Origin of the sequence: Flavobacterium notoginsengisoli (genome assembly GCF_014207905.1) — a bacterium.
GTDB lineage: Bacteria > Bacteroidota > Bacteroidia > Flavobacteriales > Flavobacteriaceae > Flavobacterium > Flavobacterium notoginsengisoli_A.
Genome location: NZ_JACHLB010000004.1, coordinates 1 through 461,373, shown reverse-complemented (window position 1 = coordinate 461,373; position 461,373 = coordinate 1). Strand labels below are relative to the sequence as shown.

Genomic DNA, 461,373 nt, shown 5'->3' with positions numbered 1-461,373 from the left:
AACGCCAACTCTAGTAACAGCAGGAACACAAAACTTCTGTGTGGTGAACGCGCCGACATTTGCAAGTATTCAGACGAATCAGGCTAATATTGTTTGGTATACTGCTGCAACAGGCGGAACTATGATTCCATCAACAACAGCTTTAACAACAGGACAATATTTTGCAGCAATTTCAGATCCAACAACAGGATGTGAGAGTAGTACTAGATTGACTGTAGATGTATTGGTAACAGATCCAACAACACCTACAACACCTGCAACTGCACAAACTTTTTGTTCAGGAACAAACCCTACAGTTGCTAATATCCAAGTAAATGAGAGTAATGTAATTTGGTTTACAACTCAAACTGGCGGTACTGCTTTGGCTTCTACAACAGCTTTAACAACTGCAACTTACTATGGAGCTATAAAAGATCCAACGACTGGTTGCGAAAGTAGTGTAAGATTACAAGTTGCGGTAACAGTTGGAAATACAATTAATCCAACAACTAATAATGCGAGCCAGACTTTCTGTTCAGCTAATGCACCGACAATTGCTAATATTCAGGTTAACGAAAGTAATGTAACTTGGTACACTTCTGCGACAGGAGGAACGCCAATTGTAGCAGGAACAGCTTTAACTTCTGGAATTTATTTTGGAAATATTGTAGATGCTGCAACAGGTTGTGAAAGTACAACTCGTTTACAAGTTACGGTTACAGTTGTTGATCCAAGCGGAACTCCAACAACTGCTAATGCAACTCAAAATTTCTGTACATTAAATTCTCCAACAGTTGCAAACATTCAAGTAAATGAGGCAAATGTAGTTTGGTACAGAACAGCAACAGGCGGAACTGCACTTCCAGCAACAACAGCTCTTACGACAGGTATCTATTATGGTGCAATTTCTAGCGCAGTTGGTTGTGAAAACCCAGTTCGATTAGCAGTAACGGTAAATGTTAATGCACCAGTTGTCGTAACAGCACCAAGTACAAATCAGACATTCTGTTTAAATTTGGCGCCAACGGTAGCTAATATTGTGGTAAATGAAGCAAATGTAGTTTACTACGCTACTGCAACTGGCGGAACACCATTACCAGCTAACACGCCACTTACAGCAACAACATATTATGCTGCTGCATTAAGTAATACAACAAATGGTTGTGATAACGCACCAAGATTAGCCATTACAGTTTCATTCGAAAATGACGCTGCTTATCAAATTGCAACTACAGATAGTACTCCATGTGTTTTCAAAGGAGTAACTTATTCAATTGCAAATGGAAAATCTAATTATCTATGGACTATTACTGGCGGAACAATTGTTTCGGGTGGTACAACATCAGATGGTTCTGTAACAGTATCTTGGTCAGACATTGGACCTGGAACAGTAACAGTGGCTTATGTAAATACTTGTGATGAAAGAACAATCAAAACTCTAAATGTTAGTGTATCTAGTTGTTCAGATTTAACGATAACAAATACAGTTAATAATCCGACTCCAAATTTTGGTGAGCAAGTAACATTTACTGTAACTGTAAACAATGTTGGTGAAGGTGATTTTATCAATACAGTTGTAAGTAATTTGATTCCTAGTGGTTTAGAATTGGTGAGTTCTTCTACATCTACAGGAACTTACGATCCAACAACACAACTTTGGACAATACCAAGATTAAATGCTGGCGAAAGTGTAACACTAACAATAATTGCTGAGGTATTACCAGGCGGTACTTATACAAGTACAGCAACTGTTGAGACTTCAACTCCTTTAGATGTTGATGCAACAAACAATTCCGCTTCAGTAACATTAGAACCAATTTGTTTAACTGTTTACAATGAGTTTACACCAAACAACGATGGTAAAAATGATCTGTTCAGAATTGATTGTATCGAAACACATCCGAACAACGAATTGAAGGTGTTTAACAGATACGGAGCATTAGTGTACAGTAAAGTGCATTATGAAAATGATTGGGACGGAACAGCAAATGTGTCTGGAGTAGTTAATAGAGGAGATATGTTGCCAACAGGTACTTATTTTTATGTGATAACCATTGGAGATGGAACGGTTAAAAAAGGCTGGTTGTCTATTATGAGATAAGCGACTTCTATTAATCAAATTAATTAAACTAAATAAGTATCGTTATGAAACTATATATAAAATCATTAGAAACGTATTTTATTTTAATATGTTCTTTTATCACGGTTTGCGCAACAGCGCAGCAAGAGCCTCAATATACTCAGTATATGTATAATACAATGTCAGTAAATCCAGCTTATGCTGGGTCTACTGGCGCAACAGAAGCAGCACTTTTGTATCGTTCGCAATGGGTTGGAATTTCCGGAGCACCACAAACGCAATCTTTCTCTATTCATTCTCCACTTAGAAATGAGAACTTGGGATTAGGATTGAGTATTGTAAATGATAAAATTGGGCCTTCAGATGAACTATATTTCGATGGAAATTTTGCTTATTCTGTTCCTTTAGGATACGAAAAAAGGCTTGCTTTTGGTTTAAAAGCGGGAGCAAGAATGTTAAACATAGATTGGTCTAAAGGAAGATATTATGATAATGATGATGTCTTGTTAAATCAGAATATCAACAACCAAATAAAATTAGCAGTTGGAGCCGGAATTTACTATTATACAAATAAATGGTATGTAGGGCTTTCTGTTCCTAGTTTTCTTAAAAATAATTACTATGATGATGTTCAGGAATCTATAGATTATGATCGTATGCATTTTTACTTAATGGGAGGTTACGTTTTCGATTTGAATCCGAATTTGAAATTCAAACCAGCATTTTTAGTAAAAGCAGTAAGTGGAGCACCAATTACGGCAGACATATCAGCAAATTTTATGATTCAAGAAAAGTTTGTTATAGGAGGAGCGTATCGAACAGATGATTCTGTTAGTATACTGGCTGGTTTTCAAATAGCGCCAAGTTTTTTCCTTGGATATTCATTTGATTACACTGTAAGCGAATTGAATAAATACAATGATGGTTCACACGAAATCATCTTACGTTATCAATTTGTTCAAAAACAAAGCAAAATTAAATCTCCTCGATTCTTCTAAAAATAAAACTTATGAGAAAACTATATATCCTATGTTTAATTTTGAGCGTCACGTTTAGTTTCGCTCAAAAAACAAATTTGAAGAAAGCTGATGCTTTGTTTAGAGATTATGCCTACTTAGATGCTTCTAAAGCTTATGAGGAAATTTTGCAAAACATCAAAGATCCTTCAACTCAGACTTTGAAAAATGCTGCAGATTCGTATTATTTTATTTCTGACTCTAGAAATGCTCTTAAATGGTATAGAAAACTGTATGAAGCTCAAGGAAATAATCTGACTGATATTTACTATTTGCGTTATATCCAATCAATGAAAGCTGTTATGGATTATGACGAAGCAGATAAAATCACGAAAGAGTATCTGGATAAAAAAGGAGATAAAGCAGAAATTAAACGATATGTTGATCAAAAAAAATATATGGACAGCGTATCGAAAACAAAACCGCTTTATACCATTAAAAATTTAGATATTAATACAAGTAAATCAGATTTTGGAGCTACTTTCTTTAAAGATAATGTCGTATTTACATCGGCTCGTGATACAACTAAGTTTAGCGAAAAACTATATACTTGGAATAATCAGCCTTTTCTAAATTTATATGTTGCAGAAAGAAACCCCGCTGATGGAAGTTTGTTTAACGAAACGGTTTTCTTGCCAAACGTAATGACGAAATATCATGAAGCTACGGCAAGTTTTGATAGTCAGGGAAAAACCATTTATTATTCGACCAATATTGTGAAGAAAAATAAACTGGTTATTGATGAAGCAAGAATCAATAATTTTCAGATTATCAAAGGGTCAATTGTAGACAATAAACTAGAAAATCCGCAAAAAGTATTTTTTGATAGCGATGAATATTCGGTTGGACATCCTGCATTAAGTGAAGATGGACAATGGTTGTTTTTTGCATCAGATATGCCAGGCGGTTATGGAGAAACTGATTTATATGTGGTAAAAATTGCTGGAGACGGAACAATGAGTACGCCAGCTAATTTAGGCCCGACAATTAATACAATTGGTAATGAAGTCTTTCCATTTTTCCAAAACGGAGTTTTGTACTTTTCTTCTGATGGACATTATGGTTACGGAGATCTTGATGTTTATGAAAGTAAATTTTTATCTGATGGAAATTTTACAACTCCAAGAAATTTAGGTGCACCGGTTAACAGCAATAAAGATGATTTCTCTTTTATAATTGACAAAGCGGGTACCAATGGTTATTTATCTTCTAATAGAGCTGGAGGAAAAGGCGATGATGATATTTATTCTTTCGTAAAAGGAAAACCAATCTGTAACCAAAGTATTTCAGGAATGGCAATAGACCATAAAAGCAAGAAACCATTGGCAGATGTAACCATTGTGGCATACAATTCTTTTAGTGAGATTTTAGGAGAAACTACAACTAATTTCGAAGGAAAATATGCTATAGAAGTTCCTTGCAATAAAGTGGTTAAAATGATTGCTGCTAAACCAAATTACAGTAGCGATGACAGAATGGTAGAAACGACGGGCAATAATGGTGGCGAAATCAAAGATGTAAACTTTGAATTGAGTAACTATGACGATCTAGTTGTGAAGAAAAAAGGAGTCGAAAAAGTCGATGTAAACCCAATTTACTTTGACTACGATAAATTCGATATTACACCAAAAGCGATAGAAGAGTTGTCTAAAGTAGTTTTCATTATGCAGAAATTTCCAAAAATCGTTATTAAAATTGAATCGCATACAGATTCACGCGGAAAAGATGCTTACAACCTGAAACTTTCAGACAATAGAGCAAAATCAACAAGAGATTATATTCTTTCGCAAGGTATAGATCCTTCTCGAATTGAAAGCGCAATTGGTTACGGCGAAACTCGCTTGATTAATAAATGTAAAAATGGTGTAAAATGTACAGAAGAGGAACACCTTTTAAATAGACGTTCCGATTTTATCATTATTCAAAAATAGTCCTATATTTGCGTTGTAAATCTTTGATTATCAATGAAAAATATAGAACGTCGAAACCATTTGGAAGTTGGTTTTATTAATTCTTTTTTAAGAATAATGGACAAGGAGAAAATCAGACTGCATGAATTTGCAGTCTGATTTTTGATTTTTTAAAACTTTCATTTTTTATGCTTTTGAACAAAAATAAATTCTAATTTTGATATAAAGTTTTTCACATTTATAATCTGCAATATTTTAGAATTTTTTATGAGCATTCAAGAGACCATTCAAAACCTTAGAAATGAACTTAATCAACATAATTACAATTATTATGTGTTAGATAATGCTACAATTTCAGACTATGATTTTGATATAAAACTGAAAGAACTTCAAGATTTAGAAAACAAACATCCAGAATTTTTTGATGAGAATTCGCCAACGCAAAGAGTTGGTGGGGCAATTACTAAAAATTTTAGAACAATCGCGCATCAATATAGAATGTATTCTTTAGACAATTCATATTCTAAAGAAGACCTTTTAGATTGGGAAAATCGTATTCAAAAAGTATTAGGAAATGTTAGTTTGCAATATACTTGCGAATTAAAATATGATGGTGCTTCTATTAGCATTAGTTACGAAAACGGAAAATTAGTTCAAGCGTTGACTCGTGGAGACGGTTTTCAAGGAGATGAGGTAACAAACAATATTAAAACGATAAAATCTATTCCTTTACATTTAAAAGGAAATTATCCAGATAAATTTGATATCCGTGGCGAAATCATTCTTCCATTTGCCGGATTCGAAAAAATGAATCAGGAATTAATTGAAATTGGTGAAACTCCATATTCAAATCCTAGAAATACAGCTTCAGGAAGTTTAAAACTACAAGATAGTGCTGAGGTTGCCAAAAGACCTTTAGAATGTTTATTGTATTTTGTTACAGGAAATAATCTGCCTTTTTCTTCACAATTTGAAGGTTTAGAATCGGCTAGAAACTGGGGATTCAAAGTACCTAAAGAAGCAAAATTAGTCAATAACATGCACGAAGTTTTTGACTTTATCGATTACTGGGACGTTCACCGTCATAATCTGCCTTACGAAACAGATGGAGTTGTTATCAAAGTAAACAGTATTCAGCATCAAGAAGAATTAGGTTATACGGCAAAATCGCCTCGTTGGGCAATTGCTTATAAATTTAAATCTGAACAAGTTTCAACAAAATTAAAATCAATTTCTTATCAAGTTGGAAGAACGGGCGCTATAACTCCAGTTGCAAATTTAGAACCTGTACAGCTTGCTGGAACTATTGTAAAAAGAGCTTCACTTCATAATGCAGATCAAATTGAAAAACTAGATATCAGAATAAATGATACCGTTTTTGTTGAAAAAGGTGGAGAAATTATTCCAAAAATTATCGCAGTAGATTTAGATAAACGTCCAGAAAATTCAGAACCGACACAATACATTACGCATTGCCCAGAATGCCAGACAGAATTAGTTAGAAATGAAGGCGAAGCAAATCATTATTGCCCAAATTTCTATGGATGTCCTCCGCAAATTATAGGAAGAGTGCAACATTATATCTCAAGAAAAGCAATGGATATTGAAGGACTTGGAGGAGAAACTGTCGCTTTACTTTTCAAAAATAATTTGGTTCATAATTATGCCGATCTTTATGAATTGAAAGTAGAAGACATTCTGCATTTAGAAAGAATGGCTCAGAAATCTGCAGAAAACTTGGTAAATGGAGTTCAGAAATCAAAAGAGATTCCGTTTGAAAGTGTTTTGTTTGCGCTTGGAATTCGTTTTGTTGGCGAAACTGTAGCTAAAAAATTAGCTAAACATTATAAAAATATTGATGCTTTAAGCAAAGCTTCTTTAATGGATTTAATTTTGGTTGATGAAATTGGTGAAAGAATTGCAAAAAGTGTCATTGAATTCTTTGAAAACGAAGAAAATCAGAAGATTATTGAACGTTTAAAAAGCTACGGAATACAATTTGAAATTGAAGAAAAGATAAATCCAAACGCTACAGAAAAATTCGTTGGAAAAACATTTGTAGTTTCAGGAGTCTTTAGTCAATTTTCAAGAGATGAATTGAAGAAAACCATTGAAGACAATGGAGGTAAAGTGGGAAGCTCTATTTCTGCAAAAACAGATTTTGTTGTTGCAGGAGATAATATGGGACCAGCTAAGTTAGAAAAGGCTACTAAGCTTAATATTCCAATATTGTCGGAAGAAGATTTTATAACCAAATTAAATGAAACCGAATAAGCCGTCATTAATTCTGTTTTTTTTGGCTTTGCTGTGTACCATTATTTTCGATTGGACACAGCAAGATGTTTTTGCGACGTATGCCAAAGCCATTATTCTTCCGGCTATTTTTATTTATTTTTTAATAAGCAGCGAATTCGAGATTAGAAAAACAGAAGGAGCTATTTTCTTCTTTTGTTTTGTTGGGCAAGTTTTTGATTTAATGGATATTGAATTGGGAGGTGTTATTAGTTTCCTTATTGTTTACACCTTAATTGTATTGATATTTATTAGGGAACACGAAAGAATACAGTTAACAAGAAGAGATGTGCTGCCAATTTCGATTGTGGTAGTTTTTATTGTCTATTTACTTATTTCTGTTTTAAGTATAAAATTGGACAGTTTGGACAGATTTAATTTTATCTATATTTTTTATGGAATTATACTAAGTATAATGAGTTATTTCTGTTTTGTAAGTTACATCACAAAAGGGACACATATTACTTTATTAATGTCCCTAATGGCTGTAAGTTATATCTTCTCAGATATATTTTATATTTTCAATGAATATTTCTCGTATTCTGTTGTTTTAGTTTTAATACGCGATGTAACTCAAGTTCTAGCTTATTATTTTATGGTAGAATATTTTTTAGAAAAGGCTAGAATTCAAAACAGACCTATACAACAATAGAGGCGCTTTGGTTGGTATGAACTTTGTTTTTATCGAAATAAAAGTCAATTCTGCCTAAATTAATTCCGTAACAACCTACTTGATTAACTAAGACATCTTTTCCAGCTTTGTTTTTTACAATAGTTGGTTTGTCTAGAAAAGTATGCGTGTGCCCGCCAATAATTAAATCGATATCTTGGGTTTGTGCGGCAAATTTCAAATCTGAAATTTTTGAAGCATCATCTTTATAATTGTATCCAATGTGAGAAAGGCAAATCACCAAATCACATTTTTGCTCCTGTTTTAAGAGCTTCGTCATATCTTGAGCCACTTCAACAGGATCGTTGTAAACAGTCTCCAAATACATTTTTTTGTCTACTAAACCAGCTAATTCAATTCCAACACCAAAAACACCAACTTTAATTCCATTTTTGTTAAAGATTTTATATGGCTTTACTTGCCCGTCCATAACTGTATTTTTGAAATCATAGTTAGAATTGATAAAATCAAAAGTAGCGTGAGGAAGTTGTGCGTATAATCCGTCTAGACCATTATCAAAATCATGATTCCCAATTGTTGAAGCATCATATTTCATCATGCTCATTAATTTGAACTCCAATTCACCTCCATAATAATTAAAATAAGGAGTTCCTTGAAAAATATCACCTGCGTCTAGCAAAAGTAAATTTGGATTTTCTTTTCGAATAGATTCAATTAATGCCGCACGACGAGACACACCGCCTTTATTAGGATTACGTGGATCATCAGCAGGAAAAGGATCGATATGGCTATGCACATCATTAGTATGTAAAACAGTTAAATGTTTTATATCGTTAGTTTCAAAACTGCTCAAAGACAATCCTAAACTTAGTAGGGCAGTACTTGCTGCTGTTTTTTCGATAAACTCTCTTCTTTTCATTTTATATTTTTTTAGCTAAATGCTTCTTGTTTTGTGTAATTTTTATTCTTCAGTAATTCTGATATTTTTCGGAGCAACAACAGTGTCTACTTCTTTAAAATAATCAATCAATACATTTCTAAGCTTGTAGTTTAGATCGAATTTCTCAGTGCTTTTTGCGAAGAAAGTCATGCTATCGCCACCATTCGCTAAATAATCATTAGTGGCAACATAATAAGTTTTATTTAGATCAAGCGGTTTTCCTTGTATCTGAATATTTTTTGCTGTGTTCTGTTTTGTAATATTAAAAGTCATTCCTGACAAAGGTTGAGGTTTTTTCTCCTTTATTATATAAGCAGCGATATCTTGAATTTGCTCACCTTTTAGAGCTAACACAACAAGATTATTTTCAAAAGGCATAATTTCAAAAGCAGTTCTTGTTGTTACATTGCCTTTAGGAAGAATAGCACGAATACCGCCATGATTTAAAAGGCACAAATCAATTTCTTTTTTTTCACGTTCTTTAAAAACAATATTTCCTCTTTCAATACAAACATCAGCTAATAAACTGCCAATGCTAGTTTGCCATTTTCCTGTGCTTTTGTCTAATGTTTCAGGACAATAAGCTAAAACATTATCCAAATCTTGGTTAATATGATCTCGATAAGGTTTTATAAAGTTTTCAATTTCAGGTGTTTCTGAGGCTTTTTCTGTAACAGGGAGCTGTTTGCCTTCAATTTTAGTTAAATTGTAATTTTTCGTTCCACAAGAAGAGATTGAAAAAAGTGTTAAGAATATAACAAAAAGTTTTAAAAATCCGTTATACTTTTTTAGTTTTACCATTTTAAATGCAACTTAAATAATTAATTTTGTAATCTGGTAAAAGTACTATGTTTTTGAATTATATAAAGGAGTTTTTTGTAAAAAAATCATTAAAAAATAACTTGAGTAACGATAATAACAAAGTTTTTGCTGGAAATGTTCAAACAATTGGTTTATTGATAGATGAAAGTAATTTTGAAGATTCAGAATCTTTAATAAAAGAATTAACCCTTCACGGAATTGCTTTAGAAAACATAAAAGTTATTGCTTACGAAGCTAAATTCAAGGAAAAAGCGATTTATTTACGACCTACTTTTGGTAAAAAACACATCAATTGGAGAGGAGAAATAGAAGAAGATTTTTTAAATGAATTTACAAAATTAGAATTTGATCTTTTATTGAGTTATTATGATGTTGAAAATGTCTTTTTAATGATGATAACAAAAAAATCAAGAGCTAAATTTAAAGTCGGCTTTTCTAGTGTAGATAGCAGATTAAACCGTTTGATGATTAATACAGAATTACAGAACTATAAACTATTCGTTTCAGAATTGTTTAGGTATTTAAAAAATATAAAATAAATTATAATTAAAATATGCAATCATTAATAGGAACTGGTGTTGCTTTGGTAACTCCATTTAAAAAAGATTTTTCAGTTGACATTGAAGCTTTACATCGAATTGTAAACTTTTCTATAGATGGAGGAGTGGAGTATCTTGTTGTTATGGGAACAACTGCGGAAAACGCAACCTTAACGGCAGAGGAGAAAGAATTGGTTATAAAGACTGTAATCGATGTGAATAAAGGAAGATTGCCTCTAGTTTTAGGAGTTGGAGGAAATAATACTATGCAGATTGTTGAAGAATTAAAAACAAGAGATTTTTCTGCTTTTGAAGCAATTTTATCTGTTTCACCATATTATAATAAACCAACGCAAGAAGGAATTTATCAGCATTTTAAAGCTATTGCTGAAGCTTCTCCGATTCCAGTAATCTTATATAATGTGCCAGGAAGAACATCTAGTAATATGCTTCCATCTACAGTGGTGCGTTTGGCTAATGATTTTGAAAATGTTGTAGCAATAAAAGAAGCCGCAGGAGATATGGCTCAGGCGATGCAGATTATTAAAAATGCGCCAAAAGATTTTCTTGTAATTTCTGGAGATGATATGCTGGCGCTTCCAATCGTTTTGGCGGGTGGAGCTGGCGTTATTTCTGTAATCGGGCAAGGTTTTCCAAAAGAATTTTCAGAAATGATTCGTTTAGGATTGAATAAAAAAGTTGCCGATGCATTCAAAACGCATTACTTTTTATCTGACAGTATCGATATGATTTTTGAGCAAGGAAATCCTGCTGGAATCAAACAAATCTTCCAAGCGCTTGGTATTGCTGATAATACCGTTCGTCTTCCATTAGTTTCTGTTGATGAATCTTTAGCAGAAAGGCTAAATGTTTTTGTAAAAAATAGCATTAAATAATTGTTAAAGTGTTAGCATTTTAAGATACTAAAAAATTATTTTGCAGTCGCTAAATTATTAACTAAATTTGCCACCGATTCTTCGGTGTAGTTTTGCTTTGGCATAATTGTCTGAAATCATAATATATTGTAAGAAAATGAAAAAAATAGTATCGCTATTGCTTGTTGTAACTCTTTTTTGTTCTTGTGGAGAATATCAAAAAGCGTTGAAAAATGAAGATGTTGCAGCAAAATTTGAAATGGCAACAAAAATGTATGATGCTGGTAAATATAACAAAGCGATTCGTCTTTTTGAGCAATTAGCCACATCTTACAGAGGTAAACCTCAGGCAGAAAAGCTATTTTATATGTTTTCACAATCTTACTATAAAACGAAACAGTATTATTTAGCAGGTTATCAGTTTGAAGCTTTTGTTTCTGGATATCCACGAAGTGAAAAAGTGCAGGAAGCAGCTTTCTTAGGAGCTTATAGCTATTCAAAATTAGCGCCTGTTTACAGTTTAGATCAAGCGGATACGGTAAAAGCGTTAGATAAATTGCAAGCTTTTATTGATAATTATCCAAATTCAGAATATATCGCTCAGGCAAACGAAACTGTGCAAAAACTGAATGGAAAATTGGAGAAAAAAGCATACGAAAATGCTAAAGGTTATAATACAATTTCAGATTATAAATCAGCTCTAATTGCTTTTGATAATTTTATCGCTGATTTTCCTGGAACACCATTTAAAGAAGATGCCTTGTTTTATAAATATGATTCGGCATATCAATTGGCAATTAATAGTGTTCCTTCAAAAATGGAAGAACGTTTAAATGTTGCTAAAGTAGCTTATAATAACTTGATTAAGTTTAAAAGCGATACAAAATACAAAGTTAAAGCAGACGAAATGTATGCTAGAGTTGAAACAGATTTACAAAAATTTACTAAATAAAATAAAGTCATGGATTTAAAAAAGACGAATGCTCCTGTTAATACAATAACTTACAATAAAACAGTTATTGAAGAGCCAACAGGAAATGTGTATGAGGCAATTACCATTATGGCTAAAAGAGCAAATCAAATTAATTCTGAGATTAAAAAAGAATTGACTGAAAAATTAGAAGAGTTTGCTACTTACAATGATAGTCTAGAGGAAGTTTTTGAAAATAAAGAGCAAATCGAAGTTTCTAAATTTTACGAAAAATTACCAAAACCACACGCTTTAGCTGTTCAAGAATGGTTAGACGGAAAAACTTACCACAGAGGTTCAAACAAATAATATAGTACAATGTCAGTTTTAAAAGGGAAGAAAATTTTACTGGGTGTTTCCGGTGGAATTGCAGCCTATAAAACAGCCTCATTAGTACGACTTTTTATAAAAGCAGGTGCACATGTCCAAGTGATCATGACACCTGCTTCTAAGGATTTTGTAACCCCACTTACGTTATCTACCTTATCTAAAAATCCAGTACATTCAAGTTTCTTTAATCAAGACGATGAAGGTGAAGTTTGGAACAATCATGTTGAATTAGGTCTTTGGGCTGATTTAATGCTGATTGCTCCTGCAACTGCCAATACATTGTCTAAAATGGCTACAGGAAACTGCGATAATCTTTTAATTGCGGCTTATTTATCAGCTAAATGTCCAGTCTATTTTGCACCGGCAATGGATTTGGATATGTATAAACATCCTTCTACTTTATCTAGTTTTGCTGCTCTGAAACAATTTGGAAACGTAATGATTCCTGCTGAAAGCGGAGAATTGGCAAGCGGTCTTTCAGGTGAAGGAAGAATGGCTGAACCAGAAAATATAGTTGCTTTTTTAGAAGCTGATTTAGAAAGTAAATTGCCTTTAAAAGGAAAAAAAATACTAGTTACTGCAGGTCCAACATACGAAGCAATAGATCCTGTACGTTTTATAGGAAATCATTCTTCTGGTAAAATGGGGTTTGATATAGCAAATGAAGCGGCAAGCCTAGGTGCAGAAGTTTTTCTAATTGCAGGACCGACACATTATAAAGCAAAAAATGCTTTAGTAAAAGTGATAGATGTAGTTTCGGCGCAAGAAATGTACAATGCTTGTCATTTGTATTTTAATGATGTTGATGCAGCAATTGCGGCGGCGGCTGTGGCAGATTATAAACCCAAATTTGTTGCAGATCAGAAGATTAAGAAAAATGATGCTGAATTTTCGATTGAGCTAGAAAAGACCAAAGACATATTGTCATCTTTAGGTGCGATCAAGAAAAACCAGTTTTTAATCGGATTTGCATTGGAAACTGAAAATGAAATTGAAAATGCTAAGTTGAAAATTCAGAAAAAAAACTTAGATTTGATTGTTTTAAATTCCTTACAAGACAAAGGTGCCGGTTTTAAAAAAGAAACCAATAAAGTGACTTTTATTGATAAAAATTTTGAAATCGAACCAATGGAATTAAAATCAAAAGAATCTGTTGCGGCTGATATTTTGAATAAAGTTAAAGAGCATTTTTCAAAAGAATAAATTTAGAATATACGCCGAGGACACTAAATCGAAATGATTTGTGTTTTAAAATTAAATCTTTAGATGATTATGAATAAGATAGTTACGCTATTAGTGTTTTTAAGCTTTGGTTTTGTACAAGCTCAACAGCTTAATTGTACAGTAACTATTAATACAGAAAGGCTTACTAATCCAAATAATCAGGTTTTTAAAACGCTTCAAACTTCGCTGTCGGAGTTTGTAAATAAAACAGACTGGACAGGCTCAGCTTTAAAACAAAATGAAAGAATAAACTGTTCGATGTACATTACTTTGTCATCTAATAGCTCAGATCAATTTACAGGAACTATTCAAGTTCAATCTTCTAGGTTGATTTTTAATTCTACTTATTCTTCTCCGATTTTAAATTATAATGACAAAGATTTTAATTTCAGATATACAGAATACGAACCGTTGCTGTTTAATCCGACGACCTACGATTCAAATTTAGTTTCTGTAATTTCTTTTTACTGCTACATGATTTTAGGTATGGATGCTGATAGTTTTCAAATGGGAGCAGGAAATCCATATTTTCAAACAGCACAAAGTATTGCTAATGTTGCACAGCAAGGCGGATTCAAAGGTTGGAGCCAAGCCGATGGACTTCAGAATCGTTATTTCTTAATAAACGATATGATTGCGCCAACATATAGTGATTTACGTCAGACTATGTATGCGTATCATACTGGTTTAGATGGAATGACTTTGGATTTAAAAGCTTCAAAAGAAAAAATTAAATCTTCGTTGATGCTTATTGGAAAGTTGAATTCAGTTAAGCCAAACGCTTTTATCACGAGAGTTTTTTTTGATGCCAAATCTGATGAAATTGTTTCAATTTTTTCAGGAGGTCCAAGCATTACTATTACCGATTTAACGGATGTTTTGAATAAAGTTTCGCCTTTAAATTCGACAAAATGGTCTCAGATTAAGTATTAATTCTGTTTTCATTTTTTATAAATCTTCACTAAATTTCATTTTACAAAACTGCTCTATGATTACGTCGCTGTCAATTAAAAATTATGCTCTTATTGAAAAACTTGCAATAGATTTCTCTAAAGGTTTTTCTATAATTACAGGTGAGACAGGAGCGGGTAAGTCAATTATCTTAGGCGCAATCGGTCTTGTTTTAGGAAAAAGAGCAGATCTTAGTTCTTTAAAGAACAAAGAAGAAAAATGTGTAATTGAAGCTCAATTTGAAGTTGGAAAATATAACTTGAAGGAGTTCTTCGAAGCCAATGATTTGGATTATGAAGAAGAAACAATTATTAGACGAGAAATTCTTCCATCAGGAAAATCACGTGCCTTTATAAATGATAGTCCGGTCAATCTTCAAGAATTGCAAGATTTGAGTTTGTATTTAATCGATATTCATTCGCAACAGCAAACTCAGGAATTATCAGATGAAAATGTGCAATTTAAAATTATTGATGCTATTGCAAATAATGGAGATGTTATTGCAGAATATCAAAAGTTGCTAAAGTCTTATAAAACAGATAAATCAAAATTAAATGCTTTGCTTAAAAAACAAAGTGATTCTGGTAAAGAGCAGGAGTACAATACATTTTTGTTGAATGAATTGGTTTCGGCTCAATTAAAATCGGGAGAGCAAGAAGAGTTAGAGTCTGATTATGAAAAACTGAATAATGTAGAAATAATTAAAGAATCTCTAGATAAGTCTTTGGCAATTGCAAATGAAGAGCAGTTTGGTGTTTTTCATAATTTGAATGAAATTAAAAATGCATTGCAGAAAGTAGCTCTTTTTTCGCCAGAATATCAAAATCTTTTCGAAAGAATAACGAGCTTAACAATTGAATTTGATGATGTTTCTAAGGAATTGGAAAATTGTTCTGAAAAGTTATTGAATGATCCTGCACAGTTAGAATTGGTAAATCAGAAATTACAATTGATTTATAATCTTCAAAAAAAACATGCAGTAAGTTCTGTTGATGATTTATTGCAAATTCAGGCAGATTTAGGAAATTCTTTATTGGAGCTTGATAATATGGATGAAGAAATTGCTTCTTTATCTAAAATTATTGAACAAAAAACAATAGAGCTAGATAAATATGCAGACAAAATTCATGAGAATAGAATAAATGCAATTCCACAATTATCAGAGCAGTTAATTTCGATTTTACAAACTTTAGGAATGCCTAATACGCGTTTTAAAATGGAGCTTTTACCATCAGAAACATACTTTCAAAACGGAAAAGAAGAATTGCAATTCTTGTTTTCGGCTAATAAAGGAACTGATTTTGGCTTATTGAAAAAAGTAGCTTCAGGAGGAGAAATGTCACGTATTATGTTGGCTGTAAAAGCAATTTTGGCTAAATATTCCAAATTGCCAACTTTAATTTTTGATGAAATTGATACTGGAGTTTCTGGAGAAATAGCAATAAGAATGGGGGAGATCATGAAAGAAATGAGCACTACAATGCAAATTTTTGCTATTACACATTTGCCACAAATTGCTGCTAAAGGAGATTCGCATTTTAAAGTTTCAAAATCAACAGTTGGAGATGATACATTGTCTGAATTGAAACTTTTGTCACAAGAAGACCGAATTTTAGAAATTGCTCAAATGTTGTCTGGAGCAAATGTTTCTGATTCGGCATTAAATCATGCAAAACAACTATTGAATTAAAATATAGAAATGGAAAGTTTGAGTTTTTACGAAAATCAATTTATAAAAGCGGATGCATTAATTTCTGAAGGAAATTCGGCAGATGCAAAAGAATTGTTAGAAGATATTTTGTCTCAGTATCCTGATTTTGGAAAAGCCCATAATCATTTAGGATGGATTTACTATAATAAATTAAGCGACTATGAAAAAGGAGCTTATCATTATAAATTAGCAATGAAATTCGATTCAAAATATCCTGCACCTTATCTGAATTATACTTATTTGCTAATAGATATTGGTCGATATGCTGAAGCAAAAGAACATATTGATTTTACTTTAGCTAATTTAGAAAATGCAGATAATTCTACCTATAATAGTGAATTAGGTAGAATGGCAGAATACGAAGGTGAGTACACAAAGGCCTATGCTTATTATAAAGAGGCTACCAAAAATGCATTGAACCCAAATTTTATTGACAATATGAATGCTAATATGAAAAGGGTTAAGGATAAAATGTCTATTTTTGAAAAATTAAAATTGAAATTGAAATAATACAAAAAAATAATTACAAGATGATTATAGAACCTAGAATGAGAGGATTTATTTGTTTAACTGCCCACCCAACGGGAGCTGAACAAAATGTTAAAAATCAAATTGAATTTGTAAAATCAAAAGGAGAAATTGCTGGGCCTAAAAAGGTTTTGGTAATTGGTGCTTCTACTGGTTTCGGATTGGCTTCAAGAATTACTAGTGCTTTTGGTTCTGGTGCAGCAACTATTGGAGTGTTTTTTGAAAAACCACCAGTTGAAGGAAAAACGGCTTCTCCAGGATGGTACAATTCTGCAGCATTTGAAAAAGAAGCTCATAAAGCTGGATTATACGCAAAAAGTATTAACGGAGATGCTTTCTCAAATGAAATAAAAAGAGAAACTCTAGATTTGATTAAAGCTGATTTAGGGCAGGTTGATCTTGTAATTTATAGTTTAGCTTCGCCTGTGCGTACAAATCCTAATACAGGAGTTACACATCGTTCAGTTTTAAAACCAATTGGACAAACTTTTACAAACAAAACAGTTGATTTTCATACAGGAAAAGTTTCAGAAGTTTCAATTGCTCCTGCAAACGAAGAAGATATTGAAAACACAGTTGCTGTTATGGGAGGTGAAGACTGGGCAATGTGGATTGATGCTTTAAAAGCTGAAAATTTATTAGCAGAAGGAGCTACAACAGTTGCTTACTCTTATATTGGACCATCTTTAACTGAAGCAGTTTACCGTAAAGGTACTATTGGTCGTGCAAAAGATCATTTAGAAGCTACAGCATTTACAATTGGAGATTCTTTAAAATCTATCGGAGGAAAAGCTTATGTTTCTGTAAATAAAGCTTTAGTAACTCAAGCTAGTTCTGCAATTCCAGTTATTCCATTATATATTTCATTGTTGTATAAAATTATGAAAGAAGAAGGAATTCATGAAGGTTGTATTGAGCAAATCCAACGTTTATTCCAAGATAGATTGTATAATGGTTCAGAAGTTCCTGTTGATGAAAAAGGAAGAATCAGAATTGATGACTGGGAAATGCGTGACGATGTTCAGGAAAAAGTAGCTAAACTTTGGTTAGAAGCAACTACTGAAACATTACCAGAAATTGGAGATCTTGCAGGATACAGAAATGATTTCTTAAATTTATTCGGATTTGAATTTGCTGGTGTTGATTACACTGCAGATACAAACGAAGTCGTTGGAATTGAAAGTATCAAATAACATATTTTACTTCTCGTAAAACAAAAAACCATCAATCAAAAGTTGATGGTTTTTTTGTTAATATACTTATCTTTGTTAAAATTTTTAAACAAAAAAATACACTCTTTTAATACCGCACAATCAGCTATGATTTTTTCTTTAATTATACCCGTGTATAATCGTCCAGATGAAGTTGATGAACTTTTGGAAAGTCTCTCAAAATCAGATTATAATGAAGCTTTTGAAATCGTTCTTGTCGAAGATGGTTCCTCCGTTCCATGTCGAGATGTGGTGATGAATTATCAAGGAAAATTAAATATATCTTACTATTTTAAAGAAAATTCAGGTCCTGGAGATTCAAGAAATTTTGGAATGCAACGTGCGAGAGGAGATTATTTTATCATTTTCGATTCAGATTGTATTATTCCGTCTCAATATTTAACAGAAGTTCGTAAAGAATTAGATGCGAATTATGTAGATTGTTTTGGAGGACCAGACAAGGCGCTTGACAGCTTTTCTAATATTCAGAAAGCGATCAATTTTGCAATGACATCATTTTTAACCACAGGAGGAATTAGAGGCGGTTCTGAGAAGATAAATAAGTTTCAGCCGCGCAGTTTTAATATGGGGATTTCTAGAAAAGCTTTCGAAGCTTCAAAGGGCTTTGGGAACATACATCCGGGCGAAGATCCTGATTTATCCATCCGTTTATGGAATTTAGGATTTGAAACAAGGCTCTTTAAAGAGGCTTTTGTATATCATAAAAGGAGAATTGACTGGGAAAAATTCTCTATTCAAGTCAATAAATTTGGTATTGCAAGACCAATTTTAAATAGTTGGTATCCAGAACATAATAAGCTTACTTTTTTCTTTCCAACCCTGTTTTTGTTAGGTTTATTATTAGCTTTTTTATTGTTAATTTTCAATATTGATATTTTATTACAATTATATTTCGTATATTTCGTTATAATTTTTCTTACAGCAAGTATTCAAAATAAAAGTATTAAGATTGGATATTTATCTGTAATAGCAGTTTGGAAACAATTTTTTGGTTATGGAACGGGATTTTTAAAATCTTATATAAAAGTAATTTTATTAAAGAAAAAACCACAAGAAGCGTTTCCACGTATGTTTTTTAAATTATAATAATGACTAAAGTTATCGGCCTTACAGGAGGAATTGGCAGTGGTAAAACGACTATTGCAAACTATTTTAACGAAATGGGAGTTCCTGTTTATATTGCAGATGACGGTGCTAAAAGAGTAATGCAGTCTCATGAAATTCTTGAGGAAGTAAAAGCCGCTTTTGGCAATAATATTTTTGACGGAGAAGTTTTGAATAGAGCGAAACTAGCTCAGATAGTTTTTAATGATAAAGAACAATTAGCAAAATTAAATGCAATTGTGCATCCAGGAGTAAAAAGAGATTTTGAGGCGTGGATGCAAGGTTATAGAAATTATGATTACGTAATTTATGAAGCAGCCATATTATTTGAAAGTGGTAGATATAAAGAATGTGACGTAATTATAACAGTTACAGCTCCTGAAGAAATTAGAATTGAGAGAGTTATTCAACGCGATAAGACGACAAGAGAACAAGTTTTAAGCAGAATGAAAATGCAGTGGAATGATGAAAAACGAATTTCTAAGAGTAATTTCGTGATTAATAACGATAATCTTAAAATTGCTAAGGAAGAAGTTGTTAAAATTCTTAAAATTTTAAATATAAAACAAAATCAGTCTTAAATGTTAATATTTGGTTAATGTATTATTTAGTATATTGTTAAAATATTAATTTTGTTTCGATGAATAAATTATTTTTTAGAATACTTGTTTTGTTAATGAGTTTGTCCTTAATCGGGATAATTCTGGTTCAAGTATTTTGGTTCAATTCTTCGTTCAAAAATAATGAAGAACAGTTTAAATACCACGTTACTCAAGTAATTGGAAATGTTGCAGACAAACTGGAACAGCAAGAAGAGTACAGTTTCTACGACAAATACAACCGTATTAAAGACAGTACGGGTAAAATTCCGAAAAAAGAAGATTTACTGGAAGTGCTTTATGTACAGAGAAACCCAAAGACGAATAAAACAATTGTTTATTCGAGTACTTTGACATCTGAAGATTATGATATTAATGGTTCGGTTTTTGATAAAAAATTCAGTAGTGAGCGTTTTAAAAATTTTAGTTCAAAGAGAGTCACTGAAGTTTACAACAATAACAACGGTATTGATAATAACAATTTAGGACAAAGTATCTTTCCTGACCAGAGAATAGAAAAATCTGGAAGTTTAGATATTTTAAATAAAGTTCAGCAACAAATTCAATATAAAGACATTGCTTCTTTAACTCCAATTGAAGGAAGAGTAACAAAAGATAGGCTTTTCAAGTTATTAAAAAAAGAATTGGGGGAATATGAAGTTAAAACCAAATTTGAATTTGGAATCTATAGCAGCGGAGTTCCGACCAAAATAAAATCTGACGGATTTCATTATGACAAAGACGCCACTTATAATATTCCAATTTTTACTGATAATGAAGGAAATAGTAAATATGAATTGTCTGTTACTTTTCCAAATAAAAAGAAATTCTTATTATCAGAACTGTTAAGTATTACTATTTTATCAATAGTATTTACATTGATTATTATAGTTGCATATACTAGTGCGTTAAATCAATTATTGCGTCAGAAGCATATTTCTGAAATCAAAACTGATTTTATAAATAACATGACGCATGAGTTTAAAACTCCAATTGCAACTATAAATTTGGCTTTAGATGCTATTAGAAGTCCTAAGGTTATTGAAGATAAAGAAAAAGTTTATCGTTATCTTCAAATGATTAGAGATGAGAATAAAAGAATGCACGCCCAAGTTGAAAATGTGTTACGTATTTCTAAACTTGAGAAAAGGGAACTTGATATTTCAAAAGAACCTACTGTAGTTACAGATATTATTGATGATGCAATTGAGCACGTAAATCTAATATTAGAGGATAGACAAGGTACAGTTGAAAGACATTATAATGCAGCCAGAACAACAGTTTTAATTAACGAAGTGCATTTCACAAACGTATTGGTAAATATTTTAGAAAATGCTATAAAATATTCTCCAGATATTCCGAAGATTGAAATTTTTACTGAAAATGTAAAAGACGTAATTTTAATTAAGGTAAGAGATCATGGGTTAGGAATGAGTAAGATAGCTCAAAAGCGAGTTTTTGAGAAATTTTATAGAGAACACACAGGAGATCTCCACAATGTAAAAGGTCATGGTTTAGGTTTGGCCTATGTAAAACGAATTGTAGAAGACCATAACGGTCAAGTATATGTAGAAAGCGAAAAAGGAAAAGGTAGCACCTTTATAATAAAAATACCATTAATAAATTAAAATATGGAAAATACTAACAAAAGAATACTTTTAGTAGAAGATGACCTAAATTTTGGGGCGGTTCTTAAAGATTATCTAATGTTAAATGACTTTGAAGTTACTTTAGCTAAAAACGGTATGGAAGGTTTCGAAAAATTCAAGAAGGATGTATACGATTTATGTATTCTTGATGTCATGATGCCGTATAAAGATGGCTATACTTTAGCTAAAGAAATTAGAGAGAAGAACAGTGAAGTGCCAATTATCTTTTTAACTGCAAAATCAATGAAAGAAGATGTGTTAAAAGGATACAAAGCTGGTGCTGACGATTATTTAAATAAACCTTTTGATTCTGAAGTGCTTTTAATGAAAATTAAAGCAATTATTCAAAGAAAATCAGCAGATACAAAAGCAGAACAAGTACAATTTGAATTTAATATTGGTAAATTCCACTTAAATTCAAAACTAAGATTCTTGACTTTCCAAGATGAAGAGCCAATTAAATTATCTCCAAAAGAGAATGAATTGCTTAAAATGTTAATTCTTCATGAAAATGATTTGATGCCAAGAGAATTAGCTTTAACTAAAATCTGGAGAGATGATAACTACTTTACTTCAAGAAGTATGGACGTTTACATCGCTAAATTGAGAAAGTACCTTAAATCTGATGAAGATGTTGAAATCTTGAACATTCACGGAGAAGGATTCAGATTAGTTGTAAAAAGCAAAGTTTCTGAATAATATTTTAGAATTCACTTATAAAAAAGATATAAGCTCTGAGAAATCAGAGCTTTTTTTGTGGACAAAATTCAGAATATTTTAAAAGTTTTTTTTGATTTATCTGACTGACAATTAATAGTTTAATTTCTATTTTAAATTTGAGATTTGTATCTGACAAATATTTTAAAAAGATTTTTCTCTAAAATAAATTTGGAAAATCAAAAAACAATTATGAATATTTGCGCACGAAAAAAATAATAACCCTTTAAAACGAAGAAAAATGTTTGTATTTACATCGACATCACAAAGCTTCACGCCAAACGGATTTGGTGTAGCAGTTCTTCGTGGCTTATTTCAATCTTAGAAATACATTTTTAGATATATAAAAAAGCCCGAAGACATTTAGTTTCGGGCTTTTTTTATTCTAGACACTTCAAAATTTTCCCGAAAAACATTTAGTATTTATCCGTAAGGATAGAAAATTCCGCATGCTTATTTCATTTTGATTTCTTTTAGATTTCAATTTGATTTAACCTGCACAATACATAATTAAACAATTTATGGGAAATAAATTATCTGGAAAAGACCTGATTAAATTGGGTTTTCCAAAGAACAATTCAATAAATATTGCCTTAGGGCAGATAAACAGATATAGAAAAAGAGAAAAAAAAGAATCTATTCTAACAGAAGCAAAAGACGTTCTATTACATCCTGAGAAATATGAAGGAAACGGAACTTGGGGGAAAGTTGCTGAAGGTTTGATAAAACCAGTTCAGGTAAGAATGCATCAGCTTAAAAATACCAGAGCGCCGTTTAAAATCTTTGGTGAAAATGAAATTGATGAACAGGCAAAATTTCAATTGTATGATTCTCTGAAATTGCCAATTTCGGTTGCAGGAGCTTTAATGCCAGATGCACATTCGGGTTATGGATTGCCAATTGGCGGAGTTTTAGCAACAGATAACTCGGTCATTCCGTATGGAGTTGGTGTTGACATTGGATGTAGAATGAGTCTTTCAATTTTTGATTTGCCAGCTTCTCATTTTAAAGGGAAAGAGCATCAGCTGGAAGCGATTTTAAAAGACAATACAAAATTTGGAATGTATGAAACGCATGCTTCGATAGTTGATCACGAGGTATTTTATAATAATGGATTTCAAGATATTCCGTTATTGAAAAATCTTCTTCCAAAAGCGTATAAACAATTGGGAACATCTGGTGGAGGAAATCATTTTGTAGAATTTGGAATCGCTAAAATCGATAATCCTGAGAACGAATGGAAATTGGAAAAAGGTGAATACTTTGCAGTTTTATCGCACAGTGGTTCTCGTGGATTGGGCGCAAACATAGCAAAGCATTACACTTATTTGGCAACAAAACAATGTCCGTTACCAAAAAATGTTCAGCATTTGGCTTGGCTGGATTTGAATACGCATGATGGTCAGGAATATTGGCTGGCGATGAATTTGGCTGGAGAATATGCAAAAGCTTGTCATGATGATATTCACAGAAGGATTGCCAAAGCGATTGGAAAAAGAGTAGTGGTAACAATTGAAAACCATCACAATTTTGCTTGGAAAGAAATGGTTAACGGTCAGGAATGTATTGTGCATAGAAAAGGTGCAACGCCTGCAGGAGAAGGGCAATTGGGAATTATTCCAGGTTCTATGACAGCTCCAGGTTTTATCGTAAAAGGCAAGGGAAATCCAGAAAGTTTAAATTCTGCTTCGCATGGTGCAGGACGTCTGTTTTCGAGAGCAAAATGCAAAAGTACTTTTACACAAAGCGAAATCAAAAAGGTTTTGAAAGCCAATGATGTAACCTTGATTGGAGGTAATATTGACGAAGCTCCAATGGCATACAAAGACATAACTAAAGTGATGGTAAACCAAATAGATTTGGTTGAAGTTTTAGGAACTTTTACGCCAAAGATTGTTAGAATGGATCGCTAAAAAAGAGATTAAAAAAATGGAAAAAATAATTCAGATAACAGCGGGTCGCGGACCTGCGGAATGCACTTGGGTTGTTGCCCAAGTGCTTAAAAAAGTTTTAGAAGAAGCCGATGATCAGAATTTAGACGTGGTTTTATTGCAAAGAGAAAAAGGAGAAGAGAACGGAACCATAGAAACCGCGTCTATTTCAGTAAAAGGAAAAAATGCCGATCAATTTGTGAAATCTTGGGTTGGAACAATTCAATGGATTGGTCAAAGTCAGTTTAGGAAAATGCACAAACGTAAGAACTGGTTTATTGGCATTTTTGAAATTGAACTGCAGAAGAATGCCTTAGTTTCAGAAAATGATATTCAGTATCAGGCTATGAGAAGTTCTGGAGCTGGTGGCCAGAATGTAAATAAAGTGAGTTCGGCAATTCGGGCAACTCATATTCCGACTGGAATTACGGTTGTTTCAATGGATAGTCGTTCGCAACACCAAAACAAAAAACTGGCAACAGAAAGATTATTAAAAAAACTAGAAGACGAGAAATTGGTTCAACTTAAAAATTATGTTGGGAAACAATGGGAAAATCAGCTCAATGTAGCCCGTGGAAATCCGGTGAGAGTTTTTAAAGGAAGTGATTTTAAAAAGAACAAAGTAGAGAAAACCTACAAAGGAACTCGTCAGAAATTAAAAAACGATTTACGTAATGAAAACAACTGATAAATACCTTTTTCAGGCCTTGGATAATTATCCGTTTTGGTTGGAGGGAACAATTGAATCTTTAGATTATGCTTTTTCTTATGATGATAAAAATACAATGGTTTTGTGTTTGTACGGAAGAATTCAGGCAGAGCAATTGATGAATTATGAAGAGGCAAAATCTTATTTTCAGCAAGCTTTAGCAATTAATATTCATGCTCTTGAAGTTTATCCGTATTATTTAAAAACGTTGATTTTAAATGAAGATTACGAAGAGGCACAGAAATTAATTGATTTTGCTTTGACTGTAAAAGGAATCAACAAATCGGAGATTTATTTGAAAAAAGCGATTCTTTTAGAAGCGCGGAATGAGTTTAAAATGGCGTTAAAAGAAATTAAAAATGCAAAACTTCATTTGTTGCAATTTAATTATGAATCTGATATTACTGATGTGGAGAAAAGAATTCAGAATAAAATTGATTTGCTGAAAAAGAAGAAAGAGAAGAAATCTAAGAAAGGGACTAAAAAGAAATCGAAATGATTTTGAAAAAAAACGATGCAATTTTGCATCGTTTTTTTAATATACATCATGTTTGTCATTTCGACGAAGGAGAAATCTTCGCGAGTAATTCCGTAACGAATGCCCAATCTTTGTAGAGCTTCTTGCGAAGATTTCTCCTTCGTCGAAATGACAAGATTGTGGTGAAACGGACTTAAAAAGAAATAGAATTCCTTAAAACTCTTTTACTTCCAATGCAATTCCAAAGCAAAACAAGTTTTTTCTCCTTTTGTAATGCTGAAAGTTGCAGTTGTATGATCGTCGTCTTCGCTTTCATGAATTACAACATTATCCTGAAGAGAAAGTTCTTTCATAAAATTCATTTCGAAGCTTTTCACTTCTTGTTTCATGATTCTTTTTGGATCAACATGATCCAAACACCATTCCAGATATTTTACGTTATTTACGTGATTTACAATGTCTAAATCGGATAAATAAACTGTTTTTTCGAAAACGGCTTCTTTTTCGTGATTGATGTTTATTTTTGAAAATCCTTCTTCTGTAGCTCTGTTTTCTGGAAATAATTCGAAATGTTCATAAGGAAGCGCCAGTGCTTCAGGACGACGCAATTGTGTATTGAAAACTGCCCAATAGGTTTCGCAACCTACTATTTTTTTGCCGTTTACGTACATTTCAAGTGCACGAACAGAGCGTGAATTTTCTAAGCTGTTAATCCAGGTTTTTACGGTTACAACATCTTGCCATTTTGGTAAAGCATGAACTTCTACGCGCATACGGCTAAGAACCCACGCTTGATGAAATTCCTGCATATCATAAAAGCTGATTCCTCCAACTTCTGAATGCGCAGCGGCGGTTAATTGTAAAATATTACACAAATCGGTATATTTTAGAAATCCGGTTGGCGTGCATTGTGTGAAATTGATTTCCCAGTCTTTGCTTAAAACTGATGTGAAGTTGGGAGATATTGGCATTTTATAATTTTAGATTTTAGATTGTTGATTTTTGATTTTTTCCTGTGGAAAATAGAATAAAGATGAAAGACTTTTACTTTAGAAGAGTTTCTATGTAAGATATGATTTCTTTTCTATCTGTTGCGTAATCAAACCATTTTGTATTTTCGTTTCGTTTAAACCACGTTAACTGTCTTTTGGAGAATCTTCTTGTGTTCTTTTTGATTTCTTCTATAGCGAATGGCAACGTGAATTCTCCGTCAAAATAACTAAATAATTCTCTATAACCGACCGTTTGAAGCGCATTTAACGCTTTGTTAGGATAAAGTACTTCGGCTTCTTTTAGTAATCCTTCGTTCATCATAATGTCAACGCGTTGGTTGATTCTGCTGTAAATGATTTCTCTGTCGGCATCTAAGCCAATTAGAATAGGAGTGAAGTTTCGATTGTTTTTCTTTAAATTTAAGAAAGAAGAATACGGTTTTTGCGATCCAATACATACTTCTACAAAACGCATCATTCGCTGTGGATTTTGTAAAGTTTGTGGATTTTCGGCTGTTATTTTTTGATAATAATCTGGATCTAGGTTTTTTAATTGTTCTTGAAGATATTCAATTCCTAGTTTTTCATAGTTTGAATTTACTTCAGTGCGAACTTTTGGATCGATTTCAGGAAATTCGTCGAAGCCTTTTAAAATTGCATCAACATATAATCCTGAACCGCCAATAAGAATTACAAAATCATTGTTTTGAAACAATTCTTCGATTTTGGCTAAAGCTTCTTTTTCGTAATCGCCAACGGTGTAATTTTCAAAAATCGATTTGTTTTGAATAAAATGATGTTTGGCAGAGTTCAGTTCTTCCTGACTTGGAACTGCGGTTCCGATGGTCATTTCTTTGAAAAACTGGCGACTGTCGCACGAAACGATTTCGCATTTAAAATGTTTTGCCAAAGCAATACTTAAGGCTGTTTTGCCTATAGCTGTTGGTCCGACAATGGTAATTAGGTATTTCATAGTTTTTAGCCCAGATGGAAATGGAAACCCCGGACTTATATTTGTTGAATTTTTTTGGTATAAAAGAGCGACCAACGGAAGCTCCTTTTATGCCTTAAAAAATTACAAATATAAGGAGGAGTTGGAATGTACAGCTGGATTAGCTTCTAAAATTAATTATTTGGCAGTTCGGTTCCACATTCATAACAATATTTGGCGTTGTCGAAATGGACTTGTGACTGACATTTTTTGCATGTTTTTTTACCGCTTACAGAATTATTTCTTAAACTGCTTTTGGCGAATTCGGCGGTTACAATTCCAGTTGGAACGGCGATGATTCCGTAACCTAAAATCATTACAAATGCTGCAATGAATTGTCCAAGAGGCGTTTGTGGTGAAATATCTCCGTAACCTACTGTTGTTAAGGTTACTATTGTCCAATAAATTCCCATTGGAATACTGGTGAATCCTGATTCTCGACCTTCAACCAGATACATAATTGTTCCTATAATTACTGTGCTTATTAAAACGAAATAAATAAAAACCAGAATTTTTTCTTTACTTGCTTCTATTGCTTCTTTTAATTGCAGAGATTGATGGTTGATTTGTGGAATATGCAAAATTTTGAATAACCGAAGAAAACGCAACGCTCTTACGATTGATAATATGCTTGCGCCAGGAAAAAAAAATGATAAATACATCGGTAGTACGGCGAGCAAATCGATAATTCCGTAAAAGCTGAAAATGTATTTTACTGGTTTTTGAATAGATATAATTCTAAGTACATATTCTATGGTAAAGAATACGGTAATTACCCATTCGCAGATTAGTAATTGTTCGTGGTATTTTGAACTGATTCCTTGAACGGTATCTAGCATTATCAAAAGAACGCTTAATAAAATCAATCCTAACAATACTAAATCGAACATTCTGCCTAATATGGTGTTTGTACCATATAGAATGATTTTGACTTTTTCTCTGAAGATTTCGTATTGTGATTTTTTGTGTTTCATATCTTTAAAGATAATGAAAGTTTTAATTGGTTAAAAGTGCATGATTTTCAATGATTTACTTTTGCGAATGTAACTTTGAATAATATTCTTTACATCACGATTATGTTGCATTGGAATTAGAATATTTTTTAAAATGTCAATATTCGTAATTTGATAATTTAAATCGTAGTATGCGTAGCCTTTGTATGTGCCGTTTTCGATTAGAATTGCGCTTCGTTCGTTTACATTTCGGCCTCTGTCGATTAAGATCATGCTTTTGTTTTCAAAACTATTCTCAGAAATAAACTGCTGCACTCTCAAATTGTAAACTTCTGGAGTTACTTCGCCAATACAAGCGCCATCACATTCTTTTATCTTATATTGAAAACACTCTTTTTTACTTTGGTATAAACCAGTCAATTTTTGACATAAATGATATTTTGCCGTAATTTTGAAAAGTGCATTTTTTCCTTCTTGCAATGAAGCGTAAGAAGTGATTTCTTTTTTGCGTCCGTCTGCTTTCTCTAATTTTAAATTGATGTAGCCGTTTGAATCTTTTTCGGCATATAATGCAAAAGGGAAAACGCTTTTCTTTTGCGAACGATTGTATCGCGGACGATTGATTTTTACTTCTTGGCTTTCTTTTAATAATGCAATTAATTCGCTTCCGGTTTCTTCGTAGGTAATTCTGAAAACTTCGGCTTGAATTCTTTTGCTTTTTGTGGTAATTCCGGTAAAATGCTGGTTGATTCTTTTCTTAATATTTTGACTTTTACCAATATAAATTAAAGTTCCGCCTTCATTATAAATATAATAAACACCTGTTTTTGCAGGCATTTGATTTATGAGGTCTAAGAATTTTGGCGAAATTCCTTTTTCGATTTCTAGTTTTATAAAGTCTTTTACAATGGTTTTTTCGACATCTTTTTCTAAAAGCATTTTGAAAAGCTTAGTCGTTGCCATAGCGTCTCCGCTGGCGCGATGTCTGTCTGCCATTGGAATTCCTAATGAACGAACCAATTTTCCTAAACTGTAAGATGGTTGCTCTGGAATTAATTTTTTAGCTAATTCTACTGTACACAGTGTTTTAGCTTCAAAATCGTAACCCAAACGTCGAAATTCTGTGCGAAGGATTCTATAATCAAATGAAGCGTTATGAGCCACAATAACGCAATCTGTAGTAATTTCGATGATACGTTTAGCTACTTCATAAAACTTTGGAGCAGACTGTAACATAGCATTGTTTATTCCGGTCAGTTTTACAACAAACGGTTGAATTGGAATTTCAGGATTAACAAGACTGATGAATTGATCAACTACTTCATGGCCATCAAATTTATAGATAGCAATTTCGGTAATTCCCTCTTCATTAAATTGTCCCCCAGTGGTTTCTATGTCAAGTATTGCGTACAAATTCAGTATTCAGTCTCAGTTTTTAGTATTCAGTTTTTTGTAGAGACTCACCGCGGTGCGTCTCACGATTTAGAATTTTAACGCCCTCCAAAAATGCTGCTTCCAATTCTAACCATTGTGCTTCCACATTCTATGGCTAATTGATAATCTCCAGACATTCCCATTGAAATCGTTTTTAAATCAACAATTTGCAGTTTTTGAATAGAATCAAAAATCGATTTTAAATGGCTAAATTCTTTTTTAATCTGGTTTTGGTTTTCTGTGAAAGTTGCCATTCCCATTAAACCTAAGATACGAATATTTTTCAACTCTTTGAACTCTGCAGAAGTTAAAAGTTCATTTAATTCGTTTTCGTCTAAACCAAATTTAGATTCTTCTTCGGCAATATAAATTTGAAGAAGACAATCTATTATTCTATTATTTTTTAAAGCTTGTTTGTTGATTTCCTGTAATAATTTCAAACTGTCAACACCATGAATTAAAGTCACGTAAGGCGCCATAAATTTGACTTTATTCGACTGAACATGACCAATCATATGCCATTGAATGTCTTTTGGCATTTGTTCCCATTTCTCTGTCATTTCCTGAATTTTGTTTTCTCCAAAAATGCGTTGACCCGCTTCATAAGCCTGCATTAAATCGGATACAGGTTTTGTTTTTGAAACGGCAACTAGAGTTACGTGTTCAGGTAAAGATGTTTTGATTGTATTTAAGTTTGATGCTATTGACATTTTCAATTTATTTTTTTGAAAGCTGAATGTGGATTTTTTTACCCTTTTTTGCAGGTATAAAAAAATCTATTTTTTCATTTTCTATTTTTAAGTCGGTATTAAATCCAGGTCCTTTTGAAGTGTTTTCAAGTGCTACATAAAAAGATCCCATTTCACTTTGAATCAAATTACCGAATAATAAATCGTAACAACTCGTCGAGGTACAAGGATATCCAACTATTTTATCGTCCAGATTTACAATAATAATTTTAAATTTAGAATTGACTTCCAAATCTTTTAAATATAAAATTAGAAAGTTGTGATTCGATTTGTTGTCAAAACTCTTAGTGCTCTTATATATACGATTTGTAAATTGATTACTATTGATTTTTAAATCGTAATTATGACTTTTTTCTAAAACTCTTGCAATTCCAGTTAAATAGCTAAAAGTGATTGGTTTAATGTAAAAGAGTAGTGCAAAACTAATAATTAGTGCAATGACAATTAAAATAAACTTTCTCACAATTTTAGTTGTTTTTTAAGTAAACTGCTTCGAAATTTTCTCAGCTTTTTTATTTTCGCTATAATCATAAAAACCTTCACCAGATTTCACTCCAAGTTTTCCAGCTCTAACCATATTTACTAAAAGTGGGCAAGGAGCATATTTTGGATTTTTGAATCCGTCGTACATTACATTTAAAATAGCAAGACAAACATCAAGTCCAATGAAATCAGCTAATTGCAATGGTCCCATTGGATGTCCCATTCCTAATTTCATTACGGTATCAATTTCATAAACTCCAGCAACTTTATTGTACAAAGTTTCGATTGCTTCGTTTAGCATTGGCATTAAAATTCTGTTGGCCACAAAACCTGGATAATCGTTTACTTCTACAGGAACTTTACCTAATTTTTCAGATAAAGTCATGATGATTTTTGTTACTTCATCGCTTGTGTTATAGCCGCGTATGATTTCAACTAACTTCATAATCGGCACCGGATTCATAAAATGCATTCCGATAACACGCTCAGGATGCGCGACAACGGCTCCAATTTGTGTAATTGAAATCGAAGAAGTATTTGTTGCCAATATAGTATTGTGAGAACAGTATTCGTTTAATTGTTTGAAAATGTTCAGTTTTAATTCTACATTTTCAGTTGCTGCTTCTACAACAAGATCAACACCAACAACACCATCTTTAATATCTGTATAGGTAATAATATTGGTGATTGTTTTTGCAACATCTTCTTGTGTAATTGTTCCTTTAGATAACATACGATCTAAATTGGCAGCAATCGTTGCCATTCCTTTATCTAATGATTTTTCAGAAACATCAATTAGTTTTACGATAAATCCGCTTTGTGCAAAGGTATGAGCAATTCCATTACCCATTGTTCCTGCACCAATTACAGCTATTGTTTTCATTTTTGCTAGATATTTTTTTATGATTTAGCCACGAAATCACCAATTAAATCGTGAATTCGTGGCTAATTATTTTGATTTTTTTTCTAATTATTTATCGAAACACTCAATAATTTGATACGCTACACGCAATGCGTCTGTAGCTTGTTCAAGTGTAACAACAGGAGTTGTATTATTGTTAATGGCATCTGCAAACGAATTTAACTCGTCTAAGATTGCATTATTTTGTTCTACATCTGGATTGGTGAAATAAATTTGTTTTTTCACTCCCTCTGCGTTTTGCAAGATCATGTCAAAATCTCCAGGAACTTCTGGTGCATCTTTCATACGAACAACTTCGCATTTTTTCTCTAAAAAGTCAACAGAAATATAAGCGTCTTTTTGAAAGAAACGTGATTTACGCATATTTTTCAATGAAATTCTGCTTGCTGTTAAGTTAGCAACACAACCATTTTCAAATTCAATTCTTGCGTTGGCAATATCTGGAGTTTCGCTAATAACCGAAACTCCACTTGCGTTGATGTTTTTTACTTTAGATTTTACAACACTTAAAATCGCATCAATATCATGAATCATTAAATCCAAAACAACAGGAACATCTGTACCACGCGGATTAAACTCTGCCAAACGATGCGTTTCTATAAACATCGGATTCTCTATCATTTCTTTAGTAGCGATAAAAGCAGGGTTAAAACGCTCTACGTGACCCACTTGTCCTTTTACATTGTATTCGTTTGCTAAAGCTATAATTTCTTCAGCCTCTTCAACAGTATTGGCAATTGGTTTTTCAATAAAGATATGTTTTCCTGATTTGATGGCAACTTTTGCGCATTTGTAGTGCGAAAGCGTAGGAGTAACAATGTCAATCACGTCGACAGCGTGAATAAGTTTTGCAATTGTGCTGAAATTTTTATAGCCAAACTCTTTTGAGATTCTTTCGGCATTTTCTTGATTTTCGTCGTAAAATCCAACTAATTCGTATTTGTCAGATTGTTGTAATAAGCGTAAATGTATTTTACCAAGATGACCAGCACCTAAAACTCCTACTTTTAACATGAGAATGTATTTTAAACAAAAATATAATTTATTTGTTTAAAGTGAAAATGAATTTAGCGAATTGTGAGCTGTGAGTTGTGAATTGTAAAATATGACTTTCGACTTTGGACTTTCGGCTTTGGACTGTATTAATTTATTATTTAAAAATCAATATTTGAAATCCTGTTTTCTTTCTTATTTTTGCGAAAATAAAACCTACCCAATTTTGAAAGACACTGCCAAACATCAAGGACTTCGTAATCAATTAGTAAACACTTTAGAGCAAAAAGGAATTACTGATAAAGCGGTTCTGGATGCGATAAAAAAAATCCCAAGACACCTTTTTTTGAATTCTAGTTTTGAAGATTTCGCTTATCAAGATAAGGCTTTTCCTATTGGTGCTGGGCAAACTATTTCGCAACCTTATACTGTTGCTTTTCAATCGCAGCTTTTAGAAGTGCAGAAAGACCATAAAGTTTTGGAAATTGGTACTGGTTCTGGATACCAAACTGCCGTTTTGTTTCATCTTGGCGCCAAAGTTTATACCGTAGAAAGACAAAAAGAATTGTTTAAACAAACTTCTATTTTATTTCCAAAATTGAATATCCGTCCAAAACATGTTTCTTTTGGAGATGGTTATAAAGGACTTCCAAATTTTGCACCTTTTGATAGTATTATAGTTACAGCTGGTGCACCTTTTATTCCACAACCCTTAATGGCGCAATTAAAAATAGGAGGAAGACTTGTTATTCCGCTTGGTGAAGACGTTCAGATTATGACTTTATTAATCAGAAAAAATGAAACGCAATTCGAAAAACATGAGTTTGGAGAATTTAGATTTGTTCCGTTGTTAGAAGATAAAAATTAATGAGAAAGCCCAGTTTTTGCTGGGCTTTTTCTTATTTTGCAATTAATTGAATGGCTCTATTTAGATTTTCCTTTTCAATTCTTAAAATATAATTTATAAAAATCGATTTGTCATTCTTGATTTGGCTTTCATCCAAAACAGATAAATATTCATCTTTACTTTTTTGATTTTCTTCAACAGAGAAAAACACATAATGGTATTGATGTAGAATCCAATTTAATATCAAATTTGCCATTTGAAGATTTCCGTATTCAAAAGGATTAATCTCAAGTATTTTTAAATGCGCTTCTGAGGCTAGAATTATTGGATTCAGATTGTTTTTGTGTAATTCGTACCAATTAAAAAATAAATTCATTTCACGCAGAATCAATGAATCATTTTTATATTTTCCAGCATTTTCAGACCCAATTCCTCTAAATAGTAAATTGTGAATACCGAGAAAATCTTTTTCGTTTAAGTAAATTTTCTTCTGAACTAAATCTTTAATATATCCTATTGTTTCTTGAAAGTTTATAGCTTCAAGATGATTTTGCATGCTTTTTCCAGAAATGGTTAATCCTTCATTTATGACAGATTTTATTTCTTCTAGTGTTAGTGAATTTCCATTAAAATGAATACTTCTAAAAATAAATTCTAACTCTAAAGTTTTTGAAATTTGGCGTAACTCAAAATGATTAAAAGATTGAATTTTATTTTTTAATAGTTCAATTTCATTTAAAACAGATTCAAAAGAAGATAGTAATAGAGAATTAAGGTCTTTTTTGTTTTTTTGGATTTCTTGTTCAGCTAAAAGTAAAGCTTTCAAAGCAAATTCCTCATCGCCAATTTCATAAAGAATCTTTTCTTTTAGCCAAGCAACCATCAAAGTTTCATAATCAATTTCTAAAAGTTGAGATAGTTTAATAATTTGATCTTTAGTAGGTTTTCGTGTTCCAGATTCAAATTTACTAATCAAAGCTTGGTCAATTCCTGCGAGTTGTGCTAATTCTCGTGTTTTTAATCCTTTTTGTTCTCTGGCGTTTTTTAAAAGTGATTTCATTATGAAAATTTTAGTCTTGACAAATTTAGTCAATTTTTAAATCGTAAAAAAAGCAACAAATTAATTGTTGCTTTCTATGTTTTTATTTTGGAGGTAAAGAGCCGTCTTTTCTCATTTCTTTAACTACAGTTAGCATAATTGCATCAACGGTTTGTCCTAAATCTGTTACATTTTGTGATTCTGTTGTGCCTGTCCAGATTAATTTATTTTGTTTTAAAGAAAAAACATTCGTTTCAACCATATATAAAGTCGATTCCTGATAATATCCAGGATCGTAAAAGTTTGGAGCATACATTCCATACCAATTGCCAAAACCGTAGCCGTACATTCCAGTATACATTCCGTCAAATCCTCCGTAATACATTCCCGTGTATGTGCCCGGAACATAAGTAGTTTCCTTTTCTTTGCTAACTAAACGCATACTAACAACGCCATCAAAATTCTCATCTTGAAGGACTTTTAGTTTTTGCTCTTTTGTAAGTTGGCTTGAGGCATCTAGATATTGATATGAAGTTTTGAATACGGGGTTGCCTGCTGCGATTCTGTTTTCGGCAATCCGTCTCGAAGCTTCATCTTTTACCAAAACAACAACTAAAACTTTTTTAAATTGTTCTTGGGAAATAGTGACATCAGGATCTCTCCAGCTGTTTACAATTGAGGTGTTACTGCCGCATCCTAAAAATGCAAAACTTGCCATCAGCAAAATAAAGTACTTTTTCATATTCTACAGTTAAATTGGTTATAAGTAAAAATAACTATAAAATACTAATAAATAAGGGTTTATGTTAAAATAAAAAAGCTTACTAATTGTAAGCTTTTTTTATACGGTCTAAATCGCGTTTTGTGTCTTGTTCTTTTAAAGATTCACGTTTATCGTAGTTTTTCTTTCCTTTACAAAGTCCAATTTGCAATTTGGCAAGACCTTTTTCGTTTGTGAATAGCTTTAGTGGAATAATAGTTAAACCTTTTGCCTGAACACTTTTATGTAGTGTTTTTAATTCTTTTCTATTTAAAAGTAATTTTCTTTCGCTTCTCGATTTATGGTTAAACTGATTTCCAAAAGAATATTCTTCTATATAAGTATTAATAGCAAAAAGTTCCATACCGCTAAACTCGCAGAAACTTTCCGTAATATTTGCTTTTCCTAAACGTATAGATTTGATTTCGGTACCTGCCAAAACGATTCCGGCTGTATAGGTATCGATTACTTCATAATCAAATCGCGCTCTTTTATTTAATATATTGACTGATTTTAACATAATGCAAATGTAAGACAAAATTGAAAACTTTATCAAGGCGCAAGATAATTAAAGTTTTTTTTTAATCTATGATTTTAATCATTTCCGAGGGAAAAGCTTACGGCTAAGTTTGTTTCATAATTTAAAATAAACTTTAAAAATGAAAAAAATTGTAACATTAGTGAGTATTGTGTTATTTGGTCTAACTGCTAAAGCTCAGGATGCTTCTCAAGGCTTAAAAGGAGCATGGTTTGTAACTTCTCAGTTCGGATACCAACAAACGAAAACAGGAGATGTTAAAAGTACAAATCTCTCTGTACTTCCAATTGTTGGAACATTTGTAACGCCATCTGTAGCAGTTGGAGCAGCAGTAGGATATATTAATGTAAAAGCAGATTCTGATGCAGGAACGGCCGCAAAAACCGATTTAATCGTTGCGCAACCATTAGTAAGAAAATATTGGAATGTTGCTGGATCTTTATATTTCTTCGGGCAAGCAGCAATACCGGTAATTTCAGGGAAGGAAAAAGAAAGCAATTTAAAAATTAATCAAGTTGGTTTATCTGTATCTGGTGGTTTAGATTATTTTGTAACTAAAAATTTCTCAGTTGAGTTTTCTTATGATTTAGCAAACTTTACTTCTACAACTTTAAAGCCAGAGAATGGAGAAAAAACTACAGTTACAAATTTTGGTTTGGCTCATGTAGCAAATGTTGATTCATATTACAACACAGCACTGGGCGGAAGTGCTCCAAATTTAACTTCTCCAATTTCTGTCGGATTTAAATTCGTTTTCTAATTATTCTTTATTTGATTAATGTAAAATTCTATTTAGTAATTTTGCATAAAAAGAAAGACCGTACTCTTTTGCAGTACGGTCTTTTTGATAATATTTTAAAAAGTATAAAATGGAAAATAAATCAAAAGATCCTTTACACGGAATTACACTTCAGAAAATTGTTGAAACTTTAGTTGATTTTTACGGCTTTGATACTTTAGGAGAATTAATACCTATAAAGTGTTTTATTTCAAATCCTAGTGTAAAATCGAGTCTTACTTTTTTGAGAAAAACAGATTGGGCTCGTAAAAAAGTTGAAAATCTTTATGTAAAAACACTTCCTAAACTAGGTTGATTCTTATAGCTTATAAGAAATCATAACTCCTCCACGGTAGGGAAGCCATTCTCCACTTTTGTTGTAATTTGGTGCTTTTTCGTATCTACCTGGAGTTCCATCATTATAATAGCCATGATAGAATCCTTGATGCCAGCCTCCGCCAACAAAAATATCTAATAAAAATTTATCGTTTAGTTTAAGATTGTAACCAACTGTTGCACCAATTCTGTAACCAAAACCATCTTCGTATTTGTTACTATTCCAGTAATTCCATTTTTGCAGTTCGTATTTGTCTGCTCCAATATGAGCTCCAGCATAAAAACCATTGTATTTTTCTTTAAAATGGTAGCGAACTTCTGGAGTCACGGTAACAAATTTCATAGGATGATGTCCATTGAAAGATTCCCAAAAAGAAGCCATTACATCGGCACTAAATGTTGTTTTTTCTCCGATGCTGGTTTCAATTCCAACATTAGGAACTAATAATAAAGCTGTAGCTCCGTTGAATTTAATAAAAGTCTGACTGTGTAATTGGATACAAAACAGAAGAATAATTAGGGCTGGTATTTTTTTCATAAAAATGTTTTCGAATTCGAAATCAGCTTTTTTTAGCCGATTTCGAGCGCAAATATAACGTATAAAGGCTAATATCTATTGTGCTAAACTCTGTTTTAACAAGAATAAATTTTTATTTTTCTAGTAATGAATAGATTACCTTATCAAGAAATTTTCCGTCATAAAATTCAGACTCTTTAAAATGTGCTTCTTTAGTAAATCCACATTTTTGTAGCACTTTTTCCGAAGCATAATTTTCAGGAGCAATCACAGCTTCAATAGAATGCAGTTTTAAATCTTCAAAAGCATATTGTATAAGTCTTTTTACGGCTTCAGGAACAAAACCTTTTCCATGAAATTCAGGTAAAATCATATAACCAATTTCGGCTCTGTAATTTTCTGGTTGCAATCTGTAGAATCCAATAAATCCAATTAATTTTGGGTCGTCTTTAAGTCTAATTCCCCAATTAATTCCTTCATTTGTTTCAATTTTATCTCGAATCATCTTAATATGTTCCAAAGCTTCATCATTGTTTTTTACCAATGGCCTCGGAATATATTTCATTATTTCAGGATTTGAACGTAATTGAAAAATTTCATTTACGTCTTCATCTGTAATTCTATCCAAAATCAAACGTTCTGTTTTGATGATTGGAAAAGGAGAAAAATTGAATTCTAACATTGTGAATATATTAAAGTATAGTAATGCTAAATTTTGCGTTGAAAGTTCTGTTTTCTTCTAAAGTAAAAATTCCTTCTTTTTCATATAAATTTCCAGAATTTTCATCGGTGTCAGAATAGCCAAGCCAAGGCTCAATACAAATAAATGGAGCATTTTCTTTAGTCCATAAACCTAAACTTGGAAAATCTTTAAAATCAACTTTTACGTAAGGTTTTGAATTTTCAAGAATAGTCAAAGATTTAGATTCTAATGTTTTAAAGATTAAAGCATCATTCTTGAAAAGTTCATAATTTAAAGGAACAATTTTGTTTTCTGCTTCTAAAATTTTAGTTTTTGATGAAATTAAATCATTTTCAAGAAGATAATATTTCAGATTTTCTTCTTTTTCAAATTCAAAAGCATAATTCTCAAAGTTGTCAGGTAATGCAATAGCAGGATGTGCACCAATTGAAAAAGGCATTTTTTCTTTTCCTTTATTGATGACTTTGTATTCAAGCTCTAAAGAATTTTCATTTAAAGTATAAATAAGCTGCAATTCAAAATTAAAAGGATATTTTTTAAGTGTTTCTTCAGAAGATTGTAAAGAAAATACCGCTTTGTTCTCGGTTTTTTCAATCAACTGAAATTCCATATCACGCGCAAATCCATGACGAGGTAAATTATATTCTTTATTATTGATTTTGTAAGTGTTGTTTTTTAAAGTGCCAACAATAGGGAAAAGGACAGGTGAGTGTTTGCCCCAAAAATCAGGATTTCCTTCCCAGATATATTCTTTGTTTTGATTGTCTTTTATAGAAAATAATTCAGCTCCAGAATGGTTTATAGAAGCTGTAAGTGTTGAATTTGAGATTGTTGTAGTCAAAATAGAATGTCTAAAGTGAATAATTTTTACTGTGATGTAAATATATTTTATAAAAATTACTTTTTTAGGAAAATCACCTAAATTATTTTATTGATAAAATTTTGCTAAAATTCAATTTATGTTTTGAAATTTCTCTGCGAATAGCTTTTTTTTTCATTAATTTGCTACATAAACAGCTAAAAAATATGAAAAAGCAATGTGCAAAAGCCATTTTAACCGCGGCTTTATTTTTTGGGATTTCTTCAGTTTGGGCGCAGCAAACTCCGTCAGCGACAACTACAAATCCAGTAAATAACTATAATTATCATGATGCCTTTGGTCCTCATTTTTACACCAAAAACGGGACTTCAACTCGTACTGCGAGTGGCCAACCAGGTGTTGAGTATTGGCAAAATAGAGCCGATTACCAAATTACAGCAAAATTAAACGGAACAACAAACGAGATTGTTGGTACAGATGAGATTACTTATACAAACAATAGTCCAGATAAATTAGGTTTTCTTTGGTTGAATTTAGATCAGAACTTATTCAAAGATGATTCCAGAGGAAATGCTGTTGTGCCATTAACAGGAAGCCGTAATGGAGCTCAAGGTCAAGTTTTTGACGGTGGTAACAAAATTAAATCGGTTAAAGTAATTTCTGGCGGAAAAACTAAAACAGAAGTTGAAGCAAAATATGTTGTTACAGATACGAGAATGCAGATTTTTCTTCCGCAAGAATTGGCTGCAAAAGGAGGTTCTGTAAAAATTAAGATAGAATTCTCTTTCATTGCGCCATTTGAAGGTTCAGACAGAATGGGAGTTTTAGAAACTAAAAACGGAAAAATCTTTACTATTGCACAATGGTATCCACGTATGTGTGTATACGATGACGTAAGAGGTTGGAATACTCCTCCTTATTTAGGTGCTTCTGAGTTTTATTTAGAATACGGAGATTTTGATGTAAAATTGACTGTTCCTGGAAATCATTATGTGGTGGCTTCTGGTGAATTAGTTAACGGTCAAGAAGTATTCTCTGCTGAACAATTAAAAAGATATAAAGAAGCTTCAAACAGTGATAAAACAGTTATGATTCGTACTGCTTCTGAAGTAGCTTCGACTGCAAGTGCAAATGCGGGAACTGAAAAAACATGGCATTACAAAATCAAAAATGCGCGTGATTTCTCTTGGGCATCTTCTTCGGCTTTTATCTTAGATGGAGCAAAAATTAATCTTCCAAGCGGTAAAAAATCTTTAGCATTATCTGCTTATCCAGTTGAAAGTGATGGTCGTGATGGTTATGGGCGTTCGACAGAATACGTAAAAGCTTCAATTGAACATTATTCTAAGCAATGGTTCGAATATCCTTATCCAGCAGCTACTAACGTTGCAGGAAACGAAGGCGGAATGGAATACCCTGGAATTGTTTTCTGCGGATGGAAATCTAAAGGAGCAGATTTGTGGGGAGTTACAGATCACGAATTTGGACACATTTGGTTTCCAATGATTGTAGGTTCAAACGAAAGATTATTCGGTTGGATGGATGAAGGTTTTAATACTTTTATCAATTCATTAAGTACTGCTGCATTCAATAATGGAGAATACAAAGAACCAGCGACAAACTTGCACGAGCAAGCTGAGCCATTTACACGTCCTGATTTGGAAACTATAATGAGTTCTCCTGATAACATGAAAGAACAAAATATCGGAATGTTGTGTTATTTTAAACCAAGTGCAGGTTTGGTGATTTTGAGAGAACAAATTTTAGGAAAAGAGCGTTTTGATACTGCTTTTAGAACTTATATTCAGCGTTGGGCTTACAAGCACCCACAACCGGACGATTTCTTTAGATCTATGGAAAATGTAGCAGGAGAAGATTTAAGTTGGTTTTGGAGAAGTTGGTTTGTAAACAACTGGAGATTTGACCAAGGAATCAATTCGATTAAATATGTAAAAAATGATCCTGCGAAAGGCGTTATTATAACAGTAGAAAACTTTGATAAAATGCCAATGCCAATTGTTTTAGACGTTAAAACAAAAAGCGGAAAGGTAACAAGAGTAAATCTCCCTGTAGAGATTTGGCAACGTAACAATAGCTGGTCTTTCAAGCATAATTCGACAGAAGAAATAGAAAGTATAACTTTAGATCCAGATAACGCATTTCCAGATAATAATACATCAAATAATGTTTGGACTGCGGGAAAAGGTAAGGTTGAAAAAGATATTATTTTAGATCCATATTTAGGAAATTTTTCTACTTCAAGAGCGCCTCTTAAAATTGAGGTTACAGAGAAAAACAGTACAATGTATGTTGAAATTACAGATTTTCCGAAGTTTTCAGTTAAACCAGTAGAGAACGAAAAAGACACATTTGAGTCTAAAGGAGCTGGTTTGAAATTCAAATATAATGAAGCGAAAACAGGTTTTGATATGATTGTTTTAGGTAACGGACAAGTAATTCCTTTTACGAAGAACTAAATATTAAAATTTAAAGTATTTAAAACCCGATAGTTACTTATAACTATCGGGTTTTTCTTTTTGATGTATTAACAAAACGCAAAAAAAATGTTAGAATTTTAATTTTTTGTTTTGTAAATGAAAAAAAGATGTACTTTTGCACCGATGAATAAAATAAGTTTACATATAACTTCTTTGTCACGGACAAACTCACCGATTACTTCTCCCGAAGTACGGACACTAGCTCTATAGTGTTCACTGAGTTTTATAGCCGTATATTTATTCATATCCATTTTTCATTTTGAAATCACATAATTTGTCCATTGGACAAACATATCCTAACAGTATTTATTATTTTGTAAATTTTCTTAGTCAAGATTTTGATTTTGAGAATGTTACTTCTATTTTGCTTAATTTTATTGGATTCAATTCTGGATTTCAAAGTAAACAATATGCTTTAATTTTTAACTCTAACTTCAATTATTGAAATGAAGATCTCTATTGTTGTTACCCAGGAAGAACACTTCAAATTCGCACAGGAAATTTGCGATACGATAGAATCATCTGCCTTGTTAAGAGGTACGGGGATTGCTAAAAGAACTCCTGAGTACATTCAGAAAAAAATGGCAAACGGTGATGCAATGATTGCTTTGGCTGATGGAAAGTTTGCTGGTTTTTGTTACATAGAAAGTTGGCAACATGGAAAATTTGTTGCTCATTCTGGATTAATTGTACATCCGGATTATAGAAGTCATGGTTTGGCAAAAAAGATAAAATCAAAAGTTTTTGATTATTCATTGAAAAGATTTCCAGATGCTAAAATATTCGGAATCACAACTGGTTTAGCGGTTATGAAAATTAACTCTGAATTAGGCTATAAACCAGTCCCTTTCTCTGAATTAACTACTGATCCAAGCTTCTGGGCTGGCTGTAAAACGTGTACTAATTTCCATATTCTACAAAGCAAAGAAAACAAAATGTGTCTTTGTACAGGAATGTTATACGACCCAAAAGAAAAACAAAAAACACCGCCAAGACATCCTTTTAACGAGGCTGTTTTAAGCAGACTTAAAAAAATAAAACAAGCTTTATTCTTAAACAAAATATTGTCATTTATTTTTTTATTCAAAATTTAATCAAAAAGAAATCTCAAACTGCTACATACGAAAGTATTAGCCTAAATTATAAAAAATGAAAAAAGTAGTATTAGCTTATAGCGGAGGATTAGATACCTCGTATTGTTTGAAATATTTAAAAAATGAAAAAGGATACGAAGTTCACACTGTTCTTGTAGATACAGGAGGATTTTCTGCTGAAGAATTAACAGCTATTGAAAAAAGAGCTTATGAGTTAGGAAGTGCACAACATGCTAACTTGACCATTTTAGATAAATATTACGATAAAGCTATAAAATACTTGATTTTCGGAAATGTATTAAAAAACAATACGTATCCATTATCAGTAAGTGCAGAGCGTGTTTTTCAAGCAATTGAAGCTATAAAATATGCTAAAAAAGTAGGAGCAACTGCAATCGCTCACGGAAGTACGGGTGCAGGAAACGACCAAATTCGTTTCGATTTGATCTTCCAAACTATTGCTCCGGAAATCGAAATTATTACTCCAATTAGAGATTTAAAACTTTCAAGACAAGAAGAAGTAGATTATTTAGCTCAAAACGGAGTTCACTATTCTTGGGAAAAAGCACAATATTCTATTAATAAAGGACTTTGGGGAACAAGTGTTGGAGGAAAAGAAACTTTGACTTCAAGCCAGCCATTACCAAGCGAGGCTTATCCATCTCAATTACAAAAAGAAGGAGAAGAGAAAGTTACCCTTCATTTTGAACAAGGAGAATTAGTTGGTTTAAACGGAAAAACAGATAAACCATCTAACAATATTGTAGCTCTTGAAAAATTAGCAAGCGCTTACGCAATTGGTAGAGATATTCACGTTGGAGATACAATTATCGGAATTAAAGGGAGAGTTGGTTTTGAAGCTGCTGCGCCGTTAATTATTATCAAAGCGCACCATTTATTAGAGAAACATACTCTTGGAAAATGGCAACAATACTGGAAAGAACAATTAGGAAACTGGTACGGAATGTTATTCCACGAAGGTCAGTTTTTGGATCCAGTTATGAGAAACATTGAAACTTTCTTGCAAGACACTCAAAAAACAGTAAATGGAACGGTTACAGTTTCATTAAAACCATACCATTTCTCATTGGACGGAATCGAATCTGAAAATGATTTAATGAACACAGGTTTTGGTCAATACGGAGAAATGAACAATGCTTGGACATCAGACGATGCAAAAGGATTTATTAAGATTTTAGGAAATGCACAAAACATATTCTCATCTGTAAACAAATTAGATCATGATTAATGTCGGAATTATTGGTGGTTCGGGCTACACAGCTGGAGAACTCATCAGAATTTTAATGTATCATCCCAACGTAAACATCGATTTTGTTTACAGTACAACAAATGCCGGAAAACCTCTTTCTGTAGCGCACCACGATTTGATGGGCGATATCGAAATGAATTTCACAGCCGAAATCAATCCGAATGTGAATGTTGTTTTCTTGTGCTTAGGTCATGGAAAATCGATTTCATTTTTGAAAGAAAATCAGTTTGCAAGTCATACCAAAATCATCGATTTAGGGAATGATTTCAGATTGAATAAAGACGCGCATTTCGAAGGAAAAGATTTTGTTTACGGTTTGCCTGAAATCAATAAAGCCGAAATCAAAAAGACAAATTATATCGCCAATCCAGGTTGTTTTGCAACTGCTATTCAGTTGGCTTTACTGCCTTTAGCAAAACAAAATTTGTTGAATAATGATGTGCATATTAATGCAACAACCGGAAGCACAGGTGCAGGAGTAAGTCTTTCTGAAACATCTCATTTCAGTTGGAGAAACAACAATATGTCGCACTATAAAGCTTTTGAACACCAGCATTTAGGTGAGATTTCAGAAAGTTTGGTTCAGCTTCAAGATGATTTTGATAGCGAATTGCTTTTTATTCCGAATAGAGGAGATTTCCCAAGAGGAATTTTCGCAACTTTATATACAGTTTGCGATGACAGTTTGGAGCAATTAGTAGAAAAATACGAAGAGTTCTATAAAAACGAACCTTTCGTAACTGTTACTACAACCAACATCAACATGAAACAAGTGGTGCAAACGAACAAATGTATTATTAGTTTATTGAAAAAAGGAAACCGGGTTCTTATAACATCAATTATAGATAACTTAACCAAAGGTGCTTCAGGACAAGCGATTCAAAATATGAATTTAATGTTCGGTTTGGAAGAAACCACAGGTTTACATTTGAAACCAAGCGGATTTTAGGAAAAAATTGTTTCAGGTTTTAAGTTTCAAGTTTCACGTTCTGTACGTGACTTGAAATAGATACAAAGAAATATAAACTAGTTTCAAGTTTAAAGTTCCAAGTTTAACGTTCTCTGAGTAACTTGAAACATGAAACCTGAAACAAAATAAACAAAAAACACATGAACTTATTCAACGTTTACCCATTATACGACATAACTCCAGTAAAAGCAGTAGATTGTACAATTATTGACGACAAAGGAGTAGAATATTTAGATTTATACAGCGGACATGGCGTGATTTCTATAGGACACACACAACCGGATTATGTAGCAAAATTGAAGAATCAAATAGACAATTTAGGATTTTATTCTAATGCGATTCAGAATCCTTTGCAGGTGGAATTGGCTCAGAAATTAGGAAAACTTTCTGGTCTTGAAGATTACGAATTGTTTTTATGCAGTTCTGGAGCTGAAGCAAACGAAAATGCTTTAAAATTAGCTTCTTTCCATAACGGAAAATCAAGAGTTGTCGCTTTTCATAACTCTTTCCATGGAAGAACTTCTGCAGCAGTTGCGGTTACAGACAACAAAAAAATTGTTGCTCCAATAAATGCGCAGCAAGAAGTAACTTTTTTACCGCTAAACCAAATTGAATTAGTTGAAGCTGAATTGGCTAAAGGCGATGTTACTGCAGTAATTATCGAAGGAATTCAAGGAGTTGGAGGTTTAGATCAAGGAACAACTGAGTTTTTCCAGGCTTTAGAGAAAGCATGTAAAAAACATGATGTTGTTTTAATTTTAGACGAAGTACAATCTGGATACGGAAGAAGCGGGAAATTCTTCGCTTTCCAACACCACGGAATCAATGCTGATATTATTTCAGTTGCAAAAGGAATGGGGAACGGTTTTCCTGTTGGAGCGATTTTAATTTCTCCAAAATTCGAAGCAAGTTTCGGATTATTAGGAACAACTTTCGGCGGAAGCCATTTGTCTTGTGCAGCAGGAATTGCAGTTTTAGATGTAATTGAAAAATTGGATTTACAAAAGAATGTAAACGAAGTTTATGAATATTTCTTAGAAAAAATAAAAGAAGTTCCAGGAATCAAACAAGTAAAAGGAAAAGGATTAATGCTTGGAGTTGAGTTTGATTTTGACGTAGCGGCTTTAAGAAAGAAGTTAATCATAGAAAAACACATTTTTACAGGAAGCGCAAACAATAAAAATCTATTAAGAATTTTACCGCCTTTAACTGTGAAAAAAGCTGATATTGATACGTTTGTAAAAGCTTTAAAAGAAAGTTTGGAAGAGCTTCAAAATTAAAATGAAGCTTTTTAAAAATATTTTGGGAGGTATATTGGTAATAAGCGTTTTATTGCCAATGTTCCTTTTCCTGAATCCATTTTTATGGGGAATGAGAAGAGCTCCCGAATATATTGCTTCTGCAAAACTTGAAAAAGTGTTGCAAAGGATGAAAGATGAAATCAATACACATGAAAATGTAGAAATTGATATTTATAATAATGAAGCAAGTGTTTGGTATTTTAGAGATTGTGAAAATAAAAAACTAGACTCTTTAAGTAATTTTAAGATTGAGATTTCTGAAGTCAAAAGGGATTCTTTTGTTAGGAAAAAAATTGAAAAATATGCTCCTTTAATTAAGAAGGAAATAGATTGTAAATGCTACGATTCTTTAGTATTTACTTATAAAATAAAAGGGAGTGAATTTGTTTCTGGATTTAAAATGAAATAAAATGAAGAAGGGGTTTTTAATTTTAGATTCATTTCTCAAGTTTCAGTCAATAGTCTATTTGTTTATTATAATTTGGGCTGTTTTAATTGCCAATTTACAAAACCAATTTACGGTTTGGAAATACATAGAAAAGATAAATAAAATTCTCTTTTTTATATATTTTTTGATTGGTTTAGTTTCAGTTATAATATTAATTATACAGATTTTAAAAATTTATTTTTCGTCAGATAATAGCATGAAAAGAAAAGTGTGGATAGTAGCAAATATTTTACTTTATTATGGAGTGCTATCAGCTGTTTTTTATTTATCGGCACAGTTTAGATTTTAATATACAACCAAAAAACAACCAACCAACTAGAAATTATGAACCCATTATCAATTGAAAAACGCAATCTCGTGCTGCGGACCATGGCAAAGCTGGTCGAACAAGAGCGAAATCAGATTATCTTAACCAATCAGGAAGATCTTGCTGATTACGACGGCTCTGATTTAGCGATGGAAGAACGCTTAAAAGTAGATGATAAAAAAGTCGACGAAATGATTTTATCATTAAACCAGTTAGCTTCACAGGAAGATCCCGTTGGCGTTGAGCGTTTTCATTTTACACATGATAATGGAATAAAAGTGGTGAATAAAACTGCCGCTTTCGGAACGATTTTAATTATTTACGAATCTCGCCCTGATGTCACAATCGAAGCCGGTGGAATCGCTTTTAAATCTGGAAATAAGATTTTATTAAAAGGAGGAAAAGAGTCTTTAAAATCGAATTTGAAAATTGTAAGTCTTTGGCACAAAGCTTTAGAAGAAAACGGAGTTTCAAAAGACTGGGTGGAATATCTGAATTATAACAGAACAGAAACTCAAGCTTTTTTAGAAAAACCAACTCAAAAAGTCGATTTAATTGTTCCGAGAGGCGGAGAAAAATTAATAGAATTTGTAAAAGCGCATGCAACTTGTCCTGTTATTGTAAGCGGACGAGGAAATAATTTTGTTTACGTTCATGAAAAAGCAGATACTGATTTGGCTTTAAAAGTGATTTTAAATGCTAAAACAGCTAAAATATCTGCCTGTAATGCTTTAGATAAAGTGCTAATCGATTCTAAACTGCCAAATTTTGAAGGTTTCACAGCAATGTTAATCGAAGCTTTAATTGAATCCAAAGTCGAAGTTATTGTCGATAAATCTTTAGAGAATTTCGAAAACACCAAAACCATCGAAAACGAAGATATTTGGTACGAAGAATTCTTAGATTATAAAATCGTAATCGGAACAATTGATTCACAGCAAAATGCTATCGAAAAGATCAATAAATATTGCGGTGGACATTCAGCCGCAATTATTTCAAGAGACAACGAAGCATCACAAGAATTTATGGAAGCGATAGATGCAGCGGCAGTTTACCAAAATGCTTCAACCCGTTTCACAGACGGCGGGCAATTTGGTTTAGGCGGAGAATTAGCCATAAGCACTGATAAATTGCATCAAAGAGGACCAATTGGACTTCAGCATTTAGTAACAAACAAATGGTACGTTTACGGAGAAGGACAAATTAGATGATTTTAGATTTTAGATTGGTGATTAACGATTTTTGATTTCAGATTTTTTTTTTGAATTTGGAATTTTCAAATTGGATTTTTTGAGATTTAGCTTTGCGAACTTAGCGTTTGTAAACACAAGCTATATCAAAAAAACCTTGCGCCCTTTGCGGTTAAAAAACAAGACATGGCAAAAAAACGGATTTTATTAAAAATAGGAAGTAATACTTTAACCAAAGAAACCAATCATATTTCGCGGGGAAAGATTGAAGACCTTGGAATACAGATTGCCGCTTTAAACGACGAATATGAGTTTATCATAGTGAGTTCTGGAGCAATTGCCGCGGCAAAGCAATTTGTAAAGCTTGATAATCAGGATAAAGATGTTTTTGTAAAACAGGCTTTAGCTTCAATCGGACAGCCACATTTAATGCGGATTTACAATGAGAATTTCAAAGATTTAGGTTTAAATACGTCACAATGTTTACTTTCTTATTCTGATTTTGAAAAAGAGCAGACCAAAAAGAACATCGTAAATACGATTAATGTATTGGTTAAAAACAATTACATTCCGATTATCAATGAAAATGATACCGTTGCAACAGATGAGATTCGGTTTGGAGATAATGACAAATTAGCAGCCTTAACGGCGGTTCTTTTAAATGTTGATATTCTGATTATTGCAACCAATACAAATGGAATTTACACGAAAGAATCTATTCATAATGAAATTCCGGAAACAATTAAATTGGTAAATGATTTAAAATCTCTTGAAAAAGAAATCGGCGATTCAAAATCATCACACGGAACAGGAGGAATGCAGTCTAAAATAGAAGCAGCGGCAATTTCGAAAGCAGCCAATATTGAAACTTGGATTGTCAACGGACTGGATGATAATTTTATTCTAAAAGCATTAAAGGAAGAAATTCCGTTTACTAAAATTGTATAGAAAGGGTTTAATTGTTTAATCGTTAATTCGGTTAACCGATTAAAAGCAGAACATAAAAAAAACACAAATGGATAAAAGTCAGATTTGTTTAAAACAATAAACCGATTAAACAAACTAACGATTAACCGATTAAACAAAAAAAACATGAACTATATCTCAATAAAAGAAATCAACTCATTATCAAAATGGGTAAAACAAGCGATCAAAATAAAAAAGAATCCGCTTAAAAATCAAAGTTTAGGGAAGAATAAAACTCTTGGAATGTTATTCTTCAATCCAAGTTTAAGAACGCGTTTGAGTACTCAAAAAGCAGCAATGAACTTAGGAATGAACGTTATGGTAATGAATTTTACCAATGAAGGCTGGACATTAGAGTTCGAAGATGGAGCAGTAATGAATTCTGGCGCATCAGAACATATTAAAGAAGCTGCAGAAGTAGTTTCTCAATACTGTGATATTATCGCGATTCGTGCTTTTGCAGGTTTGGTTGATAAAGAAAAAGATTATCAGGAAACTGTAATTTCAGGATTTTTGAAATATGCTACAGTGCCAATCGTAAATATGGAAAGCGCTATCCGTCACCCATTACAGTCGTTGGCAGATGCTATTACAATGGAAGAATTCAAGCCTAGACACAAAAATAAACCAAAAGTGGTTCTTTCTTGGGCACCGCATCCAAAAGCGTTGCCACAGGCAGTTGCCAATTCATTCGTAGAAATGATGCAGATGCAAAAAGACATGGATTTTGTAATCACACACCCAGAAGGTTATGAACTTAGTCCAGAAATCACACAAGATTGCAAAATTGAATATGATCAAAACAAAGCTTTCGAAAATGCCGATTTCGTTTACGTAAAAAACTGGAGTAATTTCAACGATTACGGAAAAGTAACCAACAGCGATCCAAATTGGACAGTAACAGCTGAAAAAATGGCTTTAACGAACAACGGAAAATTCATGCACTGTCTTCCAGTTCGTAGAAATGTAATCGTAAGTGACGAAGTTCTAGACGGAGAAAATTCAATCGTAATCGAGCAGGCAAATAATAGAACGTATTCAGCACAATTAGTTTTACAAAAGATTCTTAAAAAAATATAATTTTTTGAGGTGCTAAGGTTCTAAGTTTCTAAGATGCTAAGAAACGAGGAACAAAAACCTTAGTCCCTTAGAACCTTAGCAACTTAGAACCTCATGAAGAAAGTTACCGTAATCAAAATAGGTGGAAACATCATCGACAATCCAGCAGAATTAGAACAATTTTTAACTGATTTTTCTAAAATTGAAGGCTATAAAGTTTTAGTTCACGGCGGTGGAAAATCGGCTACAAAGATGGCGCAGAGTATTGGTTTAGTACCGCAAATGATTGACGGACGCCGAATTACAGACGCTCCAATGCTTGATGTTGTGGTAATGATTTATGCAGGTCAAATCAACAAACATATTGTAGCACAGTTACAGGCTAAAGATAATAATGCAATAGGTTTTTCCGGAGCTGACGGAAATTTAATTCAGTCCACAAAAAGAAACCACCCAACAATCGATTACGGATTTGTAGGCGATGTAAAACAAGTTAATACAAAATTATTGGCAACTTTATTAGAAGCTAGAGTTGTACCCGTTTTCTGTGCCATCACACACGATAAAAACGGTCAACTGTTAAACACTAATGCAGATACAATTGCAAGCGAACTATCAATTGCTTTATCTGAAGTTTTTGATGTTACGCTAACATATTGTTTTGAAAAACAAGGTGTTTTACAAGATTCAGAAGATGATTCATCTGTAATTACAGAAATAAACGAAGCTTTATATCAAAAATTAAAAGAAGAAAAAGTAATCCATTCCGGAATGATTCCAAAATTGGATAACTGTTTCAATAGTTTATCAAGAGGCGTACAGAAAATCAAAATTGGACATCATAAAATGCTCCAAAATTCAGATATTCCGCATACAACGATTACGTTGTAAAGATATAGCCACGAATTACACGAATTGGCACTAATTTTTTTCTGTTTAAAAAAGAGAAAATAATTTTTAAAATACATGAAAAAGTTCATTTTGATTTTAATTCCATAACAAAAAAACAATTTGTGAAAATTCGTGCAATTAGTGGCAAAAAAACAGAGTAGCGCAGTACTTTTAAATATTAATTTAAGAAATTTGCGCCAATTAAATTTAGGTTAAGATTGACTATAGTGACATAAGTTTAGAAAAAACTTAGAACCTTAGAATCTTAGCATCTCAGTACCTAGTAGAAATGAAAAATATAGATACGCTTACCCAGGAAGCAATTAGTTTATTAAAAAGCTTAATCGAAACCCCTTCATTTTCAAGTGAAGAAGATCAAACGGCTCTTTTGATAGAAAATTGGTTCAATCAGAATGAAATTCCATTCAAGAGAGAAAACAACAATGTGTGGGCTTTCAACAAATATTTCGACGAAAACAAACCAACACTTTTACTAAACTCACATCACGATACCGTACGACCGAATCAGGCGTACACCAACGACCCGTTCAAAGCAATTGAAAAAGAAGGAAAACTATTTGGACTAGGAAGTAACGATGCAGGAGGCTGCTTAGTTTCTTTACTAGCAACTTTTGTGCATTTCTACGAAAACCAAAACCTTTCTCACAATATTGTAATCGTAGCTTCTGCTGAAGAAGAAAGCAGTGGTAAAAATGGTTTAAATAGTGTTTTAAAAAGCTTACCAGAACTAGATTGTGCTATTGTAGGCGAGCCTACTTTAATGCAATTAGCAGTTGCAGAAAAAGGATTGTTAGTTTTAGATGTAAAAGTGAAAGGAACTGCAAGCCACGCCGCGCATCAAAACGATGATAACGCTTTATACAAATCAATTCCGGTAATGGAATGGTTTAAAAACTATAAATTCGACAAAATCTCAGACGTTTTAGGTCCTGTAAAAATGACCGTAACTCAGATCAATGCAGGAAAACAACACAACGTAGTGCCATCAGAATGTGATTTAGTTGTCGACATTCGTGTAACAGACCGTTATACCAATGCTGAAATTTTGGAAGTAGTAAAAGCAAATGTTAATGCCGAAGTAACGCCAAGATCAATGCACTTAAATGCTTCATCTATTCCAGTTGCGCACGGTTTGGTTCAGGCAGGAATTGCTTTAGGGAGAACAACTTATGGTTCGCCAACGCTTTCAGATCAGTCGGTTTTAAGCTGTCAGTCTTTGAAATTAGGGCCAGGAGAAACATTACGTTCGCATTCAGCAGACGAATTTATTTTTGTAAACGAAATTGTAGAAGGAATCGACTTGTATATCAAAATACTAACTGATTTCTTTAAATTATAATTCAACGAAATTAAACCCGACAAGTTCTTAAAACCTGTCGGGTTTCTAAAAATAGTACCTATGAAACTTTGGGAAAAAGGAATACCAACAGATAAACAAATCGAGCAATTCACAGTTGGAAACGATCGTGAACTGGATTTGGTCTTAGCAAAATACGATGCTTTAGGTTCAATCGCTCATGCTAAAATGCTTGGACAGATTGGTTTGTTGACAGCTGAAGAAACAACATCTTTAGTAGACGCTTTAAATGAAATCATTGCGGATATTGTAGTAGGTAATTTCGAAATCGAAGACAGTTTTGAAGACGTACATTCTAAAATTGAATATCTGTTAACGGTAAAACTAGGCGATGCCGGAAAGAAAATCCACACCGCGCGTTCTCGTAATGATCAGGTTTTAGTAGATGTAAATTTATATCTTAAAGACGTTGTAAAAGAGTTAAAAGAACAAGTAAAAACACTTTTTGACTTAATGATGGAATCGGCAGAAAAACACCAAAACGTTTTATTGCCAGGTTATACACATTTGCAAATCGCAATGCCGTCTTCTTTCGGAATGTGGTTTTCCGCTTATGCCGAAACTTTGATTGATGACATTACAATGTTAAATGCTGCCTTGAAAATTGTAGATCAAAATCCGTTAGGTTCTGCTGCAGGTTACGGAAGCTCTTTTCCGATCAACAGAACATTTACAACACAAGAATTAGGTTTTGAAACTTTAAAATACAATTCGGTTGCAGCTCAAATGAGTCGCGGAAAATCAGAAAAAACAGTTGCTTTTGCAATGAGTAGTGTTGCAGCTACGTTGGCTAAATTTTCAATGGACGTTTGTTTGTATATGAGCCAGAATTTTGACTTTATTGGTCTTCCGGCACATCTTACAACGGGTTCAAGCATTATGCCTCATAAAAAGAATCCGGATGTTTTCGAATTAATCAGAGGAAAATGCAACAAGATTCAGGCGCTTCCATACGAGATCACTTTAATCACCAATAATCTTCCAAGCGGTTATCATAGAGATTTGCAGCTTTTAAAAGAAGGTTTGTTTCCAGCGATTCAAAATTTGAAAGCTTGTTTGGATATTGCAATCTTTTCTATAAAAGACATTACCGTAAAAGATCATATTTTAGAAGATAAAAAATACGATTATTTGTTTACAGTAGATACTTTAAACGAAATGGTTGTTGCAGGAATGCCATTTAGAGATGCTTACAAGGCCGTTGCAGAACAATTGGAAGCAGGAACGTACAAATCTCCAAAAGAGACCAAACATACGCACGAAGGCAGTATCAATAATTTATGCCTTGATGCGATAAAAGATAAAATGAAAGCAGCTTTTTAATGTTTTGTAAGATGTAAAAAGTGAAATGAAAAAAGTAAAAAGGTCATTGATTTGTTTCAATGACCTTTTGATTTATAGAAGAATTAGTTTTTTACTAATTTAAATGTTTTGCTTCGATTTTCGATTTGAACTTTACAGATATAAATGCCTTTTGCAAGATTACCAACATTTAGTTCTAGTTTCTCATCTGCAATTATATTTTTAGAATGAGAATATACTTTTGATCCATTCGATGAAAATAAATTTACTTGAGCCAATCCATTATCAGAACTTGAAAAATCGATATTCAAAAGTCGATTAATTACTGATGGATAATATTTCAAATCTAAATTATTGACATTATCATTCAAACCTAAATTATTACAACTTGTTGACAAAACGCCTTGAGAAGTAACTTGAAGCGTTGCTCCAGCTCCACAGGTTGAGTTCGAAATATATGCAGCAACATTACCAATTGGCAAAACACTATAAGAATAAGACGGTTTTGTTACCGTAGTTCCTGAATTGGCAGTTGCATTCAAGCAATCTGTAAAAGCAATTCCAATTGTTCCACCGTCTGTGCTTACATAACTTTTAAAAGCAGTTCCAATTTTAGCAAAATCAGTTCCTTCTACATAACAAGTCGTATTATTGCTTCCACCGCCAAGACCAATTGCTAAAGAACCAGATACAGAGGTGTTATAATAGCAATTTAAAATATGAAGTTCAGCGTTTCTTGCTCTCGGCATTCTTTCTTTACAGCCCTCTGCCCAATAACAGTTTTTAAAAGTTATGCTGTAATGTCCGTCAGATGGGGCATCGGTTTTAGAAGATCCAACTAAATCTGAAAAACGATGATCGTCTGCTCCTCCAGAACCTCCTGCTTTTGGAGTTTTTAAATAAATAAACTTAGTCCATGAAACAGTTACGTTATCTGCAGCTCCTTTATTGTCAAAATTTCCGTCCATTCCATCTTGAAATTCACAGTGGTCTACCCAAAGATTTGTTGCTTCTGAAGTAAGGTTATCGCGTCCATCTACATCATATGCTCCAGGTCCTTCAAAAATTAAATTTCTTATAATGACATTATTTGAGCCAGGTTTTAAACTTAAAATTCCAGAACCTGCAGCAGTTTGATCTAAGTTTACTAATCTAGCGCCTGGAAGTCCAATAATGGTTTTATCATTGATTTGTAAACTGGTATATGTGCAATTGATAGTTCCAGATACTAAAATAACCTGCGGAGTTGTTAATTTTAATTTTGCTGTTAAATCTGCTAGAGTAGTAACTGTAACAGGCGTAGCGCTTCCTCCACCAGTCGCAGAAGCTCCAAATCCTTCGGGAGCGCTCATAAAATAATTTTGAGCAAAAAGAAAGGAGCAAGGCAGAAGCAATGCTAATAGAATAAGTTTTGTTTTCATTTAAGTGTGGTTTTTTGTGGTTTAATAGTTTAATGTAATCGATTGCACAAATGTATAAGAATAAAAATAATTTCAAATTAATTTATCAAATTTTTATGTTTTAATGCTTTGATTTTTAGATTAATAAGTGTTGTTTTTACACTATTTAATTATAAGATATTCTTTTCGAATGGTTTAAGAAATTACAAAAAGGTTTGCCTTGAAAAGCAGAAAATTCATGCTAAATACATATATTTGATGTACCAGTTTATTATCTTACCAATGGAAAAATTTAAAGAAGAGGCCATTCTAAAACTTTTTGAGAAAGGCTTAATTACTGAAAATCAGTTTGAAGAAATAAAAACATATCGAAGTTTAAATATTTTTTCTTTAAATGCAGAACTAAAATTATTTCTTTATTTATCGGTTCTATTATTTACTTCAGGAATAGGAATTTTGATTTATGAAAACATAGATACAATAGGTCATGTCGCAATTCTTTCGTTGCTTTTGATTGTGATTGTAGTTTGTTTTTATTACTGTTTTAAAAATTCTAAAGGTTTTCAGAAAACAGAAACAACATTTGAGCATCCTGTTTTAGAATACTTAGTTTTGGCAGGTAATATTTTGACTTGTATTTTTATAGGATATCTCCAATTTCAATACAGACCGTTTGGAGAACATTACGGATTGGCTACTTTGGTTCCAACAATAGTGAGTTTCTTCTGTGCTTATTATTTTGATAATAGAAGTGTCTTGACAATTGCAATTACGGGTTTGGCTGCTTATGTTGGACTTTCGGTTACTCCGCAAGATATTTTTAACGATAGTAACAATTTATACGCCAATCAAAATTTGAGTTATTCGGCTGTAATGTTGGGAATTTTATTGATTTTATGGACAGTTTATAGTCGACGAATTTCTTTAAAAACTCATTTTGGTTTAGTTTTTCTAACTTTTGCTTTGCACATTATCAGTATTGCATCTATTAGTAATCTAACTAATTATGACACCATCACTTGGATGATATTTGCTTTAATTATAGGATGCTCTAGCTATTATTTTTATAAAATAAGCTATGAGTATAAAGCGATGTCATTGTATGTTTTTACGATTGTTTATGCTTTTATTGGCGTGAATATCTTTTTATTTAGAATTTTTGAAAATGTCGATTTTTTCCGAATTTGGGAATTATTTATTTTCTTACTTCCTGCTTATTTTATTGGAACCATCGTAATGTTCATTAAACTAATTAAAAACTTTCATAAAGAAATTGCCGAATGATAGTACATGATAAAAAGAAGTTAGACAATGAATTTCTAGTTGATCAAGCCGATTCTTTATATAATGGCGGTTTTATTAGTAAAGAACAGAAAAAATTTATAGAAAAAGAGTTACCAGTTTTAAGGAGTCAAAGCAATGTTTTGGTTAGAATTGGTTTCTTCTTGTTAGGAAGTTTACTTTACAGTTCAATCTGCGGAATGATTTCTTTGTTCGGATTAAGTTCTGAACATATCTATTTTCAAATTTGCTTTTATATTTTCGCCGCAGTTGGTTTTGCCGGTGCAGAATTGCTTTCTCATCAAGAATATCATAATCACGGTTTAGATGATGCTTTTATTTTAGGCGCTATTTCTCAGATAGGAATTGCTATTGCTATAACAACAGAAGGGTACGAAACTGTAATTGCATTTTTTGTAGCTTTTGCAGCATTTTTTATGTTTATAAGATATTTGCATGTTTTGTCGATGTTGGTCTTTTGCATCGCTGTGACAGCATTTTTGTTTTTTGAGATGTTTGAGTTGGGAGATATCGGAAAAGCCATTTTACCCTTCATAGCAATGATTTTTGCAGGAGCTTGTTATTTTATAACGAAAAAAATAATCAAAAATCTAACAGAAAGTTATTATTATAATGGACTTCTATTAGCAAATAGTTTTTGTCTCGCTTTGTTTTATTTTTCTTGTAATTATTTAGTAGTTAGAGAGCTTTCAGGAGAACTTTTAGGAACCGAAGTAAAACCTGGAACAGACATTCCGTTTGCGTTTTTCTTTTATGCGTTTACAGTTTTAGTTCCAATTATTTATTTAGTTCAGGCTTTAAAAACAAAAGACAGAATAATGCTTTGGCTAAGTTTTCTGGCAATCGGATTTTCAATTTTTACTATTCGCTTTTACTATTCAGTTTTACCTGCTGAAGTTGCGCTTACAGTAGGCGGATTAGTTTTATTCGCAATAGCTTATTTTTCAATTAAAAAATTAAAAGAAAAGGAAAGCGGATTAACTTTTAAACCAGATAGAATTAATCATTCAGATAGTTTCTTAAATGCTGAAGCTTTAATTGTAGCTTCAACTTTCGGTATGAAACCTGAAGTTAAAACGGTTTCTCCAATGGAATTTGGAGGAGGAGGTTTTAGTGGAGGAGGATCTGGTGAGAGTTTTTAAATAATGTGATTTGTGAAAATGTAAAATGTGAGATTAGCTTTTAGTTCATCTCACATTTTACTAATATTATCTTATAATTTTATACTTTACTTTTCAACGCTTCAGCATCAATATCGCTATGCGAAACATCGTAAACTGCTTTTCCATTTTTGATTAGAATCAATTGTGGAGATTCGTGGTAAACGCCAAATCTACTGGCAATTTCATTCGAAATATCTCGATGTGCAATCAAATCTAAGAAATAAGCATCTACTACACCTTCAAGATCATATTCTCTTTCAAATTGCTTTAAAGCCATACGGCTAATGCTGCATCTTGTACTGTGTTTAAAAATTACAACTGGTTTTTCCTGTGATATGGCTTCAATTTCCATTAACTGAAGCATATCTGTTAATTCTGTCCAGTTTACATTATTTTTTTGAGCTTCTGAGTTCTCTGAACTTCCGAAGATTGAATTAAAAAAACTCATATTTGACTTGTTTTATGACTTTTTGACATTTAAAAATAATAGAAATTAGTTTTTTAATGCCGTTTTGTCTGTTTTTTTGTTGTGGAATATAATTTGTCTATTCGAATACAAAGTTAGATTATTTGAGTTAAAAATGTACTTCAATAAATCGTAACTTTAATCTTAGAGAATATTAAACACATAAAATCAATCAAATTATAAAAATATGAACATAAATAAATTTACTATTAAATCGCAGGAAGCCATTCAGTTATCGCAGCAATTAGCACAGCGAAATGGCCAGCAGCAAATTGAAAATGAACACATTTTCAAAGCCATTTTTGAAGTGGATGAAAACGTAGCGCCATTTATTTTGAAAAAATTAAATGTAAACGTTCCGTTGTTCCTTCAAATTTTGGACAGTACAATTCAGAGTTTTCCAAAAGTGTCTGGAGGAGATGTAATGCTTTCCAGAGATGCTAACAAAGCTTTGAACGAAGCTGAAATTATCGCACAAAAAATGAACGACGAATACGTTTCGATCGAGCATTTAATCTTGGCAATTTTTGATTCGAAAAGTAAAGTTTCTCAAATCTTAAAAGATCAAGGAGTTACTGGAAAAGGTTTGAAAGCAGCAATCGAAGAATTGCGTAAAGGAGAAAGAGTAACATCGGCTTCAGCTGAGGAAACGTATAATTCTTTAAATAAATATGCTAAAAACCTAAATGAATTAGCTCGTACAGGAAAACTGGATCCAGTTATCGGTCGTGACGAAGAAATTCGTCGTGTATTGCAGATTCTGACTCGTAGAACAAAAAACAACCCAATGCTTATTGGTGAGCCCGGAGTTGGTAAAACTGCAATTGCAGAAGGTCTAGCGCACAGAATTGTGGACGGAGACGTTCCAGAAAACCTGAAAGATAAAATTGTTTTCTCCCTAGATATGGGAGCTTTGATTGCCGGAGCAAAATACAAAGGAGAATTTGAAGAACGTTTGAAATCGGTTGTAAAAGAAGTTACGGCAGCAGACGGAGATATCGTTTTGTTTATTGACGAGATTCACACGCTTGTAGGAGCAGGTGGAGGAGAAGGCGCAATGGATGCGGCTAATATCCTGAAACCAGCTTTGGCGCGTGGAGAGCTGAGAGCAATTGGAGCTACGACTTTAGATGAATATCAAAAATATTTTGAAAAAGATAAAGCGCTTGAAAGACGTTTCCAAAAAGTATTGATCGATGAGCCAGATACAGAGAGTGCTATTTCGATTTTGCGTGGAATTAAGGAGAAATACGAAACACACCATAAAGTTCAGATTAAAGACGAAGCGATTATTGCTGCTGTAGAACTTTCACAACGTTATATTACGAATCGTTTCTTACCAGATAAAGCGATCGACTTAATGGATGAAGCGGCTTCTAAATTGCGTATGGAAATCAATTCAAAACCAGAAGAATTGGACGTTTTGGATCGTAAAATCATGCAGTTGGAAATCGAAATCGAAGCCATCAAACGTGAAAAAGAAGAAAGCAAACTGAAAATTTTAGGTATGGAATTGGCTAACCTAAAAGAAGAACGCAACGAAATCTATGCAAAATGGAAACAAGAAAAAGATATCGTTGACGGAATTCAGGCTGTAAAACACGAAATAGAAGACTTTAAATACGAAGCAGAACGTGCAGAACGTGACGGCGATTATGGAAAAGTAGCCGAAATTCGTTACGGAAAAATAAAAGAAGCACAGGAACGTCAAGAATCTTTGCAGAAACAATTGTTAGAATTCCAATCTGGAAATTCTTTGATCAAAGAAGAAGTAACCAGAGAAGATATTGCAGAAGTTGTAGCAAAATGGACAGGAATTCCGGTTACAAAAATGCTTCAGACAGAAAGAGAAAAACTATTGCATCTTGAAGATGAATTACACAAACGTGTAGTTGGGCAAGAAGAAGCGATTGAAGCGGTAAGTGATGCCGTTCGAAGAAGCCGTGCTGGTTTACAGGATATGAAAAAACCTGTTGGATCTTTCTTATTCTTAGGAACAACTGGAGTTGGTAAAACAGAATTAGCGAAAGCTCTAGCAGAATATCTTTTTGATGACGAAAATGCCATGACGCGTATCGATATGAGTGAGTATCAAGAACGCCACAGCGTGAGCCGTTTGGTTGGTGCGCCTCCAGGATATGTAGGTTACGATGAAGGTGGTCAGTTGACAGAAGCTGTTCGTAGAAAGCCTTATTCTGTGGTACTTTTAGATGAGATCGAAAAAGCGCATCCGGATACGTTCAACATTTTGTTGCAGGTTCTAGACGAAGGACGTTTGACAGATAACAAAGGTCGTTTGGCTGATTTCAGAAATACGATTATTATTATGACCTCAAATATGGGAAGTAATATCATTCAGGAGAAATTTGAAAACCTAAAAGGAAGCGTTGAAGCGGCAACAGAAGCAGCTAAAAACGAAGTTCTAGGATTGTTAAAACAAACTGTTCGTCCTGAGTTTATCAACCGTATCGACGAAATTGTAATGTTTACACCGCTTACAGTTGAGAATATCTCGAGAATTGTAAGTTTACAGTTAAAGAGCGTTACCAAAATGTTGGCGTTGCAAGGCATTACAATGGATGCAACTCCAGAAGCTATCGCTTACTTGGCAGATAAAGGTTACGATCCTCATTTCGGAGCCAGACCTGTAAAACGTGTGGTTCAGAGAGAAGTGTTGAATCAATTGTCAAAAGAAATTTTGGCAGGAAACATAACAACAGACAGCATCATTTTATTAGATGCTTTCGATGGCAATTTGGTTTTTAGAAACCAGACAGCTAAATAATTTTTTTCATGTTAATCTTAGAAAAGCATCAGTCGAAAGGCTGATGCTTTTTTTACCGTGAATTCTGAAACTTTTTGCTCAATTTGTATAACGATAAGATTTTATTTTTGTGGAATTTTAAATAAATAAAAATCAGCAAATTATTAATTAAAAAATCAAAATTATGAACAATATTTTTAGAGGATTACTTGCAGGATACGGAGCTAAAAAGTTGGGAGGCGGATGTTTCGGAACTATTATCGTTTTTATTATTCTTTGGGTTTTGCTAGGTCAATGTAGCTAAAAGCAAATTCAGAAAATTATGAATAAAAATCATAAATTTTGATGGCTAATTATTGGGAAGATTAAGGCAAAATGTCTAGATTCGCATCACTAAAAATAAATTTAAAAAAATGGGTTCAGGTTTTTTTGCCTTATTAGATGATATCGCAGCAATTATGGATGATGTTGCAGTAATGAGTAAAGTTGCTGCGAAGAAAACAGCTGGAATTCTTGGTGATGACTTAGCTGTTAATGCAGAAAAAGCTTCAGGATTTGCATCTTCAAGAGAATTGCCGGTTTTGTGGGCAATCAGTAAAGGTTCGCTATTAAACAAAATCATTATTCTTCCGATTGCTTTTTTGTTAAGTGCTTTTCTTCCAATTGCTATTATAGTGATTTTGGTTTTAGGAGGGCTTTTTTTAGCGTACGAAGGAGCCGAAAAGATTTATGAATTTATTTTTCCTCATGAACATGAAGAATCTGAAGGAATTACTGATGAAGTTCTTACAGAAGAAGAAATTCTAGTAAGAGAAAAAGAAAAGGTGAAGTCGGCAATTATTACAGATTTTATACTATCAGTAGAAATTGTAATTATTGCATTAGGAACTGTAATGGACGAACCACTTATCCAGAAAATAATCGTAACCTCAATAATCGCAATAGTTGCAACAATTGGAGTTTACGGAATTGTAGCGCTTATCGTTAGAATGGATGAAGCAGGATTTAAGCTTATCAAACATAGTAAAAGCGAAAAGAGCATTTCGAGATTTATTGGAAATTTATTAGTAAAAGCGCTTCCGTTTGTTATAAAGGGTTTAACTGTAATTGGTACAATTGCTTTGCTTTTAGTTGCTGGAGGAATATTTGTGCACTACATTCCGTTTTTTCATCATTTATCAGAAGAAATTAAAATTCCTGCTATTATCAAAGAATTTACAGTTGGATTAGTTTTAGGATTTGTAGTTTTACTTGTTGTAAACCTTTTCAAAAAGATCTTTAAGAAGAAATAAGCTTAATACATCATCAAACTATAGAGAAAAACATCAGTTAACGCTGGTGTTTTTTTGTTTTAGAAGCAGATCAAATCGTTTTCAAAAGAGCGTTTTGTCCCGCTATCCACTAAATTCCCGATTAACAAAAACTACGGCTAAAAAAGCCTTGTTTTTCTAAATCGGGAGATACCGTTTCTATCGGGGCTATTCTAGAAATTTTTATTTTCATAAGAAATAACGGTATTTTTTTAATATTTTTTCGTTAAACAACTTTTTGATTTATAATGGTTTAATATTTAGTTCAAACTTTTTAATATTTTTTCAAAGCAACCATTGCAACCAAACTCCGTCTTCATAGTAATTAACAATTAATTATTATTTTATATGAAAAGTTTTAGATTAAAATCATTTTTTGTAGTTTTATTTTTATCAATTGGATTGGTTTCATGCAGTAATGACGATGATGAAAAGACTCCAGCAACAACTGCAAAAGCTGCTTTAGCAACAGAAATCAAAGGACCAGCAACAGGAAAAGTAAACGATGAATTAAGCTACGAAGTAACATATGTTGTAGATAATTCTTGTGGAGAATTCGATAAAATCTCAGAAGTAACAATTGGAGCAGTAAAAGGTCTGCAAGTAATTGCAAAATATCCAACAGAAGGAGTTTGTACACAACAAGTTCCGGAACCAAAAAAGACAGTTTACAAATTCAAATCGACTACAAAAGGAACTTTCGAAATTAAATTTAAAAAATCAGAAACTGAATTCTTGACACAGAAAGTAGTGATCGAATAACAGCTAATTTTAGTTGATATTTTTTTAGGTTGAATAGCCATTTTGCAGCGATTTAGTTTTTAAATTGATGTAAAATGGCTTTTTTTAATTTTGATTAAGTTGTAGGAATTTTTAATTTTATTAAACAATGCTAATTGAATTGATTTGAAGTAGATATGATTTTTTTTCTTACATTTGTGTCTGAAATCAAAAACAATTATGGAAAAAACAATAATCATAAAACCAAATGATAAAACTATTGCAGTTTTAAAAAAAATGGTTGAGCTAAAAAAAGAACGTCAGAAAGAAGTTATTGAACGATTAAAGAAAAAATAAAGTTTCTTTATGTATAAATATATTTTAAAAGAGGGTGTTTACCCTCTTTTTTATTTTACAACCAAGTATGGTTTGGAATATGCTGTTAGTTTTAAAAGAATGGATTTTAACAATGATTTCTTTAAAAAACTTTATGCGATTGATTTTTATGAATCAAATAATCAAAAATTTTTTAGTGATCCTTTAATTGAGATAACAATTATCGCCATTATACAAGATTATTTTAAAATTAATCCAGATATAATACTGAATTACGTTTGTGATAATGTTGACTTTAGACAAGATTTTAGACAAAAATTGTTTGATAAATGGTATCGAAATGCGTTTGACAATACATTTTCTAAAATCAATTTTCAATATGAAGCTCCTCATTACAATTTGATTTATCATTTGAGTTTTATTTTAAAAACTGATTTTTACAATATTGAAGAAGTAATTGAAAAAGTCAATTTGGAATTAGAGGAGTTTACAACTTTTAAATAATTCCATTTGATAAGACATAACTTTGTAAACTTTGCCATTCCTTTAAAAAGTATTATTTTTGCACTCTAAATTTTATGTCATGCCGAAAAGAAAATATAAAATATCAGTAATTCAGTTAAATCTGAATGATGTTGCTGAAAATAATCTTAAGAAATGTATCAGTTGGGTAAGAGATGCTGCAAGCCAAGGAGCAGAGGTAATCTTACTTCCTGAATTATATAGCAGTCATTATTTCTGCCAAAGCGAAGATGTAGATAATTTTGCATTAGCAGAACCGCTTTACAGTACTTCGTTTATTGCTTTTAGCGAATTGGCAAAAGAATTAGGAGTAGTAATTATTGTTCCTTTCTTCGAGAAAAGAATGGCTGGAATTTATCATAATAGTGCTTATATCATTGATACAGATGGTACAGAAGCAGGTTTATACCGTAAAATGCACATTCCAGACGATCCTCATTTCTATGAAAAATTCTATTTCACACCAGGTGATTTAGGTTTCCAAGCAATTGAAACTAAAAAAGGAACAGTTGGGACATTAATTTGCTGGGATCAATGGTATCCAGAAGCGGCAAGAATTACAGCTTTAAAAGGAGCAGAAGTTTTATTTTATCCAACAGCAATTGGATGGCATCCTAAAGAAAAAGAGCAATACGGAGAAAATCAGTACGGCGCTTGGATGAACGTAATGAAAGGTCACGCTGTTGCAAATGGCGTTTTCGTTGCAGCGGCTAACCGAATTGGTCTTGAGAAATATCTTGAAGGAACTGAAGGAATTCAATTTTGGGGAGCGTCATTTATTGCTGGACCGCAAGGAGAGATTTTAGCTCAAGCTTCTCACGATAAAGAAGAAATATTAATCGCTGAAGTTGATTTAGATCTTCAGGAAAATGTTCGTCAAAACTGGCCGTTTTTCAGAGATAGAAGAATTGATGCTTTTGGAGATATTACAAAAAGAGCAATCGATAAATAATTTGATTAAAATCATATAGGGAAGAGCTGTCTGAAAAGACGGCTCTTTTTTTTTGCAAGCTTCGGAGAAGCGAAATATTTATAGAAAATAACAAGTACATACCAAATAAAGCTCCGGAGGAGCAACATATTCAGTAAGAAAACATGTCGCTCCTCCGGAGCTTTTTTCGTTTGGTTTATAGAAATTCTATAAATATTTCGCTTCTCCGAAGCTTTATTCAAAATAGTGAATTAACCGAAAATCATTTCATTTAAAAATTTGTCTATAATGCTATTTAATAACAAAAAAGAGCTATTCAATTTTGAATAGCTCTTTCTCTCGTTTTTAGCTTTATATGTATTACTTCACTTGGAAAGTAACTCTTCTCACGATTTGACGTGCCTCTTTAGAATTTTTGTTAACAGAAGTATCTTCTCCATTAGCAATTACGTTCAATCTTGAAGCATCAATTCCTGCATTTACAGCAACTTTTTTCACAGCTTCAGCTCTTTTTCTAGACAATTCAGTATTGTAGTTTGTATTTCCAATTTCATCAGCATAACCAATAATATCAGCCGATTTTCCAGGATTGTTTTTCAAATATTTTACTAAGAAATCAACACCAGATAAAGAAGCATTTGTTGGTTTAGAAGAATTAAAGTCGAAATAAACATTTACATAACCACCGTTAATTAATTCTTCAACAGTGTTGTTTGTATTTGTTCCAGCACCTTTCTTTTCGTAAGTTTTATCTAAGTAGCTTTCTAACTCATCTGGCACACCATTTTGATTCGTATCAATAGATTGTCCTTTTGTATTTACGGCAACTCCTGCGATGCTATTTGGTTCTAAATCGTATAAATCAGCAACTCCATCTTTGTCTGAATCTATAAGACCAGTTTCGATTAAGTCCACTCTTTTTTCCAATTCACCAATTCTGTCTTCTTCACCAACCCAGTCAGCATGTTTTGTTTGTTTTCCTAAGTAGAAAGTTAAACCAACTGAAGCATTTAATAAAACACCATCAAATGAACCAGTTGTTGTGTTGCCCATTCCGTCAAAGTTCCAGTTTTGTCTTCCGTTTACAATTCCTGTCAAATCTCCAGTTAACGCTACTCTGTTGCTTAATCTAATTTGTCCGGTTAAACCAGCAATACCGTGTGCCATATAATCTTGACCTCCAAAACCAGTTTCGGTACTAATTTGAGAAACTCCAAAACCACCATGTGCTAAAAGCCCAATTGTGTTTGTCCAAGTTTCAAAGTTCAAAGCGCGTCCAATATTTACAACTCCTTGTAAACTCGCTCTTACGTAACGGCTTTCAAAATCTGGAGTATTTTTTTTCTCTTTAAATTGATCGTATCCAACATCTAATTTCAAACCAAATTTTGGATTAAACATATATCTTACACCTAAATCTCCGTGAAAAAAATTTGCTGTTTCAGTTGCATAACCTGGAGTCATTGTTCTTGTTGGCTTGTTAACACCACCGTTAAGTTCAAGAGACCATTTGTTGTATTCTTGTTCAGTACTTGGTTTTGTAGTTGTGGTAGCCATATTTTGTGCGCCTGCCGCGAAGGATAATAATAGTAAAGAGGCTGATACTAATTTCTTTTTCATGATATCAAAAATTAAATTGTTTTTATTTTAAACTCATGAGCAAAATTAGGGGAGGCATTTTAAGTATGTGTTGTATATTCGATTACATAATTTCCATGTTTTGGCTTATATTTATGAAAATTAGTTAATTAAGTATCAATAAAAAGCAAAAAAAAGAGCAAAATTTATATTTTGCTCTTTTAGGAATTTGGTTATTATTATGATTATTTCAAATCTGGCTGGTAGATTTTTACAGTTCCGTCTCCTTCGCTGCTTACTACTAACAAACTTCTTTTTGTTGGACTTTTAGAAGCAGGGATGAATAATAATCCTTCTGGAGCATCTCCTGTTTTTACAATTTGTAAAAATTGTGGTGAAGTTGGATTTGTAACATCATAAGTTAAAAATGCGTCAGATCTTTCTAAACCAACAAATAAAATGTTTTGAGATCCCATTTTTGCAACATAAACAGCTTCTGGTTCAGAACCTTTGTCATCGCTTCTTTTATCGTCGTAAAGACCTAATTCATTAGATTTTTTGTCAAGATCGTTTTTACTATCGTAAACAATTTTTCCAGTATTTCCGTTCCAGATAGAGAAAGATCTAGCTCCAAAGCTTACCAATTCGTCTAAATCTCCGTCTCCGTCAGTATCTCCCATATCAGTTACAAGATTTAATCTTCCTAAATTAGCATCTAATTTTAAATTAGCATCAGGGAAAGCTGTAGCATCAAGTTTTACGCTTTTCATTCTCTTAATGTCTGTATAAGCGTTGTATTCCCTTGCATCACCTTCATTTGCAGTAACAAAATAAGGAACATTATTAGCAGAGAAATGGCTGATTGCATCTGGCATATACAATCCTTTTACTTTCCAAGGATTAAAAGCAATTTTGTCGTCAAGATCGCTTACATCAATTGCGTTATCAGCAGTATTGAAATCTTTTAAACCAAGAGGATATATTGCAGTAATAGTTTTAGAAGTTAAATCAACTTTTGCAACACCGTTATTTTCTTGCAAAGTTACCCATGCAGTTTTTGAATCATCAGAAATAGTAATGTATTCTGGTTCGATATCTTGAGCAAAACTCTTAGCGAATTTAGAAATTCTGAATCCATCTTTTGCTAATGTAGCAGCTTGGCTTGCGAAAGAGCTAAAATCTAAAGTTGTAACAGCATAAGTACTTGTTTCGATAATAGAAATTGTTCCGTTTGGATCTTGTGAATAATCTGTGTTTGGTTCTCCTTCGTTAGCAGTCATAATATATTTTCCGTCTGGAGAAAAAGTAATCATATCTGGTAAAGCGCCAACTGTAACTTGTTTAATTAAGCTATAATCAGAAGTATTGAAAACTACAACTTTTCCGTTTCCTTGTTTATTTGTAGTAGATTCTAAAGCAACGGCTAATTTTCCATCAAATACAGAAACGCTATTTGCAGCACCTTCATAAGAAGCTAAATCAATTTTTCCGATTTTTGCTGGTTTAGTAGGATCTGTAATATCAATAACATCAATTTGGTTTACACCACTATTGTTTACTGTAAAAAGTCTTTTTGTTTTTTCGCAATAAGCAGAGATTTCAGCAGCAGCTTCACCACCAATTGTAATAGAACCAATTTCTTTAAAAGTTCCTGGGTTTTCATTTACAGTTACTTCTGGTTCGCCGTTGTTTTCATCATTATTACAACTTGCTAAAATCAAAAGCGCAGCTAGTAATGAGATCGATAATTTTTTCATGTGTTAGTTTTTAGTTTCGAGTGCAAAAGTAATTCTGTGGTTTCTGTTAAATATTAAGAACATATTATAAAATCTTTAACTTAAATTTTGCAGGATATTTTTTGTGAAATAAAGCATGAATTTTAATCAAATGTTTTATAATCCTAACGAATGCTTATCTTTGCACTTTCTAAATTAGAACGTATTTATGTCAACAAATAATAGAAGATTTCCAGCAGAATGGGAAAAGCAACAAGGAATTGTACTTTGTTTTCCGCATAATGGCAACGATTGGCCAGGAAAATATGAAGCTGTTCAATGGGCTTTTGTAGAGTTTATTAAAAAAGTAGCCACTTTTGAAACTGTTTTTTTGGTCGTAGCCGATGAAAAGCTGAAAGAGAAAGTAGCTGATATGCTTGAAAGAGCTCGTGTAAATCTTGAAAACGTTTCTTACATCATTCATAAAACCAACAGAAGCTGGATGCGTGATTCTGGACCAATTATTGTAAAAAATGGTTCAAAAAGAGAAGCATTGAACTTCAATTTTAATGGTTGGGCGAAATATAAAAACTATCAGTTAGATAAATTCGTTCCTGGTAAAGTTGCTGATTTTATTGATGTTCCGTTGACGCAAGTGATGTATAAAGGAAAACCGGTAATTGTTGAAGGCGGTGCAATTGATGTAAACGGAAAAGGAACTTTGTTGACTTCTGAAGAATGTTTGATGCATCCAACAATTCAGGTTCGTAATGCTGGATTTACAAAAGAAGATTACGAAGCTGTTTTCAAAGAATATCTTGGAGTTACAAATGTAATTTGGCTTGGAGATGGAATAGAAGGTGACGATACTCACGGACATATCGATGATTTATGCCGATTTGTAAATGAAGATACAATTGTAACGATTGTTGAAACAGATAAAAATGATTCAAATTACAAACCGTTACAAGATAATTTAAAACGTCTTCAAAATGCAAAATTAGAAAACGGAAAATCACCAGTTATTGTAGCGCTTCCGATGCCAAAACGCGTAGATTTTGAAGATTTAAGATTACCAGCAAGTTATGCTAATTTCTTAATTCTAAATAATTGCGTTTTAGTTCCAACATTTAACGATAGTAACGATCGCGTAGCATTGAATATTTTATCAGAATGTTTCCCAGACAGAGAAGTTATCGGAATAAGTTGCATTGATTTCATCTGGGGATTTGGAACATTACACTGTTTAAGTCAGCAGATTCCTGCATAAAAACAGTAGCCACAGATTATAAAATAATCATTTTGATTTGTTTTAATCTATGATAAAATTATCAGATATACAGAGACTTTCTTATATTCTTTAAGCTGTCACCAAAAGTGGCAGCTTTTTTTTGTTGTATATTTAACAGACAGATTTGCCGCGTGTCTCAACTTCCTTCTTATATTCGTATGTTCAACAATGCAGAAATGCAGATTTAATTTTATATGAAGAAAATATTTTTTATCCTTTCCGTGCTTTCTTCCGGAGTTCTTTTTTCACAGTCTGATTCGCAAGAAAAAATTGAACTTACATTTGCGACCTATAATGTAAGTATGGAATCTGATAATTATTCTCCCAAAGGCGCAATGGGAAAATCGGAGCAGATGTTGGTTACTCAACTTAATTCAGGGCATAATGCTCAAATTAAAAATATTGCCCAGATTATTCAGACTGTTAGGCCAGACATTATTTTGCTAAACGAATTCGATTATATTAAAGATCCTGAACTTGGTGTAAAGGCATTCATTAAAAACTATTTAAATGTGAGCCAAGGCGGAGCAACAGCTATCGATTACCCTTATTACTATTATTCAACAGTGAATACAGGACAGCCAAGTCCTTATGATTTGAACAATGATGGAAAGTTCAATAATTTTGGAAATGATGCATGGGCGTTTGGTATGTATCCAGGGCAATATGGGATGATGCTTTTGTCTAAATATCCTATTGACGTTAAGGCAGTTCGCACTTTTCAAAATTTTAAATGGAAAGATATGCCAGGAGCATTGATTACTAAAAAAGCTGATGGATCAGATTGGTATAGCAAGAAAGCATGGAAGGAATTTCCATTATCTTCAAAATCTCATTGGGATGTTCCTGTACAGATTGGCAATGAAACAGTTCATGTTCTGGCCAGTCATCCAACTCCTCCTACTTTTGATGGTGTTGAAGATCGCAATGGAAAAAGAAATCATGATGAAATCCGATTCTGGAAAGACTATATTTCAGACAATTCGGCTTCGTATATTTATGATGATAAAGGTACAAAAGGTGGTTTATCTCCGAATTCTCGATTCGTTATATTGGGTGATCAAAACGCTTCGGCAGTTGAAGGGGATGCTATTAGAGAAGGTATAAAGTCTTTATTGGATGATCCGAAAATTAATAGTGATTTTACGCCTGCTAGTAAAGGTGGTGCTGAATTTAGTCCGGAAAACCCTTTTGGAATAAATCATACTGCCTTTTGGAGAATGCGTGCTGATTATGTGTTACCATCCAAACTTGGTTTTAAGGTTGTGAACAGCGGAGTGTTCTGGCCTGCAAAAGGTGAGCCAATGTCAGAATTGGTTGAAAAACGTGAATCAAGTTCTGATCATCGTTTGGTTTGGGTAAAGGTAATTTTAGAATAAAAACTTTCACCTAAATTTTAGTTTAATGTAAAGCATAAAAAAACCTTGGCTTGCCAAGGTTTTTTATTTTTTATATCACTTCAGATTGCTCTGCTCTTCATTGTCTCGTAAATGGAGGCAATAATTGGCTTGAAACTTCTCCAAAACCAATTCTTACTTCATTGTTTTCACAGAAACCTCTAATGATAACGGTATCATTATCTTCAATGAATTTACGTTCTTCGCCACCATTTAACTTTAATGGATTTTTTCCTCCCCAAGTTAATTCCAGCATAGAACCAAAACTGTCTGGAGTTGGTCCAGAAATTGTTCCAGAACCCATCATATCGCCAGAATTTACACGACATCCGTTTGATGTGTGGTGCGTCAATTGCTGAGCCATAGACCAGTACATATATTTGAAGTTAGATCTTGAAATCACAGTTTCTTCTTGATTTTCAGGTTGCAAAGAAACTTCTAAATGAATATCAAAAGCTTTTTTTCCTTTAGTTTGTAAATAAGGAAGCGGAGAAGGATCTTGTTTCGGCCCCTTAGTTCTAAAAGGCTCCAAAGCATCCATAGTTACAATCCAAGGTGAAATTGAAGTCGCAAAGTTTTTAGCTAAAAATGGTCCAAGAGGCACGTATTCCCATTTCTGCATATCGCGTGCGCTCCAGTCATTTAATAAAACCATTCCGAAAATATAATCTTCAGCTTCGTATGTTGAAATATTTTCGCCCATTACATTTACATCTGTTGTAATGAAAGCGGTTTCCAATTCAAAATCTACTAGGCGAGAAGCTCCAAAAACAGGAGTGTCGTGACCAGCTGGAAGAGTTTGTCCCATTGGTCTGTGAACCGGAATTCCAGAAGGTACAATTGTAGAACTTCTTCCATGATATCCAACCGGAATATGAAGCCAGTTTGGCAATAATGCATTTTCTGGATCACGGAACATTTTACCTACGTTTGTAGCATGCTCTCTGCTTGAATAAAAGTCTGTATAATCACCAATTAAAACTGGCAATTGCATTTCTACATCATCGATTTTAAATATAACAATATCTCGGTGTTTTGTTGAATCTCTTAGCTGTGGATTGGTTTCGTCAAAAATATCTGCGATACGATTTCGAACCAGACGCCATGTTTTTTTTCCATCAGAAATAAAATCATTTAGCGTATCCTGCATAAACATATCATCTGTTAAATCTATTCCTTCAAAATAGTTTAATTGTTGTAAAGCCCCTAAATCTATAGCGTAATCGCCAATTCGTGTTCCCACGGTAACGACATTTTCTTTGGTAAGAAACACGCCGAAAGGAATATTCTGAATAGGGAAGTCGCTATTTTCTGGCACTTCTAACCATGATTTTCTACTGGTATCGTTAGCGGTTATTGGCATGTTTAATGTTAATTATTTGTTGAAAAATTGTATGTCAAATATATCATAATCTAGCAGTTTGACAAACGTTTTTTTGTATTTTTGCGTGAAATTAACGAAAAACAAAGAAATGCAACGCGACGAACAAATTTTTGATCTTATCCAAGAGGAAAAAGAAAGACAAATTCACGGACTAGAGCTTATCGCTTCAGAGAATTTTGTAAGCGATGAAGTAATGCAAGCAGCTGGGTCTGTTTTAACTAATAAATATGCTGAGGGATATCCTGGCAAAAGATACTACGGCGGTTGCGAAGTAGTTGACGTTATTGAGCAAATTGCAATTGACAGAGCTAAAGAATTATTTGGTGCTGAATATGCAAACGTACAGCCACACTCAGGTTCTCAAGCAAATACTGCTGTTTACCACGCTTGTTTAAATCCTGGTGATACTATTTTAGGTTTCGATTTATCTCATGGTGGTCACCTAACTCACGGTTCTCCTGTAAATTTCTCAGGTCGTTTATATCGTCCAGTTTTCTACGGTGTAGATGCTGAAACTGGTCGCTTAGATTATGATAAAATTCAAGAAATTGCAACAAAAGAACAGCCAAAATTAATCATCGCTGGAGCTTCTGCTTATTCTCGTGATATGGATTTTGCTCGTTTCAGACAAATTGCTGACAGTGTTGGAGCTATCTTATTTGCAGATATTTCTCACCCAGCAGGTCTTATTGCAAAAGGATTATTAAGCGATCCAATTCCACATTGCCATATTGTTTCTACAACAACTCACAAAACATTAAGAGGACCACGTGGAGGTTTAATTTTAATGGGTAAAGATTTCCCAAATCCACAAGGATTGACCACTCCAAAAGGAGAAATCAGAATGATGTCTTCTTTGTTAGATTTAGCTGTTTTCCCAGGAAATCAAGGTGGACCTTTAATGCACATTATCGCTGCTAAAGCAGTTGCTTTTGGTGAAGCTCTTAAAGATGAGTTCTTTACTTACGCAATGCAATTACAAAAAAATGCAAATGCTATGGCTGATGCTTTCGTAAAAAGAGGTTACAACATTATCTCTGGCGGAACTGACAACCACATGATGCTTATTGACTTAAGAAATAAAAATATTTCTGGTAAAGAAGCTGAAAATGCATTAGTAAAAGCTGAAATTACAGTAAACAAAAACATGGTTCCTTTTGATGATAAATCTCCATTTATCACTTCTGGAATTCGTGTTGGAACAGCTGCAATCACAACTCGTGGTTTAGTTGAAAAAGATATGGAAACTATCGTAGCTTTAATCGATAAAGTTCTTACAGATCATACAAACGAAGATCTTATCGAAGAAGTTGCTGAAGAAGTAAACGAATTAATGAGCGAAAGACCGATTTTTGCGTATTAATTAGTTTAAAGTTTAAGGTTTCAAGTTTAAAGTTTTGTAATACGGAAATAAACGTATTATGAAACTTTAAACTTTTTTCGTTTAGAAAAGAAAACTTGAAACTTAAAACAAAACAAACCTGAAACAAAAAATAAAATGGGCGTATTAAGATTACAATTGCCAACAGATCCAAGATGGGTAAATATTGTTGAGAAAAATATCGAAGAAATTCTAACAGATCACGCTTGGTGCGAGCAAAAAGCAGCAACAAATGCTATTACAATTATCACAAACAATCCGGAGCATCAGGATTTGGTTCAGGATTTGTTGGCTTTGGTAAAAGAAGAAGTAGATCATTTTGAGCAAGTACATAATATCATCATCAAAAGAGGATTGAAATTAGGGCGTGAACGTAAGGATGATTACGTAAATGAATTGTATCAATACATGAAAAGAAGCGGAGACGGAAGCCGTGTTTCTGGCCTTGTAGAAAGACTTCTTTTTTCTGCTATGATCGAAGCCAGAAGCTGCGAGCGTTTTAAAGTACTTTCTGAAAATATTCAAGACGAAGAATTGGCAGTTTTTTACAGAGAATTAATGGAAAGCGAAGCTGGACATTATACCACTTTTATTACCTACGCACGTAAATATGGAGTTGGAATTGACGTTGAAAAACGCTGGAGAGAATGGCTAGCTTTTGAAGAATCAATTATTACTAATTACGGAAAAGGAGAAACGATTCACGGGTAGTTTTTAGTGCTCGGTCACAGTCTCAGTTTTCAGTTTATGCGTTTGTCAGGCTAAGCGAAGTCGAAGCCCACGCAAAGTATATCAAATAAAAAAAAATAATCAACGCTTTCGCGAAAGTAAATCAGTAGAAATTGTTCAAAAGTTTGATTTTTTGTTAATCTAATATCTTCAATCTAAAATCTAAAATTCCTTACATTTGAGAGTAACCAAAATCTCGAATTATGAGAATAGAAATGGACCTAAAGTTAGGGTTTAAAGATGTAATGTTTAGACCAAAAAGATCAACGCTCAAAAGCAGATCTGAAGTTTCCTTAGAACAAAATTTTAAATTTTTGCATAGCACTTCAAATTGGACAGGAATTCCAATTATGGGTGCCAATATGGATACGGTTGGAACTTTTGAAATGGCAAAAGTCTTAGCTAAAGAAAAGCTTTTCACAGCCATTCATAAACATTACACTTTAGAAGAGTGGAATATATTTCTTCAAAATTCAACTTCAGACATTTACGATTATATCGCTGTAAGTACAGGGACTGGTAAAGAAGATTTTGATAAAATTGAAAAAATAATAACTGCAAATCCTTTATTGAAATTCATCTGTATTGACGTTGCGAACGGTTATTCTGAACATTTTGTTCAGTTTCTAAAGAAAACCCGAAAACAGTATCCTGATAAAATAATTATTGCTGGAAATGTTGTTACGGGAGAAATGACCGAAGAGCTTTTATTAGCAGGAGCTGATATCGTAAAAGTTGGAATTGGCCCAGGTTCTGTTTGTACCACACGAGTAAAAACGGGTGTTGGTTATCCACAGTTATCCGCAATTATAGAATGTGCCGACGCAGCTCACGGTTTAGGCGGACATATTATAAGCGACGGTGGCTGTACAACTCCGGGAGATGTTGCCAAAGCTTTTGGAGCAGGAGCCGATTTTGTAATGTTAGGTGGAATGCTTGCAGGTCACACTGAAAGCGGTGGTGAACTGATCGAAGTAAAAGGCGAAAAATTCAAACAATTTTACGGAATGAGTTCTAAAACAGCAATGGATAAACATTCTGGTGGTGTTGCAGAATATAGAGCAAGTGAAGGAAAAACAGTTCAAGTTCCATTTAAAGGAGACGTGATTCATACTGTTTTAGATATATTAGGCGGAATTAGAAGCACTTGTACATATGTTGGAGCTTCAAGATTAAAAGAATTAACAAAACGAACGACTTTCATCCGCGTAAGCGAACAAGAAAATCAAGTTTTTACAAAATAATATGATTAAAATTACCGAAGCATTTCTTGAAGATATTGCTAAAATTCAAGAGATTGCACATATAACTTGGCCAATTACTTATGGCGAAATTTTGACTACTGAACAATTAGAATATATGTTAGATCTTATTTATTCTGATGAAGCGCTTTCAAAACAAATTCAGAATAAAGAACAATTGTTTTATTTAGTTTCGGATTTAGAATCAGTAATTGGTTTTATCGGAATTGAGCATCATTATAAAAACGAAGCCATTACCAAAATTCATAAAATCTATCTTTTACCAGAAACTCAAGGAAAAGGATATGGTAAAATTGTTTTTAATTCAATTGAAAAACTGGCTTTAGAAAATAATTCAAATCAACTTTTATTAAACGTAAACCGTTTTAACAGCGCTCTGAATTTCTATAAAAAACTAGGTTTTGAAATTAAAGAAACGGTTGATATAGAAATTGGAAACGGGTATTTGATGGAGGATTATGTTATGGGAAAAGAAATCTCAAAATAAATTTTCAGCATTTTTGTCATTTCGACGAAGGAGAAATCTCCGTAAGAAACTCTACAAAGATTGGTAACTTTTCGGTACGGAGCTACTTGTGGAGATTTCTCCTTCGTCGAAATGACAAACTTTGAGAGTAGGGTAATTAAAGCTTTTGATTAACTCACAATCACATCATGCGCAAACAATAACCCTTTCACTTCATTCAAAGAAAAAACAGCTTTCTTTAATTTAGTTTTAGAAGGATCGATTGTATAATTATAACTCGTTTTAAAATCGGCTTTGTTGGCGATGGCTTTGTTGAATTCTGAACGGTATAAATCGCAATTGTCGAAAATAACGCTAGTTAAATCTGCTGCCATAAAATCTACGGCAATTAAACTGCAATTGGTAAACGGAGTTCCTTTTAATTTTAAAGTATAAAACTTCGAAAAGTCAAGAATACAATCATTAAAATGAACTTCAAAAATTAGTTTGTCGCACATCGCAAAATTCACTTCTTTAATTTCGCATCGATTAAAAGTTACTGTTCTCAAAGCAACGTAATTGATTTTCGCTTCGCTAAAAATGCAATCATTAAAAACACAGTCAATAAAAGTAACGGCTAGAAAAGTGCAGGCAGAAAAATTACAATTGTTAAATACGCAACCTTCAAAGTCCTTAAAATTAAGATCATCTTTGGCGTAAATAATTGTATTGTATTCTTTGTCAAGAAAATATTCGCTTTCTTTTTTCAACTCTTTTCTGTAATTATTTGAGAGCGAAAAGGTACTAATTTACTATAGAATAATTTGAAGAAATCATAAATCATTTTGATTTCATTCACAGTTTTAATCCATAATTTGATGTAGCTTTACGCTTATTTTTAAGCTAAAACATATCAATTTTTATTATATGGAATCAACAAGAAAGGAACATGATTTTTTAGGAGAATTAGAAATTCCTAATCATTTATATTACGGAATCCAGACTTTTAGAGCTGTAGAAAATTTCAATATTACGGGAATTCCAATTTCAAAAGAACCATTGTTTATCAAAGCTTTAGGATATGTAAAAAAAGCTGCTGCAATGGCAAACAAAGATTGCGGTGCCATTGATTCTAAAATTGCCGAAGCGATTTGTTACGGAAGTGATCAGGTGATTGCCGGTAAATTTGACCAAGAATTTGTGAGCGATTTAATTCAGGGTGGAGCGGGAACTTCTGTAAACATGAATGCTAACGAGGTTATCGCAAATATCGGCTTAGAATATCTAGGTCATAAAAAAGGAGAATACAAATTTTTGCATCCAAATAATCACGTAAACTGTTCGCAGTCAACAAACGATGCTTATCCATCAGCATTTAGAATTGCTTTGTATTTGAAAATGGAAAGTTTTATTAAAACTTTTGCGGGTCTTGAAGTTGCTTTCGCTAAAAAAGGAGAAGAATTTAAGGATGTCTTAAAAATGGGAAGAACGCAATTGCAAGATGCTGTTCCGATGACTTTAGGACAAGAATTTAAAGCTTACGCAACTACTATTGGTGAAGATATCGTCCGTTTAAAAAATGCTCAGGAATTATTGTTAGAAATCAATATGGGCGCAACGGCAATCGGAACGAAAGTAAATGCACCAGAAGGTTATCCAGAAATTTGCGTAAAATATTTAGCCGAAGAAGTCGGAATTCCATTAACACTTTCGCCAGATTTAATTGAAGCAACTGTTGATACAGGAGCTTATGTTCAGATTATGGGAACGTTGAAACGTTCGGCAGTTAAGATTTCTAAAATCTGTAACGATTTAAGATTATTAAGTTCTGGTCCAAGAACAGGTTTTAATGAAATCAATCTACCAGCTCGCCAACCAGGTTCTTCAATTATGCCAGGAAAAGTAAATCCGGTAATTCCTGAAGTTGTAAATCAGACTTGTTTTTATGTAATTGGTCAGGATTTAACCGTTACAATGGCAGCAGAAGCTGGTCAATTGCAATTGAATGTTATGGAACCTGTTATTGCTTTTGCCATGTTTACGTCGTTAGATTATCTTTCAAATGCAATTCAGACTTTAATTGATAAATGTATTGTTGGAATTACAGCAAACGTTGATCACTGCTACAATATGGTCATGAACAGCATCGGAATTGTAACGCAGTTAAACCCAATTATTGGTTATGAAGAAAGTGCAAGTATTGCAGGTGAGGCTTTGAAAACTGGTAAGAGCGTACATCAAATTGCTGTTTTAGAAAGAAAATTAATTACTCAGGAAAAATGGGATGAAATTTATTCTTTAGAAAATCTAATCCACCCAAAATTTATTACGAAGTAATTTTGTTATAAAATATATGATAACAAGCCGTCAAGAAATTGACGGCTTTTTTAATGCTTCTTAAATATTATGGTTTAAAGTGTTGAAAATGAATTATATTTACAAGAGCGTTATACCTTCATTTTTATAGAAATTAAAAACTTTAGAGAGTGGAATTTTTTAGAAATAGAAATTTTAAGTATGTTAAAACAGCAATTTTGCTTTTTATAATTCCGCTATTTCTAAATGCTCAAAACGAAATTGAATCTCAAAGTCAAAAAGAATGTTCTCCTAAAACTATTCTAGAGCTTTTTAAGAAAAAAGATTCTCTTTACGTTGTTAAACCCACAAAAAATGACTTTTTTCTTGTAATTCCAGCAATTGGTTCTCAGCCTGCTACAGGATTTTTTTTCGGTGGAGTTGCACAATATACTTTCAAAGGAAAACAAGAAAATGATAAGTATTCTGTGGCCAATCTTGGAATTCTTTATACTGTAAAAAAGCAATGGATGATCAATGTTAAGAATAACATTTTGTTGAAAAACAATAAAATATTTCTAAGCGGTGATTATAGATATTATATTTTTTCTCAACCTAATTACGGACTTGGAACAGATATTATCCCGCCAAGAAGAGATCGTCCAGACGGATTTAGTATTGATTCTATTGCTCAATCTATGGATTATAATTATTTTAAGTTTCATCAAACAGCTTCGTTTGAGATTAGAAAGAATTTTTATGTCGGAGGCGGTGTAAATATTGACTGGTACACTAATATAAAAGATAAAGAATTGGACATAGAAAATGGAAATTTGACCTATCATTATAATTACAGTCAGTTGCATGGTTTTGATAATTTAGAATATTTTTTGACTGGAGTAAGTTTTAATATGGTTTACGATTCTCGAGATAATCAAGTCAATTCTTCACGAGGCTGGTTTGCAAATCTTAATTATCGCTTTAATCCGGTATTGTTTCACAATCAAAAGTATAGTAATGTTTTATATGCCGAGTACAGACATTTTGTTCCGCTTTCGCATAAAAATGATAGGTATATTTTGGGTATTTGGGCATACGGACAATTTATAACTAGAGGTGATGTTCCTTATTTAAATCTTCCTGCTATTGGTTGGGACCAACGAAGTAGAGGTGGAGAAGGTTATACTCAAGGTTTATTTAGAGGAAACGGATTGGTTTATCTTTCAACTGAATTTCGATTTCCAATTACTTGTAATCAAATGTTTAGCGGAACGGTTTTTACCAATTTCGTAACCGCAAGTAATGCCGACAATAACATAGGACTTTTTCATTCTATTCAACCAGCGGCGGGAGTTGGGTTTAGAGTATTAATTGATAAGAAAACAAGAACCAATCTTGTTGCCGATTATTCTTGGGGAAATAATTCTAAAGGATTTTACTTAAATGCGGGCGAGGTTTTTTAATTTAAAAAAATAATACTTTAAAGCTCTAAAACATAAAAGCATAAGACTAAGCAGGCTATTAAGTCTGTTTTTTTTGTGTTTTGGTGTAATTGTTCATAATTAAATCATAATTTCTATCCGTAATAAGTACTGTTTTTGAAACTCAATCCTTATTTTTGTTGTATATACAAATTACTATGAAGTTATTAATAGTCGAAGACGAGCCAAATTTACTATCCATTCTACGAAAAGGATTTGCTGAAAATAATAATGAAGTAAGTGTTGCCATGGACGGTAAAACTGCCTTGGAGATGATTCATAACTATACTTTTGATGTGGTTGTTTTAGATGTAATGCTTCCAGATATTAACGGAATCGAAATTTGCAGAAGACTTCGTTCAAGCAAAAATTTTGTGCCAATTTTACTTTTAACAGCATTAGGAACTTCAGAAAATATTGTTACTGGGCTAAATGCAGGAGCAGACGATTATTTGGTTAAGCCATTTAAATTTGGAGAATTAGATGCCAGAGTAAATGCTTTGTATAGAAGATCACATCAAGAAACAGAAAAAATAGACACCATTCTTATAGCTGATTTAGAAATAAATGGACGAGCAAAATCTGTAAAAAGAGGCGGCGTAAATATTATTTTGACTGCAAAAGAATTTAAACTGTTGTATTATTTAGCTAAAAATACAGGCAGAATCGTTTCTAGAGATCAGATTTTAGATAATGTTTGGGATATCAATTTTGATATGAATACCAATGTTGTCGATGTTTACATCACTTATTTAAGAAGAAAAATAGATAAGCCTTACGGTACCAAATTAATTCACACAATGAAAGGTTTGGGCTATGTTATAAAGCCATAAAATGGATATTAGGAAAAAAATTACTTTTAATTACGTTGCTCTTTCTACCTTTAGTACGTCTCTATTGTGTATCATTGTTTTTTTCTTGTTTAGAGAAAACAATCGTTACCATTTTCTTAAACGTCTAGACGATAGGGCTAAAATCGTTTCTTCTATTCATTTTCAAAAAGATCCCGAAAAAATTAAGTATTATAAAAACCTTAAAAAGAACGGACTTGAAGAATTAATTGAAGAGGAAGAATATGTATTAAAAATTAATAGTGAGAATAGTTTTGATTATAACACCAACTTAAATCTTCCAAATTCTTTTTATACTAATATATTAAAAACAGGAAAAGACGCTTTTGAAAGAGATAACAAATATTATTTAGGTCAGATTTTTCAAGAAAATGACCAAAAATATATGGTAATCGTCGGAGCGAGAGATCGTAAAGGAAAAGATACAATTGTATATATTGTAAAAATTATGCTTTTTGGCGGAATAGGTTTTGTTATTCTAGCTTTTCTTTTAGGACGTTTCTTGGCAAAACGTGTCATAAACCCTGTCGCAAGAATTACCAAAGAAGTAAAAAGAATTAGCGCTTCTAATCTTCATAATCGACTTCCTGAGGTTAAAAATTCGGATGAAATTTCAGATTTGACCAATACTTTTAATAATATGCTGGATCGATTGGAAACTTCTTTCGAAATACAAGCCAATTTTATTAATAATGCTTCACACGAACTAAAAACGCCAATTACAACTATTATTGCTGAGGCAGAAATTATGTTGCTTAAAGAGCGTGAAGTGGCAGAATATGTAGAATCATTAGAAAATATCTACAGTCAGGCTTCTAGATTAGGTAATTTGACGGAAAGTCTTCTTAAATTGACTCAAACTGGTTACGACGGACAAAAACAAGTTTCTGATATTGCTAGAATTGACGAACTATTATTGGATGTAAAATCGGATTTGGATAAAATTTATCCTGATAACCGAGTAAGTGTTAGACTTAATTTTGCGCCTGAAGATTCTAATTTACTTTTATTGCCATGTAATAAACCATTGTTAGAATTGGCAATCAATAATATTATTACAAACGGAGTAAAATATTCTGATAATAATGAAGTATTTGTAAATCTTTCGGCAAACGACGAAATGATTAAAATTACAATCAACGATATTGGAATCGGAATTCCGCCAGAAGATATTCCGCATTTGTATGAACCTTTCTTTAGAGGAAAAATTGCCACAAAATATATTGGCTATGGTTTAGGACTGCCTTTGGCTTCTAAAATTATCAGAATGCATCAAGGAGAGCTACAAGTACAGTCTGAGCAAAATAAAGGTACGATTGTAACGATTATTTTTAAAAAATTAAACATTAAAAAATCTAATGTTTAAATTTAGAAAATTCTAATTTTAGATTAATAAGAGTCTAATTTCCTGAGAGTTATTTTGTAAGTGTAAACTAAAAGATTATACTTATGAAAAATTTTCTTATACCTACAACTTTAAAAGACGATACCATTCTGGCTGTAAAATCTGCAGTGAATCAGTCTAAAAATACGGAATCAGAAATCATTCTAGTATTAGCTTCAGAAGCGCCAGATACCTTTTCATCATCTAGTTTTCTAAGAGAAATGAGGTCTGGACTTACTAAAAGTCAAGAAGAGGTTCTAGAAACCTGTCGTTATATCATTGATCATACTACAAATGTTAAGCTAAAAGTTCACAATCAATACGGACTTTCAGCACCAATTTTTAAGCGTCTTATCGAAGCATTTGCTGTAAAGTTGGTAATTCTAACTCATTCTTATAAGCAAGAAACAAAGAAAATCCATCAGTATTTAGTGCAATTGGCTGGAAATCAAAAATGCCCAATTCTTCACTTAAGCACAGAAATCAATAAAGATGTGTTACATAAAGCACTTTATGTAGAAAATTCAAGCCGAAATATTCATGTAAAAGATGTTCAGGAATTTTTGAGTGCTAATTTCTCTTTTGAAATTGTAAGCCAAACCACGAGTTTTGAAGATAACTACGAAAGTGTTGCACCATTTTTATCTGAAGCGATTTCTAAACACAATATCGATATGCTAGTTGAAACTCGAAAAGGCGAAAAAATCAAATTTAAAAAGATTAAAAAAGAAAATGTCAATGAGAAATTAGGACTTCCTGTTCTTTCATTGTACGAAGAAATGGTTTAAATCTAAGGTTCTCAGATTCTGAGGTTCTAAGATACTAAGTTTTTTAATTTTTAGCCTTAGGATCTCAGAACCTTAGCCCCTTAAAAATATTAATTTAATACCGAAAATATGTTGTTAAAGAAAAGAATACCAATGAAGTACGTTCTCGGGAAAATTAAAGTAGAAATTGCATTAGTATTGGCTTATACCGTGCTATTTGAAATATTTCACCATTATTTCATCAATCTTCCTGTAGATATCCCGATTGCCATTCCAACCATGATTGGAACCATAATATCTTTATTATTAGCTTTTAAATCAAATCAGGCCTATGACAGATGGTGGGAAGCAAGAATTGTTTGGGGAGCTGTTGTAAACGATTCCCGAACATTAATTCGTCAGGTTCTGACGTTTTATGAAGATCCAGATTTTTCTGTTGAAGCCAGTGAATTCAAAGAAAATTTTGCAAAAAGACAAATTGCATGGTGTTATAGTTTAGGACAGTCACTTAGAAATAGAGATGCAATTGCGCCTCTTGAAGGTTTGGTGAGCGAAGAAGAAATTAAATATATAAAAAATCATCAAAACGTTCCGAATGCCATTTTGTTGTTGCATGCAAGAGATTTGCGGAATGCGAAAAATGACAAGAGAATTAATATGTATCAGCAAGTTGAAATTGACAATACGTTGTCAAGATTATGCGATGAAATGGGAAAATGTGAAAGAATTAAAAACACCATTTTTCCAACCACTTACAGTATGTACATCCGTTTGACATTGTGTTTATTCATTTTATTGTTGCCTTTCGGATTGACAAGTGTTTTGAGCTGGTTTGCAATTCCATTGATTACAGCAATTGGAGCTGCTTTCTTTTTGATAGAAAGAATGGCAATTCATTTGCAAGATCCGTTTGAAAACAGACCGACAGATACGCCTGTTACAACAATTGCCAATACGATAGAAAGAAATATCAAGCAAATGTTGAATGAATATCAAAGCGAATTTGACATCTTAAAAGAATTTGAATTGAAAGATGAGGTTAAGAAAATCGAAAAAGACGCTTATTTCGTCTTATAAAATAAACATTTTGGTTATGTTTAATTGTTGGCTGGACAGTGAGTAGTTGCGCTGTCCAGCTTTTTTTGTTTTTATTTGAAAATTCACAAAAATAATCAAACATAGCCCGTGGTTTCAACCACGGGGACGCATAGAAGATTTTGATATTGATTGTACTCCCGTGGTTGAAACCACGGGCTATATTATTTTGAATACCTACAATTGTTTCGCCAATCTTCCCAATGTCTGAATAGCAATTCTCAATTCATTAGACCAAGGCAATCCAAAACTCAAGCGCATACAATTTGAAAATTGATTTTGAAACGAGAAAATTCTTCCTGGTGCAATACTAATATTATGTTTCAATGCCAAATGATAAAAAGTTGCGGTGTCAATTTTTTTATCTAATTCGACCCAAAGAAAAAATCCGCCTTGTGGCTGGCTTACCTTTGTTCCAGCAGGAAAAGATTCTAAAACGGTATTGATATAATTAGTACAATTTCGATTTAAAATCTGACGAATTTTTCTTAGATGATTTTCATAACGACCATTTTTCAAGAAATCTCCAACAACTTCGTGCGTAATTGTCGTGTTAGAAATGGTATGATACAATTTGGTTCTTAGAATTTCTTTTTTGAATTTCCCGGGAGAAACCCAACCAACACGATAGCCAGGCGCTAAAGTTTTAGAAACAGAACTACAGCACAAAACAATGCCGCTTTCATCATAAGTTTTACAGTTTGTTGGTCGGCTAGTGCCAAAATACAAATCACCATGAATATCGTCTTCAATTAACGGAACGTTATAGAAATCCATTAATCTTACAATTTCTTTTTTATGTTCGTTTGGCAACATACTTCCAGACGGATTGCTAAAATTGCTCATCAAAACACAAGCTTTTACTTTATTGGAAGAAAGTGTTTTTTTTACTGCTTCTAACTCAATTCCTGTTGTCATATTTGTTGGAAGTTCCATAACATACAAACCTAAAGATCTGGCTAATTGCAGAATGCCAAAATAAACCGGACTTTCTGTAATAATAGTATCTCCAGGTTTTGTCAACGTTAATAAACAATCTGAAATTGCCGAAATACAGCCAGGAGTCGTTATAATATCATCTTCTGTTAAAGAACCGCCCCAAGTAAAAGACCAGCGGGCAATTTCTTTTCTTAAATTACTATTTCCTTCAATTTCCTCATAACTGGTACCGCTGTTTTGCAATTGACGCATTGCTTGAACCATTCCTTTGTTCAATTTCGCAATCGGCAATAATTCATTGGACGGAAAACCAAGCGAAAGCATCGTAATATCTTTTTTACGCATATCGCCATAAACCAAATCTACTAAATCCTCACGTTCAATATTTTCTATAGTCAAAATTGGTGTACTTGCCGAAGGTTCTGGAATTATTCGTGCAGAAATATTACTTACATAATAACCAGATTGCGGACGCGCTTCAATTAGAGAACGGCTTTCAACTTCATAATAAGCCTTGCTTACCGTGCTCATGCTGTAACCCGTTTCGGCGCATACTTCGCGTATAGATGGCAATTTGTCACCGACATTCAAAACGCCCGATTTGATTTGTTTCTCAATTCTGTCAGCAAATTGGAGATATAAATAATTAGAATTTTTCATAAGAAAATAAAAACTGTTATGCTGCAATTTACAAAAACTGTATCTGTATTGCTGTTTTATTTTTTAGAAATTTGCTTCATCAAAATAAAACAATTCAAAACAGCGTTTTTGTGAAAACAACAAAATATTACATAGCCGCAATTATTGCCTTTACAACATGGGGACTTTTCAGTTTGGTTTTGAGACCAATTCATGATTATCCGTCATTGGATATTTTATTTTTCCGCGTTTTCAGCTGTGGTATTTTGATGTTTTTAATTGCGGTTTTATTTAAAAGAAAACAAATAAAAGAGACAATAGAGATTTTTAAAGCTTTACCAAAAAACGAAAAAAGAAAATCTGTTCTCTTGAATATTGGCGGAAGCGCTTTTTTGATGGGAAACTGGTTTACATATATTTATGTAATGAACCATGTAAGCGTTAAAGCAACTTCTCTGGCTTATTTAGTTTGTCCTATTTTAACAACCTTATTGGCTTATTTTATATTACGAGAAAAACTTTCTAAAATGCAATGGATTTCTGTCGGACTAAGCATTTCTGGCTGTATGTTACTGTCTTACACCGCTATTATGGACATGGTTTTTAGTATTATAATCGGATTAACTTATGCTGCTTATTTAGTAAGTCAACGTGCCAATAAAGGTTTTGATAAATTTATTGTATTGACTTTTCATATTACTTTGGCTGCCTTAGTTTTATTACCTTTTTATCCGGTTTTTGGGGGACCGGTACCAACGGAATTCAAGTTTTATCTTTGTATTGAGACCATTGCAATTATGTTTACGATAATTCCGTTGTTTTTAAATTTATATGCACTTTCTGGAATCAATTCTTCAACAGTTGGAATGTTGTTGAACATAAATCCGATGATTGCATTTGGATTGGCGGCTTTTGTTTTCAAAGAAAATATATCGCCTTTACAGATTACGGCATATGGTATAATTTTTACCGCAGTGTTAGTTTTTAATTCGCATCATATTTTTGCTATAAAGCAAAAATTAACCTCAATATCCAAAGGTTCTTAATTCTTAGTTTTCATATTTTTTATTGGTTTAAAATCGAAAATTGTCAGAATCTTAACAGGATGTTTAAGCAGGAATGAGTATATTTCATTCCTGTTTTTTTATGCTATAAAGTGTAATAAAAATAATAGCACCGATAAAAGTATTAAAAAAGATTTTTCACGCAGATTTTAAAGATTTAAGCTGATACTCGCAGATTTTATAATTTAAAATCAAAAATAAATCTGCAGAAATCTGTAAAATCTGCGTGAAAAATCATTAAAACTTTTAAATCTGTAGCTAAAAAAAACTAATACAAACCGAATCTTAATATATTAATATGAAAGCTGCAAAACTTCAAGCCTTTACTCCATTATTTTATTTAGTGTGGTCAGATGATTTACTGACACAAAAAGAATTTACAACTTTAAAGGAGTTTATAAATTCACTAAATGTTTTATCAGAAGAAGAAAAAGGATATTTATTATCTAAAGTTGATATTTCAAATCCGCCTTCGCGAAATGAACTCACACAATGGAAATCGGATATTGAAAAAAGCATTCAGGATACTTCTTCTATCAAATCGATTTTTGATATAGCCAAAGCACTTTCCGGAAACGATTTGGATTTATCGCCAATAGAATCAGATTTTATAAAACTAGAAAATGATTTAGGAATTTTAGGTGAAGAAGCTTTGCAAAATTTCAAAACTAAAGCTGGTTCTTTTACAGCAGATTCTCATACTAATGCCAGTTTTGAAATTCAAAAAATCACTCAAATTTTAGATGGAAAAGAAGCTGCAATAATCGCAAAAGTAAAATCAGTTATTTCTCGACCTGAATTTGCTTATGAAACTTCTACAGATATTAATGTTTTCAGACAAACCGTTTATAAATGGTGTAAAATTCTAGCCGACGAAAATTTAGGAAGTATGGCGTATCCAAAAGAGTACGGAGGAGGAGGAAATGTGGAAGATTATTTTGCCATAATGGAAACTTTAAGTTATCACGATTTAAGTTTGGTAATTAAATTTGGCGTTCAATTTGGACTTTGGGGAATGAGCGTTCAGTCTTTAGGAACTGAAAAACATTACGCGAAATATTTAAAAGATATTGGTTCATTAAAACTTCCAGGCTGTTTTGCCATGACCGAAACACATCACGGATCTAATGTAAAAGGTTTAGAAACTACGGCAACGTACAATCATAACGATCAAACTTTTACGATTCATACACCAAATAAAAACGCTCAGAAAGAATATATCGGTAACGCTGCAGTTCACGGACAAATGGCAACTGTATTTGCAAAACTGATTATTGATGGACACGATTATGGTGTGAATGCTTTTGTGGTTCCATTACGCGACACGAACGGAAATGTCGTAGAAGGCGTAACAATTGGAGATTGTGGTCATAAAATGGGGTTAAACGGAGTAGATAACGGAACAATCAGCTTCGATAATGTTGTAATTCCGAAAGATGAGATGCTGGATCGTTTTGCTTCTGTAAATGATAAAGGCGAATTCGAAAGTCCGATTCCGAGTGATAATAGAAGATTTTTTACCATGTTAGGAACTTTGGTAGGAGGAAGAATCGGGATTCCACGCTCGGCTTTAGCGGCGGCAAAATCTGGATTGACGATTGCCATTCGCTACAGCGATCAAAGAAGACAATTTGGACCAGAAGGCGGTTCTGAAGTTCCGATTTTAAATTACAGAATGCATCAGCGTCGATTATTGCCTCATTTGGCCAAAACATATGCAGTACATTTTGCTCTTCAATATTTGACAAACAGATTTTTGAAAAGAACAGAAAGTGAAATGCAGGAAATCGAAGCTTTGGCGGCGGGAATGAAATCGTATTCAACTTGGAGCACAAGAGATATTTTACAAGAATGCCGTGAAGCTTGCGGCGGAAAAGGTTATTTGTCTGAAAATAGGATAGATGCATTAAAAAATGATACTGAGATTTATACCACTTTTGAAGGAGATAATACTGTTTTAATGCAATTGGTGGCTAAAAACCGTTTGTCTGAATTCAGAAAATCTTTCGGTGAAATGGGTTCGCTTGGAATTATCAATTATGTTTATGAAAATGCCAAGACAGCAATTACGGAGAAAAATCCAATAGCAACCCGAAGAACAGACGATGAACATTTATTAGACAGCGAATTTCATCTTCAGGCATTTGTTCACAGAGAAAAAACGATTTTGGCTTCGGCAGCAAGACGTATTAAAAAATTGGTAGATAGTGGTTTAGAAGCTTATGATGCGTTTAATGTCGTTCAGCATCAAATGATTGATGTCGCTCAAGCTTATTTGGAAAGAGTTGTTTTAGAGCAATTTCAAACGGCAATAAAAGAAGTTGAAGATGAAAAATCTAAAGCAATTTTGACAAGATTAAATCAATTATATGCACTTTCGCAAATAGAGAAAAACAAAGCTTGGTATTTAGAAGATGGTTATATGGAAGCGGTTAAAACCAAAGCAGTCCGTAAAATTGTAAATCAGCTTTGTTGGGATATTCGACCAGACGCAGTGGCTTTGGTAAATGCATTTAATATTCCAGAAAGCTGTCTGGCTGCGCCAATTGCGGTTTAATTTTTTTATATTTTTAAGAAAGCTTTGTCAAAGTTTTAAACTTTGACAAAGCTTTTTTGTATAGATATATTTATGATTTAAAACTTTTGATATTATATTATTTATAACATAAAACTAAAAAGCCCCCTTTTTTAGTACATTTTAACCATCGCGAAATAATTCATATTTTATATTTTCGCTTTGCTATATTTGTAATTCCTTTATATTAAATCGTCTTGAAAAATTATTACTTATTTCTAATTCTTACTTTGATAAATTTTCCAGTTTTTGCATTGGAAAATACAGACATTATTTTAAAAGAATTAAATGAAGCGATAAAAAGCAAACAGCATTACGTAAAGATAAAGGAAGAGCGAATTCTCAACTTCAAGAAAATAAAATCAGAGAATTTGACAAAAGAGCAGGAGTATAATTTCAACAAAACATTATATCTTGAATATCAGAAGTTAAATACAGATTCTGCCATTCAATACGTAAAAAAGAATTTAAAAATTGCAGAAGAACTTCAAAATAAAGAACTTTCAAATTTAGCCCAATTACAATTAGTAACACTTTATTCGTCATCTGGAAAATACCGTGAATCTGAAGCCATTTTAAAAGGTATCAATAAAAAGAATCTGTCTGCAACATTACTTCCAAATTATTACATTTCATACAGAGAGTTTTTTGAACACTACGCAGCGAATAGTGATAACAGAGAATACAGAATACAAATCGGAAAATATCGTGATTCGTTATTGGGAATTCTAAATCCGAATACACTAGACTATCAAATCAATAGAATTCAGCAAGATATTTTTATTCATAGAAAATACAAAGGACCAGAAAAACAATTGCTTTCTTTATTGAGTAAAACAAAAGAAGAAAGTCCAAACTACGCCATGATTACCTATTTATTGGGTAAAATTGCTGAGGCGACACATGATCTAGAATCAAGAAAGAAATATTATGCACTTTCTGCCACTTCAGATATTAAAAATGCTAATAAAGACAATGCTTCATTGCAAGAATTAGCGTTGGTTTTTTACGAAATTGGAGATGTTGATATGGCATATAAATTGACACAATCTGCTATTGAAGATGCTCTTTATTGCAACGTTCAGTTTAGAACGCTTTTGATGTCAGAAGTATATTCGATTATCAATACTGTTTATTTAGAACGTGAAAAAGAACGAAAAAGCGAATTACAGATTTATCTGCTTTGTATCAGTCTTTTATCTTTATTCTTGTTAGTAGCCATTATTTATGTCTATAAGCAAATGAAGAAAGTTTCGAGAATTCGAACAGAATTGTACGAAACCAGTCAAAAGCTCGCAGAATTGAACAAAGATATTACTGAAACCAATAGCCAGCTTCAAGAAAGTAATCTGCAATTATCTGAATCTAATTTAGTTAAAGAAGAATATATTGCGCATTTCTTCAATCTTTGTTCGACTTACATCAATAAATTAGAGAATTATCGAATTATTTTAAATAAAAAAGCGACAGCAAAACAGTTTGATGAAATTTATAAGATTCTAAAATCAACCACTTTAGTTGATAATGAACTGGAAGAATTGTACAAGAATTTTGATATTATCTTTTTGAATCTGTATCCAACATTCGTAAAAGATTTCAATGCATTGTTAATTCCGGAAGAACAAATCGTTTTAAAACAAAATGAATTATTAAATACAGAGCTTCGAATTTTCGCTCTAATCAGATTAGGAATTACTGACAGTGTTAAGATAGCGGCATTTTTACGTTACTCTTTGAGTACAATTTACAATTACCGTACAAGAGCTCGAAATAAAGCGGCTGTTTCAAGAAATGACTTCGAAGAAATGGTTATGAAAATCGGGATAATGTCTTTGAAATCATAAATATTTATTTTAAATCTACTACTTTTTTTACCAGTTTTTTTATTTTAAATATTTGTAAATCAGTATTTTATTTTTTTAAACCACTACTTTTTTCTATCTAAAAATGTAACTTGTACGATAACGTTTTAGTTTTACAATATGATAGAAAAAGTTTTTATAATAAGACTATTTACTATTATCTAACTAATGCTTTAATAATTACTGTTATGTTAAAAAACGTAAAAACAATTGTTGTTTTACTTTTACTAAGTTCTTTTGGGGTGAATGCCCAAGACAAAGTTCCAGTTTATCTAGATGATAAAAAGCCGATGAATGAGCGTGTAGAAGATGCGCTTAAGCGAATGACAACCGAAGAGAAGATTGCCATGATTCATGCACAATCTAAATTTAGTTCTCCAGGTGTAAAACGTCTTGGAATTCCAGAAAACTGGATGACCGATGGACCACACGGAATTCGTACTGAGGTAAAATGGGACGAATGGGATCAAGCAGGATGGACAAACGATTCTTGTATCGCTTTTCCTGCGTTAACAGCACTTTCATCAACTTGGAACAAAGAATTGGCTTCTTTATATGGTAAATCTATTGGAGAAGAAGCGCGTTTCCGTAACAAAAATGTATTATTAGGTCCAGGTGTAAATATCTACAGAAGTCCTTTAAACGGGCGTAACTTCGAATATATGGGAGAAGACCCATTTTTAACTTCTAAAATGGTTGTTCCTTACATTAAAGGAGTTCAATCAAACGGAGTTGCTGCTTGCGTAAAACACTTCGCTTTAAATAATCAAGAAACAAATCGAAACTCAGTTAACGTAGTTGTTGACGATCGTGCCTTATACGAAATTTATCTTCCTGCTTTTAAAGCGGCAGTTCAAGAAGGTGATGTTTGGGCGATTATGGGAGCTTACAACAAATATAAAGGACAACAATGCTGTCACAACGAATATTTGCTAAATGATATTCTTCGTGGAGAATGGGGTTTCAAAGGAGTTGTAGTTTCAGATTGGGGTGGAGTTAATGATACTAAACAAGCTATCCACAATGGATTGGATATGGAGTTTGGTTCATGGACAAACGGACTTTCTTGGGGAACAAGTAATGCTTACGATAACTACTATCTAGCAAAACCATATTCTGAAATGATCAGAAAAGGAGAGGTTGGAACAAAAGAATTAGACGAAAAAGTACGTCGTATTCTACGTTTATCTTTCTTAACAACAATGGATAGAAATCGTCCTTTTGGATCTTTCGGAACAGAAGAACACGCTTTAGCTGGCAGAAAAATTGCCGAAGAAGGAATTGTTTTATTGCAAAACAATAATAACATTTTACCAATCAATCTTTCTAAAACTAAGAAAATTGCTGTAATTGGAGAAAATGCAATCAAAATGATGACTGTTGGTGGAGGAAGTTCTTCGCTTAAAGCAAGATACGAAATTACACCTCTTGAAGGTTTAAAGAAAAGAATCGGAAACCAAGCTGAAATTGTTTACGCAAGAGGTTACGTTGGAGATCCAACAAGTAATTATAATGGTGTGGTTGCTAAAGTTAGTTTAGAAGAAAAACGCCCGCAAGCTGAGTTAACAGCAGAAGCTTTAAAAATTGCTAAAGATGCTGATATAGTTCTTTTTATCGGAGGTTTAAACAAAAGCGAAAATCAGGATGATGAAGGACACGATCGTAAACATTTAGAATTACCTTATGGTCAGGATAAATTAATTAGCGAACTGGCTAAAGTGAATAAAAATATTGTTTTTGTAAATATTTCTGGAAATGCAGTGGCAATGCCTTGGATTAAAGAAGTTCCAGGAGTTGTTCAAGGTTGGTTTTTAGGAACTGAAGCTGGAAATGCTTTAGCAAATGTTTTGGTTGGAGATGTAAATCCTTCAGGAAAATTATCTTTCACTTTCCCTGTAAAATTAGCTGATAACGGAGCTCACGCTTTAGGAGAATTTCCAGGTGGAGATGAAGTAAAATATAACGAAGGAATTTTTGTGGGATACCGTTGGGTTGACAAAAACAAAATCAAACCTTTATTCCCTTTTGGACACGGTTTAAGCTATACCACTTTTGCTTACGGAAAAGTAACGGCTGACAAAAAACAGATTAACACTGGAGATAAAATCACATTCTCAGTTAACGTAAAAAATACAGGAAGCAGAGAAGGATCAGAAGTAGTGCAGTTGTACATTACAGATTCTAAATCTTCATTGCCTCGTCCAGTAAAAGAATTAAAAGGTTTTGAAAAAGTAGCTCTAAAAGCTGGAGAAGAAAAAACAGTAACATTTACAATCGACAAAACGGCTTTAAGTTTCTTCGACGATAAAAAACATGACTGGGTTGCAGAACCTGGTGATTTCGAAGCTATTATTGGAGCTTCATCAACAGATATAAAATCTAAAGTGGGATTCTCACTTAAATAAGTTTTTATTTCTAAAAATTGGTTGGTTTGTAAAGCTGCAAGTGTCAAAATTTGCAGCTTTGCTTTTGTCTTAAAAAAGTTAGATGTTAGAAGTAAAATGTTAGACGTTTTGCTTTTGATAAATCAGAATCAAATAAAAATGAAAAGACTATTATTATTTACAATTGGACTTGTATTGTGCCAAAATATTTCGGCACAGACTCTTAGTAAAATGCAATGGTTTAATGAACCAGAAAAATGGGAAATTAAAAACAATGCATTAATTATGAATGTTACTGCAAACAGCGATTATTGGAGAATTTCTCACTACGGATTTACCGTTGATGATGCGCCTTTTTACTATGCAAATTATGGCGGAGAATTTGAAGCCAAAGTAAAATTGACAGGAAATTACATCGCTCGTTTTGACCAAATGGGCTTAATGATTCGCATTGACGAAAAGAATTACATTAAAACAGGTGTTGAGTTTGTTGACGGAAAATTTAATGTAAGCACTGTTGTAACGCATGATAAAAGTGATTGGAGCGTAACAACATTAGAGAAAGTTCCACCTTTTATTTGGATTAAAGCAGTAAGAAGATTAGATGCTGTTGAAATATTCTATTCTTTTGATGATAAAAATTATATCATGACCAGAAATGCGCCGCTGCAGGACAATACACCAGTAATGGTCGGATTAATGGCTGCTTCACCAGACGGAAAAGGATTTGAAGCCAAATTTGAAAATTTCTCTGTAAAACATTTGCCAGACCAAAGAAGAGCAGAATGGCTTAAAAACCACCAATAAGAAAGTTAATTTTCAATAGTAAAAGTCCAAATTCCAAACTCAAAAAAACTTAAACTTACAATAATAACTTAACCTAAACCAAATATAAATGAGTTCAATTTCATCTGATATTACACCTAAAAAACACTACGAAATACTTGATGGTCTGCGTGGTGTAGCGGCAATTTTAGTTGTTGCTTTTCATATTTTTGAAGCTTTTGCTGGAGGAAACCGTTTCAAACAAATTATCAATCATGGTTATCTGGCAGTAGATTTCTTTTTCCTTTTATCAGGATTTGTTGTCGCTTATGCGTATGACGATCGCTGGGCAAAAATGACCCAATGGGAATTTTACAAACGTCGTTTAATCCGTTTACAGCCAATGGTTATTTTAGGAATGATTATCGGGGCCATATTTTATTATTTTCAAGCATCTGATATCTTATTTCCAATGATTGCAGATATGGCTGTTTGGAAAGTTATTTTAACGATGATTGTTGGTTTTACTTTATTGCCAATTCCGCCTTCATTAGAAATCAGAGGTTGGGGAGAAATGCATCCTTTAAACGGTCCAGCTTGGTCGCTTTTCTTCGAATATATTGCAAACATATTGTATGCCTTAATCTTTAGAAAATTTTCGAATAAAGTGATGTCAGTTTTCGTGCTGATATTTGCAGGACTTCTAATTAATTATACTGTTTTTGGCTCAAAAGGAGATGTAATTGGCGGTTGGTCGCTAAATTTAGAACAGCTTAATGTTGGTTTTACACGTTTGTTATTTCCATTTTTTGCGGGTGTTTTATTGTGCCGTTTAGGGAAATTAATTCATGTAAAAAATGCTTTCTGGATCTGCAGTATTTTGATTACTATTGTTTTAGCTTTACCAAGATTTGGAGATGAGAATAGCCTTTGGATGAATGGTTTATACGAGTCATTCTGTATTATTGTAATGTTTCCTCTTATTGTTGCCATTGGAGCAGGAGGAGAAATTAAAAATGAAGTTTCTCTAAAAATCTGTAAAGCTTTAGGAGATATTTCGTATCCAATTTACATTACACATTATCCATTAATTTATTGGTTTACAGCTTGGGTTGTAGATAATAAAGTTTCTATGGCAGATGGGTATTTAGAAGGAATTGGAGTTTTAATCGTAAGCATCATTTTAGCCTTCGTATGTTTGAAATTATACGATGAACCAGTTAGAAATTGGCTTGTGAATAAGTTTCAAAGAAAAAAAGGTTCTGAGGCTCTAACCAACTAAGGTTCTAAGATTATAGATATTGCTAAAAAAACTTAGCCCCTTAGAATCTCAGTGTCTTAGGATCTTACAAAATATTGAATTTCTAAATTTTGTTAGTTATAGATATTCAAAAAAGGGATAAACTTAATTGTTTATCCCTTTCTTAATTAAGATCGTTTTCAATGAAAACGTAATTTTAAACTTTTGCATTATGCTATCATTCCGTAGGAATGTTTCATCGGTAAAAAAATGACGAGAGACGTTTACGTTCCTTAGGAACGTTTGATACTCTAGGACATCTAAAACGATGTCAAACGTTCCTAAGGGACGTGACAACTGACAACAATATTATTTTCTACCGATTAGATGTTCCTACGGAACAATTAATATAATCAGAAAAAAAACTTTGTTCCTTTGTCACTCTGCACCTTTGAACCTTTAAAAAAAACTAAACTAACTCATAAAAATTCCTTTTTCCGATCTTAACTTTTGTTTCTTTTAAGAGCGGAATCAATTCGTATGGATTCAAAATCTTTTCATGATTTATCTGAACGGCACCGCTTTCAATTAATCTTCTGTTTGCCGATTTTGTAATGTCATTTTTGATTAAAGAACAAAGGTCGATCAAGGCAATTTGATTCGATTCATTTTCTAAAGAAGAAATCATAACCGAAACAAATGACTTCGCTTCCTGATTTTTACTTTGAAATTGATTCACAAAAAATGCTTCAGCTTTCTCAGCACTGTTTTGGTCATGGTATTGTGTAATGATATTTTTTGCAATTAACTTTTTAATGTTCATCGGATTTTCTAGTTCCAATCTTTTCTTTATTTCTTGTTTTTCTTTGAATGAGAAATCAGTTGTTAATTCCAGAAATTCCAAAATAAGCTCATCCGGAATCGACATGGTTTTGCCAAACATTTCATTTGGTTCATCAATTAAACCGATGGTATTGTGAAGCGATTTACTCATCTTTTCTTTTCCGTCAAGACCTTTCAGCAAAGGCATGCACATTACAATTTGAGCGGGCATTTTAAAATTTTCCTGTAATTGTCTTCCCATCGTACAATTGAATAACTGATCGGTTCCGCCCATTTCAATATCGGCATTGATTTTTACAGAATCAAATCCTTGTAAAATTGGGTAAACCAATTCGTGCATCGCAATTGGAGTATTCTCTGTAAATCGTTTGTTGAAATCGTTTCTATGCATTAATTGGGCAACCGTAACATTCGACATAATTTGAATCACTTCAGAAAAAGAAAGTGCATCAAGCCATTCTGAGTTAAAAACAATTTGTGCTTTCTCAACATCAATAATTTTAGACAATTGCGAAATATAAGTTTCTGCGTTATGCTTTACTTCTTCAGCATTTAATGGTTTTCTGCTTTTGTTTTTACCCGTCGGATCGCCAATCTGAGCCGTAAAACTTCCCACTACAATTACAATTTGATGTCCGAGATTCTGAAATTGTTTTAGTTTTTTCAGTACAACAGCATGTCCTAAATGCAAGTCAGGAGCAGTTGGATCAAAACCTAGTTTGATAATTAATTTTCTCTTTTCTTTTTCAGCCAGATTTAGTTTTTCTTCCAAACCATTTTCGGGAAGAAAGATGGCGGCATTCTCTTTAAGTTTTTGAATTGTTTCCATTTTTTTGAAAATAAAAAAGCCCGGACAAAATGCCCGGGCTTTAAGGTTTATATAATTTATCTATTTAATTTACAGTTGTGAATACGTTGAATTATATGCATAGCCTATCCGAGCAGATATTATTGCATAATAATAAGTGCTGAAAAATGGAAGACGTAATATGCTGTTCAAGAATTTCATGACTGCAAAGATAAATTTTTTAATTATGGTATTCAAAAAAACTTAGTCCCTTAGAATCTTAGCGACTTAGTATCTTAAAATTTACTCTAAAATCAATTGCCCTAAAGCTTCTTTACTAAAACCTTTCAACTGATCTGTTTTTCCTGCTTTGATTTTAGCCACCCAATTTGGATCAGATAAAAGAGGTCTTCCAACAGCAACTAAATCAAAATCGCCTCTGTCGAAACGTCTGTTTAATTCTTCTAAAGAAGTTGGTTCTGAACTTTCTCCAGCAAAAGCACCAAAGAAATCGCCAGAAAGTCCAACAGAACCTACTGTAATTGTTGGAGCTCCTGTAACTTTTTTAGCCCATCCCGCAAAATTTAAATCAGAATCTTCAAATTCAGGTTCCCAGAATCTGCGTTGAGAAGCGTGAATAATATCAACGCCAGCATCAACAAGAGGAGTAAGCCAAGCTTCTAATTCCTGTGGATTTTTAGCCAGTTTATAATTGTAATCAGAAGGTTTGAATTGAGAAAAACGCATGATAACAGCAAAATCATTTCCAACTTGTTTTCTGATTTCTTTGATTACTTCAATAGCAAAACGATTACGTTCCGGAAGTGTTTTTCCACCATAAATATCTTCACGTAGATTCGTTTCAGCTCTAAAGAATTGGTCAATTAAATAACCGTGTGCACCGTGAATTTCAATAGTATCAAAACCTAATCTTTTAGCATCAGCGGCAGCTTTACCAAAAGCAAGAATTGTATTTTCAATATCTTTTTCAGACATGGCAACACCATTTCTAAAATCAGGACGATTTAATCCAGACGGACCTTCAAAAGGAACAGGAGGAACCCATCCAGAATGATGATTGTCCATAATTCCCATATGCCAGATCTGAGGTCCCATTTTTCCGCCTGCAGCGTGAACTTCATCTATTACTTTTTTCCATCCATTTAAAGCTAAATCGCCATAAAAATGAGGGACATTTGCATCATTTGAAGAAGAAGGTCTGTCAATTACAGTTCCTTCAGATAAAATTAATCCAACTTCGCCTTCCGCTCTTTTTTGGTAGTAAGCGGCTACTTCGTCAGTTGGAACTCCGTTAGGAGAAAAAGAGCGCGTCATTGGCGCCATTACGATTCTGTTTTTCAGGTTTAACGTTTTTAAGTTAAACGGAGAAAAAAGGTTGTTTGTACTCATAGTAATTTTACAAATTAGATTGAATTAATTTACTAAGTGCTTCAAAGGCACCTTCGTTGCGTTTATAGTAAGTCCATTGTCCAACACGTTTGGCTTCGATAAAACCAGCGCGTTGTAAAATAGACAGATATTCGGATACTGTCGATTGTGTTAAACCAGCTTTAGCCTGAATCTGACCCACACAAACTCCGTGTTCAAATCCGGCATGTTCCAGCTGTCCAGGAAAGTTAATTTCCGGTTCTTTTAACCATTCCAGCATTTGTAGTCTGGACTTGTTAGATAAAGCTTTAAATATTTCTATCGTTTCCATAATACAAATATATCGACTTTTCCCGATATACCAATTAAGTGAAATTTATTTAGCATAATTTTATGATTGAAGAAGGAGAAAATGCTGTGATGCTTTAGAATTTTAGTAAAGAAAATTTATATTTGTTTTTGTAATAATCTCGCAAAGTCGCATAGTCGCAAAGTTTTTTTCAATAGCCCCTAGCTTTAGCTAGGGGGGAAATATTGGAGTTAAAAGGCTTTAGCCGAATTCGTAAAGTTCGGCTAAAGCCTTTTAAGAAACATTATATAAAATCATCCAGCTAAAGCTGGACGCTATTAAATCTTAATAGATAAAAACTTTGCGGCTCTTCGACTTTGCGAGATTAAAAAACATCCCTCAAATCAAAATAAACTTAAATCATGAAAAAAATTTTACTTATTCTAGCATTCTTATGTTGTGTAATAACCAATTCAAAAGCACAAGTTGTAGGTGTTGATGTTGGCGATATTGCTCCAGAAATCGATCTTCCAAACGTAAAAGGCGAAAACGTATCGCTTTCATCATTAAGAGGTTCTTTAGTTTTAATTGACTTTTGGGCTTCTTGGTGCGGACCTTGTATTAAAGAACAGCCATTATTACTAAAATTGCACAACGCTTATCCAGACAAATTATCAATTTATGGTATTTCGATGGATACGAAAAAGCCACTGTGGACAGCAGCAATTGCTAAAGGAAAATTACCTTGGATAAATGTTAGCGATTTAAAATACTGGCAGTCGCCCGCTGTTGCAGATTATAAATTGCAATCTGTTCCGTTGAATTTTTTAGTGGATAAAAACGGAATTATCTTAGCAAAAAACATTCACGGAAAAGCTTTAGAAGATAAGGTGAAAAGTTTATTAGAAGTTCAATAGTTTTTTTATGATTTCGGAATGATAAATAATAAGGAAACTAAAAATAAAAGTCCAATCAGTTAAGATTGGACTTTTATTTTTTTCTAAGACTCTTTAATTGTTTTTTTAACCCCTCCAAAACTCGTTTTCAGCATTTCTCTAATCTGAAACTGGGTTTTGTTTCCAGATGCGCTTTTCCACTCTTTAAGGTCATAGATATGAATCTGATCTGCGTAAGGATTTGTTAGAAATGAAATTCTGGAAATCGCATACTTATAATATTTCAATTCATGAGATACATGTCGGTTTGGAACGACTATCAGAATGTTTTCCCATTTCAGGAAATCCTTTGCAACATCACTTCTTTCTGTTAATCCTAAAGATTCAAAAAAAGCAACAATCTTTTGATCATTAAGTTCGCTAATCTTATGATCTAGGGTTTTAAATTTACTGTGGAGTCTATTTTCGTTTAGAATAGTACTCATAATAATTCTTGCTTTTTTTATGATTTTAAGATAAAGTTACATCAAAAGAAAATTATTCTGGAATCTAAAGCCATTAGATTCATTCTAAATTTTGAAACTCCGTTTAGAAGCATTAAGATGAATGAGTTATCAGCTTTTGATAAAATACTATTAATCTCTTTATGATAAAAACCTTATTTTTATCGCTATTTGATTTACTAACAACCACATTTATGAAAACCACTTTTGTTCCAAAAGCTTTACTTTCTTTTTTTCTGTTATTATCGTTTTGGGTTTCCGCTCAAAAATCAGATCGAGAATTAATTTTAATCGATAAAGACTGGCGATTTTCGTTTGGACATTTATATGATACTAAAAAAGATTTTGGACATGCAGAAGGTTATTTTTCCTATTTAACCAAAACAGGTTTCGGAGATGGTTCTGCTGCAAAAGATTTTGACGATCGGGCGTGGAGAAAACTTGATCTTCCTCATGATTGGGCGGTTGAACAACCTTTTAGCGAAAGCGCCAGTTTTAGTCATGGATTTAAAGCGGCGGGTAAAAATTATCCCGAGAAGAGCATTGGCTGGTACAGAAAGAAAATTAATATTCTGGAAAGTGATTTAGGTAAAGTAATCTCGATCAAATTTGACGGTGTTTTTAGAAATTCAAAAGTATTTTTTAACGGATTTTATCTGGGAACTGAACAAAGTGGTTACAACGGTTTTGAATATGATGTAACGGCTTATGTCAATTATGGCGGAGAAAACACTATCGTTGTCCGTGCCGATGCTTCGATGGAAGAAGGCTGGTTTTATGAGGGAGCGGGGATTTATAGACACGTATATTTACAGAAAACAAATCCGATTTATGTTAAGGAAAATGGAACTTACGTAACTTCTGAACTTAAAAATAATGATGCAGAAATAACAGCAGAAGTTTCTATTGAAAATAAAGGGAATTCTAAAGGTAATTTAGAAATTATTCAGACGATTTTCGATGCTTCGAATAAACAGATTACGACTAATTCTGAAAAGGTTTCTGCGCCTGAATTTTATAAAACTGCAAATTTTACTTCGAAATTAAGTGTCAAAAATCCGCTTTTGTGGGATATTGATACTCCAAATTTATATCGTTTGGTGACTCAAATTCAGCAAAATGGAAAAATAATTGACAGTTATGAAACTATTTTCGGAATCAGAACCATTAAGTTTGATCCAGAAAACGGTTTTTTTCTTAACGGAAAACCTTTAAAACTTAAAGGAACCAACAATCATCAGGATCATGCAGGAATTGGTACGGCATTGCCAGATGAAATTCAGTATTACAGAATTAAGAAACTGAAAGAAATGGGTTCAAATGCTTATCGTTGTTCGCATCATCCACCGACGCCTGAGTTATTAAAAGCTTGTGATGAATTAGGAATGTTGGTGATTGATGAAACCCGTTTAATGGGAATTAACGATTATCATTTAAATGATTTACAGCGAATGATGGAACGAGACCGAAATCATCCAAGTGTTTTTTGCTGGTCGGTTGGTAATGAAGAATGGAATATTGAAGGTGGAATTGTTGGCGAAAGAGTTACAAATGTAATGCAGAATTTCGCAAAAAGCATCGATTCTACAAGACCAGTAACGGTTGGAATCAGTAGTGGATTTAAGAGCGGAATTTCATCTGCAGTTGAAATTATGGGCTATAATTATCTAGGAAATGGCGATATTGATGCACATAGAAATCAATTTAAAAATCAACCCGGAATGGGAACGGAGGAAGGTTCTACGTTTGCAACCCGAGGAATTTATTTTACAGATGATGCCAAACACTATCAAAGTGCTTATGACAAAAAGCCAAGACCCACTTTTTACAGTATAGAAGAAGGCTGGAAATTCTATGCGGGAAGACCATATTTAGCAGGAATGTTTATCTGGACCGGTTTTGATTATCGAGGCGAACCAACACCTTACGGTTGGCCATCGGTAACGTCTTATTTCGGAATGATGGATGTCTGCGGTTTTCCGAAAGACAATGTTTTTTATTTAAAATCGTGGTGGGGAAAAGAACCTGTTTTACACCTATTACCGCATTGGAACTGGATTGGAATGGAAGGCACAGCAATTGATGTTTGGGCATATTCTAATTGTGATGAGGTAGAACTTTTCTTGAATAAAAAGAGTTTAGGAAAAAAGAAAATGGAGAAAAACGGACATCTAGAATGGAAAGTAAATTATGCACCTGGAACTCTAGAAGCGGTTGGATATAAAAACGGTAAAAAAGTACTGACTGAGACTCAAAAAACAACCGCAAAAGCAGAAAATATCAAATTGTCTTTGGATAAAGAAAATGTTGTGAAAGGAAATGTTTCTGTAGTTACAGTTGAAGTTACAGATAAAAACGGTCTTCATGTTCCCACAGCAAATGATGAAATTGAATTTGCGATAAAAGGCGGTAAAATTTTAGGAGTAGGAAACGGCGATCCAACTTCGTTAGAAAGCGATAAATTTATTGATAACATTGATTTAGTAGCTATAAATAATTTTAAAGAACAAAAAGTTAACACAGCTGTTTTGCCTCAGCAATTGCTAAATTATTCTGAAAATGAATGGGTTGAAGCTTTTAAAGATCGTGATTATAAAAAACAAGCAGCGTCTTATATTTATAAAGGAGAATTTGATTTGAAAAATAAATCAGCTTCAAATATTGTGAGTTTCTTTTATAAAAAAATAGGAGTAGAAACTGTTGTTTTTATTAACGGAAATAAGGTAGAACCAAGTGCAGAAGATGCTCAAAAATATACTTTTAATACAGCGATTTTAAAAGAAGGAAAAAACACAATTCATATCGCAGCAACTCCTTTACAAAAAATAAAAGATTGGGATGTTATGAATACCGATCCTGGAATTATTCAGGTAATTACTCCAGCAGAGCCATGGAAAAGAAAGCTTTTTAATGGTTATGCCCAAATCATTATCCAAAAAGATGAAAATGCTAAAGAAGTTGTTTTTTCTGCTTCTGCAAAAGGATTACGAACTACAACTTTGAGTTTAAAATAGTTTCACGCAGATTTTGCAGATTTAAGCAGATTTGTAAAGATTTTTATTTTATGATAATTTAAATCAAAAAAATAATCTGCCTAAATCCGCAAAATCTGCGTGCAAAAAAACTCTGCGGCTTAGCGACTTTGCGAGATTCTATTATTCTTTTTTTGCGTGCTTTGCGTAAATCTTTGCGCTCCTTGCGGTTAAACCTGAAACTTTAAACCTGAAACAAAAAAAAATCTAAATATTGTTTGATTTTCATAACTTTGCAAAATGAATAATCAGACAGAAACTCAGAATTGCGATTTTACTTCAGATTTAAAAATGAAGGGATTTAAAGTGTATCCTATAAATGGTGACTTTAGTAAAGTTCCAGTTTATAGCAGAAGAGACTTTTATAAAATCTGCATCAATACCAGCAAAAGCCTTATACAATATGCCGACCGTGGAATAGAAACCGACGGAAGCATCTTGTTTTTTGGTAATCCGATTATTCCGTATTCCTGGGAAACGCTTTCAGAGACTTATGAAGGATATGCCTGTGTTTTTACAGAAGAATTCCTGAGAACAAATGACCGTTCTGAAACCTTGCAGGAATCGCCTTTGTTTAAAATAGGGGGAACGCCAATATTCTCTTTAGACGCTGAACAAAAGGTTTTTATAGATTCATTGTTCCAGAAAATGATTCAGGAATATGAAACCGATTATGTTTTTAAAGATGATTTAATGCGTAGTTATGTCAATTTGATTATTCACGAATCGATGAAGATGCAGCCTTCAGAGAATTTCTTCAAACATAAAAATGCTTCGTCTAGGATTACCTCTTTATTCTTGGAATTATTAGAAAGACAATTTCCGATAGAAACCAAAAATGAGCCTTTAACATTAAAGACACCGCAGGATTATGCGCAAAGTCTTGCCGTTCATGTCAATCATTTAAACCGTTCTGTAAAAGAAGTTACAGGAAGACCAACGACAGCACATATTACGGACCGAATCATTAACGAAGCCAAAGCATTATTACAACATACCGATTGGAGTATTTCTGACATTGGTTATTCGCTTGGATTTGAATATCCGAGTTATTTTAATAATTATTTTAAAAGACTTACTGGAACGGTTCCAAAATCACTTCGCATGTAAATTGTTTCAATTTCATAATTTTTTGTTTGAATATTGTTATTTTTCAGAAGCATTGTTAGCCTAATTTTGCCTCTGAAATTACAGTATTAATCATTTATCAGTTTTTAACAGACTAAATAATTACTTCATAAAGCGCCTTCTAGCTTTCTCAAATTTAGTTTCCTGATTCTGATAATTCCTAAAACCGAAACATTATGAAAAAAACTGAAAAGAATTAACAATTCTATTTTTCTAAAGGAGATTTATGCTTTTAGAATATTTTACACAAACTGGAAAGGCATTTTGCCAGACCTCGATTTATATATTGCATTAAAACAATGAGAGATAAAGAGTGATAACTTGTTCTTAATATTTTGATAATGAATAATATATAGGTTTAAAATAAAATCAAACTCAAAAAATAAGTAAATTTATGTCAACAAATTATTCAGCCGTTATCGAAGAAGGAAAAGTCCCGAACACCTATATGACGGGTGACGTTTCCTATAAAAAACAAACCAGTGATATTCATCCAGAAAACACTGTTGTAAAGGAAGTTACTTTCGAGCCTTGCGCAAGGAGTAATTGGCATAGTAATGCAGGTTTGCATATGCTGATTGCGAAAGAAGGAAGTGGTTATTATCAGGAAAGAGGAAGTGCAGTGAGATTGCTTAAAAAAGATGAAGTAGTGACTATTTTGCCAGGTGTAGAACACTGGTATGGCGCAACTCCGTTTGATAAATTCTCTTACGTAGCCATTATTACAGAAGTAGATAAAGGTCACGGCGTTTGGATGGAACCTGTAACCGATGGAGAGTATTTTCTCTTAAGCAGTTTTTAATAAAGTTGCTAAGGTTCTAAGATGCTAAGATCCTAAGTTTATCTTTCTTAGCGTGTTTTGGATAAACTTTTGCGCTCTTTGCGGTTAAACCTGAAACCTGAAACAAAAAAACTAAACAAATTATAAAAAAAATGGAAACAAAAAGCATTAAAGCCTTTGGTACAGAAGCTGCCGAAGCACCTTTACAAACCTTAGATATTCAAAGAAGAGCGGTACAAGCGCATGACGTAGAAATCGAAATTTTATACTGCGGAATCTGTCACTCAGACTTGCATACAGCTAGAAATGAATGGCATGGAACCATTTATCCGATTGTTCCCGGACACGAAATTGTTGGTCGCATTACAAAAGTTGGAGAACATGTAAAAGGTTTCAAAGTTGGCGATTTGGCAGGAGTGGGATGTATGGTTGATTCTTGCAGAGAATGCGAACATTGTAAAAATGATTTGGAACAATTCTGTGATGAAGGAAATATTCAAACATTCAATTCACCAGACAAACATCTGGGAGGACAGACTTACGGAGGTTATTCTCAAAGTATTACAGTTGATGAAAGCTTCGTTCTGCACATTTCAGATAAATTAAATCTTGCTGCTGTAGCTCCATTATTATGTGCTGGAATCACCACTTATTCACCATTAAAACACTGGAAAGTAGGTCCTGGTCAAAAAGTAGGAATCGTTGGAATTGGAGGTCTTGGACACATGGGAATAAAAATAGCAAAAGCTATGGGAGCTCACGTTGTTGTTTTTACAACTTCATTATCTAAAACTGATGATGCAAAACGTCTTGGAGCAGATGAAGTTGTATTGTCTACAGACGAAACGCAAATGGCACAACACGCCAGAAGTTTAAACTTTATTTTGGACTGCGTTTCTGCTGAACACAATATCGATGCTTATCTAAATTTACTAAAAGTTGATGGAACGCTTACCTTGGTTGGCGCGCCGATGGATCCGCTTCCTGTAACATCTTTCAGTTTGATTTTAGGAAGAAGAAGTTTCTCAGGCTCACTAATTGGTGGAATTAAAGAAACTCAGGAAATGCTGGATTTCTGCGCAGAACACAACATTACATCAGATGTAGAAGTAATTGGTGTTAATGATGTAAACGAAGCTTACGAAAGATTATTAAAAGGCGATGTAAAATATCGATTTGTGATTGATATGGAGTCTTTGAAATAAGATGCTAAGTTGCTAAGGTTCTAAGACGCTAAGTTTTTTTTACGCTTAGGATTTTAGCATATTCATTAAATAATAAACAAGTGACTGAGATTTAAAGGCTCTAAAGGAATACTTAGAACCTTAGTATCTCAGTATCTTAGAACTTTAAAAAAACAGATGTAAAGGTTTAGGGACAAAGTCAAGAAAACTTAGAATCTCAGAACCTTAGCATCTTAGAAACTTTAAAAAAAAATGCAAACACGTAAACTAGGAAATAGCGGTCTTGAAGTATCAGCATTAGGACTTGGCTGTATGGGAATGAGTTTCGGATATGGACCCGTTCATGATAAAAATGAAATGATAAAGCTGCTTCGTTCTGCTTATGAAAAAGGAATTACTTTTTTTGATACAGCAGAATGTTACGGACCTTTTTTAAATGAAGAGCTTTTAGGAGAAGCTTTAGCACCTTTTCGTGATAAAGTGGTAATTGCAACAAAATTCGGTTTTTTAGAAGGAGATTCTAAAAAAGGATTAGACAGCCGCCCGGAATGGATTAGAAAAAGCATTGAAGGTTCATTAAAAAGATTAAATACCGATACAATTGATTTGTATTATCAGCATCGTGTTGATCCGAATGTGCCAATCGAAGATGTTGCAGGCGTTATTAAAGATTTAATTCAGGAAGGAAAAGTGAAACATTTTGGAATGTCAGAAGCGGGAGGAGAAAGCATCCGCCGTGCACATGCGGTACAAAATGTAACGGCACTTCAAAGTGAATATTCGCTTTGGTGGAGAACTCCAGAACAAGAAATTTTTCCAACCTTACAAGAACTCGGAATCGGATTTGTACCATTCAGTCCGTTGGGAAGAGGTTTTCTAACTGCAAAAATTGATGAAAACACACAATTTGATGCTTCAGATTTTAGAAATTCCTTACCGCGTTTCACACCAGAAGCAAGAAAAACAAATCAAACTATTGTTGATTTAATTACTAAAATAGCTTTTGAAAAAGGAGTAACAAATGCACAAATTGCCCTTGCTTGGATTTTAGCACAAAAACCTTGGATCGCACCAATTCCAGGAACTACTAAATTGCATCGTTTAGAAGAAAACCTAGGAGCGGCCACAATAGAACTTTCGGCAAAAGAGGTTGCAGAATTAACAGAAGCTGCTTCAAAAATTACAATCGAAGGCTCAAGATATCCTCAGCATTTGCAAAAGACAGTTGGGAAATAAGTTACTAAGCTTCTAAGCTACTAAGACGCTAAGTTTTTAAGATTCTAAGTAATACTTAATAACTTAGAAGCTTAGCGACTTTTTTTTAAAACTTAGTATCTTAGCATCTCAGAACCTTAGTAGCTTAGTATGAATAAAGAATCAATTCCCGTTTTATCTGTTGGCAATATACTCGGAGAAGAAACTTTGGGTATTACTTTGTTTCGACACAGTGTAAAAGGAAGAAATGCTTTTGAACAGCCTCATAAACACGATTTTTACCTTGTCTTTTTTGTAGAAAAAGGATCAGGAATTCATAATATCGATTTTACACAATACGAAGTTCAAGATAATCAGGTTTATTTTGTAAGACCAGGTCAGGTGCACAATTGGTTGCTCAATAAAGAAACAGCAGGTTTTCAGCTAATGCTTTCGCCTGAAATAGTTAATATGTTTTCAGGTTTAACCGTTTTGCCATTCTTTGAACAAAATGTTCCTTATTGCCTTACATTAAATGAAAATAGATTTCAGGAACTAAAAAGGCATATTCATGATATTGAATTATTAATACCCGACAATGAACTTTTAACAAAAGAAATTATATTGCTTCAATTGCATTTATTACTAAAATTGCTGCAGAGGGATTATTTAATTCAGTTTCCAGAACATTATTCATCGACTAAACCAGAGAAGATCATAAAACAATTTAACTTTCTAATTGATCGTTATTTTAATGAAGAATCTTCTGTACATTTTTATGCAGATAAATTAAACATTACGCCCAATTATCTCAATATTCTTTCGCAACGCTATTTACAAACACCAGCAGGCGATGTTATAAAAGAAAGAACAATACTCGAAGCAAAACGTCTGCTTACAAGTACAGACTTATCAATTAAAGAAATTGCCTATCAGCTTGGCTTCAATGAGAATACCTATTTCACTAAAGTATTTAAAAAATATGTAGGCAAAACTCCTGGCGATTTTAAAGAAAGTTATAAATTTTACCATCCTTATCCGTAATATTACCTTTCTGTTTTCAATTTCTAAACGACTTTTGCATTGTACTTTTTCAATATAAAATTGGAAACAGTATTTTAAATGTAAACGTTAAGTTATGGAAGAAAATCTTATAAGCAGAAAGAAATTTTTAGGAATGGGCGCAGCGGCAACAGGTGCGGCATTATTTTCTGGAATTGGAGCAAAAGCAGCATCACAGGTTTTACCGACTGTTGAAGATGATAAAACTTCAGGAGAATATATTTTAAGTAATGTTCGATTGGAAGATAGTTTTGAATACAACGAAAAAAATGAAGTTGTAGCAACCAAAACAAGCTTATACAATGTGCATATTTCTAATGGTAAAATCAAAAATATTACTTCAGAAAAGTCAGCTTTAAAAATAAAAACAATTGATGCAAAAGGACTTTTAATGCTTCCAGGTTTACGCGATATGCACATTCATATTGATAAAACTTTTTATGGAGGGACTTGGAATGCAGCTCCTAGAAAAGGGTATACTGTAAAAGATATGATTACGTTGGAGCAAAAATTGATTCCGCAATTATTGCCAGATTCGCAACGAAAAGCAGAAGAAGCCATAAAATTGATGCAAAGTCAAGGAAGTTATTTTGCTAGATGCCAAACTAATATTGATCCCGTTAGCGGATTGAAAAGTTTGGAACATCTTCTGGCGGCATTAGAAAATAATAAAGATAGTTTTGGATGGGAAATTGTAGCTTTTCCGCAGCACGGAATTCTATATTCTCAGTCGGAACCTTTGTTGCGTGAAGCAGCCAAAATGGGAGTTGATTTTATTGGAGGCTTAGATCCAACAAATGTTGATGGCAACATGGAAAAATCACTTGATATCATGTTTCAAATTGCGCTGGACAATAAAAAAGGAATCGATATTCATTTGCACGAATCTCCGCCATCGGGTAAAGCGGCTATTGAATATATTATAAAAAGAACAGAAGAAAATAAAGAACTTCAAGGAAAAACCTATATCAGTCATGGTTTTGCATTGGCAAGAATGGATCCAAAGGATATGGAAAAAATTGCCGAACAAATGGGCCATTTAGGAATTGGAGTAATTTCGACCATTCCGATTGGAAGAACCATAATGCCGATTCCAACACTAAAAAAATATGGTGTAAAACTCATGACCGGAACAGACAGTATTGTCGATCATTGGCAGCCATTCGGAACTTGCGATATGCTCGAAAAAGCAAAATTATGCGCACAGCTTTACGGATGGACAGATGAATTCGGTTTAAGCCGCGCGCTGCATATTGCCACAAAAGACGAAATTTTACCACTTAACGATGCAGGAACAAGAACTTGGCCAATGCCAGGAAACGATGCCGATTTTATCCTAGTAAAAGCAAGCTGCTCTGCCGAAGCCGTAGCGCGTTTGCCTAAAAGAGAAGGAGTTTTCTTTAAAGGGAAAAAGATTGCTGGTGAATTAAGGTTCTAAGATGCTAAGGTTCTGAGAGACTAAGGTTCAGACATCGTAAATAAAACTTAGTTCCTCAGAACCTTAGCCCCTCAGAACCTAAAAAAAAACAAACCCCCTCAAGCAATTCAACTCTTGAAGGGGTTTTTTAGCAAAGATTTGAGGTTCTTAGATGCTAATTCAGAATCTTAGAAGCTCAGAATCTTCGCTTCAAAAAAATAAATAATAACCAATTAAATTTATTTTACTTTTTGTCTAGGTTTTGTTTTAGCAATTTAGCGTGTTCTAAATGTGCTGTTAAACCCGCAATATTATTTGCTGCCCAAGTTTTAACATCTTGATCGCTAGCGTCTTTAGCTGCTTTTTCCAATTTTTTAATTGCTTTTTCGTGACCGTCGATCATCATATCAGCAAATTTTTTATCAAAATCAGCACCTGTTTTTTCATTCAATTTATTGTATTCTTCTTGTCCTTCTTCTGTTAGAGAAGTTGGAAGCGTAAAGTTTTTAGCTTTTGCTAAAGCACTCACTTCAGAAGCCGATTTTGTATGTTCATCAACAAGCATTTTACCAAATTTTTTCACTTCAGCATTGGTGCTTTTGGTTTGTGCCAGTTTACCGATTTCTATTTCTGCTAAATTTACTTCAGCCTGATCTACTAAAAACTCAGAATCATCTTCTTTGCTGTCAATAGAATCAAATTTTGCCTCGTTTGCATCTTCAGCTACTTCTTTTGGATCCTCTTGTTTCACTTCTTTTTTACAAGATTGAAGGCATAATATAAGTAGTCCCGCTCCTAAAATTGTTTTTCCGGCTAATAGTAACTTTTTCATGATTTTAATAGTTTAAATGTTATAATGTAAAATTATTGAGAAGATGTAAGAAAAATTTACAGGATTTTTAGAGATTGTTATAGGATTTTTATCTGTTTAATTCTGATAAAAATGTATGTTTGTATTAATTAAAGTTAAATTCGAGACAATTAATGTATTCAATATCATATGAAAATAGCTAAGATAATTTGTATGTTTTTCTTATTTGGAATGTTCTGCGTTTACATAAATTATTTCTCTTCTTTTGTAATGCCTTGGCAAAAAGAAGATGCGATAAAATGTGCGTTGAGCTGGGGACAATTAGAAAAACTTCCTCAGAATGCAGAAATTATTGATATGGAAAAAAGAGGTTCAATTTTTACACGCCAATTTATAATTGAATTTGAAAGTTCTGAATCGGAAATAAAAAAATGGATGCTAAGAAGTAAAGGATTTAAAAATGTTATTCCAAAAACTTTAAAAAATACCAAAACTTATGAGATTCATCCTAAAGAGTTAGAATCTTATGGTGGGAAGGTTGAAATAACTGGAAATAAAGTTTTAATAAATATGAGTTGGAGTTAAAAGAGAGAAAACACAAAATCAATTTATACAAGCTTTGAAAACTATTAAACTTAAAGAATATTGCCATTAAACAAACAGCTATAATTTTATTAGTAGTATGAAAAAAATACCAACTTTTACCATATTGAATATTGTATTTTGGAGTATTTTTATTTTGCTGAGTATCTACTTTAAATCAGCAAAAAGTAAATATCTAAATGCAGATATTTATACTTTTAAAAATGACTCGTGGAAATATTCCATCATTATTTCTGTGCTATTATTAATTTCAATAGCTTTTTACTTCTTTAAAATTTTAAATAAAAAAGTTGAAATTAGGCTTGTCTTTTTGGTTATTGTCTCTGCATTTTTAATTACTTATTTTTTTCAAAGTTCCATTGACAATTTCTTGCTTTATATGAATACAAAATTTACACATGAAGTTACTGAGGTTAAATATGATGTAGTTGAAAGCAAAGAAAATAATGTTTATCAATTATATGATGGTAAAGATTTTATCTCTCAAAATAAGGAATTAGACAAAATGAATTCTCATATAGTTAATCGTAAGTACCCTTCAATTTATGATTATAAAAATAAAGATGTTATTAAAGTAAAGTTTAGAAATGGTTTTTTGAATGTCAAATATTTAGAATAAAAAAAATCATGATTCTCATAATTGGAAAATTGATTTTTTAAAATATATAAGGCAACCCATGAAGAAAAAACAAATCTGGTTTATAGCAATTTTAATTATTCTAGTAATAATCGCTATTCCAATATTCCATGTTTTAAAGACAAAATGGAATGAAACAGAACAAAAAGAAGTTCTTCCAAAAGGATATACAAATGATGCCAGTCAGCTCAATTTGACGAAAGTTGATACTATTATTGAAGTTCCAAAAAGCAAATCAGAAATAGAAAAACAGCTTCGCGAAATTCTAAAATACGCCCAAGAACATAATTTGAAAATTTCTATCGCTGGTGCGCAACATAGTATGGGTGGTCATACGATTTATCCAGATGGAATTTTATTGAATATGCTGCCGTATAATAGTATGGAACTAGATCAAACAACTAATGTTTTAACAATTGGTTCTGGCGCTTTGTGGCAAGATGCAATCGAATATCTAGACAAATACGGAAAATCAATTAGTGTGATGCAAGCTTTTAGTTCTTTTTCTGTTGGAGGTTCTATTAGTGTCAATGGTCACGGATGGCAGAAAAATTCTCCGCCCATTTCATCTTCTGTCATTTCTTTTACTTTAATGAATTACAACGGCGAAATTATTAATTGCAGTAGAACAGAAAATCCAGAATTGTTTAAAGTGGTGCTTGGCGGTTATGGGCTTTTTGGAATCATATTAGATGTAAAACTTAAAGTGGTAGACAATAAGGCTTTAAGATATAAGTATTTCCGTTTAAGTCCAGAAAAGTATGTTCAATATTACAAGAAATTGGTTTCAGAAAATCCGAAAGTGAATTTGGTTTTTGGAAGATTAAAAATAGCTAATCAAGAATTTTTAGAAGAAGCGACTATTAACTTTTTGGAAGAAGTGGACGAAAAGCCATCAGCGATACAAAATCAAAATCAAAAGAATGAAGAAGTAAAACGTTTGGTTTTTAGAAGTTCTGTGAGAAGTGAATACGGCAAAAGATTGCGTTGGGATTTGGAATACGGAATGAATAAAGCAACAAGAAATAATGTTTTTTCTCGCAATGAATTATTGAACGATCATGTTTCTTTAATTGAAAATAAAGATCCAAAATCGACAGATTTGCTTCAGGAATATTTTATTCCAGAAAAAGATTTTAATCAATATTTAAAGGATATTAAACCTGTTTTACTTCAATCTAAACTTGATTTGCTGAATATAACAATTCGTGCGGTCAATAAAGACGAAGATACTTTTATGAATTATGCGCGGGAAAATGTTTTTGGTTTTGTCTTTCTTTTCAATCAGAAAAAAACGGAGAAAGAAGAAAGCGAAATGAAAATATTGACCAATCAATTGGTAGATATAGCAATCAAAAATAACGGAACTTTTTATCTTCCTTATCGCTTGCATATTGATAGAGATAAAATGCGAAAAGTATATCCGCAAGCAGATAATTTCTTTGAATTGAAAAAGAAATACGATCCGAATGAGGTTTTTAGAAATCAGTTTTATGAACATTATAAATGATTCTAGATATGAGCCTTCTTAAAATAAAACATATTTTTAACATAGAAAATTAACTACCAAAACCTTTAAAACCACTAACCCTTATGATGAAAAATTTAGTCTTTTCAATTTTTACGTTCTTTTGCGTTACGGCACTATCGCAACTAACAGCACAGCAAATGATAACTTTTAATCCGAAAACAACAGATAAAGGTCTCATTTTTGGCTCGATTACATTTCCGAAAGAGAAAGCTCACTTTAATGAGTATTTTATACAAATCAGTTATAAAGCTGCGGATGCAAAAACGGCTAGAAAAAATTTTAAAGAAGTGCACATTAGCCCAGCGCAAATTTTTAAAATGAAACACAAAGGAGAATTAGATAACGGACTTACATATGTTTTTGCAATTGAAAGACCAGAAGGAGAAAATGAAATAACAGGAATTCGACTTTTTTCTAACAGCGGTTTTGCGATACTTCAAAAAAATACTGGATTAGGAGGTTTTTCAATTCCTTTTAAAGTAAACAAAGGTGAGATTCTGTATGTTGGAAATATAGTATTTAATGAATATGCCGAAAAAGGTGAAATAGCTGTAACGTATCAAAATAACTTTGAGAAAGATTTGGCAGGAATAAAAAACGTGCAAAAGTATGTTTATTGGGATGCCGCAAAAGAAGATAAGTCAATCAATATTTCTTATAAAAAAGAAGAATAATGTTTTCTAAATTTTAAAATAATAAAATCCCAACTCCAAAAGAGTTGGGATTTTTTTTGCATCAACCATCAAACCATCAAACCATCAACCATCAACCATTAACAATTCACAATTCACAATTCACAACTCACAATTAAAATTTTACATTCCCACTTTCACAATTCCCATCCCACAAATTTGAAATTTCTACGAAAAATTCTATAACAGAATCGCCTTACTTTTTAGTGAACTTTGACATATCAGATTTTTAGAATTAATCTTTAAAAATAAAAGTCATGCCAGATCCAAGAATTAAGAATGAGAAGCAATATGAAGCGTTGGTAAAAAAAGGATACAGCAAAGAAAAATCGGCACGTATTGCCAATACGCCAGACGCAGGTAAGAAAGGCGGAAAAGCCAAACCTTACGAAGAATGGACAAAAGAAGAACTTCAAAAACAAGCCAGCAGAGTTGGTATAAAAGGAAGATCTTATATGAATAAAAAAAGTTTAATTGACTCTTTAAGAAATAATTAAAATTTAAAATGAACTATTAGTGTGATAAAAATTTAAATACCATGAATGCTGCGAGAAAAGAAATTTTAATGGATCAATTGATAAAAACGCCACATTTAGTAATAGAAAAACTAGATCTGGAATATGTAAATGACAATCAATTGACAATTGTAAGATGTCGCGAAGGAGAAAATTTCGTTTACAAGAAAAACGGAAAAAATGTAAAAAGCAAGCATGAAATTAAACGCATTAATAGTTTAGTGCTTCCGCCAGCTTGGGAAAACGTTCGTATTAGCGATATTACAAATGGACATTTACAAGCTGTAGGAACAGATGATAAAAACAGAAAACAATACCGTTATCACCCAAAATGGAATCTGATTCGAAATCAGACTAAGTTTTATAAAATAGCGGCATTTGGTGCGAAACTTCCATCGATTAGAAAACAAGTTGATCTTGATTTGGAAAAGAAAGAATGGTCGAAAGAAAAGGTAACGGCTTTAGTCATTCGATTGATGGAAGAAACGCATATCAGAATTGGAAACGAGAAATACGCCAAAGACAATAAATCGTACGGACTTTCGACTTTGAGAAAGCGTCACATTAATATCAATAAAAATTCGCTTCGGTTTGAGTTTGTAGGTAAAAAAGGAAAACTACACACCATTACAACCCGAAACAAAAAACTGATAAAATTGGTAAGCCGTTGTGAAGAAATTCCAGGTTGGGAAGTTTTTAAATATTACGATAAAAATGGCGAAAAAAAGGTCTTAGACAGTCATATGGTAAATGAATATCTCCATAATATTTCGGGAGAATATTTTAGCGCAAAAGATTTTAGAACTTGGGCAGCATCGATTATTTTCTTTGAAAGTTTAATGGAAATGGGAATTGCTTCGAATGAAAAAGAAATTAAGCAGAATATAATAACAGCTTTTGATTTAACAGCTGAAGCACTAGGAAATACTCGAAAAGTCTGTAAGGATTATTATGTTCATCCGCTTTTGATTTCGACTTACGAAGATGGTTCTATCGAAAAGTATTTCGATTTGGCGAAGAAAAGCCGAAGTACAAGAAAATATTTTACAAAATCGGAAATCGCATTTTCTGAACTGATTCAGAATTATGAAATTAATTTAGAATCAGAATGTTCATAAAAGAGTTAGAGCGTCTCTTTAAAAGCTCTCACATATAAACAAAATCAAAAAATCAAGTATTAACTAAAAAACTATTATTATGTTACGTTGGACAGTCACATTTATTATTCTAGCCATAGTGGCGGGAATATTTGGTTTTGGTGGAATTGCCGCTGGAGCCGCTAGTATAGCAAAAATTCTATTCTTCATATTTTTAGTCTTATTTGTTATCTCGCTAATTAGCGGAAGAACAAGAGTTTAATAAAAATATCAGAAAATAAAACAACAGATAAAAAACGACACATTGTTTATTTTGATAATGTGTCGTTTCTGGTTTCAATCAAAAAAAAAAAAGAAATATCATGGCAACAAAAAGCGGTGCTTATCAAGATGTTTATGTCAAAAGAGATGATGAAATGGTAAGCTTGAAAAATGATGTAACAGATTTCTGTGAAAAATATATAAAGCCAATTCACCCTAAGAATTGGGATTGGTCGGTAAGAGATTTCGAAGATCCAAAAAATGATCCTACGACGGCAGAGGCGAGAGCAATTGCCAATGTTGTTTTTAAGGATTTAAATGATAAAAAGCACACAGATGTTGATCTTTCTACAATGAATAATGTGCATGCAATAAAAGCATATTTAGACCCAAAAAGCAAACATGAAGCGTTTAATATGGAAGAATTTGCTTTTGCCTTAAAAGTAGAATTGGAGCATGGCAAAATAAAAGATGTTAATGTAACCAATAATCATCCGTTTTTGACGGCTATGATTGCACTCGCTCACATGACCGAAAGTCTGACTTATTACAAACGACTAAAAGTGATGGAAGCGGAAGGCGAAATCTATGAAATTCTCAGAAAACTAGAACACACAACAGAAAAAGAAAAATGGCAGAAAGAACTGCACAAAGCAGAGTTGGAGCTAAAAGAAGCTAAAGCCGAATTGGCTGAGCGTTTAGAAAAAATGGACGATATTCCAGTACTGAAAATTATTGGAGATTAAGTTGCATTTTAAACTCAAAAAAACCGTCTCGTTCAAAAACGGGACGGTTTTTTATTTTTACAATTTTTTTTAATTTAAAGTTTAAGACTTTATAGTCTTCGAGGATCATTTTCAGGGTATTCATCGTCATCGTTGTCTTCCTGAATATCATCTTCTATATAGTCGTTATCGTCATCGATATCTTCTTCAATGTATTCATCTTCGTCATCATCTTCATCAAGATCTTCTAAAACATCTTCTGTTTCATTAAAATCATAATCATCTTCTCCAGCGTCAGACGGATTGTCTAATTCGTCTCTTTCTTCTTCTAATTCGACTTCATAAATATCGTCATTATTGTCTTCTAAATCTCTGTCATTATGAAAATCATCATTTAGATCATCCAAATCATCATCAGACAAATAATCTTCTTGATCTGGATTTGGGCGGTTCGGATTATGTCCATTTCGAACCATATAACCACGTTCTGCAATTTCTCGATTATCGTTGTCAGATTTCATTCCTTCATTTTTTAGGTCTTTACCTAAATTTCTATCAGAAGAAAAATGATCATTTATCTCTCTATAATTACTGTTTTTTTTATCTATAGTGCTCATGACGTTTTCTTTTTATGATTTGTATTTTACAAAGCTAGTCACGATATGATTAGGAGTCATTATAGAATTATAAAGTCTAATTGTATAATTAACAGATGTTTAGAATGCAATATATATTCTAAATCATATAACCCCTCCCGTTTTGTAGCTAGTAATTTTACATTCATATTAATCGTAAAAATTATTACCATGAAAACTACAGATAGTAAAGCAACATCTGCAAAATCAACCGCGAAAAAAGAAACGACTCCAAGAGGAGTTACAAAACCAAAATCGAACGCTGCATCAGGATTGACTGAATTGTTTGAAGATGCGTTAAAAGATATTTATTGGGCTGAAAAAGCATTGACAAAAGCATTGCCAACAATGGTTAAAAATGCCTCTTCAGTTGAATTAAAAGATGCCATTGATAATCACTTAACAGAAACTGAAGAACAAATTACTCGACTAGAACAAGTCTTTAAAATTATTGGTCAAAAACCAGCTGCCAAAAAATGCGACGCGATGGAAGGTTTAATTGAAGAAGCAAAAGGAATGCTGGAAGAAACTGAAATAGGAGTAGTGCGCGATGCCGGAATTATTGCTGCTAGTCAAAAAATCGAACACTACGAAATTGCAACTTACGGTACTTTAAGACAATTTGCCGAAACTCTTGGTTTGCCAGAAGCTGCAACTTTGTTAGAACAAACACTCGACGAAGAAAAAGGTGCGGATAAAATACTAACAGAGGTTGCCGTAAATGCCGTTAATCTCGAAGCTGCAGAAATTGAATAAAAAGTTTTAATACCATCAAAGTGCAGTTTTAAAACTGCACTTTTTAATTTAGAATATATGCCCGAAGGTCCGTCTATAGTAATTTTAAAAGAAGAAGTACAGCAATTTTCTGGACAGAAAGTAATTTCTGCATCTGGAACGAGCGCTATTGATTTTTCTCGTTTAAAGGATAAAACAATTAATGCTTTTAAAACTTGGGGAAAACATTTTCTCATTTGCTTTGATTCTTTTACAATTAAAATTCAATTGTTAATGTTTGGAACTTATAAGATTAATGAACAAAAAATAGCCAAACCAAGATTGAGTTTAGTTTTCGACAAAGGCGAACTCAACTTTTATACTTGTTCCGTCAAAATTTTAGAAGGTGACATCAACAAACATTATGATTGGAGCGTTGATGTTATGAACGACAACTGGAATCCTAAAAAAGCACAGCAAACGCTAGAAAAAATGCCTAACGTTATGATTTCTGATGCTATTTTAGATCAGAATATTTTTGCAGGAGTTGGAAATATTATCAAAAATGAAGTTTTGTATCGCTGTTACGTTCATCCGGAATCTATTGTAGGTAAAATACCTTCTCACGAAATAAGTCAGATTATTGCCGAATGTTCCACTTATAGTTTTGAATTTCTGTATTGGAAAAAGAAATCAGAACTCAAACAGCATTGGAAAGTTTATACCAAAAAAATCTGTCAGAGATGTAAACTTCCCATTCGATGCAAGAAAACTGGGGTAAGAAAAAGAAATAGCTTTTTCTGTACTAATTGTCAACAAGAATACAGATGAAAAATCAAATCGCAATAGGATGTTCAAGCTTTTATAACCGCTTTTGGAAGAATATTTTCTATCCTAGAAATCTGCCTTCCAAATCATGGTTTGATTTTTATTGCCAGCATTTTAATACGTACGAATTTAACGGGAGTTTTTATAAATTCCCGACTGTAAGAGTTTTTAATAATTGGTACAATAAAACACCAGAATCATTTTTGTTTTCGATTAAAGTACCAAAAGAAATTACACACATCAAGAAACTTAAAGATTGTGAAATGCTCTTAAATGACTTTTACGAAGTTTGTAAAGAAGGAATGAAAGAAAAATTAGGAGCTATTTTGTTTCAATTTCCACCAAGCTACAATTTTTCCAAACAAAGATTAGACAACATTATCGGACTTCTTAATTACGATTTTCAAAATGTTGTAGAATTTCGCCATATAACATGGTGGAATGATGAGGTTTGGAAAACTTTTAAAGACAATAATATTACATTTTGCAGTGTAAGTTATCCAAACTTACCAGTCACAATTTTTAACGATTTTCCGTTGCTTTATATTCGTTTTCATGGAGTTCCTAAATTATTTCATTCCAGTTATTCTACCGAACAATTACACGATTTAAATGAAGCCATACATTCAAAAAATGGATTTGTTTATTTTAATAATACTGCCAGCGAAGCAGGAATTTTAAATGCTTTGGAGCTGAAAAGAATGCATACTAAATAATTTAACCGCAAAGAGCGCAAAGTAAAAACGCTAAGTTCGCAGAGAATATTCTCCTTGCGTGCTTTGCGAAAAACTTTGCGCTCTTTGCGGTTAGACAAAAAAGTTTACAATTTTAGACTTCCTTCAATTCCGTCGTCCATTGTTTTTCCGGTAACTAAAGCGGCAGTCATTTTAGCAATGGCGACCATTTTACCGTTTTTGTTATTCCAGTAATAACCATCTTCAGGAACGAATTTTATAACACTTAAATTCGGATCGTCTACGCCGCCTGGCATCCAGATTTTTACAGCGGGATTCCATAATTTTTCAATTGTTTCTTTGTCGTATTCAATACTTGCAGTTCCATGCAACGTAAGGAATTTATCGTGCGGCTCAGAAAAGAAGATTTCTACCATCGGATTCAATGTGATTTCAGCATTTTGGCTGCTGTTTCGGTCAGATAAAAACCAAAGCTGTCCTTCTTCATCAATTTTTTGCACAGACATTGGTCTAGATTGCAGTCTGTATTCATTGTAAGTACAAAACATGCAGGTTTTAATATGTTCAGCAAGATCTTTTATTTTCTCTACTGCAAATTCATCTGTAAGGTCTTTATGATCGCCCATAACATTATATTTTAAGTTTATATTTCCTTGTAATTATTTGATTACAGTAAAGTTGGGGCTTTTTACGTTTTCATTGATTATATAATTAAACAAAGAAATTATGATATTTCAATTCTTAATGTTTCTATAAGAAATGGATTAAATACGCGTGTTGTCATTTAATTAGTCTATATTTGGTAAAATTTCTTAATAAATGCCATGAAAGACTATACTATTTTTTATACCGACGATGATGAGGATGATATTAGTATATTTTCTGACGCGGTAGATTCGATTCCACAAAACATTATTCTTCAAACATATTCTGAGGGGCAGAAATTGCTGAATGCTATTTTTAATCCGCCGACAACACCTTATGTAGTTTTTTTAGATTTGAACATGCCAGGCAAAAACGGATTTGATGTTTTAGAAGAAATTAGAAATTCTGATTACGATAAAGACATTCCGATTGTAATTTATTCTACTTCAAGTGAAGCTGGTATTATAGAAAAGTGCAGAAATCTCGGAGCCAATTTTTACATTACAAAGCCTGTTTTAATGAAAGATATCATAAAATCGATCGAACACGCCATTACGATTGATTGGGATAATTTTATTACGACAAAAGCAAATTTCGTTTATAGCGTTTAAGATAAATCTGGAATATAAATATTGAAAACAGAGCCATTATCTTTTTCACTAGAAACAGAGATAATGCCTTTATGATTTTCGACAATTTTCTTTACAATTGCAAGTCCGATTCCAGTTCCTCGGTATTCACTTTCGGTATTTAAACGCTGAAAAACTTCAAAGATTTTTTCTTTATAAATAAGATCAAAACCAATTCCGTTGTCTGAAACTTGAAGATGTAAGTATGTTTTATCTTTAAATTCGGCATTTGGAAGCGATTTTCCATCAATTTTTTCTGCCGAAATTTTTACAAGAGGAGGAGTTCCCGGTTTAGAGAACTTCAATGCATTTTCTACAAGATTATGCAGCAGTTGTCTAAACTGAAACTGAATAAGAGTGGCTTCTCCTAAATTTCCATATTCAACGACAGCATTTTTTTCTTCAATTCGATCCGAAAAATCACTAACTACTTCTTCGGCAATTTCATCAATTTTGACGTTTGTAAAAACTCTATCAGCAGAATTTGCTCTAGAATAAGTTAGTAAATCCTGAATTAAACTCTGCATTCTTTTGGCAGAAACTTCAATTCTAGCTAAATAAGTTTTGGCAATTGCCGAAATATTTTGTTCATCCAAATCGGCAAGTCGGCTTGCAAAAGTCTGAATTTTTCTAAGCGGTTCCTGAAGATCATGACTAGAGATATAGGCAAAAGATTGTAACTCAATATTCATATTAACCAAATCTCGGTTTTTAATTTCCAATTGTGTTGTACGTTCTAGAATTTGCTCCTCAAGTCGGTTTGTAAAGTTTTTTTGGTCTTCAATATCGGTGCTGGTTCCAACCCACATCTGCACTTTTCCAAATTCATCCAATTGAGCGATTGCGCGGCTCAATTGCCATCTGTATTCTCCGTCGTAACGTTTAAAACGATGAATAAACAAGAAATCATGTCCAGATTTTACAGATTCCATCCAGAGTTTTACATTTTCTTCGCGATCGTCTGGATGCACAATCTGTAGCCAGCCATTTTTTTGGATGTCTGCTTTAGTTATTCCAGAATAGGTATAAAAAGTTTCATTAAAGTAATTCAGATTTCCTAAAGTATCACTTGTCCAGATAAGCTGTGGCATAGAGTCGGCAAGGAGTCTGAATTTTTTCTCGCTTTTAAATAATATTTGCTGAATATTTCTTTCGTCGGTAAAATCCATTACAGTTCCTAGCATTTTTACCGGTTCATTGTTTTCGTCAAAAAATACTTTTCCGTGCACTTTTATCCAACCAATCGAATTATCTAATCTCAAAATACGAGCTTCGTATTTATAAATACCTGTTTTTAATGCTTTAGCCAATGCATCAACGACAATTTGATTGTCTTCGGGAAGAATTCGATCTCGAATATCTTGATGTATAATTTTTCTGTTTTTTTCAAAACCAAAAATGGCTAGAATATTTTCGCTGTAGATTAATTTTCTGGTAAGAAGATTCAAGTCCCAAGTAGCAATTTCTCCAATTTCGGCGGCCAATCGCGCTCTTTCTTCGGCTGTTTCTACTTTTTTTCTTGCTTTTACTTTAGAAGTCACATCATAAACGGTACACATAATTCCAGATGCTTTTCCGTTTTTTTCGTAGAGCGTTGTGTACTCGTAATCGAGATAGAATTTTTTTAGTTTTCCTTTAATATCAACGTAAGCTACGGATTCATTTTCACGAATTGTTTTTCCGTTCGAAAGCACTTCATTTAATAATTCAGGATATTTCTGATTGATTAATTCTGGAAAAACTTCCAATAAAGGTTTTCCAATACAATCTTTTTCTTCTTTCTGCCAAATATCATTTAGTAGAGTAGTATTGGCCATTTCGATTATATAATCTTTTCCTCTAAAAATCGCCATTGCAATGGGAGATTCCATAACAATGTTTTTGAAAGCTTTTTCACTTTCAGACAAAAGATGTCTGGCTTTTACTTCTTCAGTTACTTCGTAAGCGATTACAATAACGCCTGTAGTTTTTTCAATTTCATCTTTTAAAGGATAAAAAACAAGATTAAAATAGCCTAATTCTTTCTTATTGTATCGGTTTAAAGTAACGGCTAATTCATCTGTATAATAGGGAACACCCGTTTCAAAAACATTTTTTAATAACGGATAAGCGGTATCTTTTGCTTCTGGAACCGAATCAAAAATAGGCTTGTTTAAAATGTCTTTTTCTTCTTTATCAATAATATGAAGGTAAGTTGCATTGGCCATTTCAGCGACTAAATCTGCGCCTTTTAGAATGCAAATTCCAAGTGGTAATTGTTTGACAGTATTTCTGAATCGTTTTTCGCTTTCTTCAAGATTTTTGCGGATTATAACTTGATTGGTAGTTTCGTTACATATAACCAAAACGCCCGTAGTTTTGCCGTTTTCATCATTTACAGGACTGTAGCTAAAAGTCCAATAAACATCTTCCATTTGGCCATTTCTATAAATAGGGAATAATTGGTCTTCATGCCAAGTTGCTTCTCCTTTATTTAAAACTTGATCAATTAAAGGTTTTATAAAATCCCAAATCTCAGGCCAATAATCTGCACCTTTTTCTCCAAGAATTGCAGGGTGTTTTCCGTCATTTCCAAGACTCGGACGGTAAGCATCATTGTAAAAACAAATATGATCTGGTCCCCAAAACAAAAACATTGGGAATTTGGAGTTTAAGAGAATGCCTAAAGTGGTGCGAAGGCTTTGCGGCCAAAATTCTACAGCTCCAACTGCTGTTTTGCTCCAATCTTTGGCACGGGTAAGTTTACCCATTTCTCCTCCATTGGCCAGAAAATCATAATTATTATTAGTCATTTAAGATTCAATTTATAGTCTCAGAAAAGCCAAATTTATCGCTAATTAAATGTGGTGATTCTTGTTTAAAATTTAGCTTTACTAAAATTAATAAAAAATAAATATTCGTTCAAAGTTCATTTTTGAATGAGCTAAGATTAAAATCGTTTGAGTTAATTTTATCTGTTTTCAATACGGAAATTTGATAAAAAGATTAAAACAGAAGCTATGAAAAGAGAAGATTCTAAACACGAAATCGACAATATAAAAAGATATCAGGAAGAAGGATATGATGTGAGTTATTTGTTTGAAAATAATCATTTGATAAATGCTGAAACTAAAAAAGTGTATAAACCCGAAGATATTTTTATTGTAGCGCATCACCGTTACGAAGGAATGAGTGATCCCGATGATATGTCGATTTTATATGTAATTGAAACAAAAGACGGGGCAAAAGGAACTCATTTATTAGGTTATGGACCAACAGCAGATTTAGAAGAAGCGGAGTTTTTTAAAGATATTCCGAAATCAAATTATTCTAAAAATGCCGACATAAACGAATTGACATAAAAGGAATAAAAATAGATTGATATTTTTATTTTGCTGATGAGCAGTTGTTTCAAATTTATTTGGAGCAGCTGCTTTTTTTTTTTTTTGAGGTTCTGAGGTTCTAAGGTTCTGAGGTTCTAAGGGGCTGAGTCCCTAAAAAAAACTTAGAACCTTAGAACCTTGGCCTCTCAAAATAATAATTATGAAATATCTCTCCGAAATTGTATAAAGATTTGATTAGCAATATAAACGAAATTTGAATTATAGAAATGAAGAAGAAAACCAAGGTTAGTTTTTGTACGTAAATAATTACTAACCGATTTACTAAAACCAACCATAATAATGAAGAAACTTTACATAAATACAGGAGGATTTGATGCTGTCTTTAATAATTTTAAAGATAGTTTTGGCGGTGATTTATTGGTTACCGCTAATGAATATAAATTGACAATAAAATCTAAATGGGCAAACGGAAGTATTTCTGGAGTCCGTTTTGAGAAAGAGATGACTTATCTAAATTTCGATTTGACTTTTACTCAAGATGTCAATTTAAGTATCGAATCTAATCCGATGTCGCCTGTTTTTTTTGCACACTGTGAAAAAGGAAATGTAATGCATAGTTTTGGTGCTAATGGCGAAATCAAATGCCTGAAAAAAGATCAGTCTGGAATTATGAGCAATTCGTCATCGATCAACAGTGTTCTATATTTTGAAAGCCATAAACATATTCAATTTTCATTAATCGGAATGCCAACTAATAATGATCATAGCAAATCTGACTTTGCCGACCAGGTGCGTACTATTTTTGTACAGAATTCTGGAAACTATATCTACATCGGAACTGAAAATAAGAAAATTGGAAATAAATTTAAAGAGCTTAAAACGATTCCGCAACAAGGAACAGTTCGTTATTTGTTGATGAAGAGTATTTTACGCGAAGTTTTAGAATTGGAAATAGCACAACATACTTATAATTATTTGACACCATTTGTGCCTATTTTGAATTTCGCTGCAAAACAATTATCTGAAATTAAGAAACTTTCTCATTTAAATTTAAGCACAATTGCTGCGCCAGTTTTGTTCCTAAAAAGAAACTTACACCCAAAAACATTGGCTTTAAAACCATACAATCAAAAATTAGCTAGCTAGTAAGCATCTTATATCTTCACTTTCAAAAAAAACAGCTTTGGTCAAGCTGTTTTTTTCTTTTAGAACGATTTATTCTTTTTCATAATAAATAATAAAATAAACCATAATAAGATTTAAGATTAATGAAATTCCATTGGTTATAATAATCGGAAGATCGTTTTTCAAAATGCCATAGACAATCCAAACCGCAATTCCGAAAGTAAGTATGGCGAACATTTTAAGCGAAATTTCTTTTACTTTTTTGGTTTTCCAAACTTTCAGAATTTGAGGAACTGTAGAGATTGTGATACAAGCTCCAGCAAAAAGACCAAGGATATCGATGTAATTCATTTTTTTAGCTTTTAAAGGTTCTGAGATGCTAAGGTTCTGAGGTTCTAAGATTGGTTTGTCATTCCGACGAAGGAGGAATCTCAGCAAGAAACTCTAGAAAGTATTTCAAATTTGTATCAAATTGACAAGTGAAGTATTAAAAAAGGCAAGGAAATCAACTAAATTATAAGTAAATAAAACTTAGTCCCGAATCCTCGGGATAGCATCTCAGAACCTTAGAATCTTTATCAACTCACCAATTCACCGCCATTAATATGAATAAACTGTCCCGTGATATAACTGCTGTCTTCGCAAGCCAAAAAAACATAAGCAGGTGCAACTTCTGAAGGCTGACCAGCTCTTTCCATCGGATTATCTTTTCCAAAATCTGATAATTTATTGAAACTAGCCACAATAAGTGGTGTCCAAATTGGTCCAGGCGCAACACCGTTTACTCGAATTTGCCTTTTAGCCAGCATAGTCGAAAGTGATCTGGTAAAACTAACAATTGCGCCTTTTGTACTGGCATAATCTGCCAGATGTTCACTTCCGCGAAAAGCCGTTACAGAAGTAGTATTGATAATAGTATCGTCTTTTTCTAAATAAGGCAGAGCCGCTTTTGTGATATAGAAATAAGGATAAATATTAGTCTCAAAAGTTTTTTGAAGCTGTGATGCCGTTATTTTTTCTACATCAGTTTGCGGAAATTGCACCGCAGCATTATTTACGACTATATTAATATTCTTAAATGTTGTGTAGCATTTTTTTATAGCGGTTTTGCAAAATTTTTCGTCTTTCAAATCTCCGCTAATCAAAAGACATTCCTGACCTTCTTTTTCAATCATTGCTTTTGTTTCTAAAGCATCTTTATCTTCTTTCAAATAAACAATAGCAATATTAGCGCCTTCTCTTGCAAAATGCACCGCAACACTTCGTCCGATACCACTGTCGCCACCAGTTATAAAAGCAGTTTTTCCCAATAATTTTCCACTTCCAACATAATTTTCTCTAATAATTTCGGGTTCCGGATTCATCATGTGCTCATTACCGGGAAGATTTTGTTTTTGCTCGGGAAAGGTTATTTTATTTTTCATGATTTCTCTTTTTTATGCTTTTATTTCCTTTTAAAATTACCTGATATTTAGTTTTTTATTTGGCTTGATAGCAATTTTGTTTGCCTCAATAAAATTTAAACGACTTAGATTGTATGAAAATACATTCAATTGGGCGAAATGTTAAAATAACAGGAAAATTTCTAATAAGTTCACAATCACTCTTGAAGTCGGAAAAACACATCAAAAGTGGGAATTGTGTAAAATATTTCGTTTTAGATAAAAAACCCGCTCGTTATTTTTTTTATACATTTGAGATTTTCCATATCATTTTTAACAGTCTTATTTGAAACTCGTTAAATAACTAAGAAAAATTTTACATTCATTTTAAAATTAGCATTTTGATTTACAACCGATTTAGTTTCCAGTCATGGTATTAATTGTAGACGATATAAGGGCCAATATTATTGCCTTAAAGAAAACATTGGAGCTGCATAATATCGATGTCGATAGTGCTGAATCTGGAGAAGAAGCTTTAAAAAAGATTTTAAAAACAGATTATTGCTTAATAATCATGGACGTTCAAATGCCAGGACTTGATGGCTTTGAAGTGGTAAAAATCCTTTCTGGAAATCAGCGTACAAAAGATATTCCTGTTATATTTCTTTCTGCTTTAAATACCGAGAAAAAATACATTTTCAAAGGTTACGAAACGGGTGCGGTAGAATATATCACCAAACCAGTAGATTCTGATTTGTTGATTTTGAAAGTGAAAACTTTTATCAAAATCTACGAACAGCAAAATGAACTTAAAGTAATGAAAGACCTTCTTTCTAAAGAAATAAAAATTAGAAAAGAAGCACAAGATAATCTCGAGATTAAAATTGCGGAAAGAACCAAAGAATTGGTTCAGAAAAATGAAGAATTAGAACTTCGAAATCACGAATTGCAGCAGTTTTCTTGGGTTGTTTCGCACGATTTGAATGAACCGATTCGTAAAATTCAGATTTTCATTAAAATCATAAAAGATCTATATTTAAAAGCAGACGACAAAGCGGTAGATTACGTAGATCGAACCATAAAATCGGCCGAAAGAATGCAGACTCTTATTACCGATCTTTTGGCATATTCCAGACTTTCGGCTCAAGTAAAACCTGAAAAAACAGATTTAAATGAGGTTTTACAAGAAGTGCTTTCTGATTTTGATTATTTAATTGAAAGTAAAAGTGCGACAATAAAAACCAACGAACTTCCAACTGTAGATAGTATTCCAAGTCAGTTGCGTCAGGTTTTTCAAAATCTGATAGGAAATGCGCTTAAGTTTTCTGGAACTGAAAATAAACCAGAAATAGAAATAACTTCTGAAATAATCGTTGACAAATCTATTGACAGTCCGACTTCGCCAGAAGGCAAGTTTTGCAGAATTACAGTAAAAGATAATGGAATTGGTTTTGACGAAAAATATCTAGATCGAATTTTTATTATCTTTCAAAGTTTAAATGACCGCCAAACCTACGAAGGAACCGGAATTGGACTTGCAATTGCAAAAAAAATAATAGACAAACACAACGGATTAATAACTGCAAAAAGTGAAGTAGGAAAGGGCGCAAGCTTTATTATTGTGCTTCCCTTGAAATACGAATCAAAATAATTTAGAAATATATGAACGGTAATTTTAAAAGAAATTTACTCATTAGCTCCCTAGTTTCACTATTTGTACTGACTATTAGTTCTGTTGCTTCCTTTATTAGTATTAAAAGTTTGCTATACAGTAACTCTTGGGTAAACCATACTCAAGATGTAATTTATAACCTAAACGAAGGTTCGGGAATTATTGTAGAGGCGCAAACCAGTATGAGAGGCTATCTGCTTACAGGAGATGAACAATTTGTAGACCGTTTTAATGATGCTGAAACAAGATCAAATAATTATTTTGATAAGTTGGATGAACTTACATCTGATAATCCGTCTCAGCGAAAAATGCTTGACGAACTAAGATCTAAAAGATCGGGTTTCTTTAAATACCTAAATAATCAAATCGTAAAAAAGCGTTTAAGCAAAGAAACACTGATTTTTGATTTGAATGAAGGCCGAAACATGATGAATGAAATAAAAACAATCATCAAAAAAGTAGAAGGAACTGAACAGAAACTTTTAGAAGAGCGAAACGGCAATTCTGAACGTTATGGTACTTATAGTTTGATTCTTATTGTTGTTGCTTTCTTTATTGCCTTTATTATATCAATTGTTTTCATGATTAGAATTCTGAAAGATTATAATGAAAGGACTTTGTTGCAGAATGAACTTGAGAAAAAAGATAAAGAAACGGCTGAAAGACTAGAAGTAATTGGTGGTATTGCAACTCAGATTTCAAAAGGAAATTATGATGTTCAGATTGATGATAGAAAAGCAGATACTTTAGGAGCTTTAGGAGGTTCTATTCATGAAATGAAAGATTCTTTAAAAAGTTCTTTCGAATTATTATCTCAAAAAGAATGGCTGCAGTCTGGTGTAGCTTCTTTAAATGATAAAATGCTGGGCGAAAAAACAATCCAGAAATTATCTAAAGATGTAATCGAATTTTTATGCCAATACACCAATAGTAGCGCCGGTGTTTTGTATGTTGTTGATGGTGAAGAAATGACCGTTTCTGGCGGATATAGCTATATTCCAAGCAAAAATAGAGAACGAATCAAAAAAGGAGAGGGTTTAATTGGACAAGCAATTGTATCTGGAAAAATGTTGGAATTAAAATCACTTTCGCCAGACGATATTCAGATCAATTATGCTTTAGGAGAAATAAAACCAACTCATATTGTGGCACTTCCGTTAATGGATTTTAAAGTAGAAGGCGCAGTAGAATTGGCAAGTATTTATGGATTTTCTATGCTGCAATTAGAATTTTTAAATCTGGTTGCAAACAATATCGGAATCGCTTTAAAAGCAACCCAAAACCGTAAACGCGTTATGGAACTTTTAGAAGAAACCAAATCGCAATCTGAAGAACTTCAAATTCAGCATAGTGAATTGGAAGCGATAAATGCAGAATTAGAAGCACAAACCGAAAAACTGCAAGCTTCGGAAGAAGAACTTCGCGTACAGCAAGAAGAATTAGAACAAACCAATGAAGAACTTTCTGAAAGAAGTGTTTTATTGGAAGAAAAAAATACGGAGATTCAGAAAAAATCAGAGGCTTTAGAATTAAGCACACGCTACAAATCTGAATTCTTAGCCAATATGTCGCACGAGTTAAGAACGCCGCTAAATTCAATCTTGCTATTGAGCCGTTTATTGTCTGAAAACAATAACGAAACCATGAACAATGAAGAAATTGAATTTGCTAAAGTAATTCAGAGTTCAGGAAATAGTTTGCTAGGATTAATTGATGAAATTCTGGATTTATCTAAAATTGAAGCAGGTAAAATGGAACTGGAATTTTTAGATGTTTCGACAAAAGAAATTACAGACAACCTGTATAATTTATTCCATATTGTAGCAAAAGAAAAGGGAATCAATTTTGAAATTATTACCAAAGAAGCTCCAATTGTTATTAAAACAGATAAAATGCGTTTAGAGCAGATTTTAAAAAATCTGATTTCAAATGCGATTAAGTTTACTGAAAAAGGAACGGTAAGTATTGAGATTAAAATGGATTCAGGCAATGATAAATTGATTTGCTTCATCGTAAAAGATACCGGAATCGGAATTCCGTTAGAAAAACAGCCATTAATTTTCGAAGCTTTCCAACAAGCCGACGGTTCAACAAAACGTAAGTATGGAGGAACAGGTTTAGGATTGTCAATTAGCCGCGAATTGGCCAAATTACTTCGAGGAGAAATTACATTGCATAGTAAAGTAAATGAAGGAAGTTCGTTTACCTTATGTCTTCCAGTTTTAGGATTGGCAATTAATAAAGTTTTAGTAAATAAAATACAGCCAAAAGAAGCAATTGCAGACGAAGAAACAAAAGAAGATGTAAAACCAAAGTACATCAGCGAAGTTATTCCGAAAGAAATAGAAGACGATCGCGATTCAATAGAAGAAGGCGATAAAGTTATTCTAATTGTTGAAGATGATATTAATTTTGCGAAGTCACTTTTGGCCTTTACACAGAAAAAAGGTTACAAAGGAGTAGTTGCGGTTAGAGGAGATTATGCTTTAAATTTTGCATTAATCTACAAACCAATCGGAATTTTATTAGATATCGAATTACCAGTAAAAAGCGGTTGGGAGGTTTTAGAAGAATTGAAAAACAATTCAAATACCAAACATATTTCGGTTCATATTATGTCTTCGCACAAATTAAAACAAGAAAGTTTGTTAAAAGGAGCAGTAGATTTCTTAGACAAACCGGTTGCTTTTGACAAGATTCCAGAAGTCTTTATGCGTATTGAACATATCATCAATAAAGAATCTCAAAAAGTTTTAATTATTGAAGACAATCCGAAACATGCTAAAGCATTGGCTTATTTCTTAGAAACGTACAACATCAATTCTGAAATAAAAAGCGAAGTTTCTGAAGGTTTGTCTGTTCTTAGTAAAAAAGATGTAGATTGTGTGATTTTGGATATGGGAATTCCAGACAAACAAGCTTACGAAATTTTAGATGGCGTAAAGAAAAGTCCAGGTTTAGAAAATCTGCCAGTTATTGTCTTTACAGGAAAAAGCCTTTCTATTAAAGAAGAACTGAAAATTAGAAAATATGCCGATTCTATTATTGTAAAAACGGCACATTCGTACCAAAGAATGTTAGATGAAGTTTCGCTTTTCCTTCATTTGGTAGAAGAGAAAAAAGAAGGTAAAGTGAAAGAAATTCACAAAAAACTGAATTCTCTAAATAATATTCTTTTTGAGAAAAAAGTTTTGATTGTTGATGATGATGTTCGAAATATTTATTCACTTTCTAAAGCTTTAGAAGCATTTAAAATGAATGTAATTACAGCTTTTGACGGAAAAGAAGCCATTAAAATTTTAGATGAAAATCCAGATACAGATGTGGTATTGTTAGATATGATGATGCCAAATATGGACGGTTACGAAACGGCAGAAAAAATAAGAAGTAATCCTAAATTTCTTAACTTAGCCGTAATCGCCGTAACGGCAAAAGCAATGACGGGAGACCGCGAAAAATGTATAAAAGCGGGAGCTTCAGATTATATCACAAAACCTGTAGATGTAGATCAGCTGTTATCGTTGTTACGAGTTTGGTTATATGATAAAATTTAACCTCTAAAAAGCTGTAAATGGGAAAAAAAAGAGTGCTGATTGTAGATGATGATTCTAGGAATATTTTTGCTCTAGTAAACACTTTAAAAGCGAAATCTTTTGACTGTTTGTCTTGTTTAAGTGCTGAAGAAGCGCTTAGAATATTAAAAGAAGACGACACAATCGATGCGGTTTTGATGGATATGATGATGCCAGAAATGGACGGTTACGAAGCAATTCCGCTTATAAAAGCAATTCCGTCGCAAGAATCTACATTAGTAGTGGCTGTTACCGCACAGGCAATGGCTGGAGATAAAGAAAAATGTTTAGAAGCTGGGGCAGATGCCTACATATCAAAACCAGTTGATGTTGATAAATTACTTCAGATTTTGGGGGAAATTTAAATGAATTATGATTGAAGATATTGAGTTAGAAGCCCTAATTAATGATGTTTACGAATACTACGGTTTTGATTTTGGAAGTTATTCTAGAGCTTCACTGAAAAGACGCGTTAGCCGGGTTTTTTATTTAGATGGATTTAAGCATTTTCATGAATTTCTTTCAAAAGTTCGCACAGATCCAGATTATTGCAAAAGAATGATTGATGAAATTACGGTTAATGTTACAGAAATGTTTCGCGATCCGTCTTTTTATTCAGTACTTAGAAATGATATTCTTCCCTTGTTGGGAACAAAACCTTTTATCAGAATCTGGCATGCCGGCTGTTCTACGGGCGAAGAAGTCTATTCAATGGCTATTATGCTGAAAGAATTAGGATTGCTTCATAAATCTATTTTGTATGCAACAGATATTAATGCAGCAGTTTTAGAAACAGCAAAAAGTGGAATATTTCCGCTTCGAATGATAAAAGATTACGCAGATAATTATCGCGATTCTGGCGGACAACAGGATTTTTCAGATTATTACATTGCCAATTACGGTTATGCCAAATTTAATGGAGATCTTTCTGAAAAGATGGTTTTTTCGCAGCACAATTTGGTTTCAGACAACTCTTTTAATGAATTTGACTTGATTTTGTGCCGAAATGTTTTAATCTATTTTGATAATAATCTGCAAAAAAGAGTTGTTAATTTATTTGATGACAGTCTTGCCGTTTTAGGTTTTTTAGCACTCGGAACAAAAGAAACTATAAAATATTCTATATCTCAAACCAAATATAAACAGTTTGAAAGAGAAAAAATATGGAGGAAAATAAGAGAATAATAAAAGATTGCAAAGTAGTTATAATTGGAGGTTCAGCTGGAAGTTTGCAGGCATTACTGCAAATTTTGCCTTTTATAGCAAATCCTATTTCATTTGCAATCGTCATTGTAGTTCACAGAAAAAATTCGGATGAGCAGACTTTAGAAGCTTTATTGGCTTTAAAATCAAACGTGAAAGTAAAAGAAGTAGAAGATAAAGTGGCTTTAAAAGCTGGGTTTATTTATATCGCACCATCAAACTATCATTTATTGTTTGAAAAAAACGAAACACTTTCATTAGATACTTCAGAAAAAATAAATTATAGCAGACCAAGTATTGATGTTTCATTTGAGTCGGCTGCTGAAATTTACGGTAGCAGTTTGATTGGAATTTTACTTTCTGGATCTAACGCAGACGGAACAGTTGGAATGAAAGCGATTCAAGAAGCAGGCGGAATAACAGTTGTTCAGAACCCGATTTCTGCAGAAATGTCTTTTATGCCCAATAATGCTATTCTGCATACTCAGCCAGATTATGTTTTAAAAACAGAGGAAATTCTTCAGTTTATAAATGAAATAAATAAAGAAACAGCATAAAGAGATTTATTTTTTAACACATAGAAACATAGCTTTTCTTTGTCTATAAAAAGGCGTTTCACTTGCATCAATACACATAGCTATGTGTTAGAAACTAGTTTCTTTCATTAATTTCTTTTGTAGAAACAAAAAATCTATGTTACTATGTGTTTAAAAATTTATCAAAAGTATATAGAATATCTATTTCTCATCTTCTGGTAAAATAACCTTATTCATTTCAGCATCTTTTTCTGCTCTTTTTTGTGCTGCTTTTCCTTTTCCGATAGGAATACCAGCTGTTAAATATAAAGATCGATTATATACATTTGGACCATCACCTTTCATTACAGGAACCAATCCGTAGTAATATTGAATAGTAATATTCAGTCCGTTGCCTACATTCATATGATAGCCCGTTCCTAGAGCTATTCCAGCATCAATTACACGAATCTCATCTCTGATTTTTTTCTTATAAGTGACATCGTTCTTATTAATTTCATTTGTAAATTCATCAAAAGCGGAAGCAAGAAGTCCAAACTGAGGTCCGGTTTTAACGAAAATTCTATTTTTAAATTGGTATTTAATTAAAATAGGAACATTAAAATAACGAATTTCACGGTTTACCGTTCCGCCTTCAAAAGTATTGTCGAGATTTTCATCATCTAAAGAATAAACAGGAATATGTCGTGCGCCCATTGGAGATTTTACTATTACACCTGTATTAATCATCCATGCGGGATTTTTTCTGGATTTTATATCAAAATAAAAACCAAGATTAAAACCCGGATTCATTCCAGAACTTTCAAGATTGGAAATATCAGAAAGATTGATACCTCCTTCAAGTCCAAATTCCAGAAAAGGCGAATTCAATTTATCTCCGAAAATAAGAGAAATCAAAACCTGAGAATGTGCAGATGAAATACAAAAGAAAGTGAAAATTGCTATTAAAACCTTTTTCATAAAATAAGGAATTAAAGTCCAAAACGATATTGAATACCTCCTAAAGCTTGTGTTCGACTGCCCAGAAAACCAGCTTCGACTCTAAACATGAGATGTTTGTTAAACTGATATTGCGAACCGATAATAAAGTTCCACATATCTTTAGGTCTTTTTTGAAGAGAATATTGCACAGAAGATGTACTAGCAGTGCTTAGTGCGCCGTCTAAGGTTGCTAAAATATTTCCAGCACTTTCTAAAGCTCTATTTGCAGTATTATGTTTGGCAACATTTACTGGATTTTTTTGTTCAACAGGAGTTAAGCTATCCCACCAATTGTCTACTTTGGTTTGGTTTTCTGTAACTTTTGCTAGACCATCGTCAACTTTTTGTTGGGCATTACTTAAGTCTATAAAATCAGATAAAGGCAGATTTCCATTAGTATCACCCGAAATATGAACCCTGAAACCTCCAACCCAAACGGCTATGTTTTGTTCTGGTTTATGAAATTTAAATGTCTTTCCTAATCGCGGACCAAAAACATATGAAAATGCAGGTTTGTCAAGAGAACTGATATCGGTCCAAGCCATATTCATATCTAATGCTAACCATCCGCCACCAATACCTATAGTTGGCGTCATTCCGAGACCAAATGTTGTCGCATTAAAATTGGCTTTTGTACTAAAATGAGCAACTTGAGACCAATTATTATCGGCATCTGGAACATAAATTCCGGCGTTGATTTTGGTTGCGGTATTAGCCTTTCCTAAAATTCCATATATATTTAAAAACGGAAGAAGCCAGATGTCTGGACGAATGGTGAGCGCGCCAGCTTCGACATGAGATTTATCAAAACGGACAATTTCATCTAAATTATACATCGGTCCATTATTAAAACCAACGTTGAGATTACTAATAACGATTTCAGAATCTTGCCAGAAATAATTAAGTGAAAGTCCTGCCGAGTAAGGAAGTTTGTAGCCTTTCTGAGCTACTTTTTGTCCCCAAATTGGCAATGCGTAAGGGTAATCGGCGATTTTGAGACTGTCTTTAACTTCTTGATTTTTTTCTCCAACAACTTTATCGGTGTAAACTTGTGCGAAGATTGATGTACTGCATAATAATAAAAGGGCTGATATTAGTTTGTTACATTTCATTTCTTTGTAGTGTTTTAAATTAATTAAACTGCTTAAATAAATGTGTACTAATGTATTCTTTGGGGGAATTTCGGCTTATCTTTCGTTTACAGGTTGATACAAAAAGGAATATGAACTAATTTTTATGGTGGTTAATTGTGTTAAAGTTAATTAAAAATTTTTAACATTTTATGTTTTTTTTGAGAAACTACTTTTGTAATTGTAAGGTAGTCAATGCTTTTTATTTTTATTGGTTGCTTAAAATTGGCTTTGCTTTTGACTAAATTTATCATTTGTAAAAGAATAAATCCTATTTTTGTTTTATGAAATGGATAGCAATACTATTATCAGTCTATTTGATGGCACTTTCTAACATGCCCTGTGCAGATATGGAAGTGAATAGCGCTATGCATAAAACGGCTCAATTTTCTTCTGAAGAAAGTCATTCTCATGATAAAGACAACGATTTATGTTCGCCTTTTTGCGCCTGCAACTGCTGTGGCGCTCAGGTTTTAAGTTATCAAACTCCGATAATTTTTGAGTTTCCAAAAGTTTGCGACATCATTTCGATAGCAATACCCAATTACAATTCCGTTTTTGCTTCTAATTTCTACGGAAGCATTTGGCAGCCGCCCCAGTTAGTATAATGAAATCCTTTCCGATAATTCGGAAAATGGATTAGAGAATTGTGGATTTTCCACAAAATCAAGATAGACAAGAGATTGTCTCATTTCTCATTTCATTATAATTTCAAATGTTAGATAAAATCATACAATTTAGTATAAAGAATAAGTTCATTATACTATTATTCACTTTGGTATTAATTGCCGTTGGGAGTTATTCCCTAAAAAAATTACCGCTAGATGCGCTTCCTGATATTACCAATAATCAGGTACAGATTATTACAACAGCTCCAACGCTTGCAAGCCAAGAAGTTGAGCAGTTAATTACTTATCCGTTAGAACAAGCCGTAAAAACAGTTCCTGACGTGATAGAACTCCGAAGTATTTCCCGTTTCGGATTATCAGTCGTAACGGTTGTTTTCGAAGAAGATGTAGATATTTATTGGGCTAGAGAACAAATTTTTCAGCGATTAAAACAAGCAGAAGAAAATATACCTGCTTATGTTGGTTCACCAGAATTAGCTCCAATCAGTACAGGTTTGGGAGAAATTTACCAATACGATGTTTATGCTAAAAAAGGCTATGAAAATAAATACAGTGCAGTCGATTTGCGAACCATTCAGGATTGGATCATTATTCCGCAATTACAAGGAATTAAAGGTGTTGCCGAAGTAAGTTCTTGGGGAGGAAAATTAAAGCAATATGAAATTGCCGTTAATCCAAATACGCTAAATAGTTTGGGTGTAACGATTACCGAAATTTTCGATGCTTTAGCCAAAAACAACCAAAATACGGGAGGAGCATACATCGAAAAAGACCAATATGCATATTTTATTCGAGGTGTCGGAATGGCGAAAGGAACAAAAGACTTAGGCAATGTTGTAGTTAAAAACAGAAACGGTTCGCCAGTTTTAGTGCGCGATGTGGCACAGGTTCGAGAAGGTGTCGCTTTACGTTACGGAGCTTCTACAAAAGATGGAAAAGGCGAAATTGTTTCGGGTTTGGTTTTAATGCTTAAAGGAGAAAACTCAAAAGCAGTTGTCGATCGAATTCATGAAAAAATGATTCAGATTAACAAAAGTCTTCCAGAAGGAGTTGTGGCAGAAGCTTTTATTGACCGAGGAAAATTAGTAGATAATGCCATCGGAACCGTGACAAAAAACTTATTAGAAGGGGCTTTAATTGTCATTTTTGTTCTGATTCTCTTTTTAGGAAATCTCCGAGCAGGATTGATTGTCGCTTCTGTGATTCCGCTTGCGATGCTTTTTGCCATTATTCTAATGAATCTCTTTGGCGTAAGCGGAAATTTAATGAGTTTAGGCGCAATTGACTTCGGAATTATAGTAGACGGTGCCGTAATTATTGTAGAGGCGACGATGCATCATTTGCAGCAATTCAAAAAGAAAAAAGAATTGTCGCAAGAAGAAATGGATACTGAGGTTTACAATTCGGCTTCAAAGATTAGAAATAGTGCCGCTTTTGGTGAAATTATTATCTTAATAGTTTATCTGCCGATTTTGGCCTTAATTGGAACAGAAGGAAAAATGTTCAAACCAATGGCGATGACAGTCGGTTTTGCCATTATTGGTGCTTTTATTTTGTCATTGACTTATGTTCCGATGATGAGTGCTCTATTTTTATCAAAGAAAACAGAACGCAAAGAAAACTTTAGCGATCGAATGATTTTGTGGCTTGAGAATCTTTATATGCCTTTGTTGAAAAAAGCTTTGGTTTTTAAAAATGCTGTACTTGCCGTTGCCATCGGATTATTCGCCTTGAGCGTAATAATTTTTCAAAATATGGGAGGTGAATTTATTCCAACTATCGAGGAAGGCGATTTGGCTATGAATGCTACAATTATGACTGGAAGTTCGCTTTCGCAAACTGTTGAAACTACTACAAAATATGAGCAGATTTTAAAGGCAAAATTTCCCGAAATCAAAACCATTGTAAGCAAAATTGGAAGTGGTGAAATACCGACAGATCCAATGCCCATTGAAAGTGGTGATTTGATTATTGTTTTGAAAGACAAAAAAGAATGGTCTGGAAAATACCGCAATTGGGAAGATTTAGCCAATGCAATGAAAGAAGAAATGGAAGTAATTCCAGGAGTTAACATCGAAATTTCACAGCCAATTCAGATGCGTTTTAATGAATTAATGACGGGAAGCCGTTCTGATATTGCTATAAAAATATTTGGAGACGATCTAGAAATTCTCGATGCTAAAGCCACTGAATTGATTTCGAAAATAAAAAGCATTGAAGGCGTTGGAGATTTAAAAGCAGATAAAGTAACAGGATTGCCTCAAATTACGATTAAATACGATTACAATAAAATCGCTTTGTACGGATTGAATATTTCAGATATCAATCAGATTATACGTTCTTCATTTGCTGGAGAAAGTGCTGGAAAAATTTATGAAGAAAGCAAAAGATTTGATGTTGTGGTAAGAATGAACGAAGACAACCGCGCCGATATTACAGATGTTAGCAATTTATTTATTCCGCTTCCAAATGGCCAGCAAGTTCCACTTTCACAAGTTGCATCTGTAGAATACGAACAAGGTCCCGTGCAGGTCATTCGCGAAGACGGAAAAAGAAGAATTACGGTTGGATTAAACGTTCGAGGACGTGACATACAAAGTGTGGTCGAAGAAATTAAACAGCGTTTAGATCAAAACTATAAACTTCCTTCGGGCTATTTTATTACCTATGGAGGACAATTCGAAAACTTAATAGAAGCATCAGAAAGGCTTTTGGTAGCGTTACCAGTCGCTTTAGGATTAATCTTAGTACTTCTTTATTTCACTTTTAATAGCATTAAACAAGCAGTTTTAATATTTACTGCAATTCCACTTTCAGCAATGGGAGGTGTTTTGGCTTTAGTTTTAAGAGGAATGCCTTTTAGTATTTCTGCGGGAATCGGATTTATTGCTTTGTTTGGAATCGCCGTTTTAAACGGAATTGTTTTGATTTCGTATTTCAATCAGCTAAAACTTGAAGGTATTTCAGATCCATTGGAACGCGTTTTTATTGGAACGAAAACCAGATTACGACCAGTTTTAATGACCGCTGCTGTAGCTTCTTTAGGTTTTTTACCAATGGCATTGTCAACAAGCGGTGGAGCAGAAGTGCAGAAACCTTTGGCAACGGTGGTTATTGGCGGTTTATTCTCGGCAACTTTATTAACCTTAATCGTTTTGCCGATTTTGTATTTAATGTTGGAGAAGTTTAACGGTAAAGTAAAATGATTTTTCACGCAGATTCTGCAGATTTATGCAGATAAAACAGATTTAATTTAAAAATTTCAAATATAATCTGCGTATATCTGCTGAAATCCTTTTAAATCTGCGTGAAGTAAAAAAATATTAATGATGAGAACAAAATATAAAATCAATATAAAATTCTTTAGGGGAAAATTTATCTGCTTGTTAATTATGTTTCTATTGGTATGCACAACAACATTTGCACAACAAAAAATATCTTTAGAAAAAGCTTTAGAAAAAGCAAAATCTAACAACATCGACTTAAAAATTGCCGATAAAGAAATAGAACGCCAAACGGTTTTAAAGAAAACTGCTTTTCAACCAGATCCTTTGCAAGTGCAATATCAAGGCGGACAATTCAATAGTGCCGATTTCGATCATAATGTTTCGATACAACAGTTTTTTCCTTTAGGAAATGTAACAAAAGCGAATCGTCAATTGCAGGAAGAATTGGCAAAATTGGCTGAAAAAAGAAAAGCATTGTCTTCTTACGAACTCGAAAAAGCGGTGACTTTGGCGTATTATCAATATTTGTATGGAATTTCGATTCAGAAGTTAAACTCAGAATTGAATGAGATTTACACCAAATTTCTAAAAAATGCCGAATTGCGTTTTAAAACTGGAGAAAGCGGTAATATCGAAGTAATTAGCGCTAAAGCAAAAGTCAAAGAAATTGAAACGCAAAAAGAACAATTGAATTACGATTTGGCAATTTATCAGAAACAGCTTCAGTTTTTTGTGCAAACTACAGAAAATATTGTTCCTGACGAAAGTACAGCGTTACAATATATTTTTATAGAAAATCAGCAAAATAGCAAAGCAGAGAATTTAATAAACGATTTTTATCAACAGCAAATTTCGGTTTATCAAAAAGAAGCGGGAACTTTTAAAGCTTTGAGAACGCCAAAATTTGGTTTGGGATATTTCGCGCAGACTATAAATACAGAATCTTTATTTCAAGGTTTTACTGCTGGCTTACAAATTCCACTGTTTGGAGGTGTCAATACGACGAGAGCAAAAGCGGCGGAAATTAGCATTTCGCAATCGCAATTGGCTTTAGACAAAAACAAAATGATTTTGAATCTGCAAAGAGAAGAATTGCAGAATAACTTTCAAAAACAGCAAAAGAATCTGAATTATTATCAAAATGAAGGTTTGCAATATGCCAATCAAATTATTGATACAGCGCAGAAAAGTTATGCTAATGGCGATTTGAGTTATTGGTCGTATATCAGTTTTCTAAATCAGGCAATTGATATTAAAAAACAATTTGCAGAGGCAACGCACAGCTATAATCAAAGTGCAATCGAACTTCAATTCCCAACCATTAAAAACAATTAATATGAAAAATATATTTATGAACTTAACTGATAATTTAACCGCAAAGCACGCAAAGATAAAGCGCAAAGTTCGCAAAGGAATAAAACTTAGCGCCCTTTGCGGAATCTTTGCGCTCTTTGCGGTTAATCTAAGCTGTAATGAAAAGAAAACAGAAGAACCAAAAGAAGAAGAAAAAGCTACAACAGAGGTTTCTTTAACAGAATCGCAATTTAAAACAGTCGGAATTGAAACTGGATTTGTTGAAGATCGAAACCTAAATAAAATCATTAAAGCAAATGGCTACACAACAGTTCCACCTCAAAATTCTGCTGAAGTTTCGACTTTAATTGGCGGAACGGTAAAGGATATTTTTGTTTTGGAAGGCACATTTGTAAATAAAGGAAAAGTACTAGCAACGATTCAAAATCTTGAGGTAATCGAAATGCAGGAAGATTATCATTCGGCTTCAGCCAGTGTTGAATATCTACAGTTGGAATACAATCGCCAGAAAACATTAAGTGATGAAAATGTAAATCCGAGAAAAACATTTCAGGAAGTAAAAGCCAAATTAGCTGCAGAAAGAGCACGTGCACAGGCGGCAAAAAATAAATTGGATGCTTTACATGTTTCTACTAAAGGAAGTTCCTCTGTTGTGCCAATTGTTTCACCGATAAATGGTTATGTTGGAAAAATTAATATTGCGAAAGGCGCTTTTGCAAATACAGGAGTTTCTTTGTTTGAAGTAGTTGACAATAGCCAAATGCATTTAGATTTAAATGTTTATGAAAAAGATTTAGGTTCGATTTCTATTGGTCAGGTTATTGATTTTGTATTGACAAATCAGTCCAATAAATCCATTAAAGGAAAGATTTTCGGAATCAATAAATCTTTTTCTAACGAAAGCAAAACAGTTGCCGTTCATGCTAAAATTGACCCTGCCGATGCTAAAGGCTTAATTCCAGGAATGTATGTTTCGGCCAATATCAACATAACAAATTCAACAGTTCCTGCACTGCCAAAAGATGCGGTTGTCAGAAATGCCGATAAATATTTTGTATTTGTGCAAGAAGATGAAAAAGCGGAACAAGAACACGATCATAAAGCGGGTGAAAAAGAAGAAATTCACGAAAAAGAAGTCCACTTTAAAGCCGTAGAAGTGATTCCAGGAACAACAGATTTAGGTTTTACAGAAATTAAATTTGTAAATGAAGTTTCTGCCAATGCAAAAGTAGTGACAAAGGGCGCATTTTATCTGCTTTCAGCAATGAAGGGCGGAGGAGAGCATGAGCATTGATTTTTTTTAAGGTTCTGAGGAGCTGAGGTTCTAAGGGACTGAGGTTTTTGTTGGAGTGAAATTAGCTCGCAAAGGCACAGAGTCGCGAAGTTTTTTTAAAGCATATTTGTTGCCTCCAGCTTTAGCTGGAGGTTTTAAAGAGAAATCAGAAATGGCTTTAGCCAAAAATGCGAAAGTTCGGCTAAAGCCTTTCTCTTATTACATTTATGCACCTCCAGCTAAAGCTGTAGGCAATTAAAAACAGAAACTTTGCGTCTTAGTGTCCTTGCGAGATTAAAACAAAATTTACTTAGAAACAATTGCCGCAAAATGCTTAAATTTAGAACATTATTTAAATAAAACTTCAGGCATCAAAAACATGAAACCTGAAACATGAAACCAAAAAAATGATACATCAAGATAAAGAAGTAAAAAATATAAAAAATAAACCCAAAACATCCTGTTGCTGTTCACATGATGAACCTGTGCATTCAGAAAATGACGGTCACGATCACGAAGGACACGATCATGAACATGGGGCAGAAGGAAGTTTGTTTCAAATGTTTCTACCGTCAATTATTTCCTTTGTTTTACTGCTTATAGGAATTGGTTTGGATAACTATTTTCCGCAAGATTGGTTTACTGGAATAGTTAGAATCGGTTGGTATGCCATTGCGTATCTTCCTGTTGGAATTCCTGTTTTAAGAGAAGCGTACGAGAGCATTGTAAAAGGTGATGTTTTCTCTGAATTTTTCTTAATGTGTATTGCTACAATTGGTGCTTTTGCAATTGGAGAATACCCCGAAGGTGTTGCTGTTATGTTGTTTTATACAATTGGAGAAACTTTTCAAGGAATGGCTGTTAGCAAAGCTAAATCAAGTATTAAAAGCCTCTTAGATCAGCGTCCGGATGAGGTGAATATTTTAGAAAATAATATTCCTGTAAAAGTAAAAGCCAAAGACGTTCAGATTGGTGCCATTATTCAGCTTAAAGCGGGAGAAAAACTAGGTTTAGATGGCGAATTATTATCAGAATCGGCTTCGTTTAATACTGCAGCTTTAACGGGAGAAAGTAAACCTGATACTAAAAAGAAAGGTGAAACGGTTCTTGCTGGAATGATAAACGGAAACACGATTGCAGAAGTAAAAGTAACAGCCGCTTACAACGATAGTAAATTGTCTAAAATTCTAGAATTGGTTCAAAACGCTACAACTAAAAAAGCGCCCGCTGAATTATTCATCAGAAAATTTGCTAAAATATACACGCCAATTGTGGTGTATTTGGCAATTGCAATTTGTTTGCTTCCGATGCTTTTTGTAGACAATTACGTTTTTAGTGATTGGTTGTACAGAGCTTTAGTTTTCTTGGTTATTTCTTGTCCTTGCGCATTAGTAATCAGTATTCCGTTAGGTTATTTTGGCGGAATTGGAGCAGCGAGTAAAAACGGAATTTTATTTAAAGGAAGCAATTTCTTAGACAGTATTTCGACCATTCAGAATGTTGTGGTAGACAAAACTGGAACCATGACAGAAGGTATTTTTAAAGTTCAAGAGGTCATCATAAAACCTGAATTGAATAAAGATGAAATTCTAAAACTGATTAATGTTTTAGAAAGCCGAAGTACTCATCCTGTTGCAACGGCAATTCACAATTATGTTGGAGCAATTGATTCTTCTGTTGAATTGACAAATATTGAAGAAATTTCAGGACATGGATTAAAAGCTGTTTTTAACGGAAAAGAATTGCTTGTTGGAAATTTCAAGCTTCTCAATAAATTCAATATTTCGTATGATATTGATCCTTCTACAATAGTTTATACCACAATTGCCATTGCTTACGATGGAAAATTTGCAGGTTATTTAACGATTGCAGATGAAATAAAAGAAGATGCTAAAGAAACAGTTTCAAAACTAAAATCTTTAGGAGTAAAATTAACCATGCTAAGTGGAGACAAAACCAATGTAGTTCAATTTGTAGCCGATAAACTCGGAATTACGAAGGCTTTTGGAGATTTACTTCCAGAAGATAAAGTGAATAAAGTAAACGAAATTAAAGCCAAAAACGAAACGATTGCTTTTGTGGGCGATGGTGTAAACGATGCACCTGTAATTGCTTTAAGCACGGTCGGAATTGCAATGGGAGGTTTAGGAAGCGATGCCGCAATAGAAACTGCAGATGTTGTGATTCAAGACGATAAACCGAGCAAAATTGCAATGGCAATCAATATCGGAAAACAAACCAAAAAAATTGTCTGGCAGAATATTACATTGGCTTTTGTTGTAAAAGCTTTTGTGCTTATTCTTGGTGCTGGCGGATTGGCAACAATGTGGGAAGCTGTTTTTGCTGATGTTGGTGTGGCGCTGTTGGCGATATTGAATGCTGTTCGAATTCAAAAGATGAGGTTTTAAAATATTTTTAGAATTGGAAAAGATTTATTCTTCTTCCCATTCTTGATCTGCAAATAAAAGTAGCTTATTTGTCCGAATGTAATTGTATTGATTTTCTGTAAGAAAGATAACTTTCGCATCTTGTCCACCTGTATATAATTCATAAAATCGACCTTCTAGATTGTTTTTGGTTGTAACAGATCGCACAAAATCAAAAAAATCAGCATCTATCCAGTCATTATCAATTTTAAAAGTTTTTGAATAAACTTTGTTTTTAAGCTTAAATTTTAATGTAGTTTTTTTACTTTTTTCAATATCAAATAGATTGGAAATATGTGTTGGCTTAAATTCGTTATGAGAGATAGCAGCAAACTCTTTAATTAGTTCTGCATAAGGATCTTCAAGATTTCCTAATTCTGTATCAAACGAATAAATCATGTTTGGAAAAGCAGAAAGAATATCATTATAATTACTAATGTTCTCTTGTCTAACTTTTTCTTTGCCATGACTGATTTGGTCAGCTGTTAAATTCGAAAATAAACCAATTTTAGTATATTCATCAATAGCATTTTCTATTTCTTGACTTGTTGGTTTGTTTTTAAAATCTTCCTGAGATGCATTAATATAGGTTACAAATTCGTTTAGTTTTTTTTCCTGTTCTTCGGTTAAAACCATTATTCCAATTTGGCTCACAGATGCATTTTCACCATGCACTGGAACGTCATGAACTCGATATGGAGCGTGTAAATCAATTAATATTTTATTGAATATCTGATAATAATTTTGAATATCGATTTCACCTGCTGAATAATCGTTTTTAGATGAAGGATAAAATCCGCTTTTTTGCTTGTAGATTTTTCCGTTCGATTTTAAAGAAACGATGCAGTTGTAATAATTATCGCCATAAGCAGACATTTCAGGATCAAGCACGATTTTATATTCAAAATCTGTAAAAGCCAATTCTGGAAGTACAGAGGCGGTTTTTTTATGAATGGCTTCCAAAAAAAATGCTACTTTGTCTGAATAATTCTTTGGGTTTATAATTGTAGATTTTTCACAGTACAAAAGAAAATCAATAGGTTCTTCTATTTTTTCTTCGTCTATCGCGGCAATTAGACTTTGATATTTTGTATCGACTATTTTATAGTCTTTTAATTTATCTGCAAAATCTTTTAGCTTTTCTGGAGCCATATAATCTGCTTTTAAAGCTTTAAATGTGATATCTTGGATAAACTGTAATTTATATCCGTATGAATTATTAGATATTTCCTTTTGAAAATATTGTGATTGTTTTTCACTTAAAAGTTCACAACTTTTCAGTTTAGAAAGATAATCGCTTAGTTCTTGGTTTTCTTTTTTCTGTTCCTCATCGCTAAGTTTGTCGTTTTCTATAGAAATCATATTAGCTATAAATGTAGAATAGAAATGTTTTGTTATTCTTTTATATTCACATTGAAATAATGCATATAAGTACGAAGTGGTACTTTTACCAGTATATGCTTCTTGATTTTTTATGAAATCTTTTACCTCTTTCTGTTCAATAAGTTTTAGGTCAATTAATTTTTGCAAAATTGGATCTTGAGATTGAGCATTCATAAAATTAGTGACAAAAAAAATAATTAGAATTGCTTTAAGGAATGTTTTCTTCATATAGTTATTTTGTAACTGAAAAATTTAAACTGGATTTAAAAACTATTTTTCTTCCAAACAAATATATAAAAAGTATAAAAGTTTGGAATTAATAGAGAATCAAAGTAATAATTTATAGATTCTGTCTCTCTTAAGTGTTTATAAAATTGGTTTCATCTTATAATATGCAACCTAACCTCTCTTAATTTAAATTACATTCTTTTAATGAAATAGTAGTTTTGTTTTATAAAAATAAAACTATGAAGAAAGTCTATTTACTTTTCCTGATAATATTTTATTGTAGCTTGGGATGGGCTCAGACAGACAGTACCAAAACAGCCGTTGCAAAGGTTAAAAACATCGATTTTAATGTAATGCCTTATCTTAATTACAATAGAACGCTTGAATTTATGTTTGGAGCAATTCCGATGATGATGTACAAGTTTGATAAAACAGATACAATTTCGCCAAAATCTTTATCTGGTTTGTCTGCAGTTTACACCACTAATAAGTCTTATTTCATTGCTTCATTTAATAAATTGTACTTTAAAGAAGACCTTTGGCGGGCACAAGTCTTTTTTGCAGTTGGCAACCAAAATGCTCAGTTTTATGTTGATGATATAGATGTTCCAGATTTTTATGATTATGGCACAAAAAAAACAATTCTTGCTTTTACTCTTCAACATAAAATTGTAAAGTCTTTTTATGCTGGTTTGGGATATTCCTATGCACATTACAGTACTGACTATCAAGATAATGTTGAACCATCTTCTGTTAGCCACACAAATGGATTGCAACTAATAATGTTGTACGATACAAGAGATGCAGTTTATTATCCGACAAAGGGAAATAAAATAAAACTTCGTTGGATTACTTATCCTGAGTGGTTTGGAAATACTGCCAATGCTAATAAAATTTTCTCAGAATATAATGCTTATTTTCCTATGCGAAATGGAAAAGATGTATTGGCTGGTCGTTTTTCAGGTAAGTTTGGACTTGGAAATATAGTTTTCGAACAACAAGTTGCCATTGGAAGTAACGATATTAGAGGTTATTCAGAAGGCAAGTACCGAGGGGACGGACTTATGGATATACAGGGTGAATATCGCTATAATTTTAATAAAAGAATGGGATTGGTTGGTTTTGCTGGATTGGCCACAATTTACGGCTCTGATACTAAAGATTTTGATTGGAAATTATATCCAGGAGTTGGAGTTGGATATCGCTACAGAGCATTTAAAACAGAAAAATTTAATATAGGTTTAGACGGTGCCGTTGGAAAAGGAGATTGGGGAATTTATTTTCGAATAGGTGAAGCTTTTTAAAATAATTTCATAAACCAATAAAATGGAATAAAAGAAAGCCCTTTTCAAAACGAAAAGGGCTTTTGCGATTTGCAAAATACTTGGGGCAAAATACAAATCATTTATTTTCTTGCGGTTTGTGTTGATGTCCTTTTTTTCTGAGTTCAATTAATTCAGGATTATATTTAAAACCATAGTTAAGAAGCTCTCTTGTTGGCATTGTTTTTATTTCTTCTTTTCCTAATTGTAAAAAAAGTTTATCTCTTAAAGTTTGAATTTCTGTTTTTACTTTTGGGTCATTATTCAAAAACAATTCCTGAAGTCTATAAGGCATTTTTACATTTAGTTTTTTGGCTAATGCTAAAACCTCATTTTCGCTCATCCAAGTATGATAACCAAATCTTACCCATTTATAATCGATTTTAAGTCCAGCGATTCTCGAAGCGTCTGAATCTTTAAGTTCAGCCATTAAAACTACATACAAAGAATCGCTGTATTTTTTTATTCTTTCTGGATAAATTTTGTAATCACTAATTGCTTTGTCAAAATCCTCTTTAGATATTTTAATTTTAAAATTTTCATCAAGATATTTATACTTATAGCTTAAAAAATCAATCTTTTTTAATGAATCGATTTTAGCGTCTCTTTTGAGCATCATCTCTTTAGTAATTTCTTGTGCAAACATCGAATTGAAAACTAAAAAAAGAATAATGATAATGTTTAATGATTTCATAAAAGCTTGTTTTAAAATTAATTACTTCGGCATTTCTGGAATTATGATTCTTCTTGTTGGTGTGCTTAATGTTTCAATAAAGGCTAATAAATCACTGATTTCTTCTTTGCTTAAATCTAATTTTCTCAACATTGGATCTGATTTTGGAATTAGAGAATCTCTTGCTGTTCCTAAGTATTTCTTTTGAACTGGCGATGGATTTCCTAAATTGTATAATTCAACAACATCCAATAAACTCGGAAAATGTCCGTGATGCATCCAAGGTTTTGTATTTACGACTTCGCGAAGTGTTGGCGTTCTGAATTTGCCAATATCTTTCACATCTTTAGTAACATTATAACGTCCGAAATCTTCATTTTTAGTTCCGAATAAAGTTTGTCCGTCATTATGAAACTGATTGTCGCTGAAATAAGGCGTATTATGGCAATTAATGCATTGCGCTTTTGTTCTAAACAAATGCATTCCTTTTACTTGCTGATCGGTATAGATATCTGATTTTCCGCTTACAAACTGATCAAATTTACTTTTTGGACTGTTAATTGATCTTTCGAAAGTTGCAATGGCATATTGAATGCGTTCTAAAGTCACTTTTTTATCTCCAAAAGCAGCTGAAAACAACGAATTATAGCCTTTAATTTTAGCGATTTTATCAACAGCAATCGTCAGTTTTTCATTCATTTCTAAAGGATCTTGAACAGGAAATTGCGCTTGATCTTCTAAACTTGAAGCACGCCCGTCCCAAAATAGGGAAGTGGCATATGCTGAATTTAAAATCGTCATCGAATTTCGTTTTCCAGTTTGACGATCGTGTCCAAAAGAACGCGTTAAATTGTCTGTCCAACCCAATTCCGGATTATGGCAAGAAGCACACGCAATTTGTCCGCTTCGAGATAATCTCGGATCAAAAAACAAAATTTTACCCAAACTTTCTTTTTCCTTAGAATACGGATTATAAGCAGGATAAGGAACAGCAGGAAGCACACCAATATCCTGAAACTTAGATTTATCAACGTTTTGATGTAATTCAGCAGCAGGCCATTTCGAAGAATCCCCGCTGGAATACAGTTTTCGCAATTCCTGAATATCAATATAATCAGGATTTTCCACGCTTTTATAAGCCGTCAAGCAAAGCAGGAAAATAAGTGGAACGATTAGTTTTTTCAATTCTTTGTGTTTTTTGTGTTTTTTTTTTGATTTGTTTTTTTTTGTTTCAAGTTTCAGGTTTCACGTTCTGCAGCAACCTGAAACTTGAAACTTGAAACCTGAAACCTTTTTTTCACGCCAAAAGCTTTGTCAAAGTTTTAAACTTTGACAAAGCTCAAGAGGCATATCAATTATCAATTATCAATTATCAATTATCAATTATCAATTATCAATTATCAATTATCAATTATCAATTACAAAGTAACTTCTTTAGGACATGAAATGCTTAAAGGTGTTGGCTTTGTGTACACTCTGTTGTTGTACATTCTGTATTGTGTTGAAACTGTTCCTCCAAACAGTTTGTCGTTTGTTAATTTTAATTCGAATGAAATCTCATATAAACCATTGCTGATTTCTTTATAAGTTCCTTCTCCCGAAATAGCAATAACATGCGTATTTGTTGCGCTAGATCCAATTGTAATATCTTGTGGAATTACGAGAACTGTTCCTTGTGTTTTGCTGTTTCCATTGGCTGGGAAAAATTCCAAAGCTGAGGTAATATTAAATCCAGGCGAAATTGCAGCTGAGTTACTTTCGTTAGAAAACCATCTTTTTAAACCGAAAGAATTCACAGTGTTCGTTCCGCTGGCAACGTTAAATCCGATTTTAAAAGCGTCATAGTAAACATCATCATTCGGGTTTGCGGTTCCTTTATCGCTGTAAAGAATCGCATTTTCGTTATCTTTTGTCACCACAACTGGGAAAGTTAAAGCATTGAAAGTCTGCCATGAACAATTGCCATTTACACTAAACCAATGTTCTCCATAAGTCAGATAAAATGCATTTGTAGGATCTGTGAATTTTGATGCTGGATATGCCTGAATATCTCTTGGAGATTTAATTGGTTTTACAACAGTCAAAGCGATACTTCCTGTTGCATTGTAATTTGGAATATTGACTAGAGTTATTTTAGATTCGTAACGCGCATCGTCATTTTGAATATCTTCTAAAAGAGTCAAATGGTACGTAATAGAACTTCTGTTATCGCCAAAATCATCATGTGTTAACGAATATTCAAAACCATTTTGGAATTTAAAAATAGAAGCATTTTCTATTTCAGAAGGGAAAAATCCGTTAGGAAAATTTACTTTAAAATCAACTGTTTCTCCGACTTCTCCTTTCACAATAAGCTGATTTACTGGAAAAGTATAATTGGTTGTAATGGCAGCTAAATCAATTTTGAAAGTATCGTTTGGATATTCTGTGTTTAAATTTCCAATGTGAATTTCAGGATCAGAAACAGTTTCTAGTTTTAAAGTAATACTTTGATTAGCAGTCCATCTTTTGTCAAAAGAAACCGCAATAGTATCTGTTAATTTATTTCCCTGAAAAGTTAATTGATTTACAGGATTTACCGTAAAGCTCTCATTGTCATTTGTTGACGAAACTGCACTAAAATTGGCTGTTACGCTACTTTTTAAATTTTGAGCAGTCAAAGCAACCGGTACTTTCAACGTTTTTACCGAAGTATTAACGTAAGTAGATTGAGGCACTAAACTTCCATTTACAATAGGATATTCTACTGGTGTATTATCACTTTTTACCAAGAAATTGAATCTAATAAACGGATCAATTTCAGAACCTAATTTATAGTCGTCTTTTGAACAAGAAGCAAAAACTGCTACTATAAACAATATGCTAAATATCTTAATACGATTCATTTTGTTGTAAGTTAGGGTTAAGATTAGTGTTATAGGTTGGTATCGGAAGAACAAATTTTAGAGAAGGATAAGTCATGCTGCAGTTTGTTGAAATACAACCGTCATTTCTAGAAATATTTTTATGATTACGTACCAAATCAAAAAATAAATGACCTTCAAAACAAAGTTCTTTTCTTCTTTCTAAAAGAATATTCTCTTTTAGATTTGTTGTATTGGTTAATAAAGTAGCATTTGAACGACCGCGAATAATATTAATATCAGCCATAGCAGCATCGGCTCTGTTGGTTTCTAAAGCTGCTTCAGCACGAATTAGATACATTTCGCTTAACCTGAAAGCTACATAACCAGCATTATTTTGATATTTTCTCGTGAAATTATAATTTACACTTGTAAGTACACCATTTACTAAAGTCTGTAAAGGTTGTGTAAGAAATAATTGTTTTCTTAAATCGCTGTTTTCGTATAAGTTAACCAAATCATTTGAGGCAACATATCGCTGATAACTTGTCGCTGTTGTATAACCAAATACTTGTGACATAGACGAAGTGACAACATCTTCAGAATCTCTTCTATTGGCAAATTCTAGTAAAATTTCAGATATTGGAATATCAGGCTGAGCCCATTGTGCAACATAATCTGCTGAGCCCGATAATGTAACTCCTGAATTTGTAATGACATCATTGGCAGTTGTATACGCATTATTCCAATCTCCTTTTTGCAAATATACTCTAGCCAATAATGCTTTCGTATTATTTAGGTTAAATAGAGAATAGCTCTGTCCAGGAAGCGATGAAGAAGATGAATAGTTACCAATTGCTGTTACTAAATCATTTACAATAAAAGTATAAGTTTCGGCAGCGGTTTTTCTGGCTGGATATTGTATTCCAGCTTTAATAGATTGTGAATTGCAAACAATTCCTAAGTGAGAAGCATCCGCAGTGTATTTATAATCTTGGCTATATACAAGAGATAACAAAAAGTGCGCATAAGCTCTAATCGTTAAAGTCTCTGCTTTTATCTGATTTTTTTCTGCTTCAGTGGCATCAGTTAGGGCAGGAGTATATTCTAAAATTAAATTCGCCTGATTTATAATATCATAACTTCCATCATAAAAAGATTTAAAATCACTTGTCAGCGCTTGATCTTCGAATGAATATACATTCTGTACATTTAATGTTGGCGAAATCTGTCCTCTACTATTTCCAGATGATACGGGCGCAAATTTTATGTTTCCTCCTTGAAGATCAGCATATACGGCGTAACGTTCTCCGCGCAAGTTAGCTTCAAGTTCGTTGTAAAGTCCGGCCAATGCTTGCAAAACACCTTTTTTGTTTTGCAAAAGTTCGTCTATCGAAGTTTGTGTTCCAGGTTCCTGCTCTAAAAAGTCACTACAGCTTTGCAGCGAGAAAATCAGGAAAAATATAAATAGATATTTTGAATATTTCATGTTCTTAAAATTTAGCATTAACTCCCAGCGAGATTGTTCTTGCCTGAGGATAAGTAAAACTGTATTCTCTTACTCCGTTCATTCCCTTTGGACTTTTCTCTTTGTACCAATAAGCGACATTTGTCGCATCTGCAAAAACAGAAAGATTGTCTAAGAAGGTGTTTTTTAACGGTACATTGTAACTTAAATTAATATTGCTGATTCTGATATAAGTTGCATCATATACATATTTACTTAAGTTAGAAAGTTGCGGAGAAGAAGTTACAGCAGATTGAGATACAATATCTCCAGGATTTCTCCAATGGTCGTATGCGTTTACAGATAGGTTTCTGTTAAATGTATTTGAGTATTTATCAACCAAAATATCAGATACTAAGAAATTACCTCCAATTTGATAATCACCTCTAATAGATAAAGTTAAGTTATTGAAAAAGGTAAAACTGTTATTAAAACCTCCGTACGCATCTGCTTGTCTATCTCCAATTGGTTCCCAATCTGCAATAGAGTACAATTCGCCGTAGGTTTTGGCATCGTAAATTTTACCATTTTTTTCAATTAGATCTCGACCTGTTGCAGGATCAACACCAACCCATTTAATTCCCCAAATAGTACTCGTGCTGTAACCGATTTTTTGTGCTAAAGCTAAATTGGCTAAAGAATAATCGCTTCCTAAACCTTTAAGATCAGTTACTTTACTGTCAACTGTAGAAATGTTAAATGCTGTTGTCCATTTAAATGCATTACTTTTGATCCATTTAATTCTAGTAGTCAATTCAAAACCTTTATTGTACATGCTTGCTGCATTCAGCTGTATAGAGCTATAACCAGTTTCAGTTGGAATATCTCTTGTCGTAATCAAATCTGTTTTGTTGTCGTAATAATATTCGACAGTTAATTCAATTCTGTTGAAGACATTAAAATCAAAACCAGCATTGAATTTGGTGTTTTTCTCCCAACTTAAATTACCGTTTGGCGCATCGCCTGTAGTTGCTCCAATGGAACCGTTGTAACTGTTTTGCGAAACATTATACAAACCTTTAGAACGGTAAGAACCAATTCTAGAGTTTCCAGTTGTACCGTAACTTGCTTTTAATTTTAAGAAATCAATCCAAGAAGAAGAATTAAGAAAGTTTTCGTTGCTGATAATCCATCCGGCACCAACACCTCCATTATTAGCCACATTAGTATCATCTCCAAAAACAGAACTTTCATCGCGGCGGTAATTAGCTAATAAGAAATAACGTTTTTTGTAGTTATAATTTACTTGAGAGAATAAAGAAACTCTAGAATTATAACTGATTTCACTTCTATAAGATTGTCCAGCAGTAGATTCATCTACATTTGGTGTTGCAGGATTGTCATCTCGTAAAGCATCCGTAATTTTATTGAGTACGCCTGGATTTACGTATCCAACTCCAGAAGAGTAATGAAAATTGGTTTTATCTTCACTCAATTCGAAACCAACAACACCATCAATAGCATGATTTTCAGTAATATCTTTATTAAATAAAGCTTGTCCTTGCCAATTCCATTTTGTAGAATTTCTTTCGTTTAATAATCTACGTCCCCAAGCAGGATATAAAATTCCTCCAAGTGTAAAAGATCCATTAAACTGACCGCTTTCATTTGCTCCAGAGAAATAACGATCTTGATCTTTATCGTTATAATCCATACCAAAAAGAGTTGCAAATCTGATATTATTATTCAGTTTATAAGATAAATTAATGCTTCCTAAAATACCAAGCGACTGCGTTTCATTTTTATTTTGTTGAATTGCCGCCAAAGGATTTCCTGCCGTTGCACCGCTTACTCCTAGATTTGAAAATGAACCGTCTGCATTGTATGGAGAAAGCGTTGGAAGATAGGCATAACCATAAAAAATGTTTGGAGTATCTTTTTGTACAAAACTCGGATTCAACATCAAATTAACATCCCATTTGCCAGAACTATAACCTAAATTAATTCCAGCATTTAGCTGTTTTGTGTCGTTACCCATTTGAGGTTCATCAATTTTGGTATAGCTAACATTTGTTCGATATGAAAATTTTGATGTAGCACCAGAAACATTAAAATTATATTTATTGTAAACACCAGCGTTGTTTAACAAATCAAACCAATCGGTATTAATTCCATTATAAGTAATTGGAACGTAGTTTGTTGTAGTGTTTTTTAAATATTGGTTCCTTATTTCGGTGTATTGCTCGCCATTTAAATATTTAATTTGATTAATTGCAGAAGAAACCCCTAGCTGATTAGAAAAACCAAACTGAGTTTTTCCTTTTCTTCCTTTTTTAGTGGTAATCAAAATAACACCATTTGCACCATCGGCACCATAAATACCTACGGCAGCTGCATCTTTTAAAACAGAAATAGTTTCGATATTTTCTGGAGCAATTTTCATTAAAGGATTAGTAAGATTTTCAGCGTAGATTCCAGCTCCGTCAAAATCACCTCCATCAATAGCATATTCTTCGCCCATTACAACACCGTCCACAATAATTAAAGGCTGTGAAGAAGTTCCAGTAATAGCGCCAGTTAAAGAAGTTAATGTTCCTTTTCCACGAATATTAATCTTAACAGGACCACCAACACCAGAAGTGTTTTCTACCATAACTCCGGCAATTTGTCCTGTAATCATTTTATCAAAACTTTCTGAAGCTTGTTCTACGGCAATGTCTTTTGCGTTTAAAGTCGAAATACTTCCAACAATTTCTTCCTTTAATTTTGTTGTACCGTAAGAAGAAGTAATTACAACTGGATTTAGCTCATCTGCAGCTTCTTGAAGATAAAAAACAAAATCTTTCTTATTATCTGCCTTTTGCGATTGGCTTTCCATTCCTAAAAATCCAACTTCAAGTACAAGATTCGGAATATTATTTCCTTTTAACTCATAAACAAATTTTCCGTTAAAATCGGTTATAGCGCCCATTCCAGTTCCTTGAATACGGATTGTCGCTCCAGGAAGCGGTTGTCTGTCTTTAGCGCTGTAAACGGTTCCTTTTATAATTCGTTCCGTTTCCTGAACATCCGAATTGGATTTATCAACAGGAGTTGCATCTGTCAATAAAACCTGTTTTTTCTGAATATAATAAGAGATATTCGTGCCTTTTAATAACTTTTTTAAAGTCGTTTCCAAAGAAGCATTATCTACATCAATGTCCACCAACTGTTCTGCATCTATTTTTTTTGCATTATAAATAATTCTAAAATCAGATTGTGCTTCAATAGATTTGATAATTTGGCTTATAGGTTTGTTTTTTACATGTAATGTAATGGGTTTGTTCTGCGCAAAACCTTTAAAACTGGATATAAGGAGGGCTAAGAAAAACAGAATTTTTCTTAAGTTATTGGGTATCATTAAAGTCATGTTTTATTTAGTTATGGAAAATAGGTGTAATGGTAATTGTTTTTTGTTCGATAGAATAATTAAAAGGCGTGTCACGTTTTAGAAGATCTAAAATATTCTCGACACTAGACTCACTGATTTTAATTGAGCCGGTAAAATTCTGTTTGGCCAAAACAGCATTTTCGTTGATGATTTCAACGTCGTAGGTACGCTCAATTATTTTTGTAATCGTAGAAAATGGGGTATTGTTGAAAGCAAGTTCACCTTGTGTCCAAGCTTCATAAAAAGAAGCATCAACGTTTTTAGTTGTAATTTTCTTAGACTGATTCTGCCATACAGCCATTTGGGAAGGCTTTAGCAAAACAGTATTTAAAGGATTGTCTTTTTCAGACATTTTTATGCTTCCTTCAACCAAAACACTGCTCACAGTTTTGTCTTCAGGATAAGCGCTTACATTAAAACGAGTTCCAAGAACTTCAATTTCAGCTTGATCAGAATGTACAATAAACGGATGCTGTTTGTCTTTAGCAACTTCAAAAAATGCTTCACCGGTTAAATAAACATTTCTTTTTCCGTTAATTCCAAATTGTTCCGGATAACGCAATGTAGTTCCAGAATTTAAACTTACAAGGGTACCGTCTGAAAGTTTAAGTTTGAATGTTTTTCCGTAAGGAACTTTTAGCGTATGATATAAAACTTCTTTGTCGAGAACTTTTCCAAAATACATAATTTGATCAGGAAATTTTCTAGCAACCAATTCGCCTTTGTCATTAACCAAAGCGTTCAGATTTTTTTCAGAAAAATATTCTAAACGTCCATCGCCTAATTCAAGAACAATTTCTTTAGAATCATTTGTTCTTTCATTAAAATAAAAAGCAAGCCTAGCTAAACCAATACATACCACAAGAATGGCCGCGTATTTAAAATACTTTCTAATGTTATTTTTTGGTTTTAAAGTAACAACAGGAACTTCACGTGAAATAGTTCCAGTAAGCGCTGTTAAAGCCCAAGTCTTTTTTAAAGTTATAAATTGCTTTTTGTTTTCTTCTGAAGCATTAATCCACTCAAAAAGCTGTTCAACTTCTTGTTCTGATGCTTCATTAGATAAGTATTTATAAATTAGTTCCGATGTCATAAATGCGTTTTTAAACTTCTCGCTATAGTTAGTACACTTCAGAATTAAAATACCCTACCTTTTATTTTTAATTATTACAAATAAGGATAAAAATTAAGAATAAATAATCGGATAATTTGGTCTTTAAAATCTTCAAAGCCTTTGTCATGTGGGCTTCTACGGCTTTTAAAGTGACATCCATTTCTTCTGCGATTTCTGAATTTTTTTTATTCTCAAAACGTTTTTTTATAAAAACTTCGCGAGTTTTTGGAGGCAAATCACTTATTGATTCCTGAATAATGCGTTCTAATTCTGTTAATTCTAAAGTGTCAAATTGAACTGAATTTAAAACTTCAATATTCAGTTCTCTTTCTTGGTGGTTAAGGAGGTCATTCTTGAATTTATCTTTCACTTTATTGTGACGAATTAAATTCAAGCATTTTGATTTGGCATAAGTGTATAAGAAAGCCTGAATTCCGTTTATGGATTCTACACTTTCTTTATTTTGCCAAAGATATAGTAAAGCTTCTTGAGCAAGATTTTCAGCCTCATCTTGATCGTAAATAAACTGAACGCTGAAAGATTGAATTCTTCTAAAATATTTATCGTAGAAAAAGGTATACGCAGCTTCATCTCCATCTTTAAAGGAACGGAAAAGTTCTAATTCGAAACTGGTATTGTTGTTCATCAAACAGAATTTATTTTGGATAAGCAATATTAAGTAAATTTTAAAAAATACTCGATTTTGCTTAGAAAGCGGCAAATATAAAAGTTTATTTATATTAATTCTAAATAAAATAAAATTATTGAATGTTTGAAGAAATTTTATTCAGAATACCTTTAGAAACAATGACTAGTTTGCGATTTTTTAACGCAAAGGGCGCAAGGTTTTTTGATATACTGGGCTTTATAAAAACGCAAAAGTTCGCAAAGCTTTGTGTCAAAACTTTGCGAACTCTCATAAAAGGTTTATTCTCAAAGCTTAAAAAAACTTTGCGTCCTTTGCGTAAACCTTTGCGCTCTTTGCGGTAAAAAATTAAATAGCTTTACGATTAAAATTCCTCCATCCAAAACCAATCAGTAATAAAATGAAAAGCACTAAAGGCAAAAAAGCTTTTGCTAAACTATTTTCTGAGGAATCTCTAAAAGTTTCAACTTTAAACTTTTCCCAATTTTGTTGATCTACAGGAGCATTATCAAATATTTTAGGATAAAAATGCAAACGTAATTTTTCGTGAAATTTTGTGGTTTCTTTTAAAAACAAAAGCTGATTTCCTAAATCTGAATGCGCAATTTCGTTCAATTGCAATTGCGTATGAAGCGTTGGTATAAACTGTGTTATTCTTTGACTGGCAAGGTTTCGCTGCTGTAATTTCGATTCTAATTCTCTTGAAAGAACTGCCGATTCATCGTCTCCCATTTGCTGCATTGCATAATACCAAAGCCAAGTAAATTCAGCTTTTTCATCCAGTTTGTATGTTCTAAATTGCGGATAATGCTTATAGAATTTCTCCATCGTTTCGTTTTTATCTGTGTCCCATTTTTCATGATACGCATTTCGCTGTTTTATAGTCAGTTCTAAGGCTTCTGGAACTTTATATTGATTGACAACATAAGCGTTAATTGCAGCTGGAAGAATAATAATTAGAAATAGCCAAATCGTTAGCAGAATAACAGCATTGAAATTGGAATGTTTTTGTAATGAAACGAAAAAGAAACAGATAGCAAACCAAAATAAAATATACAAGATACTAAGTCCATAGAAAAGAAAAAAGGATTCATCTAACGGAATATTTAAGAATAAAACGGCAGAAAAAAGTAAAATTGTAAGCAAAACAATTAAACTCAGAATCCTAACATAAAATAACTGTAGAATATATTTTAAAGTATTTTGACTTTGTGTTGCAACGATTTTCCATGTGCCACTTTCTTTTTCTTCAGAAATTAAATTGTATGAAAAAGCAATAATCAAGAGAGGAAAAAGATAAATCAGTACAAAACTAAAGTCGATATTTCCGGCTAGAAGATTGTTTTGGTTATTGAGTTCCGAATCGTATTTCTGCCCTTCCAAACTACGAATCGTAACACTTTGAATAGATGGATTTACATCGCGTTGCCCAATCGCTAAACTGTTTATTGGCAATGTATTATTAACCAAAGAAAACTTGATGTAGTATAATAAAAGCCCGATTTCGTCTTTATGAAAAGCAGCATTTCTGGCAATATGTTCTTTCTGATAAACTGCTGTTTCCTGAATAGAATTTTGCTGTTTATCCTTAAACTGTTTTCCAATTAAAAGACTAATAAAGCCGATACACAACAAGAAAAGCAATCCAATTTTGGTTCCTTTTGATCGAATGAAATTTTTGAATAATAATGATAACATATTAAATGGCTTTAAGTTTTTTGGACGCAATTCTAATGAGAATAAAAAGCATTGAAATCCAGAGAATAATAGAAATAATAGAAATGATTTCGTTTTTAAGAACTGTACCAATTGGTTTTGGTTCATAATGAAAATCTTCCACATCTGCCCAATGTTCTTTTCCTATAATTTTTGGCTTATCAGATTTTGTATTGCTAATGTATTTTATCTGTAAAGCATTCATTTTCTGAGCCATTTTATAGCGATAATCTTCAGCTTGTTTCTGAAAATCAACATAAGATTCATAATCCGTATTTGACAATCCCATCGAAAGATTTTTAATCGCGATATATGGGTTTAGGAAAGAAACTGTTTTAGAAAAACTATTCTGTTTTTTGTAAATCTGAAGCAATTCTGCCAAATGTTCATTATAGATTCTAGAACTAATTTTTTCGCCTTCGGTCATAATAAAGCCAGAATAATTAAAAGGAAGTTTCTGTACAGAATCTACTTTATACGCTCTTAAAAGCGAATCTTTTATCGCTTTATAATGCGGATCATTTGGATTATGACTGTCACCTTGCTTTAAAATATCTTTTTCAATATCGCTGTTAAACTGAATTTTAGAAGGCGCTTCATAAATATAAGCTCCAATTGCCTGAGTTGTTCTAGGTAAAATAATCGTAAAAAGAAGCCAAATCCCTATAAGTGTTATTAATGCTTTTTTAGAAGTTTTACTTACTGCAGAAATTAAAACGGCAATCACACAGAAAAATAGGAGGTAAGCTAAATGAAAAAGTATAAATAAAATCATTTTTACAGTTTCGTCTGCTGTAATAGTAAAGTCTTGCAGAAAAAGCCAGACTAAAACCAAAACAATAATGGTCGGAATAAATAACAGCATAATGACGCTCGCAATGCCAAATATTTTCCCAAACAAAAGCTGTTTCCAATTGATTCCTTGCGTCAAAAGGATTTTTAAAGTTCCATTTTCGCGTTCGTAAGCAATGGAATTAAAACCTATAAAGAAAATTAAAAGAGGAAGTAAAACCTGCAAAACCATTGCAATACTGATTTCTCCAAATCGAAGCATACTATTAGAAAAACCTGCTTCAGAAAAATTGGCTGTGTTTTGTTTGTGCGCTTCGAGGAAAATCGCATTTCCAAAAAAAGGCTCCATTCCGAATTCAAAAACACTCAACGGCGTACTTTTTCTGAAAGCAAAATTACCGTAATGTGCCATTCTATGCGGATTCTTATCTGGATTCTTTAACCAATCTTCTCTCGATTCATGCTGATATTTTTCGCTAGTTTCATTTTGAGTTCTATAATTCTGCCAGCCCGAAAATGTGGCATACAAAAGCAAAATTCCAATAAAGAACGAAATGAAATATAAAGCTGAATTTTTAAAGACAGATTGTCTTAAATGTTTGGCTATTAAAAGTTCTGATTTTAATATTTTCATATAAATTAAAATTTATAAGTTACTGTTAAGCTTGCATTTCTAGGACTTCCCGGAAATAATCTCAAATAATTCTGAGCGCCCAACCAATAGGTTTTATTAAGCAGGTTTCCTGCGTTTAGAGCAACTTGCATATTTCCTTTGTTAGGTTTGTAATAAATTGCTGCATCAAAAATGGTAAAATCAGGAAGTGTAAAATCTCTTGTAAACCAAGGCACTTTACTACTTTGATATTGCATTCCGAATCCAATCCCGAAATCATCTAAAACAGAATCTGAAGTAAAGTTGTAGCGTGTCCATAAATTAGCGCTGTTTTTTGGCGTATTCTGTTTTCTTTGGCCAATTAAGGCAGCATTGGCATCATTAGTAATTTCAGCATCGATATAGCTATAAGAAGCGTTAATTTGCCAGTCTGGTGTAATATAACCTGCCAAGTCACACTCAAAACCACGGCTTCTTTCAGAACCTCTTGTAACTAGCAAATCTGGATTTACGGGATCATTGGCATTCATCAAAATGTTTCGCTGATTGATTTCATAAATCGCCGCATTAAAACTTACGCTGTTATTGAAGAAAACAGCTTTCATTCCAAACTCTTTTAAATCACTTTCTAAAGGTTTAAAAAGACTTCCCGCTAGTAAACTTCCTGTCTGCGGCATCAAAGTCGTTGTGTTCGATTGTGGTTGATAACCTTCCAAATAAGTCGTATAAACATTTATCGCACTATTAACGGCATAAGTAATTCCGATTCTAGGCAACAAAGCCGATTTTTTGACTGTTAATTCGTTATTCGATTTGTAATTGGTAATATCTTCAAACCATTCATTTCTCAATCCCAATAAAAAAGTAAATTTTTCCCATTGAATTTGATCTTGAATATAAAACGCATTTGTTGTCGTAAGTGCTGAAGGAAGCGCTGTACGCACATTCATTACATAATCTTCCGTATTTCTTAAAGCATACGAAGGATTGTTTAAATCGAAGAAATTAACATTAGGTTTTGGCAATACAACTCCATTTATGGTAACGGTTTGATAGTTTGATGCATTAGCAGGAACAAAAGAATTGGCAACCGTTCCATCTTTTAAAAGAAAGCCTCTCGCCGCATTTTGACCGCCGCCGATATTTTTGTTCCAACTGCTTAAATCGTAACCTGTTAATAGTTTATGATTTAATTTTCCTGTTTTAATAGCAAAATTGAAATAAGCACTTAAGTTATCAACATCCCAATATTGCTGGCGCTGTACAAATTGCATCATCGCTAAACTTGTTACAGGTTGGTTGTTCATATCTACAGCAAAAGCGTTGGTTGTGCGATGTTCCTGAAGATTTTCTGTCCAAGTTTGTTTCATGTAAGAAAGATTAAAACCAACTTTTGAAGTGAATTTATGAGCCAGGTTGGTCATTAAAATCATTTCTTTCGACTTAAAATAATCTCCCGAAGCGCCTAAATTGAGACTGATTGGTGTTTTGTTTAAATCGGTTTTGCCTGCAACGGCACCAAAAATAGGCTGTCCGCGATCGAGAACTCCTGTCATATCGCTTAAAATCAATTCGGTATTGATGGCCGTTTTTTCATTCGGAATGTAGCTGAACGAAGGAGAAATCAAAAATGATTTGTTGTTAACCAAATCTCGATACGATTTTGCTTCCTGATAAGCGCCATTTACACGATACAAAAGCGTTTTAGAATCGTTTAAAGGACCAGTAAAGTCTAATGTCCCACGAAGCGTACTAAAACTCCCAACGGTTAAGCTAACTTCTTTTCTGTCAATTGCCAACGGTTTTTTCGTTACCATATTGATGCTTCCTCCAGGATCAACAGAAGAAAATGTTGCGCTAGACGGACCTTTAATTACTTCAACCCGTTCAATATTACTCGTTAAAGGCTGTAGAAAATAGTATTGTCTCGTACGCATTCCGTTAATAATCTGACCTTCTTCGTTCTGACTAATACCACGAATGGTGTATTGGTTGTAATAACTCGCCGGAATAACACCGCTTGCCATTTTTACAACATCCGCAAGATAAATAGCCCCTTTATCGGCAATTAATTCTTTTGTTATGCTCGAAATAGACTGCGGAATATCTTTGTTTAAAGAAGCGGTTTTAGTAGCAGAAAAAGAATAGTCGCTGTTGTACTTTCGCGTTGAGCGCCCAACGATTTCTACCGTCTGAAGTTCATTTCGTTTTAGAGAATCTTTTCTTATGCTATCTTTTATTTTTGGATTGTTCTGTGCATTTAAACTATAAAAACTGCTCGCTATGAAAATTATAAAAAGTTGTTGTTTCATTTTTAGATTACACTGTTTTTAAATACAAATTTTCTAGTTCATTGGCAGTAATTTTCTCTGCTTCAATCACGGTAACCAAGTTTCCTTGTTTCATAATGCCAATATGAGTGGCAACTTCGCGAGCTCTAAAAATATCGTGAGTAGCCATTAAAATTGCAGTTCCATCTGCAGAGAGTTCTTTTAGAATCTGGGAAAATTCATTAGAAGCTTTAGGATCTAATCCGCTTGTTGGTTCGTCTAGCAAAAGGACTTTTGCTTTTTTAGCAACTGCAATTGCAATTCCTACCTTTTGACGCATTCCTTTAGAATATCCTCCAAGATTCTGGTCATGTGCTTTGGCTTGTAATCCTGCTTTATTTAAAAAGTAAATTAATTCTCCTTTTGAATATTTGAAACCGGCCAAAGAAGAGAAAAATTGAAGGTTTTCTAATCCAGTTAAGTTTGGGTAAAGCATTACTGTTTCTGGAATGTAAGCAACAAATTCTTTTGTTGTTTTTGCATTTAAAGTAACAGGTATATCGTTAATGGTTAAAGTTCCTTCTGTTGGTTCAATAAAACCTAGAAACAGGTTGATTGTGGTTGTTTTTCCTGCACCGTTTTGACCTAGAAGCGCAAATATTTCGCCTTCTTTAATAGTTAAGTTTAAAGCGTTTAAAGCAATATTATCACCATATTTCATGGTCAGATTTTCAGCTGTAAGCATAGTTCTCTTTTATTTGGATTTTGATTTTACGAATGACAAAGTCAATTCTAGGCAAACTTTTACAAGTTGCCATGAATGATTTAAATGAAATGAATTATGAAAGTTTACAGCAATTTATCTGCGAATGCATTATCAAAACAGAAAAGAAAAATGATTGATTTATAGTTTTATAAAACAAAAGATATCTTTTCGCTGTGAAGCAAAGAATGTGATAAATAAAAGTAAACTAAAATAGAGCAGGAGGTGCTCGTAAAGCAAATAGACTGCCTTTGAAGAAAGTTGAAACCGATTTAGCATAAATAAATACAGCTCTTGTCTCGGTTTGTATTTTTTGAAAAATTACAAAATCAAAAGAATTTGGTAAAAAAGTGCTAAATGCAAAATGACAAATAGGACATTTTGTATCTACTTCATGACTGTGTGTTATTTCCTTTTGATTGGCACTGGTATGATGCTCACAATGTTTTTCTGTAAGCTGTTTAAAAACATGTTCATAGGAATGTATAGTCTGAAATAGCATTGCAGACAATACTATAATAGACATCAGGAAATTGATAACTAAAAATCTCTTTTTCATTCCAAATAAACAGCTGGTTTTTTAGCGGTATTAAAAACGCAACAGTGTTGCAAATATAGATATCTCATTTTGAAATACTGCAAAATCAACTTTGTTTTTTTGAAAAGTTTATTCGTAAACCCTTATTTCATACCCGTTTTACAGGTTACTGTATAATAATTGTAAAGTATGAAAGTCAGAAGATCCTTCGAAATATTTATGCAAAACTTCCTGAAAAATGGGTTCGCTGTTTTGAACACTGGCAAATAAAGTCATACAAGATTTTAGATTTTCACTATCTTGATTTCCAAATATAGTACTTGCCGTTTCTTCTTTTTTAATTAATTCAGAAGTGATTTCAACCAGATGTTTTCCTAAGATTGGATGTTCTAAAAAAGCAATTGCTTCGTCGGCATTTTTTATTTCGTAAAATTTAGAAGTGTCGCTGGAACCCATTCCTTTTATTTGCGGAAATACGAACCACATCCAAGGAGATTCTTTTTTACCATTTTTAATTTCGTCCAGAGCAGTCAGATACAATTTGTTCTGCGCATCTAAAAAACGAAGCAGTTCATTGTTGTTGTAGGCCATTACTTACTGATATTTTTTGGGGCTATCAGGTTATAAATCTAATAAAAATATATTTACATGTATATTATCAAATTCTTTTTTTAGTGGTATTTTTTAACATTTTAAAAATAAAAAATTAGAAAAATAATTCTCAATATTTTAAACTTGCGAATTCTAATTAACAGAAAAATTAGTATTAATAAGTCAGTTTTTTGTTATAAAATGCAATTTTAACTCGGAATTCTGTTGTAATTTTCCTAGTTTTACTTAAATAGCAGTTTTAAAACTGTCAAAATAAATTAAAATTTGGATTGATATTTACCACTTAATAATATCAATTTTCTAACGAGCATTCCGCTCATTAAAAACAAAAACGCTTATGAAAATAGGATTAATCGGATTCGGAAAAACTGGAAAATCAGTAGCTTCAATATTATTAGAAAATAAAAAATTCTGCTTAGAATGGGTTTTAAGACAAAGTACCGTTTTAGAACACAGATCTGTTCCAGAATTTTTTGGAGTGCAGTCAGACGAACCCGGCTTAATCTATTCCAGTTCAAAAACTTCTATAGACGAATTATTAGAAAAACACCCTGTCGATGTTATTATTGATTTTTCTTCTAGTGACGGAATTTATACGTATGGAGAAGTGGCGGCAAAGAAAAACGTCAAAATAATTTCGGCTATTTCGCATTACAAAGACAAGGAATTGGAGTTTTTGAAGAAGCTGTCTAAGAAAACAACTGTATTTTGGTCACCTAATATTACTTTAGGAGTTAATTTTTTATTGTTTGCTTCTAAATTTTTAAAGAAAATTGCTCCTTGGGTGGATATTGAAGTTAACGAAGAACACTTCAAAACCAAACAAGGAACTTCTGGAACAGCGGTAAAAATTGCCGAAGCTTTGGATATTGATAAAGAAAATATTAATTCGGTTAGAGCGGGAGGAATTGTTGGGAAACACGAGGTTATTTTCGGATTCCCTTTTCAGACGGTACGCTTAATTCATGAATCGATTTCAAGAGAAGCATTTGGAAACGGAGTTATTTTTGTTGCCGAAAACCTTAAAGAGAAAGAAAAAGGATTATACAATTTTGAAGATATTCTAACGCCTTATTTTACGGTTTAGTTTTTTTGCCACGAAGGCGCTAAGGCACAATTATAATCTCGTAAAGACGCAGAGTCGCAAAGTTTTTCTTTTTAAGTTCTTATAAACTTTTAAAACTTTGCGACTCTGTCTTTGCGAGAAATTCTCTCCAATATTTATTATTTCCTAAAAGTCAAAGCTTTCATATATTCCAAATTCATTTTGGCAATAGAAAGTACAGAAATCCCCTGTGGGCATTCAATTTCACAGGCTCTTGTATCAGAGCAGTTACCAAAACCTTGAAGATCCATCTGTTTAACCATGTTTAGGGCACGTTTAGGTGCTTCTACTTTTCCTTGTGGCAGCAAAGCCAAATGCGTTATTTTGGCTCCTACAAACAAAGCAGCGCTGGCATTTTTGCAGGAAGCTACGCAGGCTCCACATCCAATACAGGCGGCGGCATCAAAAGCTTCTTCTGCGGTTTCATAAGAAATAGGAATGCTGTTGGCTTCAGGTGCTTGTCCCGTCGAAGCTCCGATAAAACCTCCGGATGCAATAATGGTATCAAAAGCTTTTCGGTTAATTTTTAAATCACGTAAAACAGGAAAAGCTTTGGCACGAAAAGGTTCAATATAAATCGTATCACCATCTTTAAAACTTCGCATATGAAGCTGACAGGTTGTGGTATTCCTTAAAGGGCCATGTGCTCTTCCGTTAATCATAACACCGCACTGTCCGCAAATTCCTTCCCGACAATCGTGATCGAATTCGATAACTCGTTCGCCTTGCTGAATTAGATTTTCGTTTAAAAGATCCAGCATCTCAAGAAAAGACATATGTTCTGAAACTCCATCAATTTCATAATCTGTCATTTCTCCTTTTGATGAAGCGTCAAACTGCCGCCAAATTTTTAGATAAAGTTTCATGGTAATTGTTAATTATGAATTGTTAATTGTGAAATGTGAAATGTGAAATGTGAGTTGTTAATGGTTGATAGTTTTTAATCACGTTTTACTACTCACATTTCACATTTTACCATTTATATTATTTATATTATTTATAGCTTCTTACGGCAAGTTCTACGGCTTCGAAGACTAAAGGTTCTTTGTGAAGTTCAGGTACATTGTTTTGTCCTTTCCATTCCCAAGCCGAGACATAGCAGAAATCTTCATCATTTCTCACCGCTTCTCCGTCTGGAGTTTGATATTCTTCTCTGAAATGTGCTCCGCAGGATTCTTCGCGTTGTAAGGCATCATAACACATTAATTCGGCTAGTTCTATGTAGTCGGCAATTCGGCCTGCTTTTTCTAGTTCACTGTTTAAAGTATTATCTCCTGTAATTCTCAAATCTTTTTCAAACGAAGCTTTCAATTCTCTGATTTCAATAATAGCTTCTTCAAGATTTTTTCTGCTTCTGGAAAGTCCGCATTTTTCGTACAGAAGACGACCGATTTTTTTATGAAAATAATCCGCAGAAAGTGTTCCGTTGGTATGTAAAAAACGATCCAATTGTCTTCGAACAGCATTTTCAGCTTCTTCAAAAGCAGGATGATCTATATCGAATTTTGTAGCATTTAATTCGCCTGCTAAGTAATTTGGAATGGTATAGGGCGCAATAAAATAGCCGTCAACACAAGCTTGAAGCAGTGAATTTGCACCAAGACGATTGGCGCCGTGATCGGCAAAATTGGCTTCGCCCAAAGCAAATAAGCCTGGAATTGTCGTCATTAATTCATAATCGACCCAAAGTCCGCCCATTGTAAAATGTGCAGAAGGCGAAATAAGCATGGGTTCTTGATAGGCGTTAATTCCTGTAATCTTTTCATACATGGAAAAAAGATTACTGTATTTAGCTTCAATTTTATCTTTTCCCTGCGCTTTTATAGCATCAGAAAAATCTAAATAAATAGCATTTTTCATTGGTCCAACACCATGTCCGGCATCGATTCTTTCTTTGGCTGCACGAGATGAAATATCTCTTGGAGCCAGATTTCCAAATGATGGATAACGACGTTCCAAGTAATAATCTCGTTCTTCTTCGGGAATCGAATTGGCATTTCTGTCATCATCTGCTCTTTTAGGAACCCAGATACGTCCGTCATTTCGAAGTGATTCCGACATTAAAGTCAACTTGGACTGATTTTCACCATGCTGCGGGAGTGAAGTAGGGTGAAACTGAATCCAGCTTACACCAGCCATATAAGCGCCTTTTTTGTGTGCTCTCCAAACGGCAGAACTGTTACAGCCCATTGCCAGAGTGGATAAATAATATACTTTTCCGTAACCGCCAGAAGCCAGTACAACGGCATCGGCTGTGTGACGTTCTAATTTTCCTGTTTCGAGATTTCGTGCAATTATACCTTTGGCTTTGCCATCAATAACAACTAATTCGAGCATTTCATGACGAGTATAAAGCGTCACTTTTCCTAAAGCAGCTTGTCTTTCCAGAGCTTGATAGGCTCCCAATAATAACTGTTGCCCTGTTTGTCCTCTTGCATAAAAAGTTCGGGAAACCTGAACGCCTCCAAATGATCTATTGTTTAAATAACCAGCGTATTCTCTTGCAAAAGGAACGCCTTGCGCAACGGCATGATCGATAAGATGAGCTGAACATTCGGCTAAACGATATACATTGGCTTCACGCGATCTGAAATCACCGCCTTTAATGGTATCATAAAACATTCGGAACGTGCTGTCACCATCATTTTTGTAGTTTTTTGCGGCATTTACACCGCCTTGCGCAGCGACAGAATGTGCTCGTCTAGGAGAGTCCTGAAAACAAAAAGACTTAATATTATAGCCTTGTTCAGCGAGGGATGCAGCGCATGAAGCACCTGCAAGTCCTGTACCAACGACTATAATATTAAGCTTTTTTCGATTTGCCGGATTTACCAGTTTAGCTTTCGCTTTGTAAGTACTCCATTTTTCGGAAAGAGGTCCTTCGGGTATTTTTGATTTCATCATTTTTATGGTTTTAAAATGAATTGATACAAAACTTTAAAAGCAACTATACTTTAGGGACTCTAATATACTATAAAAATCTTATAAATGAAATTATTGTTTGCTGATTATCATGGATTTATTTATTCCTTTTGATTTTATAAAATAAACTCCGGAAGGATATTCTGAGATTGAAATAACATTTCCTGCACCTTCTTTAATTTTACTTCCTGTGACAGAATAAATAGTCCATTCCAGTTCCTTTGACAAATGAAATATTCCTTTTGAAGGATTAGGATAAACGATAATTTTGTTAGATTCGGCATTTGGGTTTTCGACGCCTAAATTGCAGTTTTCTACCATAAAAGCAACCGTTTTGGTATTGTTTCCATTTGAGTTTGCTACGGTTAAAGAAACATTTCTTGTTCCTTCAGTCGAAAAAATAACAGCATGCGGACCAATTCCGGTTGCAGTTTGAGGTTGTGCACCAGCGCCAAAATTCCAAGAATAAGAATCGACAGTGCCAACAGAAACCGATGCGAAATTTACAGCAGTATTTAAACATCCCATTTGCGGACTGAATTCAAAATCGGCAATAGGAGCAGTGGTGCTTCCAGAAAGTACAAACTCCATTTTATTGATATTGATGTCATTTTCTTCAAAGTATAAAGTAATCACATGCGTACCTTGTGTTAGCGGAATGTTTGGAATTGCAACCGTCTGCCAGTTCTGAAAACCTCCAGTATTAGGTATATTGACAGTTCCAGTAGCATTTACACTATCTACTTTTAAATGCAGTTTTCTTGTATTGTACGGCGTAGCAATTCTTAAGTTTATAGTATAATTTCCTGTCGTATTTACTTTCGCAGTATATTTCAGCCATTCATCTTTTACAACATATGCTAAATTAAATCCGCCCTCGTTGCAGGCTTCAGTTCCAACACGGTCTCCGGGTCTGTATGCAGTGTCCCCTCCGGCGTTTATATCGAAAATTGCTTCTGGACCAATATCATAGTTTTCAGCTTCGATTACGCCTGGTATTTGAGCAATTATTCCTTGATAAGGTGCATTTTGAAGTACAGTTGGAGTGTAAAAAGCTGTATAAGTTATAGTTCCTGTAGCTGGAGCTTTAAAAGTTTGATTCGCTGCTCCACCTTGACTCCAATGGTCAAAATCGTAGCGAGTGTTGCCTACGTACTGAGGAGTTGGTGCATTTAGCGTTTGTAAAGCAGCATTGGCTACAACTTGTTTAGTAGAAGGCGCTGTAACTGGCTTTTGATTGAATTCTAAATTCAGAGGTACTGGCGAACTTGTTGTCGTTACATCAACTAAATTAGGTTTAATATCAACAAAGCTTGTTGCTGTCAATCCATTGCTGTCTGTTACTTTTACGGTAAAACGATACCAGACATTTGGTGTTTTTTCACCCTGATTGGAAGCTGTGAAATTTCCAGATTTTACGCCCTGCGGACTTGCTCCTGGATGCGAATGTCCTGCTCCCGGAATGTCTTCGTGAAAAAGATCCATGCTCCACGAAAAAGCACTTGCAGGAAGTACTCCGTCTTCAACATCGTTTGCTGTGGCTTCAAAATAAACCACATCATCGGCATTCCATTTTAATGTTGGTAATGGAGAAATGATAGAAACTGTTGGAGCATTGCTAAATGGCGTTACTGTTAAAACAGCCTGATTACTCGTTACATTTCCCGCTGTATTGGTCACCAAAACTCTATAATTTCCTGCATTTGCTGCTGTTACGTTTGGAATGGTATAGCTTACGCCAGTTGCTCCATTGATATTTACATTATTAAACTGCCATTGATAAGTTAAACCAGTTCCGCTTGCAGAAACCGTAAAAGTTACCGGTTTTGTTTCCATTATAGATTGTGAAAGCGGATGATTTACTATTGTTGGCGCAGCAGTTTCGATATAATCCAATTTGATTAAGGAACCGTTATTTCCGTAAGCACAATAATAGATATAGCCATCGTTTCCTAGCATCATTCCCAACGCTTGCTGCTGCGGAGCGTTAAAAAATACTGTCGAAACAGGATCTGCAATATTTGGGTCAAATGATCTGATTTCTGTTCGAACAAAATCTTTTATAATAAATTTTCCCTGAAGATTTGGATAACGAGATATTGTCGGGTTGTAAAGCAGACCGTTTGTCAAAGCATTTCCAATACTTCCGGTTGCGTAAGTAAATATCGGATTGGTAAATAAATTGGTTTCAGTTTGTTTTCCGTCACCTCCCTGTGGATGTCCCCACGCATAATTACGAATGGTTGGATTACTGATTTCGTTGACTTCTTCCCATGAAGTTCCAACATCCAAAACAAATAGTTTGTTGGCAGTTTCATTGGCAACTAATCTCCATGGATTTCTAAAACCATATACCCAGATGCTCTGTCTTTGTACAGAACCGCTTCCGTAGTATGGATTTCCTGGTGCAGGTTGTCCATCTTCTGTTAAACGAAGAATTTTTCCTTTATAAGTATCTAAATCCTGAGAATTGGTATTCTGCTGACTATCTCCAACAGTAACATAAAGGTATCCATTAAAGAATTTTAAGTCGCCGCCATTATGAAATCCGCCGCCAATTGGTTCTAAAAGCAAAATTTCTTGTCTACTGACAACCTGATTGTTAGTGTCAATCTTAACTCGTTCAATTCTATGACGAATTACGTTTGCATCATTTATGGAATAAAAGACATAAACATAACCGTTTGTAGCAAAGTTAGGATGTAAAGTCAGTCCAAGTAAGCCTTGTTCATTGTCTGTTACGGTCGTCACTGTAAAAACGGTAGAAACAGCATTGTTTTGAAATACTTTTACTATTCCGCCTCTTTCTGCTATAAAAATTCTCCCGTCAGAAGATTGTTCAAGCGCGAGACCTTCTCGTATTACTGCTGTCGGAGCAAGATTTTGGGTAATATATTGCGAATGGGCGAGTGTACAAACAAATAAAACAGCTATAGATAATAAATGCCTGAATTGCCTTTTGGCTTTAAGTAGTAGATTTTTTCTCATAATTATTCAGATTTTTTTGACTTGGGTAATCAAATTTAGTCCTTTTCTGTATAATTAATTGAGATTCAAATGTTATGTTTTCTATAGAGAAAAATAGTAGCAGAATCGAAATCAGGAATACTTGACAGTTAGAATTATTCTGTAAAGTTTTTGTAGTGTTTTAGCTGTTTAGTAAAAACAGGCTTAAAAGCACTATTTTCCTATAATTTCCTTGCGATGTAAAGTTCCCCATTCATTTAATGCACTGATGACTTTATATAAAGTGTGGCTGTGTTCTGTTCTTGAATATTCAACGGTTGGAGGGAATGTATCATAAACAGTTCTAATAACTAATTTGTTTACCTCAAGATCTTTAAGTTCTTTGGAAAGCATTTTATCTGTGATGCCGTTTATGTCTTTAGAAATTTCTTTAAATCGTTTTGGTCTGTTCGATAAAGCAATCAAAATGGGTAGTTTCCATCTGCCGCTTAAAACTTCGAGAGCATCTCTTACCGGTAACAATGCAGCGAGGCATTCTTCTGGCTGACAGTCCATTTCTTTTGTTAATTCACTTTTTGTTTTCATGTATAAACTGTTACTATCCTCAAGTATAGCGCTATCCTTGAGGATAGTACTATAAAATGTATAGCAAATGTATATAAGTTTGTATCGTAAAACAAATAATATAAATTATGAGCCAGAAAATTCTAAAAATAATAACAAGTACCAACGGAGAACATTCTTTTAGCAATCAGTTGTCGAGTGCGATTATCGAAAAATTATCAGAAAGTAAACCAGGTACTGAGATAAAAATACTTGACCTTACGAAAACGCCATTACCTTATTTGACTAACTCACATATCAGTGCCGTTTATACTCCAGCAGAAGCACACACACCGGAGCAAACAGAAGTTCTAAAATATTCAGACGATGCTATTCAAACTTTATTAGAATCAGATATAATTGTAATTGGTGTGCCTTTGTACAATTTTGGCATTCCAGCAGTTTTGAAAGGATGGATTGATCAGATAGCGAGAGCAGGAAAAACTTTTAGCTATGCAGACGGAAGCCCGAAAGGTTTGGTTACCAATAAAAAAGTATATCTTTCTATCGCTTCTGGAGCTATATTTTCTGAAGGACCTTATAAAAGCTATGATTTCTCAGAATCTTATTTGAGAGCTGTATTTGGATTTTTAGGAATGACAGACGTAACAACTTTTCGTGTAGAAGGAACAGCAATTCCTGATTTTGCAGCAAATGCATTGCCGAAAGCGTTGTCTTCTGTTGAAGAATTTGCTTTTTAAGATTGGAATAATTAGATCTTTGTCAAAGTTTAAAACTTTGACAAAGATTTCTTTAAAGCAAAATATTACTTCTCAATTATCATAGTTACTCCTTGTCCGCCGGCCGCACAAATAGAAACTAAACCTCTTCCTGAACCTTTTTCATTTAGCAGTTTTGCCATTACACCAATAATTCTTCCTCCGGTTGCGGCAAAAGGATGTGCTGCTGCTAAGCTACTTCCTTTTACGTTGAGTTTTTCTCTATCAATAGCACCTAAAGTTTTCTTTAAACCAATAGATTCGCTTAATTCTGGACTTTCCCAAATCTTTAAAGTTGCTAAAGTTTGAGCTGCAAAAGCTTCGTGAATTTCATAAAAATCAAAATCTTGTAAATTTAGCTCTGCTTTTTCCAGCATTCTAGAAGCTGCAAAAACAGGCGCTAATAATAGATTCTGCTGATTTTTAACATATTCAATGGCAGCAATTTCAGCAAAAGTAATATAAGCTAAAATTGGAAGTCCTTGTTCTTTTGCCCATTCTTCACTGGCTAAAAGAATACAAGATGCTCCATCTGTAAGCGGAGTAGAGTTTCCTGCTGTCAAAGTTCCATTAACTTTATCAAAAGCGGGTTTTAGTTTGGCTAATTTTTCAATTGTAGAATCTCTTCTTAGATTATTGTCTTTTTCTAATCCGTTAAAGGGAGTAATCATATCATCAAAAAAGCCTTCGTCGTAAGCTTTTGCCATATTCAAATGACTTTTTAATGCGAATTCATCTTGTTCTTCTCTTGAGATTTTATAATGTTTTGCTGTAATTTCGGTATGTCCGCCCATTGAAAGACCTGTCTGAGATTCTTCGTTTCTTGGTACTAACGGACTTAAATCACTTGGGCGAAGTTTTAAAAAAGTTTTTATTTTACTGCACAATGATTTTGCTTGTCTGGCTTCTAAAAGAATTTTTCTAAGTTTTTCGCTAACTGCAATCGGCATATCACTAATAGAATCTACACCTCCCGCAATTCCAGAATCTATTTGTCCTAGAGCGATTTTATTAGCAATATAGATAGCACTTTCAATTCCGGTATCGCATGCCTGCTGTAAGTCGCATGCAGGTGTAGCAGGGTCAAGACTCGTTTTCATGACGCATTCTCTAATCAAATTATTGTCGTAAGTATGTTTGATAACAGCACCACCGGCAACTTCACCTAATAATTTTCCTTTCAAATTGTATTTGTCAATTAAACCATCAAGAGCGGCAATCATCATTTCTTTGTTACCAACATTAGAGTAGGCTGTATTTGCTCTTGCAAAAGGAATTCTGTTGTAGCCAACGATGGCAACTTTTCTTGTTGTATTTGATTTCATAAAAGGAGACTATTAGTTGAAAATTGTATTTGATTTTTGCATTATAAAGATAAACATACTATTTAGTTTAAAACTTAATGTAGATTAATTTTTAGGATAATACTTCACAAAAGGTTTTTAGAACGGGAATTCTATACTAATTCATTTTAAAACGTGATATTTATTTAGAACGAATAAAAATAATTTGGAAAAGTTAAGTTTTGGATTTACTTTTGTCGCATAAAATTTAAAACCCAACCAAAATGAAAATAATTTTTGATGCAAAAGTTTATTTTTTCGTGTTGTTTTTGAGTTCAATAAGTATGATTGGACAGCAGCTTGGATCTATAAATGGAAAAGTTTCCTTAACTGGAAATAAACCTGCAGGAGATGTTTCTGTAACTTTAAAAGGAACTAAATATTCAGATGTTACTAGTGTTTCAGGACATTACGAAATTAAAAATGTTAAACCGGGATCATATACTATTCTTTTAAGAGGAGTAGGTATTCAGCCAGTTGAAGATAATATTGTGGTAAGTGCAAAACAAGCTTCAGTTAAAAACTTTGTGCTTTCAGAAAGTCAGGAAGATCTTGAAGAAGTTGTAATTAAAAAGAACAAATATAAGCAAGACAAGCCTTCATTATCATTACGTCTTCAGACTCCAGTTTTAGAAATTCCTCAAAACGTACAGATTGTAAGTGGTCAAACCTTAAAAGATCAGCAGATTACAAGTATGAGTGACGGGGTTATTCGTAACGTAAGTGGTGCTGTACGTTTAGAGCACTGGGGAGATTTGTATACAAATATCACAATGAGAGGTTCTCAAATTCAGGCTTTTAGAAACGGATTTAATGTAGTTTCTTCTTTCTGGGGACCTTTAACAGAAGATATGAGTTTTGTTGATCATATCGAATTCGTAAAAGGCCCGGCTGGATTTATGCTTTCTAGTGGTGATCCAAGTGGTTTATATAATGTTGTGACTAAAAAACCAACAGGAGTTACAAAAGCTGAATTTACTGCAACAGCTGGAAGCTACGATTTTTATAGAGCAAGTATTGACTTTGATGGTAAATTAGATAAAAAAGGAAAATTATTATACAGATTCAATGGATCTGCTCAAAATAAAGGTTCTCACCGTGCTTTCGAACGCAATAACCGTTATGTAATTGCTCCGGTAATTTCATATCAAATTGATGATAAAACAAAAATTACTGCGGAATATAATTTTCAGTATGCAAATATGACTGAGGTAGGTTCTTACTATGTTTTTGGACCAGCGGCTGGTGGTTATGCAACTTTGCCAGTTGGATTCACGATGACGCAGCCAGGACTTCCAGATACTAATATTCAGGATCATAGTGGATATTTAATGTTCGAACATAAGTTTGACGAAAACTGGAAACTTAGTGCACAAACTTCATATTTCAAATATATTCAGCAAGGATATAGTTCTTGGCCAGGTGTTGTTGGTCCAGGTCCAGTTGATAGAGATTTTGATGGTGTTCCTGAAGGAAATCTTGCTTACGGAGAAATCATTAGAAATGTGGGTATTTGGGATGCAGAAAGTAATATGTATTTAGGTCAAGTATTTGTAAACGGAAAATTCAATTCTGGAAGTGTTTCCCACAAAATATTAGCAGGTGTAGATTTAGGAAGCAAAGATTATATGGCAGATTGGGGACAATCTCATGATTTAGATACGGCAGCAAATCCTTTTAACGTATATAATCCTAATTATGGAACTCCATCAAATGGTTTCCCACAATTTGATCATACAACGCCACTTTCTGTAAGAGCAGCTGCAGCCGGAGGTTTAATGAGTACAGAGTATGCAGCAGGATATGTTCAAGACGAAATAGGATTTTTTCAAAATAAAGTAAGATTAACACTTGCAGGAAGATATACTTGGATTAGTCAAGCAAGCTGGGGTGGAGCTCCAATAGAAGATAGCCATATTACACCTCGTATTGGGTTAAGTGTTTCTATTGATGAAAATACTTCTGTATACGGATTATACGATCAAGCTTTTATTCCGCAATCTGGTGTTATTAGAAATGGAGATAAAGTGAAACCGCTTACAGGAAACAATCTTGAATTTGGTATTAAAAGAGATTGGTTTGACGGTTCATGGAGTACAACTTTATCTGCATACAGTATCTTAAAGAAAAACGAACTTACAAGCGATCCTGCAAATACTCCGGGACAGCAATTTAGTGTTGTATTGGGAGAAAAAAGAGCACAAGGTGTTGAATTTGACGTTAGAGGAAAAATCTTTGAAGGTCTAAACTTAATTGCAAACTATGCTTTTACTGAATCTATTGTAAACGAAGTTGATCCCGCAGTTTCAGCAGCAACTGGAATTAAAAAGGGTGATATTGTACCGGGTTATGCTAAACATACAGCAAACGCATGGTTAAATTACACACTTCAAAATGGTAAATTAAAAGGATTAGGCGCTTCTATTGGAGGAACATTCTATGATGGACGTCAAACTGATACTTGGAGCGCAGGATTAGAAAGATTGCCTTCTTACTTTAAATTAGACGGAGGTTTATCATATGAAACTGGTAAATTTAAAGTTACCGCAAACGTATTCAATATCTTAGATAAATATCTATATAGCGGTTCATACTACAGCTGGTTAAATGCTTACTACTGGCAGACTGAAGCACCAAGAAACTTTAGAGTTGGTGTTACTTATAAATTGTAAAATTTTAGGGACAAAGGTTCAAAGTAACAAAGATTCAAAGATTCAAAGAGTTCAGAGATTTTTAAATTGCCTCCAGTTTTAACTGGAGGTAATAAATTAAGGTTATAAAAAAGGCTTTAGCCAAACTTCACTAGTTTGGCTAAAGCCTTTTTTGATTTTATCTATATTTCATCCAACTAAAGCTGGACGCTATTTAAAATTTTGATTAAAATATTACCCCTTTTTAATCAACGGGATTAATTTCGTTCCAATTAATTCAATGGCACTCATTAATTGTTTATGAGTTAATCCAGCATTATCCATTTGAAAAGTAAATCGGTCGACACCTCCAAGCGCTTCGCTGTGGCGAAGGATTTTTTCTGCTGCTCTTTCTGGACTTCCAACAATTAAAACGCCTAAATCATCAATTAAGCCATCAAATTTACCTTTTGTTACTGGAGGCCAGCCTCTTTCATATCCTAATTTGGTCCACAATTCAGCGTAACCAGGATAATATTCTTCGATTGCTTTTTCTGTTGTTGTGCCAATGTAGCCTGGCGAATGCAGTCCGATTTTTAGTTCTTCAGGTTTATATCCTGCCGCTTTTCCTGCTTCACGGTATAAATCTACAAGTGGTTTAAAACGATGCGTTTGTCCGCCAATAACCGCAACCATTAAGGGAAGACCAAGCGAACCAGCTCTTATAAAAGATTCTGGTGTTCCGCCAACGCCAAGCCAAATTGGCATTTTTTCTTGTAAAGCTCTCGGATAAACAGGAAGATCATTTAAAACAGGACGAAATTTTCCTTGCCAAGTCACAAATTCATTATCTCGAATCTGCAACAGCAATTCCAACTTTTCTTTAAAGAGAGCATCATAATCTCTCAAATCATATCCAAAAAGTGGATAAGCTTCAATGGCAGAACCACGTCCAACTACGATTTCGGTTCTTCCTTTCGAAATTAAATCCAAAGTAGCAAAACTTTGATAAACACGAACTGGGTCAGCTGCACTCAATACTGTTACGGCACTTGTCAAACGAATATTTTTTGTTCTAGCGGCCGCCGCACTCAAAATAACGGCTGTAGCAGAATCCAGAAATTCTTTTTTATGATGTTCTCCAATTCCGAAAACATCAAGACCAACCTGATCTGCAAATTCTATTCTTTGCAAAAGCTGTTCCATGGCATCAACACTGCTCAAAGTGTTGTTGTCTCCATACATTGCCGAAGCAAAACTGTCTATTCCTATTTCCATTTTTTTTAAGCTTTAAGCTGTAGGCTATAAGCTTTAAGTTTTAAGCACTTTAGGAAGCCTAAAGCCTACAGCTTATAGCCTACAGCGATATTAATGTGAGAAACCGAATGAAATACTGATAATAATAATGGCAATTACAATCAGTGTAATTCCGACATACAAATAATCTTTTTCCAATAAAAATGAAAAAAGCGAGAGTAAAACGCGTAATACTGGAGTTAAAAACAGTAAAATAATCCCTGTAAAGATTAAAGATGCGCCATCTCCTGTAATTGCTCCATTGTAAACAGCAGCGATTACTTCAAATATATTTCGGTCATTTTCTTTAAAAACAGAATAATCTTCAATTTGAGTTCCGTGGTTTAATAAATAAACGATTCCGCCAATAAAAGCTACTGATAATGAAATCCAAACACCATAACGAAGTAAATTTCCGATGATGGTTTGAAAATCTTTTTCTCCAAATTTTTCTTCTTGTACCATATTAGATTTTTCCATTTAATCCGTTATAAATCATGTTTACAGCCAAAACAAAAATAAGGCAGGCAAAAAAGATTCTCAATTTCTTGGGATTTGTTCGCACTAAAATTTTGGCACCAGCCATTGCTCCAAAAAGAACTCCAATTACAACAGGCATACAGATTCCTGGTTCGATATATCCTTTTTGAATATAAATTACCGAACTCGCCATTGCTGTAACGCCCATCATAAAATTACTAGTCGTTGTAGAAACTTTAAAAGGAACTCTCATAATATTGTCCATTGCAATTACTTTAAAAGCGCCAGAACCAATTCCCAGAAGACCAGACATCATTCCTGCAACTCCCATCATACTGAAACCTCCCAGTACATTTTTTGTTCCGTACTTTACAACTTCGCCGTCGTGAGTAGGGTAAGTTCCTTCCAGTTTTAGTTTTTTAGCCAACGGACTAGATTCTAAAACAATATGCTCTTCTTTTTTTCGAAGTGAATTGATTGCTGAGAAAATTAACGTTAAACCGAATAAAACGGCTATAAAAGAAGTAGGGGCAACGGTAGAAAGTAAAGCACCGCAAACAGCTCCGATAGTAGTGGCAATTTCAAGAAAAATTCCCATTCTCATGTTGGTAATTCCTTCTTTTACATAAGCTGCAGCAGAACCTGAAGAGGTTGCAATAACAGAAACCAAAGCGGCTCCAATAGCATAATGAATGTCGACACCGAGAATAATAGTAAGAAGCGGAATGATAATAATTCCACCTCCCAAGCCTGATAATGAACCGATAAAGCCAGCTAAAAAAGCGCCTAGAATCATAATCAGCGTAAAAGTAAGTATTGTCATTTAAGATATGTTTTTGTATCTGCTAATTTACGAATACAAATTTGTTCAAGAACTTAAATATACCTTAAAAATGTTTTAGTATTCAGTCTCAGTATTCAGTCTCAGTTAGCGTTAGAGTCGAGAAGCTTTGACAAAGCTCGATTTTCTTAACGTAAATACTGAAAACTGCGACTGCAACTGAAAACTAAATAAAGCGGTATATTTGAAAAATACAATGATTATCAAAAAGAGCAGTCTTGAAGAATAAAATCCTAACTTATTCCTTAACGCATCATAAGAGTTTGTTTTCTCATGCAGATCAGAAAGAATATTTCTATATTCAGACTAGTGAGCATCCTTACGTTAGCGAGCCTTATCGCGCAGAAAGTTTTGCCATTGAGTTTCTAAGAAAAGGCAGTATAATCGTGCAGATCGGACTCGAGAAGAAAGTAGTTCATGCGCCAGCTATTATTACTTTGGGACCATCTGTCATTAGAAGTTTTTCTAAAAATAATGATGAAATTTTAATCGATATTATATTCTTTAAACCGCATTTTTTTCTTGAAAATCAAGCAAACGTATTTTTCCTTTCGCAATATGATTTCTTTGAAAATAGCCAAAGTCATTTGTCTCAACTTACAGAAACAGATGAAAATAGATTTAAGCGTATTTTTAATCTGATTAAAGAAGCATCAGAGGGAAATTCTAAACATCAGGCTTCTATTTTAAGGAGTTATCTATATATTTTGATTTATGAGATCGATGCTATTCAGATAGAAAAAGGCTCTACAGAAGTGCAAAACACTTTATATGAGAAATTTAAAGAACTTCTTTTTAAAGATTTCTTGAATTTTAGAACGGTACAGCATTACGCCGATGAATTGAATGTAAGCCGAAAATATTTGTCTGAAATCATTAAAAAACACAGTGGCAAAACGGCAAGCGACTGGATTAACGAAATGGTAATTTTGGAATCTAAAGTTTTATTGCAGAATAAAAAGATGTCAATTAATCAGATTAGTGATTTGCTGCATTTTTCTGACCAATCTGTTTTTGGACGATTTTTTAAAAATTATGAAGGAATTTCACCCTTAGAATATCGAAAAAAACAAAACGAATAAAATTAGCTTTCCGACCTTTTGCACAAATTTGAAGTCCTTTAGCCCTTTTTTCAAGCTAAAAATCAACGCAACTTTGCTCTCTTATTATAAAGAAAAAGAAATGAGTAAAATTGCAAAATTTGTTGTCATAATTAACGATAATGTGTCTTGGATGGAAGAAAAAGCCATTCAGTTTTATAGCCGTTTATTCGAACAAAAAGTAGAAGGAGAAAAATATGTTGAAATACATCTCTCTCAAAAAGAATTATTTAGAATTCAAAATGATTTTTCGATTGAGATTCTAATGGCGTATGATGGAGAAGTACCGCAATCTTATTTGAAATTAAATTCTTCACGAATATTAAATGAAAATCTTGGCGCATCAAAAGCAATAAATCTAAGCGAAATTATTTATTTTGATGAAGAAGATTTAACAGTGCTTATTAAACGTGCAGAAGAAATTGCTCGCCAACGAAAACACGATTTAATTTGGGTAAGTGCTTTTTCTTGCGATGCAATTTTAATCAAAATGCTATTATCATTAGATTATGAAGAATTTGATTATGAAGAAAGCATTGAAGATCAATTTTCAAAAAGAATTTATTTTCGAAAAAACTTAAATGATTTAGCTTTTAGCTGAATGATTTTTGATTGACTATAAACTTTGTCAAAGTTTTGAACTTTGACAAAGTTGAATACAACACAAAGCTATATTCTATTGTCAACCGCAAAAGATGACTTGCCGATATTAGCCAGTAGTAATGCCGCTGCGGCGCTTGTCCATACTGAATAATCTAAAGGTGCTTTTACAGAAACCGAAACAGCCATTGCAAATCCAAAGAAGAAAAGTAAAACGGTAGTTCCTAGAGCTGCGATTCTGGTTTTAAATCCAAATAATAATAAAAGACTCAATAAAACTTCAAAGAAAGTTGCTGCTGCACCCAAAATTTCTGCTGTGGCTTTATTTGCATAAGGATTTAAGGTATTGGTATAGATTACAAAGTTCTCCCAATTTCCCCAAGCGACGCCATTAGAGCCTGGTGCGCCCCAAATTCCGAATCGATCAGCGACCGCTGAAAGCATTGTGATTGCTAAAACTATTCTTAAAATTAAACCTGCTTCTAGTATGGTTATGTTTTTCATTCTAATTATTAATTTTTATTTCAATGTCTCTTAAAAAATTTCCTTTAAAAGTAAAGAAAAACTGTTTGGTAATTTTTAATAACGACAGAATCATCGGCAAATTGTTTAAAATGCTCGACAAAATACATTAATAGGGATAGAAGATAATCTATCCCTATTTTTAAATGAATGTTTGAGAATGAAAATTATTTTATTATTAAAGCTCCAGCGAGGCAAAATATTTATAGAATTTCAATATAAAAAATGGCAAAAGCTCCAGAGGAGCGACATATTTTTTTAATATATGTCGCTCCTCTGGAGCTTTATATTGTAACCGTTTATTCTTTTCTATAAATATGCCGCTTCTCTGAAGCTAAAAAAATAGAAGCTTTTCTTTTGAGAAAGCTTCTATTTTTTGTTTTGAAATTCTTATTTCAATGTCGTTTTGATCACAATAGCAGCTTGCTGTACAGCAGTTTGGATAGCTGGTACATTTGCAATCGGATTTAAAAGTCCATAATCGTGAATCAAACCGTTGTATCTAGTTAAAGTAACAGGAACTCCAGCTTCATTAAGCTTTCTGGCATAAGCTTCACCTTCATCTCTTAAAACATCATTTTCAGCAGTTTGAACAAGAGCAGGAGGTAAGTCTTTTAATTCTGCTAAACTTGCTTGTAATGGAGAAGCGTATTTCTCTGTTCTTTTAGCAGTATCAGGCAAGTAGTTGTCCCAGAACCATTTCATCATGTTTTTAGTTAAGAAACGTCCGTTGGCATATAAATTATAAGATTCAGTTTCAAAATTAGCATCCGTTACAGGCCATAATAAAACTTGTAATTTAATGTGAGGACCTTTTTTATCTTTAGCCATTAAAGTAATCGCAGCAGTCATATTTCCGCCTACACTGTTTCCCACAACAGCAAGGTTTTTACCGTTTACGCCAATTTCTTTTCCGTTTTCAGCTACCCATTGCGTTGCAGCGTAAATTTCGTTAATCGCTACTGGATATTTAGCTTCTGGAGACGGAGTATAATCTGGGAAAACCGCAACTGCACCGCTTTCTACAACCAAATCTCTAACTAATCTTCTGTGAGTAGGATAATCACCTAAAACCCATCCGCCGCCGTGAATAAAGATAAATACTGGCGCATTTGCTTTTGCTCCTTTAGGTTTTGTAATATGAATTTTTACTTTTAGTCCGTTTTGAGAAATTACTTTTTCAGATTCTTCGATACCAGAATAATCCACTTCAACTGATTTTTGTGCGCCTACTAAAACGTTTCTTGCATCCGTTACAGATAATTGTTCTAATGGTTTTCCGTCACCTGAATTTAATGCATTTAAAAAGCCACGAACTTCTGTGAAAATTTCTGGATCATTTTGACCTTTATATGGTCTTTCTTGTGCTGAAGCAATTGTATTTACGATGAACAATGCTGCAATAAATAAACTCTGTTGTAATACTTTAATAGTTTTCATATCTTTTATGTTTTAATCATTTATAATTTGATAGGACAAAGATATGGCGGTAATAAAGCTCTAAAAATGGATAAAAGTCTATTCTAATTGTACATTTTTCCCTTGAAGGTATTTTTTCTTGAAATTCGACGGAGTATCGCCAACTTTATGGGTAAAAAGTCGGTTAAAATAGGCGGGATCTTCATATCCGAGCTGGTAAGCAATCTCTTTTACGCTTAAAGAAGAATAACCCAAAAGCCTTTTTGCTTCGAGAATAATGCGGTCTTTTATAATATCGTTAGGCTGAGTAAGCTCTAAACGATTGAATTTATTCGAAAGCGTTTTGGGAGCAACGCCTAAAATATCAGCATAATCGGCAACGGTATGTTTGGTTCTAAAATGAATTTCAACCAAACGGCTAAAATCCCTGAAGAAATCCATTTCTTTGGAAGGTTCTTCATTTAAAATGCCTAATTGTTGGATTTTCCAGATTCGCGTTGCTTTAATAATAAGTTGTTTCAAATAAGTCCGAATCATTTCTTCTTGAGAAGAATCGGGAGAAACAAACTCTTCCTGAATCTGATTGAAAATACCTTCAATAAACAAAACCTCTTTATCAGGTAAAGTTGTCATTGGCATTTCAAATATATTATTGAATAACAATCCGTCGCAAGCAACTTCGGCATCATGAATTTGTACGCAATAGAAATCACGATTGTAATACATAAAATACCCCTGCTTTTTTCCTTCTTTATTAATTTGCAGATATTGATTGCTGTTGATGAAAAACAGAGAAGGACTTTTAGTTTGATATTGTTTAAAATCAATAGTAACCTGATACTCTTCCGGAAGATATAATACCTTAATATAAGCTTTGTATTCGTCGCTATTAATTTCTTCTACGGTTTCCTGATTAAGAGTCAGAAATCCTAGTTTTTTATAATTTGATTCAAATACATTATTAAGGCTCATTGCGGTTTGTTTTGGATTTTAAATTTAATGATTTTCTTTAGCGGAAGCGGAATTATTCAGGACCAATTTGAAGATGCTCGAGTTTTTTGCCAACCAAAGTTTTTTCGCCGACAATTTTGAATCCAAGTTTTAAATAAAGATTCTTTGCCAACGGATTATCTTCTTCCACCAATAATCCTAAAGTTTGTTTGTTTTGATGAACATATTCGTTAATTAAAAAAACAAGCAGTTTTGAACCAATTCCTTTCCCTTGATGATTTGGATTTACACCTAAAGAATCGATATAAAATTCTCCTTCTTTTGTTTCAAATTCTGGATCAAATTCAGGATTGTGATTTTTTCTAACAAATTCAATAATTGGATTTCGTAAAGTTTCTATATCAGCACCATTATAAATATTGACTGCTCCAATGATTTCGTCGCTTTCTTCTGCAACAAAACAATTTTGATAAGAGTATTGATTGTTTTCTCTTTCAATGAAATATTCGAGAAAGTCTTTCGCGGAAGCGTAATCTTTTTTATTCAAAAATTTATAGATAATATCTTCCATTGCCAATAATAATATAGGTGCAATATATTTTGAATCGGATTTGTCGGCTTTTCTGATATTCATAGAGAAATGTTTTTAGCAAATTTAGTTTTAAAAATTATTTCACGCAGATTTTAGAAGATTTAAGCAGATATTGACAGATTCAAAATAAAAAATCTGTATGATCAGCTATAATTTGCAAAATCTGCGTGAAATAAAAAAAACTTAGGATCTCAGTAGCTTAGCCCCGATATCTATCGGGATAGATCTTTGAAAAAAATGTACAAATATACATTCGATATATACCAATTATGAGATTTAAACTAAGCTTATATTTGTAATATAGTTTTATTTAAACATTAAAAAGAAATGAAAGCAATAGGATTTAAAAAATCATTACCCATAGAAAACCCAGAAAGTTTTATCGAATTTGAAACAGTAAAACCAATACCTGGGCCACACGACTTATTAGTAAAAATAGATGCCATTTCAGTAAATCCAGTCGATTTTAAAATTCGTCAAAATAGTGCAAAGGATACTGTTTTAGAAACACCAAAAATTATCGGTTGGGATGCCGTTGGAATTGTGCAAGCTGTTGGGCAAGAGGTAACTTTGTTTGAAGTAGGAGATCCTGTTTATTATGCAGGAGATATTACCAAACAAGGAAGTAATGCCGAATATCAGATTATTGATGAAAGAATTGTAGGCAGAAAACCAAAATCTTTAAGTATTGAAGAAGCCGCAGTTATTCCGTTAACAGCTTTAACGGCTTGGGAAATTTTATTTGACAGAATCAGAATTAGCGCTGAAAAAGACAAAGGCAAATCAATTTTAATTATTGGAGGTGCTGGCGGAGTAGGTTCGATTGCTATTCAATTGGCTAAGAAAATTGCGGGTTTAACTGTTATTGCAACAGCATCGCGTTTAGAAACTATAGATTGGTGCAAACAGCAAGGAGCTGATTTTGTAGTAGATCATAAAGATTTAATTTCGTCAGTTCGTGAAGCAGGTTTTGAGCACGTTGATTTTATTTTAGATTTTGTAGACACCAATGCTTATTGGGATTCGATGGTAGAACTCATTAAACCGCAAGGACATATTGCCTCAATTACCGGAAGTGCAGAACCTGTTGCATTAACGAAACTGAAAAGTAAAAGTGTTTCTTTTTCATGGGAATTAATGTACACACGTTCTATGTATCAAACAGAAGATATGGTAGAACAGCATAACATTTTAAATATTGTTGCCGATTTATTAGATGATGGAATATTAAAGACGACTTTAAATACAACTTTAAATGGATTAACAGCCGAAAATCTTAAGAAAGCACATGAATTATTAGAATCTGGAAGAACAATAGGCAAAATCGCTATCAAGTTTTAAGGTTCAAAACAGCTTTAGAGATAGTTCAAGATTGTTATTTAGAATAATTTTAAATAATATTGTTTTAGGAAAACAAATTTTTGTATTTTCGTCAGCTTACAAGCCAAATTTGTATTTAAATTTTTAACCTAAAACAATATTATTTATGATTTCAAAAAACACAGACCTTGGGTTATTGCTAGTGCGCATAAGCGCTGGAGGATTAATGCTTTTTCACGGTGTTTCTAAATTGATTCATGGAATTTCATTCCTTGTAGACAATATGGGAGCATTTGGATACGCTGTTTACATCGGTGAAGTTTTAGCTCCAATTGCTATTTTAATTGGGTTTAGAACTAGAATTGCAGCAATTCTTCTAGCTGTAACTTGTGTTGTAGCAGTTGCCACGGCTCACGCTCAAGATATTTTCTCCATTAGCGAACACGGAGGTTATGCTTTAGAATTATTAATGCTTTACCTTTTTGGTGCTCTTGCATTATTCTTTACAGGTGCTGGTAAATATGCGGTTTCTAAAAATAATAAGTGGGACTAATAATACACTAAACTAAAAATAATGAAAAGCTCTAAATTTTTGATTTGGAGCTTTTTTTTTAGTTTGTCTAATGAATACAAACGCATCATTTTTTTTATAACAATTCGTCATTCCGTAGGAATGTTTGGTCGGTAGAAAAAAAAATAACATCCATACGATTTAGTTCCGTAGGAACATTTGAAACGCTAGATTGTAAAAAAAATGCGAGCGTCAAACGTTCCTACGGAACATAAACCAATGATATAAAACATAATTTTCTACCAATCAAATTTTCCTACGGAATATAAAATAGAAGTGTGAAAATAAATTTAAGAGTTGTTTTTTTTTTTGGATTAGCTATTTTTAATCTAAAATCTAAAATCTAAAATTCTACCTAATCGGCTAAAACAACATTTTCACCGAGCAGATTCTAGGTTCTACCGATCACAATTTTAATTGATATACTCTCGATATACTTTTGATTAAAATTAAAACTTTAAAAATCAAAAATATGTCACCGTTTACACCTTTTCTTTGGATTATTGCAATTTCGCCTCTTTTCGTATTAGCTTATTTTAGAAGCGAGAAATCGAACCTTAAATATCTTGCTTTTTTTATTCTTTATTTTCTCGCAGATGTGTATTCCCAACAGTACGGAAAAGTGTTGTTACCATTAGAATTTCTGGGTTTAAAGTTCAACTGGTCAGGAAAAATTTTGAGTCTTATTTTAGGTCTTTTCGTTATCTTTTCAGTTTCGAAAGAAGAAAAAATTAAAATCGGATTTACGGCGAAAACCAATTCCAAAAAACAATTAAAATTCGGATTACTATTCTTCTTCGGATTTACTTTATTTGATGTCATTTTTAAAATGATTTTATTCCCAAAAGGCGGAGCATTCGATTTAGAAACTTTTCTTTTTCAAGCGACAATGCCAGGATTAATCGAAGAAATCGCTTATAGAGGAATTGCTCTATGGCTTTTAAATAAAGCGTTTGCACCAAAATGGAATTACCGAGGTATCGAATTTGGTTGGGCATTCGTCATTGTAACACTTTTGTTCGGATTAATGCACGGAATGATTTTAGACCAGGATTTGCATTTAAAGTTTGATATTATGACGATCGTATATCTAACACTTATTTCGTCTTTAAGCGTTGGTGTTTTGAGATGCTTTTCTGGAAACCTAATTTATTCTGTTTTGGGACATAACACGATTAATTTAATAAATGCCATTATTAGAATTTTATAAAAAACGCCAAATTAAAGTTATATTTGAAACTGCTTTTACCCTTTATAATACATGCCAAATACCACATTAGCTTCAGGATATTTTTTAGATAAAATTGTATCATTCAATTTTGACTACTTTTTTAATAAAAGAAACCGAATTTTACTTCACATTTTAATGTGGTCCGTTTTTTCGCTATTACTTTTTTTGAGTTATGTTATTGGCTATAAATTAGTTTGTTTTGATGCCATTCTGCTAACAATTAGAATGGCTTTGGTAAATATTATTGTCTTTTACATGCTATTTTATCTGTTGTTGCCAAAGATTTTTTCTGGTAGTAAATCCAGAATAATTCTGCTTTTAGTTTTGGTTTTTCCGATTTCGATTTTTGTTTGGATGGCTTCAACGTACTTTATTTCAATTTTGTATTATGTTTTGAGGTTCGAAGTTGAATTCGGAGAATTAAAAGGCGTCATCAAAATGAGTGCAGATCAGACTTTTCTAGAAGCAGTTGCACCAAAAAGAATGCTTTCGCAAACAATTATAATTATTTCGCTTCTTTCGCCTTTTTGTTTTGCCAAGATTTTGGTTGAAATTGCCAAACTTTACCACAAGAAATTTCAGGTTGAAAGAGAGAAAATGGCGCTGGAAATTCAAAATATTCAGATAGAAAAAGACTTTCTGAAAGCACAATTAAATCCTCATTTTCTGTTTAATACCTTGAATAATCTTTACGGATTGACGGTTAGAAAAGACAATTTAGCACCAGAATTAATTCTGAACCTTTCTGATATTATGAGTTATACGCTTTACGAGTCGAATACAGAAATTGTACGTTTGGAAAAAGAATTAGATTTCATTAAAAATTATATCGCTTTAGAAAAAATGCGTTATGCTGATGATGTTAATATTCAGGTTGTTATTGAAGGAGAAAGACAAACCGCTGGACTTTTTGTTGCACCGCTACTCACTTTCACATTTATCGAAAATGCATTTAAATATGGCTTAAAAAACACTAAAAATGCTTTCATTAAACTAGAAATCAAGATTGAAAACAATACTTTTTGGTTTAGTTTAGAAAATGATTTGGAAGAAACTGAAAATGAGTCTGGTTTTGGTGGAATAGGAGTGGAGAACGTCCGAAAACGACTAGAGTTGTTATATCCAAATCAATATGAATTAGAAATTAAAAGACTTGAAAAATCCTTTAAAGTCGATTTGAAACTTGTTTTAAGAAAATAATGGAAAAGTTGAAATGCTTAATCGTTGATGACGAACCAATTGCGCGAGATATTATTGAATCGTTTATAGCAGAAGTTCCGTTTTTAGAATTAAAAGCTTCTTTCGGAGAATCTTCGAAGGCTTTAGTTTATTTGGAGGAAAATGAAATTGATATTGTTTTCAGTGATATCGAAATGCCGAAATTTACAGGTTTAGAAATGGCTCAATCACTTACGAATCCTCCTGTAATTATTTTTATAACGGCGCATCGAGATTTTGCTTTAGAAGGTTTTGAAACCGGCGCTTCGGATTATTTATTAAAACCCGTTCGTTTTGATCGTTTTCTAAGAGCAGTAAATCGTGCCAAAGAATATCTTTCGTTAAAGAAAACAAATTCAGTTCATCAAATTAATTCTGACCGAATTTTTATTAAATCAGAAGGGAAACTGATTAAAATTTTGCTGAATGAAATTCTTTATGTAGAAGCGCAGGGAGATTATTTGAAATTTGTGATTAATGGTGCGACTTATACGACTTTAGGAACTTTAAAATCTATGGAAGAAGTATTGAAACTGCCCATGTTCTTTCGCGTTCAGCGTTCTTTTATTCTCAATCTAGAAGCTGTGAGAAGCCTTAACGGAAATATTGTTGAATTGATTGATGGAAAAACTATTTCTGCAGCTTTAAACAAAAAAGAAGAATTGTATCAGTTGCTTGGAATTAGATAGTTTTTTTTTAACCGTAAAGTTCGCAATGAGTTTTCGCAAAGAAACACAAAGTTTATTTATTGCATTTCATTTTAAGCTCACAAAGGCTGAACTTGAAAAACTTTGTGAGCTTAAAGTAAAATGTATTGGCTTAGAAATACTTCGCGAGCTTTGCGAAAACTCTTTGCGAACTTTGCGGTTAAATAATCAACGATTTGCCTGAATATATTCAGAAGGCGACATATTAAAATGTTTTTGGAAATTTCGACCAAAACTAGTTTGAGATTTATAGCCAACCATTTCTGCGATTTCGTACATTTTATAGTTTTCATTTAACAACAATTCTGCTGCTCTTTTAAGTCTTACAATATTAATCAGTTCGTTCGGACTCAGATTGGTAATGTCTTTAATTTTTCTGTATAAAGTCGAACGGCTCATATTCATAATTTCCGCGAGAGATTCAACGCTTAAATCCTGATCTGTAATGTTTTTAAGGATTTCGTCATCCAGTTTTTTTAAGAACTTTTCGTCGGTTTTATTGTGTGCAATGCTCTTAATATGAGAAAGTGGCGAACTTGCATAATAATTCATAATCTGTCTTCGGTTTTCAATCAGATTATTGGCTTGCACTTTTAAATAATCCATAGAAAATGGTTTGGCGATATAAGCATCTGCACCAACTTCAAGTCCGTCAATTTGAGATTTGAGCGAATTTTTTGCCGTCAATAGAATTACTGGAATATGACTGGTTTCTAGATTGGTTTTAATTTTTTTACACATTGTAATTCCGTCCATAACCGGCATCGTAACGTCTGAAATTACAAGTTGAATATTTTCATTATGAATAATTTTTAATGCTTCCTCACCATTTTCTGCCTTTAAAATAGCGTATGTCGAAGCCAATTCTGTTGTAATAAAACTTAAAAGATCTTCATTGTCTTCTACTACTAAAATTTGCGCTTTTTCATTTTTAATTTCAACCGTTTCTTTTGGAGTTTCATTTTCTGTTTGTTCTTTTTCAGAATCAGAATAAAGCATAAATTCTTGTTCTTGATGAAGCGGAACAACCAATTCGAAAATATTATAAGTAGAATCAGCAACCAATTCTAAGCTTCCGTTATGCAATTGTGCCAACGAATGTGCGAGTGAAAGTCCGATTCCGGTTCCGGAAGCCGTACTGTTTTCATCAACTCTGAAAAAAGGTTCAAAAATCTTATTTTTCAAATGATTCGGAATTATTTTTCCATCGTTTTTGACAATTAAGGTCAGTTTCTTTTCATCTCTGAATAAAGAAATAGAAACTGTTTTGTTTGAATATTTAATGGCATTATTGATCAAATTGCTCAAAATCTTTTTAAAAGCTTCTTTATCAACAAAGGCATGAATGTCTTTTTCTCCTAATTCTAATTCAAATTCCAATTCTCGTTCTTCAATTAATTGGCTGAATCTCAAATGGAAATTTCGAACCATTGAAGAAATATTCGCTTCTACAAAAGTGAGTTTTAAACCGCCAATTTCCGATTTTCTAAAATCCAATAATTCGTTAACCAGTTTTAAAAGACGAGAAGTATTCTTTTTCATTATAGAAAGATGCTGTGGCACTTCTTCCAATTCGTGATTCAATCCTAAAAGTTTTTCCAACGGACCTTTAATCAAAGTCAAAGGCGTTCTGATTTCGTGCGCTACATTCGTGAAAAAATCAATTTTTGCTTGATAAATTTCTTTCTCTTTTTCATCATTTAAATGCTTTATTTTACGATTATTTTTAATTTGAGTAAGATTCTGAGAATAACGAATAATGTAGTAAAAACCAGCGCAGATTAACAGAAAGTACAGCAAATAAGCATAAGTGCTGGCGTAAAATGGAGGCAAAATTCGGATTTTGAGTTTTACTTCTTTACTCCAAACGCCAAAACTATTCAACGATTTTACTTTAAAAACATAATCGCCAGGTGCTAGTTCGGTAAAGAAAACTTTGTTGTTTCTTCCTAAATAAACCCAGTCATTATTGACATTTTCTAACTGATACCAATATTCTGTCAATTCTGGGGCGGTAAAATTTAAAGAAGCAAATTCGAGATTAAAAGACGACTGGCTGTTGTTTAATTCCAACTCGTCTAAAAAAGAAATAGATTGCTCAATAGGCGAGTCGGGGCTGTTTACCTCGATATCTTTATTGTTAATCTGAAGATTAGTTATGTAAACAAAAGGCGTGTATTTGTTTTTGCTAAAATGTTTCGGATTAAAACTGATCATTCCGTTCAGATTTCCAAAATACATATCGCCGTTTGTGTCTTCAAAAGCAGAATTATAATTAAACTGATCGCTCAATAAACCATTTGCCGTCGTAAAAATTTTAATTGTTTTATGATCTGGACCAAATTTCACCAAACCTTTTGAAGTTGTCAGCCAAAGATTTTTAGTGTCATCTTCTAAAATAGAATAGAAAACATTACTCGGCATTCCGTCATTGGTGGTGATTTTTTTGAAAGCGTGTGTTTTTCGGTCTACCAGATTCAAACCATTTTCAGTCGCAATCCATAAATTATTAGAACTGTCTTCAAAAATGGTATTAATAGTGTTGTTGCTAATGCTTTTCGGATTTTTGTAATCATAAATAAAAACCTCTTTTTTCTTCGTTTTCGGATTGTAAAAAAGCAATCCGTCGCGATAACTTCCAGCCCAAAGATTACCGTCGCTGTCTTCTTTAAAATTGGTATAATGATAGGTTTCAGGAAAGAATTTCAGTATTTCAAAGTTATCTGCTTGTTCGTTATAACGGTATAAACCTCTTGTCGTAACAACAATAAGGTCTTTATTTTTCATTCCATAAAAAGAAAAAATAAAATTACTCTGAAGTCCGCTTTTCTGATCATTTGCGCTGTAATGTTTAATAACAGCTCCGGTATTTCTATCCAAAACATCCAAACCATGTTCAAAAGTTCCGACCCAGATTTTATCTTTTCTAGGCAATAAGGCATGAATATTATAATAAGAAACACCGCTTTTGGTACCGTTTGGCAAATAAGAAGTGAATTTTTTGGTCTTTATATTAAAACGATTAACGCCAGCATCTTCAGTTCCGATCCATAAATCGCCTTTTTCGTCTTTATGAATTTCTCGGACTGCGCTTCCGCTAATGGAGTTTTGGCCTTTCTGCGGAAAATATTTCTTAAACTGCGTATATTGTTTTTGATGATAATTGATTCCTCCAAAATAAGTTCCAATCCAAATTCCGTCTTCTTTATCAATTGTAATTGAATAAGATGCATTATCTGAAATGGCATACGGATCATTATAATTTTTAATAAGATTTACTGCAGTTTTGGTTTTTAGATTATACACATAAACGCCAGATTCGCTTGCAATCCATAATTCATCATTACCCCTTTTCTTAAACTGACGAACAAAAACGGGTTCTTTAACATCAAATTTCAATTCGCTGGTAATTCTTGTTTTTCTATTATAAATAAGAATACCGTGATCTTGTGTTCCAATGGCAATATTTTCATTATCAATAACAAAAATGACTGTAATTCTAAAATTAGCTTTATTAGCAGGCGGATTTAAAGGAAAATTCTCGAAAGAAAGATTCTCTTCAGAATAATGATAGATTTTATTGTAAGATGAAGCCCAAATTTCTCCTTTTGGATCAGGTGCAATAGAGGTCGTTGGAAAGTATTTATTGGTATTAAAAGTGGTGGTTTCTTTCTTTTTTGGTGCATACTTATACAAAATGTTGCCAGAAAGAAACCAAATGTTGCCTTTTTTGTCATGATTGATGTCGTTAATACGATCATTTATGGCTTCATTAAAAACGGTAAAGCTTTCTTGTTTTTTATCATAATGATACAAACCTTTATCTGTTCCGACCCAAATTGTACCATCACATTCGTGCATAGATTGAATATAATTGCTCCCTAAACTATGAATTGGGTCGCCATTGCTTCTGTATGTCTTAAAACGATAGCCATCAAAACGGTTCAAACCATCTTTAGTTCCAAACCACATAAAGCCGTCATTATCTTGTATTGAGGTCAAAACGGTATTGTTAGAAAGCCCTTCTTCAACCTGAAAATGTTTGAAATAATAATCTTGAGCATTCGAAAAATTTATCGAAAAAATGCTAACAAATAAAAAAAGAAAGAATTTACGCATAGTTGTCTTTTTTATGATAAAATCGTGATTTCCTCAAATCGTGTCAATATTCTACAAAATGTTGCAAGCCTTGCATTTATTGATTGTTTTTATGCAATTTGAATCATTTGAAAGAGATATTGACACAAATGAAGCATTTTATTTTGAATAAAAAGCGTCTACTTTGAATTTTCAAATAAATGATATTGATAAAATTTTAAGGTTAAAAATATACTATCAATAAAATTAATATTGAAAAACCAAACCATTAATAATTTTGAAACAAAATGAACAATTTATTATTAGAAGAGAATATTAATTCTTTTTTTGTTCGCATTCCGGACGATTAAAAAATGAATATTTCGTAAACCAAACCACAAAAGAAATAAAACTATCTAAAATGCAAATTTCAATGAAAACAAAGCTCACTCACTTTTTAACGAAGAGATATTACCTCTTAGTTTTCTTTAGTTTATTACTGCAGCCGGCTTTTGCCCAACAAATAACCATAACGGGAAAAGTTACAAGCGCAACTGGAGAATCAATTCCTTTTGCTAATGTGTTAATAAAAGGAACACAAAATGGTACCGCTACCGATTTTGACGGAAGTTTTAAAATTTCGGCAGCAGGAAACCAAACATTAGTCTTTAGCTCACAAGGCTATAAAACGGCAGAAATTGCCATAAACAATCAAACTTCTATTAATGTTACGTTGCAAGAAGATGCAATGAAACTAGATGAGATAGTGGTTGTAGGTTATGGAACGCAACAGAAAAAAGACCTTACGGGAGCTGTTTCTTTAGTAAAAGCAGACGAAATTCAGAAACGTCAGGTTACTACAGTTGCAGACGGATTGCAAGGTTTAGTTACTGGAGTTAAAGTTCGCGGTGGCGGACGTCCGGGACAAGAAGCGAATGTTGAAATTCGTGGTCTTAAAAATCTTCAAAACACGAATCCATTGTATGTAATTGATGGTTTAGTAACTTCTGGAAACAGAGATTTTAACCCGAATGATATCGAATCTATTCAGGTTTTAAAAGATGCTTCTGCAGCAGCCATCTACGGATCTAGAGCTGCAAATGGGGTAATCATTATTACAACTAAAAAAGGAAAAAAAGGACCGCTAAAAGTCGAAGTTTCTGCAAAAAGCAGTTTACAGGTTATGCCTCGTTACGATTTAATGGGAACGGAGGAGTTTGCCAAATGGAATAATATGGCATATGATAATGCTGGATTGCAAAGACAGAATTTAAACATGGCTGTTGATACAGATTGGCAAGATGCAGTTTTTAAAACTGGAATGATGCAGGATTATAATGCAAGTTTTTCTGGAGGAAGCGAGAATTCTACCTTTTTTATGTCTGGAAATTATTTTGGAAATGAAGGAACTGTTGTTGGAACTGATTTTGACAGAATCTCTTTCCGTGTAAATTCAAGCGGAACAAAAGGAATTTTCAGCATTGGAGAAAACTTAGCAATAAGCAATGCAAAAACAGATGAAATGTCTGGAAACCCTATAATTGATGTATACAGAATGACACCAACAATTCCGCTTTATGATCCTTCTAATCCTGGAGGTTATGGTTACGGAAAACAAGGTGTAGCAGATACTTTTGGTACAAACCCTTTGGCTTTAGCTGATTTTTCTAACGTAATAAACCAAAATTTTAGAATTAGAGGAAATATTTGGTCAGAGTTAAAATTTGCACCATGGTTGAAATATCGTTTCAATTTTGGATACGAGACAAGTTTTGATTCTTATAAATTCTTAAGAAAAGTAGGTAACTGGACATTAAATCAGCCTCCAGATCCATCAATCGCAAATCAAAACAAAGCGAGATCAGAAACAATGTTATTTGAAAATACATTGACTTTCAAAAAAGAATTTGGTAAGCATGATATAACTGTTTTAGTTGGACAGACTTTTCAAAAAGATAAATACGATATCATTTATGGAGAGAAAAGAAATTTGCCAATTAACTCAGGTAATGGACAATATTATGAAGTTTTAAATCAAGGAAACTCGCCAGTTGTTGGAGGATATATTAACGAAGCAGCATTGGCATCCTATTTAGGAAGAATTGAATACAATTATGATAATCGTTATTTGTTTAATGCTGTTTTAAGACGTGATGGATCATCTAGATTTAGCGATGAAAATAAATGGGGTAATTTCCCTTCTGTCTCTGCGGGATGGAGAGTAAGCAACGAACCTTTCTTTAAATCTGAATTTATTAAAGATTTAAAATTAAGAGCAAGTTACGGTGAATTAGGTTCTGGTAACATTGGAAATTATGAATACAAAAGCTTTGTTAATAATTTTGGACAGATTGTATTAGGAAATGGGCAAACTCTATATCCTTCTGCAGCTCAGGTAAAATTATCAAATGCACAGTTACGCTGGGAAAAATTAAAACAAACCAATATTGGACTTGATTTTGGGGTTTTAAATAATGATTTACGTCTTACAGCCGATTATTTTATTGCTCGTACAGAAGATGTATTATTTGGTTTCCCTATTTTATTAACTACTGGAAACGATGGTGGAAATCCAATTGCTAATGCTGCAACTGTAGAAAACAAAGGTTTTGAGTTAGAATTAGCTTACAGCAAAAAAATTAATGAGTTCTCTTTTAATGCTTCTGTAAACTTTACAAAAATTAACAACAAACTAGTTTCTTTAGGTAATGGTCAAAACGAAAATATTTCTGGAAATACTATTACAAGAGCAGGAATGCCAGTAGGTATGTGGTATGTTTTGCAAACTGACGGATTATTCCAAAACCAACAAGAAATTGACAATTACAAAACTGCCGATGGAAAAGTAATTATGCCAAATGCTGTTCCTGGAGACATCCGATTTAAAGATATTAACGGAGACGGACAAATTTCTAGTACCGATAAAACGATCTCAGGAAGTCCGTGGCCGGAATTTGAAATGGGTCTAAACGCTGGAGCAGAATACAAAGGATTTGATTTTTCTATGAACTGGATTGCCTCTCACGGAGCTACTGTTTACAACGGATTTAGAAGTGTTGTAGACCGTTTTGATGATAATAGTAACTACAGAGCTGGTATTCAGCCTTGGACACCAGAAAATCCAAATACTGATTTTCCTAGAATTACGAAAGGATCAACTTTAAATTCAAGAGGAGATAGCGACCGTTTTTTAGAAAGTGGAGATTTTATCAGACTAAAATATGTAGGGTTTGGTTATAATTTACCAGAAAGTGTTTTGAAAAATTCAGGTATTACAAGAGCAAGATTAACACTTTCGGCGCAAAATATTATTACAATTACCAAATACAAAGGTTTAGATCCTGAGTTTACAAACGGTAATATTTTTGAAAGAGGTTTTGATAATGGTGCTTTCCCAAATCTTAAAACATATTCTTTAGGTGTCGAGTTTGGCTTTTAATTTAAAAAAATAGCGTAATGAAAAAAATAATTATAATAACAGCAGCTTTTCTAGGTCTTGTTTTTACAGCTTGCGAAAACGAATTGGACCTGAATAGCCCAAATGATATTACCGTAGATCAATATTGGAAAACCGAAAGTGACGCACAAGCTGGTGTAAACTCAATTTATGCCATGTTCTATAAAGATGGTCTTTGGGCAAGATGGATCTATTTTAGATTGGATTTAACTTCTGATGAAGGTTATAGCGTAAGTCCATGGACAGAATTAGCAGACTGGACAAGATTTAATTATATTAATTATAATTTCTGGGAAGGAAATGCCGTAACATGGAGAGATACCTATAAAGCAATTTTTAGATGTAATCAGGTTTTGGCTAATGTTCCGAACATTACTTTTCAAAACGAAGATGATAAAAAGAAAATCATTGCTCAAGCTAAATTTTTTAGAGCGTTACATTACTATTATGCAGCGGTAATTTGGGAGGATATTCCTTTAGTTTTAGATCCTTCTACACCACAGGATTTGCCACAGCAAAAAAAGGTAACAGAAGTTTGGGCACAAATCGAAAAAGATTTAAATGAAGCTTTCGAAGATTTACCAAGCAGCTGGGCAAAAAGTGCTACAAATGAAATAGATCAATCGGGAAGACCAGATAAAGGCGCTGTAAAAGCTTTTCTTGCCAAAACATACATGCAGCAGCACAAATGGGCAGAAGCAAAAACGGCATTAGAATATTTGATTACAGGACCTGGAGCAAGGTATAGCTTAGTTTCAAATTACAGAGATAATTTTACAGACGTAAATGAAAACAACAGCGAATCTGTTTTTGAAATCCAATTTGGTGATCAAAGAAAAGGAGGAACTGGAGAAGATCAAAATGCGGCAGTTTCTAGTAACCGTTGTCAATTTTTTGCTCCAAGAGGAATTGGATGGTCAGATGGTCAAGCTCGTTTTTGGTTAGTAAATGCATTCAAACAAGAAAAAAATAAAGACGGAAATCTTGATATTCGTTTAAGATGGACTTTATACTATCCGCAATTATTAGCTGATTTCGGTGATAAAACATACAACAGAAATTGGGAGTGGAATAATGATGAGGCTTGGTTTAGAAAAGGAAGCCGTGATTATTACAGAGATAATGAAGATTACTACAGCCAGGTAAACTACAGATTAGTTCGTTACGGAGATATTTTATTACGTTATGCTGAAGTTTTAAACGAGTTAGGAAGCACTTCTCAAGCTTATCAATATGTAGATATGGTAAGAGCTCGTGTAAACATGAACACATTGGCGGTTGCGCATCCTGAAATTGGAAACAATCACGATTTATTCTTAGAGCGTTTAAAAATGGAAAGAGTTTTAGAATTGTGCGGTGAAAGTGTTCGCTGGGAAGATTTAAAACGTTGGGGAGATTTAGATTCTCAAGCTGCTGTTGATAAAATTGCGCTTCGTGATCCAGATTTTAAAAACTTTAAAGTGGGTAAAAATCATAGAATGCCTATTCCACAAAGTGATGTAGATAATAATCCAAATTTAGAGCAAAACTCTGGATACTAAACTGATTTTTTTTGTGGGAATCAGACGTACTAGTCTGATTCCCTTATCATAAAGAACGATTGTTCAAAAAAACAAAATAGAAATGAAGAAAGTAAAATTGTGTCTGACATTAATGTTAGCAGGACTTGTATTGCTTAGCTGTAACAACAAAAAAAGTAATCCTGAAGAAAATAAAACTGAAACAGCTTCAGTTGAAAAAAGAGAAATCTGGACCAAAGAACAGGCTAATGATTGGTATGCAAAACAACCATGGTTAGTTGGAGCAAATTATTCTCCTAGCACAGCTATAAATCAGTTAGAGATGTGGCAGGAAGATACTTTTGATCCGAAAAGAATTGATCAGGAATTGGGTTGGGCAGAAGGTCTTGGTATGAATGTAATGCGTGTCTATTTGCACGATTTATTGCATCAGCAAGATCCAGAAGGACTTTACAAACGCATGGATACTTTCTTAGGAATTGCAGATAAACATCATATTAAAACGCTTTTTGTTTTGTTTGATTCTTGTTGGGATCCGTTTCCTGCTTTAGGAAAACAACGTGCTCCAAAACCACATACACATAATTCTGGATGGGTTCAGAGTCCGGGACAAAAAGTGCTTCAAGATAAAACACAATATCCTCGTTTAGAGAAATATGTAAAAGAAACAGTAGCAAAATTTAAAGACGACAACCGTATTTTAGGTTGGGATGTTTGGAATGAACCAGATAATATGACTGGACCTTCTTACGAAAAAGTAGAAATCAAAAACAAAGTAGATTTGATTTTACCGCTTTTAAAAGACGTTTTTGTGTGGGCTAGAGAAAGCAATCCTTCACAGCCATTGACTTCTGGAGTTTGGGTTGGAGATTGGAGCGATGAGGCTAAAATGAAGCCAATGCACAAAATGCAAATCGAACAATCTGATATTGTTTCTTTCCACAATTATGATAAACCAGAAGATTTTGAAAGAGTTGTAAAGCAATTACAGCGTTACGGAAAACCATTAATCTGTACAGAATATATGGCAAGACCAAACGGAAGTACTTTTGAAGGATTTTTACCTCTTGCCAGAAAATACAATGTTGGTATGATCAACTGGGGATTTGTAGACGGAAAAACACAAACCAAATATGCTTGGGATAGCTGGACGAAAACCTACACTGCAGAACCAAAATTATGGTTTCACGATGTTTTACACACAGACGGAACGCCATATATCAAAGCCGAGACAGATTTAATCAAGAAAATGACTGCTGAGGCGAATAAGAAGAGTTAGATAATTTAAAAAGATTTTTTAACACATAGAAACACAGTTTCGCTTTGTCTAAAAAGGCGTTTCACTAATTTCAAAACATCCCGAAGCTTCGGGACTATGTGTGAAAGCTAGCTTTTTTTGTAATCTTAAACAGAAACATTAAAAATCTATGTTTCTATGTGTTTCATTTTTTCGTCACAAAGTTTAATAGCATTAGTTCCTTTAATCTGTGACAAAAAAAGCATTTTAAATTTTAACAACATGAAAAAAAATACAATAAAACAGCTCTTTTTTCTAATAGTAATTCTGATTGGATTTTCCGCGAAAGCGCAACAACCAGATCCGCCGGGACAAGTAAAAGGAAACGAAAAACCAAAAAACGAAGCCTATCTTTTTGCGCACATGACGCACAGTGATTACGGCAGATTGTATTATTCAGTGAGTTTAGATGGACTTCATTGGGAAAATCTAAACAACGGAAAACGCGTTTTTGAAGAATATAAAGGACATCCGGATATCTGTAAAGGTCCAGATGGCAAATATTACATTGCAGGAAATACAGGAGACGATGCAAAAGCAATCAATATTTGGGTTTCTGATGATTTGATTACTTGGAAAAAACATTCGGATTACACACCAGATTTAAAAAGTACGCCAGATTATTCTAACGCTTTACAGCGAATTGGCGCTCCAAAATTATACTATGATAATGATTCTCAAAAGTTTATAATGACTTGGCATACGCCACATTTGGAAGGAATTAAAGGAGACGGAGAACGTTATTGGAGAAGCCAGCGAACTTTGTATGTTTTGTCTAAAGATTTAAAAACTTTCGAAGGCCCACCAAACCGTTTATTCGATTGGGATATGGGAACAATTGATGTTTTTATTCGTAAAGTTGGCGATTCTTATTACGCTGTAATTAAGGATGAAACGTACCCAACTTTGTATTGGACAACCGGAAAAACCATCCGAATTGCCAAATCAAAATCCCTTTTAGGACCTTATTCTTTGCCCCAGCAATCTATCAGTCCAAACTTCAGAGAAGCTCCAATGCTGATTCCTTCTCCAGATGACAAAATATGGTATATGTATTACGAACAATATCCAGGAGTTTCATACGGATTATCAATTGCAGATAACCTAAACGGACCTTGGTTTCAAGCTTCAGGCTACACTTTTTTCTCGGATTGGGATAAATACAGTCTTCCAGAAAAAGTACGCCACGGCTGCATGATTACAATCTCTAAAAAAGAATACGACAGTTTGGTGAAGAAATTCGGAAAGAAGAATTAAGAAGGGAGTATTAAGTATTAAGAATGATGTTGAGGAGCATTGAATAAAAATCTTAATACCCTTAAAAATATGGTTAGTTAAGTTAGTTTAGTTTAAGTAGTTACCAGGCTTATGTGGATATGAGCCTGGTAATTCAATTTTGATTTAGAAAAACATCACGGCATTGATTTAAAAGAATAAATGCCTAATAAATATAGAGTATGAAAAGAAAAAGCATCCTTTTTTTAGCCTTGTTTTCAGTGTTGGCAGTCAATGCGCAGTGGAAACCGCAAGGAGATAAGATTAAAACAAAATGGGCAGAGCAGGTAGATCCTAAAAAACCGCTTCCAGAATATCCGCGCCCGATTATGGAGCGTGGACAGTGGAAAAATCTAAATGGTTTATGGAGTTATAAAATTCAGGAATTTGGAAAAGCTGCGCCTTCAAAATATGACGGACAGATTTTAGTTCCTTTTGCGGCAGAATCTAGTTTGTCTGGCGTAATGAAAGACGTTGGCTCTAAAAATGAACTTTGGTACGAAACCAATTTTTCTATTGAATCGGGCTGGAACGGAAAAAACATTCTGCTTCATTTTGGAGCTGTTGACTGGAAAACAGAAGTTTTTATTAATGATGTAAAAGTAGGTTCACACACTGGAGGATATACACCTTTTTCGTTTGATATTACGCCATTTATTAAAAAAGGAAGCAATCAGAAACTAGTCGTAAAAGTTTGGGATCCATCAAACGACGGGACGCAGCCAAGAGGAAAACAAGTTAAAAATCCAGAAGGAATTTGGTACACTCCTGTTACTGGAATTTGGCAAACGGTTTGGATTGAGCCAGTTAATGCTAAAAATATTACAGATTTAAGAACAACTCCAAATATCGATCAAAATACAATTAGCATTAAAGCTGATGTAAAAGGAGCAGAGACTGGTGATTTAGTTGAAGTTTCAGTTTTAGAAAACGGAAAAGAAATTGCTAACGAGAAAGCTGTTGTTGGAGAAAGCAACGATATTGTCTTGACTGCACCAAAATTATGGTCGCCTGAAAGTCCGTTTTTATATCAGACAAAAGTTCGGTTAATCAGCAAAAATAAAGTAGTTGACGAAGTGAAAAGTTATTTTGCCATGCGTAAAATTTCATCAAAAAGAGATGAAAATGGCGTAATGAGAATGCAGTTAAACAACAAAGATTATTTCCAATTCGGACCTTTAGATCAAGGCTGGTGGCCAGAAGGATTATACACAGCTCCAACAGACGAAGCTTTAAAATACGATATTATTAAAACAAAAGAATTAGGTTTTAATATGATTCGTAAACACGTAAAAGTAGAGCCAGAACGTTGGTACACACATTGCGATCAACTTGGAATTCTAGTTTGGCAAGATATGCCAAGCGGTGACGATCAGCCGATTTGGCAAGATAAAAAGTATTTTGAAGGAACTGAATTACAGCGTACTCCAAAATCTCAAGAAATCTACAAAAAAGAGTGGAGAGAAATTATGGATCATTTGTATTCTTATCCAAGTATTGTGGTTTGGGTTCCTTTTAATGAAGCTTGGGGACAATTTAAAACGGTAGAAATTACAGAATGGACTAAAAACCACGATCCGAGCCGTTTAATCAATTCTTCAAGTGGAGGAAATCACTTTCAAACGGGCGACATTTTAGATTTACATAAATATCCAGCGCCAGAATTGTATCTATACGATGCGAGAAGAGTTACTGTTTTAGGCGAATATGGCGGAATCGGACTTCCTCTTGAAGGGCATTTATGGAGAGCAAACGACAACTGGGGTTATGTGAAATTTAAAAATCAAGCAGAAGTTACCGCAGAATATGTAAAGTATGCTGAAATTCTTAAAAACTTAGTAAAAACTGGTTTCTCTGCAGCGGTTTACACGCAAACAACTGACGTTGAAGGCGAGGTAAATGGTTTTATGACTTACGACAGAAAAGTAGACAAAATGGATTTTAAAGCGGTTAATAAAATCAATACAGAGGTTATTAATACTTTGAATAAATAACTGGTATTCTTTTTAAACACATAGAAACATAGAATTTTTAATATTGAAAATGTTGAAAAAAGGAAGTAGAAGAAACTAGTTTCCACACATAGCTAACAACATACCCCGAGGTTTTCACCTCGGGAAAGCGTGGTAAAGTTTTTTATTCCGAAGAATGAAGAATGACAAAAGCTTTGCGTACTTCGCCTTCTTTATATTTATAAAGTTGAGAAAAAACCATTCCGATCTTTGCGAAAAACCTTTGCGCCTTTGCGTTAAAAAAAAAACGCCCAACAAGAAAAAAAACAAAAAATGAAAAAATACATAATCCTTCTGCTGCTCACAACAATAGGTTTTGCACAGCAGAAAACCTTCAAAAACCCTATTCTGCCATCAGGTGCAGATCCCTACAGCACGTATTACAAAGGCTATTATTATTACACCAATACACTTGGAAATAAATTGGTTTTATGGAAAGCAAAAGACTTATCTGATATCAAAAATGCAGAGAGCAAAGTCATTTGGACTCCGCCTAAAAATACGAATTATTCTGCAGAAATCTGGGCGCCAGAATTTCATATTATAAACGGAAAATGGTACTGTTATTTTGCTGCAGATAATGGCGATAACAACAACCATAGAATGTATGTTTTAGAAAATAAATCATCAGATCCATTTAAAGGAAATTTTGAATTTAAAGGAAAAATTGCTGCCAAAACAGATAAATGGGCAATCGACGGAAATGTATTCGAACATAAAAAACAGCTGTACATGATTTGGGCTGGTTGGGAAGGCGATAAAAACGGTCAGCAAAACATTTACATTGCTAAAATGAAAAACCCGCTTCAAATTGAAGGTGATCGCGTTTTGCTTTCCTCTCCAACAAACGATTGGGAAACGCATGGCGCATTGCATGATGATGTAAATCCGCCGCAGGTAAATGTAAACGAAGGGCCTCAATTTTTAGAAAGAAACGGCAAAATTTTCATTGTGTTTTCAGCAAGTGGCTGTTGGACAGATTTCTATTCTTTAGGCTTATTATCGTTTAATGGCGATGATAATTTATTAGATGCAAAAGCATGGAAAAAGTCTCCTGAACCAATTTTCAAACAATCAGAAAAAAATAAAGTTTACGCTCCTGGACATAATTCATTTTTTAAATCTCCAGACGGAAAAGAAGATTGGATTTTGTATCACGCTAATTCTAATCCTGGCGAAGGCTGCGGAAACAAAAGATCTCCAAGAATGCAGAAAATTAGTTGGGATGCTAACGGATTTCCAGTTTTAGGAGAGCCAGTAAGTGAAGATACACAACTTGCAATTCCATCAAAATAATATAAACATTTTAAAAGCTATTAAATGAAAAATATTCAGATCGCAGCAGTTGTTTTATTGGCGCTTCTGCAATTCAATTGTAAAGATGCTAAAAAGGAAGACGCTGTTTCAAAAGAAAACACAGAAATCAAAACAGATTCTGTAAATACAGTTTTAGAAACTAAGAATTTTGATACCATTATTGACGGCAAAAAAGTCGCTTTGTATTGGATTGAAAACAAAGGAATAAAAGCAGCTTTTACAAATTATGGAGGAAGATTAGTAGGACTTTGGGTTGCTGATAAAAACGGAAAACAAACCGATGTTGTAGTTGGAATGAACAGTGCAAAAGGTTTTAAAAATTCTACAGAACCTTATTTCGGAGCTACAATCGGTAGAGTTGGAAACAGAATCGGTAAAGGACAATTTACTTTAGAAGGAAAACAATATCAAGTGCCATTAAATAATGGCAAAAATGCTTTGCATGGAGGTGTAAAAGGTTTTCAAGATGTGGTTTGGAATGCCGAAAAAACAGACGCAAAAACGTTGGTTTTAACTTATGTATCGCCAGATGGTGAACAAGGTTTTCCAGGAAAATTAGATGTAAAAGTAACCTATACGCTTACAGATGATAATGCTATAAAAATGGAGTATGAAGCAACAACAGATAAAACTACTGTAGTAAACTTGACAAATCATGCCTTTTTTAATCTGAATGGAGAAGGAAGCGGCACAATTTTAAACCACGAACTACAGATTTATGCCAACCAATTTACTCCGGTTGACGAAGGTTTAATTCCAAGTGGAGAATTAAAAGCGGTGAAAAATACACCTTTCGATTTTACTTCAAAACATACTATTGGAGAAAGAATTGAAACCAAAGATGAACAATTGAAATTTGGTAAAGGATATGATCATAATTATGTTTTAAATGGTACAAAAAAAGATGGTTTTATTCATGCAGCAACAATAAAAGGAGATGCTTCAGGAATTACTTTAGATATTTATACAGAAGAGCCTGGACTACAGTTTTATAGTGGTAATTTTATGCAGAGTAAAAACACCTTTAAATCGGGTGCGAAAGACGATTTCAGAACGGCATTTGCATTAGAAACACAGCACTTTCCAGACGCTCCAAATCAGCCAAAATTTGCTCCGATAACTTTAAAGAAAGGAGAGAAGTATCATACGGTTTCTTTGTATACTTTTTCAGTTAATAAATAATTGAATTTTTAAGATAATCGGATTTAAAATTAAAAACAAAAAAGGAAAATTATTATTCAAAACTTAGAAGAAGAAAAACACTGAATTTCTACCTTTTTTTGGTGTTTTTCTTCTATAAGTTTTTTCTATACTAAGTTTTTAAGTTGTTGATTTTTAGTTAAAAATAATTTATTAGTTAAATTAAAAGATTAATATGAAAATGAAAAACTATTTAAAACTTTTTTTTCTTGTTTTAGCTCTAAATTCATATAAAATTGAAGCTCAAAAAATAAATGAAACCACTTTTCAGAATCCAGTTTACAAAAGTGATTTTGCAGATCCAACGGTGATAAAAGCTGCTGATGGATTTTTTTATGCTTACGGTACAAATACAAATGTTGATGGAAAGACAATTCATATTCAAACACTAAAATCTAAGGATCTTGTGAATTGGATTTTTGTTGGAGATGCACTTCCTGAAAAACCAAATTGGGCCGACAAAGATTTTTGGGCTCCGCACGTTTTATATGATGCAAAACTGAAAACCTATTTTTTGTACTATTCTGGAGAATCAGATTCAAAAGAAGGAAAATGTTTGGGTGTTGCAGTTTCTAAATCTCCTTCAGGACCTTTTGTAGATAAAGGCGAACCTTTGCTTTGCGGAAATAGTTTTATCAATATTGATCCCATGGCTTTTGATGACCCGAAAACTGGTAAGAAATTATTGTATTGGGGTTCTGGTTTTGAAGGCTTAAAAGTGCAAGAACTTTCAGAAGATCGTTTGAGCTTTAAAGTTGGAAGTTTGCCTAAAATTTTGGTTAATCCCATAAGAAATAATGATCCAGCAAATTATCAAAATTTGGTTGAAGGAAGTTGGGTTACGTATCACGATGGTTTTTATTATCTGTATTATTCTGGAGATAATTGTTGCGGAGACAAAGCACATTATGCGGTAATGATTGCAAGATCTAAAACTGCCGATGGTCCTTTTGAGACTTTAGCGGAAGCAGAAAGAAAAGAAAATAGTGTCATTTTAAGTAAAAATAAAAAATGGATTGCACCGGGGCATAATTCTGTTGTAACCGATGATAAAGGCCAAGAATGGATTGTTTATCACGCAATTGATGCAGATAGTCCAAAGAGTGGAAGAATTGTCTTAATCGACAAAATAACGTATAAAAACGGATGGCCAACAATAAATTTTGGTTCGCCTTCTGTAGTAAAAATTTCAAAACCCATTTTAAAATGAAAAAAATAGTAAGTATCGCGGCCTTGTTGTGCGTTTTTGTAGCGTGTTCGCAAGAGAAAAATACAGACAAACCGAAAGAATCCAAATCTAAAGCTATTTTATTAGCCGATCCGACGATTTTTTATAACAACGGATTGTATTATCTGTACGGAACTACAACAGGCGATATTCCAAATGGAGAAGGTTTTCAAGTGTATACTTCTTCTGATTTAAAAGCATGGAAAGGTCCTTCTGGTGCTCAAAATGGCTTGGCTCTAAAAAAAGGAGATACTTTTGGAGATAAAGGTTTTTGGGCGCCTCAGGTTCTTTCGTACAACAATAAATTTTATATGATTTACACAGCTAATGAAAATATTGCTGTTGCTGTTAGCGATAGTCCGATTGGGCCATTTAAAAGTGAATCTAAAGAGCCAATTATAAAAACTGGAAATCAGATTGATCCTTTTATTTTTATTGATGAAGATGGTAAAAAATATCTTTATCATGTTCGTTTGACAAATGGAAATAGAATCTTTGTCGCTGAAATAAATGATGATTTGCAAAGTATTAAACCGGAAACTTTAACGGAATGTATTTCGGGAGTTTTGCCTTGGGAAAATACTCAAAATGTGAGCTGGCCAGTTACAGAAGGGCCAACGGTTTTAAAACATAATGGCTTGTATTACATGATTTATTCTGCAAACGATTTTAGAAATCCAGATTACGCAGTGGGTTATGCAACAGCTAAAAGTCCGCTTGGGCCTTGGGAAAAAGCAGCAGATAGTCCGATAATAAGCCGTAAAGACATTGGTATAAATGGTGTAGGTCATGGTGATGTCTTTTATGATAAAAATGGAAAAATGAAATATGTGCTACATACGCATTACAGCAATAATGGGGTTTCGCCAAGAAAAGCAGCAATTATTGATATTGATTTTGAAGGCAATAAAATCAAAGCAAATGCTAAAAGTTTCTACTTATTGCAGGAGTAAAATGATTTTAGAGTTAATAACGGGAAAAGAGATGTTTGGACATCTCTTTTTTTTTGCGGTTTTTGAAAAAGCAAATTAACACAGACATAATTTAAAATATTGTCTATGTGAAATCAGATTCGTAAATTGTTGCAAATTATATGCAATGAGTCAGAAGATAGAAGATTTAATTCCGCACAGAGCTCCGTTTTTATTTGTAGACGAAATTATATCTTATACAACCGAAACAATTATTGGTTTAAAAACGTTTACACAAAAAGATGCTTGGCTTCAAGGAAGTTTTCCTGATTTTAATTTTGTTCCTGGAACAATTTTAATTGAAGCAATGGCACAATGTGGTGGCGCGGGCGTAAAATTGTTGGGACTTGCAGATGGTGTTTTTGGTTTGGTAAGTCTTGATAATATTGAATTTTTTGCTGGTGTAGAATTTGGAAAACTGATAAAATTTGTAGTGAAAAATATCCGTGTAAGCGAAAAAATAATCAAACAGTCTGGCGAAGCTTTTTCTGATGATAAATTGATTGTAAAAGGAGAATGGTTGTGTGTTAAACTTCAATAATTCTAAAAACATAAGAACTTGAGTACAATAGAATTTTTAACGCGTCTTGTAGTTGCTGCTATTGCGGGATTAATAATTGGTTTTGAAAGACAATGGCATCACAAAGAAACTGGACTAAAAACCAACACACTTGTTGCAATTGGTGCAGCTGCTTTTGTTTTGCTTTCCATAAAAGTAGGAGAAACAGAACCAAATATAGATGTTACGCGTATCACAGCACAAGTTGTTATGGGAGTCGGCTTTTTAGGCGCTGGCGTTATTTTTAGAGAAGGAGACAATGTCCACGGATTAAATTCTGCTGCTACAATTTGGTGCAGTGCAGCGATTGGAAGTATCGCTGCGTCTGGATATTTCGTTGAAGCTTTAATTTGTACATTCTTAGTTATTGCAATAAATACGGCTATCGAACCTATAGATAAATGGCTGAAAAATAGAAAAGGTTAGTTATTGCATTTTTGTTGCGTTAAAGATATCGACTAGTTTTTCTAAAGCATTTTTAGAATGCAATTGTTCCCCATTTTTTAATGTGTCTTCTGTTGCTCTCGAGGCTCTTTCTAACATTTGTCTTTCAAAGTAAGTGATTGCGTTTTCTGAAGTTTCAAATTGATTTCCAGTTAAACATTCAGCAAGTTCTAAAGCATCTAACATGGCTAGATTAGCGCCTTTACCTGCAAATGGTGGCATTCGGTGTGCTGCGTCTCCAATCATAGTGAGATTTTCTTGTGTTTTCCAAGTTTGATCCAGTGGAAAATAATATTGCGGTCTCGGAATAAAATACAATTCGTTGCTCAATAAAAGTTCGTGCCATTTTGAACTCCATTCAGGGTAAAATTCTTTAAACCATTCAAAAACTTCTTGATTATTCTTGAAATCCAAATTACTTTCAGAAATCCAATTTTCGGGAATTTTAGAACTCAAAAGAAACATTAGCGAATCGTCTCCTTTTGTGCCGTACATAATAGTTTGTTCGTTTCCAAAAGCCAAAACTTTTCCGCCTTTTGAGAATTCAAAAAGATTGGGAGTGTTTTCTTTTGCATTATAAATGGTTCCTTCCAGCATCGTAATTCCAGAATAAATCGGTTTTTCGGCGTTTAAATAGGAGCGGACTTTAGAATTTGCCCCATCTGCAGCAATTACTAAATTGGCGTAAAAACTGGTTTCGTTTTTAAAATGCAATCGCCAGCCTTTGTTTTCTTTTTCCATAACAGTAAAATGGCTGTTCCAAACAATGGTTTCTGGCAAAAGTGATTGAATTAAAATGCTTCGAAGTATTGAACGGTCAATTTCTGGGCGAGGTTTCGAAATATCTTGAAGAGAATTTGTGTTTGGTTTTGAATTTAACTCGGAGTGACTCTTTTTAATAGAATGTTCATCAAATTTCAATTCGAAATCTTTGTTGACAATTCGTGCTTTACTTGCGTTTGGGCGAACATTGGCGTAAAATTCTTTTAATAAGTCAGCTTTTTCCATAGCTTTTAGACCTGAATCTTCGTGTAAATCCAAAGGAGAACCTTGAACGCGAACTTTATCATCATTATCTCTTTCATATACTTTTACATTTACATTTTGCATTTGTAAAAGTCGGGCTAAAAGTAAACCGCCCATTCCGCCGCCAATTATGGCAACTTGTTTATTTTCTAGTAGCATAGTTTTGTTTTTAAAATCTATGCGACAAAATTATTGTGACGAAAGCGCCGATAATAGTATAAATCGGTCATTTTTGTTTTGAAATAATTCTTTCGGAAGCGAACCCGAAATTTTCTTTATTTCTTTAATGAAATGTGTTTGGTCTGAAAAATTTTCTTCAGGAAATAATTTTCCTTTTGCAATATGTTCTAATGAAGCGCGAAAACGAAGAATAGAACAATATTCCTTTAATGAAAGTCCAAAATACTGCTGAAAATAGCGATTTATTTGTCGGCTGCTCCAATTTGATTGTTCTGCGAATGCTTTTACGGTAAGCGATCCTTTTGTTTGGTAAATAAGTCTGAATAGTTTTTGTTTTCTATTATCGATTTCTTTTTTCAATAAAGATTGAATTTGGAGTGAAGCTTTTTCACAAAACAAATCAAAATTTTCTAAATCGGATTTATTGAAATTCCAAAAGTCGTTTTTTAATATTTTTTCTGAGTTTAAAAGATCAGATAGACTTTCATGAAAAATATATTCTGCGGCTGGAAGCTTAAAACTAATTACAAAAGTTAAGCTGTTGGCAGGAATTAATCCTTTTTCGTATTGTTTAGTTCCTAATCCTAAAAGTCTAATTTCAAAAGGTTTTTCATTGGTTTGAATTAATGATAAATCAATTCTTCCGTCTGGCAATCCAATTGTTTCTAATTTCTGGTCTGATTTATTTTTCATGCACCAAAAACTATCGACAAAATCAGAAAGACTTTGATTGGGGTGAATGGATTTGTATTCTAAGTTTTCGATCATTTTATTAAAGAAGAAATTGAACCGTTTTTCAACGAATTTAAGGCGAAATATTAAGATTTAAAGTTTGTTTAAATGAAATTCGTGTGCTTTCTAATGGCTTGAAAAGCAGTCTCTATTTCTGAAAATTTACGAAGTAAAAACTTAACATTGGGTAAAGTGTTGTTTGTTAGTGTTTTATGATTGGTTTTTTCTTTCGATGAAAAACTTAACATTGGCGAATAGGTTTTTCAATTTATCTTTGTTTATTATTTTTTGATGTTAATTTAATGATTTAATAACATTGAAAATTAGTAAATACCAAAAATAATTTAATCAATTTCTTAAAATTAACAAAATAATGGCAGAAGAAGTGCTTACTAATGAAATCGATCAGGCGGTAAATACCACTCCGGTTATCTCTACTGATGAAAATGAGCAAAAGACGGCTCAAACGGAAACTGAATCAGCTGTAGCTGAAACTCCAGAATCTAAACCAAAACCTAAAAGAGCTCCAAGAAAAACAGTAGAAAAAGAAGCTGCTGTTGTAGAAGAAGTTAAGGAGGAGAAAACAGGAGAAGAAGTTTCTGAAGAAACAGTTTCATCAGAAGAAGAAAACTCGGAAGAAGAAAATAAAGGCGAATCTAAAAACGATAAGAAAAAGAAAAAGATGAAAGAAAAAGAGAAAAAAGCTGTAGCTGAGAAAAAAGAAAAATTGAAAAAGAAAAAAGCTGTAGCGAAGAAAAAAGAGAAAGACGCTAAGAAAGAAAAAGCTAAAAAAGCAAAATTAAAAGCAAAAGCTAAGAAGAAAGCAAAAGCGAAAAAAGCAAAGGATAAAGCGAAAGCTAAGAAAATTGCTAAAAAGAAAGCGAAAAGATCTAAAGCAAAAAAGAACAAGAAGAAATAATTATTTAATTGATAATTGATAATTGATAATTGATAATTGATAATTGATAATTGATAATTGATTTTAATTATATTTAGTTTGTTATACAAAAAGCGCCTCAATCCGAGGCGCTTTTTGTTTTTTTCTGTAAAGCCAGTCTGTCTATTTTCTGAAGAAATTCGGGATCAAACTCAGAGTAGGCTCTTAATCGGTATTTTTCGTCCCTAATTTTCATAACCAAACGTATTTTCTGAACCATGAGCCAAATGGGTTCGTAACGTTTGTGTCCTAAAAGGTATTGAATTTTAAGAATTGACATTTTTCTGTGAGTTAATGTCATCAATTCAATGCAAATCATCCAATGACGTATTGGTAAATTGGAGTTTTCCATTACGGTTCCAGATCGCAGGCTGATTCGGCTGCCACATTTTCTGCATTGAAACTTTAAATCATTTTGTCTAAAAGAATGCTGGTCGTGACCACATTTTCTGCAAATGATGCCATTTTCTAAGCGCTTGTTTTTAAGTTCTTCTATACAAGTGGCTTCATCAGGATATTTTTCGAAATAGGCACGTAGTTCCATTTAAACAGTCTTTTTTCATTTTCTAAATATATAAATTTTAAAGAAGTTTGAAACTTTTCAAAAAAAATAAAGAGAAACATTCTTATTAGAACATTTCTCTTTACGGGACAAAAAAATGGGTATTACAATTTTGTTGCGATTTCTTTTTTGTATTTGTTTAGAATCGATTTTGTCATACCTAAATTAGCTCTAGTCGAATCTACAGCTAAATAAATAAAATACTGCTGGTTGTCAGATACATCGATGATGTGTATTTGAGAACTTAGTGTAATCATAATGTTGTCTACAACCTGTCCATGTAGATTTAGAGCCTTAATAGCATTCATTTTTGCTTTAACCACTTCAAGATTATAAGCCGAAGCTAATTCAGGATCAAAATCTGCAACAACTGATTGTGAGTAATATGACATTCCACTAGCGATTTCAGCTACAGAAACAGCGATAAAACCTGGGACGTTTTTCTTTAGGTCTTCACCAAATTGAGTTAAAAAATCTGACATAATGTAGGATTTTAAGGTGTTGTAATTAAGATTGAATTGTTTTGGATTGGACAAAATTAGTTATAACATATTATATAATTATCCGCTTTATGTACCTATTTTTGTTGAAAATGTTAAAAATTCAATCTTACATTTAAAGCACTTTTTGTGATTTTGTGAAATTGAGACTTAATGCAGTCTAAAAATGAAATATTCAAAACAAAAAAGCTTTTGAAATCACATTATTTGCGATTTCAAAAGCTTTTTAACAAAGAAAAAAAATTTTTTTTTTTACTTAATTTCTGTGATAAATTCTTCTTGTGATGTTCTTACTTTTTTCAAGTTTACCAACCAGTCGTTTGCTTCATCTCGATAACCAAGTGGCAAAATTAAAACGCTTTTAAGTCCTAGTTCGCTTAAACCTAACAATTTGTCAACTTCTGCAGGAATAAAACCTTCCATTGGCGTTGTGTCAACTTGTTGTTCTGCGGCTGCTGCAATTGCTAAACCAAATGAAATGTAAGCTTGTTTTGCCGCATGGTTGGCGTGCCATTCTTGTCCAAGAGGCTCGTACATTCCCCAAAGTCTTGCTTTGTATTCGTCCATTGCGCTAGAAGGAATTCCTCTCTCGCTTGTAGTCTTATCAAATACAGTAGTGATTTTGTCAATGCTGTATCCGTCCCAAGCAGCCCAAACCAATACGTGAGAAGCATCTGTAACTTGGCTTTGATCAAAACTTACAGCTCTGATTTTTTCTTTTAAATCTTGGTTTGTAATAACAAAAACCTTGTACGGTTGCAATCCAGATGAAGAGGGAGCTAATTTTGCAGCTTCAAGGATATAATCTACTTTTTCTTGCGGAACAGCTTGTCCGTTCATTTTTTTTGTAGCGTAACGCCACTTTAGTGCATCTATTAAGGCCATTTTTATTTAATCGTTTAAAATTGTTCTCAAATGTAAACACTTTAAGTATATTTTTGTCAGCTGATTACTAAAAGTAACTGTAACATCGAGGTAACTCACTAATAGAATATGATAAAAGAGCCTAAACACGATCCTAAAAAATGTACGCAGCATATTATGGCAGTTCATGACGCCATGTATATTTTAAACGGAAGATGGAAAATTAGCATCATCGCATCTTTATGTTTTAATACTTTACGATTTACTGATTTGCTTCGTGAAGTGGAAGGTATTTCTGGAAAAATGCTGAGTAGAGAATTGAAGAATTTAGAAGAAAATCAGCTAGTAACACGAACTGTTCTTAATACACAGCCTATAACTGTCGAATATCAATTAACAGAATACGGACATACTTTAAAAGAAGTGATTGATTCTTTGGCAAAATGGGGTTACAATCACAGAAAAAAGATTACAGGAAAAGAATAATCTAGCTTTTAATTTCTGAAATTCTTTGTAAAAAACCTTGAACAGCCAATTTTTGTTCGGCTTCTTCAATCGCTTTCAAAAGGTTATTCTGGTTATCAGTAATATCATTTAACGCTTTTTTCATAACGTGCCAAACAGGCTGCATTTTTTCGACTAGTTCTTTTCCTTTTGGAGTTAGAATAATAAGCCTTTTTCGTTCGTCTTGTTTGTCTTTTTTAGAACTGATAATTTTTAGCTTTTCTAATTCCTTCAACAAACTGATGGTTGAAGGATGGCTATAGCCGATTTCATTTGCAATTTCTACAACACTTAGCATTTCTTTTATGTGTAAAGTATAAATTACAGGAAACCATTTCGCTTCAAAATCAATATCAAAAGATTTATAAATCAAGGCTCCGTCTTTGCGTAATTGTTCGCTAAGACGTTGCAGTCGAGTTGAGATGGCTAAAATGCCAATTTCGTCAATTATATTCATTTCTTTTAGCTTAATTGTAAATGACAAAATACATTATCTGGTTTCATTAAAGGAAAATCGGTTGGAAGCGCTTCTTTTTCAATTGTAATGAAATTATTCTTTTCGTAAAAGCGCAAAGCAGCCTGTAAAATAGAAACCGTTCCTAAATATAAGTTTTTAATTCCGTTTTCTTTGCTGTACGCAACTAATTGCTCCAATAGCTTTTGTGCAATTTGAAATTCTTTTCCTCTGTATTCTTTCTTAACGAACATTTTTCTGATGGCGCCGGCTTCTTCATTAAATTTTACCAAAGCGATTGTTCCAACTAGTTTTCCGTCTATAAACGCGCCGAGAAAAGTGCCGCCAGGTTTAAAATAAAAGTTTTCAATATCCAGTAAATCCGGTTGGTCTTCTAAAGTAACAGGAACATTAAATTCTTTTTGCTGAATGTTTAATATCAAGTCTACGATTTCATTTTCGTATTTGTTTTGTATGGGCTGAATGTTCATTTTTGTTCGGAAATTAAATATAGGTACAAAACTACGTAGTTAACTACATATATACAAGAAAAAAACTGCTGAAACCAGCAGTTTTAAGTGTTTTTTATGATTTCAAACGATTTCTCTATACCATAATTATTCTTTAACCAATACAATTACAGCTTTATAGCCCGTACCAACATTCCATTCGCTTGACGAAATAACTTGACCTTTATCGTCGTAAACTTTAAATTCGGCTGTATTTGGAGAAGCAAAACCTTCATTTAAAGCTTCAATATCAATTTTATTGATTCCTTTTACCAGATTTAGCTTCACGCTTTTAAAATCGGAAGTTAAAGAAACTTCTGGTTCAATTACCTGATCGTTAAAATATACTTTTACTTTGTCGCCGTCTACAAAAGCGGCATCACGATACATAATCGTAGAATAAACGGCTGTGGTATTGAAGTTTCCTAAAAACTGGTTTCTTCTATAGAAAATTCCCTCAACGTTTGATTCTTGTTTGTAAAGATTAGTGTTTTTAAACAACTCATCTGGATTAACCTGTAGTGGTGCAGGTTTTTCTATCGGTGCTGGCGGATTTTCTTTTGGAGCTTCTTCTTTCGGCGGAACAACTTCTTTTTTATTAGCGTCTTTTGCCGGAATGCTTTTAAATTTACTATTCAGTTCTTGTGAAAATCCCTTCAATGAAAATGTAGCAATGGCGATTATCAAAAATATTTTTTTCATGTTTTATACTATTAATCTTTAGGGGTATTGATTTTGAAAAGATTAGATGCATCATAATCTTTTATATATAAACATTTTATAAAACGAATTATTGCCTTGTTAAAGATTTATTGTGTAAAAATTAACTTCTGTTTCTATTAAAATTGAATGTTTTCTTCTGAATCTGACTTACTTTTATGAATTATTGAAATTAAGCGAATATGATTTGTTGATTTAAGAATCTATTTTGAATATCGAAATTTAATCGAAGAAACTGAAAAAATAATGTCAAAAGTAAATGGTTTTGAACTTTTGTTTAGTTTTTAAATTGTTGAAAATCAAAATTGTATATTTGTTTTTGGATTTAATAAATACGCTATGAGAAAATTTAGTTTAGCTTTTCTTTTTTTTACGGTTAGTATTTTTGCTCAAGAAAATAAAATTGATTTGGATATCCAGAAACAGATTGAAGACTACAATTCTGCTTTTGCAACTGCTTTTGTTGAAAACAATAAAGACTTTATACTAAAAAGATATAATGACCAATCTGTATTGATGCCTGAACATAACAGAGAAAGGGTAGGAAAAAATCTCATTGCTGACTTTTATGAGCAATGGTTAAATCAAGCAAAAGTAACGTCTTATCAAAAAAAGATTGTAGAATTACAAGATTTCGATAACTATGTTTTAGAAATTGGAAATTTTGATGAAAACCTGCATATAAAAGACCTAAAATCTTATACATACTCAGGAAAATATATGGTTTTATGGAAGAAAGAAGATAAAAATAAAATTACAACAATTGCGGCTGAAATCTGGGGAGCCAATAGTTATTTTGACGACCGATTTATTCCTGATGTTGATGATAAAATGGTTCCACAAACAAAAGCATATACATCATCAGACAAATTAATTTCTGAAGTTATAGAAAGAAACAGTTCAATTAAAAATTTGGTAAAAAATAGGCAAGGAGCTGAGCATGCCAAAATGTTTATGCCCGATGCAATGTATCTAACCTATTATTCGCCAATTCTTTCGGGAGAAAAAGAGATTACGGCATATTTTACAGAACACGAAAAACCAGGAACTTTGAGCATTGACAAAATTTCTATTCAAACGTCTGGAGTAATTGTTACCAATAAAGCAATTATAGAATTTGGTTTTTATAGTGTAGATTGGAGTAATGGCGATAAAAGCGCTAATGTAAAAGGCAAAAGTATTAATGTTTGGAAAAGAAATAATAGTGGCGAATTAATGATTTTTCGTCAGATGGTTAATCATGATTAATTGAATATTTTATTGGCAAAAAGCTCCAGAGGGGCGACATATATTATAAGTTGTAAAAATATGTCGCTCCTCTGGAGCTTTAGATTATGGATATTTTGTTATTTGCTATAGATATTTAGCTTCTCCGAAGCTTTAAAAAAATGACACAATCCATTATAATTGTTCCTTTTTAGTTTAGATTATCCTCAACAAAATTTTTGCAATATTCTTTTATCAGATCTCTTACAATTCTAAATTGCGTTTCAATTTCAAAATCTGTTCCTGTAGCTTTTGCTGGATCTGGAAAATTGTAATGAAATTTTTGTGCTTTTGAAGGAAAGAATGGGCATCTTTCTTTTGCATTGTCGCAAACTGTAAGAACAAAGTCAAAATCTATATTGCTGTATTCTTCAATATTATTTGAGGTATGATTCGAAATGTCAATTCCATCTTCTTTCATTACAGCAATTGCTTTCGGATTTACGCCGTGAGTTTCTACGCCAGCGCTATATATTACGGCTTTATTATCTGCAAAATATCTCATATAACCTTCTGCTATTTGACTTCTACAGCTATTCCCGGTGCATAATATTAGTATTTTCTTTTCCATAATTAAACGAGTAGCCAAATCAGGTTTATGATACAGAATTTAGGTTCAAAACCAAAAATAAGCTGTAACACAATTACTGATGTGGTTATGATAATTGGTTTTTTGTATTGAATGATTTTAGTTTTCATTTCTTAACAGCATCCAGAATTTGGTGAGCAAGAAGAAGCGTTATCTGTTGATTTTCTTAATATTATTTTTTGTTTTTCTTCAGGAATTCCGCAAGCATCTTTTGCCAAACAAGCTGTTGTCTTATTCTTTAGTATGAAGTTTTTACCATTAAAAGTTAAGTCATATTTTCCAATAGTTTCATCTTGATATTCTACCTCAATCTCAAGATCTTTAATATTGAGCTTTTCTTCAGAAAGTGTAATAATATGCAACAGTTTATTTGGTTTTAAGCGATGTTCAAAATCGTTAGCATTCCAAAGTTGAAAGTTTACAACTTCTTCATTTCTAATAACACCGCCACAATCTATAAAGTTCTTTTTTATGATTCCGACTTCTGTTACGTGGAAATTTTCGGGTACAAAAGTTCCGTTTTCTAATTCAAATTCAACATTTTCTAATGTTGGTAAAATTTGTTTTACTTCTGATAGCTTCATTTTATTATAAATTTGTTTATTGCAATATTGCGATATAAAAAGTCAAAAAAAATGTTTTAACAACATTTTGATTTTGAAAGAGTTTGAGTAATGTTTAAGAAATAATGATTTAAAATTTCAATGGCTTTTTCATCAATACAATAGCAAATTGAATTTCCGGAAATATTTCCTTTAATGATTCCTGCATTTTTCAGTTCTTTTAAATGCTGCGAAACTGTAGGTTGGGCGAGAGGAAGTTCATTTACAATATCGCCACAAATGCAGTCATTTACTTTTAATAAATATTCTAAAATGGCAATTCTGGCAGGGTGCCCCAAAGCTTTTGCTATTGTTGCAATCTGATTTTGTGCATCTGTAAAATGTTCCGTTTTAGTTGCTCCCATTTTTTTTAAATTTAATATTGCAATATTACGATTTAGGATTGAGAAAACAAAATTATCTACTAATTTGTATTTGTTTTTAACTTGAAAAATAGTTCAGAATATTCTTCTAAATTAAAACAAACTAATCTATATTTGAATTCAATTTTAAAATGTTTGTAATGAGCGTTTTAAAAACAATACTTACTAACAAAACCAACCAAACTTTGTATGACTAAATTCTATACTATTCTTGTATTTTCATTTTTTTCTATTGCTTCATTTGCACAGCAGATTACCATTAAATATGTTGGAAATAATGAAGGTGTAATAAATCTAACTTCCGAATCAAGAGAAAATATTTATGATCGAGCGGTTCTGAACACAAAGAATAGAGAATTAATAGTCGATAATGATTGTTCCATATTTTGCAATGATATTTTCAGAAATACTTCAATTTTCGCAGCACCAAACGAAACTTTAGAGTTTGATGTTGATGAAAAAGGGCTGATACATTATTCTTGCGCTTCAAACCCGATTCGTAAATCTGAATCAGAATTTTTAAATGTCTCTTTTGAAAAATATGGATCAATTAAAAATCTTCCAAATTATAATCAATTAAAGGTTGTTATGGCATCTCAGAAGATGAATCCTTATTTTGATAAAGATTATATAAAACAGAAAGAACTATTAGAAACGTATTATAAAGAGCATAAGCTTTCAAAAGAATTCTATGACTATTTTTCTGCTACTTTTTGGAGTCTAACCTTGTATAATGAGCTAGAAGAAAAAACTATAAATCCAAAAACGTTTACGGCTATAGAAGAAAGTTTTGATCAAGCAGATACATTACTAGACGTAGATAAATACCGAGAACTTCTTCAGAATTATGTTCAAAAACGTATGAAAGTTTTAGGTTTGAAAAAAAGCCTTTCTGGCGAAATGGAGTTTATTTCTAAAAATTTCAACAACCAAAATATTGTAGATTATTTATTGTATTCAACTATTTATTATCCGATAAGTATTCGAGATCAGAAAGTTCCTTTTGATCCAAAAGCATTAGAAATATTTAGAAAGTATTGTAAAAATGAAGTTTTTGTAGCTAATGTTGAAAACGAATTAAAACCGGCAGCAACTCCTTTAGTTTTAAAAGAGATAATCAAAAAGCATGAAGGGAAATTAGTTTTGATAGACTTTTGGGCTTCGTGGTGTATGCCGTGCCGAGAAGAATTTCCAGACGAAAAAAAGCTAATGGATAAATACACTGATGTCGCTTTTGTATTTATTTCTATTGATAAAAGTGCAAATTCTTGGAAAAAAGCAATGGCAGTTTATAAAGATATTTTGAACAAAGAGAATAGTGTTTTAATCGCTAAATCTGAAAAAGACGAATTATTAAAGCAAATCAATGTGACTACAATTCCGCGTTATGTTTTAATTGGTAAAGATGGAAAAATCATTCATAAAGATGCGCCAAGACCTTCTACGCCTGAAATTAAAGCTTTAATTGAGAAATATTTATAGCCTTATATTTTTAGTTTTATGAAAGTAGTAAAGAGGCTTTTCAATTAAAAAGATTATTATATTTACTTTCAAAACCACAAATTATGAAAGCATTGATTATTGGAGCAACTGGCGCCACAGGAAAAGAATTGGTCAATTTGCTTTTACAAAGTAATGATTATGCAGAAGTTTCCATTTTTGTGAGACGTTCTACAGGAAAATCGCATCCAAAATTGACGGAACACATTGTGAATTTTTCAGAAATAGATTCTTTTAAGAATTTGATTACTGGAGACGTTCTTTTTTCTTGTTTGGGAACAACTTTAAAAGATGCGGGTTCAAAAGATAATCAATGGAAAATCGATTTTGATATTCCCGCTCAATTTGCAGCCGCTGCGAGAGAAAATCATGTTAATTCTTTAGTTTTGGTTTCTTCTTATGGAGCTTCATCCAAAAGCAGTGTTTTTTATTCTATGATGAAAGGAAAATTGGAAGAGAATATCCAAAGTCTTCATTTTCCGCAATATATCATTTTTAGACCTGGACCGCTTATTCGTGAAGGTTCTGATCGTTGGGCAGAAAAGATTTCTATAAAACTCATTAAAGCGCTAAATGCAATTGGTCTTTTTCATAATTTAAAACCAATTTCAACTGCATTTTTAGCTGCCAAGTTATTAAAAGCACCAAAAGAATTTTCGACAGGAAAAGTAATTCTCGAACTTAATGAAATTCTAAAACTTTAAATCAAAATTTATTCTAACTAATTATATAACAGCCTCTTTACCAATTAGTAAAGAGGTTTTTTTGTATATTTGAAAAGTTATTTTGTTGATTTTTAATGATTTAATGGTGATGTGTGATGAATATGATAACTACTTTTCCAACAGATTCGGACGAATTATTTATAACAGACGGCGGACTCGAAACAACTTTGATTTTTCTACAAGGATTTGATCTTCCCTTTTTTGCTGCTTTTGATATTTTGAAACATGAAAAAGGCTACGAAGCGATTAAAGAGTATTATAGACGTTATTTGGAAATTGCCAAAAAATACAAAACCAATTTCATTTTAGAAAGTCCGACTTGGCGTGCAAACCCAGATTGGATAGAAAGAATTGGCTATTTTCGACATCAATTGCAAGAATTAAATGAAAAAGCAGTTGCTCTTTTGCACGATTTGAAAGCAGAATTTGAAAATGATATTAAAACCATTTTAATAAGTGGCTGTATTGGTCCGCGTGGCGACGGTTATGTTCCTGAAAACTCCATGACTATTGAAGAATCAGAACTATATCATGCTGAACAAATAAAGATTTTTAGCCAAATTCCAGTAGACTTGATTTCGGCTTTAACGATGAATTATATTGAAGAAGCTATCGGAATTGTAAAAGCCGCTGAAAAATTCAATTTACCTGTCGTGATCTCCTTTACGGTAGAAACAGATGGAAAACTGCCAACAGGAATGCATTTAAAAGAAGCAATTGAAAAGATAGATAATAGCGTAAATATTCCTCCGTTATATTATATGATTAATTGTGCGCATCCTTCCCATTTTGGAAATCAATTAAATGAAAATGAAAATTGGGTAAAACGCATAAAAGGTTTTAAGGCAAATGCTTCATGCAAAAGTCATGCAGAATTAGACGAATCAACCGTTTTAGATCGAGGAGAACCAACAGAATTAGGAAAAGAATATAAAAAATTGAAAGATTTATTTCCACATTTTAATGTTTTTGGAGGCTGTTGCGGAACTGACGATGAACATGTTTCAGAAATTGTTAGACATTTAAAAAGTTAGTTTCATTTATAGTATAAAAGAAACATATCTTTTGAAAATACTTTTTTCAAGAAAGAAATTTCAAACAAATTTTATTTTATAATTTGAAATAACCAATGCTTAGGGAATAAATATTCCATTTTGTAATAAATAAAAACGATACAATTCTGAAAATCAATGATGTTTATAAGTAAAACAAGGATTTTTTTATTGCTTTTAGTTTATCTTTGCACACTTTACCTACTTAAATAATGAAAGATTACCCCATTCCAGAAAATGAGCTGCAACGTTTAGCGGCTTTAAAACGTTATAATATTCTTGATACACTTCCTGACAATGCTTTTGACGATGCTACAAAACTCGTATCTTATATCTGTGGCGTGCCAATTGCCCATATTTCTTTTATAGATGAAACAAGACAATGGTTTAAGTCTGAAATTGGAGTAGGAGTATCTGAAGTTCCTCGCGAAATCTCCTTTTGCAACTATACTATTTTAGATACTAAAATGGTTGAAATCAACGATACGCATTTGAACGAAAGATTTAAAGACGATCCAAATGTAACTGGCGGATTTAACGTAAGATTTTATGCTGGCGTTCCGTTAACAACTCCAGATGGATATAATATAGGGACTTTGTGTGCAGTTGATCATGTTGTAAAAGAACTTGATGATAATCAGCGAAATGCTCTTTCTATCGTGGCAAAACACGTTATGGCGCAATTAGAGCTTGGTACAAAAAATTACGAACTATACACACAAAGACAGATTGCAGAACGTGCTGTTTTGGCAAAAGATAATTTCTTAGCCAATATGAGTCACGAAATCAGAACGCCTTTAAATGCGATTATTGGTTTTACAGATCTTTTGGCACAAACCGATTTAGATGATGTACAGCAAGATTATATTGATAGTGTGCAAGTTGCAGGAGAAAATTTACTCATTATCATCAATGATATTCTAGATCTTTCAAAAATAGAATCTGGAAATTTAACCATTGAATCTGAACCTTTTAATCTAAAAAGAACACTTAAACATGTTTATAGCTTATTGAAGGTAAAAGCTCATAAAGACGTTGAATTTAATCTTTATTTAGATGCCGATATGCCCGATAATGTTATTGGCGATCAAGGAAGATTGAACCAGATATTGGTTAATTTAGTTGGAAATTCACTAAAATTCACACAAGAAGGTGAAGTAACGGTTTCGGTAAAGAAAATAGAAGAAAGTGATGATAATTATACCCTTCGTTTTTCTGTAAAAGACACTGGAATCGGAATTCCGAAAAATAAACTTAAAACTATTTTTGAACGTTTTACACAGGGTGAAGAAAGTACGACCAGAACTTTTGGAGGAACTGGACTTGGGCTAAACATTGTAAAACAATTAATCGAACTGCATAAAGGAGAAATTCACGTAAAAAGTGAACTTAACAAAGGTTCTGAATTTTTCTTTTTCCTAACCTATAAAAAAGCTGATACTCCAAAAACGACAGTTAAATCAATTTCTAAAAATGATCTTGGTAATTTAAAAATTTTACTTTGCGAAGACAATGTGTTAAATCAGAAATTGGTAAAAAGTGTTATTCAAAATTTTGGTTTTGAATTGGATATTGCTTCAAATGGCGATGAAGGTATAGAATTGCTATCTCAAAATAAGTATGATTTAGTTTTAATGGATCTTCAAATGCCTGTAAAAGATGGCTATCAAACTACTGATTATATTCGAAATGAAATGAATTCTTCGGTTCCAATTATTGCCATGACTGCACACTCTTTAGTTGGCGAACAAGAACGCTGTTATAATGTCGGTATGAATGGTTATGTGCCAAAACCTTTTAAACAATCTATACTTTTAAAAGCAATTAAGACAGCAATGACAGAGGAAGTGGGAGCTGAAAAGAAAAGAAAAATAGATTTTTCTTTTTTGGATGAAATGTCTTGCGGTGATGAAAATTTTAAAAAAGAAATGATCCATCTTTTCTTAGAAAAAATTCCTGTTCAAATGGCAGAATTAGAAGAAGCTTTTAAAAATGATAATCATGATGCTGTGAAGAAACTAGCACATAATATGAAATCAAGTTTAGATATTTTCATGCTGGAAGATCTTAGCAAATGTGCATCTATTATTGAGGAAGAAGCTTCGATGAATGAATTTTCTACAGAAATTTTAGATAAAGTAAATATTTTACACTGTGGAATTGTCGAAGTCGTTAAAATCTTGAAAGTGCTATGATAAAAGAGAAATAAGCAATAGCTTTACAATTCTGACGTTATAATTAAATTTTTGCCCCAAGTTTAAAATTTTAAAAAATGAGAATAATTTTAGCCGAAGATAATGACATCCTACGCAAATCATTATCTTTTTTCTTAGAATCTAAAGGATTTAGTGTTGACCAATTTTCTGATGGTAAAGATGCGCTAGATGCAATAGTAAACGATAATTACAATCTAATTCTTACCGATATTAATATGCCCGGTATTAGCGGAATGGAAATTACGCAATATGTTAGGGAAACTCTGAAATCTGATGTTCCGGTTATTATCTTAACTTCGTCTGGCATAGAACAAACAGAATTGGATTCGTTTGATATCGGAGCCAATGAATTTATTGCAAAACCAGTCAGTCCGGCTGTGCTTTTAGTGAGAATCAATAAATTACTAAATACACGTGTCTAATGAAATCTATATATTATTTTATCTGCCTTTTATTTATTTCTTCTATCGTAACTGCTCAGGAAATTAATGTCGATGAAACTTTAGCCAACGCAAAACGTGAGGTTGAAAAAGGAAACTACGACAAAGCTTTATCATTGATAGAACCAATACGCGCCAAATATCCTCAAGATGAAGATATTCAAACCTATACAGGACGAATTTATAGCTGGAAAAAAGACTATAAATCGGCAATCAAAACTTTATCTCCATTAACAGATCGAGTAAACCCGAATACAGAAGCGTTGCAAGCTATAATTAATGTTTATTTCTGGTCGGAGAATTATGAGAAATGTAATTTCTACTGCGATAAATATTTGGCAATTGATCCGAAATCTGCTGAGATTATTAAAATAAAAGCAATTTGTCTAGAAAAATTAAATCGCGATCAAGAAGCTTTAGAATTAATTGAAAAAGCATCTTTTGCTGATAATAGTACGCAGGCATTTAAAGGAATTCGCACCTTAATCGGGCGTAAAGCAAAAAATGCAGTATCGGTTTCTTATTTGAATATCTCAACTTCAGATCCTGGACAATCGCCTTTTCATTATGGTTATGCGGAGTATTCACACAAATTCAGCAAATCTGCCATTGTAGGAAGAGCAAACATAGGAAACGTAAGCAATGAAACACAAATGCTGTTTGAAACCGATTTTTATCAAACCTTTTCCAATAAAAGCTATCTGTATGCCAATGCCGGAGTTTCAACTGGTGAAACGATTTTTCCTGTTGCAAAAGCAGGTTTAGAATATTATTTTAAACCTTATAAAAAATTTGAATATTCTCTTGGAGCAAGATTTATGCATTTTGATTCTGATGATATTACATTGGTAACGGGGCAAATTGCTTATAATCCTGGAATTTACTCTTTTGCTTACAGACCTTATTATGATACTTCAAACGAATTATTTTCTCATGTTGTAAGCATTCAGAGAACAAATGAAGAGAAAGAGCGTATTATTAGATTAGAACTTCAATACGGAAATGTGCCGTATTTATATCTGTATAACAACTTTACACAGCCTTTAAAAGCATATAGAATCGGAATTCAATATCAGCATCGTTTTGGCGATTCGTTTTTTGTGCGTCCCATTTTTTTGTATGAAGACGAAGAATATATTCCAGGGCAATATAGAAATAGATTTAATGTACAGTTAATTGTAACCAAACGTTTTTAATTATGAACCTTTGGGAACTATATAAAAGTGGAGAATGGGAAATACCTTTCCTAACTTTCTCAATTTATCTATTTGTTTTAGCCTCGTTTGTCTTTTATCTCTTAATTGTGGCGAGCAGAAATAGGAATATTAAAAGAGAAAAACTTAGAAATGAGTACAATGAATTGATAGAAAAAGTACTTTCTTCAGTAATTTTTGAAGACGTTCTTTATGCCGAAATCAAAAAGGATAAAAATTTCATGGTACTTTTTGATACCAGTTTTTTTAGAACAGTTTTGACAGAAACACTTATTAATCTCCATAAAAATTATGAAGGTATTTATGCTCAAAAACTTGAACAATTTTATAAAGATTCAGGATTAATAAAAGATTCTTTTAAAAAACTGAAAAACTTTAGTTGGGAAATAAAATGCAAAGGAATCACCGAATTAGCCGAATTTAATATCAATGAAGCTTTTGATCAGATTATAGCTTGCACTAAAGCCCGAAATAAAACTTTAAAAATTACTGCTATAAATGCCGGAATTAAATTAGAAGGAGTAAAAGGAATTGTGCACTTGACTGAGCATACTGATATTATTGACGAATGGACGCAGGTAAATATTATAAGTGCTTTCAAAAAACACGATATTGGAGATACAAAAGGTGTTGAACTTTTATTAGAATCGCAAAATACGACTGTAGTTTCTTTAGGCTTGAAACTTATAAAAGAGCTGAAACTGACGCAAAAAGTCCCATTTGTAGCAGAATTGAGTACCAAAGCTCCGAACACAATTATAAAATATGAAGCACAAAGTGTTTTGCAAGCGTTAACAATATAAGCAGAAAAGAATGACCTTTTTTAATACAGACATAACATGGTTTTTAGATGTTTACATACTTCTTATTTTGGGGTATGCTATACTAATCATGTCTTCATATTTAATATTGGCCTATCTTTCGCAAAAGGAATTAAGAGGTTATTTGAAGAAAAATAGTTTTGTAGATTACGAAGTGCTTCTGACTAGCGAATTTGCGCCAAAACTTTCTCTAATTGCGCCGGCATATAATGAAGGATTTACTATCGAAGAAAATGTAAAATCTTTACTTTCATTAAATTACAATAATTATCAGGTTATCGTGGTAAATGACGGAAGTAAAGACAATTCGATGGAAATCTTAGTAAAAACTTACGATCTTGTTTTGACCGATTTGGATATTCATCCTAAAATTGAAACCAAAAAAATAAAAGGAATTTATACGTCTAGAAATGCAGCTTTTAAAAAATTAATAGTTGTAGACAAAGAAAATGGAGGTAAAGCCGACGCTTTGAATGTTGGCTTAAACATTGCTCAGAATCCATATGTTGTTTGTATTGATGTTGATTGTATTCTAGACAAAGATTCGCTTTTGAAATTAGCAAAACCATTTTTAGAATCTCAAGGCAAAAGAATTATTGCAACTGGAGGCGTAGTGCGAATTGCCAATCAATGTATTATAAAAAACGGACGTTTAGTAGAAGTGAATATTCCAGATGTGATGTTACCTAGAATTCAGGTTTTAGAATATTTGAGAGCTTTCCTTTTAGGAAGAATGGCGTGGGGAAGGCTAGACGGGCTTTTACTAATTAGTGGCGCTTTTGGTGCATTTGATAAAGAAATTGCCATTTTAGCTGGTGGTTACAGCACGAAAACAGTCGGAGAAGATATGGAGCTGATTGTGAGAATGCGTCGTTATATGCTTGAAAATAAACTGCCTTATGCGGTAAGTTATATTCCAGATCCACTTTGTTGGACAGAAGCTCCAGAAGATTTTAAGATATTTAAAAAGCAAAGAAGCAGATGGATGAGAGGAACAATTGAAACATTAAGTTTTCACAAGAGAATGTTTCTAAATCCAAAGTATAAACTTTTAGGAATGCTGAGCGTTCCGTATTGGACATTGTTTGAGTTTCTAGCTCCAGGTATCGAATTTATTGGACTTGTAATAACCTTTATATTTATAATTTTCGGATTATTAAACTGGCATTTCTTTTTCCTATTGCTCTTATTTGTGTACTCTTTTGCCGTTTTCTTTTCGGTTATTGCATTGTTTAGCGAAGAAAGAACTTATCACAAATACCCAAAGCAAGCAGATTTTTTTAAGCTTTTAATGGCCGCATTTATAGAGCCAATCTATTTTCATCCGCTTACGGTATATTCCGCTTTAATTGGTTATAAAGAAAAAATTATGGGAACTAAAGGCTGGGGCGAAATGACTAGAAAAGGTTTTACGAAGAAATAAAATGCAATTATAACTTATATTCTTTTAGGGCTAAGTGCTAATAATAACATTCCAAGACCCATTCCAACAATTAATCCTCTTGATAAATCTGAAATCTTTATAAAATGAGGAATAATTAGTGAAGCAGCGATAATGAAAATTCCAACGGATAGCAGCATTAGAGATTTTTTGGATGTTATTTTTTCCATTTTTAATAATTTAAGGTGGATAGTTTTGAGCTTTATTTTATAAATATATTAAAAAAAAATGAAAAAAGCTAAATCAAATTTGATTTAGCTTTTTTTTAAGTATTTGAAAATCTAGTTTTTAGTCCAAATCTGTTCGTAATATCGCGCCTGTACTGGCATTTGTTACTAATGCTCTGTATTGCAAAAGCCATTTAGAATTTAATATTTTTTTCACTGGTTTGAAATTTTCTTTTCGTTTGGCTATTTCTTCATCAGTTAAATTGACAGATAAAATGTATTGATCCACATCAATATGAATTTCGTCTCCATCTTGCACCAAACCAATCATTCCGCCTTCTGCTGCCTCGGGAGAAACATGTCCGATTGAAGCGCCTCTTGTAGCGCCGCTGAATCTTCCATCGGTAATTAAAGCGACAGAACTTCCTAATCCCATTCCCATAATCAAACTAGTTGGTGAAAGCATTTCCTGCATTCCTGGACCGCCTTTTGGACCTTCGTAACGGATAACGACAACATTACCAGCTTTTACTTTTCCCATCATAATTCCGGCAATAGCTTCGGCTTGACCGTCAAAACAAACCGCGCTTCCTGTAAATACGCGATCGCCCGTTAAACCAGCCGTTTTAATTACCGCGCCTTGTTCAGCCAAATTTCCATATAAAATTGCCAATCCTCCAACTTTACTGTACGGATTATCAATAGTATGAATAATATTTGTGTCTTTGATTTCTGCATTGGCAATTTTTTCTAATAAAGTTTCACCGCCAATAGTCAGATTGTCAATTAAAACACCTGAGCCTCTTTTGTTTATTTCTTTCATTACCGCATTTACACCGCCAGCTCGATTAATATCTTCCATGTGAACGGTGCTTAAACTTGGCGAAATTTTAGCGATATGAGCAACCTTTCCAGAAATGGTATTAATATCTTGAAGTTTAAAAGCAACGTTGGCTTCATTTGCAATTGCAAGTATATGCAAAACAGTATTTGTACTTCCGCCCATTGCCATATCGACTGCAAAAGCATTTCTTACGGCATTTTCATTCAAAATGTTTTTAAGTTTGAATTTTTCTATTGCTTGTTGATCTTTAGCAATATCGCAGATTCTTTTAGCTGCTTGACGATACAATTGTTCACGTTCTGGAGTTTGAGCCAAAATAGTTCCGTTTCCAGGCAAAGCAATTCCCATTGCTTCCATTAAAGTGTTCATAGAATTGGCAGTAAACATTCCAGAACAGCTTCCGCCACTTGGGCAGGCGTTGCATTCAATGTCGTACAATTCTTCGTCGGTTATTTTTCCTGCTTCGTGTTTTCCAACGGCTTCAAATGCAGAAGCTAAATCAATTGCAGTTCCGTTTTTGGTATATCCTTTAGACATTGGACCGCCACTTGCAAAAATGGTTGGAACATCAACTCGCAAAGCGCCCATAATCATTCCAGGAACAATTTTGTCGCAATTTGGAATCGCAATCATAGCATCTAATTTATGAGCATTCATAACACTTTCAATAGAATTGGCAATGATTTCTCGGCTAGGAAGAGAATACAACATTCCGTCGTGACCCATTGCAATTCCGTCATCTATTCCGATGGTATTAAATTCGAATGGAACGCAGCCATTGGCACGAATTTCTTCTTTAATAATTTCAGAAACTTTATTTAGGAAAAAATGCCCCGGAATAATTTCAATAAATGAATTGGCAACGCCGATAAAAGGTTTGCCGAAATCTTCGTTTTTCAAGCCCGTAGCTCGCAATAAAGATCTATGAGGAGTTCGTTGAACACCTTTTTTTACTTCATCACTTCTCATGATAGAAAATGTTTTTTAATGTTGTTTTTTGATGTTTTACAGCGTGTTAAATCTGTGATTTTATTCTGCTTAATGTTTCTGGCGAAATATTAAGATAGGAAGCAAGATTGGCATTAGATAATCTCTGAATAAGTTCTGGATTGTTTTTAAGAAGATTGCGATATCTTTCGGCAGCGTTTTGTGTCAATAAACTGCTGAGCTTAGAAGTGATAACAGTTAAACCGTATTCGAGAATATAAATGTACATTTTGTCCCATTGCGGAATCGTATTTCGAAGTCGAAAAAAATCGTCGTAAGAAATCGCTAAAAGCTCTGAATTTTCAACGGCTTCAATATATTCTACGCTAGGTTCTCTCGAAATAAAACTCACAATTGAAGTTAGAAATGTACCTTCAAAAGCCATAAAACGGGTAGCAACGGCATGATCTTCTGTGCTGTAATAGAGTCTTAAACAGCCTTTATTTATAAAAAAGATTTTGTCTGCAATTGCACCGCTTTTAAGCAATTGTTCATTTTTCTTTGCATGCACTAATTTAAAGCAGGAAAGAACGGTGTTCAAATCCTCATTTTCCAATTGTAATTTGCTCTGAATTAAAGCTTCAAGTTCACTTATCATTTCTCAAAAATTAATCATTTTCAAAAGTAAAGTTAATCAAAGAAAAAAACATTGACGAATGTCAAAATCGCTTTAAGAATCAGTATAAATAAGCTATTCTATCTTTACGTCTTTACGAGATTATATTTTTAAGTTTTTTGCTTTGAACACGGAGTTCATCATTTCGACGAAGGAGAAATTTTCGCAAGCAGCGGTAAAAAAAAAACAGAACGCCAAGGCACAAAATCTAAGAAACAAAAAACAAATCTGTAATTTAGTAGTATGAAAATCCAACTCAAACAATCTTCTTTTCTTGAAAAAGAAATCAACGAACCGTATTACAACATTTTGATGTTTGATGGAGAAGCTGTTTTTTCTGTTGATTTGACTGATTACGATTGCAAAGGAAAATGCCTCTTGTTTTTAACTCCATATCAGTTGCTACAATGGAAAAGTTCTACAGCGCCTTTCATTAATAATTTAAGCTTTCACGGAGATTTTTATTGCATCGAATATCATAAAAAAGAAGTAGCCTGCAACGGAATTTTATTCAATGATATTTATAGCGAACCTTTTGTAACGGTTTCCGATTTTATTTACGAAGAAATTACCAGCATTATCGAAAGAATGAAAAGGGTAGAAGACTCTGAGTTAGATTATGATAACTCGATTCTAAAGTCCTACTTGCAGGTTGTTCTAGCGTTAAGCAGTAAAGAAAAACAGCTCAAAATGTCACCGCAGATTCAGGAATCTATTGGAAATGCTGATATTTTGAAGTTTCAGCATTTGCTGGATTCTCATTTTCTTGAAGCAAAAGAAGTCGCTTTTTATGCTTCTAAATACAATTTGAGTGTGAATACTTTCAGTAAAAGAATCAAAAAACATTTCGGAAAATCGCCTTCGCAACTTATTCAAGATCGCATTGTCTTGGAAGCAAAGAAACTGTTGCACCTAACGACCAAAACGATAAAAGAAATTGCAGACGATCTCAATTTTGAAGATGAATTTTATTTCAGTCGCTATTTTAAGAAAAGTGTGGGTATTTCGCCCAAAGAATTCAGAAAAGAAGTTGGTATTTCTATTGTGGCAAAATAGTCCATGAAAACTCCTTTTAGTCCATTTTTATCCAGATAGCTCTAAAGTAATTTTGGTATGTACTTAAAACATAATCAAAATGGAAAAATTTATACGATTTATTGCTGGTGGACAAAACAACTTTATTCACTTTTTAAGAATTGCCATATTTGTTGTAATGGCTTGGATTGGCGGATTAAAAGCCTTTAAATATGAAGCTGACGGAATTGTTCCGCTTGTCGCGAATAGTCCATTTATGAGTTTCTTTTATAAGGATGCTAATAAACAAATCGTGAATGATGAAGGAAAAACGGTAAAAGCCTATACGCTACATAAAAACCTTGAAGGGAAAATTGTTGAAAAAAACATTAAATGGCATGAAGCTAACAGAACTTACATTTTCTCTTACGGATTAGGAACTGTTATTGTAATTATAGGTTTATTGGTTCTTTTAGGAATTTGGTTTCCTAAATTGGGCTTTGTTGGCGGACTTCTAACATTCGGAATGGCATTTGTAACATTATCTTTTTTAATTACAACACCAGAAGTTTACGTCCCGAATTTGGGCGGAGATTTTCCAACGCCAGAGTTTGGATTTCCATATCTTTCTGTTGGTGGTCGTTTGGTTCTCAAAGACATTATCATGATGAGCGGCGGATTGATTGTAGCTTCAGATAATGCAAAGAAAATTTTAAAACGTTTTTACGCTTAATTTGCCCTGAAAAAGGAAGACTCAAATAGTTATATAAAATTAAATAAGAATGTCTGATTGGTGGATTTTTTTAATGGATTAACAGAATACATTCCGTAGAAACGTTTGATTATCTTCATAACATGTATTCCGCTAAACAGGTGTCCCTACAGGACACTTTGAATATACGTGACTATTTTTTTCTACCCACGAGATATTCCTAGCGGAATATAATTTCATAAAAAAAGCTGCGCAAGGGCTCAGACTTGCACAGCTTTTTGCAAAAACTCAAAACTAATTTATTCGTATTTTAAATAGCGTAAAACATCCACTTTTGTAGCTTGATAGGCTCTTGAAAGAACTACAGCTAAAGTCAAAATCAGTAAGACAGTAAATCCTATTATAAATGGATATATTGAAATTCCAATTCTGTAAGCAAAATTTTCGAGCCATTTATTAAGTAAATAATGAGCTGGAATTAGAGCAATAAGAAATCCGATAATACTAAAAACGATATATTGCTTGCAAAGTTCTTTTAGTAAAACATTTGTTTCTGCACCAAGTGTTTTGCGAATTGCGATTTCTTTCATTCGTCTTTCAATAGAATAAGAAGCTAGAGCAAATAATCCGATAAGGGCAATTACGATAACAAAAATGTTCAGTAAGCTGAAGAGATTTCTTTGTTTTATATAGCTTTGATAAGATCTTGCGTATTCTTTATCAACAAAATCGAATGTGAAAGGATAATTTGAATCTACTTTTTTTGACCATACATTTTCTATATCGGCAATTGTTTGCTGCATAGTTTTGGGATCTGCTTTTACATAAATATTATTTAAAAGATTGCTAAACCATGGCACGCTTTTAAAATGAAAAATAGTGATAGGAGGAATGGGTTCGCCTGGATTTCCGACATTAAAATCTTTAACAACTCCAACAATAATTGCCTCTTTGCTATCCCAGTTTATCTTTTTACCAATAGGATCTTTTTCATTTAATAGTTTTAAAGCTGTTTCATTAATCAACATCGAATTAATAGTGTCTTGTGAATATTCAGGACTTAAAAAGCGTCCTTTTGCGAGTTTTATATTCATCATTTCCAGCACGCCAAAGTCTACGGGAATGTTATTTCCGTCTATATTGATATCCTTGTGATGATACGAAATCACAGATTTAGCACCATATCCAAGAACAAATCCGCCTCCGGCAACTTGCTGTACGCCTTTAATGCGAAGTAGTTCGTTTTTTATTTGCTCGTATTTGTTCATTCGGTATTGGTTAGAAATCTTTTCGCCATAAACATTTCGATAAGAGATATTTAAAACTTGGTCTCCTTTAAAACCCAAATCTCTAGAACTCATGTAATCAATTTGTTGGTGTACGATGTAAGATCCTATAATGAAGAAAGAAGCGATTGCAAATTGAAATACCAGCAATCCATTTCTGAGCCAAATGCCACTTTTACTGCGGGTAAAATTCCCTCTTAAAACCTTTAAAACTTCAAAATTTGATACATATACAGCTGGAAATATTCCTGCCATAACCACAATAATTATAAAAACAGCAATCAGCTGAAGATAAAACTGCGTGCTTAACATGACCAATTTTTTGTCTAAAAAAAGATTGTAATAAGGTAAAGAAAGCTCTACTATAACCAATGAAATTAAAATTGCTATGATTGCAATAATTGCCGTTTCAAATATAAATTGCTGAATAATATTGTTTTTAGAAGCTCCGATAATTTTTCTAACTCCAATTTCTTTTGCACGTTTTACGGCATTAGCAGTAGCAAAATTGATATAGTTTACAATTGACAGGGTTAGAATTAGAATCGATAGTCCTATAATAATCATCAGAAGCTGATAATTTCCATTGCTTTCTATAAGCCCGCCAGTTTTGGTATGCAGACGAATTGTTTCTAAAGCTTCTAGATGAGGTTTTACTTCGCCAAATTTCTTAATATATTCCTGTGGTTTCATGCCTTGATCTTCGGCACGAGGTAGAATCATATTATTGTAATAAACTTTAGCAAGACTATTTTTTACTACATCTGCCTGAGCTGGATTTTTTAGTTTCAATAAAAGAATATACTGAAAGTTTCCCCATTGCTGAATGCCATTTTTTATGCGTAAGTCCATAAAATTTACAACGCAAGAAGGATTAAAAATAGATTTCTTTTCTAGTTGGTAAACACCTCTAACAACCAAAACCTGATTTTGCAAAATTATCTTTTTGCCAAATGCACGTTCGTTTCCAAACAGTTGTTGCGCCAGATCTTGAGATAAACAAATACTGTTGCCATCAATAAGACCTTTTTTAGGACTACCTTCAATAAAGGGATAAGGAAAATAGTCAAAGAAGTTTTTTTGAGCCACGAGCACATTTTCAGACTGAACTTTTTTGTTGTTGTAACGAATAATTTCATTATCATAATTACCATTTACATAGCAAAAAGATTCCACTTCAGAAGAAGCTTCTTTTATAGTGGCTCCAATCGGAGCAGAACTTGATGCCCAATAAGTTGTTGCATCCATCTGGTTGGCTATTAAAAAGACACTTTTTTTATTAGGATTCCATTGATCGTAACTTTGCTCATCATTCCAATATAGAATGGCAAAGATTAAACCTGCAATTCCGATACTTAATCCTAAAATGTTTAGTATCGTAAAGAATTTATAATTCTTGACATGGTAAACAAACGTATTAATCCAATTTTTCAGCATAAGACTAATTATTTGAATTAACCAAAACGTCTACATTTCTGTGATTCTTTTTTTCAGAAAGAATCATTCCGTCTTTCATCAGAATGGTTTTTTGCGAAAAAGAAGCGTCGTAATCAGAGTGTGTAACCATTAGAATTGTCGAACCGCTGGCATGAAGATCGGTTAAAAGTTCCATCACTTCATTGCCGCTTTTGCTATCTAGATTTCCAGTTGGCTCATCGGCCAAAATAATTTTCGGATTATTGATTAAAGCTCTCGCAACCGCCACACGCTGCTGCTGTCCGCCCGAAAGCTGTTGTGGGAAATGTTTTAAACGATGCGAAATTCCAAGTATTTTGGCAATTTCATTTACTCTAGATTTTCTTTCAGCGCTAGGAACATTGCTGTAAATTAAAGGCAATTCGATATTTTCAAAAACAGAAATTTCATCAATTAAATTGAAGTTCTGAAAAATGAATCCGATGTTTTCTTTTCTTGCCTGCGATTTACTTTTTTCTTTTAAGCCGATCATTTCCTTTCCAAGAAGTTCATAACTTCCGTCTGAAGCACTATCTAAAAGACCAATAATGTTTAATAAAGTAGATTTACCGCTTCCAGACGGTCCCATAATAGACACAAAATCGCCTTGATTGATGGTTAATGAAATTTCGCTTAATGCTTTTGTTTCCAATTCCTCAGTTCTAAATACTTTTGAAAGTTTTGTAATGCTAATCATAATTGATTGTTTTAGTTTTTGATTGATTTTTCTTTTAAAATTTTATGTCTTCGGAAATGACAGAAACAAGTCTGAAAATTAAGATAAATTATTTTCAATTTATCGCTATTTATTTGTTATTTGTACTTCCGAAAGGCTTTAATAATTAATGATTTACTAGTGAGAATGTGATTTTCATGCCAAGAAATTAAACATTGTAACTGCTTTATTTTTAATCATTTATTTTTCAATAAAAAATCAAACTGTCCATAAATGGACACCTTTCGTCCAAAACCGAACAACAATGAAAAAGACCAACGCCTCTATTTTAATCATCGATGATCAAGAAGACATCCTTTTTGCTTCAAAAGTCTACTTGAAAAAGTATTTTGAGAACATTTATACGCTCAATAATCCCAAAAACATTGTCGATTTATTGTCTAAAAATGCCATCGATGTCGTTTTGTTAGACATGAATTACCGAATCGGTTTTGAAGATGGAAGAGAAGGTTTGTATTTGCTGAAAGAAATAAAAACGCTTTCGCCAAAAACAGTTGTGATTTTAATGACGGCTTTTGGAAAAGTAGAAACTGCTGTTGAAGGATTAAAATCAGGCGCTTTTGATTATATTTTGAAACCTTGGGAGAACAAAAAACTACTAGAATCGGTTAAACAAGCCGTAGATAAATCTCGAAAAGAGCAAAAGAATAAAAAAGAAGCAATCGAAATTAGAAATGATTTCTTCACAGGAAATTCTGAAATTATAAAAAAAGCCTATTCTTTGGCCGATAAAGTAGCCAAAACCGATGCCAATGTATTGATTTTAGGAGAAAACGGAACGGGAAAATTTGTTTTGGCGCATCATATTCATTTGCAATCAGAAAGAAAAAATCAGCCATTTATTGCAGTTGATTTGGGGTCTTTAAATTCGAATATTTTCGAAAGCGAATTGTTTGGTTATGCAAAAGGCGCTTTTACTGATGCAAAATCAGATACGCCGGGACGTTTTGAAATGGCTCAAAATGGAACTATTTTTCTGGATGAAATTGGAAATGTTCCGCTTCATTTACAATCGAAATTATTGCAAGTTATTCAAACTAAAACCGTAACAAGATTGGGAGAAACCAAAGCAAGGCCGTTGAATGTTCGAATTATTACAGCGACCAATCTGAATTTGAAATTGGAAGTTGCCGATAAAAATTTTAGAGAAGATCTGTATTATCGCATTAATACAATGGAAATTGTTTTGCCACCGCTCAGAGAACGAAACGAAGATAAAATTCCGCTGGCCGAATATCTTTTAGATAAAATGATTGAAAAATACGGTCGCGACGAAATTACATTCGACAAAAAAGTCTTAGAACAAATCGAAAAACACGCTTGGAACGGAAACATTCGCGAAATGGAAAATAAGATCGAACGCGCCGTTATTCTTTGCGAAAACAATATCATTACGGTTTCAGATTTAGATCTTGAAATCATTACACCTTACGAAGAAAATGCAGACGATATTCAACTTTCTGCTGTAGAAAAAACAACAGTCGAAAAAGCCCTTCTCAAAAACAATAATAATATTAGTAAAACAGCAGCGGAACTTGGTTTGTCTAGAGGTTCTCTGTATCGACGTTTAGAAAAATACAATATCAATATTGATTAATATGTTTAAAAAGATACAAATTTATAAACTCATTTTTTTTCGATTGCTATTGATTGTTGTCGGAATAGAATTGTCTATTTATTTCTTTAAAATCAATTTGTTTTTTACAGGAATATTTGGTTTCTGTATGGTTTTTTTGCTTGTAAGAGAAATGTATTTTTATGTTCAAAATATGGTTTTGCTTTACAATAAAACCATTTCTTCGATTTTACAGAATGATTTTACTTCAGATTTTTCTAAACATAAAATCGATAAAAATTATGGCGACTTATTTCAATTGTATGAAACAATGAAAAGTAAGCATAATGAGCAGATTTCTAGAGATATAATTTACCGTTCTATTTTAAATAATATCGAAACGGGAGTTATTATTCTCCAAAAACAAGAACATGATTGGAGTATTTTTTTAATGAATGATTATTTCTCAAGTCATTTTAATGTTCCGAAGGTTTCGAAATGGAAGTACCTTAAAAATCAGTTGTCCTCTTTGTGTGAAATTCTGGAAAAAGATGATTTCCATGAAATTAAAACTTCAATAGAAATTAGTATAAACGAACAAAGTAGACAGACTTTTGTTCTTCAAGCCTCTCGAACAGAGATATTTGAACAAGATTATTTTATCGTTTTGTTAGATTCAATTCAGAATGTAGTGGAGAAAAAGGAAAAAGATGCTTGGATAAATTTGATGAAAGTGATTTCGCATGAACTTTTAAATTCGATTACGCCAATACGTTCTATTTGCCAGAATTTGGAAGATTTAGTAGAGCAAGATTCGCTTTCTGCAGAAGATTTGGAAGATATAAAACATAGCGTGCAAACGATGCTGAGAAGAAGCGATCATTTACAGAAATTTGTTGAGGGTTATCGAAAATTGGCAATGTTGCCGTCTCCAAAAAAAGAATATATAACATTGCAGGATTTAATTGAGAATTGTGTTCAAACTATGAATCCGTTGTTTAAAAAAGAAAACGTAGAGGTTTTAAATGCAATTAAAGGAAAATATCAAATCTATGTAGACCAACAGCAAATCGAACAAGTATTAATTAATTTGATGACAAATTCGATTAATGCATTAGAAAGTATTAATAATAAAGAAATTGGAATTTCGGCAGAAGCCAAAGACAATCGAGTTTTTATAAAGATTTCGGATAACGGAAAAGGAATTGAAAAGGAAATTGAAGACAAAATATTTCTTCCCTTTTTTACCACAAGAAACGAAGGCGCGGGCATAGGTCTGACTTTATCTAAAAATATTATTGAAGCCCACGGCGGTTATATTTTGCATAATAATAAAGACGGAAAAACGACTTTTGAGATATGTTTAATTGACGAATAGTACAACAATTGTTAAAAATAAGATTTTAAATACTATTACTTTTTTTTGTTTAAATTTGTGAAAGAGCGGTTTTCAATAGACTCTCATAAATAAAGAAAAAATTCAAAAATGAGTACAAATCCAACTTCTACTATAGCTTCCAACTTTCTTAATGATTTAAAAACGCAAACATCTGATTATCATAAGAAATTAGAAGAACTTCCAGTTTCAATGTCTATCATGTCACCCAACATGAAGGTTGAAGATTATACTTATTATCTAAGTTTAATGCACGACGTTCATAATGATACGGAAGGATTTATTTTTCCTTTTTTCTCAAATTCGATTGATGATTTAGAACAAAGAAGAAAGAAACATCTGATAGAGAATGATCTTTTGTTTTTAAATTCAAATAAATCAAATACAGAAAAAGTATTCCAAACAGAAGGAATTTCAGAAGCTTTTGCATTAGGAATTCTTTATGTTGTAGAAGGTTCTACACTTGGCGGAAGATTTATTCTAAAAAACGTTTCGAAATTACCTAAACTTTCAGGAGAAAAAGGTGTATCTTACTTTAATGGTTACGGAGATAAAACAGGAAGTTTTTGGAAATCTTTTTTGAATTTTCTAGCTGAATACGAACAAGAACATAATAATGGAGAGGAAATTATAGAAGGAGCAATTTTTGCTTTTGATAGTATTTACAAGCATTTTGACCGAAAGTAGAAAATGAAGATTAGAGATATAGTCAATCGCGATATTGTAAATTTAAGCAATTGCGAGCATGAACCAATACATATTCCAGGTAAAATTCAGCCTCATGGTTTTTTACTTGGTATAACAATGCAATGGAAAATAGATTTCTGTACAGAAAATGTTGCCACGTATTTTGGTATTTCTCACACTCAGATGTTGGGCAAAGATTTTTCAGCAGTTTTTGGTTCTGAAGCTCAGGATGAAATTTTAGCTTATACAAATGGAGATGAATTTAGAGATGCTTTTCCTTTGGAGATAGAATTACTGGGTAGATTATTTCAAATCAATATTCATAAAAGTGACGGTATTTATGTTCTTGAAGCCGAATTATTATTTGTCGATAGAGAAAAATTAGCAGATGCTTACAAACAAACTATTCAGTTTGTAAGTCAGATGAATAAAACTACTTCGCTTAAAGATTTGTGCGCATTAGTGGCGCAAGGAACACGCGAAATTACAGGCTATGATCGTGTAATGATTTATCGTTTTGATGAACAATATAACGGAGAAGTTTTTGCCGAAGATTGCCGAGAAGATTTAGAACCATTTTTAGGATTACATTATCCGCATACTGATATTCCTGCACAGGCGAGAGAATTATATATTAAAAATCAGCTTCGATTAATTGTTGATATTAATTATGAGCCTGTTCCGATTTATACAGTTGATGATAAAGAAGGAAAAAATCTGGATTTAAGTCTTTCTATTTTAAGAAGCACTTCACCAATTCACGTAGAATATTTGCAAAATATGGGTGTTGGCGCTACTTTGACAATTTCATTAATTCACCACGATCGTTTGTGGGGATTAATTGCGTGTCATCATTATTCAGAAAAAAATCTTTCTCCAGAACTTAGATTAGCAGCCAAACTACAAGGGCAGTTTATAACTTCTCAAATTGATTTAAGACAATCTAATGATGAAAATATCAGCGCTCAAAAAACAACTTTAGCGTTAGAACAATTAACAAGTCTTGAACTTCCTATTTTGCAGGAATCTTTAGAGACAATTTTAAAAGCACCTCAATTACTAGAAATATGTAATGCTGCGGGAGTTTCTATTATTTCAAGAAATAAAATCTACAAAAGAGGCTTAACACCTTCTGATGAAGATATTACAGCTTTAATTGAAGAGATTATTGCTAAAGAAATTGGTGAAGTTTTTACAACAAACAAATTAATTGATCATTTTCCTGAAATAGCCCAAGATTCAAACTTTGCGGGAATAATGTATCATTCGCTTGGTAACAACGACCATATTATTTGGTTTAGACCTGAAACGGTAACTGAAATTAACTGGGGAGGAGATCCAGAAAAAAGTATTGTAAAAGACAGCAACGGACTTCATCCAAGAAATTCATTTAATATCTGGAAACAGATTGTTAAAAACCAAAGCAGTACTTGGAAACAGTACGAAATTAACGCTGCGGTTCAATACGCACATGCTTTACACAATCAGCTTATTTTGATTATGTTAAGCGAAGAGGAAGAGAAATATCGTAATCAAAGCGAAATTTTAAAAGAAACCAATTCGGAGCTTGAAAACATCAACTGGATTAGTACACATGATTTGCAGGAACCTTTGCGAAAAATCCAATTGATTACTTCAAAAATGTTGTCAGAAATAAATGTTATTTCGACAGAATCGATTTCAAATTCGTTAGAAAAAGTTTCTAAATCTGCTTACAGAATGAGCGGTTTATTAGAAGATATTCTAAAATACACGCGAATAAAAAATAACAGAGAAACTTTTCAAGAAGTAGATTTGAATGAAATTTTAGAAGCTACTCTCAAAGAAATGAGCGAAGTAATTCTAGAAAATAAAGCAATAATTGAATCTGAAAAACTTCCAGAAGTTCATGGAATAGGTTTTTTAATGAAACAGTTGTTTCTTAATATTATTCAGAATTCATTAAAATACGCTTCTCCAGACAGAACGCCAAAGATTACGATTACGGCTTCTCAAGAAGCTGTAATGATGCATCATTTATTTAAAGTGCATTGTCATTGGGTTCGTTTTTCGGATAATGGAATTGGTTTTGAATCAGAATATAACGAATCTATTTTTAAGATTTTTACAAGACTTCATACACAGGAACATTATACAGGATCAGGTATAGGACTTGCATTATGCAAAAAAATTATGCAGACAGTTGGAGGCGATATTTATGCAGAAGGAAAACCAGGTGAAGGAACCGATATTATACTTTATTTCCCTTGTGATCCAGCAGATACGCTTTTGCCGATATAAATAGAGAAATTTTTTATGTTTCACGCAGATTATGCAGATTCTACTAGATAAAAATCTGCATAATCTGCGTGAAACATAAAAAACAATCTTAAAGCAACTACTTTTTATTAGCTACAACTTTCAATTTAGGCTTTTTAAAATTAACTTCTGAAATAATTGTTGCCGAAAAGATCAAAGCCCCACCCAAAAGCAATCGCCACGATAGATTTTCCCCTAAAATAAAAAAAGCTCCGATTGCGCCAAAGACAGGTTCAAAAAGATAAATTACAGCAACACGTTCTGCCGATAAATAACGCTGTGAAATATTAGAAACGGTGTACATAAAAGCGGTAGAAAATAAGGCGCAATAAATAACACCTTGCCAGAATGTATCACTTTTTGGAAACCATTCTGCGTGCGGATCTGTAAATGCGAGACAAAATGTAAACAAAGCACAAAACGAGAACATCGGAACAATTGAGTACAAAAGATTTTTTGAAGCCGAATGTTTTTCTACAGCAATTAAATAAACGGCAAAAGCAAATGCGCCTGCAATGGTAAATAAATCACCTAAGTTTACAACGAATTTATCTTGCACAGCAATAATAAACAAGCCAGTTAAAGCAGTGAGAGCAGCAATCCAGATTTTTAAAGGCGTACTAGTTTTATAAACAGCTAATTTCATTAACGGAATAATAATCACGGTCAAACCAGCAATAAAAGAACATTGAGAAGCAGTTGTATATTTAAGCGCAACAGTCTGTAATTGAATACCCAAAAACATTGGGACAGCCAATATAAAACCAGTTTTAATAGCATCTAGATTCATATCTTTCACGTATTTCCAAAAAACGATACTCAGTACAATTACAGCTAAAAAGAAGCGATAAAATAGAAAAATGTTTGGCGAACTGTTTCCAATTGCCATTTTGGTAACCGAATAGGAAATTCCCCAGAAAGCGGTACCAATTATTAGTAAAAGCAATAAAAATTGTCTTTTTTTCATTTGTTGAAGTAGTTGTTACTTTTTAAAATTTTAAAAAATGGTAAACACATAGAAACATAGAATTTATATAAATGAAAAAGAAGATAAAAGAAACTAGTTTCTAACACATAGCCAACTATGTTTATTTAAACAAGTGAAATGCCTTGTCTGAGCTTTTAAATTCTATGTTTCTATGTGTTTAATAATTGTTTTTTTTATGAATTTATAAAACTTTTTTCATCAATAAATCGATTTGTTCTTCATCTCCAAATCTGAAGATGTGTGTATCAAATTTCACGAAACCATTTTTAGTATAAAAACTTACAGCTCTAAAATTCTTTTCCCAAACGCCAAGCCACATATAAGATGCTTTTATTTCTTTGGCCATTTGTTCTGCTTGAGCGTAAAGTGTTTGAGCCACTTTTTTGCCGTGAAATTCTTTTGAAACATAAATACGTTGAATCTCAAGAGCATCATCAGCTTGTTTTTCGGTTTGAGCATTTGCTGTATTTAGTTTCAAATAACCAATAACATTATTTTCTGAAACAGCTAAATAGAAATAGGAATTTGGATTATTCAATTCTGCTAATAATTTTTCATCAGCAAAACTTTCATTCAGATATTTATTTATATTTTCTTGGCTATTTTCATCTGCAAATGTTTCAAAAAACGTTTGTCTACCTATAGATTGCAGTTTTTTTACATCATCAATTGTTGCTTTATATATTTCTACTGTACTCATTTATGTTTTTTTAATGCGTTAAAATGTGTTTTTTGTTCTTAATAAATGCGTAAATTGCATCAATGGATTTACAACAAATTAAATATTTTTTAGCGTTATCTCGCGAACTTCATTTCTGGAATACAGCCGGAAAAATGAATATTACGCAATCAGCATTGAGTCGTCAGATTCAATCTTTAGAGAATCAGCTTGGTGTTCAGTTGTTTGAACGAAACAAACGTAATGTCAAACTTACAGCCGCTGGTCAATTTCTAAAAGAAAAATGGGAGGTCGAATTGAACAAACTAGAGTTTATTCATCAATCTGCCCGTCAGATTCAGTTAGGAGAGAGCGGAACTATAACCATTTCTCATCCAGATTCTATTTCAGCTTCAATTATGCCTGAGATTTTATCTCGTATTTCTGATGCTTTTCCAAAACTTAAAGTCAAATTGGTTCAAGTTATTTATGAAAATCAGCAAGATTTCCTTCGCAATTATAAAATCGATTTGGCTATTACAAGAGATATCAATACGGCAAAAGATATTGAATCTCAAAAAATCTATACAGATCATTTGGCAATTGTTGTTCCCGAAGATCATCCTTATCAAACTCCTGAGGATTTAACTAAAGAAACACTTGCTTCTCAGAAATTCATATTGCCGACAAACGATGAAGGCAGCAGCTACAGCGATTTGATTCAGCGTTTATTCAATTCTTTAGAAAATGCACCAGAAGTTTATCTTCATTCTGAATTTGGTTCGGCCATTATTGCTTTGGTTCGAAAAGGACTCGGAATTGCAATTTTACCCGATTCTTATCTTTTTCATGAAATTCCTGGAATCCGATTTATTAAGCTTCCTTTAGAAACCGATTTGTATATCAATTGGCGAACAGAAGATCATAATCCGGTTTTGGCTAATGTTTTAAAATTAATCGTTCCGTAACTTTTTATGCCCGTAACATTCCAATATGCGGAATTCCATCTTCATCATAAACTTCTCCTTGCTCAACAAATCCAAGTGATTGATAAAATTTTGATAAATGATATTGTGCACTGATTCTAATTGGAGCTTTTCCAAATTTTTCTTCGCAGCCTGCAATTGAAGCTTCCATTAGTTTTACTCCTAAACCCAATCCGCGATTTGTTCTTGCAATTACAACTCTTCCTATTGAGATTTCATTGTAAGACACTCCAGCAGGAAGTAAACGTGTTACACCAGCTAATTCGTTATCTACATAAAATGATAAATGAAAACCTTTTTGGTCTTTATTATCCAAATCTAAATACGGACAGTTTTGTTCAACTACAAAAACGTCACTTCTTAATTGAAGCAAGTTATATAATTCGTGATTGGTTAATTCTTCAAAAGATTTAATGGTATGGCTAAATGTCATTCTAATTTTAAGCTTTAATTTTTGACAAAGATAAAGCAGGGAATAATGATGTAAAATGCTATTTTTTTATCATGTGATGCTGAAAACGCATTAATCATTTTGGAGATTAACTTTGTCAAAGTTTTAAACTTTGACAAAGTTCACGTAGAGTTTGTCATTCCGAGGAACGAGGAATCACACTAGAAACTACGCATCGAATTTCGCCAATCTTTGTCGAATCCCGCGTGTGATTCCTCGTTCCTCGGAATGACAAGATTGGGGGTTATATATGGCTTTAAAACAAAAAAACTTTGTCAAAGTTTTGAACTTTGACAAAGTTGAATATAATCGTAAAATATATTTTTAGTGCGAAACCGCCTTTAAACCAACAATAGAACCGACCAAAGTAGCTAAGAAAAACAATCTCCAAAATGCTGCAGGTTCTTTAAAAACAAAGATTCCGACTAAAACTGTTCCAACAGCTCCAATTCCTGTCCAAACTGCATAAGCTGTTCCTAAAGGAAGTGTTTCTGTGGCTTTCATCAATAAAAGCATACTAACAGTTAAAGAAATAAAGAATCCAATATACCAATAATACATTTCAGTTCCAGTGGTTGCTTTTGCTTTTCCAAGACAAGAGGCAAAGGCTACTTCAAATAAGCCGGCAATGATTAAAATAATCCAGTTCATATAGTTAAAAATTTAAGGTGCAAAGTTCTTTTATCGAATTCGGAAAAAATTTAACAAATGATAAAAAATGAAATTATTTTAATTCTGCACGAATTCTGCTTAAACTAACTTGTGTGATTCCTAAATAAGAAGCAATATGGCCTAATTGTACTCTTTTAATAAGCTCGGGATGATCTTTCATTAATTCCAAATAACGTTCTGAAGCATTTTTGAATTGTTTAGAAATCAGTCGTTCTTCGGTTTTAATCAATTCTTTTTCGGCAAATTTTCTTCCCCAGTTTGCAATGTGAACATCTTCGCTGAAAAGCTTTCTAAGATTTTCGGTTTTGAGTTCGTACAATTCGCAATCTTCCAGAAGTTCGATGTTTTCATAACCAGGCTGATCTTCGACATAACTTTTCATAGAAATCACGGTTTCGCCTTCTTTTCCAAACCAAAATGTCACTTCATTATCTCTTTCGATAAAAGCTCTTACTAAACCTTTTTTTATAAAATAAATATTAGATTCTATTTTGTTGGCTTTTAATAAAATATGCCCTTTCGGGAAAGCAATTTCATTGACATTATTTTGAATCGTCAATTTTGACTGCTCCGGAATTTGGTATATGAGATCAAGAATTTTGGAAATATCCATCAATGGAATTTTAGTATTATAGAATAAAGGTAAAAAGTTAACGGTAAACGAGGATTATTTTTATAAAAAAATCCCATTTCAGAATAGAAATGGGATTTAAAATTACCTCTGCGATGAGCTATAAAACAGAGGCAATTTTTGACCAATATATAAAAACATTAATTAATTCCTCCGCCTAAAGCTTTGTACAGCAGTACTTGCGAGTTTGCATTTCGCAATTGAATGTCTACAAAATCAAGTTCTGCCTGTAGTTTGTTTTGTTGTGCGCTAATGATTTCCAAGTAATTGGCGTAACCGCTCAAATACAAATCATTAGAAACGTTTACGGCAATTTCAAGATGATCGATTTCGTTTAGTTTGTATTTCAAAACATCTTCATAGGCTTCATTTCTTCGCAATAATGCACTCAATTCGTTAAATGCCGTTGTTACGCTATTTTGATATTGAAGAAATGAGATTTCTTGTTTTCTGTTCGAAACATAAAATTCCTGTTTTATTTGCCCTTTATTGAAAACAGGAGCACTTAAACCTCCCAATATCTGCCATGCAAATGAGCCAGCATCAAAGAAAGTGTTGAAAGAGAACGAATTAAAACCTGCATAACCGCCTAAATTTAAAGTTGGAAAAAAGGCAGCACGAGCCGATTTTGCATCAGCATTACTTGCCAATAATTCGAAATAAGCTTCTGACACGTCAGGTCTTTTATGAATAATAGAATCGACACTTATTTTTTGATTTAAAACATCTAAGTGGCCCGCCAAGAAATCACTGCTTCTGTCGATTTTTCCGCCATATTCTCCCAAAAGAGTTAATAGTGCTTTCTCTGTCTGATCAATGCTTAATTTCAATTCTGAAGCTTCTGCATGAATGTTACTGTTTTGTGCATTAAACTGCTGTACAGCTAATTCTGTAGCTTTTCCAACAGATCTTTGTGCCGAAACAATATCAAGTGCTCTTTCTTGTGTTTTTAAGTTGTCATCGTAAATAGTAGCTTGTTTGTCTAAAGCAATCAGTTTAAAATACAAATCGGCAACATCGCCTAAAAGGCGCGTTTGCAATAAGCGCATTCCTTGTTGAGATGCAAAATATCTTTGTTGTGCAGCTTTTTTACGATTGCTTAGTTTGCCCCAAATATCAGCTTCCCACGAAACTTTTCCTCCTAAAAATAGATTAGGAGTTAAGTCTTCGTTGATTCTTTGTTTTTCGGTAATATTCTGAGAAAAATTAGTATCATAATTACCAACTCCATCCATTGTATATTTTCCGTAATGTGTTCCAGAAGCATCTGCAACTAAGTCTAATGAGGGAAGAAGTGCTAGTTTTGCGACCTTTAAATGCGAATTGGCAATTAAAATTCTTTCCTGCATTATTAGATAATCAGGATTTTTGGCAATTGCTTTTTTGAGTAACTCTTCTAATTTAGGATCTTTAAAAAATGTTTCTGTTTTTAATGGAATAAAAGCATCATTTGTAGCTTCTTTTCTTTGTGCATCAAAATTTTCAGGAAGTTTTGCTGCGTCTAATTTTGTACTGACTTTTGGTGCAGAACAAGCTGTTAAAAGTAAAATTCCGGTTATTAGAACGGCACTTTTAGTTGTCCTTATAACATCATTATTTTTATATTGATTTAATATCTCTTTCATTGTTTTATTTATTTGTTCAATCCTTTGTCTAAATTTTTATTTTAACACATAGAGACATAGATTTTTTCTTTTTTTTGGAAAAGGAAATAGAAAGAAACTAGTTTCTAACACATAGTCTTATGAACATAGCCTAAAGTTTCAACTTTAGGATTTGGTTATTACCATACAGCTATGTTTATTAAAGCTAAGTGAAACACCTTTCCACGCTTTCCAAATCCTATGATTCTATGTGTTTAAAAATTTACTTATTAAGATTTGCTCATTCGTTTTTCTAATTTCGCAAACAGTATGTAAAGTCCTGGAATGATTAAAAGACCAAACACAGTTCCGATTAACATTCCACCCGCAGCAGCTGTTCCGATAGAACGGTTACCAATTGCACCCGCACCAGAAGCAATACACAACGGAATTAATCCTGAAATAAAAGCAAAAGAAGTCATCAAAATAGGACGGAAACGAAGTCTTGCGCCTTCAATCGCCGCTTCGACGATATCACGTCCGAGTTTGTTTTGTGCCATCGCAAATTCTACAATTAGAATGGCATTTTTGGCGAGCAAACCAATCAGCATGACGAGTGCCACTTGAGCGTAAATATTATTGTCCAATCCAACCATTACAAGAGCAATGTAAGAACCAAAAACTCCAACAGGAAGACTTAATAATACTGGGAATGGAAGCAACAAACTTTCGTATTGTGCTGCTAATAATAAGTATACAAATAGTATACAAAGCGCAAAAATGTAGATTGTCTGATTTCCTGATAAAATTTCCTCACGAGTCATACCAGACCATTCTACTTCAAAACGGCTAGGCAATTTTTCGGCAGCGATTCTTTCTACAGCTGCAATCGCATCTCCAGAGCTATAACCTTCAGCAGGTTCACCGTTGATCATGGCCGACATATACATATTGTAACGCGTTAAAACTTCAGGACCATAAACTCTTTCTAATTTTACGAAAGTAGAAAACGGAACCATTTCGCCTTTGTCATTCTTCAAATACATATCCAAAATGCTTTCAGGATTTTGACGAAATTGTGGACTTGCTTGAACCATAACTTTATACATTTGAGAAAAACGAATAAAATTGGTTGCGTAAAAAGAACCCAACATCGTTTGTAAAGTCGACATGGCATTGTCTACAGAAATTCCTTTTTTTGCTGCCAAATCATAATCAATATGAACTAAATATTGAGGGAAAGTAGCATCAAAACTAGAAAAAGAGTTCTGGATTTCTGGCGAAGCATTTAATTCTTTAATAAATTCTTTGGTAACTTTATCGGTGTTTGCGATACTTCCTCCAGATTTATCTAGCAAACGAAGTTCAAAACCACTTGTATTACCAAAACCAGGAACAGTTGGGGGAGCAAAAATTTCAATTTGAGCATCGGTAATGTTTTTAGTTTTTTCGGTAAGTTCTGCCATAAATTCAGTTACCGAAACATCACGTTCGCTCCAATCTTTTAAGTTAATCATTCCCATTCCGTAAGATGCACCAGCAATTTCAGTAACAATACTATATCCTGCAAGAGTCGTAACGTTATCTACACCTTTTATACCTTGCGCAATTCTGGTTACTTCGTCCAAAGCTTTTTCAGTACGTTCTACAGTTGCTCCTTGTGGAGTAGTTACACTTACGTAAACCATTCCTTGATCTTCTGTCGGAATAAATCCAGATGCTAAAAAGCGAGTTGTTCCCCAAGTTAATACGCAGAAAAGCACTAATATTCCAACCGTAACGGTATTACGATCAGCAAATTTTACTAATACTTTAATGTATTTCGAAGTAATATTATCAAACCAATTATTGAATCTATGGAAGAAACGGTCTAAAAGCGATTTCTTTTCTTTATTCGGATCGTGAGCTTTCAGCATAATGGCACAAAGCGCAGGAGTAAGGGTAAGGGCATTAATACCAGAAATTACAATACTAATTGCCATAGTTAAAGAAAACTGTCTATAGAAAACTCCAACTGGGCCGCTCAAGAAAGCAACTGGAATAAATACGGCAGCCATTACAATCGTAATTGCAATAACGGCACCTGTAATTTCTTTCATGGCGCTGATTGTTGCCTCCATTGGTGACATATGCTCTTCGGAAATTTTTACGTGGACGGCTTCTACAACTACAATTGCGTTATCGACTACAATTCCGATCGAAAGGACTAAAGCGAAAAGCGTCAATAAGTTAATCGAGAATCCCATCATCGACATAAAAGTAAACGAACCAATAAGTGCGACAGGAACAGCTAATACGGGAATCAAAGTCGATCTCCAATCTTGAAGAAAAAGGAAAACTACAAACGCTACTAAAAGAAAGGCTTCAACCAAAGTTCTTAAAACCTCATGTATAGAAGCATCAAGAAAACGAGAAACGTCATACGCAATATTAAATTCCATTCCTGGAGGAAAAGAAGAACCTTTCAATTCTGCCATTTTTTCTTTTACGCTGGCAATTACTTCCGAAGCGTTAGAACCTGGACGCTGTTTTAGCATGATTGATGCAGAAGGTTTTCCGTCGGTTTTAGAAACCATTCCGTAACTCATTGCACCAAATTCGATTTTAGAAATGTCTTTTAATCTTAAAATTGTTCCGTCAGCATTGGCTCTTAAAGCAATTTCTTCATATTGTTTAGGTTCGAAGAATTTTCCGCCGTATTTAATTACATATTGCAGCTGATTGTTCATTTGTCCCGAACCTTCACCAACTTTACCTGGTGCTGCCGAAATGTTTTGTTTTTGAAGCGAATTAATCACTTCATTAGCCGAAATATTATACGAAAGCATTTTTTCTGGATCTAACCAGACACGCATCGAATATTCTTTTTGCCCCATGATTTCGGCACGTCCAACTCCGTCAATACGTTTTAATTCCTGAAGAATATTAATATCCGTAAAGTTGAAGATAAATTGCTCATCTTGAGTTTTGTCGGTACTTGTGATGTTCAAATACATCAACATACTATTTACCTCTTTTTCGGTTGTAACTCCAGCACGAATTACCTCTTCTGGAAGTTCGTCCAAAATTGTAGTAACCCTGTTCTGAACGTTTACTGCCGCCAAATCGGGATCGGTTCCTACTTCAAAGAAAACCTGAATTAAAGTCAAACCATCATTAGAAGTTACGGTAGACATATACGTCATTCCAGGAACTCCATTTATGGCTCTTTCGAGCGGAAGGGCAACGGCATTGGCTGAAACCTCTGCATTTGCTCCTGTATATTTTGCTGTAACGGTTACAGACGGTGGTACAATATCTGGGAATTGGGTAATGGGAAGCTGAAACAACGCCAGCAATCCCAAAAGGACAATCATTACCGAGATAATTAACGACAATATTTTCCTTCTGATAAATAACTCTATCATTTTATTTTTTTTAGATCAATAATTAAATAACTGTTTTACAAGTCGATAAACTACATTTGTTTGATGTTGATTTTATCGCCGTCTCTCAATGACTGTGTGCCTTCTTCTACAATTAGGTCGTCTCTTTTTAGACCTTCATTTAGAATATAAACATCATCAAGAGTGGTTTCAATTGTAACATTTGTCATTTTAACTACTCCATCTTTTTGTACCACAAATACATATTGTTTGTCCTGAATAGAAAAAACTGCTTTTTGCGGAATTAAAATCGCATTGGTTTTTGGTTCTGAAATAATTAATTTTCCAGAAGTTCCATGTTTGATAAAACCTTGCGGATTGTGAAATTTTGCTTTGTATTGAATAGAACCAGTTTCTCTGTCGATTTCTCCGTCGGCGGTTCTTAATTCGCCTTTTTGGTCATAAACTAGTCCGTTTGGTAATATTAATTTGATGTCGCCTTGTGTGTTTAAGGTCTTATCTTCCATCATTTGGAAATAAGTATTCTCTGGAATTGAGAAATATGCATAAACGTCATCTAATTGAGAAACAGTTGTTAATAATGAACCATTTTCTATTAAACTTCCTTCTTTAAACGGAATACGGTCAATTGTTCCATCAAATGGCGCACGGATTGTGGTAAAACTAATTTGCTGATCGATTGCTTTTTTCTCTGCAACAGCATGTGCAACTTTCGCGGAAGCGGCTTCGTATTTTGCTTTAGATAATTCTAATTCTTTGTCTGCAATTACTTTTTTATTAAAAAGAGTTTGTGCTTGTTCTAATTCTACAGTAGCAATTCTTAGATCGGCTTTAGCGCTTTTGTAAACAGCTTCAGCTTTCAATAATTGAATCTGAAGTTCTACGTCACTTATTTTAAAAAGGATTTGCCCTTTTTTTACTTTTTGTCCTTCACTTACGTATACTTTGTCTAATAAACCAGGAATACGAACGTGAATTTCTACATTGTTTTTAGCGTGTACATCGGCAACAAATTTGCTCGAAACTATGGTGTCTTTTAAGGTAACTTTATAAACAGGAACTGTTTTTATGTTGTCAGAATTCTTTTTAGATTTATCTCCGCACGAGACTAAAACAAATAAAGCCAAAGTGCATAAAAGGAATGGATTTTTATAAATGCTCATCATTAGGTTTTTAAATTTTTGAATAAATAGATTTTCTCCCTGATACAAAGTAAAAGGAAGTAAGAATTTGGATTTTAGAAATAAAAATGTGTTCGAATACTTCGCTTGAAGTACCGTTTTTGGGAATATTTTTATATAAATAATTTTCTCAAAATACTAGGTGAATGTATATGAGGAATTGTTCAGAAACTTCTGAATTACATAAAAACAACGAAAGTGTAAAGGCTAGAAAAGTTGGTACAAATGCAGATAAGTATGCCTTTGAACCTGGTATATTGAAGCTATACCATATATTAAGCTTTTTTTGTAAAGCTTGAAGTTTATTAAATTACTAAAATAGGGAGCTTTAATTGTACTTTGTTCCGAAGCAGTCGCTCTTCCTTTTATTTTCTTTTTTACAATACAATGAAGATCAATTGTTTTAGAGGTAGAAAAGTCTGAAGAAAAACTAAGTACATCGTCTGCTGTAACGCTGTCAAGAGTAATACAGCTAGTGGCACTATAAATCGGCTGATACGTCTCTGTCCCTCTAAAAAAAGAAAGCAGTGAAAGTAAAATAACATATATGAACTTTACAGGTTTCATTTACAGCTCAGCAGATTATATAATTTTATTCCTTAAAAAGAGGGCTTATAATTGTTTATAGTGCGCCAAATATAGTAATTTGAAAAGGAAGGTTTCTTAAAATTTTTCTAAAACCAATGAGATTTTAAGATTTATTAATAATCGAAGTTGATTTTTAAGGTTTTAATTTTTATTGGGATTTATATTAAAAAGTTACAATTTCTATCTTACTTTTATAAAACTAATTGAAAACAACACAATATGTCAGTAAAATTCGAACACGTAATAGAAAAAGCGTATAATGCTTTTAATGAAAGAAATATCGACAACTGTTTATCAACTATGCAAGAGGATGTACAATGGTCAAAAGCTTGGGAAGGTGGTTATATTATCGGCCACGACGAAATCAGAAGCTATTGGACAAGACAATGGAGCGAAATTAATCCGAAAGTAGAACCTGTTGGTTTTGATGAAAGGGAAAACGGAAGCTTGGAAGTAAAAGTGCACCAAAATGTGAAAGATCTTCAAGGAAATTTAATGTTTGACGGATTTGTAAAACACGTTTATACTTTTGAAAATGGTTTGATTAAAACGATGGATATTGAATTGGTGGAGAATTAGTGAGAAATAATAATTTTAATCTATTAAAATTAATATTCCGTAGGAATATCTGGTCGGTAGAAAAAAAAGGATTGTTTAGCATTTGTGTCCTGTAGGGACACCTGTTTTTTACGCAAATTATACATTAATCAAGCGTTTCGTAGGAACGCATTAATCGTAATTCTAACATATTTCTACCGACGAAACATTCCTACGGAATGAATTGTTGCTTATAAAATGCTAAACTAAAAAAGGTTTATACTTTTCAGCATAAACCTTTAATTTTATAATAAGAAAAACAATTTCTTAGTTTGTTCCTGCAGCTACTTTATCTACTAAAAACAATAATTCTCCAGAAACTGGCTTAATCAATTGCATCGGATATAAAGTCGGATTGTATTCTCCTGTTGTAACTTCTTTTAGAGCGTGTACTTTCTTTTCTCCAAAAGCTACAACTACAATTTTTTCTGCTTTGTTTATTAATGGCGCAGTAAGCGTGATACGATGCATTTTTTGTGGAGCTAAATAATAAGCGTCAACCCATTTCGTTTGTTCTTCTAAAACAGCTTCACCAGGAAAAAGAGAAGCCGTATGTCCGTCATCTCCCATACCTAATAGAATAAGGTCAAATTTACCTTCTTCTCCTAAAATATTCCTAATAGATTTTTCGTATTCAGCTGCATATTCTTCTGGTGTAACTCCATCTTTATACATTTCAAAAATGTTTTCTTGCGGAATAGGAACGTGGCTTAATAAAGTTGAATAAGACATTTTAGCATTACTCAATTCATCATTTAGCGGAACCCATCTTTCGTCACCCCAAAAAATATAAACTTTACTCCAGTCTATTTTGTTTTTGTAAGCATCAGACGCTAATAATTTATAGATTCCTGCCGGAGAAGAACCTCCTGTAAGAACAGCTGTAAATTTTCCTTTTGCAGCAATTGCTTTCTGAGCCGATTCTACGAATAAATCTGCTGCAACGGTATTAATTTCGTCTGTATTATTGTATATCTGTACCATTTGAAATTACTTCTTCTTGTTTAATGTTTTGTGTATTCGGAATCCATTTATGTCCTTGGCGTGCTAACAATTCGTCTGCTTCTTCTGGTCCCCAGCTTCCTGCTTTGTAATTTGGGAAATTCTTTGGAGCAGTTGTTTTCCAAACTTGCTGAATGGTATCAATTGCGTCCCAAGCTTCTTCTACCTGATCCCAACGCATAAATAGGGTAGGATCTCCTAACAAAGCATCGGCAATTAAGGTTTCATAAGCTTCTGGCGACATTGTTGAACAAGCAAAATAATCAAAAACCATTTCAGCAGGTCTTAAAGACATTGATAAACCTGGCTTTTTGGTCATAAATTGTAGTTTAATGTCCATTGAAGGCTGAATATTAATAATCAGACGGTTTGGAGTCATACCTTCTTTTCCATAAGAAAATGAAGAATGCGGAACTGGTTTAAACTGAATAATGATTGAAGATTGTTTTTCTTCCATTCTTTTACCAGAACGCAGATAGAACGGAATTCCCTGCCATCTCCAGTTGTCCAGATAAATCTTCATGGCAACGTAAGTTTCTGTATTCGAATCTGGTGCAATGCCTTTATCTTGACGATATCCCGGAACAGGAACACCTTTTATTTCTCCCGCATCATATTGACCGCGTACAATATAATGATCTACTTCGTCTGGTTTAATACGACGAATTGATTTTAAGACATCTGCTTTTCGGTTACGAATATCATCTGCGTTTAAAGATGCAGGTGCTTCCATAGCCGTCATACATAAAATTTGAAGCAAATGGTTCTGAATCATATCTTTTAATGCCCCAACACCTTCGTAGAATCCGCCTCGTTCTTCAACGCCAACTTCTTCTGCAACGGTAATTTGTACGAAATCAATAAAATTACGGCTCCACAAAGGTTCGAACATAGAGTTTCCAAAGCGGAAAGCCAAAATATTCTGTACCGTTTCTTTTCCTAAATAGTGATCAATTCTATAAATCTGCTCTTCTTTGAAAGTTTGCGAAAGCATTTCGTTCAATTCAATTGCAGAAGTTTTATCGTAACCAAAAGGTTTTTCAATAATAATACGATCTTGTTTTGGATTTGCTGCCAATCCGATTTTCTTGATATTGCTCGAAATTGTCGAAATGAAAGAAGGCGTAATCGAAAGATAGAAAAGACGATTAGCACGTTCTCCAAAGGCCAAATCAAAATTGTTGATTTTCTCATTCAATCCGATATAAGATTCTTCTTTGTCGATATCAAGACTATGATAGGTTATATGAGAAAGAAACTTTTCAGTTTCTGGATCATCAATTCCTTTTCTTCTTGAAAAAAGATTTAGGTTTTCTGCGACATAACTGCGAAAATCTTCATTGTTTTTTTCTGCTCTTCCAAGAGCGATAATCTGAAACTTTTCAGACATACGTCCGTCAAGGTACAGATTTTGAAATGCGGGAAAGAGTTTTCTCTTTGCCAAATCTCCGGTTCCTCCAAAAATAACAATGATTGTTGGATTCTTTAGTTTATTTTTAGTCATTGTGGTTGTAGTTGTGTTGCTTTAATTGTTTATTCAGCCCATTGTGTATGGAAAACGCCTTCTTTATCGATACGTTCGTAAGTATGCGCTCCAAAATAATCACGCTGTGCTTGAATTAGATTTGTCGGAAGATTAGCAGAACGGTAAGCATCAAAGTATGCTAACGAATTCATTAATCCTGAAACAGGCAATCCTTTTTGAACAGCAAATTGAATTACAGCTCTCATTCCTGCTTGGTTTTCTGTTAATTTTGAAGCGATTCCGCCATCTAAAAGTAAGTTTGGCAAATCTGCTTTTGTAACATATGCTTTTCTGAAATCTTCTAAAATTGTCGCACGAATGATACATCCGCCGCGCCAGATTTTAGCAACAGTTTCCAGATTTAATCCGTAATTATATTCTTTAGAAGCAGTGTGAAGTTGCGCTAAACCTTGAGCGTAAGTCACTACAATAGAAAAATACATAGCCGATTTTAAAGCTGCAATTGCTTCGCTTTGCGGAACATTAGTTTCGCTTGAATTCCAAACTAATTTTTTAGCTGCTTCAATTCTTTCTGGTTTTGTTTTAGACATATCGCGCATGTTAACTGCTGCGTCGATTGTTGGAACTGGAACTTGTAAATCCATTGCGTTTTGCGAAGTCCATTTTCCTGTACCTTTAGATCTTGCCCAATCCGAAATTTTATTGATTAATTGTGTTCCGTCTTCATCTTTTTGTTTTAAGATGTTTCCAGTAATTTCAATCAAATAAGATCTTAAATCATCAGTTTGATTCCATTCAGCAAAAGTTTTCTGAATCGTTTCATCATCCAAATTATAACCTCTTTTCATAAGGTCATAAATCTCAGAAATTAACTGCATAATTCCGTACTCAATTCCGTTATGAACCATTTTTACATAGTTACCAGCAGAACCGTTTCCTAAATATTCTACACAAGGTTCTCCGTCAACTTTTGCTGCAATTGCCTCAAAAATAGGACGAAGTCTTTCGTATGCTTTCTGATCGCCACCTGGCATCATCGCAGGACCGAAACGAGCACCTTTTTCACCACCAGAAATTCCCATTCCGAAGAAATGAATTCCTTTTTCAGATAATTCTAAAAATCTTCTGTCAGTATCTGTAAAATAAGTGTTTCCACCGTCGATAATAATATCTCCTTTATCTAAATGAGGAAGTAAGCTTGCAATAGCACTATCAACAGGTTTTCCCGCAGGAACCAATAACATAATCGCTCTTGGCTGTTGAATAAGTTCTACAAAATGCTTCACATCTGTCGTCGCTTCAATAGTATGGTCTGCATCAGCTTCCTGCTGAAGAGAATTGACTTTTTCTGTATCTAAATCTAAACCTGCAGCCGCGAAGTTATGGCTTGCAATATTTAAAAGTAAGTTACGGCCCATTACCCCGAGTCCTACAATTCCAAAATCAAATTTGTTCATAGTTTTCAATTAACTAAATTATTAGAAGAAATGTTTTTCTAGCAAAAAGTAAGAGAAAGTTTGGTAATTCTTTTTCAATCAATGTTTTGCAGAAAAACAAAGTTTATTTTAATCTTACATTTCAAAATGTAGAGCGCTAAGTTAGAGAAAAATGCTGAAAAAGAAGGAGTAAAATAGTTCACTTTTGGTCTTTATTGTGATACTTTTATAGGTGTTAAAAATACACTTATAATGCTGTTTTTGAACTATATCGTTGTAATTGATGTAATCACATTCATCTTTGTCAAAGTTCAAAACTTTGACAAAGGTTAAGTTATGACTGTTTATACTTCTCTCACGGATTTAGCCGATAAAGCAGATTTCTTTTGATCTACAAAATCTGCGAGAGAATATTTTATACACAAACTTGTATATTAAAAATTAAGGATAAATCATCAAAAACATATAAGCAAACAAATTCACTAGAAGCACCACACCATAAACTATGTTTGATTTTCCTTTGCTTAAAGAAAGCATTACAATAAAGACAGATAACGCCAAAAGTACAATCGATTTAATATCGAGTCCCAAAACAATTGGCATGCCCATTAAAATACAGACTACCGAAACACTCGGAATGGTTAAACCAATACTGGCTAGAGCAGAACCTAAAGCTAAGTTTAAACTCGTCTGGAGTCTGTTTTTTCTTGCTGCAATAATAGCCGCAATGGCTTCGGGTAATAAAATGATAATGGCGATGATAACCCCAACTAACGATTTTGGAAGATTGTAACCTATAATAATGTTTTCTATAGTAGGCGAGAGCGTTTTGGCTAGTAAAACTACAATTCCTAAACTTATTAATAGAAAAAGTAGACTGGTATAAAATGTTTTATTGCTGATTTTAATAGGATGTGTTTTAGATTCGTCTTCGTTTGTCCCGTTCGTCAAAAAATATTGGCGATAGCCTTTTGTTTGTGCAAATAAAAAAGACCCGTAAATGACCAGACAAGCGATAGAAGCAAATATTAACTGAGGTGTTGAATAATAAGAACCATGAACACTTTCAGTAAAAGTTGGAAACACTAAAGTAAATACAATAATCGAAATCAGTGAAACTAGACCTATGTTTACAGAAGAAGTAGAAAAATTTTGTTCATAATGTTTGATGCTTCCGATAAGAAGACACAATCCGATAATACCATTTAGAATAAGCATGGTGGCGGCATAAACCGTATCTCTGGCTAGAGAAGCCGCTTCTGAACCTTCAGAAAGCATTAAAGAAACAATTATAGAAACTTCAATTACAGTAATAGAAATGGCCAGAATTATGGTTCCATAAGGTTCTCCAACGCGTTCCGCAATAATTTCAGAATGATGAACAGCCGACATTACGCTAAGGATAAGAAGAATACTTGCACAAATTTGAAAAATACTGCTGTTTTCTATTAATCCGCTAAATAGAAGAACCCATGATAAAATTGGAATAATGATGGTCCACTGTAGAAGCTGTTTCATTTGATCGTTTTTAGAAATTTGTAATTAACCGTCGATAGGGCCAACAGAATCGACTTTAATATTTATGTAAGATAGGGTTTTTATAGCTGAAAGCCATTTAAAAACGAATTTTTAAGCACTTTTTAAGCTTGTTTGATTGTTTTTTAAATCTAAAAACGGATGATTTATGAATGAAAATAAAATGCCTTCTATGATTTTTTAATAATCTCTTTTCGATGTGATTTTCCCCACTTAATCATTTCTTCGATAACTGGTGCAAAAGATTTACAATAAGGAGTCGATTCGTATTTGACCTGAATTTCAGCATCACGATCTTCCGTTCTTTTAATGAGCATGTTCAATTCCATTTCTTTGAGTTCTCTAGAAAGCATTCTTGTTGTAATTCCTGGAATACTGCGTTCAATTTCTCTAAAACGATGATTTCCGTTGCAGATTGAATTGATAATCGGTAAACGCCATTTTCCGCCCAAAACATGCAGCGTGTCCTGAAGCGCTTGTACTTCTTCTTTCTGATTTCTTTCCATAGTTTTCATTTTTTTTTTGCCACGAATTCTCGAATTTTTTCCCAAAGTATCCCGCACTAATTATATTGATTGAATATCAATATAATTAGTGTAATTAATCACATTTTTCGACATAGATTATAAAAATAAATTCGTGAATTCGTGGCAATAAATTTATCTAATTGCATGGTATCGAATTAATTATTTTTGGTATACTCAATGATACTGGTTACAAAGTTATACCATTTTGAATTTAAATTTGCTAAATAAATTTTAAATAATTCAAAAGATGGAAAATCTAAAAAATAAAACAGCCGTTATAACAGGCGGAAATAGCGGAATAGGTTACGCAGCAGCAAAACAATTAAAAGAACAAGGAGTAAACGTCATTATTACAGGAAGAAGAAAAGAAGCCATAGAAAAAGCAGCATTAGATTTGGGCGTAACTGGCATCACAGCCGATCAGTCGAATATTTCGGATATTGAAAAACTGGCTGAACAAGTAAAAGCCGATTTTGGTTCAGTTGACATTTTGTTTATTAATGCGGGAATTGCAGGTTTAGGAACAATCGAACAAACCACAGAAGAATTATATGATAATATTATGAATGTGAACTTAAAAGGCGCGTTTTTCACATTAAGTAAATTTATCCCGATTCTGAAAGACGGAGCTTCGGTAGTATTTCTTTCTTCTAATACTGCAAGTATGCCAGGTCCGGGATCTTCGGTTTATTCGGCGAGTAAAACTGCTTTGAATTCGGTTATGAAATCTGCAGCAGTAGAATTAGCGCCAAGAAAAATTAGAGTAAACTCGGTTAGTCCAGGACCAACTCAGACAGAAGTTATGAAAAAAGTAGGTTTAGACGAATCAACCGTAAAAAGTATTATGGATGTAGTAGTAGAAAAAGTCCCACTAAAACAAATGGGAAAAGCAGAAGATGTAGCTAAAATGGTTTCGCATTTAAGTAGTGACGCAGCGGTTTTTATTACTGGTGCTGATTTTATTATGGATGGAGGAATGATTTTGGTTTAATTTATTTAGAAAAGGTTCAAAGAAAAGGTTCGTAAGTGTGGAAATAAATAGTTATTGTTATAAAAACTACTAGAAAACCTTTGTACCTTTGAGTCTTTGAACCTTTTTCAAAGAAAAATGAACTCTAAAGAAATTCTTCAAAATCATATTTCCAAAACTGTTTCATTAACAGATGAAGAGTTCGAATATTTCTTTTCGCATTTTAAATTGCAATCTTTTAAAAAAGGGCAGACCGTAATTAGTGCTGGAGATAAAGTTGATTGCGAATATTTCGTTATTTCAGGCTGTTTGAAAGCATTTTTCATCAATGATGAAATCAAGATGTATATTCTTCAATTTGCCATGCCAACTTGGTGGACCTCTGATTATGATGCTTTATACAATCAAACAAAAGCAACTATAAATGTAGATTGTATAACGGATGTAGAAGTTTTATGTCTTACAAATGAAGATCGTGAAAAACTTTGCAACGAATTCCATCAAATAGAACATTTCTTTCGCTGGCGCACCAACAAAGGATATATTGCGTCTCAAAAAAGACTATTATCTTTAATGAATAATAATACGAAAAAGCGTTATGAAGAACTTTTAGCGCTTTATCCTCAACTCTACAATTTGGTTCCAAAACATTTAATTGCTGCTTATTTAGGAGTTTCTAGAGAAACGCTTAGCAGACTATATAATTCTCATTAGCCGAATGTGATCTACATCACGTAACCAATTTCTGTAACCGCCGTTCCTTTGTATTGTACTTTTAAATACAATAAAAATGGAAACAATACAATTTAAAATCGATAGTGCAAAAAGCCAAATCGATTGGATCGGGAGAAAAGTAACCGGCGCACATAATGGTACAATAGGTATCAAAGAAGGTAATTTTATCATTAATAGCGGAAAAATTATTGGAGGCAAGATTATCATCGACATTGCTACAATCAAAATATTAGACGTTACAGATGCAGCCACAAATGCACAATTTGCAGGACATTTAGCTTCAGATGATTTTTTCTCTATCGAAAAATTCCCAACTGCTTCGTTTGATATTATTACTGCCAAACAGCTAACTTCAAATTCTTATTATTTAGAAGGAAATCTGACCATAAAAGATATTACTCATCTTACTGGTTTTGAGGTAAAATTAGAAGAAAGTAATGGCAATGCCTTTTCATTAGCAGGAAAATTGGTTATTGATCGTACCAAATACGATATTAAATTTCGATCAGGAAACTTCTTTAAAGATTTGGGAGATACTTTAATCTACAATGATTTTGATTTAGATTTCAACATTACTGCTCAAACTTCTAAAAACTAAAGTCATGCCTTACGTAAATATCGAATTGACTCGCGAAGGCGTTACTCGCGAACAAAAACAAGAATTAATAAAAGGAATTACGAATTTAATTACTGAGGTTTTAAACAAAGATCCGCATTTGACCCACATTGCAATTCATGAAATTGATCTCGATAATTGGGGTTACGCAGGAGAACAAGTTTCAGTATTAAGAGAAAAAGGCATTACAGCCGATAAAAAATAAAATCATGAAAAAACAGACTATAATCGTTACTGGAGCTGGTTCTGGTATCGGAAAAGGAATTGCAAAATACTTTTTAGACCGTGGAGATAATGTTGTAATCAATTCTTTTACAGAAACAGCATTACAAAATACATTTGACGAATTCGGAGCAGGAGATAATCTTGCCATGTTTGCGGGAGATGTAAGTAATAAAAAAACAGGAGAAGAATTGGTGAAAATTGCTCTTGAAAATTTTGGTTCAGTAGATGTCTTAATTAATAATGCAGGGATTTTTGAAAGCAAACCATTTTTAGAAGTTGAAGAATCTTACTTGGATAAATTTTTATCTACAAATCTAAAAGGAACTTATTTTACAACACAATCTGTAATTCCGCAAATGTTGAAACAGCAAGACGGAGTTGTCATCAACATCGGAACGCCTCTTGTAAATCACGGTTTAGGAGGATGGCCTGCTTCGGCACCAATTGCAAGTAAAGGCGCTATTCATGCTCTTACGATTCAATTGGCTGCAGAATTCGGAAAACAAAATATTAGAGTAAACACTGTTGCACCAGGAGTTATTCGCACACCAATGCATGGCGATAAAGCAGATTTGAGTGCAGGATTGCATTTAGTAAATAGAGTAGGAGAAATCGACGATATTGCAGAAATGGTGTATACCGTAGCCAAAAGTAACTTTATTACAGGCTCTATCATTAATGTTGATGGAGGTAAAGGTGCTGGACATAATTTGAACTAAAGTGAAAACAATTTTATTAACTGCTTTTATGCTCTGTTTTTGGCAGGGTATAAAAGCACAATCTAATATCGAAATGGAAAATCAAGGAGAAACAAAAGCCATTACCGAAGTAATTGAAGATTATTATTTTAAAGGAATTTACGAAGGAGATGTTAGGCTGTTAGGGAAAATTTTTCATCCTGGAACATTACTTTTTGGAGATGTAAAAGGACAACCTTATTTTAAAACAATAGACCTTTATCTGGATGGTGTCAAAAACAGACAAAGTCCTAAAGATTCTGGAAAACCTTTTAAAGGAGAAATACTAAACATTACAATCATAAATTCGATTGCAGTGGTAGAATTGAACGTAAAAATGTATGATTTTAATTATCGAGATCTTTTATCTTTCCATAAATTTGATGGAAAATGGATTATTGTCAATAAAATGCTGACAGATCTTAGCCAATAAATTTAAATTTTCAAGCCATGTGGAATAACACCAAAGTTGCCAAATTATTAGGAATTGATTATCCAATACTGCAAGGTCCGTTTGGAGGAAATCTTTCTTCGGTCGAACTCACAGCGGCTGTTTCTAACGCTGGCGGTTTAGGCGGATATGGCGCTTATACAATGACTCAGCAAGAAATATTCGATGTTGATAAACAAATAAAAGCCGCAACCAATAAGCCTTATAATATCAATTTGTGGGTTTCGGATCATGATATTTCTCAATCTGGACTTAGTGATGAACATTTTGAACGAGCAAAAACACTATTTAAACCCTATTTTGATGAAGCAGGAATTCCATTGCCAGAAAAACCAGCGCCATTCCAATCTCGATTTGAAAACCAATTGGAAGTTATTTTAGACATTCGTCCAAAAGTTTTCAGTTTTATGTTCGGAACGCTTTCTGAAGATGTAATGGAACAATGCCGTAAATTGGGAATTTCTACTGTCGGTGCAGCTACAACTTTAGATGAAGCTATTTTTTTAGAAAATGCAGGTACCGATATGATTATTGCCTCTGGTTTTGAAGCAGGAGGGCATCGTCCTTCATTTTTAACTAACGCAGAATCTTCATTAACGGGAACTTTTGTTTTATTGCAGCTTATTCGTGAAAAGGTAAAAGTGCCTATAATCGCAGCGGGCGGAATCGCAACAGGAAAAGGTATCGCCGCGGCATTGACATTAGGTGCTGATGCGGCTCAAATAGGAACAGCATTCTTGGCTACAGACGAATCTAATGCGCTGCCTGTCCATAGAGAAATGCTGTTTTCGGATGCTTCAAAATATACAACCTTATCGCGGGCATATACAGGTAGATTAGGTCGTGGATTATCTAGCCGATTGGCAAAAGACTTAATTGCAAAAGAAGCCGATTTTTTGCCATTTCCCTTACAGACTACTTTTATGTCTCCATTGAGAAAAGCTGCGCTAGAACAGCAAAAATGGGATATGATTTTATTCTGGGGCGGACAGATTTCTCCAATATTAAAACACAGAAAAGCTTCAGCATTAATGCATTCTTTAATTGAAGAAACAACGACATATTTTAATGATTTAAAGATTTGAAGCTAATTTTATTCTTATAGAAAAGGAAAAAGCGATCGGTTAGGTGATCGCTTTTTTGTTTCAAATTAGTTTATTTTGAAAAAAAACTTCATTCAGGAACGATAAACTCAATATGCTCCAAAAACTACTCCATTTGAGTTTACAGCATTCCTTTAATCCGTTTTGTTAATGTACGATAAATTGGATAGTACGGATTCAATTTTCTATGAAAAAGATGATAATTATTTTGATTCTAAATAATTTGCACTTTTTAGAGCACTTTGTCAAAGTTTCAAACTTTGACAAAGTTTTCACCAGAAACTGAAAATAAAAACGCAACAACTTAGTACCTTAGCATCTTAGTATCTTAGCACCTCAAAAGCATGACTATTCAGCAATTAAAATATATTGTAGCTTTAGACGAAGAACGCCATTTTGCAAGAGCGGCCGAAGTTTGTATGGTAACACAGCCAGGCCTTACGATTCAGTTAAAAAATTTGGAAGAAGAAATCGGAATCAAGATTTTCGATCGAAATAAAGTTCCGTTAACGCCAACTGTTTTAGGAATTGAGATTATCAATAAAGCCAAAAAGATTCTACGTGAAGTCGATGAAATTCGTGATTTTGTGATAAACGAAAAAAATCTTTTAGAAGGAGAGTTGAAGCTTGGCATTATTTCTACTTTATCGCCTTATCTGATTCCGTTATTTATTCAGGCCATGAAAGAAGTGGCTCCCAAAGTACATTTCATTATCAAAGAAGGTTACACCGGAGTTTTAATGAAAGAGTTGGAAACTGGTGCAATTGATGTTGCTATTATGGCGACACCAACAGGAAACCCAAATTTAATAGAACACGTTATTTTTAAAGAACCTTTCGTCGCATATTTGAATGAAACGCATCCAATGGCAAATGATGAATTTTACGAAATGCAACCAGGAGATAAAACAGAATTGTTGCTTCTGCATCATGAATACTGCTACAATGCACAATTGCTAGATATCTGCGGATTAAAAAGTTCAGATAAAATAAAAGAACAGTTTACCTACGATATCAATTCGATAGAAACCTTAAAAAATCTGGTTCGTGCACATTTAGGATTTGCGATTATCCCAAAGCTTTCTACTTTAAACGAAACAGGCACACTTTTTAAACCTTTTAAAGAACCCGTTCCCGTAAGAGAAATAAGCTTAGTAGTTTCAGATTCATTTTCTAAAAAGTTATTGCTCGAAAAAATGAACGAAGCCATTTGGAACTGCCTTCCTGAATCGCTCAAAAAAGATTTCAGTTACAGAAAAATCCGTTGGAACGATTCTCCTTATTTTGTGAAAGCAATGAGTAAGTTTGCTTAAATTCCAATAAAGAAAATCCAAATTCCAATATTGAAAGGCAAACTTCAATAAAAGAAAATCCAAATTCCAAGTTATACAGTAATTGGAATTTGGAATTTCTATTTTTTGTGGAGCTATTAAAAAAGAATTACATCCAGTTTTGTCAGTCTGAGCGAAGTCGAAGACCAAGCAAGTAGCTCCACAATCAAAATCGCCAATCTTTGTAACGTTGCTTGTGTAGTCTTCGACTCCGCTCAGACTGACAATATTGCGGTAAGTTTGGAATTAATAATTAACCATCAACCATTCACAATTATTTTGATGCTTCAATAATCACATTCGCAACTTTTTGTGGCTGAGAAATAAACACCACGTGACTGCCTTTTATTTCAGTAATTTTTGTGTTAGAACGTTTGTACATAGCACGTTCGATATCAGGATTGATGCTTTTATCTTCAGTTGCAACGATTCCGTATGACGGTTTCGTTCTCCAAGCCGCTTTAGTAATTGGCGTTACAAAACCTTTTGCATAAAAAGCACCTTGCGAAGCAAACATAAAGTCAGCGTCTTCTTTACTTAAATCACCTGCAAAACCAGCGTGGAATTTAGCTTTATCATAATAAGCGATTCCTTTATCGTCTGGATTCAATACACCATTTTCAGGAGCTGGAGGCGCAGTTTGTAACCATTGAACAGAAGTTTCTCCATTATCAGGCTGTAAAGCAGCTACATAAACCAAAGCTGCAACTTTTGGGTGATTTCCAGCTTCAGTAATTACAGTTCCACCCCAAGAATGTCCAACCAAAACAGTTGGTCCATCTTGTTTGTCTAAAGCTAAATTTGTTGCTCTAACATCGTCTTCCAAAGAGCTTAGCGGGTTTTGAACAATCGTTACATTATAGCCTTTTTTAGTTAAAATTTGGTACAAACCTTTCCATCCAGATCCATCCGCGAAAGCGCCGTGAACCAATACTACGTTTTTAATTTTAGGAGCAGTTTGAGCGTTTACGTTTGCTGTTGTAAATACTAAACTAAAGATTATTACTGCGAATGCTAAAAAGCTTTTAAATATTGTTTTCATTTTATTTTAGATTTTAAATTGTTGATTTTGAATAGAAATTCCAATTTTGAAAATTCCAAATTCCAATTTTCCACAAAGCGTTGGAATTTGGGATTTTTGTATTGGAATTTAATTATTTATAGTAAAGTGATTGATAAAGTAATCTCCGTATTTAGCAACTTAGAAATAGGACAAATTTCTTTTGCTTTTTGAGCGGTTTGCTGAAAATCTTCTTCAGAGATTCCAGGAACTTTTCCTGTAAGTTCTAAAGCAATTAAAGTGATAGTTCCGTCTTCAAAAGTTACTTTAGCGGTTGTGTCTAAATCTTCTGGAACAAAACCAGCTTCAGATAATAAAAAGCTTAATTGCATGGTAAAACAGCCAGAATGTGCCGCTGCGATTAATTCTTCAGGATTAGTTCCAACACCTTGTTCGAAACGAGTTTTAAAAGACAATTGTGCATTATCTAAAGTGGTGCTTTGTGTACTAATGGTTCCTTTTCCTTCCATTCCTGTACCTTTCCAGTTTGCGTTTGCTCTTCTTGTAAATTTCATGATTTCTATTTTTTAAAGTTATTTTTTAAGATGTTCAAATCATTTCTTTGATTTTGATGAGACAAAGGTATAGGGAAGGTGTTTATTAATCAAATTAATAATTTTTTATAGTTATAAAAATAATTTATAAAACTTTGTATTGTGAAGAATTTCAATAAAAAACAAAACCCTCAATCTCCAAAAAGACCAAGGGTTTTAATTTTCCAAAAAAAGAACCTTATTACTCCAAATCCAGATAAGGATTTAAAATTTCGGCTAGTTCATTGAGCCAATAGAAGCTGTCTCCAAGTTTGGCAGCGTTGGTTTGAATGTTTTCCTGATCGTTTAGAACATCCAATGCGAGGGTTAAATTTACCTGACTCTGTAATTTAGGAAGCTCAAATAAATTAAAAAACGGCTTAGTTTTATAGTCTAAAAAGTAATACAATTCTTAAACATTAATTTCCCAAAAACTTCCTTTTGAAACCGAGTGCCCTAGCCCCGATAGTAGCGGCATCCTTTTTCTTGCTTCTTTAGCAAGAAAAAGATATAGCGGATAGCGGGAAATAGCTCCTAATCAATATCAATGTTAGATCTTATATTACTTTATTGTTCAGATTTACATTTTAGTTTTAGGAAAAAAGGATGATTTTAAATGCTTATTTGGTTTCAAATTATAATGTGAAACAAAGTAAGGGGCTGATTTGTAGTTTTATTTATGCGCTGAATTTAATTTTATACGAATCAATTTTATAAGACGATCGAAAAAGTTTTCAATGAATAATCTAACCTTAAAATTTATGAGAAATGCTTTTCTAATACTTGCTGTTTGTTTGAGTACGGTTTTGTTCTCCTGCAAAAAAGATAAAGATACAGAGCAGTCGGGTACTGAAGCTGTAAAGTCTGATACTGCCAGTTCTGCTTTGATTGCAGATCGTGGCTGGCCTCGTGAAGCTGAAAATAACGGTACAAAACTGGTTTATTATCAGCCTCAGGTAGACGACTGGAAAGATTTTAAAGAGATTACAGCTAGAGTGGCTTTTTCGCTGACTCCAAAAGACGGAAAACAGGTTTTGGGCGTGGCTTCTCTAAAAGCGGAAACATTGGTAGATAAAGACAACCGAAGCGCTTTTATTAAAAATCTTCAGGTAACCGATATCCGTTTTCCTGCTCTGGACAAAAAGAAAGTGCCAGAAATGGAAAAGCTGTTTAAAGAAACGTTGCCTAAAAGCGGAGACCCTATTTCGGTAGATCGTATTTTGGCAGATTTGAGTCATACCAAAAGTCCGTCTAAGGGAATCGCTTCTAAAAATGATCCTCCGACAATTTTTTACAGTACGAATCCTGCCATTTTGCTTATTGTACAGGGCGAACCGGTTTTGGTGCCTGTAGAAAAAACAGATATTCAATATGTTGTAAATACCAATTGGGATTTGTTTTTTGATAAAACCACAAAAGATTATTATCTGTTGGTAGAGAATATCTGGCTGACTTCGAAAAATGTGGCGGGCAAATGGACTAAAACCACCAAATTGCCTGCGGGTTTAAGTAATCTGCCTTCGGGACAGAATTTTGATGATGTCAAAAAAATGATTCCACCACCTTCATCTGGCGGAGCTCCAGAGGTTTTCTACAGTAATAAACCAGCGGAATTGATTGCTATAAACGGAAATCCGATATTTAAAAAAATTCCAGGGACCAAATTGTTATATATAGAAAATACCGAAAATGACGTTTTTGCCGACGAAAATAAAGGACAGTACTATATTTTATTGTCTGGAAGATGGTTTAAGTCTAAAGATTTGACAGGGCCTTGGTCGTATGCCGGAAATAGTCTTCCGGATGATTTTGCTAAAATTCCGAAAGATTCTCCGCGTGCCAATGTATTGTCGTCTGTTCCAGGAACGCAGGAAGCGAATGATGCTGTAATGTTGGCACAAGTTCCGACGACGGCTATTTTGAAGAAATCGGATGCTGAAGCCAAAGTAAAAGTATCGTATGATGGTGGAACGCCTCAGTTTAAACCTATCGATGGAACGAAAATGCAATATGCAAGCAATACGCAAGAGAAAATTGTAAAGGTGGGCGATTTGTATTATTTGTGTTTTCAGGCGGTTTGGTTTATGTCTACAAGTCCGAATGGGCCTTGGAAAACCTGCGATTCTGTTCCGAAAGAAATTTATACGATTCCGCCAAGTTCGCCAGTATATAATGTGACGTATGTAACGCAAACGACAACCGATACAACTGTTGAAAGCAGTGCAACAGCAGGTTATTTGGGCGCGTTTATTATTGGTGCTACGTTTGGCGCTATCTTATCGTACGGTACAGGATGGTATTATCCACCGTATATGTATTATGGCGGAATGTATCCAATTTATCGTCCGTGGCCTTATGCATACGGAGGCGGTGCAGTTTACAATCCGTGGACAGGCGGTTACGCCGCAGGAAGACGTGTTTACGGACCTTATGGCGCTGCTGGAACTTCGGCTTGGTATAATCCTGCAACGGGAAGATACGGACGTTCTGCAAGCGTTCAGGGTTGGTACGGTGGACGTACTTCGGCAAGTACTTATAATCCGTGGACAGGAAATTATGCGAGAACGAATCAAGGGCATAATGCGTATGCACAATGGGGACATTCGGCTGCTACAAACGGAAATCAGTGGGCGCAGACAGGACATATTACAACCCGTCGCGGAACTGCAATTGGTTATGAAACTTCGGGCGGAAATAAAGGTGTAATCACACATAGAAGAGGCGGAGGAACTACAATTCATACCAACAATAATCTGTATGCTGGTCACGACGGACATATCTATAAAAGGGATGCCAACGGAAACTGGAGCCATTATAATAATGGAAATGGCGGCTGGACGAAGGCAGGAACTCTAGGGTCATCTAAAAAAACGGGTGAAGGAATTCAAAATAGACCAAATCAAGGACTTGGTGCAAATGGAACAGGAGAACGAATTCAGCGTGATAATCAAGGGCTTGGCGCGAATGGTGCAGGAGAGAGAATTCAGCGCGATAATCAAGGTCTTGGTGCGAATGGAGCAGGAGAACGTATGCAACGCGATAATCAAAACCTAGGAGGCGAAACCAGAATGGGTGACGGAATACGAGATAATTTCCCTAAAGCTGACCAAACACTCGGACAGCCAAACAAACCGCTTGGTGAAGCAGGTCGTCCAGATGTTACACGTGATCTGGACCGTTCGGCTATTTCCAGAGACCGTGGTGAAATGCAAACTCGAAATTTCCAAAATATCCAAAGAAGTGGCGGTGGATTTAATGGAGGCGGCTTTGGCGGTGGCGGTTTCAGAGGTGGCGGAGGCTTTAGAGGCAGAAGATAAAAGCGAAGGTTATTTTAATTCAAAAAATCAGGATGGTGGTAAAACGCTATTCCTGATTTTTTTTTGGTGCATACGATTAATTTTACCGCAAAGGACGCAAAGGGCTTTTGCAAGGTTCGCTAAGTTTTTTAATCTCGCAAAGACGCAGAGTCGCAAAGTTTTATTTTTAAAGCTTTGTGATTTTTTGTTTAGCCACAGATTTTACAGATTAACACAGATTAAAAATTCTTTTAATTCTTATAATCTGTGGCAAAAAAATAAAGACAAAGCCTTGCGTTCTTTGCGTTTTTACAAAGTCCTATAAGCAAAAATCCTTGCGCTCTTTGCGGTAAAACCATTCGCATTTCACATCTCACAAATTACAACTCACACACTGTCCATTTCGCCCTAAAGTTTGTCCGTTTCACCTATTTTCTGATTTCATATGAAGGGTTATCGAAATACTTTTGACAAAGAAATTAACAGAAAACAACTATTTAAAACTAGAAGTTATGGAAACGAAAAAACAAAAAACGTGGGTTATAATAGCGATTATCGTTTTAGGAATCATTGCCTTTTTGGTTCCGAATCAGATTGCAGCGCAAGGAGTAAAACGTATCGATTTGCAAAAACATGATCTAAGTACTCCGGGAAAAGAAATGGTACAAGCACGAATCGATTTTGACGGACATTCGGCTTTTGGGAAACATTCTCATCCTGGCGAAGAAGTCATTTACGTGGTTGAAGGTTCGCTGGAATATCAAATTGAAGACAAAGAACCTGTAACCTTGAAAGCGGGAGAAGTACTTTTTATTCCGGCTGGCGTGGTGCACTCGGCTAAAAATAATACTAATGCTAAGGCTTCTGAACTGGCGACTTATATCGTAGAAAAAGGAAAACCAATACTTGTAATGAAAAAGTAAAAAATTTAACCGGAAAGTACGCAAGGTTTTTTGCTCTTTGTTGCCGTTAAAAAACGCAGCGGTAGCAAAGCTTTGTATTGATTAGGTTAACCACAGATTACCATGATTAAAAGGATTTTGTTTCACGCAGATTCTGCAGATTTTAGCAGATTTAATTTTTAAGATTTTAGAAAGTATCTGCGCTTATCTGCTTAAATCATTTGAAATCTGCGTGAAATTAACTTCTAGCTATCGGGATTGCGTAATTCTTAGTGCCCTTTGCGGTTAAACAACATCTCACAAATCACATCTCACATCTAACAAAAAACAATTATGAAAACACTATCCAATATTCTAATCGCTATTCTTTTTATGAATGCTTCATTTACTAATGCACAGACTTCACAACAAAAAACAATTGAAGTAAGCAGTTCGTTAGGAACTTTAAAACAAATCAGTGCCGGATTATTAAACGTAGGCTACACCGAAGCAGGTCCGTCAAATGGAACTCCGGTAATCTTACTTCACGGCTGGCCTTACGATATTCACAGTTACAACGAAGTCGTTCCAGTTTTAGTTTCAAAAGGTTACCACGTTTTCACGCCTTATTTACGCGGATTCGGGACAACAACTTTCCTTTCAAAAGATACTTTTAGAAACGGTCAACAGGCAGCTTTAGCAAGTGATATTATCGCTTTTATGGATGCTCTAAAAATAGACAAAGCAGTAATTGGAGGTTTTGATTGGGGAGCGAGAACAGCTGTTGCAGTATCGGCGCTTTGGCCAGAACGCGTAAAAGGTTTGGTTTCGGTAAGCGGTTATATCGTAGTGAATTTAGAAGCAAACTTAAAACCACTTTCGCCAACAGCAGAATTAGGATGGTGGTATCAGTATTATTTCGCAACCGAAAGAGGAAAACAAGGTTATGCTCAAAACACTTACGATTTTAATAAACTGATCTGGAAAATCGCTTCTCCACTATGGAATTTCGATAAAGCCACTTACAATCAAACGGCTCAGTCTTTTGATAATCCAGATCATGTGGCTATCGTGATCCACAATTATAGATGGAGACAATCTCTTGAAGCTGGTGAAACTAAATACGATAATCTGGAAAAACGTTTGGCATCAAGACCAGAAATTAAAGTTCCAACTATTACAATAGGAAGTGATTTTGACGGCGCTTTCGCGGATGGAAAAGCCTATGCAAGCAAATTCACAGGAAAATATGAGCACAGAATTTTAAAAGGAATTGGACACAATGTTCCGCAAGAAGATCCAAAAGCGTTTGCTCAAGCAATAATCGATGTATCTAAATAATGGTGAATTATAAATGGTTAATTATTAATTCCTTTCAAAACGCAAATTTTACAACAAACATTTCACTTTTTACAAATAACATTTTACACAAATAATCATGGAAACAAAAGTTTTATACACAGGAAAAACACATACAACAGGCGGTAGAGAAGGAGCTTCTCAAAGTTCGGATGAACAATTAAATATCAAATTAAGTTCGCCGGGATCTTCACATCCGGGAACAAATCCAGAGCAGTTGTTTGCTGCAGGATGGTCGGCTTGTTTTATTGGAGCTTTAGGACTTGCTGCTGCTAAATTCGGCGTGAGACTTCCAGGCGAAACTGCAGTAGATGCAGAGGTAGATTTGTGTGTTGTAGAGGGTGAATATTTTCTACAGGCAAGACTAAATATCAGTCTTCCAGGTTTAGATTTAGAAACAGCTGAAAAACTGGCTTCTCAGGCACATCAGACTTGTCCTTATTCTAAAATGACAAGAGGAAATATAAACGTTGAGATTAACATTCTTTAATTTCTAAATTGCTTAACCTGCAAGGTTTTCCAAACCTTGTAGGTTTAATTGTATGCTGAAATCTTAAAAAAAAACATACCTACAAGGTTTGGAAAACCTTGCAGGAGAGAAAATAGAAATTATGAAAAAGATAAAATTATTAACTGGTTTTTTAATGCTGTTTCTTTTGGTTGGAAATGGTGTATTTGGTCAGAACACAGATAAAAAAGGTTTTGCACTTTTAGAATTATATACTTCAGAGGGCTGTTCGAGTTGTCCGCCAGCAGATGAATTGCTGGCAAAAATTCAGAATGAATATCGAGATAAAAACGTTTATGTATTGGCTTATCACGTTGATTATTGGGACAAACAGGGTTGGAAAGATATTTTCAGCAATGCCGATTATACCAAAAGACAATACGATTATGCTCAGTTTATGGGTAAAGAACCAATCTACACGCCTCAGGTGATTATCAACGGAAAATCAGATTATATCGGTTCTCAAGAAACAAGTCTTAGAAACGGAATCAAATCGGCACTTTCGAAATCTGCTTTAGCTAATTTGAGTTTAGAAACTGTTCAAAACTCAAATATACTTTCAGTACAGTATAATGTGGAAAGCTCTTCAAAAAATAGTCGTTTATTACTTGCCGTTGTTCAGAAAGAAGCAAAAAGTAATGTTAGAAGAGGGGAGAATGCGAATCGGGTTTTATCGCATTATCAGATTGTACGTCAGTTGCAGACTGTTAATTTGAATAAAGGCAAGAAAGGAACGACAACAATTTATCTTCCTAAAAATTATAATGTACAAGGATTTGAGGTTATTGGCTTTGTTCAAGATGCGGATTCTGGTGTTATTTTGGGAGTTAAAAGGGGTTGATTTTTTTTGTTTCACGCAGATTTGAAAAGGATTTTATCAGATTTTGCAGATTTTTTTTGATTCTATTTTGCGCGCACTGTTTGTCATTTCGAGGAACGAGAAATCTTCACAAGTAGCTCCGCACAGAATTTCTCCAACCTTTGTCGAGTTACTCGCGAAGATTTCTCGTTCCTCGAAATGACAAAAAAATGAGAATAAAAACTTTGCGACTCTGCGACTTTGCGAGATTTAAAAAAGAAATCGAAATTCTACTAGAATCCTATAAAATCTGCGTGAAATCTTTTTCAAATAAAACTATCTTTGACTATTAAACTACAACTATGGAAAAACCAAAACGTTTTCAGGTTTCGCTCAAAGTCATTTGGGGAAGTTCGATTGCTCTGGCGGTTATGGCTTCGATACCTAAATTATTTGATGCCGATTCTACACCTGGAGATCTTATAATAAACTCTTCGATTACGCTGCTGTTTTCCCTTTTTATATGGTATTACAACATTTACAGTTTACCGAAATTTTCTTCGAATAAAACAGCCAAAAGTCTTTTTAATTGGAAGCTTTTACTGAGTGTTGTTCTAGGTATTTTGTTAATGGTAATTCTGGTAATCGCGCATCAGGAATTGTTTCAGGTTTCTAAAATGGATGCACCAATTATGTTCGAACTCCGTGGAGTTTTGATCAATTTGATTGTGTATATGTTTCTGCATCTGCTTTTTCAAAACTATCAAACTCAGCAAATGGGAGTCGAATTGGAACGAACAAAAGCCGTTAATCTTGGCGCTCAATACGAATTACTAAAACAGCAGATTAATCCGCATTTTCTTTTCAATAGTTTGAATACTTTGAAATCGATGGTGGATATGAACGACGAGAATAGTTCCGATTTTATTCTGAAATTATCTGACTTTTACCGTTTTACATTAGAAAGTAGAAAATTGGATTTGATTCCGCTTCGAGAAGAAATTCAGATTCTTGATTCGTATGTTTATTTGCTGAAAGCTCGTTTTGAAGATGGTTTTGTTTTGGAAAATGAAATTGATGAAAAACAGTACGAATCGGTTATTCCGCCTTTTGCTTTACAGCTGTTGATTGAAAACTGCATCAAACACAATGTCGTTTCTTTAAACAAACCTTTAAAAATTAGGCTTTACAGCGAAAAAGATTTTCTGGTAATCGAAAATCCGATACAGTTGAAGAGAGGCGCTATAGTTTCTACAGGCGTTGGATTGGATAACATCAACCAACGTTTTATGCATTTGGTGCACAAAGAAATCGAAATTGACAAAAACGAAACCACTTTTAAAGTAAAAATACCACTCATTTATGACCATCGTAATAATTGAAGATGAAGTAAAAACGGCCAAAGCCCTTGGCCAGCTTATTCTGAGCATCAGACCCGATGTTCAGATTTTGTCGTATATACAAAGTATTGACGGCGCTGTGAGTTATCTTTTAGAAAACGATCAGCCCGATTTGATTTTTATGGATATACAGCTCGCAGACGGCCAATGTTTTGAGATTTTTAAAAATGTTGAGGTTTTGTCGCCTGTTATTTTCTGCACCGCTTTTGACGATTATGCGATCGAAGCGTTCAAGTCCAACGGAATTGATTATGTTCTAAAACCTTTTTCTAGAGAAAGCATTTCGCAAGCCTTAAAGAAAGCGGGCGAACTAAAAAACTTCTTTCAAAGAAATAAAAAAGCAATGCCCGATTTTGATTATTTGCTTACGCGAAATGGTGAAAATAAAGGGAAAAGCAGTTTTTTGGTTTTCAAAAACAATAAATATCAAACAGTTTTAACGGAGAACATTGCGTTTTTTTATATCAAAAATGAAACGCCAACGATTATGACTTTAGACAAAAATGAATATCCGTTAACGCAGTCTCTAGATGATATTCATAAACTGTTATCGCCAATTCAGTTTTTTAGGGTTAACAGACAGTATTTGGTTAATTTTTCGGCCATAAGAGAAGCAGAACATTATTTCTCGAGAAAGATATTGGTAAAATTGAGTGTTCCCACGGAAGAAAAAATATTGGTTGGAAAAGAAAAAGCAACAGCATTTTTGAGCTGGCTGGAAAATAGGTAGTAGAGAATAGAGAATGTATAGCCAATTAATTTATTTGCTGATTATAAATTAATTGGCTTGATTTTATAATCCTGGAAACATAAAACAGCTGATAAAAAACAAAGCTGATAAAATGAAACAGAGAATGAGAATGACTTTTTTCATTAGAAATAATTAAAGTGAAATAAAATTTTCAAAAGAGCTGTCTCAAAAAGGACAGCTTTTTTTGTAAGCTTCGGAGAAGCGAAATATTTATAGCAAAGAATAAACATTTACAATATAAAGCTCCGGAGGAGTGACATATTTTTCAAGATCTGTATGTCGCTCCGCTGGAGCCTTTTTATTTGTTTTTCTTGCAGTTCTATAAATATTTTACTCTGCTGGAGTATAAGTTGCCGTATACAATTTTCTATACATAGCATAAGTGACGCTAACCATTACAAAGGCTACAATAGCATCGGTCGCAGCACCAAAACCTAAAACGGCTATTTTTGAAAAGAAAGCGAAAATGATGTCGAAAAATACCCCTGCGAAAACCCATTCTTTCAATCGTAATAATTTATTCGGAATCAATAGCGTAATAACTCCAGCTAATTTGAAAACGCCTAAGATGTAGATAAAATGCGCAGGATAGCCCAATTGCTGCGTGATTCCCCAAACCAATGGATTATTTGTTAATTCGAAGAAACCGCTTGCGCCAAACCATAAAGAAGTTAATACTGCGCCCGTCCAATAGATAATTTTTGTTGTTTTTGAGTTCATGATTTTGATTTTTAAAGTTATTTAACGGTACAAATGTGCGTTGAAAGCCTTAAAAACGAAATCAGAAACTTGTTGAAACGGACAAAATGAAATTTGAAACGGACAGTATCTAATTTGAATATTTTGGAGGAAAATGTTTCTTAAATCTATTTATAGGTAACTACTTTTTCAAAACGGCCATGATTGCTAATTGAAACCTCTTTTAAAGTCATGGTTGAGGTTTGTAAGTATGGAATGCCGTGATTGTCTTTTATAATATCTTTTTTTTCGACCTCAATTACATGGTTGAGGTTTTCTAAATTGTTTGTTGCGATAGAATGAATGTTTTCTGATGAAATGATGCTTTTGGTGTAATAGATATTTTCAAGGCAGAAAACAGTTCCAAATGCATGAATATCGCTTAATGAATTTAAATCGCAAATCAATTTTTTGGGACTGAATTCTCTTATTTTGGTTTGTCTATTATAGATTTTATAAGCAGCTTCTTTCATGGTCCAAAGTAGCCATACCATAATTTCTGGATTATAGTGTTTTTTTATAAAGTACTGTTCTTCTGTAGTAAAGAGCTTTTCAATTAAACCTTTACGTGACCATTTGCTTTGTAAGCGAGATTGTGCAAGATCTACAATATCGTTGCCTATCATTTTGCTGCGAGTTTGGTTTCGATTATCTCAATTGCGGTTTTAACATCCAACATACGTTCCATGTCGGCATTGTCAATTACAACATCAAATTTTTCTTCAATATCCAAAACAATATCGACAAGATTTGCCGAATTGATATTTAGATCTTTAATAAAATCGGTTTCTTCGGTCAGATTTTCGTGTGCTTCTGTATTAGCGGCATACGGTTTTATAATCTCTTTTAATTTTTCGGTAAGTTCTTTTCTGTCCATCTTAATTTTCAAATTTTTTAAATAGTATACAGGCATTTACATCGCCAAAACCAAAACTAGCTTTCGCAATTATTTTTGGGTTAGATTTAATTGTTTTCTGCAGCACCTTTGAAGAATCAATCAGAGCTGAAATTTCTGGATGAAGATCGGAACAATTGAGGTTTCCAAATAAAAATCCTTCATGAAGCTGTAAAATAGAAGCCACACTTTCAATGCTTCCCGAAGCGCTTAAGCAGTGCCCAGTCAAGCTTTTTAAGGAATTAATATACGGAAAATCTGCTCCATTTCTTTCTAAAGCTTTCGTCCAGTTTTCAATTTCCAGACTGTCTTTTGTGGTTGCCGTGAGATGTCCGTTTATAGCATCAATTTCATTTGGATTTACATTGGCATTCAGAATGGCGTTTTTAATACATTTTTGAACTGCAATACTGTTTGGAGCGGTCATACTTCCGCCGTCGCGCTGTCCGCCTGAATTGACGTTTCCGCCTAAAATTTCGCCATAAATTACAGCTTTTCGTTCTAAAGCGCTTTCTAAATCTTCAATTACTAATGCACCAGCACCGCTTCCTGGAACAAATCCGCAAGCTGTGGAGCTCATTGGTCTTGAGCCTTCTTCTGGATTTTCATTGTATTTGGAAGAACAAACACGAAGCGCATCAAAACCTGCCCAAATATAAGGACCGCTGTCTGAGGTGCTTCCTGCTAAAATACGCTTTGCTTGTCCAGATTGTATACGATCGTAAGCCATTAGAATAGCTTCTGTTCCTGTTGTGCAAGCTGATGAATTGGTCGTAACTTGATTTCCTAATCCAAGTTTTCCGGCTAAATAAGCGCTAACACCGCTGTTCATGGTTTGTGCTACAACTGTGCTTCCTAATCTGCGGGTTTGTAAATCATCAATTTTATAAATGCTTTCGCGAAATTTCTCGATTCCGGAAGTTCCAGATCCAAAGATAGTTCCGCTATCCCAATCGGGAGTTTCATTTATGGGTAAACCAGCATTTTTCCAAGCTTCCAGTCCCGCAATAACGCCGTATAGGATTCCTGTACTGTTGAACCCGCGAAGTTCGAGTTCTGTAAAATATTGAGATTTTAATTCGTCAGAAATTTGTGGCTGACCCGCAATCTGGCAAGAAAACTGCAATTCTGCTAACTGAGCGTCATAGCGAATTCCAGAAATGCCGTTTTTTATGGCATTTGTAAATTCGGCAATTCCAACTCCATTCGGGGCAGCGACACCAAGACCAGTTATTACGACTCGTTTTTTCATAATCTTTTCGTTATCATTCCTGCTAAAATGCCTCTGCAAACTTCTTGTCCTGCTTCATTTTTCATTACTGCACTGCATTTTAATTTACCAAAACGGAAAAACATTTTCTCTGAAATTACCGTTACTTTTTCATTTGGATAAACGGGTTTTAAAAATTCCATATCGGCTGATGTAAAGGCAATTACGGTATCGCTTTGCAATTCATTGTTTAATAGGAAAATACCAAGACAAACCATTCCAATTTGCGCCATTGTTTCTGTTAAGATAACGCCTGGCGTAACTGGATTATTTTTAAAATGACCTTTATAAAAATCAAGATTTTCTTTGAAAGTGTAAGTTCCTGTTACGCCATTTTCGTCTGCAGAAAGCAATTCATCTACAAACAGAAAAGGTTCGCTGTACGGAAGCTGTTTTATAATTTCGTTTAATTCCATAATTAAAAAATTACCATTGTAATAAAACTCGTTGGGCTGAAAATCCAGGGCCAAAACTCAACATTAAGCCTTTTTCTCCTTTTTGAGGATTTCTGTCCATAATTCGCTCTAAAACGTACAAAACGGTCGCGCTTGACATATTTCCGTATTGTCGTAAAATTTCTTTTGTGTCATTTATGTTTTTATTCAAACCTGAAAAAAGTTGTTCGACTGTATTTACGATTTTCTTTCCTCCAGGATGAAAAATCATGTGATCGATATCTTTGATTTCAAGGTTGTTTTGCTTTAAAAACGGATGAATAATATCACCAAAATGAGATGCAATCGTATCTGGAACTTCAATATCTAAAACCATTTGCAGTCCGCCATTGGTAAGTTTAAAGCCCATCATGTGTTCTGCATCGTAGAAATGATACATTTGCTCGTCTAGAATTTCTGGACCTTCATCTTTTTCATCTGAAGACAATAAACAACAAGCAGCGCCATCTCCAAAAATGGCTGCGCTTACAATATTCGGCATCGAAAAATCATTTAATTGAAAAGTGGCTGTAGGCGATTCTACGGCAATAACTGCGGCACGTTTTCCTGGATTCGATTTTAGAAAATTCTTTGCGTATATAATTCCAGAAATTCCAGCTGCACAGCCCATTTCGGTAACAGGAAGACGCACAATGTCTTGACGAAGTTTCATTTTATTAATGAGATAAGCATCTAAAGACGGAATCATAATTCCAGTACAGCTTACGGTGATAATATAGTCCAGACTCTGCGGATCCCAGTTGGCTTTTTGCAGTGCTTTCTCCAAAACCTGATGCCCTAAAACAATCATTTCTCTGCTGTAAATATCATTTTTTTCTTCAAAAGAAGTAGCGGTAAAAACTTCCGAAGGTTCCATGATAGAATAGCGTTTGTCTACCGATGCGCCTTCAAAAATTTTCTTTACTTTTTTGACAAAACGTTCTTCTTGACCGTCGAGCCAAACATCGACAAGCGGAAGAATATCTTCGGTTGTACGGGAATATTGCGGAAGCTGTTTTGCAGCTGTGATTATCTTTACACTCATATTTTAGAAATTATCCACTGGTAACGGAAAGCCCATTTCCAGTTGATGGAATAGTTGTTTAATTTTAATTTTTTAGAAAAATGAACCAATTCATTTTTTTTAAAGCCACGTAAAATAGAAACCAAGCCGTCATTTTTTGACATCGCATTTAGGTTAAAAACATAACAAACTCCTTCAAAAAGACGATAAGCGAGTTTACTTCGATGAAGGTCATTTACCACAATTCCAACACTTGCATTTTGATGAAGCAGGTCTAAAATATTTTCTATTTCTTGGTTTGAAAAATGATGTAAGGTTAAGGTACACAAAGCGATATCGTATTTTACATCACGGAATTCTTTACTAAAAATATCCAAACATAAATATTCGATATTTTTAAATTCTTTAGAAAGTTCCTGAGCGTAATTTACTGTAAAAGCATTTGCATCGATACCGATTAATTTGAAATTGATGTTTTGCTTTTTGCCATATTCTGCAAGCATTCTTAGCATATCTCCATTTCCGCAACCAACATCAGCAATTGTAATGGTTTTTAAATTTTCTGTCTTTTTTAAAAGCAATTTAATGCCATGTAACGTGAGTTTATTACCGCCCAATAATCGATTTATTGTTGCGATTTTGTCAAGCGCAACAATTAATTCTTCGCCTTCAAGCAAAAAATCATCCATTATTTCAGTTTCTTCGGTCCTATGTTTTGTATTTAATGCCATTTAATTTATGCTAACAGGGTTTCCATGCGTCTGTTTGATTATGGTTGAAAGTAAGGAAGGCACTGACGCCGCTATACTGGTTATTAATTGCGTGAAATTTTTATAAGTAAGTACTTTTGCTAAGATTCTTCCAAACAAAAGACGTTTTCTAAACTGCTTTTTCCATTCTGTGGCATATTTTCTTTCTAATGCATCGCGCGAAACAATATTTCCGTTGTAAAATTCCGTTATCAATTCTGATGCTATTTTAGCACTGTGAATCGCCATTGCCATTCCGTTGCCGCACATTGGGTGAATAAGTCCTGCAGTGTCACCAATCATTAAAATATGATTTTCAACAGGCAGTTTTTTGTCAAAAGAAATTTGACTGATCGTCAAAGGTTTGTCAAAAAGGGGAGTGCTGTTTTCAAAAATGTCTTTTAGATTTTTATTTTTATAAAGAACTGCTTTTTGGTAATCTTCTATATTTTTATAATTTTTGAAAGTCTCATAATCTGCCAAATAGCAGATGTTTATAATGTTGTTTTCGACTGTAGAAACGCCGCAGTAACCTCCGTGAAAGTTATGAAGCGCAACCAAATTAGAATCGAAATTTCCATAATAATGTCCTTTTACAGCCAACCAAGGCGATTTTTTTGTAATAAATTTTCTTGATAATTGCTGATCGATATTAGAGCGTTTGCCGTAAGCACCTAAAACTATTTTGGCTGATAAAATTTTTTCAGAAGTTTTTACTGTGAAAACATCATTTTCAAAAGAAACATCTGTGACATTTTCATTAATAATAATGCATCCATTTTTGATGGCATTTTCAAATAAAAAATGATCTAAAATATATCGGCTAATTCCGAAACCGCCCAATGGAAGCTGGGTTTGTGCTCTTTTGCCTTTTTGTGTAGTGAATTCAAATTGAGTAATTTGCGACGGATTTAGAACAGCAACATCTGCACCAAGCCATTTTAGATAAGGCAAAATTTCGTTTGAGATGTATTCGCCACAAACTTTGTGTTTAGGGTAATCATTTTTTTCTAAAAGAACGACTTTTAATCCTTCTCTAGACAAATGTATAGCACTTGCCAAACCAGCAAGACCACCGCCAATAATAACTACATCTGGATTTTTTCCCATACCACCAATTTAGTCATAAAATATGGAATATTGTTTACATAATTTGGCTAAAATTATATTTTAAAAATTGAAATTATGCAATTTCTTTGAGGATATTATGATGTAATTTTCTTTGTAGAATCACGCTCGATTAAACTCGCTTTTATGATTTTAGTTTCAAATTCTGATTGCTCTTTTCCTTCATTTTCAATCCGTTCAATTACTTTTTGAACCGCAATCTGTCCCATAAAAACGCCGTGTTGGCTTATGCACGAAATAGAAGGTTTGCAATATTTGAACATTTCACTATTTGTAAATCCGATTATTGAGATATCTTCAGGAATTTTATAGCCTCGATTTTGGGCAATAGTCATAGATTCTACCGTAGAATATTCTTCCAAACCAATAATTCCATCAACTTTTTGATAATCTAACATGGTTTTGATTTCGGTTTCAAAATCATATTCTTTCTTAATTAGCGAAATCAGTTTTTTATTTACAGGAATATTATAATCTTCATGTGCTTTTAAATAACCATCAATTCTCAGTTTTACAATTCCTAAATAATCTAAAACTGTTACAATGGCAATGTTTTTACAGCCCGTTTTTATCAGATGTTCAGTTGCTTTGTATGAACAGTTAAAATCGTCAACAATAATTTTATCAGTGTCTAAAGAATCAAAAACACGGTCGAACATGACCACAGGTCCAGCATTTTTTATAAAATTCTCAATATGAGAAATGTGCTGTTTAGATTGTGCTTCTTCGCAAAGAGAAATCAATAATCCATCGATAATTCCATTTTCTAAAAGGTTGATAGAAGTGATTTCCTTTTCAAGTTTCCCATTCGAAATAATAGTAATCAAATTATAGCCTTTCTCATTGGCAGCTTGTTCCATTCCGTTAAAAATCTGAACAAAAAAATGATTCAGAATGGTAGGCATAATTACGCCAATGGTTTTGGTCTTTTTGTTGAGTAAACTTAATGCAATACTGTTTGGTTTGTAATTATGAAGCGCTGCGTAGTTTTTTATTTTGGTTTTGGTTGCAGTGCTAATATCATGGCTGTCTTTTAAGGCTTTAGATACCGTTGCAATAGAAGTGTTAAACTCTTTTGCAATTTGTTTCAAGGTAATTTTCTTATTCATTTTTGGGACAGTTTGATAGCAAAAAAGCAATAATATTTTGGTTTTGTTTGACGAATATACAATATAAATTAAGTTGTTTTATGAATAGTGTTTTGCTTTTCATAAAAAATTTCATGCAGTATAAAATTGTAGTTAATTTCTTTAGATTTTAATTTTTTAAGAAAAATTTACTTAAACCTTTAAGTAAATTTTCGCCTGAATTTCCAATCACTTTGGACGCCTTGTATTTCCTGCATTTTTATAATTTCAAAATCGATTTTTTAAGATTGGAGCTTTTTTCGATTTAAAACTCCTTCGAGTTAAAAATTGAATTATTCCTATTTCACGTCTATATATTTGAACTATTAACAAAAAAAAGACCGAAAAAATCCAAAATTAAAAAACCAGCATTTATGAAAAATTATTTATTTAAGATGGTATTGTCCGTTTTTCTTTTAATTACGGCAAATACATTTTCTCAAAATGTTTCAGGAATTGTGACCTCTAACACTGGTCCATTGCCAGGAGTAGATTTAAAAGTTAAGGGCAGTAATGTCGGAACGACTACAGATTTTGATGGAAAGTTTTCTATTGCCTTAACTTCAGAAACGGCAACTTTAATCGTAAGCTATTTAGGATATGAAACCAAAGAAATTGCAGTTAAGAAAAATCAATCTGTTACGATCACCTTGATTGAAAGTTTGAATACATTAGATCAAGTTGTAGTGGTAGGTTACGGACAAACGCAGAACAAAAGAGCTGTTTCTACAGCTGTCGGAGTCGTAAATGCAGCACAGATTTCAGAATTGGCGGTTAGCCGTCCTGAGGCAGCTTTACAAGGAACAACGCCTGGAGTTACGGTGGTTCAAACTTCGGGGTCTCCCGGTGCGCCACTTACAGTACGTTTGCGTGGTGCTGCTTCTGTTGGTGCTTCTGCGCCTTTGTATTTGGTAGACGGACAGCAGGTTCCGAATCTTAACTTTCTAAATCCAGACGATATCAAAAGTATGAACGTTTTAAAAGATGCCGCATCTTCAGCAATTTATGGTGCGCGTGGTGGAAACGGAGTTATTTTGGTTGAAACTAAAACAGGAAGGCGTAACGCTGGAAAACCTAGTATTACGATTGATACTTATACTGGTTTTCAATCTCTTGGCAATAAACCAGATTTAATGGACAAGAATGCTTATGTTTCTTATTTGAATGATTTTAGAACCAAAAATCCTGGAAATGGAAACCCCTTGACCGCAGACGAAATTGCAAAATTGCCGAATACAGATTGGTATGGTGAATTGTTTGAAACGACACCCGTTTCTAGTTTAAGCACTTCTATTTCAGGCGGTGGCGAAAATTACTCATACAATATTTCGGGTGGACTTTTTGATCAGAAAGGTATGGTTGGCGGTAATGAAGGAAAATCGCAATACACTAGAAAAAATGTGAAACTGAATTTTGAAACGGACATTACTTCAAAATTTAACATCAATGTAGGATTGAATTTGGTGGATGTAGAAAGAGATTATCTTTTTGAAAACCAATCGGGAACGGGAATTTCGATTATGAATTTCGTGAATTCGATTCCAGCAATTTATCCTGCTTTTGCTTCAGGTGATAGATCTATTCCTTTCGGAATGGGAAATCAGCAGGGAGTTGTGGTAAATGGAGTTTCTCTGCCTACAGTTGGAGCTGTTGCCAATCCGTTTTTGGCTTTGATTATCACCAATAACAAATCGGTTTCAGATATTACTTCGGCAAATATTAAAGGAACTTGGAAAGTTACCAACGACTTTAAAATTACAGGAACTTATTTTCATTACAAAGACAACACATTCGACAAACAATTTACCCCAACTTTTGATTTCTCAGATCAAGGATATGTCAATACGAATGCGACTTTGAGAGAAACACTTTATTCTAATAAAATGACGCAATTTGATGGAAATGGATCTTATAAATTTTCTAATCTTGGAAATCATAATTTAGATGTTTTGGCCGGAATGTCGGTTTATCAGACCACTTTTGAAACTAGTTCAAGAAACGGTGTTGGCTTTTTTACGAATGATTTTGCATCAACGAATTTTGCCACAATCCGTAATCCGTCGGGAATAACTTCTGCCGTTCCTTATGCTTTTGATACCGCTTTAGTTGGATATTACGGAAAAGTAAATTACGATTATGCTCATAAATATTTGTTATCTGGAACTTTAAGAGCCGATTCTTCTTCAAATTTCGGATCAAATAACAGAACTGGTGTTTTTCCTTCTGTTTCTGGAGGTTGGGTTGTTTCGGAAGAAAGTTTTTTAAATGATTCAAAATTCATTAATCTTTTGAAATTGCGTGCAAGCTGGGGTATTAACGGAAGTGATAATATCAATCCATTTCAATATTCTGCTGTGCTGAATTCAGGTTCAGGAACCAATTTTGGCGGAGAAAATGTTTCGGGTTTAACGCCTGCATTTCTGCCAAATCCTGATGTAAAATGGGAAGAAGTGGCACAGACCAACTTTGGTTTAGATATCAATGCTTTCAATAATTCATTCGGAATTACATTCGATTATTATATCAAAAAAACTAGTGATATGCTTATTCCAATTGGTGTTCCGTTATTTTCTGGATATCCAGCGCCGGCAACCAATATTGCTGATATGGAAAACAAAGGTTTTGAATTATTGCTTTCATACAGAAAGAAATACGAAAACGGATTTTCTTGGGATATTGCGGCAAATCTGGCTCAGAACAAAAATAAAGTGACAAGTTTAGGAAACAACGGGCAGCCTTTGACTGGCGGAATAGGAACTTTTGTTTTCAATGATCCTATTACGCTTACTACAGTTGGACATTCTATTGCAGGATTTTATGGTTATCAAGTAGAATCGATTGATGCGGATGGAAATTTAATTTACAAAGATAACGACGGCGTTCCAGGAATAACAACGGCTGACAAAACCTATATTGGAAGCGCATTGCCTGATTTTACATATGGAGTTAATCTAGGTGCTGCATATAAAAACTTCGATTTCAATGCTTTTTTATACGGTTCTGAAGGAAATGATATTTACGATGCAACAATCAGAACAGATGCGGGATATTCGAACAGAAAAGATTCTTATTCTTCAAACGGTTTAAAAAACAGTTTAGGTTTTGGTTTAACCGATTCTCAGGTTTCTGATTTTTATGTAAAAGACGGTTCGTTCTTAAAACTAAAAACTGTGACTTTAGGTTACAGCCTTCCATCAAGTTTAGTGGATAAACTTAAAATTGACAAATTCAGAATTTACGTTACAGGACAGAATTTATGGGTTAGTACAAAATACGACGGAACAGATCCTGAAATTGGAGAATCTGGTGCAAACAATTCTTTAGACATGGGAATCGATAGAGGATTTTATCCGCAAGCCCGTACTATTTTGATGGGTGTGCAAGCTAAGTTTTAATTCTAAAATAAAAATTTCGTTATGAAAATTAAATATATAAAAAGTAGCATATTGGCATTTTCGATGTTATTGATGCTTAACAGTTGTTCTGAGGATTTCCTTACTATAGAACCAACGACTCAGTTGACAGCAGATGCCATTCAGACCGATTCTGATTTTGAAGCTTTGGTAAATGCAGCTTACGATCCGTTGCGTTGGCAAGTTGACGGCGCTGCGACAAGACATATGTATCCAGTTATGTTTCAGGATATGAGAGCAGATAACGTGGTTTCGCAATGGGCAACGTTTTGGGTTGCAGGACAGGCTTTTGATAAAAATCCAATTGCGCCAAATAATCCAAGTGTAGAAGGAATGTGGAAAAAATGGTATACGATGATTTCAAGAGCCAATACCGCAATCGGAATTATAAGCGAAACCAATAAAATTACCGATGAGAATTTCAAACTGCAACTTATTGCACAAGCAAAATTCTTGCGAGGATTTGCTTATTTCGAATTGGTGAAACATTTTGGTGGCGTTCCTTTAATTACAGAATATATTAAAGATGCTTCTTATAATTTCAAAAAGCCAAAAGCTACAGCAGCAGAAGTTTATGTTCAGATTGAAAAAGATTTATTAGATGCAGCTCAGGTTTTGCCAACTATCGCAGCGAAAAAAGGAAGAGCAACAAAAGGCGCTGCGTATGCATTTTTAGCGAAAGCTAATTTATACCAGAAAGATTATAACGAAACGGTAAAATACTGCGAACAAGTTATGAGTCTTGGTTATTCTCTAGAAGAAAAATTTGAAGACAACTGGGATTTAAATAATGAATACGGAAAAGAGTCCATTTTTGAGATCGGTTACATCAGCGGTTCTTTATACAATAATTTTGAAGGAGGGCAAAGTTATTCTAACCAAGGTTCTTCGACACATCAAATGTTCGGATTTTTGTTTAACAGTTCAGTTGGAAACAGCGCTTTCGGAAACAGTGTGCCAAGACAAGAATTGATTGATTTTTATGATAATTCTGACCGAAGAAAAGAATATACTTTTATAACGCCACAAACCATTGTTAGAGGTGGAAGAGGAGCAATTTCATGCAATTGCAGTACCAATCCAGACGGATCAATTAATTTTTCGACAGAAGGACAATGGGTTTTTGGAACTGATACTTACAACTATTTCTGGCCAACAGGAACAGCTGCATTCAAATCTAAAGCCAGTATGTATAAATATTGGATTCCGCCAGCAGTTCAGGACGCGTTGCAAAATTATGCCGATTCTCCATTAAATGAAAAAATCATTCGTTATGCCGATGTGCTTTTAATGCATGCAGAAGCTACATTGATGGGAGGAACTGGAACTTTAAGCGGTGCAAGTTCGTTTCAATTAGTTACAGAAAGAGCTTATGGAGCAGGAAATCCAAAAATTCCAGCCTATACTTTGCAAGGTGTTAAAGACGAAAGAAGAAGAGAATTAGCAACAGAAGGCTGGGATAGATATACCGATTTAGTGCGTTGGGGCGATGCTAAAGCTGCTCTCGAAGCGGTTGGGAAAGTTTTTGTTGTGGGAAGAGATGAATTGTTACCGATTCCTGCATCAGAAATTCAACAGGTTGGTGCAACCATTTTAATTCAAAATCCAGGGTATTAGGAAGTAACTCGTTGAGTGTAGTTTAATTTTAACACATAGAATCATAGAATTTGAATCTCTATAAAAGGCGTTTCACTTGTTTAAATAAACATAGTCTGCATAATCTTCTCGTTACTTGCAATGACAAACTTCGTGAACTATGTGTTAGAAACTAGTTTCTTTCTGCAACCTTTTCAAAGTTTAAAAAAACTATGTCTCTATGTGTTGAAATTAAAATACACTCAAAATAAAATAGTTTAGTTTATAGTTAATTTCATGTTAGTCTGAGTTGGGTTGTTTTATGAATAAACAGCCCAACTTTTTAAAAAATTAACTAAATTTCAAACGTTTTAGTACTTCTAAAAACATAATTATGAAATAGTAACAACCGTAATTTTAAATGAAAAAATCAATATTCGCAGCTTTTGTAGTGTCTTTAGGAGGATTTTTATTTGGTTTTGATGCAGGAATAATTTCCGGAGTAATGTCTTATGTTGGTCCAGAATTTAATCTAAATGATTTTCAAACGGGTTGGGTGGTAAGTTCGCCTTCTTTTACTGCCATGTTTGCAATGCTCATTTCAGGACGTTTAAGCGATATAATCGGAAGAAAGAAATTGCTCATTCTAGCTGCTTTTTTATATGCTTTATCCATTGTTCTATCTGCCTATAGTTTTTCTTATGAAATGCTTTACATTGCCCGTATGATTGGCGGAATCGCATTTGGAATCGCTTTGGTTATTGCGCCAACTTACATCGCAGAAGTTTCTTTAGCAGAAAATAGAGGAAAATTGGTTTCCATTCAACAGCTCAATATCGTACTGGGATTTTTCGCTGCTTTTCTCAGCAATTATTACATCAATTACCTATACACTTCGGCGCAGACCACTTTTTTAACTGAAAATAATGTTTGGCGTTGGATGCTCGGAATTGTAATAATTCCTTCAATTGTCTATTATATCTTCTTGTTTTTTGTGCCCGAAAGTCCGCGTTGGCTGTTTACTCAAAAAAGAGAAGATGAAGCTAGAAAAATTTTGATTTCCATGCATGGAAAGGAAAAAGCAAAAATTGAAGCAGAATCTATTTTAGAAAGTCTAAAAGAAGACCATCAAAATACAGAAAAATTAAAACTAAAAGATCTTTTTAAACCCACATTAAAATTCGTTTTTACAGTAGGATTGGTTATCGGAATTCTACAGCAGATTACCGGAATCAATGCAATTTACTTTTACGCCACATCTATTTTCAAACAAACAGGAATTGGCAATGACGCTTCTTTTTCTTCAGGAGTTTTATTGAGTTTCATTACGGTGGCTTTTACCATAGTTGCCATGTTTTTAATTGATAAAATGGGGCGCCGTCCTTTATTATTAATCGGTATTGCTGGAATTGCAATAAGCATGGCTTTATGTGCATACGGATTTAAAGAAGCCAAATATCAATTAACCTTAGAAAAAATAACGCTTTTAGAAAGTTCAATTGCAGTAAAGTTAAAACCAATTGCTGGTAAAGTTTATGACAATGATGTTGCCTTTAAAAATGAAATGAAATCGATTTTAGGAGATCAGATTTACGCCAAGAACGAAGGAACAATTCTAGAAATGGCAACTCAAATGAATGCAGTTTTGGTTCTAGTTGGCGTTATGGGCTTTATTGCTTGTTTTGCTTTTTCACTCGGTCCTGTAATGTGGGTTTTGTTATCCGAATTATATCCAAATCGTTATCGTGGTTTGGCAATTGGAGTAATTGGCTTTGTAAACGGATTTGTAAGCTGGATTGTTCAGCAGGTTTTTCCTTGGGAATTATCCAACTTAGGTAATGCATTGACTTTTTCCATTTTTGGCGGAATTGCATTAATTGGTTTCTTTTTACTTTATAAAATCTTGCCCGAAACCAAAGGAAAATCATTAGAACAAATAGAAATTGATTTCGTAAAATAAAATATATGATTCAGAACCCGATTTTAAAAGGTTTTAATCCAGATCCTTCTATTTGCAGAGTTGGAGACGATTATTACATCGCAACATCCACATTTGAATGGTTTCCAGGCGTGCAGATTCATCATTCAAAAGACCTCAAAAACTGGAAAGTTATTGCACATCCGCTCAATCGAATTTCGCAATTGGATATGAAAGGAGTTCCCGATTCCTGCGGTGTTTGGGCGCCTTGTTTGTCTCATAAAAACGGTATTTTTTATTTGGTTTACACCAATGTAAAGTCGTTTGATGGAGTTTGGAAAGACACACCAAATTATGTTGTAACTACAAACGATATTTTAGGAGATTGGAGTGAACCAGTTTATTTGACTTCCGCAGGTTTTGATGGTTCTTTTTTTCATGATAATGATGGAAAAACATGGTACATTAATATGTTGGTTGATCATCGAAAAGGAAAATTTTTTGGAGGAATTGAACTCCAAGAATATGATACTTTAGAAAAAAAACTAATCGGAGAGATTTTCTATTTAACTTCTGGAACCAATTTAGGATTTACAGAAGGTCCGCATTTGTATAAAAGAAACGATTACTATTATTTAATTCTTGCCGAAGGCGGAACAGAATATGGTCATGCAGAAACCGTTATGCGTTCTGAAAACATTTCAGGACCTTACGAAGCGCATCCAGAAAATCCAATTTTAACAGCAAGAAATTCTCCAGAATATGAATTGCAAAAAGCAGGACATGCCTCATTTGTAGAAACTCAAAATAGCGATTGGTATGTTACCTTTTTAGTAAGCCGTCCATTAACGGTGCAGGGAAGATGTATTTTAGGAAGAGAAACTGCAATTGAAGAAATTATCTGGAAAAATGATTGGCCGTATTTGAATTCAGGATCGAATTTACCTCGTTTAGAAATTCCTTCACCAAATCTAAAAGAAGTTGTTTTTAGTGAAATTCCCGAAAGAGAAAATTTTGATTCGGATCAATTGCCAATTGATTTTCAAACTTTAAGAATTCCGCAATCTGAAGAATGGATTTCGTTGACAGAACGTTCTGGTTTTTTACGATTAAAAGGAAAAGAATCGCTTACTTCCACGCATACGCAAGCGTTGGTTGCAAGAAGATTGCAGCATTTTAAAGCAGAAATTACTACTTCGGTGCGTTTTGAACCGCTTAAGTTTCAGCATTTAGCAGGTTTGGTTTTGTATTACAATACTGGACATTATCATTATTTGCATATCACAAAAAGCGGAAATCAAAAAATAATTTCTATTGTAAGCTGTTGTAATTATACGATTATTGAACAGAAGGAAATCATAATTGTAACTGACATTGAAGAAGTATTTCTGAGAGCGACAATTAACCATGATAAATTGCAATTTCGATTTAGTAAAGACGGAAATCATTTTGAAAAAATAGGAGAAAAACTCGATATGAGCATTTTATCAGACGATTATGTGCGTGACGAAAGCGAACGATATAGACCCGCTTTTACTGGCTGTTTGGTCGGATTGTGCTGTCAGGATTTGGCAACTAATGCTGTTCATGCTGATTTTGATTGGTTTGAGTATAAGATTTTAGATTGATTGGAAAACTTAGAGGCAAGATGTAAGATGTAAGATGTGAGATGAAAGATGAAAGATGAAAGATGAAAGATGAAAGATGAAAGATGAAAGATGTGAGATGAAAGATGTGAGATGAAAGATGTGAGATGTAAGAAAACTAAAGAGATAGATTATGAAATTAAGGTATATTACGATTATTGGGCTTTGTTTTTTGTTAGTGAATTGTAAGCAACAATCTTCTAATGAAAAAGCAAAAACAACTGAAAAAAAAGAACAAAAAAGAGCCAAATTTGAACCAGAAGATGGAAAAGTAATCTTATTTATTGGTCAGGAAAACGATGCTTTGGGCGGAACTGAAAAGGATAAAAACGGTTATTTTGATCATTTTCCAGCTCCGGGCGGATTTACTATGTATACCGATATTATGCCCGGAGTTACAGAAGAATTTGACGGACATTCTTTTACTTATTCTGGGTTAAATGGAATTTACGAAACCGCAGATTGGGGAGATGGTCCAGAAAATATGTCTTTACAATTAAATGATGCCGATTTTAAAAACTCAGCTTTGGCAATTGGTTTAGCGATAATAGATTCTGAGGAAAAAATTGCAAGCGGAGAACTAGATTCTTATATTATAAAAATGTGCGAATTTTTTAAGAGTTTAGGAAAAAGACCAGTTTTTCTGCGAATTGGTTTCGAATTTGACGGCCCTTGGAATCGCTATGAAAGAACCGCTTACATTAATGCTTTCAAACATATTAAAGATAAATTGGACGAACAAGGCGTAACAAATGTGGCTTATGTTTGGCAATCTAAAGGATTTGAAAGCACTTTAGATGATCTAGAAAATTGGTATCCGGGAGATGATTATGTAGATTGGTGTGGTTTTTCATTCTTTAATAATTACAAACAGGAAAATATGATTGCTTTCGCGAAAGCCAAAAAGAAACCTGTTTTTATCTGTGAAGCTGCGCCAACTTCAACCGATTGGAAAAATGATCCAAAAGGAAACACAGGTTTGACAAAAGAAATGATTTTATCAAATCCAGAACAGGCAAAAATGGCTTGGGAAGAATGGTTTGTTCCGTTTTTTAAAACTATAAATGATAATCCAAAAACGGTAAAAGCAATCAGTTATATCAACGCCAATTGGAAAGACAAACCAAGATGGAAAGTAAACCCGACTTTCAAAGGAATTGATTCCAGATTGCAGTTGAGTGATTTCATTACCAAAAAATGGAACGAAGAAGTTGGCAAAGACAAATATTTGAAAGCTTCACCAGAATTGTTTGATCAATTATACAATTAACCCCATTTCATTCTATATTAAAACATGACGAGAAAATGCCAGACAGAAATGTTTGGCATTTTTAATTTATAATATCGAAAAATATTTTATGAATTAAAAAATCAGATTTCGTTAAAATAAATACAAAATAGTATGTACTTTTGTTCGCGAATTATTAAACGAGCAGTTGAAAAGATTATTAATCATAGTACTTTCCATTTTAATCCTGTCGCCATCTTTTGGCAGCTTGTTCGTTTATGCTTCTTTCAAAATCAATCAGAAAGAAATTGCTCGAAACATTTGTGTGCAACGTAAATCTGTTTTCAATACTTGTAACGGTCGATGCGAACTTCAAAAAAGCATTAAGAAATACGCTGATAATGAAAGAAAAATGAACGACAGCTTAAAAGAAAAAGTAGAGCTAGTTTATGTTCAAAATTCTTCTGAAGTAAATTTTACTGTTATTCCTGTATTCGAATCAAAAGAAAATTCTTCAATTTTATTCGAAAAGAAACCTATCAAGGCTTCTAATCTTACTTTTCATCCTCCGCTCGGTCTGGTTTAGATCAGAGTTTCTATTTTAAATTGTAAATTATTTAAATCATTGTCTTTCAGTGACAGATAAATAATGCAATCTAAGTGTGATTATTTTTATTTAGAAAATTCAAATGCGACGTTTATTTAACGGCATTTAATCTATTTGCACTTTTTCTTTTCAGTTGAAACTGTTGATCTTATTCTTATAATTTCACGGCATTTGTCTTGTTTTAATTTTCAAAACTATGTGACATTATGCTACAATTCAAACAGTTTTAACCATTCATTAAAATGAAATCTTTTAATTTTTTAGTAATTGCAATGTTTCTTGCGATTACTTCTTGTACCATTGACAAAACAGATTACGAAGCAGAAACGGGCTCTCAAGTTCCAGAATCTTACGAATTTAAAGAAGCAGTTTCGTTTACTAGCGGTAATTACAAAATTACTATTGATGCTCTAAACGGAACATTTTATAAAGGTTACAATGAACTTCATCTGAAAGTTGTAAATACTCAAACGAATCAGAGTATCAATACTTCTGAAATTACTTTTCTACCCATAATCACAAATGCAGACGGAAGTAAAAGTTCCTGTCCGCATGACTATAATGTTGCATACGATGCAACAAACAAATATTATGGTGGATATTCGGTTTTTACAGGAGAAAGCACAACAACCGCAAGCTGGAAATTGTATTTGAGTTTTACCGCTGATAATCAGAAATATGAAATCAATAAAGATATTACGGTTGCGAAACAAAGTAATAAAAATCTAAATATGACTGCTTTTACAGGAAATGACGGCGAGCAGTATTTTATCGCTTTGATTTCTCCTCAAAAACCAACAGTATCAGAGAATAAGATTGTTGCGGGCATTTACAAATACAACAAACCAACAACTTCTGCGGGAACTTTTCCTGATCCTACTCAATTTTCTTATTCGGAGGTAACAGGTTTTACTTTAAAATTAGATCCAAGAATGCCTGAGCCTTCTATGGGAAATCATTCTTCTCCAAACAACAAAGATTTGGTGCAAGAAAATGATGGTTTATATCACGGCGTTGTCAATTACACCATGACAGGAAATTGGACGCTGAATTTAATTATGATGAACCAAAACGGACTGATTTTGAAAGGAACCGTTGTACCAACCGATTTTACGCCTGGAGTCGAAGGAGTTAAAAGTGAACTTTATATTGATACTTTATTCTAAGAACATGAAATATATTATTATGCTGCTTTTTTTGGGAATGTCTGTAACGGCTCAAAATTCGCACGCACATCACGACAGCATTAAAAACTTAGAAGAAGTAACAGTAAAAAATGCAACTAAAAAGAAGATTGAAACAGAAATGAAAATGGCTGTTTCTGTTGATGAATTTTTATCTTCTTCGGATAATATCAGTTTCATTAAAAGAGGTGCTTACGCTTGGGAACCTTTGCTAAACAACATGAGCACAGAACGTTCTACAGTTACAATTGATGGAATGCACGTTTTTGGAGCTTGTACCGATAAAATGGATCCGATTACTTCTTATGTAGAAAGCAATAATCTTTCGACAATTGACATAAAATCTGGACAGGAGGGAAGTCTTCATGGCGCTACTGTTGCAGGAAGTATTGATTTAAAGCGAAAAAGTACTCCGTTTAGCGCTCAAAAGAAATGGAATGGGGCTTACCAAAGCGGATTTGAATTCAATAATAAACAATTTTTCAATCTTGGAAATGTTTCGTATTCCAGTAATAAATTTGTTGCCGACGGAAGTATTTCTTACCGAAAAGCAGACAATTATTATGATGGAAATGATGATGAAGTAAAACATTCGCAATATAAAAAGTTTAATACTTCGATAGGTTTGGCTTATAAAACAAGCGAATTATCTGCGGTTAGAGTAGATGCGATTTTTGATATGGCAAAAGACGTAGGATTTCCTGCGCTGCCAATGGATTTGTCGCTTTCTAGAGCTTTGATAACTTCAGCAGCTTATAAGCAATTATTTGAAGATGGCTTGGTAAAAGTAGTAGATACGAAAATCTATTTTAATGCCATCGAACATTATATGGATGACACAACTCGTCCTGAAAATCTGGTTCATATGGATATGCCGGGCTGGAGTACGACTTATGGTTTGGTTTCCAAAGCAAATTTGAAAAGAAATAAATATTCTTCTGAAATTCAGTTAAATGCTTATGATAATCTTTCTATTGCAGAAATGCGAATGTATCCGCAAGACCGAAGCAAAAGAACCATGTTTGCTTACAGTTGGCCATGGGTAACGACACGTTACGCAGGAATTTCGATGAATAATATTTGGGATATTTCGGAGAAGAGTCAAGTGAGTTTGGGCGGTTCTTTGGGCGTGAATTACAATTATTCAAAATATGTCGAATTCAATTGGATTTTTCATCCTGGAGCACCTCAGGAGAAAACGAGATTTTTGCCTAATCTTCACGCGGGTTATCAGCTAAATATTGACCAATTTGATTTTTCTGTCGGAGCTGGTTACGGACATAGAGCGCCTTCCGTTTCTGAAGGTTACGGCTATTATATTTACAACAGTTTTGATCGTTACGATTACATTGGAGATCCAAATTTGAAAAATGAAATTTCGTATGAAGGAAATGCAAGCGCAGGTTTTAAAAGTGAAAGATTCAGCTTTCAAGGAAAAATAAACTATTTCTACATTCAGAATTATATAATAGGTAGAATCTTGAGCATGGGAAGTCCGATGAATTATCAATCGGTTGGTGTAAAAGGTTATACGTCATTAGATTATGCAACGCTTTTAAATCTTTCTGTAAATGCTGGTTACGATATTTTAGAACATTTGCATTGGAAAGGAACTTTAATGTATGCACGCGGAATGGATAATGTAGGCGGAAATCTACCTTTTATTCGTCCCTTAAGTTATCAAACTTCACTTCATTTTATGCATAAAAATTTTGGAATCCAGACTTCTGTAAATGGCGATTTTGAACAAATTAATTATAGTCCGGAATATGGGGAAGATCAAACGGCTGCATATACCATTTGGAATCTTTCTGCTGATTATACTTTCAAAATCAATAAAGTACAAACGAAAGTTCAAGTTGGTGCAGAGAATTTATTAAATGAATATTATAGCACTTACGCCGATTGGGGAAATATTCCGAGAATGGGGCGTAACATTTTTACTTCTTTAAAATTCACTTTATAAAATGAAAAAAGTTTTTAGTATCACAATGACAATTTTGTTCTTGTTGGTTTCTTTCCAACAGGCGCTTATTGTTGTGCACTTTAAACTGAATCAGCAGGAAATCGAAAAAGAATTTTGCGAGAATAAAGCCAAACCTCAATTACAATGTCACGGAAAATGTCATTTAAAGAAAGAATTAGAAAAATCTGAAAAGAACGATTTGGAATTGAATAGTATTTTTAAAAAGATTGATATTCTCCCAAGTCAGAATTTTGAATTTCCAATTTGCATTCTAAAAAAGATAAATAATAAAGTATTGATTTATAAAGAATTTGACCATTTTGAACCTTATTTAGAAATTTTTGTACCGCCACCTATTTTATTTTTTACTAAGTGCTGAGAAATATTTTTAACACATAGAAACATAGATTTATTTGAAATATTAATAAAGATTTTAAAAAAAACTAGTTTCTAACACATAGCTATGTTTGTTAATACAAGTGAAATGCCTTTTTTAAGCTTTCAAAGCTATGTTTCTATGTGCTAAAAATACTATACACAATCTCAATTAATAAAATAGAATACAAAAATTTAAATATCACAAAATGCAAAATTTAAAAAAATACCTTTTATTGTCAGTTGCCGTTTTAGCATTCGTATCTTGTTCAAGTGACGATGATAATCCAGTTGCAAACAATGTAACGCTTGAATTTACAAATACATTTAAGAGCAATACCATTGTTTTAGGAAATGCAACAGCAACCTCAGCGACTACAAATACTTCGGCTGCGGGACAAATTCATCATTTTTCAGAGTTGAAATATGTAATCAGTAATATTCGTCTAATAAAAGATAACGGGACTGAAGTTCCTTATAATGTTAATGATTTGGATAAAGGCGCAACTGTTATCGATCAATCAAAAGTAGCTTCTTTGAGTTATGTTTTAAGTAATATTCCGTCGGCAACTTACAAACAGATTAAATTTGGTTTGGGAATTAAACCAGAACAAAACACTTTAGATCAAGTAAGATTTCCAAATTTCTACGCAGCTGCAGGTGCAAACGATACGCAAATGATGTGGGAATGGGGAAGTGGTTACCGTTTTACAAAAGTAGAAGGCTTTTATGATACTGATAATAAAGCAATGTCAATTCACACCGGAAGTACTGTTGAAGGTACAGCTCCAAACTACACGCAAGGTGTAAATGCTTATAGAGATATAACTTTAAATTTGACTACAAACGCAATTGTTGGAAGTAAAGCGCCAAAAATCAAAATTAAAGCTGATTTTGATAAACTTTTAAGTGGGAAAATCAACACCATTACTTTGTCTACAGGAACAGGAATGAATGATAATGCCACTCCAAATGTTCATACTGCAGCACAAATGGTAAAATTTGTGGACAATTTGGGCGGAAATGGTTCAAGCGATATTAGCGGAATGTTTTCTGTGACTAGCGTAGAAAACTAAAAATATCTTTCAGAGCCGTCTGAAAATAAAAGTTAGACGGCTCTTTAAAATTCATTTAAAATGAAAAGAATAATTGTTTTTATATCAATTCTATCAGTATTAACGTCTTGCAGCAATGAGGAAACGGATATGATTGCTATTGATAATCCTGAAATAGCTTTAAATATTCCGTCTGATTTTCCAGAAGTAAATAGTTTTGTGAGTTTAAATAAACCAACAAAATATGGCGTAGAACTGGGCGAAAGGCTTTTTTCAGATAAAAGATTCAGTGCAGATAATACGATTTCTTGTGCAAGTTGTCATATTCAGGCAAATGCTTTTGCTGATCATAATCCGCAGGCGATTGGGATTGAAGGGAGAGTTGGACTTCGCAATGCGCCATCACTTCAGAATTTGATGTTTTTAAAATTTTACAATTGGGATGGAAGCAAACTACAATTGGAAACACAGCCGCTTGTTCCTATTATAACTCACGAAGAAATGGATTCTTCTATTTTGGAAGTTATTGGAAAAATAAAAGACGATGGTGATTATAAAGTTTTGTTTAGAAAAACGTTTGGAGATGAGGATATTACACCAGAAAGAATCTACAAAAGCATTGCACAATTTGAATACACTTTGATTTCTTCAAATAGTAAATATGATAAAGTAAAACGAAATGAAGGTGAGACTTTTACAGAAAGTGAATTAGATGGCTATAAAACGTTTCAGCAGAAATGCGCCAGTTGCCATTCGAGTGAATTGTTTACCGACCAGAGTTTTAGAAATATAGGTTTTCCTCAAAACACTAATACAAATGAGGCGGGACGAGGAAGAGTTACCGGAATTGCTACTGATTTTATGAGTTTTCGTGTTCCAACTTTACGAAATATCGAATACACAGCTCCATACGGTAGTTTTGGACAGTTTTCTGATTTAAAATCTGTTTTGGATTATTTTGATAATGGTGTTTTAGATGCAGAGAATCTAGATCCGATTTTTAAGAATAATGGTAAGAGAATTCCGCTTTCGGAGCAGGAAAAAATGAATCTGATTGCCTTTATGAAAACATTGAGTGACAAACAGTTTGTTGGAAAGTAATTTGTGAAGCCCTTATTTTAAAGCATTTTTTGTTCTTTTTGAGTATAATAAAATGTTTATAAGGTGTTGATAAATAATAGGTTGTGACCTGTGTTAAAAAAAAGTTTTGATTGATTTATTGTTTTAAATTTATAATTAAATGATAGTTAATTAATTAAAAGAATTTGCATATGGGAAGAGCTATAAAACTACAGGTTCGAAAAGAATTAGATGGCAAACAGCAATTTAATTTAATTAAGTTGAAAGGAAGTTTAATTACTAAAGGGTATACAGAGATTATACATATTAGTGATAAGGACGAAGAATTTCATATCAACTCTTTCGAAACCGAAGCAAAAAATGAAGTAAAAGAGTTTATCCTCGATTTTATTGTAAAGGAAAACTTGAGTAATACAATAAGCGTTCTAGTGTAATATCCCCACTAATATTACACAGAACCGCTTTTAAAAATTATAATTTTATACAGCTGATGTTAAAGTTGTATTTCGATCGATACAATTCTGATCTTTGAAAGTAGTATCAGGTTTTTCATCCCAATCTCCCCAATCTCCTACATAAGTTTTACGAAAAATTAGTTCGTTATTATCTCCTGCACAAACGCTAAGACGGTTGTTGCAAACCACTTTGCTATCGTTTCTGTTTACTTGTAGATTTTTCATGGCGTTAGTTTTTAAGGTTTTTCAAATTTACAAATAGCTGAAATCTAAAATGTTATATCTGAATTTTGTTTTCTTATCAAATTCACATCTCACTATAAATAAAAATCTCCCAGTTTCTAAGCATTGAAACTGGGAGATAGTGAAAAAAAAATAAACACAAACTTTTTTAGAACGAGTATCTAACTCCAAATTGTCCCTGAAATCTAGACGCTAACTGATCTACAGTATAAGGCGTTGAAGTAGGTTTTTGGAAAGTATAAGTTGGGTCTCCTGTGGCAACTCCGCCAAGGTTTCCTGATTTTGTTAAACCAATATTTGCTGTAGAATTGTACGTGTTTGGAACGAAATAACTTCTTCCCCAATCTTTATTGATTAAGTTTCCAACATTTGCTACACTGAATGAAATCTGGAATGTTCCCACTTTTGTTACTTGAATTTCATCCATCAATTTTAAATCAGCTTGAATATTCCAAGGTGTTGTATCACCATTTCTTTGAGTAAAAGTTCCTCTTCTGCTTTTTAAATAATCATTTCCATTAATAAAAGCTTCGTAATCTGCTACTTGCTGTGCAGCTGTTGCAGATGGAACTCCCGCTGAATTTACTCCGATATATTTAGCCGCTTCTGCTGCATCTTTAAAGATGTAAGCCAATCCTGCCGCTTGCCCTGTTCCTGCAATTGTTGAGTTTACAAATCCCCAAGAAAATGGATTTCCTGATTGTGCATTAAAATAAACATTAGCAGATAAAGTATTGTTTGATGCCAATTTTAGACCATAACCAACATTAGAAACAATTCTATGTTTGATATTAAAGTTAGAAGTTGCCAATTGCGGATTGTTTGGTGTCAGCGACTGATTCATTTGGAAGTTACTTTCCATAGAATTACGAATTCCGTTTGTTATGTCGCGAGAATCACCGTAAGTGTAAGCTACCATAAAGTTGAATCCGAAATCGTACGTTTTAGAAATCATTTCTGTAATGCTGTAACGGTATCCTTTATCTGTATTTGATAATAAATAAGCATTTGAGAAAGCAGAATTTATGTTAGCAGCATAAATTGGCATTTCGTGCTTTGTATCGTAAGAGAAATAAGTTGGATTATCTGTTTTGTTTACTTGTTGAAATTCTAAATCGCGAATTACTTTTGTGTAAATACCTTCAATTGTAAATTTATATCCATCAATTGTTTTATCAAAAGCTAATGAATTTCTTAAAACAGCTGGCATTTTAAATTTATTGTCTACTAAATCGGCTTGAACTTTTGGAGTTGCATCGTGATATCCGTTAAGTCCACCAGTTGCTAAAGGATCTCCAGCTGCTGCAACTTGAGCTGCTGTAAGGTTGTTTTTGTCGTAACTTCCGTAACCAACACCATCGTTATAATAAGCGTAACCCAACCATGCAAACGGAATTCTTCCTGTAAATACTCCAGAACCACCACGAATTACGAATGTTTTGTCTTCATCAACATTGTATGTAAAACCAATTCTAGGGGAAACTAGCGCAGTGCTGAAGAAATTATTTTTAATTTGGCTTAATGGCGTGTAAGTATATGTTGTTCCGTAATTTGGATCTGCTGGAGAATTTTGTACTTGCGGACTTAATTTTGGTTTGTTCGGAATATCTGTATAATCTACACGAACCCCTGGCGTAACTTTTAATTTGCTTCCAACTCTAATTTCATCTTGAGCATAAACGCTGTAAAGATTTACTTTGAATTTTGCGTAAGGATTATCAAAGATTTCATCTCTTGTAGAACCATCAAACGGATAAGTTCCACGAACACGAGTAGGAAGTTTATTGTAGAAATCTGCAAGAGATTTGTATGAAACTCTTCCGTTTAAAGCATTTACGAAACCATAATTAATGTCGTAAAACTCATTATGTGTACCAAATAATAATGTATGATTTCCTGTTTTGTAAGTAAGGTTGTCTGTAATTTCAGCTGTGTTTTGTTTCATATTGAAAACAGTAGCTTCACGATCATTTCCTAAGAAAATTGTTCCTCCATTATATCCAATTTCTGTCTGAGGAAACATAATATTGTTTGATTTTGGATCACGATAATCTTTAATAGCAGAATAACTAGCAATAAAAGAGTTAGACCATTGGCTGTTAAAGTGGCTTTTAAGCTCTAAAACCGTACTGATAGATTGGTTTTTCTGAGTAAAGTCCATTCCTGAGAAACGGAAGTTTGCCGCATCGCGCTCTAAGTTTGTTGCTTGAGAAACCACAGTATTGTTTCTTAAAGAGATCGAATGTTTATCGTTGATTTTCCAATCTAATTTGTTGAAGAATTTTTGGCTTTTTGCAAAGTTGTTATATGAACCATAAGTTCCTGGATCGAATCCGTAGTTTGTTTTTACGAAGTTAGAAATTTGTTCTGCTGTCGCATTATCAACCAAAGAAGTCAATTTTCCGTTAGCATCTGTTTGTCCAGCATTATAGAAAATTGGGTCTGTTCTTTCAGCATATTCCATATTAGTGAAGAAGAACAATTTATCTTTCACAATTGGCAAACCTAATCTAAATCCGATTTGATAATCTCCAAAAGCTTTTGGCATTTTAGAACCATCTCCAGCATTATTTGGACCAGTAAGCGCAGCACTTCTTCCATAAGAATAAATTGATCCGCTCACATTATTGGTTCCGCTTCTTGTAACAGCGTTAACGCTTCCTCCTAAAAAGTTTCCTAACTTAATATCATAAGGAGCAATATAAACTTGAATATCCTGAATAGCATCTAAACTGATTGAGTTAGAACGCGTACTGCTTCCCGGCATTCCAGAAGTTCCAGATTGTCCTCCTAAAGAGGGACTAAAACCAATTGCATCATTATTAATAGAACCATCAATAGTTACGTTGTTGTATCTAAAGTTTGTTCCTGCAAAAGAGTTATTAGAACTCTGTGGAACCAATTTAGTAACATCTTGAATTCCACGGTTTATTAATGGAAGTCCGTTTACTTGTTTTTCGTTAATGTTGGTACCATTGTTTTTAGAAGAAGGTTTAGAACTTGTAATTACAACTTCTTCCAATACATTATTGTCTGCTTTTCCGACAACAATTGTTGGTAAATCATTGTCACCAAGTGCTAAATGAATTTGTGCATTTGAGTAATCTTTGGTGTCTTTACTTTTAATTTCTAATTCGTAAGGACCACCGGCATTTAAATTTTCGAAACTGAATCGGCCTTGTTTGTCTGTAGTTGTTCTGTAAACAGCATTTGTAGGCAAATGAGTTAAGGTAACTTCGGCATCGATAACTGCAGTTGTTCCATCGTTGACTTTAGCCGACAAAGAAGAAGTGGTAATCTGAGCAAAAATACTTCCTGCAGTAAGAAGCATTAAAGCCGTGAATAAGAGTTTTAGTTTTGTCATGTTATTTTAGTTATTATTTTTTGACAAATAAACTCGCTTTCTTTCGAACGGATTTAAGGCTTTTGTTAACGTAAAATCAAAAAACTATTCTATGTTAATTGATTATGATTGAGAGGTTATTTTATAAATAAGTCTGTATCTCTTTAAAATCAATACTTTGCGCGAAATCCCATAAATAAAGGGATTAGAGGTAGATTTAAACCAGATTAGAGATAGATTAGAGTGTTATGCAAATGTTACCAATTTGAGAAATCGGTATTTTTGAAGTGAGAGCAAACTCGATTTTATTGTAATTTTTTTAAGGAAATAAAAGAGAAAAACTAGTTCCTTTTTCTAATTCAGAATCAACTGTTAAAGTAATATGATGGCGATTTAAAATTTCCATAGTGATAAAAAGTCCTAAGCCTTGACCTTTAACATGTCGCGTGCGGTCACTTCTAAAAAAGAGATCAAAAATAGATTCTTTGTCTTTTTCTGCAATTCCAGAACCTTGATCAATAATTTTTATCTGAAGTTTTTGTTCTTTTTCGGAAGCAAAAATAGAAACGGGAGCAGGAAAAGAAAATTTTATCGCATTGTCTACAATATTGTATAATGCGGTAAAAAGCATGTGTTTATTGGCATGAACAGAAAGTAATTGTTCGTTTTGAATAGCTTCCAAATTAAGAGAAACTTTAGATTCAGGATATTCAATAGCTTTCTTTTCAAGAACATTCCATAAAATTTCATCAATTCGAACACTTTCCATTTGTTCGGGCTCGCCAACTTGCAATCCTGATAAAACCAAAAGGCCATCTAAAATCGATTTTAAATGGAAAGTATCTTTTCGAAGCGATTTTAAAACGGCTTCATATTGTTCATTCGTTCTTGGGTGCTGCAGTGAAACATCAATATCACCGATAATAATGGTAAGTGGGGTTTTAAGTTCGTGAGATGCATTTTTTAGAAAATTATTTTGAACAGTAATACCACTTTCTAATCTTTCTAAAAGATAATTAAAAGTAGTAATAAGTTCTCGAACTTCATCTTTTCCGCTTGTTGGCATTTCTAGTCTAGAATGCAGATTTTCTGTCGTGATGGTATTTACTTTGGCGATTACATCTTCAAAAGGTCTGAAAGTTTGTTTGGCTAAATATCTTCCAATAAAGAAATTAAGCGGAATTACGAACAAATACGAAAGAATAAAAATTAAACCTAGTACATCTAATTGTTTATCTCCCACAGTGTCAATTCCAGAAACAACAATAATAAAATCGCCTTGATTGTCTTTATAAAATAAACCAGTAAACTGTCTGTTTTCTTTTGTAAAATGTAAAATTCTGCTTTTAGAAATAGCTTTTAATTCTTGATCGCTTAATTTGATATTTATACCATCGCGCAAATATAATTCTTTCGTTTTTGCATTGTATATTCGAATGGTTTGATTGGTGATTTTTTTGTATTGAATTTCAATTCTTTGGTAACGAGAACTGTCAACTTTGGTAATTTCATCTTTCTCAAAATAAAAGAACGCCGTTATTATTGCACTGTCTTCCAGTCTTTCGTAATAAAGATCTTGTCTATGATTTTTAAAAAGCACAAAAGATCCGGCTAGTACAAGTCCAACAATAAAAGCAAAAAGCAAGGTCGAATTGACTGATAATTTTGTTTTAAGATTCATTGATCTTGTTTTTGAGCATATATCCAGTTCCTTTTACAGTATGAATCAGTGGAGTAGGGAAGTTCTTGTCTATTTTATTTCGCAAATAGTTAATATAAACATCTACCGTATTGGTATTCATATCAAGATCTAAGTTCCAGACTGCTTCCGCAATTGCAATTCTGGATAGTGCTTTTTCACGGTTTTTCATGAAAAAAATCAGAAGTTTTAATTCTCTAGAAGAAAGATTAAGTTCTTTTCCGTCCCTTGTAGCACTTTGTTCTTTCATATTAATTTCAATTCCGGCATAAGATTGAAAGTCTATAATACCGTTACTGAATTCAGAACGACGAAGCTGTGCATTTATTCGCGCCAAAAGTTCTTCAAACATAAATGGTTTTGCCAGATAATCATCGGCTCCAGCCTGAAGACCTTTCACTTTTTCGTGAGGCGTATCTAAAGCACTAAGAATAAGTATCGGGACAATTATTTTTCTTGCTCTTAAGATTTCACAGACTTCAAAACCAGTTAAATCAGGAAGCATGATATCAAGTATAATAATATCATAAGTATTTTCCATTACTTCATTAATGGCGTCAAAACCTTTATTGATATTTTTAACCTGATAAAGTTGTTCTTCAAGTCCTCTAATAATAAAAGAAGCCACTCTCGGATCGTCTTCAACTAATAATACTTTATTCATGGCGCTAATTGCAAATAGATGAGCTAAAAGTAATTCTCTAAATTCAAATCAGAATACTTTTTTTCCCTTTTTTGAAATAAAATTGAAACTATAGTTTAGAAAGATCGTCGATAGTGTAGAATTTAAGACCTTTTTCTTTCGCATATTTGCAAAGATCTTCTAGCGCAGAAAGAGGAGTTTCTAATTTTTCATCTGCATTTTCGACCGTTTTGTGACCATAGAAAATTACAATTTTATCATGAGCCTTTGCATAATCTAATAAGGTTTTGTAATACGGAATGTTGAATTGTTTGTAATCATCATCAATACCTAAACCGTAAACTAGTCGATTTCCTTCATAATAGCAAAATTGCTGTGCTGCCGGAATTTCATCGTAAGTTGTACCTCGAATAATATCAAAATGTTTGAGTAATTCTTTATCCAATTCGGCATCTCGTGCACCATCAGGATACGCAAAAGAATGAATATCAAAACCGTCTTTTTTCATTGCAGCTTTCAAAGGAATAATATCATCCTCAATGTATTTCGGAATACCAAATTCTTTAGAATATTTTAAAGCATTTAAATGATTATAACCATGTCCAGCAATATCATGTCCCATATCTCGTAAATAGCGCAATTTGTCTTTTTGATCGCGAGTTAAACTGCCATACCAAGTGACAAAAAAAGTGGCTTTCCAGCCCAATGGACGCAATAACTTTTCTGCGTTGTACCAATCTTCTATATAATCATCATCAAAAGTAAAAACAACACCTGGCGGATAAGATTTTTTTACTGGTTTTACTTTTTCCGCATTTTCTTCTGAGTACATTTTGAAAACAAATACAAAAGCAACAATAGCAACAAGCATTATTGCAATTAATTTTTTAGAAAATAGATTTTTCATAAAGTGAGATTTTTATTTTTACAAATCTTAAAAATGAATCAGTTTTTCTTCTTCGAGATCCAAATAATACATTTGCTTTCTGATAACAGATTCGTCTATATTTTGATCTTCCTTATTTCTGCTAATTAGCCACTGTCTTTGTTCGTACAACAAATCGAGATATATTGTTTTTAATTCCTTACCAATCGATTCATCCTCAATTCCTTTACTGTGCTGTTCCCATTTTGAAATAAGCTGCTGTAAAGAAGCATTGCTTTCTAGCTGATCTTCATAAGTTGTTTTTAAATAAGACAAAGCATGAGCGGCTAAATCTCTTTTCAAAATAACGGTCGCTTCTTCTGGAGAAACAGGATCATAAATATTATCCAATTTGATTTTTTTAATAAAATACGGAAGAGTTAAACCTTGAATAAGCAAAGTCAAAAGAATAACAATAAATGTTATGAATAGAATGAGATTTCGTTGAGGAAAAGCATTTCCGTTATCCAAATAAACTGGAATCGATAATGCCGCAGCCAGCGAAACAACGCCTCGCATTCCCGTCCAACCCAGAATAAAAGGAGTTTTATAGCCTGGATGTCTTCGGTCTGCAACAGTTATAAAATTGCGAGCAATAAGTGTTACAATAACTGCTCCGTAAGCAGATAATATTCGGCTTACAATTAAAACAAACGTAATTAAAACGCCATATCCAATTGCAGTTGTAAGACTTACGCCTTCAAGTCCTGAAGTAATTTGAGGAAGATCAAGTCCAATGAGCATAAAAACCAATCCATTTAAAATGAAAGAAAGACTTTCCCAAACATTTACACCCTGAATTCTCGATTTACTGCTCAAAAAGCGATGTCTGTTATTAGACAAAAGCAGTCCTCCGCTAACTACCGCTAGGACGCCAGAGCTATGAACTTCTTCAGCTATAAGATACATTATATATGGAGCAAGAAGTGTGAGTACAATATCGACATTGGCATTTGTTGGCAGATATTTATGCGCTTTCATAAAAAGCCAACCGATTGCTAAACCAATTCCAACTCCACCAAATACCATCCAGCTAAAACTAATTGCCGCTTTATAAAATATAAATTGCTCTGTTGCCACAGCAATCATAGCAAATCTGAAAATGATTAAAGAGGAAGCATCATTTAATAAACTTTCGCCTTCTAGAATAGACGACATTGTTTTAGGAACTTTGACAAATTTCAAAATAGCTCCAGCACTCACAGCATCTGGAGGAGAAACAATCCCGCCCAATAAAAAACCTAAAGCAAGTGAAAAACCTGGGATAAAATAATTGGCCACTAGAGCCACAGAAAGTGCCGAAAGAAAAACAACGATAAAAGCAAAACTGGTTATAATGCGTCTCCATCGCCACATTTCTTTCCAAGAAACCGCCCAAGCAGCTTCGTATAATAAAGGCGGAAGAAATATAAAAAAGATAAGATCGGGCTCGATTTGTATCACGGGAACTTTCGGAATAAAACTAATGGCCAATCCAGCTAAAACCAATAATACAGGATAAGCTACTTTTATTTTATCGGCTAACATAATCAGCAGTAAAATCACCAAAATAATAGCTAAGTAGAAAGGAAAGTTTTCGAGCATTCTTTATTTTTTAATTTAAAATGGAACAATAATTTGATAGAGTAAAAAAATCTTTCTTCAATCAAATTTATCAATTTCAGTTGAATGTTTTTCAAAAAAAAAGCCTCAGAAATATATTTTTCTAAGGCTTGCATTTTTGTCTGATTATAAAGTTTTAAATCTTTTTTCTATTCCCGAATTGAAGATTTATCCTGAAGTGTCATTTTAGCAATTTCATCTTTTCTTTTGAAAGTTACGCCAGTATGTTTTTTCATGTAATCTAATAAATCAGAAGTTGTTTTCACCATTTGAGGTGTTCCGCCAATTCTGTCATGAAAGCTGATTGACATTTGCCTGCGTTTAAATTCGCTTTCCGCATAAAGCTGATCAAATTCTGCTTTTACTTGATTGAAAAACTGGTCTGATGAAAAGTTTTTCCCTTCAATCAAAACAATATCGTTACAGCGAATTGTGTAAGGCACAACTACAAAATCTTTTTTATTGGCTTGAATAATAAAAGGTTCGTCTCTACTTAAATCGTCTATATGATAGGTAAAACCCAATTCCTGAAGAATTTTAATGGTATTTTGCCCGCGTCTGAGCCAATTAGCGTTGTAACCAACAGGAGTAAAACCTGTAATGCTTTTTACAGCATCGGCTCCAGCTTTAATAAATGTTTTCTCTTCTTCGTAAGACATGGCATATTGCGAACTCCAATTCATTCCATGAGCCGCGGCTTCATGTCCGCGTTGTACAATTTCTTTTGCCAATTGCGGATTTTGTAAAACTGCCGAACCCACCATATGTGAGGTAACTTTAATTCCGTGTTTGTCCCAATTGTCGAGCATTCTCGGAATTCCTTCTTTATATCCGTATTGGTACCAAGTTTCGGCAGGAAGATCAACATAACCTTTTTGCATATTTTGCGGAAACGGACTTTCGGCATTTTCTGGTTGTCCGCCCGTTTCAAATTGCATCGATACAGAAACCACTAAACGTGAACCGTCTAGCCATTTATTTTCCTTTTCTGGTTTTTCTTTTTCAATAGAATTTGAAAATGCATCAACAGGATTTACCATCATTGCTGCACTTGTCAAACCTGCCATTTTTATAAAATCTCTTCTTGTTGTCATTTTGTGTATTTTAAATGTTACCAAAGTTTTCATGAATTGCCTCCAGCTTTAGCTGGAGGTTAAAAAATAAAATGAGAAAAAGGCTTTAGCCGAAAACGCAGATTAGGCTAAAGCCTTTTCTTTAAGTACCACTGAAAACCTCCAGCTAAAGCTGGAGGCAATTCAATTCAAAAGGAAATCCTTTTCTTGTATTATCTTTTGAATTTCAAAGTCTTATTGAAAAATTTCAAAAAAGAAAAACTTTGTGTCTTTGCGACTTTGCGCGCAATTTTCCCCACAAAAACTTAAAACTTAATCTGCGCCGTAACCCCAGTAAAAAACATATTTTTTCCAGTTCCGGCTGCTTTTAGAAAATCTCCCGCTTTAAACCAAGTCGCTTCAAATCTAAAATAGAGATATTGATTTGGTGTATAGATAATTTCGCTTTCCAATTGTTTTCCAATTTCTTTTTCAGTAGTAGAATCTCCAGGATAAATCATAATAGTGTTCGGACCGTAGATTCCGTCTTCGCTGCTGTATCTCCAAAACATATCATAATCAATAACCCAATCGATGTTTTTGGCCAATTCAAAGCTAATTGATGGATGAAAATCAACTAAATTGGATGGACCAATAACAGAAGCCAATCCAAAATAAGCGCCTCTAGGAAACAATGGATTGAAAGTATTTAATTGATTATCTCCATTGGTTTTATCACCGCTGATTAATTCAACTTTAAATCCAAATTCTGGTTTTAAAACTACAGACGAAAATTGATATCCCGTATTTAAGGAAACCGTCCAAGCTTTGATATCTTTAGAAGCAACATTTCCAAACTGATAAACAGCTTCCGCATCATAACGCCAATCGTTGTATTTCCCCCAAATTCGCGTTCCAACAGAATGGCGTAATTCTTTTCCGCTTGCGTCATCAAAATTGGCATTGGCTCTTTCGTAACCTAAATAATAAACATCAATATTTTTGATTGCTGGAATTTTATTAATTACAAAATAACTTCCCCAAAACTGTCTTTTTTTATTAGAATAATCATCAAAAATACCATCTTGCGCAATAACGTAATGTGAGTAAAATAAATCGGCACGAAAATTATTTAAACCAAAAATAGCTTTAGCTCCATCAAAAGACTGACGATTATTTGGACCGTCACGAACGGCGACCAAACGTTGCGAACCGTAACTTAATTCCTGTCTTCCAGCTCTAAAAATTAGCTGTTTGTTTTTTTCGGAAAGCACATTAATATCAATAAAACCTTGATGCACCTCAAGCGGATCGCTGTCAACTGGACTCGGATCAATTCTGCCGTTGGCATTACTGCTTTGCAACTGAATAAATGCTCTAAAGTATTTACTAGCATGAAAATCGGCATGAAGCAAAAGCCTGTTTAAAATATATCCATCATTATCAACGGGATCGTCGCCCCATTTTTCATTTTTAGCATAGAAATATTGATACCTAATCTCTCCTCCAAAACTCAGATAAGTTTTCCCCGAAGAGGAGAGTGGCAGGTACTTCAAAGTTTTGTACCAGTTTTTTGAGGTATCTTTTTGTAAAACGCTGTAATTCTCATCAAAACGCATTGGCTTAAAATCTGGATAAGATTGCGCCTGAAGCTGTATACAAACAAGAAATAGTAGGATTATTTTTTTCATGGCTATTTGCCTAAACTGTTTTTCTTAATATCGTTGTATGCATTTGGAATGTTGAAATTGTAATGTAGCCAATTAAAAAGAACATAACCTTTATCAAATTCTTTCATCGTTACCGAAGCTTTTACTTGTTCTAAAGTTTCGCCTTTTTTTACTGCATCTTCCACATTTTTCTTCAAAGCATTTACGTAATCAATTGTATATTTAATTCCTGTTTTATTGGTCATTCTGCCGTGTCCAGGAACTACAACGTCATTGTCGCCAATCATATCATAAATTTTTTGAAGATTGCGAACAGGTTCCAAAAAGTAACCATCAAAAAGCCACGGAATTGCTGGACTTTCAGCAATAAACGGATTTCCTGCCCATAAAACATTTTTGTCCGAATCTTTCAGAAATACAAACAAATCGGCAGGAGATTGCGCCGTTCCGACATTGATAATTTCTACAATTTTCCCGCCACCTAAATCTAATTTTAAACTTTGATTTACAGCAATTGTAAGATCTGCGGGACGATACACACTTTGCTCAATCCCGCGATCTTTTCCAAAAAGCATGATCATAAATTGTTTAATTCCGTCGTAATTCTTAGCTAAGTTTTCTTTGCAGAATTCGTTTTGTATCAGAATAGTTTCTTTAGGAAGTAAATAATTTCCAAAACAGTGATCGCCATGATCGCTTGTATTTACCGCATAAACAATTGGTTTTGGAGTAACAGACCGAATCAGTTTATACAATTGGTCGTATAATCTTTTGCTCAACATCGTTTCAATTAGCAAAACCCCTTTATCGCCAACAATAAATCCAGCAGAAGTAGCCTGCGGAATCCCTTTTGTAGTTTCGGTTTCAGTTGTTGACGGAGAAACGGCATACACATTATCAGAGATTTTATGCAGTTGCAAAGTCACTTTATTGGCATCCCAAATTGGTATTTCGGGCGGCATCGGAAACTGCGCATAAGTTTGCTGTACGAGAAACAGCATAATTAAAATAATATTTATCTTTTTCATGTTTGTTTTTTATAGTTGACTAGTAATTTTTTGAAGCAAAAACAAAAGGCATTTTTGGAAACATCGTTCCTGCTTTCCGCTATATCTTTGCTTTTCTAAAGAAAAAAAGCAAAGGATATCGCTCCAATCAGGGCTAAAGGGAGAGAAATTGCTTTTTTGGAATCATCCCATTAAATAAAATCTTTTTTATATCTGCTCAAATCTGCATTATCTGCGTGAAATACTCATTTTTGATAACCTCCAAAATATTTCACAGGAGACCAATCCGGAATTACAGCAGGAATTTCAGGATTCAACGTTTTAAATTCCGCGGAAGCGTAAACAATTTTGCCATTTACAATCGTCAAAACCGATTCGATTTTTCTAATGTCGTCTGCTTTTAACGAAAAATAATCGTCAGATAAAATCGCCATATCGGCGTACATTCCTTTTACGAGTTTTCCTTTTTCTTTTTCTTCGCCAGAAAACCAAGCACTTCCAGAAGTATACAATTGTAAAGCCGTAAATTTATCCAAGACCTGATCTTTTGGCCAGAATTGCATACCACCAATTGTTTTTCCCGTCAAAAGCCAATGCAAAGACATCCATGGATTATAAGTTGAAATTCTCGTTGCATCGGTTCCCATTCCAACCGGAATTCCCAGTTCTAGCATTTTCTTGATTGGAGGAAGTTGTGTTTTTGGCGCTCCGTAAAGTTTATTATACAATTCTCCTTGATAATACATTCTGAACTGTACAGCAATACCGCCGCCCAATTTTTTAACACGTTCTAATTCTGAAGGCGTAATCGTTTCAGCATGATCAAAAAACCAGCGTAATCCGTTAAACGGAATTTCTTTGTTTACTTTTTCAAAAACATTCAGCATTCTATCAATCGATTCACCATAAGTTGCATGAAGTCTAAAAGGCCATTTATTTTTAGCCAATAATCTGATAATCGGTTCTAAATCTTTTTCCATTTCATCAGACAAAACAATTCTCGGCTCGAGGAAATTTTCAAAATCTGCTGCGGAAGCCACTATATTTTCTCCAGCTCCCTCTTCAACATAACCATTTGGAACTATCAAATTGTCATTTTTATTGATTTGAGTAGTCGCAACCCATTTTTCATAATCCTGTAATTCTTTGCCTTTTTGCTGTGCAAACAAATAATAAGAAATTCTAAGACTCAATTTATTCTGTTTGGCCAACTCCAAAGAAGTTACATAATCGGCAGGAAAGTTTTGGCTTCCGCCCGCAGCATCAATAATACTGGTAAGTCCGAAGCGATTTAATTCACGATTAAACTGAATAGAACTATTGATTCGCTCTTCTGGACTCAATTTTGTTGTTAATCCTAAAGTGGTATAAATGGCTTTTGGCGTTTCTTTGGCATACATTAAACCCGTTAAATTTCCGTTTGCATCTTGTTCCAAAAGACTTCCTTCATATTTAGTGTCTTTTGTGTATTTCAAGACTTCGATTCCTTTTTTATTGAGAAAAGCTTTTCCATATAAATACGTTATAAATACAGGCTTATCAGGAATTGCTGCGTTGATTTCGTCAATTGTTGGCTGTCTTTTTTCCTCAAACTGAAATTCGTTCCAACCGCCAATTACTTTAATCCAAACACCATCTGGAGTTCTTGCCGCTTGTTCTTTCAGCATTTCCATGGCGCGTTTTAAAGTTTTTACGCCATCCCAACGCAACTCTGAATTGTAATTCAAACCTTCTCGAATTACATGCATATGACTGTCATTTAGACCCGGAATTACCGTTTTTCCTTTAGCATCAATCAATTTCGTTTCTGAAGATTTATAAGAAGAAAGAATGTTTTTCTCGGTTCCAATGTCCAGAATAATGCCATCTTTCATTGCAATTGCCTGCACAAATTCGCCTTGTTTCTGCATCGTTGCAATTTTGCCATTGTAAATAATCAGATCTGCTTTTTGCTGGGCTTGAGAAAACAAGCCCGCAGAAAGCAATAGAATTAATAATAATTTTTTCATGATTTTAGTTATTTAACTTGTCCAGCGTAATTATTTTAACACATAGAAACATTCCCGATAGCTATCGGGATTGAAAGCTTTTGAAAAGGCGTTTCACTTGTTTAAACAAACATAGTTGGCTATGTGTTAGAAACTAGTTTCTTTTTAAACACCTTTTTTTATAAATAAATTCTATGTTTCTATGTGTTAAATAAAAGCATGAATTACACTCAACGGACTATTTATTTAGCCAAGAAAAAGGCTAGTAAATCTTTTTGTACTTGTGCTGTATTTTCTTGTACCAACCAATGCCCAGAACCAGCAATTTTAGATTCAGAGACATTTTCTGCTACTAGTTTAGAATGATCTTTAAGAAAAGCAGCTGCAAAATATTCTCCACCCATTGCTAACAAAGGCATTTTTAGTTTTTTCTTCATGAAAATAACATTGTCTTTTCCATCTTGATCAAAAGCACCAAACCATTTAAATGCAGCTGTCGTGCCACCTTCTACAGCGTAAGCTCTAATAAATTCTGTCGTTTCTTCTGGAGTAAAAGGATCTTTTACATGTCCAACAACAGGCCAGAAATTAGTCAAGAATTCTTTTTCTTTTCCTTTCACAATATCACCAGAAGCTGGCCATCCGAAGAAACCAAACCACCAAGCTGACGCTTTTACACTAGACCAAACGGGTTCAACTCCAGGCAAAAGTGCATCCATTAGTGCCACTTTGTTCACGCTATCGCCGTATTGTGCTGCATACGCATAAGCAACCATTAATCCGATATCATGTCCAGCCAGATTAATTTTTTTATAGCCGAGCTGATTCACTAATTCATGAATATCTGACGCCATTGTTTTTTTGTCATAACCGCTTTCTGGTTTATCAGATTCGCCAACACCTCTTAAATCTGGTGCTATTACGGTAAAATGTTTAGAAAGTTCTGGTAATAAACGGTTCCACATATACCAGTTTTGACCAAAACCGTGAACTAAAACTAACGGATCGCCTTTTCCGCCAATAACATAATGAATTTTAATTCCGTTTACAGTTGCTGTTTCATGCTTAAAATTGGCTGGCGGATTTGCAGGCGCTGCTTGAGCCGTTTCGGTAGTTTCGGCAGGTTTTGTTTCTGTAGCAGGAGTTTCTTCTGCTTTTTTATTACAAGAAATAAAAGTCAATATTAAAAGTCCCAAAGCCAAAATAAGGGAGGTTTTACTTTTAAAGTGTAAAAAAGTGTTGTTTAATAGATTCGTTTTCATAATTAAAATTTTGAATGGTTAATGATTAATTGGTTATTATAAAAATTTTACGAAGGCAATTTTGAAATCCAATCTTCTATATAAACTGCGATTTCTTGCCAACCCGGCTGATTCAAAACAAAATGATTTCTATCACTAAAAACCTTAAAATCTGTAATTGAATTTTTGTCGGTGTATTTTTTGTAGTTGGAATAATTTAAAGATTCAGGAATCGTATGATCTGTTGATCCTGCAATAAGCAGCAAAGGTTTATGAGGCGCATGGAAATCTACCTTTGCCGCAGAAGTTATCGTATCTCGCACAATCAATTTAGATTCTGGAATTGCCGATTCGTAATAGGCTTTTTCCTGCCATTCTTCGGGCATTCCGTTTGTAAAAGCGTATTGCCATTGACTAAAACTCATCATAAATGTTGTCTTAGTCGAAGTAAAAAAGCCAAGAGGTCCCCAACCGGCCTTTAAAAAAGAAAATTTGAAAGTCATAATTCCTTGCGGAGGAACAGAATGTATGGCAATTGCAGAAGAAGCTAAATTGCGTTGCAGCAAGATTTGCGCTATAAGTCCGCCGATAGAATGCCCAATAATAATTGGTTTTTCGGGCAATTTTTTGGCAATATTTTCAAAATGTTCAATTAATTGTGTCAAGCGCAATCCAGCAATCTGCGGATCCGGATGACGTTTGCGAAGCACTTCAGCAGGTGCATCTTTGTAAGGCCAAGCAGGAGCAAGAGTTTTAAAGCATTTATTCTCAAAAAAGACTTTCCACTCATCCCAACATTTATTGCTGACAAAAGCGCCAGTAATAAAAAGTATTGTAGTAGGGGTTTCAGTTAGCATAAGACATTGTTTTAATGTTATGCCAAACTATATTCTAAAACCGAACCTTTTATTTAAGTTATTGATTTTTAATTAATTGCAATTTAAAACTATTGTTTTTACCAACCGTATTTCGTTGTAAAACGAAAAAAAGACAACTTTATATCGTTGATTTATATTTCAGATTTTTGATTTTAGATTTTAGATTTTAGATTGACGCAACTGTGAGAATAATCTAAAATCTAAAATCTGCAATCTAAAATTATTAAAAATGGCTTCTCTTAATTCCTAGTTTCTGCATTCTCGAAGCTAGAGTAGTAGGGGGAAGTCCTAAAATTTCGGATGCTCCACCAACACCTCTTATTCTGCCATTGCATTTTTCTAAAACATTGATAATATGTTCTCTTTCGTTTTCCTGAATCGTTTTGAAGAACCATTCATTTGATTTATTATTTAATTGGTTTTCCTCAAAAGCTGGCAACGGAATATGCTCGATGGTGTCTGTTTTTGCTAAAAGAATACTTCTTTCAATAAGATTTTCGAGTTCGCGAATATTTCCAGGCCAATGATACGATAAAAGACTTTTTAATGCATCTTCAGCTATTTCGGTTACATTTTTTCCCGTTTTACAACTATAGACCGAGATAAAATGACGTGCTAATAAACCAATATCTTCTTTACGTTCTCTTAAAGGCGGCAACTGAATAGGAAAAACATTCAATCTATAATATAAATCGAGTCGGAAACGGCCTTCTGCAACTTCTTTTTCGAGTTTACAGTTGGTTGCCGCAATAATTCTCACATTTACCTTTATCGGCAAGTTTCCGCCGACGCGCTCAATTTCTTTTTCTTGAATGGCACGAAGCAGTTTAGCTTGCATTTCGAGAGGCATATCGCCAATTTCATCTAGAAATAAAGTGCCATTATTGGCTTGTTCAAATTTGCCAATTCGTTTTTCTGTAGCGCCTGTAAATGAGCCTTTTTCATGACCAAATAACTCAGATTCGATAAGGCTTGGAGGCAAAGCAGAACAGTTAATTTTTACAAACGGCTGATTTTTGCGATCTGATAATTGCTGAATGCTATTGGCAATACTTTCTTTTCCTGTGCCACTTTCTCCAGTAATCAAAACAGTAGTGTCGGCAGGAGCAACTTGCAAAATATGATCGAATAATTTTAGCAATGCTGGACTTTTTCCAACAATCGATTCAAAACCAGAAACTTTGACATTTTTTCCTTTATTAGAATTGACACTAGAACTCGTTTTTTGATCTAATTTTTTATCAGCATTTACCAAATTTTCGATAGCATAAATCAAAGGTTCCTGAAGCCTTTCGCATAATGTTAGATGATTTTTATTGTAATTATCTGATTGTCTGCTAAAAAAAGACAAATACAAACCGCCATTTTCATGAAATGTAAATGGAACAGGAAGCATCAGATTGGATTTCATATTCATTGAATTCGCAATCATCTTTTTGATTGGCGTTTTGTCACAAATTCTGATAAATGCCTGATCATTATAAAATGTAGCTTCAGTTTCTACGGTGCTTTTATTTCTTAATTCATTGATTTCAGATTCTTTTAAATCCGTAATATTTTGCAATTCCTCGATTCCAATTTTTTGATATTCATGCAAACCCGTTCTTGCGTAGCCTAAAACTTGGTTCGTTAATTTATTATCCATATAAAAAACTGCCATAACAAGATCAAAAGAAATGAGAGATTGTAGCGATGTAATGATATTAAGTACTCTATCATCCCAAGAACCGCTTTTTTTAACTATTGCTTTAAGCTGTTTCTGAAAGAGAAGTTCCTTTCGTATCGAAGATTCAATTCCATGTTCTTGGTGATATTTCGCAATTTCTATAGTAACCAATAAATCCTGTTCCCTAAAAGGCTTCACTAAAAAGCCATACGGATGCGTTAATTTTGCTTTATTAAGCACTTGTTCGTTTGAATTTGCAGAAAGATAAATAAAAGGAATATTGTCTTCTTTTAATATTTCGGCAAGGTCAATACCGGTTTCTTTTCCCGAAAGGAAAATATCTAGCAAAACCAATTCAGGTCTTTCTTGTGCAATATAATATTTGGCATCTTGTACCGAACGCGCCATTCCGGTTACAGTATGTCCTGCTTTTTTAAGCATTAGACGTAAGTGATTTGCTTCAACAAATTGATCTTCAACAATAAGAATTTTTAAAGATTTTGACATTTTATGCAATTAAATTAATTGAGATTATTTTCGATGAAAGTAAATTCCAAAGTTATTTTGGTGCCATTTACATTCGTAATTAAAAACTTTCCTTCTATATCGGCAGATAAGCCATGCATTAATTTTATACCTAATGAAGGATTGTTATAAGGATCAAAATCGGGCGGAAGTCCCACGCCATTATCATGAATAATTAATTTATATTTTTGATCGTTTGAGGCTTTAAGTGAAATATTGATAATTCCTTTTGCGTGATTTGGAAAAGCATATTTTATAGCATTCGTAACAGCTTCATTAAAAATAAGCCCAATCGGAATTGAATGTGACAAAGGAAGATGGAACGGATCTATGTCTAAAATAAACCGAATCCTGTTTCTAATTTCGAAAGAATCTTTTAGATATTCGGTCAATTCGAAAATGTAAGACGGCATATCAATAATCGATAAGTTTTCCGATTGATATAATTTCTGATGAATCAAAGACATGGCCTGAATCCTGTTCTGACTATTATTAATGGCTTGAACGGCTTCTTCATTCTTTAAAAATTCAACTTGACTTGCCAATAATCCCACAACCATATGAAGATTGTTTTTAACTCTATGATGAATTTCTTTTAAAAGCCATTCTTTTTCAATAACCAGATTTTGCAACGTTGTGTTCTTTTTATTGATTTCATTTTGCTGTGTTTCAAGCATCTTATTGGTTTTCTTTTTAAATCTATAGCTTTTGTAAAGCAAACCAAGAATAATTAATAAAAGCACCACAAAAGTGATCATCGAATTTCTCAAAAACACCTCATTTTTAAGTTTGATTTGCTGTAAAAAAGTCTTGTTTTTAAGCTTAATAATATCTTTACTTCTTTTTTCTGCTTCATAGATAATATGTAGTCTTGAGGAAATTGGCAAAATAGCTTCTTCGTCAAGATGTGCCGCTCTGTAATAAAAAAGCGCTTTTTTAAGATAAGTAAGCGAACTTTCAAAATCGGATTGCGAAAAATACAGTTCGCTAATTTGGCTGTAACAATCGCCAACTCTTTGATTATTTTTTACTTTTTCAAATAAGGCCGCGGCTTTAAAAATGGGAGAAAATCGTTCGGCTAGCGGCGCATGTGTACGCATTTTTGCAGACCAGACCATTACCCAAGATTCTGCCAAATCATTTATTTGATCGGTATTTGTGAATGCTGCAATTGCTTTCTTGGCACAGACTTCGATCATTTTGTCATTACTTTTCAGTTGATAAACCATGGAGAGCTGTAAATAGCATTTTCCGATGTAAATACTAGAATGCAGTTTTTGGCTAATTCTAAGTGCATCCTGAGCGTACAAATAGGCTTTTTCTAACGTTTTGGGATTGTCATACGAGATTTCATACCAGTCACTTACCTTAAGAAGAACTTTTACTTTATTAATGTTTTGTGGTAATCTAGCCAGCAACGGTTCTACATCTTTAACCTGTTGGTCGGTATAAGGAGCGTCTTGAATGATATTTTTTTTTGGAGCTGAAAGACTTTTTTCTGCGGTTTCAATCTGATTTTTATTTTTTAAAATAACCCATGCATTTCCATCTCCAATTGTAAATAATACAAGGAGAAACAAAATTACTTTTATTTGTTTAGAGAACATTTTTGGTCTTATTAAACTGGCTATACGAAGGTATTGATAATTATGTATTTAACTTTAAAATAAAACAAATTTGATTGGCAACGATATATCGTTGGTATATTTTATTCTTCAAAATATACCAAAAATGCTAACCTATTGAGATTAGCATCGTTAGGGTATATTTTTTATAATTTATAAGGCTTCATACCAACTTAAAATATAGTCTGCAACACCTTCCCAACCTGGTTCTCCACAGATAAAATGACTTTTACCATCGAATATTTTTAAATCTACACGCCCAGCATTGTCTCTGTATTTGCGAGCAATAATTTGTGTCAAGCTAGGAGGAAAGATATGGTCATTACCGCCACCGACAAAAAGAATGGGCTGATGTGGTTTTTTAAAATTAATGTTCGAAAAAGAATTTAAAACCAACTCTCTGCTCACTTTATAACTTTCTGGAACTGCATATTTCTCAAAAGCAATTTTTCGTTGCGTTTCAGGAATGGTATTAAAAAAAGCATAATCATACCATTCGCGGCTTCCCATAAAATATTTTTTAGAAGAAAAGAAACCAAAAGCGGGCAATACTGTTTTTAAAGTTTGAAACGGCGGAAAAACATTTTTGGGCGGTGCACCGTCAATGCTAACTCCTGCGGCAGCTTTTCCTAATTCAACTAATTTTAAAGTGGCCATACCAGCCATCGAATGTCCAATTACCAAAGGCTTTTCGGGCAATGAATCTATTAATCTGCTAATGTTATTTACAACATCTATAAAACCAGTTTTAGTTAGATCTGGATGAACTTTTGTTCTCAATTCAGCAGGATTTCCTCCGTGTCCGGGATTTGCAGGCGTATAAACCGTATAGCCTTTTTTTTCATAGTGCTCTTTCCATTCTGCCCAAGTATTATCGTTTACAAAGTTTCCGTGGATAAGCACAATATTTTTTGATTTTGACATGATTTTTTTATTTGATTAAACTTAGAATTTCTCTGAAAATTTCTCGTCTGGAGTCTTTTACAAGTTCATAAAGACACATTTCGAGAGTTGTTAATCCAGCTCCTTTGTTTTGAAGCTTTTGCAAAGCAATTTCAATACTTTCTTTTGCTCGAGAAGAAACACAATCTGTGACAATTTCTACTTCAAAATTGTTTTCTAAAAGTCCCATAGCAGTTTGATAGACACAAATATGTGCTTCAATTCCGCAGACTAGCCATTGCTTTTTGTTAGATTCTAAAACCGATTTTTGGAAAGTTTCATTTTCAAAAGCATTAAAACTATATTTTTCAATGGGTTTCTGATGTATTAATAACTTTTCTAATTCTGGAATCGTGCTTCCAAGCCCTTTCGGATTTTGTTCAGCCCAGATTATCGGAATCGAAAGTATTTGACAGCCACGAATCAGTTTTTCTAGATTTACGGCTAATTTCTCGCTTTCGTTTACAATCTTCGCTAGCTTGCCCTGAACATCGATCAGAATTAATCCGGTGGTTTCTTGTTTGAGCATAAATTGTTGTTGTTTAATGAATTAAGTAAATTTAAGAAATGATTTAATGTCTTTAACATCTTCATTTTAAATCCTTTATAAATTCATTAGTAGATAACAGCTTATGTCCATAATTTGGGAAATTGGTTTCTACAGTTGCTTTAATTTCCTCCCAATTAAAAGCGCCAATTCCATCTTTTATCAACGTTACATGATAGCCTAATTCTACGCCATATCGCGCTGTCGAATCGATACAAGTATTGGCTCTCATTCCTGCTAAAACAATATGAGTGATGCCATGCTGTTTTAAAAGAAAATCAAGATCGGTATTTGCAAAACCACTGGCTGTCCAATGGTTTTGCGCAATTAAATCTTCTTGCTGCGGTTGAAGATCAGGATGAAATTCGCCTCCCCAGCTATCTTTTTCAAAAAGAGATAAGTTGAAACTTCCTTGATGTGAAGGCGATAAAAACTTCCAATTTAGATAATCTCCTTTTTGTGTTTTTCTGTGCGGAGCGTAAATAATCTGGATTTTATTTTTTCTGCATTCTGAAACCAGTTTTATTAAATTGGGAATAACATTATTTTCAATAACTGTCTGTTTTGTCGTTTCCCATAATTTGCCTCCTTCAGAAAGAAAATCATTAAAAGGATCAATTAAAATTAAAGCCGTTTTATTAGATAAATGAGATTCCATAAGACTTTGAATTAGCGTTTATTTCAGGTATTTTTTGAGTTCGGCTGCAGCCTGAAGAAATAAAGCTTTGGTTTGCGGAATTTCAGCAAGACCATTTAACAAACCAAAATCATGAATCACATCATTATAGCGAACCGTTGTAACCACAACTCCCGCATCACTCAATTTTCGTCCGTAGGCTTCTCCTTCGTCTCTTAAAATATCATTTTCAGCGACTTGAATTAAAGTTGGAGGCAAACCTTTTAATTGACTTAAACTGGCTTGCAATGGCGAAGCATAAATTTCTTTTCTTTTTGAAGGATCGACATATTGATTCCACATCCATTGCATTAAAGTATCGGTAAGAAAGCGCTGTTTTCCATATTGTTTATACGATTCTGTTTCAAAATTGGCATCGGTTACTGGCCAAAAAAGAATTTGAACTTTGTATAACGGCGTTCCTTTTTCTTTCGCCATTAATGCGCTTGCAGTGGCTAAATTTCCCCCAGCACTGTTGCCTACAATTCCTAATTTGCTTCCGTCAACATTGATTTCGTTTCCGTGTGCTGCAATCCATTTCGCGGCAGCGTAAACTTCATTTACGGGCTGTGGATATTTAGTTTCTGGCGCCAAAGAGTAATTGACAAAAATACCAACATAACCAGTTAGAACCGTTAGATCGCGAACCATTCTTTTGTGTGTTGGATAATCTCCTAAAACCCAACCACCGCCGTGAATAAACATAAAAACAGGAAGTTTTCCTTTTGCGCCAGCGGGACGTACAATATTGAGTTTGATTTTATAGCCATCGGCAGTAATTTCTTTTTCTGATTCTTCGATTCCAGATAAATCTACTTTAAAAGCATTTTGCGCGCCTACCAACACATTTCGGGCATCTGGAACAGGAAGAGATTCTAAAGGTGCGCCTCCAGCATTTAAAGGTTTTAAAAAAGCTTTTACTGCTGGCGTTAAATGAGGATCTGAAGCATAATCTGTTTGGGCATAACTTTTCATAGTCATATTGGTTAAAATTATGTATGGAATTACTATCATTTTTAAAAAGCTTGATATTTTCATGATTTTAAAACTTAGATTAATTTTTATTTTACAGAATAAGGCAATGAAAGATTACCGCTGGCAACGGTGTAGACTTTATAAACGCCAAGCATTGGTTTAGAACCCTCAGAATCATGAGAACCGCCAGCGCCCGTGCTAACTTCCATATAGCAGCTTACCGCGTCAAATTTGAAATTGGTTTTATTGTTAATTCTAAAATTGGGTACAATTACTTTTATAGAATTTCCTTTAGCAACAATATTAAAACCTGGACTATCCATATACATTGCCATTCCTGGATTTGTTGGTGGGAGAACTACATTTGGGTCTCCTTTTGTAAATTCTCTAACCGAAAGTCCGCCTGCAACACGTTTGTCTTCTACTAATAAAACCCAATGCGCATGCCAAACTAGACCGTCATTAAGATAATTTCCGTCTAGATTTTCATCCCAAAGTGGGGTGTCTTCAAAGTCAGGATGTGAGGTAAGGGCAAGCGCCACAATCCCTTCGGCTTGACCGAAACCAATATCAGAAGATTTTAGAGTAGTCGGAAAAACATAAGCTAAAACTGGTGCGCCGTTTAATTGACCAACTGGTATAGGCATTGTTTTTCCTGCGGTTCCTTCTACTTTAATATCCCAAACGGTAATGCCTAAATCTGCTTTGTGAGTAATTGTAGCCGATTTAATTTTAAAATCGTCATTGTTGTAAGTTCCGCATTTGTCGCAGGCTTTTGCAGTACTATAATTTACAAATAGAATGATTAATAGCAATATTGACTTTTTCATAATAAATGGTTTTTGAAAGTTAATTTGCTTTAGAAAACCAATTTATATGCCATGCCAATAAAATGCCTATTCATAGCGATTTAGTGCTTTTTTAGAAGAATAAAAGCGCTATATTTCGCTAAACAGATTTAGATTCGTGAGATTTCGCTATAAAAAAAACAGGTTTTATTATTGTTTTATTTTCGTTTTTCAATGATTGGAAATTCTTTTGAAAACTCAATTTTAAGAATAGTTCCGTTTTTATTTTCCATAGAAAAATTAGCATCCAAATCATCACTCAAACCTCTTATTAAACTTAATCCGAAAGAATTGATTTTTTTGGAACTGATGTTAGCATCAAAACCAATTCCGTTATCAGCAATTGTTAAAAGATATTTATCTTCAGAAGTTGATTCAAGCGTAATATAAATCATTCCGGTTCGATCTTCTGGAAAAGCATATTTGATTGAATTAGTGATAGATTCATTCAAAATTAATCCAAGCGGAACGGCTTGCGCAACATCCAGTTCTAAGGGATCAATTTTTAGCTCAAAACGAATTCTTTGTCCTAACGAAAATGATTCACGTAGATATTCGACCAATTCCCTAATATAATTCGGCATATTGATTGTCGAAATATTTTCAGAATTATATAATTTCTGATGAATCAGCGACATAGAATGAATACGATGCTGGCTGTTTTTAATTGCAGAAAGCGCCATATCATTTTCCAAATAAGCCGATTGCGAATTTAAAAGACTTATTACGGTTTGCAGATTGTTTTTTACACGATGATGAATTTCTTTCAAAAGCCATTCCTTCTCATCCAATAAATGTCTTAAATTGATGTTTTTTTGGTTGATTTCTTTTTCTTTAAGTTCTAATTCAGCATTGTTTTTTTGTTTTAATCTGTATCGGTTGTACAATAAACCGATTATTAAAACCAATAAAACCAAACTCCAAATCGAAAGCGTATTTAACAATCTTGATTTTTTTAATGCATTTTCCTGTAAATTAGTTTCTTGATTTAAAAGTTTGATTTTCTGTTCTTTATTTACCGTTTCGTATTGAATTCTTAGCTCTTCAATTTGTTTGTTTTTGGCATAATCCAAAAGCGAATCGCTAAATTTCTTATAGATTTTATGATTAATTAAAGCAGATTTAAAATTAGCATTTGCAGAATCTAATTTATATAGCGACATATAAAGCGCTTCAGAAGCATACTTTTTATTATATTTCTTTGATACAGATTCTATTTTGTCTACATAAAATTGAGTCTTTTTATAATCAGCTCGATTGGCATAAAACAGTGCGATAGAAGAGTAGCTATTACAAACATCTCGATGTGTTTGAGGCGAATCTAAAGCATCTGCAGCTTCAGCAGTTTTTTTAAAATATTTTTCGGCAGTGCCATAATTTTTAATTCTCGCATAACAATTGGCATAGGCAAAATTGACCAGCATTTTGTCAAAGTTATTCGGAGGGGAATATTTGCTTGTTACCGTATTCATATATTCTATTGCCTCTTTATTTTTTCCTTTCATAGAAAGAGAAGCTGCTGCTGTTACAAAACTTTTGTACCAACTACCGCTATTATAAACATTTTGACCATATTGAATACTTTTTTCGGCCATTTTTCTAGCTTCATCATAATGTCCCATATTTAAATAAAGCAATCCCAACCTCATATAAAAAATATCTGCAAATGTGTAGTCTTTGGTGTTTTCCATCGTTTCTACGCTTTTTAAAGCATAATAGAGCGCACTTTTGATATTAAACTGAACCGCTTCAATGTATGAAATAGTAGTTTCTCCAAATTGCTGTTGTCTGAAACCAATTTTTCGCATTGCAGCAATATTCTGATACAGGATTTTCTTAGCGTCGTTAATTTTTCCGTGCCAGAAATAAATGGTGCAGATTTTCATTTTTGCCTCAATTACCTTTTCTGGAATACCTAAATCTTCGTATAAAGTTTGGGCTTCTTTCAAGATTTTTTCTTTTTCAGGATCTAAATCGTACTGATAAGTTGCTTGATTAAGTAAAGCGTAGGCAAGAGCAGCTTTGTCACCTTGTTTTCTGCATTGTGTTACAACTTGCAAAAAGCAGTTTTTACTTTCTGGATATTTATTAATTTGAAAATAGAATTTGCCTAAAAGCATTAAACTTTCATGCTGCCATTTAATGTTTTTTAATTCCTTGCTAATTTTGTCGGCCTCAGTAATATAAAAATGCGCTTTTTTTAAATCATCAGGTTTGGCAAAAGATTTAAATAAATATAAGTTTCCTAATTGAAAGGCTAATTTTAGTTTGTTTTCACCTTTAGATTTGGCAAAAAGCTGTTCGGCAGCTTCGATATTTCCTTTTTCGATTAAATCACTTCCAATAAGAAATTTTCTGTCATTGTAACCTTCATCATAAGCCAATAATACAGGAAGCTTATATGCCTTGCACGTTAAAACTACAGAACTGTCGGCATCAATTGATCCTTGATTAGAATTGTATAAATAAGCAGAGCAAGTATGGATAAGTAAACGCTTCTTTTTTAAATCATAGTTTGCTGTTGCTGGATGATTTTGTGCACCAGAATTAATTAAAAAAAAGAAAATCAAACAAAATGAATAAAATATCCTCATAGTATATTCAATTATATTTTTAGTAAGTTTTTAATTAACAAATATATACACAAACAATTTTATCTCAATGAGAAATTAATATGAAAATTAATATTAAATGTGAATTTAATTTATCTATTTTTGGAATTCATTTAATTTAATTGTGATAATTAACTATTTTTGTTTCAATTAATTAAGTGCAAGATAAGATAAATTTTACTCACTTATGAAAAACTCAGCCGATAACGGATATGAAGCTGTTACTTCAGTTTTGAAAAAACGAATTTTAATTGTAGAAGATCAATTTATTGAGGCACACGATTTACAGTTAATTCTCGAAAAAGCTAACTATGAAGTAACAGGAATTGCGCGTTCGGTTGAGCAGGCTTTAGAGCAAATTGAAATAGAAAAACCTGACCTTGTTTTTTTGGATATTATGTTGAAAGGAAGCCGAAACGGAATCGAATTGGCACATTTTCTAAAAGAAAAAAATATCGGTTTTATATTTATTTCTGCCAATTCGAGCAAAAGTATTTTAGATCAGGCGAAAACGACACATCCATACGGATTTATCGTAAAACCGTTTCGAGATCAAGATGTTTTAACTACTTTAGAAATAGCGTTTTATCGTCAGCAATATAGTTTAGAATCGCAGTTAAAACAGCAATTTCAACTACAGAAAGAAATTACAGAAATTGTAAATTCAAACTTAAAGCGAGAAGAAGCTTTATTGGCTTTCGCTAAAATTATCCAAACCTATATTCCGTTTGATTATCTCGAAGCTGGTTTTGCCACTTCGACTCATTATGACAAACTGGGAATTATCCGAAAAAATATCGATTTATATCAGATTATCGATTTGAAAAAGCTTTCTCAAATTTCGGAAGTTTCTGAAAAAGAGATCAATGAAACTTACAGAAAATCTAAGATTGATAAAAATCCGATTATTTACAGCGAGGAATCTTTAATTAATAACTTTCAAGAAGCGCCCATAAAAGCGTTGATTTCTCATAATTTCGGAATCAAATCGTATTTGGTTTTTCCAATTTCTATAGCCACGATTCAGAGCTATCATTTTACTTTCTACAATAGAAATCTGAATATTTATACCCAAGAAAATTTAAAATTGTTGAGTTCTATCGAGCCAGTTTTTTCTCAATTCATCAATAAAATTTATTCCAAACAAAATATCGATTTGCCTTTGGAAAAAACAGAAAGTAAAAAAACAAAAGAAGCAAATGTTTCTGAAGGTTTTGAAGGAATTATTGGCAATAGCTCTCAAATGATTTCGGTTTTCAATTATATTCGAAAAGTCGCGCCTTCAGATACTTCTGTTTTGGTTTTAGGCGAAAGCGGAACTGGAAAAGAAAAAATTGCGCAAAGCATTCATGCCTTATCACCAAGAAAAGATAAACCCTTAGTTATTATTAATTGCGGTGCGATTCCAGAAAATCTTGCAGAATCGCTGCTTTTTGGTCATGAGAAAGGTGCTTTTACAGGCGCGATGGACAGAAGAATCGGTAAGTTTGAATTGGCAGATGGCGGAACTATTTTTTTGGATGAAATAGGAGAGATGTCTTTAGAACTTCAGGTAAAACTGCTTCGGGTTTTGCAGGAAAGAGAAATTGAACGCGTTGGTGGAATGTCTTCCATAAAAATTGATGTTAGAATTATCGCAGCCACCAATAAAAATCTAGAAGAAGAAGTCGCTGCAGGAAGATTCAGAATGGACTTGTATTATCGTTTGCACGTTTTTCCAATCATGGTTCCTTCTTTGAAAAAACGAAAAGAAGATATTCCAGATTTGGCGAATCATTTTATAAAAATATACAGTGAAAAAATGGGCAGAAAAGCGCCTAATCTTTCCGATTTTGTGTTGCAGCAAATTATGAATTATAATTGGCCAGGAAACATCAGAGAACTCGAACATGTAATGCAACGTGCTATTTTGCTAACAGATGGAAATACTATTAAAGATATCGAACTTTCTATGTCTTCAAAAATGCATCCAGAACAAAGTGCAGAACCTTTTTCTATAAAAACCATTTTAGAAAACGAAAGAGATTATATTCTGTACATTCTAAAAAAATGCAATGGAAAAATTTCTGGAGCAGGCGGTGCAGCAGAGATTTTAGATATTCATCCGTCGACATTAAATTCTAAGATTAAAAAACTGGAAATTAAAAGAGAAATTAGTTAAGAAAGTTTCTCTAGACAGGTTGATATAAATTCAGCAATGCATTCCCAATTCTGCTGTTTCAAAACCAAATGATTACTGTCTTTAAATTCTTTATAACAAGTAATAGAATGAATGTTTTTGTATTTTTTGAAATTGGAATATTGAATAAAAGCTGGAACAAATTGATCTTCTGAACCTGATAAAAATAAAATTGGAGCATGTTTTTTCTTAAAATTGATTTTAGCAGCGACAGAAAAAATATCGTAAAAAACGAATTGAGATTCTGGAATTACTAAGTTCTCATAAGTTGCTTTTTGTTCTTCAAAACACATTTGGTTGACGAAGTATTTTTGCCATTTTTTAAACGGCAATAAATAAGTTTTTTTTCTAGAATGAAATAAATCTAAAACACTCCAAATCTTTCTATAAAAGGGAAAATTGAAATAAATTAAATTACTTGGCGGAATCGAATGTAAACAAATTCCAGCCGAACCCAAATCTTTTTGAAGTAATAATTGAGTCAAAAGACCTCCGTAAGAATGTCCGATAAGAATAGGTTTTTCGGGAAGTTTTTCGATAATTTCTGTATAATAATCCAACAAATCGTTTAGTCGAATTGTGGCTATTTTAGAAGAATTGCTCTGACGCAATATTTCTGCTGTTTCGTTTTTGTAAGGCCAAGGTGGCGCAACCGTTTTATAACCTTTGCTTTCAAAAAAAACAATCCATTCTTCCCAGCAAGAATGATTGACAAATGCCCCCGTAATAAACATAATCGTCTTTTTATTAGATAAATACATACTATTTCATCTTTAAGATTATTTTTCAGAAAAGCGGAAGTGGTTTGCATAATAAAAACAAAAGGAATGCCTTTTTTGTAAAGTATTGATTATAAAAGCATTCTTGCAGTTTATGATTTTGAAGTTATTAAATATCGTTAAAAACTGATTTTAATTATTGAAATATCATCATTCAGAATAGAGTTAATGATTGTAAATGCCTTGTTTTTAAGTGTTTTTCGATTTGGTTTAATCTTTGCCAATCTCAAACAAAGAATTAATAAAACTCCAACCTTTAAATTATAATTATGAAAAAAATTTATGATGCAGAGACACGTTTTGCCGATGTAGGCGATCGTAAAATTGCTTATCGTTCTTACGGAAAAGGGAAAGCAGTATTTTTTGTGAACCGTTTTAGAGGAACTCTAGATACTTGGGATCCTTTATTTATAGCATTGATGGCAAAAAAGTTCAATGTTATCGTATTTGATTATTCTGGAATTGGTTCTTCTACAGGAAGTTTGGCGCCAGATTTAACTGTTGTTGCTAAGGACATTAAAGATTTGGCAGATGTTTTAAAAATAGATTCTCTTGTAGTTTTAGGCTGGTCTTATGGCGGATTGGTGGCGCAGGCTGCAACCTTGTTGTATCCAAATTTAGTAACGCATGCTGTTTTAGTTGGAACAAATCCGCCGGGGCAAAATGAAATTCCGATAGAACAAGCTTTTTTTGATGCCGCTTTGAAACCGTTAAACGATTTTGAAGATGAAATTGTTTTGTTTTTCGAACCGAAATCAGAATCCAGTAAATTGGCTGCAAAAGCTTCACACGACAGAATTCATAAAAAAATTGATGTTTCAAAAATTCCTTCAACGATGGATGTATTTCAATTGTATTTTGGCGGAGGAGATGGCTTTAGAGAAGATGTTTTGAATTTTAGAGAACAGATTAAAAAGACCAAAACACCAATTTTAATTATTTGTGGTGATCATGATATTAGTTTTGCTGTCGAAAATTGGTATACATTTTTCAATCAAATGACTAATGCACAAATAGTTGTTTATTCTGGAACTGGGCATGCACCACAACATCAATTTCCGGAACAAACCTCAAAACAGATTATCAATTTTATAAAGTACACATAATAGCATTTTAGCATTTTTATCGCGCATAGTAATTTTCTAAAATTAATTATGTGTTAAAAGGAATAGTGTCAGCAGCTATTCCTTTTTTTTATGAAAAATTTTTTATGAATTCATATTTCATTTTTAAACATAATGATATTTCGCTAAAAGATTCTTTTTAGCGAAATATAACGAAGGAAAAACTCAAAATTATAAGTCAATCGTGGTATTTATTTTGGGTAAATAAAGTTCAAGATTAGCATTTTTAAAAGCATCTAAAGCTTTTTGATGATCCATGACAATAAAGCCAAAAGTATCATAATGAACGCCAAGAATTTTATGAACACCAACCATTTTTGATGCTTCGATTGCTTCTTCAATTCCCATTGTAAGTCCGTCACCAATTGGGAAAACAGCAAAATCAAGTTTGGTAAATTTTAGAATAATCTGCATGTCTAGAGTTAGCGCTGTATCTCCGCTGTAGTAAAAATTTCCTTCGGGAGTAGTCAAAACAAAACCACAGGCAATTCCTCCGTAAGAACCATCCATAAAACTGCTTGGATGTTGTGCAATAACACATTTTACAGTTCCGAAATCAAAATCAAATTTTCCTCCAGGATTAATTGGATGCGCATTTTCGATGCCTTGCTTCAATAGCCAATTATAAATTTCAAAATTTCCGAGCACTTTTGCGCCTGTATTTTTTGCAATTCTTTCTACGTCCAAAATATGATCGTAATGAGCGTGAGAAATCAAAATATAATCAGCTTTTATGGCATCAATATCAACCTCTTTTGCTAATTCATTTGGACTGATAAAAGGATCAAAAAGGATATGTTTTCCATTGGTGAAAACCGAAAAACAAGAATGTCCGTAATAAGTAACTTTCATGATTATAAGTTTTAATTAGTAAATAATTAGTATTATTTTTCAAGAAATATGCCACTAGATTTATGCTTTTATGTCGGAGCATAAAATTACTTAAAAATCTTTTTTCTTCAAACAGCGCCCTCTCGGTTCATTTGCTTCGTGAAGTACAATTTCAGAATGTAGAAATTCTGCTGCTTTTGCAGAATCTTTTACTTTTACGGCGCTTCGTTTTAGCATTTCGGTTTCAAATTCTGTCAAAACACTTTCTCGTATTCCTGCCTTTTTCCAATGCGCTACAGATTTACATCCTTTAAATATTTTACGAGCTAAAGAAAGTGCATCCAATAAAGCCTGATTGGCGCCTTGTCCTTTAAACGGGCTCATCGGGTGTGCGGCGTCTCCAATTAAAGTAATCTGTTTTCCTTTCGAAAGTAATTCGGAACTCAATAATTCGCGATCATAAACGGGATAACCTGAAATTTTATTTTCTTCAGTAGCCAGTAAAATCTGCGGAATTGGATTGTGCCATTGCGTTCTGCGAATTGCTTCTTCTTTTAAAGCTTTTGGTCCTTGCAAACTCAATGTTTTAGCCTCTTCTTCTAACATTGGAAAGCTAAGTTGCCACATTACAGAATTGGTGTCGTAAGGCATTATATAGATTCTTTCGTGTCCGTTTGCCGTTTGAAAAACCGTTGCAGAATCTAATAAAGGACTATTTACGTCTTTTAATGAACTTAAAGGACAAATTCCTAAAATTACGATACAATCTAAATAACGTAAAGGAGTATTATTGTCTCCAATTAATATTCTTCGAACCGAACTTCGAATGCCATCTGCGCCAACAAGAAGATCTGTTTTTACTGTTTTAGTTTCTCCGTTTACTTGAAAGGTTAAGTCAATTTTATCGTTTTCGGTTTCTCTAAAGTCAATTAATTGATGTTTCCATTGAATTTTATCCTGACCGCCCAATTGCTCTAACAAAGCCAAACGCAATGCTTGACGCGCTATGTGAATATTGGTACGTTTTGTTTCTTTCTTTTCTTCAGATTCGAGCCATTTTCTAATTCCCCATTCTCCAATTACTTTTCCCTCAACTGTATGAACCAAATGTCTTGTAGAAACGACTCCATTTAAAGAAAAAATGCCCAATCCATGAATTGCTTTGCTGGCCTGTTGTAAAGTAAGTCCGTAACCTTGAGAGCGCGATTCGAAGTTTTCATCACGTTCGTAAATCGTAAATGGAATTCCTCGATGAAGACAAGCCACAGCTAAGGCAACTCCGCCAATTCCGGCACCAATAATAGCCACATGAGGGTAATTTTCTTTATTTGGAATAACAGGATTTTCAGATTGAACTAAGCCAGATCCAGAACAATGTAAACAAACAATTTTTGGCGCTTTCGGACGAGTGGGAGCAATGCCTTCGCTATTGTTTTTTTCAAATTGTTCTAATGCCGATTGGTATTGAAGCCTTACTTTCTTTGTAAGTCTTTGGCTTTTCTTACCTTGTCCTTGACACTCGGGGCAAATAGTCCACATAATTGATTTATCCTTTTAAGTACTGCAAAATTAGAATTATTTTTAAAACTTGTATGACAGTGTTATTTTGTAATCTTTTAAAATGATTTTATAAGCTGATAATAAGTTGTTTGAAGTAATTTTATAAAACATTTTAAAACGTAGAATTATGAAAACGAATAGCCCAACTCCGAATAACAACAATAAGAATGATTCAAACAATAGAAGCGATACAAGAAAACATCAATATAAAGATCACGATGAAGTTTTGACAAATGATGAAAATTATGATGTAGACAGCAAAAAGTTTAAAGGTCAAGAACCAGATTTTGATGATAAGCTGAACAACGAAGAAAAAAAATAGAATTTGAAAACGTCTCCTAGTTTTGTGAGACGTTTTTCTTTTCATGTAAATGTTAAAATTGACTTTTTTTCATAAAAATGATGAACTGAAAAAAAATATAATTTGATTTTTATAGATTTGTATAATCTCCCATTAGGAGTTGATGCCCCAAAATAAATTACCAAAGACAATGAAATTCGTTACTTCACTATTTTTTCTGTTCCTATTTGTTTATTCAAATTCATATTCACAATTGAGCTCAGATAAAATATTCGAAAGTTTTAAGCAGGGAGAGCGAACTAATTGTTCTTCGATTGCTTTTATCAAAGCTTCCTTAAATGTTTACGGATTAGATAATCTTTTCGAAAGCGAAAAATTAAACGATAATCAATACAAGATTACCTTAAAAAATAACGCTTCGTTTCATTTGAATGATGATGAATTAAAAAAAGCCAAAATATCTGCTGATTTTGTTTTTATTAAAGATACAGAAGAAAGCGAGAAAATTGTAGACTATGCCATACTTACTTATGCAGTAATGGCGAAGTACAAACAGATTATCGATAAAGAATCGACTTTTGAAAGTGCATTGGAAGATTTAGAAGAAGGTTCTGTTTACACTCCAACAATTTATAAATATTTAGGTTTTAAAATTGGTAAACAAGTAGAAAAGCTTAAAAGAGAATCTGGAAGCGAATTTTGTGGTGTAGTTGCTTGGTCTACAGCGCATGCTGTTTTTGTATGCGAAGATTTTATGGACTATTATGGAAACAGAAAAAGTATCTATATAAAATATCCAGGTCGTTTTAGAATAATAAAATAAGCATCTAAAAATTGCCAAATTTAAGCTTCGAAAAATCTGACTTATTTTTTACTTTTTGTTACAGAACAACTTAACAGTAATGTTAACCTAAAAAAATAAATAATAAACTTGCAGTTTAAGTTAAAATGCCTACTTTTGCTGTGATCCAATAACCAAATCTACTAAGACAATGAAAAGTAAAATTTTTTTACTAAGCTTTCTTTGCTTTTTAACGACTGTGGCTGTTTCAGCTCAAGCAAAGAATGCTCCTAGAAGTATTATCAGTACAACAGCCATAATCCGTAAATACCACGATCAGAAAGAATTAGCTGGTATGCAAAAAGGAGAACTTTTAGAATTGTACATTGAGCGTATCAAGGTTTTAGTTAAAACGTTACCTTATATCGCTTTGGTTACTAAACCAGGTGTTACAATGGCAGACTTAGGTATTCCAGACGATAACGAACACAAAAAAGTATTAGACGGACAAGCAGTTGGTACAACAACTTTCTTAGAAACAACGGTTGAGTTCCAAAGAAAAATGATGCCATATTCTGATAAAGGAAATCTAATTGCTGCAATTTTGTTTTACGAAAGCACATTAAAATCTTTACATGAGTTTAATGAATTAAACGAAATGTAATATTTTATAAAACATAAAAAAAACTCCAAGGTTTATGACTTTGGAGTTTTTTTTTATCTAAAATTTTAGAAGTATAATTAAAAAAATAGAACAAACTATTTAGAATATTCAAAACAGATATATCATTTCTAGTTTGTTAACTGTTTTTCTCTGGATTATTTTGAACATAGGTAATAAACGTTAGCGGAGAAACGCCTGTTATTTTCTTAAATGTAATAGTGAATCTGCTATGAGAAGCAAAACCAGCCTGATCTGCCAGATAGCTAATTTTATATTTTAGGTAAGACTCATCATTTTTTAATCTGTCGATAATATAATTTATTCGCAACTCATTGATATAGCTAGCAAAATCTTTTGATTTGTGTTTATTAATGACATAAGATAAATAACGATGGTTGACATTTAATTCTGCTGCAACTGAGTTTAATGAAAGTGTTTTATTTAGAAAAGAAAATGATTTTTCGAATTCTATAATACTTTCCAGAATGCTATTTTCAGTAGCTTCTGACATATATTCTTTGGTAATTTCTTTCTTTCGCTCAATATCAGTGTTAACTTCGGTGTCTGTGTTTTGAGGAGGTTTAGCATTAATAAACTCTCTGATTTTCTTATAATCTTGTTTTCTTTTAAAGAAATAAATTGCAACAGTAAAAATAATTGCCAAAACACAAATGCTTATAATTACAATTCTGTTTTTTTCATATTGAGATTGACTGTCTTGATGTTCTTGCCGAAGCGTTTTTATTAAATCATCTGCAATAACTTTTTTGTTGTCATTTTCGGCTTTACTTAGTTTGAGGTTTTTTTCATTGTAAATGATGTATTTTTTTGAATTAGTAACTTTGTAAAATTCCATTAGAGAAGTATAAACCTCTTGTTTTAATGCAGAGTAATCTGATTCTTCTGCAATTTTTTCGGCCTTAATGTAATTAAATTGCGCTTTTTTATAATCTTTTAATGAGGTGTAGACATTTGCTATACCATTATAAATAAAGCCTTTCAACGGACTATCATAAGATAATGACGTTTGAAGTTCTTTTTCTGCTTTTTCATAATGAAATAAAGCCGAATCGCTTTTTTTCAATTCCAGATAATTTCTCGCAATAAGTTCATCGTTTATGGCAATTTGGTAATTCTTATCACTCGTTCCTTCTGCTTTTTCAAACAATTGAATGCCTTTTTTAAGATGTTTGATCGCTTTAACATAATTTGAATCAAGCAGTTCATAACACGCTAATTCTTGAGACAGATTTCCTTGAAATCGATACATTTCGCTTTTATCTTTTATTCTCCTGCTAATTAAAACTGCCTTGTTTAGATATGTTTTTCCGGCATGAAATATTTCACTTTCGCGATAAAGAGAGGCTAAAAAGCCATAAATTTTAGATTGTACGACAAAATCTTTTTCTGCTAAAGCAAAGTTTTCAGCTTCTTTTAAAGCAATTATAGCTTGATTATTAAGTCCGTATTGATACAAAATATGCGCTTTTAGCATACGGGTTTTTATTTTGTCTGAATTATTCTTTGCAATTCCGAATAAATAATCGGTATTACTGAGTGCTTTTTTAGGATTTGAGCTCAATAAAACCTGATAAGTTTCAGTATAAATCTGATCGAAGGTTTTTTGCGAATAACCCAAATAATTGGAAAGAAAAAATAAAATAAAGGCAAGAGTAGTTTTTAAATGCATGTAATAATATGGCTTGTAAAACTGAATACTTTTTGAACAACAAGGAATTCAATTTATGATGGAACACGGTTTGTTAGAAAGAGGTAATGTAGTTATTATTTTTTGAAATGATGCTAACTCTTTTTTTTCTTAACAACATTAAATTTTTATGTGTTTTCTCTCAAGTTAGAGCATTAAGTTGAGTAGTACTTTTTCGTCTCATATTGCGCTAATTTGGGTCAAATTTCTATTTATTGAAGTTTAAGCAGATGCTTTTACAAATTTTAATTTCTTTTTTTAAAGTATTGTTTAATAGTGTTTTATTTCGGTTTACCACTTTAAATATTTTACTTATTACGTAATAGATAAAGAAACGCCTCACAATTTACATCTTCTTATTGCTAGTTTCGCAATCGAATTTTTTATGGATGTAAAAGATTAATTTTTTGTTTAGTAATAGTTTTTGTTGAACTGCTGGTTTCATAAAAGGTACAAAATCTACTCTAAACTATTTCGCTATGTTTTACTAATCTGCAATTGCAGGCTTTAGAGGGGTCCGGAGTTATTTGGTTTAATTAGCAAAATCAATAGGGATATATAATGTGTCTGAGATCAGCAGTTTTCAATAAATAAATAGAGAATGAAAAGAAAATATACCAAATCGGCATTATTGTTAGTCGATATTCAAAATGAATATTTTTACAAAGGAAAAATGGAGTTGGATGGAAGTTATGAAGTTGCTTCAATCGCTAAAAAAATGCTGGCTGATTTTAGAAAAAAAAGAAAAACAGTAATTCATATACAACATATTGCATCACATAAAAATGCATCACTTTTTGTTTCAGGAACTTATGGCGCACAAATATATGAAGAAGTTATGCCTATAGAAGGTGAAACAATAATTACCAAAGACAATACAAATAGTTTTTCTGGAACAGAATTGTTTGATTACTTAAATACAAAACAAATAGAGCATCTAACTATTGTCGGAATGATGAATGATATGTCTAATGATCCGACGGTTCGTACCGCCAAAGATTTAGGGTTTAGAGTAGAAGTAGTTGGAAATGAATATGCTGTTTAATAACTTTATTTTAAGAATGAATCTTTGAAACCATTATTTCATGGTTTTTTAATTGTCTGAAACAAAAAACTTTTAGGTGAAGTTTTAAAAAATAAGACCCGATTATTGTCATAGTTTTTTATGATAATAATCGGGATTTCTGTTTTATAAAAATTTTAAAAGTTAATTTGAATCCCTGTTTTGCTAATTTTTTACTAAAAAACTTACGTGAGTTAATTTTATTTGTATTTTTTAAATATTTGATTTACAGTATTTTGTTTTTACTAAAACGATTTTGTTAACATTTATTTTGCAAAAAAAGTGCAAAAAATTTTCACATTAAGTTTTTTAATTTACCTTTGTTCTATCAAATTAGTAGAATTTAAAAAAATGAGCACTTCAAGATTACCAATTATCGATTATACTTCTCAAAAAACAGCTTTTGGCATGTCTTGCCGAATGCGTTGGTGCTGCTAAAATTCCCCACTTAATAAATCAAAAAATCTATTTTCTAATAAGATGTATCCTTTTCGGAGGAGAAGTCATGTATAAATGCCAGTTTAAACAGTATTAACCAAAAAAAAGATAAAAATGAAAAAACGAATGTGTAGATAAAAGAAGAAAAACCATTCCTGCTGGAACAGAAATGGTGGAGCTTAAAGAAATTGTACATCTCTAGAAGAAAGCAAAAACGGAATAAATCTGTTTTCTGCTCACTTCATTTATTAAACTAAAACAAAGTAATGAAAAAAAAATTAGAAAGATATACATGGTTATGTATTTTGTTGATTTCCATAGGGGTTAACGCACAAGAAACGAAACCGTTAATCCAATCAAAACTCGAAGGAATCGTAATTGACGCCGTTACAAAAGAGCCTGTTATTGGTGCTTCAATTAATATAAAAGGAACTACGCACGGAGTTCAGACAGATTTTGATGGAAAGTTTTACTTCCAAACGGGACAAAAATTTCCTTACACTTTACTAGTAAGCTTTTTAGGATACAAAAAAGCAGAAGTTGTGGTCGATAAAAACGCTGTAGTTATTGAACTTACAGAAGAAAAAAATCAGTTATCTGAAGTAGTTGTTACCGCTTTAGGTATTTCAAAAGAAAAGAAATCTTTAGGATATACTACACAAGCACTTAAAAACAAAGATCTTGCAGAGACAAAAGAAACAAACTTCTTAAACAGTCTTAGCGGAAAATTAGCCGGTGTTCGTATTACAAACTCTCAGGGAGATATGGGATCTTCTAGAATTATTATTCGTGGAGAAACTTCGATTGCAGGAAATAACCAGCCTTTATTTGTGGTAGACGGTGTTCCTGTAGATAATTCACAATTAGGAAGTGTTGGTGGAGCTACACGTGACTTTAAAAATGCAATTGCCGATTTAAACCCGAATGACATTGAAACGTTGACCGTTTTAAAAGGCCCTAACGCAGCAGCGCTTTACGGATCGCGTGCAGCGCATGGAGTTGTTTTAATTACTACAAAATCTGGAAAAAGTCAGAAAGGATTAGGAATTACATTGAATTCTGGAATTACAATTTCGCAGGTTGCAACATTGCCAAGTTTCCAAAACTCATACGGACAAGGTTCAAACGGAAGATTTAGCTTTGTAGACGGTAAAGGAGGCGGAATTAACGATGGTGTTGACGAAAGCTGGGGGCCAAGAATGGATGGACGTCTTATTCCACAATTTTTCTCGAATGGAGAAGCAGTGCCTTTTGTTGCGCATCCAAATAACGTGAAAGACTTTTTTAATGCAGGAGTTACGTATGATAATAGTATTTCTGTTGCTAGATCTGATGAGAAATCAGACTTCCGTTTAGGTGTAAATAATCAGAAACAATTGGGAACGGTTCCTAATAGTGAGGTAAATAAAACAAACTTTACCATTAATACCAATTATCAGATTTCAAAAAATATTAAAGTTGGAGTTACAGGAAATTATATTACAACTAATGCTCCAGCTTTACCAGGTGGTCCGTCAGGTAACCGTGCTGCAGGTGTAATGCTTCAGTTTCTTTGGTTTGGTCGTCAAGTTGATATTAATCAGCTTCAAAGCAATAGAGACGTTAACTGGAACAACAGCTACTATAGTAATCCTTATTGGAATGCTTATTACAATACAACAAGCCAGCAGCGTAATCGTATTATTGGAGATGTGCATTTGGATGCAAAATTGGCTGAAGGACTTAATTTTAGATTCCGTACAGGAGTAGATTATTATAATGACCGTAGAAAATATACCATCAAATATGGTACAAACGGTACACCATTCGGATCATATGCTGAAGACGCTTACACTGTAAACGAACAAAATACAGAAGGGATTTTTACTTATACTAAAAAACTTACTGATGATTTTAGTTTAGATGCGCTTGCCGGATTCAATATTCGTAATCACAGCGACGCAAACAACTATCAAAAAGCGCCACGTTTGGCTGTGCCAGATTTGTATACATTAACTAATTCTAGAGATCCGTTAACTTCTTCGAATACATTATCTAGATTGAGAGTTTATAGTGCTTATGCTTCAGCTCAATTAGGATATAAAAATTATGCGTATTTAAATTTAACAGCTCGTAACGATTGGTCATCAACGTTACCAAGCAGTAACCGTTCTTATTTTTATCCTTCTGTTAACGGAAGTTTGATTTTATCTGAAGCGTTAAACTTAAAAAGCAATACGCTAGATTTCTTAAAGATACGCGGTGGATGGTCTGAAGTAGGAAATGATGCAGATCCTTATCAATTATCGACAATTTATAATTTCCAAACAGCATTTGACGGAAATCCAATTCAAACTTCTTCACAAAAGAAATTGAATGAGAATTTGAAACCAGAAACTACGCGTTCTACAGAAGTTGGTTTAGAAGCTACTTTCTGGAAAAACAGATTACATTTTGATGTTGCTTACTATAACACAAATAGTTTTGATCAGATTTTGGAAATCAAAACAACAGCTTCAAGTGGATATAATTCGCAGTTAATCAATGCTGGAAAAATAAATAATAATGGTATCGAAATTCAATTAGACGGAAGTCCAATTCAAACTGAAAACTTCAAATGGAATATTGGAGCAAATTATTCTAGAAATAGAAGTAAAGTAGAGATTTTGGATTATGCGAAACAGATTCAGAATTACACAATTGGTTCTTCGGGAGGTGTTGATGTTTTAGCGTCTGTAGGACAAGCTTACGGAGCACTTTATGGAACAGCTTATTTACGCGATGCCAGCGGAAATATTGTAGTAGGAGCAAACGGATTGCCAAAAGCTGATCCAACAAAGAGAGTTTTAGGGCACTATACTCCAGATTATCTTGCAGGTGTAACGAATACTTTGACGTATAAAAATCTTGAATTATCATTCTTAGTTGATGCTAGTGTAGGTGGAGAAATTTTCTCAGGAACTAATAGAACAGGTACTTACACAGGAGTTTTGGCAAATACACTTCCAGGACGTGGTGCTGAAAATGGTGGTTTGAACTATTACTTAAATGGTACGACAAAGACATTAGTTAACGGAACTGCACCTGCTGGAGCAACAGTATATGATGATGGTATGATTTTTAACGGCGTTTATGAAAATGGAAGCCCAAATACTACAGTTCTTAGTGCGCAGGAATATTATAAAGCTTCATACAACATTAGCGAAGCTTATATATACAGTTCAACTTTTGTAAAAATGAGAGAAATAAAATTGTCATACAATTTTACAAAGACATTTGCTAGAAAACTGGGATTAGAAGGAGCAAGTATTACTGCAGTAGGACGTAATTTATTTTTTATCTACAAAGATGCACCAAATATTGATCCAGAAACAGCTTTCAATACTGGTAATGCACAAGGTTTGGAGAGTTTAGCTTTGCCAACAACCAGAAATTTCAGTCTTAACGTTAACCTTAAATTTTAAAAACACGAAATCATGCTAAAAAAGCTATCATATATAATCTTATTCGGATTGACACTGACTTCATGCAGTGATACTTTGGATGATATTAATAAAAATCCAAATGCAACCGAAACTCCATTAGCTCCTTACTTGCTAACCGGAACATTAAAACAAGGAGCCGATTTATATTGGGGTTCAGAAAACAACTTTAATTCGTCTCTGTTATTTGTTCAACATTGGGCTAAAATTCAGTATACAGAACCAGATCGATACGATGTTTCTAATACGTCATTCACTTCTTTATGGAATACAGGTTATGCAACTTTAATTACAGATTTGAATACAATCATTAATTTTCCTGATGCACAAGCTAATTCAAACTATAAAGGAATTGCTTTAACGCTTCGTTCTTGGACATTTCTATTGCTAACAGATGCTTACGGGAGTATTCCGTACAAAGAAGCGGGATTAAAAGTAACTCCAGCATACAATACGCAGAAAGAAGTTTATACAGGTTTGCTTGAAGATTTAGCAAAAGCTCAGTCTTTATTAGCTTCAACAAATGGTACTGTAACAGGTGATTTGGTTTACAAAGGGGATGTTGCAAAATGGAAAAAATTAGTGAATTCGCTTCGTTTAAGAATTGCATTAAGAATTTCTGATAAAGAACCAGCTTTAGCAAAACAAGCCGCTATAGATGCAACAAGCGATGCAGGCGGATTATTGAGCAGTAATGCAGATACTTTCAAATTTACATATATCAGTTCTCCACAACAAAATCCAGCTTCAGCTTGGTTTGAAACTCGTGATGATTTCCGTATTTCAAAAACAATTGTAGATAAATTGACTGAATTATCAGATCCTCGTTTACCAGTTTATGCACAATTGCCATCAGATGCAACTGTAGGCAAATATGTTGGAGGAGGAAACGGTTTATCAAATAGTGATGCAAATAGTCAAGGTTTTGCAAAAACATCAAAACCGGGAACTTATTTCTTGACTTCGACATCGCCTGCTGTTATTTATTCTTATTCGGAAGTATTATTTAATCTTGCTGAAGCGGCTGCAAGAGGTTTTATTTCTGGAGATGCAGAAACATTGTATAAAAATGCCATTACAGCATCATTTAATCAATTTGGTATCACAGATGCAACTGCTATTTCTAATTACCTTAATCAGGCAGGTGTAAAATACGATGCATCCAATTATGCCAAATCAATTGGAACTCAAAAATGGATTGCATTCTACGGACAAGGTTTGGATGCTTTTACAGAATGGAGAAGATTAGATTATCCTGTGTTAACAGCCGGTCCAGCTACAGTTTTGGACGGAAAAATACCTTCTCGTTTCTTTTATCCTGGAACTGAACAATCTTTAAACGGTGTTAGTTACCAAGCTGCAATCGCTGCTCAAGGAAAAGATTTATTGACTACAAAACTATGGTTTGATGCTAAATAAATTATAGAGCAAGTTTAAAAACATTATGTAAGGATATAGTCCTGCATCAGTAATTGATGCAGGACTTTTTGTTTGCTAAGAATGTTAAATTCAGGTTTTTAAAGGAAATTTTAACAGTTAAGTGTCGCATTATCAAATATTTATTATATCTTTAACACTTGAATATGGGAATTGTATAAACTTTCCGTATAATTTTGCAGCAACAAAGTATGAATAGACACCCAAATCTTTTTTTAACTTAAACAAATTGCCTTTATATGAGAATATTTTTTATGGCACTGCTTTTTTCTTTAACTTCCTTTACAACCTACAATGTAACGGCTAAGAAAGACATTTTAAACGAAGTTGAATTCGCAAGACTTAACGAGCATGTAAGCGAAATAAAAGCGTTTACTAAATTGAACCACAAATACAGCAGCAAAATTGCTTTTCTTGTGGATATGAAAATCAAATCTGGAAAAAACCGTTTCTTTGTTTACGATCTTGAGAAAAACGAAATTATCGACCAAGGATTAGTAGCTCACGGATCTGGTTCTGAAACTGGAATTAAAGGAGATATTCTTCAATTTAGCAATGCTCCAAATTCTAACTGCACTTCTTTAGGAAGATATTCTGTAGAGAAAGCATACAACGGTGTATTTGGAAAAGCTTTTAGACTTGCTGGTATGGATGAAACCAATAGCAATGCAATGAAAAGAGCTATTGTTTTACACAAATACAGAGAAGTTCCAACAGACGAGCAAGGATATTATATTATTAATAGCCACGGTTGTCCAATGGTAAGCGAAGTATTTTTCAAGAGATTAGAAAAAATCATAGACAGTTCAAATTCAAAAATTTTACTTTCAGTTTATTACTAAGATTTTTTAAAAATAAAATTTAAAAAGAGCACTAATTAGTGCTCTTTTTTGTTTTACACGATTTTTAATCATTTAAGAATAGGAGTAAACGAAATATCGTTTTATGTTTTCGTTCTGGAACGAAATAAGGTTGTATAAAATATTTTACTTATATTTAATGTGTTGATTTTTAGCTGTTTGTGTTTTTAGTTTGATTTTTGAATGTCTAGTGTTCAAAACATTTAAAAACAATAATCATGAAACGAAAAGTCAAACAATCGAAAACAAAACAATTAAAAATAATTGCTCTTATCTTACTAATTGGTCTTTCAGTAAAAGGGCAAACATATTCTGAGCAGGAAAAAAACACCAAACAGACTGTAGATAAATTCTTTGAATATGTCACAGCTAAGGATCCAGAGAAAATAGCTTCTATGGTTTCAGAAAATGTAGATTGGTACATTTTCGAGTCAAAATATATGCCTTGGACAGGACATCGCAATAAGAGATCGGAAGTTGTAGAGTTATTCAAAACGCTGTTCAGCTATTTTATTGACGGAAGTGAAAAACTCGAAGCAAAATCATTTTTACTCCAAGGAAATCAAGTAGCCGTTTTTGGAACTATCGAAAGAACAGTAAAAAAGACTGGAAAACATTTTAAAATGCCTTTAGCGATACATCTTACTGTTGAAAATAACCTGATTAGCCAATTTACAATTTATGAAGAAACATTAATCATAGAAAAAGCTTTTCAATAAAAACTCTAAACAACAACCAAAATGAAATACCAGAATTTATTTAAAGAATATGATTTAGGTGGAAATCGTTTAAAAAACCGATTTTTAATGGCGCCAATGACTCGTTCCAGATCTTCTCAGCCGGGAGATATTCCAAATGCTTTAATGGCAGAATATTATGCCCAACGAAGTACTGCAGGACTTATTATTACAGAAGCAGTTCAGATTTCGTTACAAGGAATGGGTTATGCTAAAACTCCTGGAATTTATAGCGAGGAACAAATACAAGGTTGGAAATTGGTAACCGAAGCCGTCCATAAAAATGGGAGCAAAATATTTTTGCAATTATGGCATGTTGGCAGAATTAGCAGTTCTAAAGTAAACGGATTACAGCCAATTGCACCTTCAGCATTAACGGCACAAAATACGAGCGTTTATATTTTTGATGGAGCACCAAATGGCGATGCTACTTTTGTACCTGTTGACGAACCAAAAGAAATGGCTAAAAGCGATATTGATAATGTTATAAAAGAATTTGTTCAAGGAGCAAAAAATGCAATAGAAGCAGGTTTTGACGGAGTAGAAATTCACGGCGCAAATGGTTATCTAATTGATCAGTTTTTGAGAAGCAACAGCAATAAAAGAACAGATGAATATGGAGGATCAAAAGAAAATAGAATTCGGTTTTTAATCGAAATTACTAAAGCTGTAGTAAATGCTGTGGGAAAAGAAAAAACTGGCGTTAGACTTTCTCCTTTTATTAGTTTTAAAGATATGAATGATCCAGAAATTCTAGAAACGATCATGTTAGCTGCAAAAGCTTTAAATAAACTTGATGTCGCCTACATTCATCTCTGCGAAGCAGATTGGGATGATGCGCCTCAAATTCCAAATGATTTTAGAGTACAACTTCGCGCTAATTTTGATAAAACAATTATTGCAACGGGAAATAAAACACCAAATGAAGGAGAACAATTAATACAAGATAATCTTGTAGATTTAATTGGTTATGGAAGAAAATTTTTAAGCAATCCTGATTATCCAGAAAGGGTAAAACAAAATGCTTATCTAAATGAAATTTCAGATAATCATACTTTATTTGGAGGCGGGACAGCCAGAGGTTATACCGATTATCCATTTTTGAAATAAAGAACTTTAGATGAAGAAACTAGCTCTTCATCTAAAGTTTCAGCTATTCTATTGAAAAAGATTGTCCCACGGATTATCAGTTCGAAAAGGAACGGCTGGTAATCCTTCTTTGTTAATAAAATTAGATTGTGCACCTTCATTCCATCCAAAACGAGCAGCGGTCGGATGAAGAATTTCTGGAGCAGAAACAATAATTTTATCTCCTTTTATTTCTGCATTTGCATTAACAAATTTTCCATCATTTCCTGCAATAGTAAACCAGTTAAGCGGTTTTCCGTCACGACTTGCTAAACCGCTTCCTAGATTAGAAAAGGTTATTTCTATAGTATTATCAGCAATTTTCATTTTTTGGTAAACTGGTCCAGACCAAACAATGTTTTTTTGTCCATACGTTTTATTTACTGCAAGAAGGCTTAAACGACGGCCAATTTCCCACTTGTATCCTGGATGCAAATCGGCGATACTGTCAACCAAATCGGTAATGGCGATTGTGTTTGTATTTTTTAAATGAAGCGCCAATTTTTGCGATTCCCAAAATTCTGGAAGCTGTTCTGCGCTATGAGGGCGTTCATCTTTGGTAGTCGAATAGGCGTAAGGAGCAAGTTGAACAAAGTAAAAGGGCAGGTTTTTATCATTCCAATCGTTTCGCCAACTTTCTATTAACGTCTTGAATTTATAAGCGTAACGGATATTTTCATTAAGAAAACAATTCGATTCTCCTTGATACCATAAAAAACCTTTTAAAGTATATGGAATTAGAGGCTGTATCATGGTATCATAAAACTTTCCTGCATCACCGCCATCAGCGCTAAGTTTTTCTAATGTTTTACCATTTTTTAGTTTAGGAGTTATTTCCATTTTTGAAGACTGAATCCAAGGTTCAATTCTGCTTCCAGGAACTGCTGCCGAAATCATTCCGATAGGAACGTTTAATTTAGCATACAAATCTTTCGCAAAATAATATCCAACAGCAGAAAAATCTACTAGAGGTTTTCCCATAGCGGCATCCCAACCTAAATGTTCAGGACTTGGATCCATGTATTTCCTGCGATCCAAGAAAATACGAATATTAGTATTGTTTGCCTTATTCAAATCATCTTCTGGTGGTTTGTATCCTTTTGTAGCGGTTTCAAATTTGCTATATTTTCTCATAGCATATTCCATATTGGATTGACCAGAACAAAGCCAAACTTCACCGATTAGAATGTTTTTAAGAACAATAGTATTTTTTCCTTTTATAGTCATTTCACGCGGAGTAAAAGACGCTTTCATTGGTTTCAATTTAAGCGACCATTTTCCCGATTGATCTGCAACTGTTGTTTTGTTTTGTCCAGCAAAATCTACCGAAATCTTTTCGCCTGCACTGGCAGTTCCCCAAATTGATACTTCTTTATTTTGCTGTAAAACCATATTGTGTCCCAAAATTTTAGGAAGGGTAATTTGGCTGAAAAGGTTTAAACTGCAAAGGAGTAAAAGGCCTAATAATGAGAAATTCGATTTGTTGAAATGCATTTTTTTAATTTTTGTATCCTCTCAAAAATAGAGAAATATGATTCCGTTTCCATCCTGTCGTATCCTGAGAGATTTTTTTAATGTTTATTATTCAAATATATTTTGTTCTTTAATCACTCCGTTTCCCGATTTTGCAATAGCAATTCTAGAACTTTCTATAAATTCTACAAGTTCAAATTCTTTAAGTTCTTTTATCAAATTAATGCTTTGTGTTTCTTGAACTGTATATTCAAATATGGTGTAAGAGCTATCAACATTAAGATGTCTGGCATTGTATTTTCTTAGAAGATCGTTCAATTTTTCATTAATCATAATTTGATTCGTTGGAATTTTAAAAAGTACAACTTGCGTCCAAACAATATCTTCATTGGTATGATAAGAACATTTAAAAACCTCAATGATTTTTTCAATTTGGAGCGCAACATTTCTAACAGCTTCTGAACTTTCGGTTATTAAAATAGTGTATTTGTAGATGTCATCCATTTCAGAAAGCGAAATATTAAGACTTTCAATTTTAATATTTCTACGCGTAAAAACGAGCATTATTTTATTGAGTAAATCAAATCGATCTTCTGTGTAGATTGTCAAAGTGTGTTGTTCTTTCATTTGTTGTTTTAAAATTTGTTTAGAGTTAATTTCATTTTGAAGTAAAAAAAAACCTTTCTCGTTTTTGACTGAGAAAGGTTGATTATAGACAATATAATTCCGACTCGTCAAAAGAGACAGGTAATAATAATTGCGCTAATAATAATTGATTTTAAATTTTTCATATTTTTCTAAATAAAAAAACCTCCCTGTTGAGGGAGGTTTTTAACTTATAGCTGTAAACTTAATTAAAAAGACACTCCTCACAATTATCGCCGATAATTATGTTGATGTTAATAATAATTGTAATTAAGTTTTTCATTTGTTTTCTTATTGAATGGCAAATGTAATTATTTTTATTTAATTGAAAACTTTATTTCAAAATACCTTTTTTAGTTTTTTTAATGAAATAAAATACCATGATATGCATAAATAGTAATGAATTTCTTAAATTTGTTATAAGGACAAAAACTTTTCATCATGCCAATAATTGAACAGTCAGATTACAATTTTCCTTCTATAATGCATCGAAACAGGCATATTTCTACCATTTATGCCGCTTTGATTAAAAAGTTTGATGTTCCAGAATACACAAGGGCAAAACATGAGCTCAATGATGGCGATTTTATTAATATTGATTTTATTATAAACGATTCCAAGAAAGCCGTTATTTTATGTCATGGTTTAGAAGGAGATTCCAGAAGAACTTACAATAATAGTTGCGCGACTTATTTTCAGCAGAAAGGCTTTTCAGTTTTTGCTTGGAACAATCGAACTTGCGGTGGAGAAATGAATCGCCTTCCTAGACTTTACCATCACGGAGCGGTGGACGATTTAGATGAAGTGGTTCAATTTGTTTTTAATAAAGGTTTTGAAGATGTTTACTTAATTGGATATTCAATGGGCGGAGTTCAGCTTTTGAATTATTTAGGCTGGACAAAAATCGATGAACGCGTAAAAGCAGCCGTTTCGATTTCGGTTCCTACACATATTAAAACAAGTGCAGAAGTGCTGAAACAAGGTTTTAATAAAGTCTATTTGAAGAATTTTACAATCGATATCAAAAAGAAATTGAAATACAAAGCGGCACAGTTTCCAGATTTTATCAATAGCGATCAGATTGACAAAATCACTTCTTTTGATGAAGTCGATCAGTATTTTACTGCGCCTCTTCACGGTTTCGCGAGTCGAGATGATTATTATCAACGTGTTTCTCCTGAGTTTTCTTTAAGTAATATTACCACTCCGGTTTTGATTATCAATTCGCTAGACGATCCTTTTCTTGGAGAAAGATGCTATCCGAGAGCGATTGCAAAAGAAAGTGCTTACGTTTATCTTGAAACTCCAAAATACGGTGGACATTGTGCCTTTCCTCTCAGAAATTCGACTTATTCGTACGCAGAAAAAAGAGCTTTTGATTTTTTTGAATCTTGTAAATCTGCTTAGTTTTAAAATAGTAATAAAAAAAACGGCATCAATTTAATGTGCCGTTTTTTTATGCTTTAATTCAACTTTAAATTTGCCGTAATAAGGATTTTCAGCCATTAATGAATGCCCAATTACCAAAACAGTTTTCCCTTTTTGATTCAGCTGTATCTTTAAATCTCTTGCAAAAGGTCCGTCTGAGGTTTTATTTGGAAAAATAATTTGACTGAAACGAATATTAGCTTGATCTGTATTTGGAATAATGCTTGCATTTAGTTCGCCCAAATCTTCATTTTCAAACTTAATGTATATTTTAGAATGAAGAGAATCTAAAGAACCTTCTGCCGAAAAAGTCTCTTTTTGATCTTTCACATTCATAAAAATAGTGTCGCCAATTTGTTTGTTTTCTTCTGTTTTAATCTCTTTTTTTTCTGTTTTAGAAATGGAATCTGTAGCAGAAACAGTAGTTTGTTTGCTTTCTTTTTGCTGACAAGAAAAAAAGAAAACAACTATTAAAATTGATATGTAAGTTTTCATAACTGTAATTTTATTGAAGATCCAAATTTAATTTTTACTGAAAAAAAACTGTTATATAATTGTAATTGTCTTTTGCAGAATCTAAATCATTATTTCGTTATACTTTACATCTGCTTAATAATGAGGTTTAAAACAGTTGGTTTTTCTTATAGTTCCTAATGGTTTCAGTTTTATAATAATGTTAGTTTAAATCCAATTTAAACCATGAATCAATGTCTTTAGATAAATTTGGAATACTGTAAATTGAAAATATGATTTACAGTTTTTGCCCCAAATATCTTATTTTATATGAAAACCATTCAATTTAGAACCGACGATCTCACACAGTATACTGTAAATATTTCTCAGATTACCTGTATGTTCTCAGCAGAAGAATCTTTGGGAACTTGGATTTATTTAAGCTGTGGAACTCGTCTGAAAACTTTGCTTACAATTGATTTGGTTTGGGAGATGATTAATAAGGTTAGCAATTAAAAAAGCTAATTTTTAGTACTTCAATGCTTAAAAAATATTAGTTCTTTATAATTCCCTTTAGAATACTTATTTTTACCATTATCTAATTGCTCATTTTTTATCTTAAATGAGTAAAAGCTATATATGTTTGGTATGAAGACTAAAAAAAGATTTTTGTCTAATTTGACAATGCTGTTATTATTATTTTTTGGAACTGTAAACGCACAGCAAAAATTTACAATTGTAGCGGCAGCAAATCTTAAAATAGCTTTAGATTCTATCAATACCGTTTTTAAAATTCAAAATCCTAATATAAATCCTCAGATAACTTATGGAGCTTCGGGAAAATTTTACGAACAAATTTCCAACGGAGCTCCATTCGATTTATTTTTTTCAGCAGATATGGATTATCCCAATCAATTGGAAAAAAATAAAATGACAGCTTCAAAAGTAAAAATGTATGCTGTTGGTAAATTGGTTATTTGGAGCAAAAAAATAGATCCGAATGCAAAAAAAATCAATAGCCTTTTAGATGCTTCTATTCGTAAAATAGCAATAGGAAATCCTGCAACTGCGCCTTATGGCGAAAAAGCAGTAGAAAGTCTGAAATATTATAAAATATACGATAAAGTAAAATCGAAGCTGGTTTTTGGCGACAATATTACGCAAGCTACTCAATTTGTAACTACAGGAAATGCAGATATTGGTATTACCGCTTTATCACTTGTTCTTACACCAAATATGCAAAAAGAAGGAGGAAAATATTATGTAATTCCAGAGAAAAGCCATTCACCTTTAGAACAAGGATGTGTGTTATTGAAACATGGCAAAGACAATGCAAATGCTCTAAAATTTTATAATTTTATATCTTCTAAAACAGCCGCTGCAATTTTAAAATATTACGGATACGATACCAAGACGAAATGAATGTACTAAAAGGAATTATAACTGAAATTCAATCTCATGAAGGTATTTCATTAGTTAAAGTCAAATCTCATGATTTTGTTTTTTCTTCCATCGTTTTGGATACGCCAGATACGGCAGATTATTTAAAAGAAAATAAAGCTGTAAAAGTTATTTTTAAAGAAACTGAGGTGATTATTTCTAAAGATTTAAATCCGAAAATTAGTGTTCAAAACCAGATTGCTTACGTTGTTAAATCTGTGAAAAAAGGAATTCTGCTTAGCCAGATTAATTTAATTGCGGACAAATTAGAAATACAATCTATTATTACGAGCAATGCTTGCGAACAATTAGATTTAAAAGAAAATGACAATGTGATTGCCTTAATAAAAACCAATGAAGTAAGCTTGTCTGCCGATGATTAATTTAGACCCTTTATGGCTCACTGCAAAATTAGCTTTGATCACGACAATGATTTTGTTGGTGATTTCAATTCCGCTATGCTATTGGTTGTGTTACAGTAGGTTTAGATTGAAAGCTGTTGTCGAAGCGTTGATAAGTCTTCCATTAGTTTTGCCACCTTCAGTTTTAGGTTTTTATCTTTTAATCGCTTTTAGTCCCGAAAATGCTTTCGGAAAATTTTTATCTGATTATTTTGATGTAAGATTGGTTTTTACTTTTGAAGGATTGATTCTGGCTTCTGTAATATATAGTTTGCCTTTCATGGTAAATCCTATTTTGTCAGGATTAAAAAATCTACCACCCGCGTTACAGGAAGCTTCTTTTACTTTAGGAAAATCTAGATTCACAACGCTTACCAAAATATTGCTTCCAAATATTCGTGCGTCATTATTTACGGGTATTATCATGACATTTGCTCATACATTAGGAGAGTTTGGCGTTGTTTTAATGGTTGGAGGAAGCATTCCAGAGGAAACAAAAGTAGTTTCGATTGCAATTTATGAAGAAGTAGAATCGATGAATTACGATAATGCCAATGTATATGCAGGAATATTATTTCTGTTTTCTTTTTCTATTCTCTTAGCTGTTCATTTAATTCATAATAAATCCCGAAAAACTACTCTTTATTAATGATACAGATTGATGTTTATAAAATGCTCCAAACTGCAGATGGCGAACTGCCATTGGATATTTCATTGGCTATAAAAAAAGGTCAGTTTGTTTCTATTTATGGAAATTCTGGAGCAGGAAAAACAACAATACTTAGAGTTTTATCAGGGCTTACAAAAGCAGAAAAAGTTAACATAAAAGTAGAAGAATCAATTTGGGACGATTCTAATAAAAAATTTCATCTTCCAATTCAAAAGCGTTCCATAGGATTTGTATTTCAAGATTTTGCCTTATTTCCAAATTTGACTGTAAAAGAAAATCTAGAATTCGCTTTATCTAAAAACGATTCAAAGGAGATTGTTTCCGAACTAATAGAATTGATGGAACTGCAATCGCTTCAAAACAGTAAAACTGAAAATCTTTCTGGCGGACAAAAACAACGTGTTGCTTTAGCAAGAGCAATTGTTCGTAAACCTGAAATTCTTTTGTTAGATGAACCACTTTCGGCTTTAGATGATGAAATGAGGTTTAAACTTCAGGATTATATTTTAAAAATTCACCAAAAATACAATTTAACGACTATAATGGTCAGTCATTCTATTCCTGAGATTTTTAAACTTTCAGACCAAGTTATTGTTGTTGATAAAGGTAAAATTGTAAAAGAAGGAACTCCAGAAACCGTTTTTACAGAACAAAAAGTAAGTAGCAAATTCCAATTAACTGGCGAAATTATCAATATTACTAAAAGTGATATTGTATACGTAGTTCAAATTTCTTCTGGAAATAATATTATCAAAGTTGTTGCGACTGAGGATGAAGTAAAAGAATATAAAATTGGTCAAAAAGTGCTTGTAGCTTCTAAGGCATTTAATCCTATAATTCAGGTTTTAATATAATAATAAAAAAATCTCATTTACTTATTTGTTTTTAAGTATAAATACGTATTTTTGAAAAAATAAAAACTACGTATTTATTAAGTGCTTAAAACATAAATAACCAAAATAGATTTTTTTTAACCATCAGTATTCATTTTAAAACATACTGAAAATACCATTAACTATGAAATTAAAATTTGCCGTATTAATGCTTTTTCCTTTAATCGGGTTTTCTCAGCAAAACAAGAAAAATGAGATAGATTCTTTAAAAACGTCCAATATTTTTATGTTGGGAGAAGTAGTAATAATTCAGAATCAAAATAAAGATACTTTGAATAGAGTTACATCAAAAAAGATGGAATCTCAGAACAAAATGGAAGTTTCAAAAGCTTTAAATCTGCTTCCTGGAGTAACTCTAACTGCTTCAGGACCTAGAAACGAGTCGATGGTTTCTGTACGAGGTTTTGACTTGAGACAAGTTCCAGTCTACATGGATGGTATTCCTGTTTATGTTCCTTATGATGGTTATGTAGATTTAGCCAGATTTACAACTTTCGATTTGGCGGCCGTTGATGTTTCAAAAGGATTTTCATCTGTGCTTTACGGTCCAAATTCTTTAGGTGGCGCGATTAATCTTATTTCTAGAAAACCAGTGAAAAAATTAGAATATGACGGTGCAATTGGAGCTATTAATGATAATGGTTATCGAGGCAATGTTAATATTGGTTCTAATCTCGGAAAGTTTTATTTCCAAGGAGGTTATTCTTATTTGGATAGAAATTCAACCAGAATGTCTTCTGATTTTGTTCCGATGAAAAATGAAGACGGTGGACAAAGAGATAATTCTTATAGAAAAGACCAAAAAATAACGTTTAAAATTGGATGGACTCCCAGTAAAAAAAGCGAATATGCATTGGGTTACATCAATCAGCAAGGTGAAAAAGGAAATCCTGTTTATGCAGGAAATGATGCCAAAAATTCACTTTTAAACAATCCGCGTTTTTGGCAATGGCCAGTTTGGAACAAAGAAAGTTATTATTTTATTTCTAATTCTAATTTGGATGATCAGAATAGTTTGAAGACTAGAATCTATTATGATAAATTCAAAAACACGCTGAATAGTTTTGATGATAAAACCTATTCAACAATGACCAAAGGATATGCTTTTCAGAGCCTTTATGATGATTACACTTATGGTGGAAACGTGGAGTACAATACGCAGATTATTCCGAAGAATGATTTTAAAGCTGCGGTACATTTTAAAGAAGACGTACACAGAGAACATAATTTAGGAGAACCAGTACGTCATTTTATTGACAATACAATTTTATTCGGAATTGAAGATGTTTTTAAAGTTTCGGATAAGTTTACGGTAATTCCGGGGGCGAGCTACAACATTAGAAAAAACATTCAGGCTCAAGATTATAACAGTACAACCAAAGTAATTTCAGATTATCCAGCAGCAGCTGCAAGCGACGCTTACAATTTGCAGATTGGACTTTTTTATCAATTAACTGAAGATCACAAATTGGGTGCGACAGTTTCACAGAAAACGAGATTTGCTACGATTAAAGACCGTTATTCTTATAGAATGGGAACTGCTATTCCGAATCCGACATTAAAACCAGAAGAGGCATTAAATTATGAAGTCAATTATACGGCAGCATTCTTTAAAAAACTTACTTTTCAAACAGCCTTATTTTGCAGTTCTATTACCGATGCTATTTTGAGTGTAAGCAATGTTCAGCCTGGAAAATCGCAAATGCAGAATTTTGGAGAAGCTGAATATCGCGGAGTAGAGGCACAGCTTAATTATTCGATTTTGAAAAACTTGTCTTTCAATGCGAATTACACTTATATAGAAAGAAAAAACATTACAAGTCCAAGTATACATTTTACAGATGTTCCGAATACAAAAGTTATGGGAACTTTAGAATATGAACCTTTAAAAGTGCTACATTTAATCGCAAATGCAGAATTTAATTCGTCTAGATTTAGTACCAGTTACGGAACTAGAGTTCCAGATTATACTCTTTTGAATTTTTATGCATCAGGAAAAATTTTGAAGAATTTTAGTCTTGATGCAGGAATAAGCAATATATTCGATAGAAATTATAGTTTGGTTGAAGGATTTCCTGAAGAAGGACGAAATTTCTTTGTTACACTTCGTTTCTTTAATCAATAAAATTAAAAAGGTTAGAGCAAAAGATTTGATCGTGAATATAGAATCACATTATAAAAAAATCATTTTACCGTTTGTGTTATTGGCAGCTGGAATTTTTATGGCTGCCATTGACATAAATCCTCAATATGTTGATCCATATAAATTAGAATATCCTGACTATTTCGGAAATAGAATTAGTATTCCAGAAAATAATCCAACAACAAAACAAGGCGTTTATTTAGGTAGAATGCTGTTTTATGAAACGAAATTATCTTCAAACAAAACAATTTCCTGTGCAAGCTGTCATCAGCAGAAACTTGCCTTTACAGACGGTAGAGCATTTAGTTTAGGTGTTGATAATGTGCCAACAAAACGCAGTTCGATGTCATTGGCAAACCTTCTCTGGGTTCGAAATTTTTTCTGGGATGGAAGAGCAAAAGGTTTAGAAGAACAAGCAAAATTTCCGCTTAGTGATCCTCATGAAATGGGAAATTATCTAGATAAAGCAGTGATTGAACTAAAGAAAACAAAAGAATATCCAATTCTATTTAAAGAAGCTTTTGGATCAACAGAAATTACATCAGAAAAAATAACCAAAGCAATTGCACAATTTGAGCGCACTTTAATATCTGCCAATTCTCATTACGATCAATATTTGAGAGGAGAATACAAGCCTTCTGAACAAGAATTAAAAGGAATGGAATTGTTTATGAATGCTCCAATTCCTGAAAAAAATATTCGAGGTGCCGATTGTGCACAATGCCATGGAACACCCAAAATGTATATGGAGTTATTTCATAACAATGGACTTGATGCAGAACCAAAAGATATTGGAAGAGAAGAATTTACAGGAGCAGAAAATGACAAGGGAAGATTTCGAGTTGCAACATTACGCAACATTGCGCTTACTGCACCATATATGCACGACGGCAGATTCAAAAATCTTGAAGAAGTATTAGATCATTATAATGAACATATTGCTTTAAGTAGAACTTTAAGCATAACTTTGAAAAATCGTTCTAACAATCTAAATGGCAAAAATCTTGGATTAACAGCAAATGAAAAATCAAATATTATTAATTTTCTTAAAATGCTGACGGATTCAACATTTATCAACGATCCTAAATTTTCAGATCCGCATTTGAAAAGACATCAATAACAATTAAAATATTCAAAATGAAAAAGCATTTTTTATCTCTTATTTTGGCAACATCGCTATTTTTTGTTGGAATTAGCAACGATTTATTAGCGCAAAATTCTTCCAAAGAACCAGTTGTAAAAGTAGAAGGAGAAGTTTTAAAAACACTTTCTTTAAGCCTTTCAGATTTAGCCAAGATGCCGCATGTACAAGCTACTATGAAAAATCGTGAAGGCAAACTTCAGGAATATTCAGGAGTTCCAATTATCGAAATATTGAAACAAGCTGGAGTAACTTTAGGAAAAGAACTTAAAGGTGAAAATCTAACAAAATATATGTTAGTAAGAGGAAGCGATGGTTACGAAGTCATTTTTTCGTTAGCAGAACTTGATCCAGCTTTTACAAATAGAGTCATTATTTTGGCAGATAAGAAAGACGGAAAGCCTTTGGAAGATGGAGTAGGACCATTTAGATTGGTTGTTCCAGAAGAAAATAGACCAGCACGCTCGGTTTTGGAGGTGTCTCATCTCATCATTAAATTTGCGAAAGAGTAGTAAACTTTGTTTCAAATTATAATATGCAACCTAATTTCAGTTTTGGAACACTTTAAAATTAAGAAGTGATGATAACTTTGATAAACCTTTGAAAGTTGAGTATTCAAATCAATTGACATGGAAGATTAAATTCGGCTCAAAAAACAAGATCCTGAAGTCGAATTAGAAATTGATAGGAGAGTAGAAAAAAATCTTAATTGCAAACAAAGAACTAAAACTCAATACTATGTCACTTCCTGATGAATTATATAACGTAAAATTTGCAGAGCATTTCGAATCGATAAAAAAAATGTATTTGCAAGATGTCGCTTTCAAAAGTATTTGTGATAATTACTGCAAGAGTGTCGCTAATGCAGAAATTTATAAAATTAAATTTGAGAATAATTTTCGAAAAAATCAGGATTTCGAAAATCTGGCAATAGAATTAGAAGAAGAAATAAGATTTTATATCATAAGAAAAGGCTTGTAATTTTTTAGATATAATTCTAATCAAAAAAAAGAGAAGATACAAATAGATGTCTTCTCTTTTTTTTGATGTTTTATGTAACATTTTAATTTAAAAACTACATATGTTAGAATGTTATTATGAAAATAACATCTAAAAAATAACAATTAAAATTTCAAGATATGAATGTATCAGAATGGCTTATTTTTATTTTAATTATGCAAATTATTCATGGAGTATCTACGTGGAAACTTTATGAAAAAGCTGGTAGAAAAGCAGTAGAATCTTTTGTGCCAATTTACAATCTAATAATTCTAATGAAAATTATAAATCGTCCGATTTGGTGGGTTTTATTACTTTTTATTCCAATTATTAATCTCTTGATGATTCCTGTAGTTTGGGTTGAAACCGTAAAAAGTTTTGGTAAAGATTCTAGACAAGATACTATTTTGGTTTTGCTCACATTTGGATTCTATATAACTTTTTTAAATTATAATAGTCCAGAAAAATTAGTTTATAGCAGTAATCGAGATTTACAGCCCAAAACAAAAACGGAAGACACGATTAGTTCTCTAGTATTTGCGATAATTGTAGCGACTTTGGTGCATACCTACGTTATTCAGCCATTTACAATTCCATCTTCATCTTTAGAGAAAACATTGTTAATTGGAGATTTCTTATTTGTAAGTAAGATTAATTACGGAGCAAGAACTCCGATGACTTCTGTTGCAATGCCTATGGTGCATGATTCGATTCCTCTTACTGGAGTAAAATCATATTTATTTAGCGATGATGTCACAAAGAAAGAAACGTCATGGCTAAATAAGCTTCAATTGCCCTATTTTAGATTTCCTGCAATAGAAAAGATCAAACGCAACGAAATTGTAGTCTTTAACCAACCTGCAGACACTTTACGCAATATGGATGATTTTCACCCTGATCGTAATTATTATAAGCCAATTGATAAAAAGACAAATTTAGTTAAGCGATGCGTTGGTATGCCAGGCGATTCTTTAGAAATTAAAGATGGATACATCTATATTAATAACAAAATTTCTAAATTACCGCCAAGTGCAAAAGCGCAGTATAATTTTTTTATTGATACTCAAGGACAGGCAATTAGTCAAGATGCGCTTGTAAATATATATGGTGCTCGCGAAGGTTTAAGGTATGAAAATGGAAATTTTGCACTTACAGACAAAGGACAGTATTTTTTGACATTGACTGATGAAGAAGCGGCTTTAATTGCTCGTAATCCAGTTGTAAAGAATGTAAAAAAGAACTTAGAGCCAAAGGGACAATATGAAGATGCTTTTCCTCATGTTTCTTCTCTAAAATGGAACATAGATAACTTTGGGCCAATATATATTCCGCAAAAAGGAAAAACGGTAAAATTGGATGTAAATACGCTTCCTTTTTATAAAAGAATTATAGAAGAATACGAACATAATAGTTTAAAGGTTCATGGTTCTGAAATTATTATAAATGGAAAGCCAACAAACCATTATACCTTCAAGCAAGACTATTATTGGATGATGGGAGATAACCGTCAGAATTCTCTAGATGCTAGATTTTGGGGATATGTTCCTTTTGATCATGTAATTGGCAAACCTGTATTTATTTGGTTCAGTTGGAATAAAGATGCTAAAGGAATTAATAAGATAAGATGGAATCGAATTTTTTCTGTTGTGGGAGAAGGAGAACCTAAATCATATCTGATACATTTTTTGGTAGTTTTAGGACTTTTTGTAATAGGAAATAAAATAGTAAAGAATAGAAAAAAAACGATGTAATTATTTAAGAACCAAAATCCCATTTCAAGTGAAATGGGATTTTGGTTATATTTCGTTAGCAGAATGTTTTTGTTATGCTAACTTATTTCAGATTGCCAGGAACTGAAATCCAATCTTCATAATAAGTGCTTCCTAACTTAAAAGCATTTTCTGCTACAAGTGTATTCAATTCAGTAGCAGCACCTGAATAAGTCGCTTTCAAATCTTTTATCACTTCAGTATTGTCGTTCTTTTTATTTAAATAATTAGTGATCCATTCATAAATAGGCCATTTTTCAGGACCTCCAATTTCTAAAATACCCATTTCAGGTTTTTCTGAAATTCTTGAAGCTATAAATGAAGCCACGTCTGCACTAGCAATAGGCTGAATATAAGATTCGGATAGATGTATTTTTCCATCAACAGTACTCATTGCGGCAATTCCGCCCGCAAACTCGTAAAATTGTGTTGCTTGAACAATTGTGTAAGGTGTATCAGATGCCTTGATAAGGTCTTCTTGTATTTGTTTTGCTCGAAAATAACCGCTTTCCTGCAGCTTACTTGTTCCAACCACAGAAAGTGCAATAAGATGTTCAACGCCCGCTTTCTTTGCGGCATTTAATAAATTTTTACTTGAAGTCTTAAAAAAATGCATCACATCTTCATCAGCAAAAGAAGGAGAATTCGACACATCAATAACAACTTTTGCATTTTCAAGAACTTTGTCAAGTCCTTCGCCTGTAAGTGTGTTTACGCCCATGCTTGGAGATGCTGCAATAACTTCATGTTGGTTTTTTAAAAGAGTAGTCACTTGACTTCCAATTAAACCTGTTCCACCGATAATAACTATTTTCATTGTTTTGATTTTTAAATGATTACATGACAAAGTTATTTACTGTGGCTGTGAAGAAACTTGAACTAGTTCAAGAAATACTTTTTACGAAAATATAGTTTAAATGATAGTATAAAAAAATTAAATATTCTATTTGAAATATAATATCTACTTTTATTAATTGATTTTTATAAACTTACTAATAAACCAAAAATATGAATTCTCAAAACCAAAAAAATCAAATGAACCGTCGTAGGTTTTTACAAACCAGTACAAAATTAGCTGCTGCCGGAATTTACTTGGGCGTGTTTGGTATGCCTGAATTATTCGGAAATGTTGTAATGGATAAAAGTAAGGTTAGCATTCCAGATGTTAAGTTAAATAATGGTTTGAAAATGCCAATACTCGGATTTGGAACATACGGACTGAGAGGAGAAATATGTCAACAATCTGTTGTAGAAGCAATATCGGCAGGTTATCGTCTTATTGATACCGCAAAAGTATATGGAAATGAAGAAGAAGTTGGTAAAGCAATAAAGCAAAGCGGAATTGACAGAAAGCAGTTATTTGTAACCTCAAAATTATGGGTTGACGATGCTGGTTATGAAAATGCAAAAAAAGGTTTTGAAGAGACGTTAAGAAAATTAGATCTTGAATATCTTGATTTATACCTAATACACCGACCAAGAGGAGATGTAAAAGGATCTTGGAAAGCAATGGAAGAACTTTATAAAGCTGGAAAAATTAAAGCTATTGGTATAAGTAATTTCGATCCAGCTCAACTAGCAGATCTTTTGTCTTATGCAAAAGTAAAACCGGTAATAAATCAGATTGAAACTCATGCTTATTTTCAACAAACCAATGATTATAATGTACTCAAAAAGGATAATATTCAGATGCAGGCGTGGGCACCTTTTGCAGAAGGGCGCAATGGACTTTTTACAAACGAAACACTAACTCAAATTGCTAAGAAATATAATAAGACTACAGCACAGATAAGTTTAAGATGGCATTATCAGCGTGGAATTGTTAGTATTCCGAGATCTTCTCAAAAAACTCACATTATAGAAAACCTTGATATATTTAATTTTAAGCTTGATGATGCTGATATGAAAGCAATTGAAAAACTTGATTTAAATAAAACTCAGTTTCCGGAATGGAGCTAAAGTAATTCTAAGTATGGCATTGCCAAAGAAACATTTTTACAAAAGGATAGCCTGTTTTTAAAGCTGTTATTATAGTATGAAAAGTAGAACTGTGTTTGTTTTTTCCTAGTGAACAACCAAAATGATGCGTATATTTGAGATTGAAAAATATTAACATTGTTATCTATGAAAAAAATAGGATTTCTATCGTTTGGACATTGGTCCAATCATCCGTCCTATAAAGCCCGTACGGCAGCCGATACGCTTCTTCAGTCTATTGATTTAGCTGTTGCAGCAGAGGAAATTGGCGTAGATGGCGCATATTTTAGGGTGCATCATTTTGCACAACAATTAGCGTCTCCTTTTCCTTTGCTTTCTGCTATTGGTGCCAAAACCAGTAAAATAGAAATTGGTACGGGAGTTATAGATATGCGCTACGAAAATCCTCTATATATGGTAGAAGATGCTGGTGCTGCAGACTTAATTTCAGGTGGACGTTTACAATTAGGTATCAGTAGAGGATCACCAGAACAAGTTATTGATGGCTGGCGTTCTTTTGGCTACGAACCTGAGCAAGGTGAAACAGATGCTGATATGGGGCGAAAAAAGGCTCTAGAATTTTTAGACAAACTTAACGGAGAGGGATTTGCAGAACCAAATCCGTATCCAATGTTTCCAAATCCGCCTGGATTATTACGTCTTGAGCCTCATTCCGAGGGATTACGTAAGCGAATTTGGTGGGGAGCAGCTTCTAATGCTACAGCAATTTGGGCTGCCGAAAACGGAATGCACCTTCAAAGTTCTACTTTAAAGTTTGACGAAAATGGCAAACCTTTTCATATTCAGCAAGCCGAACAAATTAGATTGTATAAAGAAGCGTGGAAAAAAGCGGGACACGATCGTGAGCCACGAGTTTCAGTTAGCCGTTCCATTTTTGCATTAGTAAACGATCAAGACAAATATTATTTTGGAGATCAAGGCAAGGCAGCAGATAGTTTTGGTTATATCGAAAGTGATAAAAGAGCCATTTTTGGAAGAAGTTACGCCGCCGAACCAGAAAAACTAATCGCTGAGTTAGCGCAAGACGAAGCAATTCAGGAAGCAGATACTGTATTACTGACAATACCAAATACTTTAGGAGTAGATTACAATGTGCATATATTGTCGTCTATACTAAAATATATTGCTCCAGAATTGGGCTGGCGTTAAACTCTTTAATTTAAAAATAAAACTAAAAAGCCTCCCGATTGAAAAGGGAGGCTTCTTGATTTTTCTTCTATTTCTAAAATTATGATAAAAAAAAACTCTAAATCATTGATTTATAGTTTTTAATTTATTTATAAAGCATCCCAAGAAGCACTTGGATAATAAATAGAACTGGTTACAGGAGCTTTCCAGTACTCCTGACTTCCTCCGCGGAAAGTGTGAAGACTTACTGCATTTACATTTCGTTTAGAATCATTTGTTACCCAGCGAATTTTTTGATTTAATATTTCTGTTCCATTTACGTAATATTTAACATATCCATCGGTATTAGATCCTGTATTTAGCTTAACCGATATTTGGCAATTGTAGGTAACTCCTTCCTGAATATAATATTTTTTTCCAAAATCGTTACCGTATTGTCCTGGTTGATCTTTATAATAAACATAAGGCTGAAGATAAGCTCCGCTACCTTTTGCGCTGTTAGATCCATTTGGACAATACCACATAAATCTAGCGCTTCCGCCATTTCCATCCCAACCTGGATCTCCACCAGTGTTTTGGTCACCAATTAAAATACCGTATCCGCATTTACCGCCTCTGCTCCAATAAAATCCGGAATTAAATCTCATCTGAAACCAAACCGTGTAAAGTCCAGAAGACCAAACACCGTACGATGTACATAAACCACCAGGACAAGATAATGTATTGGTTTGTAGTGTAATAGTTCTTGCTCCAGCTGTACCAGCCGCTAAGGCCGCTGCGCTTTTTGCAGTTTTTCCGTCAAAGGAAACATCTTGTTCAGGAGTTTGTTGCACTTCTTTAGTAGTGTTTTGAGATTCATTTAAATCTTGTTCTTTTTCACAAGAATTAAACACTAATGCTGCAATAAAAAGCAGACCAATTAATTTGAGGTTCTTTTTCATTTTTTTTAAATTTTGAGGTTAATAAATTGATAGTGAGTAAATAAAAAAAGTGGTTACATTTATTTACGATGTAAAGTTGATTATTATTAATTTTTTCGAGGAGCAATTAAGTACACTTTTACGTACATAAAAATCCAGTACATATATTTTGGATATATTTTTTATGAAATGTTTTAAAGGATAAATACCTTATTATTAACATAAGTTTAAAAGAATGATACTCTCAAAAGCCAGCATTTTGGCGTAAATTGTTGTATGTATTAAGCAATGAAATTTAAAAACATATAATTATGAAAGCAGTACGTTATTTTGGACATAAAGATGTAAGAGTTGTTAATGATTTAGAAAAACCAGTTCCAAAAGGAGATGAAGTTTTACTAAAAATAGGTGGAGCAGGAGTTTGCCATTCAGATTTGCATATTATTGATGAAGGAACAGTTGGAGATCTTGTATTTACTCTTGGACACGAAAACGCTGGTTGGATTGAAGCTGTTGGTGATACAGTTAAAGATTATAAAAAGGGCGATGCCGTATTGGTATATGGTCCTTGGGGGTGTGGACATTGCAAGCCATGCCAACAGTCAAAAGAAAATTATTGTGATCATCAAAGCGAATTAGGTTATGGAGGAGGACTTGGTTTAAATGGCGGTATGGCAGAGTATATGCTTGTTCCATCTTCAAGATTATTAGTTCCGATTTTTGATCTTGATCCTGTAATTGCTGCACCATTAACAGATGCAGCTTTAACGCCATATTCTGCTATTAAAAGATCACTGCCTAAACTTATGCCAGACGAATATGTCGTAGTTATAGGAGTAGGAGGTCTTGGTCACGTAGCAATTCAGATTTTAAGAGAAACATCTGGAGCAGCGATAATTGCTTGCGATGTAACGGAAGAAAAACTTGCTTTTGCTAAAGAATTAGGAGCTTCTTATACAATCAATTCAAAAGATGCTGATGCAGCAGAACAGATTCTAAAAATCACAGGATTGAAAAAAGCTAAAGTAATTCTAGATTTCGTTGGCGCTACACCGACAATTGAACTAGGAACAAAAGTTGTTGGTATGGACGGTGATTTAACGATCGTTGGTCTTGGTGGAGGATATTATCAGTACAGTATGAACGGACTTCCTTTTGGTGTTACGATGACAAATCCGTATTGGGGATCTCGTACAGAACTTATGGAAGTTGTTGGATTAGCAAGACAAGAAAAAATACATATTGAAATTGAAAAGTTCAACTTGGAACAAGCAAATGAAGTGTACGATAAAATGCGCCACGGAAAAATTAAAGGGCGAGCTGTATTGGTTCCTTAAAATCTTAATGTGAAATATAATAAATTAGGTGTCTTTTAAAGGCACCTTTTTTTTAAAATAACCATGAAATCAGGTATTGTTTTCTCTAAAAGACGTCTGTAAATTTGTAATTAATCAATGAAAATATAATGAAAGTTAACAGTACAGATATTTTTTTAGCTATGAAATCAGCATTATTAAAAAGAAAAGTTGCAAGTTTAATTAAGCAGCTTTTTGGCATATTAGTTTTGACCTTCCTATTTTTTGCTTGTTCAAGTGATGATGGCGGCTCTGATAAAACGTCAGATTATTATTTTAAAGCAAGTCTCGACGGAAAGAAAATAAATTTTTACAATGTAAATTTTCAGGGTGGTGGCAACGATAATCGATTTGAACATATTGTAGTTGCGGGATTTGAGGCACCTTATCCAACTAAAATTGGCGAGCAATTGCCGCCCTCTTTAGATTTCGAAATATGGAGAACAGGAGGAGACATTAAAGCGGGAACGTATACAACACCACAGGAACCAGAAATGATAGCACGTTATGCTGTTCAAACAGCAAACGGAACTGTTGTTTACAATACCAGTGCAGCAGATGATATTTTTACTGTAAAAATCGAGTCTATTAGTAAAAATGGTATTAAAGGTACATTTTCTGGAAAGGTTCGAAATTTAGATTCAGGCAAAGCAATAGAAATAAAAGAAGGAACATTTAATCTTCCTTATGAAGAGATAGTAAATCCCTAAAATAAGATCTATTCAAAACCGATAAAAACCAATTTATTATTTCCCAATTATCATAATATAAATATGAAATTTTATAAACTTATTTTCGCTGTGATGCTTTTTCCCTTTGTAGCATTGAGCCAAAAAGCAATTGCGCCTGGCAATAAAGATATTAAAACTCAGTATATCAAACCAGAAAAGTCGCTCTATACAGTCTATTACGTAAAAGGTAGTGAATGGAAAAATATGGGAGCTTTAACCTACGATATTTCTTCTTCCAATAACCAATTGACTTTAAATAATACTTACACTCCAAAAGACGGCGGAAAGTCTACTTCGCGAATTAGTACAGCAGATGCTCAAACACTTAAAGCGATTAGCTATTCTGATGAAACCAAAAATGCAAAGCTAAACCTTAATTTTGGCGAAACAATTACTGGTAATTACTATTCAAAGAAAACCAAAAAAGATAAAAAACTAAAACTCAATCCTAAGGAGGAATTCTTCGATTTCAACTGGACCGATCATTTAATTGGCACCTTACCGTTAGATGTAGGTTACAAAGCCAGATTTCCTCAATTTTATTATAATGACGGGTCAAATGTTCTAGTTGAATATTATACGATTAAAGAAGTGAAAAGTTTTGATTATAATTCTCCAAGAACTGGTAAACATCAAACTTGGCTTGTCTCAGTTTTAGAAGAAAGTACAAATGCATATTATAATTATATTATTGACAAAAAAGACCACCGTCTATGGCAACGTGAAATGTCTATGGCAAATGGAATGTGGGAAATTACGGTTAATGAAGAGCTAGATTATCAGCCAATTAAAAATAAATTCAATAAAGAGGAAGTAGCAAGGCAAATTTCTAGCGGTAATAGCGTTGTAATTGGAACAGCCTACGCAAGATCTGACTCAGGTAAAAGATTGGGTGGTTTAGTAAATACTGCTAAAAAACAATATGCTCCAAAAGGTACCGAAATTACACTTTTCCCAAGTTCAGCATATTATGAAGAATGGGTAGAAGTAAACAAGAAAATCCGTAAACAGAAAAAAATGCCCGAAGTTCCTTTGGATAGCGATTTTGGATATTCTGTTAAAAAATCTAAAGTCTATGATGATCAGGGACATTTTGAATTTGTAGATCTTATGCCAGGAACTTATGTTGTTATGGTTAGTTTTGATTTTACAAACTCCTATAATTATTCGTATGTTTCCGGATATACCAATTATTACAACTATTACGGTTATCAAGGTTCTACAACAAATTACGGTACAGCGAGGCAATCTTATACGGATAAAGCCAATATTGAAAAACGTGTAAGCATTGATAAGGATGGAGAAAAGAAGGAAATCAATTTAAAAGAAATGTAGTAATAAATATAAAGAGGCCTATTTCTGTTGAATTAGGCTTCTTTTTTTATATTAAATAGTGGCCTTTATTACATAATTTTGCAATTCATTAAATCGCTAGCTTCTTAATCTATTCTATGAGCAATAAATTTTCGGACAACAATCAAATTGGAGTGATATCTACTTTTTCTGAACTTGTGCAAACAGATTTCAAAGGAGAAATGAATGCATTATGTTGGTACAGAAATTTAGATGGTAATTTTAAGGAGATCGTAGAAAAATTATCTTTAAAAGAAAATATAACAGAAGTTTTTCCTGAAGATTTGATTGCTCTTCAGCTTTCAGAAAAAGGAAAAATAGCCAGAGAGATAATCCTAAACGATTTGAAATTGTTGACTGATTTTGGAGCTTCACCTTCTCTGAATCTATTAAAGTGTTATGAGCGAGATGATGAATTTGATTTTATATCTACTGATGTTTATTCATTTCATGTTGACCGTTCGCCAATTGCCACAGATACTTATTTGTGCACTTATCATGGCGCCGCGAGCGATATTGTTGCTAATTCGCAGGTAGAACAAAAAATACTCATCCCTGAAGTTCGAGCAAAACTAAAAGAGTTGCATAATGGAACTGAGGATGAATTCGAAGACTTCTTAAAAGAAAACTACTTTGATTTACATTATCAATTACATGAAAATGCAGAACCAATTAATTTAGGTTTAGGACATCTTTGGCGCTTGGCTGTAGATCATCCAAAACAACAAGTATTGCCTTGTGTTCATAGAGCTCCAATAGAAAATGATGGAGAATATAGGTTATTGCTAATTTGTTAAAAAATGCCCCCAATTGAATTGTATTTATTAGTCTGCGTTATTTTGCGTTTTTTAAAATGCTAATATAATAAAATGATTAAAACTTTCTTTTTCTTAGTTTTGATAAAGTGAGATGTTAAGAAAGTATATCTTATATTAATTGTAGTTCTATTCTTATTTTTATCCTTTTTTTAAAGTTTGTTAATTTATTTTATAAATAAATCCATACAGTTATTTATAAAAAAATAGTATTTGCAAGACTAGTGTTTATGCTTGTTTGTGCGCTTTTTTAGGTTTTAATTTGCATTATTTTGTTTTAATTGTGTTTTTTATGCGTGTTTTTGCGTTTTTATTTGTGTTATATTTAGCATAACTAATCCAAAACCACTTTATTTATGAAACAGAAATTACTCAATTTGTTCTTTTTCATCATTTTTAACGGCTTTGTTTTAAGCCAAGGAACCAATATTCCTTTAGGATGCTCTAACAATGGTCCAGAATTAAGCGCAAGTCCAAAAGCAGACCTGAGAGGTACTTATTTGACTTCGGTTTATAATTTAGATTGGCCGTCCAGTAGAACAGCTGCTCCTGCAGTGCAACAAGCAGAGCTGATTACAATTCTAGACAAATTAGCGCTTAGTGGAATTAATACCGTCTATTTTCAGGTTCGCCCAGAATGCGACGCTCTTTATAATTCTGCAATTGAACCTTGGTCATACTGGCTGACAGGTGTACAAGGAACAGCTCCGAATCCTTCTTGGGATCCTCTTACTTTTGCTATTACAGAATGCAGAAAAAGAGGACTTGATCTTCATGCATGGCTAAATCCGTATCGTGCAGCCGTTGGAACATATCCTTTAGCAGAAAATCATGTTTCAAAATTGCATCCTTCATGGGTTTTTACCGCTTCTAACAATGCAAATCTTAAGATTTTGAATCCGGGTTTGCCCGATGTACAAAATTATATTATTAGTATTGTGCAGGATATTGCTTCCAGATATGATGTTGACGGAATTGTGTTTGATGATTATTTTTACCCTGATCAGGGAATGGCAAACAATCAAGACGCTGAAACCTTTGCCAGTAATAATCCTGACGGTATCAGCGATATTAACGACTGGCGCAGAGATAACGTAAACAAGATGATTGCAGGTGTTTATGATGCTTTACAGGTTATTAATTCTACTAATAATAAAAATGTTGTTTTCGGTGTCGCTCCTTTTGGTATCTGGAAAAGTGGTGTTCCAGCTGGAATTAGCGGAAACTCTTCTTATAGCGCTTTGTACTGTGATCCGATCAACTGGATGCAGAATGGCAAAGTAGACTTTATTTCTCCGCAGTTATATTGGAAAATCGGTGGTGCTCAGGATTATGTTAAGCTTTCTCAATGGTGGAATGACCAAGCGGCGACTTATGGAAGACATTTATATGTAAGCCAAGGGTATGACCGTTTGCCAAGTTCTTCTTCTCAGAACTGGCCTGCTTCGGAAATTCAGAGTCAAATCGATCAGAATCGTATTGCGTCCATGACCAATACCTTTGGACAGACTTCTTATTCAGCGCGATATATCATAAATAATGAAAAAGGGATTACAACAGCTCTACAGAATAATCAATATAAGTACAAATCTTTTCCGCCTTCGATGCCTTGGAAAGATAATATCTGTCCGCTAGAACCAACCAATATAAGGCTTGAGGGAAATCTTTTAAAATGGGATGCTCCAGCTGCCGCAAGTGATGGTGATTTGGCTATAAAGTATGTGATATATGCATTTCCTACACAGGAAGATATTCCTAGTTTAAAACAAGACGGAACAAAAGTTTTAGATATTGTAAATGCTACTGAACTTACACTTACTAATAATCATCTAGCGGCATCAAATAATTATTTTTTGGTGACAGCATTAGATAAAAACAATAATGAAAGTGCCAATACGACAGGTATTAAGATTAGTGCGATTCCTATTATCCCAGTAGCTGTAAGTCCTACAGAGGGACAATTGTATGTGGAATCTCCTGTAAATTTCTCATGGAATTGTAATCTTCCAGATGGGGATTATACTATTCAGGTTTCGAAATCTTTGCAAGGATGGAACCAAACCAATGGATTTACAGCTGATGCAACACCAAATGCCACTGTAGTTGTCAATGATGTGGTTCATACGGTTAAGAATTATGTCTGGGGTCAGCCCAATGCCCGTGTTTATGAGACAGCTATAGGAGGAACAACTTATTACTATACCATAAGAAGTTACAGCGCGGCAACAGGAACATCAAGTTATTCGGTTCCTGTAAGTTTTACTCCAAAGAGTGTAAATTGTACGGTTCCTGCTTCAACGAATATCAGTATAGATAACCTTGTTGCTTCGCTTCAGGGTTCTTGGTCGGCAACTTCGGAAGTGGCAGGTTTTGTGGGAACAAATTATTTGCAGGATAACAACGAAGGAAAAGGAACCAAAACGGCGACATTTGCTCCCTCAATAAACCGAAGAGCAAGATATGAAGTATTTGTCAATCATACGGCTGGAAGCAATCGTGCTAATAATGTACCGGTAGATGTTATTCACGAAGGAGGAACGACAACTGTTTTGGTAAATCAGCAGATCAATAACGGACAATGGGTGTCACTTGGAACTTATAATTTTAGCGCAGGCACAGCTAATAAAGTTGTGATACGAACAGACGGAACTTCAGGAATTGTAGTAGCAGATGCTGTACGTTTTTCTTTTGTAGACTGTCTTCCAGTAGATGCACCTCCAGTAGTTTCTTTTACACCTGAATCTGCTTCGATATGCTCAGGTCAAACAGTAGCCTATACGAATACTTCTTTAAATGCAGATTCGTACAACTGGTCATTTCCTGGAGGAACTCCAAACACGAGTACTGCCGAAAATCCAGTTGTAACTTATCCTGCTGGCGGAACTTATAATGTAGTTTTAACAGCAACAAATGCAATGGGTCCGAGTACCAAAACGCTTACAAATGCAGTTACTGTAAACGCTGCACAGCCTATTACAGCGTCTTTTACGACACCTTCTGCACAGCTGGCAGTTGGCGAAAGCATGACTTTTACTAATACTACAACAGGTGAGGCAACTTATGCTTGGACTTTTTCTGATGGTTCTCCGGCTTCAAGTACAGAAGCAAACCCGACTGTAAATTTCAGTACGGCAGGTTCTAAAACAATTACACTAACTGCCACAAATGCATGTGGAAGCAGTACATATTCTACATCAATTTGTGTGGGAACAAGCGTAAGAACAATGCTTGAAACTTTTGAAACATCGGCAGGAAGATTTACAAGTGCTCCGACAGCTTCGGGCTCCACAACAGGAATTGCGACAACATCTACACTAGCTAGAGCAACTGACAGTTTTAAAAATGGAATAGGTAGTTTGAAAGCGGTACTGAATGATAATACAACTTCAAATGCAAACTGGGTTGTACGATTACTTTCTGGAGGAGGAACTCCTGCAAATAATCAAGTATTTACCGGAACTCAGGGATATTTCGGATTTTGGCTTAAAACAAGCACTGCCAATACAGGAGCAGTTGTTACAGCTTGGATTGATGATACCGACGGTTTGGAAGAGCTGCCTCCGTTAGCGATTATTAATAATGGAAACTGGAATTATTACGAATGGTTTCTACCAACCGCGACTGGAGCTACTATTACAACAGGAAATGGGAAAATAGGAGGAGCTTCGGTAACGCTCGACGCTATTGTAATTAAACAAAATAATACAGCCAATTCAATGACGGTCTGGATAGATGATATTCAGCATACATCGGCTTGTTCGGGTATGCTTGACGTGAAAGAGATTGACGAAATTAAAGGTTCTGATGCATTAGTTGTATATCCAAATCCGACAAACGGAATATTAAATTTGAAAATGGAAAATAATACGCATTCTGATATTCGACTGTTTAATATCTTAGGACAGCATTTGCTAGATGTTGTTTTCGAAGGCACCGATAAGCAGCTCGATTTGAGTAGTTTTGTAGAAGGAATGTATCTTCTTCAGGTAAAAACCGATGGAAAAACAACTTATAAAAAAATCATCTTGCGAAAATAATCTTTATTATACTGCCCGGTTTGTTTCAAATAAATCGGGCAGTTTTTTTTAGAATTTTTGGTCTCACATAAAAAAAACTAATTAAAAATACACTTCTTTCTTAAATTATAAATTGGAATAACCAGTGTTATTATTTTGTGTTAAAAAAGAATTTTTTCTTATTTTTTAGCCCTCATCGCCCTGATATGAATCAAACAGTGTAAAAAATGACACGATTTGTACTTTCAAATTGAATAATAATAATGTTCTTTGGGTAATGAACTTTCTTACAATTTGATGAGAAACGTTTTTGATGAAATTCTTTTCAAGATTTTTCCCCTTGTTTTATGTAATTTTAAACAGATTCGGCAAAAGCTGATTTTCTGATTATTTACAATTGCATACTTATTATGAACTATCTAAAAAACCATATATATGTCAGACAATTATTATTCGAGAAGAAAGTTTTTAGCGAATACTTTATTAGCAACAGCTGCTGCAACAGCAGTGCCGAGTTTCTTGTTTTCAAATGAACTAAAAATTTCTGGAGGAACGGCCGACAAAGTAAATCTTGCATGCGTAGGAATTGGCAATCGAGGAGCAGACATCATTCGTGAATTGTATAATACAGGGCTTGCCAATATCGTAGCACTTTGCGATGTAGATATGGAAGCGCCTCAGACTTTAGACATACTCAAACAATTTCCAGATGTGCCTAGATTTAAAGATTTCAGACAAATGTTTGATAAAATGGGGAATCAGATCGAAGCCGTTTGTATTGGCACGCCTGACTTTTCTCATTTTCCCATTACAATGATGGCGATAGATCTTGGTAAACATGTTTATGTAGAAAAACCAATGGCACGTACTTTCAATGAAGTAGAATTAATGATAAAAGCCGCCAAAAAGCATCCGAAAGTAGTTACTCAAATGGGAAATCAAGGACATTCTGAGGCCAATTATTTTCAGTTTAAAGCTTGGACAGATGCTGGAATTATAAAAGATGTCACTGCTATAACGGCACACATGAATTCGCCTAGGCGTTGGCATGGCTGGGATCCTAAAATTACTTCATTTCCGCCCGCAGAACCTATACCAAGTACATTAGATTGGAATATTTGGCAAATGCAGACTTACGGACATCAATTTAATAAAGAATTTGTAAACGGACAGTGGAGATGTTGGTTTGATTTTGGAATGGGAGCGTTAGGCGATTGGGGAGCGCATATTCTCGATACAGCGCATCAGTTTTTAGATCTTGGACTTCCTTATGAGGTTGATCCGATAAGATTAGATGGACATAATGATTTCTTCTTTCCAATGTCAACGACACTTTCGTTTAAGTTTCCAAAAAGAGGTACTAAACCACCAGTTGAAGTAAAATGGTATGATGGCGTTGATAATCTTCCGCCAATACCTGCAGGTTATGGAGAACAAGGCTTAGATCCTAATATTCCACCACCAAGTAATGGTGCGGTTTTACCAGCAAAACTAAATCCGGGTAAAATTATTTACAGTAAAGATTTGACTTTTAAAGGAGGTTCTCATGGAAGTACGTTGTCTATTATTCCAGAAGAGAAAGCAAAAGAAATGGCTTCTCGTTTGCCTCATGTTCCACAAAGCACGTCAAATCATTTTGCTAATTTCCTAAAAGCATGTAAAGGAGAAGAAAAAACACGTTCGCCTTTTGAGATAGCTGGACCTTTAAGTCAAGTTTTCTGTCTTGGCGTTTTAGCACAATGGACTGGAGAAAAAATTGTTTTCGATAGAAAAAATAAAATCATTACTAGCAGTAAAAATGCAAATGAGCTTCTTGTAGGTCCGCCGCCTCATAAAGAATGGGAACAATTTTATAAAGTGTAAATCTTTGTTTAGCAATTAATAAGAATTGAAGTTATTATTCAAAATGATAAATGTTCTATTAAATAAATCATTGATTTCAATTGTTTTTCTGATCGTTACAACAACGTGTTGTTATGCTGAATGGAATCGCTATACAATTACTGGCAAAGCACAAGGAACAACTTACAGCATTGTCTATTACGGAAAAGACAGCATTGTGACTAAGAAAATAATTGATGAGAAATTAATGCAGCTGGATAATTCACTTTCATTATACAAAAGCGATTCAAAGATAAATCAGTTTAATAATTCGGAAGAAGGAATCATTTTAGATAAGCATTTACTTGCTGTTATCAAAAAAGCACTCTTAGTAAACAAAGACACAGACGGACTTTTTGATATAACAGTTTATCCTTTAATAGAAGCTTGGGGATTTGGCAAGACAAAAACAGAGAACATTCCAGATGCATCAGGAATACTTTCACTTCTAAACTGTATAAACAGCGATTTCATAGAATTGAAAGGAAACTATTTGTCTAAGAAAAAACCATGCATAAAAATTGATCTTGACGGCATAGCACAAGGTTATAGTGTTGATATTCTAGCAGATTTACTGGAGCAATACAACATTCATAATTATGTCGTTGAACTAGGAGGAGAACTACGAGTAAAAGGAACAAAACAGCCTTCTGGTGAGAAAATGAAAATTGGTATTGAATCGCCTTCGGAAAATGAATTTGACAATCAGCCTTTTAATGAAATTGTACAATTAAATAAAGGCGCTATTACAACATCGGGAAGCTACAGAAAATTTCATGAGAGTAATGGCCGTAAGATTACACATTTAATAAATCCTAAAACAGGTTATCCGCAGGATAATGAACTCATTAGTGTTACAGTATATGCAGAAGACGCTATAACGGCAGATGCTTACGATAATGCACTTATGCTAATGGGACTCGAAAAAGCGTTGAATTTTGTAGAAAAGAGAAAAAATATTGCCGCTTATTTTATTTATAAAAATAACACTGGAACTATTTCTACAAAAGCTAGTACTGCTTTTTTAAAATTAAAAAATGACTAACTATTATTAATAAACCACATGAAACGCAGAGATTTTATACGCCAAACGGGCTTATTTACAACTGGCTTATTACTGCATCAGCAGATTTTGCAAGCTGCAGTTTTAGATGAGGAAAAAAAGAATATTTCGGTTGCTGTAATTGGCTGTGGCGACAGAGGAAACGGATTAAGTTTTGTTCTTAAAGAAATGCCGACCGAATTTACGCTTAAAACAGTTTGTGATGTTTTGCCGTTTAGACTCGATCAGGCAAAGATGATTAATAAAGCAAATAATCTTAAGTACGAAACCGATTATCGTAAAGTCTTAGACGATAAAAAAATTGACGCTGTTATTATTGCCGTTCCTTTATATCTTCATTATGAAATAGCATCTGCAGCTATTAAGGCTGGAAAACATGTTTATCTCGAAAAAACAATGACTTATAATGCAGAGCAAGCACTCGATTTGGTCAATTTAATGAAACAGCATCCAAAACAAGTATTGCAAGTTGGGCATCAATACCGATATACGCCACTTTATTTTAAAGTAAAAGAAATGATTGATAAAAATTATCTGGGCAAAGTAACACAAATTGACTGTCGTTGGGATCGTAATGCAAGCTGGCGAAGACCAGTTCCTTCAGGTTGTACCGACAGGCAAATCAATTGGCGTATGTATAAAGAATATTCTGGAGGATTGCCAGCTGAGTTGTTATCGCATCAGGTTGATTTTATTAATTGGGCTTTCAACACACATCCTGACGAAATAATCGGTACAGGCGGTATAGATTATTATAAAGACGGAAGAGAAACTTTTGATAATGTTCAAACCATTCTTCGATACAGTAAAGATGGAATGATCGGAAATTTTGGCGCTACTTGCAGTAATGCAAAAGACGATTATTTGTTTAAAATAAAAGGAACAAAAGGAACGATTCAATTATTAGTAGATGAAGGCGTTTTCTTTCCTGAAAAAAATACTAGAAAAGAATTAGAAGTTGTTGATGGCGTTACTGGCGCTACAAAAATTGAATGGAATAACGATGGAGGCATCCCGATTTTAAAAGAAAAATCGAAAGACGGAAGCTGGTACGCATTACAGGAATTTTATAAAACAATTAATGAAGGAAGTTTGCCTGCATCAAATGTTATTACGGGGGCAACTACAGCTTTTTGCGTGCATCTTATGAATAAATCTATCTATGAAGATTCCATTCAAAAATGGAAACCTGAATTTAATCTTACTAATATCTAAACCCATATAGAATGAAACAAATTGCAACACTCTTTTTTTTATTTACAGCGCTATTTTCCAATGCTCAATCCAATAATTGGCAGTCATTATTTGACGGAAAAACATTGAATGGATGGAAACAACTCACAGGTTCTGCCACTTATAACGTAGAAAACGGAATGATCGTTGGAACTACAGTTGAAAAATCACCAAATTCTTTTTTAGCTTCTGATAAACGTATAACAGGAGATTTTGTATTGGAATTGGAAACTATGATGACCGATAGTGTTTCAAATTCTGGAATACAGTTTAAAAGTAATTTTGACCCAAAAGCAAATGACGGAAAAGGAAAAGTATATGGTTATCAATATGATGTAGATCCTTCTGGACGTAAATGGAGCGGCGGAATTTATGATGAAGGACGAAGAGAATGGCTTTATCCAGTATCAAATAATCCACAAGGGCAAATTCTTTTTACTCCAAATGTTTTTCATAAAGTGCGTATAGAATGTATTGGACAGAAAGTAAAAACATGGTTAGATGATCAGCCTGTTTCTTTTTTGGTAGATTCTTTATCGGCAAATCAAGGAATTATTGCATTGCAAGTTCACGCTATCGGAAAAGCTAAAGATGCTGGAATTAAAATTTACTGGAAAAACATCAGAATTCAGACAAAAAATATAAAAGAGCTTCCTTTTCCAAACGGAGTTTATGTTGCCGGTCTTGTTCCAAATAAGTTAACTTCTTATGAAGAACAAAATGGCTGGAAATTACTTTTTGATGGAAAAACGACAAATGGTTGGGTTGGAGCTCATAAGAAAACTTTTCCAGAGAAAGGCTGGAGAGTAAAAGATGGTATTTTGCAGGTAATGGCATCAAATGGTGACGAATCTACAAATGGTGGTGATATTGTGTCTCAACAAGAATATGCTGCATTTGATTTATCTTTTGATTTTAAACTAACCGAAGGAGCAAATAGCGGAATTAAATATTTTGTTACGTTGAATGAAAAGAGCAAAGGCTCGGCAATTGGATTAGAATATCAATTACTTGATGATGAACGTCATCCTGATGCAAAATTAGGAAGAGACGGAAACCGAACACTTGGCTCTCTTTATGATTTAATTACAGCCAAAAAGACACAACGTTTTTTCCGTAAACCTGGAAATTGGAATACAGGACGTGTAATTGTATATCCAAATAATCATGTTGAACATTATCTAAATGGCGTAAAAGTTTTAGAATATGAAAGAGGTTCACAAGCTTTCCGTGATTTAGTGGCACAAAGTAAATACAAAATATGGCCAGATTTTGGTGAAGCACCGAAAGGACATATTTTAATACAGGATCATGGAAATGAAGTAAGTTTTAGAAGTATTAAAATCAAGGAATTGAAATAATACATTTGCTATATAATTGAAAGTACACATTTACTAGAAACGCTAAATCATTGATTTAGCGTTTTTTGTTTCTGATACTGGAGGATGAATAAAAAAACGGTGATATTTGATTTTGATAGTTGGGGTAGAATAGAGGTTTGTACGCTTGCTTTTTTAACTTATCTTCGTGTTTGTACATTTGTGTTTACATTAAATCCCTTAAACAATCTAATTCGTGAAAGAAAAAAATGAAGAAATAAAAGACAATCAGCTTAAACGCGGATTGACTAACCGACACATTCAGTTAATTGCCTTAGGCGGATCAATAGGAACAGGACTTTTCCTTGGCATTGGTCCAGCGGCAGTATTAGCAGGGCCGTCTGTTATTTTAGGATATGCAATTGCCGGAATTATCGCTTTTTTTATAATGAGACAACTTGGTGAAATGGTTGTTGAAGAACCTGTTTCAGGAAGTTTTAGCTATTTTGCTTATAAGTATTGCGGTTCTTTTGCAGGTTTTGCGTCGGGTTGGAATTATTGGATTTTGTATATTTTAGTCAGTATGGCTGAACTTACCGCTATTGGTGTTTATGTACAGTTTTGGTGGCCAGAAATTCCGCTTTGGGCATCCAGTTTATTTTTCTTTCTGGTGATTAATGCTTTAAATTTTGCTTCTGTAAAAGTATACGGAGAAACAGAATTTTGGTTTTCTATTATAAAAGTCTTTGCCATTATTGCGATGATCCTTTTCGGAACTTATTTACTAGTAAGTGGAACAGGAGGAGAGCACGCTACAATTCATAATTTATATAACGATGGAGGTTTCTTTCCAAAAGGTGTTTTTGAAAAAACAGCTACTGGAGATTTTCAAGGGCTATTATCAGCAATGGCGTTGATTATGTTTTCTTTTGGTGGTTTAGAGTTAATTGGAATTACGGCAGCTGAGGCAGAAAATCCAGAAAAGAATATTCCGAAAGCGACCAATCAGGTTATTTATAGAATCTTGATATTTTATGTTGGTGCGTTAGTCATTTTATTTGCTTTATCGCCTTGGAGACAAATTACAACAGATAGTAGTCCGTTTGTAATGGTTTTTCAAAATTTAAACGGAATGGAATTCGATTTGTTTGGCTACAAAATATTTTTTACAAAACTTATAGCCAATGTGCTTAATTTAATTGTTTTGACTGCAGCATTATCGGTATACAATAGTAGCGTTTACAGCAATTCCCGAATGTTATTTGGTTTAGCAGATCAAAATAGTGCTCCTCAATTTTTAAAGAAGTTAAACAAACAATCGGTGCCAGTAAATGCTATTTTAGTTTCATCCTGTTTTGCCGCTATTTGTATTTTAATAAACAAAGTAATTCCAGAAGAAGCTTTTAGTATTTTAATGTCTTTGGTAGTTTCATGTTTAGTCATTAACTGGGTTATGATCTCGTATACGCATCTAAAATTTAGACAAACTAAAGACAATGAAAACATAAAAACTAAGTTTGCTTCGATATTTTATCCAATAAGCAATTACATCTGTTTCGCATTTTTATTGGGAATTTTATCCATCATGTGGATGACGAATATGAAGATATCTGTAGAATTGATTCCGATTTGGTTGGGGATTCTTTTTATTTGTTATAAAGTTTTTAAGGCGAAAAACAACTAAGTTTCTACTATGATTGTTCATCTATATAAATTTGTAGATCAGCTTTGTGGGTTGGTGGTTAACCGTTTAAAACAAAAAAAGTTGCCATTTATTCCAACAATTAGTGTAGTACAATATTCTGATAGAATTTTCTTTGAAACATATTATACAATAATTAACTCCTATTCTACAAGATCAAAAGAAATTACAATATTAGAAACTAATTCATCAGATTCTGAAATTGGTAAAACAATTCTCAAACATCTTGATTTATCTAAAACCATAAAGAAATTTACGAATCAAGAGAGAAAAGAAAATGAAGAGTATTATAAAAAAAGTACAGGATTAAGATCTATAAAAGCTCAAATGAAAGATTCGCTTTATGTACATGTTAAGCGTCAAAATAATCAAATTACATTCTCTCCGACAATTAACGGAGGGACAGCTGGCAATCGAAAAGGATATAATTTCTTAAGTGGAGAAGAAATCGTAATTGCAAATAATGAAGATTTCGAATCAATTGGAAAAGCGTTAAAATCTGCATTGAAAAAATGTAGTTAAGAATGTAGAAAATCAATTTAAATTATTATTAGGGACGGTTATCGAAAATATATTTCCAATTCAAAACATACTTTCACGATTATGACGCTTGCGCCAGCGAAAGGAAGAAATAGATAAGTTTTATTGTTATTTATAATTAGGCATTGAATGTTAACATATAGTTGATTTTCAATGCTTTTTTTGTGTTGTTTTTTAAGCGAAGTAGTTTGACCAACCTAATACTATTTTATAAAGTTTTGAAATAGGTATTTCTAAGGAACTATTTTCTAATGAGTTGCACGCAATTTTTTAGAAATACGGCATAATATGGTTTCATTTTATAATATGAAACCTAATTGACCTCTCATTTTACCAGAGAATCATTTTTGTAAAATAACTTTGGAGACTAATAAGCTTGTAATTGAAAATCCTAATCAAATTTTCGTTTAAACAGTCAGGCTTCGCAATAGTAAACTCATTTATTACAAATTAAAACCAACAATTATGAAAAAGTATTATTTATTATTAGTCTCTTTTTTGTTTTCGCTGGCAGCGTCGGCGCAAAGCAGCCAGTCATTTTTGCTTAATCTGTACGGAGGTTATACTTTTTCCGACAGAGTAGATTTCGATTCTTCTTACGCTAGAGTAGAAGATGGTTTTGAGTACGGAATAGGTTTGGAATATTTTATAATGGATAATGCTTCAATAGAATTAAAATATAACAGACTTGATACAAACATGCCATTGTATACAAAAGTTCTTATACCTAATGAAGGTAACCCCATTCCTGCTGGAACTCAGCTTAATGCTGGTGACGATAAAGGTGCAATTAATTACCTATTATTAGATTACACATATTATTTTGGTTCAAGTTCTCAGAAGGCGCTTCCTTTTCTTGGCGCGGGCGCGGGGATAGGGATACTTGAAACGCCAAGGAGTGGCAACGGAACTTATTTTGCTTGGGAGGTAAAAGGAGGTGTAAAAGTAAAAACCAATTCGCCATTGTCAATTAATCTTCAGGCTTATTTGCAGTCTATGTCGGCAGCAGTTGGGTACGATTATTATTGGGATTATTACTGGGGACCAGTTGCAGTTACTGATTACGCGTCTACATTTCAATTCGGTCTGGGCGTTTCACTAAGTTATAATTTTAGTAAATAATCCTAGAGGGCATTAAGTTCATAGAAAGCTAAATTTTTTTTTTTAGGGCTTTTAACTCAAATATTATATTGTTTATTATTTCGATAAAAAGGCAGATATTTTTATATCTGTCTTTCTTATAAAGGTTTAATACGATATAAGAACCACACAGATGTTTCAATTTTAATGATGACCTGATGCTATTTCTTTGTAAGGAGTAAAATGTTAGAAAATGTCAAGGGACAAGAATCTTTCAATTTATTGAAGTTATCGTAATAATTAAAATGAAATCAGTTTAGATTCAATTTCCAAATATTTTATTCGAATATAATTTTAGTTATTTCGTAACTTTTAGAATGTAGATTTTTGTCAAAATTGTTGCAAATTATAAAATGCAACCAGTTTATGTTCTTGACAAATATCGTTAATTTTTGATAAGAGTTAAATTTGTAATGTGTTAATAATCAGTTTTTTTGTTTGGTATTGCAACAAATGCCAGAGGACTTTTCTTAAAAAAATAAAACATGAAAAAAAATCTTCTATTATTAATTAAATTACTGTCATTAGTATTTATTCTATCAGCTTGCAATCAAACTAAAGATAGTACTTCGCAAGGAAATACTAAAGAAACAAATAAAAACGGATCTAGCTCCAGATACGATGAATTAGCTAATATGACGCTCACTAACGGTTATCCGAGTGAAGAAGGTATTCAGGAATTGAAAGATGAGCTTTTGTTTCAACGTGCGACACAGGCCTATCTATGGGCATTGCCTGCGATGAATATGTTTGCAATGAAAGAAGGTTCAGAAAGAGATTTTGGCAAAGGCTATAATATTCTGCCGATCTGGAAAGAAAGGTTAAATGCCAAAACATTAATTACCACACCAAATTCCGATGTTATTTATGCATTAGGTTATCTCAATTTAAAAGAAGATGGCCCAATGGTTATTGAAGCGCCTGAAGGATTGCAGGGAATATTAGACGATTTCTGGCAAAGACCACTTGTATCTGAAGGTTTGATTGAAGGTAAAAAATGGAGAGCAGATGTTGGTTTGCCTGGACCAGATAAGGGAAAAGGAGGGAAGTATCTTCTTCTTCCACCAGATTATAAAGGAACTATTCCATCTGGTTATTATACGTATCGTTCTGGTACTTACGGTGTATTTGTTTTTTGGAGAGGTTTTTTCAAAAATCCGAAAGAGTTGACAGCACCGGTGGCGGTAATGGAAAAAACAGTTATTTATCCGTTAGGAAAAAAAGATCAGGCCAAACCAATGCAGTTTCCTGATGGTTCTGCCGGTTCGCATAATATGCTGTTTCCTCAGGATGGTAAAGCTTTCGAATTGCTTTCCCGTTTTATTAATAGCGAATACGTTAATCCTGTTGATATGGAAATGCGTGGTGTCTTACAGTCAATTGGTATTGAAAAAGGAAAACCTTTTAAACCGGATGCACGAACAAAAGACATTTTGGATAAAGCCGCAAAAACTGCCTTTAAAATGGGTAAAATGATTGGTTATGATCTTCCAAACTATGTTGAAGGAACGCGATATTATAAAGACAAACAATGGCTGAATGCTTTTCCTGTAAACGAAACTTTTACAGCAGACACTTATAATTATATCAATCCAAGAATAAGCTTTTTTGCGGCAGCGTATTCTACTAGTCCGGCAATGGCATTAAGTATGGAAAATGTTGGCGCAAAATATCCTTCTGCTTTTCGTGATTCTGATGGTAATTTTTTCAGCGGAGCGAGCAGTTATGTGTTACATCTGCCAAAAGATGTTCCGGCAGCATTGTTTTGGTCTGTTACGCTGTATGAGCCGATAAGCGCTTCGGGATTAGATAACGGACAGCCTTTCCCATCGATCAATAGTATGGATAATCCTGTAGTGAATAAAGACGGAACTTATGATTTCTACTTTGGACCAGAATCTCCGGGCGAAGGCAAAAACTGGATAAAAACTGTAACAGATAAAGGATTCTTTGTAAATATTCGTTTATACGGACCTAAGAAAGCATTTTTTGATCAAAGCTGGCAACCCGATGATGTGAAGAAAATTAAATGATTCTTACTATACTGAGGGAATTTTAATTCAAAGAAATTCAGTAAAAACAATTTTGTTATTAAATAATTTATACCATGAAGCATACGTACAAAATTATTGCATTAAGTTGTTTCTTGTTTTCTATAACTTTATCGGGACAGGACAAAAAGAAAGAAGAAGTACCGTCTAAGGCAGCTGGGGAAAGTATACACTTGCCACCACCTGATTTTAATTTTACAGGACACAAAGGACGTACCTATATGGATTCAGATCCACCACAGTTTCCGCAGCCTGTTAAAGCGCCTAAAGGAGCGCCAAACGTAGTGTTAATTCTCTTGGATGATGCAGGCTTTGGCCAGTTTAGTACTTTTGGAGGAGGTATTACTTCTCCAACTATGGATAAGCTAGCTGCCGAAGGACTTCGTTATAATAAGTTTCATACGACAGCATTATGCAGTCCGACACGCGCGGCGCTTATTACGGGTCGTAATCATCATTCGGCATCTTTTGGAGTGATTACTGAAATTGCAACTGGATATGATGGATATACTTGTGTGCTGCCCAAAAATTGTGCTACCATAGGCGAAGTTTTAAGTCAGAATGGTTATATGACCGCATGGATTGGAAAAAATCATAATACGCCACCATGGGAAACCAGTCAGGCTGGACCTTTTGACCATTGGGCAAATGGGCTTGGTTTTGATTATTTCTACGGATTTAATGCAGGAGATATGAACCATTGGAATCCAGTATTGTTTGAGAACCGTAATCTTGTTCCGGCATCAACAGACCCAAATTATCATATGACAATTGATCTTGCAGATCATGCTATTTCATTGGTGAGAAAAGTAAAATCGATTGCTCCGGACAAACCTTATTTTTTATATGTAGCACCTGGAGCAACACATTCGCCTCATCATGCACCTAAAGAATGGATTGACAAGTTTAAAGGTAAATTTGATATGGGCTGGGATGCTTATAGACAGGAAACTTTTGAACGTCAGAAAAAATTGGGTGTAATCCCTGCCGATACTAAACTTACTCCGAGACCAGAAAGCCTGCCGGCGTGGAGTTCGCTTAATGCCGACCAAAAAAGATTGTATTCACACATGATGGAGGTATTTGCAGGTTATGGTGCTCATTGTGATTATGAAATGGGACGTATCGTTGATGCTATAAAACAAATGCCTGATGCTGATAATACAATTATTATTTATATCGCTGGAGATAATGGTTCCAGTGCCGAAGGAGGTATCGAAGGTTCAGTGAATGAAAACTTGTTTTTTAATGGAATTTCTGAAAAATGGCAGGATAATATTAAAGAGATTGATGAGCTGGGCGGACCTAAACATTTTAACCACTTTACTGCAGAATGGGCTTGGGCTATGAATACACCATTCCAATGGACTAAACAGGTAGCAAGTCATTTTGGAGGAACCCGAAATCCAATGATTGTTTCATGGCCTGCCAAGATTAAAGATAAAGGCGGTATTCGCAGCCAGTTTACGCATACTATAGATATTGTGCCTACCATTTATGAAATGATTGGAATTCAGGCACCTGAATCCGTAAATGGCATCACACAGAAACCGATTGAGGGAGTTAGTTTTGCTTATACATTTAGCGATGCAAAAGCAAAAGAAAAACACAGTACTCAGTATTTTGAACTTGGCTGTAATCGAGGGATATATCATGATGGATGGATGGCTTCAGCAATGTCTTTTGTGCCATGGAATCCTAACAGAGCTGGTTTTGATCCTGATAAACAGAAATGGGAACTTTATAAAGTAGATGAAGATTTTAGCCAAGCTAATGATTTGGCAGCTAAAAATCCCCAAATGCTAAGACAGTTGCAGGATATGTGGTGGGTAGAGGCTTCAAAATATAATGTATTGCCTTTAGACTGGAGAGTTACAGAGCGATTTAATAGTGAATTGATGGGCAGACCGTCTCTTGGAGGCAATCAAAAAGAACTGACTTATTATCCTGGACAAGTAGCATTGCCAGATGCTGCATGTCCACGCCTATTGAATAAATCATGGTCGATTACAGCTGATATCGAAGTGCCTGAAAATGGCGCAGAAGGTATGATTGTTACCCAAGGCGGAATAGTGGGCGGTTATGGCTTATATATACAAAATGGCAAACCAAGTTTTGTCTACAATAATCTGGCATTGGAACGACCAACTATTTCAGGAAAAGATGCTCTGCCAAAAGGCAAAGTAAAATTATTGGTCAACTTTAAATATGAAGGCAAAGAAAATGAGGTAGGCAAAGGTGCGACAGTAAGTTTGTCAGTAAACGGTTCTCAAGTAGCACAGGGGCATCTTGACCGAACTATTCCTGCACAAATATCACTTGGTGAAGGTCTTGATGTAGGAATGGACATTGGTTCTGCAGTAGATTTTAATTATAAGCTGCCGTTCGCTTTTACAGGTAAGATCGAAAAAGTAACTTATGAACTAAAGTAATATAGATCTTTAAAAACCTCTAAAAATATGTGGTTGTTGATTATTGTTATTTGAAGTAGCTCTTTAATAGATAAAAGTTAATTCTCTATTATCTTAAAAATAAGAATAAACACACAGACTGATCTTTATTGAAATTTTAGGTTGCGTAAATCAGGTCAATAGAAATCCATAACATTCAAATGATGGAAAGCCATCAAAGAAGGTAAGAGTATTTATCTGAAATACTACGGAAGTACGGAAATTGGAGTTGAACTTAAAACCCTAAAAAAACAAGAGTTAATTACAATTAAATATTTTGAATTAGTAAGTTGAAAACCTCTGCGATTATTTGATTTCAGAGGTTTTCTAATTTTATATTTAAAAGGCAATTCCGAACTGAATTCCCGCTGTAAAAGAAGCTGGATGATCGTTTCCAAAACGTACAGGAAGCGGGACAGCGGCATAATAACTCACACTGTTAGTTTTGATTAGGGTTTTATTAAAAACAGGCGTAAATCCGTATCGGCCATTACTATCAAAAGCGAGTCGTCCGGCAAAACTGTAACCTTTTCCTAAAGCAACAAGAACACCAGGATGAAATAAGAGGCTTGTGGTTTTGCTCGATCCGTTATCGTCTTTAATGTTGGGAACAATTTCAAGAGAAAAACCTATTTTACTGCTTTTCCAAATATTAATTCCCGTTGGAAATGACACTGCATAGTAATCTCTAAAATTTACAGCAGTTTCATCTCGGCTAAAAGTTACAATGGGATGCATTATACCAAAATAACCCGTAATTTTTGGATACGTAGTTTGAGAAAAAGAAGGCAAGCTAAAAAGCAATAATGTAAAAAGAAATGTACATCTAAAAAACATGGATTTTGATTTTATTATTTATAAAAACAAATTTAAAACCCAATGTTTCCTGATAAATAGAACACTTTTTACGTTTTGGTACGGAGATTACTTTTTGCGAATTTTTCTGCGATAAGAAGAAGGATTATTTCCTGTATGTGCCTTGAAAATTCTCGTAAAGTGACTCTGATCTGAAAAACCTGTCATATAAGCAATTTCTGTTAACGTGTACGAAGAATTTTCTATAAGGTTTATCGCTTTTTCAATTCGTTGTTTTCGAACATATTCTCCAAAATTTAAATCTTCAAAATGTTTAGAGAATTCCCGGGATAAATAGGAGGGATTAAGATCAAGTTCGGTAGAAATTTTCTTTAAATCAAAAGCAAACTGAGCATCAATCTGATCTTGGATGATTTCCTTTAAATCCTTTACCCATGAAGGTGTTTTGCCTGTATTTTTTTTGTCTTTGAGAAGTTTGCTGTACACTTCATGCAGCAAATTCTCAAAAGGATTATTTTGAAGATGTTTCTGAGTGTACAAATGCGTTGCCCAACTGTAAAGTGCATCATAAAGAAACATTCCCGTTTCTAAGAGTTTATAATCATTGGTAATATTGTACGAAAGTCCGGCTGAAATAGCCCAAAGTCCGGCAGCTTCTTTTGCGATTTCGTGGCGGTCGGTATCGGCTCCGCGTACAATAGCAGCGATAATGGTTACGGCAGGATCATTTATTTCATGCTTTTTTATGATATAGTCAAATGTACATTGATCTTGGTAATGCGTGTATTCGACTTCAGGAATATCAAAAGGAATAGCATCAAATTCTTTTGCTTTTTCTAAAACTTGTTCGTAAGGGACATAAATAAATGCTGCCTCAGTATCTACAAATTTTTTTATCAGCCACGGACAGGCTATTCGGTCTATTTTTGGTCTTTCTCGGGTAATCCATTTCATTATGGAATCGTTTTTTAAGACCACTAAAATACATTAATTATTTTCCTTTCAATAAATTAATACTTACTGTTGCGGTCTCAGCATCGGGAAATCGCTTAAAAAAGGTTTTATCCGGAAACAATCCTGCTTCGGCAGCGATTTGATTAAAAACATCAATTTCAACAATATATTGATCCGAAAAACCATGCGTGGCATCATAAGCTATTGCAGGAGTTTTTCCAATATTTTGAGCCGTAAGTTTCGGATTTATGGTATGCAATTCGATTAAGAGTAAACCAAATTTACGCACATAAGGCGACCATCGTTGTAAATGTTCCAATAAATTATCTTCGACCAAATTGTTACTAATTCTCTTTCCTCTGTAAGCAAATGCACCTGTTGAGGTACTCACTCTGTCTTTGTTAATTTGCTGAGGTTCTGCCCAGATTCGGTTATGGTCGAGAAAAGTTCTTACGTTCAAAAGATCTTTTAAATCGATATTATAATTTTCTTTTAAATCATTCGAAAGAATATCTGGACGGCCGATATCGCCCCAAATTACTTTTGCCCAAATATCAGCTTTTATCAAATTCGCTCTCGTCACTTTTAATGCCGTTTGATTATAATCGGCACCGACTAGAAATAACGGATATTCGTCGAGCATTTTACCGCGTAAGGTCTGTCGGTCAATTACTTCAAAAACATGCTGTAAAAAAGCGCCGTTTCCACATCCCATATCCAGAATTCCTTTTGGCTGTTCTTCAATTGGGAGATTGAAAAGTTTGATGAGAATTTCATCGACAACTTTAAAATAAGTATCGTGCGCGCCTCCGCTTCCCCATACATTCATTTCGCGGTCAACATGAATTTCATTTTCACCTTCATTAGTTCGCAAAACATCGGGATTACCAAAAAGCAAATCGTCCATTTTAGCAAATGTTGGCAGATACGAAACAGTAACACCGTAGGCACTGGCTCTTTTGGCAAAAAACAAACCCGCTTCTGTAAACTGATAATTGCCATTTTTTTCTAAAAACCATCCCAAATGCACAAAGAAATCCAGAATCTTTTTAAAATTTTCAGGCGATTTATGAAACTCTTCCGGACGGAAAGACGTTTCCATAAAATATTTATGAAACATTCCGTTCATAGCCAGACGAACAATGGTTGGACCAATTAAATAACCTTCAATATGCTTTAAAATCTGATTCTGAATGTTATTAGTCAAAGAATCATCAGAAAGCGTAATTCCGTATCCCTTTTTATACTTTTCAAAAATAAGATTGAGCTTTTCAAAAGGTTCATCATCAAACTGACGCGGATGAAACTGTGTCGATAATTGCAACAGATCAACAACATCTTCGTAAAGATAAAACAACGAAAAAGCGGTTTTGGTCTTTTCGTTTATAGCAATCGTAATTTCCTGTGTTTGATTATTGACTTCATATTCCAGAAAACCTTGTGAAGCCAAAAGTCGTAAACCAATATTTAGATAACCTTCATTGGCTTTAAAAACATTTGTAAGTTCTGATAATGACAGCTGTTCTTTCTCTAAAATATATTCTAAAACTGATTTTTTCTTTAGTGCAATGGCAACGGGAGCAGTAACTAAACCGTCAAGATGCCTGAATATGGAACTAAGAAGTTGTGATTTATCGGTCATAGTACAAAAATGATGGTTACTTTAAAAATAGTGATTTTTTTTGAACTAGTGATATTTCAAATTTGTTCCAATATGAAATAAAATTCTTCGCTTTCCAGCGAATGGAATATCTTTAGTAAAATTTCGATGTTATAAATATCTTTAAGAGAAGTATTGTGTATATTTGATGTATGAACAAGCAAACATCATTTACAGTCTGTGGAGAGACATTATCGGCTCCAATGCATATTTGTGGTTTTTTCGATTCCAGAGAACAGCAATATGAGGTAATAATTCCTTATATCTTGGAGGGTCTGGAAACTAATGATAAAGTCATTAATATTCTTGAGGGAAGCCGTCACGGTGAACATTGTCGCTGCTTGGCTGAGAATGGAATATCTATTGCTGAAAAACTTTCAACTGGACAATTGGAAGTACTTGCTTCTGAAAACACTTATATTAAAGATGGTGAGTTTGCTGCTGAAAAAATGTATAAAATGCTCGAACAAACTTTATTATCCGCTTCAAGAGCAGGTTACGAAAGCGTGAGAGCTTGCGGAGATATGGTATGGGCTCTTAAAAACCTGCCAGGAACCGATGAACTTTTAGAATATGAGGCGAGTTTGAATCTGCTAACGCCTCAACATTCCTGTTCGCTGATCTGCATGTATGATATCAATAGTTTTAGCGAAAGTACCATTAGAGATATTTTGCTTACGCATCCTTACATAATTAAAGATGGAAAGATTAGCAAAAATTCACTTTATGTTGAGCCTCATCAATTGATTTCGGATGTTTCAGGTTATTTGTCCGAAAGTATTAAATCTTAAGATTGTCATTATTTTTAGATTAACGAATAATTCCTTTAGCTGATGTGAGCGTTCTGCTCATGCATAAAAACTCATTTTTGTTACGTCATTATTTTCAAACATAGCCTGTGGTTGAAACCACAGGTTATCTATGTAGCGTTTACCTGAAAATGTGTTGTTCTTCTCCAAATTCCATAAACTTGAAATGTTTTTAATGTAAAAATATGGTTTGCTAGAAAGATTTATTTTTTAAGATGCACCTCTATTAAAACCGATTGTATCTCTGTAAAGTTGTGGAGAAATATCCGTTTTACCTTTAAAAACTCTACTAAAATAATATTCATCATCATAGCCGAGTTCGTAGGCAATTTCTTTTGCAGTTTTGTTTTTTTTTAATATTGTCCCTTACAGCTTATACTTAATTAAACTTTTACATATTGCCACTAAAACGACTTTAGCTTGTAGTTTTATATGCTATCAATTCCATTTTAACTTAAATTATTAATCATAACAATAAAATAAATTCTTTTTTTTTGAATTGTAGTATTTTTACTTACATTTGAATCATGTTCACTTTTAACTATTACAGTAATAATTATTAATTAATATTACTAAAAACCACAACGCTATCAATCAAAACCTCCCAAAAATGTATGATTTTCACAAAATTAAATTGCTTTACTTCAGCTGACGTTTATCAAAAGATGCTATTTCGATTTCTGCTTTAGAATCAGCAATATTGCTTCCTCAGAAAACTAATCACGCAACAAATGCATATTATTTCTATTTCTTAACAAATGGAATGGAACTATAATGCCTCTTTTCAAAAAAAACACAAACCAATTAATGAGACAGACAATTCTAGTTTTATGCTGCTTTCTTTTTTATCAAATACTTTACAGGCGCAAATATCAGGCACAGTTAAAGGATATGTAACAGATACGATAAACCATTCTTCTTTAGCGAAAGCATCAGTTTCTTTGTTAAGAGAAAAAGATTCTATTTTAGTGAAATTTACCCGAGCCAAAGAAAATGGTTATTTTGAGTTGAATAATGTTAAAGCTGGTAAATTTATTTTATTGGTTTCTTATCCAAAATATGCTGATTTTGTAGATCAATTTTCTGTTGATTCTACAAAGTTAATCAAAGATTATGGTAAAATTAATTTGGAAGATAAAGGAAGACTACTATCCGAAATAATTATAAAAGGCAATAGAGCCGCCATGAAAATTAAAGGAGATACATTAGAATTTGACCCAAAAGCATTTAAAATAGAACCTAATGCAAAAGTGGAAGATCTGATAAAACAATTCCCAGGAATACAAATTGATAAGGATGGAAAAATTACCGCTCAAGGCGAAACTGTAACCAAAGTTTTGGTCGATGGTGAAGAATTTTTTGGTGATGATCCTACCTTAGTTACAAAAAATCTACGTGCAGATATGGTAGATAAAGTACAGCTCTTTGATAAAAAAAGTGATCAAGCTGCTTTTACAGGAATTGATGATGGTCAGAAAACCAAAACGTTAAATGTTAAACTGAAAGAAGACAAAAAAAATGGTCATTTTGGGAAACTTGAACTCGGAGGAGGAACTGAGAATTTTTACAAAGGTCAAGCCATGTTTAACAAGTTTTGGGGTAAGAAAAAATTAGCAGCCTATGGTATTTTAGGCAACACAGGACAAGTAGGTTTAGGATGGGGAGATAAAGATAAATATGGACAAAACAGTTATCAGGTAACTGATGACGGGGGTATTTATTTTACAAACAATGGAAATGATGAATTTGATAGTTGGGACGGACAATTTAATGGTGAAGGAATTCCGGTAGTTAAAACAGGTGGAATACATTTTGACAATAAATGGAACAATGATAAAGAATCTATCAATGTAAATTATAAAATTGGCGATATCAAACTTTCAGGAAATCGTAATGATATTAATCAGCAGAATTTAAGTTCTAGCAGTATTTATAATACTTCAGACAAGAATTTTGAGAAAAACATGACCAAAAATAAACTTGATCTAACTTATGAAATTAAAATTGATACTACTTTAACTTTAAAATTAAACGTAGACGGATTATTCAAAAAAAGTAATTCAAGTGAAGCAGAAATGCGAAAGGGTACTGATGAACAAGGTAACCAATTGAATAATTTGAAACAGACAACCACAAACGATGTTGATGATAAAGTATTTAATATAAACACTTTATTGACCAAAAAGCTTAAAAAAACAGGGAGAACATTATCTCTTAATTTAACCCAATCAAGTACAAATAGCAAAAGTGATGGTTACTTAAATTCCAGAGCTGAATTTTTTACACCGGCTGTAATTACTCCAGATAGCACCAAAGTAGTCGATCAAAACAAAGTCAATAATATTAACAATATAGCTTTTAAATCAAATTTAATCTATACCGAACCGTTATCCAAGAGTCTCTCTTTAATTCTTAATTATGGATTCAACATTAGTAACGGAAAATCTGATCGTAAATCTTTTAATCAATCTGCAAATGGCGATTATAATGTTTTGGATTCCATCTTTAGTAATAATTATGAATTAGACCAAACGATAAACCAAATTGGAGCGATTTTTAATTACAAAAAAAATAAAACTGTTTTTTCTTTTGGTTCTAAATTTAGTGGTGTAAACTTTAAACAGTATGATGTTTATAGAGATAGTTCTTTTAAGCGAAATTTTATCAACTACATGCCTCAGATAACCTATCAGTATAATTTTAAACAAAGAGAATCATTGCGTTTTTCGTATAACGGAAATACCGATCAGCCAACATTAGAACAAATACAACCGATACCAAATAATCAAAATCCATTAAATACAATTTTGGGTAATCCTAATTTAGATCCATCTTTTAGAAATAATCTTAGAGGTAGTTATTTTTCATACAAAGTGCTCACCAATCAATATTTTCAGGTTAGTGGATCATATAATTTTACCATAAATCCAATAATAAGTAATGTGATTACAAATGATAGAGGAGAAAGTATTTCTCAATTTGTAAATCTGAAAGACAAAGCCGCAACAAGTTATTATTTGAACGGTAATTTTGGCAAAACAATCAAAGCCATAGACATGAACGCAGGAATTGGTTTGAGTGCTAGTAAAAATGTAGATTATAATTTCATCAATACGCAGCTAAACCAAACTAAAAATTCAACTTATTCCTTTAATTTGAACTTATCAAAGTATAAAGAAAAAAAATATAATTTTAGTTCTAGCTTCGGACCTACTTACAATGTTGCTAATGCAAGCATTAACGAAAATAGTAATAGTGATGGTTGGGGTTTTAATGGAAATTTCTGGACCAGCATACAATTACCTTTCAAATTTGAAATTAGCACAGATGGTAATTATCAATATAATGGAAAAACGCAAGTGATTCAGGAAAGTTTTGAACGTTTTATTTGGAATGCCTCTATCACCAAGAAATTCTTAAAATCTGATAATTTAAGCCTTTCTATAACAGGAAGAGATCTTTTGAACCAAAATGTAGGATTTAATCGTTCTGCATTCAATGGAAACATCAGCCAAAGTACTTACACGACTATCCAAAGATATTTTATGTTCACTGTAAGCTGGGATTTCAGCAAAATGGGCGGAGGAGAAATTAAACAAAACTAAATCCATGAAAACAATACTAAATCGCATTTTAATTTTAATAATTGTATTAACAAGCTGCAATACTTTTGCACAAAATGACCACTTTGTAGAAAATGGCGTAATCGAATTTGAGAAAAAATCGAATATGTATGCTTTGATTACAAAAAAAATAAAAGGAGAAACGGATAGTTATTATCAGGCTGCTTTTGAAAGTTATAAAAAAAACAATCCACAATTTAAAACTGTAAAAAGCACACTCAGTTTTTCGAAAAACAAGAGTTTATACAAATGGGTTGAAACAAATCAATCGGCAAATAACAACGCTTGGATTGCAGATGACGCAATGGCTAATTTAAAAAATGTTATCGCCACAGATCTGGATACCCAAACCAGTATTACCCAAAAAAATATTTACGATGATTTATATTTAGTTAAGGATAGTTTACGCAAAATCGACTGGAAAATTACAGATGAAACTAGAGAAATTGCGGGTTATGAATGCCGCAGAGCAAATGCTATAATTCTCGATTCTCTTTATGTTGTTGCCTATTACACAATTCAAATTCCTTTTTCAGGCGGCCCTGAATCTTTTACAGGCTTACCTGGAACAATTTTAGGCTTAGCCATGCCACATGAAAATATGACATGGTTTGCCACAAAAGTTACTGAAATTCCTGTGTCTGAAAAAGATTTAGCTCCTCCAGTAAAAGGCAAGCCTACTAATAATAAAGAACTAAACAAAACACTTTTAGAAGCTTTAAAAGATTGGGGGAAATGGGCAAAAAAAACATTACTTGCCTATTCCTTGTAATAAGTTGTTTAAACTATTTGACAATGAATAATTTATAGTTTTTTTCGCGTAAAAATTAATATAGCTAAAAATATTAATAAACTTTCGTTACCATTTCATTTATAGGCAAACGAACTTTTTTTGTAGCTGCCATATAGTCTTTTTCTGAATCCCGATATCCTAAAGCGAGGATAACTGTAGAATGTAGTCCTTTCTCTTTCAAACCCAAAACCTCATCGATATTGGCGGCATTAAATCCTTCGATAGGAGTGGCGTCTACTTTTAATTCTGCCGCAGCAATAAGTGCAGTTCCTAGCGCAATATAAGCCTGTTTAGACGCCCAAATAGCTTTTTGCTCTGCATTAATAGCACCAAAATAGGCATGTAATCCATTTCTAAATCCTGATAAGGCACCAGCGTCAAGACCTCTTTGCTTTTCTGTCATTGCCATATAATCGTCTATGTAAGTTGAACACATGTCGTTAAATGCAGCAAAGACCAACAAATGAGAGCAAGAGCTAATCTGTTTGTTATAGGAATCAGCACCTAATTTCTTTTGGATTTCTGGATTGCTTACAACAAAAACACGATAAGATTGCAGACCACAAGAAGAGGCTGAAAGATTTATAGCCTCTAATATCTGATCAACTTTTTCTTCTGCTACTTTAATGTTGGAATAAGCTTTGGCTGCGTAGCGCCATTTTAGATTTTCTATCAAATTCATTACTATTTCGATCTTAAATTTCAGCAAATATAAATGATATTGTTTTCTTTTTCGAAGTTTGAATGGCTATGCGAAACTTCAAATCGATCATATTTTGGTTCTCTAAAGAATAATTATCTGTTTTCTCATGTTATTACATTTATAAAAAGATTAATAATCTTTAAAAATGTATTAAAAAAGAATAATTATCTGATTTTTTTTGTTTTGTAAAATATTAAATCTTTTATTTTAAAATTTGCAGGATAAATAAACTAAACCTTGCCATCAGATGAAAGCGAACATACAAGAAGATTTAAGAAACAAAAATCAGGATATTGAAAATACCCAGAATACAATCAATAATGATTTTGCGTTCACGCTAAAAAGCACTTGTTTAGATGAAAATTATCATCCTACAGGAGGAACTCGTCTGACTACCAATTTTGCCAACTTGGCTAGAGGAGAGAATCGCCAGCAAAACTTGCGTAATGCCTTAAATATGATTAACAATCGATTCAATTCATTGGCCCAATTGGATAATCCAAAAGGTGATCGTTACCTTGTTGAACTTGAAATTATGACGGTAACATTAAATATTGACCACAAGAATGGTGTTGACAATCTGCCGATGATTGAAGTTTTAAAAACGAATATTTTTGACCGTAAAACTAACCAGTATATTGATGGAGTTGCCGGAAATAATTATTCTTCTTACGTACGAGATTATGATTTCAGCGTTTTATTGATCGATTACAATAAGGATAAACCTAGTTTTTGTGTTCCTGAAAATTATGGTGATCTGCACGGTAAACTTTATAAATGCTTTGTGGCTTCAGACACTTACAAAGAGCACTTTAAGATGTCACCGATCATTTGCCTGAGTGTATCGAGCAACAAAACTTATACCCGCACTGAGTATCAGCACCCAGTTCTGGGTTTTGAGTATCAGCAGGATCAATATTCTCTTACTGATGAATATTTCGCTAAAATGGGCTTAAAAGTTCGTTTTTTTATGCCAGCAAATAGTGTAGCACCAATGGCTTTCTACCACTCTGGAGACCTGCTTTCTGATTATACGGATCTTGGACTAATCAGTTCAATAAGTACAATGGAGACTTTCCAGAAGATTTACCGTCCTGAGATTTACAATGCCAATTCAGTGGCTGCAAAAATTTATCAGCCTAGTCTTAAACACGAAGATTATTCACTTACCCGCGTGGAATACGATCGCGAAGAGCGTAGCCGACTGGCTGTTGAACAAGGTAAATATTGTGAAGAGTATTTCATCAAACCTTACAGAGATATTCTTGAGCAGTGGTCTGCTAATTTTACCCTTTAATTGATTACAACGCATTAAAATTATACTATTATGAAGAAGTTATTATTGCCAACTTCAATTGTTGGAAGTTTACCCAAACCTGCTTGGCTTGCACCACCAGAAAAACTTTGGTCACCTTGGAAATTAGAAGGAGAACAATTGCTTGAAGGGAAACAGGATGCTTTGCGCATTTCTTTGCAGGAACAGCAATTGGCAGGTCTTGATATTATTTGTGATGGCGAACAGACACGCCAGCATTTTGTAACGACTTTTATCGAGCATTTAACCGGGGTAGATTTTGAAAATCGAAAAACTGTGAGAATCCGTGACCGTTATGATGCGAGTGTTCCTATGGTTGTAGGTGATGTTGCACGCCAGAAAGCAGTTTTTGTTGAAGATGCTAAATTCTTACGTAAACAGACTAATAAACCTATAAAATGGGCATTGCCAGGTCCGTTGACAATGGTAGACACCTTATACGATGATCATTACAAAAGTCGTGAAAAACTGGCGTGGGAATTTGCAAAAGCACTTAATGAAGAAGCAAGAGAATTGCAGGATGCAGGCGTAGATATCATCCAGTTTGATGAACCTGCATTTAATGTGTTCTTTGATGAAGTAAATGATTGGGGAATGGCAGCATTAGAAAAAGCCATTGAAGGTTTAAAATGCCAGACTGCGGTACATATCTGCTACGGTTATGGAATACAGGCCAATAATGACTGGAAAAAGACATTGGGTTCAGAGTGGCGTCAATACGAAGAGATTTTCCCGAAAATTCAGAAATCTAAAATTGATGTGGTGTCATTAGAATGTCATAACTCCAATGTGCCTTTGGATTTAATGGAACTGGTTCGTGGTAAAAAAGTGATGGTTGGAGCTATTGATGTGGCAACCAATACAATCGAAACACCTGAAGAAGTAGCTGATACGCTGCGTAAAGCTCTTGAGTTTGTAGATGCAGAAAATCTTTTGCCCAGTACAAACTGCGGTATGGCTCCTTTGTCCCGAGAAGTAGCCAGCGGTAAGTTAAATGCTTTAAGCGCAGGAGCAGAAATTATTCGTAGAGAACTTGGAATTTAATCTCAATATATTAATAAAAGAATCCTTGCTTCAACTGAGGAATAATATTAAAACAAATTGAAGAAATTATTAGAATTATTAAAAAAAGCAGGTTTAGATGGCTTCCTGTTAATGATAGCCACTATGATTCTGATGGCTTATTTTTTGCCAAAGCCAGGCATGGTCAAAGAACCCGTTTCCTTGGAAGAGATTGCCAATGCAGGTATTTCGTTGATTTTTTTCTTCTATGGCTTGCGACTGAGTGTTGAGAAACTAAAATCTGGGCTTGCCAACTGGAAAATGCACATTATCGTGCAGTTGACTACCTTTTTGTTTTTTCCGCTCATTGTTTTGGCAATTCGCCCGTTGTTTGTCAATAACGGCTTCGAGCTACTTTGGCTGGGTGTATTTTTTTTGGCGGCTTTACCTTCTACTGTTTCCTCTTCGGTGGTCATGGTTTCCATTGCCAAGGGAAACATTCCCGCAGCCATTTTCAATGCGAGCATTTCCAGTTTGATTGGAGTGGTGGTTACGCCGCTCTGGGTTGGATTGTTTATAGCTTCTGCAACAGGAGATTTTGATGTCAGTACTATCGTTGTAAAGTTGATTCTTCAAGTTTTATTGCCTGTCATCATCGGTATCAGCCTTAACTCCCGTTTTGGCGCCATTGCCGAAAAATACAAGAAACAGCTCAAATATTTCGATCAGGCTATCATTCTAACGATTATTTATACGTCGTTTTGCAAGTCATTTTCTGAACATCTTTTCGAAGGCTTTACTGCTCTTGAACTTATTGGACTCGCTGCTGGGATGATTGCGTTGTTTTTTGCCGTATTCTTTTGTGTCGGGCTACTCAGCCGTTTGTTTGGCTTTTCAGATGAAGACCGCATTACGGTTTTATTCTGCGGGTCTAAAAAGTCATTGGTACATGGCACCGTTATGTCAAAAGTACTTTTTCAACACAGTACCATAACTGGCATTGTATTGCTGCCACTCATGCTTTATCATGCCTTGCAATTGATTGCCGCCAGTATCATTGCTCAGGGCATGGCTAGACGAAAGGAAGTGTAATTTTTGTTCTACGAAAGTAAATGCAGGTTAATATATTTTTAATTTGTTTAGAATAAGATTTTTATGTTGTTTTTAGTTGTATTTAAAGAATTTTATTCTAATTTAGAAATAAATTAAACCTAATTTAAAGTAAAATATTCTATGGAGCAGATAGACGATATTGATCTTCAGTTATTAAATATACTTCACGATAATTCCAAATATACCGTAAAAGAGCTTGCCAAAATGGTAAATCTTTCTCCGTCACCTGTTTTTGAGCGAATTAAAAGATTAGAAAATAATGGATATATCAAGAAATATATAGCACTTCTTGATGCAGAAAAATTAAATAGGGGATTCATAGTTTTCTGTAATATCAAATTGAAACAGCATGATCGTAATATTGGGAATCAGTTTGTTAGTGATATTATGAAAATAGAAGAAGTTGTGGAATGTTATAATATCTCAGGAGATTACGATTTTTTAATGAAAGTCTCTGCTAAAGATATGAAACATTATCAGGATTTTGTATTTAATAAATTAGGCTCAGTTGAAAGTATAGGGAGTACCCAGAGTACCTTTGTGATGTCGGAGATAAAAAATCTTTACGGATAATTCTACGATGGATTATTTTTTTAAATATGATGAAAAAATAAAGCAGTAATAAAAGTTAGGCTGTAAAGGCTTGAAAATCTATAATATTTGTATATAAAAAAAGAGATAACTATTTTTAGTTATCTCTTTTTTTAGTGATGGCTATAATCAGACAAATTTGCACATAAAACAGATTAGATCGGACAGAGCCTTAAATAATCACATTTTAAAATAATTCTTTATGAAAAATGTTAATTACAACAAAATATTAGGAGTCACAATAGCCATATTTACGTGGCTTTGTATAGTTTTTCAATTTTATATTTCAGCAAATAAATTTATTGATACTATCAGTTATTTTACTATCCTGAGCAATTTGTTAGTAACTATAAGTTTATCTTTTTCTATATTCTTACCTAGAACTAAACTTGGAGTATATTTTTCTAATCGGTCTGTTCAAACTGCTCTTGCTTTATATATTTTAATAGTAGGACTTATCTACAACCTCATTTTACGTGAGCTGATAAAACCTCTTGGATGGCAATTATTTCTGGATAACATGTTACATGTAACTACACCTATTTTATATCTCTTGTATTGGCTTCTTTTTGATACAAAGGAGAAATTAAATTGGAAGAACGGAGTATCCTGGCTTTTATTCCCAATTATATATTTGGTTTATTCTTTAATTCGCGGTGCAATTACAGACTGGTATCCATATCCTTTTCTGGCAGTCAGCCATTACGGCTATTCCACGGTGATTTTAAATGCACTAATCATTACTTTATTGTTTTACATTGTTGGGACAGTACTTATTTTCGTGAATAACAAACGTTTTACAAATTTTTAGCAAATATTAATAATAGATCATAATTATGCTCGAAACTTTTTATTCTTTCTTTGTAGGGAAGATGAATGTTAAAGCGGTATATAAAGACAGCTATTATTGGGAACTGATGGAAAATGCAATGAAAAAAACTTAACCGATTTATTCAATAGATTTAGTTTTCAAAAATAAAAGTATTGAAAGATCTTTTGTTAGTAAAACATTTTCTACTAGTTAATTTCAAGTTTATAACCTTTGCTGCGTACAACAACAATATTGATATTTGGATCAGATTCAAGTTTTTTCCTAAGCTTTGATATAAACATATCTAAACTACGGCCCACAATTACACCTTCATCTTCCCAGATTTCTTTTTGCAAGCGGTTTCTTTCTACTATTTTGTTTGGAGAAGAAGCGAAGATAAGCAGTAAACGTGTTTCTGTAGCAGTTAGGTCTATTGTATTTCCGTTAATAGTGAGCTTTCGGCTATTTGCATCGAATAACACTGATCCTAAAGTGTAAATGCCAGTATTTTGATTATCAAGTGTTTTTTTTCGTGACTTAACAGATTTTAGAAGAATAAAACAAACGAATGCTAGAATTGAAAGACTTCCCAGAAGGTACTTGCTATTTGTCGTAATTATTTCTGTTGATTTAAATTTAATGTTAATCTTATAACAGGCTTTGGGTTGTCTTCTTCCTATGCAGGTTACGATATCATCTTTTTCATTTTTGGATAATATATATCCATAAGCAACACTAGAGTTGTTACAATTCAAAACGTTAATGATAAAAGAACTTGCGAACGGGTCTTTGATTAATAAACGACTTGTAATGTTTACCAATGAATCTGGCTGAAAACTAAAATCATTCTCAAACCTAATCTGATATTCATTTTCTGAAATTTTTTTTACAGGCAATACTCTTGATGTACTGTCACCTGATTGTAAAAGCAATTCATGTCCAATTTTTCGAAGTAAAATTTCTCTTCTGGCAAACTCAAAGCCGTCATTATCTTCCGTCTGGAAGGCTGCGTAGATTATAGCAGAAAACAAGATGAATATCAATACAAATAGATATTTACTTTTTCCAGAGATAAGATTTCGACTAAGATACATGTTGTCAATAATTTATTTACAAAGTTTACATTTTTATTTACAATTTTTATCTCTTAGTCCGAAATATATCAAAGTAATTTTGCTGCATAAACTTTAAAAAGAAAGTAAACAATGTTATTAATTAAAACTGTAAAAATCATGAAAAAAATCATTTATGTCCTAATCTTATCCTTGATTGTGGCAAGCGGATTTGTATTTGCTAATCGTGAAATTAAAAATGAAATTTCTAAAAAGCCAGCAGTTAAAAATCTTTCTAATGCTGAAAAGAAAAAATGGGAGGCTACTCCCGATGGCATAATGTTTAAAAAATGGGAAGCCTCTCCTGCAGGTTATAGAGTTTACGCTAGTGAAGCTATAATAAGAAAGCCTATTAATGAAAATGCCAATATGATGGGAGTTGTAACCTCTCTTTCTCTTCCGTCTGGAGCAAGATTAGGTTTTGGAATTATGGTAAAGATTGATCATCATGATTATATACTTAGTTTTGGATTGGAAAGGTCTGGCAGTAATGAATTTCAGCAGTTAAAAAGTTTGAAAGTTAACGATACAATAATTATAAAAAGCCAAAGTGTATCGCACGCGCCCAAGTATTTATATCCAATTATATCTGGCGATTATGTAGAACGAGATAATAAAGTAATTTATAAACGTGTACCGCGCAAAGGCGGCTGCTGAGTAAATAATTGTGAACTTTTTTAGGTATATAGTAAGAGCCGGCAGTAGTATAAATAAAAAAAAAGGCGTCAATTGTTTTCAATTAACGCCTTTTGGCTTTTGTGATGGTTAATGAACAATTTACAAACCATTTTATGAATGATTTAAAGAAATTGGCCTATTTTTCCTTGAATTTGTATGATAATTATTTTAAATTTTTGTTAGAAAGCGGTTTGTATGTCCTGTAGGGGTTATATGTTGATTACCTGCCTCTCAGTTTATTATCCCATTCTTCTTTGGCCCGTTTCCTTTCATCTTCATTTTCTTCGTCATCAGAATGAATCATTTCTTCAGCCATTGCGGTTTGCTGCTGGGCTTCATGAGCGTAAACATACATTTTTTGCTCATAATCTCTAACAGCCGATAATGTGTCTGGAAAATTGCATTCAGTAAGATTCGTGCTTAAATGCAGAGCATCTAATAAACCTATATTTACGCCAATGCCTGCAAATGGAGGCATCACGTGTGCAGCATCACCAATTAATGTAATGTCGCTTTGGCTTTTCCAAGGACGGTCTAGATGCATTCTTCGCATAGGAAGACCTGCGAAGTTATCTGTAGCGTCAAATAATTCCTTAAAGGTTGGATGCCAGTTTTTGGTAATTTTGTTTAAATATTCTTTTACAGACTCTGGCTGGGAAAAAATTATATTGTTTTGTTCAGCCCAATTTTCATCTGCACGAAAAGAGATAAAATAATTTAGAGCACCTTTAGATTTTGTTTGAGCATAAAAAAACTTGCCTTCAGCGCCCGTCCCAGTATTTTCATTACCGCAGAGTTTTTTAAAATTTGGACAGCTTTTAACAGGGTCTAAAACCTCTCCCTGTATAATAAATGTCCCTGTGTATTTAGGTTCGATACGGGTAACAAATTTTCTGGCATTACTGCTGCCTCCATTGGCAACAATTACAAAATCGGCAGTTGCTTTTGTTCCGTTTTTAAAATTTAAATGATATTGATCTTTTTTCTTAATAATGTCTATCAATTGTGAGTCCCAAACTACTGTATCTGGATGCAGATTTTCAAGAAAAATTCGTCTAAAATCGTTTCTGTCAATTTCAGGTTTTTCATGCTGGTTTTCTTCGGTTGGAAAGTTTTCTTCCAATATATTTCCCTGTATGTCTAATTGACGTTCCCCTGTAGGTCTTGAACTCTGATAGAAAATTTCAAGCATGCCCGCTTTTTCTAAAGCAATCTGTCCAGTAGTTATATGAATGTCAAGCGTTCCGCCCGATACTCTTGATTGGGCATTCAGATCTCTTTCGTATATTGTTACATCAACTCCTTTCTGCTGAAGAATTTTTGCTGTTGTTAATCCTACTGGCCCGGCGCCTATGATGGCTACTTTTTTATCTTTCAATAACATAATGCTGTATTTTAATATTTACAGCACAAAATTATTTATCAGGGATAGCAGAAACTTGAATAAATCGGTCATTCTGATTTTTATACAATTCTCGCGGATTGACTCCCGATAATTTTTTTACTTCTCTACTAAAATGTGCCTGATCAGAAAAATCCAGTTTAGGAAAAAGCTCTCCATTTTTTATCTGCTCGAAAGATTCCTTGAATCTAAGATATCCACAATAAGCTTTTAATGAGATTCCAAAATATTTGCTAAAATAACGATTGATTTGCCTGCTGGTCAGAAAAGATTTTTCAGCTAATTCGGCAACTGACATTTCACCATTTGATGCATAAATTAATTCAAAAAGTTTTTTCTTTCTGTTATCGATGTCTTTTGGAATTAATTGTTTTAAAATATTAGTTGCTTTAAGACAGAAAGTATCAAAATCTGTTAAGTCATTTTTTTCAAAACCCCAGAAATTATTGGGCATTAATTCAAATTCATTTATAAGATCTGCGATGGATCTATTAAATAAGTATTCAGCCGAAATAAGTTTGAAACTGATAAAGTACATTTTGGTATTTCCATCCATTTTTCTTTTATCATAAGATGTTCCAAGTCCAAGTAAGCAAATTTGAAACGGTTCATCCTGATCTTGTGAGAGAACCAGGTCAAAACTAGCATCTGGCATAACAATAACTTCTTTTTCAATTCCGCTTGAATTTTCAGCCATCCAAAAGCATTCAACAAAATCTGCAATCGATTGGTCTGCTTCAATTTTTCGATATGTTATGAAATTGTCAGTCATTTCTAAGCTATTTGAGTAATAAAAATAAGGAAATCGGTTTGAAAATTCTAATAAATAAAATTTAAAAGAATAGAAAAGTATTAAATGTAGACCCCATAGTTTTACATAAGTTTTTAGAATAAAATGGGATTGTATAAGAACAAAATGATAGTTAAGAAATAAATCAATTTGATCCTCAGTTGGACAACAATATTTAATATCAAAAAAGTAAGATAAACCAAAAGAGAAAAAAAAACAATATCCTTAACGGGATTTCGAATCATCGTTGAACTTCGATTAAATCTCTAATAGCGCCACTTTAAGACTGTTTATTTTAAACAGACTAAGAATTTCTTGTGAAAAAATCGAACCTCAAATATTAGGCTGTGAAGGCTTGAAATATCTACATATTAGGGTATAAAAAAAGAGACAACTATTGTCTAGTTGTCTCCTTAAGTGACGTTTAGTTCACAATTTACAAATCATTTTATGAACGATTTAAAGAAATTAGCTTATTTTAAAGTGAATTTGTAAGATAATTATATGAAATATTACTTTTGAGGCGGATTGTATGTATCGTAAGGGTTAAATGTTAAAAAATGTTAATTCATTCCCGTGATTTATAGTAAGAAACAAATTTTGAATCACCTGTTATTTTAAATCTAAAGATTAAAGACTGTCTCACAACATGTGAGGCAGAGCCTCTTTTTCTTTTATTATTTTCGGATTGCTTTATTGGGCAACGATATCAAAAGAACAATTTTGAAAGGCTTGCTATTTTTTTTAAATTACCATTATCATAACTGTAAAATTTTTAATGCTCCTCTTGCGACTATGAAAAATACACAAACTCCAATAATAAGATCGGGTACCATTGAATTAGTAAAGTATACTAATATGCCAGCAATTATGACTCCCATATTAATTACAACATCATTTGAGGTAAAAATCATACTTGCTTCCATATGTGCCTCTTTGCTTTTAGATTTTTGAAGCAGGTAAAGGCATAACGAATTGCCTACAAGGGCAAATAATGAAACTACTATCATAGTTCCGTATGCAGGAATATGGTCAAACTCTACAAATCTTCTTATAACTTCAATAAGTCCTAAAATTGCAAGACCAATCTGAAAATAACCACTTATCTTTGCTACACTTCCTTTTCTTGTTGTTGTACTACCGACAGCGAACAGAGCTAAGCCATATACAATACTATCGGCGAACATATCCAAACTGTCTGCAACCAATCCCATCGAATTGGATATAAAACCTGTAATAACTTCAATTATAAAGAATGAAAAGTTTACAATGAGAACCTGCCATAATAACTTACTTTGCTGAGAGTCATTATTTTGCTCTACATAATCAGATGTATGTTCTGTTGCCATCAGAGTGCTATCCAGATTAAGAGTATTAATTGCATTTGTAATAAGAGTGTTGTCGTCCGTATGATAGACGTTTAGTTTTCTGCCTGCAATGTCAAAATCAAGCTGTTTAATTTGTTCTAAACCTGTGAGTTTCATTCTTATTAATTGTTCCTCACTAGGACAATCCATCTTTTTTATATTATAAATACTTTTTTTCATATCACTGTATTTTAATCTTAAAACCCGCATTTACAACAAATCCATCTAATGGAGCATATATATCTTTGAAAACGGGATTTGAAATAGTTCCTGTGTATATGCTTCCAAATTTTGTCTGTCTGGTATCTGTAAAATTTTCAAAATTAGCGTAAACCGAAAAGTTCTCCCAAAGCCTCTCTACCATAAAACCAAAAATCCAGTAGTCTTTTCCAGTTGTACCATCACTTAATTTTTGCGGACTGTAATAATATGCTTCTAAACCTGCTTTCCATTTTTCTTCAACTTCATACATCAAAACATTGTTTAATCGGTGTTTTGCCGTTAAAGGATTTTCAGATTTTATTCCGTTAGTATCTATGGAAGCATCCGTATAGGTATAACCCAGAAATAACTTAAAATCTTTGTATCCTAATTTCACATTTGTTTCAGTTCCTTTTGTGTCCAAATATCCGTTGACGTTTACAAACTGATAAATATTATCTGGAAGGGAATTTAATATCAGCGGATTATCAATATTGGTATAGAAAAATAACTGATTCCACGATAAAGAAAGATCTTCTGTAATTTTAGTTTTATAATTTAAATCAAAGTTAAAACCGTAACTTTTTTCAAGTTTATTGAAATCGCTGCTAATTGGCAGTACATTTCGATACTGGATACGCTCGCTTTCTTCAGTAAAAATAGTCGGCGTTTTATAGCCAAGACCTCCACCGATTCGGGATGTTAGTTTAGGATTAATTTTAAATAGAGCGGAAACTCTTGGTAGCAGAGAAAAACCATAGTCAACAACATAATCGCCTCTCAGACCAGTTTCTATCTGTAGCCATTCTTTGGCTTTAACTGTGTTTTGAAGAAAAGCTCCATAAGTAATCTGATTATAGTTTCTTAATGGGAAAGATGTATGGCTGTTTTCAGTAAAATTGTCGGTATATAAGTTTGCACCGGCAACCCATTCTGCAATTTCGCCGTTTTTAGAATAGCTTATTTCAGAAAAAGTACTGTTCTGCAAACCGTCAAAAATATAATCAGGAATTGTGATAACACGACTGAAATTATTAAAACTGTTTTTAACCGTTATCGATTCCTGCTCATTAAATTTATGCGTGAGAGCGAATTGAGTATTTATTCTCTGAGTTTTATTTTTTTCGAAATAACTATCAGGATATTTACTTTGATCTTTGATATAATCAATATTTCCACCTAAGCGGTTTTCAAAAACGGTATTGACGCCAAAATTAAGTTTGGTGTTTTCATTAAAATTGACAAAAAGTTTAGGATTAAAATTAAAACGCTCAAATTTTGGTATAGCTGTAAGCTTTATATCTGCTGGATCATAAGGAGCGTTACGATCGTGAGAAGCAAAAACAGTTACACCAATTTTGTTAAACTGTTGGGAATAAAATCCATTTATATCCAATCCAAGAGCCGAAGTTCCATTAATTAAAAATCGCAACTCCTTTTCTTTGGTTGGGATTTTAGAAACAAGATTTACTAATCCGGCTATTGCTCCTCCGCCGTAAAGGGTAGAGGCAGAACCTTTGATTATTTCAACCTGCTTTAAATCTAATGGAGGGGTCTGCAGTAATCCAAGCCCGCTTGACGCGCCAGAATATAAAGGAAAACCGTCTTTTAGAATCTGGGTATATCTTCCGTCCAACCCTTGAATCCTAATAGAAGAATTTCCTGAAGTTGCAGAAGTCTGCTGGGTCTGGATTCCTGTACTTTCGTTAAGCATCATGCGAATGTCACCCGGTTTCATATTAGCTTTTTCTTCAAGTTCTTCTCCGGCAATAAATTCTACCCTGGTTGGAATATTGCTGATCGTTCTGGTGCCTCTGGTGGAAGTAACAATTATTTCTTCCATTTCTTCAGCTTCGTGATCTTCGCTCTGCAATGCAATTTCTATAAAATTTAAGCTGGAAGGCACTTTAAAAACTGTTTTATTTGGAGTGTAGCCTTCATCAGAAATTGATAAGGTATAATTTCCATCTTTTAGATTTTCTACACTGATATTTCCATCATTATCTGATTTGAAAACCGAATTTGTTTCTTCAATTTTTGCAGAAACTCCTTTTACAGGTTCGTTAGTTTCAGCATTCTTGAGACGAAATTTGATAGTATTCTGTGCTTGTGCAGTGCCAATAAATGCCATTGTCACAATCAATAAAATATATTTAAACATTTATGATTTCTTAATATTAATAATAAATAATAGACCCGCATAATGAGATGAATGCAGGGATAAACTTTTTATATTAAGAAATTTTAGGAGGCTGCCAGATTTTGCAGATGAATGAAGAGTTGACAAATTTGTTGTATGATGGTGTTTGTGAGACTTCATCAAGGTTAAATTCTAATTTTTCATTTAGAATTATTGAATCAAAGTTTATCGTAAAGCCTATACAGATTCCACAGGAGTAGAATGGAGAACATTTTCCGTTACATTCATTACCGCAGTCATGTGAATCATTTTCACAATTTTTCTCTACACCGCATTCTGAGTGTTTAGCAAATGCGGAGCATGGAACTGTAGAAAGAAACAGTACGATGAATGAAAGTATAGTTACGAAAGTTTTCACATCGCAAATTTATCCTTTATTTATTAATAAGCCTTATAGGGGTACAAGTTTTATTTTGTAATACTGGTATATGCAGGGTTATTATAGCTGTCAAAATATTTAAAAGTAAGTTGAAATTCCTAAGTTAAACCCGTCAGTAATAGTAGGTGGGTTGGAAAAAATATCCCGTTGTTTCAAATATCGATAATTAAGGCGGATCACTGTTTGGGAGGTCGGCCTAAAACTAACAGCAGGCATTATGCTCCATAAATCTTCCCCAATATTACCACCGGTTTCTTTAAAGCTTCCAACATTCCAATCTACATATTCCAATCTACATGCAACATTTATCGCAGCTTTCTGCCAGCCTAAAATTGTTTTTGTCAATATAGGTTGCACAATATCTATAAATCCCCCTTTCTGTTTTTTGCCAAATTGTTGCGAATAAGTATCAGGTACATCAACATAAACCCATGCAAATTCAGAAGTGATAAAAGTTTTTATTCTTGGAAGCGTTGTATTAAAATCTAAAGCAAAAACAGATACACGTCTCTTCTTATCTATTGTAATGCCATCATCCTCAAATTTATTATAGATACCGCCCATATAAGAAATTCCAAGTTCTCCGACTTTAGTATTCCGCAGAGCAATTTTTCCCGTAAACAAGGGTTCTCCACTATTAATTTCTTCAAATCTTTCAGGGTTTTCTTTTGCCGCGGGTAAGAAAGTTTTGTTTTCTGTATTTTCAATTATTGAGTTATCAAAATTTCCGGAGAGATAGGCCTCATAACCAAACATCCATTTCTCAGAGTATTTTTTTCCAAAAATGCCAACCCCGGCGTTACTGAAAGTTGCTGGCAACATTTGAGTGGAAGAAATAGGTCTATCTGTAAAATCCCATTTTGGGCCATCATGATTTTGATTGAAAGACCCAATAGGATTTAAAATGATACCTGCGCGAAGATTTATCAACGGGTCAAACTCTACATCGACGGAAGCGAATTCAATAGAGATTTCTTTGCCACCGTCTTCAAACTCAATCTCGCTCAAAAATTTAATTTTTCTGCTAATGGAAGATGATATAAAAATAGATAGTCTTCTAGCTTGAAATTGATTGCCTTCGGAAATTCCGTCAGTTGTCATTTTTTGCCAGTTCATTTCAAGATAACCTCCTATTGATATGGGAGTCTTATTTATCTTCAAAGCCGGTCTGTTGTAAAGAGCATCCATGTTTAAGATATTTTTTACAGTATCTTTAGGTACTCTTTTTAATAAACTAGGATCGATCTGTGAATAGCAATATGTAGAAAAGAGTAAAATTAACAATGCGGGTATTACTTTTATTTTCAATCTCATTTTAAAGATATTTTTAAAATATTGTTTTCTATTGTGACCGGGAATTTTCTTAAGTCTGTATCTGCGGGACCGGTCTCGATGTTCCCGCGATTGCTGAATTCGCTTCCATGAGCCGGGCATTGAAGTTTATCTCCAAAAACTTGTAATTCAGCACCCTGATGCGTACATAACATAAACATGGCACAATAATCACTCTCACTAAATCTAAATACACATATTGGGGCTTTTAATATGTCATTTTGAATTACTATATACTTTTTAAATGCAGATTTTGTCCCTTTTTGAATTATAAAATCAGAAATTGGGACTAAGAGATCAGATTCCTTTATTTCTCTTGAAATTTGGGAAGAAGAGCAGCCTTGCAGTATTGTCGTTCCTGATATTGCAGCAAGACAGCCGAAACCGCATGCTTTTAGAAATTGTTTTCTGTCCATACTATAATGATTTTATAAATTTCAGCAAAGCCTGTTTATCTTCTTTAGAAAGCTTTTCAAATGCATATTTACTTTTCTGTCCCTCGCCGCCATGCATTAGTATCGCCTGCTCTATGCTTTTTGCACGGCCATCATGCATTAAAAACAAATTACCTCCCTGCGAGTTCTCGGAAAGGCCAATGCCCCAGAGGGGAGGGGTTCTCCACTCAGAAGTTTTTGCGCTGCCTTCTGTATAGCCATCATCCAATCCTGGACCCATATCGTGTAGGAGCAGATCAGTATAAGGTGCAAAAGTTTTATTTGAAAGCGAGTTAATTGGAGAATAACTTGTTTTTAATTCTGATCTGTGGCAGCCTGTACAACTTATTTGATTAAAAATAACTTTGCCTCGGATAACGGCAGGATCGTTTTGGCTTCTTTGGATGGGAGCCTTTAATGTTTTCAGATAAAACACAACATCATTTACTTTTGAAGTAGCGATTTCAGGGTCAATTTCTAAAGCAGAGTAGTGGTCAATAGGATTAAATATAGAAGTAATGCCCATATCTTGGTTGTATGCATTAACTGTTTGATGAAGTAGATCGAATGCTGAAGCTTTCTTGCCATATCTTCCAATATATTTGCCATTTTTTGATATGGCATTAGAACTTACAATAGCATAATCAGGTATGTTAATCCAGTTTACATTCCCTGAAATTCCGTCATCATCAACATCTTCAGGGTCAGTCATTGCAATTAGATCGGCATCTGAGACATACTGTAATAATCCTAATCCTGTGATAGATGGAGGCATAAAGGTGGAGAATGATGTGCCTGAAGGGATTTCTTCTGGAATAAAACCAGGTAGTGCACGGTTTTGAAGCTGCGGTCCTCCTAGTTTAATGAAATGATTGCCTGTTTCGTCAATTTGTCCAAAGCGAACTAAGCTGGTAAAAGGATGCCCTTTTCCGTCTCCTGCATGGCAGCTGATACAACTGGTACTTACAAAGGTTGGACCAAGGCCGGATGCCCTGTTAAAAACTTCATTAACTGCCTGGTCGCCTTTTAAAAATTGAGTTGATTCAGAAGCCGATAACCCTTCGATTGAGCCGTCTAAAAGTTTATCATCTTGCGGTAAATCTACAAAGCTGGTTTCACAGGAAACAAGCCCTATGTTTAAGACTACTAGTATGAAAGATGTCTTTAAAAATATATTTATATTTGCCATTATTTATTTTTTAGACAAAGCTAAAAATATTTTTAAAACAATTATGATTTATATTTGAATATTTTTTTTAATATTTCGATACTCTATGGCAGATGCTACTGCGTAAATAATAATTAATTTGAGTAAATTAGGTTTACCAATAGAAATTCAGAATTAATACAAAATTGTAAGTTTCCTTTGCATTAGCAGACGATATATAAAAACATACAATTATTTAAAACAATATTTTTTAATAAATGATTAAGTTTAAAATACCAGTGATCAATCAAATCAGGGTTTAGTTTTAACCGTTTAAAAATAATTTATAAATTTATATAAATGTAAAATATTGTTTTTTAGGTGTTTAGGTTGATTAAAGTAAATTTGCAATCCAATTGCAGAAACTATTTTGTAAATTTGTCTTAATATGAGATGGAAAACAACAATATTATTAGTATACATTCTTGGACTGCTTGCAGTTCCATGCAGTGACGTCTATAATACATGTCTTGAAGCGAAGTCTCAGAAGAAAGAACTGGCTCATAATCACAATCAGGATCACGATGACCATTGTACACCTTTCTGTCAATGTTCATGCTGCAGTGTTTCGGCTGTAAAATTTAATTTTAAGATGCCGGAATTTAATTTTCCCCAAAATATAATCAATGTTAAACATGCGGTTATAAAAGACTGTCAGGTAATTTCCAGCTATTTTGGAAGCATATGGCAGCCTCCCAAATTTTTCGTTTAAGTTTTTTGAATTGTGCAATTGATGCATAGTAATTATTGGTATTCAATAATGGCTTGCGAGACGCTACGTTTTCGATTCCTGAATGTTTTCAGTGATTGATCTTGCACATTCTAATTTTTCTCCAGTATTTGCTGGCGATCACATTATTTTCTAAACGTTAAAATTAATTACATTGTGTTAGATAGTATAATTAAATTCAGTATTAAAAACAAAATCATTATTGGTTTAATGACTTTGGTCCTAATAATATGGGGCGCCTGGAGCGCAACTAAACTGCCCATAGATGCCGTACCTGACATCACCAACAATCAGGTTCAGATTATAACAGCATGTCCAACTCTTGCCGGTCAGGAAGTGGAGCAGTTGGTTACCTTTCCAATTGAACAGAGCATTGCCACTGTTCCGAAAATCGAGGAAATCAGAAGTATTTCCCGCTTTGGGCTTTCGGTTATTACTGTGGTTTTTGACGATGAGACCGATATTTACTTTGCCAGACAGCTTATAAGCGAGAGGCTGAAAGAAGCGGTAGACAGAATACCGCAGGGAATCGGAACACCGGAAATGGCTCCTGTGAGCACGGGTCTAGGGGAGGTTTACCAATATATCATCCATCCTAAAAAAGGAAGCAAAAATAAATATAATGCCAAAGATCTGCGTACCATGCAAGATTGGATTGTGGCTAGACAATTATACGGAACCCCTGGAATTGCGGAGGTAAACAGCTTTGGAGGGGAGCTGAAGCAGTATGAGGTCGCGGTAAATCCCGATAGGCTCCGCGCAATGGGAGTAAGCATACCGGATATTTTTACGGCGCTGGAGAAAAACAACCAAAATACCGGCGGCGCATATATCGATAAAAAGCCAAATGCATATTTTATAAGGGGCATTGGTCTGGTAACTTCTCTTGACGATGTCAAAAAGATCGTGGTTAAAAATACTGGCGCAGCTCCTGTTTATGTAAGCGATGTAGCCGAAGTGAGATTTGGCAATGCAGTGAGATACGGTGCCTTGACATTCAATGGAGAAGTTGATGCAGTGGGCGGTGTCGTGATGATGCTTAAAGGAGAGAACAGCAACGAGGTTGTCAAACGCATTAAGGAAAAACTGCCAACTATCCAGAAATCGCTGCCTGACGATATTGTTATTGAGCCATACCTTGACCGTACAGACCTTGTGGGCCGTGCTATCAGCACCGTTGAAAAGAACCTTGTTGAAGGTGCATTGATCGTAATATTTGTACTGGTATTATTCTTAGGGAATTTCCGTGCAGGACTTATAGTTGCCTCTGCTATTCCTTTGGCTATGCTTTTTGCCCTTGGACTTATGAACGTTTTTGGGGTAAGTGCCAATCTAATGTCACTTGGAGCCATTGATTTCGGTTTAATTGTTGATGGAGCGGTAATTGTGGTTGAGGCTACGCTTCATCATCTGGCTATGCGCAAGTCGCTCAAAAATCTTACCCAGGATGAAATGGATGATGAAGTTTTCGAGTCTGCTTCTAAGATCCGTACCAGTGCTGCCTTTGGAGAAATTATCATTTTAATTGTATATATCCCGATCCTGACCCTTGTCGGCGTTGAAGGAAAAATGTTTCGCCCGATGGCGCAGACAGTGGGGTTTGCAATATTTGGAGCATTAATATTATCTCTTACCTATATCCCGATGATGTGTGCTTTGTTTTTATCTAAAAAGCCGCAGCACAAAGAAACATTCAGCGATAAGATGATGAATAGAATCCAGAGCGTATATCAGCCTCTTCTCCAGAAGGTGATTGACTTTAAATATGCTGTGGTGGGTGCTACCGTTTTAATTTTCTTTGCGGCTGTCTTTTTCTTCACAAGAATGGGAGGGGAATTTATTCCGCAGCTGCAGGAAGGGGATTTTGCGTTCCACTGCATCCTTCCGCAGGGAAGTTCGCTGAACCAGAGCATTGAGACTTCGATGCAGGCATCCAGAATAATCAAAAAGTTTGATGAGGTCAAGATGGTCGTTGGTAAAACAGGTGCGGCAGAAGTTCCAACTGATCCGATGCCTCCTGAGGCCAGTGATTTGATGGTGGTGCTGAAACCGCAGAAAGAATGGAAATCAGGAAGAACCTATGATGAACTTGCTGAAGCTATCAGTGAGGAGCTCGAAGTGATACCCGGCGTTTTTTTTGAAAAGAACCAGCCGATCCAGATGCGTTTCAATGAGCTTATGACCGGTATCAGACAGGACGTTGCCGTTAAGATATTTGGCGAGAACCTGGATACTCTTTCACAGTACGCCAAAGAAGTGGGTGCAGTGATCCAGAGCATTCCGGGGGCTACTTCGCCGCAGATTGAAAGAGTGAGCGGCCTTCCACAGATCAATATTGAATATGACAGGACCAGAATTGCCAACTACGGACTTACGATCGAAGATGTGAATGGCGTTGTCAGCACTGCATTTGCGGGAAAAAGCACAGGACAGGTATATGAAAACGAACGACGTTTTGACCTTGTTGTGCGTCTTGACAGCGTCCACAGAACCAGCATAGACGATGTGAGCAACCTGATGATCCCTACCAATACAGGAATACAGGTGCCTTTATCTCAGGTAGCTAAAATCGACTATAAATTAGGTCCGGCACAGATCAGCAGGGAAGCGGGCAAAAGAAGAATTGTAATTGGATTTAATGTGGCTGGCCGTGATGTACAGAGTGTGGTGCAGGACATCCAGAAAAAGCTGGCTGAAAAAGTGAAGCTTCCTCCAGGATATTATTTCACTTATGGTGGACAGTTCGAAAACCTGCAGGCGGCAAGTGCAAGACTTATGATTGCAGTGCCGGTTTCGCTTCTTTTGATCTTCGGGCTGCTTTATTTCACATTCCGTTCTTTCAAACAGGCTATGCTTATCTTTACCGCTATACCAATGAGCGCCATTGGGGGAATTTTTGCCCTTATGCTTAGAGGGATGCCTTTCAGCATCAGTGCCGGAATTGGATTCATTGCATTATTTGGAGTAGCGGTGCTGAATGGTATCGTGCTTATCGGAACTTTCAACCAGCTTGAAAAGGAAGATATGGATAACATTTTTGAGAGAGTCAAAGAGGGGACAATCACAAGGCTTCGCCCCGTTCTTATGACGGCAATGGTGGCATCACTGGGATTCCTGCCGATGGCGATGAGCAGCAGCGCAGGTGCGGAGGTTCAGAAACCGCTTGCAACAGTTGTAATCGGAGGTCTTGTTACAGCGACATTCCTTACATTGTTTGTGCTCCCATTACTCTATATAATCTTTAACACTAAATTTGATTTTAAAGAACGATTTAAAATGAGAAATGCAACAGCCGTACTTATACTGCTGCTTGCAGGTCTAGGATCTGCAAATGCGCAGCAGAGGATTCCAATTGACAAAGCTGTTGAAACCGCCTTACAAAGCAATCAGCAGCTGGATATTAATAAAACTGAAATCCAAGCAGCTGGACTGAATGTAAAAACTGCCGTTGACATGCCTAAAACAGGTATCTTTGCAGAGAATGAAGATTTAAGACCTTCAGATAAGACAGGGATTTTAAAAATAGGAATTTCTCAAAGTTTTGCATGGCCGGGTCTTTATGCCGCTAGAAAAAGCTATTTCAAGGATCAGTTGAAGTACACCCAGCTTAATACAGCTCTACTTAACGCAACGATCAAAAGAGATGTACGTACGGCATATTATAAACTTTGGTACCTTCAGGATAAACAGCTTTTATATCAGCGTCTGGACAGTATTTACACGCTCCTTTCAAAGACTGCAGAAGTGCGTTTAAAAGCCGGGGATGTCGCACAGCTGGATAAAATTGCGGCAGATGCAAAACTTCAGGAATTAAAAGCCTTTTCGGAACAGAACAAGAAAGACATGACCGTTCAGCAGCAACAGCTTATGATGCTTCTGAACCTGAATGAATGGCTGCTTCCTTTGGAAGCACCTCTTGGTAAAGCAGAGGTAAATTTTTCTGAAAGCAACGGTATGCATCCGTTGCTAACACTGCAGGAACAGAATGTAAAGATAGCATCTTCAAATGTTTCGATTATGAAAAACAGCAATATGCCGGAGCTTTCAGGAAGGGTTTTCAGCCAGAGGCTCTATGGGCTGGATGATCCTTATACAGGTTTTTCAGCAACTGCATCATTTCCTCTTTTCGGTGCCGTATCAGCGCATAACAAGGTAAAAGCGGCAAAAGCGGAGAAAGAAGTGCAGGAGAAAAATCTTGTATATCAGACTCAGCTTCTCCAGACCCAGAAGGCTTCTTCTGCAGCGGAAATTGAAAAGAACCTTTCGCTTCTGAATTTTTATGAGACCTCTGGACTTAAGCAGTCGGAAGATATTATAAAAGCTTCAACTCTAAGCTACCGCTCGGGTGAAATCAGTTTTGCGGAACTTGGACAATTTTTAAGCCAGGCTGTTGGGATCCGCCAGAACTATCTTGATGTTTTAAATCAATTTAACCTTTCAGCGGTGCAGTTTGATTATTTCAATAATAAATAAATAATGTAAAACCTGTGGGAGATACATAATCTCACAGGGTAATTTTAAAATAGAGTATAAATGAAAGTCAAAATTCAATTATTAATCGCGGTTGCGGCGATATTCTCACTTGTAAGCTGTGGGCAAAAAAGCAATGCAAGCGAAAACGGAGCCAAAACTGAACAGGCAGAAGGAGCAAAAGAAGAAGGACATGGTGAGGAAGAAGCTGCGGTAATTGCCGTATTAACCCAGGATCAGATTAAAGCTGTTGGGATAACACTGGGAACTATTGAGAGCAAAAATCTAACTGCTGCAATAAAAGCCAACGGGGCTTTGAGAGTTCCTAATAATAATAAAGCAAATGCTACATCATTATATGGTGGAGTAATTAAAACCCTAAAGGTACAGCTGGGAGACCATGTACGCAAAGGGCAGGTTATAGCAACTATTGAGAATCCGCAGTTTATCCAGCAGCAGGAAGAATACATTACAATCAACAGCAGAATTATCAACGCAGAGCAGGAACTGCAGCGCCAGCGAGATCTTCAGGCAGGAAATGCAGGAGCACTAAAAAACCTGCAAAATGCAACTGCAGAAGTAAATGCGCTTCGTGCACGCAAAGCGTCACTGCAGAAACAGATCCAGCTTATGGGAATCAATCCGGCGACTGTATCTGCGTCGAATTTAAGGTCGGCATTAACAGTTACAAGTCCGGTTACTGGTACAGTAAGTGCCGAATTTGCTAAAATTGGAAGCTACGTGGATGTTTCTTCTCCTGTTGTGGAGATTGTTGACAATCAGCTGATCCACTTAGACCTTCAGGTGTTTGAGAAAGATCTGCCTATGATAAAGGTAGGGCAGATCGTAAACTTTACACTGACTAACAATCCTACTGCTTCTTATACGGCAAAGGTTTTTAATATTGGTTCTTCTTTTGAAAATGAAAGCAAGACTGTGGCAGTTCACTGTACTGTTACAGGGAACAAAACAGGACTTATTGATGGAATGAATATTACAGCAATGGTTAGTGTTGGTACAGCTCTTACAACTGCAGTTCCAAATGATGCCATTGCAGAGGCAGACGGTAAATTCTACATCTTTGTTAAAACAGATAAAAAACCTGAAGAGCACGAAGAAGCAGAAGGCGGGGAAGGAGCCGAAGCTGGCGAAAAGCATAGCCCGGAAGAGGAAAAGAAAATTGCTGCAACAAGCATGAACTTCGAAAAAGTCGAGGTTAATAAGGGTGTTTCAGAGGTTGGATACACTGCGGTGACCCCTGTTAAGGAAATACCTGCAGGAACGCCAATTGTGACCAAGGGCACTTTTTTCGTCAATGCCAAACTAAGTAATTCGGGAGAGCACGAACACTAGAAATATCAAGAATTTATTGCAGGCTCCTGTTTGACATTGATTAACTATGAATGTAAAGAATTACCCCCTTACTTCTTTAATTGCTAGTTCTCGATTCAGGGCCTGCATCAATTTAAAGTACTTTTTATAATAGCAATACGTACGTATTTAATTGTTAAAAATTAAACCAATTAGCTGAGGTTAAAAATAAGCTTCGTAAATTTACTAGAGTAGGTGCCGAATGCAAATATTTCCGGTTTTCTTTTTAAAGTGAAAATTTATATGAAAAAAGTAACAGAAGCCGTCTTTGAAAGTAAAAAGATACGTCTCACAACGATGCGTATCCTAATCTATGAATATCTGGAAACCGTTACGGCTGCGCTATCTCTGGCAGAAATTGAGAAATTTTTTCATAAGGCAGATAAAGTAACAATTTACAGGACTCTTCAGACATTTCAGGAGAAAGGCTTGGTTCATAAAATCCTTGACGAAAATGTCGTTAAGTACAAACTTTGCGCGGACTCTTGCGGTGAAGATTACCACAATGACAGACACCTTCACTTTTACTGTAAAAAGTGCAATGAGACAACCTGCAGAGATGAAATTATTCTGCCCAAAAGCTTGGAAGAAAGTTTTCAAATTGATGAGGTGCAGATATTAGTAAAAGGAATATGTGAGAAATGCCTAAAATCAGTTTAGATAAAAGAATAATTAGGAGTAGAGAATTTAAAGAGAAATTGTTGAATTTTTATTACCAAATTAAATGTTGTTAGATAAAAAAATATCAGTTATATATTTTCTTAAACAGATTAAGTCTCAGATAATTCTCATTGTGGTATTTGCAGTGGCAATAGGCCTTCTGGATATGATGCCTGTATTCAAGGAGATAGCCCTCCCCCTTAGTATTCCTGCTTTGGTGGGAACTGTAGTTTCACTGCTGCTTGCCTTTAGGACAGCCCAATCCTATGAGAGATGGTGGGAAGCAAGAACGGTGTGGGGAGCGATAGTGAATGATTCCCGCACTTTGATCAGACAGGTAACGCAGTTCACTTCAAAAGATAATAAACAAATTGCAGATCAATTTACGGAAAGACAGATTATCTGGGTTTATGCCCTTGGTGAAGCGCTTCGCAGAAAGCCTTTTTCCCCAAAGGTTTTGACCTATCTTAATTTTCATAAGATAAATGGAGGCAATATTCCAAATGCACTTCTTGACAAACATTCCGATGATATTGCCCTTCTGGAACAGAAGGGAATCATTTCAGATTTTAAACAGGTGCAGTTAAATGAGACGCTTGCCAGATTATGTGACAGCATGGGTAAATGTGAGCGAATTAAAAACACCGTTTTTCCTAAATCTTACAGTCTTCTGGTACATACCCTGATATATGTTTTTGCTGCCATACTTCCTTTCGGGCTTGAAGATTCCCAACTGGCAGTAGAAGTCCTTATCACAATCCTGATTCCCCTGTTGTTCATTTCAATTGAGAAAACTGCAATTATCATGCAGGATCCATTTGAAAATACACCAGTCGACACGCCGATGACTTCACTTGCCCAGACCATTGAGATCAATCTTCTTGAAATGACAGGTGCGCAGGAAATTCCTGTAAAACCTAAGAATAATGAGTATTTCGAGATGTAAATTATTATTAATCTAAAATTAGCCTGCTATGGATATCGAGTTTGAACTGCTGCTTTCTGCCAAATTACTGCTTGCTGTTATTCTTGGGGGAATTATTGGTCTTGAAAGGGAACGCGAGCAACAGAATTCGGGAGTAAGAACCTTTGCCTGCATATGTGTCGCGTCGTGCCTTTTCGTCTCGATTTCGGCGCATTTGACCGCCGATAAATCGGCAATTGCCAGAATGCTGGCTGCAATTGCGACAGGACTTGGATTCATAGGTGCAGGACTAATTTTCAGGGATGATAAAAATCTGCCTAAAGGACTCACTACCGCATCTGGTCTGTGGACCACATCGGCAGTGGGAATGGCTATTGCACTTAACATGTTTGTCATTGCTGTGGCGGCGACCCTTATAATACTGCTTATTTTCACCATAAATCAGTTTCCATGGTACAGAAGATTAGTAGACAGATTGATTAAGAGTAAAAAGAGGACTAACTGAACCAATGTATTTCCTTTTATAGGTATCACAATCTTATGGACAACGATACCGTATTTTTTAACCTTATAAATTAAAATAACATGGAACACAAACATAAATATGATAAAGACGGAAAGCAAATCTGCTGTACTCAGACAGAGAAAGTGTATGTTAAGGCAGGTGCAAAGGAATTGCTGAAGGGCCATAGTGAAAATGACGGCCATAATCACGCGCACACTAAAGACGACGGACACAACCATGCCCATAGTGATGATGACGGACACGACCACAGCAATGTAGAAGGAGGTCCTTTCAAAATGTTCCTTCCTTCCATCATTTCGCTGGTTATGCTGCTTCTGGCGATTGCTTTTGACAACTGGATAAAACTGCCTTGGTTTTCGGGTGCGGTCAGGTTTGTATGGTATCTTGTTGCCTACCTTATTGTCGGTTTTCCGGTAATCAAGGATGCTTTTAAAAGTATCACAAAAGGCGAAGTATTCTCAGAATTCCTGCTTATGAGTATAGCTACAGTAGGAGCATTCATTATTAAAGAATACCCCGAAGGTGTCGCCGTTATGCTTTTTTATGCAGTAGGAGAGGTATTCCAGACACTTGCCGTTTCCAGAGCGCAGAGAAATATCAAAAGCCTTTTGGACCAGAGGCCTGATGAAGTGACTATACTTGTTGACGGAAAGCCTAAAACGGTAAAAGCGGAAGAAGCTGGCATTGGTGATATTATCCAATTAAAACCAGGTGAAAAATTAGGGCTTGACGGAGAACTGTTAACAGACGGTGCATCTTTTAATACTGCTGCACTTACCGGAGAGAGCAAGCCTGATACCAAATCAAAAGGAGAGACGGTTCTGGCAGGAATGATCAATTTAAATGTTGCGGCACAGGTAAAAGTCACTGCAGCTTATACAGAAAGCAAACTGAGCCGAATACTGGAGCTTGTTCAGAATGCGACAGCCCAAAAAGCGCCTACAGAGCTTTTTATAAGACGATTTGCAAAAGTTTATACGCCGATTGTTGTTTTTCTGGCTATAGGCATCTGTCTGCTGCCTTACTTCTTTGTAGACAATTATGACTTTAACAGCTGGCTTTACAGAGCCCTTGTATTTCTTGTTATTTCCTGTCCTTGTGCACTGGTGATTTCAATACCCCTTGGTTATTTTGGTGGAATCGGTGCAGCAAGCCGAAACGGCATATTATTCAAGGGAAGTAATTTCCTGGATGTAATGGCTTCGATCCAGAACGTGGTCATGGATAAAACAGGTACTATGACCGAGGGGGTCTTTAAGGTTCAGGAAACGGTTTTCAAACCGGAGTTTGATAAGGACGAAATTTTAAGAATGGTCAATGCTGTGGAGAGCCAGAGCTCTCATCCTGTTGCCACTGCAATCCATGAATTTGTTGGTGAAGTTGACAGTTCCATTAAGCTGGAAAGCACCGAAGAGATTGCAGGCCACGGACTGAAAGCTGTAATCAACGGCAAAGAACTGCTTGCAGGTAATTTCAAGCTTATGGATAAGTTCTCCATCAGTTATGATGTTGATCCCGCTTCTATAGTTTATACTACAATTGCAGTAAGCTACGACAAAAAATATGTCGGTTATATAACAATAGCCGATAGTATTAAGGAAGACTCACAGCTGACAATCGATCTTCTTCATAAGCTGAACATTAAAGCAACAATGCTGAGCGGTGATAAGGGCAGTGTCGTAAAATTTGTTGCTGATAAATTGGGAATCGACAATGCTTACGGAGACCTATTGCCTGAAGATAAGGTAAACAAAGTCAAGGAAATCAAGGCGCAGTATGGAACTGTAGCCTTTGTCGGCGACGGAGTGAATGATGCCCCTGTTGTTGCTTTGAGTGATGCCGGAATCGCGATGGGGGGACTTGGAAGTGATGCGACTATTGAAACGGCAGATGTTGTTATTCAGGATGATAAACCGTCCAAAATACCAATGGCAATAAATATTGGCAAGCAGACAAAGAAAATCGTCTGGCAGAATATTACACTTGCATTTGTTGTCAAAGGTATAGTCCTCATTCTGGGAGCCGGCGGACTTGCCACGATGTGGGAAGCGGTATTTGCCGATGTTGGTGTATCGCTTATTGCGATCTTAAACGCGGTACGCATTCAGAAAATGAAATTCTAAGAAAAGAAAGGCAAGAGTTTCTAAATTCTACATTTTAAAAATCCTAATTTTTTTGCTGCCGGCCAAATGAAATCCTTAACCGGATATTCAGTTGGTCAGGACAGCAAGGTCTAGGCTTGCCTAATTTCAATGGGTCTAATCTTTTAAAAAGCAACCTGCAGACGTAAAATGCTACATATTAAACAGACAGTTTTACCGGTAGCTGCCATTGCACGATAGCTAATGCTACAGGTTTAAAACTCTCATTTTGAATTTTACTGGAAATGAAAAAAAGGAATAAAAAATATTATCCAAATGTGCAGAAAACAGGAAGAATGCAGAAGGGAAAGCCTGTAAAAAAGAAAAATAAATTTTCCGTTGTAAATATTGGAAAGACTATTATTCTTGTAATTCTGGGACTTGCTATGGTTGTTGGAATTATCATCAGAGCCCGGCATTTTATTTTGTATCACCTGATGAGTAAGCCAGAGGAGAAAACTATCAAAACGATACCCGCCAAAGAGGGCAAACCCAATACTTTGAAAAAAAATGGAAGCGACTAAAATTAAAGCAGAAAAGGTTAAATAGTTAATTCCCGGCCGCAGTTTCTACAGGACTGTGACAATTTTTATTTTAGAATATCATTTACAAAACTGTCTGTTTTATTGACCTAAGACAAATTGAATATGAAAAGAAATGTAAATATTTCGGGTCTGGTTCTTCAAATTCTTCAGGATAACAGAGGAAGATTATTTAAGCTTGATGAGCTGGTCCAGATTATTTATCCCTCAGACGGAAAAGGGCAGGAGAAGGAAAATCAAGCAATTATCCTAGATATCCTTATATTTTTGGACGATCAGAAAATGCTTGTATTGGATTTTGAAACCGATGAAAGTTCAATACCTTTATAATTGTCCATTACACAAATACGGGAGGCAGGAATTGTATTTTCAATTCTGGCTGTTTGAGAAAAATATTTCCTAGATAACCTTCCCCGTAGGGAAGGAAAATCTGAAAAATCCAAACTAAATCTTTATACGAGCACATTGAGCGCTCCTGGAATTACTGAAATTTTGCAGAAATTGGTTTTAAGGTTATAGTGTTCCCCGTCTATCTGTGCATCGGTATAGATTTTCAGGGGCATTTCTATCCTTAGGTTCTGCACCTGATGGTGCTGGGCTTTTGCAAATCTACCGACAGTTCCCTGCAGGACATGAAATCCTAAAGCGATTTTCTCTGTAAAGGATAATTCCGGAATTAAAATCAGATCCAGTAATCCGTCCGTCAGCATTGCATTAGGTGTAAGACTCATACCGTATCCCATTTCATTTGAGTTGGAAATAAATATCATGAACGTTTTTAGGTTGATGATTTTATCATCAAATGAAATTACAGCCGGCTGCGTCCTGTACTCAAAACTGGAAAGAATCGCGGCCTTAATGTAAGAATAGAGTTTTCGGCCCGAAGAATGTTCATATTTCTTTATAATCATTGCATCAATGCCGATTCCGGTATTGCTGAAAAAGTAATTCTGATTGATCTTTCCTGCGTCAATGAGTATTTTGTTTCCGTTTTTAATAATTTCCAGAGATTTCTTAAGATCCCGAGGTATGTTCAGGTGCGAGGCCAGGCCATTTCCTGAGCCCACCGGTATGATTCCAAGTTTTATATTGGTTCCCAAAAGGCAGGAGGCTACTTCATTGATCGTACCGTCCCCTCCGCAGGCCACAATAATGTCCGGGTGCTTCGATGCTGCTTTTTTGGCAAGTTCAATAGCATGTTTCTTGTTTAAGGTATAGTCTGCCTTTATTTTATATTTTTCAGGCTCGAAGAACTGCTTGATGAAAAACTCGGAAAGATGATGTTTTCCTCCGCCTGAAACGGGATTGATTATGAAATGTATATAGATCATTATTACTTCAAAAGTTTGTTTGTAAATAGATAATCTGCCGACTGATACCATGCAATGGTCTCCTGTAGAAAAGATTTATCCATAGGAATTTTGACAAGGCTGTTGTCAGTTTTGTTCCAGTCATAGAAGGCCTGTTTTTTCTGATCGGAAAGAATCATTACTTTTTCTTTTTTCATCAGCGCCAGCTTGCGGTATGTTCCCAAAAACGCGCGCTGTTCAAAGTCTGAAGCAAGGACGTCCTTTCCAAAGAAATCAGATTCGTAATGCCAGTTGAATAATGAAAACACCGTCGGCCAGAGGTCGATCTGAGAACATTGTTTCTGAATTTTTTGATTGTGCTTTTCAGGCATATTGACAATAAATGCGGGAATATGATAGTTGGCGACATCTATTTCGTCTTTACCGGCACTGCTTGCGCAATGATCTGCGATGATTATAAAAACGGTGTTTTTGTACCAAGGCTTGGTACGTGCCTTGTCAAAAAGCTGCTTCAATGCGTAATCGGTATATTTTACGGCCCCTTCGCGGCTTGTGCCTGAGGGAATGTCGATTTTTCCTGACGGATAGGTAAAAGGCCTGTGATTGGAGGTGGTCATGACAAAATTGAAGAAAGGTTTCCCATCCTTATACTGCTTGTCGGCAACGGTGATCATTTTATTGAAAATATCTTCATCGCAGATTCCCCATGCATTTTCAAACGTTACTTCCTTATCGGGAATATTGTTACGGACTGTTTTGATCTTATCGCTGAGAACGCTTCCGCGCCCCCTGTCATATATCGTGAATCCATTGCCCCCGAAATATGAATTCATATTATCAAAATACCCGTCCCCGCCATAAAAAAAGTTGCAGTCATAAGACTTTGATTTAAAAACATTACTGACTGTATACAGGTTCTGGTTATCTGGTCTTTTTACTATTGACTGTCCCGGTGTTGGGGGAATGCACAGCGTAACAGCTTCCATTCCTCTTACGGTTCTGGTTCCTGTGGCATATAAATCATTAAAGAAGATGCTTTTCTGAGCCAGACTGTCCAAAAAGGGAGTTATGTTTTCTTTATTTCCAAACTCCTTGAGGAAGCTTCCGCTGAAACTCTCCATCAGGACAAAGACAACATTTTTACGCTGCAGTGCAGACTGGCTGTCCCTGATGCTTCTGTGAATAGAGTAGCCCGTAGTAGTGAAAGTTGTAGTCGAATCTTTTAATTTATTTTTGACTATCCCAAAGGCATTGTCATTGTCAATCGAGGTATAGAAATCAGGGTATTTCATCTGATTATTTCTAAATGCCGCAAAAAAGGAGTAGATGCCTGATTTGGATATTTCCGAATTATATCTGTTGGAAGACCATTCCGCATGGTTGTTTGAAATAAAAGAAGTAAAAAACAAGGCAGCCGCCAGGGATATTCCCAGTACTGCCAGCCTAAGCCTTATATCAGAAGTAGATGAGAAAGTCTGCTTGAAGGCACCGCTTCTAAAAAATAAGTACAATACCATCAGCGAGAAAAAAAGTACCCCTGTAATAAGTGCGGGAAGAGGGTAGGACTGCTGGATATTGGCAACTACCTCATGGGTGTATATGAGATAATCGACAGCAATAAAATTAAAACGTGTCTTGAACTCATCCCAGAATGTCAGCTCGGCAAAAAAGGTAAATACCAAGATGAATATATTTAAGGATGTAAAAAAAGTAATTACTATTCGATCAGCAATAGAACCGGCCCATTTATCAGGCATAAATGTATAAAAAAGTATTCCAGGCAGTGATATGAAAATAATGGTGCCGGTATCAAAAAATAGACCTGTTAAAAGTGTTCTCAGCACATCTGTAATATTCCATGAAACTTGATCATACTGCCAGATAAAAAAAACAATTCTCAAGATTTGTGAAACGATTAAAAACCAGATCATAAAATGAACCAGCAGTGCGTACCTGCCGGTTCTCAAAGACAATTTACTCATAAACTTATTAATAACGCAACAAAGTTTACAACCCAATTTTGTAGTAATCCTGAATTTTGGTTTTTATTAAGAAATTCTGTAATTATTTGTAATAAAATTCATCTTTTTTGATGTAGTCCGGATATATGTTTTATCCTGTCTATGGATATGAAACTGATTTTCAGAAATGAATGCTGAATGAATGAAAATTATTGTAAAAGGAATAATTGACTTTCCAGCCGTTAAGTTCAGTAATCTTTTTTATGATCGAAAGTCCAAGTCCGTTTCCATTCGAAGAGGATCCGCTGTTAAAAAAACGATTAAAAAGTTTGTCGATAGGAAGTGGCTTATCGTCTCCTGTATTCAATACCTGCAGTTCGTTTTCCATTATCCTTATGATGATGTTGCCTTCACTGCGATTATGTCTTATGGCATTAAGCAGAAGGTTGTTAATTAAAATTTCAGTAAGGATAAGATTTCCGCTAATCTGCAGCTTTTCAGGAGCCTGAACATTTATTGCTATATTTTTAAGTTCAGCCTGTTCGGTAAAAAAATTAAGGTGTTTTTCAATATGATTGTTAATCGATATTGTATTTTTTTCCAGATAAATTTCGTGTTCAATTTTGGAGAGAAGCAGTAGGTTTTTGTTCAATCGGTTTAACTTGACCACATCCCTGCTTAATGATCCCAAAACCTGTGTTTGTTCCTTGTTGAGTTTCATCTGAAACAAAACATCGATTTTGTTCTGAAACAAAGCAAGTGGTGTCTGGAGTTCATGCGCAGCATTCTCAACAAATTCACGCTGGCTCTTATAAATAGCCGTATTCTTCTCAATGAGTGCCTCCAAGCTTTTATTTAGGCGGTCAAACTCATCGATGTCAGTTTCCACAAAATGCGGAGGTTTGTTTTTATCGATTTCAAATTCATGAATCTGATCCAGTGTGTTATAGAAGGGCCTCCAGCGTTTGGATGCCGTCTTCTTTGAAAGCCATACAATGCCAATAAAAAGTATTATAATTATGAAAGTAAACATGCCGGCAATACTGTACACAAGACGTTCCATTTCCAGAAGATGTATTTTTTCTGTGTATGTGTATTTCCTGCCTGCAATTTCTACAGGCGCGTAAATAATTCGGAACGGTTCTTTTTCTTCTGCAATCGGGTCCTCGATTGTTGTCCCTACAATAGAGTCCTTAGTAAGTCCCATGTCCGGCAGAATGGTAAAGTGCAGATTGAATCTGTTCCAGGTTTTGATATCGTCGGATGTGAAGTTCTTACTGCTCTGGTTAACAAAGGCATTTTTGTGCTGCTGGAGCACTTCTTCTGTTTCATAAATATACAGCCACTGGCTTACATAATAGAAAATGGGCGCACATATGAAAAGGATAACGGCTGCCAAGGCAAGGAAATCGCGTGTTGTTTTATGCAGTAATTTATTTTTGTTCATTTTTCCCATTTATATCCTTCACCGTAGATTGTTTTAATGTAGTCTCCAGATCCGGCTTTAGCCAATTTCTTTTTTAGATTCTTGATATGCGCGTATATAAAATCGTGGCTGTCCAGCATATCGGCCATATCTCCTGAAAGATGTTCTGCGATCGCCGCCTTGGAGAGTACTTTATCGGTATTACCTATTAGAAACAAAAGCAAGTTGAGTTCTTTTCTGGTGAGATCGAGTTTTTTACCTTTTACCACTACAGTTTTGGTAAAAACCTCAATTACAATCTCATTGAAAACAATAGAGTTGCTTCCTTTAAAATTTCTTCGTCTTACAAGTGCCTGCATTCGGACAAGCAGTTCAGCTAGATGGAAAGGTTTGGTAAGGTAATCGTCAGCACCAAGGCTGAAGCCTTCGATACGTGTTTCCAGATTTTCTTTCGCTGAGATTATAATAACACCATCAGTTTTATCTTTTTTTCGAAGTTCTTTTAGAATATCAAAACCATTGCCGTCAGGAAGTGTCAAGTCCAGAAGAATACAATCATAATCATAATTGTCAATTTTGTAAGCGGCCTCGATGTAATTATGTACAGTTTCACACTGGACTCCATTTTCCTTGAAATAACTTTTTATGCTTTCAGCAATCTGTTGCTCATCCTCGATAATTAAAATTTTCATGCTGGAAATTAAATTAACTTAATGACTTATGCGTCTATAAATTTAAGAAATTAAGCCCAGAGATTCTGTGTAAAAACTAAATTTAAAAAATTGGCACGTCATTTTTTATTAACTTGTAAAATTACAATTCGATTTTGAATTAATTCTGAATTTTCAAAATGTATTATTTCTGTGGACTATAGTATCGAATCAGTTTATATAAATTATGCTTTACCACTGGAAAATTTAAAATTGTTAAGTCCCCAGAATGATAGAATTGAAGAAAAATAAAAGATTAACCTATACTAAAGTCATGCGAAGGATTGTTTTTTGAGTTGTCTCTGTTTTGATCAAAAGGAAATTGGCTTTTAGAAAGATTTAGTTAAAAAGATTACTGTTTAACCAGATTCACTTTAGCAGCATTTTTTGTTCTGTTGGATTGGTGGACACGGCACACTTCCAAAACTACAATAAACACAGCAGTCTCCTTGATTTGGCTTAAGAGTTTGTTTGCAGTTTTCACATTCGTAGAAAAATTGGCATGCATCTGTCGGCATTGTTTCTTCTTTGCTGTGGGAGCAAAGAGGGCAGGTTATTATAGATTGTAGAACGATTTTCATTTTATTTTTTGTTAGTTACTGTATAGCCTGTTGAATTAATTGCTTTTTCAATTTCGGCAATTGTGATTTTGGAATTATCAAATTCTACAACAGCATTACCATTGGTATAATTTGCATCTGAATTTATTATTCCTTCTAATTTGTTTACTTCATGATTCACATGTTTTTCACAGCTGGCACAAGTCATTCCGCTGATTCTAAACTCAGCTTTTTGAGTGCTGGTTTCTTTCGCGACCAAGATTTTCTTTTCTGTATTTGGATAAAAAATGTTTGAGTAGTATGGAAACGAAAGCATAAGGAATGTAAATACTGTAATAATTCCTAGAAACATTTTTGAATTAACGAATTTCGGCTTTTCTTCTAAATCGCAGTTACAGTCTATCGGCTTTTTAGTTTTCAGCTTTTGATACCAAGCAAAACCAATAATTAAAACCGTCAGGCCGATGAAATAAGGCCTCATTGGTTCAAGCCATGAAAAAGCAGAAGCAATCCCGCTTGTTCCGGCAACTAATGCTAATATGGGCGTAATGCAGCACAATGAAGCAGCTACTGCTGTGAAAAATCCAGCTCCGATCATTTTATTCTCTGTTTTCATATTTTCTCTAAAATTTCGAAGAAAGGTCTTAGCATTTTTTCATACTCCTTTGTTAATGAATAGAAAATGGTCTGCGCTTCCCGTTTAGTTTCAATAAGTTTTCTGTCTTTTAGTTTCCGTAAGTGCTGTGAAATTGCAGAAATACTCATGTCAAGAATATCACTTATGTCACAAACACAGAGCTGTTTTTCTTCATAAAGCAAAAAAAGAATTCTTAATCTCACATTGTTGCCAGCCAATTCAAGCCCACTTGATAAATAGTCAAATGAGGCATTGAGTTCTGATACTCTGTCTTTACAGCGGATTATTTGTTTTATATCTGCCTGTTGCCGTATACAAGTTATATCTTCCATAATGCAAATTTATACTTTTTGCTTATTTAAGCAAATGCTAAAATACAAAACATTTGAATTAAATTTATGAATATTCCTGCGCATAAAAAAAGGCAACTTTTTGAGTTGTCTTTTAAGCATTAGGGTGAAAAAAAACTTTTTGCAATCCTTCAGAGCACAAGTTCCAGAATCGTCATGACAGCAATGCGTTGAACATTTCTCATATTTCTACTAAGCAGCTTTTGCAGATACCTGCTTTGTAAAATGCTTCTTTCTGAACCAGAATGCAAGATTTACCAGTGCAATAAGAGCAGGCACTTCTACCAGAGGACCTATAACACCTGCGAAAGCCTGGCCGCTGTTTATTCCAAACACTCCGATTGCCACAGCAATGGCAAGTTCAAAATTATTCCCAGTTGCTGTAAATGCTATAGATGTTGCTTTTGAATAGTCTGCCCCAAAATATTTACCAGTGAAAAAGCTGATGACAAACATCAAAGTAAAATAAATCACAAGCGGTATTGCAATACGCACAACATCCATAGGGATCTGAACAATAAGTTCCCCTTTCAGGCTGAACATTACAATGATCGTAAAGAGAAGTGAAATAAGAGTAATCGGCGAGATAAAAGGCACATACTTAGTTTCGAACCATTCAGAACCTTTTAAAGCTATCAAAGTGTAACGGCTTATGATTCCCAATGCAAAAGGAATACCTAGATAGATACCGACACTCTCAGCAATCTGTGCTATGCTGATGTTCACCTCAAAACCATCATATCCAAAATAGGGAGGGAGAATGGTTATAAAAATATAAGCGTACACACTGTAAAGCAGCACCTGAAAAATACTGTTAAGGGCAATAAGTCCTGCTGCATATTCACGGTTTCCGTCTGCCAGATCGTTCCATACCACAACCATTGCGATACAGCGTGCCAGACCGATCAGGATCACCCCGATCATGTATTCAGGATATCCGCTTAAAAACAGGAGCGCCAATAAAAACATCAAAACAGGGCCTACAATCCAGTTCAGAAATAAAGAGGCACCTAAGACTTTTGTGTTTTTGAAAACCTGTCCCATCTGCTCGTATTTTACTTTTGCCAGAGGCGGGTACATCATCAGGATAAGTCCTATTGCCAATGGAATGTTTGTTGTTCCGCTGGAGAAAGAATTGATGAAATCTCCGCTGGAAGGAATAAAGTATCCTATTGCCACACCTATAGCCATAGAAAGGAAAATCCAAAGGGTCAAGAAGCGGTCAAGGAAGCCTAGTTTTTTGCGTCCGACGGCTGGTGCACAGTTATTTGCTGACATTTTATTTTTTTATTTGTGAGAATACGTAAAACATTTCAGTTCCTATCTGCAGGCTTCGCTCCAGATAAGTTTCCTTCTGCTGGGGCGTTCCGTCGGAAATTTTTGGATCTACAAAAGTAATTGGGATCCTTTTCTCTGCGCCAGCTATAAACGGGCATCCGCCGTCAGCCTGCGAGCAGGTCATTATTGCGGCGAATCCGCTTTCAGGATTGAAATCATCATCATAGGTTTTAGAAAAACCTATAACGGGAAGTTCATCAGCTGAATATTTTATTGAATAAACAGGGTTTGATCCCTTTGAAAGCGTTTTGATATTGAATCCTGAATCCTTCAAAGTCTCCGCTGCCATCGGGAAAAGGGCAGTAGCCTCGGTTCCTCCTGAATAGCATGAAACGTTTCTGATGCCGTAATAGGCAGCGGCAGTCTGCGCCCAAACCTGCGATAAGTGGCTTCTTCTGGAATTGTGCGTGCAGATTAGGTTCAGTCTGGTTTCCAGCTTACTGTCCACTTTGGTCTGAATGAAGTCGATTAATGGCTGCAGGACTGCTTTGCGCTCTTCTGAAATCTGCTTAAAATCAAATGATTTAACTGTATTCTCAATTTGTGGATATAACATAGTTTTTGGCTAATAGTTTATGGTTAATGATTAGCAGCATCCTCCGCCTGGAGTGCATGAAGAACCGCTATCAGAATTTAACTGAGATAATTTTACTTTAGGCTTGTCTGAAGGAATACCGCACTGCTCCTGAGCAAGGCAGGCTGTCTGCTTGTTAAGCAGAGTGAAATTTTTACCGTTAAAATCCAAATCGTATTTGCCGATAGTGGTGTTCTGGTATTCCACTTCAATTTCATTGTCTTCAATTCCCAATACTTTTTCTGAAAGCTCAATGATGTGGATCAGCTTCTGAGGCTTAAGCCTGTGCTCGTAGTCGTTGGCATCCCAAAGCTGGAAGTTTACAACAGTCTCTTTTCTTACTGTTCCTCCGCAGTCGATGAAGTTTTTGGTAACAAGACCCACTTCTGTTACGTGGAAATATTCCGGTACAAATGTTCCGTCCGGCAGTTCAAAATTTACAGCTTCTACTGTTTTAAGCACTTCTTTAATTTCTGAAAGTTTCATAATTTCTTATATTTAGTTATACTATATTTTTATTAAATAATAAGGGAGCTTCTTCTTTCAAGAAGCGCAGTATCTCTCCAGGTACCATTTTGTTTTCCGATTTTCTCCCTTGTTCCAAGTATCCTGAAACCTGCTTTTTCATGAATGCGGAGACTTGCCGTGTTCTCAGGAAAGATCCCTGCCTGAAGCGTCCAGATTCCTTCTGCTTCGCTTTGTCTGACAAGTTCATTTAAAAGGGTTAGCCCGATTCCTTTTCCTGAATGTGCGGGATCCACATATACGCTTACTTCTGCTACCCCTGCATAAACGCAGCGGGAAGAAACAGGGGTAAGGGCAGCCCAGCCAATCACCTTGCCATCTTCCTGCATTGTAATTCTGCAGGATGCCAGATGTGAATTGTCCCAGTCTTCCCATGAAGGGGCGCTGGTCTGGAAAGTGGCATTGCCGGTATCTATCCCTTTTTGGTAAATTATTTTTACCTGATCCCAATCTTTGGCCGAAAGTTTTCTGATTTCCATATCCTTTTAAATTAACAGCATTCGCTTTTCTTTTTGGCAAGATGATCTGATATGTGCTGAAAGAAACCTTTTATTTTTTCAAGTCCAGGTTCATTGATGCAGTAGCAGATAGAATTTCCTTCGATGCTCCCTTTAATCAAGCCTGCATTTTTCAATTCTTTCAAATGCTGTGAAACCGTCGGCTGTGAAAGGGGAAGTTCATTTACAATATCCCCGCAGATGCAGGCATCTACTTTTAATAAATATTCCATAATTGCAATACGCGCAGGATGGCCTAGTGCTTTGGCTAAAACAGCCAGCTCGTTCTGGCTTTCTGTAAAGTGATCTGTTTTTGTTGCTCCCATCGTTTTATATTTATATTGCAATATTACGATATAAAATTTAATTATCATGCAGTTGAATAAGAAAATTTTCTAAAAGTGCGTTTGTGTGTTTTGCAACATATTGTATATCATATATATATGAAATAAAAAAGACCTTGGAATACCACTCCAAGGTCTCTGAAAATATGGCAATCTTTAGGCGTAATTCCGTAGTCCGAAAAATTGACTGCCACTGTATTTCGCTTTAAATTTTTATCTTTATTCCTGCATTCACAACAAATCCGTCCAGAGGAGCATAGATATCTTTGAAAACAGGATTTGAAATAGGACCTGTATATATGCTTCCAAATTTAGTTTGCCGGGTATCAGTAAAATTTTCAAAATTGGCATAAAGGGAAAAATTTTCCCAAAGCCTTTCTGCCATAAAGCCAAAAATCCAGTAAGCTGTTCCGGTCGTGCCATCACTTAATTTTTGATTGCTGTAATAGTAAGCTTCTAAACCAACTTTCCATTTATCTTCAACTTCATACATTAAAACATTATTTAATCTGTGTTTTGCGGTAAGAGGATTTTCGGATTTTACTCCATTTGCATTTATAGAAGCATCAGTGAAGGTATACCCCAGAAATAATTTAAAATCTTTATATCCTAATTTCACATTTGTTTCAGTTCCTTTAGTATCCAAATATCCATTAACATTTGCAAACTGATAAAGGTCATCAGGAAGAGAATTTAATATAAGAGGATTATCAACATTCGTGTAGAAAAATAACTGATTCCATGATAAGGAAAGGTCATTGGTAATTTTAGTTTTATAGTTTATATCAAAGTTAACACCGTAGCTTTTTTCAAGTTTATTGAAATCGCTGTTAATAGGCAATACATTTCGATATTGGATGCGTTCGCTTTCTTCTGTAAAAATCGTTGGTGTTTTGTAGCCTAGGCCTCCTCCAATTCTGGATGTAAGCTTAGAATTGAATTTAAATAATGCCGAAATTCTCGGAAGGAGAGAATATCCGTAATCAATTACATAATCACTTCTGAGGCCTGTTTCAATTTCCAGCCATTCTTTTGCTTTTATGGTGTTCTGAAGGAAAGCCCCATATGTTATCTGATTATAATTTCTTAACGGAAAAGCGGTTGGACTGTTTTCAGTAAAGCTGTCCGTATATAAATTTACACCAGCAGCCCATTGAGCAATTTTGCCGTTTTTAGAATAACTGATTTCAGAAAAGGTACTATTCTGCAGACCATCAAATACATAATCAGGAATGGTGATGACACGGCTGAAATTATTAAAACTGTTTTTAATTGTAACCGATTCCTGCTCATTAAATTTATGTGTCAGGGAAAATTGCGTGCTTATTCTCTGTGTTTTATTCTTTTCGAAATAACTGTCAGGATATTTACTTTGATCTTTGATGTACTCAATATTTCCGCCTAAACGGTTTTCAAAAACGGTATTGATGCCGAAATTAAGTTTGGTATTTTCATTAAAATTGACAAAAAGTTTAGGGTTAAAATTAAAACGCTCAAATTTAGGAATAGCTGTAAGCTGTATATGAGCGGGATCATAAGGAGCGTTGCGATCGTGGGAAGCAAAGACAGTTAATCCAATTTTATCAAACTGCTGAGAATAAAATCCATTTATATCCAGTCCAAGAGCTGAAGTTCCATTAATTAAAAATCGCAGCTCCCTTTCTTCGGTCGGGGTTTTAGAAACAAGATTTACTAAACCAGCGATTGCTCCTCCACCGTAAAGAGTAGAGGCGGAACCTTTGATTATTTCAACCTGCTTTAAATCTAATGGAGGAGTCTGCAGTAACCCAAGTCCGCTTGACGCGCCAGAGTATAAAGGAAAACCGTCTTTTAGAATCTGGGTATATCTTCCGTCTAAGCCTTGAATCCTGATGGAAGAATTTCCTGAAGTTGCAGAAGTCTGCTGGGTCTGAATTCCGGTACTTTCATTAAGCATCATACGAATGTCTCCGGGTTTCATATTGGCTTTTTCTTCCAGCTCTTCTCCGGCAATGAATTCAACTCTGGTTGGAATATTGCTGATGGTTCTGGTACCTCTTGTTGAAGTAACAATAATTTCTTCCATTTCTTCAGCCTCTTCTTCCTCGCTCTGCAATTTTATTTCTATAAGACTGACAGTTGAAGGTACTTTAAAAAGCGTTTTATTTGGGGCAAATCCTTCTATTGAAATGGATAATGTGTAATCTCCATCTTTTAAATTTTCAATAATGATGTTGCCATCATTACCAGATGAGATAACGGAATTGGTTTCTTCAATTTTTGCTGAAGCACCTTTTACAGCTTCATTATTATCAGCATTCTTTATATGAAAAGTAATTTTATTCTGTGCCTGCGCAGTGCCAATAGATGTTATTGCCACAATCAGTAAAATATATTTGAGCATTTAGATTTTTCTTAATGGTTAATAGACATAATAGCCTTACATGATTAAAGAATCATGCAAAATAACACTGTTTTTAGACTAAGAAATTTTGGGAGGCTGCCAGATTTTGCAGATGAATGAAGAATCAACAAATTTATTGTAAGTTGGTGTTGGCGAAACATCGTGCAGAATAAATTCTAATTTTTCAGTAATAACTGCAGAGTTAAAATTTATTGTAAACCCCACACAAGTCCCGCAGGAATAAAAGGGGGAGCATTTTCCATTGCAGTCATTACCGCAGTCATGTGAATCATTACCGCAGTTTTTCTCTACTGCGCATTTTGAGTGTTTCACTAATGCAGAGCATGGTACTGTTGAAAGGAACAGTACTATAAACGATATTATTGTTGCCAATGCTTTCACACTGCGAATTTAAATATAAATTATGATTAAAAATGTATTTTTATTATAGTCATTCTCCAAGCAAATGCATTAAAAAATACTTTAATTTAAGTGCTTTTTTTTAAGTGTCTTTAAATTTAGGGCATTAAAATTATACGAGACCATAAGATAGCTCCAAAGAGCCAGCTTATTTTCATCTTGTATTTTTGGCAGGTACTGCATAGCCCCTGATGACTTATAAAATGAAAAGGCATAATTTATTTCTATTTCTCTGACAGGCATGTATTTTATTGAAAAATCATTTTCAAACCCAAGAAACTTTGACATTTCCTGACCTGAATTATTTAAAAGGGGATATTGGGTGTAAAATAAGTGAAAATCGGAGCGAAGTGTTAATTTATTGTTTAGCGGAATTGTTGTAAACAAATAAGGATTTACCAACCCTTTTCCATTAACATCATTTGGAAAACGTGTAAATACATTCATGTTTCCATTGAATTTCCATGTAACCCCATACAATACATCAAAATCCCCAGACCTGCTGCTAGACAATTTAGATTTGCTTCCGCTAATTATTTCAGCACCTAAACGCCAGGTAGATTTTAACAGCGACAATTTAATCTCAGGCTGAAAATAGTACGCCAATAATTTTTGACCTTTAACATTACGGCCAAACTGCAGATAGGAATTTAGGGTATAATACCATTGCTTATTTCTAAAATCTATCCGGCCACCCATCGTTGCACGAGTATATAGTTGCTGCGAATTTGCGTTCTCTAAAAAATCAACTGCATTTAATGAGTTAAATGAAAATCCTTTACTAGTATTGTAAATAAGGCTATTTGCCAGCAGATATTTATATTTATTGGAAGCTACAGGTGAATAGGCCGGCTCAAATCCAGTATTGTAATCTCTGGTAAATAAAAAGAAAAAGTCATTAGAGAGATGTTTTGAATATTTCATTATTCGGATTCCTTCATGAGCTCTTCCTTGCTGTGCCCAGGGCGCATCAGAGAACAGTCTGCCATTATCTAATAAAATGCTTTGCCTTCCTAATCGTACATTTAACGATTTAAATTTAGTTTCAAAATACAACTGAGAAAAATTGATGCTTTCTACTTTGGAGGCCCTGTTGTTTTGGTCCCAAAGATGAATTTCCTGCAAATCAGATTTTATTAGCCATTTTTCTCTTGCATACTGCATAGAAAACCTATTTCTCTGCGTGATGTAAAAATAAGGATCGGCAGAGTCGTTTGGAGGCAGTACATAATTTGAAGTGTACTCGGCTCGTGGCCTTATTTCTATGTTCATTAAAAACTGCTGAGATATGGTGTCTTTTTCCTGAGCACTTAATTGAATGATAAATAAAAAGAGAAAAAACAGTAGGTGTTTTTTTTGCTGCCGTTTTAATTATCATACTTCTTATATCCTATAGAATTAGTATGTAAAAGTAATAATTGTAATTTTATTTCCAATATTCTTTCTCAATGTCTTATTGTTAATTTACTAAGTATTTTGTTAAAATAATTTTTAAAGATTGTTTTAATTCTTGAAGCGGCATATTTAAAGCATACTATCACAAATCCTCATCTTACTATAAAAAGAAGGATCTGTTTTATAGTCTAATAAAAGAATGCCAATCTTTAATTTAAGATTGGCATTCTTTAATTGATAAATAAAGTTGTGATATCAGCGGCACCTTCTAATGATCGAGTGTCGGTTTAATCCATTGTAATGTATATTTTTATATTCTAATCAGACAACATTAATAATTTAAAATAAAACCGGCGCCAAAGCCCATATCGCTGTCATAGTGGGAAGAAAGAGAACCCCATCTGGTGATTATATACCGTAGTCCTGCCATATATTCCTTGTCGGTGTTCCACATCAAATTCATTCTTAGCCTTTTGGAAACTGGAATGTCCTTACGTTCAAACTGTAATCTGACTTTACCGTCCGTAAAAACTTCAGCCTGTGCAACTATTAGCATGGGAAGGGTGTAATTGACCCCTAAACTTGCTACGGCACGTTTATCTTTAGTATTGTTTTGTCCAAAAAGGTTTCTTTCTTGTACATCTTCTCCCATTTTTCGATATCTCCAGTCAAATCCGACAAATGGCATTAACCATTGCATTTTTCCAATATATCGTCCAATATGCGTCTCGGTTTCATAACCATGCATCTCATTATATCCTAATCTCCATTCGGTTCCAATACTCCAGCGCGTACTTTGATACATTGCTTCACCATCATTTCCATTGGTTGCAAAGTCGTTCTCTGCCATAAAATGGAATTTTCTGTCATCGGCAAATAATTTTCGTTGTGCTAATTTAGGATCTGGTATTTCAGGATTGGCAGGTTGATTTTCATAGGTAAAAACCCTTCCCATTCCGCTCATCATATGGTACAAAATATGACAGTGAAAAAACCAGTCTCCCTCTACATTGGCATTAAACTCCAAAGTATCGGTTTCCATCGGCATTATATCAATCACATTTTTTAATGGTGCATATTCTCCCTGTCCGTTAAGGACCCTGAAATCATGCCCATGCAGGTGCATTGGATGGCGCATCATAGAATTATTATGCAAAATGATTCGTACATTTTCACCTTTTTTGATTAATATTTTATCTGATTCAGAAACTACTTTATTGTCCAGACTCCATACATATCGATTCATATTACCGGTCAGCTCAAATTTTAATTCTTTTACCGGGGCATTTTCAGGAAGTGTTGTTTTGGTTGGGGATTTTAGCATTGCATAGTTCAGGGTGGTAATATCTGAAAGCGCATTGGCGTCGTATTGTTCGGCACCCATTTTCATACCGTCCATCTCCATATTTTTTTTTGGTTTTAGCGCACCAGTAATTTCAGGATACATTACTACATTCATATCCATTTTATTGAGGCTCATGCTCATTCCCATATCATCCAGATCACCATTCATTTTCATCATGCCATTCATCATTTTCATTCCTTCAAAGTATTTGAGTTTAGGCAGTGGTGCTGCGAGTTGTTTAATTCCGCCGCCAATGTACAGGGAGGTAGATTTTGTTCGGTCCTCTGATGTTGCCAAAAATTCATAAGCGGTTTTATCTGCAGGTATGGTTACAATTATATCATAGGTTTCAGAAACTGCAATAATTAAACGATCTACATCAACCGGCTCTACGTCATTGCCGTCATTGGCAACAACTGTAATTTTTCCACCAGCGTAGGTCAGCCAGAAATAGGTTGATGCACCGCCATTGGCAACTCGCAGCCGGACTTTATCACCTGCTTTAAATTGGGAAAGCTGACTTTCACTTTTTCCATTAATCAAAAATTTGTCGTAATATACATCACTGACATCCATGGCATTCATACGTTTCCATTCATTTTTAATTTTGTCCTTAAAATATCCTTGTCTTACCGCTTCTGCATAGCTTTGCGTTGTTCCTTTCTTAATAGCAAACCAGTCTGATGCATTATGCAGCAGACGGTGTACATTTTCAGGTTTCATATCTGTCCATTCGCTCAGTACTATCGGAACAGTCGGCAGATCATCTATTCCTTTTCGGAAAGTTGGAGCATCGGTTTTTTTATTCATAATAAAAGAACCGTACATGCCAATTTGTTCTTGAAGTTCAGTGTGGCTGTGGTACCAGTGTGTGCCATGCTGAATAATAGGAAAAGTATACAGATGTGTCGTGTGCGGCTTAATTGGCATTTGTGTCAAGTTTGGCACACCATCATACTTATTGGGTAAGAATAAACCGTGCCAGTGCAGAGAAGTGTCTTCATTGAGTTCATTATGGACATAGATTTCAGCAATATCCCCTTCTGTGAAGGTCAGGGTAGGCATGGGTATTTGCCCATTAACAGCTATAGCTCTTTTGGGTTTTCCTGTAAAATTTACAATGGTATCTCTTACATAAAGATCATACCGGACTACACGAGGCTGTGGGTTATTTTCTCCAGCTGCTTTTTGAGTGTTTATATCATTGCTGCTGCCCTTTACTGGCGCTTCCTGTTGGCTGGCTTGCTTTTTGGAAACCTGTTTTTCATTGTCCTTATGGGATGATGCTTCTTTTTGTTTTTTTGTTTTTTCCGGTACTAGTTTCATGCCGCATTTTGGACAGTTTCCCGGTTTGGATTCGTGAATTTCAGGATGCATGGGACAGGTGTAAGTAGAAGACTTTGACTCTTCTGTGGGCTGTTTTTTATCCATCTCCATTCCTTTCATATCCTGGGCTTGGATTATGGCAGGGAAAATTATAACGATGAGCATTGTCAGTATATTTTTCATCTTTCTTTTTTTACAGATTGTCATTCTATTATTTTTTTTCCATTTCATTCAATTTGGCTTTCATTTGTGCAATTTCTGCTTGTTGCGCTTTTATAATGTTTTTTGCCAGCTGGCTTGTTTCCGGATCCTGAAGAACAGTTTTTTGGGCCATCAGTATTGCCGCTGCATGGTGTGGTATCATTGATTTTAAGAATTGTTTGTCATCAACTGCTGCTTGCTGTCTGATGCAGGAAAAAAAAATTACTAGAGCAAGACTCCCAGCGGCAAGTATTACTTTGTTCCACATTTTATTCATATACATAGTGCGCATTACTATAATCTCTATAATGAGCATTGGCATAGTCATAAGTGCTGCCATGTAAAACTGATTTAGATTGGGAATTGCATTAGCAAATACATCAACCATCGAATACATCAGCACATACATGGAAATAAATGATAGTACTGCCATAAGGGCTAATTTTTTGTACATTTCTAAGTTTAACTCTTCTGAATGCTTAGTTGTGTGTTCGGTTTTCATGATTTTTTATTTAAAGGTTATTTAAATTCATCGATTTACCCTGAACAAAGAAAGCTTAGAGATAGTAGCTTAAGAAGGTACAGGGGACATTATTTATGCTCTTAATATATCAATAAGGCTTACTTAATTATTTTTAGCTAACAACTCCAATTCTGCGACCTGGTTTTTCAATTTCTCCACACTTTTCATTTTTTTCTGTTCTGCAATAGCTAATGCTTTCTTGGCAGCTTCTACGGCACCAGAATAGTCTTTTAGTTCTACAGATAGTTTTTGCCTTAAAGTTGGATAATAAAAATTCTCAGGATCAAGTTTTTCTGCCTCCATCAGCCAGGATATTGCCTGGGTATTGGCTCTCCCGGTTATGGAATAATAATTTGCTGCCTGAAACAGCAAAGCGGCATTTTGACTTTTCTCCCTAACGAGATGTTTATCTATCAAGGCTAGTATTTCTTGGTCAGCTTTGCTTTTGATTGGAATTTTAACCAGGGTATTTTCCCATGCTATCTTCAGGGAACCTTCGCCTTTGCTGTTAATGTCATTTAATTCTATAGTAAATGTCTCATAGAAGTTATCCGTTTTTTCTGCTGGAACTACAAAACGCATGATGTCCTTTTTTTCATCATAGCCTGTATCCCCGTGCAAGGCAGTATCAGTATTTATAATGATGGTCCACTGATTTTCTGATGGAATTGAGAATATAGAATAGGTGCCTGCTTTTAAAATAGTATCTCCAAAAGTGATATCTTCATTGGTGCTTATTGTTGTACAATCGCTGGCACCTGTGCGCCAGAGTTTGCCAAAGGGCACCAGTTCACCAAATATTTTCCGCCCTCTGACTAAAGGCCTGCTGTAAGCCATTTTGATTGTTGAACTTCCGATCTCTTGTTGAAAAGAGGCTGACGGACTTGCGGGAGGGAGTTTAATTTGAACTTTTTCCTGTGCAGAAAGAGATAATGATTGCAGGAGAATAAAGCTTATTAGAATTATTTTTTTCATAGAATTTTTAATTTTAAATTGATTTGGCTATTTTTTCCATTATCGAATGGTCGCTGCCAAATTTGCATATAGCATCACAATTGGCTCTTAATTCGGAAAAAAGAATATACTTTATATTCATTTTTGAGTTTTTTATGGCGGGTCTATTTAGTTGGAGTATCACATCTTTTTCGCGGTTATTGGGTATAATTATGTAAAAAACTTCCTGTCCGCTGGAAATACTGAAATAAAGATCAGACAGGCGCAGTATGCCGGAATAGATACTGGTGCTTTTTTCTACTTCAAAGGCGCCTATGATTTTGTTTGTACCTTTCTCGAACCAGAGTACATCAATAAGCCTGATAGTGTTTTGAGTGTCTTTATCGGTGGGCAGCTCAGGGAATTTCGCTAGTGATATAAAAGAAAAATTTTGGCCATTAAATGATTTACTTTTATCATTACTTGCCGGTGTAACATCAAAACCAAGAGAAATGCCAATTTTTAATAGATGATATTGCATTTCGCTGTGAAGATTTTCTTCGAGCCTTTCTTCGAGTATTTCTTTTTGCCGCTTGTGAATGTTTTTCTCGAACCTTGAACGTTCCGCCTCGCTCAGATATTCATCGCTGCCGATCAGCATTTTCTGGGTCCCAATTTCAAAACACAGTCCAGCAATGGCGCCAAGGTCATTTGAAAGCTGTGATTTATACAGGAGATTAGTCTGGATAACAGTTTCTCTTATTTTTAAATATTCTGTCCAGCTGCCTAATTTTTTTTTGTCTTTAAAAAGAAAATTAAACCCGTTGACAATGGCAGTGTTAAAAGGAGGGAACCAGGTTGGGTGCATGAAATACAAAATACTGGCTACTGCCGGCCCTAGGCCCTTAATTTTTAATTGATCAAGTTTTACAATTTCCTTCAGAACCTGTTCTTCAGATTTTGCATTGATGCAGTTTTCAAGGAACTGACCAAAAGCTGATTTATTGTTTTGATTTTCATAGATGTCAGGTATGCGCAATTTGGGTTTCCAATAAAACGGATGGGAAACGCCTACAAAAATTTGTTTCTGTTCTGCAATGCAGCTCAGAACAAATTCCAAACTGCTTCCTTTGAAATCGTTGGGAAAGGTTTGGTTTTTAATATCTTCAATAACTTGCAAGACACCGCGTCTGATAGTACGAAAAGCCTTTAATCTTTGGTCGTTATCTATAAACCAGGTATTATAGACACTTTCGCTGTCATTTTTATACTGCTCAATAATTTGTGCCAGATTGGTCATTTGTATGCTAAATTATATGTTATTTAGAGTTTTAAACTTCTTAAACGCAAGGCATTGACAATTACTGAAACAGAACTGAAACTCATGGCCAGGGCGGCAATCATGGGCGAAAGCAATATTCCGAAAAACGGATATAAAACTCCAGCTGCAACGGGAACCCCTAATACGTTGTATATAAAAGCAAAGAATAGATTTTGTCTGATGTTGCTCATTACGGCGTGGCTCAGGTTTTTTGCTTTGACAATTCCTTGCAAATCCCCTTTTACCAAAGTAATCTTGGCACTTTCTATGGCTACATCTGTTCCTGTTCCCATCGCAATACCTATATCCGATTGTGCCAAAGCAGGCGCATCATTTATACCGTCACCTGCCATAGCAACAGTTTTTCCTTCGGCTTGTAATTTCTGGATTACTTTTAATTTATCCTCCGGTAAGCAGCCTGCTTGAAAAGAAGTCAAATGAAGCTCTTCGGCAACAGCCTGGGCGGTATTTATATTATCTCCCGTAAGCATGATTACTTCAACTCCCTGGCGCATTAATTCTTTTACGGCAGCAGCACTAGTTTCTTTTATGGCATCGGTTATCGTTACAAATCCCACTACGTTTTTATCCACAGCGATGTAAGAAACTGTCTTTCCTAATTTTTGTTCGGCAATAATTTTCTCTTCTATGTCAGCAGAAACAGTGACGCCTGCGTGCTCCATTAATTTTTTATTCCCTAATGCCGTCTTTTTACCGCTAGCAGTCCCAATAACTCCTTTTCCTGCGATGTTTTCAAAATCATCGACTTTTGTCAAAGAAACATTTTTTGCTTTTGCAAATTCCACTACGGCTTCTGCCAGAGGATGTTCGCTGTACTGATTTAAAGACGCTGTGTATTGCAGCAGTTCATCTTCTGAATATTGCAGTGCTACAATTTTTTCTACCGAAGGTTTGCCTTGGGTAATTGTTCCTGTTTTATCAGTAATCAGAACATTTACTTTGTTCATTTTTTCCAAAGCTTCGGCATTTTTTATAAGAATTCCTGATTGTGCTCCTTTACCAACCCCCACCATTACTGACATGGGTGTTGCTAAACCTAATGCACAAGGGCAGGCAATTATCAATACTGCAATAGCGTTGATAAAGCCGTAAACCATTGCCGGTTCCGGACCAAATTTTGCCCAGATGAAAAAAGTAAGAAGAGAAATTATAACAACAATCGGTACAAAATATTTAGCGATGCTGTCTGCCAGTTTCTGAATTGGTGCTTTGGAACGGCTTGCATTATTTACCATTTGTATAATTTGCGAAAGCAGGGTTTCTGAACCTACTTTTTCTGCAATCATAACAAATGATTTGTTCCCATTGATAGTTCCTGATGACACCATGTCTCCCATTTTTTTATCCACAGGAATTGGTTCACCGGTAATCATCGATTCGTCTATTGTACTTTCACCATCAGTTATTTTCCCATCCACAGGAATTTTGTCTCCGGGTTTTACGCGTAATAAATCACCTTTTTTGATATCGTGGATTGAGATTACCTGATCGCGGCCATCAATTACCAAGGTAGCTTGGGTAGGAGCCAGTTTTAATAATTCTTTTATAGCACCACTGGTTTGGCTGTGCGCCCTGGCTTCAAGTAACTGTCCTAACAAAACCAAAGTTAGAATAACTGTTGTAGCCTCGAAGTATAGAAGCACCGTTCCGTGTTCGGTCTTGAATTCGCTTGGAAAAATATCTGGAAAAAAAATACCGGCCAAACTAAATATAAATGCCACTCCTGTACCAATACCGATAAGGGTAAACATATTGAGATTCCAAGTAATTATTGATTTCCATGCTCGCACAAAAAATATCCTGCAGGCATAAAAAACCACAGGAAGAGACAAAACAAGTTGTACCCAGTTCCATTTAGAGGCATCCATTAGTTGAAGTAAAGGATTGTTGTGCACCATTTCTATCATTGCGATGGCAAAAATGGGAACAGTAAATACTACCGCTATTTTCATTTTCTTAACCAAATCCTTGTAAATTCTCTGGTCTTGGCTTTCACTTGGCTGCAGCGGCACCAGATCCATCCCGCAAATAGGGCATGAACCCGGCGAATCGGCTATAACTTCCGGATGCATTGGACATGTATACTGCTGAACCTGGGCAGCAGCTGGTTCTTGCACCAAATGCATTCCACATACAGGACAATCTCCTGCTTTATCATACATTTTATCTCCTTCACAATGCATCGGGCAATAGTATTTACCACCCGCATGATTATGTGCAACGGCTGTCGTTTTATGATCATCTTTGCGGGCATCATCCTTAGCAGTGCTACAGCATGACTTTTCCGCTTTTTTTTCATCCGAATGGGGCACATGAGCCATTTCAATGGTGTACTTTCCAACCGCAGTCAATGCTTCCTGGAGCTCTTGGACAGCAATATGTTTTTCCATTGTTATGGTTGCTAATGGAGGATCTAAAGTGACTTTTGCCTTTATTCCCTCTACGGCATTTAGCGTTTTTTCTACTTTTGTACGACATCCATCGCAAGTCATCCCCGAAATTGTATAGGTGTGTGTCATAAGGTTATTTTTTACAGTTTTGATGCGTTATTTTTTTGAACCTATTTTGAACCAATTGTTTAACACTAAAAAATAATCTTAGATTCTGATTATTTAATTATTTCTTTAACCTCGCCGCACTTGAGCATTTTTTCTCCAAAGTAGGGATTTCGTACTTCCTTGGTAGAACTGATCCATACTGCTCCTTTGTTGCCGAAAGCCATTGGACAGTATTCCACGTATAGCTCAGCGTCAGCCATTCCTGTTTTTTTCAGCAGGCTGACCAGTTCATTACTTAGATCAGAATAAGCAGCTCGCTGCTTATCGATATCTGGAGCTGAAACGATTGCTGCTGCATCTGCTGCAAGATTGCTGCTGCTGCGGATTTCCAGTGCTCCCGCCTCAATTGCATTGGCCGCCAGTTTTGCTTCCGCGACATTATCTTTGGCAAGGGCTGCTGTTAAATGGACATAATGGCTGTATATGGCGTTTAAAATATCGTCATTTATCTTCACTATGGATTCCTTTGGAATTACTACAGAAGTTTTGTTTTCAGGCGGAACCTCTTTCTTTTTGTTTTCACTGTTGCCGCAGGCAGTAAGTAAGAAGATTATTGATATTGGAATTCCGATTTTTATTAATTTTTTCATTGTCTGTGTGATTGATTATTACATTTTCATTCCTGACATGGGGTTCTTGCCTTTTTTTAATATAAATTCACTGTAAAGGAGATAGGCACCGGATGCAACGACGATATCTCCTTTTTTTAAGCCGCTGGTAATTTCGACTTCACTGAAGGTTTCTGAACCAATGGTAACCATTCTAGGCTGATATTTGCCTTTTTCGATTTCAATCCAGACATGTGTGCCGCTGCCGTCTCTGATTACCGCATCAACAGGCAGGGTCAGCTTCATTTTTTGCTCTGAGGAAGGAAGCAAAACAATCGCCTGCTGACCTGCCTGCCATTGGTTATTTGAATTGGCGATGGTACCGCGCAGCTGTATTGTCTGTTTGCTTGCCTGCAGGGCAGGATTTATAAAGTCGACCGTCATCGTTTGGGGCTGATCTTCATAACCTGGAACTATGACTTTCACTTTTCGGCCTGCTTTAATTTTACCAGCATCTGCGGGATAGACATCAGCTTCGACCCATAGGCGATTGTAATCTTCCAGTTTCATAATGGAAGCTCCTTCCGTAACATATTGGCCTTCTGTTATGGATATTTCTGCCACTATTCCTGAATCTGGAGCGTAGTAAACAACATAGGGTGATGCTTTTTGTTTTTTGAACAATTCATTAAGCTGCGCTTCAGACTGCCCATACAAGAGCAGTTTTTGTTTTGCAGCATTTTTTATCTGGGCAAAACGTCTGTCCTCAGAAAAGCTTGCAGCCTGTGCTGTGGCAAGGAGGTACTCCTGCTGAAGGGCTGAAAGCTGCTCTGAATATATTCTGTATAAGGGCTGGCCTTTTCGAATCGGAACCCCGGTTTCTTTTATATACAACTCTTCAATCCTTCCTTCGACACGACTTGAGATGTAAATGGTCTGCTCGGGGTCAGTAACCAGACGTCCGTTGAGACGGGAAGAATTTGAAAATTCATTTTCCCCGGCAGTTATTGTAGTGAGATTGGCTAATGCCTGCTGGCTGGGACCCAAGGTTAGAAAGTCCTGTGCGTTGTTTTTTTCGAAGGGCACTAAATCCATGCCACAGATCGGGCATGAGCCGGGGCCATCTTTTACAATTTGCGGATGCATGGGACAGGTATAAGTTTGAGCTTTTTGCTGACTGACCTTTTTTTCTTCTTTTTGGGCACACGCTGCAAATAGAAGCGGAAAAACCATTGCAATGAGCAAAATAGTACGAATTAATATTTTATTGTTCATAGCCTATTTTTTTATTTATGTTCTGAAACTGTCTTGATAAAACTCTCACTGTCTATCATGTAGGCAGCATTACTGGCAATATCCCAATCACTTATGTCTTGATCGATTAGCACCATTCCATCAGCATTGTTTTTCGTTTTAACTTCTCGGGGAACAAACACGTCCTGCTCTTTTTTGAAAACAATGGACTTATTTCCCAAATTAAGAACGGCACTTTGCGGAAGCCACCAGCCTTTACTGACAATTGGAATGGCAGCAGTAACTAATTTGCCGGTCTGAAATTTGTTATCCTGCAAATAAATACGTGCTATGGTAAAGTTGCCTCCCTCTTTAAAGACGGGCTGAATAAGTCCGATGGTGCCGCTATACACGGTTTGCTTATCTGACGGTTCATAAAACACCAATTTTTGTCCTTTTTTAACCCGGGATGCCACCGATGGATCAAAAGCAAATTCGGCGATAAGGTTTTTGTTGGTATAAATTGTAAAAAGGGATTGTCCCGCACCAATATATTGCCCTTCTCTCAGGATAACAGCTGGTGCTGCAGGGGAAGATGCACTGCTGGCTGACGCTGCATTGCCACTTGAACCCATTGCGCCCATACCATCATCTGACGCGGCGCTTTGAGAAGAAGCCGCCGGAGCTGCTGCAGACGCGTTTGCCGCTGCACTGTTGTCCAAGATGTATCCGGAGGCGTTACTGTAAACCGGGATGCGATAGGAAATTTTAGCTGTTTTTAATACCTGTTGGATCTGTTTTTGCTGCATGCCTAACAAAGACAGCCTTTCTTTTGCTTTTTGAAGCATTGGATTGTGGGGGTCAGATTGATAAATAAACAACAATTCTCTTTGCGCGGCAGCCAGATCAGGTGAATAGATTTCCATGATCAACTGTCCTTTTTTTACGGGCTGATAATTGTACTTAATCAGCAGGCGTTCGATCCTCCCGCTTACCCTGCTGGAAATACTGGTCTGGCCGCGGCTGTCGTAGGTAATAATTCCTTGTACCTGCATGGAGATTATTTTAGTCCCTTTCTCAGGTTTTATGACAGATATATTAGAAACGACCTGTTCATTGACTGGTTTTATAAGGTGTTTCAGGCTGCTGTCTATAGCTGTTTCCGTACCAGGGGTATGTCTTGGAACCAATTCCATACCGCATATCGGGCAGCTGCCTGGCTTATCCAGAATAACCTCGGGATGCATTGGACAAGTATATTTCTGATTTGCACTATGCTGATGCACTGGCTTACTGTTATGCTCGGTTTTATTGTTACAGGCTGTCAATACTAATATAGAAACCAATGACAATGCTGCCAACTTAGCGATATAGTTCTTTTTCATAATCGACAATCATTTGATATAGTTTTAATTTTTCATCCAATAAGTTATTCTGCAGCATATTTAAAGCTTCCCAGGAATCAATTACTACAGGAATCTGCAGTTTGTTTTCCTGATAGTTCAGAAAGTTTACATCCAAGGATTTTTGCATAGAAGGGATTATTTTTGTTTCGAGGCCCTGAATCTTTTTTTGCATGGTCAGTATTTCATATTGCATGCCATACAGCATCCCCTGGGTTTCCTGCAGCATGGCAGATTTCTCTTTCTGCATTGCCTGTACATTATACTGCATTGCCTTGACATCTGATTTATACATTTTTGATGACCACGGAGCAATTGGAATGGACACCATCGCCATTGCAGAATAGGCTTTAGGCATCATTTTATCAAATGAATTCATATGGTCAAACTGAAATTTGAAAGAAGGATTTTTTTCAGCTTTCATTGCCTCTATGCTCAATTGCATTGATTCAATTCCGGCATTCATTTTTTTGATGTCTCCGCGTGCGGCAGCTATGCTTGTGGTATCGTGAAGAGCGGGATTAAAGACCGGAACAGCGGTTGTGTCTATCGAAAAATCGGCATTCCCGGGCTGGTTCATCAAACTGTTAAGCCAGGCCCTTGCTTTGGCTATTTCACCTTCCTGCATGCGGATCATATTTTTATTTTCTTCGAGCCGGGCATCAATCTTATACACATTGCCCAATTGAGACTGATTGTAGGGATACCTTACTTCCTCAATTTTCTTCATGGTAATCATAATTTTTTCGTTCCGATCCAAGACTTTGATGCGCTGTTCGGCCACCATCCAGCTGTAGTAGAGCTGTTTGGCTTTCGCCTTATAATCGTTAAGGGTAACAGCACGGGTAGCATTCTCAATATTTCCCTGGGACTGGATGAATTTTTTCTTTTTGTTTAATTTTCCGAAATTTGGGATATCCTGTTCAACTCTGAACATTAAAGATCCTTTGTCGCGGTCATCCATAACTTCCTGAAAAGGATAGGGCGTCATAAATGTCCCGACACCCACCATTGGCGCCATCCATGCCGTAGCGGCATCGGCGCTGTATTTGAACCCTTCTGCCTTTAAGTTATAACTCTGCAGCAGCACGTTTTTTTTATCAATCCTCTGAAGGATCGTATCAAGAGACAAGACCTGTTTGGTCTGGCTCAATAGCTGTAATGGCAGCAAAAGCAATAGTACTGCCAGTATTTTAATGTTTGACATCATGTACTTCAAGTTTTCCATATTTTCGTAATTCATATTCTTTAGACATTAGGAAAATAAGCGGGGTTACTAATAAGATATGTACGGCAGAGGTAAATACCCCGCCAATCATAGGCAATACAATTGGCTTCATTACATCCATTCCAACGCCATTAGACCATAGGACGGGAACCAGTCCAAATAATGAAACGCAGACTGTCATTAGTTTTGGACGAAGCCGTTTTGCGGCGCCATGCACCACATATTCCCTGAGATCCTCTTTTGTGATTGTTTCACTTGAATTTCCTTTGGCCCTGATGAGCTGCTCCATTGCATCATTGAGATAAATGACCATCACTATTCCGGTTTCGACAGCAATTCCGAACAGGGCAATAAATCCAACTGCTACAGCCACTGATAGATTGACATCCCAGAAAAAGATTATATAGGCACCTCCAATTAAAGCAAAAGGCACTGTTATAAGGCTCAGGAAGGCTTCTCTGAGAGAGTTAAAAGCAAAATAGAGAGAGAAGAAAATAACAAGCAATACGATTGGGGCAATGATTTTAAGGGTCTTTTCTCCGCTGATCAGGTTTTCATATTGTCCGCTCCATTCTATAAAGTACCCTTGTGGGAGTATTTCTTTGGCATTTTCTAATTTTTTCATGGCTTCCTGAACAGTTCCTCCCATATCACGGTCGCGGATATTGAACATAACGGCCCCGCGCAGGAGCGCATTTTCTGAACTGATCATAGGAGGGCCGTCTACAAACTTAATATCAGCAACAGCAGAAAGGGGAACCTCTCCAAAGGTTGGGGACTGCAAGGGGATACGTTTGATGCGTTCCACACTGTTTCTATAGTCCTGAGCCATACGCACACTGATTGAGAAACGTCTTCGCCCTTCAACTGTATTGCCAATAGATGCACCGCCTAAAGCAAATTCCACGGTTTGGTTTACATCATCCACGGTTAATCCATACCGGGCCAGTTCCGGGCGATTGACATTTACATCTAGATATTTGCCGCCGGTTATAGGATCCACAAATAAGTCGGAAACCCCTGGCGTTCCCTCTAATGCCATTTTTACTTTCTCAGATACACGTGCAATGGTGTCGAGGTTTTGTCCATAGACCTTAATTCCCACGTCGGTACGAATACCTGTTGCAAGCATGTTGATACGGTTGATAATTGGCTGTGTCCAGCCGTTTACTACGCCCGGAATCTGAAGTTTGGTATCAAGCTCCTTAATAATATCTTTTTTATCAATTCCTTCACGCCACTGTGATTTTGGTTTGAGCAATATTATGGTCTCAATCATGCTCATTGGGGAATTATCCGTAGCTGTGTTTGCCCTTCCGGCTTTTCCCAGTACGCTTTCTACTTCAGGAACCGATTTTATTATTTTATCCTGTACCTGCAAGATGCGCTTAATTTCTCCATTCGAGATATCAGGCAGCGTGACAGGCATAAACAAGATGCTCTGCTCATCAAGGGGCGGGACGAACTCTGTTCCAAGGCGCATCAACAATGGAATGGAAATCAACAAAGCCAAGATGTTAACCGTCAGGGTTGTTTTTCTCCATTTGAGAACCCATCTTATAATGGGCTCATATCCTTTTTCAAGAAAACGATTAACGGGATGGGAATCGGTAGGCCTGAATTTTCCTTTCATAAAAAAAGAAATCAGTACCGGTGCCAGCGTAAGTACAAGCAGTGCATCCACAACCAATATGAAGGTTTTTGTGTAGGCCAGGGGATGGAATAATTTCCCTTCCTGACCGCTAAGCATAAATACAGGCAGGAAAGAAGTGATTATAATAACAGTGGCAAAGAATACGCCGCGAGAAACCTGCTTGCTGCTTTTCTCAATTATTTGTATTCTTTCCTCTTCGGATATCCACTGTGGCTTTTTGCGAAATATATTTTTAATTCTTTTCATCTCGGTTTGTTTCATTTTTTTGTTCGGACTGCCATTGGGCGTAACGCTGTGATAGATGCTGATAAGCATTCTCGCTCATTATAATTCCATTATCGACAATAACACCAATAGCCAAAGCAATACCCGTTAATGACATTATATTGGATGAGATACCAAAAGCATTAAGCAGTATGAAACTTGCTGCAATTGTAATTGGGATCTGGATGATAATACTTAACGCACTGCGCCAGTGAAAAAGAAAAATAATAACGATAAGGGATACTACGAGCATCTCTTCAATCAAAGTTCGTTTAACCGAATCAATAGATTCTTTTATCAGATGCCCCCGATCGTATACAATGTTGAATTTTACTCCTTTGGGTAGCCCTTTGGCAACTTCCTTCATCTTTTCTTTGACATTATCAATAACGGCATCTGCGTTTTCACCGTAACGCATAACCACTATACCTCCAACGGCTTCACCTGTGCCATTATGGTCAAAGATGCCTAATCGGGTTTCCCCGCTCATCTGGACAGTTCCTATATCGCTTACTTTTACAGGAATGCCATTCTGGTTTTTCAGCGGGATATCCTCGATCTCCTTAATGGATTTAAGATAACCGGATGTCTTAATGATGTAGCCGATATCACTCATGTCGAATTTTCTTCCGCCGCTTTCATTGTTATTGGCACGCACGGCGCCTATGACCTCCGGGACAGACAGCTTGTAATACAGCAGTTTGTTTGGATCAAGTGTAACCTGATATTCTTTCTGGAATCCTCCAAAAGAGGCAATTTCACTTACTCCCGGAACATTCTGCAGAGCAAACTTCACGTACCAGTCCTGCAGGGCCCTTTGTTCTCCCAGATCAATACCTGGAGCATCAAGGGTATACCATAGTATATGACCAACCCCGGTTCCGTCAGGCCCCAACTGTGGGGCAACTCCTTTGGGCAGGGTGCTGCTAATAGTACTGAGCCTTTCCAGCACTCTTGATCTTGCCCAGTATACATCGACATCATCCTCAAAAATGACATAGATAAAACTCATGCCAAACATGGAAGCTGCCCTTACATATTTAATTTGAGGCAATCCCTGAAGGTTTGTTACCAAGGGGTAGGTGATCTGGTCTTCAACGAGCTGTGGAGCACGTCCCATCCATTCTGTAAAAACGATTACCTGATTTTCAGATAAGTCGGGTATAGCATCGATGGGATTTTTTTGAATAGAGATAATACCCCAAACAAATATTCCTGCGGATAATAGTAATATGATGAACCGGTTACGCAGGGACCATTCTATTAATTTGTGTACCATAGGTTTAATTTATTTTAGAAAGACTATCATTTACTTTTTCAATCCAGCTTATAAGCTGCTCTTTTTGAACAGCTGTCAATACTGCATTTTTATGGATTAATGTGTAAGAAGGCAATGGCATCTCGTTTGCTTTTATCTGCTTTGAAATCCGGTCTAATTTATTCTGCTGCTTTCTTTTGGAATAGTTTCCCCATTGGCTGAAATTCAAATTTTCTTTTCCTTCTTTTATGTGTCCTTCCATAAGGGTACGCGCTGGCTGGATGTAGGAGTACCATGGATATTGTGTGTTGTCGCTGTGGCAATCATAACAGGAGGTTTCAAGAATCGCTTGTACATTTTTGGGAATGGGATATACTTTTGAAATGTGAATTGGTAAAACCTGCCCGTAATCGGAATTTCGGGCAGGCTGATACAATTGCATCAGTAGAAAAATAATTAACCCAGTAAAAAGAATCTTTCTGGTGAACCGCTTCATTTTACAATTGCTTTTTCATTGAACCGCAGGTAAGCATCTTAGAACCATAATATGGGTTTTTTATCTCTTTTGTCTCACTGACCCAGATGGCCCCTTTCCCGCCGTCATACATTGGGCAATAGTCCTGATATAATGTTTTTGAAGTTCCGAAAACCATGATCACATCATTCATGTCTTTACTCAACAGGGCGAAATGCTCTCTTTGGTGTTCGATATTACCGCCATTGGCCCCGATATGTTCGGCATGTTCTTTGGCGTCATCTGCAATATCGAGATAATCTGCTTTTATTTTAGCATCTATTAAATCTGGATTTACCTTGTTAAAGGCTGCATGCAGTGCTTTTCCGGCATCTGCTGCTCCTTTTGTGTCATCTTTTGTTAATGCATTTTTAAGCGCCAGGTAATTGTTTACAATTTCATCTGCAGAAAATGGTGCACTGGCTTGGCTAGTTTTTATTTCTGCACCTTTTTGAGTAGTTTGTTTTACAGGCTCTGTTAATTCCATTCCGCATTTGGAACATTTGTCTCCTTTTTTTCCCGTAATTTCAGGATGCATAGAACAGGCGTACAATTCCGTGTCATTCTGGGTTACAGCAGCAGCATCGGGAGCTGTGACTTCTTTGTTTTTTGAATTGCATGCTGTAAGTACAGCTGCCATTACAATTGTCGAGATAATTAATTTTTTCATTTTTTTAGTTTTATTATTTACAAAATATCATTCTGTCCAACACTTTTTGTTAGATAGCCTTATTTGATTGTTTCTATTGTCGAACCGCAGCTAAGCATCTGCGAACCGTAATACGGATTTCTGATCCCGCTTTCTTTGCTCAGCCAATTTGCATCAACCATTGGGCAGTGGTTGTAATAAACCGGCTGTGGCTGATCGGTAGTTTTTATAAGATCGTAAGTGTTTTTGGATAGGCTTTTAAAGGATTCTCTTTGTTTTTTGATATCCTGGCTTTCGGAAATGTTTTTTGCATCTGCAACCAGACTTTTCATTACATTCATCCATGCAGTGTGTTCTTTTGGCTTTAGGTTATCCATTTTAACAGCATTGACCGCAGCAAGAAGCTCTTTGGATTTCACGCTGGCAGTTTTAGCATCCGTTTTCACTAAAGCATCTTTTAGATCAAAATAGCTGTCGAAAATTGCTTTAAAAGGACTGTTCTCTTGTGCATCAGAAGGAATTGCGGCTGCATGCTGCGAATGATCCATTTTGTCCATATCCAATTTCTTTATTGGGGCCGTCATATTTGTTCTTTCATACTGGCAGCATTGCGGAAGTTTTGCATAGGCGTCGGCAGGAGCTAAGAACTGGTCGCTGTCATATCCGGCTAAGGCAATTCGTTTTAGGACCTCGTCCTGATTTGTTTTCTTCTCATCGTAGGTAATGGCCGCTATTTTGGTGTTTTGGTCCCAGTTTACCGAAACGATATTTTTGATGTTTCCTGCTTTTTCAATAGCAGTCTTGCACATTAGACAATTACCGTAAATTTTAGCATTTACAGTTTTTGCATTTTTTACAGGTGCGCCAAACACTATGACTGACAGCAATAGAGCAATTGCCATCAATCCTTTTTGAATTGATTTCATTTTAAAATGTATTTGATAGTGAAAATGATGCTTTTGAGAAATAATTGTGCATACAAGGCGTATAGAACAATATTCTACAAAAGCGAAAAATTAAAAAAATGAGGCAGATAGGCTTCCTTTTTTGACACACTTATGGCTGTCAAAAAAGGTATTTAGCTTATTTTAGGGATAAGCCAGATAGAGTAGAAACCCGATAAAATCGATGTTTCTGAATTATAGAATGTCTGTTTTTCAGAAAAAAGGCAGATAGAAGTATTTTTGAATTCCGGGTAGGTTAAAAAAACAATTCCCCCGCTGCAAACTGAAACGCAGCCGCAAGTGCGATGCCCGCATTTTCCGCCACAGCCTTCATGATTTCCCTTTTTTAAATGACAGCTGTTTTCTGAACAGTCATCATGATGGGCTGCATTAGCTTCCTTTTTGCAGGAAACTTCCTTAGAAAGATTTCCACATGCAAAACTTGCCATCGGCATCAAAAAGAGGCCTAAGGTAACAATTAATATGATGTGAAGTCTTTTCATGAAAAGTAAAAATATGAAACAAATATAATTATATAAATTTACTAATAATTAAAATTAATGTTAAAAGTGTTAAATTTGAAACCCATTTTCTTACTAACTTTTACATGAAGCAGCAAAAGATCCTTTGGATTTCCGTCGTGGATGTCTGCGGGAAGACCGCTTTCAAAAGCTAACAGATAAAATGGAAAAAGTTTCCGGCTGTAAAAAACGTGGGAAAAAATCAAGGATACGGTGCAGCCATTACCGAATGCTCTAATTCGGCACCGGGACATATTGCAAAAGTTTCAAAGAAACTTCAATGCGGTGTAGAACGATAAATTCTGGGCTCATATGAAGACCTGATTCTTTTTTCTGGAATGCTGAGCAATGCGATAAAAAGACGCTGATCGAAGAATATCCCAAACGTGTCACCAGCAAAAGATTTATTTTGGAAACTCTTTTTCTGTGCCGTGTAGAAAAGTGTGTTTTGTAAACCAGCCGAGCGCCTTTACATCGTTTCTTATCATTTCTTCATGCTGAGGGCTGTATTTTTCAATTTTGTCAATATGCGCGAACAGGAACCTGTGGCTGCGGTTTGTCGAAATCAGAATCATTGACTTGCTTTTATAGCCTGTAAAGAGGTTGCAGCTTTCTATTGCCAGATTATTTAAAGTATTGATCATTTCAAAGTCCATCTGGTCTGTATAAAATGTCAATAGCAGGCCTACGCCGTCAAAATCGCCGAACCGTCTTCCGAAATTCAGTCCTGAAACATCCTTGTAGCGGTCATGAAATTCAAAATAACTGTTGGCGATGGATCGTCTGGTAAGCCGGTCAAAGGAAAGCAGTGCTTTTGCAAGGCCGAGCCTCATTGGGGTCAAATTTTTCAGAAGATCGTTCTTTAATATTTCATTCTGCACAAAACCGTCTATGAAATAGCTCGCTTTATCAGCTTTAGCTTTATTTTTCACCTTTTCTTCTGCCGCAAAAGAATCCCAGTCTCCGTCTATTATAAGATAGATCCCGTTTGAATCCTCACTTAAGGCTTTGGGAAAGTTTCTGGTATTTTTAAAAAAGTGTGAGAGCAGATCCTTTTCAGTGCCTGAGATCAAGATGTAATTATTTGTGATCTGATCCCTGAGCTCAAAGAACTCTTTCTGTGTTTCGACAGGAAAATCAAATTCATCGCCGGGCATAATGATAGTGGTCCTGCCTTTAAAAAGCTTCTCTCTTTTTTCCAGATAATCGATAAAGTCAGGAATAGTGTCGAGCTGATCTATAATGGTCTGAAAGGAATCCTTGTCAAAAAGCGTTACGTAGTCATCATTTTTTGTGGTTTGGTTAAAGGGATAGAACTTTACGCCCTCTCCCAGATTTATTACAATCCTGAAAACTTTTTTTATCTGTTCCCTGGGAAAGATCTCAATTTCTTTGTCCGGATGTTTAATCTGCACTTCTTTGGCACTAAACAAGGTACGGCATGCGCCGTGGATCTGCTTGACTGCCTTTTCAATTGTATTGTTGAAGTACCTGAAATGGTTTCCCTTAAACTCGTAGTTTTTAACCGAGATGATAATGAGAACTGAATTGAAGATGATCATCAGGTCGCAGATTTCCTTTTTATCCCCATTTTCATGTTTCGGTCCAGGATAGCACCAGTACTTAAGGAATGATCTGTATGCCAGATCATTTACAAAATCTTCACCTATTTGTCCTTTGTCATCCATATTGCCGGGTTTACCTGATTGGATAGAAAATTACTAAAAATTTTGGGGTGCACAGCAATTTTATGATTATATTTTTAAGCAGGTAAAGGTTTGAATTTCAAAAACAATGCCTGCATTTAAGACAGCATCCAAAACCTTGAAGTGTCTGCGCCGCCACAAAAAAGCCGGCATAGATACCGGCTTTGTTATACTTTAGACTTTCTTCTGCTTTTGTTTCATCCTGGCTTTAATCTGATACAGATTTTTAGACATCAGGCTCAGAATACGTTTGTGGTGCTTGGAAGCATTGTTTTTCATGCCCCTGCATTGCAGGATCTCCATACGGCTTAGTGATACTTCAATGGTTTCAACTGATTTTTCAGCCATCTTAGCCGACAGTATCAGGGAATCTTTTCTGTCATAGTATTCATTGGTAAAAACACAATGCCCTAAATCGTCGCCCTCCTGCATGAAATCCTTAACGTTTTCAATTACAGAGATACTAAGTTCCTTTTCCTTGAAAAACAGTCCAAAAAAACGTTTTTTATCACTTGCGTACCTTTTCTGCGCTTTTTCGATTTCAAGGCGCAGATCCTGCAGTTTTTTCTTTCTGAGCAGTTCCCTTTTTTTCTGCACCAAATGGTCGTGCGCCATGCTGAGATTTTCGGGACAGACATAAGCAGGACAGGACAGGTCTTTTTTGAAATATCGGAGCAGTTCGAGATAATCTTCCCAAATCTGCACATCAGTGATTTTATAATTTTTTCTGATTACAGTTTTGACTGCCTGCCAGTTGTATTTAACACGCTGACGTGAAGCACCAAGATAATACTGCAAGAGGTTCTGCTGTTTTGCCTTTAGCAGGGTTTCTGCTGTGGGATCGGTCAGCAGGGATGAAAAGAGCAGGTGCGGGGCAATATTGTATACCGAGTTTTTGAAACCGTTCCTTTTCAAAAGCGGAAGCACTTTTACCTTTGGATAAACTTTGAAGGGATTGATGTAATATTTGGCATTTCGAAAGAAATCCTTTGGTTTGATTTCAAGGGGGGAATAGAATTTCCAAGCATCTATCGTATTTGAAAATACATTAGTGCCTATTGAAAAACTGCGGACTTCCCCTTTTTGGCTTATCCAATGCTGCATCACTTCTTTACAGAAGTAAGTCGGCATAAAATTTTTCTTCATGTGTTTGTATGCGATTATTATCCTAACAACCTGATATCCAGCACAGGTTTCCAATATGGCAAAATATTCTATTTCTTTGAAATGTACTTGATTACACGCCTGCATTTTAAGTTTTGCTTTACAGTGGGCGCAATTGATGAATTTACAGCAGGATTCGCTGTCTGAGGGTTTCCAAGAGTGCGCACACTGCAGGCAGTAGAATTTTCCTCTTGATAAAACAGCCCAATCCAGAAAAATATTTTTTTCAGCCCAAGCTTCAACTTCGCGCGTTATCGGAGCAAGTGAAGCGCTTAGTGCTGTAAGCTGTTTTTCGATGCTGGTTTTGGGTATCATAGGTCAAAAAGTGTTAAGGCGGTCTGCACGAGTTTAACTTGCTGTTTTACTTGAGGTATGGTTTCGCTTTTACTTGACAATGTGTCGATTTCAGTCTGAGAGAAAAGGTCTGCTTTGGCAGGGGACTGCACTACAGCCCTGCATGCTACAGGGGCAGGAATGCCGATGGAATCATCGGTATAGTATTTCATTGCCATGTCAAAGATTTCCTGATTGTCAAAGGCGCACAATCCTGTTTTTTTTACCTCGCCAAAAATGTAATTAAAACAGCTTTCGATGTTTTTGGTTTCTTTGGCAAGGCTTCGGGCAAAAACAGTATCTTTCTGTGCAGTAATGTTGAGATAATTCTCTATAGCGGTTTTAAAGTTCTCTGATGGTTTCATAATGGGAAAAGTTTGATTAACAGCTTATTGTTCAAAGACATCTCTGTAAATGCCGTAGCAGTATTCCTCAAAGCAGAGCCAGCATAAAAAAGTGTAGTGGGGCAGTTTGTAGCGGTTGGCTACAGGCTCTCCAAATGCTTCTTCCAATTCATCCTTAATCCCTTCCAAATCTTCAAGGTGTTTGATGTAAAAAGCTTTGCAGTCATTGTGGTAGATAAATTCCCCTATCATACCGCTGATACAGCCCCCACGAGCCAAGTCTTCGAGGAAAGACTTCAACTGCTGTTTTTTCTTTCCGTTATAGCCTTCCAAATGGCTTAAAATGATTTCGTTGAATACCTGGCTTACATCGTAGTCTGAGTACTCGTTTTTGTCTAAGGCTTTCATAATGTGATTTTTTGGCGTTTATAAATACAATCCTATACCTGCCTTAGAAAGGCAGGTCATCGGGATCATCTGAGGAATTTTGTTTTTTAGGCGTAGAAACAGCTCCCGCGGACCCATCCTCTTTTTTTGCAAAAGCCAAAATTTTAAGGCTGTTGATGTGAAAGGTCAAAGACCCCATAGCCGTGCCGTCGTGACCGATGTAGGTACTCAGTCCCACTCGCCCGAAGAGCTGAACAAGCGCCCCTTTTTTAAGCCACTCGGCTAGTTTTGCGTTCAGCCAATAGGAGCAGTCGAGAAAAGTTGTAATGTGTTTGTACTCGGTGCTTCCTTTGGGTTTGTAACTATCATTGATGGCAATGGAGAAGTTAACGACCTGTTTTTCATTTCCCACTTTACGGGCTAGAGCATCTTTTGTAATACGTCCTGTGATTTCCATGATTTTAAATTTTAGCGTTACTGTTATTTAAAATTTCTTTCTCCCTGCACTCCCAAAAATTGTTTTCAAAAGAAAAAACGGGAAAAAAGAAAGCAAGAATCAAGTGACCGGTTATGAGGATGCGGAGTGCTATAAGTCCCGAAGGGTGGCAAGCGAAAGCGGCGCCATTATGCGCATGCAGCATACGGCGGGCACTATCTTGGCTGCCTTTTTATGCCGTTTCGAATGAAAATGATATTATTTACTATTTAAAACAGGTATTTATACTGTGTCCATTTATATCTTAAAGAATTAATTTGCCATTTCAATATGCGTTTATGGAAAACCGTAAAAGAAGATTAGTACCATTTTGTAGGTTTGGTATTAATTGCGATCGTATTAAAAAAAATAATTAAAGATTAATTCTTTAAAGCCTTAAATAAGTTAGATCCAGACAGAATCCAGAACATTCAACTAACCAATCTATAAATAAGAAAATATGAGTTTCGGACATGCACTTTATTACCCTCACATTAACCTGACAAACAAAAACTGGATTAAGCATGCTTTACTGTTTTGGGACAATATTTCACGAATAGTACCTGATTCTGTTGAACCTTCAGACAGTGAAGATATCATTACAATAAAAAATGAATCTAAATTTATTAAGGACTATCGACCTGAGATTTGGGACACATCAGAAGCATTTCATAGCTTCAGTCAGGAACTAAGGCCAATTCTTGAATCGGATGCTTTTTTTAATGACAGGTTTTTTCGGAGACACAGAGAACGCAGAGATTATGACATGAATTATCGTAACAGAAAAAGTTTTTTTTCAGATATCGTGCAGTCAAGCGGGACTTATATTCATGTCCAAAAAATAGATCGACAGCTAAAAGAGTATTTATTTGAGATAGGTGTTGCTGTTCCAGGTCAGAGTCAATGGGAAGATTGGGTGAGAATAGATAGTGAGATTGGAATGCTTTATATGACTTATTTTGCAAAAAGCATTTCTAAGAATAAATCACTCCCAATTGTTACTGATGTTGAACAATCGTTTTCAACTTCTCTTTATTTTGAATCACCAATTAATTCTGATTATAAGAGCCAGTTTGAATATAAGTTAGGAAATCTGCTTATCGAAACAGTTGTGCCTAAAAATATCAATGATGTTCCCTTGGATAAAATTCTCAATATCCGTAGTAAATATGATGAAGAAAGAACAGCATTTTTTAATGAAATTTCAAATTTGTCGAATTCAATAACCGACCTTGATAACGGCAGTGCTTTAGAAGATGCGCTAAATCAGCATTCAAAAATAATTTTAAAGGAGACTAAAAATTTAGAAGAGCTCTATAGTCTAAACAAAATAGAGACTGCCAGTAAGTTTTTAAGTATTTCGCTGCCAACCACAATTGCATCATTGACAGAATATGTTTCCGAAGAAGCAAAACCTTTTGTTACAGCGGGAGGAATTATATTCGGAATGGTATCTGCTGCAAATTCAGTAAGGAAAGACAAATTGGGGCTAAAGCAAAATCCAAAATCTTATCTCTTAAATTTAAAATCCGAACTTTCAGGAGGTGATATTCTTACCAGAGTAAATGACACTGTTAAAGGAATTCGAAAATGGTAGTCATTTAAGAGTCGGCAAAAAAATGATGTGCTAATTTATAAAATAATTAAACAATAATTCTTTCGATGTATATTTCAAAACTTGTTATTAAAAATTACAGAACATTCCGTGAATTCGAAATAGATTTAAAACTGTAAAACTCAGTCATATTGACCACTGTTTTCCAATTTAAAGTGACCACTTCGTTTCGGTTTAAAGTGACCATCTAATTTCGGTGCAAAGTGA

The 461,373-nt window shown here is 34.0% G+C and carries 402 protein-coding genes and 1 pseudogene (1 of these 403 only partly in view); 221 read left to right on the top strand and 182 right to left on the bottom strand.

The window, feature by feature from the left end; all coding sequences use genetic code 11:
- From HNP35_RS14820 to HNP35_RS14800, 5 genes are all read left to right on the top strand, one after another.
- Positions 1 to 2,080: the end of a gliding motility-associated C-terminal domain-containing protein gene (locus HNP35_RS14820; RefSeq protein WP_184163556.1), read on the top strand. The gene continues 6,914 nt to the left of window position 1, outside the view; only the last 2,080 of its 8,994 coding nucleotides appear in the window; its start codon lies off the left edge, out of view; it ends in the stop codon at positions 2,078 to 2,080.
- 44 nt (positions 2,081 to 2,124) lie between these two features.
- Complete coding sequence (locus HNP35_RS14815) at positions 2,125 to 3,057, top strand: PorP/SprF family type IX secretion system membrane protein (protein WP_184163553.1); 933 nt, start codon at positions 2,125 to 2,127, stop codon at positions 3,055 to 3,057.
- Between the two features lie 11 nt (positions 3,058 to 3,068).
- Positions 3,069 to 5,006, top strand: coding sequence for an OmpA family protein (locus tag HNP35_RS14810; protein WP_184163551.1), 1,938 nt, complete (start codon positions 3,069 to 3,071; stop codon positions 5,004 to 5,006).
- Positions 5,007 to 5,252: 246 nt separating this feature from the next.
- Entirely contained in the window at positions 5,253 to 7,259 is a 2,007-nt protein-coding gene (gene ligA / locus HNP35_RS14805; RefSeq protein WP_184163548.1) for an NAD-dependent DNA ligase LigA, read from the top strand.
- Entirely contained in the window at positions 7,246 to 7,929 is a 684-nt protein-coding gene (locus tag HNP35_RS14800; protein WP_184163545.1) for a lysoplasmalogenase family protein, read from the top strand. The genes ligA and HNP35_RS14800 overlap by 14 nt, the downstream gene beginning before the upstream one ends.
- Here the strand turns inward: HNP35_RS14800 and HNP35_RS14795 are convergent.
- Entirely contained in the window at positions 7,916 to 8,827 is a 912-nt protein-coding gene (locus HNP35_RS14795; RefSeq protein WP_184163542.1) for a bifunctional metallophosphatase/5'-nucleotidase, read from the bottom strand. The genes HNP35_RS14800 and HNP35_RS14795 overlap by 14 nt on opposite strands.
- Before the next feature lie 42 nt (positions 8,828 to 8,869).
- Complete coding sequence (locus tag HNP35_RS14790; protein WP_184163538.1) at positions 8,870 to 9,649, bottom strand: 5'-nucleotidase C-terminal domain-containing protein; 780 nt, start codon at positions 9,647 to 9,649, stop codon at positions 8,870 to 8,872.
- Between the two features lie 47 nt (positions 9,650 to 9,696).
- Between HNP35_RS14790 and HNP35_RS14785 the strand changes: the two genes are divergently transcribed.
- The 16 genes from HNP35_RS14785 (at position 9,697) to HNP35_RS14710 (ending at position 25,238) form a co-directional block, all read left to right on the top strand.
- Complete coding sequence (locus HNP35_RS14785) at positions 9,697 to 10,209, top strand: DUF6913 domain-containing protein (protein WP_184163535.1); 513 nt, start codon at positions 9,697 to 9,699, stop codon at positions 10,207 to 10,209.
- 14 nt (positions 10,210 to 10,223) lie between these two features.
- A complete protein-coding gene (gene dapA / locus HNP35_RS14780; RefSeq protein WP_184163532.1) occupies positions 10,224 to 11,105 on the top strand; it encodes a 4-hydroxy-tetrahydrodipicolinate synthase in 882 nt (293 codons plus the stop codon).
- Between the two features lie 136 nt (positions 11,106 to 11,241).
- Positions 11,242 to 12,036 carry an outer membrane protein assembly factor BamD gene (locus HNP35_RS14775; protein WP_184163529.1) on the top strand — a complete coding sequence of 265 codons (795 nt, stop codon included), beginning with the start codon at positions 11,242 to 11,244 and terminating at the stop codon, positions 12,034 to 12,036.
- Positions 12,037 to 12,045: 9 nt separating this feature from the next.
- Positions 12,046 to 12,363, top strand: coding sequence for a DNA-directed RNA polymerase subunit omega (locus tag HNP35_RS14770; protein ID WP_007807938.1), 318 nt, complete (start codon positions 12,046 to 12,048; stop codon positions 12,361 to 12,363).
- 9 nt (positions 12,364 to 12,372) lie between these two features.
- Positions 12,373 to 13,587, top strand: coding sequence for a bifunctional phosphopantothenoylcysteine decarboxylase/phosphopantothenate--cysteine ligase CoaBC (gene coaBC, locus HNP35_RS14765; protein WP_184163526.1), 1,215 nt, complete (start codon positions 12,373 to 12,375; stop codon positions 13,585 to 13,587).
- Between the two features lie 69 nt (positions 13,588 to 13,656).
- Positions 13,657 to 14,541: a DUF4835 family protein gene (locus HNP35_RS14760; protein WP_184163523.1), complete on the top strand. Its 885-nt coding sequence runs from the start codon at positions 13,657 to 13,659 to the stop codon at positions 14,539 to 14,541.
- Between the two features lie 55 nt (positions 14,542 to 14,596).
- The gene (gene recN / locus HNP35_RS14755) at positions 14,597 to 16,249 is read left to right on the top strand and encodes a DNA repair protein RecN (RefSeq protein ID WP_184163520.1); all 1,653 of its coding nucleotides are present in this window, start codon (positions 14,597 to 14,599) and stop codon (positions 16,247 to 16,249) included.
- A 9-nt stretch (positions 16,250 to 16,258) separates the two neighbouring features.
- A complete protein-coding gene (locus tag HNP35_RS14750) occupies positions 16,259 to 16,780 on the top strand; it encodes a tetratricopeptide repeat protein (RefSeq protein WP_184163516.1) in 522 nt (173 codons plus the stop codon).
- Positions 16,781 to 16,800: 20 nt separating this feature from the next.
- Positions 16,801 to 17,991 (top strand): enoyl-ACP reductase FabV, encoded by a 1,191-nt coding sequence (gene fabV, locus HNP35_RS14745; RefSeq protein WP_184163513.1) that lies wholly within the window; start codon positions 16,801 to 16,803, stop codon positions 17,989 to 17,991.
- Between the two features lie 126 nt (positions 17,992 to 18,117).
- Positions 18,118 to 19,116 (top strand): glycosyltransferase, encoded by a 999-nt coding sequence (locus tag HNP35_RS14740; protein ID WP_184163749.1) that lies wholly within the window; start codon positions 18,118 to 18,120, stop codon positions 19,114 to 19,116.
- Positions 19,117 to 19,118: 2 nt separating this feature from the next.
- Positions 19,119 to 19,715 (top strand): dephospho-CoA kinase, encoded by a 597-nt coding sequence (gene coaE / locus HNP35_RS14735; RefSeq protein ID WP_184163510.1) that lies wholly within the window; start codon positions 19,119 to 19,121, stop codon positions 19,713 to 19,715.
- Positions 19,716 to 19,774: 59 nt separating this feature from the next.
- Entirely contained in the window at positions 19,775 to 21,361 is a 1,587-nt protein-coding gene (locus HNP35_RS14730; RefSeq protein ID WP_184163508.1) for a sensor histidine kinase, read from the top strand.
- A gap of 3 nt (positions 21,362 to 21,364) precedes the next feature.
- Positions 21,365 to 22,081 (top strand): response regulator transcription factor, encoded by a 717-nt coding sequence (locus HNP35_RS14725; protein WP_012025443.1) that lies wholly within the window; start codon positions 21,365 to 21,367, stop codon positions 22,079 to 22,081.
- 539 nt (positions 22,082 to 22,620) lie between these two features.
- Positions 22,621 to 24,012 carry an RtcB family protein gene (locus HNP35_RS14720; RefSeq protein WP_184163505.1) on the top strand — a complete coding sequence of 464 codons (1,392 nt, stop codon included), beginning with the start codon at positions 22,621 to 22,623 and terminating at the stop codon, positions 24,010 to 24,012.
- A gap of 16 nt (positions 24,013 to 24,028) precedes the next feature.
- Positions 24,029 to 24,718, top strand: a complete 690-nt coding sequence (gene prfH, locus HNP35_RS14715) for a peptide chain release factor H (RefSeq protein WP_184163503.1) — start codon at positions 24,029 to 24,031, stop codon at positions 24,716 to 24,718.
- On the top strand, positions 24,705 to 25,238 hold the full coding sequence (locus tag HNP35_RS14710; RefSeq protein WP_184163500.1) for a hypothetical protein: 534 nt from the start codon (positions 24,705 to 24,707) through the stop codon (positions 25,236 to 25,238). Before prfH ends, HNP35_RS14710 begins: the two co-directional genes overlap by 14 nt.
- A gap of 203 nt (positions 25,239 to 25,441) precedes the next feature.
- Here HNP35_RS14710 and HNP35_RS14705 read toward each other — a convergent pair whose 3' ends face one another.
- The 8 genes from HNP35_RS14705 to HNP35_RS14670 all read right to left on the bottom strand — a co-directional run bounded on the left by HNP35_RS14705 (position 25,442) and on the right by HNP35_RS14670 (position 32,755).
- Entirely contained in the window at positions 25,442 to 26,188 is a 747-nt protein-coding gene (locus HNP35_RS14705) for an acyl-[acyl-carrier-protein] thioesterase (protein ID WP_184163497.1), read from the bottom strand.
- A gap of 73 nt (positions 26,189 to 26,261) precedes the next feature.
- Entirely contained in the window at positions 26,262 to 27,182 is a 921-nt protein-coding gene (gene miaA / locus HNP35_RS14700; RefSeq protein WP_184163494.1) for a tRNA (adenosine(37)-N6)-dimethylallyltransferase MiaA, read from the bottom strand.
- Between the two features lie 152 nt (positions 27,183 to 27,334).
- Entirely contained in the window at positions 27,335 to 28,174 is an 840-nt protein-coding gene (locus HNP35_RS14695) for an ion transporter (RefSeq protein WP_184163491.1), read from the bottom strand.
- A 30-nt stretch (positions 28,175 to 28,204) separates the two neighbouring features.
- A complete protein-coding gene (locus HNP35_RS14690) occupies positions 28,205 to 29,566 on the bottom strand; it encodes an exonuclease domain-containing protein (protein WP_184163489.1) in 1,362 nt (453 codons plus the stop codon).
- A 77-nt stretch (positions 29,567 to 29,643) separates the two neighbouring features.
- The gene (locus HNP35_RS14685; RefSeq protein ID WP_184163486.1) at positions 29,644 to 30,297 is read right to left on the bottom strand and encodes a YggS family pyridoxal phosphate-dependent enzyme; all 654 of its coding nucleotides are present in this window, start codon (positions 30,295 to 30,297) and stop codon (positions 29,644 to 29,646) included.
- Between the two features lie 7 nt (positions 30,298 to 30,304).
- The gene (locus HNP35_RS14680) at positions 30,305 to 30,799 is read right to left on the bottom strand and encodes a hypothetical protein (protein ID WP_184163483.1); all 495 of its coding nucleotides are present in this window, start codon (positions 30,797 to 30,799) and stop codon (positions 30,305 to 30,307) included.
- A gap of 15 nt (positions 30,800 to 30,814) precedes the next feature.
- Positions 30,815 to 31,702 carry a 3-hydroxyacyl-CoA dehydrogenase family protein gene (locus HNP35_RS14675; RefSeq protein WP_184163481.1) on the bottom strand — a complete coding sequence of 296 codons (888 nt, stop codon included), beginning with the start codon at positions 31,700 to 31,702 and terminating at the stop codon, positions 30,815 to 30,817.
- A gap of 87 nt (positions 31,703 to 31,789) precedes the next feature.
- A complete protein-coding gene (locus tag HNP35_RS14670) occupies positions 31,790 to 32,755 on the bottom strand; it encodes a Gfo/Idh/MocA family protein (protein ID WP_184163478.1) in 966 nt (321 codons plus the stop codon).
- 205 nt (positions 32,756 to 32,960) lie between these two features.
- On the opposite strand from HNP35_RS14670, the gene HNP35_RS14665 reads away from it, so the two are divergent.
- Positions 32,961 to 33,602: a protein-L-isoaspartate(D-aspartate) O-methyltransferase gene (locus HNP35_RS14665; protein ID WP_184163745.1), complete on the top strand. Its 642-nt coding sequence runs from the start codon at positions 32,961 to 32,963 to the stop codon at positions 33,600 to 33,602.
- A gap of 31 nt (positions 33,603 to 33,633) precedes the next feature.
- Here HNP35_RS14665 and HNP35_RS14660 read toward each other — a convergent pair whose 3' ends face one another.
- From HNP35_RS14660 to smpB, 3 genes are all read right to left on the bottom strand, one after another.
- Entirely contained in the window at positions 33,634 to 34,641 is a 1,008-nt protein-coding gene (locus HNP35_RS14660) for a helix-turn-helix domain-containing protein (protein WP_184163475.1), read from the bottom strand.
- A gap of 82 nt (positions 34,642 to 34,723) precedes the next feature.
- Entirely contained in the window at positions 34,724 to 35,362 is a 639-nt protein-coding gene (locus tag HNP35_RS14655) for a hypothetical protein (protein ID WP_184163471.1), read from the bottom strand.
- 82 nt (positions 35,363 to 35,444) lie between these two features.
- Positions 35,445 to 35,900 carry an SsrA-binding protein SmpB gene (gene smpB, locus HNP35_RS14650; protein WP_184163468.1) on the bottom strand — a complete coding sequence of 152 codons (456 nt, stop codon included), beginning with the start codon at positions 35,898 to 35,900 and terminating at the stop codon, positions 35,445 to 35,447.
- 139 nt (positions 35,901 to 36,039) lie between these two features.
- On the opposite strand from smpB, the gene HNP35_RS14645 reads away from it, so the two are divergent.
- Together HNP35_RS14645 and HNP35_RS14640 are read left to right on the top strand one after the other, a co-directional pair.
- Positions 36,040 to 36,678, top strand: coding sequence for an outer membrane beta-barrel protein (locus HNP35_RS14645; protein ID WP_184163465.1), 639 nt, complete (start codon positions 36,040 to 36,042; stop codon positions 36,676 to 36,678).
- Between the two features lie 109 nt (positions 36,679 to 36,787).
- Complete coding sequence (locus tag HNP35_RS14640) at positions 36,788 to 37,012, top strand: VF530 family DNA-binding protein (protein WP_184163462.1); 225 nt, start codon at positions 36,788 to 36,790, stop codon at positions 37,010 to 37,012.
- Positions 37,013 to 37,015: 3 nt separating this feature from the next.
- Here the strand turns inward: HNP35_RS14640 and HNP35_RS14635 are convergent, their stop codons facing one another.
- The 3 genes from HNP35_RS14635 to HNP35_RS14625 all read right to left on the bottom strand — a co-directional run bounded on the left by HNP35_RS14635 (position 37,016) and on the right by HNP35_RS14625 (position 39,093).
- The gene (locus HNP35_RS14635) at positions 37,016 to 37,570 is read right to left on the bottom strand and encodes a DUF3575 domain-containing protein (RefSeq protein WP_184163459.1); all 555 of its coding nucleotides are present in this window, start codon (positions 37,568 to 37,570) and stop codon (positions 37,016 to 37,018) included.
- 112 nt (positions 37,571 to 37,682) lie between these two features.
- Entirely contained in the window at positions 37,683 to 38,231 is a 549-nt protein-coding gene (locus HNP35_RS14630) for a GNAT family N-acetyltransferase (RefSeq protein ID WP_184163456.1), read from the bottom strand.
- 10 nt (positions 38,232 to 38,241) lie between these two features.
- Positions 38,242 to 39,093 (bottom strand): aldose 1-epimerase family protein, encoded by an 852-nt coding sequence (locus HNP35_RS14625; RefSeq protein WP_184163453.1) that lies wholly within the window; start codon positions 39,091 to 39,093, stop codon positions 38,242 to 38,244.
- 185 nt (positions 39,094 to 39,278) lie between these two features.
- On the opposite strand from HNP35_RS14625, the gene HNP35_RS14620 reads away from it, so the two are divergent.
- Complete coding sequence (locus HNP35_RS14620) at positions 39,279 to 41,549, top strand: M1 family metallopeptidase (RefSeq protein WP_184163451.1); 2,271 nt, start codon at positions 39,279 to 39,281, stop codon at positions 41,547 to 41,549.
- A gap of 98 nt (positions 41,550 to 41,647) precedes the next feature.
- On the opposite strand, the gene HNP35_RS14615 is transcribed toward HNP35_RS14620, so the two are convergent.
- Positions 41,648 to 41,815: a hypothetical protein gene (locus HNP35_RS14615; RefSeq protein ID WP_167398317.1), complete on the bottom strand. Its 168-nt coding sequence runs from the start codon at positions 41,813 to 41,815 to the stop codon at positions 41,648 to 41,650.
- A 201-nt stretch (positions 41,816 to 42,016) separates the two neighbouring features.
- On the opposite strand from HNP35_RS14615, the gene HNP35_RS14610 reads away from it, so the two are divergent.
- From HNP35_RS14610 to argH, 11 genes are all read left to right on the top strand, one after another.
- Positions 42,017 to 42,664 carry a GNAT family N-acetyltransferase gene (locus HNP35_RS14610; protein WP_184163448.1) on the top strand — a complete coding sequence of 216 codons (648 nt, stop codon included), beginning with the start codon at positions 42,017 to 42,019 and terminating at the stop codon, positions 42,662 to 42,664.
- 55 nt (positions 42,665 to 42,719) lie between these two features.
- Positions 42,720 to 43,913 carry an argininosuccinate synthase gene (locus tag HNP35_RS14605; RefSeq protein ID WP_073409232.1) on the top strand — a complete coding sequence of 398 codons (1,194 nt, stop codon included), beginning with the start codon at positions 42,720 to 42,722 and terminating at the stop codon, positions 43,911 to 43,913.
- Positions 43,906 to 44,883: an N-acetyl-gamma-glutamyl-phosphate reductase gene (gene argC / locus HNP35_RS14600; protein ID WP_184163445.1), complete on the top strand. Its 978-nt coding sequence runs from the start codon at positions 43,906 to 43,908 to the stop codon at positions 44,881 to 44,883. The genes HNP35_RS14605 and argC overlap by 8 nt, the downstream gene beginning before the upstream one ends.
- 161 nt (positions 44,884 to 45,044) lie before the next feature.
- Positions 45,045 to 46,184, top strand: coding sequence for an aspartate aminotransferase family protein (locus HNP35_RS14595; RefSeq protein ID WP_184163442.1), 1,140 nt, complete (start codon positions 45,045 to 45,047; stop codon positions 46,182 to 46,184).
- Position 46,185: 1 nt separating this feature from the next.
- On the top strand, positions 46,186 to 46,614 hold the full coding sequence (locus HNP35_RS14590) for a hypothetical protein (RefSeq protein WP_184163439.1): 429 nt from the start codon (positions 46,186 to 46,188) through the stop codon (positions 46,612 to 46,614).
- A 363-nt stretch (positions 46,615 to 46,977) separates the two neighbouring features.
- Positions 46,978 to 48,171, top strand: a complete 1,194-nt coding sequence (locus tag HNP35_RS14585) for a glutamate-5-semialdehyde dehydrogenase (protein WP_184163436.1) — start codon at positions 46,978 to 46,980, stop codon at positions 48,169 to 48,171.
- A 165-nt stretch (positions 48,172 to 48,336) separates the two neighbouring features.
- Positions 48,337 to 49,098: a glutamate 5-kinase gene (gene proB / locus HNP35_RS14580; protein WP_184163433.1), complete on the top strand. Its 762-nt coding sequence runs from the start codon at positions 48,337 to 48,339 to the stop codon at positions 49,096 to 49,098.
- A gap of 144 nt (positions 49,099 to 49,242) precedes the next feature.
- Positions 49,243 to 50,196, top strand: a complete 954-nt coding sequence (locus HNP35_RS14575) for an N-acetylornithine carbamoyltransferase (protein ID WP_184163430.1) — start codon at positions 49,243 to 49,245, stop codon at positions 50,194 to 50,196.
- Positions 50,197 to 50,289: 93 nt separating this feature from the next.
- Positions 50,290 to 51,066, top strand: coding sequence for an acetylglutamate kinase (argB, locus tag HNP35_RS14570; RefSeq protein ID WP_184163427.1), 777 nt, complete (start codon positions 50,290 to 50,292; stop codon positions 51,064 to 51,066).
- A 289-nt stretch (positions 51,067 to 51,355) separates the two neighbouring features.
- Positions 51,356 to 52,426: a M20 family metallo-hydrolase gene (locus tag HNP35_RS14565; RefSeq protein WP_184163424.1), complete on the top strand. Its 1,071-nt coding sequence runs from the start codon at positions 51,356 to 51,358 to the stop codon at positions 52,424 to 52,426.
- 60 nt (positions 52,427 to 52,486) lie between these two features.
- Entirely contained in the window at positions 52,487 to 53,767 is a 1,281-nt protein-coding gene (argH, locus tag HNP35_RS14560) for an argininosuccinate lyase (protein ID WP_184163421.1), read from the top strand.
- A gap of 83 nt (positions 53,768 to 53,850) precedes the next feature.
- Here argH and HNP35_RS14555 read toward each other — a convergent pair whose 3' ends face one another.
- On the bottom strand, positions 53,851 to 55,167 hold the full coding sequence (locus HNP35_RS14555; RefSeq protein WP_184163418.1) for a T9SS type A sorting domain-containing protein: 1,317 nt from the start codon (positions 55,165 to 55,167) through the stop codon (positions 53,851 to 53,853).
- 261 nt (positions 55,168 to 55,428) lie between these two features.
- Between HNP35_RS14555 and HNP35_RS14550 the strand changes: the two genes are divergently transcribed.
- Both HNP35_RS14550 and HNP35_RS14545 read left to right on the top strand, forming a co-directional pair.
- Positions 55,429 to 56,430, top strand: a complete 1,002-nt coding sequence (locus tag HNP35_RS14550; RefSeq protein WP_184163415.1) for a DUF2157 domain-containing protein — start codon at positions 55,429 to 55,431, stop codon at positions 56,428 to 56,430.
- Entirely contained in the window at positions 56,427 to 57,590 is a 1,164-nt protein-coding gene (locus tag HNP35_RS14545; protein ID WP_184163412.1) for a hypothetical protein, read from the top strand. Before HNP35_RS14550 ends, HNP35_RS14545 begins: the two co-directional genes overlap by 4 nt.
- A gap of 79 nt (positions 57,591 to 57,669) precedes the next feature.
- Here the strand turns inward: HNP35_RS14545 and ytxJ are convergent, their stop codons facing one another.
- On the bottom strand, positions 57,670 to 58,059 hold the full coding sequence (ytxJ, locus tag HNP35_RS14540; protein ID WP_184163409.1) for a bacillithiol system redox-active protein YtxJ: 390 nt from the start codon (positions 58,057 to 58,059) through the stop codon (positions 57,670 to 57,672).
- A 205-nt stretch (positions 58,060 to 58,264) separates the two neighbouring features.
- On the opposite strand from ytxJ, the gene clpB reads away from it, so the two are divergent.
- From clpB to HNP35_RS14515, 5 genes are all read left to right on the top strand, one after another.
- Entirely contained in the window at positions 58,265 to 60,862 is a 2,598-nt protein-coding gene (clpB, locus tag HNP35_RS14535; RefSeq protein ID WP_184163406.1) for an ATP-dependent chaperone ClpB, read from the top strand.
- A 392-nt stretch (positions 60,863 to 61,254) separates the two neighbouring features.
- Positions 61,255 to 62,133, top strand: a complete 879-nt coding sequence (locus HNP35_RS14530) for a DUF808 domain-containing protein (protein WP_184163403.1) — start codon at positions 61,255 to 61,257, stop codon at positions 62,131 to 62,133.
- Between the two features lie 366 nt (positions 62,134 to 62,499).
- Complete coding sequence (locus HNP35_RS14525) at positions 62,500 to 62,913, top strand: hypothetical protein (protein WP_184163400.1); 414 nt, start codon at positions 62,500 to 62,502, stop codon at positions 62,911 to 62,913.
- A 414-nt stretch (positions 62,914 to 63,327) separates the two neighbouring features.
- Positions 63,328 to 63,711 carry a DUF6169 family protein gene (locus tag HNP35_RS14520; protein WP_184163398.1) on the top strand — a complete coding sequence of 128 codons (384 nt, stop codon included), beginning with the start codon at positions 63,328 to 63,330 and terminating at the stop codon, positions 63,709 to 63,711.
- 79 nt (positions 63,712 to 63,790) lie between these two features.
- Positions 63,791 to 64,681 (top strand): carbon-nitrogen hydrolase, encoded by an 891-nt coding sequence (locus HNP35_RS14515; protein ID WP_035644835.1) that lies wholly within the window; start codon positions 63,791 to 63,793, stop codon positions 64,679 to 64,681.
- A 339-nt stretch (positions 64,682 to 65,020) separates the two neighbouring features.
- Here HNP35_RS14515 and HNP35_RS14510 read toward each other — a convergent pair whose 3' ends face one another.
- Together HNP35_RS14510 and HNP35_RS14505 are read right to left on the bottom strand one after the other, a co-directional pair.
- Positions 65,021 to 66,280: an OmpA family protein gene (locus HNP35_RS14510; protein ID WP_184163395.1), complete on the bottom strand. Its 1,260-nt coding sequence runs from the start codon at positions 66,278 to 66,280 to the stop codon at positions 65,021 to 65,023.
- A 203-nt stretch (positions 66,281 to 66,483) separates the two neighbouring features.
- On the bottom strand, positions 66,484 to 67,995 hold the full coding sequence (locus tag HNP35_RS14505) for a choice-of-anchor I family protein (RefSeq protein WP_184163392.1): 1,512 nt from the start codon (positions 67,993 to 67,995) through the stop codon (positions 66,484 to 66,486).
- A gap of 187 nt (positions 67,996 to 68,182) precedes the next feature.
- Here HNP35_RS14505 and HNP35_RS14500 point away from each other — a divergent pair, with 187 nt between their 5' ends.
- Together HNP35_RS14500 and HNP35_RS14495 are read left to right on the top strand one after the other, a co-directional pair.
- Positions 68,183 to 69,223 carry an agmatine deiminase family protein gene (locus tag HNP35_RS14500; RefSeq protein WP_184163389.1) on the top strand — a complete coding sequence of 347 codons (1,041 nt, stop codon included), beginning with the start codon at positions 68,183 to 68,185 and terminating at the stop codon, positions 69,221 to 69,223.
- Positions 69,224 to 69,438: 215 nt separating this feature from the next.
- Complete coding sequence (locus HNP35_RS14495; protein WP_184163386.1) at positions 69,439 to 70,623, top strand: endonuclease/exonuclease/phosphatase family protein; 1,185 nt, start codon at positions 69,439 to 69,441, stop codon at positions 70,621 to 70,623.
- Positions 70,624 to 70,720: 97 nt separating this feature from the next.
- Here the strand turns inward: HNP35_RS14495 and fahA are convergent, their stop codons facing one another.
- Positions 70,721 to 72,004: a fumarylacetoacetase gene (gene fahA / locus HNP35_RS14490; protein WP_184163383.1), complete on the bottom strand. Its 1,284-nt coding sequence runs from the start codon at positions 72,002 to 72,004 to the stop codon at positions 70,721 to 70,723.
- 109 nt (positions 72,005 to 72,113) lie between these two features.
- Between fahA and glyA the strand changes: the two genes are divergently transcribed.
- From glyA to HNP35_RS14470, 4 genes are all read left to right on the top strand, one after another.
- A complete protein-coding gene (gene glyA, locus HNP35_RS14485; RefSeq protein ID WP_109192916.1) occupies positions 72,114 to 73,388 on the top strand; it encodes a serine hydroxymethyltransferase in 1,275 nt (424 codons plus the stop codon).
- A gap of 135 nt (positions 73,389 to 73,523) precedes the next feature.
- The gene (locus HNP35_RS14480; RefSeq protein ID WP_026729503.1) at positions 73,524 to 74,117 is read left to right on the top strand and encodes a tRNA-(ms[2]io[6]A)-hydroxylase; all 594 of its coding nucleotides are present in this window, start codon (positions 73,524 to 73,526) and stop codon (positions 74,115 to 74,117) included.
- Between the two features lie 221 nt (positions 74,118 to 74,338).
- Positions 74,339 to 75,379, top strand: coding sequence for a GMP reductase (locus HNP35_RS14475; RefSeq protein WP_184163380.1), 1,041 nt, complete (start codon positions 74,339 to 74,341; stop codon positions 75,377 to 75,379).
- 1 nt (position 75,380) lies between these two features.
- Positions 75,381 to 75,884: a GNAT family N-acetyltransferase gene (locus HNP35_RS14470; protein ID WP_184163376.1), complete on the top strand. Its 504-nt coding sequence runs from the start codon at positions 75,381 to 75,383 to the stop codon at positions 75,882 to 75,884.
- Positions 75,885 to 76,033: 149 nt separating this feature from the next.
- Here the strand turns inward: HNP35_RS14470 and HNP35_RS14465 are convergent, their stop codons facing one another.
- Positions 76,034 to 76,612 carry a pentapeptide repeat-containing protein gene (locus HNP35_RS14465; protein WP_184163373.1) on the bottom strand — a complete coding sequence of 193 codons (579 nt, stop codon included), beginning with the start codon at positions 76,610 to 76,612 and terminating at the stop codon, positions 76,034 to 76,036.
- 157 nt (positions 76,613 to 76,769) lie between these two features.
- Here HNP35_RS14465 and aspA point away from each other — a divergent pair, with 157 nt between their 5' ends.
- The 6 genes from aspA (at position 76,770) to HNP35_RS14435 (ending at position 83,697) form a co-directional block, all read left to right on the top strand.
- Positions 76,770 to 78,179 (top strand): aspartate ammonia-lyase, encoded by a 1,410-nt coding sequence (gene aspA / locus HNP35_RS14460; protein WP_184163370.1) that lies wholly within the window; start codon positions 76,770 to 76,772, stop codon positions 78,177 to 78,179.
- A gap of 149 nt (positions 78,180 to 78,328) precedes the next feature.
- On the top strand, positions 78,329 to 79,600 hold the full coding sequence (locus tag HNP35_RS14455) for a BamA/TamA family outer membrane protein (RefSeq protein WP_184163367.1): 1,272 nt from the start codon (positions 78,329 to 78,331) through the stop codon (positions 79,598 to 79,600).
- Positions 79,601 to 79,776: 176 nt separating this feature from the next.
- Entirely contained in the window at positions 79,777 to 80,451 is a 675-nt protein-coding gene (locus HNP35_RS14450; protein ID WP_184163364.1) for a response regulator transcription factor, read from the top strand.
- A 1-nt stretch (position 80,452) separates the two neighbouring features.
- On the top strand, positions 80,453 to 81,835 hold the full coding sequence (locus HNP35_RS14445) for a HAMP domain-containing sensor histidine kinase (protein ID WP_184163361.1): 1,383 nt from the start codon (positions 80,453 to 80,455) through the stop codon (positions 81,833 to 81,835).
- Positions 81,836 to 81,918: 83 nt separating this feature from the next.
- Positions 81,919 to 82,641 (top strand): hypothetical protein, encoded by a 723-nt coding sequence (locus tag HNP35_RS14440; RefSeq protein WP_184163357.1) that lies wholly within the window; start codon positions 81,919 to 81,921, stop codon positions 82,639 to 82,641.
- A gap of 108 nt (positions 82,642 to 82,749) precedes the next feature.
- The gene (locus HNP35_RS14435) at positions 82,750 to 83,697 is read left to right on the top strand and encodes a bestrophin family ion channel (protein WP_184163355.1); all 948 of its coding nucleotides are present in this window, start codon (positions 82,750 to 82,752) and stop codon (positions 83,695 to 83,697) included.
- Positions 83,698 to 83,892: 195 nt separating this feature from the next.
- Here the strand turns inward: HNP35_RS14435 and HNP35_RS14430 are convergent, their stop codons facing one another.
- Positions 83,893 to 85,314, bottom strand: coding sequence for a PLP-dependent aminotransferase family protein (locus HNP35_RS14430; protein WP_184163352.1), 1,422 nt, complete (start codon positions 85,312 to 85,314; stop codon positions 83,893 to 83,895).
- A gap of 110 nt (positions 85,315 to 85,424) precedes the next feature.
- On the opposite strand from HNP35_RS14430, the gene HNP35_RS14425 reads away from it, so the two are divergent.
- The 6 genes from HNP35_RS14425 (at position 85,425) to HNP35_RS14400 (ending at position 95,225) form a co-directional block, all read left to right on the top strand.
- Positions 85,425 to 86,339 carry an EamA family transporter gene (locus HNP35_RS14425; RefSeq protein ID WP_184163349.1) on the top strand — a complete coding sequence of 305 codons (915 nt, stop codon included), beginning with the start codon at positions 85,425 to 85,427 and terminating at the stop codon, positions 86,337 to 86,339.
- Between the two features lie 316 nt (positions 86,340 to 86,655).
- A complete protein-coding gene (locus HNP35_RS14420) occupies positions 86,656 to 88,914 on the top strand; it encodes an acyl-CoA dehydrogenase (protein WP_184163346.1) in 2,259 nt (752 codons plus the stop codon).
- Positions 88,915 to 89,129: 215 nt separating this feature from the next.
- Positions 89,130 to 90,776 (top strand): DUF6377 domain-containing protein, encoded by a 1,647-nt coding sequence (locus tag HNP35_RS14415; RefSeq protein ID WP_184163343.1) that lies wholly within the window; start codon positions 89,130 to 89,132, stop codon positions 90,774 to 90,776.
- Between the two features lie 206 nt (positions 90,777 to 90,982).
- Positions 90,983 to 93,199, top strand: coding sequence for a glycoside hydrolase family 3 C-terminal domain-containing protein (locus HNP35_RS14410; protein WP_184163341.1), 2,217 nt, complete (start codon positions 90,983 to 90,985; stop codon positions 93,197 to 93,199).
- A 138-nt stretch (positions 93,200 to 93,337) separates the two neighbouring features.
- On the top strand, positions 93,338 to 93,985 hold the full coding sequence (locus HNP35_RS14405; protein WP_184163338.1) for a DUF1349 domain-containing protein: 648 nt from the start codon (positions 93,338 to 93,340) through the stop codon (positions 93,983 to 93,985).
- Between the two features lie 88 nt (positions 93,986 to 94,073).
- On the top strand, positions 94,074 to 95,225 hold the full coding sequence (locus HNP35_RS14400; RefSeq protein WP_184163335.1) for an acyltransferase family protein: 1,152 nt from the start codon (positions 94,074 to 94,076) through the stop codon (positions 95,223 to 95,225).
- A gap of 427 nt (positions 95,226 to 95,652) precedes the next feature.
- Here HNP35_RS14400 and tyrS read toward each other — a convergent pair whose 3' ends face one another.
- From tyrS to HNP35_RS14385, 3 genes are all read right to left on the bottom strand, one after another.
- Positions 95,653 to 96,855 (bottom strand): tyrosine--tRNA ligase, encoded by a 1,203-nt coding sequence (tyrS, locus tag HNP35_RS14395; RefSeq protein WP_184163332.1) that lies wholly within the window; start codon positions 96,853 to 96,855, stop codon positions 95,653 to 95,655.
- Positions 96,856 to 97,116: 261 nt separating this feature from the next.
- Complete coding sequence (locus tag HNP35_RS14390) at positions 97,117 to 98,223, bottom strand: NADH:flavin oxidoreductase (protein WP_184163329.1); 1,107 nt, start codon at positions 98,221 to 98,223, stop codon at positions 97,117 to 97,119.
- A 7-nt stretch (positions 98,224 to 98,230) separates the two neighbouring features.
- Positions 98,231 to 98,533, bottom strand: a complete 303-nt coding sequence (locus HNP35_RS14385; RefSeq protein WP_091496855.1) for an ArsR/SmtB family transcription factor — start codon at positions 98,531 to 98,533, stop codon at positions 98,231 to 98,233.
- 380 nt (positions 98,534 to 98,913) lie between these two features.
- Here HNP35_RS14385 and HNP35_RS14380 point away from each other — a divergent pair, with 380 nt between their 5' ends.
- Positions 98,914 to 99,408 carry a TlpA family protein disulfide reductase gene (locus tag HNP35_RS14380; protein WP_184163326.1) on the top strand — a complete coding sequence of 165 codons (495 nt, stop codon included), beginning with the start codon at positions 98,914 to 98,916 and terminating at the stop codon, positions 99,406 to 99,408.
- Positions 99,409 to 99,491: 83 nt separating this feature from the next.
- Here HNP35_RS14380 and HNP35_RS14375 read toward each other — a convergent pair whose 3' ends face one another.
- Positions 99,492 to 99,872 (bottom strand): hypothetical protein, encoded by a 381-nt coding sequence (locus HNP35_RS14375; RefSeq protein WP_184163323.1) that lies wholly within the window; start codon positions 99,870 to 99,872, stop codon positions 99,492 to 99,494.
- A gap of 212 nt (positions 99,873 to 100,084) precedes the next feature.
- Between HNP35_RS14375 and galA the strand changes: the two genes are divergently transcribed.
- The 7 genes from galA (at position 100,085) to HNP35_RS14340 (ending at position 109,709) form a co-directional block, all read left to right on the top strand.
- Positions 100,085 to 102,904, top strand: coding sequence for a beta-galactosidase GalA (gene galA, locus HNP35_RS14370; RefSeq protein ID WP_184163320.1), 2,820 nt, complete (start codon positions 100,085 to 100,087; stop codon positions 102,902 to 102,904).
- Between the two features lie 258 nt (positions 102,905 to 103,162).
- On the top strand, positions 103,163 to 104,032 hold the full coding sequence (locus HNP35_RS14365; RefSeq protein WP_184163317.1) for a helix-turn-helix domain-containing protein: 870 nt from the start codon (positions 103,163 to 103,165) through the stop codon (positions 104,030 to 104,032).
- 412 nt (positions 104,033 to 104,444) lie between these two features.
- The gene (locus HNP35_RS14360) at positions 104,445 to 104,852 is read left to right on the top strand and encodes a cupin domain-containing protein (protein ID WP_184163314.1); all 408 of its coding nucleotides are present in this window, start codon (positions 104,445 to 104,447) and stop codon (positions 104,850 to 104,852) included.
- A gap of 131 nt (positions 104,853 to 104,983) precedes the next feature.
- On the top strand, positions 104,984 to 106,036 hold the full coding sequence (locus HNP35_RS14355) for an NAD(P)-dependent alcohol dehydrogenase (RefSeq protein WP_184163311.1): 1,053 nt from the start codon (positions 104,984 to 104,986) through the stop codon (positions 106,034 to 106,036).
- Between the two features lie 231 nt (positions 106,037 to 106,267).
- Positions 106,268 to 107,251: an aldo/keto reductase gene (locus HNP35_RS14350; RefSeq protein WP_184163308.1), complete on the top strand. Its 984-nt coding sequence runs from the start codon at positions 106,268 to 106,270 to the stop codon at positions 107,249 to 107,251.
- A gap of 129 nt (positions 107,252 to 107,380) precedes the next feature.
- A complete protein-coding gene (locus tag HNP35_RS14345; protein ID WP_184163305.1) occupies positions 107,381 to 108,253 on the top strand; it encodes a helix-turn-helix domain-containing protein in 873 nt (290 codons plus the stop codon).
- 94 nt (positions 108,254 to 108,347) lie between these two features.
- Complete coding sequence (locus HNP35_RS14340) at positions 108,348 to 109,709, top strand: amidohydrolase (protein ID WP_184163302.1); 1,362 nt, start codon at positions 108,348 to 108,350, stop codon at positions 109,707 to 109,709.
- A 223-nt stretch (positions 109,710 to 109,932) separates the two neighbouring features.
- On the opposite strand, the gene HNP35_RS14335 is transcribed toward HNP35_RS14340, so the two are convergent.
- A complete protein-coding gene (locus HNP35_RS14335; protein ID WP_184163299.1) occupies positions 109,933 to 110,520 on the bottom strand; it encodes a DUF4142 domain-containing protein in 588 nt (195 codons plus the stop codon).
- 192 nt (positions 110,521 to 110,712) lie between these two features.
- Here HNP35_RS14335 and HNP35_RS14330 point away from each other — a divergent pair, with 192 nt between their 5' ends.
- The 8 genes from HNP35_RS14330 (at position 110,713) to HNP35_RS14295 (ending at position 116,581) form a co-directional block, all read left to right on the top strand.
- A complete protein-coding gene (locus HNP35_RS14330) occupies positions 110,713 to 111,084 on the top strand; it encodes a hypothetical protein (protein ID WP_184163296.1) in 372 nt (123 codons plus the stop codon).
- A 97-nt stretch (positions 111,085 to 111,181) separates the two neighbouring features.
- Entirely contained in the window at positions 111,182 to 111,721 is a 540-nt protein-coding gene (locus tag HNP35_RS14325) for a hypothetical protein (RefSeq protein WP_184163293.1), read from the top strand.
- 58 nt (positions 111,722 to 111,779) lie between these two features.
- Entirely contained in the window at positions 111,780 to 113,249 is a 1,470-nt protein-coding gene (locus HNP35_RS14320) for an FAD-binding oxidoreductase (protein ID WP_184163289.1), read from the top strand.
- 83 nt (positions 113,250 to 113,332) lie between these two features.
- Positions 113,333 to 113,944, top strand: a complete 612-nt coding sequence (locus HNP35_RS14315) for a hypothetical protein (RefSeq protein ID WP_184163286.1) — start codon at positions 113,333 to 113,335, stop codon at positions 113,942 to 113,944.
- 275 nt (positions 113,945 to 114,219) lie between these two features.
- Complete coding sequence (locus tag HNP35_RS14310) at positions 114,220 to 114,459, top strand: DUF7218 family protein (protein ID WP_184163283.1); 240 nt, start codon at positions 114,220 to 114,222, stop codon at positions 114,457 to 114,459.
- Positions 114,460 to 114,500: 41 nt separating this feature from the next.
- A complete protein-coding gene (locus HNP35_RS14305) occupies positions 114,501 to 115,595 on the top strand; it encodes a DNA topoisomerase IB (protein WP_184163280.1) in 1,095 nt (364 codons plus the stop codon).
- A 79-nt stretch (positions 115,596 to 115,674) separates the two neighbouring features.
- The gene (locus tag HNP35_RS14300) at positions 115,675 to 115,836 is read left to right on the top strand and encodes a DUF1328 domain-containing protein (RefSeq protein WP_082586828.1); all 162 of its coding nucleotides are present in this window, start codon (positions 115,675 to 115,677) and stop codon (positions 115,834 to 115,836) included.
- Between the two features lie 100 nt (positions 115,837 to 115,936).
- Entirely contained in the window at positions 115,937 to 116,581 is a 645-nt protein-coding gene (locus HNP35_RS14295; RefSeq protein ID WP_184163277.1) for a DUF5661 family protein, read from the top strand.
- Between the two features lie 89 nt (positions 116,582 to 116,670).
- Here HNP35_RS14295 and HNP35_RS14290 read toward each other — a convergent pair whose 3' ends face one another.
- Positions 116,671 to 117,177 carry a hypothetical protein gene (locus tag HNP35_RS14290; RefSeq protein WP_184163275.1) on the bottom strand — a complete coding sequence of 169 codons (507 nt, stop codon included), beginning with the start codon at positions 117,175 to 117,177 and terminating at the stop codon, positions 116,671 to 116,673.
- A 189-nt stretch (positions 117,178 to 117,366) separates the two neighbouring features.
- Here HNP35_RS14290 and HNP35_RS14285 point away from each other — a divergent pair, with 189 nt between their 5' ends.
- From HNP35_RS14285 to HNP35_RS14275, 3 genes are read left to right on the top strand one after another with little or no spacing between them, the layout of a single operon-like run.
- A complete protein-coding gene (locus HNP35_RS14285; RefSeq protein ID WP_184163271.1) occupies positions 117,367 to 117,951 on the top strand; it encodes a ferritin-like domain-containing protein in 585 nt (194 codons plus the stop codon).
- A gap of 57 nt (positions 117,952 to 118,008) precedes the next feature.
- Entirely contained in the window at positions 118,009 to 118,740 is a 732-nt protein-coding gene (locus HNP35_RS14280; protein WP_184163268.1) for an endonuclease, read from the top strand.
- Entirely contained in the window at positions 118,737 to 119,453 is a 717-nt protein-coding gene (locus HNP35_RS14275; RefSeq protein WP_184163265.1) for a DUF72 domain-containing protein, read from the top strand. Before HNP35_RS14280 ends, HNP35_RS14275 begins: the two co-directional genes overlap by 4 nt.
- A 104-nt stretch (positions 119,454 to 119,557) precedes the next feature.
- On the opposite strand, the gene HNP35_RS14270 is transcribed toward HNP35_RS14275, so the two are convergent.
- Complete coding sequence (locus HNP35_RS14270) at positions 119,558 to 120,058, bottom strand: pyridoxamine 5'-phosphate oxidase family protein (RefSeq protein ID WP_184163262.1); 501 nt, start codon at positions 120,056 to 120,058, stop codon at positions 119,558 to 119,560.
- Between the two features lie 198 nt (positions 120,059 to 120,256).
- On the opposite strand from HNP35_RS14270, the gene HNP35_RS14265 reads away from it, so the two are divergent.
- Complete coding sequence (locus HNP35_RS14265; protein WP_184163259.1) at positions 120,257 to 120,688, top strand: response regulator; 432 nt, start codon at positions 120,257 to 120,259, stop codon at positions 120,686 to 120,688.
- Here the strand turns inward: HNP35_RS14265 and HNP35_RS14260 are convergent.
- On the bottom strand, positions 120,685 to 123,498 hold the full coding sequence (locus HNP35_RS14260; RefSeq protein ID WP_184163255.1) for a PAS domain-containing protein: 2,814 nt from the start codon (positions 123,496 to 123,498) through the stop codon (positions 120,685 to 120,687). The genes HNP35_RS14265 and HNP35_RS14260 overlap by 4 nt on opposite strands.
- A 207-nt stretch (positions 123,499 to 123,705) precedes the next feature.
- Between HNP35_RS14260 and HNP35_RS14255 the strand changes: the two genes are divergently transcribed.
- Both HNP35_RS14255 and HNP35_RS14250 read left to right on the top strand, forming a co-directional pair.
- A complete protein-coding gene (locus HNP35_RS14255; protein ID WP_184163252.1) occupies positions 123,706 to 124,047 on the top strand; it encodes a hypothetical protein in 342 nt (113 codons plus the stop codon).
- 321 nt (positions 124,048 to 124,368) lie between these two features.
- Positions 124,369 to 125,175 carry a hypothetical protein gene (locus tag HNP35_RS14250; RefSeq protein ID WP_184163249.1) on the top strand — a complete coding sequence of 269 codons (807 nt, stop codon included), beginning with the start codon at positions 124,369 to 124,371 and terminating at the stop codon, positions 125,173 to 125,175.
- Between the two features lie 69 nt (positions 125,176 to 125,244).
- Here HNP35_RS14250 and HNP35_RS14245 read toward each other — a convergent pair whose 3' ends face one another.
- On the bottom strand, positions 125,245 to 125,505 hold the full coding sequence (locus HNP35_RS14245; protein ID WP_184163246.1) for a SemiSWEET family sugar transporter: 261 nt from the start codon (positions 125,503 to 125,505) through the stop codon (positions 125,245 to 125,247).
- A gap of 227 nt (positions 125,506 to 125,732) precedes the next feature.
- Positions 125,733 to 126,578, bottom strand: a complete 846-nt coding sequence (locus HNP35_RS14240; protein ID WP_184163243.1) for an SDR family oxidoreductase — start codon at positions 126,576 to 126,578, stop codon at positions 125,733 to 125,735.
- Between the two features lie 388 nt (positions 126,579 to 126,966).
- On the opposite strand from HNP35_RS14240, the gene HNP35_RS14235 reads away from it, so the two are divergent.
- From HNP35_RS14235 to HNP35_RS14215, 5 genes are all read left to right on the top strand, one after another.
- The gene (locus HNP35_RS14235; protein ID WP_184163240.1) at positions 126,967 to 128,187 is read left to right on the top strand and encodes a hybrid sensor histidine kinase/response regulator; all 1,221 of its coding nucleotides are present in this window, start codon (positions 126,967 to 126,969) and stop codon (positions 128,185 to 128,187) included.
- A 110-nt stretch (positions 128,188 to 128,297) separates the two neighbouring features.
- Positions 128,298 to 131,762: a response regulator gene (locus tag HNP35_RS14230; protein ID WP_246453531.1), complete on the top strand. Its 3,465-nt coding sequence runs from the start codon at positions 128,298 to 128,300 to the stop codon at positions 131,760 to 131,762.
- Positions 131,763 to 131,779: 17 nt separating this feature from the next.
- Positions 131,780 to 132,145: a response regulator gene (locus HNP35_RS14225; protein ID WP_184163234.1), complete on the top strand. Its 366-nt coding sequence runs from the start codon at positions 131,780 to 131,782 to the stop codon at positions 132,143 to 132,145.
- A gap of 7 nt (positions 132,146 to 132,152) precedes the next feature.
- Entirely contained in the window at positions 132,153 to 132,965 is an 813-nt protein-coding gene (locus tag HNP35_RS14220) for a CheR family methyltransferase (protein ID WP_184163231.1), read from the top strand.
- Positions 132,944 to 133,540 (top strand): chemotaxis protein CheB, encoded by a 597-nt coding sequence (locus HNP35_RS14215; protein ID WP_184163228.1) that lies wholly within the window; start codon positions 132,944 to 132,946, stop codon positions 133,538 to 133,540. The genes HNP35_RS14220 and HNP35_RS14215 overlap by 22 nt, the downstream gene beginning before the upstream one ends.
- A gap of 180 nt (positions 133,541 to 133,720) precedes the next feature.
- On the opposite strand, the gene HNP35_RS14210 is transcribed toward HNP35_RS14215, so the two are convergent.
- Together HNP35_RS14210 and HNP35_RS14205 are read right to left on the bottom strand one after the other, a co-directional pair.
- Positions 133,721 to 134,479 (bottom strand): porin family protein, encoded by a 759-nt coding sequence (locus HNP35_RS14210; protein WP_184163225.1) that lies wholly within the window; start codon positions 134,477 to 134,479, stop codon positions 133,721 to 133,723.
- 11 nt (positions 134,480 to 134,490) lie between these two features.
- Positions 134,491 to 135,612, bottom strand: a complete 1,122-nt coding sequence (locus HNP35_RS14205) for a hypothetical protein (protein ID WP_184163222.1) — start codon at positions 135,610 to 135,612, stop codon at positions 134,491 to 134,493.
- Positions 135,613 to 135,914: 302 nt separating this feature from the next.
- Between HNP35_RS14205 and HNP35_RS14200 the strand changes: the two genes are divergently transcribed.
- The 6 genes from HNP35_RS14200 to HNP35_RS14180 all read left to right on the top strand — a co-directional run bounded on the left by HNP35_RS14200 (position 135,915) and on the right by HNP35_RS14180 (position 144,481).
- Positions 135,915 to 136,238 (top strand): DUF6660 family protein, encoded by a 324-nt coding sequence (locus HNP35_RS14200; RefSeq protein WP_246453529.1) that lies wholly within the window; start codon positions 135,915 to 135,917, stop codon positions 136,236 to 136,238.
- A gap of 107 nt (positions 136,239 to 136,345) precedes the next feature.
- Positions 136,346 to 139,465: an efflux RND transporter permease subunit gene (locus tag HNP35_RS14195; RefSeq protein ID WP_184163219.1), complete on the top strand. Its 3,120-nt coding sequence runs from the start codon at positions 136,346 to 136,348 to the stop codon at positions 139,463 to 139,465.
- A 186-nt stretch (positions 139,466 to 139,651) separates the two neighbouring features.
- A complete protein-coding gene (locus HNP35_RS14190; protein WP_246453527.1) occupies positions 139,652 to 140,821 on the top strand; it encodes a TolC family protein in 1,170 nt (389 codons plus the stop codon).
- A gap of 1 nt (position 140,822) precedes the next feature.
- The gene (locus HNP35_RS14185; protein ID WP_184163217.1) at positions 140,823 to 142,094 is read left to right on the top strand and encodes an efflux RND transporter periplasmic adaptor subunit; all 1,272 of its coding nucleotides are present in this window, start codon (positions 140,823 to 140,825) and stop codon (positions 142,092 to 142,094) included.
- Between the two features lie 109 nt (positions 142,095 to 142,203).
- Positions 142,204 to 142,332 carry a hypothetical protein gene (locus HNP35_RS23920; RefSeq protein WP_260402248.1) on the top strand — a complete coding sequence of 43 codons (129 nt, stop codon included), beginning with the start codon at positions 142,204 to 142,206 and terminating at the stop codon, positions 142,330 to 142,332.
- Positions 142,333 to 142,480: 148 nt separating this feature from the next.
- Entirely contained in the window at positions 142,481 to 144,481 is a 2,001-nt protein-coding gene (locus tag HNP35_RS14180; RefSeq protein ID WP_184163215.1) for a heavy metal translocating P-type ATPase, read from the top strand.
- Between the two features lie 24 nt (positions 144,482 to 144,505).
- Here the strand turns inward: HNP35_RS14180 and HNP35_RS14175 are convergent, their stop codons facing one another.
- Positions 144,506 to 146,110: a hypothetical protein gene (locus tag HNP35_RS14175; RefSeq protein ID WP_184163213.1), complete on the bottom strand. Its 1,605-nt coding sequence runs from the start codon at positions 146,108 to 146,110 to the stop codon at positions 144,506 to 144,508.
- 239 nt (positions 146,111 to 146,349) lie between these two features.
- On the opposite strand from HNP35_RS14175, the gene HNP35_RS14170 reads away from it, so the two are divergent.
- Complete coding sequence (locus HNP35_RS14170) at positions 146,350 to 147,414, top strand: BamA/TamA family outer membrane protein (protein WP_184163211.1); 1,065 nt, start codon at positions 146,350 to 146,352, stop codon at positions 147,412 to 147,414.
- A gap of 97 nt (positions 147,415 to 147,511) precedes the next feature.
- Here HNP35_RS14170 and HNP35_RS14165 read toward each other — a convergent pair whose 3' ends face one another.
- The 11 genes from HNP35_RS14165 to HNP35_RS14115 form a co-directional block, all read right to left on the bottom strand.
- Positions 147,512 to 148,126 (bottom strand): hypothetical protein, encoded by a 615-nt coding sequence (locus HNP35_RS14165; RefSeq protein WP_184163209.1) that lies wholly within the window; start codon positions 148,124 to 148,126, stop codon positions 147,512 to 147,514.
- A 21-nt stretch (positions 148,127 to 148,147) separates the two neighbouring features.
- On the bottom strand, positions 148,148 to 149,290 hold the full coding sequence (locus HNP35_RS14160; protein WP_221433458.1) for a cytochrome-c peroxidase: 1,143 nt from the start codon (positions 149,288 to 149,290) through the stop codon (positions 148,148 to 148,150).
- A gap of 233 nt (positions 149,291 to 149,523) precedes the next feature.
- Positions 149,524 to 150,990 (bottom strand): hypothetical protein, encoded by a 1,467-nt coding sequence (locus HNP35_RS14155; protein ID WP_184163207.1) that lies wholly within the window; start codon positions 150,988 to 150,990, stop codon positions 149,524 to 149,526.
- Positions 150,977 to 152,437, bottom strand: coding sequence for a RagB/SusD family nutrient uptake outer membrane protein (locus tag HNP35_RS14150; RefSeq protein ID WP_246453525.1), 1,461 nt, complete (start codon positions 152,435 to 152,437; stop codon positions 150,977 to 150,979). The genes HNP35_RS14155 and HNP35_RS14150 overlap by 14 nt, the downstream gene beginning before the upstream one ends.
- A 4-nt stretch (positions 152,438 to 152,441) precedes the next feature.
- The gene (locus tag HNP35_RS14145) at positions 152,442 to 155,795 is read right to left on the bottom strand and encodes a SusC/RagA family TonB-linked outer membrane protein (RefSeq protein WP_246453523.1); all 3,354 of its coding nucleotides are present in this window, start codon (positions 155,793 to 155,795) and stop codon (positions 152,442 to 152,444) included.
- A gap of 16 nt (positions 155,796 to 155,811) precedes the next feature.
- On the bottom strand, positions 155,812 to 156,918 hold the full coding sequence (locus tag HNP35_RS14140) for a FecR family protein (RefSeq protein ID WP_184163201.1): 1,107 nt from the start codon (positions 156,916 to 156,918) through the stop codon (positions 155,812 to 155,814).
- 67 nt (positions 156,919 to 156,985) lie between these two features.
- A complete protein-coding gene (locus HNP35_RS14135; RefSeq protein WP_184163199.1) occupies positions 156,986 to 157,585 on the bottom strand; it encodes an RNA polymerase sigma-70 factor in 600 nt (199 codons plus the stop codon).
- A gap of 348 nt (positions 157,586 to 157,933) precedes the next feature.
- Positions 157,934 to 159,283 carry a DUF3526 domain-containing protein gene (locus HNP35_RS14130; protein WP_184163197.1) on the bottom strand — a complete coding sequence of 450 codons (1,350 nt, stop codon included), beginning with the start codon at positions 159,281 to 159,283 and terminating at the stop codon, positions 157,934 to 157,936.
- Between the two features lies 1 nt (position 159,284).
- On the bottom strand, positions 159,285 to 160,727 hold the full coding sequence (locus HNP35_RS14125) for an ABC transporter permease (RefSeq protein ID WP_184163196.1): 1,443 nt from the start codon (positions 160,725 to 160,727) through the stop codon (positions 159,285 to 159,287).
- A gap of 5 nt (positions 160,728 to 160,732) precedes the next feature.
- Complete coding sequence (locus HNP35_RS14120; protein WP_184163194.1) at positions 160,733 to 163,018, bottom strand: TonB-dependent siderophore receptor; 2,286 nt, start codon at positions 163,016 to 163,018, stop codon at positions 160,733 to 160,735.
- 7 nt (positions 163,019 to 163,025) lie between these two features.
- Positions 163,026 to 163,721: an ABC transporter ATP-binding protein gene (locus HNP35_RS14115; RefSeq protein WP_184163192.1), complete on the bottom strand. Its 696-nt coding sequence runs from the start codon at positions 163,719 to 163,721 to the stop codon at positions 163,026 to 163,028.
- 32 nt (positions 163,722 to 163,753) lie between these two features.
- Between HNP35_RS14115 and HNP35_RS23915 the strand changes: the two genes are divergently transcribed.
- The gene (locus HNP35_RS23915) at positions 163,754 to 163,879 is read left to right on the top strand and encodes a hypothetical protein (protein WP_260402247.1); all 126 of its coding nucleotides are present in this window, start codon (positions 163,754 to 163,756) and stop codon (positions 163,877 to 163,879) included.
- A gap of 557 nt (positions 163,880 to 164,436) precedes the next feature.
- Here HNP35_RS23915 and HNP35_RS14110 read toward each other — a convergent pair.
- On the bottom strand, positions 164,437 to 164,868 hold the full coding sequence (locus tag HNP35_RS14110; protein ID WP_184163190.1) for a DUF1810 domain-containing protein: 432 nt from the start codon (positions 164,866 to 164,868) through the stop codon (positions 164,437 to 164,439).
- A gap of 358 nt (positions 164,869 to 165,226) precedes the next feature.
- Between HNP35_RS14110 and HNP35_RS14105 the strand changes: the two genes are divergently transcribed.
- Positions 165,227 to 165,976, top strand: coding sequence for a 4-hydroxy-tetrahydrodipicolinate reductase (locus HNP35_RS14105; RefSeq protein ID WP_184163189.1), 750 nt, complete (start codon positions 165,227 to 165,229; stop codon positions 165,974 to 165,976).
- A gap of 137 nt (positions 165,977 to 166,113) precedes the next feature.
- Here the strand turns inward: HNP35_RS14105 and HNP35_RS14100 are convergent, their stop codons facing one another.
- The 4 genes from HNP35_RS14100 to HNP35_RS14085 form a co-directional block, all read right to left on the bottom strand.
- Entirely contained in the window at positions 166,114 to 166,860 is a 747-nt protein-coding gene (locus HNP35_RS14100) for a succinate dehydrogenase/fumarate reductase iron-sulfur subunit (protein WP_184163187.1), read from the bottom strand.
- Positions 166,861 to 166,987: 127 nt separating this feature from the next.
- Complete coding sequence (locus tag HNP35_RS14095) at positions 166,988 to 168,898, bottom strand: fumarate reductase/succinate dehydrogenase flavoprotein subunit (protein ID WP_184163184.1); 1,911 nt, start codon at positions 168,896 to 168,898, stop codon at positions 166,988 to 166,990.
- A gap of 90 nt (positions 168,899 to 168,988) precedes the next feature.
- Positions 168,989 to 171,904: a PQQ-dependent sugar dehydrogenase gene (locus tag HNP35_RS14090; protein WP_184163178.1), complete on the bottom strand. Its 2,916-nt coding sequence runs from the start codon at positions 171,902 to 171,904 to the stop codon at positions 168,989 to 168,991.
- 192 nt (positions 171,905 to 172,096) lie between these two features.
- Positions 172,097 to 172,468, bottom strand: coding sequence for a winged helix-turn-helix transcriptional regulator (locus HNP35_RS14085; RefSeq protein WP_184163175.1), 372 nt, complete (start codon positions 172,466 to 172,468; stop codon positions 172,097 to 172,099).
- Positions 172,469 to 172,575: 107 nt separating this feature from the next.
- Here HNP35_RS14085 and HNP35_RS14080 point away from each other — a divergent pair, with 107 nt between their 5' ends.
- Positions 172,576 to 173,187, top strand: a complete 612-nt coding sequence (locus HNP35_RS14080; protein ID WP_184163172.1) for an FMN-dependent NADH-azoreductase — start codon at positions 172,576 to 172,578, stop codon at positions 173,185 to 173,187.
- A 65-nt stretch (positions 173,188 to 173,252) separates the two neighbouring features.
- On the opposite strand, the gene HNP35_RS14075 is transcribed toward HNP35_RS14080, so the two are convergent.
- Positions 173,253 to 174,530 carry an acetyl-CoA C-acetyltransferase gene (locus tag HNP35_RS14075; protein WP_184163168.1) on the bottom strand — a complete coding sequence of 426 codons (1,278 nt, stop codon included), beginning with the start codon at positions 174,528 to 174,530 and terminating at the stop codon, positions 173,253 to 173,255.
- A 242-nt stretch (positions 174,531 to 174,772) separates the two neighbouring features.
- Here HNP35_RS14075 and HNP35_RS14070 point away from each other — a divergent pair, with 242 nt between their 5' ends.
- A complete protein-coding gene (locus HNP35_RS14070) occupies positions 174,773 to 177,220 on the top strand; it encodes a TonB-dependent receptor (RefSeq protein ID WP_184163165.1) in 2,448 nt (815 codons plus the stop codon).
- A 213-nt stretch (positions 177,221 to 177,433) separates the two neighbouring features.
- On the opposite strand, the gene HNP35_RS14065 is transcribed toward HNP35_RS14070, so the two are convergent.
- The 3 genes from HNP35_RS14065 to HNP35_RS14055 form a co-directional block, all read right to left on the bottom strand.
- On the bottom strand, positions 177,434 to 178,456 hold the full coding sequence (locus HNP35_RS14065) for an LLM class flavin-dependent oxidoreductase (protein ID WP_184163162.1): 1,023 nt from the start codon (positions 178,454 to 178,456) through the stop codon (positions 177,434 to 177,436).
- Between the two features lie 90 nt (positions 178,457 to 178,546).
- On the bottom strand, positions 178,547 to 178,954 hold the full coding sequence (locus HNP35_RS14060) for a DUF1634 domain-containing protein (protein WP_184163159.1): 408 nt from the start codon (positions 178,952 to 178,954) through the stop codon (positions 178,547 to 178,549).
- Positions 178,941 to 179,777, bottom strand: coding sequence for a sulfite exporter TauE/SafE family protein (locus HNP35_RS14055; RefSeq protein WP_184163156.1), 837 nt, complete (start codon positions 179,775 to 179,777; stop codon positions 178,941 to 178,943). The genes HNP35_RS14060 and HNP35_RS14055 overlap by 14 nt, the downstream gene beginning before the upstream one ends.
- A 236-nt stretch (positions 179,778 to 180,013) precedes the next feature.
- Between HNP35_RS14055 and HNP35_RS14050 the strand changes: the two genes are divergently transcribed.
- On the top strand, positions 180,014 to 180,877 hold the full coding sequence (locus HNP35_RS14050) for an AraC family transcriptional regulator (protein ID WP_184163153.1): 864 nt from the start codon (positions 180,014 to 180,016) through the stop codon (positions 180,875 to 180,877).
- A 100-nt stretch (positions 180,878 to 180,977) separates the two neighbouring features.
- Complete coding sequence (locus HNP35_RS14045) at positions 180,978 to 181,496, top strand: hypothetical protein (protein ID WP_184163150.1); 519 nt, start codon at positions 180,978 to 180,980, stop codon at positions 181,494 to 181,496.
- 68 nt (positions 181,497 to 181,564) lie between these two features.
- Here HNP35_RS14045 and HNP35_RS14040 read toward each other — a convergent pair whose 3' ends face one another.
- From HNP35_RS14040 to HNP35_RS14025, 4 genes are all read right to left on the bottom strand, one after another.
- On the bottom strand, positions 181,565 to 181,999 hold the full coding sequence (locus HNP35_RS14040) for a DoxX family membrane protein (protein ID WP_184163147.1): 435 nt from the start codon (positions 181,997 to 181,999) through the stop codon (positions 181,565 to 181,567).
- A 408-nt stretch (positions 182,000 to 182,407) separates the two neighbouring features.
- Positions 182,408 to 183,457: an alpha/beta hydrolase gene (locus HNP35_RS14035; RefSeq protein WP_184163144.1), complete on the bottom strand. Its 1,050-nt coding sequence runs from the start codon at positions 183,455 to 183,457 to the stop codon at positions 182,408 to 182,410.
- A 78-nt stretch (positions 183,458 to 183,535) separates the two neighbouring features.
- Positions 183,536 to 184,408, bottom strand: coding sequence for a helix-turn-helix domain-containing protein (locus tag HNP35_RS14030; protein ID WP_184163141.1), 873 nt, complete (start codon positions 184,406 to 184,408; stop codon positions 183,536 to 183,538).
- 52 nt (positions 184,409 to 184,460) lie between these two features.
- Complete coding sequence (locus tag HNP35_RS14025; protein WP_184163138.1) at positions 184,461 to 185,021, bottom strand: GNAT family N-acetyltransferase; 561 nt, start codon at positions 185,019 to 185,021, stop codon at positions 184,461 to 184,463.
- 285 nt (positions 185,022 to 185,306) lie between these two features.
- Between HNP35_RS14025 and HNP35_RS14020 the strand changes: the two genes are divergently transcribed.
- From HNP35_RS14020 to HNP35_RS14000, 5 genes are all read left to right on the top strand, one after another.
- A complete protein-coding gene (locus tag HNP35_RS14020) occupies positions 185,307 to 186,320 on the top strand; it encodes a zinc-binding alcohol dehydrogenase family protein (protein WP_184163135.1) in 1,014 nt (337 codons plus the stop codon).
- A gap of 145 nt (positions 186,321 to 186,465) precedes the next feature.
- Positions 186,466 to 186,852: a DoxX family protein gene (locus HNP35_RS14015; RefSeq protein ID WP_184163132.1), complete on the top strand. Its 387-nt coding sequence runs from the start codon at positions 186,466 to 186,468 to the stop codon at positions 186,850 to 186,852.
- Positions 186,853 to 187,342: 490 nt separating this feature from the next.
- Positions 187,343 to 188,080, top strand: a complete 738-nt coding sequence (locus HNP35_RS14010; protein WP_184163129.1) for a CPBP family intramembrane glutamic endopeptidase — start codon at positions 187,343 to 187,345, stop codon at positions 188,078 to 188,080.
- A 51-nt stretch (positions 188,081 to 188,131) separates the two neighbouring features.
- Positions 188,132 to 189,301, top strand: coding sequence for a sensor histidine kinase (locus HNP35_RS14005; protein ID WP_184163126.1), 1,170 nt, complete (start codon positions 188,132 to 188,134; stop codon positions 189,299 to 189,301).
- Positions 189,301 to 190,008: a LytR/AlgR family response regulator transcription factor gene (locus HNP35_RS14000; protein WP_184163123.1), complete on the top strand. Its 708-nt coding sequence runs from the start codon at positions 189,301 to 189,303 to the stop codon at positions 190,006 to 190,008. Before HNP35_RS14005 ends, HNP35_RS14000 begins: the two co-directional genes overlap by 1 nt.
- Before the next feature lie 186 nt (positions 190,009 to 190,194).
- On the opposite strand, the gene HNP35_RS13995 is transcribed toward HNP35_RS14000, so the two are convergent.
- Positions 190,195 to 194,145 (bottom strand): hybrid sensor histidine kinase/response regulator transcription factor, encoded by a 3,951-nt coding sequence (locus tag HNP35_RS13995; protein ID WP_184163119.1) that lies wholly within the window; start codon positions 194,143 to 194,145, stop codon positions 190,195 to 190,197.
- A gap of 391 nt (positions 194,146 to 194,536) precedes the next feature.
- Here HNP35_RS13995 and HNP35_RS13990 point away from each other — a divergent pair, with 391 nt between their 5' ends.
- From HNP35_RS13990 to HNP35_RS13940, 11 genes are all read left to right on the top strand, one after another.
- Complete coding sequence (locus tag HNP35_RS13990; RefSeq protein WP_184163116.1) at positions 194,537 to 197,542, top strand: SusC/RagA family TonB-linked outer membrane protein; 3,006 nt, start codon at positions 194,537 to 194,539, stop codon at positions 197,540 to 197,542.
- A 17-nt stretch (positions 197,543 to 197,559) separates the two neighbouring features.
- Positions 197,560 to 199,101 carry a RagB/SusD family nutrient uptake outer membrane protein gene (locus HNP35_RS13985; RefSeq protein ID WP_184163113.1) on the top strand — a complete coding sequence of 514 codons (1,542 nt, stop codon included), beginning with the start codon at positions 197,560 to 197,562 and terminating at the stop codon, positions 199,099 to 199,101.
- An 82-nt stretch (positions 199,102 to 199,183) separates the two neighbouring features.
- Positions 199,184 to 200,359 carry a cellulase family glycosylhydrolase gene (locus HNP35_RS13980; protein ID WP_184163110.1) on the top strand — a complete coding sequence of 392 codons (1,176 nt, stop codon included), beginning with the start codon at positions 199,184 to 199,186 and terminating at the stop codon, positions 200,357 to 200,359.
- Positions 200,360 to 200,599: 240 nt separating this feature from the next.
- Complete coding sequence (locus HNP35_RS13975; RefSeq protein ID WP_184163108.1) at positions 200,600 to 201,634, top strand: glycoside hydrolase family 43 protein; 1,035 nt, start codon at positions 200,600 to 200,602, stop codon at positions 201,632 to 201,634.
- Between the two features lie 200 nt (positions 201,635 to 201,834).
- Positions 201,835 to 203,646: a glycoside hydrolase family 2 protein gene (locus tag HNP35_RS13970; protein ID WP_184163105.1), complete on the top strand. Its 1,812-nt coding sequence runs from the start codon at positions 201,835 to 201,837 to the stop codon at positions 203,644 to 203,646.
- A gap of 291 nt (positions 203,647 to 203,937) precedes the next feature.
- Positions 203,938 to 204,960, top strand: a complete 1,023-nt coding sequence (locus HNP35_RS13965; RefSeq protein WP_184163102.1) for a glycoside hydrolase family 43 protein — start codon at positions 203,938 to 203,940, stop codon at positions 204,958 to 204,960.
- Positions 204,961 to 204,984: 24 nt separating this feature from the next.
- Entirely contained in the window at positions 204,985 to 206,163 is a 1,179-nt protein-coding gene (locus HNP35_RS13960; protein WP_184163099.1) for an aldose epimerase family protein, read from the top strand.
- Between the two features lie 199 nt (positions 206,164 to 206,362).
- Complete coding sequence (locus HNP35_RS13955; protein WP_184163095.1) at positions 206,363 to 207,391, top strand: glycoside hydrolase family 43 protein; 1,029 nt, start codon at positions 206,363 to 206,365, stop codon at positions 207,389 to 207,391.
- Positions 207,388 to 208,362 (top strand): glycoside hydrolase family 43 protein, encoded by a 975-nt coding sequence (locus tag HNP35_RS13950; protein ID WP_184163092.1) that lies wholly within the window; start codon positions 207,388 to 207,390, stop codon positions 208,360 to 208,362. Before HNP35_RS13955 ends, HNP35_RS13950 begins: the two co-directional genes overlap by 4 nt.
- Before the next feature lie 145 nt (positions 208,363 to 208,507).
- Positions 208,508 to 208,921, top strand: coding sequence for a 3-hydroxyacyl-ACP dehydratase FabZ family protein (locus HNP35_RS13945; RefSeq protein WP_184163089.1), 414 nt, complete (start codon positions 208,508 to 208,510; stop codon positions 208,919 to 208,921).
- Between the two features lie 18 nt (positions 208,922 to 208,939).
- A complete protein-coding gene (locus tag HNP35_RS13940; protein ID WP_184163086.1) occupies positions 208,940 to 209,365 on the top strand; it encodes an MgtC/SapB family protein in 426 nt (141 codons plus the stop codon).
- On the opposite strand, the gene HNP35_RS13935 is transcribed toward HNP35_RS13940, so the two are convergent.
- The gene (locus HNP35_RS13935) at positions 209,366 to 210,568 is read right to left on the bottom strand and encodes an FAD-dependent oxidoreductase (protein ID WP_184163083.1); all 1,203 of its coding nucleotides are present in this window, start codon (positions 210,566 to 210,568) and stop codon (positions 209,366 to 209,368) included. It abuts the gene before it with no gap.
- A 30-nt stretch (positions 210,569 to 210,598) separates the two neighbouring features.
- Positions 210,599 to 211,357 carry a helix-turn-helix domain-containing protein gene (locus HNP35_RS13930; protein ID WP_184163081.1) on the bottom strand — a complete coding sequence of 253 codons (759 nt, stop codon included), beginning with the start codon at positions 211,355 to 211,357 and terminating at the stop codon, positions 210,599 to 210,601.
- Between the two features lie 337 nt (positions 211,358 to 211,694).
- On the opposite strand from HNP35_RS13930, the gene HNP35_RS13925 reads away from it, so the two are divergent.
- Entirely contained in the window at positions 211,695 to 212,240 is a 546-nt protein-coding gene (locus tag HNP35_RS13925; protein ID WP_184163078.1) for a hypothetical protein, read from the top strand.
- Between the two features lie 109 nt (positions 212,241 to 212,349).
- Here HNP35_RS13925 and HNP35_RS13920 read toward each other — a convergent pair.
- The 3 genes and pseudogenes from HNP35_RS13920 to HNP35_RS13910 all read right to left on the bottom strand — a co-directional run.
- Positions 212,350 to 212,802, bottom strand: a pseudogene (locus HNP35_RS13920) (transposase); the annotation flags it as partial.
- 122 nt (positions 212,803 to 212,924) lie between these two features.
- Positions 212,925 to 213,302: a hypothetical protein gene (locus HNP35_RS13915; RefSeq protein ID WP_184163072.1), complete on the bottom strand. Its 378-nt coding sequence runs from the start codon at positions 213,300 to 213,302 to the stop codon at positions 212,925 to 212,927.
- 270 nt (positions 213,303 to 213,572) lie between these two features.
- Positions 213,573 to 214,205, bottom strand: coding sequence for a nitroreductase family protein (locus HNP35_RS13910; protein WP_184163069.1), 633 nt, complete (start codon positions 214,203 to 214,205; stop codon positions 213,573 to 213,575).
- A gap of 108 nt (positions 214,206 to 214,313) precedes the next feature.
- On the opposite strand from HNP35_RS13910, the gene HNP35_RS13905 reads away from it, so the two are divergent.
- Positions 214,314 to 214,670 carry a winged helix-turn-helix transcriptional regulator gene (locus tag HNP35_RS13905; protein WP_221433457.1) on the top strand — a complete coding sequence of 119 codons (357 nt, stop codon included), beginning with the start codon at positions 214,314 to 214,316 and terminating at the stop codon, positions 214,668 to 214,670.
- A gap of 1 nt (position 214,671) precedes the next feature.
- Here HNP35_RS13905 and HNP35_RS13900 read toward each other — a convergent pair whose 3' ends face one another.
- From HNP35_RS13900 to HNP35_RS13890, 3 genes are all read right to left on the bottom strand, one after another.
- Positions 214,672 to 215,145 (bottom strand): MarR family winged helix-turn-helix transcriptional regulator, encoded by a 474-nt coding sequence (locus tag HNP35_RS13900; protein WP_184163066.1) that lies wholly within the window; start codon positions 215,143 to 215,145, stop codon positions 214,672 to 214,674.
- Positions 215,146 to 215,150: 5 nt separating this feature from the next.
- A complete protein-coding gene (locus tag HNP35_RS13895) occupies positions 215,151 to 215,633 on the bottom strand; it encodes a GNAT family N-acetyltransferase (RefSeq protein WP_184163063.1) in 483 nt (160 codons plus the stop codon).
- Between the two features lie 126 nt (positions 215,634 to 215,759).
- Positions 215,760 to 216,353 carry a hypothetical protein gene (locus HNP35_RS13890; RefSeq protein ID WP_184163060.1) on the bottom strand — a complete coding sequence of 198 codons (594 nt, stop codon included), beginning with the start codon at positions 216,351 to 216,353 and terminating at the stop codon, positions 215,760 to 215,762.
- A 357-nt stretch (positions 216,354 to 216,710) separates the two neighbouring features.
- On the opposite strand from HNP35_RS13890, the gene HNP35_RS13885 reads away from it, so the two are divergent.
- Positions 216,711 to 217,619 carry a YybH family protein gene (locus HNP35_RS13885; RefSeq protein WP_184163057.1) on the top strand — a complete coding sequence of 303 codons (909 nt, stop codon included), beginning with the start codon at positions 216,711 to 216,713 and terminating at the stop codon, positions 217,617 to 217,619.
- Positions 217,620 to 217,788: 169 nt separating this feature from the next.
- On the opposite strand, the gene HNP35_RS13880 is transcribed toward HNP35_RS13885, so the two are convergent.
- The 3 genes from HNP35_RS13880 to HNP35_RS13870 all read right to left on the bottom strand — a co-directional run bounded on the left by HNP35_RS13880 (position 217,789) and on the right by HNP35_RS13870 (position 219,193).
- A complete protein-coding gene (locus HNP35_RS13880) occupies positions 217,789 to 218,208 on the bottom strand; it encodes an arsenate reductase ArsC (RefSeq protein ID WP_184163054.1) in 420 nt (139 codons plus the stop codon).
- 131 nt (positions 218,209 to 218,339) lie between these two features.
- Positions 218,340 to 218,810, bottom strand: coding sequence for a DUF6428 family protein (locus HNP35_RS13875; protein WP_184163051.1), 471 nt, complete (start codon positions 218,808 to 218,810; stop codon positions 218,340 to 218,342).
- Positions 218,811 to 218,866: 56 nt separating this feature from the next.
- A complete protein-coding gene (locus tag HNP35_RS13870; RefSeq protein ID WP_184163049.1) occupies positions 218,867 to 219,193 on the bottom strand; it encodes an ArsR/SmtB family transcription factor in 327 nt (108 codons plus the stop codon).
- A gap of 207 nt (positions 219,194 to 219,400) precedes the next feature.
- On the opposite strand from HNP35_RS13870, the gene HNP35_RS13865 reads away from it, so the two are divergent.
- From HNP35_RS13865 to HNP35_RS13830, 8 genes are all read left to right on the top strand, one after another.
- Positions 219,401 to 220,693, top strand: coding sequence for a thioredoxin-like domain-containing protein (locus HNP35_RS13865; protein ID WP_184163046.1), 1,293 nt, complete (start codon positions 219,401 to 219,403; stop codon positions 220,691 to 220,693).
- 83 nt (positions 220,694 to 220,776) lie between these two features.
- On the top strand, positions 220,777 to 221,415 hold the full coding sequence (locus tag HNP35_RS13860; RefSeq protein ID WP_184163043.1) for an NAD(P)H-binding protein: 639 nt from the start codon (positions 220,777 to 220,779) through the stop codon (positions 221,413 to 221,415).
- Positions 221,416 to 221,531: 116 nt separating this feature from the next.
- Positions 221,532 to 222,470 carry a homocysteine S-methyltransferase family protein gene (locus tag HNP35_RS13855; protein WP_184163040.1) on the top strand — a complete coding sequence of 313 codons (939 nt, stop codon included), beginning with the start codon at positions 221,532 to 221,534 and terminating at the stop codon, positions 222,468 to 222,470.
- A gap of 230 nt (positions 222,471 to 222,700) precedes the next feature.
- Positions 222,701 to 224,683 (top strand): GAF domain-containing hybrid sensor histidine kinase/response regulator, encoded by a 1,983-nt coding sequence (locus tag HNP35_RS13850; RefSeq protein ID WP_184163037.1) that lies wholly within the window; start codon positions 222,701 to 222,703, stop codon positions 224,681 to 224,683.
- 77 nt (positions 224,684 to 224,760) lie between these two features.
- A complete protein-coding gene (locus HNP35_RS13845) occupies positions 224,761 to 225,126 on the top strand; it encodes a response regulator transcription factor (protein WP_184163035.1) in 366 nt (121 codons plus the stop codon).
- On the top strand, positions 225,126 to 226,340 hold the full coding sequence (locus HNP35_RS13840; RefSeq protein WP_184163032.1) for a YaiO family outer membrane beta-barrel protein: 1,215 nt from the start codon (positions 225,126 to 225,128) through the stop codon (positions 226,338 to 226,340). Before HNP35_RS13845 ends, HNP35_RS13840 begins: the two co-directional genes overlap by 1 nt.
- A 2-nt stretch (positions 226,341 to 226,342) precedes the next feature.
- Positions 226,343 to 227,161 (top strand): hypothetical protein, encoded by an 819-nt coding sequence (locus HNP35_RS13835; RefSeq protein ID WP_221433456.1) that lies wholly within the window; start codon positions 226,343 to 226,345, stop codon positions 227,159 to 227,161.
- A gap of 10 nt (positions 227,162 to 227,171) precedes the next feature.
- Positions 227,172 to 228,602 carry a glycosyltransferase family 2 protein gene (locus HNP35_RS13830; RefSeq protein ID WP_184163029.1) on the top strand — a complete coding sequence of 477 codons (1,431 nt, stop codon included), beginning with the start codon at positions 227,172 to 227,174 and terminating at the stop codon, positions 228,600 to 228,602.
- 14 nt (positions 228,603 to 228,616) lie between these two features.
- Here HNP35_RS13830 and HNP35_RS13825 read toward each other — a convergent pair whose 3' ends face one another.
- The 3 genes from HNP35_RS13825 to HNP35_RS13815 form a co-directional block, all read right to left on the bottom strand.
- Positions 228,617 to 228,790 (bottom strand): hypothetical protein, encoded by a 174-nt coding sequence (locus HNP35_RS13825; protein WP_184163028.1) that lies wholly within the window; start codon positions 228,788 to 228,790, stop codon positions 228,617 to 228,619.
- Between the two features lie 118 nt (positions 228,791 to 228,908).
- Complete coding sequence (ilvD, locus tag HNP35_RS13820) at positions 228,909 to 230,600, bottom strand: dihydroxy-acid dehydratase (RefSeq protein WP_184163025.1); 1,692 nt, start codon at positions 230,598 to 230,600, stop codon at positions 228,909 to 228,911.
- A 46-nt stretch (positions 230,601 to 230,646) separates the two neighbouring features.
- Positions 230,647 to 231,216, bottom strand: a complete 570-nt coding sequence (locus tag HNP35_RS13815) for a Crp/Fnr family transcriptional regulator (protein ID WP_184163022.1) — start codon at positions 231,214 to 231,216, stop codon at positions 230,647 to 230,649.
- Between the two features lie 261 nt (positions 231,217 to 231,477).
- On the opposite strand from HNP35_RS13815, the gene HNP35_RS13810 reads away from it, so the two are divergent.
- Positions 231,478 to 232,290, top strand: coding sequence for a helix-turn-helix domain-containing protein (locus HNP35_RS13810; protein ID WP_184163019.1), 813 nt, complete (start codon positions 231,478 to 231,480; stop codon positions 232,288 to 232,290).
- Positions 232,291 to 232,369: 79 nt separating this feature from the next.
- Positions 232,370 to 232,981: a DUF417 family protein gene (locus HNP35_RS13805; RefSeq protein ID WP_184163016.1), complete on the top strand. Its 612-nt coding sequence runs from the start codon at positions 232,370 to 232,372 to the stop codon at positions 232,979 to 232,981.
- Between the two features lie 278 nt (positions 232,982 to 233,259).
- Here the strand turns inward: HNP35_RS13805 and HNP35_RS13800 are convergent, their stop codons facing one another.
- Together HNP35_RS13800 and HNP35_RS13795 are read right to left on the bottom strand one after the other, a co-directional pair.
- Positions 233,260 to 235,683 carry an ABC transporter permease gene (locus tag HNP35_RS13800; RefSeq protein WP_184163013.1) on the bottom strand — a complete coding sequence of 808 codons (2,424 nt, stop codon included), beginning with the start codon at positions 235,681 to 235,683 and terminating at the stop codon, positions 233,260 to 233,262.
- A gap of 4 nt (positions 235,684 to 235,687) precedes the next feature.
- Positions 235,688 to 236,398, bottom strand: coding sequence for an ABC transporter ATP-binding protein (locus HNP35_RS13795; RefSeq protein WP_184163010.1), 711 nt, complete (start codon positions 236,396 to 236,398; stop codon positions 235,688 to 235,690).
- A gap of 283 nt (positions 236,399 to 236,681) precedes the next feature.
- Here HNP35_RS13795 and HNP35_RS13790 point away from each other — a divergent pair, with 283 nt between their 5' ends.
- The 4 genes from HNP35_RS13790 (at position 236,682) to HNP35_RS13775 (ending at position 242,355) form a co-directional block, all read left to right on the top strand.
- Complete coding sequence (locus HNP35_RS13790) at positions 236,682 to 238,034, top strand: sigma-54-dependent transcriptional regulator (RefSeq protein ID WP_184163007.1); 1,353 nt, start codon at positions 236,682 to 236,684, stop codon at positions 238,032 to 238,034.
- Position 238,035: 1 nt separating this feature from the next.
- Positions 238,036 to 239,370 (top strand): sensor histidine kinase, encoded by a 1,335-nt coding sequence (locus HNP35_RS13785; RefSeq protein WP_184163004.1) that lies wholly within the window; start codon positions 238,036 to 238,038, stop codon positions 239,368 to 239,370.
- Positions 239,371 to 239,478: 108 nt separating this feature from the next.
- The gene (locus HNP35_RS13780) at positions 239,479 to 240,075 is read left to right on the top strand and encodes a biliverdin-producing heme oxygenase (protein WP_184163001.1); all 597 of its coding nucleotides are present in this window, start codon (positions 239,479 to 239,481) and stop codon (positions 240,073 to 240,075) included.
- 3 nt (positions 240,076 to 240,078) lie between these two features.
- A complete protein-coding gene (locus HNP35_RS13775) occupies positions 240,079 to 242,355 on the top strand; it encodes an ATP-binding protein (protein ID WP_184162998.1) in 2,277 nt (758 codons plus the stop codon).
- A 97-nt stretch (positions 242,356 to 242,452) separates the two neighbouring features.
- Here the strand turns inward: HNP35_RS13775 and HNP35_RS13770 are convergent, their stop codons facing one another.
- Together HNP35_RS13770 and HNP35_RS13765 are read right to left on the bottom strand one after the other, a co-directional pair.
- On the bottom strand, positions 242,453 to 243,340 hold the full coding sequence (locus tag HNP35_RS13770; protein WP_184162995.1) for a DMT family transporter: 888 nt from the start codon (positions 243,338 to 243,340) through the stop codon (positions 242,453 to 242,455).
- Positions 243,341 to 243,542: 202 nt separating this feature from the next.
- Positions 243,543 to 244,061 (bottom strand): GNAT family N-acetyltransferase, encoded by a 519-nt coding sequence (locus HNP35_RS13765; protein WP_184162992.1) that lies wholly within the window; start codon positions 244,059 to 244,061, stop codon positions 243,543 to 243,545.
- A gap of 62 nt (positions 244,062 to 244,123) precedes the next feature.
- Between HNP35_RS13765 and HNP35_RS13760 the strand changes: the two genes are divergently transcribed.
- On the top strand, positions 244,124 to 244,987 hold the full coding sequence (locus HNP35_RS13760) for a LysR family transcriptional regulator (protein WP_184162989.1): 864 nt from the start codon (positions 244,124 to 244,126) through the stop codon (positions 244,985 to 244,987).
- A 4-nt stretch (positions 244,988 to 244,991) separates the two neighbouring features.
- On the opposite strand, the gene HNP35_RS13755 is transcribed toward HNP35_RS13760, so the two are convergent.
- The 7 genes from HNP35_RS13755 to HNP35_RS13725 all read right to left on the bottom strand — a co-directional run bounded on the left by HNP35_RS13755 (position 244,992) and on the right by HNP35_RS13725 (position 253,476).
- A complete protein-coding gene (locus HNP35_RS13755) occupies positions 244,992 to 245,438 on the bottom strand; it encodes a GNAT family N-acetyltransferase (RefSeq protein ID WP_184162985.1) in 447 nt (148 codons plus the stop codon).
- Between the two features lie 342 nt (positions 245,439 to 245,780).
- A complete protein-coding gene (locus HNP35_RS13750; RefSeq protein WP_026728926.1) occupies positions 245,781 to 246,107 on the bottom strand; it encodes a DMT family transporter in 327 nt (108 codons plus the stop codon).
- Between the two features lie 73 nt (positions 246,108 to 246,180).
- Positions 246,181 to 246,741: a Crp/Fnr family transcriptional regulator gene (locus HNP35_RS13745; RefSeq protein ID WP_184162982.1), complete on the bottom strand. Its 561-nt coding sequence runs from the start codon at positions 246,739 to 246,741 to the stop codon at positions 246,181 to 246,183.
- A gap of 158 nt (positions 246,742 to 246,899) precedes the next feature.
- Complete coding sequence (locus HNP35_RS13740) at positions 246,900 to 248,384, bottom strand: efflux transporter outer membrane subunit (RefSeq protein ID WP_184162979.1); 1,485 nt, start codon at positions 248,382 to 248,384, stop codon at positions 246,900 to 246,902.
- 248 nt (positions 248,385 to 248,632) lie between these two features.
- Positions 248,633 to 251,749 (bottom strand): efflux RND transporter permease subunit, encoded by a 3,117-nt coding sequence (locus HNP35_RS13735; RefSeq protein ID WP_184162976.1) that lies wholly within the window; start codon positions 251,747 to 251,749, stop codon positions 248,633 to 248,635.
- 50 nt (positions 251,750 to 251,799) lie between these two features.
- Positions 251,800 to 252,891 (bottom strand): efflux RND transporter periplasmic adaptor subunit, encoded by a 1,092-nt coding sequence (locus HNP35_RS13730; protein ID WP_184162973.1) that lies wholly within the window; start codon positions 252,889 to 252,891, stop codon positions 251,800 to 251,802.
- A gap of 225 nt (positions 252,892 to 253,116) precedes the next feature.
- On the bottom strand, positions 253,117 to 253,476 hold the full coding sequence (locus HNP35_RS13725; RefSeq protein WP_184162970.1) for a hypothetical protein: 360 nt from the start codon (positions 253,474 to 253,476) through the stop codon (positions 253,117 to 253,119).
- A gap of 240 nt (positions 253,477 to 253,716) precedes the next feature.
- Between HNP35_RS13725 and HNP35_RS13720 the strand changes: the two genes are divergently transcribed.
- The gene (locus HNP35_RS13720; RefSeq protein WP_184162967.1) at positions 253,717 to 254,076 is read left to right on the top strand and encodes a nuclear transport factor 2 family protein; all 360 of its coding nucleotides are present in this window, start codon (positions 253,717 to 253,719) and stop codon (positions 254,074 to 254,076) included.
- Positions 254,077 to 254,361: 285 nt separating this feature from the next.
- On the opposite strand, the gene pgl is transcribed toward HNP35_RS13720, so the two are convergent.
- The 5 genes from pgl to HNP35_RS13695 form a co-directional block, all read right to left on the bottom strand.
- Positions 254,362 to 255,078 (bottom strand): 6-phosphogluconolactonase, encoded by a 717-nt coding sequence (pgl, locus tag HNP35_RS13715; RefSeq protein ID WP_184162964.1) that lies wholly within the window; start codon positions 255,076 to 255,078, stop codon positions 254,362 to 254,364.
- Positions 255,059 to 256,600: a glucose-6-phosphate dehydrogenase gene (gene zwf, locus HNP35_RS13710; protein WP_184162961.1), complete on the bottom strand. Its 1,542-nt coding sequence runs from the start codon at positions 256,598 to 256,600 to the stop codon at positions 255,059 to 255,061. The genes pgl and zwf overlap by 20 nt, the downstream gene beginning before the upstream one ends.
- Positions 256,601 to 256,629: 29 nt before the next feature.
- Positions 256,630 to 258,039: an NADP-dependent phosphogluconate dehydrogenase gene (gene gndA / locus HNP35_RS13705; RefSeq protein WP_184162957.1), complete on the bottom strand. Its 1,410-nt coding sequence runs from the start codon at positions 258,037 to 258,039 to the stop codon at positions 256,630 to 256,632.
- Between the two features lie 420 nt (positions 258,040 to 258,459).
- A complete protein-coding gene (locus tag HNP35_RS13700) occupies positions 258,460 to 259,536 on the bottom strand; it encodes a calcium:proton antiporter (RefSeq protein ID WP_184162954.1) in 1,077 nt (358 codons plus the stop codon).
- Positions 259,537 to 259,724: 188 nt separating this feature from the next.
- Positions 259,725 to 260,060, bottom strand: coding sequence for a winged helix-turn-helix transcriptional regulator (locus tag HNP35_RS13695; protein WP_184163729.1), 336 nt, complete (start codon positions 260,058 to 260,060; stop codon positions 259,725 to 259,727).
- 268 nt (positions 260,061 to 260,328) lie between these two features.
- Between HNP35_RS13695 and HNP35_RS13690 the strand changes: the two genes are divergently transcribed.
- The 8 genes from HNP35_RS13690 to HNP35_RS13655 all read left to right on the top strand — a co-directional run bounded on the left by HNP35_RS13690 (position 260,329) and on the right by HNP35_RS13655 (position 266,231).
- Complete coding sequence (locus tag HNP35_RS13690; RefSeq protein WP_184162951.1) at positions 260,329 to 261,072, top strand: SDR family oxidoreductase; 744 nt, start codon at positions 260,329 to 260,331, stop codon at positions 261,070 to 261,072.
- Positions 261,073 to 261,189: 117 nt separating this feature from the next.
- The gene (locus HNP35_RS13685) at positions 261,190 to 261,765 is read left to right on the top strand and encodes a Crp/Fnr family transcriptional regulator (RefSeq protein ID WP_184162948.1); all 576 of its coding nucleotides are present in this window, start codon (positions 261,190 to 261,192) and stop codon (positions 261,763 to 261,765) included.
- Between the two features lie 76 nt (positions 261,766 to 261,841).
- Positions 261,842 to 262,384, top strand: a complete 543-nt coding sequence (locus tag HNP35_RS13680) for a YceI family protein (RefSeq protein ID WP_184162945.1) — start codon at positions 261,842 to 261,844, stop codon at positions 262,382 to 262,384.
- Positions 262,385 to 262,388: 4 nt separating this feature from the next.
- Positions 262,389 to 262,607, top strand: coding sequence for a tautomerase family protein (locus HNP35_RS13675; RefSeq protein WP_184162943.1), 219 nt, complete (start codon positions 262,389 to 262,391; stop codon positions 262,605 to 262,607).
- A gap of 4 nt (positions 262,608 to 262,611) precedes the next feature.
- The gene (locus tag HNP35_RS13670; RefSeq protein ID WP_184162940.1) at positions 262,612 to 263,346 is read left to right on the top strand and encodes an SDR family NAD(P)-dependent oxidoreductase; all 735 of its coding nucleotides are present in this window, start codon (positions 262,612 to 262,614) and stop codon (positions 263,344 to 263,346) included.
- A gap of 1 nt (position 263,347) precedes the next feature.
- Positions 263,348 to 263,797, top strand: a complete 450-nt coding sequence (locus HNP35_RS13665; RefSeq protein WP_184162937.1) for a nuclear transport factor 2 family protein — start codon at positions 263,348 to 263,350, stop codon at positions 263,795 to 263,797.
- Between the two features lie 17 nt (positions 263,798 to 263,814).
- Positions 263,815 to 264,900 (top strand): NAD(P)H-dependent flavin oxidoreductase, encoded by a 1,086-nt coding sequence (locus HNP35_RS13660; protein ID WP_184162934.1) that lies wholly within the window; start codon positions 263,815 to 263,817, stop codon positions 264,898 to 264,900.
- 362 nt (positions 264,901 to 265,262) lie between these two features.
- A complete protein-coding gene (locus HNP35_RS13655) occupies positions 265,263 to 266,231 on the top strand; it encodes a hydrogen peroxide-inducible genes activator (protein ID WP_184162931.1) in 969 nt (322 codons plus the stop codon).
- Positions 266,232 to 266,523: 292 nt separating this feature from the next.
- Here HNP35_RS13655 and HNP35_RS13650 read toward each other — a convergent pair whose 3' ends face one another.
- From HNP35_RS13650 to HNP35_RS13640, 3 genes are all read right to left on the bottom strand, one after another.
- Positions 266,524 to 267,291, bottom strand: a complete 768-nt coding sequence (locus HNP35_RS13650) for an alpha/beta hydrolase (RefSeq protein WP_184162927.1) — start codon at positions 267,289 to 267,291, stop codon at positions 266,524 to 266,526.
- A 116-nt stretch (positions 267,292 to 267,407) separates the two neighbouring features.
- The gene (locus HNP35_RS13645) at positions 267,408 to 267,824 is read right to left on the bottom strand and encodes an OsmC family protein (protein ID WP_184162925.1); all 417 of its coding nucleotides are present in this window, start codon (positions 267,822 to 267,824) and stop codon (positions 267,408 to 267,410) included.
- 220 nt (positions 267,825 to 268,044) lie between these two features.
- Entirely contained in the window at positions 268,045 to 268,251 is a 207-nt protein-coding gene (locus HNP35_RS13640) for a hypothetical protein (protein WP_184710809.1), read from the bottom strand.
- A gap of 328 nt (positions 268,252 to 268,579) precedes the next feature.
- Here HNP35_RS13640 and HNP35_RS13635 point away from each other — a divergent pair, with 328 nt between their 5' ends.
- The 8 genes from HNP35_RS13635 to HNP35_RS13600 all read left to right on the top strand — a co-directional run bounded on the left by HNP35_RS13635 (position 268,580) and on the right by HNP35_RS13600 (position 276,815).
- Positions 268,580 to 271,159, top strand: coding sequence for a hypothetical protein (locus HNP35_RS13635; RefSeq protein ID WP_184162922.1), 2,580 nt, complete (start codon positions 268,580 to 268,582; stop codon positions 271,157 to 271,159).
- Positions 271,083 to 271,463 carry a hypothetical protein gene (locus HNP35_RS13630; protein ID WP_184162919.1) on the top strand — a complete coding sequence of 127 codons (381 nt, stop codon included), beginning with the start codon at positions 271,083 to 271,085 and terminating at the stop codon, positions 271,461 to 271,463. The genes HNP35_RS13635 and HNP35_RS13630 overlap by 77 nt, the downstream gene beginning before the upstream one ends.
- A gap of 187 nt (positions 271,464 to 271,650) precedes the next feature.
- Positions 271,651 to 272,061 carry a cupin domain-containing protein gene (locus HNP35_RS13625; RefSeq protein ID WP_184162916.1) on the top strand — a complete coding sequence of 137 codons (411 nt, stop codon included), beginning with the start codon at positions 271,651 to 271,653 and terminating at the stop codon, positions 272,059 to 272,061.
- Positions 272,062 to 272,373: 312 nt separating this feature from the next.
- Positions 272,374 to 273,360 carry an alpha/beta fold hydrolase gene (locus HNP35_RS13620; RefSeq protein ID WP_184162913.1) on the top strand — a complete coding sequence of 329 codons (987 nt, stop codon included), beginning with the start codon at positions 272,374 to 272,376 and terminating at the stop codon, positions 273,358 to 273,360.
- Between the two features lie 97 nt (positions 273,361 to 273,457).
- Positions 273,458 to 273,868 (top strand): organic hydroperoxide resistance protein, encoded by a 411-nt coding sequence (locus HNP35_RS13615; protein WP_184162910.1) that lies wholly within the window; start codon positions 273,458 to 273,460, stop codon positions 273,866 to 273,868.
- Positions 273,869 to 273,989: 121 nt separating this feature from the next.
- Complete coding sequence (locus tag HNP35_RS13610) at positions 273,990 to 274,727, top strand: DUF1223 domain-containing protein (protein WP_184162907.1); 738 nt, start codon at positions 273,990 to 273,992, stop codon at positions 274,725 to 274,727.
- Positions 274,728 to 275,047: 320 nt separating this feature from the next.
- On the top strand, positions 275,048 to 276,067 hold the full coding sequence (locus HNP35_RS13605) for a sensor histidine kinase (protein WP_184162904.1): 1,020 nt from the start codon (positions 275,048 to 275,050) through the stop codon (positions 276,065 to 276,067).
- Positions 276,048 to 276,815: a LytR/AlgR family response regulator transcription factor gene (locus tag HNP35_RS13600; RefSeq protein WP_091495171.1), complete on the top strand. Its 768-nt coding sequence runs from the start codon at positions 276,048 to 276,050 to the stop codon at positions 276,813 to 276,815. Before HNP35_RS13605 ends, HNP35_RS13600 begins: the two co-directional genes overlap by 20 nt.
- Positions 276,816 to 277,166: 351 nt before the next feature.
- On the opposite strand, the gene HNP35_RS13595 is transcribed toward HNP35_RS13600, so the two are convergent.
- The 9 genes from HNP35_RS13595 to HNP35_RS13555 form a co-directional block, all read right to left on the bottom strand.
- A complete protein-coding gene (locus HNP35_RS13595) occupies positions 277,167 to 277,556 on the bottom strand; it encodes a DoxX family protein (protein WP_184162901.1) in 390 nt (129 codons plus the stop codon).
- Between the two features lie 146 nt (positions 277,557 to 277,702).
- Complete coding sequence (locus HNP35_RS13590; RefSeq protein WP_184162898.1) at positions 277,703 to 278,200, bottom strand: 4'-phosphopantetheinyl transferase family protein; 498 nt, start codon at positions 278,198 to 278,200, stop codon at positions 277,703 to 277,705.
- Positions 278,197 to 278,451: an acyl carrier protein gene (locus HNP35_RS13585; protein ID WP_184162895.1), complete on the bottom strand. Its 255-nt coding sequence runs from the start codon at positions 278,449 to 278,451 to the stop codon at positions 278,197 to 278,199. The genes HNP35_RS13590 and HNP35_RS13585 overlap by 4 nt, the downstream gene beginning before the upstream one ends.
- A 1-nt stretch (position 278,452) precedes the next feature.
- Complete coding sequence (locus HNP35_RS13580; RefSeq protein WP_184162892.1) at positions 278,453 to 279,721, bottom strand: beta-ketoacyl-[acyl-carrier-protein] synthase family protein; 1,269 nt, start codon at positions 279,719 to 279,721, stop codon at positions 278,453 to 278,455.
- On the bottom strand, positions 279,718 to 280,155 hold the full coding sequence (locus HNP35_RS13575) for a 3-hydroxyacyl-ACP dehydratase FabZ family protein (protein ID WP_184162889.1): 438 nt from the start codon (positions 280,153 to 280,155) through the stop codon (positions 279,718 to 279,720). The genes HNP35_RS13580 and HNP35_RS13575 overlap by 4 nt, the downstream gene beginning before the upstream one ends.
- A gap of 10 nt (positions 280,156 to 280,165) precedes the next feature.
- Positions 280,166 to 281,218 carry a type III polyketide synthase gene (locus HNP35_RS13570; protein WP_184162886.1) on the bottom strand — a complete coding sequence of 351 codons (1,053 nt, stop codon included), beginning with the start codon at positions 281,216 to 281,218 and terminating at the stop codon, positions 280,166 to 280,168.
- Positions 281,215 to 281,928, bottom strand: coding sequence for a methyltransferase domain-containing protein (locus tag HNP35_RS13565; RefSeq protein ID WP_184162883.1), 714 nt, complete (start codon positions 281,926 to 281,928; stop codon positions 281,215 to 281,217). The genes HNP35_RS13570 and HNP35_RS13565 overlap by 4 nt, the downstream gene beginning before the upstream one ends.
- Positions 281,929 to 283,056 (bottom strand): NAD(P)/FAD-dependent oxidoreductase, encoded by a 1,128-nt coding sequence (locus tag HNP35_RS13560; protein WP_184162880.1) that lies wholly within the window; start codon positions 283,054 to 283,056, stop codon positions 281,929 to 281,931.
- A 95-nt stretch (positions 283,057 to 283,151) separates the two neighbouring features.
- A complete protein-coding gene (locus HNP35_RS13555; protein ID WP_184162877.1) occupies positions 283,152 to 284,183 on the bottom strand; it encodes a LacI family DNA-binding transcriptional regulator in 1,032 nt (343 codons plus the stop codon).
- Between the two features lie 392 nt (positions 284,184 to 284,575).
- Here HNP35_RS13555 and HNP35_RS13550 point away from each other — a divergent pair, with 392 nt between their 5' ends.
- From HNP35_RS13550 to HNP35_RS13495, 12 genes are all read left to right on the top strand, one after another.
- The gene (locus HNP35_RS13550) at positions 284,576 to 287,596 is read left to right on the top strand and encodes a SusC/RagA family TonB-linked outer membrane protein (RefSeq protein WP_184162874.1); all 3,021 of its coding nucleotides are present in this window, start codon (positions 284,576 to 284,578) and stop codon (positions 287,594 to 287,596) included.
- 21 nt (positions 287,597 to 287,617) lie between these two features.
- On the top strand, positions 287,618 to 289,231 hold the full coding sequence (locus tag HNP35_RS13545) for a RagB/SusD family nutrient uptake outer membrane protein (protein WP_184162871.1): 1,614 nt from the start codon (positions 287,618 to 287,620) through the stop codon (positions 289,229 to 289,231).
- A gap of 379 nt (positions 289,232 to 289,610) precedes the next feature.
- On the top strand, positions 289,611 to 291,149 hold the full coding sequence (locus HNP35_RS13540; protein WP_184162868.1) for a sugar porter family MFS transporter: 1,539 nt from the start codon (positions 289,611 to 289,613) through the stop codon (positions 291,147 to 291,149).
- Between the two features lie 5 nt (positions 291,150 to 291,154).
- A complete protein-coding gene (locus HNP35_RS13535; RefSeq protein ID WP_184162865.1) occupies positions 291,155 to 292,735 on the top strand; it encodes a glycoside hydrolase family 43 protein in 1,581 nt (526 codons plus the stop codon).
- Positions 292,736 to 292,886: 151 nt separating this feature from the next.
- Positions 292,887 to 294,023 carry a glycoside hydrolase family 26 protein gene (locus HNP35_RS13530; protein WP_184162862.1) on the top strand — a complete coding sequence of 379 codons (1,137 nt, stop codon included), beginning with the start codon at positions 292,887 to 292,889 and terminating at the stop codon, positions 294,021 to 294,023.
- A gap of 166 nt (positions 294,024 to 294,189) precedes the next feature.
- Positions 294,190 to 294,567 (top strand): hypothetical protein, encoded by a 378-nt coding sequence (locus HNP35_RS13525; protein WP_184162858.1) that lies wholly within the window; start codon positions 294,190 to 294,192, stop codon positions 294,565 to 294,567.
- Between the two features lie 263 nt (positions 294,568 to 294,830).
- Positions 294,831 to 295,754, top strand: coding sequence for a hypothetical protein (locus HNP35_RS13520; RefSeq protein ID WP_184162855.1), 924 nt, complete (start codon positions 294,831 to 294,833; stop codon positions 295,752 to 295,754).
- Between the two features lie 4 nt (positions 295,755 to 295,758).
- A complete protein-coding gene (locus HNP35_RS13515) occupies positions 295,759 to 297,738 on the top strand; it encodes a TonB-dependent receptor plug domain-containing protein (RefSeq protein ID WP_184162852.1) in 1,980 nt (659 codons plus the stop codon).
- A gap of 1 nt (position 297,739) precedes the next feature.
- Positions 297,740 to 298,117, top strand: a complete 378-nt coding sequence (locus tag HNP35_RS13510; RefSeq protein WP_184162849.1) for a hypothetical protein — start codon at positions 297,740 to 297,742, stop codon at positions 298,115 to 298,117.
- Positions 298,118 to 298,322: 205 nt separating this feature from the next.
- Positions 298,323 to 299,189, top strand: a complete 867-nt coding sequence (locus tag HNP35_RS13505) for an MbnP family protein (protein ID WP_184162846.1) — start codon at positions 298,323 to 298,325, stop codon at positions 299,187 to 299,189.
- A gap of 60 nt (positions 299,190 to 299,249) precedes the next feature.
- Positions 299,250 to 300,269, top strand: coding sequence for a cytochrome-c peroxidase (locus HNP35_RS13500; protein ID WP_184162843.1), 1,020 nt, complete (start codon positions 299,250 to 299,252; stop codon positions 300,267 to 300,269).
- 170 nt (positions 300,270 to 300,439) lie between these two features.
- The gene (locus HNP35_RS13495) at positions 300,440 to 300,682 is read left to right on the top strand and encodes a hypothetical protein (RefSeq protein WP_184162840.1); all 243 of its coding nucleotides are present in this window, start codon (positions 300,440 to 300,442) and stop codon (positions 300,680 to 300,682) included.
- Positions 300,683 to 300,727: 45 nt separating this feature from the next.
- Here HNP35_RS13495 and HNP35_RS13490 read toward each other — a convergent pair whose 3' ends face one another.
- From HNP35_RS13490 to HNP35_RS13395, 20 genes are all read right to left on the bottom strand, one after another.
- Positions 300,728 to 300,928, bottom strand: a complete 201-nt coding sequence (locus HNP35_RS13490) for a hypothetical protein (RefSeq protein ID WP_184162837.1) — start codon at positions 300,926 to 300,928, stop codon at positions 300,728 to 300,730.
- 166 nt (positions 300,929 to 301,094) lie between these two features.
- On the bottom strand, positions 301,095 to 304,310 hold the full coding sequence (locus HNP35_RS13485; protein WP_184162835.1) for a TonB-dependent receptor: 3,216 nt from the start codon (positions 304,308 to 304,310) through the stop codon (positions 301,095 to 301,097).
- A gap of 298 nt (positions 304,311 to 304,608) precedes the next feature.
- Positions 304,609 to 305,970, bottom strand: coding sequence for a sensor histidine kinase (locus HNP35_RS13480; protein WP_184162832.1), 1,362 nt, complete (start codon positions 305,968 to 305,970; stop codon positions 304,609 to 304,611).
- Complete coding sequence (locus tag HNP35_RS13475; protein ID WP_184162829.1) at positions 305,960 to 306,652, bottom strand: response regulator transcription factor; 693 nt, start codon at positions 306,650 to 306,652, stop codon at positions 305,960 to 305,962. The genes HNP35_RS13480 and HNP35_RS13475 overlap by 11 nt, the downstream gene beginning before the upstream one ends.
- Positions 306,653 to 306,740: 88 nt before the next feature.
- On the bottom strand, positions 306,741 to 307,538 hold the full coding sequence (locus HNP35_RS13470; protein ID WP_184162826.1) for a polysaccharide deacetylase family protein: 798 nt from the start codon (positions 307,536 to 307,538) through the stop codon (positions 306,741 to 306,743).
- 27 nt (positions 307,539 to 307,565) lie between these two features.
- A complete protein-coding gene (locus tag HNP35_RS13465; protein ID WP_184162823.1) occupies positions 307,566 to 309,140 on the bottom strand; it encodes a Na+/H+ antiporter in 1,575 nt (524 codons plus the stop codon).
- A gap of 167 nt (positions 309,141 to 309,307) precedes the next feature.
- Entirely contained in the window at positions 309,308 to 310,252 is a 945-nt protein-coding gene (locus HNP35_RS13460; RefSeq protein ID WP_184162820.1) for a polysaccharide deacetylase family protein, read from the bottom strand.
- Positions 310,253 to 310,536: 284 nt separating this feature from the next.
- Positions 310,537 to 311,901 (bottom strand): alginate export family protein, encoded by a 1,365-nt coding sequence (locus HNP35_RS13455; protein WP_184162817.1) that lies wholly within the window; start codon positions 311,899 to 311,901, stop codon positions 310,537 to 310,539.
- Positions 311,902 to 311,903: 2 nt separating this feature from the next.
- Positions 311,904 to 312,908, bottom strand: a complete 1,005-nt coding sequence (locus HNP35_RS13450) for an MBL fold metallo-hydrolase (RefSeq protein ID WP_184162814.1) — start codon at positions 312,906 to 312,908, stop codon at positions 311,904 to 311,906.
- Between the two features lie 224 nt (positions 312,909 to 313,132).
- Positions 313,133 to 314,896, bottom strand: a complete 1,764-nt coding sequence (locus tag HNP35_RS13445) for an amidohydrolase (RefSeq protein WP_184162811.1) — start codon at positions 314,894 to 314,896, stop codon at positions 313,133 to 313,135.
- A 221-nt stretch (positions 314,897 to 315,117) separates the two neighbouring features.
- Entirely contained in the window at positions 315,118 to 316,137 is a 1,020-nt protein-coding gene (locus HNP35_RS13440; RefSeq protein WP_184162809.1) for an alpha/beta fold hydrolase, read from the bottom strand.
- A 47-nt stretch (positions 316,138 to 316,184) separates the two neighbouring features.
- A complete protein-coding gene (locus HNP35_RS13435; RefSeq protein WP_184162806.1) occupies positions 316,185 to 316,973 on the bottom strand; it encodes an alpha/beta fold hydrolase in 789 nt (262 codons plus the stop codon).
- 244 nt (positions 316,974 to 317,217) lie between these two features.
- A complete protein-coding gene (locus HNP35_RS13430) occupies positions 317,218 to 319,167 on the bottom strand; it encodes a sigma 54-interacting response regulator (RefSeq protein WP_184162803.1) in 1,950 nt (649 codons plus the stop codon).
- A gap of 14 nt (positions 319,168 to 319,181) precedes the next feature.
- Positions 319,182 to 320,792 (bottom strand): sensor histidine kinase, encoded by a 1,611-nt coding sequence (locus tag HNP35_RS13425; protein WP_184162802.1) that lies wholly within the window; start codon positions 320,790 to 320,792, stop codon positions 319,182 to 319,184.
- Between the two features lie 171 nt (positions 320,793 to 320,963).
- The gene (locus tag HNP35_RS13420; protein WP_184162799.1) at positions 320,964 to 321,734 is read right to left on the bottom strand and encodes an alpha/beta hydrolase; all 771 of its coding nucleotides are present in this window, start codon (positions 321,732 to 321,734) and stop codon (positions 320,964 to 320,966) included.
- Between the two features lie 7 nt (positions 321,735 to 321,741).
- The gene (locus HNP35_RS13415) at positions 321,742 to 322,281 is read right to left on the bottom strand and encodes a hydrolase (RefSeq protein WP_184162796.1); all 540 of its coding nucleotides are present in this window, start codon (positions 322,279 to 322,281) and stop codon (positions 321,742 to 321,744) included.
- 61 nt (positions 322,282 to 322,342) lie between these two features.
- On the bottom strand, positions 322,343 to 322,957 hold the full coding sequence (locus tag HNP35_RS13410) for an isochorismatase family cysteine hydrolase (RefSeq protein WP_184162793.1): 615 nt from the start codon (positions 322,955 to 322,957) through the stop codon (positions 322,343 to 322,345).
- Positions 322,958 to 322,975: 18 nt separating this feature from the next.
- Positions 322,976 to 324,013 carry an alpha/beta hydrolase gene (locus tag HNP35_RS13405; RefSeq protein ID WP_221433455.1) on the bottom strand — a complete coding sequence of 346 codons (1,038 nt, stop codon included), beginning with the start codon at positions 324,011 to 324,013 and terminating at the stop codon, positions 322,976 to 322,978.
- A 23-nt stretch (positions 324,014 to 324,036) separates the two neighbouring features.
- Positions 324,037 to 324,780 (bottom strand): hypothetical protein, encoded by a 744-nt coding sequence (locus HNP35_RS13400; protein WP_184162790.1) that lies wholly within the window; start codon positions 324,778 to 324,780, stop codon positions 324,037 to 324,039.
- 176 nt (positions 324,781 to 324,956) lie between these two features.
- On the bottom strand, positions 324,957 to 327,392 hold the full coding sequence (locus HNP35_RS13395; protein ID WP_184162787.1) for a sensor histidine kinase: 2,436 nt from the start codon (positions 327,390 to 327,392) through the stop codon (positions 324,957 to 324,959).
- 205 nt (positions 327,393 to 327,597) lie between these two features.
- On the opposite strand from HNP35_RS13395, the gene HNP35_RS13390 reads away from it, so the two are divergent.
- Positions 327,598 to 329,571: a sigma 54-interacting transcriptional regulator gene (locus HNP35_RS13390; protein WP_221433454.1), complete on the top strand. Its 1,974-nt coding sequence runs from the start codon at positions 327,598 to 327,600 to the stop codon at positions 329,569 to 329,571.
- Here HNP35_RS13390 and HNP35_RS13385 read toward each other — a convergent pair.
- A complete protein-coding gene (locus tag HNP35_RS13385; RefSeq protein WP_246453520.1) occupies positions 329,568 to 330,350 on the bottom strand; it encodes an alpha/beta fold hydrolase in 783 nt (260 codons plus the stop codon). The two genes, HNP35_RS13390 and HNP35_RS13385, sit on opposite strands and share 4 nt — an antisense overlap.
- 287 nt (positions 330,351 to 330,637) lie before the next feature.
- Here HNP35_RS13385 and HNP35_RS13380 point away from each other — a divergent pair, with 287 nt between their 5' ends.
- Positions 330,638 to 331,474, top strand: a complete 837-nt coding sequence (locus tag HNP35_RS13380; protein ID WP_184162784.1) for an alpha/beta fold hydrolase — start codon at positions 330,638 to 330,640, stop codon at positions 331,472 to 331,474.
- A gap of 189 nt (positions 331,475 to 331,663) precedes the next feature.
- Here HNP35_RS13380 and HNP35_RS13375 read toward each other — a convergent pair whose 3' ends face one another.
- Both HNP35_RS13375 and HNP35_RS13370 read right to left on the bottom strand, forming a co-directional pair.
- Positions 331,664 to 332,344 (bottom strand): metal-dependent hydrolase, encoded by a 681-nt coding sequence (locus HNP35_RS13375; RefSeq protein ID WP_184162781.1) that lies wholly within the window; start codon positions 332,342 to 332,344, stop codon positions 331,664 to 331,666.
- 90 nt (positions 332,345 to 332,434) lie between these two features.
- Positions 332,435 to 333,862: an FAD-dependent oxidoreductase gene (locus tag HNP35_RS13370; protein WP_184162779.1), complete on the bottom strand. Its 1,428-nt coding sequence runs from the start codon at positions 333,860 to 333,862 to the stop codon at positions 332,435 to 332,437.
- A gap of 148 nt (positions 333,863 to 334,010) precedes the next feature.
- Between HNP35_RS13370 and HNP35_RS13365 the strand changes: the two genes are divergently transcribed.
- The 3 genes from HNP35_RS13365 to HNP35_RS13355 all read left to right on the top strand — a co-directional run bounded on the left by HNP35_RS13365 (position 334,011) and on the right by HNP35_RS13355 (position 335,629).
- Positions 334,011 to 334,205 carry a hypothetical protein gene (locus tag HNP35_RS13365; RefSeq protein ID WP_184162776.1) on the top strand — a complete coding sequence of 65 codons (195 nt, stop codon included), beginning with the start codon at positions 334,011 to 334,013 and terminating at the stop codon, positions 334,203 to 334,205.
- Between the two features lie 232 nt (positions 334,206 to 334,437).
- Positions 334,438 to 335,007: a hypothetical protein gene (locus HNP35_RS13360; RefSeq protein WP_246453518.1), complete on the top strand. Its 570-nt coding sequence runs from the start codon at positions 334,438 to 334,440 to the stop codon at positions 335,005 to 335,007.
- Between the two features lie 169 nt (positions 335,008 to 335,176).
- Positions 335,177 to 335,629 (top strand): hypothetical protein, encoded by a 453-nt coding sequence (locus HNP35_RS13355; protein ID WP_184162771.1) that lies wholly within the window; start codon positions 335,177 to 335,179, stop codon positions 335,627 to 335,629.
- Between the two features lie 136 nt (positions 335,630 to 335,765).
- Here the strand turns inward: HNP35_RS13355 and HNP35_RS13350 are convergent, their stop codons facing one another.
- Positions 335,766 to 337,319 (bottom strand): AraC family transcriptional regulator, encoded by a 1,554-nt coding sequence (locus HNP35_RS13350; RefSeq protein WP_184162769.1) that lies wholly within the window; start codon positions 337,317 to 337,319, stop codon positions 335,766 to 335,768.
- A gap of 619 nt (positions 337,320 to 337,938) precedes the next feature.
- On the opposite strand from HNP35_RS13350, the gene HNP35_RS13345 reads away from it, so the two are divergent.
- The 6 genes from HNP35_RS13345 to HNP35_RS13320 all read left to right on the top strand — a co-directional run bounded on the left by HNP35_RS13345 (position 337,939) and on the right by HNP35_RS13320 (position 346,443).
- The gene (locus HNP35_RS13345) at positions 337,939 to 338,382 is read left to right on the top strand and encodes an isochorismatase family protein (RefSeq protein WP_184162767.1); all 444 of its coding nucleotides are present in this window, start codon (positions 337,939 to 337,941) and stop codon (positions 338,380 to 338,382) included.
- Positions 338,383 to 339,104: 722 nt separating this feature from the next.
- On the top strand, positions 339,105 to 342,281 hold the full coding sequence (locus tag HNP35_RS13340; RefSeq protein WP_184162765.1) for a SusC/RagA family TonB-linked outer membrane protein: 3,177 nt from the start codon (positions 339,105 to 339,107) through the stop codon (positions 342,279 to 342,281).
- A gap of 12 nt (positions 342,282 to 342,293) precedes the next feature.
- Positions 342,294 to 343,718 carry a SusD/RagB family nutrient-binding outer membrane lipoprotein gene (locus HNP35_RS13335; RefSeq protein WP_184162763.1) on the top strand — a complete coding sequence of 475 codons (1,425 nt, stop codon included), beginning with the start codon at positions 342,294 to 342,296 and terminating at the stop codon, positions 343,716 to 343,718.
- 257 nt (positions 343,719 to 343,975) lie between these two features.
- Positions 343,976 to 344,578, top strand: coding sequence for a murein L,D-transpeptidase catalytic domain-containing protein (locus tag HNP35_RS13330; protein WP_184162761.1), 603 nt, complete (start codon positions 343,976 to 343,978; stop codon positions 344,576 to 344,578).
- Positions 344,579 to 344,814: 236 nt separating this feature from the next.
- Complete coding sequence (locus HNP35_RS13325) at positions 344,815 to 345,315, top strand: nuclear transport factor 2 family protein (RefSeq protein WP_184162759.1); 501 nt, start codon at positions 344,815 to 344,817, stop codon at positions 345,313 to 345,315.
- Positions 345,316 to 345,336: 21 nt separating this feature from the next.
- A complete protein-coding gene (locus tag HNP35_RS13320; RefSeq protein WP_184162757.1) occupies positions 345,337 to 346,443 on the top strand; it encodes an alkene reductase in 1,107 nt (368 codons plus the stop codon).
- A 48-nt stretch (positions 346,444 to 346,491) separates the two neighbouring features.
- Here HNP35_RS13320 and HNP35_RS13315 read toward each other — a convergent pair whose 3' ends face one another.
- Positions 346,492 to 347,955 carry a sialate O-acetylesterase gene (locus HNP35_RS13315; RefSeq protein WP_221433453.1) on the bottom strand — a complete coding sequence of 488 codons (1,464 nt, stop codon included), beginning with the start codon at positions 347,953 to 347,955 and terminating at the stop codon, positions 346,492 to 346,494.
- A gap of 87 nt (positions 347,956 to 348,042) precedes the next feature.
- Positions 348,043 to 348,561 (bottom strand): acetolactate synthase small subunit, encoded by a 519-nt coding sequence (ilvN, locus tag HNP35_RS13310; protein ID WP_184162754.1) that lies wholly within the window; start codon positions 348,559 to 348,561, stop codon positions 348,043 to 348,045.
- Positions 348,562 to 349,020: 459 nt separating this feature from the next.
- Here ilvN and HNP35_RS13305 point away from each other — a divergent pair, with 459 nt between their 5' ends.
- Positions 349,021 to 349,986: a YheT family hydrolase gene (locus tag HNP35_RS13305; RefSeq protein WP_184162751.1), complete on the top strand. Its 966-nt coding sequence runs from the start codon at positions 349,021 to 349,023 to the stop codon at positions 349,984 to 349,986.
- Positions 349,987 to 350,019: 33 nt separating this feature from the next.
- On the opposite strand, the gene HNP35_RS13300 is transcribed toward HNP35_RS13305, so the two are convergent.
- Positions 350,020 to 350,502, bottom strand: a complete 483-nt coding sequence (locus HNP35_RS13300) for a hypothetical protein (protein ID WP_184162748.1) — start codon at positions 350,500 to 350,502, stop codon at positions 350,020 to 350,022.
- 288 nt (positions 350,503 to 350,790) lie between these two features.
- On the opposite strand from HNP35_RS13300, the gene HNP35_RS13295 reads away from it, so the two are divergent.
- The 10 genes from HNP35_RS13295 (at position 350,791) to lepB (ending at position 359,898) form a co-directional block, all read left to right on the top strand.
- Positions 350,791 to 350,976, top strand: coding sequence for a hypothetical protein (locus HNP35_RS13295; protein WP_184162745.1), 186 nt, complete (start codon positions 350,791 to 350,793; stop codon positions 350,974 to 350,976).
- Positions 350,977 to 351,108: 132 nt separating this feature from the next.
- On the top strand, positions 351,109 to 351,882 hold the full coding sequence (gene modA / locus HNP35_RS13290; RefSeq protein ID WP_184162742.1) for a molybdate ABC transporter substrate-binding protein: 774 nt from the start codon (positions 351,109 to 351,111) through the stop codon (positions 351,880 to 351,882).
- Positions 351,879 to 352,283, top strand: coding sequence for a TOBE domain-containing protein (locus HNP35_RS13285; protein WP_184162739.1), 405 nt, complete (start codon positions 351,879 to 351,881; stop codon positions 352,281 to 352,283). The genes modA and HNP35_RS13285 overlap by 4 nt, the downstream gene beginning before the upstream one ends.
- On the top strand, positions 352,276 to 352,950 hold the full coding sequence (modB, locus tag HNP35_RS13280; RefSeq protein WP_184162736.1) for a molybdate ABC transporter permease subunit: 675 nt from the start codon (positions 352,276 to 352,278) through the stop codon (positions 352,948 to 352,950). Before HNP35_RS13285 ends, modB begins: the two co-directional genes overlap by 8 nt.
- Positions 352,950 to 353,825 (top strand): ABC transporter ATP-binding protein, encoded by an 876-nt coding sequence (locus HNP35_RS13275; protein WP_184162728.1) that lies wholly within the window; start codon positions 352,950 to 352,952, stop codon positions 353,823 to 353,825. Before modB ends, HNP35_RS13275 begins: the two co-directional genes overlap by 1 nt.
- A 163-nt stretch (positions 353,826 to 353,988) precedes the next feature.
- Positions 353,989 to 355,989 carry a TonB-dependent receptor plug domain-containing protein gene (locus HNP35_RS13270; RefSeq protein ID WP_184162725.1) on the top strand — a complete coding sequence of 667 codons (2,001 nt, stop codon included), beginning with the start codon at positions 353,989 to 353,991 and terminating at the stop codon, positions 355,987 to 355,989.
- Between the two features lie 31 nt (positions 355,990 to 356,020).
- Positions 356,021 to 357,127, top strand: a complete 1,107-nt coding sequence (locus HNP35_RS13265) for a cytochrome-c peroxidase (RefSeq protein ID WP_221433452.1) — start codon at positions 356,021 to 356,023, stop codon at positions 357,125 to 357,127.
- 17 nt (positions 357,128 to 357,144) lie between these two features.
- On the top strand, positions 357,145 to 357,660 hold the full coding sequence (locus tag HNP35_RS13260; RefSeq protein WP_184162722.1) for a molybdopterin-dependent oxidoreductase: 516 nt from the start codon (positions 357,145 to 357,147) through the stop codon (positions 357,658 to 357,660).
- 226 nt (positions 357,661 to 357,886) lie between these two features.
- A complete protein-coding gene (locus HNP35_RS13255; RefSeq protein ID WP_184162719.1) occupies positions 357,887 to 358,129 on the top strand; it encodes a hypothetical protein in 243 nt (80 codons plus the stop codon).
- Positions 358,130 to 358,287: 158 nt separating this feature from the next.
- On the top strand, positions 358,288 to 359,898 hold the full coding sequence (lepB, locus tag HNP35_RS13250) for a signal peptidase I (RefSeq protein WP_184162716.1): 1,611 nt from the start codon (positions 358,288 to 358,290) through the stop codon (positions 359,896 to 359,898).
- 82 nt (positions 359,899 to 359,980) lie between these two features.
- Here the strand turns inward: lepB and HNP35_RS13245 are convergent, their stop codons facing one another.
- The gene (locus HNP35_RS13245; RefSeq protein ID WP_184162713.1) at positions 359,981 to 360,733 is read right to left on the bottom strand and encodes an SDR family oxidoreductase; all 753 of its coding nucleotides are present in this window, start codon (positions 360,731 to 360,733) and stop codon (positions 359,981 to 359,983) included.
- 191 nt (positions 360,734 to 360,924) lie between these two features.
- Between HNP35_RS13245 and HNP35_RS13240 the strand changes: the two genes are divergently transcribed.
- Complete coding sequence (locus HNP35_RS13240) at positions 360,925 to 361,875, top strand: aldo/keto reductase (protein WP_221433451.1); 951 nt, start codon at positions 360,925 to 360,927, stop codon at positions 361,873 to 361,875.
- Positions 361,876 to 362,040: 165 nt separating this feature from the next.
- Positions 362,041 to 363,063, top strand: a complete 1,023-nt coding sequence (locus HNP35_RS13235) for an LLM class flavin-dependent oxidoreductase (RefSeq protein ID WP_184162710.1) — start codon at positions 362,041 to 362,043, stop codon at positions 363,061 to 363,063.
- A gap of 128 nt (positions 363,064 to 363,191) precedes the next feature.
- Here HNP35_RS13235 and HNP35_RS13230 read toward each other — a convergent pair whose 3' ends face one another.
- The gene (locus HNP35_RS13230; RefSeq protein WP_184162707.1) at positions 363,192 to 363,983 is read right to left on the bottom strand and encodes a polysaccharide lyase; all 792 of its coding nucleotides are present in this window, start codon (positions 363,981 to 363,983) and stop codon (positions 363,192 to 363,194) included.
- A 290-nt stretch (positions 363,984 to 364,273) separates the two neighbouring features.
- On the opposite strand from HNP35_RS13230, the gene HNP35_RS13225 reads away from it, so the two are divergent.
- The 14 genes from HNP35_RS13225 (at position 364,274) to HNP35_RS13160 (ending at position 385,593) form a co-directional block, all read left to right on the top strand.
- Complete coding sequence (locus tag HNP35_RS13225) at positions 364,274 to 365,299, top strand: NAD(P)-dependent alcohol dehydrogenase (RefSeq protein ID WP_184162705.1); 1,026 nt, start codon at positions 364,274 to 364,276, stop codon at positions 365,297 to 365,299.
- 128 nt (positions 365,300 to 365,427) lie between these two features.
- Positions 365,428 to 366,027 carry a hypothetical protein gene (locus tag HNP35_RS13220; protein ID WP_184162702.1) on the top strand — a complete coding sequence of 200 codons (600 nt, stop codon included), beginning with the start codon at positions 365,428 to 365,430 and terminating at the stop codon, positions 366,025 to 366,027.
- Positions 366,028 to 366,090: 63 nt separating this feature from the next.
- Positions 366,091 to 367,383 (top strand): hypothetical protein, encoded by a 1,293-nt coding sequence (locus tag HNP35_RS13215; RefSeq protein WP_184162700.1) that lies wholly within the window; start codon positions 366,091 to 366,093, stop codon positions 367,381 to 367,383.
- Between the two features lie 116 nt (positions 367,384 to 367,499).
- Complete coding sequence (locus HNP35_RS13210; RefSeq protein ID WP_184162697.1) at positions 367,500 to 368,198, top strand: DUF1826 domain-containing protein; 699 nt, start codon at positions 367,500 to 367,502, stop codon at positions 368,196 to 368,198.
- 374 nt (positions 368,199 to 368,572) lie between these two features.
- Positions 368,573 to 372,253 (top strand): family 10 glycosylhydrolase, encoded by a 3,681-nt coding sequence (locus HNP35_RS13205; RefSeq protein ID WP_184162694.1) that lies wholly within the window; start codon positions 368,573 to 368,575, stop codon positions 372,251 to 372,253.
- 414 nt (positions 372,254 to 372,667) lie between these two features.
- Positions 372,668 to 374,095 carry a Gfo/Idh/MocA family protein gene (locus HNP35_RS13200; protein ID WP_184162691.1) on the top strand — a complete coding sequence of 476 codons (1,428 nt, stop codon included), beginning with the start codon at positions 372,668 to 372,670 and terminating at the stop codon, positions 374,093 to 374,095.
- 43 nt (positions 374,096 to 374,138) lie between these two features.
- Entirely contained in the window at positions 374,139 to 375,158 is a 1,020-nt protein-coding gene (locus tag HNP35_RS13195; protein WP_184162688.1) for an FAD:protein FMN transferase, read from the top strand.
- Positions 375,159 to 375,176: 18 nt separating this feature from the next.
- Positions 375,177 to 376,391 (top strand): Gfo/Idh/MocA family protein, encoded by a 1,215-nt coding sequence (locus tag HNP35_RS13190; RefSeq protein ID WP_184162685.1) that lies wholly within the window; start codon positions 375,177 to 375,179, stop codon positions 376,389 to 376,391.
- Positions 376,392 to 376,402: 11 nt separating this feature from the next.
- On the top strand, positions 376,403 to 377,770 hold the full coding sequence (locus tag HNP35_RS13185) for a 3-keto-disaccharide hydrolase (protein ID WP_184162682.1): 1,368 nt from the start codon (positions 376,403 to 376,405) through the stop codon (positions 377,768 to 377,770).
- A gap of 214 nt (positions 377,771 to 377,984) precedes the next feature.
- The gene (locus HNP35_RS13180) at positions 377,985 to 379,412 is read left to right on the top strand and encodes an amino acid permease (RefSeq protein WP_184162679.1); all 1,428 of its coding nucleotides are present in this window, start codon (positions 377,985 to 377,987) and stop codon (positions 379,410 to 379,412) included.
- 9 nt (positions 379,413 to 379,421) lie between these two features.
- Entirely contained in the window at positions 379,422 to 379,952 is a 531-nt protein-coding gene (locus HNP35_RS13175; protein ID WP_184162676.1) for a contact-dependent growth inhibition system immunity protein, read from the top strand.
- 483 nt (positions 379,953 to 380,435) lie between these two features.
- Complete coding sequence (locus HNP35_RS13170) at positions 380,436 to 381,092, top strand: outer membrane beta-barrel protein (protein WP_184162673.1); 657 nt, start codon at positions 380,436 to 380,438, stop codon at positions 381,090 to 381,092.
- Between the two features lie 503 nt (positions 381,093 to 381,595).
- The gene (locus tag HNP35_RS13165) at positions 381,596 to 383,143 is read left to right on the top strand and encodes a DUF1254 domain-containing protein (protein WP_184162671.1); all 1,548 of its coding nucleotides are present in this window, start codon (positions 381,596 to 381,598) and stop codon (positions 383,141 to 383,143) included.
- A gap of 74 nt (positions 383,144 to 383,217) precedes the next feature.
- Positions 383,218 to 385,593: an arylsulfatase gene (locus HNP35_RS13160; RefSeq protein ID WP_184162670.1), complete on the top strand. Its 2,376-nt coding sequence runs from the start codon at positions 383,218 to 383,220 to the stop codon at positions 385,591 to 385,593.
- Positions 385,594 to 385,950: 357 nt separating this feature from the next.
- Here the strand turns inward: HNP35_RS13160 and HNP35_RS13155 are convergent, their stop codons facing one another.
- From HNP35_RS13155 to HNP35_RS13145, 3 genes are all read right to left on the bottom strand, one after another.
- A complete protein-coding gene (locus HNP35_RS13155; protein ID WP_184162668.1) occupies positions 385,951 to 386,448 on the bottom strand; it encodes a hypothetical protein in 498 nt (165 codons plus the stop codon).
- Between the two features lie 87 nt (positions 386,449 to 386,535).
- The gene (locus HNP35_RS13150; protein WP_184162666.1) at positions 386,536 to 387,381 is read right to left on the bottom strand and encodes a chromate resistance protein ChrB domain-containing protein; all 846 of its coding nucleotides are present in this window, start codon (positions 387,379 to 387,381) and stop codon (positions 386,536 to 386,538) included.
- Between the two features lie 37 nt (positions 387,382 to 387,418).
- Positions 387,419 to 389,023: a class I SAM-dependent methyltransferase gene (locus HNP35_RS13145; RefSeq protein ID WP_184162664.1), complete on the bottom strand. Its 1,605-nt coding sequence runs from the start codon at positions 389,021 to 389,023 to the stop codon at positions 387,419 to 387,421.
- 170 nt (positions 389,024 to 389,193) lie between these two features.
- Here HNP35_RS13145 and HNP35_RS13140 point away from each other — a divergent pair, with 170 nt between their 5' ends.
- Entirely contained in the window at positions 389,194 to 389,832 is a 639-nt protein-coding gene (locus HNP35_RS13140; protein WP_184162662.1) for an MEDS domain-containing protein, read from the top strand.
- A 228-nt stretch (positions 389,833 to 390,060) separates the two neighbouring features.
- Here HNP35_RS13140 and HNP35_RS13135 read toward each other — a convergent pair whose 3' ends face one another.
- Positions 390,061 to 390,210 carry a helix-turn-helix domain-containing protein gene (locus tag HNP35_RS13135; RefSeq protein ID WP_317618018.1) on the bottom strand — a complete coding sequence of 50 codons (150 nt, stop codon included), beginning with the start codon at positions 390,208 to 390,210 and terminating at the stop codon, positions 390,061 to 390,063.
- Between the two features lie 398 nt (positions 390,211 to 390,608).
- On the opposite strand from HNP35_RS13135, the gene HNP35_RS13130 reads away from it, so the two are divergent.
- Entirely contained in the window at positions 390,609 to 393,455 is a 2,847-nt protein-coding gene (locus tag HNP35_RS13130; RefSeq protein ID WP_221433450.1) for an outer membrane beta-barrel family protein, read from the top strand.
- A 4-nt stretch (positions 393,456 to 393,459) separates the two neighbouring features.
- A complete protein-coding gene (locus HNP35_RS13125; RefSeq protein WP_184162660.1) occupies positions 393,460 to 394,245 on the top strand; it encodes a GLPGLI family protein in 786 nt (261 codons plus the stop codon).
- A gap of 73 nt (positions 394,246 to 394,318) precedes the next feature.
- Here HNP35_RS13125 and HNP35_RS13120 read toward each other — a convergent pair whose 3' ends face one another.
- A complete protein-coding gene (locus HNP35_RS13120) occupies positions 394,319 to 394,948 on the bottom strand; it encodes a nitroreductase family protein (protein ID WP_184162658.1) in 630 nt (209 codons plus the stop codon).
- A gap of 268 nt (positions 394,949 to 395,216) precedes the next feature.
- On the opposite strand from HNP35_RS13120, the gene HNP35_RS13115 reads away from it, so the two are divergent.
- The 5 genes from HNP35_RS13115 (at position 395,217) to HNP35_RS13095 (ending at position 399,801) form a co-directional block, all read left to right on the top strand.
- Entirely contained in the window at positions 395,217 to 396,266 is a 1,050-nt protein-coding gene (locus HNP35_RS13115) for a DUF1852 domain-containing protein (protein ID WP_221433449.1), read from the top strand.
- 30 nt (positions 396,267 to 396,296) lie between these two features.
- Positions 396,297 to 397,328: a methionine synthase gene (locus HNP35_RS13110; protein WP_184162656.1), complete on the top strand. Its 1,032-nt coding sequence runs from the start codon at positions 396,297 to 396,299 to the stop codon at positions 397,326 to 397,328.
- Between the two features lie 57 nt (positions 397,329 to 397,385).
- Entirely contained in the window at positions 397,386 to 398,378 is a 993-nt protein-coding gene (locus HNP35_RS13105) for a bile acid:sodium symporter family protein (protein WP_184162654.1), read from the top strand.
- Positions 398,379 to 398,519: 141 nt separating this feature from the next.
- A complete protein-coding gene (locus HNP35_RS13100; RefSeq protein WP_184162651.1) occupies positions 398,520 to 398,972 on the top strand; it encodes an Lrp/AsnC family transcriptional regulator in 453 nt (150 codons plus the stop codon).
- 220 nt (positions 398,973 to 399,192) lie between these two features.
- Positions 399,193 to 399,801 carry a Pr6Pr family membrane protein gene (locus HNP35_RS13095; RefSeq protein ID WP_184162648.1) on the top strand — a complete coding sequence of 203 codons (609 nt, stop codon included), beginning with the start codon at positions 399,193 to 399,195 and terminating at the stop codon, positions 399,799 to 399,801.
- A gap of 206 nt (positions 399,802 to 400,007) precedes the next feature.
- Here the strand turns inward: HNP35_RS13095 and HNP35_RS13090 are convergent, their stop codons facing one another.
- Positions 400,008 to 400,895 (bottom strand): winged helix-turn-helix domain-containing protein, encoded by an 888-nt coding sequence (locus tag HNP35_RS13090; protein ID WP_184162645.1) that lies wholly within the window; start codon positions 400,893 to 400,895, stop codon positions 400,008 to 400,010.
- Between the two features lie 138 nt (positions 400,896 to 401,033).
- Here HNP35_RS13090 and HNP35_RS13085 point away from each other — a divergent pair, with 138 nt between their 5' ends.
- Positions 401,034 to 401,570, top strand: coding sequence for a hypothetical protein (locus HNP35_RS13085; RefSeq protein ID WP_184162642.1), 537 nt, complete (start codon positions 401,034 to 401,036; stop codon positions 401,568 to 401,570).
- A 241-nt stretch (positions 401,571 to 401,811) separates the two neighbouring features.
- On the opposite strand, the gene HNP35_RS13080 is transcribed toward HNP35_RS13085, so the two are convergent.
- From HNP35_RS13080 to HNP35_RS13050, 8 genes are all read right to left on the bottom strand, one after another.
- Positions 401,812 to 402,975, bottom strand: a complete 1,164-nt coding sequence (locus HNP35_RS13080; RefSeq protein WP_184162639.1) for an FAD-dependent oxidoreductase — start codon at positions 402,973 to 402,975, stop codon at positions 401,812 to 401,814.
- A 31-nt stretch (positions 402,976 to 403,006) separates the two neighbouring features.
- Positions 403,007 to 403,765, bottom strand: a complete 759-nt coding sequence (locus tag HNP35_RS13075) for a helix-turn-helix domain-containing protein (protein WP_184162636.1) — start codon at positions 403,763 to 403,765, stop codon at positions 403,007 to 403,009.
- A gap of 776 nt (positions 403,766 to 404,541) precedes the next feature.
- Entirely contained in the window at positions 404,542 to 405,330 is a 789-nt protein-coding gene (locus tag HNP35_RS13070) for a cation transporter (RefSeq protein WP_167443817.1), read from the bottom strand.
- Between the two features lies 1 nt (position 405,331).
- Entirely contained in the window at positions 405,332 to 407,512 is a 2,181-nt protein-coding gene (locus tag HNP35_RS13065) for a TonB-dependent receptor (protein WP_115887008.1), read from the bottom strand.
- A gap of 73 nt (positions 407,513 to 407,585) precedes the next feature.
- The gene (locus tag HNP35_RS23970) at positions 407,586 to 407,909 is read right to left on the bottom strand and encodes a DUF6660 family protein (protein WP_115887009.1); all 324 of its coding nucleotides are present in this window, start codon (positions 407,907 to 407,909) and stop codon (positions 407,586 to 407,588) included.
- Between the two features lie 99 nt (positions 407,910 to 408,008).
- Complete coding sequence (locus tag HNP35_RS13060; protein ID WP_115887010.1) at positions 408,009 to 409,244, bottom strand: hypothetical protein; 1,236 nt, start codon at positions 409,242 to 409,244, stop codon at positions 408,009 to 408,011.
- Positions 409,241 to 409,678, bottom strand: coding sequence for a Rieske (2Fe-2S) protein (locus HNP35_RS13055; RefSeq protein ID WP_115887011.1), 438 nt, complete (start codon positions 409,676 to 409,678; stop codon positions 409,241 to 409,243). The genes HNP35_RS13060 and HNP35_RS13055 overlap by 4 nt, the downstream gene beginning before the upstream one ends.
- A 1-nt stretch (position 409,679) precedes the next feature.
- Positions 409,680 to 410,885 carry a di-heme oxidoredictase family protein gene (locus HNP35_RS13050; RefSeq protein WP_115887012.1) on the bottom strand — a complete coding sequence of 402 codons (1,206 nt, stop codon included), beginning with the start codon at positions 410,883 to 410,885 and terminating at the stop codon, positions 409,680 to 409,682.
- A gap of 406 nt (positions 410,886 to 411,291) precedes the next feature.
- On the opposite strand from HNP35_RS13050, the gene HNP35_RS24000 reads away from it, so the two are divergent.
- The 9 genes from HNP35_RS24000 (at position 411,292) to HNP35_RS13010 (ending at position 422,598) form a co-directional block, all read left to right on the top strand.
- Positions 411,292 to 411,615 carry a DUF6660 family protein gene (locus HNP35_RS24000; RefSeq protein WP_115887013.1) on the top strand — a complete coding sequence of 108 codons (324 nt, stop codon included), beginning with the start codon at positions 411,292 to 411,294 and terminating at the stop codon, positions 411,613 to 411,615.
- A gap of 174 nt (positions 411,616 to 411,789) precedes the next feature.
- Entirely contained in the window at positions 411,790 to 416,106 is a 4,317-nt protein-coding gene (locus HNP35_RS13045) for a CusA/CzcA family heavy metal efflux RND transporter (RefSeq protein WP_144213039.1), read from the top strand.
- A 60-nt stretch (positions 416,107 to 416,166) separates the two neighbouring features.
- On the top strand, positions 416,167 to 417,456 hold the full coding sequence (locus tag HNP35_RS13040) for an efflux RND transporter periplasmic adaptor subunit (RefSeq protein WP_115887015.1): 1,290 nt from the start codon (positions 416,167 to 416,169) through the stop codon (positions 417,454 to 417,456).
- 261 nt (positions 417,457 to 417,717) lie between these two features.
- Positions 417,718 to 418,134, top strand: a complete 417-nt coding sequence (locus HNP35_RS13035) for a Fur family transcriptional regulator (RefSeq protein WP_115887016.1) — start codon at positions 417,718 to 417,720, stop codon at positions 418,132 to 418,134.
- A 64-nt stretch (positions 418,135 to 418,198) separates the two neighbouring features.
- Positions 418,199 to 419,080 (top strand): bestrophin family protein, encoded by an 882-nt coding sequence (locus HNP35_RS13030; RefSeq protein WP_115887017.1) that lies wholly within the window; start codon positions 418,199 to 418,201, stop codon positions 419,078 to 419,080.
- Between the two features lie 28 nt (positions 419,081 to 419,108).
- Positions 419,109 to 419,564, top strand: coding sequence for an MgtC/SapB family protein (locus HNP35_RS13025; RefSeq protein ID WP_115887018.1), 456 nt, complete (start codon positions 419,109 to 419,111; stop codon positions 419,562 to 419,564).
- Positions 419,565 to 419,644: 80 nt separating this feature from the next.
- On the top strand, positions 419,645 to 421,708 hold the full coding sequence (locus tag HNP35_RS13020; protein WP_115887019.1) for a heavy metal translocating P-type ATPase: 2,064 nt from the start codon (positions 419,645 to 419,647) through the stop codon (positions 421,706 to 421,708).
- Between the two features lie 263 nt (positions 421,709 to 421,971).
- Positions 421,972 to 422,250 (top strand): hypothetical protein, encoded by a 279-nt coding sequence (locus HNP35_RS13015; RefSeq protein WP_115887020.1) that lies wholly within the window; start codon positions 421,972 to 421,974, stop codon positions 422,248 to 422,250.
- Between the two features lie 123 nt (positions 422,251 to 422,373).
- Entirely contained in the window at positions 422,374 to 422,598 is a 225-nt protein-coding gene (locus HNP35_RS13010) for a hypothetical protein (RefSeq protein WP_115887021.1), read from the top strand.
- A 122-nt stretch (positions 422,599 to 422,720) separates the two neighbouring features.
- Here the strand turns inward: HNP35_RS13010 and HNP35_RS13005 are convergent, their stop codons facing one another.
- The 35 genes from HNP35_RS13005 to HNP35_RS12845 form a co-directional block, all read right to left on the bottom strand.
- Positions 422,721 to 423,599: a diacylglycerol/lipid kinase family protein gene (locus HNP35_RS13005; RefSeq protein ID WP_184162634.1), complete on the bottom strand. Its 879-nt coding sequence runs from the start codon at positions 423,597 to 423,599 to the stop codon at positions 422,721 to 422,723.
- Between the two features lie 2 nt (positions 423,600 to 423,601).
- Entirely contained in the window at positions 423,602 to 425,560 is a 1,959-nt protein-coding gene (locus HNP35_RS13000) for an LTA synthase family protein (RefSeq protein ID WP_115887023.1), read from the bottom strand.
- Positions 425,561 to 425,720: 160 nt separating this feature from the next.
- Complete coding sequence (locus HNP35_RS12995; RefSeq protein ID WP_223678184.1) at positions 425,721 to 426,986, bottom strand: sensor histidine kinase; 1,266 nt, start codon at positions 426,984 to 426,986, stop codon at positions 425,721 to 425,723.
- Positions 426,983 to 427,657 (bottom strand): response regulator transcription factor, encoded by a 675-nt coding sequence (locus HNP35_RS12990; protein WP_115887025.1) that lies wholly within the window; start codon positions 427,655 to 427,657, stop codon positions 426,983 to 426,985. Before HNP35_RS12990 ends, HNP35_RS12995 begins: the two co-directional genes overlap by 4 nt.
- 392 nt (positions 427,658 to 428,049) lie before the next feature.
- The gene (locus tag HNP35_RS23810) at positions 428,050 to 428,256 is read right to left on the bottom strand and encodes a GDCCVxC domain-containing (seleno)protein (RefSeq protein WP_115887026.1); all 207 of its coding nucleotides are present in this window, start codon (positions 428,254 to 428,256) and stop codon (positions 428,050 to 428,052) included.
- A gap of 1 nt (position 428,257) precedes the next feature.
- Positions 428,258 to 428,851 carry a mercuric transport protein MerTP gene (gene merTP / locus HNP35_RS12985; RefSeq protein WP_115887027.1) on the bottom strand — a complete coding sequence of 198 codons (594 nt, stop codon included), beginning with the start codon at positions 428,849 to 428,851 and terminating at the stop codon, positions 428,258 to 428,260.
- Complete coding sequence (locus HNP35_RS12980; protein ID WP_115887028.1) at positions 428,848 to 429,204, bottom strand: ArsR/SmtB family transcription factor; 357 nt, start codon at positions 429,202 to 429,204, stop codon at positions 428,848 to 428,850. Before HNP35_RS12980 ends, merTP begins: the two co-directional genes overlap by 4 nt.
- Before the next feature lie 210 nt (positions 429,205 to 429,414).
- Positions 429,415 to 430,500, bottom strand: coding sequence for an ACR3 family arsenite efflux transporter (gene arsB, locus HNP35_RS12975; RefSeq protein ID WP_115887029.1), 1,086 nt, complete (start codon positions 430,498 to 430,500; stop codon positions 429,415 to 429,417).
- 1 nt (position 430,501) lies between these two features.
- Positions 430,502 to 431,116, bottom strand: coding sequence for a low molecular weight phosphatase family protein (locus tag HNP35_RS12970; protein WP_115887030.1), 615 nt, complete (start codon positions 431,114 to 431,116; stop codon positions 430,502 to 430,504).
- A 30-nt stretch (positions 431,117 to 431,146) separates the two neighbouring features.
- Positions 431,147 to 431,620, bottom strand: coding sequence for a DUF6428 family protein (locus tag HNP35_RS12965; protein ID WP_115887031.1), 474 nt, complete (start codon positions 431,618 to 431,620; stop codon positions 431,147 to 431,149).
- Between the two features lie 32 nt (positions 431,621 to 431,652).
- Positions 431,653 to 432,138: a GNAT family N-acetyltransferase gene (locus tag HNP35_RS12960; protein WP_115887032.1), complete on the bottom strand. Its 486-nt coding sequence runs from the start codon at positions 432,136 to 432,138 to the stop codon at positions 431,653 to 431,655.
- An 11-nt stretch (positions 432,139 to 432,149) separates the two neighbouring features.
- A complete protein-coding gene (locus tag HNP35_RS12955) occupies positions 432,150 to 432,482 on the bottom strand; it encodes an ArsR/SmtB family transcription factor (protein WP_115887033.1) in 333 nt (110 codons plus the stop codon).
- Between the two features lie 223 nt (positions 432,483 to 432,705).
- Entirely contained in the window at positions 432,706 to 434,883 is a 2,178-nt protein-coding gene (locus HNP35_RS12950; RefSeq protein ID WP_115887034.1) for a TonB-dependent receptor, read from the bottom strand.
- 78 nt (positions 434,884 to 434,961) lie between these two features.
- The gene (locus HNP35_RS23965; RefSeq protein WP_115887035.1) at positions 434,962 to 435,285 is read right to left on the bottom strand and encodes a DUF6660 family protein; all 324 of its coding nucleotides are present in this window, start codon (positions 435,283 to 435,285) and stop codon (positions 434,962 to 434,964) included.
- 81 nt (positions 435,286 to 435,366) lie between these two features.
- Positions 435,367 to 436,575 (bottom strand): hypothetical protein, encoded by a 1,209-nt coding sequence (locus HNP35_RS12945; protein ID WP_144213033.1) that lies wholly within the window; start codon positions 436,573 to 436,575, stop codon positions 435,367 to 435,369.
- A 454-nt stretch (positions 436,576 to 437,029) separates the two neighbouring features.
- On the bottom strand, positions 437,030 to 439,552 hold the full coding sequence (locus tag HNP35_RS12940; protein WP_115887343.1) for a multicopper oxidase domain-containing protein: 2,523 nt from the start codon (positions 439,550 to 439,552) through the stop codon (positions 437,030 to 437,032).
- 28 nt (positions 439,553 to 439,580) lie between these two features.
- The gene (locus tag HNP35_RS12935) at positions 439,581 to 440,072 is read right to left on the bottom strand and encodes a DUF305 domain-containing protein (protein WP_115887037.1); all 492 of its coding nucleotides are present in this window, start codon (positions 440,070 to 440,072) and stop codon (positions 439,581 to 439,583) included.
- Positions 440,073 to 440,195: 123 nt separating this feature from the next.
- Positions 440,196 to 441,068: a DUF2911 domain-containing protein gene (locus HNP35_RS12930; RefSeq protein ID WP_115887038.1), complete on the bottom strand. Its 873-nt coding sequence runs from the start codon at positions 441,066 to 441,068 to the stop codon at positions 440,196 to 440,198.
- Between the two features lie 13 nt (positions 441,069 to 441,081).
- Entirely contained in the window at positions 441,082 to 442,326 is a 1,245-nt protein-coding gene (locus HNP35_RS12925; protein ID WP_115887039.1) for a hypothetical protein, read from the bottom strand.
- A gap of 23 nt (positions 442,327 to 442,349) precedes the next feature.
- The gene (locus tag HNP35_RS12920) at positions 442,350 to 444,887 is read right to left on the bottom strand and encodes a heavy metal translocating P-type ATPase (protein ID WP_115887040.1); all 2,538 of its coding nucleotides are present in this window, start codon (positions 444,885 to 444,887) and stop codon (positions 442,350 to 442,352) included.
- A gap of 89 nt (positions 444,888 to 444,976) precedes the next feature.
- Positions 444,977 to 445,516: a DUF3347 domain-containing protein gene (locus HNP35_RS12915; protein ID WP_115887041.1), complete on the bottom strand. Its 540-nt coding sequence runs from the start codon at positions 445,514 to 445,516 to the stop codon at positions 444,977 to 444,979.
- An 18-nt stretch (positions 445,517 to 445,534) separates the two neighbouring features.
- On the bottom strand, positions 445,535 to 446,749 hold the full coding sequence (locus tag HNP35_RS12910; protein ID WP_115887042.1) for an efflux RND transporter periplasmic adaptor subunit: 1,215 nt from the start codon (positions 446,747 to 446,749) through the stop codon (positions 445,535 to 445,537).
- Between the two features lie 11 nt (positions 446,750 to 446,760).
- Positions 446,761 to 448,092: an efflux RND transporter periplasmic adaptor subunit gene (locus HNP35_RS12905; protein ID WP_115887043.1), complete on the bottom strand. Its 1,332-nt coding sequence runs from the start codon at positions 448,090 to 448,092 to the stop codon at positions 446,761 to 446,763.
- Entirely contained in the window at positions 448,070 to 449,320 is a 1,251-nt protein-coding gene (locus HNP35_RS12900) for a TolC family protein (protein ID WP_223678188.1), read from the bottom strand. The genes HNP35_RS12905 and HNP35_RS12900 overlap by 23 nt, the downstream gene beginning before the upstream one ends.
- Positions 449,304 to 451,253 carry an efflux RND transporter permease subunit gene (locus tag HNP35_RS23910; protein ID WP_244201556.1) on the bottom strand — a complete coding sequence of 650 codons (1,950 nt, stop codon included), beginning with the start codon at positions 451,251 to 451,253 and terminating at the stop codon, positions 449,304 to 449,306. Before HNP35_RS23910 ends, HNP35_RS12900 begins: the two co-directional genes overlap by 17 nt.
- Entirely contained in the window at positions 451,225 to 452,535 is a 1,311-nt protein-coding gene (locus HNP35_RS23905) for an efflux RND transporter permease subunit (RefSeq protein ID WP_115887044.1), read from the bottom strand. Before HNP35_RS23905 ends, HNP35_RS23910 begins: the two co-directional genes overlap by 29 nt.
- Positions 452,536 to 452,539: 4 nt before the next feature.
- Complete coding sequence (locus HNP35_RS12885; protein WP_115887045.1) at positions 452,540 to 453,010, bottom strand: heme-binding domain-containing protein; 471 nt, start codon at positions 453,008 to 453,010, stop codon at positions 452,540 to 452,542.
- 1 nt (position 453,011) lies between these two features.
- Positions 453,012 to 453,698, bottom strand: coding sequence for a DUF3347 domain-containing protein (locus HNP35_RS12880; RefSeq protein WP_115887046.1), 687 nt, complete (start codon positions 453,696 to 453,698; stop codon positions 453,012 to 453,014).
- 59 nt (positions 453,699 to 453,757) lie between these two features.
- Positions 453,758 to 454,603: a DUF3347 domain-containing protein gene (locus tag HNP35_RS12875; RefSeq protein WP_184162629.1), complete on the bottom strand. Its 846-nt coding sequence runs from the start codon at positions 454,601 to 454,603 to the stop codon at positions 453,758 to 453,760.
- A 152-nt stretch (positions 454,604 to 454,755) separates the two neighbouring features.
- On the bottom strand, positions 454,756 to 455,124 hold the full coding sequence (locus tag HNP35_RS12870) for a hypothetical protein (protein ID WP_184162626.1): 369 nt from the start codon (positions 455,122 to 455,124) through the stop codon (positions 454,756 to 454,758).
- Positions 455,125 to 455,546: 422 nt separating this feature from the next.
- Positions 455,547 to 456,830 (bottom strand): hypothetical protein, encoded by a 1,284-nt coding sequence (locus HNP35_RS12865; RefSeq protein ID WP_115887049.1) that lies wholly within the window; start codon positions 456,828 to 456,830, stop codon positions 455,547 to 455,549.
- A gap of 192 nt (positions 456,831 to 457,022) precedes the next feature.
- Entirely contained in the window at positions 457,023 to 458,327 is a 1,305-nt protein-coding gene (locus HNP35_RS12860; protein WP_115887050.1) for a PcfJ domain-containing protein, read from the bottom strand.
- On the bottom strand, positions 458,324 to 458,710 hold the full coding sequence (locus HNP35_RS12855; protein WP_184162623.1) for a PcfK-like family protein: 387 nt from the start codon (positions 458,708 to 458,710) through the stop codon (positions 458,324 to 458,326). Before HNP35_RS12855 ends, HNP35_RS12860 begins: the two co-directional genes overlap by 4 nt.
- A gap of 24 nt (positions 458,711 to 458,734) precedes the next feature.
- Positions 458,735 to 459,097 carry a DUF7222 domain-containing protein gene (locus tag HNP35_RS12850; RefSeq protein WP_184162620.1) on the bottom strand — a complete coding sequence of 121 codons (363 nt, stop codon included), beginning with the start codon at positions 459,095 to 459,097 and terminating at the stop codon, positions 458,735 to 458,737.
- A 43-nt stretch (positions 459,098 to 459,140) separates the two neighbouring features.
- A complete protein-coding gene (locus HNP35_RS12845; protein WP_184162617.1) occupies positions 459,141 to 459,533 on the bottom strand; it encodes a single-stranded DNA-binding protein in 393 nt (130 codons plus the stop codon).
- A 478-nt stretch (positions 459,534 to 460,011) separates the two neighbouring features.
- Between HNP35_RS12845 and HNP35_RS12840 the strand changes: the two genes are divergently transcribed.
- Entirely contained in the window at positions 460,012 to 461,148 is a 1,137-nt protein-coding gene (locus HNP35_RS12840; RefSeq protein WP_144213023.1) for a DUF6236 family protein, read from the top strand.
- Positions 461,149 to 461,373 lie beyond the last annotated feature (225 nt).

Excerpts from the sequence above, each read along its gene's own strand:
- HNP35_RS14010 (WP_184163129.1), top strand. The coding sequence starts at position 187,343 with ATGTCACCGTTTACACCTTTTCTTTGGATTATTGCAATTTCGCCTCTT.
- pgl (WP_184162964.1), bottom strand. The coding sequence starts at position 255,078 with ATGGTACAGATATACAATAATACAGACGAAATTAATACCGTTGCAGCA.
- HNP35_RS14285 (WP_184163271.1), top strand. The coding sequence starts at position 117,367 with ATGAAAACTACAGATAGTAAAGCAACATCTGCAAAATCAACCGCGAAA.
- HNP35_RS13970 (WP_184163105.1), top strand. The coding sequence starts at position 201,835 with ATGAAAAGAAAAAGCATCCTTTTTTTAGCCTTGTTTTCAGTGTTGGCA.
- HNP35_RS14785 (WP_184163535.1), top strand. The coding sequence starts at position 9,697 with ATGTTTTTGAATTATATAAAGGAGTTTTTTGTAAAAAAATCATTAAAA.
- HNP35_RS13235 (WP_184162710.1), top strand. The coding sequence starts at position 362,041 with ATGAAAAAAATAGGATTTCTATCGTTTGGACATTGGTCCAATCATCCG.
- HNP35_RS13490 (WP_184162837.1), bottom strand. The coding sequence starts at position 300,928 with ATGAAAAATCTACAAGTAAACAGAAACGATAGCAAAGTGGTTTGCAAC.
- HNP35_RS13775 (WP_184162998.1), top strand. The coding sequence starts at position 240,079 with ATGAAGATTAGAGATATAGTCAATCGCGATATTGTAAATTTAAGCAAT.
- HNP35_RS13670 (WP_184162940.1), top strand. The coding sequence starts at position 262,612 with ATGAAAAAACAGACTATAATCGTTACTGGAGCTGGTTCTGGTATCGGA.
- HNP35_RS12865 (WP_115887049.1), bottom strand. The coding sequence starts at position 456,830 with ATGGATGACAAAGGACAAATAGGTGAAGATTTTGTAAATGATCTGGCA.
- HNP35_RS23915 (WP_260402247.1), top strand. The coding sequence starts at position 163,754 with ATGACAAAGTCAATTCTAGGCAAACTTTTACAAGTTGCCATGAATGAT.
- HNP35_RS13430 (WP_184162803.1), bottom strand. The coding sequence starts at position 319,167 with ATGTCAAAATCTTTAAAAATTCTTATTGTTGAAGATCAATTTGTTGAA.
- HNP35_RS14225 (WP_184163234.1), top strand. The coding sequence starts at position 131,780 with ATGGGAAAAAAAAGAGTGCTGATTGTAGATGATGATTCTAGGAATATT.
- HNP35_RS13085 (WP_184162642.1), top strand. The coding sequence starts at position 401,034 with ATGAAAAAAATCATTTATGTCCTAATCTTATCCTTGATTGTGGCAAGC.
- HNP35_RS13190 (WP_184162685.1), top strand. The coding sequence starts at position 375,177 with ATGAAACGCAGAGATTTTATACGCCAAACGGGCTTATTTACAACTGGC.
- HNP35_RS14630 (WP_184163456.1), bottom strand. The coding sequence starts at position 38,231 with ATGTTAGAATTCAATTTTTCTCCTTTTCCAATCATCAAAACAGAACGT.
- HNP35_RS14280 (WP_184163268.1), top strand. The coding sequence starts at position 118,009 with ATGCCCGAAGGTCCGTCTATAGTAATTTTAAAAGAAGAAGTACAGCAA.
- HNP35_RS13885 (WP_184163057.1), top strand. The coding sequence starts at position 216,711 with ATGAGAAAATTTAGTTTAGCTTTTCTTTTTTTTACGGTTAGTATTTTT.
- HNP35_RS12850 (WP_184162620.1), bottom strand. The coding sequence starts at position 459,097 with ATGAAAGCCTTAGACAAAAACGAGTACTCAGACTACGATGTAAGCCAG.
- HNP35_RS14430 (WP_184163352.1), bottom strand. The coding sequence starts at position 85,314 with ATGAAAAATTCTAATTATTTATATCTCCAATTTGCTGACAGAATTGAG.
- HNP35_RS12860 (WP_115887050.1), bottom strand. The coding sequence starts at position 458,327 with ATGATACCCAAAACCAGCATCGAAAAACAGCTTACAGCACTAAGCGCT.
- HNP35_RS13340 (WP_184162765.1), top strand. The coding sequence starts at position 339,105 with ATGAAAAAAAAATTAGAAAGATATACATGGTTATGTATTTTGTTGATT.
- HNP35_RS14525 (WP_184163400.1), top strand. The coding sequence starts at position 62,500 with ATGAAAAGTTTTAGATTAAAATCATTTTTTGTAGTTTTATTTTTATCA.
- HNP35_RS14790 (WP_184163538.1), bottom strand. The coding sequence starts at position 9,649 with ATGGTAAAACTAAAAAAGTATAACGGATTTTTAAAACTTTTTGTTATA.
- HNP35_RS12910 (WP_115887042.1), bottom strand. The coding sequence starts at position 446,749 with ATGAACAATAAAATATTAATTCGTACTATTTTGCTCATTGCAATGGTT.
- HNP35_RS14595 (WP_184163442.1), top strand. The coding sequence starts at position 45,045 with ATGAACTTATTCAACGTTTACCCATTATACGACATAACTCCAGTAAAA.
- HNP35_RS14355 (WP_184163311.1), top strand. The coding sequence starts at position 104,984 with ATGGAAACAAAAAGCATTAAAGCCTTTGGTACAGAAGCTGCCGAAGCA.
- tyrS (WP_184163332.1), bottom strand. The coding sequence starts at position 96,855 with ATGGAAACAATTCAAAAACTTAAAGAGAATGCCGCCATCTTTCTTCCC.
- HNP35_RS13950 (WP_184163092.1), top strand. The coding sequence starts at position 207,388 with ATGAAAAAAATAGTAAGTATCGCGGCCTTGTTGTGCGTTTTTGTAGCG.
- HNP35_RS13435 (WP_184162806.1), bottom strand. The coding sequence starts at position 316,973 with ATGCTAACTGAAACCCCTACTACAATACTTTTTATTACTGGCGCTTTT.
- HNP35_RS14295 (WP_184163277.1), top strand. The coding sequence starts at position 115,937 with ATGGCAACAAAAAGCGGTGCTTATCAAGATGTTTATGTCAAAAGAGAT.
- HNP35_RS12875 (WP_184162629.1), bottom strand. The coding sequence starts at position 454,603 with ATGAAATCAATTCAAAAAGGATTGATGGCAATTGCTCTATTGCTGTCA.
- HNP35_RS13455 (WP_184162817.1), bottom strand. The coding sequence starts at position 311,901 with ATGAAAAAAATAATCCTACTATTTCTTGTTTGTATACAGCTTCAGGCG.
- HNP35_RS13330 (WP_184162761.1), top strand. The coding sequence starts at position 343,976 with ATGAGAATATTTTTTATGGCACTGCTTTTTTCTTTAACTTCCTTTACA.
- HNP35_RS13130 (WP_221433450.1), top strand. The coding sequence starts at position 390,609 with ATGGAATGGAACTATAATGCCTCTTTTCAAAAAAAACACAAACCAATT.
- HNP35_RS13075 (WP_184162636.1), bottom strand. The coding sequence starts at position 403,765 with ATGACTGACAATTTCATAACATATCGAAAAATTGAAGCAGACCAATCG.
- HNP35_RS12955 (WP_115887033.1), bottom strand. The coding sequence starts at position 432,482 with ATGGGAGCAACAAAAACAGATCACTTTACAGAAAGCCAGAACGAGCTG.
- HNP35_RS13120 (WP_184162658.1), bottom strand. The coding sequence starts at position 394,948 with ATGAATTTGATAGAAAATCTAAAATGGCGCTACGCAGCCAAAGCTTAT.
- HNP35_RS13795 (WP_184163010.1), bottom strand. The coding sequence starts at position 236,398 with ATGATTAGCATTACAAAACTTTCAAAAGTATTTAGAACTGAGGAATTG.
- HNP35_RS14515 (WP_035644835.1), top strand. The coding sequence starts at position 63,791 with ATGCCGAAAAGAAAATATAAAATATCAGTAATTCAGTTAAATCTGAAT.
- HNP35_RS13930 (WP_184163081.1), bottom strand. The coding sequence starts at position 211,357 with ATGATCGAAAACTTAGAATACAAATCCATTCACCCCAATCAAAGTCTT.
- HNP35_RS14175 (WP_184163213.1), bottom strand. The coding sequence starts at position 146,110 with ATGAAGAAAACATTCCTTAAAGCAATTCTAATTATTTTTTTTGTCACT.
- HNP35_RS14210 (WP_184163225.1), bottom strand. The coding sequence starts at position 134,479 with ATGAAAAAGGTTTTAATAGCAATTTTCACTTTCTTTTGTATTTCATCT.
- HNP35_RS13605 (WP_184162904.1), top strand. The coding sequence starts at position 275,048 with ATGGAAAAACCAAAACGTTTTCAGGTTTCGCTCAAAGTCATTTGGGGA.
- HNP35_RS12855 (WP_184162623.1), bottom strand. The coding sequence starts at position 458,710 with ATGAAACCATCAGAGAACTTTAAAACCGCTATAGAGAATTATCTCAAC.
- HNP35_RS13325 (WP_184162759.1), top strand. The coding sequence starts at position 344,815 with ATGAAACGAAAAGTCAAACAATCGAAAACAAAACAATTAAAAATAATT.
- HNP35_RS14095 (WP_184163184.1), bottom strand. The coding sequence starts at position 168,898 with ATGATGAAATCAAAAATACCCGAAGGACCTCTTTCCGAAAAATGGAGT.
- HNP35_RS14795 (WP_184163542.1), bottom strand. The coding sequence starts at position 8,827 with ATGAAAAGAAGAGAGTTTATCGAAAAAACAGCAGCAAGTACTGCCCTA.
- HNP35_RS13245 (WP_184162713.1), bottom strand. The coding sequence starts at position 360,733 with ATGAAAATAGTTATTATCGGTGGAACAGGTTTAATTGGAAGTCAAGTG.
- HNP35_RS13405 (WP_221433455.1), bottom strand. The coding sequence starts at position 324,013 with ATGAAAATATCAAGCTTTTTAAAAATGATAGTAATTCCATACATAATT.
- HNP35_RS13725 (WP_184162970.1), bottom strand. The coding sequence starts at position 253,476 with ATGAAACCTGTAAAGTTCATATATGTTATTTTACTTTCACTGCTTTCT.
- HNP35_RS13215 (WP_184162700.1), top strand. The coding sequence starts at position 366,091 with ATGAAATTTTATAAACTTATTTTCGCTGTGATGCTTTTTCCCTTTGTA.
- HNP35_RS14075 (WP_184163168.1), bottom strand. The coding sequence starts at position 174,530 with ATGAAATCAAATACAACAAGAAAAGTTGCCATCGTTGGCTACAACAGA.
- HNP35_RS14550 (WP_184163415.1), top strand. The coding sequence starts at position 55,429 with ATGGAAAAATTTAAAGAAGAGGCCATTCTAAAACTTTTTGAGAAAGGC.
- HNP35_RS14575 (WP_184163430.1), top strand. The coding sequence starts at position 49,243 with ATGAACTATATCTCAATAAAAGAAATCAACTCATTATCAAAATGGGTA.
- HNP35_RS14265 (WP_184163259.1), top strand. The coding sequence starts at position 120,257 with ATGAAAGACTATACTATTTTTTATACCGACGATGATGAGGATGATATT.
- HNP35_RS12870 (WP_184162626.1), bottom strand. The coding sequence starts at position 455,124 with ATGAAAAGACTTCACATCATATTAATTGTTACCTTAGGCCTCTTTTTG.
- HNP35_RS13505 (WP_184162846.1), top strand. The coding sequence starts at position 298,323 with ATGCAAAATTTAAAAAAATACCTTTTATTGTCAGTTGCCGTTTTAGCA.
- HNP35_RS12980 (WP_115887028.1), bottom strand. The coding sequence starts at position 429,204 with ATGGAAGATATAACTTGTATACGGCAACAGGCAGATATAAAACAAATA.
- HNP35_RS13385 (WP_246453520.1), bottom strand. The coding sequence starts at position 330,350 with ATGTATTTATCTAATAAAAAGACGATTATGTTTATTACGGGGGCATTT.
- HNP35_RS13295 (WP_184162745.1), top strand. The coding sequence starts at position 350,791 with ATGAAAACCATTCAATTTAGAACCGACGATCTCACACAGTATACTGTA.
- HNP35_RS13625 (WP_184162916.1), top strand. The coding sequence starts at position 271,651 with ATGGAAACGAAAAAACAAAAAACGTGGGTTATAATAGCGATTATCGTT.
- HNP35_RS13285 (WP_184162739.1), top strand. The coding sequence starts at position 351,879 with ATGAATGTACTAAAAGGAATTATAACTGAAATTCAATCTCATGAAGGT.
- HNP35_RS13990 (WP_184163116.1), top strand. The coding sequence starts at position 194,537 with ATGAAAACAAAGCTCACTCACTTTTTAACGAAGAGATATTACCTCTTA.
- HNP35_RS14645 (WP_184163465.1), top strand. The coding sequence starts at position 36,040 with ATGAAAAAAATTGTAACATTAGTGAGTATTGTGTTATTTGGTCTAACT.
- HNP35_RS13815 (WP_184163022.1), bottom strand. The coding sequence starts at position 231,216 with ATGATAAGTGAACTTGAAGCTTTAATTCAGAGCAAATTACAATTGGAA.
- HNP35_RS14440 (WP_184163357.1), top strand. The coding sequence starts at position 81,919 with ATGAAAAATTTTCTTATACCTACAACTTTAAAAGACGATACCATTCTG.
- HNP35_RS14115 (WP_184163192.1), bottom strand. The coding sequence starts at position 163,721 with ATGCTTACAGCTGAAAATCTGACCATGAAATATGGTGATAATATTGCT.
- HNP35_RS13090 (WP_184162645.1), bottom strand. The coding sequence starts at position 400,895 with ATGTATCTTAGTCGAAATCTTATCTCTGGAAAAAGTAAATATCTATTT.
- HNP35_RS12960 (WP_115887032.1), bottom strand. The coding sequence starts at position 432,138 with ATGGAAATCAGAAAACTTTCGGCCAAAGATTGGGATCAGGTAAAAATA.
- HNP35_RS12970 (WP_115887030.1), bottom strand. The coding sequence starts at position 431,116 with ATGTTATATCCACAAATTGAGAATACAGTTAAATCATTTGATTTTAAG.
- HNP35_RS13480 (WP_184162832.1), bottom strand. The coding sequence starts at position 305,970 with ATGAATCTTAAAACAAAATTATCAGTCAATTCGACCTTGCTTTTTGCT.
- HNP35_RS24000 (WP_115887013.1), top strand. The coding sequence starts at position 411,292 with ATGAGATGGAAAACAACAATATTATTAGTATACATTCTTGGACTGCTT.
- HNP35_RS13805 (WP_184163016.1), top strand. The coding sequence starts at position 232,370 with ATGGAAAAATTTATACGATTTATTGCTGGTGGACAAAACAACTTTATT.
- HNP35_RS14695 (WP_184163491.1), bottom strand. The coding sequence starts at position 28,174 with ATGAAACACAAAAAATCACAATACGAAATCTTCAGAGAAAAAGTCAAA.
- HNP35_RS12840 (WP_144213023.1), top strand. The coding sequence starts at position 460,012 with ATGAGTTTCGGACATGCACTTTATTACCCTCACATTAACCTGACAAAC.
- HNP35_RS13865 (WP_184163046.1), top strand. The coding sequence starts at position 219,401 with ATGACTAAATTCTATACTATTCTTGTATTTTCATTTTTTTCTATTGCT.
- HNP35_RS14080 (WP_184163172.1), top strand. The coding sequence starts at position 172,576 with ATGAGCCAGAAAATTCTAAAAATAATAACAAGTACCAACGGAGAACAT.
- HNP35_RS12915 (WP_115887041.1), bottom strand. The coding sequence starts at position 445,516 with ATGAAAAAATTAATAAAAATCGGAATTCCAATATCAATAATCTTCTTA.
- HNP35_RS13220 (WP_184162702.1), top strand. The coding sequence starts at position 365,428 with ATGAAAGTTAACAGTACAGATATTTTTTTAGCTATGAAATCAGCATTA.
- HNP35_RS13475 (WP_184162829.1), bottom strand. The coding sequence starts at position 306,652 with ATGAATAAAGTATTATTAGTTGAAGACGATCCGAGAGTGGCTTCTTTT.
- HNP35_RS13300 (WP_184162748.1), bottom strand. The coding sequence starts at position 350,502 with ATGAAAACTTACATATCAATTTTAATAGTTGTTTTCTTTTTTTCTTGT.
- HNP35_RS14545 (WP_184163412.1), top strand. The coding sequence starts at position 56,427 with ATGATAGTACATGATAAAAAGAAGTTAGACAATGAATTTCTAGTTGAT.
- HNP35_RS14105 (WP_184163189.1), top strand. The coding sequence starts at position 165,227 with ATGAAAATAGGATTAATCGGATTCGGAAAAACTGGAAAATCAGTAGCT.
- lepB (WP_184162716.1), top strand. The coding sequence starts at position 358,288 with ATGAATGTATCAGAATGGCTTATTTTTATTTTAATTATGCAAATTATT.
- HNP35_RS13860 (WP_184163043.1), top strand. The coding sequence starts at position 220,777 with ATGAAAGCATTGATTATTGGAGCAACTGGCGCCACAGGAAAAGAATTG.
- HNP35_RS14130 (WP_184163197.1), bottom strand. The coding sequence starts at position 159,283 with ATGTTATCATTATTATTCAAAAATTTCATTCGATCAAAAGGAACCAAA.
- HNP35_RS13160 (WP_184162670.1), top strand. The coding sequence starts at position 383,218 with ATGAAGCATACGTACAAAATTATTGCATTAAGTTGTTTCTTGTTTTCT.
- HNP35_RS14360 (WP_184163314.1), top strand. The coding sequence starts at position 104,445 with ATGTCAACAAATTATTCAGCCGTTATCGAAGAAGGAAAAGTCCCGAAC.
- merTP (WP_115887027.1), bottom strand. The coding sequence starts at position 428,851 with ATGAAAACAGAGAATAAAATGATCGGAGCTGGATTTTTCACAGCAGTA.
- HNP35_RS13580 (WP_184162892.1), bottom strand. The coding sequence starts at position 279,721 with ATGAAAAAACGAGTCGTAATAACTGGTCTTGGTGTCGCTGCCCCGAAT.
- HNP35_RS14145 (WP_246453523.1), bottom strand. The coding sequence starts at position 155,795 with ATGATACCCAATAACTTAAGAAAAATTCTGTTTTTCTTAGCCCTCCTT.
- HNP35_RS14070 (WP_184163165.1), top strand. The coding sequence starts at position 174,773 with ATGAAAATAATTTTTGATGCAAAAGTTTATTTTTTCGTGTTGTTTTTG.
- HNP35_RS13070 (WP_167443817.1), bottom strand. The coding sequence starts at position 405,330 with ATGAAAAAAAGTATTTATAATATAAAAAAGATGGATTGTCCTAGTGAG.
- HNP35_RS14720 (WP_184163505.1), top strand. The coding sequence starts at position 22,621 with ATGGGAAATAAATTATCTGGAAAAGACCTGATTAAATTGGGTTTTCCA.
- HNP35_RS12965 (WP_115887031.1), bottom strand. The coding sequence starts at position 431,620 with ATGAAACTTTCAGAAATTAAAGAAGTGCTTAAAACAGTAGAAGCTGTA.
- HNP35_RS13980 (WP_184163110.1), top strand. The coding sequence starts at position 199,184 with ATGAAGAAAGTAAAATTGTGTCTGACATTAATGTTAGCAGGACTTGTA.
- HNP35_RS13395 (WP_184162787.1), bottom strand. The coding sequence starts at position 327,392 with ATGAGGATATTTTATTCATTTTGTTTGATTTTCTTTTTTTTAATTAAT.
- HNP35_RS13900 (WP_184163066.1), bottom strand. The coding sequence starts at position 215,145 with ATGAATATAATTGACGAAATTGGCATTTTAGCCATCTCAACTCGACTG.
- HNP35_RS13760 (WP_184162989.1), top strand. The coding sequence starts at position 244,124 with ATGGATTTACAACAAATTAAATATTTTTTAGCGTTATCTCGCGAACTT.
- HNP35_RS13155 (WP_184162668.1), bottom strand. The coding sequence starts at position 386,448 with ATGTTTTTTAGATGTACATTTCTTTTTACATTATTGCTTTTTAGCTTG.
- HNP35_RS13535 (WP_184162865.1), top strand. The coding sequence starts at position 291,155 with ATGATTCAGAACCCGATTTTAAAAGGTTTTAATCCAGATCCTTCTATT.
- HNP35_RS14155 (WP_184163207.1), bottom strand. The coding sequence starts at position 150,990 with ATGAATCGTATTAAGATATTTAGCATATTGTTTATAGTAGCAGTTTTT.
- argC (WP_184163445.1), top strand. The coding sequence starts at position 43,906 with ATGATTAATGTCGGAATTATTGGTGGTTCGGGCTACACAGCTGGAGAA.
- HNP35_RS14045 (WP_184163150.1), top strand. The coding sequence starts at position 180,978 with ATGAGTAAAATTGCAAAATTTGTTGTCATAATTAACGATAATGTGTCT.
- modB (WP_184162736.1), top strand. The coding sequence starts at position 352,276 with ATGATTAATTTAGACCCTTTATGGCTCACTGCAAAATTAGCTTTGATC.
- HNP35_RS14215 (WP_184163228.1), top strand. The coding sequence starts at position 132,944 with ATGGAGGAAAATAAGAGAATAATAAAAGATTGCAAAGTAGTTATAATT.
- HNP35_RS14770 (WP_007807938.1), top strand. The coding sequence starts at position 12,046 with ATGGATTTAAAAAAGACGAATGCTCCTGTTAATACAATAACTTACAAT.
- HNP35_RS13425 (WP_184162802.1), bottom strand. The coding sequence starts at position 320,792 with ATGTTCTCTAAACAAATAAAAGTAATTTTGTTTCTCCTTGTATTATTT.
- HNP35_RS14025 (WP_184163138.1), bottom strand. The coding sequence starts at position 185,021 with ATGAATATCAGAAAAGCCGACAAATCCGATTCAAAATATATTGCACCT.
- HNP35_RS14530 (WP_184163403.1), top strand. The coding sequence starts at position 61,255 with ATGGGTTCAGGTTTTTTTGCCTTATTAGATGATATCGCAGCAATTATG.
- arsB (WP_115887029.1), bottom strand. The coding sequence starts at position 430,500 with ATGTCAGCAAATAACTGTGCACCAGCCGTCGGACGCAAAAAACTAGGC.
- HNP35_RS13125 (WP_184162660.1), top strand. The coding sequence starts at position 393,460 with ATGAAAACAATACTAAATCGCATTTTAATTTTAATAATTGTATTAACA.
- HNP35_RS14750 (WP_184163516.1), top strand. The coding sequence starts at position 16,259 with ATGGAAAGTTTGAGTTTTTACGAAAATCAATTTATAAAAGCGGATGCA.
- HNP35_RS14310 (WP_184163283.1), top strand. The coding sequence starts at position 114,220 with ATGCCAGATCCAAGAATTAAGAATGAGAAGCAATATGAAGCGTTGGTA.
- HNP35_RS14520 (WP_184163398.1), top strand. The coding sequence starts at position 63,328 with ATGGATTTTAACAATGATTTCTTTAAAAAACTTTATGCGATTGATTTT.
- HNP35_RS14605 (WP_073409232.1), top strand. The coding sequence starts at position 42,720 with ATGAAAAAAGTAGTATTAGCTTATAGCGGAGGATTAGATACCTCGTAT.
- HNP35_RS14040 (WP_184163147.1), bottom strand. The coding sequence starts at position 181,999 with ATGAAAAACATAACCATACTAGAAGCAGGTTTAATTTTAAGAATAGTT.
- HNP35_RS13565 (WP_184162883.1), bottom strand. The coding sequence starts at position 281,928 with ATGGCATTAAATACAAAACATAGGACCGAAGAAACTGAAATAATGGAT.
- HNP35_RS13985 (WP_184163113.1), top strand. The coding sequence starts at position 197,560 with ATGAAAAAAATAATTATAATAACAGCAGCTTTTCTAGGTCTTGTTTTT.
- HNP35_RS13555 (WP_184162877.1), bottom strand. The coding sequence starts at position 284,183 with ATGAATAAGAAAATTACCTTGAAACAAATTGCAAAAGAGTTTAACACT.
- HNP35_RS14500 (WP_184163389.1), top strand. The coding sequence starts at position 68,183 with ATGTCAACAAATAATAGAAGATTTCCAGCAGAATGGGAAAAGCAACAA.
- coaE (WP_184163510.1), top strand. The coding sequence starts at position 19,119 with ATGACTAAAGTTATCGGCCTTACAGGAGGAATTGGCAGTGGTAAAACG.
- HNP35_RS14590 (WP_184163439.1), top strand. The coding sequence starts at position 46,186 with ATGAAGCTTTTTAAAAATATTTTGGGAGGTATATTGGTAATAAGCGTT.
- HNP35_RS13465 (WP_184162823.1), bottom strand. The coding sequence starts at position 309,140 with ATGCTCGAAAACTTTCCTTTCTACTTAGCTATTATTTTGGTGATTTTA.
- HNP35_RS13410 (WP_184162793.1), bottom strand. The coding sequence starts at position 322,957 with ATGGAATCTCATTTATCTAATAAAACGGCTTTAATTTTAATTGATCCT.
- HNP35_RS14345 (WP_184163305.1), top strand. The coding sequence starts at position 107,381 with ATGAATAAAGAATCAATTCCCGTTTTATCTGTTGGCAATATACTCGGA.
- HNP35_RS13740 (WP_184162979.1), bottom strand. The coding sequence starts at position 248,384 with ATGAAAGAGATATTAAATCAATATAAAAATAATGATGTTATAAGGACA.
- HNP35_RS13010 (WP_115887021.1), top strand. The coding sequence starts at position 422,374 with ATGAAAAGAAATGTAAATATTTCGGGTCTGGTTCTTCAAATTCTTCAG.
- HNP35_RS13935 (WP_184163083.1), bottom strand. The coding sequence starts at position 210,568 with ATGCTACTAGAAAATAAACAAGTTGCCATAATTGGCGGCGGAATGGGC.
- HNP35_RS13925 (WP_184163078.1), top strand. The coding sequence starts at position 211,695 with ATGGCAGAAGAAGTGCTTACTAATGAAATCGATCAGGCGGTAAATACC.
- HNP35_RS12940 (WP_115887343.1), bottom strand. The coding sequence starts at position 439,552 with ATGAAAAATATACTGACAATGCTCATCGTTATAATTTTCCCTGCCATA.
- HNP35_RS12845 (WP_184162617.1), bottom strand. The coding sequence starts at position 459,533 with ATGGAAATCACAGGACGTATTACAAAAGATGCTCTAGCCCGTAAAGTG.
- HNP35_RS13685 (WP_184162948.1), top strand. The coding sequence starts at position 261,190 with ATGAACTCTAAAGAAATTCTTCAAAATCATATTTCCAAAACTGTTTCA.
- HNP35_RS12935 (WP_115887037.1), bottom strand. The coding sequence starts at position 440,072 with ATGAAAACCGAACACACAACTAAGCATTCAGAAGAGTTAAACTTAGAA.
- HNP35_RS13270 (WP_184162725.1), top strand. The coding sequence starts at position 353,989 with ATGAAATTAAAATTTGCCGTATTAATGCTTTTTCCTTTAATCGGGTTT.
- HNP35_RS13150 (WP_184162666.1), bottom strand. The coding sequence starts at position 387,381 with ATGAAATGGATTACCCGAGAAAGACCAAAAATAGACCGAATAGCCTGT.
- HNP35_RS13660 (WP_184162934.1), top strand. The coding sequence starts at position 263,815 with ATGTGGAATAACACCAAAGTTGCCAAATTATTAGGAATTGATTATCCA.
- HNP35_RS14730 (WP_184163508.1), top strand. The coding sequence starts at position 19,775 with ATGAATAAATTATTTTTTAGAATACTTGTTTTGTTAATGAGTTTGTCC.
- HNP35_RS13955 (WP_184163095.1), top strand. The coding sequence starts at position 206,363 with ATGAAAAACTATTTAAAACTTTTTTTTCTTGTTTTAGCTCTAAATTCA.
- HNP35_RS14510 (WP_184163395.1), bottom strand. The coding sequence starts at position 66,280 with ATGAAAAAGAAATTAGTATCAGCCTCTTTACTATTATTATCCTTCGCG.
- HNP35_RS14390 (WP_184163329.1), bottom strand. The coding sequence starts at position 98,223 with ATGAGTACAAACAACCTTTTTTCTCCGTTTAACTTAAAAACGTTAAAC.
- HNP35_RS13140 (WP_184162662.1), top strand. The coding sequence starts at position 389,194 with ATGAACAAGCAAACATCATTTACAGTCTGTGGAGAGACATTATCGGCT.
- HNP35_RS14055 (WP_184163156.1), bottom strand. The coding sequence starts at position 179,777 with ATGACAATACTTACTTTTACGCTGATTATGATTCTAGGCGCTTTTTTA.
- HNP35_RS13145 (WP_184162664.1), bottom strand. The coding sequence starts at position 389,023 with ATGACCGATAAATCACAACTTCTTAGTTCCATATTCAGGCATCTTGAC.
- HNP35_RS13400 (WP_184162790.1), bottom strand. The coding sequence starts at position 324,780 with ATGAAAAAGTCAATATTGCTATTAATCATTCTATTTGTAAATTATAGT.
- HNP35_RS14380 (WP_184163326.1), top strand. The coding sequence starts at position 98,914 with ATGAAAAAAATTTTACTTATTCTAGCATTCTTATGTTGTGTAATAACC.
- HNP35_RS13960 (WP_184163099.1), top strand. The coding sequence starts at position 204,985 with ATGAAAAATATTCAGATCGCAGCAGTTGTTTTATTGGCGCTTCTGCAA.
- HNP35_RS13370 (WP_184162779.1), bottom strand. The coding sequence starts at position 333,862 with ATGTGGACTATTTGCCCCGAGTGTCAAGGACAAGGTAAGAAAAGCCAA.
- HNP35_RS13080 (WP_184162639.1), bottom strand. The coding sequence starts at position 402,975 with ATGTTATTGAAAGATAAAAAAGTAGCCATCATAGGCGCCGGGCCAGTA.
- HNP35_RS14555 (WP_184163418.1), bottom strand. The coding sequence starts at position 55,167 with ATGAAAACAAAACTTATTCTATTAGCATTGCTTCTGCCTTGCTCCTTT.
- HNP35_RS13210 (WP_184162697.1), top strand. The coding sequence starts at position 367,500 with ATGAGCAATAAATTTTCGGACAACAATCAAATTGGAGTGATATCTACT.
- HNP35_RS14450 (WP_184163364.1), top strand. The coding sequence starts at position 79,777 with ATGAAGTTATTAATAGTCGAAGACGAGCCAAATTTACTATCCATTCTA.
- HNP35_RS14035 (WP_184163144.1), bottom strand. The coding sequence starts at position 183,457 with ATGAAAACTATTAAAGTATTACAACAGAGTTTATTTATTGCAGCATTG.
- HNP35_RS23905 (WP_115887044.1), bottom strand. The coding sequence starts at position 452,535 with ATGGTACACAAATTAATAGAATGGTCCCTGCGTAACCGGTTCATCATA.
- HNP35_RS13035 (WP_115887016.1), top strand. The coding sequence starts at position 417,718 with ATGAAAAAAGTAACAGAAGCCGTCTTTGAAAGTAAAAAGATACGTCTC.
- HNP35_RS13305 (WP_184162751.1), top strand. The coding sequence starts at position 349,021 with ATGCCAATAATTGAACAGTCAGATTACAATTTTCCTTCTATAATGCAT.
- HNP35_RS13380 (WP_184162784.1), top strand. The coding sequence starts at position 330,638 with ATGAAAAAAATTTATGATGCAGAGACACGTTTTGCCGATGTAGGCGAT.
- HNP35_RS14350 (WP_184163308.1), top strand. The coding sequence starts at position 106,268 with ATGCAAACACGTAAACTAGGAAATAGCGGTCTTGAAGTATCAGCATTA.
- HNP35_RS13175 (WP_184162676.1), top strand. The coding sequence starts at position 379,422 with ATGATTGTTCATCTATATAAATTTGTAGATCAGCTTTGTGGGTTGGTG.
- HNP35_RS13225 (WP_184162705.1), top strand. The coding sequence starts at position 364,274 with ATGAAAGCAGTACGTTATTTTGGACATAAAGATGTAAGAGTTGTTAAT.
- HNP35_RS14810 (WP_184163551.1), top strand. The coding sequence starts at position 3,069 with ATGAGAAAACTATATATCCTATGTTTAATTTTGAGCGTCACGTTTAGT.
- HNP35_RS13965 (WP_184163102.1), top strand. The coding sequence starts at position 203,938 with ATGAAAAAATACATAATCCTTCTGCTGCTCACAACAATAGGTTTTGCA.
- HNP35_RS14235 (WP_184163240.1), top strand. The coding sequence starts at position 126,967 with ATGGTATTAATTGTAGACGATATAAGGGCCAATATTATTGCCTTAAAG.
- HNP35_RS13315 (WP_221433453.1), bottom strand. The coding sequence starts at position 347,955 with ATGCATTTCAACAAATCGAATTTCTCATTATTAGGCCTTTTACTCCTT.
- HNP35_RS14660 (WP_184163475.1), bottom strand. The coding sequence starts at position 34,641 with ATGAAATCACTTTTAAAAAACGCCAGAGAACAAAAAGGATTAAAAACA.
- HNP35_RS13615 (WP_184162910.1), top strand. The coding sequence starts at position 273,458 with ATGGAAACAAAAGTTTTATACACAGGAAAAACACATACAACAGGCGGT.
- HNP35_RS13450 (WP_184162814.1), bottom strand. The coding sequence starts at position 312,908 with ATGAAAAAGATAAATATTATTTTAATTATGCTGTTTCTCGTACAGCAA.
- HNP35_RS14775 (WP_184163529.1), top strand. The coding sequence starts at position 11,242 with ATGAAAAAAATAGTATCGCTATTGCTTGTTGTAACTCTTTTTTGTTCT.
- HNP35_RS12885 (WP_115887045.1), bottom strand. The coding sequence starts at position 453,010 with ATGAAGCGGTTCACCAGAAAGATTCTTTTTACTGGGTTAATTATTTTT.
- HNP35_RS14205 (WP_184163222.1), bottom strand. The coding sequence starts at position 135,612 with ATGAAATGTAACAAACTAATATCAGCCCTTTTATTATTATGCAGTACA.
- HNP35_RS14815 (WP_184163553.1), top strand. The coding sequence starts at position 2,125 with ATGAAACTATATATAAAATCATTAGAAACGTATTTTATTTTAATATGT.
- HNP35_RS12900 (WP_223678188.1), bottom strand. The coding sequence starts at position 449,320 with ATGATGTCAAACATTAAAATACTGGCAGTACTATTGCTTTTGCTGCCA.
- HNP35_RS13835 (WP_221433456.1), top strand. The coding sequence starts at position 226,343 with ATGAACCTTTGGGAACTATATAAAAGTGGAGAATGGGAAATACCTTTC.
- HNP35_RS14170 (WP_184163211.1), top strand. The coding sequence starts at position 146,350 with ATGAAGAAAGTCTATTTACTTTTCCTGATAATATTTTATTGTAGCTTG.
- clpB (WP_184163406.1), top strand. The coding sequence starts at position 58,265 with ATGAACATAAATAAATTTACTATTAAATCGCAGGAAGCCATTCAGTTA.
- HNP35_RS13595 (WP_184162901.1), bottom strand. The coding sequence starts at position 277,556 with ATGAACTCAAAAACAACAAAAATTATCTATTGGACGGGCGCAGTATTA.
- gndA (WP_184162957.1), bottom strand. The coding sequence starts at position 258,039 with ATGAACAAATTTGATTTTGGAATTGTAGGACTCGGGGTAATGGGCCGT.
- HNP35_RS13745 (WP_184162982.1), bottom strand. The coding sequence starts at position 246,741 with ATGGATATTTCCAAAATTCTTGATCTCATATACCAAATTCCGGAGCAG.
- HNP35_RS13460 (WP_184162820.1), bottom strand. The coding sequence starts at position 310,252 with ATGACAACAAGAAGAGATTTTATAAAAATGGCAGGTTTGACAAGTGCA.
- HNP35_RS14610 (WP_184163448.1), top strand. The coding sequence starts at position 42,017 with ATGAAGATCTCTATTGTTGTTACCCAGGAAGAACACTTCAAATTCGCA.
- HNP35_RS14185 (WP_184163217.1), top strand. The coding sequence starts at position 140,823 with ATGAAAAATATATTTATGAACTTAACTGATAATTTAACCGCAAAGCAC.
- HNP35_RS13735 (WP_184162976.1), bottom strand. The coding sequence starts at position 251,749 with ATGATAGAGTTATTTATCAGAAGGAAAATATTGTCGTTAATTATCTCG.
- HNP35_RS13200 (WP_184162691.1), top strand. The coding sequence starts at position 372,668 with ATGTCAGACAATTATTATTCGAGAAGAAAGTTTTTAGCGAATACTTTA.
- HNP35_RS14400 (WP_184163335.1), top strand. The coding sequence starts at position 94,074 with ATGAGTTCAATTTCATCTGATATTACACCTAAAAAACACTACGAAATA.
- HNP35_RS14275 (WP_184163265.1), top strand. The coding sequence starts at position 118,737 with ATGAAAAATCAAATCGCAATAGGATGTTCAAGCTTTTATAACCGCTTT.
- HNP35_RS13530 (WP_184162862.1), top strand. The coding sequence starts at position 292,887 with ATGAAATTAAGGTATATTACGATTATTGGGCTTTGTTTTTTGTTAGTG.
- HNP35_RS13000 (WP_115887023.1), bottom strand. The coding sequence starts at position 425,560 with ATGAGTAAATTGTCTTTGAGAACCGGCAGGTACGCACTGCTGGTTCAT.
- HNP35_RS13910 (WP_184163069.1), bottom strand. The coding sequence starts at position 214,205 with ATGGCCTTAATAGATGCACTAAAGTGGCGTTACGCTACAAAAAAAATG.
- HNP35_RS13975 (WP_184163108.1), top strand. The coding sequence starts at position 200,600 with ATGAAAAAAAATACAATAAAACAGCTCTTTTTTCTAATAGTAATTCTG.
- HNP35_RS14475 (WP_184163380.1), top strand. The coding sequence starts at position 74,339 with ATGAGAATAGAAATGGACCTAAAGTTAGGGTTTAAAGATGTAATGTTT.
- HNP35_RS14180 (WP_184163215.1), top strand. The coding sequence starts at position 142,481 with ATGATACATCAAGATAAAGAAGTAAAAAATATAAAAAATAAACCCAAA.
- HNP35_RS13240 (WP_221433451.1), top strand. The coding sequence starts at position 360,925 with ATGAATTCTCAAAACCAAAAAAATCAAATGAACCGTCGTAGGTTTTTA.
- HNP35_RS13545 (WP_184162871.1), top strand. The coding sequence starts at position 287,618 with ATGAAAATTAAATATATAAAAAGTAGCATATTGGCATTTTCGATGTTA.
- HNP35_RS13645 (WP_184162925.1), bottom strand. The coding sequence starts at position 267,824 with ATGAAATTTACAAGAAGAGCAAACGCAAACTGGAAAGGTACAGGAATG.
- HNP35_RS13515 (WP_184162852.1), top strand. The coding sequence starts at position 295,759 with ATGAAATATATTATTATGCTGCTTTTTTTGGGAATGTCTGTAACGGCT.
- HNP35_RS23810 (WP_115887026.1), bottom strand. The coding sequence starts at position 428,256 with ATGAAAATCGTTCTACAATCTATAATAACCTGCCCTCTTTGCTCCCAC.
- HNP35_RS14195 (WP_184163219.1), top strand. The coding sequence starts at position 136,346 with ATGTTAGATAAAATCATACAATTTAGTATAAAGAATAAGTTCATTATA.
- HNP35_RS13780 (WP_184163001.1), top strand. The coding sequence starts at position 239,479 with ATGAGTACAAATCCAACTTCTACTATAGCTTCCAACTTTCTTAATGAT.
- HNP35_RS14470 (WP_184163376.1), top strand. The coding sequence starts at position 75,381 with ATGATTAAAATTACCGAAGCATTTCTTGAAGATATTGCTAAAATTCAA.
- HNP35_RS13945 (WP_184163089.1), top strand. The coding sequence starts at position 208,508 with ATGAGTCAGAAGATAGAAGATTTAATTCCGCACAGAGCTCCGTTTTTA.
- HNP35_RS13880 (WP_184163054.1), bottom strand. The coding sequence starts at position 218,208 with ATGGAAAAGAAAATACTAATATTATGCACCGGGAATAGCTGTAGAAGT.
- HNP35_RS14410 (WP_184163341.1), top strand. The coding sequence starts at position 90,983 with ATGTTAAAAAACGTAAAAACAATTGTTGTTTTACTTTTACTAAGTTCT.
- HNP35_RS13335 (WP_184162763.1), top strand. The coding sequence starts at position 342,294 with ATGCTAAAAAAGCTATCATATATAATCTTATTCGGATTGACACTGACT.
- HNP35_RS13540 (WP_184162868.1), top strand. The coding sequence starts at position 289,611 with ATGAAAAAATCAATATTCGCAGCTTTTGTAGTGTCTTTAGGAGGATTT.
- HNP35_RS14065 (WP_184163162.1), bottom strand. The coding sequence starts at position 178,456 with ATGGAAATAGGAATAGACAGTTTTGCTTCGGCAATGTATGGAGACAAC.
- argH (WP_184163421.1), top strand. The coding sequence starts at position 52,487 with ATGAAACTTTGGGAAAAAGGAATACCAACAGATAAACAAATCGAGCAA.
- HNP35_RS13065 (WP_115887008.1), bottom strand. The coding sequence starts at position 407,512 with ATGTTTAAATATATTTTATTGATTGTGACAATGGCATTTATTGGCACT.
- HNP35_RS13655 (WP_184162931.1), top strand. The coding sequence starts at position 265,263 with ATGACTATTCAGCAATTAAAATATATTGTAGCTTTAGACGAAGAACGC.
- HNP35_RS13755 (WP_184162985.1), bottom strand. The coding sequence starts at position 245,438 with ATGACATTTAGCCATACCATTAAATCTTTTGAAGAATTAACCAATCAC.
- HNP35_RS13355 (WP_184162771.1), top strand. The coding sequence starts at position 335,177 with ATGAAAAGTAAAATTTTTTTACTAAGCTTTCTTTGCTTTTTAACGACT.
- HNP35_RS13170 (WP_184162673.1), top strand. The coding sequence starts at position 380,436 with ATGAAAAAGTATTATTTATTATTAGTCTCTTTTTTGTTTTCGCTGGCA.
- HNP35_RS14710 (WP_184163500.1), top strand. The coding sequence starts at position 24,705 with ATGAAAACAACTGATAAATACCTTTTTCAGGCCTTGGATAATTATCCG.
- HNP35_RS14060 (WP_184163159.1), bottom strand. The coding sequence starts at position 178,954 with ATGGAAAAATCTAATATGGTACAAGAAGAAAAATTTGGAGAAAAAGAT.
- zwf (WP_184162961.1), bottom strand. The coding sequence starts at position 256,600 with ATGACTAAAAATAAACTAAAGAATCCAACAATCATTGTTATTTTTGGA.
- HNP35_RS14760 (WP_184163523.1), top strand. The coding sequence starts at position 13,657 with ATGAATAAGATAGTTACGCTATTAGTGTTTTTAAGCTTTGGTTTTGTA.
- HNP35_RS13050 (WP_115887012.1), bottom strand. The coding sequence starts at position 410,885 with ATGGCAAATATAAATATATTTTTAAAGACATCTTTCATACTAGTAGTC.
- HNP35_RS13875 (WP_184163051.1), bottom strand. The coding sequence starts at position 218,810 with ATGAAGCTATCAGAAGTAAAACAAATTTTACCAACATTAGAAAATGTT.
- recN (WP_184163520.1), top strand. The coding sequence starts at position 14,597 with ATGATTACGTCGCTGTCAATTAAAAATTATGCTCTTATTGAAAAACTT.
- HNP35_RS14565 (WP_184163424.1), top strand. The coding sequence starts at position 51,356 with ATGAAAAATATAGATACGCTTACCCAGGAAGCAATTAGTTTATTAAAA.
- HNP35_RS14335 (WP_184163299.1), bottom strand. The coding sequence starts at position 110,520 with ATGAAAAAGTTACTATTAGCCGGAAAAACAATTTTAGGAGCGGGACTA.
- HNP35_RS12930 (WP_115887038.1), bottom strand. The coding sequence starts at position 441,068 with ATGAAAAAAATAATTCTAATAAGCTTTATTCTCCTGCAATCATTATCT.
- HNP35_RS13445 (WP_184162811.1), bottom strand. The coding sequence starts at position 314,896 with ATGAAAAAATTATTATTAATTCTATTGCTTTCTGCGGGCTTGTTTTCT.
- HNP35_RS13390 (WP_221433454.1), top strand. The coding sequence starts at position 327,598 with ATGAAAAACTCAGCCGATAACGGATATGAAGCTGTTACTTCAGTTTTG.
- HNP35_RS13720 (WP_184162967.1), top strand. The coding sequence starts at position 253,717 with ATGTCAGTAAAATTCGAACACGTAATAGAAAAAGCGTATAATGCTTTT.
- HNP35_RS14405 (WP_184163338.1), top strand. The coding sequence starts at position 93,338 with ATGAAAAGACTATTATTATTTACAATTGGACTTGTATTGTGCCAAAAT.
- HNP35_RS13585 (WP_184162895.1), bottom strand. The coding sequence starts at position 278,451 with ATGGACAGAAAAGAACTTACCGAAAAATTAAAAGAGATTATAAAACCG.
- HNP35_RS14635 (WP_184163459.1), bottom strand. The coding sequence starts at position 37,570 with ATGAAAAAAATACCAGCCCTAATTATTCTTCTGTTTTGTATCCAATTA.
- HNP35_RS12995 (WP_223678184.1), bottom strand. The coding sequence starts at position 426,986 with ATGAACAAAAATAAATTACTGCATAAAACAACACGCGATTTCCTTGCC.
- HNP35_RS13275 (WP_184162728.1), top strand. The coding sequence starts at position 352,950 with ATGATACAGATTGATGTTTATAAAATGCTCCAAACTGCAGATGGCGAA.
- HNP35_RS14125 (WP_184163196.1), bottom strand. The coding sequence starts at position 160,727 with ATGAAAATATTAAAATCAGAACTTTTAATAGCCAAACATTTAAGACAA.
- HNP35_RS13700 (WP_184162954.1), bottom strand. The coding sequence starts at position 259,536 with ATGAAACAGCTTCTACAGTGGACCATCATTATTCCAATTTTATCATGG.
- HNP35_RS12925 (WP_115887039.1), bottom strand. The coding sequence starts at position 442,326 with ATGACCAATCTGGCACAAATTATTGAGCAGTATAAAAATGACAGCGAA.
- HNP35_RS13870 (WP_184163049.1), bottom strand. The coding sequence starts at position 219,193 with ATGGGAGCAACTAAAACGGAACATTTTACAGATGCACAAAATCAGATT.
- HNP35_RS14260 (WP_184163255.1), bottom strand. The coding sequence starts at position 123,498 with ATGACTAATAATAATTATGATTTTCTGGCCAATGGAGGAGAAATGGGT.
- HNP35_RS13850 (WP_184163037.1), top strand. The coding sequence starts at position 222,701 with ATGAAAGATTACCCCATTCCAGAAAATGAGCTGCAACGTTTAGCGGCT.
- HNP35_RS14220 (WP_184163231.1), top strand. The coding sequence starts at position 132,153 with ATGATTGAAGATATTGAGTTAGAAGCCCTAATTAATGATGTTTACGAA.
- HNP35_RS13495 (WP_184162840.1), top strand. The coding sequence starts at position 300,440 with ATGGGAAGAGCTATAAAACTACAGGTTCGAAAAGAATTAGATGGCAAA.
- HNP35_RS13165 (WP_184162671.1), top strand. The coding sequence starts at position 381,596 with ATGAAAAAAAATCTTCTATTATTAATTAAATTACTGTCATTAGTATTT.
- HNP35_RS14420 (WP_184163346.1), top strand. The coding sequence starts at position 86,656 with ATGAAAGCTGCAAAACTTCAAGCCTTTACTCCATTATTTTATTTAGTG.
- HNP35_RS14325 (WP_184163293.1), top strand. The coding sequence starts at position 111,182 with ATGAAAAAAATACCAACTTTTACCATATTGAATATTGTATTTTGGAGT.
- HNP35_RS13840 (WP_184163032.1), top strand. The coding sequence starts at position 225,126 with ATGAAATCTATATATTATTTTATCTGCCTTTTATTTATTTCTTCTATC.
- HNP35_RS13905 (WP_221433457.1), top strand. The coding sequence starts at position 214,314 with ATGATAAAAGAGCCTAAACACGATCCTAAAAAATGTACGCAGCATATT.
- HNP35_RS14015 (WP_184163132.1), top strand. The coding sequence starts at position 186,466 with ATGATTTCAAAAAACACAGACCTTGGGTTATTGCTAGTGCGCATAAGC.
- HNP35_RS13115 (WP_221433449.1), top strand. The coding sequence starts at position 395,217 with ATGAAAGCGAACATACAAGAAGATTTAAGAAACAAAAATCAGGATATT.
- HNP35_RS14100 (WP_184163187.1), bottom strand. The coding sequence starts at position 166,860 with ATGAAACTTTATCTAAAAATTTGGCGGCAGTTTGACGCTTCATCAAAA.
- HNP35_RS13015 (WP_115887020.1), top strand. The coding sequence starts at position 421,972 with ATGAAAAAAAGGAATAAAAAATATTATCCAAATGTGCAGAAAACAGGA.
- HNP35_RS14655 (WP_184163471.1), bottom strand. The coding sequence starts at position 35,362 with ATGAAAAAGTACTTTATTTTGCTGATGGCAAGTTTTGCATTTTTAGGA.
- HNP35_RS14480 (WP_026729503.1), top strand. The coding sequence starts at position 73,524 with ATGGGCGTATTAAGATTACAATTGCCAACAGATCCAAGATGGGTAAAT.
- HNP35_RS12945 (WP_144213033.1), bottom strand. The coding sequence starts at position 436,575 with ATGAACATAGAAATAAGGCCACGAGCCGAGTACACTTCAAATTATGTA.
- HNP35_RS13260 (WP_184162722.1), top strand. The coding sequence starts at position 357,145 with ATGAAAAAGCATTTTTTATCTCTTATTTTGGCAACATCGCTATTTTTT.
- HNP35_RS14385 (WP_091496855.1), bottom strand. The coding sequence starts at position 98,533 with ATGGAAACGATAGAAATATTTAAAGCTTTATCTAACAAGTCCAGACTA.
- HNP35_RS13040 (WP_115887015.1), top strand. The coding sequence starts at position 416,167 with ATGAAAGTCAAAATTCAATTATTAATCGCGGTTGCGGCGATATTCTCA.
- HNP35_RS14320 (WP_184163289.1), top strand. The coding sequence starts at position 111,780 with ATGAAGAAAAAACAAATCTGGTTTATAGCAATTTTAATTATTCTAGTA.
- argB (WP_184163427.1), top strand. The coding sequence starts at position 50,290 with ATGAAGAAAGTTACCGTAATCAAAATAGGTGGAAACATCATCGACAAT.
- HNP35_RS13810 (WP_184163019.1), top strand. The coding sequence starts at position 231,478 with ATGAAAATCCAACTCAAACAATCTTCTTTTCTTGAAAAAGAAATCAAC.
- HNP35_RS13500 (WP_184162843.1), top strand. The coding sequence starts at position 299,250 with ATGAAAAGAATAATTGTTTTTATATCAATTCTATCAGTATTAACGTCT.
- HNP35_RS13800 (WP_184163013.1), bottom strand. The coding sequence starts at position 235,683 with ATGCTGAAAAATTGGATTAATACGTTTGTTTACCATGTCAAGAATTAT.
- HNP35_RS14150 (WP_246453525.1), bottom strand. The coding sequence starts at position 152,437 with ATGAAATATTCAAAATATCTATTTATATTTTTCCTGATTTTCTCGCTG.
- HNP35_RS13060 (WP_115887010.1), bottom strand. The coding sequence starts at position 409,244 with ATGAGATTGAAAATAAAAGTAATACCCGCATTGTTAATTTTACTCTTT.
- ilvD (WP_184163025.1), bottom strand. The coding sequence starts at position 230,600 with ATGAGAAGTGATGAAGTAAAAAAAGGTGTTCAACGAACTCCTCATAGA.
- HNP35_RS13485 (WP_184162835.1), bottom strand. The coding sequence starts at position 304,310 with ATGACAAAACTAAAACTCTTATTCACGGCTTTAATGCTTCTTACTGCA.
- HNP35_RS13590 (WP_184162898.1), bottom strand. The coding sequence starts at position 278,200 with ATGATAGGCAACGATATTGTAGATCTTGCACAATCTCGCTTACAAAGC.
- proB (WP_184163433.1), top strand. The coding sequence starts at position 48,337 with ATGGCAAAAAAACGGATTTTATTAAAAATAGGAAGTAATACTTTAACC.
- ilvN (WP_184162754.1), bottom strand. The coding sequence starts at position 348,561 with ATGAAAGAACAACACACTTTGACAATCTACACAGAAGATCGATTTGAT.
- HNP35_RS12905 (WP_115887043.1), bottom strand. The coding sequence starts at position 448,092 with ATGAAAAAGAACTATATCGCTAAGTTGGCAGCATTGTCATTGGTTTCT.
- HNP35_RS13350 (WP_184162769.1), bottom strand. The coding sequence starts at position 337,319 with ATGCATTTAAAAACTACTCTTGCCTTTATTTTATTTTTTCTTTCCAAT.
- galA (WP_184163320.1), top strand. The coding sequence starts at position 100,085 with ATGAAAACCACTTTTGTTCCAAAAGCTTTACTTTCTTTTTTTCTGTTA.
- HNP35_RS13680 (WP_184162945.1), top strand. The coding sequence starts at position 261,842 with ATGGAAACAATACAATTTAAAATCGATAGTGCAAAAAGCCAAATCGAT.
- HNP35_RS13510 (WP_184162849.1), top strand. The coding sequence starts at position 297,740 with ATGAAAAAAGTTTTTAGTATCACAATGACAATTTTGTTCTTGTTGGTT.
- HNP35_RS13620 (WP_184162913.1), top strand. The coding sequence starts at position 272,374 with ATGAAAACACTATCCAATATTCTAATCGCTATTCTTTTTATGAATGCT.
- HNP35_RS13690 (WP_184162951.1), top strand. The coding sequence starts at position 260,329 with ATGGAAAATCTAAAAAATAAAACAGCCGTTATAACAGGCGGAAATAGC.
- HNP35_RS13855 (WP_184163040.1), top strand. The coding sequence starts at position 221,532 with ATGAATATGATAACTACTTTTCCAACAGATTCGGACGAATTATTTATA.
- HNP35_RS13110 (WP_184162656.1), top strand. The coding sequence starts at position 396,297 with ATGAAGAAGTTATTATTGCCAACTTCAATTGTTGGAAGTTTACCCAAA.
- modA (WP_184162742.1), top strand. The coding sequence starts at position 351,109 with ATGAAGACTAAAAAAAGATTTTTGTCTAATTTGACAATGCTGTTATTA.
- HNP35_RS14270 (WP_184163262.1), bottom strand. The coding sequence starts at position 120,058 with ATGGGCGATCATAAAGACCTTACAGATGAATTTGCAGTAGAGAAAATA.
- HNP35_RS14300 (WP_082586828.1), top strand. The coding sequence starts at position 115,675 with ATGTTACGTTGGACAGTCACATTTATTATTCTAGCCATAGTGGCGGGA.
- HNP35_RS13205 (WP_184162694.1), top strand. The coding sequence starts at position 368,573 with ATGAAACAGAAATTACTCAATTTGTTCTTTTTCATCATTTTTAACGGC.
- HNP35_RS23910 (WP_244201556.1), bottom strand. The coding sequence starts at position 451,253 with ATGAAACAAACCGAGATGAAAAGAATTAAAAATATATTTCGCAAAAAG.
- HNP35_RS13825 (WP_184163028.1), bottom strand. The coding sequence starts at position 228,790 with ATGGAAAAAATAACATCCAAAAAATCTCTAATGCTGCTATCCGTTGGA.
- HNP35_RS14505 (WP_184163392.1), bottom strand. The coding sequence starts at position 67,995 with ATGAAAAAATTATCGATCTCATTACTAGCTGCGCTTTTGATTTTAGCA.
- HNP35_RS14290 (WP_184163275.1), bottom strand. The coding sequence starts at position 117,177 with ATGAGCACTATAGATAAAAAAAACAGTAATTATAGAGAGATAAATGAT.
- HNP35_RS13100 (WP_184162651.1), top strand. The coding sequence starts at position 398,520 with ATGGAGCAGATAGACGATATTGATCTTCAGTTATTAAATATACTTCAC.
- glyA (WP_109192916.1), top strand. The coding sequence starts at position 72,114 with ATGCAACGCGACGAACAAATTTTTGATCTTATCCAAGAGGAAAAAGAA.
- HNP35_RS13415 (WP_184162796.1), bottom strand. The coding sequence starts at position 322,281 with ATGCTCAAACAAGAAACCACCGGATTAATTCTGATCGATGTTCAGGGC.
- HNP35_RS14675 (WP_184163481.1), bottom strand. The coding sequence starts at position 31,702 with ATGAAAACAATAGCTGTAATTGGTGCAGGAACAATGGGTAATGGAATT.
- HNP35_RS14085 (WP_184163175.1), bottom strand. The coding sequence starts at position 172,468 with ATGAAAACAAAAAGTGAATTAACAAAAGAAATGGACTGTCAGCCAGAA.
- HNP35_RS14445 (WP_184163361.1), top strand. The coding sequence starts at position 80,453 with ATGGATATTAGGAAAAAAATTACTTTTAATTACGTTGCTCTTTCTACC.
- HNP35_RS12880 (WP_115887046.1), bottom strand. The coding sequence starts at position 453,698 with ATGAAAAAATTAATTATCTCGACAATTGTAATGGCAGCTGTACTTACA.
- HNP35_RS13185 (WP_184162682.1), top strand. The coding sequence starts at position 376,403 with ATGAAACAAATTGCAACACTCTTTTTTTTATTTACAGCGCTATTTTCC.
- HNP35_RS14740 (WP_184163749.1), top strand. The coding sequence starts at position 18,118 with ATGATTTTTTCTTTAATTATACCCGTGTATAATCGTCCAGATGAAGTT.
- HNP35_RS14615 (WP_167398317.1), bottom strand. The coding sequence starts at position 41,815 with ATGAATAAATATACGGCTATAAAACTCAGTGAACACTATAGAGCTAGT.
- prfH (WP_184163503.1), top strand. The coding sequence starts at position 24,029 with ATGGAAAAAATAATTCAGATAACAGCGGGTCGCGGACCTGCGGAATGC.
- HNP35_RS14365 (WP_184163317.1), top strand. The coding sequence starts at position 103,163 with ATGAATAATCAGACAGAAACTCAGAATTGCGATTTTACTTCAGATTTA.
- ligA (WP_184163548.1), top strand. The coding sequence starts at position 5,253 with ATGAGCATTCAAGAGACCATTCAAAACCTTAGAAATGAACTTAATCAA.
- HNP35_RS14305 (WP_184163280.1), top strand. The coding sequence starts at position 114,501 with ATGAATGCTGCGAGAAAAGAAATTTTAATGGATCAATTGATAAAAACG.
- HNP35_RS14330 (WP_184163296.1), top strand. The coding sequence starts at position 110,713 with ATGTTTTTCTTATTTGGAATGTTCTGCGTTTACATAAATTATTTCTCT.
- HNP35_RS13600 (WP_091495171.1), top strand. The coding sequence starts at position 276,048 with ATGACCATCGTAATAATTGAAGATGAAGTAAAAACGGCCAAAGCCCTT.
- HNP35_RS13550 (WP_184162874.1), top strand. The coding sequence starts at position 284,576 with ATGAAAAATTATTTATTTAAGATGGTATTGTCCGTTTTTCTTTTAATT.
- HNP35_RS14240 (WP_184163243.1), bottom strand. The coding sequence starts at position 126,578 with ATGAAAAATAAAATAACCTTTCCCGAGCAAAAACAAAATCTTCCCGGT.
- HNP35_RS14585 (WP_184163436.1), top strand. The coding sequence starts at position 46,978 with ATGAACCCATTATCAATTGAAAAACGCAATCTCGTGCTGCGGACCATG.
- HNP35_RS14495 (WP_184163386.1), top strand. The coding sequence starts at position 69,439 with ATGAAGAAAATATTTTTTATCCTTTCCGTGCTTTCTTCCGGAGTTCTT.
- HNP35_RS13730 (WP_184162973.1), bottom strand. The coding sequence starts at position 252,891 with ATGAGCATTTATAAAAATCCATTCCTTTTATGCACTTTGGCTTTATTT.
- HNP35_RS14315 (WP_184163286.1), top strand. The coding sequence starts at position 113,333 with ATGATGAAAAATTTAGTCTTTTCAATTTTTACGTTCTTTTGCGTTACG.
- HNP35_RS13635 (WP_184162922.1), top strand. The coding sequence starts at position 268,580 with ATGAATAATCTAACCTTAAAATTTATGAGAAATGCTTTTCTAATACTT.
- HNP35_RS14685 (WP_184163486.1), bottom strand. The coding sequence starts at position 30,297 with ATGTCAATAGCATCAAACTTAAATACAATCAAAACATCTTTACCTGAA.
- HNP35_RS13695 (WP_184163729.1), bottom strand. The coding sequence starts at position 260,060 with ATGGAAAGAAATCAGAAAGAAGAAGTACAAGCGCTTCAGGACACGCTG.
- HNP35_RS14135 (WP_184163199.1), bottom strand. The coding sequence starts at position 157,585 with ATGAACAACAATACCAGTTTCGAATTAGAACTTTTCCGTTCCTTTAAA.
- ytxJ (WP_184163409.1), bottom strand. The coding sequence starts at position 58,059 with ATGAGTTTTTTTAATTCAATCTTCGGAAGTTCAGAGAACTCAGAAGCT.
- HNP35_RS14670 (WP_184163478.1), bottom strand. The coding sequence starts at position 32,755 with ATGTTAAAAGTAGGAGTTTTAGGTGCTGGTCATCTTGGTAAAATACAT.
- HNP35_RS13570 (WP_184162886.1), bottom strand. The coding sequence starts at position 281,218 with ATGAGTGTAAAGATAATCACAGCTGCAAAACAGCTTCCGCAATATTCC.
- HNP35_RS13575 (WP_184162889.1), bottom strand. The coding sequence starts at position 280,155 with ATGGAATTAAACGAAATTATAAAACAGCTTCCGTACAGCGAACCTTTT.
- HNP35_RS13790 (WP_184163007.1), top strand. The coding sequence starts at position 236,682 with ATGAAAAAGACCAACGCCTCTATTTTAATCATCGATGATCAAGAAGAC.
- HNP35_RS13915 (WP_184163072.1), bottom strand. The coding sequence starts at position 213,302 with ATGTCAGATTTTTTAACTCAATTTGGTGAAGACCTAAAGAAAAACGTC.
- HNP35_RS12950 (WP_115887034.1), bottom strand. The coding sequence starts at position 434,883 with ATGCTCAAATATATTTTACTGATTGTGGCAATAACATCTATTGGCACT.
- HNP35_RS13030 (WP_115887017.1), top strand. The coding sequence starts at position 418,199 with ATGTTGTTAGATAAAAAAATATCAGTTATATATTTTCTTAAACAGATT.
- HNP35_RS13365 (WP_184162776.1), top strand. The coding sequence starts at position 334,011 with ATGAAAACGAATAGCCCAACTCCGAATAACAACAATAAGAATGATTCA.
- HNP35_RS14705 (WP_184163497.1), bottom strand. The coding sequence starts at position 26,188 with ATGCCAATATCTCCCAACTTCACATCAGTTTTAAGCAAAGACTGGGAA.
- HNP35_RS13095 (WP_184162648.1), top strand. The coding sequence starts at position 399,193 with ATGAAAAATGTTAATTACAACAAAATATTAGGAGTCACAATAGCCATA.
- HNP35_RS13830 (WP_184163029.1), top strand. The coding sequence starts at position 227,172 with ATGACCTTTTTTAATACAGACATAACATGGTTTTTAGATGTTTACATA.
- fabV (WP_184163513.1), top strand. The coding sequence starts at position 16,801 with ATGATTATAGAACCTAGAATGAGAGGATTTATTTGTTTAACTGCCCAC.
- HNP35_RS13890 (WP_184163060.1), bottom strand. The coding sequence starts at position 216,353 with ATGAAAAAAATATTTTTGATAATCGCCATTGCTACATTTTCATTGAAG.
- HNP35_RS13750 (WP_026728926.1), bottom strand. The coding sequence starts at position 246,107 with ATGAACTGGATTATTTTAATCATTGCCGGCTTATTTGAAGTAGCCTTT.
- HNP35_RS13320 (WP_184162757.1), top strand. The coding sequence starts at position 345,337 with ATGAAATACCAGAATTTATTTAAAGAATATGATTTAGGTGGAAATCGT.
- HNP35_RS14165 (WP_184163209.1), bottom strand. The coding sequence starts at position 148,126 with ATGAAATCATTAAACATTATCATTATTCTTTTTTTAGTTTTCAATTCG.
- HNP35_RS14110 (WP_184163190.1), bottom strand. The coding sequence starts at position 164,868 with ATGGCCTACAACAACAATGAACTGCTTCGTTTTTTAGATGCGCAGAAC.
- HNP35_RS14245 (WP_184163246.1), bottom strand. The coding sequence starts at position 125,505 with ATGAATTACATCGATATCCTTGGTCTTTTTGCTGGAGCTTGTATCACA.
- HNP35_RS14725 (WP_012025443.1), top strand. The coding sequence starts at position 21,365 with ATGGAAAATACTAACAAAAGAATACTTTTAGTAGAAGATGACCTAAAT.
- HNP35_RS14190 (WP_246453527.1), top strand. The coding sequence starts at position 139,652 with ATGTTTCTATTGGTATGCACAACAACATTTGCACAACAAAAAATATCT.
- HNP35_RS14030 (WP_184163141.1), bottom strand. The coding sequence starts at position 184,408 with ATGAGCCTTAATAATGTATTTGAATCAAATTATAAAAAACTAGGATTT.
- HNP35_RS13675 (WP_184162943.1), top strand. The coding sequence starts at position 262,389 with ATGCCTTACGTAAATATCGAATTGACTCGCGAAGGCGTTACTCGCGAA.
- HNP35_RS14005 (WP_184163126.1), top strand. The coding sequence starts at position 188,132 with ATGCCAAATACCACATTAGCTTCAGGATATTTTTTAGATAAAATTGTA.
- HNP35_RS13765 (WP_184162992.1), bottom strand. The coding sequence starts at position 244,061 with ATGAGTACAGTAGAAATATATAAAGCAACAATTGATGATGTAAAAAAA.
- HNP35_RS14140 (WP_184163201.1), bottom strand. The coding sequence starts at position 156,918 with ATGACATCGGAACTAATTTATAAATACTTATCTAATGAAGCATCAGAA.
- HNP35_RS12920 (WP_115887040.1), bottom strand. The coding sequence starts at position 444,887 with ATGACACACACCTATACAATTTCGGGGATGACTTGCGATGGATGTCGT.
- miaA (WP_184163494.1), bottom strand. The coding sequence starts at position 27,182 with ATGAAATACCTAATTACCATTGTCGGACCAACAGCTATAGGCAAAACA.
- HNP35_RS13345 (WP_184162767.1), top strand. The coding sequence starts at position 337,939 with ATGAAAAGAAAATATACCAAATCGGCATTATTGTTAGTCGATATTCAA.
- HNP35_RS14000 (WP_184163123.1), top strand. The coding sequence starts at position 189,301 with ATGGAAAAGTTGAAATGCTTAATCGTTGATGACGAACCAATTGCGCGA.
- HNP35_RS14640 (WP_184163462.1), top strand. The coding sequence starts at position 36,788 with ATGGAAAATAAATCAAAAGATCCTTTACACGGAATTACACTTCAGAAA.
- HNP35_RS13375 (WP_184162781.1), bottom strand. The coding sequence starts at position 332,344 with ATGAAAGTTACTTATTACGGACATTCTTGTTTTTCGGTTTTCACCAAT.
- HNP35_RS13420 (WP_184162799.1), bottom strand. The coding sequence starts at position 321,734 with ATGTCAAAATCAAAAAATATTGTGCTTATCCACGGAAACTTTGTAAAC.
- HNP35_RS14375 (WP_184163323.1), bottom strand. The coding sequence starts at position 99,872 with ATGAGTACTATTCTAAACGAAAATAGACTCCACAGTAAATTTAAAACC.
- HNP35_RS13895 (WP_184163063.1), bottom strand. The coding sequence starts at position 215,633 with ATGAACATTCAGCCCATACAAAACAAATACGAAAATGAAATCGTAGAC.
- HNP35_RS14800 (WP_184163545.1), top strand. The coding sequence starts at position 7,246 with ATGAAACCGAATAAGCCGTCATTAATTCTGTTTTTTTTGGCTTTGCTG.
- HNP35_RS13995 (WP_184163119.1), bottom strand. The coding sequence starts at position 194,145 with ATGCGTAAATTCTTTCTTTTTTTATTTGTTAGCATTTTTTCGATAAAT.
- HNP35_RS13845 (WP_184163035.1), top strand. The coding sequence starts at position 224,761 with ATGAGAATAATTTTAGCCGAAGATAATGACATCCTACGCAAATCATTA.
- HNP35_RS14255 (WP_184163252.1), top strand. The coding sequence starts at position 123,706 with ATGAAAAGAGAAGATTCTAAACACGAAATCGACAATATAAAAAGATAT.
- smpB (WP_184163468.1), bottom strand. The coding sequence starts at position 35,900 with ATGTTAAAATCAGTCAATATATTAAATAAAAGAGCGCGATTTGATTAT.
- dapA (WP_184163532.1), top strand. The coding sequence starts at position 10,224 with ATGCAATCATTAATAGGAACTGGTGTTGCTTTGGTAACTCCATTTAAA.
- HNP35_RS13005 (WP_184162634.1), bottom strand. The coding sequence starts at position 423,599 with ATGATCTATATACATTTCATAATCAATCCCGTTTCAGGCGGAGGAAAA.
- HNP35_RS14435 (WP_184163355.1), top strand. The coding sequence starts at position 82,750 with ATGTTGTTAAAGAAAAGAATACCAATGAAGTACGTTCTCGGGAAAATT.
- HNP35_RS14120 (WP_184163194.1), bottom strand. The coding sequence starts at position 163,018 with ATGAAACAACAACTTTTTATAATTTTCATAGCGAGCAGTTTTTATAGT.
- HNP35_RS13025 (WP_115887018.1), top strand. The coding sequence starts at position 419,109 with ATGGATATCGAGTTTGAACTGCTGCTTTCTGCCAAATTACTGCTTGCT.
- HNP35_RS13785 (WP_184163004.1), top strand. The coding sequence starts at position 238,036 with ATGTTTAAAAAGATACAAATTTATAAACTCATTTTTTTTCGATTGCTA.
- HNP35_RS13055 (WP_115887011.1), bottom strand. The coding sequence starts at position 409,678 with ATGGACAGAAAACAATTTCTAAAAGCATGCGGTTTCGGCTGTCTTGCT.
- HNP35_RS14340 (WP_184163302.1), top strand. The coding sequence starts at position 108,348 with ATGGAAGAAAATCTTATAAGCAGAAAGAAATTTTTAGGAATGGGCGCA.
- HNP35_RS13520 (WP_184162855.1), top strand. The coding sequence starts at position 294,831 with ATGAAATCTTTTAATTTTTTAGTAATTGCAATGTTTCTTGCGATTACT.
- HNP35_RS14200 (WP_246453529.1), top strand. The coding sequence starts at position 135,915 with ATGAAATGGATAGCAATACTATTATCAGTCTATTTGATGGCACTTTCT.
- HNP35_RS13440 (WP_184162809.1), bottom strand. The coding sequence starts at position 316,137 with ATGAAAACGAATCTATTAAACAACACTTTTTTACACTTTAAAAGTAAA.
- HNP35_RS13560 (WP_184162880.1), bottom strand. The coding sequence starts at position 283,056 with ATGGGAAAAAATCCAGATGTAGTTATTATTGGCGGTGGTCTTGCTGGT.
- HNP35_RS13610 (WP_184162907.1), top strand. The coding sequence starts at position 273,990 with ATGAAAAAGATAAAATTATTAACTGGTTTTTTAATGCTGTTTCTTTTG.
- coaBC (WP_184163526.1), top strand. The coding sequence starts at position 12,373 with ATGTCAGTTTTAAAAGGGAAGAAAATTTTACTGGGTGTTTCCGGTGGA.
- aspA (WP_184163370.1), top strand. The coding sequence starts at position 76,770 with ATGGAATCAACAAGAAAGGAACATGATTTTTTAGGAGAATTAGAAATT.
- HNP35_RS14620 (WP_184163451.1), top strand. The coding sequence starts at position 39,279 with ATGAAAAAGCAATGTGCAAAAGCCATTTTAACCGCGGCTTTATTTTTT.
- HNP35_RS14250 (WP_184163249.1), top strand. The coding sequence starts at position 124,369 with ATGAAGAAACTTTACATAAATACAGGAGGATTTGATGCTGTCTTTAAT.
- HNP35_RS13195 (WP_184162688.1), top strand. The coding sequence starts at position 374,139 with ATGATAAATGTTCTATTAAATAAATCATTGATTTCAATTGTTTTTCTG.
- HNP35_RS12990 (WP_115887025.1), bottom strand. The coding sequence starts at position 427,657 with ATGAAAATTTTAATTATCGAGGATGAGCAACAGATTGCTGAAAGCATA.
- HNP35_RS13020 (WP_115887019.1), top strand. The coding sequence starts at position 419,645 with ATGGAACACAAACATAAATATGATAAAGACGGAAAGCAAATCTGCTGT.
- HNP35_RS13255 (WP_184162719.1), top strand. The coding sequence starts at position 357,887 with ATGTCACTTCCTGATGAATTATATAACGTAAAATTTGCAGAGCATTTC.
- HNP35_RS14020 (WP_184163135.1), top strand. The coding sequence starts at position 185,307 with ATGAAAGCAATAGGATTTAAAAAATCATTACCCATAGAAAACCCAGAA.
- HNP35_RS13770 (WP_184162995.1), bottom strand. The coding sequence starts at position 243,340 with ATGAAAAAAAGACAATTTTTATTGCTTTTACTAATAATTGGTACCGCT.
- fahA (WP_184163383.1), bottom strand. The coding sequence starts at position 72,004 with ATGCCAATAACCGCTAACGATACCAGTAGAAAATCATGGTTAGAAGTG.
- HNP35_RS13650 (WP_184162927.1), bottom strand. The coding sequence starts at position 267,291 with ATGAAAACAATATTTAAAAGCTTTTTAGCATTCGCAGTAATAATCTTT.
- HNP35_RS13230 (WP_184162707.1), bottom strand. The coding sequence starts at position 363,983 with ATGAAAAAGAACCTCAAATTAATTGGTCTGCTTTTTATTGCAGCATTA.
- HNP35_RS13470 (WP_184162826.1), bottom strand. The coding sequence starts at position 307,538 with ATGAAAAATCTATTTTCTAAAAAATTAATTGCAATAATGCTTGTTGCT.
- HNP35_RS14090 (WP_184163178.1), bottom strand. The coding sequence starts at position 171,904 with ATGAGAAAAAATCTACTACTTAAAGCCAAAAGGCAATTCAGGCATTTA.